This window comes from Cytobacillus sp. IB215316, from assembly GCF_033963865.1.
Lineage (GTDB): Bacteria > Bacillota > Bacilli > Bacillales > SM2101 > Nanhaiella > Nanhaiella sioensis.
The window spans coordinates 230687-692059 of the sequence record NZ_JAXBMC010000001.1; the positions used below are offsets into that span (position 1 = coordinate 230687).

At 35.2% G+C, this 461373-nt stretch carries 435 protein-coding genes, 2 tRNA genes, 1 other RNA gene, 3 pseudogenes, 4 riboswitches and 6 other annotated features (2 of these 451 only partly in view); of the genes and pseudogenes, 370 read left to right on the forward strand and 71 right to left on the reverse strand.

Going from position 1 to position 461373, the window contains the following annotated elements; all coding sequences use genetic code 11:
- Positions 1-1525, forward strand: partial view of an excinuclease ABC subunit UvrC gene (gene uvrC, locus SLH48_RS01045; protein WP_320256727.1) — the 3' portion only. The gene continues 254 nt to the left of window position 1, outside the view; 1525 of the gene's 1779 nt are visible here — the last part of the coding sequence; the start codon falls outside the window, past its left edge; the stop codon is at positions 1523-1525.
- A 339-nt stretch (positions 1526-1864) separates the two neighbouring features.
- On the opposite strand, the gene SLH48_RS01050 is transcribed toward uvrC, so the two are convergent.
- The gene (locus SLH48_RS01050; RefSeq protein WP_214481547.1) at positions 1865-2317 is read right to left on the reverse strand and encodes a YslB family protein; all 453 of its coding nucleotides are present in this window, start codon (positions 2315-2317) and stop codon (positions 1865-1867) included.
- Positions 2318-2699: 382 nt separating this feature from the next.
- Between SLH48_RS01050 and SLH48_RS01055 the strand changes: the two genes are divergently transcribed.
- From SLH48_RS01055 to sdhB, 3 genes are read left to right on the forward strand one after another with little or no spacing between them, the layout of a single operon-like run.
- A complete protein-coding gene (locus SLH48_RS01055) occupies positions 2700-3308 on the forward strand; it encodes a succinate dehydrogenase cytochrome b558 subunit (RefSeq protein ID WP_320207713.1) in 609 nt (202 codons plus the stop codon).
- A gap of 32 nt (positions 3309-3340) precedes the next feature.
- Complete coding sequence (sdhA, locus tag SLH48_RS01060) at positions 3341-5104, forward strand: succinate dehydrogenase flavoprotein subunit (RefSeq protein ID WP_214481543.1); 1764 nt, start codon at positions 3341-3343, stop codon at positions 5102-5104.
- Between the two features lies 1 nt (position 5105).
- A complete protein-coding gene (gene sdhB / locus SLH48_RS01065) occupies positions 5106-5867 on the forward strand; it encodes a succinate dehydrogenase iron-sulfur subunit (RefSeq protein ID WP_214481541.1) in 762 nt (253 codons plus the stop codon).
- Positions 5868-6120: 253 nt separating this feature from the next.
- On the opposite strand, the gene SLH48_RS01070 is transcribed toward sdhB, so the two are convergent.
- The gene (locus SLH48_RS01070) at positions 6121-7182 is read right to left on the reverse strand and encodes an endonuclease/exonuclease/phosphatase family protein (protein ID WP_320256728.1); all 1062 of its coding nucleotides are present in this window, start codon (positions 7180-7182) and stop codon (positions 6121-6123) included.
- Positions 7183-7391: 209 nt separating this feature from the next.
- Between SLH48_RS01070 and SLH48_RS01075 the strand changes: the two genes are divergently transcribed.
- The 4 genes from SLH48_RS01075 to SLH48_RS01090 all read left to right on the forward strand — a co-directional run bounded on the left by SLH48_RS01075 (position 7392) and on the right by SLH48_RS01090 (position 12042).
- On the forward strand, positions 7392-8753 hold the full coding sequence (locus SLH48_RS01075; RefSeq protein ID WP_320256729.1) for a D-arabinono-1,4-lactone oxidase: 1362 nt from the start codon (positions 7392-7394) through the stop codon (positions 8751-8753).
- A 424-nt stretch (positions 8754-9177) separates the two neighbouring features.
- The gene (gene gerE, locus SLH48_RS01080) at positions 9178-9402 is read left to right on the forward strand and encodes a spore germination transcription factor GerE (RefSeq protein WP_214481537.1); all 225 of its coding nucleotides are present in this window, start codon (positions 9178-9180) and stop codon (positions 9400-9402) included.
- A 620-nt stretch (positions 9403-10022) separates the two neighbouring features.
- Positions 10023-10817 (forward strand): glutamate racemase, encoded by a 795-nt coding sequence (gene racE / locus SLH48_RS01085; RefSeq protein WP_320256730.1) that lies wholly within the window; start codon positions 10023-10025, stop codon positions 10815-10817.
- A gap of 127 nt (positions 10818-10944) precedes the next feature.
- Complete coding sequence (locus tag SLH48_RS01090) at positions 10945-12042, forward strand: GerMN domain-containing protein (protein WP_320256731.1); 1098 nt, start codon at positions 10945-10947, stop codon at positions 12040-12042.
- Positions 12043-12147: 105 nt separating this feature from the next.
- Here the strand turns inward: SLH48_RS01090 and SLH48_RS01095 are convergent, their stop codons facing one another.
- A complete protein-coding gene (locus SLH48_RS01095; RefSeq protein WP_320256732.1) occupies positions 12148-12291 on the reverse strand; it encodes a hypothetical protein in 144 nt (47 codons plus the stop codon).
- 281 nt (positions 12292-12572) lie between these two features.
- On the opposite strand from SLH48_RS01095, the gene rph reads away from it, so the two are divergent.
- The 4 genes from rph to SLH48_RS01115 all read left to right on the forward strand — a co-directional run bounded on the left by rph (position 12573) and on the right by SLH48_RS01115 (position 14749).
- Positions 12573-13334, forward strand: coding sequence for a ribonuclease PH (rph, locus tag SLH48_RS01100; protein WP_320256733.1), 762 nt, complete (start codon positions 12573-12575; stop codon positions 13332-13334).
- Position 13335: 1 nt separating this feature from the next.
- Entirely contained in the window at positions 13336-13944 is a 609-nt protein-coding gene (locus tag SLH48_RS01105) for an XTP/dITP diphosphatase (RefSeq protein ID WP_214481688.1), read from the forward strand.
- A gap of 1 nt (position 13945) precedes the next feature.
- Positions 13946-14458 carry a metallophosphoesterase gene (locus SLH48_RS01110; RefSeq protein WP_320256734.1) on the forward strand — a complete coding sequence of 171 codons (513 nt, stop codon included), beginning with the start codon at positions 13946-13948 and terminating at the stop codon, positions 14456-14458.
- 214 nt (positions 14459-14672) lie between these two features.
- Positions 14673-14749, forward strand: a tRNA-Arg gene (locus SLH48_RS01115).
- A gap of 270 nt (positions 14750-15019) precedes the next feature.
- Here the strand turns inward: SLH48_RS01115 and SLH48_RS01120 are convergent.
- Positions 15020-15469 (reverse strand): Hsp20/alpha crystallin family protein, encoded by a 450-nt coding sequence (locus tag SLH48_RS01120; protein WP_214481524.1) that lies wholly within the window; start codon positions 15467-15469, stop codon positions 15020-15022.
- Positions 15470-16055: 586 nt separating this feature from the next.
- On the opposite strand from SLH48_RS01120, the gene ilvE reads away from it, so the two are divergent.
- The 14 genes from ilvE to yihA all read left to right on the forward strand — a co-directional run bounded on the left by ilvE (position 16056) and on the right by yihA (position 35583).
- Complete coding sequence (gene ilvE / locus SLH48_RS01125; protein WP_214481522.1) at positions 16056-16961, forward strand: branched-chain-amino-acid transaminase; 906 nt, start codon at positions 16056-16058, stop codon at positions 16959-16961.
- Positions 16962-17019: 58 nt separating this feature from the next.
- Positions 17020-17272 (forward strand) — a binding site (T-box leader).
- Positions 17273-17533: 261 nt separating this feature from the next.
- Positions 17534-19204, forward strand: a complete 1671-nt coding sequence (gene ilvB, locus SLH48_RS01130) for an acetolactate synthase large subunit (RefSeq protein ID WP_250886566.1) — start codon at positions 17534-17536, stop codon at positions 19202-19204.
- A complete protein-coding gene (gene ilvN, locus SLH48_RS01135; protein WP_214481520.1) occupies positions 19201-19719 on the forward strand; it encodes an acetolactate synthase small subunit in 519 nt (172 codons plus the stop codon). Before ilvB ends, ilvN begins: the two co-directional genes overlap by 4 nt.
- An 18-nt stretch (positions 19720-19737) precedes the next feature.
- Positions 19738-20760 carry a ketol-acid reductoisomerase gene (ilvC, locus tag SLH48_RS01140; RefSeq protein ID WP_214481516.1) on the forward strand — a complete coding sequence of 341 codons (1023 nt, stop codon included), beginning with the start codon at positions 19738-19740 and terminating at the stop codon, positions 20758-20760.
- Positions 20747-22294 carry a 2-isopropylmalate synthase gene (locus tag SLH48_RS01145; RefSeq protein ID WP_320257140.1) on the forward strand — a complete coding sequence of 516 codons (1548 nt, stop codon included), beginning with the start codon at positions 20747-20749 and terminating at the stop codon, positions 22292-22294. Before ilvC ends, SLH48_RS01145 begins: the two co-directional genes overlap by 14 nt.
- A gap of 84 nt (positions 22295-22378) precedes the next feature.
- Positions 22379-23491 (forward strand): 3-isopropylmalate dehydrogenase, encoded by a 1113-nt coding sequence (gene leuB / locus SLH48_RS01150; protein ID WP_320256735.1) that lies wholly within the window; start codon positions 22379-22381, stop codon positions 23489-23491.
- Between the two features lie 139 nt (positions 23492-23630).
- Positions 23631-25043 (forward strand): 3-isopropylmalate dehydratase large subunit, encoded by a 1413-nt coding sequence (gene leuC, locus SLH48_RS01155; RefSeq protein ID WP_320256736.1) that lies wholly within the window; start codon positions 23631-23633, stop codon positions 25041-25043.
- Positions 25044-25138: 95 nt separating this feature from the next.
- Positions 25139-25723, forward strand: coding sequence for a 3-isopropylmalate dehydratase small subunit (gene leuD, locus SLH48_RS01160; RefSeq protein WP_320256737.1), 585 nt, complete (start codon positions 25139-25141; stop codon positions 25721-25723).
- A 105-nt stretch (positions 25724-25828) separates the two neighbouring features.
- Positions 25829-26839, forward strand: a complete 1011-nt coding sequence (locus SLH48_RS01165; RefSeq protein WP_320256738.1) for a tetratricopeptide repeat protein — start codon at positions 25829-25831, stop codon at positions 26837-26839.
- A 243-nt stretch (positions 26840-27082) separates the two neighbouring features.
- Positions 27083-28369 (forward strand): trigger factor, encoded by a 1287-nt coding sequence (gene tig / locus SLH48_RS01170; protein ID WP_320256739.1) that lies wholly within the window; start codon positions 27083-27085, stop codon positions 28367-28369.
- A gap of 631 nt (positions 28370-29000) precedes the next feature.
- Positions 29001-30266 (forward strand): ATP-dependent protease ATP-binding subunit ClpX, encoded by a 1266-nt coding sequence (gene clpX, locus SLH48_RS01175; protein ID WP_214481502.1) that lies wholly within the window; start codon positions 29001-29003, stop codon positions 30264-30266.
- A gap of 245 nt (positions 30267-30511) precedes the next feature.
- On the forward strand, positions 30512-32185 hold the full coding sequence (lonB, locus tag SLH48_RS01180; protein WP_320256740.1) for an ATP-dependent protease LonB: 1674 nt from the start codon (positions 30512-30514) through the stop codon (positions 32183-32185).
- Positions 32186-32677: 492 nt separating this feature from the next.
- Positions 32678-35002, forward strand: a complete 2325-nt coding sequence (lon, locus tag SLH48_RS01185; RefSeq protein WP_214481500.1) for an endopeptidase La — start codon at positions 32678-32680, stop codon at positions 35000-35002.
- Positions 34999-35583 (forward strand): ribosome biogenesis GTP-binding protein YihA/YsxC, encoded by a 585-nt coding sequence (yihA, locus tag SLH48_RS01190; RefSeq protein ID WP_214481498.1) that lies wholly within the window; start codon positions 34999-35001, stop codon positions 35581-35583. Before lon ends, yihA begins: the two co-directional genes overlap by 4 nt.
- A gap of 420 nt (positions 35584-36003) precedes the next feature.
- Here yihA and SLH48_RS01195 read toward each other — a convergent pair whose 3' ends face one another.
- On the reverse strand, positions 36004-36489 hold the full coding sequence (locus SLH48_RS01195; protein WP_214481497.1) for a LiaI-LiaF-like domain-containing protein: 486 nt from the start codon (positions 36487-36489) through the stop codon (positions 36004-36006).
- A 205-nt stretch (positions 36490-36694) separates the two neighbouring features.
- Here SLH48_RS01195 and hemA point away from each other — a divergent pair, with 205 nt between their 5' ends.
- The 8 genes from hemA (at position 36695) to ysxE (ending at position 45563) form a co-directional block, all read left to right on the forward strand.
- Positions 36695-38035: a glutamyl-tRNA reductase gene (gene hemA / locus SLH48_RS01200; protein ID WP_320256741.1), complete on the forward strand. Its 1341-nt coding sequence runs from the start codon at positions 36695-36697 to the stop codon at positions 38033-38035.
- A 14-nt stretch (positions 38036-38049) separates the two neighbouring features.
- A complete protein-coding gene (locus SLH48_RS01205; protein WP_320256742.1) occupies positions 38050-38871 on the forward strand; it encodes a cytochrome c biogenesis protein in 822 nt (273 codons plus the stop codon).
- A gap of 85 nt (positions 38872-38956) precedes the next feature.
- Positions 38957-39889, forward strand: a complete 933-nt coding sequence (gene hemC / locus SLH48_RS01210; protein WP_320256743.1) for a hydroxymethylbilane synthase — start codon at positions 38957-38959, stop codon at positions 39887-39889.
- Positions 39889-40677, forward strand: a complete 789-nt coding sequence (locus tag SLH48_RS01215; protein ID WP_320256744.1) for a uroporphyrinogen-III synthase — start codon at positions 39889-39891, stop codon at positions 40675-40677. Before hemC ends, SLH48_RS01215 begins: the two co-directional genes overlap by 1 nt.
- A gap of 253 nt (positions 40678-40930) precedes the next feature.
- Entirely contained in the window at positions 40931-41911 is a 981-nt protein-coding gene (hemB, locus tag SLH48_RS01220; protein ID WP_214481487.1) for a porphobilinogen synthase, read from the forward strand.
- 91 nt (positions 41912-42002) lie between these two features.
- Positions 42003-43292 (forward strand): glutamate-1-semialdehyde 2,1-aminomutase, encoded by a 1290-nt coding sequence (gene hemL, locus SLH48_RS01225; protein WP_214481486.1) that lies wholly within the window; start codon positions 42003-42005, stop codon positions 43290-43292.
- A 160-nt stretch (positions 43293-43452) separates the two neighbouring features.
- Complete coding sequence (gene spoVID / locus SLH48_RS01230; RefSeq protein ID WP_320256745.1) at positions 43453-44517, forward strand: stage VI sporulation protein D; 1065 nt, start codon at positions 43453-43455, stop codon at positions 44515-44517.
- A gap of 8 nt (positions 44518-44525) precedes the next feature.
- Positions 44526-45563, forward strand: a complete 1038-nt coding sequence (gene ysxE, locus SLH48_RS01235; RefSeq protein ID WP_320256746.1) for a spore coat protein YsxE — start codon at positions 44526-44528, stop codon at positions 45561-45563.
- A 45-nt stretch (positions 45564-45608) separates the two neighbouring features.
- Here the strand turns inward: ysxE and SLH48_RS01240 are convergent, their stop codons facing one another.
- Entirely contained in the window at positions 45609-45800 is a 192-nt protein-coding gene (locus SLH48_RS01240; RefSeq protein WP_214481483.1) for a hypothetical protein, read from the reverse strand.
- A gap of 511 nt (positions 45801-46311) precedes the next feature.
- Positions 46312-46560, forward strand: a binding site (T-box leader).
- Between the two features lie 134 nt (positions 46561-46694).
- On the opposite strand from SLH48_RS01240, the gene SLH48_RS01245 reads away from it, so the two are divergent.
- From SLH48_RS01245 to pheA, 22 genes are all read left to right on the forward strand, one after another.
- Entirely contained in the window at positions 46695-49319 is a 2625-nt protein-coding gene (locus SLH48_RS01245) for a valine--tRNA ligase (protein ID WP_320257141.1), read from the forward strand.
- 334 nt (positions 49320-49653) lie between these two features.
- Positions 49654-50958, forward strand: coding sequence for a folylpolyglutamate synthase/dihydrofolate synthase family protein (locus SLH48_RS01250; RefSeq protein WP_320256747.1), 1305 nt, complete (start codon positions 49654-49656; stop codon positions 50956-50958).
- Positions 50959-51053: 95 nt separating this feature from the next.
- Positions 51054-52766, forward strand: a complete 1713-nt coding sequence (locus tag SLH48_RS01255) for a sensor domain-containing diguanylate cyclase (RefSeq protein WP_320256748.1) — start codon at positions 51054-51056, stop codon at positions 52764-52766.
- A 255-nt stretch (positions 52767-53021) separates the two neighbouring features.
- Positions 53022-53780 carry a prepilin peptidase gene (locus SLH48_RS01260; RefSeq protein WP_320256749.1) on the forward strand — a complete coding sequence of 253 codons (759 nt, stop codon included), beginning with the start codon at positions 53022-53024 and terminating at the stop codon, positions 53778-53780.
- Between the two features lie 293 nt (positions 53781-54073).
- A complete protein-coding gene (locus SLH48_RS01265) occupies positions 54074-55123 on the forward strand; it encodes a hypothetical protein (protein ID WP_320256750.1) in 1050 nt (349 codons plus the stop codon).
- 868 nt (positions 55124-55991) lie between these two features.
- On the forward strand, positions 55992-56570 hold the full coding sequence (locus SLH48_RS01270; protein ID WP_320256751.1) for a Maf family protein: 579 nt from the start codon (positions 55992-55994) through the stop codon (positions 56568-56570).
- 31 nt (positions 56571-56601) lie between these two features.
- Positions 56602-57291: a RadC family protein gene (gene radC, locus SLH48_RS01275; RefSeq protein WP_320256752.1), complete on the forward strand. Its 690-nt coding sequence runs from the start codon at positions 56602-56604 to the stop codon at positions 57289-57291.
- Positions 57292-57583: 292 nt separating this feature from the next.
- Positions 57584-58600: a rod shape-determining protein gene (locus tag SLH48_RS01280; RefSeq protein ID WP_214481470.1), complete on the forward strand. Its 1017-nt coding sequence runs from the start codon at positions 57584-57586 to the stop codon at positions 58598-58600.
- Positions 58601-58627: 27 nt separating this feature from the next.
- Entirely contained in the window at positions 58628-59506 is an 879-nt protein-coding gene (mreC, locus tag SLH48_RS01285) for a rod shape-determining protein MreC (protein WP_320256753.1), read from the forward strand.
- Positions 59506-60024: a rod shape-determining protein MreD gene (gene mreD, locus SLH48_RS01290; RefSeq protein WP_320256754.1), complete on the forward strand. Its 519-nt coding sequence runs from the start codon at positions 59506-59508 to the stop codon at positions 60022-60024. Before mreC ends, mreD begins: the two co-directional genes overlap by 1 nt.
- Before the next feature lie 93 nt (positions 60025-60117).
- Complete coding sequence (minC, locus tag SLH48_RS01295) at positions 60118-60810, forward strand: septum site-determining protein MinC (RefSeq protein ID WP_320257142.1); 693 nt, start codon at positions 60118-60120, stop codon at positions 60808-60810.
- Positions 60811-60812: 2 nt separating this feature from the next.
- Positions 60813-61622 carry a septum site-determining protein MinD gene (minD, locus tag SLH48_RS01300; RefSeq protein ID WP_214481463.1) on the forward strand — a complete coding sequence of 270 codons (810 nt, stop codon included), beginning with the start codon at positions 60813-60815 and terminating at the stop codon, positions 61620-61622.
- Positions 61623-62484: 862 nt separating this feature from the next.
- Entirely contained in the window at positions 62485-63261 is a 777-nt protein-coding gene (locus tag SLH48_RS01305; protein ID WP_320256755.1) for a M23 family metallopeptidase, read from the forward strand.
- A complete protein-coding gene (locus tag SLH48_RS01310; RefSeq protein WP_320256756.1) occupies positions 63254-64120 on the forward strand; it encodes a M50 family metallopeptidase in 867 nt (288 codons plus the stop codon). Before SLH48_RS01305 ends, SLH48_RS01310 begins: the two co-directional genes overlap by 8 nt.
- A gap of 461 nt (positions 64121-64581) precedes the next feature.
- Positions 64582-66099, forward strand: coding sequence for an Rne/Rng family ribonuclease (locus tag SLH48_RS01315; RefSeq protein WP_320256757.1), 1518 nt, complete (start codon positions 64582-64584; stop codon positions 66097-66099).
- A gap of 48 nt (positions 66100-66147) precedes the next feature.
- Positions 66148-66234: a sequence feature (ribosomal protein L21 leader region), on the forward strand.
- Between the two features lie 13 nt (positions 66235-66247).
- Positions 66248-66556: a 50S ribosomal protein L21 gene (rplU, locus tag SLH48_RS01320; protein ID WP_214481459.1), complete on the forward strand. Its 309-nt coding sequence runs from the start codon at positions 66248-66250 to the stop codon at positions 66554-66556.
- A gap of 12 nt (positions 66557-66568) precedes the next feature.
- A complete protein-coding gene (locus SLH48_RS01325) occupies positions 66569-66895 on the forward strand; it encodes a ribosomal-processing cysteine protease Prp (protein WP_214481458.1) in 327 nt (108 codons plus the stop codon).
- Positions 66896-66924: 29 nt separating this feature from the next.
- Positions 66925-67215: a 50S ribosomal protein L27 gene (gene rpmA / locus SLH48_RS01330; RefSeq protein WP_214481457.1), complete on the forward strand. Its 291-nt coding sequence runs from the start codon at positions 66925-66927 to the stop codon at positions 67213-67215.
- 86 nt (positions 67216-67301) lie between these two features.
- A complete protein-coding gene (locus SLH48_RS01335) occupies positions 67302-67838 on the forward strand; it encodes a Spo0B C-terminal domain-containing protein (RefSeq protein WP_320256758.1) in 537 nt (178 codons plus the stop codon).
- A 278-nt stretch (positions 67839-68116) separates the two neighbouring features.
- Positions 68117-69412: a GTPase ObgE gene (obgE, locus tag SLH48_RS01340; RefSeq protein ID WP_214481686.1), complete on the forward strand. Its 1296-nt coding sequence runs from the start codon at positions 68117-68119 to the stop codon at positions 69410-69412.
- 95 nt (positions 69413-69507) lie between these two features.
- A complete protein-coding gene (locus tag SLH48_RS01345; RefSeq protein WP_320207762.1) occupies positions 69508-69948 on the forward strand; it encodes an ACT domain-containing protein in 441 nt (146 codons plus the stop codon).
- A 100-nt stretch (positions 69949-70048) separates the two neighbouring features.
- On the forward strand, positions 70049-70897 hold the full coding sequence (pheA, locus tag SLH48_RS01350; protein WP_214481685.1) for a prephenate dehydratase: 849 nt from the start codon (positions 70049-70051) through the stop codon (positions 70895-70897).
- Between the two features lie 554 nt (positions 70898-71451).
- Here the strand turns inward: pheA and SLH48_RS01355 are convergent.
- Both SLH48_RS01355 and SLH48_RS01360 read right to left on the reverse strand, forming a co-directional pair.
- On the reverse strand, positions 71452-71982 hold the full coding sequence (locus SLH48_RS01355) for a transcription repressor NadR (RefSeq protein WP_320256759.1): 531 nt from the start codon (positions 71980-71982) through the stop codon (positions 71452-71454).
- Between the two features lie 14 nt (positions 71983-71996).
- A complete protein-coding gene (locus SLH48_RS01360; RefSeq protein ID WP_320256760.1) occupies positions 71997-73136 on the reverse strand; it encodes an IscS subfamily cysteine desulfurase in 1140 nt (379 codons plus the stop codon).
- A 101-nt stretch (positions 73137-73237) separates the two neighbouring features.
- Here SLH48_RS01360 and nadB point away from each other — a divergent pair, with 101 nt between their 5' ends.
- From nadB to yajC, 12 genes are all read left to right on the forward strand, one after another.
- Positions 73238-74803 carry an L-aspartate oxidase gene (nadB, locus tag SLH48_RS01365; RefSeq protein ID WP_320256761.1) on the forward strand — a complete coding sequence of 522 codons (1566 nt, stop codon included), beginning with the start codon at positions 73238-73240 and terminating at the stop codon, positions 74801-74803.
- Positions 74804-74807: 4 nt separating this feature from the next.
- The gene (gene nadC / locus SLH48_RS01370) at positions 74808-75638 is read left to right on the forward strand and encodes a carboxylating nicotinate-nucleotide diphosphorylase (protein ID WP_320256762.1); all 831 of its coding nucleotides are present in this window, start codon (positions 74808-74810) and stop codon (positions 75636-75638) included.
- A gap of 20 nt (positions 75639-75658) precedes the next feature.
- A complete protein-coding gene (gene nadA, locus SLH48_RS01375) occupies positions 75659-76768 on the forward strand; it encodes a quinolinate synthase NadA (RefSeq protein ID WP_214481447.1) in 1110 nt (369 codons plus the stop codon).
- Positions 76769-77104: 336 nt separating this feature from the next.
- On the forward strand, positions 77105-78334 hold the full coding sequence (safA, locus tag SLH48_RS01380; protein ID WP_320256763.1) for a SafA/ExsA family spore coat assembly protein: 1230 nt from the start codon (positions 77105-77107) through the stop codon (positions 78332-78334).
- 736 nt (positions 78335-79070) lie between these two features.
- A complete protein-coding gene (locus SLH48_RS01385; RefSeq protein ID WP_320256764.1) occupies positions 79071-79793 on the forward strand; it encodes a YhcN/YlaJ family sporulation lipoprotein in 723 nt (240 codons plus the stop codon).
- A 164-nt stretch (positions 79794-79957) separates the two neighbouring features.
- Positions 79958-80518 carry an intercompartmental signaling factor BofC gene (locus tag SLH48_RS01390; RefSeq protein ID WP_320256765.1) on the forward strand — a complete coding sequence of 187 codons (561 nt, stop codon included), beginning with the start codon at positions 79958-79960 and terminating at the stop codon, positions 80516-80518.
- Between the two features lie 176 nt (positions 80519-80694).
- Complete coding sequence (ruvA, locus tag SLH48_RS01395) at positions 80695-81294, forward strand: Holliday junction branch migration protein RuvA (RefSeq protein ID WP_214481439.1); 600 nt, start codon at positions 80695-80697, stop codon at positions 81292-81294.
- Between the two features lie 13 nt (positions 81295-81307).
- Complete coding sequence (ruvB, locus tag SLH48_RS01400) at positions 81308-82309, forward strand: Holliday junction branch migration DNA helicase RuvB (protein WP_214481438.1); 1002 nt, start codon at positions 81308-81310, stop codon at positions 82307-82309.
- Positions 82306-82512 carry a DUF2905 domain-containing protein gene (locus SLH48_RS01405; RefSeq protein WP_320256766.1) on the forward strand — a complete coding sequence of 69 codons (207 nt, stop codon included), beginning with the start codon at positions 82306-82308 and terminating at the stop codon, positions 82510-82512. Before ruvB ends, SLH48_RS01405 begins: the two co-directional genes overlap by 4 nt.
- Positions 82513-82604: 92 nt before the next feature.
- On the forward strand, positions 82605-83633 hold the full coding sequence (gene queA, locus SLH48_RS01410) for a tRNA preQ1(34) S-adenosylmethionine ribosyltransferase-isomerase QueA (RefSeq protein WP_320256767.1): 1029 nt from the start codon (positions 82605-82607) through the stop codon (positions 83631-83633).
- A gap of 68 nt (positions 83634-83701) precedes the next feature.
- Positions 83702-84841 (forward strand): tRNA guanosine(34) transglycosylase Tgt, encoded by a 1140-nt coding sequence (gene tgt / locus SLH48_RS01415; RefSeq protein WP_214481434.1) that lies wholly within the window; start codon positions 83702-83704, stop codon positions 84839-84841.
- Between the two features lie 62 nt (positions 84842-84903).
- On the forward strand, positions 84904-85164 hold the full coding sequence (gene yajC, locus SLH48_RS01420) for a preprotein translocase subunit YajC (RefSeq protein WP_320207775.1): 261 nt from the start codon (positions 84904-84906) through the stop codon (positions 85162-85164).
- A 119-nt stretch (positions 85165-85283) separates the two neighbouring features.
- On the opposite strand, the gene SLH48_RS01425 is transcribed toward yajC, so the two are convergent.
- The gene (locus tag SLH48_RS01425) at positions 85284-85673 is read right to left on the reverse strand and encodes a TIGR04086 family membrane protein (RefSeq protein WP_214480421.1); all 390 of its coding nucleotides are present in this window, start codon (positions 85671-85673) and stop codon (positions 85284-85286) included.
- A 401-nt stretch (positions 85674-86074) separates the two neighbouring features.
- On the opposite strand from SLH48_RS01425, the gene SLH48_RS01430 reads away from it, so the two are divergent.
- A complete protein-coding gene (locus tag SLH48_RS01430; RefSeq protein WP_214480420.1) occupies positions 86075-87364 on the forward strand; it encodes an ArsB/NhaD family transporter in 1290 nt (429 codons plus the stop codon).
- A 291-nt stretch (positions 87365-87655) separates the two neighbouring features.
- Positions 87656-88159 carry a GNAT family N-acetyltransferase gene (locus SLH48_RS01435; RefSeq protein ID WP_320256768.1) on the forward strand — a complete coding sequence of 168 codons (504 nt, stop codon included), beginning with the start codon at positions 87656-87658 and terminating at the stop codon, positions 88157-88159.
- A gap of 229 nt (positions 88160-88388) precedes the next feature.
- On the opposite strand, the gene spoVB is transcribed toward SLH48_RS01435, so the two are convergent.
- Positions 88389-89954 carry a stage V sporulation protein B gene (gene spoVB / locus SLH48_RS01440; RefSeq protein WP_320256769.1) on the reverse strand — a complete coding sequence of 522 codons (1566 nt, stop codon included), beginning with the start codon at positions 89952-89954 and terminating at the stop codon, positions 88389-88391.
- 151 nt (positions 89955-90105) lie between these two features.
- On the opposite strand from spoVB, the gene SLH48_RS01445 reads away from it, so the two are divergent.
- The 6 genes from SLH48_RS01445 (at position 90106) to dtd (ending at position 99260) form a co-directional block, all read left to right on the forward strand.
- A complete protein-coding gene (locus SLH48_RS01445; RefSeq protein ID WP_320256770.1) occupies positions 90106-90405 on the forward strand; it encodes a post-transcriptional regulator in 300 nt (99 codons plus the stop codon).
- A 178-nt stretch (positions 90406-90583) separates the two neighbouring features.
- The gene (secDF, locus tag SLH48_RS01450) at positions 90584-92815 is read left to right on the forward strand and encodes a protein translocase subunit SecDF (protein WP_320256771.1); all 2232 of its coding nucleotides are present in this window, start codon (positions 90584-90586) and stop codon (positions 92813-92815) included.
- Between the two features lie 366 nt (positions 92816-93181).
- The gene (gene recJ, locus SLH48_RS01455) at positions 93182-95539 is read left to right on the forward strand and encodes a single-stranded-DNA-specific exonuclease RecJ (protein ID WP_320256772.1); all 2358 of its coding nucleotides are present in this window, start codon (positions 93182-93184) and stop codon (positions 95537-95539) included.
- Positions 95530-96042: an adenine phosphoribosyltransferase gene (locus tag SLH48_RS01460; RefSeq protein ID WP_214480414.1), complete on the forward strand. Its 513-nt coding sequence runs from the start codon at positions 95530-95532 to the stop codon at positions 96040-96042. Before recJ ends, SLH48_RS01460 begins: the two co-directional genes overlap by 10 nt.
- Before the next feature lie 555 nt (positions 96043-96597).
- Positions 96598-98799, forward strand: a complete 2202-nt coding sequence (locus SLH48_RS01465) for a RelA/SpoT family protein (RefSeq protein WP_214480413.1) — start codon at positions 96598-96600, stop codon at positions 98797-98799.
- Between the two features lie 14 nt (positions 98800-98813).
- Entirely contained in the window at positions 98814-99260 is a 447-nt protein-coding gene (gene dtd / locus SLH48_RS01470) for a D-aminoacyl-tRNA deacylase (protein WP_214480412.1), read from the forward strand.
- 47 nt (positions 99261-99307) lie between these two features.
- Here dtd and SLH48_RS01475 read toward each other — a convergent pair whose 3' ends face one another.
- Positions 99308-101092 (reverse strand): SH3 domain-containing protein, encoded by a 1785-nt coding sequence (locus SLH48_RS01475; protein ID WP_320256773.1) that lies wholly within the window; start codon positions 101090-101092, stop codon positions 99308-99310.
- A 166-nt stretch (positions 101093-101258) separates the two neighbouring features.
- Between SLH48_RS01475 and SLH48_RS01480 the strand changes: the two genes are divergently transcribed.
- The 5 genes from SLH48_RS01480 to SLH48_RS01500 all read left to right on the forward strand — a co-directional run bounded on the left by SLH48_RS01480 (position 101259) and on the right by SLH48_RS01500 (position 106263).
- Complete coding sequence (locus SLH48_RS01480) at positions 101259-101435, forward strand: hypothetical protein (protein ID WP_214480410.1); 177 nt, start codon at positions 101259-101261, stop codon at positions 101433-101435.
- A gap of 75 nt (positions 101436-101510) precedes the next feature.
- Positions 101511-101803, forward strand: a binding site (T-box leader).
- A 50-nt stretch (positions 101804-101853) separates the two neighbouring features.
- Entirely contained in the window at positions 101854-103125 is a 1272-nt protein-coding gene (hisS, locus tag SLH48_RS01485; protein WP_214480409.1) for a histidine--tRNA ligase, read from the forward strand.
- A gap of 10 nt (positions 103126-103135) precedes the next feature.
- Positions 103136-104908 carry an aspartate--tRNA ligase gene (aspS, locus tag SLH48_RS01490; protein ID WP_320256774.1) on the forward strand — a complete coding sequence of 591 codons (1773 nt, stop codon included), beginning with the start codon at positions 103136-103138 and terminating at the stop codon, positions 104906-104908.
- Positions 104909-104972: 64 nt separating this feature from the next.
- Positions 104973-105158: non-coding RNA, 6S RNA (gene ssrS / locus SLH48_RS01495), on the forward strand.
- Positions 105159-105495: 337 nt separating this feature from the next.
- Positions 105496-106263 (forward strand): ThiF family adenylyltransferase, encoded by a 768-nt coding sequence (locus SLH48_RS01500; RefSeq protein ID WP_214480407.1) that lies wholly within the window; start codon positions 105496-105498, stop codon positions 106261-106263.
- A gap of 85 nt (positions 106264-106348) precedes the next feature.
- Here SLH48_RS01500 and SLH48_RS01505 read toward each other — a convergent pair whose 3' ends face one another.
- Positions 106349-107071 (reverse strand): RsfA family transcriptional regulator, encoded by a 723-nt coding sequence (locus SLH48_RS01505; protein WP_214480406.1) that lies wholly within the window; start codon positions 107069-107071, stop codon positions 106349-106351.
- Positions 107072-107411: 340 nt separating this feature from the next.
- Between SLH48_RS01505 and adhE the strand changes: the two genes are divergently transcribed.
- Positions 107412-110015 carry a bifunctional acetaldehyde-CoA/alcohol dehydrogenase gene (gene adhE, locus SLH48_RS01510; protein WP_320256775.1) on the forward strand — a complete coding sequence of 868 codons (2604 nt, stop codon included), beginning with the start codon at positions 107412-107414 and terminating at the stop codon, positions 110013-110015.
- Positions 110016-110030: 15 nt separating this feature from the next.
- A complete protein-coding gene (pflB, locus tag SLH48_RS01515; protein WP_320256776.1) occupies positions 110031-112286 on the forward strand; it encodes a formate C-acetyltransferase in 2256 nt (751 codons plus the stop codon).
- 112 nt (positions 112287-112398) lie between these two features.
- On the opposite strand, the gene SLH48_RS01520 is transcribed toward pflB, so the two are convergent.
- Positions 112399-113694: a replication-associated recombination protein A gene (locus tag SLH48_RS01520; protein ID WP_410628002.1), complete on the reverse strand. Its 1296-nt coding sequence runs from the start codon at positions 113692-113694 to the stop codon at positions 112399-112401.
- Positions 113695-114204: 510 nt separating this feature from the next.
- Here SLH48_RS01520 and cymR point away from each other — a divergent pair.
- The 21 genes from cymR (at position 114205) to SLH48_RS01625 (ending at position 136416) form a co-directional block, all read left to right on the forward strand.
- Entirely contained in the window at positions 114205-114621 is a 417-nt protein-coding gene (gene cymR, locus SLH48_RS01525) for a cysteine metabolism transcriptional regulator CymR (protein ID WP_214480402.1), read from the forward strand.
- Between the two features lie 291 nt (positions 114622-114912).
- Positions 114913-116058: a cysteine desulfurase family protein gene (locus SLH48_RS01530; RefSeq protein ID WP_320256778.1), complete on the forward strand. Its 1146-nt coding sequence runs from the start codon at positions 114913-114915 to the stop codon at positions 116056-116058.
- Between the two features lie 30 nt (positions 116059-116088).
- Complete coding sequence (gene mnmA, locus SLH48_RS01535) at positions 116089-117201, forward strand: tRNA 2-thiouridine(34) synthase MnmA (RefSeq protein ID WP_214480400.1); 1113 nt, start codon at positions 116089-116091, stop codon at positions 117199-117201.
- A 211-nt stretch (positions 117202-117412) separates the two neighbouring features.
- Positions 117413-118066 carry a tetratricopeptide repeat protein gene (locus tag SLH48_RS01540; protein WP_320256779.1) on the forward strand — a complete coding sequence of 218 codons (654 nt, stop codon included), beginning with the start codon at positions 117413-117415 and terminating at the stop codon, positions 118064-118066.
- 267 nt (positions 118067-118333) lie between these two features.
- On the forward strand, positions 118334-120703 hold the full coding sequence (locus SLH48_RS01545; protein ID WP_320256780.1) for an ATP-dependent RecD-like DNA helicase: 2370 nt from the start codon (positions 118334-118336) through the stop codon (positions 120701-120703).
- Between the two features lie 34 nt (positions 120704-120737).
- A complete protein-coding gene (locus tag SLH48_RS01550) occupies positions 120738-121211 on the forward strand; it encodes a PRC-barrel domain-containing protein (protein ID WP_214480397.1) in 474 nt (157 codons plus the stop codon).
- A gap of 14 nt (positions 121212-121225) precedes the next feature.
- Positions 121226-121417: a hypothetical protein gene (locus tag SLH48_RS01555; RefSeq protein ID WP_214480395.1), complete on the forward strand. Its 192-nt coding sequence runs from the start codon at positions 121226-121228 to the stop codon at positions 121415-121417.
- A gap of 26 nt (positions 121418-121443) precedes the next feature.
- Entirely contained in the window at positions 121444-121581 is a 138-nt protein-coding gene (locus tag SLH48_RS01560) for a YrzQ family protein (RefSeq protein ID WP_214480393.1), read from the forward strand.
- Between the two features lie 89 nt (positions 121582-121670).
- Positions 121671-122732, forward strand: a complete 1062-nt coding sequence (locus SLH48_RS01565) for an AI-2E family transporter (protein WP_320256781.1) — start codon at positions 121671-121673, stop codon at positions 122730-122732.
- Positions 122733-122770: 38 nt separating this feature from the next.
- Positions 122771-123058: a binding site (T-box leader), on the forward strand.
- Positions 123059-123321: 263 nt separating this feature from the next.
- The gene (gene alaS, locus SLH48_RS01570; RefSeq protein ID WP_320256782.1) at positions 123322-125958 is read left to right on the forward strand and encodes an alanine--tRNA ligase; all 2637 of its coding nucleotides are present in this window, start codon (positions 123322-123324) and stop codon (positions 125956-125958) included.
- A gap of 79 nt (positions 125959-126037) precedes the next feature.
- Positions 126038-126304, forward strand: a complete 267-nt coding sequence (locus SLH48_RS01575) for an IreB family regulatory phosphoprotein (protein WP_214480390.1) — start codon at positions 126038-126040, stop codon at positions 126302-126304.
- Positions 126305-126308: 4 nt separating this feature from the next.
- A complete protein-coding gene (gene ruvX / locus SLH48_RS01580; RefSeq protein ID WP_214480389.1) occupies positions 126309-126725 on the forward strand; it encodes a Holliday junction resolvase RuvX in 417 nt (138 codons plus the stop codon).
- Between the two features lie 12 nt (positions 126726-126737).
- Positions 126738-127025 carry a DUF1292 domain-containing protein gene (locus SLH48_RS01585; protein ID WP_214480388.1) on the forward strand — a complete coding sequence of 96 codons (288 nt, stop codon included), beginning with the start codon at positions 126738-126740 and terminating at the stop codon, positions 127023-127025.
- Positions 127026-127554: 529 nt separating this feature from the next.
- Positions 127555-128679 (forward strand): endolytic transglycosylase MltG, encoded by a 1125-nt coding sequence (mltG, locus tag SLH48_RS01590; RefSeq protein ID WP_320256783.1) that lies wholly within the window; start codon positions 127555-127557, stop codon positions 128677-128679.
- A gap of 349 nt (positions 128680-129028) precedes the next feature.
- The gene (locus tag SLH48_RS01595; RefSeq protein WP_320256784.1) at positions 129029-129661 is read left to right on the forward strand and encodes an O-methyltransferase; all 633 of its coding nucleotides are present in this window, start codon (positions 129029-129031) and stop codon (positions 129659-129661) included.
- Between the two features lie 3 nt (positions 129662-129664).
- Positions 129665-130594, forward strand: a complete 930-nt coding sequence (locus SLH48_RS01600; protein ID WP_320256785.1) for a peptidase U32 family protein — start codon at positions 129665-129667, stop codon at positions 130592-130594.
- A 541-nt stretch (positions 130595-131135) separates the two neighbouring features.
- Positions 131136-132407 (forward strand): U32 family peptidase, encoded by a 1272-nt coding sequence (locus SLH48_RS01605; protein WP_320256786.1) that lies wholly within the window; start codon positions 131136-131138, stop codon positions 132405-132407.
- A gap of 1 nt (position 132408) precedes the next feature.
- Entirely contained in the window at positions 132409-133044 is a 636-nt protein-coding gene (gene udk / locus SLH48_RS01610) for a uridine kinase (protein ID WP_320256787.1), read from the forward strand.
- 185 nt (positions 133045-133229) lie between these two features.
- Positions 133230-133706 carry a transcription elongation factor GreA gene (gene greA / locus SLH48_RS01615; RefSeq protein WP_214480383.1) on the forward strand — a complete coding sequence of 159 codons (477 nt, stop codon included), beginning with the start codon at positions 133230-133232 and terminating at the stop codon, positions 133704-133706.
- A gap of 49 nt (positions 133707-133755) precedes the next feature.
- Positions 133756-135522, forward strand: coding sequence for a penicillin-binding transpeptidase domain-containing protein (locus SLH48_RS01620; protein WP_320256788.1), 1767 nt, complete (start codon positions 133756-133758; stop codon positions 135520-135522).
- Positions 135523-135600: 78 nt separating this feature from the next.
- Positions 135601-136416: a YrrS family protein gene (locus SLH48_RS01625; protein WP_214480381.1), complete on the forward strand. Its 816-nt coding sequence runs from the start codon at positions 135601-135603 to the stop codon at positions 136414-136416.
- Between the two features lie 284 nt (positions 136417-136700).
- Here the strand turns inward: SLH48_RS01625 and SLH48_RS01630 are convergent, their stop codons facing one another.
- Positions 136701-136907: a YrzA family protein gene (locus SLH48_RS01630; protein WP_214480380.1), complete on the reverse strand. Its 207-nt coding sequence runs from the start codon at positions 136905-136907 to the stop codon at positions 136701-136703.
- Positions 136908-137356: 449 nt separating this feature from the next.
- On the opposite strand from SLH48_RS01630, the gene mtnN reads away from it, so the two are divergent.
- The 19 genes from mtnN (at position 137357) to argS (ending at position 155440) form a co-directional block, all read left to right on the forward strand.
- Positions 137357-138052, forward strand: coding sequence for a 5'-methylthioadenosine/S-adenosylhomocysteine nucleosidase (gene mtnN, locus SLH48_RS01635; RefSeq protein WP_320256789.1), 696 nt, complete (start codon positions 137357-137359; stop codon positions 138050-138052).
- Between the two features lie 329 nt (positions 138053-138381).
- Positions 138382-139305: a PLP-dependent cysteine synthase family protein gene (locus tag SLH48_RS01640; protein WP_214480378.1), complete on the forward strand. Its 924-nt coding sequence runs from the start codon at positions 138382-138384 to the stop codon at positions 139303-139305.
- A 1-nt stretch (position 139306) separates the two neighbouring features.
- Positions 139307-140443: a bifunctional cystathionine gamma-lyase/homocysteine desulfhydrase gene (locus tag SLH48_RS01645; protein ID WP_214480377.1), complete on the forward strand. Its 1137-nt coding sequence runs from the start codon at positions 139307-139309 to the stop codon at positions 140441-140443.
- A 217-nt stretch (positions 140444-140660) separates the two neighbouring features.
- Complete coding sequence (locus tag SLH48_RS01650; protein ID WP_320256790.1) at positions 140661-140897, forward strand: YrhC family protein; 237 nt, start codon at positions 140661-140663, stop codon at positions 140895-140897.
- Positions 140898-141275: 378 nt separating this feature from the next.
- Positions 141276-141416 carry a YrzI family small protein gene (locus SLH48_RS01655; protein WP_214480375.1) on the forward strand — a complete coding sequence of 47 codons (141 nt, stop codon included), beginning with the start codon at positions 141276-141278 and terminating at the stop codon, positions 141414-141416.
- 793 nt (positions 141417-142209) lie between these two features.
- A complete protein-coding gene (locus SLH48_RS01660; protein WP_214480374.1) occupies positions 142210-142731 on the forward strand; it encodes a cytochrome c3 family protein in 522 nt (173 codons plus the stop codon).
- 5 nt (positions 142732-142736) lie between these two features.
- On the forward strand, positions 142737-144188 hold the full coding sequence (locus tag SLH48_RS01665) for an ammonia-forming cytochrome c nitrite reductase subunit c552 (RefSeq protein WP_320256791.1): 1452 nt from the start codon (positions 142737-142739) through the stop codon (positions 144186-144188).
- Between the two features lie 734 nt (positions 144189-144922).
- Positions 144923-145897 carry a hypothetical protein gene (locus SLH48_RS01670; RefSeq protein ID WP_320256792.1) on the forward strand — a complete coding sequence of 325 codons (975 nt, stop codon included), beginning with the start codon at positions 144923-144925 and terminating at the stop codon, positions 145895-145897.
- A 12-nt stretch (positions 145898-145909) separates the two neighbouring features.
- Positions 145910-146350: a cytochrome c maturation protein CcmE gene (locus SLH48_RS01675; RefSeq protein ID WP_214480371.1), complete on the forward strand. Its 441-nt coding sequence runs from the start codon at positions 145910-145912 to the stop codon at positions 146348-146350.
- Positions 146351-146366: 16 nt separating this feature from the next.
- Positions 146367-148349 (forward strand): heme lyase CcmF/NrfE family subunit, encoded by a 1983-nt coding sequence (locus SLH48_RS01680; protein WP_320256793.1) that lies wholly within the window; start codon positions 146367-146369, stop codon positions 148347-148349.
- Complete coding sequence (locus SLH48_RS01685) at positions 148339-148857, forward strand: cytochrome c-type biogenesis protein CcmH (protein WP_320256794.1); 519 nt, start codon at positions 148339-148341, stop codon at positions 148855-148857. The genes SLH48_RS01680 and SLH48_RS01685 overlap by 11 nt, the downstream gene beginning before the upstream one ends.
- Before the next feature lie 12 nt (positions 148858-148869).
- On the forward strand, positions 148870-149256 hold the full coding sequence (locus tag SLH48_RS01690; protein ID WP_320256795.1) for a hypothetical protein: 387 nt from the start codon (positions 148870-148872) through the stop codon (positions 149254-149256).
- Between the two features lies 1 nt (position 149257).
- A complete protein-coding gene (locus SLH48_RS01695) occupies positions 149258-149656 on the forward strand; it encodes a hypothetical protein (protein ID WP_320256796.1) in 399 nt (132 codons plus the stop codon).
- Positions 149657-149671: 15 nt separating this feature from the next.
- The gene (locus SLH48_RS01700; RefSeq protein WP_320256797.1) at positions 149672-150370 is read left to right on the forward strand and encodes an ABC transporter ATP-binding protein; all 699 of its coding nucleotides are present in this window, start codon (positions 149672-149674) and stop codon (positions 150368-150370) included.
- Between the two features lies 1 nt (position 150371).
- A complete protein-coding gene (locus SLH48_RS01705) occupies positions 150372-151055 on the forward strand; it encodes a heme exporter protein CcmB (protein WP_320256798.1) in 684 nt (227 codons plus the stop codon).
- A 3-nt stretch (positions 151056-151058) separates the two neighbouring features.
- On the forward strand, positions 151059-151796 hold the full coding sequence (locus tag SLH48_RS01710) for a cytochrome c biogenesis protein (protein WP_320256799.1): 738 nt from the start codon (positions 151059-151061) through the stop codon (positions 151794-151796).
- Positions 151797-151990: 194 nt separating this feature from the next.
- Positions 151991-152119 carry a CcmD family protein gene (locus SLH48_RS01715; RefSeq protein ID WP_214480365.1) on the forward strand — a complete coding sequence of 43 codons (129 nt, stop codon included), beginning with the start codon at positions 151991-151993 and terminating at the stop codon, positions 152117-152119.
- A 135-nt stretch (positions 152120-152254) separates the two neighbouring features.
- Positions 152255-152773 (forward strand): TlpA family protein disulfide reductase, encoded by a 519-nt coding sequence (locus tag SLH48_RS01720; protein WP_320256800.1) that lies wholly within the window; start codon positions 152255-152257, stop codon positions 152771-152773.
- Between the two features lie 476 nt (positions 152774-153249).
- Positions 153250-153496: a binding site (T-box leader), on the forward strand.
- Positions 153497-153751: 255 nt separating this feature from the next.
- Positions 153752-155440, forward strand: coding sequence for an arginine--tRNA ligase (argS, locus tag SLH48_RS01725; protein WP_320256801.1), 1689 nt, complete (start codon positions 153752-153754; stop codon positions 155438-155440).
- 710 nt (positions 155441-156150) lie between these two features.
- On the opposite strand, the gene SLH48_RS01730 is transcribed toward argS, so the two are convergent.
- The gene (locus SLH48_RS01730; protein ID WP_320256802.1) at positions 156151-156573 is read right to left on the reverse strand and encodes a DUF4064 domain-containing protein; all 423 of its coding nucleotides are present in this window, start codon (positions 156571-156573) and stop codon (positions 156151-156153) included.
- Between the two features lie 209 nt (positions 156574-156782).
- Here SLH48_RS01730 and SLH48_RS01735 point away from each other — a divergent pair, with 209 nt between their 5' ends.
- Both SLH48_RS01735 and SLH48_RS01740 read left to right on the forward strand, forming a co-directional pair.
- Positions 156783-157244 carry a DUF523 domain-containing protein gene (locus tag SLH48_RS01735; protein WP_320256803.1) on the forward strand — a complete coding sequence of 154 codons (462 nt, stop codon included), beginning with the start codon at positions 156783-156785 and terminating at the stop codon, positions 157242-157244.
- Between the two features lie 586 nt (positions 157245-157830).
- Positions 157831-158721, forward strand: coding sequence for a DUF4349 domain-containing protein (locus SLH48_RS01740; RefSeq protein ID WP_320256804.1), 891 nt, complete (start codon positions 157831-157833; stop codon positions 158719-158721).
- Between the two features lie 74 nt (positions 158722-158795).
- Here SLH48_RS01740 and sigK read toward each other — a convergent pair whose 3' ends face one another.
- Positions 158796-159509: an RNA polymerase sporulation sigma factor SigK gene (gene sigK / locus SLH48_RS01745; RefSeq protein WP_214480356.1), complete on the reverse strand. Its 714-nt coding sequence runs from the start codon at positions 159507-159509 to the stop codon at positions 158796-158798.
- Positions 159510-159712: 203 nt separating this feature from the next.
- On the opposite strand from sigK, the gene SLH48_RS01750 reads away from it, so the two are divergent.
- Positions 159713-161503 carry a M3 family oligoendopeptidase gene (locus SLH48_RS01750; RefSeq protein ID WP_320256805.1) on the forward strand — a complete coding sequence of 597 codons (1791 nt, stop codon included), beginning with the start codon at positions 159713-159715 and terminating at the stop codon, positions 161501-161503.
- A gap of 180 nt (positions 161504-161683) precedes the next feature.
- On the opposite strand, the gene SLH48_RS01755 is transcribed toward SLH48_RS01750, so the two are convergent.
- Positions 161684-162046 (reverse strand): VOC family protein, encoded by a 363-nt coding sequence (locus SLH48_RS01755; protein WP_320256806.1) that lies wholly within the window; start codon positions 162044-162046, stop codon positions 161684-161686.
- Between the two features lie 658 nt (positions 162047-162704).
- Positions 162705-162845: a sporulation histidine kinase inhibitor Sda gene (locus SLH48_RS01760; protein ID WP_214480351.1), complete on the reverse strand. Its 141-nt coding sequence runs from the start codon at positions 162843-162845 to the stop codon at positions 162705-162707.
- Between the two features lie 592 nt (positions 162846-163437).
- On the opposite strand from SLH48_RS01760, the gene SLH48_RS01765 reads away from it, so the two are divergent.
- The 8 genes from SLH48_RS01765 (at position 163438) to SLH48_RS01800 (ending at position 168772) form a co-directional block, all read left to right on the forward strand.
- Entirely contained in the window at positions 163438-163953 is a 516-nt protein-coding gene (locus SLH48_RS01765) for a YqeG family HAD IIIA-type phosphatase (RefSeq protein ID WP_214480350.1), read from the forward strand.
- 4 nt (positions 163954-163957) lie between these two features.
- Positions 163958-165064 carry a ribosome biogenesis GTPase YqeH gene (gene yqeH / locus SLH48_RS01770; RefSeq protein ID WP_320256807.1) on the forward strand — a complete coding sequence of 369 codons (1107 nt, stop codon included), beginning with the start codon at positions 163958-163960 and terminating at the stop codon, positions 165062-165064.
- Between the two features lie 339 nt (positions 165065-165403).
- A complete protein-coding gene (gene aroE / locus SLH48_RS01775) occupies positions 165404-166246 on the forward strand; it encodes a shikimate dehydrogenase (protein ID WP_214480348.1) in 843 nt (280 codons plus the stop codon).
- Positions 166240-166533: a ribosome assembly RNA-binding protein YhbY gene (gene yhbY / locus SLH48_RS01780; RefSeq protein WP_214480347.1), complete on the forward strand. Its 294-nt coding sequence runs from the start codon at positions 166240-166242 to the stop codon at positions 166531-166533. The genes aroE and yhbY overlap by 7 nt, the downstream gene beginning before the upstream one ends.
- A gap of 12 nt (positions 166534-166545) precedes the next feature.
- Positions 166546-167115, forward strand: coding sequence for a nicotinate-nucleotide adenylyltransferase (locus SLH48_RS01785; protein WP_320256808.1), 570 nt, complete (start codon positions 166546-166548; stop codon positions 167113-167115).
- Positions 167105-167692, forward strand: coding sequence for a bis(5'-nucleosyl)-tetraphosphatase (symmetrical) YqeK (gene yqeK, locus SLH48_RS01790; RefSeq protein ID WP_320256809.1), 588 nt, complete (start codon positions 167105-167107; stop codon positions 167690-167692). Before SLH48_RS01785 ends, yqeK begins: the two co-directional genes overlap by 11 nt.
- Complete coding sequence (gene rsfS, locus SLH48_RS01795; protein WP_214480343.1) at positions 167679-168035, forward strand: ribosome silencing factor; 357 nt, start codon at positions 167679-167681, stop codon at positions 168033-168035. Before yqeK ends, rsfS begins: the two co-directional genes overlap by 14 nt.
- A complete protein-coding gene (locus tag SLH48_RS01800; RefSeq protein WP_320256810.1) occupies positions 168032-168772 on the forward strand; it encodes a class I SAM-dependent methyltransferase in 741 nt (246 codons plus the stop codon). Before rsfS ends, SLH48_RS01800 begins: the two co-directional genes overlap by 4 nt.
- Positions 168773-168872: 100 nt before the next feature.
- Here SLH48_RS01800 and comER read toward each other — a convergent pair whose 3' ends face one another.
- Complete coding sequence (gene comER, locus SLH48_RS01805) at positions 168873-169691, reverse strand: late competence protein ComER (protein WP_320256811.1); 819 nt, start codon at positions 169689-169691, stop codon at positions 168873-168875.
- An 89-nt stretch (positions 169692-169780) separates the two neighbouring features.
- Here comER and SLH48_RS01810 point away from each other — a divergent pair, with 89 nt between their 5' ends.
- The 3 genes from SLH48_RS01810 to SLH48_RS01820 all read left to right on the forward strand — a co-directional run bounded on the left by SLH48_RS01810 (position 169781) and on the right by SLH48_RS01820 (position 173695).
- Positions 169781-170389: a helix-hairpin-helix domain-containing protein gene (locus tag SLH48_RS01810; protein ID WP_320256812.1), complete on the forward strand. Its 609-nt coding sequence runs from the start codon at positions 169781-169783 to the stop codon at positions 170387-170389.
- 295 nt (positions 170390-170684) lie between these two features.
- Positions 170685-171254, forward strand: coding sequence for a ComE operon protein 2 (locus SLH48_RS01815; protein WP_214480335.1), 570 nt, complete (start codon positions 170685-170687; stop codon positions 171252-171254).
- Positions 171255-171385: 131 nt separating this feature from the next.
- Positions 171386-173695 (forward strand): DNA internalization-related competence protein ComEC/Rec2, encoded by a 2310-nt coding sequence (locus SLH48_RS01820; protein ID WP_320256813.1) that lies wholly within the window; start codon positions 171386-171388, stop codon positions 173693-173695.
- Positions 173696-173859: 164 nt separating this feature from the next.
- Here the strand turns inward: SLH48_RS01820 and SLH48_RS01825 are convergent, their stop codons facing one another.
- Positions 173860-173994, reverse strand: a complete 135-nt coding sequence (locus tag SLH48_RS01825) for a YqzM family protein (RefSeq protein ID WP_214480333.1) — start codon at positions 173992-173994, stop codon at positions 173860-173862.
- Between the two features lie 299 nt (positions 173995-174293).
- Between SLH48_RS01825 and holA the strand changes: the two genes are divergently transcribed.
- Positions 174294-175313 (forward strand): DNA polymerase III subunit delta, encoded by a 1020-nt coding sequence (holA, locus tag SLH48_RS01830; RefSeq protein ID WP_320256814.1) that lies wholly within the window; start codon positions 174294-174296, stop codon positions 175311-175313.
- 349 nt (positions 175314-175662) lie between these two features.
- Here holA and rpsT read toward each other — a convergent pair whose 3' ends face one another.
- Positions 175663-175929: a 30S ribosomal protein S20 gene (gene rpsT / locus SLH48_RS01835; RefSeq protein WP_214480331.1), complete on the reverse strand. Its 267-nt coding sequence runs from the start codon at positions 175927-175929 to the stop codon at positions 175663-175665.
- Between the two features lie 185 nt (positions 175930-176114).
- Between rpsT and gpr the strand changes: the two genes are divergently transcribed.
- From gpr to mtaB, 12 genes are all read left to right on the forward strand, one after another.
- Complete coding sequence (gene gpr, locus SLH48_RS01840; protein WP_250886446.1) at positions 176115-177233, forward strand: GPR endopeptidase; 1119 nt, start codon at positions 176115-176117, stop codon at positions 177231-177233.
- Between the two features lie 119 nt (positions 177234-177352).
- Positions 177353-178552 carry a stage II sporulation protein P gene (gene spoIIP, locus SLH48_RS01845; RefSeq protein ID WP_320256815.1) on the forward strand — a complete coding sequence of 400 codons (1200 nt, stop codon included), beginning with the start codon at positions 177353-177355 and terminating at the stop codon, positions 178550-178552.
- A 336-nt stretch (positions 178553-178888) separates the two neighbouring features.
- A complete protein-coding gene (locus SLH48_RS01850; protein WP_320257143.1) occupies positions 178889-179236 on the forward strand; it encodes a YqxA family protein in 348 nt (115 codons plus the stop codon).
- 652 nt (positions 179237-179888) lie between these two features.
- Positions 179889-181715, forward strand: a complete 1827-nt coding sequence (lepA, locus tag SLH48_RS01855) for a translation elongation factor 4 (protein WP_214480326.1) — start codon at positions 179889-179891, stop codon at positions 181713-181715.
- A gap of 183 nt (positions 181716-181898) precedes the next feature.
- Positions 181899-183035, forward strand: coding sequence for a radical SAM family heme chaperone HemW (hemW, locus tag SLH48_RS01860; RefSeq protein WP_320256816.1), 1137 nt, complete (start codon positions 181899-181901; stop codon positions 183033-183035).
- Between the two features lie 116 nt (positions 183036-183151).
- The gene (gene hrcA / locus SLH48_RS01865) at positions 183152-184183 is read left to right on the forward strand and encodes a heat-inducible transcriptional repressor HrcA (RefSeq protein ID WP_214480323.1); all 1032 of its coding nucleotides are present in this window, start codon (positions 183152-183154) and stop codon (positions 184181-184183) included.
- 172 nt (positions 184184-184355) lie between these two features.
- Positions 184356-184916 carry a nucleotide exchange factor GrpE gene (gene grpE / locus SLH48_RS01870; protein ID WP_320257144.1) on the forward strand — a complete coding sequence of 187 codons (561 nt, stop codon included), beginning with the start codon at positions 184356-184358 and terminating at the stop codon, positions 184914-184916.
- A 50-nt stretch (positions 184917-184966) separates the two neighbouring features.
- A complete protein-coding gene (dnaK, locus tag SLH48_RS01875; protein WP_214480320.1) occupies positions 184967-186802 on the forward strand; it encodes a molecular chaperone DnaK in 1836 nt (611 codons plus the stop codon).
- Between the two features lie 321 nt (positions 186803-187123).
- Positions 187124-188248, forward strand: a complete 1125-nt coding sequence (gene dnaJ / locus SLH48_RS01880; protein ID WP_320256817.1) for a molecular chaperone DnaJ — start codon at positions 187124-187126, stop codon at positions 188246-188248.
- 324 nt (positions 188249-188572) lie between these two features.
- Positions 188573-189514, forward strand: a complete 942-nt coding sequence (prmA, locus tag SLH48_RS01885; protein ID WP_214480318.1) for a 50S ribosomal protein L11 methyltransferase — start codon at positions 188573-188575, stop codon at positions 189512-189514.
- A gap of 40 nt (positions 189515-189554) precedes the next feature.
- Entirely contained in the window at positions 189555-190307 is a 753-nt protein-coding gene (locus SLH48_RS01890; protein ID WP_320256818.1) for a 16S rRNA (uracil(1498)-N(3))-methyltransferase, read from the forward strand.
- 5 nt (positions 190308-190312) lie between these two features.
- Positions 190313-191671, forward strand: a complete 1359-nt coding sequence (mtaB, locus tag SLH48_RS01895; RefSeq protein ID WP_214480316.1) for a tRNA (N(6)-L-threonylcarbamoyladenosine(37)-C(2))-methylthiotransferase MtaB — start codon at positions 190313-190315, stop codon at positions 191669-191671.
- Between the two features lie 318 nt (positions 191672-191989).
- Here the strand turns inward: mtaB and SLH48_RS01900 are convergent, their stop codons facing one another.
- On the reverse strand, positions 191990-192931 hold the full coding sequence (locus SLH48_RS01900; protein WP_320256819.1) for a Na/Pi symporter: 942 nt from the start codon (positions 192929-192931) through the stop codon (positions 191990-191992).
- 160 nt (positions 192932-193091) lie between these two features.
- Between SLH48_RS01900 and rpsU the strand changes: the two genes are divergently transcribed.
- The 23 genes from rpsU to SLH48_RS02015 all read left to right on the forward strand — a co-directional run bounded on the left by rpsU (position 193092) and on the right by SLH48_RS02015 (position 214596).
- On the forward strand, positions 193092-193265 hold the full coding sequence (gene rpsU, locus SLH48_RS01905) for a 30S ribosomal protein S21 (protein ID WP_003152957.1): 174 nt from the start codon (positions 193092-193094) through the stop codon (positions 193263-193265).
- 14 nt (positions 193266-193279) lie between these two features.
- Entirely contained in the window at positions 193280-193726 is a 447-nt protein-coding gene (locus SLH48_RS01910; RefSeq protein WP_214480315.1) for a GatB/YqeY domain-containing protein, read from the forward strand.
- Between the two features lie 123 nt (positions 193727-193849).
- On the forward strand, positions 193850-195166 hold the full coding sequence (locus SLH48_RS01915; RefSeq protein WP_320256820.1) for a nodulation protein NfeD: 1317 nt from the start codon (positions 193850-193852) through the stop codon (positions 195164-195166).
- 64 nt (positions 195167-195230) lie between these two features.
- Positions 195231-196229, forward strand: a complete 999-nt coding sequence (gene floA, locus SLH48_RS01920; protein ID WP_214480313.1) for a flotillin-like protein FloA — start codon at positions 195231-195233, stop codon at positions 196227-196229.
- A 24-nt stretch (positions 196230-196253) separates the two neighbouring features.
- On the forward strand, positions 196254-196718 hold the full coding sequence (locus tag SLH48_RS01925) for a hypothetical protein (RefSeq protein WP_320256821.1): 465 nt from the start codon (positions 196254-196256) through the stop codon (positions 196716-196718).
- Between the two features lie 61 nt (positions 196719-196779).
- Positions 196780-197064: a sporulation protein YqfC gene (gene yqfC, locus SLH48_RS01930; protein WP_214480450.1), complete on the forward strand. Its 285-nt coding sequence runs from the start codon at positions 196780-196782 to the stop codon at positions 197062-197064.
- 14 nt (positions 197065-197078) lie between these two features.
- Positions 197079-198266, forward strand: coding sequence for a sporulation protein YqfD (yqfD, locus tag SLH48_RS01935; RefSeq protein WP_320256822.1), 1188 nt, complete (start codon positions 197079-197081; stop codon positions 198264-198266).
- 3 nt (positions 198267-198269) lie between these two features.
- Positions 198270-199232, forward strand: a complete 963-nt coding sequence (locus SLH48_RS01940) for a PhoH family protein (protein WP_214480308.1) — start codon at positions 198270-198272, stop codon at positions 199230-199232.
- Between the two features lie 426 nt (positions 199233-199658).
- Entirely contained in the window at positions 199659-201866 is a 2208-nt protein-coding gene (locus SLH48_RS01945; protein WP_320256823.1) for an HD family phosphohydrolase, read from the forward strand.
- Positions 201863-202333, forward strand: coding sequence for an rRNA maturation RNase YbeY (gene ybeY, locus SLH48_RS01950; RefSeq protein WP_214480306.1), 471 nt, complete (start codon positions 201863-201865; stop codon positions 202331-202333). Before SLH48_RS01945 ends, ybeY begins: the two co-directional genes overlap by 4 nt.
- Positions 202317-202694 carry a diacylglycerol kinase family protein gene (locus tag SLH48_RS01955; protein WP_320257145.1) on the forward strand — a complete coding sequence of 126 codons (378 nt, stop codon included), beginning with the start codon at positions 202317-202319 and terminating at the stop codon, positions 202692-202694. The genes ybeY and SLH48_RS01955 overlap by 17 nt, the downstream gene beginning before the upstream one ends.
- Positions 202695-203042: 348 nt before the next feature.
- A complete protein-coding gene (era, locus tag SLH48_RS01960; protein WP_320256824.1) occupies positions 203043-203951 on the forward strand; it encodes a GTPase Era in 909 nt (302 codons plus the stop codon).
- Between the two features lie 178 nt (positions 203952-204129).
- Entirely contained in the window at positions 204130-204273 is a 144-nt protein-coding gene (locus tag SLH48_RS01965; RefSeq protein WP_214480303.1) for a YqzL family protein, read from the forward strand.
- Positions 204274-204303: 30 nt separating this feature from the next.
- Entirely contained in the window at positions 204304-205056 is a 753-nt protein-coding gene (gene recO, locus SLH48_RS01970; RefSeq protein ID WP_320256825.1) for a DNA repair protein RecO, read from the forward strand.
- Between the two features lie 126 nt (positions 205057-205182).
- Positions 205183-205824 carry a helix-turn-helix transcriptional regulator gene (locus SLH48_RS01975; RefSeq protein ID WP_320208054.1) on the forward strand — a complete coding sequence of 214 codons (642 nt, stop codon included), beginning with the start codon at positions 205183-205185 and terminating at the stop codon, positions 205822-205824.
- Between the two features lie 42 nt (positions 205825-205866).
- Positions 205867-206676, forward strand: coding sequence for a pyruvate, water dikinase regulatory protein (locus tag SLH48_RS01980; RefSeq protein WP_214480298.1), 810 nt, complete (start codon positions 205867-205869; stop codon positions 206674-206676).
- Between the two features lie 633 nt (positions 206677-207309).
- Positions 207310-207756: a YaiI/YqxD family protein gene (locus SLH48_RS01985; RefSeq protein ID WP_320257146.1), complete on the forward strand. Its 447-nt coding sequence runs from the start codon at positions 207310-207312 to the stop codon at positions 207754-207756.
- 35 nt (positions 207757-207791) lie between these two features.
- Positions 207792-209597, forward strand: coding sequence for a DNA primase (gene dnaG, locus SLH48_RS01990; RefSeq protein ID WP_320256826.1), 1806 nt, complete (start codon positions 207792-207794; stop codon positions 209595-209597).
- 52 nt (positions 209598-209649) lie between these two features.
- Positions 209650-210774, forward strand: a complete 1125-nt coding sequence (rpoD, locus tag SLH48_RS01995; RefSeq protein WP_214480295.1) for an RNA polymerase sigma factor RpoD — start codon at positions 209650-209652, stop codon at positions 210772-210774.
- Between the two features lie 227 nt (positions 210775-211001).
- Positions 211002-212141, forward strand: coding sequence for an acyl-CoA dehydrogenase family protein (locus SLH48_RS02000; protein WP_320256827.1), 1140 nt, complete (start codon positions 211002-211004; stop codon positions 212139-212141).
- Between the two features lie 179 nt (positions 212142-212320).
- Positions 212321-212674, forward strand: a complete 354-nt coding sequence (gene cccA, locus SLH48_RS02005; protein ID WP_320256828.1) for a cytochrome c550 — start codon at positions 212321-212323, stop codon at positions 212672-212674.
- Positions 212675-212773: 99 nt separating this feature from the next.
- Complete coding sequence (locus SLH48_RS02010; RefSeq protein ID WP_320256829.1) at positions 212774-213481, forward strand: tRNA (adenine(22)-N(1))-methyltransferase TrmK; 708 nt, start codon at positions 212774-212776, stop codon at positions 213479-213481.
- Positions 213478-214596 carry a Nif3-like dinuclear metal center hexameric protein gene (locus SLH48_RS02015; RefSeq protein WP_320256830.1) on the forward strand — a complete coding sequence of 373 codons (1119 nt, stop codon included), beginning with the start codon at positions 213478-213480 and terminating at the stop codon, positions 214594-214596. The genes SLH48_RS02010 and SLH48_RS02015 overlap by 4 nt, the downstream gene beginning before the upstream one ends.
- A 145-nt stretch (positions 214597-214741) precedes the next feature.
- Here SLH48_RS02015 and SLH48_RS02020 read toward each other — a convergent pair whose 3' ends face one another.
- Together SLH48_RS02020 and SLH48_RS02025 are read right to left on the reverse strand one after the other, a co-directional pair.
- The gene (locus SLH48_RS02020; RefSeq protein WP_320256831.1) at positions 214742-215689 is read right to left on the reverse strand and encodes a 4-hydroxy-3-methylbut-2-enyl diphosphate reductase; all 948 of its coding nucleotides are present in this window, start codon (positions 215687-215689) and stop codon (positions 214742-214744) included.
- 378 nt (positions 215690-216067) lie between these two features.
- On the reverse strand, positions 216068-216457 hold the full coding sequence (locus SLH48_RS02025) for a hypothetical protein (protein ID WP_320256832.1): 390 nt from the start codon (positions 216455-216457) through the stop codon (positions 216068-216070).
- A 997-nt stretch (positions 216458-217454) separates the two neighbouring features.
- Here SLH48_RS02025 and SLH48_RS02030 point away from each other — a divergent pair.
- Positions 217455-218768 (forward strand): DEAD/DEAH box helicase, encoded by a 1314-nt coding sequence (locus tag SLH48_RS02030; RefSeq protein ID WP_320256833.1) that lies wholly within the window; start codon positions 217455-217457, stop codon positions 218766-218768.
- 40 nt (positions 218769-218808) lie between these two features.
- Entirely contained in the window at positions 218809-219702 is an 894-nt protein-coding gene (locus tag SLH48_RS02035; RefSeq protein ID WP_320256834.1) for a deoxyribonuclease IV, read from the forward strand.
- A 98-nt stretch (positions 219703-219800) separates the two neighbouring features.
- Here the strand turns inward: SLH48_RS02035 and SLH48_RS02040 are convergent, their stop codons facing one another.
- Complete coding sequence (locus SLH48_RS02040; RefSeq protein WP_214480283.1) at positions 219801-220055, reverse strand: DUF2624 domain-containing protein; 255 nt, start codon at positions 220053-220055, stop codon at positions 219801-219803.
- Positions 220056-220201: 146 nt separating this feature from the next.
- Between SLH48_RS02040 and SLH48_RS02045 the strand changes: the two genes are divergently transcribed.
- From SLH48_RS02045 to SLH48_RS02065, 5 genes are all read left to right on the forward strand, one after another.
- The gene (locus SLH48_RS02045; protein WP_214480282.1) at positions 220202-221074 is read left to right on the forward strand and encodes a YitT family protein; all 873 of its coding nucleotides are present in this window, start codon (positions 220202-220204) and stop codon (positions 221072-221074) included.
- A 239-nt stretch (positions 221075-221313) separates the two neighbouring features.
- On the forward strand, positions 221314-222084 hold the full coding sequence (locus SLH48_RS02050; protein WP_320256835.1) for a metal ABC transporter ATP-binding protein: 771 nt from the start codon (positions 221314-221316) through the stop codon (positions 222082-222084).
- 3 nt (positions 222085-222087) lie between these two features.
- Positions 222088-222927, forward strand: a complete 840-nt coding sequence (locus SLH48_RS02055; protein WP_320256836.1) for a metal ABC transporter permease — start codon at positions 222088-222090, stop codon at positions 222925-222927.
- Entirely contained in the window at positions 222924-223340 is a 417-nt protein-coding gene (locus tag SLH48_RS02060) for a Fur family transcriptional regulator (RefSeq protein ID WP_320256837.1), read from the forward strand. Before SLH48_RS02055 ends, SLH48_RS02060 begins: the two co-directional genes overlap by 4 nt.
- Positions 223341-223676: 336 nt before the next feature.
- Positions 223677-224003, forward strand: coding sequence for a DUF4190 domain-containing protein (locus SLH48_RS02065; RefSeq protein WP_214480278.1), 327 nt, complete (start codon positions 223677-223679; stop codon positions 224001-224003).
- 30 nt (positions 224004-224033) lie between these two features.
- Here the strand turns inward: SLH48_RS02065 and ispG are convergent, their stop codons facing one another.
- The 3 genes from ispG to SLH48_RS02080 form a co-directional block, all read right to left on the reverse strand.
- A complete protein-coding gene (gene ispG / locus SLH48_RS02070) occupies positions 224034-225140 on the reverse strand; it encodes a flavodoxin-dependent (E)-4-hydroxy-3-methylbut-2-enyl-diphosphate synthase (RefSeq protein WP_320257147.1) in 1107 nt (368 codons plus the stop codon).
- Between the two features lie 124 nt (positions 225141-225264).
- Positions 225265-225615: a LysM peptidoglycan-binding domain-containing protein gene (locus SLH48_RS02075; RefSeq protein WP_214480277.1), complete on the reverse strand. Its 351-nt coding sequence runs from the start codon at positions 225613-225615 to the stop codon at positions 225265-225267.
- Positions 225616-225839: 224 nt separating this feature from the next.
- Positions 225840-226613, reverse strand: a complete 774-nt coding sequence (locus SLH48_RS02080) for a DUF1189 domain-containing protein (protein WP_320256838.1) — start codon at positions 226611-226613, stop codon at positions 225840-225842.
- 288 nt (positions 226614-226901) lie between these two features.
- Here SLH48_RS02080 and SLH48_RS02085 point away from each other — a divergent pair, with 288 nt between their 5' ends.
- The 11 genes from SLH48_RS02085 (at position 226902) to phoU (ending at position 239452) form a co-directional block, all read left to right on the forward strand.
- A complete protein-coding gene (locus SLH48_RS02085) occupies positions 226902-228527 on the forward strand; it encodes a Na/Pi cotransporter family protein (protein ID WP_320256839.1) in 1626 nt (541 codons plus the stop codon).
- A 289-nt stretch (positions 228528-228816) separates the two neighbouring features.
- The gene (locus tag SLH48_RS02090; protein ID WP_320256840.1) at positions 228817-229299 is read left to right on the forward strand and encodes a DUF456 domain-containing protein; all 483 of its coding nucleotides are present in this window, start codon (positions 228817-228819) and stop codon (positions 229297-229299) included.
- Positions 229300-229342: 43 nt separating this feature from the next.
- Positions 229343-229416: transfer RNA gene (locus SLH48_RS02095), tRNA-Ile, on the forward strand.
- Between the two features lie 262 nt (positions 229417-229678).
- Positions 229679-230287 carry a superoxide dismutase SodA gene (sodA, locus tag SLH48_RS02100; protein WP_320256841.1) on the forward strand — a complete coding sequence of 203 codons (609 nt, stop codon included), beginning with the start codon at positions 229679-229681 and terminating at the stop codon, positions 230285-230287.
- Between the two features lie 399 nt (positions 230288-230686).
- Positions 230687-231979, forward strand: coding sequence for an MFS transporter (locus SLH48_RS02105; RefSeq protein WP_320256842.1), 1293 nt, complete (start codon positions 230687-230689; stop codon positions 231977-231979).
- A gap of 94 nt (positions 231980-232073) precedes the next feature.
- On the forward strand, positions 232074-234245 hold the full coding sequence (locus tag SLH48_RS02110; RefSeq protein WP_320256843.1) for a penicillin-binding protein 2: 2172 nt from the start codon (positions 232074-232076) through the stop codon (positions 234243-234245).
- A gap of 485 nt (positions 234246-234730) precedes the next feature.
- On the forward strand, positions 234731-235687 hold the full coding sequence (locus SLH48_RS02115; RefSeq protein ID WP_320256844.1) for a PstS family phosphate ABC transporter substrate-binding protein: 957 nt from the start codon (positions 234731-234733) through the stop codon (positions 235685-235687).
- A gap of 117 nt (positions 235688-235804) precedes the next feature.
- Positions 235805-236713 (forward strand): phosphate ABC transporter permease subunit PstC, encoded by a 909-nt coding sequence (pstC, locus tag SLH48_RS02120; RefSeq protein WP_410629451.1) that lies wholly within the window; start codon positions 235805-235807, stop codon positions 236711-236713.
- A 37-nt stretch (positions 236714-236750) separates the two neighbouring features.
- Entirely contained in the window at positions 236751-237593 is an 843-nt protein-coding gene (gene pstA / locus SLH48_RS02125; RefSeq protein ID WP_413785382.1) for a phosphate ABC transporter permease PstA, read from the forward strand.
- A 160-nt stretch (positions 237594-237753) separates the two neighbouring features.
- Positions 237754-238581 carry a phosphate ABC transporter ATP-binding protein PstB gene (pstB, locus tag SLH48_RS02130; RefSeq protein ID WP_320256846.1) on the forward strand — a complete coding sequence of 276 codons (828 nt, stop codon included), beginning with the start codon at positions 237754-237756 and terminating at the stop codon, positions 238579-238581.
- Positions 238582-238792: 211 nt separating this feature from the next.
- On the forward strand, positions 238793-239452 hold the full coding sequence (gene phoU, locus SLH48_RS02135; protein ID WP_214480267.1) for a phosphate signaling complex protein PhoU: 660 nt from the start codon (positions 238793-238795) through the stop codon (positions 239450-239452).
- A 106-nt stretch (positions 239453-239558) separates the two neighbouring features.
- Here the strand turns inward: phoU and SLH48_RS02140 are convergent, their stop codons facing one another.
- The 3 genes from SLH48_RS02140 to rpmG all read right to left on the reverse strand — a co-directional run bounded on the left by SLH48_RS02140 (position 239559) and on the right by rpmG (position 240974).
- Positions 239559-240065 carry an endolytic transglycosylase MltG gene (locus tag SLH48_RS02140; RefSeq protein ID WP_214480266.1) on the reverse strand — a complete coding sequence of 169 codons (507 nt, stop codon included), beginning with the start codon at positions 240063-240065 and terminating at the stop codon, positions 239559-239561.
- Complete coding sequence (locus tag SLH48_RS02145; protein WP_214480265.1) at positions 240058-240453, reverse strand: hypothetical protein; 396 nt, start codon at positions 240451-240453, stop codon at positions 240058-240060. The genes SLH48_RS02140 and SLH48_RS02145 overlap by 8 nt, the downstream gene beginning before the upstream one ends.
- Before the next feature lie 371 nt (positions 240454-240824).
- On the reverse strand, positions 240825-240974 hold the full coding sequence (rpmG, locus tag SLH48_RS02150) for a 50S ribosomal protein L33 (protein WP_214480264.1): 150 nt from the start codon (positions 240972-240974) through the stop codon (positions 240825-240827).
- 479 nt (positions 240975-241453) lie between these two features.
- Here rpmG and SLH48_RS02155 point away from each other — a divergent pair, with 479 nt between their 5' ends.
- The 6 genes from SLH48_RS02155 to SLH48_RS02180 all read left to right on the forward strand — a co-directional run bounded on the left by SLH48_RS02155 (position 241454) and on the right by SLH48_RS02180 (position 247516).
- Positions 241454-242023, forward strand: coding sequence for a 5-formyltetrahydrofolate cyclo-ligase (locus SLH48_RS02155; protein ID WP_320256847.1), 570 nt, complete (start codon positions 241454-241456; stop codon positions 242021-242023).
- On the forward strand, positions 242016-242801 hold the full coding sequence (locus SLH48_RS02160; RefSeq protein ID WP_320256848.1) for a DUF92 domain-containing protein: 786 nt from the start codon (positions 242016-242018) through the stop codon (positions 242799-242801). Before SLH48_RS02155 ends, SLH48_RS02160 begins: the two co-directional genes overlap by 8 nt.
- 300 nt (positions 242802-243101) lie before the next feature.
- Positions 243102-244052 (forward strand): L-lactate dehydrogenase, encoded by a 951-nt coding sequence (locus tag SLH48_RS02165; protein ID WP_214480261.1) that lies wholly within the window; start codon positions 243102-243104, stop codon positions 244050-244052.
- A 389-nt stretch (positions 244053-244441) separates the two neighbouring features.
- Positions 244442-244624, forward strand: a complete 183-nt coding sequence (locus SLH48_RS02170; protein ID WP_214480260.1) for a hypothetical protein — start codon at positions 244442-244444, stop codon at positions 244622-244624.
- Between the two features lie 418 nt (positions 244625-245042).
- The gene (locus SLH48_RS02175; protein ID WP_320256849.1) at positions 245043-245765 is read left to right on the forward strand and encodes an HAD-IA family hydrolase; all 723 of its coding nucleotides are present in this window, start codon (positions 245043-245045) and stop codon (positions 245763-245765) included.
- Between the two features lie 203 nt (positions 245766-245968).
- Positions 245969-247516: a rhomboid family intramembrane serine protease gene (locus SLH48_RS02180; RefSeq protein WP_320256850.1), complete on the forward strand. Its 1548-nt coding sequence runs from the start codon at positions 245969-245971 to the stop codon at positions 247514-247516.
- Here the strand turns inward: SLH48_RS02180 and SLH48_RS02185 are convergent.
- The gene (locus SLH48_RS02185; RefSeq protein ID WP_214480257.1) at positions 247488-248369 is read right to left on the reverse strand and encodes a hypothetical protein; all 882 of its coding nucleotides are present in this window, start codon (positions 248367-248369) and stop codon (positions 247488-247490) included. The two genes, SLH48_RS02180 and SLH48_RS02185, sit on opposite strands and share 29 nt — an antisense overlap.
- Before the next feature lie 418 nt (positions 248370-248787).
- Between SLH48_RS02185 and SLH48_RS02190 the strand changes: the two genes are divergently transcribed.
- The 6 genes from SLH48_RS02190 (at position 248788) to SLH48_RS02215 (ending at position 257318) form a co-directional block, all read left to right on the forward strand.
- A complete protein-coding gene (locus tag SLH48_RS02190) occupies positions 248788-250245 on the forward strand; it encodes a spore germination protein (RefSeq protein ID WP_413785383.1) in 1458 nt (485 codons plus the stop codon).
- Between the two features lie 218 nt (positions 250246-250463).
- Positions 250464-250664, forward strand: a complete 201-nt coding sequence (locus SLH48_RS02195) for a YqgQ family protein (protein ID WP_214480255.1) — start codon at positions 250464-250466, stop codon at positions 250662-250664.
- Positions 250665-250755: 91 nt separating this feature from the next.
- Entirely contained in the window at positions 250756-251721 is a 966-nt protein-coding gene (locus SLH48_RS02200) for an ROK family glucokinase (protein WP_320256852.1), read from the forward strand.
- Positions 251722-252607: 886 nt separating this feature from the next.
- A complete protein-coding gene (locus SLH48_RS02205; RefSeq protein ID WP_320256853.1) occupies positions 252608-254500 on the forward strand; it encodes an LTA synthase family protein in 1893 nt (630 codons plus the stop codon).
- Between the two features lie 413 nt (positions 254501-254913).
- Positions 254914-256107 (forward strand): M14 family metallopeptidase, encoded by a 1194-nt coding sequence (locus tag SLH48_RS02210; protein WP_320256854.1) that lies wholly within the window; start codon positions 254914-254916, stop codon positions 256105-256107.
- A gap of 77 nt (positions 256108-256184) precedes the next feature.
- Entirely contained in the window at positions 256185-257318 is a 1134-nt protein-coding gene (locus SLH48_RS02215) for a hypothetical protein (protein ID WP_214480252.1), read from the forward strand.
- 228 nt (positions 257319-257546) lie between these two features.
- Here the strand turns inward: SLH48_RS02215 and SLH48_RS02220 are convergent, their stop codons facing one another.
- Positions 257547-257723: a DUF2759 domain-containing protein gene (locus SLH48_RS02220; protein ID WP_214480445.1), complete on the reverse strand. Its 177-nt coding sequence runs from the start codon at positions 257721-257723 to the stop codon at positions 257547-257549.
- Positions 257724-257810: 87 nt separating this feature from the next.
- Positions 257811-258293, reverse strand: a complete 483-nt coding sequence (locus SLH48_RS02225; RefSeq protein ID WP_320256855.1) for a hypothetical protein — start codon at positions 258291-258293, stop codon at positions 257811-257813.
- Positions 258294-258394: 101 nt separating this feature from the next.
- Between SLH48_RS02225 and SLH48_RS02230 the strand changes: the two genes are divergently transcribed.
- Complete coding sequence (locus tag SLH48_RS02230; protein ID WP_214480444.1) at positions 258395-259030, forward strand: MBL fold metallo-hydrolase; 636 nt, start codon at positions 258395-258397, stop codon at positions 259028-259030.
- A gap of 4 nt (positions 259031-259034) precedes the next feature.
- Entirely contained in the window at positions 259035-260162 is a 1128-nt protein-coding gene (locus SLH48_RS02235; RefSeq protein WP_320256856.1) for a class I SAM-dependent methyltransferase, read from the forward strand.
- Positions 260163-260299: 137 nt separating this feature from the next.
- Here the strand turns inward: SLH48_RS02235 and SLH48_RS02240 are convergent, their stop codons facing one another.
- The gene (locus SLH48_RS02240) at positions 260300-260542 is read right to left on the reverse strand and encodes a DUF2626 domain-containing protein (protein WP_214480250.1); all 243 of its coding nucleotides are present in this window, start codon (positions 260540-260542) and stop codon (positions 260300-260302) included.
- An 85-nt stretch (positions 260543-260627) separates the two neighbouring features.
- Positions 260628-261329, reverse strand: coding sequence for a helix-turn-helix transcriptional regulator (locus SLH48_RS02245; RefSeq protein WP_320256857.1), 702 nt, complete (start codon positions 261327-261329; stop codon positions 260628-260630).
- A 359-nt stretch (positions 261330-261688) separates the two neighbouring features.
- Here SLH48_RS02245 and comGA point away from each other — a divergent pair, with 359 nt between their 5' ends.
- From comGA to SLH48_RS02290, 10 genes are all read left to right on the forward strand, one after another.
- Positions 261689-262762, forward strand: coding sequence for a competence type IV pilus ATPase ComGA (comGA, locus tag SLH48_RS02250; RefSeq protein WP_320256858.1), 1074 nt, complete (start codon positions 261689-261691; stop codon positions 262760-262762).
- The gene (gene comGB / locus SLH48_RS02255; RefSeq protein ID WP_320256859.1) at positions 262746-263780 is read left to right on the forward strand and encodes a competence type IV pilus assembly protein ComGB; all 1035 of its coding nucleotides are present in this window, start codon (positions 262746-262748) and stop codon (positions 263778-263780) included. The genes comGA and comGB overlap by 17 nt, the downstream gene beginning before the upstream one ends.
- A gap of 25 nt (positions 263781-263805) precedes the next feature.
- Positions 263806-264111 carry a competence type IV pilus major pilin ComGC gene (gene comGC / locus SLH48_RS02260; RefSeq protein ID WP_320256860.1) on the forward strand — a complete coding sequence of 102 codons (306 nt, stop codon included), beginning with the start codon at positions 263806-263808 and terminating at the stop codon, positions 264109-264111.
- On the forward strand, positions 264101-264544 hold the full coding sequence (gene comGD, locus SLH48_RS22425) for a competence type IV pilus minor pilin ComGD (protein WP_413785384.1): 444 nt from the start codon (positions 264101-264103) through the stop codon (positions 264542-264544). Before comGC ends, comGD begins: the two co-directional genes overlap by 11 nt.
- Entirely contained in the window at positions 264528-264860 is a 333-nt protein-coding gene (gene comGE / locus SLH48_RS02265; RefSeq protein WP_320256861.1) for a competence type IV pilus minor pilin ComGE, read from the forward strand. The genes comGD and comGE overlap by 17 nt, the downstream gene beginning before the upstream one ends.
- On the forward strand, positions 264839-265294 hold the full coding sequence (gene comGF / locus SLH48_RS02270) for a competence type IV pilus minor pilin ComGF (RefSeq protein WP_320256862.1): 456 nt from the start codon (positions 264839-264841) through the stop codon (positions 265292-265294). The genes comGE and comGF overlap by 22 nt, the downstream gene beginning before the upstream one ends.
- Position 265295: 1 nt before the next feature.
- The gene (comGG, locus tag SLH48_RS02275) at positions 265296-265682 is read left to right on the forward strand and encodes a competence type IV pilus minor pilin ComGG (RefSeq protein WP_320256863.1); all 387 of its coding nucleotides are present in this window, start codon (positions 265296-265298) and stop codon (positions 265680-265682) included.
- Positions 265683-265790: 108 nt separating this feature from the next.
- Positions 265791-266306 (forward strand): shikimate kinase, encoded by a 516-nt coding sequence (locus SLH48_RS02280; RefSeq protein ID WP_320256864.1) that lies wholly within the window; start codon positions 265791-265793, stop codon positions 266304-266306.
- 22 nt (positions 266307-266328) lie between these two features.
- Positions 266329-266517 carry a YqzE family protein gene (locus SLH48_RS02285; protein WP_214480241.1) on the forward strand — a complete coding sequence of 63 codons (189 nt, stop codon included), beginning with the start codon at positions 266329-266331 and terminating at the stop codon, positions 266515-266517.
- A 384-nt stretch (positions 266518-266901) separates the two neighbouring features.
- The gene (locus SLH48_RS02290) at positions 266902-267456 is read left to right on the forward strand and encodes a hypothetical protein (protein WP_320256865.1); all 555 of its coding nucleotides are present in this window, start codon (positions 266902-266904) and stop codon (positions 267454-267456) included.
- Between the two features lie 249 nt (positions 267457-267705).
- Here the strand turns inward: SLH48_RS02290 and SLH48_RS02295 are convergent, their stop codons facing one another.
- Positions 267706-268518, reverse strand: coding sequence for a YqhG family protein (locus SLH48_RS02295; RefSeq protein WP_320256866.1), 813 nt, complete (start codon positions 268516-268518; stop codon positions 267706-267708).
- The gene (locus tag SLH48_RS02300; protein ID WP_214480238.1) at positions 268496-270196 is read right to left on the reverse strand and encodes a DEAD/DEAH box helicase; all 1701 of its coding nucleotides are present in this window, start codon (positions 270194-270196) and stop codon (positions 268496-268498) included. The genes SLH48_RS02295 and SLH48_RS02300 overlap by 23 nt, the downstream gene beginning before the upstream one ends.
- Before the next feature lie 237 nt (positions 270197-270433).
- Positions 270434-270525: riboswitch (glycine riboswitch) on the forward strand.
- Positions 270526-270869: 344 nt separating this feature from the next.
- On the opposite strand from SLH48_RS02300, the gene gcvT reads away from it, so the two are divergent.
- The 3 genes from gcvT to gcvPB are packed head-to-tail and all read left to right on the forward strand — an operon-like array spanning position 270870 to position 274801.
- On the forward strand, positions 270870-271976 hold the full coding sequence (gcvT, locus tag SLH48_RS02305; RefSeq protein WP_320256867.1) for a glycine cleavage system aminomethyltransferase GcvT: 1107 nt from the start codon (positions 270870-270872) through the stop codon (positions 271974-271976).
- Positions 271977-272004: 28 nt separating this feature from the next.
- Positions 272005-273351 carry an aminomethyl-transferring glycine dehydrogenase subunit GcvPA gene (gene gcvPA / locus SLH48_RS02310; RefSeq protein WP_320256868.1) on the forward strand — a complete coding sequence of 449 codons (1347 nt, stop codon included), beginning with the start codon at positions 272005-272007 and terminating at the stop codon, positions 273349-273351.
- Positions 273344-274801 (forward strand): aminomethyl-transferring glycine dehydrogenase subunit GcvPB, encoded by a 1458-nt coding sequence (gcvPB, locus tag SLH48_RS02315; RefSeq protein WP_320256869.1) that lies wholly within the window; start codon positions 273344-273346, stop codon positions 274799-274801. The genes gcvPA and gcvPB overlap by 8 nt, the downstream gene beginning before the upstream one ends.
- 172 nt (positions 274802-274973) lie before the next feature.
- Here the strand turns inward: gcvPB and SLH48_RS02320 are convergent, their stop codons facing one another.
- A complete protein-coding gene (locus SLH48_RS02320; RefSeq protein ID WP_320257149.1) occupies positions 274974-275297 on the reverse strand; it encodes a rhodanese-like domain-containing protein in 324 nt (107 codons plus the stop codon).
- A gap of 208 nt (positions 275298-275505) precedes the next feature.
- Here SLH48_RS02320 and SLH48_RS02325 point away from each other — a divergent pair, with 208 nt between their 5' ends.
- From SLH48_RS02325 to SLH48_RS02340, 4 genes are all read left to right on the forward strand, one after another.
- Positions 275506-276339, forward strand: coding sequence for a biotin/lipoate A/B protein ligase family protein (locus tag SLH48_RS02325; protein WP_214480234.1), 834 nt, complete (start codon positions 275506-275508; stop codon positions 276337-276339).
- Positions 276340-277159: 820 nt separating this feature from the next.
- Positions 277160-279727, forward strand: a complete 2568-nt coding sequence (locus tag SLH48_RS02330) for a vitamin B12-dependent ribonucleotide reductase (protein WP_320256870.1) — start codon at positions 277160-277162, stop codon at positions 279725-279727.
- A gap of 312 nt (positions 279728-280039) precedes the next feature.
- Positions 280040-280468 (forward strand): transcriptional regulator MntR, encoded by a 429-nt coding sequence (gene mntR, locus SLH48_RS02335; RefSeq protein ID WP_214480232.1) that lies wholly within the window; start codon positions 280040-280042, stop codon positions 280466-280468.
- Positions 280469-280808: 340 nt separating this feature from the next.
- Positions 280809-281690, forward strand: coding sequence for a patatin-like phospholipase family protein (locus tag SLH48_RS02340; protein WP_214480231.1), 882 nt, complete (start codon positions 280809-280811; stop codon positions 281688-281690).
- Between the two features lie 71 nt (positions 281691-281761).
- On the opposite strand, the gene SLH48_RS02345 is transcribed toward SLH48_RS02340, so the two are convergent.
- Both SLH48_RS02345 and SLH48_RS02350 read right to left on the reverse strand, forming a co-directional pair.
- Complete coding sequence (locus SLH48_RS02345; protein WP_320256871.1) at positions 281762-282148, reverse strand: SA1362 family protein; 387 nt, start codon at positions 282146-282148, stop codon at positions 281762-281764.
- A gap of 67 nt (positions 282149-282215) precedes the next feature.
- On the reverse strand, positions 282216-283169 hold the full coding sequence (locus SLH48_RS02350) for a DUF1385 domain-containing protein (RefSeq protein WP_214480229.1): 954 nt from the start codon (positions 283167-283169) through the stop codon (positions 282216-282218).
- A gap of 379 nt (positions 283170-283548) precedes the next feature.
- On the opposite strand from SLH48_RS02350, the gene SLH48_RS02355 reads away from it, so the two are divergent.
- The 27 genes from SLH48_RS02355 (at position 283549) to SLH48_RS02485 (ending at position 310026) form a co-directional block, all read left to right on the forward strand.
- Entirely contained in the window at positions 283549-284070 is a 522-nt protein-coding gene (locus tag SLH48_RS02355; protein ID WP_320256872.1) for a YqhR family membrane protein, read from the forward strand.
- A 309-nt stretch (positions 284071-284379) separates the two neighbouring features.
- On the forward strand, positions 284380-284832 hold the full coding sequence (aroQ, locus tag SLH48_RS02360; RefSeq protein WP_320256873.1) for a type II 3-dehydroquinate dehydratase: 453 nt from the start codon (positions 284380-284382) through the stop codon (positions 284830-284832).
- Positions 284825-285886, forward strand: coding sequence for a Xaa-Pro peptidase family protein (locus tag SLH48_RS02365; RefSeq protein WP_320256874.1), 1062 nt, complete (start codon positions 284825-284827; stop codon positions 285884-285886). Before aroQ ends, SLH48_RS02365 begins: the two co-directional genes overlap by 8 nt.
- Positions 285887-285943: 57 nt before the next feature.
- Complete coding sequence (efp, locus tag SLH48_RS02370) at positions 285944-286501, forward strand: elongation factor P (RefSeq protein WP_320207949.1); 558 nt, start codon at positions 285944-285946, stop codon at positions 286499-286501.
- Between the two features lie 921 nt (positions 286502-287422).
- Complete coding sequence (spoIIIAA, locus tag SLH48_RS02375; RefSeq protein WP_320256875.1) at positions 287423-288346, forward strand: stage III sporulation protein AA; 924 nt, start codon at positions 287423-287425, stop codon at positions 288344-288346.
- A complete protein-coding gene (gene spoIIIAB / locus SLH48_RS02380) occupies positions 288347-288859 on the forward strand; it encodes a stage III sporulation protein SpoIIIAB (RefSeq protein WP_214480223.1) in 513 nt (170 codons plus the stop codon).
- A 22-nt stretch (positions 288860-288881) separates the two neighbouring features.
- Complete coding sequence (spoIIIAC, locus tag SLH48_RS02385; RefSeq protein WP_214480222.1) at positions 288882-289088, forward strand: stage III sporulation protein AC; 207 nt, start codon at positions 288882-288884, stop codon at positions 289086-289088.
- 15 nt (positions 289089-289103) lie between these two features.
- Positions 289104-289496 carry a stage III sporulation protein AD gene (gene spoIIIAD, locus SLH48_RS02390; RefSeq protein ID WP_320208060.1) on the forward strand — a complete coding sequence of 131 codons (393 nt, stop codon included), beginning with the start codon at positions 289104-289106 and terminating at the stop codon, positions 289494-289496.
- A gap of 80 nt (positions 289497-289576) precedes the next feature.
- Positions 289577-290749 carry a stage III sporulation protein AE gene (gene spoIIIAE / locus SLH48_RS02395; RefSeq protein WP_320256876.1) on the forward strand — a complete coding sequence of 391 codons (1173 nt, stop codon included), beginning with the start codon at positions 289577-289579 and terminating at the stop codon, positions 290747-290749.
- A gap of 27 nt (positions 290750-290776) precedes the next feature.
- A complete protein-coding gene (gene spoIIIAF, locus SLH48_RS02400; RefSeq protein WP_214480220.1) occupies positions 290777-291373 on the forward strand; it encodes a stage III sporulation protein AF in 597 nt (198 codons plus the stop codon).
- Positions 291374-291376: 3 nt separating this feature from the next.
- Entirely contained in the window at positions 291377-292030 is a 654-nt protein-coding gene (gene spoIIIAG / locus SLH48_RS02405; RefSeq protein ID WP_214480219.1) for a stage III sporulation protein AG, read from the forward strand.
- A 4-nt stretch (positions 292031-292034) separates the two neighbouring features.
- Positions 292035-292607: a SpoIIIAH-like family protein gene (locus tag SLH48_RS02410; protein ID WP_214480218.1), complete on the forward strand. Its 573-nt coding sequence runs from the start codon at positions 292035-292037 to the stop codon at positions 292605-292607.
- A gap of 238 nt (positions 292608-292845) precedes the next feature.
- Positions 292846-293364 carry an acetyl-CoA carboxylase biotin carboxyl carrier protein gene (accB, locus tag SLH48_RS02415; RefSeq protein ID WP_320256877.1) on the forward strand — a complete coding sequence of 173 codons (519 nt, stop codon included), beginning with the start codon at positions 292846-292848 and terminating at the stop codon, positions 293362-293364.
- Positions 293365-293419: 55 nt separating this feature from the next.
- Positions 293420-294775: an acetyl-CoA carboxylase biotin carboxylase subunit gene (gene accC / locus SLH48_RS02420; protein ID WP_214480216.1), complete on the forward strand. Its 1356-nt coding sequence runs from the start codon at positions 293420-293422 to the stop codon at positions 294773-294775.
- A gap of 21 nt (positions 294776-294796) precedes the next feature.
- Positions 294797-295198, forward strand: a complete 402-nt coding sequence (locus SLH48_RS02425; RefSeq protein ID WP_320256878.1) for an Asp23/Gls24 family envelope stress response protein — start codon at positions 294797-294799, stop codon at positions 295196-295198.
- Positions 295199-295822: 624 nt separating this feature from the next.
- The gene (nusB, locus tag SLH48_RS02430) at positions 295823-296218 is read left to right on the forward strand and encodes a transcription antitermination factor NusB (protein ID WP_214480214.1); all 396 of its coding nucleotides are present in this window, start codon (positions 295823-295825) and stop codon (positions 296216-296218) included.
- A 25-nt stretch (positions 296219-296243) separates the two neighbouring features.
- Complete coding sequence (gene xseA / locus SLH48_RS02435) at positions 296244-297599, forward strand: exodeoxyribonuclease VII large subunit (protein WP_320256879.1); 1356 nt, start codon at positions 296244-296246, stop codon at positions 297597-297599.
- Positions 297592-297819 (forward strand): exodeoxyribonuclease VII small subunit, encoded by a 228-nt coding sequence (locus SLH48_RS02440; protein WP_214480212.1) that lies wholly within the window; start codon positions 297592-297594, stop codon positions 297817-297819. The genes xseA and SLH48_RS02440 overlap by 8 nt, the downstream gene beginning before the upstream one ends.
- Before the next feature lie 5 nt (positions 297820-297824).
- Positions 297825-298715 carry a polyprenyl synthetase family protein gene (locus SLH48_RS02445; RefSeq protein WP_214480211.1) on the forward strand — a complete coding sequence of 297 codons (891 nt, stop codon included), beginning with the start codon at positions 297825-297827 and terminating at the stop codon, positions 298713-298715.
- 717 nt (positions 298716-299432) lie between these two features.
- The gene (locus tag SLH48_RS02450; protein ID WP_214480210.1) at positions 299433-300038 is read left to right on the forward strand and encodes a hypothetical protein; all 606 of its coding nucleotides are present in this window, start codon (positions 299433-299435) and stop codon (positions 300036-300038) included.
- A gap of 14 nt (positions 300039-300052) precedes the next feature.
- Positions 300053-301945: a 1-deoxy-D-xylulose-5-phosphate synthase gene (dxs, locus tag SLH48_RS02455; RefSeq protein ID WP_214480209.1), complete on the forward strand. Its 1893-nt coding sequence runs from the start codon at positions 300053-300055 to the stop codon at positions 301943-301945.
- Positions 301946-301949: 4 nt separating this feature from the next.
- Entirely contained in the window at positions 301950-302777 is an 828-nt protein-coding gene (locus SLH48_RS02460; RefSeq protein WP_320256880.1) for a TlyA family RNA methyltransferase, read from the forward strand.
- 305 nt (positions 302778-303082) lie between these two features.
- Entirely contained in the window at positions 303083-303532 is a 450-nt protein-coding gene (gene ahrC, locus SLH48_RS02465) for a transcriptional regulator AhrC/ArgR (protein ID WP_214480207.1), read from the forward strand.
- A 12-nt stretch (positions 303533-303544) separates the two neighbouring features.
- Positions 303545-305269: a DNA repair protein RecN gene (gene recN / locus SLH48_RS02470; protein WP_320256881.1), complete on the forward strand. Its 1725-nt coding sequence runs from the start codon at positions 303545-303547 to the stop codon at positions 305267-305269.
- Between the two features lie 127 nt (positions 305270-305396).
- Positions 305397-306689: a SpoIVB peptidase gene (spoIVB, locus tag SLH48_RS02475; RefSeq protein WP_320256882.1), complete on the forward strand. Its 1293-nt coding sequence runs from the start codon at positions 305397-305399 to the stop codon at positions 306687-306689.
- A gap of 211 nt (positions 306690-306900) precedes the next feature.
- Positions 306901-307722 carry a sporulation transcription factor Spo0A gene (gene spo0A / locus SLH48_RS02480; protein ID WP_320257150.1) on the forward strand — a complete coding sequence of 274 codons (822 nt, stop codon included), beginning with the start codon at positions 306901-306903 and terminating at the stop codon, positions 307720-307722.
- Between the two features lie 729 nt (positions 307723-308451).
- On the forward strand, positions 308452-310026 hold the full coding sequence (locus SLH48_RS02485) for a FapA family protein (protein ID WP_320256883.1): 1575 nt from the start codon (positions 308452-308454) through the stop codon (positions 310024-310026).
- A gap of 59 nt (positions 310027-310085) precedes the next feature.
- Here SLH48_RS02485 and SLH48_RS02490 read toward each other — a convergent pair whose 3' ends face one another.
- Together SLH48_RS02490 and SLH48_RS02495 are read right to left on the reverse strand one after the other, a co-directional pair.
- On the reverse strand, positions 310086-310232 hold the full coding sequence (locus tag SLH48_RS02490; RefSeq protein ID WP_214480202.1) for a YycC family protein: 147 nt from the start codon (positions 310230-310232) through the stop codon (positions 310086-310088).
- 70 nt (positions 310233-310302) lie between these two features.
- The gene (locus SLH48_RS02495; RefSeq protein WP_214480201.1) at positions 310303-310551 is read right to left on the reverse strand and encodes a DUF2627 domain-containing protein; all 249 of its coding nucleotides are present in this window, start codon (positions 310549-310551) and stop codon (positions 310303-310305) included.
- 283 nt (positions 310552-310834) lie between these two features.
- On the opposite strand from SLH48_RS02495, the gene SLH48_RS02500 reads away from it, so the two are divergent.
- The 16 genes and pseudogenes from SLH48_RS02500 to SLH48_RS02570 all read left to right on the forward strand — a co-directional run bounded on the left by SLH48_RS02500 (position 310835) and on the right by SLH48_RS02570 (position 330508).
- The gene (locus tag SLH48_RS02500) at positions 310835-312907 is read left to right on the forward strand and encodes a sigma 54-interacting transcriptional regulator (RefSeq protein WP_320256884.1); all 2073 of its coding nucleotides are present in this window, start codon (positions 310835-310837) and stop codon (positions 312905-312907) included.
- A 175-nt stretch (positions 312908-313082) separates the two neighbouring features.
- Positions 313083-313985, forward strand: coding sequence for a phosphate butyryltransferase (gene yqiS / locus SLH48_RS02505; RefSeq protein WP_320256885.1), 903 nt, complete (start codon positions 313083-313085; stop codon positions 313983-313985).
- A 29-nt stretch (positions 313986-314014) separates the two neighbouring features.
- Positions 314015-315115: a branched-chain amino acid dehydrogenase gene (gene bcd / locus SLH48_RS02510; RefSeq protein WP_320207971.1), complete on the forward strand. Its 1101-nt coding sequence runs from the start codon at positions 314015-314017 to the stop codon at positions 315113-315115.
- A 179-nt stretch (positions 315116-315294) separates the two neighbouring features.
- Complete coding sequence (buk, locus tag SLH48_RS02515) at positions 315295-316380, forward strand: butyrate kinase (RefSeq protein ID WP_214480197.1); 1086 nt, start codon at positions 315295-315297, stop codon at positions 316378-316380.
- A 37-nt stretch (positions 316381-316417) separates the two neighbouring features.
- Positions 316418-317839: a dihydrolipoyl dehydrogenase gene (gene lpdA, locus SLH48_RS02520; protein WP_214480196.1), complete on the forward strand. Its 1422-nt coding sequence runs from the start codon at positions 316418-316420 to the stop codon at positions 317837-317839.
- Between the two features lie 196 nt (positions 317840-318035).
- On the forward strand, positions 318036-319028 hold the full coding sequence (locus SLH48_RS02525) for a thiamine pyrophosphate-dependent dehydrogenase E1 component subunit alpha (protein ID WP_214480195.1): 993 nt from the start codon (positions 318036-318038) through the stop codon (positions 319026-319028).
- 17 nt (positions 319029-319045) lie between these two features.
- Positions 319046-320029, forward strand: coding sequence for an alpha-ketoacid dehydrogenase subunit beta (locus tag SLH48_RS02530; protein WP_320256886.1), 984 nt, complete (start codon positions 319046-319048; stop codon positions 320027-320029).
- Between the two features lie 45 nt (positions 320030-320074).
- Positions 320075-320224, forward strand: a pseudogene (locus SLH48_RS22430) (biotin/lipoyl-containing protein); the annotation flags it as partial.
- Between the two features lie 156 nt (positions 320225-320380).
- Positions 320381-321349: pseudogene (locus SLH48_RS02535) on the forward strand (dihydrolipoamide acetyltransferase family protein); the annotation flags it as partial.
- 460 nt (positions 321350-321809) lie between these two features.
- Complete coding sequence (locus tag SLH48_RS02540) at positions 321810-323891, forward strand: methylmalonyl-CoA mutase family protein (RefSeq protein WP_320256888.1); 2082 nt, start codon at positions 321810-321812, stop codon at positions 323889-323891.
- Between the two features lie 3 nt (positions 323892-323894).
- On the forward strand, positions 323895-326102 hold the full coding sequence (gene scpA / locus SLH48_RS02545; protein WP_320256889.1) for a methylmalonyl-CoA mutase: 2208 nt from the start codon (positions 323895-323897) through the stop codon (positions 326100-326102).
- Positions 326086-327210, forward strand: a complete 1125-nt coding sequence (gene meaB, locus SLH48_RS02550; protein WP_413785378.1) for a methylmalonyl Co-A mutase-associated GTPase MeaB — start codon at positions 326086-326088, stop codon at positions 327208-327210. Before scpA ends, meaB begins: the two co-directional genes overlap by 17 nt.
- A gap of 97 nt (positions 327211-327307) precedes the next feature.
- Positions 327308-327745 (forward strand): BrxA/BrxB family bacilliredoxin, encoded by a 438-nt coding sequence (locus SLH48_RS02555; RefSeq protein ID WP_320256890.1) that lies wholly within the window; start codon positions 327308-327310, stop codon positions 327743-327745.
- Between the two features lie 509 nt (positions 327746-328254).
- Positions 328255-329064 (forward strand): transporter substrate-binding domain-containing protein, encoded by an 810-nt coding sequence (locus tag SLH48_RS02560; RefSeq protein WP_320256891.1) that lies wholly within the window; start codon positions 328255-328257, stop codon positions 329062-329064.
- 69 nt (positions 329065-329133) lie between these two features.
- Positions 329134-329793, forward strand: coding sequence for an amino acid ABC transporter permease (locus SLH48_RS02565; RefSeq protein ID WP_320257152.1), 660 nt, complete (start codon positions 329134-329136; stop codon positions 329791-329793).
- Positions 329786-330508 (forward strand): amino acid ABC transporter ATP-binding protein, encoded by a 723-nt coding sequence (locus SLH48_RS02570; RefSeq protein WP_320256892.1) that lies wholly within the window; start codon positions 329786-329788, stop codon positions 330506-330508. The genes SLH48_RS02565 and SLH48_RS02570 overlap by 8 nt, the downstream gene beginning before the upstream one ends.
- A gap of 336 nt (positions 330509-330844) precedes the next feature.
- Here the strand turns inward: SLH48_RS02570 and SLH48_RS02575 are convergent, their stop codons facing one another.
- Positions 330845-331303, reverse strand: a complete 459-nt coding sequence (locus SLH48_RS02575; RefSeq protein WP_320256893.1) for a GNAT family N-acetyltransferase — start codon at positions 331301-331303, stop codon at positions 330845-330847.
- 14 nt (positions 331304-331317) lie between these two features.
- On the reverse strand, positions 331318-332229 hold the full coding sequence (locus tag SLH48_RS02580; RefSeq protein WP_320256894.1) for a LysR family transcriptional regulator: 912 nt from the start codon (positions 332227-332229) through the stop codon (positions 331318-331320).
- Positions 332230-332376: 147 nt separating this feature from the next.
- Here SLH48_RS02580 and SLH48_RS02585 point away from each other — a divergent pair, with 147 nt between their 5' ends.
- The 3 genes from SLH48_RS02585 (at position 332377) to SLH48_RS02595 (ending at position 335205) form a co-directional block, all read left to right on the forward strand.
- The gene (locus tag SLH48_RS02585; protein WP_320256895.1) at positions 332377-333657 is read left to right on the forward strand and encodes an APC family permease; all 1281 of its coding nucleotides are present in this window, start codon (positions 332377-332379) and stop codon (positions 333655-333657) included.
- 71 nt (positions 333658-333728) lie between these two features.
- Positions 333729-334361, forward strand: coding sequence for a PAQR family membrane homeostasis protein TrhA (gene trhA, locus SLH48_RS02590; protein ID WP_214480183.1), 633 nt, complete (start codon positions 333729-333731; stop codon positions 334359-334361).
- 322 nt (positions 334362-334683) lie between these two features.
- Positions 334684-335205: a DinB family protein gene (locus SLH48_RS02595; protein ID WP_214480182.1), complete on the forward strand. Its 522-nt coding sequence runs from the start codon at positions 334684-334686 to the stop codon at positions 335203-335205.
- Between the two features lie 275 nt (positions 335206-335480).
- Here SLH48_RS02595 and SLH48_RS02600 read toward each other — a convergent pair whose 3' ends face one another.
- Entirely contained in the window at positions 335481-335960 is a 480-nt protein-coding gene (locus SLH48_RS02600; RefSeq protein ID WP_320256896.1) for a hypothetical protein, read from the reverse strand.
- A 470-nt stretch (positions 335961-336430) separates the two neighbouring features.
- On the opposite strand from SLH48_RS02600, the gene SLH48_RS02605 reads away from it, so the two are divergent.
- Positions 336431-338524 (forward strand): neutral/alkaline ceramidase, encoded by a 2094-nt coding sequence (locus SLH48_RS02605; protein ID WP_320256897.1) that lies wholly within the window; start codon positions 336431-336433, stop codon positions 338522-338524.
- A gap of 57 nt (positions 338525-338581) precedes the next feature.
- Here the strand turns inward: SLH48_RS02605 and SLH48_RS02610 are convergent, their stop codons facing one another.
- The gene (locus tag SLH48_RS02610) at positions 338582-339205 is read right to left on the reverse strand and encodes a nitroreductase family protein (protein WP_410628270.1); all 624 of its coding nucleotides are present in this window, start codon (positions 339203-339205) and stop codon (positions 338582-338584) included.
- Between the two features lie 233 nt (positions 339206-339438).
- Here SLH48_RS02610 and SLH48_RS02615 point away from each other — a divergent pair, with 233 nt between their 5' ends.
- On the forward strand, positions 339439-340389 hold the full coding sequence (locus tag SLH48_RS02615) for an aromatic acid exporter family protein (RefSeq protein WP_320256899.1): 951 nt from the start codon (positions 339439-339441) through the stop codon (positions 340387-340389).
- A 71-nt stretch (positions 340390-340460) separates the two neighbouring features.
- Positions 340461-340973, forward strand: a complete 513-nt coding sequence (locus tag SLH48_RS02620; protein ID WP_320256900.1) for a L,D-transpeptidase — start codon at positions 340461-340463, stop codon at positions 340971-340973.
- 89 nt (positions 340974-341062) lie between these two features.
- Here the strand turns inward: SLH48_RS02620 and prli42 are convergent, their stop codons facing one another.
- Positions 341063-341158: a stressosome-associated protein Prli42 gene (gene prli42, locus SLH48_RS02625; RefSeq protein WP_214480176.1), complete on the reverse strand. Its 96-nt coding sequence runs from the start codon at positions 341156-341158 to the stop codon at positions 341063-341065.
- Between the two features lie 474 nt (positions 341159-341632).
- Here prli42 and mce point away from each other — a divergent pair, with 474 nt between their 5' ends.
- From mce to rpiA, 9 genes are all read left to right on the forward strand, one after another.
- Positions 341633-342046 carry a methylmalonyl-CoA epimerase gene (gene mce, locus SLH48_RS02630; protein WP_320256901.1) on the forward strand — a complete coding sequence of 138 codons (414 nt, stop codon included), beginning with the start codon at positions 341633-341635 and terminating at the stop codon, positions 342044-342046.
- Position 342047: 1 nt separating this feature from the next.
- Entirely contained in the window at positions 342048-343598 is a 1551-nt protein-coding gene (locus tag SLH48_RS02635) for an acyl-CoA carboxylase subunit beta (RefSeq protein ID WP_214480174.1), read from the forward strand.
- Positions 343599-344255: 657 nt separating this feature from the next.
- A complete protein-coding gene (locus SLH48_RS02640) occupies positions 344256-345374 on the forward strand; it encodes a tripeptidase T (protein WP_320256902.1) in 1119 nt (372 codons plus the stop codon).
- Positions 345375-345637: 263 nt separating this feature from the next.
- Complete coding sequence (locus SLH48_RS02645) at positions 345638-346102, forward strand: chemotaxis protein CheW (RefSeq protein WP_320256903.1); 465 nt, start codon at positions 345638-345640, stop codon at positions 346100-346102.
- Positions 346103-346142: 40 nt separating this feature from the next.
- The gene (locus SLH48_RS02650) at positions 346143-347393 is read left to right on the forward strand and encodes a DNA polymerase IV (protein WP_320256904.1); all 1251 of its coding nucleotides are present in this window, start codon (positions 346143-346145) and stop codon (positions 347391-347393) included.
- A 92-nt stretch (positions 347394-347485) separates the two neighbouring features.
- Entirely contained in the window at positions 347486-348898 is a 1413-nt protein-coding gene (gene gndA, locus SLH48_RS02655; RefSeq protein ID WP_320256905.1) for an NADP-dependent phosphogluconate dehydrogenase, read from the forward strand.
- An 87-nt stretch (positions 348899-348985) separates the two neighbouring features.
- Complete coding sequence (locus SLH48_RS02660) at positions 348986-349771, forward strand: alpha/beta hydrolase (protein WP_320256906.1); 786 nt, start codon at positions 348986-348988, stop codon at positions 349769-349771.
- 70 nt (positions 349772-349841) lie between these two features.
- The gene (locus SLH48_RS02665) at positions 349842-351173 is read left to right on the forward strand and encodes a CoA-disulfide reductase (protein ID WP_320256907.1); all 1332 of its coding nucleotides are present in this window, start codon (positions 349842-349844) and stop codon (positions 351171-351173) included.
- Positions 351174-351341: 168 nt separating this feature from the next.
- Positions 351342-352013 carry a ribose-5-phosphate isomerase RpiA gene (gene rpiA, locus SLH48_RS02670; RefSeq protein WP_320256908.1) on the forward strand — a complete coding sequence of 224 codons (672 nt, stop codon included), beginning with the start codon at positions 351342-351344 and terminating at the stop codon, positions 352011-352013.
- Positions 352014-352215: 202 nt separating this feature from the next.
- On the opposite strand, the gene SLH48_RS02675 is transcribed toward rpiA, so the two are convergent.
- Positions 352216-352830: a cyclase family protein gene (locus SLH48_RS02675; RefSeq protein WP_320208002.1), complete on the reverse strand. Its 615-nt coding sequence runs from the start codon at positions 352828-352830 to the stop codon at positions 352216-352218.
- A 64-nt stretch (positions 352831-352894) separates the two neighbouring features.
- Positions 352895-354373 carry a glucose-6-phosphate dehydrogenase gene (gene zwf, locus SLH48_RS02680; protein WP_320256909.1) on the reverse strand — a complete coding sequence of 493 codons (1479 nt, stop codon included), beginning with the start codon at positions 354371-354373 and terminating at the stop codon, positions 352895-352897.
- 417 nt (positions 354374-354790) lie between these two features.
- Between zwf and rnz the strand changes: the two genes are divergently transcribed.
- Positions 354791-355732 carry a ribonuclease Z gene (gene rnz, locus SLH48_RS02685; protein WP_320256910.1) on the forward strand — a complete coding sequence of 314 codons (942 nt, stop codon included), beginning with the start codon at positions 354791-354793 and terminating at the stop codon, positions 355730-355732.
- A 122-nt stretch (positions 355733-355854) separates the two neighbouring features.
- On the opposite strand, the gene proI is transcribed toward rnz, so the two are convergent.
- The gene (gene proI, locus SLH48_RS02690; RefSeq protein ID WP_320256911.1) at positions 355855-356691 is read right to left on the reverse strand and encodes a pyrroline-5-carboxylate reductase ProI; all 837 of its coding nucleotides are present in this window, start codon (positions 356689-356691) and stop codon (positions 355855-355857) included.
- Positions 356692-357404: 713 nt separating this feature from the next.
- Here proI and SLH48_RS02695 point away from each other — a divergent pair.
- Entirely contained in the window at positions 357405-358370 is a 966-nt protein-coding gene (locus SLH48_RS02695) for an MBL fold metallo-hydrolase (protein ID WP_320256912.1), read from the forward strand.
- 70 nt (positions 358371-358440) lie between these two features.
- Here the strand turns inward: SLH48_RS02695 and SLH48_RS02700 are convergent, their stop codons facing one another.
- Positions 358441-358998, reverse strand: a complete 558-nt coding sequence (locus SLH48_RS02700) for a hypothetical protein (RefSeq protein ID WP_320256913.1) — start codon at positions 358996-358998, stop codon at positions 358441-358443.
- 720 nt (positions 358999-359718) lie between these two features.
- Here SLH48_RS02700 and SLH48_RS02705 point away from each other — a divergent pair.
- Positions 359719-360507 (forward strand): SDR family oxidoreductase, encoded by a 789-nt coding sequence (locus tag SLH48_RS02705; RefSeq protein ID WP_320256914.1) that lies wholly within the window; start codon positions 359719-359721, stop codon positions 360505-360507.
- A 152-nt stretch (positions 360508-360659) separates the two neighbouring features.
- Here SLH48_RS02705 and SLH48_RS02710 read toward each other — a convergent pair whose 3' ends face one another.
- Positions 360660-361106: a hypothetical protein gene (locus SLH48_RS02710; RefSeq protein WP_214480160.1), complete on the reverse strand. Its 447-nt coding sequence runs from the start codon at positions 361104-361106 to the stop codon at positions 360660-360662.
- A gap of 297 nt (positions 361107-361403) precedes the next feature.
- On the opposite strand from SLH48_RS02710, the gene SLH48_RS02715 reads away from it, so the two are divergent.
- From SLH48_RS02715 to SLH48_RS02765, 11 genes are all read left to right on the forward strand, one after another.
- The gene (locus tag SLH48_RS02715; RefSeq protein ID WP_320256915.1) at positions 361404-362342 is read left to right on the forward strand and encodes a dTDP-glucose 4,6-dehydratase; all 939 of its coding nucleotides are present in this window, start codon (positions 361404-361406) and stop codon (positions 362340-362342) included.
- A 240-nt stretch (positions 362343-362582) separates the two neighbouring features.
- Positions 362583-363710 (forward strand): glycosyltransferase family 4 protein, encoded by a 1128-nt coding sequence (locus SLH48_RS02720; protein WP_320256916.1) that lies wholly within the window; start codon positions 362583-362585, stop codon positions 363708-363710.
- A 329-nt stretch (positions 363711-364039) separates the two neighbouring features.
- Positions 364040-365401, forward strand: a complete 1362-nt coding sequence (locus tag SLH48_RS02725) for a sugar phosphate nucleotidyltransferase (protein ID WP_320256917.1) — start codon at positions 364040-364042, stop codon at positions 365399-365401.
- A 22-nt stretch (positions 365402-365423) separates the two neighbouring features.
- Entirely contained in the window at positions 365424-366365 is a 942-nt protein-coding gene (locus SLH48_RS02730) for an ATP-grasp domain-containing protein (protein ID WP_413785385.1), read from the forward strand.
- Positions 366366-366381: 16 nt separating this feature from the next.
- Positions 366382-367107, forward strand: coding sequence for a glycosyltransferase family protein (locus tag SLH48_RS02735; protein WP_320256919.1), 726 nt, complete (start codon positions 366382-366384; stop codon positions 367105-367107).
- Positions 367108-367139: 32 nt separating this feature from the next.
- Positions 367140-368201, forward strand: a complete 1062-nt coding sequence (gene pseG / locus SLH48_RS02740; protein ID WP_320256920.1) for a UDP-2,4-diacetamido-2,4,6-trideoxy-beta-L-altropyranose hydrolase — start codon at positions 367140-367142, stop codon at positions 368199-368201.
- Positions 368202-369251 carry a pseudaminic acid synthase gene (gene pseI, locus SLH48_RS02745; RefSeq protein WP_320256921.1) on the forward strand — a complete coding sequence of 350 codons (1050 nt, stop codon included), beginning with the start codon at positions 368202-368204 and terminating at the stop codon, positions 369249-369251.
- Between the two features lie 125 nt (positions 369252-369376).
- Positions 369377-370405 carry a polysaccharide biosynthesis protein gene (locus SLH48_RS02750; RefSeq protein ID WP_320257153.1) on the forward strand — a complete coding sequence of 343 codons (1029 nt, stop codon included), beginning with the start codon at positions 369377-369379 and terminating at the stop codon, positions 370403-370405.
- Positions 370406-370419: 14 nt separating this feature from the next.
- Positions 370420-371613, forward strand: a complete 1194-nt coding sequence (pseC, locus tag SLH48_RS02755; RefSeq protein ID WP_320256922.1) for a UDP-4-amino-4,6-dideoxy-N-acetyl-beta-L-altrosamine transaminase — start codon at positions 370420-370422, stop codon at positions 371611-371613.
- 42 nt (positions 371614-371655) lie between these two features.
- Positions 371656-371958 (forward strand): hypothetical protein, encoded by a 303-nt coding sequence (locus SLH48_RS02760; protein ID WP_320256923.1) that lies wholly within the window; start codon positions 371656-371658, stop codon positions 371956-371958.
- The gene (locus SLH48_RS02765; RefSeq protein WP_320256924.1) at positions 371948-374146 is read left to right on the forward strand and encodes a motility associated factor glycosyltransferase family protein; all 2199 of its coding nucleotides are present in this window, start codon (positions 371948-371950) and stop codon (positions 374144-374146) included. The genes SLH48_RS02760 and SLH48_RS02765 overlap by 11 nt, the downstream gene beginning before the upstream one ends.
- A 431-nt stretch (positions 374147-374577) precedes the next feature.
- On the opposite strand, the gene SLH48_RS02770 is transcribed toward SLH48_RS02765, so the two are convergent.
- From SLH48_RS02770 to SLH48_RS02780, 3 genes are all read right to left on the reverse strand, one after another.
- Positions 374578-375729 (reverse strand): C45 family peptidase, encoded by a 1152-nt coding sequence (locus tag SLH48_RS02770; RefSeq protein WP_320256925.1) that lies wholly within the window; start codon positions 375727-375729, stop codon positions 374578-374580.
- Positions 375730-375832: 103 nt separating this feature from the next.
- Positions 375833-376018, reverse strand: a complete 186-nt coding sequence (locus SLH48_RS02775) for a hypothetical protein (protein ID WP_320256926.1) — start codon at positions 376016-376018, stop codon at positions 375833-375835.
- Complete coding sequence (locus SLH48_RS02780) at positions 376011-376646, reverse strand: TetR/AcrR family transcriptional regulator (RefSeq protein ID WP_320256927.1); 636 nt, start codon at positions 376644-376646, stop codon at positions 376011-376013. The genes SLH48_RS02775 and SLH48_RS02780 overlap by 8 nt, the downstream gene beginning before the upstream one ends.
- Positions 376647-377114: 468 nt before the next feature.
- Here SLH48_RS02780 and SLH48_RS02785 point away from each other — a divergent pair, with 468 nt between their 5' ends.
- Positions 377115-378374 carry a DNA polymerase thumb domain-containing protein gene (locus SLH48_RS02785; RefSeq protein WP_214480147.1) on the forward strand — a complete coding sequence of 420 codons (1260 nt, stop codon included), beginning with the start codon at positions 377115-377117 and terminating at the stop codon, positions 378372-378374.
- A gap of 482 nt (positions 378375-378856) precedes the next feature.
- On the forward strand, positions 378857-379186 hold the full coding sequence (locus SLH48_RS02790) for a YolD-like family protein (RefSeq protein ID WP_214480146.1): 330 nt from the start codon (positions 378857-378859) through the stop codon (positions 379184-379186).
- A gap of 77 nt (positions 379187-379263) precedes the next feature.
- Here the strand turns inward: SLH48_RS02790 and SLH48_RS02795 are convergent, their stop codons facing one another.
- Both SLH48_RS02795 and SLH48_RS02800 read right to left on the reverse strand, forming a co-directional pair.
- Positions 379264-380322, reverse strand: coding sequence for an oxidoreductase (locus SLH48_RS02795; protein WP_320256928.1), 1059 nt, complete (start codon positions 380320-380322; stop codon positions 379264-379266).
- A 495-nt stretch (positions 380323-380817) separates the two neighbouring features.
- Positions 380818-381015, reverse strand: a complete 198-nt coding sequence (locus SLH48_RS02800) for a CDGSH iron-sulfur domain-containing protein (RefSeq protein WP_320256929.1) — start codon at positions 381013-381015, stop codon at positions 380818-380820.
- A gap of 160 nt (positions 381016-381175) precedes the next feature.
- On the opposite strand from SLH48_RS02800, the gene SLH48_RS02805 reads away from it, so the two are divergent.
- Positions 381176-381499, forward strand: coding sequence for an iron-sulfur cluster biosynthesis family protein (locus SLH48_RS02805; RefSeq protein ID WP_320256930.1), 324 nt, complete (start codon positions 381176-381178; stop codon positions 381497-381499).
- A gap of 27 nt (positions 381500-381526) precedes the next feature.
- Here SLH48_RS02805 and SLH48_RS02810 read toward each other — a convergent pair whose 3' ends face one another.
- From SLH48_RS02810 to SLH48_RS02820, 3 genes are all read right to left on the reverse strand, one after another.
- Positions 381527-382438 carry an alpha/beta hydrolase gene (locus SLH48_RS02810; RefSeq protein WP_320256931.1) on the reverse strand — a complete coding sequence of 304 codons (912 nt, stop codon included), beginning with the start codon at positions 382436-382438 and terminating at the stop codon, positions 381527-381529.
- Between the two features lie 231 nt (positions 382439-382669).
- The gene (locus SLH48_RS02815; protein ID WP_284730418.1) at positions 382670-382798 is read right to left on the reverse strand and encodes a hypothetical protein; all 129 of its coding nucleotides are present in this window, start codon (positions 382796-382798) and stop codon (positions 382670-382672) included.
- A gap of 90 nt (positions 382799-382888) precedes the next feature.
- Entirely contained in the window at positions 382889-383791 is a 903-nt protein-coding gene (locus SLH48_RS02820) for a hydroxymethylglutaryl-CoA lyase (protein ID WP_214480141.1), read from the reverse strand.
- Positions 383792-383939: 148 nt separating this feature from the next.
- Between SLH48_RS02820 and SLH48_RS02825 the strand changes: the two genes are divergently transcribed.
- Genes SLH48_RS02825 through SLH48_RS02830 form a run of 3 tightly spaced genes read left to right on the forward strand, consistent with a single transcriptional unit; the run spans position 383940 to position 384784 of the window.
- Positions 383940-384197, forward strand: coding sequence for a YqkE family protein (locus SLH48_RS02825; protein WP_214480436.1), 258 nt, complete (start codon positions 383940-383942; stop codon positions 384195-384197).
- Between the two features lie 55 nt (positions 384198-384252).
- Positions 384253-384399: a GrpB family protein gene (locus tag SLH48_RS22435; protein ID WP_413785379.1), complete on the forward strand. Its 147-nt coding sequence runs from the start codon at positions 384253-384255 to the stop codon at positions 384397-384399.
- Positions 384389-384784, forward strand: a complete 396-nt coding sequence (locus tag SLH48_RS02830) for a GrpB family protein (protein ID WP_320256932.1) — start codon at positions 384389-384391, stop codon at positions 384782-384784. The genes SLH48_RS22435 and SLH48_RS02830 overlap by 11 nt, the downstream gene beginning before the upstream one ends.
- 94 nt (positions 384785-384878) lie before the next feature.
- Here SLH48_RS02830 and SLH48_RS02835 read toward each other — a convergent pair whose 3' ends face one another.
- On the reverse strand, positions 384879-385796 hold the full coding sequence (locus SLH48_RS02835) for an aldo/keto reductase (RefSeq protein WP_320256933.1): 918 nt from the start codon (positions 385794-385796) through the stop codon (positions 384879-384881).
- 229 nt (positions 385797-386025) lie between these two features.
- Between SLH48_RS02835 and SLH48_RS02840 the strand changes: the two genes are divergently transcribed.
- The 20 genes from SLH48_RS02840 (at position 386026) to sigF (ending at position 407145) form a co-directional block, all read left to right on the forward strand.
- Entirely contained in the window at positions 386026-386565 is a 540-nt protein-coding gene (locus SLH48_RS02840; protein WP_320256934.1) for an isochorismatase family cysteine hydrolase, read from the forward strand.
- 11 nt (positions 386566-386576) lie between these two features.
- The gene (locus SLH48_RS02845; RefSeq protein WP_214480137.1) at positions 386577-387137 is read left to right on the forward strand and encodes an NUDIX hydrolase; all 561 of its coding nucleotides are present in this window, start codon (positions 386577-386579) and stop codon (positions 387135-387137) included.
- 24 nt (positions 387138-387161) lie between these two features.
- The gene (locus tag SLH48_RS02850) at positions 387162-388322 is read left to right on the forward strand and encodes an endonuclease Q family protein (RefSeq protein ID WP_320256935.1); all 1161 of its coding nucleotides are present in this window, start codon (positions 387162-387164) and stop codon (positions 388320-388322) included.
- Between the two features lie 99 nt (positions 388323-388421).
- Positions 388422-388985, forward strand: a complete 564-nt coding sequence (locus SLH48_RS02855; RefSeq protein ID WP_320256936.1) for a hypothetical protein — start codon at positions 388422-388424, stop codon at positions 388983-388985.
- Between the two features lie 290 nt (positions 388986-389275).
- Positions 389276-390724, forward strand: a complete 1449-nt coding sequence (locus SLH48_RS02860) for a NarK family nitrate/nitrite MFS transporter (RefSeq protein WP_214480134.1) — start codon at positions 389276-389278, stop codon at positions 390722-390724.
- A gap of 321 nt (positions 390725-391045) precedes the next feature.
- A complete protein-coding gene (gene nirB, locus SLH48_RS02865; RefSeq protein WP_320257154.1) occupies positions 391046-393469 on the forward strand; it encodes a nitrite reductase large subunit NirB in 2424 nt (807 codons plus the stop codon).
- Between the two features lie 11 nt (positions 393470-393480).
- Positions 393481-393786: a nitrite reductase small subunit NirD gene (gene nirD / locus SLH48_RS02870; RefSeq protein ID WP_214480133.1), complete on the forward strand. Its 306-nt coding sequence runs from the start codon at positions 393481-393483 to the stop codon at positions 393784-393786.
- Positions 393787-393796: 10 nt separating this feature from the next.
- Complete coding sequence (gene nasC, locus SLH48_RS02875) at positions 393797-395920, forward strand: assimilatory nitrate reductase catalytic subunit NasC (RefSeq protein ID WP_320256937.1); 2124 nt, start codon at positions 393797-393799, stop codon at positions 395918-395920.
- 314 nt (positions 395921-396234) lie between these two features.
- Entirely contained in the window at positions 396235-397272 is a 1038-nt protein-coding gene (locus SLH48_RS02880; protein WP_320256938.1) for an anthranilate phosphoribosyltransferase, read from the forward strand.
- Positions 397273-397504: 232 nt separating this feature from the next.
- Positions 397505-398149 carry a stage II sporulation protein M gene (gene spoIIM / locus SLH48_RS02885; protein ID WP_214480130.1) on the forward strand — a complete coding sequence of 215 codons (645 nt, stop codon included), beginning with the start codon at positions 397505-397507 and terminating at the stop codon, positions 398147-398149.
- A gap of 109 nt (positions 398150-398258) precedes the next feature.
- Positions 398259-398708 carry a Fur family transcriptional regulator gene (locus SLH48_RS02890; protein WP_214480129.1) on the forward strand — a complete coding sequence of 150 codons (450 nt, stop codon included), beginning with the start codon at positions 398259-398261 and terminating at the stop codon, positions 398706-398708.
- A 364-nt stretch (positions 398709-399072) separates the two neighbouring features.
- Complete coding sequence (locus tag SLH48_RS02895) at positions 399073-399297, forward strand: YqzK family protein (protein WP_320256939.1); 225 nt, start codon at positions 399073-399075, stop codon at positions 399295-399297.
- A gap of 6 nt (positions 399298-399303) precedes the next feature.
- Positions 399304-400197, forward strand: coding sequence for a site-specific tyrosine recombinase XerD (gene xerD, locus SLH48_RS02900; protein WP_320256940.1), 894 nt, complete (start codon positions 399304-399306; stop codon positions 400195-400197).
- Between the two features lie 406 nt (positions 400198-400603).
- Positions 400604-401788 (forward strand): phosphopentomutase, encoded by a 1185-nt coding sequence (gene deoB, locus SLH48_RS02905; RefSeq protein ID WP_214480126.1) that lies wholly within the window; start codon positions 400604-400606, stop codon positions 401786-401788.
- A 14-nt stretch (positions 401789-401802) separates the two neighbouring features.
- Positions 401803-402624 (forward strand): purine-nucleoside phosphorylase, encoded by an 822-nt coding sequence (locus SLH48_RS02910; RefSeq protein WP_320256942.1) that lies wholly within the window; start codon positions 401803-401805, stop codon positions 402622-402624.
- Between the two features lie 182 nt (positions 402625-402806).
- Positions 402807-404111: a pyrimidine-nucleoside phosphorylase gene (locus SLH48_RS02915; RefSeq protein WP_320256943.1), complete on the forward strand. Its 1305-nt coding sequence runs from the start codon at positions 402807-402809 to the stop codon at positions 404109-404111.
- A gap of 224 nt (positions 404112-404335) precedes the next feature.
- On the forward strand, positions 404336-405478 hold the full coding sequence (locus SLH48_RS02920; RefSeq protein ID WP_320257155.1) for a D-alanyl-D-alanine carboxypeptidase family protein: 1143 nt from the start codon (positions 404336-404338) through the stop codon (positions 405476-405478).
- A gap of 104 nt (positions 405479-405582) precedes the next feature.
- On the forward strand, positions 405583-405933 hold the full coding sequence (gene spoIIAA / locus SLH48_RS02925; protein WP_214480123.1) for an anti-sigma F factor antagonist: 351 nt from the start codon (positions 405583-405585) through the stop codon (positions 405931-405933).
- Complete coding sequence (gene spoIIAB / locus SLH48_RS02930) at positions 405933-406373, forward strand: anti-sigma F factor (RefSeq protein ID WP_320256944.1); 441 nt, start codon at positions 405933-405935, stop codon at positions 406371-406373. The genes spoIIAA and spoIIAB overlap by 1 nt, the downstream gene beginning before the upstream one ends.
- Before the next feature lie 13 nt (positions 406374-406386).
- Entirely contained in the window at positions 406387-407145 is a 759-nt protein-coding gene (gene sigF, locus SLH48_RS02935) for an RNA polymerase sporulation sigma factor SigF (protein WP_320256945.1), read from the forward strand.
- Positions 407146-407443: 298 nt separating this feature from the next.
- On the opposite strand, the gene SLH48_RS02940 is transcribed toward sigF, so the two are convergent.
- On the reverse strand, positions 407444-409384 hold the full coding sequence (locus SLH48_RS02940) for an AMP-binding protein (RefSeq protein ID WP_320256946.1): 1941 nt from the start codon (positions 409382-409384) through the stop codon (positions 407444-407446).
- Position 409385: 1 nt separating this feature from the next.
- The gene (locus SLH48_RS22440; RefSeq protein ID WP_413785380.1) at positions 409386-409541 is read right to left on the reverse strand and encodes a hypothetical protein; all 156 of its coding nucleotides are present in this window, start codon (positions 409539-409541) and stop codon (positions 409386-409388) included.
- Positions 409542-409598: 57 nt separating this feature from the next.
- Here SLH48_RS22440 and SLH48_RS02945 point away from each other — a divergent pair, with 57 nt between their 5' ends.
- From SLH48_RS02945 to SLH48_RS03000, 12 genes are all read left to right on the forward strand, one after another.
- The gene (locus SLH48_RS02945; protein WP_214480118.1) at positions 409599-410219 is read left to right on the forward strand and encodes a stage V sporulation protein AA; all 621 of its coding nucleotides are present in this window, start codon (positions 409599-409601) and stop codon (positions 410217-410219) included.
- The gene (locus tag SLH48_RS02950) at positions 410209-410634 is read left to right on the forward strand and encodes a stage V sporulation protein AB (RefSeq protein ID WP_214480117.1); all 426 of its coding nucleotides are present in this window, start codon (positions 410209-410211) and stop codon (positions 410632-410634) included. The genes SLH48_RS02945 and SLH48_RS02950 overlap by 11 nt, the downstream gene beginning before the upstream one ends.
- 195 nt (positions 410635-410829) lie before the next feature.
- Positions 410830-411414, forward strand: a complete 585-nt coding sequence (locus SLH48_RS02955) for a stage V sporulation protein AE (protein ID WP_214480432.1) — start codon at positions 410830-410832, stop codon at positions 411412-411414.
- Positions 411392-412867, forward strand: coding sequence for a spore germination protein (locus SLH48_RS02960; RefSeq protein WP_214480116.1), 1476 nt, complete (start codon positions 411392-411394; stop codon positions 412865-412867). Before SLH48_RS02955 ends, SLH48_RS02960 begins: the two co-directional genes overlap by 23 nt.
- A 185-nt stretch (positions 412868-413052) precedes the next feature.
- The gene (gene lysA, locus SLH48_RS02965) at positions 413053-414372 is read left to right on the forward strand and encodes a diaminopimelate decarboxylase (RefSeq protein WP_320256947.1); all 1320 of its coding nucleotides are present in this window, start codon (positions 413053-413055) and stop codon (positions 414370-414372) included.
- Between the two features lie 97 nt (positions 414373-414469).
- The gene (locus SLH48_RS22445; protein WP_413785386.1) at positions 414470-415111 is read left to right on the forward strand and encodes a histone H1-like repetitive region-containing protein; all 642 of its coding nucleotides are present in this window, start codon (positions 414470-414472) and stop codon (positions 415109-415111) included.
- Positions 415112-415727: 616 nt separating this feature from the next.
- Entirely contained in the window at positions 415728-416168 is a 441-nt protein-coding gene (locus SLH48_RS02975; protein ID WP_320256949.1) for a peptidylprolyl isomerase, read from the forward strand.
- Between the two features lie 156 nt (positions 416169-416324).
- Positions 416325-416476: riboswitch (FMN riboswitch) on the forward strand.
- 280 nt (positions 416477-416756) lie between these two features.
- Positions 416757-417848: a bifunctional diaminohydroxyphosphoribosylaminopyrimidine deaminase/5-amino-6-(5-phosphoribosylamino)uracil reductase RibD gene (gene ribD / locus SLH48_RS02980; RefSeq protein WP_320256950.1), complete on the forward strand. Its 1092-nt coding sequence runs from the start codon at positions 416757-416759 to the stop codon at positions 417846-417848.
- 15 nt (positions 417849-417863) lie between these two features.
- Complete coding sequence (gene ribE / locus SLH48_RS02985) at positions 417864-418523, forward strand: riboflavin synthase (protein ID WP_214480430.1); 660 nt, start codon at positions 417864-417866, stop codon at positions 418521-418523.
- Positions 418524-418788: 265 nt separating this feature from the next.
- On the forward strand, positions 418789-419982 hold the full coding sequence (locus SLH48_RS02990) for a bifunctional 3,4-dihydroxy-2-butanone-4-phosphate synthase/GTP cyclohydrolase II (protein WP_320256951.1): 1194 nt from the start codon (positions 418789-418791) through the stop codon (positions 419980-419982).
- A gap of 137 nt (positions 419983-420119) precedes the next feature.
- The gene (gene ribE, locus SLH48_RS02995; protein WP_214480111.1) at positions 420120-420596 is read left to right on the forward strand and encodes a 6,7-dimethyl-8-ribityllumazine synthase; all 477 of its coding nucleotides are present in this window, start codon (positions 420120-420122) and stop codon (positions 420594-420596) included.
- A 292-nt stretch (positions 420597-420888) separates the two neighbouring features.
- Positions 420889-421239, forward strand: coding sequence for a GNAT family N-acetyltransferase (locus tag SLH48_RS03000; RefSeq protein ID WP_214480110.1), 351 nt, complete (start codon positions 420889-420891; stop codon positions 421237-421239).
- 321 nt (positions 421240-421560) lie between these two features.
- Here SLH48_RS03000 and SLH48_RS03005 read toward each other — a convergent pair whose 3' ends face one another.
- Positions 421561-422085, reverse strand: coding sequence for a DUF309 domain-containing protein (locus SLH48_RS03005; RefSeq protein WP_320256952.1), 525 nt, complete (start codon positions 422083-422085; stop codon positions 421561-421563).
- Positions 422086-422260: 175 nt separating this feature from the next.
- On the opposite strand from SLH48_RS03005, the gene SLH48_RS03010 reads away from it, so the two are divergent.
- The 27 genes from SLH48_RS03010 to SLH48_RS03140 all read left to right on the forward strand — a co-directional run bounded on the left by SLH48_RS03010 (position 422261) and on the right by SLH48_RS03140 (position 447740).
- A complete protein-coding gene (locus SLH48_RS03010; protein WP_214480108.1) occupies positions 422261-423013 on the forward strand; it encodes a segregation/condensation protein A in 753 nt (250 codons plus the stop codon).
- A gap of 7 nt (positions 423014-423020) precedes the next feature.
- Positions 423021-423599 (forward strand): SMC-Scp complex subunit ScpB, encoded by a 579-nt coding sequence (gene scpB, locus SLH48_RS03015; RefSeq protein ID WP_214480107.1) that lies wholly within the window; start codon positions 423021-423023, stop codon positions 423597-423599.
- A gap of 122 nt (positions 423600-423721) precedes the next feature.
- Entirely contained in the window at positions 423722-424129 is a 408-nt protein-coding gene (locus tag SLH48_RS03020) for a hypothetical protein (RefSeq protein ID WP_320256953.1), read from the forward strand.
- A 32-nt stretch (positions 424130-424161) separates the two neighbouring features.
- A complete protein-coding gene (locus SLH48_RS03025; RefSeq protein ID WP_214480105.1) occupies positions 424162-424650 on the forward strand; it encodes a YpuI family protein in 489 nt (162 codons plus the stop codon).
- A gap of 96 nt (positions 424651-424746) precedes the next feature.
- Positions 424747-425643, forward strand: coding sequence for a superoxide dismutase (locus SLH48_RS03030; protein WP_320256954.1), 897 nt, complete (start codon positions 424747-424749; stop codon positions 425641-425643).
- Positions 425644-425858: 215 nt separating this feature from the next.
- On the forward strand, positions 425859-427001 hold the full coding sequence (locus SLH48_RS03035; RefSeq protein ID WP_320256955.1) for a D-alanyl-D-alanine carboxypeptidase family protein: 1143 nt from the start codon (positions 425859-425861) through the stop codon (positions 426999-427001).
- On the forward strand, positions 426994-427587 hold the full coding sequence (locus SLH48_RS03040; RefSeq protein ID WP_214480103.1) for a nucleoside recognition domain-containing protein: 594 nt from the start codon (positions 426994-426996) through the stop codon (positions 427585-427587). The genes SLH48_RS03035 and SLH48_RS03040 overlap by 8 nt, the downstream gene beginning before the upstream one ends.
- 1 nt (position 427588) lies before the next feature.
- Positions 427589-428122 (forward strand): spore maturation protein, encoded by a 534-nt coding sequence (locus SLH48_RS03045; protein ID WP_320256956.1) that lies wholly within the window; start codon positions 427589-427591, stop codon positions 428120-428122.
- A gap of 96 nt (positions 428123-428218) precedes the next feature.
- Positions 428219-428959, forward strand: a complete 741-nt coding sequence (locus SLH48_RS03050) for a pseudouridine synthase (protein WP_214480101.1) — start codon at positions 428219-428221, stop codon at positions 428957-428959.
- A 146-nt stretch (positions 428960-429105) separates the two neighbouring features.
- The gene (gene resA / locus SLH48_RS03055) at positions 429106-429630 is read left to right on the forward strand and encodes a thiol-disulfide oxidoreductase ResA (RefSeq protein ID WP_214480100.1); all 525 of its coding nucleotides are present in this window, start codon (positions 429106-429108) and stop codon (positions 429628-429630) included.
- 12 nt (positions 429631-429642) lie between these two features.
- Entirely contained in the window at positions 429643-431298 is a 1656-nt protein-coding gene (locus SLH48_RS03060; RefSeq protein WP_320256957.1) for a cytochrome c biogenesis protein ResB, read from the forward strand.
- 1 nt (position 431299) lies between these two features.
- Positions 431300-432472: a c-type cytochrome biogenesis protein CcsB gene (gene ccsB / locus SLH48_RS03065; protein ID WP_214480098.1), complete on the forward strand. Its 1173-nt coding sequence runs from the start codon at positions 431300-431302 to the stop codon at positions 432470-432472.
- A gap of 75 nt (positions 432473-432547) precedes the next feature.
- A complete protein-coding gene (locus SLH48_RS03070; RefSeq protein ID WP_214480097.1) occupies positions 432548-433264 on the forward strand; it encodes a response regulator in 717 nt (238 codons plus the stop codon).
- Positions 433261-435036, forward strand: coding sequence for an ATP-binding protein (locus tag SLH48_RS03075; RefSeq protein ID WP_320256958.1), 1776 nt, complete (start codon positions 433261-433263; stop codon positions 435034-435036). The genes SLH48_RS03070 and SLH48_RS03075 overlap by 4 nt, the downstream gene beginning before the upstream one ends.
- 258 nt (positions 435037-435294) lie before the next feature.
- Positions 435295-435510, forward strand: a riboswitch (cobalamin riboswitch).
- Between the two features lie 281 nt (positions 435511-435791).
- Positions 435792-436775, forward strand: coding sequence for an ABC transporter substrate-binding protein (locus SLH48_RS03080; RefSeq protein ID WP_320257156.1), 984 nt, complete (start codon positions 435792-435794; stop codon positions 436773-436775).
- Positions 436741-437793 (forward strand): iron ABC transporter permease, encoded by a 1053-nt coding sequence (locus SLH48_RS03085; protein ID WP_320256959.1) that lies wholly within the window; start codon positions 436741-436743, stop codon positions 437791-437793. The genes SLH48_RS03080 and SLH48_RS03085 overlap by 35 nt, the downstream gene beginning before the upstream one ends.
- A gap of 7 nt (positions 437794-437800) precedes the next feature.
- Positions 437801-439279: an adenosylcobinamide amidohydrolase gene (locus SLH48_RS03090; protein WP_413785387.1), complete on the forward strand. Its 1479-nt coding sequence runs from the start codon at positions 437801-437803 to the stop codon at positions 439277-439279.
- The gene (gene cbiB / locus SLH48_RS03095; protein WP_320257157.1) at positions 439279-440241 is read left to right on the forward strand and encodes an adenosylcobinamide-phosphate synthase CbiB; all 963 of its coding nucleotides are present in this window, start codon (positions 439279-439281) and stop codon (positions 440239-440241) included. Before SLH48_RS03090 ends, cbiB begins: the two co-directional genes overlap by 1 nt.
- A complete protein-coding gene (gene cobD / locus SLH48_RS03100; RefSeq protein ID WP_320256961.1) occupies positions 440216-441292 on the forward strand; it encodes a threonine-phosphate decarboxylase CobD in 1077 nt (358 codons plus the stop codon). Before cbiB ends, cobD begins: the two co-directional genes overlap by 26 nt.
- Positions 441289-441864 (forward strand): bifunctional adenosylcobinamide kinase/adenosylcobinamide-phosphate guanylyltransferase, encoded by a 576-nt coding sequence (locus SLH48_RS03105; protein WP_320256962.1) that lies wholly within the window; start codon positions 441289-441291, stop codon positions 441862-441864. Before cobD ends, SLH48_RS03105 begins: the two co-directional genes overlap by 4 nt.
- Positions 441861-442649, forward strand: a complete 789-nt coding sequence (gene cobS, locus SLH48_RS03110) for an adenosylcobinamide-GDP ribazoletransferase (RefSeq protein ID WP_320256963.1) — start codon at positions 441861-441863, stop codon at positions 442647-442649. The genes SLH48_RS03105 and cobS overlap by 4 nt, the downstream gene beginning before the upstream one ends.
- Before the next feature lie 20 nt (positions 442650-442669).
- Positions 442670-443101, forward strand: coding sequence for a bifunctional adenosylcobinamide kinase/adenosylcobinamide-phosphate guanylyltransferase (locus tag SLH48_RS03115; protein ID WP_320256964.1), 432 nt, complete (start codon positions 442670-442672; stop codon positions 443099-443101).
- A 16-nt stretch (positions 443102-443117) separates the two neighbouring features.
- Entirely contained in the window at positions 443118-443711 is a 594-nt protein-coding gene (locus SLH48_RS03120; protein WP_320256965.1) for a cob(I)yrinic acid a,c-diamide adenosyltransferase, read from the forward strand.
- A 161-nt stretch (positions 443712-443872) separates the two neighbouring features.
- Positions 443873-444421: an RNA polymerase sigma factor SigX gene (sigX, locus tag SLH48_RS03125; RefSeq protein WP_214480088.1), complete on the forward strand. Its 549-nt coding sequence runs from the start codon at positions 443873-443875 to the stop codon at positions 444419-444421.
- Positions 444399-445637: a GerMN domain-containing protein gene (locus SLH48_RS03130; RefSeq protein WP_320256966.1), complete on the forward strand. Its 1239-nt coding sequence runs from the start codon at positions 444399-444401 to the stop codon at positions 445635-445637. Before sigX ends, SLH48_RS03130 begins: the two co-directional genes overlap by 23 nt.
- 89 nt (positions 445638-445726) lie before the next feature.
- Complete coding sequence (locus tag SLH48_RS03135; RefSeq protein WP_320256967.1) at positions 445727-446710, forward strand: M23 family metallopeptidase; 984 nt, start codon at positions 445727-445729, stop codon at positions 446708-446710.
- Positions 446711-446924: 214 nt separating this feature from the next.
- Positions 446925-447740, forward strand: coding sequence for a histidinol-phosphatase (locus SLH48_RS03140; protein WP_214480085.1), 816 nt, complete (start codon positions 446925-446927; stop codon positions 447738-447740).
- An 84-nt stretch (positions 447741-447824) separates the two neighbouring features.
- Here SLH48_RS03140 and serA read toward each other — a convergent pair whose 3' ends face one another.
- Positions 447825-449399, reverse strand: a complete 1575-nt coding sequence (gene serA / locus SLH48_RS03145; RefSeq protein ID WP_214480084.1) for a phosphoglycerate dehydrogenase — start codon at positions 449397-449399, stop codon at positions 447825-447827.
- Positions 449400-449676: 277 nt separating this feature from the next.
- Positions 449677-449827: riboswitch (FMN riboswitch) on the forward strand.
- 224 nt (positions 449828-450051) lie between these two features.
- On the opposite strand from serA, the gene SLH48_RS03150 reads away from it, so the two are divergent.
- A complete protein-coding gene (locus SLH48_RS03150) occupies positions 450052-450639 on the forward strand; it encodes an ECF transporter S component (RefSeq protein ID WP_214480083.1) in 588 nt (195 codons plus the stop codon).
- Positions 450640-450679: 40 nt separating this feature from the next.
- Here SLH48_RS03150 and SLH48_RS03155 read toward each other — a convergent pair whose 3' ends face one another.
- Positions 450680-450928 carry a ferredoxin gene (locus tag SLH48_RS03155; protein ID WP_214480082.1) on the reverse strand — a complete coding sequence of 83 codons (249 nt, stop codon included), beginning with the start codon at positions 450926-450928 and terminating at the stop codon, positions 450680-450682.
- Between the two features lie 280 nt (positions 450929-451208).
- Between SLH48_RS03155 and SLH48_RS03160 the strand changes: the two genes are divergently transcribed.
- The 5 genes from SLH48_RS03160 to SLH48_RS03180 all read left to right on the forward strand — a co-directional run bounded on the left by SLH48_RS03160 (position 451209) and on the right by SLH48_RS03180 (position 455815).
- Positions 451209-452294: a helix-turn-helix domain-containing protein gene (locus SLH48_RS03160; protein WP_320256968.1), complete on the forward strand. Its 1086-nt coding sequence runs from the start codon at positions 451209-451211 to the stop codon at positions 452292-452294.
- The gene (locus tag SLH48_RS03165) at positions 452269-453786 is read left to right on the forward strand and encodes an ATP-dependent DNA helicase RecQ (RefSeq protein ID WP_320256969.1); all 1518 of its coding nucleotides are present in this window, start codon (positions 452269-452271) and stop codon (positions 453784-453786) included. Before SLH48_RS03160 ends, SLH48_RS03165 begins: the two co-directional genes overlap by 26 nt.
- Positions 453783-454385 (forward strand): CPBP family intramembrane glutamic endopeptidase, encoded by a 603-nt coding sequence (locus SLH48_RS03170; protein ID WP_320256970.1) that lies wholly within the window; start codon positions 453783-453785, stop codon positions 454383-454385. Before SLH48_RS03165 ends, SLH48_RS03170 begins: the two co-directional genes overlap by 4 nt.
- 5 nt (positions 454386-454390) lie before the next feature.
- Positions 454391-455005, forward strand: a complete 615-nt coding sequence (locus SLH48_RS03175) for a LysM peptidoglycan-binding domain-containing protein (RefSeq protein ID WP_320256971.1) — start codon at positions 454391-454393, stop codon at positions 455003-455005.
- Positions 455006-455353: 348 nt separating this feature from the next.
- Positions 455354-455815: a YpbF family protein gene (locus SLH48_RS03180; protein WP_214480077.1), complete on the forward strand. Its 462-nt coding sequence runs from the start codon at positions 455354-455356 to the stop codon at positions 455813-455815.
- Positions 455816-455836: 21 nt separating this feature from the next.
- Here the strand turns inward: SLH48_RS03180 and SLH48_RS03185 are convergent.
- The 3 genes and pseudogenes from SLH48_RS03185 to SLH48_RS03195 form a co-directional block, all read right to left on the reverse strand.
- Positions 455837-456229, reverse strand: a pseudogene (locus SLH48_RS03185) (manganese catalase family protein); the annotation flags it as partial.
- Between the two features lie 11 nt (positions 456230-456240).
- Positions 456241-457770, reverse strand: a complete 1530-nt coding sequence (locus SLH48_RS03190) for a recombinase family protein (RefSeq protein WP_320256972.1) — start codon at positions 457768-457770, stop codon at positions 456241-456243.
- A 305-nt stretch (positions 457771-458075) separates the two neighbouring features.
- Complete coding sequence (locus SLH48_RS03195) at positions 458076-458327, reverse strand: helix-turn-helix transcriptional regulator (protein WP_320256973.1); 252 nt, start codon at positions 458325-458327, stop codon at positions 458076-458078.
- Positions 458328-458482: 155 nt separating this feature from the next.
- Here SLH48_RS03195 and SLH48_RS03200 point away from each other — a divergent pair, with 155 nt between their 5' ends.
- Positions 458483-459658 (forward strand): AimR family lysis-lysogeny pheromone receptor, encoded by a 1176-nt coding sequence (locus SLH48_RS03200; protein ID WP_320256974.1) that lies wholly within the window; start codon positions 458483-458485, stop codon positions 459656-459658.
- Positions 459658-459810 (forward strand): hypothetical protein, encoded by a 153-nt coding sequence (locus SLH48_RS03205; protein ID WP_320256976.1) that lies wholly within the window; start codon positions 459658-459660, stop codon positions 459808-459810. Before SLH48_RS03200 ends, SLH48_RS03205 begins: the two co-directional genes overlap by 1 nt.
- 305 nt (positions 459811-460115) lie before the next feature.
- Here SLH48_RS03205 and SLH48_RS03210 read toward each other — a convergent pair whose 3' ends face one another.
- Entirely contained in the window at positions 460116-460478 is a 363-nt protein-coding gene (locus tag SLH48_RS03210; protein ID WP_320256977.1) for a helix-turn-helix transcriptional regulator, read from the reverse strand.
- Positions 460479-460657: 179 nt separating this feature from the next.
- Here SLH48_RS03210 and SLH48_RS03215 point away from each other — a divergent pair, with 179 nt between their 5' ends.
- The 3 genes from SLH48_RS03215 to SLH48_RS03225 form a co-directional block, all read left to right on the forward strand.
- Positions 460658-460846: a helix-turn-helix transcriptional regulator gene (locus SLH48_RS03215; RefSeq protein WP_320256978.1), complete on the forward strand. Its 189-nt coding sequence runs from the start codon at positions 460658-460660 to the stop codon at positions 460844-460846.
- Positions 460847-460987: 141 nt separating this feature from the next.
- Positions 460988-461236 carry a hypothetical protein gene (locus tag SLH48_RS03220; RefSeq protein ID WP_320256980.1) on the forward strand — a complete coding sequence of 83 codons (249 nt, stop codon included), beginning with the start codon at positions 460988-460990 and terminating at the stop codon, positions 461234-461236.
- Between the two features lie 30 nt (positions 461237-461266).
- Positions 461267-461373, forward strand: the 5' portion of a protein-coding gene (locus SLH48_RS03225) for an ORF6N domain-containing protein (protein ID WP_320256981.1). The gene runs 580 nt beyond the window's last position; only the first 107 of its 687 coding nucleotides appear in the window; its start codon is at positions 461267-461269; the stop codon falls past the right edge of the window.

The window sequence follows — 461373 nt, forward strand, 5'->3', positions numbered from 1 at the left end:
TGATCCAAAATATAATATTATGTTAAAGGATGATAAAACGTATCCTTACATTAAAGTCACTGCAGATACTCACCCACGTCTACTTATTACGAGGAAGGTCAAAAAAGATAAAGGCAAATATTTTGGGCCATACCCAAATGTTCAAGCTGCGAACGAAACGAAAAAACTATTGGATCGTATGTACCCTCTGCGCAAATGCTCAACGCTCCCAGACCGAGTTTGCCTATATTATCATATGGGACAATGCCTAGCTCCTTGTGTGAATGAAGTGACTGAAGAGCAAAACAAAGAAATGGTCGAACAAATCGTTCGATTTTTAAATGGTGGGTATAAACAAACAAAAAAAGAGCTAACTTCAAAAATGCTAAAGGCATCGGAAGAGCTAGATTTTGAGCGGGCTAAAGAATACCGTGATCAAATTACACATATTGAAACAACGATGGAAAAACAAAAAATAACAATGAAGGATTTAGTTGACCGTGATGTCTTTGGCTACTCTTTTGATAAAGGATGGATGTGTGTACAAGTATTTTTTATTCGTCAAGGAAAGATGATTGAGCGAGACGTGTCGATATTTCCTTTTTACAATGAGCCGACTGAAGACTTTTTAACATATTTAGGGCAGTTTTATTCGAAAACAGAGCATTTTATCCCAAAGCAAATATTGCTTCCAAATGATATTGATAAACAGTTAGTTGAACAGTTATTACAAGTACAGGTTTTACAACCAAAACGTGGACAAAAGAAAGAACTGCTTGATTTAGCAAAGAAAAATGCGAAGCTTGCTTTACAAGAGAAGTTTTCACTTATCGAACGTGATGAAGAAAGAACAATAAAGGCAGTAGAAAACTTAGGTACACAATTGAGGATTGAAACTCCTCACCGTATAGAGGCCTTTGATAATTCAAATATTCAAGGGACGGATCCTGTATCTGCAATGGTTGTTTTTATTGATGGGAAGCCAGAAAAGAAAGAGTATCGAAAGTACAAAATAAAATCAGTCATTGGGCCAGATGATTATGATTCTATGCGCGAGGTAGTAAGAAGGAGATACACTCGTGTATTAAAGGAAAATATGCCATTTCCAGATTTAATTTTAGTTGACGGTGGCAAAGGGCATTTAGCCGCAGTTCAAGATGTTTTAGAAAATGAGCTTGGAATCGAAGTTCCGGTTGCAGGAATGGTTAAGGATGATAAACACCGCACATCTGAACTAATTGTTGGTGATCCTGTCCAAACAGTACCGCTTGAAAGAAATAGCCAAGAGTTTTATTTGATTCAACGTATACAAGATGAAGTGCATCGCTTTGCAATAACTTTCCATCGTCAAATAAGAAGTAAATCTGTTTTTAAATCTATACTTGATGATATCCCAGGTGTTGGTGAAAAACGGAAAAAAGCACTTCTTAAGCATTTTGGCTCAATTAAAAAGTTAAAAGAAGCAACCGTTGAAGATCTTCAAAAAGCACAGATTCCAATTAATGTAGCTAAAGAAATTTATAACAAGATGAACGACAAAGAGTAATAAAAGGTTATCATTTAGGAATTAACTACTGTTACGCTCAATGATTCATATCATTTAGCCAAAACTGAGAAGAGACCCTGATGTATATTCGTCAGGGTCTCTATCGTTAAAATAGCAAATTTATCGTACTAAGAAATAACAAACAGATTTGTCTTTTTTAATGACGGCTTTCGCATAGATTGTTGTTTTTCGTACCTATTTCTTAGTATCTTTTCTTCTATAAAACGATGATTGTTGCGTACAACAACATCTTTATCTTCTAGTTTAGGAAAAAAGTATCATAGTTTACGAAAAGAGCCACCTTATATTAAATATAATGATTAATGAAGAGCTAGCTGTTTATGAAGAAATGATATCAAGCCTATCCCATTTTACAGTGAAAATCACCTTTTTCGATCGAGGCTTTTGCTGCTCATAAGCTTCTGTAATCATTTGTTTTTGTCCTTGAATTTGTTCCGCTAAAAAACCAGCTTCCAGTTGAAAGGTTATATTGTCAGATGATAAGCGCTTTTCAACAAGATGTCCATTTAATTCGAGGTGTAGCTCGTTTTTCGTTTCTTTTACAGTGGATAAGTTCCCCCATCCAGCCTCATGAAAAAAAGAAATGATTTCATCAATATTATTACATGGAAATTTTCTTGCTAGATCTTTTCCTGATAAATACATAATAAATGATAATTCTTTTCGAAAAATATTCGGAAGCACATGTTCTCTATAGATTTCTAACCCAAAAGCAGGTACGGATGTATTGTTTTCTTCTGTATGTTCTTCGGTATAGATTAAGTCTTTCATTTTGACCCCCTCTTCACCAAATTATTATATAACAATAGCAGCATTAAGGCATAAGTTTTTTGTTTACTTTTAATGAAAACTTTTAAGGATACTGATTGTTCGTCTTTTATGAAGAGTGGTTCACCGTATTATGGAAAATTACGGTGAAATTTGATTGATTATGACGAAAAAAAAGAAAATTCATGAATATTTTATGAACACGTTTTCTTGACGCTTGATAATGTTGAGAGTACAATAAATTTGTTACATTATATTGATAAAAAATGCAATCTATTCATTTTTTATTTTTTCCTCATCATAAGTAATGGGGATGGGATTTTATTTTATTTTACTTTTGTTTTAAGTTTTCAAAAAAATGATTCAACTCAAGGGGGGTATAACTGTGGAAAATAATCGTGAATTCTTTTATCGCAGATTACATTCACTATTAGGAGTCATTCCAGTAGGGATATTTTTAATTCAGCATTTAACTGTGAATTACTTTGCGACAAGAGGTCCGGAGGCGTTTAATAAAGCGGCTCACTTTATGGAAGGTCTGCCATATCGCTATGTTTTAGAGGCTTTTGTCATTTTTCTTCCTATTTTATTTCATGCGATATACGGGCTGTATATTGCTTTCACAGCTAAAAATAATGTAAGCAATTATAGTTTTTTCAGAAACTGGATGTTCCTATTACAACGTATATCAGGGGTTATTACGTTAATATTCATTACTTGGCATGTTTATCAAACCCGAGTTCAAGCAGCTTTCGGTGCAGAAGTTAATTATGATATGATGGCGAATATTTTAGAAAGCCCTATCATGCTTGGTTTTTATATCGTTGGTGTTATTTCAACTATTTTTCATTTTGCAAATGGATTATGGTCATTCCTAGTTAGTTGGGGAATTACCGTAACTCCCCGTTCACAACAAATCTCTACTTATGTAACGATCGGTGTGTTTGTAGCACTTTCATATGTAGGTATTCGTACGATTTTAGCATTCACTTGAATCTAAGTAAGCAATTAAAGGGGTGAGTCACTTTGAGTAACGGAAAAATCATTGTAGTCGGCGGTGGGCTAGCTGGCTTAATGGCAACAATTAAAGCTGCAGAAGCAGGAGTAGCGGTTGATCTATTTTCATTAGTACCAGTTAAACGTTCTCACTCTGTATGTGCACAAGGTGGTATTAACGGTGCCGTAAATACAAAAGGTGAAGGAGATTCACCATGGGAGCATTTCGATGATACAGTTTATGGTGGGGACTTTCTAGCAAATCAGCCACCGGTAAAAGCAATGTGTGATGCTGCACCTGGTATTATACATTTATTAGATCGTATGGGCGTTATGTTTAACCGTACACCAGAAGGATTATTAGACTTCCGTAGATTTGGTGGAACGCAGCATCATAGAACGGCATTTGCTGGTGCAACGACTGGACAGCAGCTGCTATATGCATTAGATGAGCAAGTTCGTCGCCACGAAGTGAGTGGACTTGTAACGAAATATGAAGGATGGGAATTTTTAGGGTCTGTCATTGATGACGATGGGACTTGCCGTGGTATCGTCGGTCAAGATTTAAAAACAATGGACATTAAATCATTTAAAGCCGATGCAGTTATTTTAGCGACTGGTGGACCTGGAATCATTTTTGGGAAGTCAACTAACTCAGTCATTAATACTGGATCAGCAGCATCGATTGTTTATCAACAAGGTGTGAGCTACGCGAATGGTGAGTTTATTCAAATTCATCCAACAGCTATCCCTGGTGACGATAAGCTGAGACTGATGAGTGAATCAGCACGTGGCGAAGGTGGACGTGTATGGACGTATAAGGATGGAAAGCCGTGGTATTTCCTTGAGGAAAAATATCCTGCATACGGAAATCTTGTTCCACGAGATATTGCAACACGTGAAATATTCCATGTGTGTGTTGATTTAAAACTAGGAATAAATGGAGAAAACATGGTCTATTTAGACCTATCACATAAAGATCCTAAAGAGCTTGATGTTAAGCTTGGTGGTATCATTGAAATTTACGAAAAATTTATGGGTGATGATCCACGTAAATTACCGATGAAGATCTTCCCTGCTGTTCATTACTCAATGGGTGGTTTATGGGTAGATTATAATCAAATGACAAATGTACCTGGCCTATTTGCTGCAGGAGAATGTGATTATTCTCAACATGGGGCTAACCGCCTTGGTGCAAATTCATTACTGTCAGCAATTTATGGTGGTATGGTCGCTGGGCCAAAAGCTGTTGAATATATTAATGGTCTTGAGAAGAGTGCTGAAGATATATCCTCTACTTTATTTGAAAGCTTTGAGAAGCAAGAAACTGAAAAATGGAATAATATTTTAAATCTTGATGGTAATGAAAATGCTTATATTCTTCATAAAGAACTTGGGGAATGGATGACCGATAATGTAACGGTTGTTAGGCACAATGATAAGCTACTAAAAACAGATGAAAAAATACAAGAACTTATCGAACGTTTTGATAATATTAATATTAATGATACAGCCAAATGGAGTAACCAAGGTGCATCATTTACTCGTCAACTTCAAAACATGCTACAATTATCACGTGTAGTAACGATTGGTGCATATAACAGAAACGAAAGTCGCGGTGCTCATTATAAGCCTGACTTCCCTGATCGTAATGATGAAGAATGGTTAAAAACAACGATGGCAAAGTTTGTTGATCATAAGTCAGCACCAGAATTTAGTTACGAAGATGTTGATGTATCATTGATTGAACCACGTAAGCGTGATTATACGAAGAAAAAGAAGGGGGAGAAGTAAGATGAGTGAGCAGAAGGTCGTTCAATTTATTATTACACGACAAGATGAGCCTGATTCTTCCCCTTATGAACAAGAGTTTGAAATTCCATATCGACCGAACATGAATGTCATTTCAGCACTTATGGAAATTCGCAGAAATCCGGTTGATAAAAATGGTAATAAAACAGCACCAATTAATTGGGATATGAACTGTTTAGAAGAAGTATGCGGTGCATGCTCAATGGTCATAAATGGTAAGCCACAGCAATCATGTACAGCTTTGGTTGATAAATTAGAGCAGCCGATTAGATTACAGCCGATGAGAACATTCCCAGTTGTGCGTGATTTACAAGTTGATAGAAGTAGAATGTTTGATTCATTGAAAAAAGTAAAGGCTTGGGTTCCGATTGATGGAACGTACGATTTAGGACCTGGTCCACGTATGCCTGAAACGAAACGTCAATGGGCTTATGAACTATCAAAATGTATGACATGTGGTGTGTGCTTAGAGTCTTGTCCGAACGTTAACAGTAAATCAAACTTTATTGGACCTGCTCCGCTTTCACAAGTTCGCTTGTTCAATGCACATCCAACAGGAGCCCTGAACAAAGGTGAGCGTCTAGATGCACTTATGGGTGAAGGTGGTCTGGCGAATTGTGGGAATTCCCAAAACTGTGTACAATCATGTCCAAAAGGAATTCCATTAACTACATCAATTGCATCCTTAAATAGGGATACAGCTATTCAATCATTTAAGAACTTCTTCGGTAGTGATCGAGTTTAATTAGTAATGAAAACCTCTTCAACGTTTGAAGAGGTTTTTTGTTTTCTTATTGATTATGCTCTTATACTTAGTCCAGCTGAAAATAAGTCCAAAGCCTTGAGGCTAGCTACTAGCTATCTAGCATTAATATAATATGAAATGAACTTGCATAACAGCAAGCTTTAATACCTTTTCTTCTCTAAAAAGATGCAAATGACATCTAACCTCATTCTATTGCTTATATAACAATAGCAACAAAGTGAAGCGAGCATTTCTATTTTAAAATAAATTCTCCTGTCACTGGGTTATGATCACTGTTTTCATATCCTAAGTAATCTCCTGATACATTTATAACTTCAATATTTGGAGATACTAAGAAGCCATCAATTACAGCTAAGAAATTCACTCCTTCTCTAAATGGATATTGGGTTGTGCGACTAGTTGGAACCTGTCGATCTGCTACCCATTGGAAGCCCTCTGGTTTAAATGTTTCAGGGAATTCTTGCAGCCATTCAGGCCACTCTTCTGTTGTTTCGAATAAATAAGGATCTGTTCCAGGAATAACATGATTCCAGTCTCCACCTAATATTAAATAGTTTTCTTTTTGTATCTCATTTGCTAAATATTGAGATAAGTATTGTAATTGCTGTTTTCTCACCTTCCCACCTTCATCGTATGCTGATAAATGTAGGTGAATAAGAATCAGCTCTTTTCCATTGTCGATAGGAATTCTATTTTCAGTAAATGCACGGTCCAAATCAAATAATTGTCTTGGCCAGTCTTCTTTTCCAGCTAGTGCAAATCTAGTACTTTGTTCAATTGTGTATTTAGATAAAGTCAATATACCACTATTTGCCGATCCCATTGGATCTAGGATTGGTACTGGTACCCAAGGGACTTTGTAATTTACACCATACGTATAACTATAATCAGGTAATTTCTTTGAAATATGATCGATTTGATTAATGTGATTGCTACGTGAAGAATCAGTATCAACTTCTTGTAATAAATAAATATCAGATTTTTTATCCTCTATGAATGACGTTATTGCTTCTAAATTTATCAACGTTTGTTCTTTGCTACTTGATTTTGACATTTTTCCACCGTCTAGAAAAAAATCTTGTTCCTTATCTAACCCTGCATAACCAATATTAAAAGTAGTCATCGTAAAAGGTTCATTTGCCCTAAGCATATTTCCACTTTGGTTATTAACTGTAAGTGAAATTTCTTCTGCAGGTTTGTAATCTGTAACTGTCACATAGATCAAAAAAGTGATAAAAATGAGTGCGATTAATAGAATGATATAACTTATCCATTTAGCGACTTTTATTGCCATGTACATTCTCCTTTATCAATACGTTTGTTATTAATAATACTGCAACTATCATTATGATAAGAATTTTACCTATAATTATATTGTAATAAAAACTAAGTGAATAATATATGTTTTCTTTCGATTATTCTGAAGATTTAGTATAATATTAATGAGATTTAAATATGATAGATAAGACTTTGAGAATAAATTGTATAGTGAGGGGGACAACTGTGAACTCCGTAAAAGCTGTAGAAGTACAGAGGTGGGAGAACTGGTCTGGGAGTGTTGTAAGTAAACCTGCAAAGGTCATGTACCCAAAAAGCATTGAAGAAATCATTTTAATCGTTAAACAATGTAACAAAACTAATCAGGCTATACGTGTGGTTGGTTCTGGTCACTCATTTACTTCATTAGTAGCAACTAATGATCTATTACTTTCATTGGATCTCCTTGAAGGGATAGAACATACAGACCGAGAGAATGATATTGTTTCTGTTTGGGCAGGAACAAAGCTGCATGTTTTGGGAGAGGCTCTTCACCAACTTGGATATGCACAAGAAAATTTGGGTGATATTAATGCTCAATCAATAGCTGGAGCTATAAGTACGGGTACTCATGGGACGGGAATCGAGTTTAGTAGTTTGGCTACACAAGTTGTAGAAATGACTGTAGTAACTGGGAAGGGAGAGTTACTAGAATGTAGTATGGATAAAAACACTCAAATGTTTAAAGCTTTACAGCTATCATTGGGTGCTTTAGGTATTATTGTTAAACTTAAGCTGAAGGTTGTACCGGCATATAAATTACTTTTAGAGAGCAAACGAATGTTCTTAGATGATTGCCTACAGAATCTAGACAAATATAAAACGGAAAATCGACATTTTGAATTTTTTTGGTTTCCATATAGCAAATATGTTCAAGCTAAATTTGTTAATAAAACAAACGACGAAAAAACAAAAAAAAATATTACAGATGCATTTAATAAAAAATTTATTGAAAATGGCTTGTACAGGGTGTTATCAGAAGGGTGTCGTTTAATACCTTCGTTAAGTAAATCGGTAAGCAGATTGTCAGGAAGAGTAGTTCCGAATGAGCGAGCTATCGACGATAGCTATAAAGTTTTTGCATCAATAAGAGATGTTAAATTCAATGAAATGGAATATAATATTCCAGCTAATCAGCTTGCCAATGTGCTTACAGAAATAAGGGATATGATTAATGAAAAAAAGTTCCCCGTGCATTTCCCAATAGAATGTCGCTATGTTAAACGAGACGATATATGGCTAAGCCCAGCTTTTGAGAGAGACTCCGCATATATTGCTGTTCATATGTACAAAGGGATGGAGTATAAAGATTATTTTCGTAGTGTTGAACAAATATGCAGAAAATATAACGGCAGACCTCATTGGGGGAAGATGCATACACTAACAGCACATACACTAAAAGAAGTATATCCATATTGGAATGAGTTCTTGCTGTTAAGAAATGACTTAGATCCAAATAGTTTATTTATGAACACATATTTACGTCAATTATTCGATATAGCTCCTACCTCCACGACGTCAACAAATTCACAATTAGCTGGTTTTTAATATTTTATAAGGCTCTTTTCGTAAACTTTGTCGCTTTTTTCACATATATTTAAGCAGCTCATGTGTATTTTATAATTTTTATAGTCTTTAGTGAGAAAAAAATGAATTATATTTATGTATAGCTCTCAAACGTATACAGCCTTTTATAATCATCTCTATAGGAGCTGGCACCTGATCAACTAATATTTAGGGTTGATTGAAACAACCCGTTACATCTAACCCAATCAAGCAATTCATTACGGTTTAATTATAAACCGAGAAAATAAATTCTGATATAAGGTGTCATGTAAAAGAAAAGCAAGATGTTCGTACATTTTGGACGAAAATAATCACAGCCATACTCCTTCAAACATAAGATAACATGACTAAATATATACCCATCCGCTAGTTCAGCTCGTACCTTTAGCAAGGAGGGTTACAATATTTGAAGGAGAAGGAGTTTCAACCAAAGCCGTTACTCACTAAGAGAGAAAGAGAAGTATTTGAATTGTTAGTTCAAGATAAAACAACAAAAGAAATTGCTAGTGAATTATTTATTAGCGAGAAAACTGTTCGAAATCATATTTCAAATGCCATGCAAAAGCTAGGAGTTAAGGGGCGTTCGCAGGCAGTAGTCGAGCTATTGCGAATGGGTGAACTTAAGCTTTAATGTATACCGGCTTACCTTACATAGGGAGGCCGGTTATTTATATGTCTTAATTTTAAGTAAGTTCTGTCAGCAAACGTGATCGACATATAATATTTATGTGAAAAAATTTAAGTGGTGGATTGCACAATCTAAGATGTAACTTTAAGGTTTGATACTGGAGGTTATTAAATGGAAAATTTTAGGGAGTTGAAGAACTTAAGCAGAGTACAATTTGTTCTATTGTACTCTGTGGTTATATCTATTCCACTCGTTGTAGATTATTATATAATTAAGTATTTTATGAACTCTTTTACGTTTCAGATTGATTTTACTGAATTGTTAATTGTTTGGGTTATTTGCTTTGTATTAAGTTTCTTGATGTCTATATACGTTTGGAAATGGTTTAAGAAACATACTTTGTAATACGTGCATATAACTAGTTTCATAAAAAGTTATGACTGTGCTCGATTTTATCGGCAAAGAATATTTAAGTAATATGATTGTCTAAGGTAAATTACTTTTATACAATTTAGTAGCTATGCTTCACCTTGTGAAATACTTGCATTTCAATTCAAAAAGATAGAAAATAAGGTGACACTTTAAATATACATCGAGAAACGAGATAAGAATGAGGCGATTTTTTGTTAAGACCGATTGGAGTTATCGATTCAGGAGTAGGAGGACTAACGGTTGCGAAAGAAATCAATCGTCAGTTACCTAAAGAAAGAATCATTTATTTAGGAGATACCGCTAGATGTCCTTATGGGCCGAGGCCGAGTGAAGAAGTCCGGGAATATACATGGGAAATGACAAATTACTTGCTAACATATGATATTAAAATGCTAGTTATTGCTTGTAATACTGCTACAGCTGCAGTATTAGAAGAAATAAAGAATGAGCTCAATATACCTGTTGTTGGTGTAATTCATCCAGGAGCTAGGACTGCACTAAAAATAACAAGCAATAATCATATAGGTGTAATCGGTACTGTAGGTACCATCGCTAGTGGCGCTTATAAACAAGCATTAGAGTCTATTAACCACAATGTTTATGTAGAATCACTTGCGTGTCCTAGATTTGTTCCACTCGTTGAGAGTGGTGACTATGAAGGGGAACAAGCGAAAAGAGTGGTTGCTGAAACTTTAGTAGAATTAAAAAATAAAAGAATTGATACACTTATTTTAGGTTGTACTCACTACCCACTTCTAAGTCATTTAATTAGTGAATTTATGGGAGAAAGGGTGAATATTATTTGTTCGGGAGATGAGACTGCTCGGGAAGTCAGCACGATTCTATATCATAGCGGATTATTAAATGATGAAGATGGTAATAATAATCATCTATTCCTTACAACAGGTGCACAGGAGATTTTCCAACAAATTGCTTCGAATTTATTTGGGCACCCTATTGAAAATATAGAAACTATTAGTTTATAAAAAATTAAATGAGAAGCTTTATTTTACATCCTCTAGCCAAGCTAGAGGGTTTTTTCTTTTTTATCGGTCTAAAAATAAAAACAGCTCGTATACATAGTAGTACAAACTGATGTAAGGGGGAAGATAAATGAAAACATGGAAAATACTCAAAATGACCACTGCTATATTAACATTATCAGTGTTATTAGCTGGATGTGGTCTTTTTGGTGGAGAAGATAAAGGCCTTGAGATTGATCCACCTCAAGAAACAACTTATTTGGAGGAAGGGGAATTTACTGACGGAGAAAGTGTAATGGATTCAGAACAAGAAGAAGGTGTAAGTGTTGATTTACAGGAAGATGTAGTGGTAGACACTGTTCAACGTGAATTATTTCTGCTCGATCAATATGGAATGGTCGTTCCACAAACAGTAGAGTTACCGATAGTAGAAGGTCCAGCAAAGCAAGTTTTAGAATACTTGGTACAAGATGGGCCAGTAGAGGATATGCTTCCTAATGGATTTAGAGCTGTATTACCTGCAGGTACATCAGTTGAGGTGAACATAGTAGAAGATGGAATAGTAATTGCTGATTTTTCAAAGGAATTTCAAGAGTACAATAAAGAAGATGAACTAAAAATATTACAAGCAATCACATGGACATTAACTCAGTTTGACACAATTAATAAAGTACAAATAAGGATAAATGGTTACGATCAACCTGTAATGCCTGTGAACGGAACACCGATTGGGGAAGGGGTTAGCAGAGAGCACGGTATTAATTTTGATGAAAATGAAGTTGCGGATATTACAAATTCATACCCTGTTACAGTCTATTTCTTAGCGGAAAATGCTGATTCAACCTACTATGTTCCTGTTACTAGAAGAGTAGAGAACACTGAAGAAAATAGCATCGTTGCTGTCATTAATGAATTAGTTGAAGGACCTAGTTACACATCAAAATTATTAGGGGCAATCAATAATGAAGTTGAATTATTGAGCGAACCGATCATCCAAGACGGGCAAGTTATTTTAAATTTTAATGAATATATTCTAGGAAGCTTTTCAGAAGATCCGATTATTAATACAAATGTATTAGATACATTAGTCCTAACACTAACAGAACAGGAAGGTATAGAACAGGTTGCTATTCAAGTAAATGGGAAAGCAGAACTTGTGAATGAACAAGGTGAATTATTAGCTGAACCAGTATCAAGGCCAAAAAATGTGAACATGGATAGTTTTTAAAAATCTTTTTTTGATATACTATATAAAGATGAGTACAAGAGGTAGGCGTATTTGAGCTACCTCTTCTTATTGTCTAATTCCCTCGAGGACGCTTCGTCATCGCATCTAAAGGCAAAGAACACCTTCGTATGCGATGACTCCAGCGCTTGTCGGGAATAACCAAGGTGCTTGCGCATTTCGCAATTGTCTAGCTCCAGGCGCCATCGGCTCGAGGTCATAAGCTAAATTGTCAAGAAGGTTAAAAAGCAACCTTCCAGCCAGCTTAACTTATGCTTGTCGCCGATAAGCAGTCGCCTTGCGCATTTCGCAATTGTCTAGCTTCAGCACCCATTCCCTCGAGGACGCTTCGTCATCGCATCTGAAGGCAAAGAACACCTTCGTATGCGATAACTCCAGCGCTTGTCGGGAATAACCAAGGTGCTTGCGCATTTCGCAATTAAAAACACTTCGCCATTCCCCAAAGTGAGTGGGATTGTTATATGTGGAATGGGGTGTTTATGTTTTTTATGTTTGATGAGGAGGAATTATAAATGAGAGTTGATGGACGGAACGAAGATCAATTAAGAAGAATACATATTGAGACAAATTATTTAAAGCATCCTGAAGGTTCAGTACTAATCTCTGTTGGTGATACGAAAGTTATTTGTACTGCGAGTATTGAAGATCGAGTTCCACCGTTTATGAGAGGTGAAGGTAAAGGGTGGATTACAGCAGAATACTCAATGTTACCTCGAGCGACTGATTCAAGAAACATCCGGGAATCTAGTAAAGGGAAAGTATCGGGAAGAACGATGGAGATACAACGCTTGATTGGAAGAGCATTGCGCTCAGTTGTTGATTTAGAAAAAATTGGTGAAAGAACAATCTGGATTGATTGTGATGTCATTCAAGCAGACGGTGGTACGAGAACTGCGTCCATTACAGGTGCTTTTGTTGCTGTTGTGTTAGCAGTTGGGAAACTAATGTCTGAGAAAAAATTAACAAAATCACCAATACAAGACTTTTTAGCAGCTACCTCTGTTGGGATAGATGCGAAGCTAGGGCCTATTTTAGATTTGAACTATATCGAGGATTCATCAGCACAAGTAGATATGAATGTTGTTATGACAGGGTCAGGCCAATTTGTTGAGTTACAAGGAACTGGAGAAGAAGCAACTTTTTCAAGAGATGAGCTAAACAATTTATTATCTTTAGCTGAAGAAGGGATTCATGAGATCATTCAAAAGCAGCGCGAAGCATTAGGTGAATTCGTCCAACATATTAAATCAGCTACTCATGAAAGTGGGAACTAGAGTGAACCAAGTATTAATTGCAACAAAAAATATGGGCAAAGTAAATGAATTTAAGTCCATGCTAGAGCCTAAAGGAATTGAAGTACAGTCTTTGTTCGATATTAACGAGCCGATAGATATTGAGGAAACAGGACAGACTTTTGCTGAAAATGCAATCATAAAAGCTGAAGCTGTAGCAAATCGGTTTCATACTATTGTCATTGCAGATGATTCAGGATTAGCAGTAGATGCCCTTGACGGTCGCCCTGGAGTTTATTCTGCCCGCTATGCTGGAGAACATAAAGATGATCAAGCCAATCTGGAAAAAGTATTGCAGGAGCTAGAAGGTGTACCAACTCATAAAAGGACTGGACGTTTTCATTGTGCCTTAGCTATTGCTTTTCCTAAAGGAGAAACCCATGTAGTTGAAGGCACATGTGAAGGTAGAATTACGGACACCCCTGTTGGACAAAACGGTTTTGGCTATGATCCTATTTTTTATGTAGAAGAGAAAGAAAAGACAATGGCTCAATTATCGAAACAAGAAAAAAATGAAATGAGTCATCGAGCCATTGCATTAAAAAAGCTTTCACATTTATGGTCTGAGATATTTGCTGATGAGGACAAGTAACATGAAAATTTTAGTCGTAAGTGATAGCCATGGCTTATCAGAAGAGCTTACACAAGTTGCTCGTAGACACGAAGATGATGTTCAAATGATGATTCATTGTGGAGATTCAGAGCTCCCAGCTCATGCTGAGGCAATGCAAGGATTTAACTCTGTTAGAGGAAATTGTGATATAGACTCAGCATACCCTGATCATTTAGTCGAAAAATGTGGACAGCAACATTTATTTGTTACACATGGTCATCTATATAATGTAAAAATGACTTTAATGAATCTTTTATATCGTGCTAAGGAAGTTGATGCGAAGGTTGTTTGCTTTGGGCATTCACACATAGCAGGAACAGAAATGGCTGATGGAATTTTATTTATTAACCCGGGGAGCCTCCGACTCCCGAGAATGCGCAAAGATAAAACATATGTTATACTACATATACAAAATAGACATATCCATGTCAATTACTATAGTATTGAGGGGAAGATTATACCGTCTTTATCAAGCGAATTTATCCTTGAATAATAAAATGCATAGTTCTATATATGCTTAGTCTTGAGAGCCACCTTACTATAATATAAAAATGGTAAGGTACTCTCTAAGTAGAATAATGGGGATTATACATAATAGCAAATTTGAGTGAGGTAATTTTTTTTTATTTACTCCTTAAAAATGATTGACAAACTATACTAATATTTATATAATAAATTTTGTCGTTAACAATTAATCAACTTATTTTGTCCCAGTAGCTCAGCTGGATAGAGCAACGGCCTTCTAAGCCGTCGGTCGGGAGTTCGAATCTCTCCTGGGACGCCATTACATAGCAATGTAACCCATGATGGGTTTTAACAGATAATGGATAATCATACAGTGTGAATACTGTATGATTATCCATTTTTTATACTGCTATTGATATAAGGAAATAGATATTTTTTGAAGTAGTTATGTGGATATTTTGAAAAAGTTGATATTTTATATAGCTAGAAAAATATTGTTCTTTTTTTAATGTATACGAAAGTAAATAAAAGTATATCAACTAAATGATGTTACTCCAGTAAAACCAAATATGAAAAGCTCCTCTGTTGATTAATGAAAATCAACATTAATTTTCTTCTTGGTGCCTTGGTTTTTTTTTGGCATAGTAACCTCTAGAACACCATTTTTGTATGTTGCTATCACTCCCTCAACATTTACAGTTGTTGGTAGAGTTACTGCTCTATGAAAGCTACCTGTATGTCTTTCTCTTCTGTATAAATTCTCATCTTTTACATCGTTAGTCCCATTTATAGAGCCACTAATATTTAAAACATTGTTGTCAATTTCAATATTTACATCCTCTTTTTTTTCTAATCCAGGAATGTCACACGTAGCCACAACCTCATTATTTGTCTCATAAACATCAACTCTAATCATTCCTAAGTAGTTTTGCTCATTGGTATAGTCGAAAGGGAAGTTTGAGAAGTTAGTAAATAGCCTGTCCATGTCCCTTCTCATGTTTGATAAATGTCTGAACGGGTCGTGAGGTATTAATGTCATTAGTTCTCCTCCAAATGTGTAAAATTTAAATTATATAGAAATATTCTCTGCAGTAGTTATAGAAATATGTAATATGGATAAGAAATAATTAATACTGCTTATATATGTAAACTGATTTGAGGGAAGATCATGAATAAAAGTTATGTATTGGAAATTACTTTAATTGCATAAATTTTATATTGAATAAATGAGGTTGGATTGAAGGCTTCACATTTTCAGTTTCTCTTTCTAACTTTTTGAACCTATTTTTTAAAAAGTTTCACAAATTTAAAAACCTCATAATAACAGTGATGTAAGCGTATTCAAATTGAGTGATAAATACAAATTTTCAAATAATTCTTCAAAAGACTATTGACTCTTTAAACAAATGAGCGTAAGATAGTCCTCAAATAAAAAATTGTCACAATATTTATTAGTTTTTAAAATCTATATTTTTACATGATTTTACGTTAAAATTCCTTAGTTTTTTGTCGGTATAAATACCTAGTGTTGGTTCATTCAAAAAGGTACATTTTAGGATATTTTTTTATATCTATGTATTTATCGATTTAAAGCGTCTATATAATAAAGGGAAGGAGGATATAAGATGGGTGATCAGTGGATTTTTTTAGGTGATACTTTTGTAAAAAAAGAAGATGCAAAAATTTCAGTTTATGATCATGGCTTTTTATACGGAGATGGTGTATTCGAAGGTATTCGAGTGTATAGCGGAAACGTTTATCGGATGAAAGAACATATGGATCGTTTATATCGCTCAGCTAAATCAATTATGCTAACTATTCCTTATACAGAAGAGGAATTGACAGATCTAGTTGTTCAAGCAATCCAAAAAAATAAGTTTGAAGATGCTTATATTCGTCTTGTGGTTTCTAGGGGTGCTGGTGATTTGGGTCTAGATCCGTTTAAATGCAGTAAACCTCAAGTTGTTATTATCGTGGAGCCTCTTGCACTTTTTCCGAAAAAGCTGTATGAAACTGGCATAGAGATTATTACTGTTGCAACCAGACGAAATAGACCTGATGTTTTAAGCCCTAAAGTTAAATCGTTAAATTATTTAAACAATATTCTAGTGAAAATTGAAGCGCATTTGGCAAATGTAAGTGAAGCTTTAATGTTAAATGATCAAGGATATGTTTCAGAAGGGTCAGCGGACAATATTTTTATTGTCAAAGATAGCACCCTCTATACTCCTCCAGGTTATGTTGGAGCCCTTGAAGGGATTACGAGAAATGCAATTTTAGAAATTGCTTCTGAATTAGGTTACGAGCTCAAGGAAGAGCCATTTACTCGTCATGATGTATACACATGTGATGAAGTATTTCTCACAGGAACAGCAGCAGAGGTCATTGCTGTAGTCAAAGTTGATGGCAGGGAAATAGGTGATGGAAAACCAGGAAAACATACTAAAAAACTGCTTGAGGAGTTTAGGAAAAAAGTCGTTTCTGATGGAGTAAAGGTTTATCAATCAAACCAAGAAGTAACGGCGGGCTAGTATATATACATCGACTTAGAATTGTAACATCTTTTGTATTTTGAAAATTTAGAAAAAAGATAAAATGTTGAAGAGGATAAGTAATCTTCGAGTTAGGAAGCTACAGAGAGCCGGAGTTGGTGGAAACCGGTGCTACTATCGAAAGGTGAACTCGCCTCTGAGTGTCAACTTGAACGTCATAGTAGGGTTGGCCGGGTGAAATTAAAAATTTACCCGTTATCAAAAGGAATAGCATTAGACTATTCATGAGATGATCTTATGATCATGAAAAAGGGTGGTACCGTGGAAAGTAAAGTCTTTTCACCCCTTACACTTACTGTTATGGTGAGTGTTTGTTGGGGGTGAAGGGGCTTTTTTTATTACAAAGGTTCAGTATACATTGTTGCTATTGTCATTAATTTTAAAATCTAGAACAGTTACTATGCAATTATTATCACGAGAAGATGCCACAATACTTGTCTTATATATGTTGCTTAATGCGAAAACAGCAATTACAAAAGAGTGTTCAAAAAGGAGGAAATTACGTGGGCGCAAAGGTAAAGGTAGGTGTAAGAAATAACGTTAAATCAAAGATGAGCGGATCTTATATGCTAATAGAAGCGTTAAAGAAGGAAAACGTTGAAGTGATCTTTGGTTATCCTGGTGGTGCTGTTCTCCCAATTTACGATTCACTTTATGATTCTGGAATAGACCATGTGCTTACAAGACATGAACAAGGAGGCATACATGCAGCTGAAGGTTATGCAAGAATTTCTGGAAAGCCAGGAGTGGTTATTGCGACTTCTGGTCCAGGAGCAACGAATATCGTAACTGGCTTAACTGATGCAATGATAGATTCATTACCACTTGTTGTATTTACTGGTCAGGTAGCATCTTCAGTGATTGGAACAGATGCATTCCAAGAAGCAGATATTCTAGGAATCACTACACCAATTACGAAGCACAATTATCAAATTAGAGATGTTAAAGACGTACCAAAGGTGATAAAAGAGGCATTTCATATTGCAACGACAGGTCGTCCTGGACCGGTATTAATTGATATTCCGAAAGATATGGCAATACTTGAAGGTCATTTTGATTACGATCAAAAAATATCTCTTCCAGGGTATCAGCCTACTAGGGAGCCAAATCATCTTCAAATTCGTAAGTTAGTTGAAGCAGTCAGTCAAGCGCAAAAACCGGTTATTCTTGCCGGAGCTGGAGTTCTTCATGCAAATGCTTCAAACGAATTGAAGGCATACGCAGATCAACAAAGCATTCCAGTTATTCACACGCTATTAGGTTTAGGTGGCTTTCCAGCAGAGCATGAGTTATCCCTAGGCATGGCGGGGATGCATGGCACATATACAGCAAATATGGCTCTATATGAATGTGATTTACTCATAAGCATAGGTGCTAGGTTCGATGATCGAGTAACTGGTAATTTGAAGCATTTTGCACCAGATGCAGTTGTAGCCCACATCGATATTGACCCAGCTGAAATCGGTAAAAACGTACCGACGCAAATTCCAGTAGTTGGAGATGCAAAAGAAGCATTAAAAGAACTCATTGCTCAAAATGGTAAATGTGGACCTTCAAGTGAATGGCGCAAGAAGCTAGCAAACCGAAAACTAGAATATCCGCTAGTTTATCAAAAGAATACGAACGAACTTAAACCACAAAAAGTAATTGAATTAATCTATGAAAATACAAATGGTGAAGCAATTATTACGACTGACGTTGGGCAACACCAAATGTGGACTGCACAATACTACAAATTTAAATATCCAAATAGGTGGGTCACATCTGGAGGACTAGGTACAATGGGTTTTGGTTTACCAGCAGCTATAGGTGCCCAGCTTGCTGATAGAGAAGCAACTGTCATTTCAATTGTCGGTGACGGAGGGTTTCAAATGACCTGTCAGGAACTATCAGTTATGCAGGAGCTTAATTTACCTGTCAAAGCTGTAATTATTAACAATCAATCATTAGGAATGGTTAGACAATGGCAACAAATATTTTATGATCAACGTTATTCCCATTCACTTATTCCAAATCAACCAGATTTTGCGAAGCTTGCAGAAGCATACGGAATTAGAGGGTTAAAAGCAACAACGGAAGCAGAAGCAAAAAAAGTGTTGCAAGAAGCTTTAGAAATTGATGGACCAGTTCTCATCGATTTTCATGTTACTTCTGACGAGAATGTTTATCCAATGGTAGCCCCAGGCAAAGGATTACATGAGATGGTGGGGGTGAAATTGTGAAACGTATTATCACATTAACTGTTAATAATCGATCTGGTGTTTTAAATCGCATTACAGGCTTATTTACAAAACGTCATTATAACATTGAGAGTATAACAGTTGGAGCAACAGAAGTAGCTGGAGTTTCTCGGATAACATGTGTTGTTCACGTTGAGGATCAGCGAGTAGCTGAGCAAATTACAAAGCAACTAAATAAGCAAATTGATGTCTTGAAGGTAATGGACATAACTGATCAAGCTATCGTAGCGAGAGAATTAGCGTTAATTAAAGTAGTTGCACCTCCAGCAACTAGGAATGAAATATATGGTTTAATCGAACCATTTCGAGCATCAATCCTTGATGTTAGTAAGGATAGCCTAGTTATACAAGTAACTGGAGAATCATCAAAGATTGAAGCACTCATTGAATTAATAAAACCTTATGGAATTAAAGAAATAGCTAGAACAGGAACAACAGCATTTGCACGTGGCATGCAAAAAGCTGTAACAAATATAAAATCACATTCAATCGTCTAAAAAGGGAGAGATTAAATCATGGTAAAAGTATATTATAACGGGGATGCAAACGATAGTTATTTAACAGGAAAAAAGGTAGCAATCATCGGGTATGGTTCTCAAGGTCATGCACATGCCCTAAATTTAAGTGAAAGTGGAGTAGATGTTGTAGTAGGTTTAAGAAAAGGTGGTTCATGGGACAAAGCAGTAGCAGATGGATTTACGGTACAATCGGTTAAAGAAGCAGCCGAACAAGCTGATATTGTCATGGTTTTATTACCTGATGAACTTCAAACGAAAGTATATAAAGAAGAAATTGAACAAGGTCTTAAACCAGGGAATGCTTTAGTATTTGCACATGGATTTAACATTCATTTCAATCAAATTGTACCACCAAGCTTCGTGGATGTATTTTTAGTAGCACCAAAAGGTCCGGGACATCTTGTTAGACGAACGTACAAAGAAGGTGCTGGAGTGCCAGCGTTATTCGCTCTATATCAGGATGTATCAGGTGAAGCAAAAGAGGTCGCTTTAGCATATGCCAAAGCAATTGGCTCAGCTCGAGCTGGGGTACTTGAAACAACGTTCCAAGAAGAAACAGAAACAGACTTATTTGGTGAACAAGCGGTTTTATGTGGAGGTTTAACATCACTTGTCAAGGCTGGATTTGAAACATTAGTAGAAGCGGGATATCAACCAGAACTTGCGTATTTTGAATGTCTACATGAGCTCAAATTAATTATCGATTTAATGTATGAAGATGGCTTAGAAGGGATGCGTTACTCAATTTCTGATACAGCACAATGGGGAGATTTTGTATCAGGACCTAGAGTAATCACTGATTCCGTTAAGCAAGAAATGAAAAAAGTATTAGAAGATATCCAAACAGGTAAATTTGCAAAAGGCTGGATCTTAGAAAATCAGGCGAATCGCCCTGAATTTACAGCGATTAATAAACGGGAAAATGAGCATCAAATTGAAGTAGTGGGACGCGAATTAAGAAAAATGATGCCATTTATTAAACAAAAGAAGGAGGCAGTTGGAACAAGTGCAGACAATTAAAATTTTTGATACAACGCTTCGAGATGGTGAACAATCTCCTGGAGTCAATTTGAACTTATCGGAAAAGATAGAAATTGCTAAACAGCTTGAACGTCTTGGTGTTGATATTATTGAAGCGGGTTTTCCGGCTGCTTCAAGCGGTGACTTACAATCAGTGAGAGAAGTTGCAGCTGTTATTAAAAATAGTTCAGTTACAGGACTTTCACGATCAGTTCAATCAGATATAGATGCAGCATGGGATGCGTTAAAAGGTGGAGCTCAGCCTCGACTTCACCTTTTTATCGCAACATCTCCAATTCATATGAAATATAAGTTAAAGCAAAGCCCAGAGCAAGTACTTGAATCAGCAGTGGAGGCTGTTAAATACGCCAAACAGCGGTTTCCTATCATTCAATGGTCAGCTGAAGATGCATGTCGTTCAGAACTCCCATTTTTAGCAAAGATTGTAACAGCTGTGATTGAAGCAGGAGCAAGTGTCATTAATATTCCAGATACAGTAGGATATATAACCCCGAAGGAATACGGTGAAATATTCAGCTATCTTAAGAAAAATGTTCCGAATATTCAAAATGTTTCATTGTCCGCTCATTGCCACGATGATTTAGGGATGGCAGTCGTTAATTCCCTTAGCGCCATTGAACACGGTGCAACACAGGTAGAAGCAACATTAAACGGGATTGGCGAGCGTGCTGGGAATGCTTCTTTAGAAGAAATCGCTGTAGCTCTTCATATTCGAAAAGATTTCTATAATGCTAAAACAAATATCCAATTAAATGAAATAAAAAGAACAAGTGACTTAGTAAGTAAACTAACAGGCATGGTAATACCACCAAATAAAGCTGTAGTTGGTAAAAATGCTTTTGCACATGAGGCAGGAATTCATCAGGATGGTGTGTTAAAAGAAAAAACAACGTATGAAATTATTTCGCCTGAATTAGTCGGTGTAAATACAAATGCAATGGTGCTTGGTAAGCATTCAGGACGACATGCGTTCCGAACGCGTATCCAAGAGCTAGGGATCTCAGTGAAAGATGAAGAAATTAATTCATTGTTTAAGTTATTTAAAGATTTAGCGGATAAGAAGAAAGACATTACTGATGATGATTTAATTGCATTAGTACTAGAAGAGAGATTCGGGAAGGGAGATACACAATATGAATTAATCTCTCTACAAGTACAATACGGTACCAACCAAGTGCCAACTGCCACTATTACCCTTAAAGGGTTGGAAGGTGAAATCATTCAAGAGGCGGCAACTGGAGCAGGTAGCGTAGAGGCTGTATACAATACATTGGAAAGAATGGTCCATGCTTCTGTAAAGCTATTAGATTATAAAATACAATCAGTTAGTGGAGGTAGAGATGCGTTAGCACAAGTATATGTGAATGTTCGTGTAAATGGTGAAGAGACGAGTGGAAGAGGCTTGGATCAAGACGTGTTAGAAGCTTCTGCGAAAGCATATATTAATGCGATAAATAGAGTATTTTACCTACAAAAATATAAGAATACTGTTGAAGAAGTGACGATGAAATAACAGCTTAACAAGAGAAAACGATCGTATGCCCTCTAAATAAACCAATAAGTTAACAATGATAATTTGAGATTGGAGGAATAAAAAGTGAAAAAGAAAATTACCGTTTTACCCGGAGATGGAATTGGTCCAGAAGTTTCTAGAGGGGCAGTAGAAATATTAAAAGCTGTAGGAGAGCGATTTAATCATCAATTTGACTTTATATATAGCTTAATTGGTGGAGCAGCGATTGAACAAACAGGTAGCCCGTTACCAGATAAGACGTTAAATGATTGCAAACAAAGTGATGCTGTATTGTTAGGTGCTGTTGGAGGACCGCAATGGGATCAAAATCCACCTGAACTTCGTCCTGAAAAGGGCTTATTACAAATTCGTAAAGAATTGGAGTTATATGCAAATTTACGGCCTGTTTCATTTAACCCTAGTTTAATTGAGTCGTCACCAATAAAAGAGAATATAATTACAGGTGTTGATTTACTCATCGTACGAGAGCTTACAGGAGGATTGTATTTTGGAAAACCAAGTGCTCGAACGATAGACAGAGGAGAAGAATCTGTCGTAGATACACTTTATTATAAACGAAAAGAAATGAAGAGAATATTAGTCACAGCATTTGAATTGGCTAAGAACCGTCGGAGCAAAGTTACTTCTGTTGATAAAGCAAATGTACTTGAGTCAAGTCGCATGTGGAGAGAAGTGGCTGAGGAGGTAGCTCGAGATTTTCCAAATGTTCAATTAGAGCATATGTTGGTCGATAACGCAGCGATGCAATTAATAAAAAATCCAACACAGTTTGATGTCATTGTAACTGAAAATATGTTTGGTGATATATTAAGTGATGAAGCATCAATGTTGACTGGGTCTTTAGGAATGCTTCCATCGGCAAGTTTGTCAACTACAGGTCCATGCCTGTATGAACCAATACATGGGTCAGCACCAGATATAGCAGGGCAAAATAAAGCGAATCCGGTAGCAATGATATTGTCTGCTGCTATGATGCTGAGAAATTCCTTTCAAATGGATGAAGAAGCAAAAGCAATTGAAAATGCTGTGAATCAAGTGCTTGCTGCTGGACATCGTACTCCTGATGTTGTACAAGAAGGAAAAAGAGCGGTTAAAACAGAGGAAATGGTTGAACGTATTAAAGCAGCTGTACTAGACCATGCTGCAATATCAAACATTATGTCAATATACGCGTAAATCATAGGCAGACATAAATAGGAAACCCTTGCACACCCACTAGATAGGTCTAAAGACCTATCTAGTGGAAACCTATATAGTGTCTTTACACGAATAATGTTTGATTAACATTTGACAATATTGAGAGGTGAATTTATTCGTGGAACCAAAAAATATTATAGAAAAAATATGGGAAAAAAATATCGTATATCAAGAAAAAGGCAAGCCTGATTTATTGTATATAGACCTTCATCTCGTTCATGAAGTTACTTCTCCACAAGCATTTGAAGGGTTACGTTTAAATAAGCGGAAAGTAAGACGCCCAGATTTAACATTTGCAACGATGGATCATAATGTACCTACATTCAATCGCTACATCATCCAAGATGAAGTAGCACAAAACCAAATGACTGCTCTTGAAAAAAATTGTGAAGAATTTGGCATTTATTTGGCGGATTTAAACAGTCCTGATCAAGGTATTGTTCACGTTATAGGTCCTCAATTAGGTCTCACACAGCCTGGGAAAACAATCGTATGTGGTGATAGCCATACATCGACTCATGGAGCATTTGGAGCGTTAGCATTCGGTATTGGTACTAGTGAAGTTGAGCACGTATTGGCAACTCAAACATTATGGCAACACCGACCTAAAACATTAAAAATTAATATAAATGGTAAGTTAGCTGCTGGTGTTTCCGCTAAAGATGTCATCTTATCTATTATCGGAGAATATGGTGTAAATGTTGGTACAGGTCATATTATTGAATTTACAGGTGATACAATCCGTAATATGTCGATGGAGGAACGGATGACCATATGTAATATGTCAATAGAAGCAGGTGCAAAAGCTGGCTTAATTAGTCCAGATAGAACAACATTTTCGTATTTAAAAGGAAAGAAGCATATTCCCAACGGTGAAGAGTATAATAGACTTGTGAAAAAATGGGAAAAATTAGCAAGTGATTCAAATGCAACCTTTGATAGAGTCATTGAAATTGACGCAAGTGAAATAGCTCCAACTGTTACATGGGGAACAACACCGGGGATGAGTGTAACGATCGAGCAAGTAATACCTTCACCTCTAGACTTCGATGATGAAGCAGATCAAAGGGCTGTAGATAGTGCACTACAATATATGGGCTTACAAGCTGGTACACAAATTTCTGATGTAGAAATTCAACATGTATTTATAGGTTCATGTACAAATTCAAGGATAAGCGATCTTCGCGAAGCTGCTAAAATTGCGCAAGGTAACAAGGTGTCAAATCAGGTAAGAGCGCTAGTTGTACCAGGTTCACAAGAGGTGAAGCGTCAGGCGGAAGAGGAAGGTTTAGCAGATATTTTCATTTCAGCAGGTTTTGAATGGCGTGAATCAGGATGTAGCATGTGCTTAAGTATGAATCCAGATGTTGTACCAGAGGGAGAACGCTGTGCTTCAACATCAAATCGAAATTTTGAAGGAAGACAAGGAAAAGGTGCTAGAACTCATTTAGTTAGTCCTGCGATGGCAGCAGCAGCAGCTATATATGGTAGGTTTGTAGATATTAGAAAACTACAAAAAACTATTGTGTAACGTAGTAAGTGACATAGTAGGTAGTTGGCATTACTCACATATATTAGTTGAAGTGAGCATTCCTGAAAACTTAAAGTTAAAGGAGAGATAGGGGTATGGAACCATTTCATATTCACACTGGTAAGGTAGCAGGGTTAGATCGTGTAAATGTTGATACCGACCAAATCATACCTAAGCAGTTTTTAAAAAGAATAGAGCGAACAGGATTTGGTCAATATTTATTTTATGACTGGCGGTATCTTGATAATCATACATTAAATCCAGATTTTGAATTAAATAAACAGGAGAACGCTGGTGCAACAATACTTGTAGCAAATGAAAACTTTGGATGTGGTTCTTCTCGCGAACACGCCCCGTGGGCATTACAAGACTATGGATTTAAAGTAATTATCGCTCCATCATTTGCAGATATATTTTATGGGAATTGCTTAAAAAATGGTTTGCTCCCAATTAAATTAGATAGAGAAGATGTAAAGTATATATTATATGAAGGAAATAGTTCTAACTATACTTTACAAATAGATTTAGAGAATCAAACTATATCGGATGAGAAAGGCTTTAGTAAAGGATTTCTCATTGATCAATATAGAAAAGAGTTGTTAATTAAAGGTTGGGATGAAATAGACTTGACTTTTGTTTATGAAAAACACATATCACAATATGAGATATTAAATAAGTAGAAGAGGCGCCTAGGTTCGTTCCGAGGCGCTTCTTGTTTTCTGTTCACTTACTTGATAAACTTAATAACACAAAAGTACGAAAATGGCTATAGGACGGTAAAATTGATGGCAGATATCAGAAAACAAAGTGAAAATATTCTTCCCTTCCCTAATCTAAAAGAACGACTTATTGAAAAGGGGTTCGATCAACTACAGCATAAGCAATTTCAAGAAGCACTTTTGTTGTTTGATCAAGCAGGTGAATTAGAAAGTGACCACCCTGAAATTGAATTAGGTACTGTGTTATGCCTGTTCGAATTAAATAGATTTGAGGAAGCAAAAGAAATATGTAATAGCATGCTGCAAAAAGGAATTGGCGATTATTATCAAGTATTACAAATATATACGTCTATTCTGCTCCAGCAAGGGCATTACAATGAAATCATTACAACGATTGAGGCTATACTTCAAGAGGGAAATATCCCTTCAGAATATGCTGAAAATCTATTTAAACTTCTAGACTTCAGTAGAAAAATGAATGTCAATAATGTGGAGAATAGTAATAACGATAATATTGCTGAAGGTAGCACTCTGGATCAAATGCTCAACCAATGCGATGATATTGAAGAACACTGGACAGCAATTCAACTTCTTCGTAATCAAAATGTTCGTCGTGAGAGACAGACAATAGAGACTTATTTAGCTAACCCTAAAAAGTCACCGCTAATTAAATCTGCTTTATTACAAGTTTTAATGGAGCAAGAAGTAGATTTTGATATAAGTATCAATAAATTTAATCGAGATATAACAATAAAGCCAACCGAGCTTTTAGATAGTAGAGAGGATCCTTTTACAAAAGAAGTTTTAACAATACTGGAAAAGAATGTTCTAAATGAAAATCCGACTTTATATGAAGTAATTAAAGAGATTTGGTTTAGACATTTGTTCATTTTATTTCCTTTATACCCAGAACCAAAGGAAGCAAATCTCTGGGCTGCAGCATTACATATAATAGCTTTGGAGATGCAGGGGTTTGATCATGACCGACATAGTATAGTATCCAAGTATAATGTAAATAATGAACAATTAATGCAAGCTTGTGAAGCCATCTATAAGATAGAGGACATTTCTTCATAATAAATGAGTTGAACAGTAAATAGTCACACTACGTACATAGCTGGGAATCTTTAACTATTAATTAATTTATATAAAAAAATTAGTTTGTGTTGAAAGCAAATTATTCTGTGTTATAATGTAGTGGTTGTATTGTAGTAAATTTGAAGCTACATATAAGTGCGCAAAAAGATAATGATATAATCAATTCGTTATCTATCATATTTGATTAATGAAGCATATAAATAGATGTTGGAGGGAATTTTTATGTCTGCAAAATGGGAAAAATCAGAAGGGAACCAAGGTGTCCTAACTGTTGAAGTAGATGCAGAAAAAGTTAATGAAGGACTAGATGCTGCGTTTAATAAAGTTGTGAAACAGGTGAACGTTCCTGGTTTCCGTAAAGGTAAAATGCCAAGAAGTCTATTCGAAAAAAGGTTCGGTGTAGAGTCTTTGTATCAAGATGCTTTAGATATTTTATTACCTGAGGCATACTCAGCAGCTGTAGAGGAAACTGGAATTGAACCAGTTGATCGCCCAGATGTTGATATTGAACAAATGGAAAAAGGTAAAACACTTATTTTCACAGCCAAGGTAACAGTGAAACCGGAAGTTAAATTAGGTGAATATAAAGGCTTAGAAGTTGAAGAAATTGATGCTACTGTAACTGATGAAGATGTTGATAATGAGCTTAAGCAACTTCAAGAACGCCAAGCAGAATTAACTTTAAAAGAAGAAGGTTCTGTTGAAAACGGTGATACAGTAATCATGGATTTCGAAGGTTTTGTTAATGGTGAAGCATTCGAAGGTGGAACAGCTGAAAATTATTCATTAGAAATCGGTTCAGGTACATTTATTCCTGGTTTTGAAGATCAGTTAGTTGGTTTAGAAGCAGGTGCTGAAAAAGAAGTTGAAGTAACTTTCCCTGAAGAATACCACTCTGAAGAATTAGCTGGCAAGCCAGCAACGTTTAAGGTGAAAGTTCATGAAATAAAAGCAAAAGAACTTCCTGTCTTAGATGATGAGTTTGCAAAAGATGTTGATGATGAAGTTGAATCTTTAGAAGAATTAACAACAAAAACGAGAGAAAAATTACAAGAAACTAAAAAGCGTGAAGCAGAGGATAGCCTTAGAAATTCATTAATAGAAAAAGCTGCTGAAAATGCTGAAGTAGAAATTCCTGAAGCGATGTTTAAAACTGAGACAGATAGAATGGTTCAAGAGTTTGAACAGCGTCTACAAATGCAAGGCATGAACCTTGAGCTATACACACAATTCTCTGGTCAGGATGAAGCGGCACTCAGAGATCAGATGAAGGAAGAAGCTGAAAAACGCGTTAAAATTAACTTAACTTTAGAAGCAATTGCTGCAGCTGAGAATTTTGATGTTACGGACGAAGAAATTGAAAAAGAACTTGACAATATGGCAGGTATGTACAACATGCCTATAGAAGAAATTAAGAAGATGTTAGGGAATTTAGATAGCATCAAAGGAGATTTAAAAATTCGTAAATCAATTGATTTTCTTGTAGAGAATCGTAAAGATGTTGCATAATAATAAGTAAGAAGTAAAACAAGGCACGAAGTACATCGTGCCTTGTTTTATCTAATCAGAGGAATATTGCATGCGTCTTGTTTTTCCATGTATTGCTAACAATAATGTTATTTTTTTTAAATGAGTATGGGTAAAGTAATTATTAATGGCTCCTTTCTAACCATGTTGCTAATGTTCATAAGTTGGAAGAGCTCATTTTAAAAAAGGCTCTTTCGTAGATTTGTTGCTATTATCACCAAATTAGACCCATAAGAAGTGGCTCTAGATGTTAGTCATCACGTTTCAGAATAAAAGGTGCCAAGAACACTAGTTGTGTACGTGTTTATTTCTCATTAGGAAAAAAACAATGAGAAAACTGCTTATTCATAAACGATAAGTAGGTCAATGCATTCTACTGTTATTATTTATCCGTATGAGTTATAATGTTGTATTAATAAAGATGATCAGTTGTTATACATAGTGTTGAGCGCATTATTTTTGTTAGCAAGTACATTTGTGATAAAATGCAATACATAACTTTTTTTAAATCGGTAATTTTGATTGTACTATGAGGATAACAAGAACATAGAAGGATAAGGCGCTGTTGCTTTGAACATCCTCCATAAGAAAAAATGAAATAAGGGGTGAAAATATGGGATTTAAATTTAACGAAGAAAAAGGACAATTAAAATGTTCGTTTTGCGGAAAAACCCAAGATCAGGTTCGTAAATTAGTTGCCGGTCCAGGTGTATATATATGTGATGAATGTATAGAATTATGCACTGAAATAGTTGAAGAGGAATTAGGGACTGAAGAAGAAGTAGAATTCAAAGAAGTTCCGAAACCAATTGCAATTCGCGAAATCCTTGACGAGTACGTTATTGGTCAAGATGCTGCAAAGAAATCCCTTGCGGTAGCAGTGTACAATCATTACAAGCGAATTAACTCAAATAGTAAAATTGATGATGTTGAACTTTCAAAAAGTAACATCGCAATGATAGGCCCAACTGGATCAGGTAAAACTTTGCTAGCTGAAACATTAGCAAGAATTTTAAATGTACCATTTGCTATTGCTGATGCAACATCACTTACTGAGGCTGGATATGTAGGTGAAGACGTTGAAAATATTTTGCTAAAGTTAATACAAGCAGCTGATTATGATGTTGAAAAGGCTGAAAAGGGTATCATTTATATTGACGAGATAGATAAAGTTGCTCGTAAATCGGAAAACCCTTCTATTACTCGTGATGTTTCTGGAGAAGGCGTGCAACAGGCATTGCTGAAAATTTTAGAAGGCACGATTGCTAGCGTTCCTCCTCAAGGTGGAAGGAAGCACCCACATCAAGAGTTTATCCAAATTGATACAACAAATATTTTGTTTATATGTGGTGGTGCCTTTGATGGCATTGAGCCAATTATAAAACGCCGTTTAGGAAAAAAAGTGATCGGTTTTGGATCAGACATGAAGCAAAAAGAGCATGATCAGAAGGAGCTGTTATCAAAAGTTCTACCTGAAGACTTGCTGAAGTTTGGACTAATTCCAGAGTTTATAGGTCGATTACCTGTAATTGCAAGCTTAGAACCACTTGATGAAGATGCATTAGTAAAAATTCTTACATTACCTAAAAATGCACTCGTGAAACAGTATCAGAAAATGCTTGAGCTAGATAATGTAGAGTTAGATTTTGAAGAAGATGCTCTGATTGAAATTGCCAAAAAAGCAATTGAACGTAAAACAGGGGCTCGTGGTCTACGTTCAATTATTGAAGGTATTATGCTGGATGTTATGTTCGAGCTTCCTTCTAGAGAGGACATATCAAAGTGTATTATAACAGCAGATACTGTTATGCATAATACTCCACCAAAATTAATACTTGATGATGGTTCAGAATTAAAAGATCGAAAAACATCAGCTTAAAAATTGTCTGGAAACATAACAACCTCTAAAGGGTTTTACTTACCTTTAGAGGTTTTTGGGGTTTTAATCCCAATAATAATTTTAGGATAGTGGGCAGCTAATTTACCGATGAATGAACGAGATGTTCAGTTGTCAGTGACTTATTTCCATTAATTTTAATGTATGAAAAAAATGTGTTTATACAAACTTCTGCACGGAGATACTATCAATTAATGATGGATTCATACGTTCAGGAGGGAATTGATATGAGTTGGACTAGCATCGCCTTACTCGTCCAGTTATTTTTTGGTGTAATTATTGGGCTATATTTTTGGAATTTATTAAGAAATCAACGCACTCAAAAAATATCAATTGATAAAGAATCACGTAAAGAAATGGAACATTTGAGAAAACTTCGTTCTATTTCATTGACTGAGCCATTAGCCGAAAAAGTTCGGCCGTCAAGTTTTCAAGAAATTGTCGGACAAATCGATGGAATTCGTTCTTTAAAGGCTGCTTTATGTGGGCCAAACCCTCAACATGTCCTTATATATGGCCCACCTGGTGTTGGAAAGACGGCTGCGGCTAGATTAGTATTAGAAGAAGCAAAAAAAAGCACAAAATCACCATTTCACCAATCTTCGGTTTTTGTTGAACTTGACGCCACTACTGCTCGTTTTGATGAAAGGGGAATTGCTGACCCATTAATTGGCTCAGTACATGATCCAATTTATCAAGGTGCGGGGGCCATGGGGCAAGCAGGTATACCGCAACCAAAGCAGGGTGCTGTGACGAATGCCCATGGTGGTGTACTCTTTATTGACGAGATTGGAGAGCTTCACCCTATTCAAATGAATAAGCTACTAAAGGTTCTTGAGGATCGAAAAGTATTTTTGGAAAGTGCTTATTATAGTGAAGAAAATTCACAAATTCCTAATCATATTCATGATATTTTTCAAAATGGTTTACCAGCAGACTTTCGGTTAATTGGAGCAACTACTAGAACACCAAGTGAAATACCACCTGCGATTCGTTCTCGATGTTTAGAAGTGTTTTTCCGAGAGTTAGATAAAGATGAAATTAAGGTTGTAGCTAGCAATGCCGCTCAGAAAGTACAAATGGAGATAGAAGATAAAGGGTTAGGGATTTTATCAAATTATGCTAGGAATGGTCGTGAAGCGGTCAATATGGTTCAAGTTGCTGCAGGGATTGCAATTTCTGAAGAAAGAGAGAGCATATATGATGAGGATATAGAGTGGGTGATTGAGTCCTCTCAGCTTGTACCACGTTATGAAAAGAAAATCTGTGCTAATTCAAAGGTAGGTCTAGTTAATGGCTTAGCTGTATTTGGGCCAAATACAGGAGCGTTACTAGAAATTGAAGTAACGATTATTCCTGCAGAAGATCAAGGTACAATTAATATTACAGGCATTGCAGAAGAGGAAAGTATTGGAGATAGGGCTAAATCAATTAGACGAAAAAGTATGGCTAAAGGGTCTATTGAAAATGTAATTACTGTTCTTCGTTCTATGGGCGTCCCTGCATCAGATTTTGATATACACGTCAATTTTCCTGGTGGATTTCCAGTTGATGGACCTTCTGCAGGGATTGCAATGGCGACTGGTATTTATTCTGCAATTAATAAAGTGAAAGTTGATAGAACTGTAGCGATGACAGGAGAAATTAGTATTCACGGTAATGTAAAACCAATTGGTGGTGTCGTTGCGAAAGTGAAAGCTGCAAGACAAGCAGGAGCAAAAAAGGTGATCATACCATCGGAAAATATGCAAAAGCTTTTAAAAGGCATAGAAGGAATTGAGATTATTCCTGTCAATCATCTAAATGAAGTATTCGATATTGCTTTAATAAAGCCAAAGATTCATCATACTGAATCAATCATATCATCTTCAGCAAAACTACAGGAAAAAGAATCAGTTTAATGATCGATAATTGAAAAGGTTGTGTCCGTTTTGTTAATTGTTGATTTCAGTATTTAGTAAATACCACCCAAACGATGTTCGTGGTAATTTTTCTTCTCTAACAAACCTTATCTTACTTTCCATATGGCTGTTTTCGGATTGATTGTTGCTTTTCGTACTAAGAAATAAATACGTATAAACCAAGTCTTTAATATAAAGTCACTTGCATAAATTTGTATGGTGCTGTCCTAAATTTAGTATCAAGAGGAATAAATAATAAGAAAAGAGAGCCTTTCAAATTTAGTAACAATAACAGCAGGATTTTTGAAATGAGCCATAGTATAAAGTGCCTTGTAAATTAGACTCTTTGAACTGTGGCGCTTTTCAAAAAGCAAAAAACTCACCTTCAATAAATGCAGTGATAGTTGTTTCTATTTTACAAAGGAAAAAATGTACTATACAATAGTTCAATACAAGTATTTAGTGTTTTATATAATTGGAGGTATTTTTCCGATGGGTAAGAATAAACAAATGATCGTTCCCCTCCTGCCTCTCCGAGGAGTATTAATCTATCCGACAATGGTATTGCATCTAGATGTCGGTCGTGATAAATCTGTGAAAGCGCTCGAAAAAGCAATGATGGAAGACCGACATATTTTCTTATCATCGCAAGTAGATGTTTCGATAGAAGAACCAACGATCGATGATCTGTACGAAATGGGGACATTAACCCATGTTAAGCAAATGCTTAAGTTGCCAAATGGTACAATTCGGGTTTTAGTAGAAGGGATTAGTAGAGCTGAAATCGAAAAATATTATGATGAAGGTACTTATCACTCTGCAAAAATTAATACATATGAAGATCCGCAGGTGAAAGGCAATGAAGAAGAAGCGTTGATGAGGACAATGCTACAATTATTTGAGCAATACATAAAACTATCAAAAAAAATATCGGCAGAAACGTTTATGACCGTGTCAGATATTGAAGAGCCAGGGAGAATGGCAGATATCATTGCTTCCCATTTACCGTTAAAGATTAAAGAGAAGCAAGAGATATTGGAAACAACAGATCTTAAAGAACGTCTTCATCAAGTTATTACTATCATTAATAATGAACGTGAAGTTTTAAACTTAGAGAAAAAAATAGGACAAACTGTAAAACGGTCAATGGAACGAACGCAAAAAGAGTACTATCTCCGTGAGCAAATGAAAGCAATACAAAAAGAGCTAGGAGATAAAGAAGGAAAAACTGGTGAAATTGAAAAACTAAAAAGTAAAATACACGAAGCTGGGATGCCTGACCAAGTAAAAGAAACTGCTTTAAAAGAGTTAGATAGATATGAGAAAATACCTGTTAGCTCTGCTGAGAGTGGTGTAATTAGAAATTATATCGATTGGTTAATTATGTTACCTTGGTCTGTTTCTACAGAGGATAGTTTAAATGTCAAAAAAGCTGAAAAGATCTTAAACGATGAGCATTTCGGTCTTGAAAAAGTGAAAGAACGTGTTCTTGAATACTTAGCAGTGCAACAGTTAACGGAATCGTTAAAAGGCCCAATTTTATGCCTGTCCGGTCCTCCTGGGGTAGGTAAAACATCACTGGCTAAGTCTATAGCTAAATCGTTAAATAGAAATTTTGTCCGTATTTCTCTTGGTGGTGTCCGTGATGAATCAGAGATTAGGGGTCACCGAAGAACATATGTAGGGGCGATGCCAGGTAGAATTATTCAAGGTATGAAAAAAGCATCTACTATCAATCCAGTATTTCTATTGGATGAAATTGATAAAATGTCAAGTGATTTTCGTGGGGATCCATCTTCTGCGATGTTAGAAGTACTTGATCCAGAACAAAATCATTCATTTAGTGACCACTATATTGAAGAACCATATGATCTATCTAATGTAGTATTTATTGCTACTGCTAATGATTTATCTACAATTCCAGGACCGCTTCGAGATCGAATGGAAATAATAACGATTGCTGGTTATACTGAAATTGAAAAACTGCATATTGCAAAGGACCATTTATTTCCTAAGCAGTTGAAAGAACATGGTATGAAAAAAGCAGTATTACAAATTAGAGATGATGGCTTACAGAGTGTTATTAGGTATTACACACGTGAAGCAGGCGTCCGTGGATTAGAACGTCAGCTCGCAACAATATGTAGAAAAGCAGCTAAGTTAATTGTTGCAGAAGAACGTAAAAGAGTAATCATTACTGATAAGAATATTGAAGAATTTTTAGGGAAAAAAATATTTCGTTACGGTCAAGCTGAAATAGATGACCAAGTTGGTGTGGCAACTGGGCTTGCATATACTCCTGTTGGAGGAGATACGTTATCAATAGAAGTTTCACTTTCTCCAGGTAAGGGGAAGCTTGTTTTAACAGGGAAACTTGGTGATGTAATGAAAGAATCAGCACAAGCTGCATTCAGTTACATACGATCTAGAGCAGAAGAGCTTCATATTGATCCAAATTTCCATGAAGAGAATGATATCCACATCCATGTCCCTGAAGGTGCAGTACCTAAAGATGGTCCATCAGCAGGAATTACAATGGCAACAGCACTTATTTCTGCTTTAACGGATTATCCTGTTAGTAAAGAAGTAGGTATGACTGGAGAAATTACCCTTCGTGGGAGAGTGCTTCCTATAGGAGGACTAAAAGAAAAAACGTTAAGTGCTCATCGAGCTGGCTTAAGGAAAATTATTGTTCCTAAAGATAATGAAAAAGATATTGATGATATTCCAGAAAGTGTGAGAAATGATTTAACCTTCATACTCGTTTCTCATTTGGATGAAGTCTTGGAACATGCGATTTTAGGAGATACTATATGAAAGTTACAGATGCAGAAATAGTTATTAGTGCGGTGAAGCCAGAACAGTATCCAAATGCAGAAAGGTTTCCAGAATTCGCCTTAGCAGGAAGGTCAAATGTTGGTAAATCTTCCTTTATAAATAAAATGATCCATCGTAAAAATTTAGCTAGAACATCATCAAAACCAGGTAAGACACAAACCTTAAACTTTTATTTACTTAATGAGTCACTATATTTTGTTGACGTACCCGGTTATGGCTATGCAAAAGTGTCTAAGAAGGAACGGGAAGCCTGGGGTAAAATGATCGAGAAGTATCTTACTACACGTGAGCCTTTACGTGCGGTAATTTTATTGATAGATCTTCGTCATCCACCTTCAAACGATGATGTGATTATGTATGACTTTTTAAAACATTATGAAATTCCTACTATTGTAATTGCAACAAAGGCAGATAAAATACCAAAGGGTAAATGGGAAAAACACGCTAAAGTTATTCGTCAGGACCTACAACTCGACCCTAACGATCAGTTAATACTATTTTCATCTGAAACAGGCAAAGGAAAAGTAGAGGCATGGTCAGCTTTAAATAAGTTTATGTAATGATAGATAGTTGCAGTAAGCAGGGGAATATTATACTCTGCTTACTTTTTTGTGTTTAATAATGGTGTGCAATATATTGAGAAGTAAGAACGAAACAACTAGAATTTCATGGCGTCTTTACTGGTAGGAAGTGTTGAGAATAATAAAACCATTGTTAGCACAACAATGGTTACGAAGAGCGTCTGAATATTATTAGCGTGTTAAATTCGAATTGCATATGCTTGAGGGAAAAAGAGACTCCTGTACTTTTCTAGTTGTCAGCACAAGGCTTCAAGGTCGTTTCGCCCTTTCACCCTAAAAGCAACAAGTGCCAAAGTGAAAGAAACTTCGCGTTTGTTCGAAGAGTCAGCATGAAGACAGACATTTGGAATTTGTGTAACATGATTGGGCATACGCCAGCATTTTTCTAATTGTCTAGCCTTAGCCCTTTTGGAAAAATAGAATATATAAACCGATAGCAATAAGAATGAATGGCCAAAAACTTGATATACTTGATGTAGTATTTTCGAGATTGCCAATCCAATTCATAATTTCATTATTAAATAGAAACAATAGAGCTATAAACAATAATAGTAACCCTTGAATCAAGCCTGTTTTTAATTTTGTATACTGTAATAATAATCCTATGGATATAATAAATAATAACATGACAGGATTATCTGGCCAAAAGGGTAAACTAAAGAAATTTTGAAAATGTATACCAAAGCCAAATAAAATAATTCCAGGTAATATATTGTTATATTGCTTAGTTATGTATGCGTGAGCTAGCAAGGCGGTTCCGATGATTAACAGCCAAGTAGGCCATGTGTAAAAACCTGGAGTTATTTTGATGTTTAGTTGTTGAATGAGCAAATAAATCCCAAATCCGATCAGGATTATACTAGAAAAAATGCTCTGTTTCTTCATGAAAACCTCCTTGAATTTAATAGAGCTTACTTGATAAACAAAGCTGTTTTTGATATTCTACACAATGTAGTACGTATTTAATTAATCTTAACATATGTTCATATTGTGTTCACATTTAAAAAAATGACAATATTTCATACATGTTATAATAGATATAGTTTTATGTATATGGGAGAATAGGCATATTAGGGGGTGCAAAGTTACAGTGCATATCATCGTTGTTGGGGTAAATTATAAAACAGCACCTGTCGAAATTCGTGAAAAATTGACTTTTGATGCAAATAGATTACATGAGGCAATGAAAGCTTTGCAAAAGCAAAAGAGTATTTTAGAGAATGTTATTATTTCAACATGTAATCGAACTGAAGTCTATGCTGTTGTTGATCAATTGCATACAGGTCGATACTATATAAAAGCTTTTTTAGCAGATTGGTTTAATTTAGATAAAGATGAGGTATCGCCGTATTTAACGATATTTGAAAGTGATGGTGCGATTGACCACCTATTTAATGTCGCATGTGGCCTAAAGTCGATGGTTTTAGGTGAGACACAAATATTAGGTCAGGTTCGATCAAGTTTTTTATTAGCTCAGGAGGCGCAAACGACTGGTACAATCTTCAACCAGTTATTTAAACAAGTAATCACATTAGCAAAACGTGCGCATTCGGAAACTGAAATTTCTTCAAATGCAATGTCGATCAGCTATGCTGCAGTTGAGCTTGCAAAGAAGATTTTTGGTCAGTTAACAAATAAACATGTGTTAATTTTAGGTGCAGGTAAGATGGGAGAACTAGCTGTCGAAAATCTTCATGGCAATGGTGTAAAACAAGTTACGGTTGTTAATAGAACGATGGAAAAAGCTGAATCCCTAGCCAAGCGCTTTTCAGGACAAGCTAAGTCAATGGAAGATATTCAACAAGCTTTAGTAGAAGCTGATATAATGATAAGTTCGACCGGAGCGAAGGACTATGTTATAAACAAAGCTATGATGGAACAAGTAAAAAAAATGAGAAAAGGTAGACCTATATTTATGGTCGATATTGCTGTTCCGCGCGATTTAGATCCACAGCTTGCAGCGCTTGATAATGTATTTCTATATGATATTGATGATTTAGAGGATATAGTACAAGCTAATTTAGCGGAGCGACAAAAGGCTTCAATACAAATTGAGTTAATGATTGAGTCAGAAATAGTGATGTTTAAACAATGGCTTAATACATTAGGGGTTGTACCTGTTATCTCTGCACTTAGACAACGTGCACTTGAAGTCCAAGCTGAAACGATGAGAAGCATCGATCGTAAACTACCGAACCTTTCAGAACGAGAAAGAAAAGTTATTAATAAACATACAAAGAGCATTGTTAATCAATTGCTAAAAGATCCAATCTTGGGAGCAAAAGAAATAGCTGCGGAAGATAATGCTGAAGAGTCATTACAGCTCTTTATGAAAATATTTAATATTGAAGAAGCGGTAAAGGTTGAGCTAGACAAGCAGCAGGTTCAACAACTTGCGACTGCAAAACAGCTATCTCTTCATAGTTCATAAGTGAGGAGACGAATATGATAGATATATATATGACAAGGCTATACGAGTTTACCGTATGTATATATGCAGTAAGTGTACTGCTATATTTTGTTGACTTTCTTCATAATAACCGGAAGGCTAATAGAGTTGCCTTCTGGTTACTTTCTATTGTTTGGTGTTTACAAACAATTTTTTTGTTTCTGAGAATGATGGAAACAGGGCGCTTTCCTATTTTGACGCTTTTTGAAGGACTCTATTTTTATGCATGGGTATTGATTACGTTATCACTTGTAATTAATCGTCTGTTACGAGTGGACTTTATTGTTTTTTTTACGAACGTTCTAGGCTTTTTTGTAATGGCCTTACATACATTCGCACCTAATCATGAACAATCTGTCGCAGGCGCCGAGCAACTCATGTCAGAATTATTAGTGATTCATATTACAATGACCATATTGTCATATGGAGCATTTACATTATCTTTTATCTTTACAACACTGTATTTGATTCAATATAATTTGCTAAAACAAAAGAGATGGGGAAAACGCTTGCTTCGTATAGAAGACCTCACTAAATTGGATCATATGTCTTATGTGTTAAATGTAATTGGAGTACCAATGCTACTACTAGGGTTAATTTTAGGCTTGATATGGGCTTATATCCAAATTCCTAATTTTCATTGGTATGATGTGAAAGTCCTTGGCTCTTTTACGGTTTTAATTGTATACGGGGTTTATCTATATATGCGTGTGGGTAGGAATTTACAAGGGAAAACACTTGCGACATGGAATGTGGCTTCATTTTTAGTACTTCTTATTAATTTTTTTCTATTTGGAAGTCTATCTAGATTTCATTAATAGTACTGCATTTTAAATAAAACGATAGTGGTTGCTGGAAATATAAATAACCACCTCCACTTTGCTAATGATTTAGGAGGAAATCATGCGAAAAATAATTGTAGGTTCTCGTAAAAGTAAATTAGCGTTAACTCAAACTAATTGGGTAATAGATACGTTAAAGCAATTAGGCGTTCCATTTGAGTTTGAAGTGAAAGAAATTGTTACTAAAGGTGATAAAATTCTTGATGTGACCTTATCAAAGGTTGGCGGAAAAGGGTTGTTTGTTAAAGAAATCGAACAAGCTATGCTTAATAAAGAAATTGATATGGCCGTTCATAGTATGAAGGATATGCCAGCTGTTTTACCAGAACATTTAACGATTGGCTGTATTCCAAAACGTGAGGACCCTAGAGATGTCATAATTTCAAAAGGTCACATTCCTTTTGAAGAGCTTCCGAGTGGAGCAATAATTGGAACAAGTAGTTTACGAAGGGCAGCACAGCTGCTAGCACTTCGCTCCGATATAGAGATTAAATGGATTCGAGGTAATATTGATACTCGCTTAAGGAAATTAGAAAATAACGAATATGATGCAATTGTCTTAGCAGCAGCTGGGTTAGCACGTATGGGGTGGAAAGATGATGTAGTAACTGAATATCTTGAGCCAATAAGTTGTTTACCTGCTGTCGGTCAGGGCTCACTTGGAATTGAGTGTCGCATTGATGATACGGACCTTTTGAATGAACTGGCAAAATTAAATGATAAAGAAACTTCCCGAACTACTGAAGCAGAACGTACATTTCTTGATAAGATGGAAGGTGGCTGTCAAGTTCCAATTGCGGGGTATGCTCAAATTAACCAACATGATGAAATTGTATTACATGCACTCGTAGCATCACCTGATGGCGAAACAATTTTTAAAGAAACGATTACCGGAACAAACCCAGAGGAAGTAGGTATATTAGCTGCTATGAAGCTTACAAAAATGGGTGCCAAAAACCTCATTGATCAAGTGAAAGAGGAGCTTAATCAATAATGGATAATATGTTACCTCTACATAACAAAAGAATAGTTGTGACAAGAGGTAAACAGCAGGCAAAAGGCTTTGCTGAGAAAATTGTAGAACTTGGAGGTATCCCGGTAGAAATTCCGCTAATTTCTATCATCCCTGCAAATTATACACATGAAAACAAGATGGTTGTGAATAAGCTACATGAATATCAATGGCTTATTTTCTCAAGCGCAAATGGCGTACATTTCTTTTTTCAACAATTTCAGGAGCAGCTGGATTGTAACGTATTATTTCCGAAGATTGCTGTAGTAGGAAAAAGAACTTTAGAAGCATTACAACAGTATGGACACGAAGCGTCAGTTGTACCAAAACAGTTTGTACAAGAAAGTTTATTAGAGGCATTATATCCATATTTGAATTCGAGAAATCGAATTTTAAACGTTAGAGGGAATCTTTCACGTGATACGATAAAGTCTCAGTTAATTAATAGCGGATATGATGTAACGGATTTGGTCGTTTATCAAACAATTGAGAACAGCGAGAGTAAACATAAATTATATAGAATGCTCACAAATGGTGACATAGATGTCATCACATTTGCGAGTTCCTCAGCTGTTAAAAACTTTGTATCATTATTAAGTGGGCATTCAATAGCCCACTACATCCGAGGCTGTATAGTCGCTTGTATCGGCCCTATAACGAAAGAAACAGCAACTAATCTTGGTATAACCGTGCATATATGTCCAAAAGAGTATACGCTTGATAGTATGCTGCAAGAGCTTGTTCTGTATTATAACCGAGTGTCAAATTAATAGGCTGTTTTCGCATTAATTGTTGCTTTTCGTACTAAGAGCCAAACACGTACACAACTAGAGTTAGTGGCATCTTTTCTTCTGTACAACAATGACTAACCATGTTAAACCACTTTTTGGTATTAATTGGATGACAATAGCAACATAGTTTACGAAAAGAGCCTTTGAATAACATCTATAAGTGATAAGCAAATTTATTTAACTCGGACTTTTGTGAAAATCATGTGAGTATATGAAAGGAAGGATTTGTTACATGAAAGATATTAATTTTTCCCGTTATCGTAGGCTACGTCAAACAGCTAATGTCCGAAGAATGGTACGTGAAACACATTTACACGTTGAAGATTTCATTTATCCTCTATTTGTGGTAGAAGGGGAAAACCAAAAAAACCCTGTTTCATCGATGCCTGGAGTTTATCAATATTCACTTGATCGTCTTAATGAAGAAGTGGCAGAAGTTGTTGAACTTGGGATACCATCTGTCATTGTCTTCGGGGTACCTAATGAGAAAGATGATGTTGGCTCTCAAGCATATCATGACCATGGAATTGTTCAAGATGCTATACGACAACTTAAAGCATCTTTTCCTGAGCTTGTCGTTATTGCTGATACATGTCTCTGTCAATATACAGATCATGGGCATTGTGGAATTATTCAAGGTGGACAAGTTTTGAATGACCCGTCATTAAATTTACTCGTGAAAACAGCGATAAGCCAGGCAAAAGCTGGGGCTGATATTATTGCTCCTTCAAATATGATGGATGGTTTTGTAGCAGCAATTCGTCAAGGCTTAGATGAAGCGGGCTATGAGTATATTCCAATGATGTCTTATGGTGTAAAGTATGCATCTGCTTTCTATGGCCCTTTTAGAGATGCAGCTCATGGTGCGCCACAGTTTGGGGATCGTAAAACATATCAAATGGACCCAGCAAACCGTTTGGAAGCACTTCGTGAAGCTCAATCTGACGTAGAAGAAGGAGCAGACTTTCTCATAGTCAAACCAGCTCTTTCATATTTAGACATTATCAGAGATATGCAAAACAATATTAACATCCCAATTGTAGCTTATAACGTTAGCGGCGAGTATTCGATGATTAAAGCAGCAGCACAAAATGGTTGGTTGAATGAACAAGAAGTCGTTTTAGAAAAACTGACTAGTATGAAGCGAGCTGGAGTTGATCTAATCATAACCTACTTTGCTAAAGATGCAGCCCGTTGGTTAACTGAGAAGTAAACATGTTGAGAAACACTTATACGTCAGGGAATGTAGATACTTTATTACCCCTGAGTAACACCCTTGATTATTTATAGGAAGGTGTCTAATTATGCGAAGCTATCAAAAGTCAATTGAAGCGTTTGAAAAAGCACAACAACTTATGCCAGGTGGAGTGAATAGTCCTGTTCGTGCATTTAAATCTGTTGATATGAACCCGATCTTTATGAAAAAGGGGAAAGGGTCAAAAATATACGATATCGACGGAAATGAATATATAGATTATGTTTTGTCATGGGGACCACTTATTCATGGACATGCAAATGAAAGAGTCGTAGAAGCAATTAAAAAAGTAACTGAAGATGGCACAAGCTTTGGAGCACCTTCATTAATTGAAAATGATCTTGCCCAGCTTGTTATTGATCGCGTACCATCCATTGAAGTAATTAGAATGGTTAGCTCAGGTACAGAGGCAACAATGAGTGCTCTTCGTTTAGCCCGAGGTTATACTTCTCGCAATAAAATAATGAAGTTTGAAGGTTGTTATCATGGACACGGAGATTCATTATTAATTAAGGCTGGATCAGGAGTTGCAACACTCGGCTTACCTGACAGTCCTGGTGTGCCAGAGGGTATTGCAAAAAATACTATTACAGTTCCTTATAACGATCTTAATAGTGTCAAATATGCTTTTGAGCAATTTGGTGATGATATTGCTGGCGTTATCGTTGAACCTGTTGCTGGTAATATGGGGGTTGTACCACCTCAGGAGGGCTTTCTAGAAGGGTTAAGGGAAATTACTGAAGAGTATGGTTCATTATTAATCTTTGATGAAGTTATGTCAGGATTTAGAGTTGCGTATCATTGTGCACAAGGGTATTTTGGTGTTATCCCAGATATTACATGCCTAGGAAAAGTTATTGGGGGTGGCCTTCCAGTAGGTGCATACGGTGGAAAAGCGGAAATAATGAACCAGATCGCTCCGAGTGGACCGATTTATCAAGCTGGTACACTGTCCGGTAACCCACTTGCAATGACAGCTGGTTATGAAACATTGATCCAATTAACACCAGAATCATATGCACAATTTGAACAAAAAGCAGATCTTTTAGAGGAAGGTCTTTCAGCAGCAGCACGTAAATATGAAATTCCACATACAATCAATCGTGCTGGTTCAATGATCGGCTTCTTCTTTACAGATGAAGAAGTAACAAATTATGAAATGGCAAAAAAATCTAATTTAGCTTATTTTGCAACATTTTATCAAGCTATGTCTGAACAAGGTGTCTTTTTGCCACCATCTCAGTTTGAAGGACTATTTTTATCAACAGCTCATTCACATGAAGATATTCAACATACAATTCACAGTGCGGAAAAAGCTTTTTCAAAGCTTAAATCTTAAGTAAATGAACATAGAAAAAGAAGGTGTAGATAAAGTGTACCATCAACTTTATCTACACCTTTTTCATGTTTTATCAACGTTTTATACATAAATGATCAATTTCATTCATAAATCTGTAATGTCATAGTAAAAATGGTACTTGTTTGAAAGGAGGAGTAAGGTGACACAAGAAGAGCAATCGTCGCTGCGATTTTCAATTGAAGAGTCGGTATGGTTTCAAAAGGGACAGGAAGTCTCAGAACTTTTATCAATTTCTTTAGATCCTGATATTATGATTGAAGAGCATGATCAATATATTACAATTCGTGGTTCGCTTCAGCTATCAGGTGAATACAGAATAGATGAAAATGCTGTACATGAAGACGTCAGAGAGTTTCCTGGAAGGGTTGTTAATACTATTATTACACGAGAAGATGGTGTAAGTGAGCTAAAGCATGTTTTTCCTGTTGATATAACAATTCCGAAGACTCGAATTGATCGTATGGATGACGTGTATATTTCAATCAATTCATTTGACTATGAAATTCCTCAAACAAGGTGTTTAGAAGTGTTTGCAGATCTTTCTATAAGTGGAATATATGATCATCACCAATCTGAGGTTATAAGAGAAGGTGAGTATTATGAGGAAATCATTGAGCATGAAGAGGGACAGGAAGGGACCGAACGAGTAGAAGTAAATGATGTCGATTCAATGGGAAATGTAAAAGATGGAGAAGATGTGGTGCATGTTGGAATTGAAGAAGACTTGTATGATCCATTCGAAGTTGAAGTCAGAAAACAAGTAGAAGAAGATGTTTTAGATTCAGCAGAAAGTGCTGAAAGTAATGTACCAAATGTAGATGTATATAGCCCTCAGGTTGAATTAAAAGGTAGAGAAGAAACTGATTTAGTATTAAACTTTGAAAGGCACAGTGAAGAACGTAATGAGGTTCAAACAAAGGAAATAAAGGTCAGAGAAGAAGCGATGATAGGGGACGAATCTGAAGCAAAACGTGATGAGAATGCACTATATTTAACCAAGATATTTGGCAAAGAGGAGCATGAAAGCGATTTTTCACAAGTGAAAATGTGTTTTGTTCAACAAGGTGATTCCGTGCAAACCATATCAGAAAGATATGATGTATCTGTTCAACAGCTTTTACGAGTAAATCATCTCGAACAAGAACATGACATTTATGAAGGTCAAATATTATATATACCTATCTACATCGATAGCAAAGTTTAGTAATTAACATGACTACGAAAAATGAGGGTCATGATAAAACAGCAACAGTATTAAATTATCATAGTCCTATCCTAGCTAAATATGGAATAATACCCGATCAGGTTGAGCAGATTGGAAAGAAGCTTGTCAAAGTACATTCCAAGTCAGGAACGTTCGCATTGAAGAGATTGGATGGTAAATATCAAGACGGTTCATTTATTAAGACAATGCAATCTTTATTCGAACGTGGATTTACGAATATTATTCCTATTTATCGAACTAACAATGGAAACTTTCTTGTACACTTCGACAATAATTGTTTTTATTTAATGCCATGGTTTCAACATGAAAATCGTCAAGGTTTCTTTCAGCAAATGATGCGAGAATTAGCGAGACTTCATTATATGACATCGAAGGACATAGTGTATACGAATAATCAAATAGCAAAATCATATAATGATATAAAAGCATCATGGAGAACTCAAAGGGTCTTTTTGGAAAGGTATATGGAAGTGTGTGAAAGTAAATGGTATATGTCACCATTTGAATTGCAGTTTGTTACGTATTTTCACGAAATCATGCAAGCTATTCATTTTGCTGAACGAAATCTAGATCAATGGTTTGAAATGACCGAACAAAAAAAGCATTCTCGAGTTTCAATCGTACACGGGAATGTTTCACCTGAACACGTCGTAAGCAACGATAAAGGGAAAGGTTATTTTATTAACTTTGAAAGGTCATCTATCGCTTCTCCTGTATATGATCTAGTTACATTAATACACCGGACATTAAAAACGTACCCAGTGAATAACCATGAATGTGTAGAGTGGATTCAGCATTATCAACAATTTAACTCATTAAAGGAAGAAGAACGTTTTTTGCTATACAGTTACGGTTCATATCCTGAACAATTATATAATATTGTTCGAAAACATTTAGCAAGTTCAACAAATAACAATGAGCTTCAGAGTACTGAACAATTACTACGGGCATATTGGCAAATGAAAAACATTGAGTTTGTTATAATGCAGTTAATTGACGGAGAAAAAATGACTAGTAACGAATAAAAAGAATCCCATATATAACATATCATATGTTGTATATGGGATTTTTTATATCCAATTGAATTCAAATGCTACTGCAATAACGACTAACAAAGCAAGTATAAACACATCAAACGTAGTTGGAAAAAAGATGGTACGAAGTAATTGAAAGACCGCAATAGGAATGATCATTTGTCCACAAATATCGCGAAGCTGACGCGCCCATGGTGGAAGTGAAAAAGGTGTGTATTTCCGTCTCATCGTTAGCCTCCTTACATTTAAGCTAGTGATTTTCACAGCTACACTTTTCTTATGGCTGTTTTCGAATTTTTAGTTGTTTTTCGTGCTAACATATAACTATGCAAACAACTAGGATTTAATGGACATATTAGTATTGTAAATCACAAGAGTATTTCGGAAATTTCAACAAAGTTTATGAAAAGAGCCTTTCATATAGATGAGGTTTTAGGGAATTGTAGCGGTTTAAAGAGGAGAAAACACTTGGAGCAATCAGTAGTATATTTTAAGTCCATGATCACCTCAACTGAAAACAGCCTTTACAATAAATACTCGTAAATAAACATATATTAAAGTATGCCATCATCAATGAAATAGTGCATTCACCCATCTAATTTGCTAACTAATGAATAACTTTTAAAAAAATTGGTTAAGATGATTGACGACAAAAACAATTTTTCGGTAGTATATAGAATATAAATATGATACTATTGACAAACATATAAGAGATGCGTTCATGTTCATTGAACAATATCTAAATGCGTAGACAGGGAAGAGTACAATAGGTAGCTCCTTCAGAGAGAGAAATTTATAGCTGAGAAATTTCTTAGGATCGCTATTATTCGAAAGTCACCCTTAAGCTGCTTCTTTGAAAGATCGATGTGTCAATTAGAAGAAGCCGGATGCAACCGTTATTTGTTTAAGCGCTTAAACTTCATTGTGTAATAATGTAGTTTAAGAATTAAGGTGGAACCGCGGAAAATAAACTCCTTTCGTCCTTTTTTGGATGGAGGAGTTTTTATTTTTTAGTTAGGTTTTGCTTTTCGCAATTGATTGGCGTTTTTCGAACGTTGCGTTGCTATTTTAATTTTCTTAAGTTATTAGTCAGGAGGAACTAACATGGAAACAAATGAACAAATGCTATCGACAAAATACGATCCAAATAAAGTTGAAAAAAATCGATATAAGTTTTGGCTTGAAGGAAAATATTTTGAGGCAACTGGAGATAGTGAAAAAGAACCTTATACAATTGTAATACCCCCACCAAATGTAACAGGCAAGCTACATTTAGGTCATGCTTGGGATACAACATTACAAGATATATTGACGCGTATGAAACGCATGCAAGGGTTGGATGTTCTTTGGTTACCTGGAATGGATCACGCTGGTATTGCTACTCAAGCAAAGGTCGAAGCAAAGCTACGTGAACAAGGAACATCTAGATATGATTTAGGAAGAGAAAAATTTGTTGAGGAAACGTGGAAGTGGAAAGAGGAGTACGCTAGTCATATTCGTCAGCAGTGGTCAAAGCTTGGCTTGGGTCTAGATTATTCACGCGAGCGTTTTACACTTGATGAAGGGCTTTCTAAAGCTGTTCGTGAAGTTTTCGTAACATTGTACAAAAAAGGTCTTATTTACCGTGGAGAGTATATCATTAACTGGGACCCACAAACGAAGACAGCCCTGTCAGACATTGAAGTGATTCATAAAGATGTGCAAGGTGCATTTTATCATATGCGTTATCCACTAACGGACGGTTCAGGGCATATCGAAATTGCTACAACACGACCTGAGACGATGCTTGGAGATACTGCTATTGCAGTTCATCCAAAGGATGAGCGCTATAAGCATTTGATTGGAAAAACAGCTAAACTACCAATAATAGGAAGAGAGCTAAAGATCGTAGGTGACGACTATGTTGATATGGAGTTCGGATCTGGAGCAGTAAAAATTACTCCAGCCCATGATCCAAATGACTTCGAAATTGGTAACCGTCATAATCTTGAAAGAGTTCTTGTTATGAATGAAGACGGAACGATGAATAACAATGCTGGTAAATACCAAGGGATGGATCGCTTTGAATGTCGTAAGCAAATTGTGAAAGATTTAGAAGAGCAAGGAGTACTCTTTAAGATTGAGGAGCATATGCATTCAGTAGGTCATAGTGAACGAAGTGGAGCTGTAGTTGAGCCATATTTGTCAACACAATGGTTTGTAAAAATGCAGCCATTAGCTGATGAAGCGATCAAGTTACAGCAAACAGGTGATAAGGTGAATTTTGTTCCTGATCGCTTTGAAAAAACGTATTTACGTTGGATGGAAAATATTCGTGATTGGTGTATTTCTCGTCAATTGTGGTGGGGACACCGTATTCCTGCTTGGTACCATAAGGAGACAGGTGAAGTGTATGTAGATCATGAACCACCAGCTGACGTTGAAAATTGGGAACAAGATACTGATGTATTAGATACTTGGTTCAGTTCAGCGCTTTGGCCATTTTCAACGATGGGATGGCCTGATGAATCTTCATTGGATTACAATCGTTATTACCCATCGAATGTTCTCGTTACTGGTTATGATATTATTTTCTTCTGGGTGTCAAGAATGATATTCCAAGCTCTCGAGTTTACTGAGAAACGTCCTTTTGATGATGTATTAATACATGGACTTGTACGTGCTTCGGATGGAAGAAAAATGAGTAAATCTTTAGGAAATGGTGTAGATCCAATGGATGTCATCGACCAATATGGTGCTGATTCCTTACGTTACTTCCTGGCAACAGGTAGCTCTCCAGGTCAAGATTTACGTTATAGCACGGAGAAGGTTGAAGCTACTTGGAACTTTGCTAATAAAATATGGAATGCATCGCGATTCGTAATAATGAATTTAGATGGCCTTAAGTATGAAGAAATAGACTTAACAGGAGAGAAGTCAGTAGCAGATCAATGGATATTAACAAGACTTAATGAGACAATTGAAAAGGTTACTACTTTAGCAGATAAATATGAATTTGGTGAAGTTGGTCGTGTGTTATACAACTTCATTTGGGATGATTTCTGTGATTGGTATATAGAAATGGCTAAGCTCCCATTATATGGGGATGATGTCAAGGCAAAGAAATCGACACGAAGTGTATTGGCATATGTGTTAGATAATACTCTACGCTTATTACATCCGTTTATGCCTTTTATTACCGAGGAAATTTGGCAAAATCTACCTCATGAAGGTGACTCCATAACAGTTGCTAAGTGGCCGCAGGTTCGTTCAGAACTTTCAAACGAACAAGCTGCAAATGATATGCACTTACTCGTTGATATTATTCGATCAGTCCGCAATGTTCGAGCTGAAGTGAATACACCAATGAGTAAGAAGATTAAGCTCCACATTAATGCAAAAGATGAGAATGTAGCTACTCGTCTAGAAGACAATCGTTCATATATCGATAGATTCTGTAATCCAAGTGAATTAATGATCGGTGTAGGATTACAACCACCTGCTAAGTCTATGACAGCGGTAGTAACGGGTGCAGAATTAATTCTACCACTTGAAGGCTTAATTAATATTGAAGAAGAAGTACAACGTCTGCAAAAAGAATTGGAAAAGCTGAATAAAGAAGTAGACCGTGTACAAAAGAAATTAAGTAATGAAGGTTTCGTCAACAAAGCTCCAGAAAAAGTAATTGCTGAAGAACGTGCAAAGGAACAGGATTATGTTGAAAAACGTGAAACAGTTCGTGCTCGTATCGCGGAACTGAAAGGATAATACATTAATAAAGAGCGGATTCATGTGAAAGGCATGATGAATGAGGAGCATTTTCTAAAGATTATTCAAAATTCATTTGTAGACAAATGAATGATGGATAGACTAAAATATAACACGAACCCGAGAGGGTTCGTGTTTTTTGAATATAACAAAGCTGCAGTGTTTGCGACGGATAGTCAAAGAGCTGCACTTTTCTATAATCTAGATCCTTTAAGTCCTAGATATGATTTAGGCATTAAAATAAGCTTTTAATAGATCACACAGAGCTTTAGATTGGCAGGGAATATTAGAGGGGCAAGAGCTTCACGTTAATTGTTACTAAGGAGGAGTTTTTATGGTAGTTACATATAAGGAAGCTATAGATTGGATTCATTCACGACTTCGTTTAGGTATGAAGCCAGGACTAAAAAGAATGGAGTGGATGATGGAGCGTTTGGCTCATCCTGAACAACATATTAAAACAATTCATGTTGCTGGGACAAATGGTAAAGGTTCGACGGTATGTTATTTGCGAACAATTTTACAAGAGGCAGGCTACAACATAGGTACTTTTACATCACCTTACATTGAACAATTTAATGAACGTATTAGCATCAATGGTGTTCCAATTCATGATGAGGAAATCGTAAGTTTAGTTAATGAGATTAAACCCTTAGCAGAACAGTTAGAACATACTGAGTTAGGTTCGCCTACCGAATTTGAAGTAATCACTGCGATGGCATTAGTTTATTTTGCAAAAACAAAGCAAGTTGACCTCGTAATCTTTGAAACAGGTCTAGGAGGTAGGTTAGATTCTACGAATGTTATTGACCCATTGTTTTCCATTATTACGAATATCGGGTTTGATCATACTGCTATTCTTGGCGAGACAGTTGAAGAAATTGCATATGAAAAAAGTGGAATTATAAAGCCAGACTCACCAGTGATTACTTCGGTTGAACAGGAAGAAGCCTTACAAGTCATTTTAGCAAAAGCACAGTCTACAAATTCTCAAGTATATCAATATAACCTCGATTTTACTATTGCTAATTATCAATCAACAAAAAGCGGTGAATCATTCTCAATTAAGACTCCTTTTTTAACAATAAATGATCTCAACTCTAAGATGAAAGGTGCTCATCAAGTGAAAAATGCGGCTCTAGCAATTATGGCAGCCGTATATTTGAAAACACATTTTTCAATGACCATAGAAGAAGTCCATATTCGCGATGGAATAAAGAACGCATTTTGGGCTGGTCGTTTTGAATCGCTAATGGCAGAACCGATGGTTATCATTGATGGTGCACATAACCCAGAGGGAGTTCAAGCCTTATGTAAAACGCTTAACGATCACTTTAACGATAAGAAGATACATATCATATTTTCTGCATTAGCAGATAAACACATTGGAGATATGCTTAACCCTTTAGCTGATATTGCTGAACGACTTACATGTACTTCGTTCGATTTTCCTAGGTCTTTATCAGCAAGAGAATTGTATGATCAATGTAGTAGAAGTAATAAGGATTACGAGGAAGATTGGAAAGTAGTTATAAATGAAAAGCTTAACTCCATCCCTAAAGATGACGTTCTTATTATCACAGGTTCACTATATTTTATATCAGAAGTACGATTACATATATTAGGATGTTTGTCGTAGTATTTTCATATTACATATGACTTTTGTCTGAAAATTTGGTAAAATATAGACGATAAATGATTAAATATGAAATATGTAGTAGAGGAGGACGATATTTGAAATCTAAAAACATATTATGGGTATATTGGGCTATATATACACCTTTAGTTTTATACTTAGTATTTTCAAATACGAGTCCTTTATTATATGAGAATGCTCAGGATATTCTTTTATTTTTAATATTAATGATTATTGTTTGCTTTTTTCCTATTATTGTTAATGAAACGCCGATATTTTTTGGCCAAGCTGTGTTATTAGCTGTGTTTTTATCGTTTGGGTTATTTGTAGAGATGGTATTAATGCAGCTTTCTATCGTCGTACTTCTATTAAGGTTACGTATTAGCAAGAGCGAATTATATCGTTACCCATTAAATTCAATCATGTTCGTATCAATTTCTATCATAGGAGGCCTAGTATATTATAGCCTAGGAGGCGCTCATGGTGCTGAAATAGTCAATTTAACTCAGTCAGCCATACCAATAATAGGTTATTTGGTAACTATTTTTATTTCAAACCAACTGTTTTTAGCAATAATTGATTATGTAAAATTCAAAAGAAAAATGAAAAAGTCACTGTTAAGTCGAGACATGCTATGGGAAGTTATAACCACTTGTATTCTTATCCCTTTTGGACTTATTTTATTTTTATTATATGAACAACTAGGTATCCATGCATTAATTTATACAGGCTTACCATTTATATGTATCGTAACTATGATTCAACTCTATAATTCAAGTCGAAAAGTCAATGATTATTTACAACGTGCTAGTGAAATAGGTCATCAACTGGCAGAACAGCTAAAAGTAAAACAAGTAATAGATTTATTTTTAGAGAAGCTCACCATGATGTTTCCTGTAGATTTAGCATATATTTTAGATGTGGTAAATGATGATACTCTCAATTTAATTAGGTATTTTGAATGTTCTGAGGAAAAAAAGCTCACAATCCCTCCATTACAAAAATATGAAGGGATTGCTGGAGAGGTTTGGGCTTCTAAGAAACCAGTTATCTATCATTCTCGTAACAGCTGGAAATCGGTTATGAATGGCTGTTTACCACCAACGGTAGAAAGTGTTATGGCTGTCCCTGTTGTGCGAAACCAAACTGTTGTTTCTGTCATTGTTTTAGCCTCCCATAAGAAGCGGGCATATAAAAAATATCAGTTAATGCTAGTAGATTTATTAGGATCTTATTTGGCTGTAGCGATTGAAAATGCGCGTCATTACGAAGAAGCTAAGCATAAAAGTGAACATGATGGTTTAACAAAAATATATAACTATCAATATTTTGAAGTCTTATTAAGTCAAGAAATGGATGTATTATCAAAAAAAGATTGGTACAAGTCGCTATCCATCATCTTAATTGATATAGACCATTTTAAAGCGGTGAACGATACTTATGGTCATCAAAGCGGAAATGACATTCTTCGTGATACTGCTATGCTGTTAACAGAGATTGTAGGGAATGAAGGAACTGTTGCACGCTATGGAGGAGAAGAATTCATTATTCTATTACCTCTCTACGACCGTCAATCAGCGTTTTCTTTGGCGGAGGACATTCGGAAAAAGATCGCATCAAGACCATTTTATATTACTGGGAATTTATCTGATAAGAAAGTCCAACAAGTTAAAATTACTGCCAGTATAGGAATTGCTACCTCTCCTTACGATGGAGAAAATCCAATAGAGCTCATTCGTACAGCTGATAGAGCGATGTATACAGGAGCGAAGCAAGCAGGAAGAAATAAAGTAGCCGTGCTTGCACAATAATTTTCATTATCAAGGAAAATTCCATAATCGATTACTTTGTTGATTGGTGTTTATTTTAAAAATAGTAATCCTGATATCATTTCATCTATCAAATGAAGATAGTAATAAAAAAACTAGTTGTTGTACTCAGGTTTATCGGAAAATAACAACAAAGTAAACATAGAGAACCCTCCAGCCACTGTAATTAATGAGTTGTAGCTTAGCATATGAGTTCAGAAGAAACTGGTCAAAATATATGTAGATGGAGCTAATCATATGGTATATGTGTATCTATATATTTTTTTATTTTCACTAATTCTCGGCTCTTTTTTCAATGTTATTGGCCTACGTGTTCCAAAGGGGGAGTCGATTGTTGCTCCTCGCTCTGCTTGTCTTAACTGCAAGAGACAGCTTACATCACTTGAGCTTATCCCTGTCTTCTCATTTATCATTCAAGGAGGGAAATGTCGTAAATGTAAATCACCTATTTCCCCTCTTTACCCTTTTGTTGAATTAATGACTGCAATTCTTATAACAATTTCCCCATTGATATTAGGTTGGTCGATGGAATTATTAGTTTGTTGGACAATGATTTCGATGTTGATGATCCTCTTTGTTTCAGATATTACTTTCATGCTAATACCAAACAAAGTTTTGTTATTTTTCACAGTTGTGTTTGTGATTGAACGCATTTTCCTTCCGTTAACACCGTGGTGGGATGCCATCATAGGCGCGCTTATTTCGTTTTGTTTACTAAGCCTTATTTCAATAATAAGCAGAGGAGGAATAGGTGGTGGAGATATTAAACTGTTTAGTCTTCTAGGGGTCGTCCTTGGCTCTAAAGGGGTGTTGTTAGCATTTTTTTGTTCAACATTATTTGGTGCTTTGTATGGGTTATTGGGGATGTTGTTAAGCAGGCTAAATCGGAAAATTCCCATTCCATTTGTCCCGTTTATTTTGCTTGGAACAATCATTAGTTATTATTTTAGTGAAATAATAATATCGTGGTATGTTAACAAGATGATTGTTATTTAATATTTATGCTCCTTTCGTGATCTTTGTTGCTATGGTTATCATGGTTTTAGAATGTAAGTCATCATTATAAATAAGAAAGGATGCCCCGAATTCTAGTTGTGTACGTGTTAATTCCTTAATACGAAAAACAACAATCAATGTGAAAACGGGCAATATTAAATTAGAGCCAAAAAAGCAACTAAGAAATTTGACGAAAACCTTTAATATTAAGACGACAAAAGTCTTGTGTTTTTTTTGAAGCCCTATGCTACCATTGGAGCAAGCTAAGAAATGTGACACTAGGTGGTGAAAGTGTGGACGAGCAAAAAGAACAGATATCAATTAAAATTAACGGAAAAGAGCAAAATGGGGTTCAAAGAAAAAAAAAGAACCTGTCTGTCGGGAAGAAACAAGTAGCTACAACAAAAGATCAAGGTGAAGAGGAATTTTTGTGGGTATTACCTGATAAACAACAAAACAATATTGAGCATAAAGATATAGTGTCAATCGAAGACTTGCGTCATAAAGGAAATAGCGATACATCGAGGCGTAAATTAAGATTCCCTAAAATAAACCATAAATTTCCGTATTCATCAAAAAACTTTTTGATGTCCATACTATTGGCAATTGTCATTGGAATTGGGTTAGGCTTATTAATGTTACAATTAATTTCTGACGAGCAGCCAAAACAGGCACTAGAAGAAAATATGCCATTGGAAGACTCAGTTGATTTATCAGATGCTACCAATTCGAACCAGGCTTCTAGTACTACTCAAATAGATATTTTTGAACCTCTCGTTGTACAAGTTGTTCAAGGAGGAGCTTTTTCTCAAGAATCTTCTGGACAGGAATATCAACAGCAATTATCAAGTAATGGAATCCCATCGATCCTAATAAAAAGCGCGGACAATTATTCTTTGTTTATTGGGCTTAGCAATACACAGGCATCTATTGACTCTCTTAGTCAACTTTTTACTGATAGAGGATTAGAGACGTATAACAAGCAATTTGTCATTGAGGGTGGAACAATTACTACTAGTAATGATGAAGAAAAGAATTATATTGGACTAAGCAGACAGTTTTATGAAAGTCTTATTGAGTCATCAGCTATATTACTTTCTGGAAAGTCATTAAATGAAGAAGTGTGGAATAGTTTAGAGCAAAACTATTTGATGATTTCTCAGCTAGATTTGAATACATTGTCAACCTTAATACAGCAGCATGCTAAGGAACTAACCACAGCAGTTCAACAACTGAAAACCTATAGGCAAAACGGTGACCGTACATCCATAATGAATAGTCAGCAAGCTTTACTGAATATTCTCGTATTATACGATGAGATGATTGTGAAAAGCAGCAATTAATGCGAAAGCAGTCATCATAAAAAATAAAGTTCATATGGCAGTTAGCTAAAAGGGAATTGAGCAAAGGTCAATTACCCTTTTCAGATTTCCATCCTATGTGCTTTGTTTTCTCACTTTTGAATTTTAGGTTTTATGCTTCAGTTTATTACTTACAATTGTTTTATTATTTTTCACTCTAGCTGATAAGAGGCATATTTTTATTTTTACAAGGTCCGTTTATATGTATAAAGTAAGTGTACTTTGACTTCATGGTCCGGTATGAGCCTTCATTGCATTTCTCCTTAAGTGTTAAATCTTTATATTTATATGGAACGTTGATCGTTCACTTCCAATGATTCATAGGCAATGAGTCTACTGATTGTTGAATATATACCCTTTTTTGGACAACATTGCTCTCTGAAAGGACAAACCACACAATCCTTTGTATAGCTGCATATACTTTATATAGTTGTATATGACCATCTTGCGACCCTTTCTATTATCTATTTCCTACCTAAAAAACTGTGGAGATTAATTTCTATACTAATTAAGGAAATCCTAATTTAATTGTCAACAGCTTTTGAAGCCACGGGCATTATTTATTCTACTTAAGATTAACTTTGTATTTCAGTGTTTAAAGTATGCTCATTTACATAATCTAAACTTGAATAAAGCACGTAGTAATTAAGAGCAGCTGCAGTCGTTTTTCCTTTAATAATGATTCTAATTAAGTGATTTTTTACTGTTTTAGAGCAATTTAGTGTAATAAATAAGGGTAAAAAATAAATATGATCTAAAATATACTAATATGAATTGTTTATGAGCCAATAATTTGTTACGATACTGTTGTATCTTCCAAACTGTACGAAATAAAATAAAGGGTGATAGTATGAATAACCTCATTTTAGCCTCTGGATCTCCTCGTAGAAAAGAACTTTTAGAAAACCTTCGCATACCATTTACTGTCTCTGTAAGTAATATTGAAGAAATTATTGATGCTCATTTACCTCCTGAAGATGTCGTCATGTCACTTGCATACCAAAAAGCAAAGAATATCTCAAACTACAATCCAAATTCATATGTAATTGGGGCTGACACAATTGTTATAAGTAACGGTGAATTACTAGGTAAACCACAAAATAGAGATGATGCGTTTAATACACTAACAAAACTATCTGGTTCCAAGCATCAAGTCCTAACAGGAGTAGCACTCATTTCTCCTCAATTGGAAAAGACGTTTTTTGAATCCACAGAGGTAACCTTTTGGGAATTAACTGAACAAGAAATTACTGAGTATATTGATAGTGGTGAACCATTTGATAAAGCGGGATCCTACGGTATACAGGGATTAGGTGCACTATTAGTAAAAGAGCTTAAAGGTGATTATTTTTCAGTTGTAGGTTTACCGGTAGCTAGAACTGTTCGCGAGCTGAAAAAAATCGGCTATTACCCAAAGATAACTAAATAATAATGCGTATTCTATACTAAGGGGGGGAAATATGAATGTAAGCGAAGTGATGATACGTGACTTCCCAAAAGACGAGCGCCCTAGAGAACGACTTATCACTGAAGGACCAAATTGTCTCTCTAATCATGAACTTCTAGCAATCATTTTAAGAACTGGAACGAAAAATGAATCTGTTCTTCAATTATCGAACCGGCTATTAACACACTTTGAAGGACTTCGTTTATTAAAGGACGCTTCTATAGAAGAAATTACAGAAATTAAAGGAATCGGTGTCGCAAAGGCTGTGCAAATTATGGCTTCTGTGGAATTAGGCATGCGTATTGGAAGACTGCAATTTGAAGAAAGATATGTCATTAAATCACCTAGAGACGCTGCAAGTTACGTCATGGATGACATGCGTTTTCTTACACAAGAACATTTTGTCGTTTTGTATTTAAACACTAAAAATCAAGTGATGCATAGGCAAACAGTTTTCATTGGTAGCTTAAATGCATCAATTGTCCATCCTAGAGAAGTGTTTAAAGAAGCTTTTCGCCGTTCAGCAGCTTCAATCATATGTTCACATAATCATCCGTCCGGAGACCCGGCACCTAGCCGTGAGGATATTGAAGTAACTAAGCGACTATCAGAGTGTAGTAAGATTATAGGAATCGACTTATTAGACCATATTATAATAGGTGATAATAAATTCGTAAGCTTAAAGGAAAAAGGATATTTGTAGCACTGTTATTTTAATCGGTGGTACGATATAATATTATTTATGAGTTTTTTACTAACTCTTTTTCGTAAACTTTGTAAATAATGTTATCAAATTAGATCAACTAGTGACTATTCTACTTGATAGTCATCTCATGAAATAAGAGAAGATGGCACATACTCTAGTTGTATATTTATTAATATGAAAACAGCAAGTTTTTTGCTGAAAGTGGCTATACAAATCACTTTTAAATGGACAAGCAAAAGTTTACTACAATAATTATATGTATTTCGTAGCAGAAAGGAAGATACAATTAATGTTTGGCATTGGTACTAGAGACCTTGGAATAGATTTAGGAACAGCAAATACAGTTGTGTATGTAAAAGGAAAAGGTATACTCGTGAGGGAACCTTCAGTAGTGGCTTTTCAAAAAGACTCTAAGCAAATAGTGGCTGTTGGTAATGAAGCTAAAAATATGATTGGACGTACACCTGGAAATGTTGTGGCAAGACGCCCGATGAAGGATGGGGTTATTGCAGATTATGAAACAACAGCAACGATGATGAAATATTATATTAAGCAAGCATTGAAAAATAAAAGTGTTTTTGCGCGTAAACCGAATGTTATGGTATGTATACCTTCTGGTGTAACTGCAGTTGAAAAGCGGGCTGTTAAGGATGCTACAAAGCAGGCTGGTGCCCGTGAAGCATACACGATTGAAGAGCCATTTGCAGCAGCTATCGGTGCAAATTTACCGGTGTGGGAGCCTACTGGTAGCATGGTTGTCGATATTGGTGGAGGTACGACGGAGGTTGCGATAATTTCTTTAGGAGGGATTGTTACTAAGCAATCCATACGTGTTGCTGGTGATGAGATGGATGAAGCGATCATTCAATATATTCGTAAATCGTTTAACTTATTAATTGGTGAGCGTACCGCAGAATTAATAAAAGTAGAGATTGGATCAGCAAGTATATCAGATGATGTCGAAGGCATGGAAATAAGAGGTCGTGACTTAGTTACAGGGTTGCCAAAAACGATAGAAATTTCTGCAGACGAAATCACTCAAGCAATGCGTGATACAGTATTTTCTATTGTAGAATCAGTAAAGAATACGTTAGAAAATACGCCTCCTGAATTAGCCGCAGATATTATGGATAGAGGAATTGTTTTGACTGGTGGAGGCGCGTTGTTAAGAAATCTAGATAAGGTTATTAGTGAAGAAACGAAAATGCCAGTTCTTATTGCAGAAAATCCACTTGATTGTGTTGCGATAGGTACTGGAAAAGCATTAGATCACATTCATTTATTCAAAAACCAAGTTAATGATTAATATGATTAACTTAAGAGGGTGCAAATCATGCCACAATTCTTCTTAAATAAACGATTAATAATATTATTAATATGTGTAATTATTTTAGTGGCATTGATTGGGTTTTCATTAAGAGACCGTGAGCAGGTAACATGGCCAGAACAGTTTATCAAAGACACCGTTGGTTGGGTACAATCCATCGTTCATCAGCCCGCACAATATGTTGCGGGCTTCTTTGAAAATGTGAATGACTTAAAGAATACATACGAAGAGAACAAAATGTTAAAGGCCAGGTTGGAAGAATACGTTGCGTTAAAAGACAAGTATCAAATTCTTGAACAAGATTATGAAGAGCTTAGTGCTATATTAGAAAAAACAACAAGTCTTACAGATTATACTCCGATTCAAGCGACGGTTATTGGTAGAAATCCTGATCAATGGTATCAGAATATATATATAAATAAAGGTGAAAAACACGGTGTGAAAGTCGATATGGCAGTCATTACCTCAAAAGGCTTAATAGGAAAAGTGAAGCAGACTTCACAATTTAAATCAACCATTCAACTGTTAAGTGATACGAATCAAAATCGAATAAATCGGGTTGCTGCAGTTGTTCTAGGTGAGGATGAAGAAAGCAATGTAGATGGTGTTATTGAAGGCTATGATGATGAACGTGAGGCACTATTATTAAAACTTAAGAAAGCATCGAATGTCGAAGTGAAGGTGGACCAAGACGTCATTACATCTGGGTTAGGTGGCGTTTTTCCTAGTGGGTTGCCAATCGGTAAAGTAATAGATGTAGTGCCAGATGAATCTGGGTTATTACAATTAGCGTATGTTAAACCAGAAGCGAATTTTTCAGCAATCGATCACGTCATCGTACTAGAACGGACTATGACACCAGTAGATATCGAGGGGGAAGAATAGTGCGACGTTTTTACCTTCCTCTTTTCGCTACTTTCTTATTTATTGCTGAAAGTACGATCATAGACATATTTCCACCTGAACGGTTTTTTAAAGATTTCATTTATGTTCCAAGGTTTTCGTTAATTATGTTTATCTTTATTACAGTTTATCGTGATAAATTAATCGGTATTATATATGCAGCAATATTTGGATTATTATATGATGTAGTATATACAGAAGTTATTGGAATATATATGTTTTCGTATCCTGTTGCTGCATACTTAGTTTTTAAGCTTATGAAGTTTCTCCAATCTAATTTAGTTATTGTATCAGTTATATGTCTTTTTATGATTTCTTTCATAGAATATTATGTATATGGACTATATGCCCTAATTACAAGTACACAAATGTCAATAAATGATTTTAGTATGAATCGATTATATCCGACTATCGTGTTAAATAGTATATTTCTAGTTATTTTCTCTTATCCTTTAAAAAGATACTTAACAAAAGTGTCAGAAGATGATAGAAAAGGCTAGCATAGCTAAATACATAACAAGTTAATTAACTGATTTTTTGACAATCATCTTAGAGGAAATATTCAACCTTTGTCGAAATATATATTCATTGAGGTGAACGACGTGAATAAGCATAAACAACAATTGGTTACGATAAAAGGAACGAAAGAAGGATTGACGTTACATCTCGATGATACATGCTCATTCCAAAGCTTGTTACAAGAGCTAGAAGAAAAGCTATCGCTAACATTTCAAGGGGATGAGGAAGGTCCTTTCATAGCTGTTCATTTGCAGATTGGTAATCGTTTTCTAACAAATGAACAAGAAGAACAAATTCGTGTGCTCATTCGTTCAAAGAAGCAACTTGTTGTAGATTCAATAGAGGGGAATGTAATTTCCAAAGAGGAAGCATTAACGTGGAAACGAGAAACAGAGGTTGTTCCTGTATGTAAAATAATACGTTCAGGACAAGTATTGCATGTACAAGGTGATTTACTACTTATTGGTGACGTGAATCCTGGTGGGAAGGTTGTAGCTGGCGGTAATATTTTTGTTTTAGGTGCTCTGCGTGGAGTTGCCCATGCGGGTGCGAATAACGATAAACAATCCGTAATTGCTGCATCAGTAATGAAACCTTCACAATTGAAAATCTGTAATATTATTAGCCGAGCACCGGAATATGATGATGATAGTTCACATGGTATGGAATGTGCTTATATAAATGATGATAACAAAATAATAGTAGATCGTTTACAACTGCTAACTCATATTAGACCTATATTAACGCGGTTGGAAAGGGGAATGTGACAGTGGGAGATGCTATAGTCATAACATCAGGAAAAGGTGGAGTAGGCAAAACAACAACATCTGCTAATCTAGGAACCGCTTTAGCGCTAGCAGGAAAACGTGTGTGTTTAGTAGATACAGATATTGGCCTTCGAAATTTAGATGTCGTAATGGGTCTAGAAAATCGAATTATATTTGATTTAGTAGATGTAGTAGAAGGTCGTTGTACAAAGATTAATCAAGCCTTAGTAAAAGATAAGCGGTTTGATGATAATTTATACTTACTTCCTGCAGCACAAACAAGTGATAAAACAGCTGTAACCCCTGATCAAATGAAAAAACTAGTTTCCGAAATTAGACAGGATTTTGATTATGTTCTTATCGATTGCCCCGCAGGGATCGAACAAGGATACAGAAATGCTGTCGCGGGAGCGAATAAGGCAATTGTCGTAACAACACCAGAGAAATCAGCTGTTCGAGATGCGGATCGTATTATAGGTTTACTTGAAAAAGAAGAGGACATAGAACCACCAAAACTAATAATTAATAGAATACGTAATAAAATGGTAAAAGACGGGGATATGCTAGACGTGGATGATGTTGTAGCTCATCTTTCAATTGATTTGATCGGTATTGTAGCAGACGATGATGAGGTAATTAAAGCATCCAACGAAGGTGAGCCGATAGCTATGAATCCAAAGAATATAGCTGGTGTTGCTTATAGAAATATTGCACGAAGGGTGTTAGGCGAATCTGTTCCTCTCCAATCTTTAGACATTGGGGAGAAGGGTATGTTTTCAAAAATTAAAAAATTCTTTGGCGTGAAAGTATAAATAGGATAGAGCAGGTTTATATCATTCCTCTATCAAGTATATATAATGGCTTCTGATTAGTTTCCTTTTAATCAGAGGTCTTTTTCTTATGGGTCTTTTCATAAATTTATTTGCTACTAACTTTGAATAAACAATCGATCCAAAAACACCAGTCTTATTATGGAAGTTTAGCAATCTCTCGATTATATGATTTGTTGTATAGTGATTATATATATTTAGGCTCTTTTCAAAAAATTGTAACTGTATTTCAAAATTTGAAGTGATTAGGCTGTTTTATATGAACTTGATAATCATTAGAAAAGAGAACATGCAGTAACGGTTGTGTCATTCGTGTTTAGCTCCTAGTTTGAAAAATAACAATTAATAAAAAAATCCTTTAGTTTCTAACATTGTAGCCGACCACTTCTATCTGTGTAGTAATTTTAAATGAGGTTGAATAGAAGACACACGATCCAAATAAATAAATATAGTTACAACGACTTTTTTCACCATCTCCTAATGGATTTTTTGTTCTAATCAATCCGGACAAGTCATAAAATGGTACAAACAATTGATTAAAGAGATCGTTCAAAAAGTTTGGGAAGAAGGACTGTAGAATTAACTTGAACAGGGTGTTCTTAATCCGTATGCGCCATAGAAAATTACGGGTTTATGTGGGGATCCAATACATTTGCTGTAGTGTAAATGGCATTACGGATGCCTCGATTCTTCCGAGATTTGTTTCAGAGAAGTTAATTCCTTGATACGAAGCAGCAGAATTTTTTCTCAGTGCAGTAGTTTCATTCCGGTGCTCGTAGCTAAGCCGTCTTGTTATTCTTCGCTCTTTTTGAACATGCTCTTAAAGGGGAATGGTGTGAGATAAATGGGACATCATCGTGCTGATGAAATTAGAAAACGTATTGCAAAAAGAAAAAAAGATAGAGGGATACGCCCACCTCGCGATCAACCCTCAACGGAAATGTTTCGTGATGAACATCATAAAGTACCAATGCCCAACTCTTCATTTCAAAATGAATCTAATGATATTCATCCACTATTTCAAAAAGAAAAATTTATGTTTAAAGTATTATTTTCTATATGTCTAGTGTTAATTGTAGCAATTATGTTTAAAAACGAATCAGATACATTTAAATCGGGTAGGGATTTTGTTACCGGAACATTTCAGCAAGAATTTCAATTTGCTTCTGTCTCAGCATGGTATGAAGATATATTCGGAAAACCGATTGCTCTCCTTCCTGAACGCAATATTGCAGGAGAGGATAAAACTGAATTTTCCGATTTTGAGTATGCAGTCCCTGCATCAGGAAAAGTATTACAAGGTTTTGAGACGGATGGACAGGGTATTGTTATTGAGACAGTAAGCAAAACAGAAGTTGAGTCGATGGACGATGGGTGGGTATCCTTCGCTGGAAAGAAGGAAGGTCTTGGTAAAACAGTGATCGTACAACATGCTAATAAAACAGAAACGTGGTATGGAAATTTGCAGTCAATCTCAACTGAAATGTTTAAATTTATTGAAAAAGGTGAAGTGATTGGTGATGTGATGGAAGATAGTGATCAAACAAAGGGAACATATTATTTTGCAATTAAAAAAGGTACCGAATTTATTGATCCGATACAGGTGATCTCATTTGAATAACATCATTGTATTGATATCAAAAGTATACATTCACCCATTGCTTTGGTTTTTGATAGGGATCGGCATTATAACCGGACATGTAAGGGAACTTATCATGCTCTTTCTTATCGTTTTTGTTCACGAAATGGGTCATGTGCTTGCGGCTCATTTTTTTTCATGGCGTATTAAACGCATTGCTTTGTTGCCTTTTGGTGGAGTAGCTGAGGTAGATGAACATGGGAACCGACCAATAAAGCAAGAGTTAATTGTGATTTTAGCAGGACCACTTCAACATATATGGCTATTGGGAGTTGGCTATCTCCTATACACTACGTCGTTGTTGTCAGAAGACAGCTTTCAATTATTTGTAAATCAAAATTTAGTGATCTTGTCTTTAAATTTACTTCCTATTTGGCCGCTAGATGGGGGGAAATTATTATTTGTAATATTATCTTTAAAACAACCTTTTAGCAATGCACATAAGAGGACACTCTCCTGCTCGTTCATACTAATTCTTGTAATGGTCGTATTATTTCTAATTATCTATCCGTTTCAATTAAATCTTTGGATGATCATTGGCTTCTTAGCTTACTCTCTCATTATTGAATGGCGCCAACGTCATTATGTGTTTATGAGATTTTTGCTAGAGAGATATTATGGCAAACAAGATTCTGTTCAGCAGTTAAAGTCTATAATTGTTGATGATGTAGAACAAATTCATCATGTTTTACTAAAGTTTCAAAGAGGTTATAAACATTCCATTATTGTTCAACGTGGAGAGAAGGAAAATGCTTCTCTAGATGAGAACGAATTATTACATGCGTATTTTTCTGAAAAGCTAGTGACACAACCAATTGGTGATTTGCTATATGAGTACTAATTATAATCTATGGGAATTTTTTTGCACGCAAGGCCTTTTAGCATCTAAAATCTTCTAACGATGTTCTCGTAACATTCTTTTTTTTTTGCCCTAATCATGTTTTAAATGTTTGTCATGGAATAAAGAAGAAAAGATCATCGTTTGAACCTATAGTACTATAGCCTATTTTTAATAGCAAAAAAAGCAAAGATGATCATTGAAACTTTGTTGCTAATGAGATTAATTTAGAACAGCAATAAATAAATTTTATGCAATTGACCTCATTTTAAATGAGAAAAGATGCCACGAGTCCTTAAGTTTATGCTTATTTATTTCTTAGTATGAAAAGCAATAATCAATGGTAGAGCAGCCAAGATAAAAAGTCTTCATTCACCCTCTGGATTGGTCGGAGCTTGCACTTATCTTGTGTGTGGCGGTAAAATATAAAAATATCGATCGTTCACGAAATGAGGCATTGAATATTGGAAAAAAAACTGATTATTAACGCAACGAGCTTACAAAAAAGAATGGCGATAGTTGAAGATAATAAGCTCGTTGAATATCATATTGAGCAACCTAATAATCATGAGGTTGTAGGGAATATCTACCTAGGTCGAGTTACTGATGTTCATCCTGGTATACAAGCAGCTTTTGTAGATTATGGAGCTGAGAAGAAAGGGTTTATACACCGAGATCAACTTTTAAGCTATCATTTGTCGCCTTTATCAGTAAAGGAAAAACAACAAAAATCGATATCAAGTTTTATCCATCAAGGTGAAACAATACTCGTCCAAGGAATTAAAGAAGAAATCGGTAATAAAGGTGCGAAGTTAAGCGGTATCATTGAGGTACCTGGTCGTTACGTTATATATTTACCATTTGGTAATTATGTTGCAGTTTCGAAAAAAATTGATGATAATATAAAGCGAACTTATTTACAAAGCTTAGGTGAAGATTGGTGCGAAGAAAATGAAGGAGTTATTTTTAGAACAGCTTCTATAGAGATTGATGAAGAGGTTATCATTCAAGAGTTAATGTTTTTAAAGGAACGTTTTCAGCAACTTCAACGTAGACAGCAAATGGCTAAGGCACCTTATCTTTTACATCATGGTAATCATTTTGTTGATAAGATATTTAGAGAAATTCCTCAATCAACAATTAAAGAAGTCATCGTAGATGAACAGAACTATTATAAGGAAATAAAAACAAGATTTAACGGTAGTAAAAAAGAAGCTACACCAAGCGTTTCATTGTATACGAATAAAATAAATATTTTTTCTGCTTTCCATATAGACCATGAAATAGACAAATTGCTAAAAAAAATTGTTTGGTTAGATAATGGAGGGTATATCATTATTGAGCAAACAGAAGCATTAACAGTAATTGATGTGAATTCTGGTAAATATTTAGGGAAATCTGCGATTCGTGATACTATTGTACGTATAAATAAGTTAGCTGCAATAGAAATAGCAAGACAACTTCGATTACGTGATATCGGAGGAATTATTTTAATTGATTTTATTGATATGAAAACCGAAGAAGATAAAAGACAAGTTAGTCATGTACTTACAAAAGAAATGGCTAAAGATAGGACAAGAACTAACATCTTTGGATATACACGTTTAGGTATTCTAGAAATGTCACGTAAAAAAGTACGAGATAGTATACCAATACAATTAACAGCATCTTGTGAGAAATGTGATGGTATAGGTAGGGTGCTTTCAAATGAAGAAATTGCATATAAACTTGATCGTGAAATGATGGAATATCGTCAAACAGATGTTGAAGCAATATGGATAGAGACAACAGAAAGCATTAAAAAGATATTTTGCGGTCATAATGATGAGCATCTTACTAGGTTAGAAACGATGTTACGGCTATCTATCTTTTTAACAACAACATCTAAGAAAACAGACGCATTTTATGAAATAAAGCAAATGGGTACATATGCAGATATTCTTGAAAAAGTAAATAAGTCGAAAGTAGAAAACACTTATTGACAGTAAACATTTTTCTATGCTATCATTTTATTTGTGTTTGTTTGTAGCACCGTGCTACAACCGCTCAGATCAGGTACATAAATAAGTGTTCGATGCTTTCGAAACGCCTGAATACTGGCGAGTCTTAGTTTATTAAGGAGGTGCAAGTATGTACGCAATTATTGAAACTGGTGGAAAACAACTTAAAGTTGAAGAAGGTCAAGAGCTTTATATTGAAAAGCTAAACGTGGCTGATGGTGAAACTGTTACTTTTGATAAGGTTTTATTCGTAGGTGGAGACAATGTTAAAGTTGGAAGTCCTACTGTAGCTGGTGCAACTGTAACAGCAAAAGTTGAAAAACATGGCCGTCAAAAGAAAATTGTCATTTTCAAATATAAACCTAAGAAAAACGTGCGTAAAAAGCAAGGTCATCGTCAACCTTATACAAAAATTGTTATTGAAAAAATCAACGCATAATCTAGGTGTACTATGATAAATGTTAAGATTGACCGCGCAAATGATGGGACGATACAATCATTTACGATGAGTGGTCATGCGTATCAAGCTGCGCATGGTAAAGATATTGTTTGTGCTGGTGCCTCAGCTGTTTCAATTGGTACTATTAATGCTATTTATGCATTAACAAATACCGAGCCAATCATTCAACAACAAGATGGCTACCTTTACTGTGAAGTACCATCTAACATTGACAAAGTTGTAGCTGATAAAATTCAGTTGTTGCTTGAAGGAATGCTCGTGTCTTTGAAATCCATTGAACAAGAGTATGGGGATTACATCAAAATTACTAAACAATAATAATTAAAATCAAATAGGAGGTGAATATCATGTTAAGATTAGACCTTCAATTTTTTGCATCTAAAAAAGGTGTAGGTAGTACAAAAAACGGACGTGATTCAATCTCGAAACGTTTAGGTGCTAAACGTGCTGATGGTCAAACAGTTACAGGTGGATCAATTTTATATCGTCAACGCGGTACAAAAATTTATCCAGGTGTCAACGTTGGCCGTGGCGGGGATGATACATTATACGCAAAAGTTGACGGCGTGGTACGTTTTGAACGGTTAGGTCGTGACCGCAAACAAGTTAGTGTGTACCCTGTTGCTCAAGAAGCGTAACATTTAAACAAACTCTAACCATTATGGTTAGAGTTTTCTTCATTTTTATATATTAACCACTATTTTGTGTCATTAGGAGTGGAAATATGAAAAAACAGTTGGATATCGTTGAGTTATTGCGACACTCGCGTCATGATTGGCTGAATAAGCTACAATTAATAAAAGGAAATATAGAACTAGATAACCTTGATAGAGTAAAAGAAATTATTGAAGAAATGGTGTTTGAAGCTGAGTATGAAGCCAAGCTTTCTAACTTAAAATTACCTTCCTTAGCAGCATATTTAATGACTTATAATTGGGAAAGCCATAAAGTATTCATTGAATATGAGGTGCTTGGGGAAGTCCAAGATTTATCAAAATACGATCGAAGTATGATAAATTGGACAAAAAGTTTGATAGAGCTTTTAGAAAATTCAGTTCACCCAAATGGAAATCACCATTTAAATATTTCAATCGATATACGTAACAACGATGTCCGTTTCTTTTTTGACTTTCGTGGCATAATATCAGAAACAGATAAAATAACTTTGTGGGTAAAAAATAACAATAGTGAAGAACAAATATCTATTACTGATTACGATTTACATACCACTGAAATGTCGCTAGAAGTATCTTTACTTTGATGTGACCTAAGATTTTTTGAATATATAGCTTTAGCGTCAATCTCCTCGCTTCTATTCGTCATACGATCTTGAAGGCAAAAAACGTCTTCATTGACTTTAGTGGATGTTGAGGATGATAAGGCGCATCCGCTTTTCTAAATGCTAGCTCCAGGTGCTTCTGCCCGAGATCGGGGTGTGCCCAGAAGGTAAATGACAACCTTTCGACTGAACGGTTATACATGTTGCCGATAGGCCAGCGCCTTGCGCTTTTCTTAATTACTAAGATCGGAGGAAGAGATATGTTTGTCGATCAAGTCAAAATATATGTTAAAGGTGGCGATGGTGGAAATGGAATGGTCGCCTTTCGACGTGAAAAATATGTACCAAAAGGCGGTCCTGCAGGTGGTGATGGAGGCAAAGGTGCTGACGTAATATTTCAGGTAGATGAGGGTCTAAGAACTTTGATGGATTTCCGCTACAAAAGACATTTTAAAGCATCCCGTGGAGAACACGGAATGTCAAAGAGTATGCACGGTAAAAACGCTGATTCACTAGTTGTTAAAGTGCCTCCAGGAACTGTTGTACTCGACGATGATACCAAAGAGGTATTAGCTGATTTAACAATCCATGAGCAAAGCGCTGTCATTGCGAAAGGTGGACGTGGCGGAAGAGGGAATATACGTTTTGCAACACCTGCCAATCCTGCACCAGAAATTGCTGAAAATGGTGAACCAGGTCAAGAACGCTATGTTACGATGGAGTTGAAAGTACTAGCTGATGTAGGATTAGTAGGTTTTCCAAGCGTTGGTAAGTCAACATTGCTTTCAACAGTTTCTGCAGCGAAGCCAAAAATAGCTGAATACCATTTCACAACGATTGTTCCAAATTTAGGTGTGGTAGAGACTGAAGATAGTCGTAGCTTTGTGATGGCAGATTTACCAGGGCTTATTGAAGGTGCACATCAAGGTGTTGGACTAGGTCATCAATTTTTACGTCACATTGAAAGAACAAAAGTAATTGTTCATGTTATAGATATGTCTGGTATGGAAGGCCGAGATCCATTTGATGATTATCAGGTCATTAATGAAGAATTACGTGAATATAACTTACGTTTAACAGAACGACCACAAATCATCGTTGCAAATAAAATGGATATGCCTGATGCAGAAGAAAACTTACAGCAGTTTAAAGACAAGCTTATGAGTGACGATGTGAAAATTTTTCCTGTATCTGCAGTAACAAGACAAGGCTTGCGTGACCTATTGTTTGAAATTGCTGATTTGGTTGAAAAAACACCAGAGTTTCTTTTATATGATGAAAGTGATGATCAAGAAGAAAGTCAAAGCGTTCTGTATAAACATATTAAAGAAACACCTAACTTCCAAATATCGCGTGAAAGTGATGGTTCGTTTGTAGTATATGGTAATAATGTAGAAAAATTATTTAAAATGACTGATTTCTCTAGAGATGAATCTGTACGACGTTTTTCTCGTCAGCTACGAGGTATGGGGATTGACGATGCACTACGCCAACAGGGAGCAAAGGATGGAGACCTTGTTAAGATACTTGAATTCGAGTTTGAATTTATAGATTAAATCTAAATAAATGATATGATCAATTTATAAATCTAACCGCTTTGAAACCTTTGAGGACTTTAGAAAAATATAAATTGAGGGGGGCTTGGGGCAAAGTGGGAGATAAGTTTTATTTAGTTCGAGAAGATGCACTGCCAGAGTCAATGAAAAAAGTACTCGAGGCGAAAGAACTAATTGAACGAAAAAAGGCAAAATCTGTTGCAGATGCTGTTCAAAAGGTTGATGTTAGCCGAAGTGTGTTTTATAAATATCGTGATGCTGTTTTCCCCTTTAATACAATTGTAAAGGAGAAAATTATAACTCTGTTCTTTCATCTAGAGGATAGATCTGGTACTTTATCTCAATTGCTGAAGCTTGTTTCGGCAGCAAAATGTAACATATTAACGATCCACCAAACAATACCTGTTCATGGAAAAGCAAATGTTACTTTATCCCTCGATACAGCTGGAATGACTGAAGAAATTAATACATTACTTTCGAAGCTAAACCGTTTAGAGTTTGTTTTGAATGTTGAAGTATTGAGTTCAGGTGCATAAAACCAGTTGGGCTTATAGACACGTATTTCATATGTACAACACATTAAAGACTACTTAATATAAATTTATATATATAATAGGAGAGGGGATACTTGTGGTACTGTCAATTGGCTATTTAGGACCAAAAGCGTCATTTACAGACCTAGCAGTTTCTAAGCTTTTTTCACCTGTAGAAAGAATACCGTTCCACACGATACCAGAGTGTATCGACGCAGTAAGTCATGGTGACGTAGAATTAAGTGTAGTACCTCTAGAAAATGCATTAGAGGGATCTGTCAATTTAACCGTTGATTATCTAATTCATGAACAAACTGTTCCAATAGTAGGTGAAATAGTAGCTCCCATAAAGCAGCATTTAATGGTACATCCAGATCATCAAAAAGAATGGCAAGCTGTTGAACGAGTATTTTCACACTCTCACGCTATTGCACAGTGCCATAAATTCTTGCATAAGCATTTAAAAGGTGTTACACATGACTACACTACTTCTACTAGTGCAGCTGCAAAGTATGTTAGGGAGCACAAAGGTGAAAAGGTAGCTGCGATTGCTAATGAATTAGCTGCATTGGAATATGGATTATCGATCGTCCGTGAAAACATTCATGATTACCAAAATAATCACACAAGGTTTGTCGTGTTGCATAAAGGTAATAAACAACTTCATACTAGTAAAAAAGTTTCAGGTTATAAAACCACCTTAATGATCTCTCTGCCATTAGATGATCAATCTGGTGCACTACACCAAGTCCTCTCAGCTTTTGCATGGAGGAAATTGAACTTATCAAAAATAGAATCTAGACCAATGAAGACCGGTCTAGGCAATTATTTTTTTCTTATTGATATAGAAAAAGAAATGGATGATGTGCTAATACCAGGTGCAATTGCTGAACTGGAAGCTCTAGGTTGCTCTGTAAACATATTAGGAAGCTATCCATACTTTCATATTTAAGCAGTTAAGATGCATTATTTTTTAGACATAGTTTTTCAAAAAGTTACAAGATGTGAAAAATATGCTATAAAAATGTAAGTATGTGTGAGTATAAAAACACCAATCGAAGTGAAAAAATGGCGCCATAATCTACCATGTCCCAGCTTATCATAGACTTAAGCACTTTCCACATTTGAAGCTGTCTAGCTTCAGACGTTTTCGGCTCGGTCACTTCACTAAAAAATGTAAAGGCAGAGAACGCCTTTACATTTTTTTGCTTCTAGCTGTCGCCGATGAGCAAGCACCTTCCGCTTTTCAAACTGTCTAGCTATAGCGCCTATCCCCTCGAGGTCACTTCAGCAAAAAAGTAAAGGCAAAAGACACCTTTACATTTTTTTGCTTCCAGTGCTTGTCGGTGATGACCGAGGCACTTCCGCTTTTCAAGCTGTCTAGCTATAGGTGCTAACGGCTCGAGGTCATAAGTCAATCGAACAAGAAGGTTAAAAAACAACCTTCTAGTTCGATCGTCTTATGCTTGTCGCCGATGAGCAAGCACCTTCCGCTTTTCTTTGTTACTAGGCTAAGAATTCAGCTTTTTTTAACGCTTCACAGGCTGCGTCAAGTTTAGTTATTTCATTGGCCTCTAATGTATGCATATGAATACCATCAGTTAGTTCAGAGAGCAATGGAGCATTCGTCGTAGTTAATTTTTTGAGAAATTGTTTGACCTCATTACGATTACTAACCATGACAGATGCAGTTAAATCACCATATACCGGGTGTTCAATTGTCACATCTTTTACTGTAACACCAAGATCAACAAGTAACGTTAGTTCTCTTTCTGTTTGTTCAGGGGTGTGACGACAAACAACAATTCGGGAATATAGTTGTTTTTGTTGTTGCTGTACATATAAATATCCTTGACTAGTTGCCAAAATTGGTTCATGTCGTGCTTTTAATAAAGAAATATCTTGTACAATGACTTGCCTACTTACTTTTGTCCGCCTTGAGAGTTCTCCTCCAGTAACTGGACCATGACTTTCTTTTAGCCACTTTAATATAAGATTCCTTCTCGTTTCACCAAATATTTTCTGTTCGTTACCCATTCTATACCTCCTTATTAACTGTTTTTTTGAAACTGTTGATCAAGTTTGTCTAAAACTGAGATGAATTTATTAATATCAGAAATTGTTGTGTATTTACCGAAAGATAACCGTACGTATTGTTTGGCTTCCTCTTTGGATTTTCCTATGGCAAGCATAGTTTTTGAAGGCTCTTGCATACCAACTTTACATGCACTTCCAGTAGATATAGCGATGCCGAAACGGTTACATTCAAGCATAGTATATTGACCTTCAATACCTTCAATAATGATAGCAACGATATGCTGTAGCTGATCTTGAGGATGACCAATAACTTCGACAGTTCTGTTAAGTCCATGTAATTCAGAAATCAGGCTTTGTCTTAATGTAGCAAAATGATCGATATCATTATCTATATTACGACAGGATATTTGTGCAGCAGCAACAAATGAAGCAATTCCTGGTACGTTTATAGTGCCAGGCCTAAAGCCATTCTCGTGAGTTGAATGAGGATATTGTGCTCTCCATTCTACTCCAGGGTGAATATATACTGCCCCAACACCTTTTGGTCCATATATTTTGTGACTTGAGATAGAAATACTATCAAGGCTAAATTTCTGTACATCAATTGGAATCTTTCCAAATGTTTGAATGCAGTCACTATGAAAAAGAACATGATGTTCTTTTAGTAGTGCCCCTATTTTTGCTAAGGGTTGAACCGTTCCAATTTCTGAATTAGCATGTTGAATAGAGGCTAAAATTGTATTTGATGTTATTTCACTTTTCAATTGTTCTAAATCTATTTGACCGTGTTGATTAACTGTTAAGTATGTTACGTTAAACCCTTCTAACTCCAATTGTCGGAATACGTTTAATACAGATGAATGCTCAACTTCAGTAGTAATAAGATGATTGCCTTTATGGCGATGAGCTTCTATAAGTGATTTGATGGCAAGAAAGTTACTCTCTGTACCTCCACTAGTAAAAAAAATACCATTCTTCTTACCATTAAACAATTTTCCTAATTCAGCTCTACAAGCCTCTAAGACTTCATTTGACCTACTACCATAATCATGTAAACTATTAGCATTTCCAAAAATGTTTGTAGATGTATGCTCATAAACCTGCATTGCTTCACTACATATAGGTGTTGTAGCAGCATAGTCTAGATAAATCATCATTTGCACCTCTTTATGAAAAAAAGTAAATATCTCTTGTCTTTAGTTTAAATATATGTCAATATAGGTGTCAAGACAGTTGTAATCTAGGGGGCGGAAATATGCCTAAAGTAGATGTAATTATTATTGGTAGTGGCATATCGGCATTAGTTGCTGCAGAACGTTTATGTAAGCATAAAAATGTGATAGTTATCACAAAGTCCACGAAACATGATAATAATTCATCTTTAGCACAAGGCGGGGTTGCTTGTGTAGTTGATGAAAATGATCATTGGATGGCACATTATTATGATACAGTTATAGCCGGACGTAATCATAATAATGAGCATTCTGTTAAGCTTCTTGTTCAACAAGGACCTTTTTATATACAACAATTGATTGAAAATGGTATGCAGTTTGATAGAAGCGCTAGTAATCATCTGCAACTTGGTAAAGAAGGGGCTCATCGAGCATCGCGAATCCTTCACGCTGGGGGAGATGCTACAGGAAGACGACTGATGACCTATTTACACAATCGGATTAAAGATAAAGTTACTATCATTGAGGATGAGATGGCTATAGATTTACTCGTGACCAATGATGTGTGCACTGGAGTTATCACTAGAGATAGCAAAGGCCAAACAACGAAATATTATGCTGTACACACGGTGCTAGCAACAGGTGGCTGCGGTGGGATGTACAGTAGAACTTCGAATAATGATTCTGTTACTGGCGACGGCTTAGCGATGGCATTTCGTGCAGGTGCACAGCTCGTTGATTTAGAATTTATTCAGTTTCATCCAACGATGTTATATGCGGATGGGATTGTAGGTGGTCTAGTATCTGAAGCTGTACGTGGTGAAGGGGCTAAATTGGTCACAAAAGAAGGCAGAAAAATAATGGAAGGTGTACATGAGTTAGGCGATCTTGCACCTCGCGATGTTGTTTCACGAGTCATCTACTCGGAAATGAATAAAGGTGAAGAAATATTTTTAGATATATCCACAATTGATAATTTTAATAAGAGATTTCCAACAATAACCAAACTCTGTCAAGAACAGCAAATAGATCTTAACGATAAATTTATTCCAGTCGTACCAGGAGCTCATTTCCTTATGGGGGGCATAAGGACAGACCATCAAGGTAAAACGTCTATTAAAGGCTTATATGCTGTAGGTGAAACAGCTTGTACAGGAGTACATGGTGCTAATCGATTAGCAAGTAATTCATTGTTAGAAGGAATTGTATTTTCACAGCTCTTATCGGACTATATTTTAAAATCAAACTTAAATTTTAAAAATATTAACCATCTAAAAAAACGAGACCAAATTGGACAGTATTCAACGGATCTTCCTACTAAGCAACAAATACAAGCTGTGATGATGCAAAATGTAGGTATTGTTCGAGATGAAAACAGCTTGTTTGATGCAAAAACATGGTTTGAACAATATCTAATGAATGATAAAAAATATGTTGATTTATCTCAATTGACTAATGAACAAGTTACCATCATTAATATGGTGACGGTAGGTTGGTTAATTTCATCATCAGCACTGTTAAGAACAGAAAGTCGAGGAGGACATTATCGTACTGATTATCCGAGTGAAGATGATCTAGGATGGTTAGGAGAAGAAATAATTAGACATAAATATGAAGCATCTACTTATGCAGTAAGTAACAGGAGATGACAGTATGAACAAAATTAAGTTACGGAAAGACATTGAGCAATTTTTTTTAGAAGACATTGGTGAGAGAGATGTAACATCTGAAACAATCTTTCCTACTCATCAACAAGGCATAGCAAAAATGATAGCTAAAGGTGATGGGCTTTTTTGCGGAGAAGACATTATTAAAGAGGGCTATCAAATACTTGATTCCAATATTACTGTAGAGACACATAAGACCGATGGTGATATAGTAGCTGCTGGTGATGTTATTGCAACCATTGAAGGCTCGATACAAAATATTCTCATTGGTGAGCGTGTGATATTAAACTTAATACAACGGATGAGCGGCATTGCAACACTCACTAATGAAGTAGTTAAGCAATTAAACAGTGATCATACGAGGATATGCGATACAAGAAAAACGACACCAGGATTACGTATGTTTGAAAAATATGCTGTTTCTTGTGGAGGTGGATATAATCATCGCATAGGTCTTTATGATGGTGTAATGATTAAAGATAATCATATAGCCTTTTGTGGATCAATTACAAAGGCTGTAACAGCCGTTAGACAGCAAGTAGGTCATATGGTAAAAATTGAGGTAGAAACGGAGACTGAAGAACAAGTAATAGAAGCAGTGCAAGCAAAGGCTGATGTTATTATGTTTGATAATTGTACGCCGGAAGCAATTAAAAAATATGTTTCTTTAGTGCCCACAAGTATAATTACAGAAGCATCAGGAGGAATCAATCTTGAAAGCTTACCGTTATACAGAGATACTGGTGTAGATTATATATCCTTAGGAATGCTTACACATTCTGTCAAGGCTTTAGATATTAGCATGAGAGTTAAATAACAGGAAGGGGAGAACTGAAATTGAACGTACTAGATTTAATTCAAAGTGAAAAACATCAAGGATTGCCTGAGCGATATCGAGAATTATCAACAGAAGAAATGGTCAGACGTGTGTCGGAAATAAAGGAGAATTTCGGTAATAAGTTGTATATTCCAGGCCACCATTATCAGAAAGATGAAGTTATTCAATTCGCAGACACGACAGGTGATTCACTCCAACTAGCACAAGTTTCAGCTGCAAATAAAGAAGCTGAATATATTGTGTTTTGTGGAGTGCATTTTATGGCTGAAACAGCAGATATATTGACCGACCACAATCAAAAAGTAATCTTGCCAGATATGCGCGCAGGATGCTCGATGGCAGATATGGCAAACCTTGAACAAACTGAGCGCGGTTTTAGCAAGATGAAAGCCGAATTTGGGGATACAATTTTACCTTTAACATATGTCAATTCAACAGCTGAAATTAAGGCATTTGTTGGAAGAAACGGTGGTGCTACGGTCACATCTTCAAATGCGAAAAAAATGCTTGAATGGGCATTTACACAAAAAGAAAGAATTTTATTTTTGCCTGACCAGCACTTAGGAAGAAATACTGCCTACGATTTAGGAATTCCTTTAGAACAAATGGCTGTTTGGAATCCAATCTCTGATAGCTTCGAATACGAAGGTGACTTAGAAGATGTAAAGGTGATTTTATGGAAAGGGCATTGTTCTGTCCATGAAAATTTCACTGTTGAGAATATTAAAGAAATACGCGCCACTAAACCTGATATGAATATTATTGTTCACCCTGAATGTAGTCGTGAAGTCGTTGAATTATCAGATGATGCAGGCTCAACTAAATATATTATAGAAACAATTTCTAAAGCGGAAGCTGGAAGTAAGTGGGCAATCGGCACAGAGATGAACTTAGTTAATCGCATAATTAACGATCATCCTGATAAAGAAATTATATCGTTAAATCCGGCAATGTGTCCTTGTTTAACTATGAATCGTATCGATTTACCGCATCTACTTTGGGCATTAGAAGAGCTTGAAAAGGGCAATGTTCATAATCAAATTATTGTCCCAGAACAAGTTGCAGAAGATTCATTGAAGGCGTTAGAAAGAATGCTTGCAAGGGCATGATATAAGTTAAATCACGCTATATAAACTATGTCGCAACTCAAGAAATAGTTAATATAGATATTGTTATTAATTTCCTTTGTTAATTAGGAAAACATGTCAATGACTTTAGCATTGTATGTAGAATTATTTCTTTGAATGGAGGCTTATATTCAATGCGCAAAAAGCCTTTATTAAATATGAATTAATAAGAAGACTCCTGGTATGTTCTCAGGAGTTTTTTTGTAGCTGTTATACATAATTTAAGTTCATACAGCATATGTTTTGGTGAAGAATAGTGGCAAAATGCCTAAGTTCACATACACTGTAAAGACTGATTTGTGAGGAGGGAGCCTAATAGTGAAAATCCACATTGTCCAAAAAGGTGATACATTATGGAAAATTGCTCAAAAATATGGAGTTGATTTTACAGAATTAAAAAATATGAATACACAATTAAGTAACCCGGATATGATTTTGCCTGGGATGAAAATTAAAGTACCTACTGGGAATGTTCATGTAAAAAAAGAAGCGGCTATTAACAATAATGTAAAAAAAGAAGCAAAAGTAAACGTAGTATCGAATGTCGAAGCTGAAGTGGAAGAGCCAATTATTAATCAGCCACAAAAACCTTTGCCTGTCATGGCAGAAGAGAAAAAGGAAGAAGTTAAACCGGTAGAAAAAACTCAGAACAAAGCATTAATGGCGGAAGAAAACAAAGTACCATATGTTCCTCCAATGAAGCAAAAGCATACACCCTACTATCCTGAAATAGATGTGAATAACTATTATACAATGAATATGCCGATTGTAAACCAACAACCTGCAGTTGCACCTGCACCTGAATATCCAGAAAAGCCTAGTAATGTTTTACCTGGTATGATGAAACCGGAAGAGGTAGAAGCTGAAGATGTGATGGAGGAGAAAATAGAAATGCCAAAGATGCCACCAATGCCACAATATTACCCACCTACACCACAATATGTCGCTCCAGCATACGGATATCAGCCAACACCACCTCCTAACTTTTATCCACAAGCAGTAAGCCCGATGATGATGCCAGAAATGGAAGAAGAAACAATGAAAGCTAATGTTATGCCTATGGAAGAAGAAATGGTAATGAAGCACAACCAAAATATCGCACCTATATCAAATGTAATGCCTAGTGTTGAGAAACCTCCAATGGGGGTCTCACCAGCAAACGCACCACAAGCACCATATATGATGCAACCTGCACCATATTGTGTACCGATTACACCTATTCAGCCAGGGTACGGATTTGGCTATGAACCTTATTCAATGCAACCTGCACCGGAGGGAGTATCTCCTGAAGCGCTAAGCCCAGATGAAGAAATAGATAATAAGGAAAGTGTGATGTCTTATGAAAATGCGCCTACCATTCCAGAGCAAGCAGGGGTAATGCCATACGCTAATCAACAACCTTATGGTGTTAACCCAATGATGCAACCACAGGCATATAATAATCATCAATCACACCATAGGGTGGCACCATATCAGTATTATCATCCATCAGCTCCACCGTATCAACCTGTTTATCCAAGGCCACATTACGATAATGAAGACAATTAAAGCAAATGTCATACTTACTTTCTTTGGTGTCAATTATAAGACAACAGCAAGATGAGTAATATATAAACTTGTTGTTGGCTTGGCTTATGATGTAATTCAAAAGTCTTGAACATTTGAGAAAAGCATCGGAACCTATGCTTTTTGTTTTGTATGAGGGAGCATAATTATGCGGATAAATGATGAAAACAACAAATTGTACATTTATCAATGAGGGGGCATAAAGCCTTCTTTTTTTAGTTAGCATACGATTGACTGTTACTTACCGTAAACCATATATTTGTTATACATTTATTGATCGTAGCAACTTGCTGTTAAAGACTATGACACTGTATATGCAAAGTTGTTACTTTTTAGAATAGAGCAGTTACAACTAATGAGCACAATACCCGTGCTCGTCTTCGAATGACTACGTGATATGCAGTAGTAAATAATTACAACTTTTTAGTGTGAAATGAGCGAGTTGCTATGCACCAAATGCAGGCTTATTGGTAAACTGATGAAAATGAGATAACCGATAAATATATATAATGCGAAGCAATTTCTGAAAAAAGATCGTCAAATTCATCGCTCTTATTAAAAATGAGAGCTTGCGGCTGCCTCTCCAAAACTGTAAGCAGTTACCGTCGGAGTTTTAGTATAACCTTCATGCTTAAATGCCAACATAATGATGAACATCAATCTTTTTTAGATGATGTTCACACATGATGACGCACAGAATGGTATGGGGGGATAAACGTTGCGGAAATCTGTATTTTCGATATCAGGATCGCTATTACTTGTTGGAGTGCTAGCAGCTTGTAATACAACTGCTAAAGAAGAAGCACTTGAATATAACGAACGGACAAGGCCAATTGGATATTATTCAAATGAAAATATAAACCATAATCGGTATAACCAAAATACTGGTAATGCTTATATGATGAATGATAATGATGGTGCGATAACAGAATTTATGGATAGAAACGTTACAAATAACAAAAGGAATATTGCTTATAAAAAAAGTACAAATTATAACAATGCTCCAATGCGTTTTCCAGCAACAGTTAACCGCGAGCCACTTGCAGATCAATCAGGGTATAATTACCATGGACACTTAAATAACTTAACAACACCGGCAAGGTCATCATATTACACCAACTATGAAGGAAGACTTGCTGAAGATATTTCACGAAAAGCAGAAACTGTCCCAAATGTAAGGGCAGCACGTACGTTAGTTCGTGGAAATGATGTTATTGTTGCCTGTGATACTACAGGAAATCAAAGAGAAGTTATTAATGATGTCCAGCGATCAATCGGTACACTTGCTAATGGAAAAAATGTGAAGGTTGTAACAGATACGGGAACACTTTCATTAATTCGTCAAATAGATAACGATATCCGAAACGGTGGACCTCGAGAAACAATTAATAAATCAATTAACGATTTGTTTGAAGGTTCAATAAACACACGTATGAGATAAAAAAGTACAAGAGGGTCTGAACTCACAATACATATACTATGTATATGTATTGGGTTTCTGACCCTTTTGTTTTGGATGCTATGCGGCATATTTTCAATGTAGATTAAAAATGTTATTAAATGGTCAGAATAATATTGTAGCACTTGATTTTAGAGGTGATGATAATGAGACTGTTTAGTAAAATTTTGATATCAAGTATGATTTTTTCCATTTTTAGTTTGCTAGCTTCAGTTATAGCTACAGGAAATGATATGAGATTACATTCTACGAATGACAAAAGAAATGCTGATTCGGACGTTTACGAAGTTTCTGGTCCGTTATATAAAAAGGTCATTCTTGAAAGAATCTATTTAGATGGTGAAGTAAGTGAAGAAATTGTAAATGAAACGATTTGGTCAATGGAAGACTTTTGGGCGCTATACGCTGACTGGCAACTAGTTGAACAAAATGACGAGCAAATTGTTTTTATGCGCCATATTGAAGATATTTCGCCTTTATTGAAGGCAAATGGTTACTTCGGTATTAATGATAATGGTGTATTGATGATTTTTGAAGGAAAACCAGCAGGTGGGAGTCGAGTCATTCAATCTTTTTATCAAATTGATATAGGTAAACTTGAAAGTCACCAACATGAGTTATTAAAACGAGGTATTCCTGTTGAATCAAAGGATAAATATAATCAAGTCATTGAAGCGTTTAAGCACTTTCAAGCTAGTATACCATAATTGCCTGTAACAAATGGATATATTTGTAAGTCGATTAGAGAACCTTGTCACTTCTTCCCTAAAAAATGTTTTTTAACAGTGACTTCAATTAACATATTCTTTCTTGTACAAGATTTTGCTTCATTGTGAATAAAGTATGGTAAAATGATGTACAGCAAAGATGAGGAGAGAGAAAGTTGATTGAATTTGTCAAAGGGAGTATTCAATATATAAACCCAGAATATATTGTTATTGAAAATAATGGGATTGGTTATGAGATTCAAACACCAAACCCTTATGTTTTTCACGTACAAAGTGAGGAAACTATCTATACATATCAGTACGTTCGTGAAGATGTTCTAGCTTTATACGGATTTCAAACTAGAGAAGAAAAAGCACTATTTCGCAAACTTTTACAAGTCTCTGGAATTGGTCCAAAAGGAGCACTTGCAATCTTAGCTGCTGGACAGCCAGTACAGGTTGTCCAAGCAATTGAACAAGAAGATGAAAAGTTTTTAGTGAAATTTCCAGGAGTAGGGAAAAAAACTGCTAGACAAATGATTCTTGATTTAAAAGGTAAACTTGAGGACTTAGTAGCAGTGCCAAATTTATTTTCTTCAGATGATAGTATAGAAGAACAAGAGAATGGACCACAGGCGCTACTTGAAGCGATAGAAGCGCTAAAAGTTCTCGGTTATGCAGAAAGAGAAATTAATAAGGTGAAAAAACATTTACTTGAAGAACAGCTTACGACTGATCAGTATATTAAAAAAGCATTACAAAGGCTATTAACGTAGGAGGCTTGAAGCGATGGAGGAGCGCCTTGTTTGTAGTGAAGCAGATATTGATGATGTATCATTAGAGCAGAGTTTACGTCCACAAACTTTAAAGCAGTATATAGGTCAAGAAAAGGTTAAGGAGAACTTAGAAATATTTATTGAAGCAGCAAAGCAGCGTCAAGAAACATTAGATCATGTATTACTATATGGTCCACCAGGACTTGGGAAAACAACGTTAGCAACGATTATTGCTAATGAAATGAATGTGAACATTAGAACAACTTCAGGTCCTGCAATTGAACGTCCCGGTGATTTAGCAGCGATATTAACATCTTTAGAGCCTGGTGATGTTCTTTTTATTGATGAAATTCATCGTCTACCAAGAACAATAGAGGAAGTTTTATACCCAGCTATGGAAGATTTTTGCATTGATATAGTAATAGGAAAAGGAGAAAGTTCACGATCTGTTAGATTAGATCTCCCCCCATTTACTTTGGTTGGTGCAACGACGAGAGCAGGTTCATTATCAGCTCCTCTTCGTGATCGGTTCGGTGTTTTGAGTAGATTGGAATATTATAATGAAAAGCAGCTCACGACAATTGTTGAAAGGACTGCTGATATTGTCTCCGTAAATATTGACCTTCAGGCTGCAGTAGAAATAGCAAGGAGATCACGGGGAACACCAAGAATAGCAAACCGCTTACTTAGACGTGTGAGAGATTTTGCTCAAGTACGTGGTGATGGAGATATTACAAATGACAATGCTATTAAGTCGCTAGAATTATTACAAGTTGATCGATTAGGATTAGATCATATTGATCACAAACTATTAAAAGGAATAATAGAAAAATTTCGTGGAGGACCTGTGGGCCTTGAAACCATTGCGGCTACGATAGGGGAAGAAGCACAAACTATTGAAGATGTATATGAACCATATTTATTGCAAATGGGTTTTATACAACGTACTCCTAGGGGAAGAATGGTAACGAACCTCGTTTACGATCATTTCGGTATGGAGGTGCCAAACATTTGACAGGAATACCGAAAGTTGTGATGATAGTGGGTGCGGTAATTTTTATCATTGGATTTTTGATGCAATTTATTTCTTTTGGTAAATTGCCTGGTGATGTGGTTATTAAAAAAGGTAACTCGACGATTTATTTTCCGATTGTAACATCAATTATTCTTAGCGTATTATTAACTCTCATACTATTTGTCATAAACCGTCTGAAATAATTCGATTCTTATCAAGTTTATAAAATTGATTGAAGATGTATTAATAATGTATCAAACCTGAAAAAGAGAACAACACTTATGAGGTGACAGCATTGAAAGTAGACTTATTTGATTTTGATTTACCTGAACAATTAATTGCTCAAACACCGCTTGAGAATCGTGAAGCATCAAGATTAATGGTGTTAGATAAACAAACTGGTGAGATCAACAATCAACAATTTGAAAATATTATATCCTTCCTCAATGAAGGTGATTGTCTCGTCTTAAATGACACGAAAGTACTACCCGCCCGTTTATTTGGTGAAAAAGAAGATACTGGTGCGAAAATAGAAGTGTTGCTATTGAAGCAACAAAATAACGATGAATGGGAAACATTAGTTAAACCTGCAAAAAGAGTAAAAGAAGGAACCATCATTTTATTCGGCGATGGGCGATTAAAAGCGGAATGCACGCATACTAGTGAACAAGGAGGGAGAACTTTAAAGTTTACGTATGACGGTATATTTGTAGAGGTGCTAGACTCTCTAGGGGAAATGCCATTACCTCCATATATAAAAGAACAGCTTGAAGATCGTGAGCGCTATCAAACAGTATTTGCACGTGAAATAGGATCAGCTGCTGCTCCAACTGCAGGGCTCCATTTTACTGAGCAAATATTAACAAAACTTCGTAATAAAGGTGTGCACATTGCTTTTATTACACTTCATGTTGGATTAGGTACTTTTCGACCTGTAAGTGTTGAAACAATTGAAGAGCATGATATGCATGCTGAATATTATCAAATGACAGAGGGTACAGCAAAATTGTTAAATGATGTGCGAAACAGTGGAGGAAAGATCGTAGCAGTTGGGACAACTACAACTCGGACGTTAGAAACAATTGCAAGAGACAATCATGGAAAATTTACCTCTTGTAGTGGTTGGACTGATATATTTATATTCCCTGGGTACAAATTCAAGGCAATAGATGCAATGTTAACAAATTTTCATTTACCAAAATCTACACTCATTATGCTTGTTAGTGCTTTAGCAGGAAGAGAAAATATATTAAGAGCCTACAACTTGGCAGTGAAAAATAGTTATCGCTTTTTTAGTTTTGGCGATGCAATGCTAATTAAGTAACACTGTAAATACAACTACGCTTGTGTATATAAGAAATACAGAAATACCTTATAGGAAAGGATTAATTTATGACAGCAATTACTTACGAACATATTAAAACTTGCAAACAAACAGGTGCTCGTTTAGGTAGAGTACATACTCCTCATGGCTCATTTGAAACACCTGTATTTATGCCAGTCGGAACGTTAGCAACAGTAAAAACGATGTCCCCTGAGGATTTGAAGGAAATGGGTGCTGGTATCATTCTTAGTAATACTTATCATCTTTGGTTACGTCCAGGACATGATATTGTTAAGGAAGCAGGTGGCTTACACCAATTTATGAATTGGGATAGAGCGATACTAACAGATTCAGGAGGCTTTCAAGTATTTAGCTTAAGTGACTTCAGGCGCATTGAAGAAGAAGGTGTCCATTTTCGTCATCATTTGAATGGCGATAAGCTGTTCTTGTCACCAGAAAAAGCAATGGAAATTCAAAATGCACTCGGTTCAGATATCATGATGGCTTTTGATGAATGTCCTCCATACCCTGCTGAATTTGATTATATGAAAAAATCAGTAGAGCGTACGAGCCGTTGGGCAGAGCGTTGTTTAACAGCTCACAATAGACCTCATGATCAAGGGCTGTTTGGTATTGTTCAAGGTGGAGAGTATGAGGAACTTCGTAAACAAAGTGCGGCAGACCTTGTCTCATTAGACTTTCCTGGTTATGCTGTCGGTGGTTTATCGGTTGGTGAACCAAAAGATGTTATGAATCGAGTGTTGGAATTTACAACACCATTATTGCCTTCTAATAAACCGCGATATTTAATGGGGGTAGGGTCTCCAGACGCTTTAATAGATGGTGCTATTAGGGGTATTGATATGTTTGATTGTGTGTTACCTACACGCATAGCTCGGAATGGGACCTTGATGACTAGTAAAGGGCGTCTCGTTGTGAAAAATGCAAAATATGCTCGAGACTTTAATCCTTTAGATGAGAATTGTGATTGCTATACGTGTAAAAATTATTCGCGAGCTTATATTCGACATTTGTTAAAATGTAATGAAACGTTCGGAATTAGATTAACGTCTTATCATAACCTTTATTTTCTGTTAAAATTGATGGAGCAGGTCAGACAAGCGATACGTGAGGATCGTCTTGGAGACTTCCGAGAGGAGTTTTTTGATCGCTACGGTTTCAATAAACCAAATGCCAAACAATTTTAGCTTAAGAGGTTTTGTTCATAAGGCATTGACTTTTGAGCATTTACATAAAAGGGGGTGAAAAAATGGAAGGGATTTTAAGTTTCTTGCCCTTGCTGTTAATGTTTGTAATCTTTTACTTCATTCTTATTCGACCACAACAAAAGAGGCAAAAAGCTGTTCAGCAAATGCAAAATGAACTAAAAAAAGGTGATAAAATCATCACAATAGGTGGTTTACACGCAATCGTTGATTCAATTGATGAGAACAAGATAATCCTCAAAGCAGGAGATGGGGCTCGTCTTACATACGATCGTCAAGCTGTCAGAGAATTAGTATCTGAATAACGTATGTAGAGGTTGACTATATTATTTAGTCAACCTCTTTTCATTTGCACAGCCTTACTAAAAGACCTTTCATTTAGCATAGTTGATCATATCCGATTTAATGATCTTCTTTTACACATTTAAGTTTCTCTTGTTGGTGAGGAGGAAATATTCACTCCTATGATCCCTCCAAAAATAGAAGTAACTAAAAAGCCAGTGTGGAACAACAACTGCTGTAATGTAAAGGGAGAATCGTATCCTAAATATTGTACGAGGAAAACAATGAAAGTATACACAATACTAGTCATGGCACCGACTAGCCATCCTTTTTCTTTTCCTTTACCTCCTGAAACAAATCCTCCAATAAAGACAGCGATGAACCCAACGATTGTAATAACCCAAGAAAGAGACAATTCATTTAAGTTAGTAAACCTAAGAAGTAAGGAAAATAACATGCTCATTCCCAAGACAATAATTAAAATTGTTAATACTCCATAGAGTACTGCTCCACTCATTTTTTTTGTTTCCATTTTCACCATTCCCCTTCCGTATATATTGAACATTCGACTACGCTTTTCTTAATGTCCAGCTCCAACGCCTAACCCCTCGAGCTCACTTCACTATTTGATTCCAAGGCGAGAAATGCCTTCAAAAAAAATTCTTCCAGTGTTTGTCGGGGATAGTCAAAGGCGTCTCCGCTTTTCTTATAGTACGAGCATATTCAGTAAATAAAAAAATAGAATATAAATATTTTTTTGGATAAGCATCATATGATTATAAAGAAGGTGTTCAAAAAGTAGGAGAAAGATAAATAACATAACTGTACTGGAGCTTTATGTACCCATCTATATTCGCTATGAAACATTACAGCTCTTCGTAAGAATTTCTTTTTGAACAAGATATTTAAAGGGGACAAGGAAGGAGAAATGGAATGAGTTCTATGCTTGCTCTCATTATTTTTATTATTTCCTATATCGTCATTATGACTGAAAAGCTAGATCGGACCCTTGTTGCAGGACTTGGGGGAGTAACAATGCTAATAGTGGGGATTTTTGATATTGACGCTGCATTTTTAGAGTATATAGATTGGAATACAATTGCGTTATTGTTTTCCATGATGATTCTCATCTCAATTACGGGTCAAACAGGGGTATTTGAGTATGTTGCGATTGTCGTTGCAAAATTAGTAGGTGGGAAGGCGATTCCATTATTAATCGTTATCTCTTTGATAACTGCGGTTGGGTCTGCATTATTAGCTAATGTTACGACGGTATTACTACTAGTTCCAGTCGTCTTAACGTTAACTAAATTACTACATATCCCTGCTGTGCCTTATTTGATTGTAATTATCATATCATCGAATATAGGTGGGACAGCTACATTAATTGGAGATCCACCGAATATTATGATTGGTCAAGCAGTCAAACATTTAACGTTTAATTCTTTTATTATCCATCTCTCTCCAATCGTCTTAGTCATTTTTACATTAATTATCGGTGGTTTAGCTTTAATTTATGGAAAACAATTACATGTTAAAGAAGAATATAGGCAGCGATTAATGGAAATTGATCCTGTTGAATATTTACAAAAAAATGCTACGTTAGTAAAGGCGTTAACTGTTTTATGTATGACGTTTACTGGATTCATTTTGCATCCGTTTTTACATATTGACTTAACTAGCGTGGCATTGGCAGGTGCCCTGTTATTATTATTATTGACCCATAAAGAACACAAACCAGAAGATGTTTTTAAACAGGTAGAATGGGGAACTTTATTTTTTTTCATTGGGTTATTTCTATTAGTAGGAGGGTTAGAAGAGGTAGGTATAATTAATGAAATGGCTAGAGGAATTATGTATTATACAGAAGGAGATTTACCTAAAACAGCCATGTTAATTTTATGGCTAACAGGAATTTTTTCAGGATTTGTAGATAATATCCCATTTGTAGCAGCAATGATTCCAGTTATTGTGGAGTTTCAGGATTATGGAATGACTAATGTTGATCCATTATGGTGGTCGTTAGCGTTAGGAGCTTGTTTAGGAGGAAATGGTACGCTATTGGGGGCATCCTCAAATTTAGTCGTTGCTGGTTTAGCTGCAAAAGCGAAGCAACAAGTGAATTTTCTAGAATTTTTAAAAATAGGGTTTCCAGTTGTTGTAGTGTCACTATTTATTTCATCTATTTATGTTTATTATCGCTATCTAATAGAATTTTTATAAAGCTGGAATACGAACGAAGTTTAGTAGGGCTCTTTTCGTAAATATTGTTCCTCATGTTATCAAATTAGTACGTCGTAGTACAGAAGAAAATTTGCACGAACTTTAGTTGTGTACGTGTTTGGTTCTAAGTACGAAAAACAACAATTAATGCGAAAACAGCCATTGCAAATAAGTTTATGGAAATCATCCTCTGCAAAAGGATGATTTTTTAAAGATTTAATGGGATTTTATGTTAAAATAAAAATATTTTATATGATGGAAATGAATATAGTAGGAAATGAGGGAGAGATAATGAATATTCGTATTTTGGCTGAGTCTGATGCTCCTATCTATCAAGAATTTAGATTAAAAGCCTTACAAACTAATCCTGAAGCGTTTGGTTCAACATATGAAAGAGAAGTCCAATTTTCAACCGATACCGTTGTAGAGCGAATAAAACCATCTAAAGACAAGTTTGTTTTAGGCTCTTTTGATAATGATGGTTCATTATTTGGAACTGTTACTTTTATTCGTGAAATTAATGTTAAAACTGCTCATAAAGGAAATGTTTTTGGCATGTGTGTAGCTCCCGAGGTTAGAGGGCAAGGTATCGGAAAAGCACTTATTTTGGAACTTATAAAAAAGGCAAAAGGGTGTGAAGGATTAGAACAAATCAATTTAACCGTAGAACATAATAACAACAATGCTAAAAAGTTATATGAATCTGTTGGATTTAAAATTTATGGAACAGAGCTTAAATCATTAAAGTTTAATGGTCAATACTTTGATGAAGATTTAATGGTATTTGTTTTATAAGCTCTTCAACTACAAATTTGGGTAATCGAATATTTTATTATTTAGGATAGAAAAGACCGACTTAACAGAAGTCGGTCTTTTTGTGTGAATTGCAATGTGAATCAATAAGTGTTTCTTTTGCGAATTCATATATACTTTGCTTTAAGGATACCTTTTTTCCTCTATAAGTAGACTCGCTTTAAATACCCTGGATAACGATTGCTAGATGTACATTTTTTTACCTTTTAAATTATTTGCCGCTAGTTGTAAATAATTTTCTTAAAATAGGTACCCGAGCGAGCTCATCAGGTTTGATTAAGTTAAAGATAATTAATAATAGAAAATATGTGAGAGATGTACTAATAATCGCAAATAACGTTCTAAATATTAATGAATCTATAGCTAATAAATAAGAAAATACATAGTGCCCAACAATACCTGAAATGACAATTGTTAATCCCGTTTTTATATAATCCTTTACGTAAAAAGTATAGGAAATGACTTTTAATACTGTAGAAAAATGAAGTAGAGTAACTAGCATCATTGATACGACAATAGCGAGTGCAGCCCCCATTATTCCTATTTCTGGCTGAGTTGCTAAGGCAAATATTGCAGCTAATTTAACGATTGCCCCTATTAAACTATTAATCATAGCGGCTTTTGCCAAATCAAGAGCTTGAAGTGTTGCTTGTAATGGACCTTGAAAATAATGTAAAATAAAAAAAGGAGCCATTAATTTTACATATATTGCTGCATTACTAGTCCCGTACATAATCTCCATAAGAGGTGTGGCAAAAATATAAAGAACTACTACAGCTAAACCTCCAGTAACAAAAGATAGACGTAATGCTTGCTGTAGCCTATATTCCACGATCTGCATTTTGTTATTTGCAGCAGCCTCACTAATGGCAGGTACTAGTGCAACTTGTAATGAATGAGTAATAAAAGAGGGTAAGAACATTAATGGAAGGGCATATCCTGTTAATTCCCCGTATTGTCTTGTAGCAAGAGATATTGAGAGTCCTGCTATAGCGAGGCTTTGGGCAACGACAATGGGTTCAAAAAACCATGAAATTGAACCAATTAATCTGCTTCCAGTAGTAGGCAATGCTATTCTCATCAGCCCATTAAACGTTTCTTTTCCATCTTTCATTGATTTAAAAAAATGTCGTCTAACTTTTATTCTCTTATTCAGCTTAAACATCGTTATCATATAAATAAGCGAAGCAAATTCGCCTATCACTACAGAAATCATTGCACCTGCAGCAGCAAATTCAATCCCATAAGGTAAAAAAGCTTTTGTAAAGACTGCTACGAGCGTAATTCTGACGATTTGTTCTATCACCTGTGAAATAGCTGGTGGTTTCATATTCTGCTTCCCTTGGAAATATCCTCTCATAACCGATGACAATGCAACAATAGGAACAATTGGGGAAATCGCTAACAAAGGATAAAGTGTTCTTGAATCGGTTAATAGCGTATTGGAGAGTAATGGGGCAAATCCAATCATTCCACTTGTAAAAATAACGCTCGTAATAAGAGTAATTGATAACGAGATAACTAATATTTTTTTGATTTTTCTTCTGTCACCAACTGCTTCTGCTTCTGCTACGAGCTTTGATATTGCAACAGGAAGTCCAAGCTGGGTTAAATTAATTGTTAGAATTAATGTTGGCACGGCCATCATATATAAGCCAACGCCTTCTTCACCAATCATTCTAGCAATTACTACTCTGTTAATAAATCCTAGAATTCTTGTTATTAAACCAGCTATAACGAGTATAAGCGTACCTTTCAAAAATGTTTGTTTTGTCATCTTGGTCCCTACCTTCTCAAAAAGGGTGATATCATATACAATTAACTATATGCATGTGGGTTGGCCAAGCATGACAAGTATGGGAAAAGAAATACGAGGTTGTTTCATAACATTTAAACGTTTTCTATTTCTAACGTAGGAGTGGATAATATTGAATAATAAATTGGATGTTCTTGAACAATTTAAAGCAATTTGTCAACCTGCTCTAACGAGTAAATTAGAAGAGTTCTGCATGTTTGGTTATGAAGATGTAACTGAGGAGCAGCTATGGGAGTGCTTAAAGAAAAAAAAGTGGAAGCGTGTAAAAGAAGGAAAGAAACTTTACGAAATGGTAAATGATATTTTGAGCCTTACGATAAGCGAATATATGAGCTATATAACAATTGAAGCATATAAAGCACCAAGTTTATTTAGTGAAGAAGGAAAAGACGTCTTGAATCAACTATTGTAGGCGGGTATATCTTTTATTGAACAATGCATATTTAGTGTGAAATTGACAGGTAGTTAAATATGTTTCATAATTGTTTTGTTAGACAAGGTTACAGACATATAAGATATACATTATTAACGCAAAGAATATTTCTAAGGTGCTTGTGCTTTTTTGTTAATTTTAAGGAGGATTTTTAGTTATGGTAAAAAGAGGTCGCATCGTAGCGTTTTTTTTGCTCGTGCTAGTGATTGGCAGCACGATGGGCTATACGCTAAAAGGAATAACCAACGACATTAAGTTAGGTCTTGACCTACAGGGGGGCTTTGAAGTTTTATATGAGGCTATACCCGTACATGAGGATGAAGAAATAACCAACTCTATTTTAGAAAGTACAGCTGCAGCTCTGGACCGACGTGTGAATGTTTTAGGTGTGAGTGAACCGAGTATTCAGATTGAAGGTACAGATCGAATTCGTGTGCAATTAGCAGGTGTTGAGGATCAAAATAAAGCAAGAGAAATCCTATCAACAGGTGCAAAGTTAACGATTAGAGATGTTAATGACAATATTATGTTAGATGGTACAGACTTGGAAGAGGGGGGCGCGAGTCCATCTTTCGATGAAAATGGAGCGCCGATTGTATCCCTTACAATAAAAGATGCAGATAAATTTGGTCAAGTTACAGAACAAATTTTAAATATGGCTCCAAATAATCAATTAGTTATGTGGCTTGATTTCGAAGAAGGTGTAGACTCATTTGAAGAGTTAAAGAACACCAATAGTAATAAAATTTTATCAGTTGCAAATGTAAATGAAGTATTGAATATTAAAACACCAATGATATCAGGTAACTTTACTGTAGCTGAAACGAAAGAGCTTTCTGATTTGTTGAATGCCGGAGCGCTACCAGTAGATCTAAAAGAGATTTATTCTACATCGGTAGGTGCAAAATTCGGTGAACAAGCAATGGAAAAAACGGTATTTGCGGGGATTGTCGGAATTGCAATCATCTTTATATTTATGATCGGTTATTATCGTTTTCCGGGATTAATCGCAACAATTACTTTAAGCATTTATATTTTCCTCATTTTACTCGTTTTTGATTTAATGAATGGTGTTTTAACTTTACCAGGTATCGCTGCGTTAATCCTAGGTGTAGGTATGGCTGTTGATGCAAATATCATTACATATGAGCGAATTAAGGAAGAAATTAAGCTAGGTAAATCGACGATGTCTGCTTTCCGGGCTGGAAACCGCAGGTCGCTATCAACCATTCTAGACGCTAACATTACTACACTGTTAGCAGCAACAGTATTGTTTGTTTATGGGACAAGCTCAGTTAAAGGGTTTGCAACGATGTTAATCGTAAGTATTATCGTCAGCTTTATTACTGCTGTATATGGCTCAAGAATTTTGCTTGGCTTGTGGGTGAATAGCCGCTTCCTAAATAAAAAGCCTAGTTATTTTGGAGTTAAGCAAGCGGATATATTAGATATTGCAGACGTAACAGATGAAACAGAGTTATCGACAAAATTTGATAAGGTTGATTTTGTAAAGCATCGTAAGAAATTTTTCCTATTCTCAGGGGCTATGATTGTAGTTGGAGTGATTCTCCTATTAACAATGAAGCTTAATCTCGGCATAGACTTTGAAAGTGGAACGAGGGTAGAAATCGGTGCTAGTCAATCGCTCACAGCAAAAGAAGTAACTGAAGAGCTTGGTCAGATAGGTTTAGTACCAGATGATGAGATCGTACTTTCAGGAACAAATAATGAAATTGCAGTTGCACGCTTTTTAGGAGTACTTGAGCAAGCTAAAATTAATGAACTAAAGTCTCATTTTATTGACAAATATGGTCAAGAGCCTAATGTAAGTACGGTTTCTCCAACTATCGGTAAGGAACTAGCTCGTAATGCATTCATATCTGTATTGATTGCATCTATAGGTATCATCATTTATGTTACCATTCGGTTTGAAATGACGATGGCGTTAGCAGCCATTGTGGCATTGTTACACGACTCATTTTTCATTATTGCATTCTTTAGTTTAACTAGACTCGAAGTCGATTTAACATTTATCGCTGCGGTCTTAACGATCGTAGGTTATTCGATTAATGATACGATTGTTACATTTGATCGTATACGTGAAAACTATAAGAAGAAAAAGAAAATTAAAACATTTGAAGATCTAGCAGCTGTTGTAAATAAAAGTCTACAGCAAACGTTAGCAAGGTCTATTAATACGGTGCTTACTGTAGTTATTGCTGTAGGTGCATTGTTAATATTCGGAAGTGAATCAATTACAAACTTCTCATTTGCTCTACTGATCGGTTTAGTTGCAGGAACATATTCATCCATGTTTATCGCATCTCAGCTTTGGTTAGTTTGGAAAAGCAAGAAGCTAGGTCTTAGAAATCCTTCAAAACAACAGTAAGAGAACAATTTGAGCTAAAAAAAACGTTTTTTGCAAAGACTCTTTTCGAATACTTTGTTGCTGTTGTTACCAAATTAAACAGCTGCGAAATAACCCTTTGCAATAGCCGTAGTACATGTACTGCGGCTTTTTTTATGTAGGCACTTTTCGTAAACTTTTTTCTTCATAAAATAGAAGAAAAGATGCGACTAAAAATTTATTTTTTATATTAAAAACAACATTCTATATGAAAACAGTCTTATGTATTAAAAAAGGGGTAAGGTTAGAGACAATAAATTAATAAAGTCTGAGCTGGCAATAGATTGAATTTGAAACACAACTAGCTCTCTAGTATAATAGGGCTTGTTTTAATAAAGGGGAGATAGTATGCTACAGTCTAAAACTCGATGGAAAATAAATGAATGTAATGAAGAACAAGTACAGCAGCTTGCCGATGCACTAAGTATTACCCCTCTTGTTGCAAAATTACTCATCAATCGTGGCATAGATACTGTTGAAGATGCTCATGCCTTTCTAAATATAGAAAATCAAGATTTTCATGACCCGTTTTTACTAGAAGATATGGATGTTGCAATTGCAAGAATAAAGAAAGCAATTGAACTTGAAGAACAGATTCTCATTTTTGGTGACTATGATGCAGATGGTGTTAGTAGTACAGCAGTCCTATTATCAACTCTTAATGAAATGGGAGCTAAGGTAGACTTCTATATACCAAATCGGTTCACAGAAGGATATGGTCCGAACGAAGAAGCTTTTAAATGGGCAAAAGAAGAAGGGTTTTCGCTAATCATAACTGTAGATACTGGAATTGCTGCTTTAAATGAAGCGACGGTTGCTGGGGAATTAGGGTTAGATTTAATTATAACTGATCACCATGAGCCAGGTCCTGAGCTTCCTGATGCGTTAGCAATTATCCACCCTAAAAAACCAAATAGTGTATATCCGTGCAAAGACTTGGCAGGGGTTGGTGTTGCATTTAAAGTAGCCCATGCATTACTTGGCGAGGTACCGACATCACTCTTAGATATTGTCGCCATTGGAACAATTGCTGATTTAGTACCTCTATCAGGAGAAAACCGTCTAATTGCATATAAAGGAATAAAAAAGCTTCAAGTGACATCTAGAAAAGGTATAAAAGAATTATTGAAAGTTTGTCGTGTTGATGCAAATGAAATTAATGAAGATACAATTGGCTTTGCTATTGCACCGAGACTTAACGCAGTTGGTAGGTTAGATTCGGCTGATCCAGCAGTACATTTACTTATGACTGATAATGTAGAGGAAGCCTCCCACCTTGCTAATGAAATAGATTTGTTAAATAAGCAACGTCAGCAGCTAGTAAATAAAACAACAGAAGAAGCGATAAAACAAGTTGAAGAACAATACCCTCTAGACGACAATGCTGTTCTAATTGTTGCAGACGAAGATTGGAATTCAGGGATTATCGGTATTGTTGCCTCTCGTCTTGTGGATAAATTTTACCGTCCAACAATTGTTTTAAGTGTTGATCAGGAAAGTGGACTGGCTAAAGGATCTGCTCGAAGTATTGAAGGCTTTGATTTATTCGCAAATTTATCAAAATGTCGTGATATTTTACCTCATTTTGGAGGCCATCCTATGGCTGCAGGAATGACACTACAACTTGAAGATATTGAAGATTTACGATACCGATTAAATGCTATAGCTCAAGATGTTTTAATCGAAGAGGAATATGTACCAATTACCAATATAGATACCACATGTTCAATAGACGAAGTGACAATTTCAACAATTGAACAAATAGGAAAATTGGCACCATATGGAATGAACAATCCAAAGCCTAAGTTTTTGATAGATAATGTCAATATTAGTGATATGCGCAAGATTGGGACTGATCAAGCACACTTGAAAGTAGTGCTTGAAGAAGCTGGAAGTCAATTAGATACAATTGCTTTTAGATTTGGTTATTTGTATGATGATATATCTCCACTTTCTCGAGTATCTGTCGTAGGAGATTTAGCTATTAATGAGTGGAACAATAATCGAAAGGCTCAGTTAATGCTGCAAGATATTAGCGTGAATGAGTGGCAGCTTTTTGATTATAGGGGTACAAAAGATGTAGAAAAATTGATTGAACTTATTCCATCACATAAACTACAGCTAATCATCTTTAACGAGCAAACGATAAGTAAATTACAACTTAGCGAATACGAGAATGTTATTTATAAAGTTGAAGCGCACGATGATGTTATCGACATAAGTTCAAAACACGTTATAATGGTAGACCTACCATCATCGATTGAGCAGATAAGTTTGCTACAACATGCTGGTTTACCTGAACGAATATACGCATTGTTCCACCATGAACAAGATCATTTTTTTACTACAATACCAACTCGAAAACACTTTTCTTGGTATTATCGCTTTTTAGTACAAAAAGGTTCTTTCGATTTGAACCGCTACGCTGAAAAGTTAGCTATTCATAAAGGATGGACAAAAGAAACGATAGAATTTATGTCAAAGGTGTTTTTTGAATTAGAATTTGTTAAAATAGACAATGGATTCATTTCTATATCAAATCATACAGAAAAAAGGGATTTGACTGAGTCAATAACGTATCGCTCAAAACAAGCACAGCTTGAGCTTGAACGTACATTTTCGTATTCATCATATCAACAATTGAAGCATTGGTTTGATAACAATAATAATAAAGGTTCGCAGGAGGCAGTGAACGAATGGATTTAAAAAAGTATGTTACCGTAGTACCAGATTTTCCTAAAGAAGGAATACAATTTAAAGATATCACCACGATTATGGATAAAGGTGAAGTCTATAAATATGCAACAGATCAAATTGTGAAATATGCAAGTGAAAGAAAAATTGATTTAGTAGTTGGACCAGAAGCAAGAGGATTTATTATTGGATGTCCAGTAGCATATGCTTTAGAAGTAGGGTTTGCACCTGTAAGAAAAGAAGGTAAATTACCTCGTGATGTGATAAAGGTAGATTATGGATTAGAGTATGGAAAAGATGTGCTTACGATTCATAAAGACGCGATAAAGCCAGGACAAAGAGTATTAATAACTGACGACTTATTAGCAACTGGTGGTACAATTGAAGCAACAATCAAGCTTGTAGAAGAGTTAGGTGGAGTCGTGGCAGGAATTGCCTTTTTAATCGAACTTTCGTATTTAGATGGGCGAAACAAGATTGATAATTACGATGTTCTTTCATTAATGGAATTTTAAGTTTTTCCACACGCTTAACATAGAATTTAAGAGAGCGCTCATTTTGAAGAGGGCTCTTTTTTCAAGCTTTATCAATTAAATAGGTTCTTTTCGTAAACTTTGTTGCTATTATAAGCTAATTATTACAAAAAATATTGGTTTTACATGGTCATTGTTGCATAGAAGGAAAGATGCCTCGAACTCTAGTTGTGTACGTGTTTGGCTCTTAGTACGAAAAGCAATAATTAATGCGAAAAAAACCATTATATAAGATCAACCTATGTCTATATCTTTCACAAATCCCCCCAAATCGTAAAAAGGTAAAACACCTTCATGGCGATATAATGCTAATGCTTGTCTTTGGGGGTAATGGAGATGCTTGAAATTGTTTTTCAGATGTCTAGCGATCGGACCTAGCCCCGGCTAAAAAGTGGAGTGCATGCTTTTCGGGGAGAGTCATGGATGACGACATTCCGCCATTATCATGTGTCGGCTAGATTTTCCGTTTAATCAATACTTTACATCTACTCGAAATTTCATGATAATAAATACAATACTTATTGTAAAGGTGATATCATGGCTAATGAACATGTGTTAACAGCTGAACAGGTAATTGACAAGGCGAGAGCTTACTTGTCACAAGACGATATTGAATTTATCGCAAATGCATATCAGTTTGCGGAGCAAGCTCATCATGATCAATTTAGAAAATCTGGTGAGCCATATATTATTCATCCTATTCAAGTAGCAGGAATACTCGTAGATTTAGAGTTAGATCCTGCAACGATTGCAGCAGGTTTTCTTCACGATGTTATAGAGGACACTGATACTTCAATTGAAAAAATGACAACTGAGTTTGGCAAAGAAGTTGCTATGCTTGTAGATGGTGTAACAAAGCTCGGTAAAATTAAATATAAATCTCATGAACAACAACAGGCTGAGAATCACCGAAAAATGTTTGTTGCTATGGCAAAGGATATTCGCGTAATTTTAATAAAACTAGCAGATCGCTTGCATAACATGCGTACATTAAAGCATTTACCACATGAGAAGCAAATGCGTATATCAAATGAAACTCTTGAAATTTTCGCCCCATTGGCTCATCGCCTTGGAATATCAAAAATAAAATGGGAGCTAGAAGATACTGCTTTACGATATTTAAACCCTCAGCAATACTATCGCATTGTGAACTTGATGAAGAAAAAACGGGCTGAAAGAGAGCAATACTTAGCTGAAACGATACAGGACTTAAAAACAAAGATAAATGATGTATCGATTAAGTCAGAAATATATGGACGCCCTAAACATATTTACAGTATTTATCGAAAAATGATTCTACAAAATAAACAATTTAATGAAATCTATGATTTGTTGGCTTTGAGGATTATTGTAAATAGCATCAAGGATTGCTATGCGGTCTTAGGCATTATTCATACGTGTTGGAAGCCTATGCCTGGCAGGTTTAAGGATTATATAGCAATGCCAAAGCCTAATATGTACCAGTCTCTTCATACGACTGTTATAGGCCCTAAAGGTGAGCCTATGGAAGTACAAATACGAACGACTGAAATGCATCAAATCGCAGAATTCGGGATAGCGGCCCATTGGTCATATAAAGAAGGTAAAGCTGTTAGTGATAAATCCTCATTTGAAACGAAAATGACTTGGTTCCGGGAAATTTTAGAGTGGCAAAATGATGCAACAAATGCTGAAGAATTTATGGAATCTTTAAAGATTGATTTGTTCTCGGATATGGTATATATCTTTACACCAAAGGGCGATGTAATCGAATTACCATCTGGTTCGGTTCCTATTGATTTTGCTTATCGTATTCATTCAGAAATTGGTAATAAGACAATTGGTGCAAAAGTTAACGGAAAAATGGTAACACTTGATTATAAATTAAGAACAGGTGACATCATTGAAATATTAACATCGAAGCATTCTTATGGTCCAAGTCAAGACTGGTTAAAGCTTGCTCAAACTTCTCAAGCGAAAAATAAGATTCGACAATTTTTCAAGAAGCAGCGACGTGAAGAGCATATTGAAAAAGGGCAGGAACTTATTGAGAAAGAAATTAAGAATCTTGAGTTTGACGTGAAAGAAGTATTATCACCAGAAAATTTAAAGGTTGTTGCTGAAAAGTTCAACTTCAATAATGAAGAAGATATGTATGCAGCTGTTGGATTTAATGGAATTACAGCTGCTCAAGTTGTTACGCGTCTTACCGATAAATGGCGCAAAAAGAAAGACGATGAACTAGAGAAGAATATTACAGAAGCTGCATCGGAAGTAAGACAAATTCCTATTCCTCAAGCAAAAAAACGTGATGCAGGAGTTCGTGTGCAAGGAATTGACAACTTGCTCATTAGATTATCAAAATGTTGTAATCCTGTTCCAGGTGATGAAATTGTTGGCTTTATAACAAAAGGACGAGGCGTTTCCATACACCGTGCTGATTGTCCCAACATTAATACTGAAGATGCTGAGAAAAGACTTATTCCTGTCGAGTGGGAAGGTCATGCTAAAGAAAGTCGCGAATACAATGTTGAGATTGAGATAACAGGATTTGATCGTAGAGGTCTGCTTAATGAAGTTCTGCAGGCGGTTAATGAATCAAAAACGAACATTTCATCTGTCACAGGGAAAACAGACCGTAATAAAATGGCAATGATAAATATGGCCATTTTTATAAAAAACATTAGTCATTTACAAAAAGTAGTAGAGAGAATTAAGCAGATTCCTGATGTTTATTCTGTTAGAAGGATCATGAATTAGAGAGGATTAACGATATGAGAGTAGTCGTCCAACGCGCTAAAAACGGAAAGGTCATCGTAAATGAACAAACAGTTGGCCAAGTTTCTCATGGGCTTTTATTGCTAGTAGGTGTAACGCATACAGATACAGAAGAAGATGCCAAATATTTAGCTGAAAAAATTGTTAATCTTCGAATATTTGAAGATGACAATGGAAAAATGAATCTTTCATTATTAGATGTCGGTGGGCAAGTACTATCTGTATCACAATTCACATTATATGGTGATTGCCGTAAAGGACGGAGACCTAATTTCATGGAAGCAGCTAAACCTGAGCAGGCGAAAGCCATTTATGATTTTTTTAATAAACAATTAATGAACAATGGTGCTATTGTTGAGACAGGTCAATTCGGAAAAATGATGGATGTTGACTTTATCAATGATGGTCCAGTGACATTAATCATTGATAGTGAGAGAGCGTAAATGAAGAGGTTGTCCAGAAAGTCATTGAATGACTTTCTGGACAACCTCTAATTGTTATTAAAATATTGTGCGAGCCCATAATAGAGTGCATTGCCTATCGCTTCTTGAAAGTGTGTTGAATTGATCATTAATTCTTCTTCATTATTGCTTAAAAACCCTAATTCGAGAAGGGCTGATGGCTGCTTGTTTTCTCTTAATACATGATAATTGCCAAATCGGGCACTTCGGTCATTTAAATTAGTATAATTAATAAGTTGTTCATGTAAAGATACTGCTAATTGTTTATCCTTTGTTTCGTCATAGTAAAATGAAGTAATGCCACTTACCCCTCTATCAGTAGTACTGTCGTAATGTAAACTAATAAAGACATCAGCATTATAGTAATGTGAAATACTTACTCTGTTTCTTAACGATACGTAAATATCTTCTTCTCTAGTTAAAAAGACTGTAGCTCCTGCAGCAGTTAGCTTGTCTTCTAAGATGTTTGCAGTCCTAACAGTAATGTTCTTTTCGAGCGAACCTTTCAAACCAGTTGTTCCGCCGTCACGTCCACCATGTCCAGGGTCGATGACGATAATTTTATCCTTTAAATATTGTTCAATGCCACTTTTTTCTATAATGGGTACGTTAGTAGATGCTTTGACAATCCAGCCTGCAACATAGGCAGTACTTTCATTAGGTAGTTGAATTTTATACCAATCTCCATCAATATCAAGGATTGGATAAGTATCACCTTCATTTGCACGTACGACTGTTTTTGCAGTCGTTGATGGCTTATCTCGTAAATTTGTACCATTATGTAAAATACGAACAGTATTTTCTTTCTCTTTAGGTTCGTTTACCGTGTTAGGGTTATTTTGTTCTTCTAAAAGCTTGACGTACCAGCTAGCAACCCAGCCTTCACCTCCGAGCCAATTGATTTTATACCACTTGTTATTTTCTTCTAATATGAGTACCTCTTCTCCTTGAGGTATATTACCTACAATGTCTCCATCTAATGAATAATTGCTCCTTACGTTAAGTGTCGTTGCTGTTACTACACCTTTTATATCTGTGTGTTGCTGCTCCTCATGTTCTGAATCAGAACCATCGGTGTGCTCGTTGCGGTTTAATGTGTCAATTTCCTGTTGTTGTTTATTAATAATATTGACAAATGATCGATGAATCCAGCCAGAAGTATTCATGTATGAAATTTCAAGCCAATTCTCTTGCTCACTTAATATTGCATTTTCTTCTCCGTTATGAAGCTGGCCGATAATTTCTGACTCTAGAGAAGGTTCACTTCTAACATTTAAGCTATCCACAGATATTTGAGCAATGATTTGTGCTTGTTCCATAGGAGTGGATAAATCAGAATCAGATAGTGACAAGTATTGTGAAGAGACCCATCCAACTTGACTGGCAAATGAAACTTTTGTCCAATCCACTTGTTGCTCAATTACATTAGCATGATCACCCTGATTCATCGAACCAATAATTTCAAAATTACTTCCTGGACCTTGTCGTATACGTAGCTCATCTACAATTGCAGTAACTGTTGATGTCGAGCTATATTTTTCTGTAGTGAGATTTTGGGTGACCAGCCATGAGGCCACCCAACCAGTTTGTTGATTTGGTAATTGTATTTGAATCCAATCGTCTTTTGTAGCTATTAATGTAAAGTGTTCATCCTGTTTAACATTTGTAATGACCTCATATGATAAACCAGGTCCTGTACGCACATTTAATGATGGAACATTCACTGCTATTGTTTCTGTTTCAGCATAAGTAATTTTATTATTAGGTATAAGAATAACAAGAATTAGGACAAATAAACATATCTTCTTGAACAAACAATGTACCTCCTCTATTAGCTTTTTGCCATCTTTACTCTTTCGCTAATTTTTTTATATTTCCTTGTATATTTAATGAAATATTTTCAGCCAGAAGGGAAAACTACAATTATTACGTAGAGAAATATAAATGCAGTAGAAAATGGTGTGGAAAGGAAGTTTTATTGTGAGATATAGTGAGAAAAGTGCGATTAGTGGAAAAGAAGGCAATCAATTATTCGGTGTGGACTTCCATGACTTTATTCAAAGAGAGAATGATTCTACATTAATAGAATTGGCGTCGGAGTATGGATTAGCAGTGAAAGATATAAAAAAACTAAAAAAACACTTGCATAGATCATAATAATTATCGAATTCTCTTGACAAGTTTTCTGTTCATACGTATGATAATATAAAATTCTTTCTGAAAATAATATTGAAGCAACCAGTGAAAGAGAATAGTAGTTAAGGGTTCACATGAAAAGAGAAGAAGTGCCATTAGGCTGAAAGCATTTCGTCATGCTGACTTAACGAATGAACACTCTGGAGGTTTCTCTCTGAAAAATTATTAATTGTTAACTGAAAATGGTCAAGAGTTTTTTGAACGTTTACAAGTAACAAGGTTTGACTAGGAGAAGGACGTAATCAGGCGTTAACTGACTAAGTGGAAGCAGATGAATAATGCTTCAACTAGGGTGGCACCACGGGTAAATGATAACTCTCGTCCCTACGAATAGTAGGGATGGGAGTTTTTTATTTTGGTTAATTTAGGAGGAAAATGTATGTCTTATCAAATACCAAGGGGAACACAAGATATTCTCCCGGATGAAGTTGAGCGCTGGCAATATGTTGAAGAAAAAGCTAGAGAGTTGTGTGGGAAATATAATTACAAGGAACTCCGGACGCCAGTTTTTGAACATACAGAGCTATTTGCTAGAGGGGTAGGAGAAACAACAGATATCGTCCAAAAAGAGATGTATACATTTGAGGACAGAGGACAAAGGAGTTTAACATTAAGGCCTGAGGGCACAGCATCGGTTGTTCGAGCTTTTGTAGAAAAAAAGATGTACGGGAGTCCTAATCAGCCTACAAAACTATTTTATATTGGCCCAATGTTTCGTTACGAAAGACCGCAATCAGGAAGGTTTCGTCAATTTGTTCAATTTGGCATAGAAGCGCTCGGAAGTAATGACCCAGCAATTGATGCTGAAGTAATTGCAATAGCAATGGACTTATACAAAAGCTTAGGGCTTACAAATTTAAAACTTGTTATCAACAGCTTAGGTGATCAAGAAAGTAGAGTGGCTCATCGTGATGCCCTTATTAAGCACTTTGAACCTAAAATTGATGAGTTTTGCACCGATTGTCAAACCAGATTAGAGAAAAATCCGTTAAGAATTTTAGATTGTAAAAAGGATCAAGGTCATGAATTGATGAATTCAGCACCTTCCATATTGGAATATTTAAATGATGAATCAAAAATATATTTTGATAAGGTTCAGACGTATTTAACAAGCCTACACATTCCCTTTGAAGTAGACGCTCGCCTAGTACGAGGACTTGATTATTATAATCATACCGCATTTGAAATAATGAGTAATGCAGAAGGCTTTGGCTCCATTACAACTTTATGTGGTGGGGGTAGATATAACGGTTTAGTACAGAGTATTGGTGGGCCAGAAACTCCTGGTGTAGGGTTTGCGCTAAGTATAGAACGACTGTTAGCAGCAATCGATGCCGAGAAGATACAGCTTCCAATAACGAGTCACATCGATTGTTACGTTGTTACGCTAGGAGAAAAAGCGAAGGATATGTCCGTCTCCCTAGTACATCAATTACGGAATGCTGGATTAATTGCGGAGAAAGATTATCAAGATAAGAAATTAAAAGCTCAATTCAAAGCGGCTGACAGGTTACAAGCAAAATTTGTCGCTGTATTAGGTGACGAAGAGATAGAGAGAAACGTAATTAATGTAAAAAATATGAGTACTGGTGAACAAAGTGAAATAAATCTGAATGATTTTACGTCATATGTAATGGAAAACATACAATAGGGGGATTCTTATGTTTGGAAGATCATATTTTTGTGGGCAAGTAACAGAGCAGGCAATTGGAGAAAAAGTAAAATTAAAAGGGTGGGTACAAAAAAGACGTGACCTAGGTGGCTTAATATTTGTTGATTTACGTGACCGTACGGGGATCGTTCAAGTAGTATTTAATCCAGAAATGTCTCCTGAAGCTTTAAGTATAGCAGAGAAAGTAAGAAATGAATTTGTTCTTCATATAGAGGGTAATGTAGTTGCTCGTGAAGAGGGCACGATTAACGAAAACCTTAGTACTGGAAAAATTGAAGTACACGCAGAACAAATTACAATCATTAATTCAGCAAAAACACCTCCTTTTGTAATTGCTGATCAATCAGAGGTTTCTGAAGATACCCGCTTAAAGTATCGCTACCTAGATTTTCGAAGACCAGTCATATTTGATACGTTAAAAATGCGCCATAATATTACGAAATCAATTAGATCATATTTAGATGATGAAGGGTTTTTAGATATTGAGACGCCAATTCTAACAAAGAGTACACCAGAAGGAGCGCGTGATTATTTAGTACCTAGTCGTGTTCATGAGGGTGAGTTTTATGCTTTACCACAATCACCTCAATTATTCAAACAATTGTTAATGGTAGGTGGCATCGAAAAATATTATCAAATTGCACGTTGTTTCAGAGATGAAGATTTACGAGCAGATCGCCAACCTGAATTTACCCAAATTGATATCGAAACTTCCTTTATGGATCAAGAGGATATTATTTCGATGACAGAGCAAATGATGTCAAAAGTCATGAGTGATGTTAAAGGTCTTGAAGTATCGCTTCCGTTTCCACGCATGACCTATGACGAAGCTATGGATAGATTCGGTTCTGATAAACCTGATACGCGCTTTGAGATGGAGTTAATAGACTTATCGGAACAAGTTCAGGACTGTGGATTTAAAGTGTTTTCAGGGGCTGTTAATTCAGGTGGCCAAGTCAAGGCACTTAATGTGAAAGGTGCTGCGACCTCCTTTTCTCGAAAAGATATTGATGCTTTAGCTGATTTTGTTAGTGTTTATGGCGCAAAAGGGTTAGCTTGGCTAAAAGTTGAGGAAGAAGGGCTTAAAGGTCCAATTGCAAAGTTTTTCAGTGAAGAAGAACAAAATGGCTTTATATCTTCTTTAGAAGCTGTTGCAGGAGACTTATTATTATTCGTCGCTGATAAAAAAGCAGTTGTGGCAGATGCTCTTGGTGCATTGCGCATAAAGCTAGGAAAAGAACTAAACTTAATTGATGAAAATAAATTTAATTTCCTGTGGGTAACAGACTGGCCTTTATTAGAGCATGATGATGAAGAAGGGCGTTATTACGCAGCACACCATCCTTTTACAATGCCTGCTCGAGAAGATATTGAATTGTTAGATACAGACCCTTCTCGCGTAAAAGCTGTTGCATATGATTTAGTGTTAAACGGCTATGAATTAGGTGGAGGGTCACTGCGTATATATGAAAGAGAGTTACAAGAAAAAATGTTTAAAGCTTTAGGCTTTACAGAGGAAGAAGCTAACGAACAATTTGGCTTTTTGATGGAAGCATTTGAATATGGGACACCACCTCACGGAGGTATAGCTTTAGGCTTAGATCGAATTGTCATGATCTTAGCAGGTCGTTCTAATCTACGTGATACGATTGCTTTTCCGAAAACTGCTAGTGCTAGCGATTTACTAACAGACGCACCTGGAGAAGTAAGCATCGAACAATTAGCTGAACTTAACTTAGCGTTAACTGTGAAAAAAAGCTAATATGTCCAATATTTCCTCAACTTGATAACTGTAAATTGGTGTGATATTATAATAACAGAACTTGAAAGTCCTGATGTGTTCGTCTTATAACCTATTGTTTTGACCGAACAATAAGTTATACGGGAGCTTGAGTTTTCAAACGGCGTACATGCCTTCTGGATTATAAGGACGTACTAACATTTGGAACAGGGCACCCACCTGCGGAGTGCGGGATCAAAACGAAGGCATCGACGGCACAATTGGGACTTCCGTTCCGTTATAATAAAATAAAAAAGGTATACCCTATACATGATGTATAGGGTTTTTGTAGCTATTTAGAGTACATAAATGCCATACATTTGTAACAGACGTAGCTTGAGGATCTTACAATGGGCTGTTTTGCTAAGAAATAAACGTGCCCCCAGTTAAAGTTCGTGGTAGCTTTTGTTCTAGATAACGACGGCAACGTTACAAAAAAACTTTTCCAAGACTGTTACATTTTGTATTTTGTCGAAAAAATGATCTTCAAATCTTGTATTTCTTATAATTTATGATATTATTTTTATCGGAAAACATTGAATAAGTTTGTGACAAACGGAGTTGAGAATATGTTACATCAATTTTCTAGAAATGAATTAGCGATTGGGATAGAAGGATTAAACATTTTAAAAAATAGCACAGTGGCAGTACTTGGAATTGGTGGTGTAGGTTCATTTGCAGCTGAAGCACTAGCTCGATCTGGTGTAGGAAGGCTTGTATTAGTTGATAAGGATGATGTCGATATTACAAATGTAAATCGACAAATTCACGCTTTACTCTCAACAGTCGGTAAGCCAAAAGCTGACCTCATGAAGGACCGTATAAAAGATATTAATCCAGAATGTCAAGTGATTGCGTTGAAAATGTTTTATACAGAGGAGACGTATGAGGAATTTTTTAGTTATGGAATAGATTTTGTTATAGATGCGTCTGATACGATTTGTTATAAAATCCATTTAATGAAGGAATGCTTGCAGAGGAAGATTCCAATTATTTCAAGTATGGGTGCAGCAAATAAAATGGACCCTACACGTTTTAAAATAGCTGATATTTCCAAAACTCACACTGATCCCATTGCAAAAGTTATTCGAACGAAGTTAAGAAAAGAGGGTATCCGTAAGGGAATTAAAGTAGTATTTTCTGACGAGAGTCCTATTGTGATTCGGGAAGATATTCGCAAGAAAATTGTACCTGATGAAAATACACCTATTAGAAAAGCTAAAATGCCACCATCATCCAATGCTTTTGTTCCATCAGTAGCAGGGCTAATAATGGCAAGTCATGTGGTTACTGAATTGTTAACAGATATACCAATTAAACGAGTAAATCAGGGCTAAAAATACTCTACATTTATCTGAGGTCGACTTGGTTCTTCTCGTTCCGACAATGACAAAAACGTGGTCTAAAGATAGACCACGTTTTTTACTTAGCTAATTGTTCTAAGTTTCCGTTTTTATCCATTCTAAAAGCTGGAGAAGGTCTTTCTTCATTATCATCAAATAAAACCATTTTCCGTGCTCGATCCATAATTTGTACTAATGCTTGATAGTCTTCTTGTATCATAGATTGCTTTTCGGACATTTTTTCAAGCTTTATAACTAGTTCTTTATTTTGCTTTGAAAGAGTTTGGTTTTCTTGTTGTAATTGTACATTTTCCTGCTGCAATCTCATTGAATGTTGATCTTGTACTTTAAGTTCTTTTAAATAAGAAATGCAATCTTCTAGAGATATTGAATTTGATCCAGCTGATGGCTCTATAGGTGGAACTGATGTCGTCACTGGCGTAGTCAACAACTCTGTCGTGAACTCATTATTTAGATTATAGCTCTCTACTGGATGGTTATCATCAACTGTAGTAATCTGTGGTAGTGAAATTGTACTAGGAAGCTCATCTTGCTTCTTTAATCTGTCTAACGCTCTCTTTCTTTCTTTTCTTTGCTTTTTCGCAATGGCGATAGCTTGATCATACTTTCCTCTTACTTCCGCGTTCCACCGAAATCCACAAGCAGCAGAAGTTCGGTTAAGCTTATCACCAACTTCTTCGAAAGCTGATAACTGAGTTCCACCTTCACGAATATAGCGAAGTACTGTTTCTGCGAGTAATAGGTCTTCTTCATGAGACCATGCATCTTGACGAACTTTCACATAAACACTCCTATCTTCTGAAAAATTTAATTTACTATATAGTAGATTTTCTATTAATAGAATGGACGGCTATTATAATTTTTATACATTTACTAGTTTTTTTAAGGATTAAAAGGAGTAAAAGTCGAGGATATCAGTTTAATAATATATGTGAAATTATTCACAATGTCGTCAAATTTAATGTAACTATTCGCAACATATCGATAGTATAATAAACGTGTAAGATAGTTAGTTAATAAATTTAGTAAAAAACGTAAAGTATCAAGTAAGTTGCTTTTTTTTAACATTCACATGTGAAAACATTCACAAACTTTAAGCGAGAAATTAGGAGGAGTTTCAAATGGCTGTTGAAGAAAAAGTATTAAAACAACAACAAGATGTTTCAAAAATGATTAATTCTTTAGTTGATCGTGGTTCTAAAGCTTTAAAGGAATTTCGCAATTATGATCAAGAAATGATCAATGACATAGTAAAAGAAATGGCTTTAGCAGGATTAGATCAACATATGCACTTAGCTAAGCTAGCAGTTGATGAAACAAAACGTGGTGTTTATGAGGATAAAATTATTAAAAATATTTTTGCTACTGAATATATTTATCATAACGTTAAATATGATAAAACTGTCGGCATTATTAATGATAATGAACACGAAGGTGTAATCGAAGTTGCAGAGCCAGTAGGTGTTGTTGCTGGTGTAACACCAGTGACAAATCCAACATCAACAACGATGTTTAAAGCAATTATTGCAATTAAAACTAGAAACCCAATTATTTTTGCTTTCCATCCATCTGCACAAAAATGTAGTAGTGAAGCAGCAAGAATTCTTCGTGACGCAGCAGTAAAAGCAGGAGCGCCTGAAGGTTGTATTCAATGGATAGAAACGCCATCTATCGAAGCAACAAAACAATTAATGAATCATGATGGGGTTGCGATCGTCTTAGCGACAGGTGGCCCAGGAATGGTTAAATCAGCTTATAGTACTGGTAAACCTGCGTTAGGTGTAGGTGCTGGTAACGTACCTTGTTATATTGAAAAATCTGCTGAGGTGAAACGTTCTGTAAATGATTTAATTTTATCAAAAACATTTGATAATGGTATGATTTGTGCTTCTGAACAAGCTGTTATTATCGATAAAGAAATTTATGATGAAGTGAAAAAAGAAATGATATATCATTCTTGTCACTTCTTATCAGAAAACGAAAAGAAAAAAGTAGAAAAACTTGTTATTGATGAAAACAAATGTGCTGTTAATCCAAACATCGTTGGTAAACCAGCTTATGAAATCGCAAAAATGGCTGGTGTAGACGTACCCAAAGATACTAAAATACTAATCGCTGAATTAAAAGGTGTAGGTGAAGCTCACCCACTTTCAAGAGAAAAGCTTAGTCCAGTACTAGCTTGTTATAAAGTTAATAATACAGAGGAAGGGATTACTCGTGCAGAAGAAATGCTAGAGTTTGGAGGTCTAGGTCACTCTGCTGTCATCCATTCTGAAGACCAAAAAACCATAGAAGCTTATGGAAAACGTATGAAAGCATGTCGTGTCATTGTGAATGCTCCATCTTCACAAGGGGCAATCGGAGATATTTATAATGCATATATTCCTTCATTAACATTAGGTTGTGGATCTTACGGTAAGAACTCTGTATCTTCAAATGTTGGAACAGCGAACTTATTAAATATCAAAAAAATTGCGAAAAGGAATGTCAATATGCAATGGTTTAAGCTTCCACCAAAAGTTTACTTTGAAAAGCATTCTACTCAATATTTAGCAAAAATGCCTGAAATCTCAAAAGCTTTGATTGTAACGGACCCAGGTATGGTGAAGCTTGGCTATGTTGATAAAGTTCTTTATTATTTACGTAAACGTCAAGATTACGTCCATTGTGAAATTTTCTCAAATGTTGAGCCAGATCCATCTATTGAAACTGTGATGAAGGGTGCAGAAATGATGAAAGAATTCCAACCTGATGTCATCATTGCACTTGGCGGTGGATCAGCGATGGATGCTGCAAAAGGAATGTGGTTATTTTACGAACACCCAGAAACAACGTTCCATGGCTTAAAACAGAAGTTTTTAGACATTCGTAAACGTACGTTCAAATATCCTAAACTAGGAAACAAAGCTAAATTTGTTGCAATACCAACAACTTCAGGAACTGGATCTGAGGTAACACCATTCTCTGTTATTACAGACAAGAAAAACAATGTCAAGTATCCATTAGCAGATTATGAATTAACACCAGATGTTGCAATCGTAGATCCACAGTTTGTTATGACAGTTCCGAAGCACGTAACTGCAGATACTGGTATGGATGTTCTAACACATGCGATTGAAGCTTACGTTTCTAATATGGCAAATGATTATACGGATGGTTTAGCGATTAAAGCTATTCAACTAGTATTTGAATATTTACCAAAAGCTTATCATAACGGTGCAGATGAACTTGCAAGAGAGAAAATGCACAATGCATCTACAATTGCAGGTATGGCATTTGCAAATGCATTTTTAGGTATTAATCATAGCTTGGCACATAAAATGGGTGCAGAGTTCCATATTGCACACGGTAGAGCAAATACATTATTAATGCCACATGTTATTCGTTTCAATGCAACAAAACCGAAAAAGTTTACAGCATTCCCTAAATATAAACATTTCATTGCTGATCAACGTTATGCTGAAATTGCTAAAGCATTAGGTTTACCAGCACGTACAACTGAAGAAGGTGTAGAGAGCTTAATCCAAGCGGTAATTAAATTAGCGAAAGAACTAAATATTCCTATGAGTTTACCTGAGAATGGTGTAGATAAAAAAGAATTTGAAGAAAAAGTGGCAATTTTGGCAGACAGAGCATTTGAAGATCAATGTACACCAGCAAATCCAAAGTTACCATTAGTTACCGAGTTAGAAGAAATTTATCGTCAAACATTCAAAGGAGTATAATTTGGGGGGATTAGGATGAACAGATTGAGTACGATTCCAACGGAAGTTGCTTGGAAGAACTTCAAAGAAGGAAAATGGCTAGATTCTATAGATGTACGAGATTTTATTCAAACAAATGTTACACCCTATACGGGCAAGGAAGATTTCCTTGCCCCCCCAACTCTAAAAACCACTCAACTTTGGGATAAAGTATTAGAGTTGATGAAACAGGAACGGGACAATGGTGGTGTACTTGATATTGATACACAAACAGTATCAACCATTACTTCACATGAGCCAGGATATATTGATAAAAATCTTGAAAGCGTTGTAGGGCTACAAACGGATGAGCCATTAAAACGTTCCATCCAACCTTTTGGTGGTATCCGTATGGTAAAAGATGCTTGCGAGGCTTATGGATATGATCTCGATACAGAAGTCGAGAAAACGTTTACTGAGTATCGAAAAACACATAATCAAGGGGTCTTCGATGCTTATACTCCAGAAATGAGGAAGGCACGTAAAGCTGGTATCATTACTGGGTTACCAGATGCATACGGACGAGGAAGAATTATCGGTGATTATCGCAGAGTAGCATTATATGGTGTAGACCGTTTGATGGAAGAAAAAAGAAAGGCTCATGCTCGATTAGAGAATGATTTAATGAGTGACACAGTTATCCGTGATCGTGAAGAGATTTCTGAACAATTTAGAGCATTACAAGAGTTAAAAGATATGGCTGCATCATACGGGTATGATATATCAAAACCCGCTGTAAACGCTAGAGAAGCAATTCAATGGCTATATTTTGCATACCTTGCAGCGATAAAAGAACAAAATGGCGCTGCGATGAGTCTCGGTCGTGTATCCACATTTTTAGATATATATTTTGAAAGAGATATACACAATGGGGTTCTAACTGAATCAGAAGTCCAAGAATTAGTTGATCATTTTGTAATGAAGCTACGTCTTGTGAAATTTTTGCGTACTCCTGATTATAACGAGTTGTTTAGTGGTGACCCGACGTGGGTAACTGAATCAATTGGTGGTATGAGTCTTGACGGACGTCCACTTGTTTCCAAAACATCATTCCGCTTCCTACACACGCTTGACAATCTTGGACCAGCTCCTGAACCTAACTTAACAGTACTTTGGTCGACTGAGCTTCCAGATCATTTCACAAGATATTGTTCAAAAATGTCAATAAAAACAAGTTCCATTCAATATGAAAATGATGATTTAATGCGTAAAGAATACGGTGATGATTACGGTATTGCATGTTGTGTTTCTGCCATGAAGATAGGTAAACAAATGCAGTTTTTTGGAGCGCGTGCTAACTTGGCGAAGGCATTACTATATGCAATTAACGGTGGGATAGATGAAAAGTCAGGTGTGCAAGTTGGACCAAGCCTTGATCCAATTACTTCAAATATCTTGAATTATGAAGAAGTAATGAAAAACTATGATGAAATGCTAAATTGGCTAGCGAAGCTATATATGAATACATTAAATATTATACATTACATGCATGATAAGTATTCTTATGAGCGTATTGAAATGGCACTACATGATGAGGAAATATTACGTACTATGGCTTGCGGTATCGCTGGCTTATCGGTTGTAGCAGATTCTTTAAGTGCAATAAAATACGCAAAAGTAAGACCTATTCGAAATGAGTATGGAATCGCGGTTGATTTTCAAATTGACGGAGATTATCCACAGTTCGGTAACGATGATGATCGTGTTGACATGATTGCAACAGAGTTAGTTGAGACATTTATGAATAAGCTTCGTCTGTATCCGACGTATCGTTCTTCTGTACCGACACAATCTATATTAACTATAACTTCAAACGTTGTGTACGGGAAAAAAACAGGTACAACACCTGATGGAAGAAAAGCAGGTGAGGCGTTTGCACCGGGTGCCAACCCGTTACATGGACGTGATAAAAATGGAGCGTTAGCATCACTAAATTCTGTAGCAAAGCTTCCTTATGAAGATTGTCTAGATGGAATCTCTTGTACTTTTTCAATGGTTCCTAATTCTCTAGGTAAAGAAGAGCAAACGAGAATCAATAATCTTGTCTCTATCTTAGATGGATATATGGCACAACATGGTCATCATATAAATGTTAACGTGTTTGAACGTGAACAGTTACTTGATGCAATGGAGCATCCGGAAAAATATCCACAATTAACAATACGTGTTTCAGGTTATGCCGTGAATTTTATTAAATTGACACGCGACCAACAAATTGAGGTTATAAATAGAACATTCCATGAAAGTATGTAAGTGAAAAAAGGGAGAATTAAAATGATATAATTTAATTCTCCCCTTACGTACTTATTTTTTTGTTTTAGACAGTTCGATGACATTTTGCTAGTATTCATTCAGGTGTTAAAGTTTACTTTCCATCAAATAAGTCTTTTAGCCGCTCATATACTTTAGCATATTGTTTTTCTTGTCCACTTTGCTTAGGTTGAAAGTACTCCTTACCCTTTAGCTCATCAGGAAGATATTGCTGATGTACCCAGCCATTAGGATAATCGTGAGGATACTTATAACCAATTCCATGCCCCATCGTTTTAGCTCCTTTATAATGAGCATCCCGTAAATGTAAGGGGATTTCACCTGTATAACCTTTTCTAACATCTTCTAGTGCCATATCAAGAGCTTTATATGCACTGTTTGTTTTAGGAGACAAACATTGATCTACAACGACGTTTGCTAATGGAATTCTTGCCTCTGGCAAGCCAAGTCTTTCAACTGCTTCGCATGCAGTAACCGTTCTTACTGCTACTTCTGGAGCAGCGAGAGATATGTCTTCATAGGCAATGACAATTAGTCTTCTAATAATTGATGTTAAATCTCCACCCTCTATTAACCGAGCTAAATAATGAAGTGCTGCATTTACATCGCTACCCCTAATACTCTTTTGCAAGCAAGATAATAGAGAATAGTATATATCGCCCTTTTTGTCGTGAGAAAAACCTTTATTTTCAACACATTCTTCTACTGTTTTAATAGGAACGATGATTTTTTCCACATCAACCTCTTTTGATGCTATTACTACATCCTCTAGAATATTTAATGCTGATCGCGCATCACCGTTAGTCGACTGAGTAATTATTTCAAGAGCTTCATCAGCAATTTCAATGTCTAAGCTACCTAAGCCTCTTGTCGAATCAGTCAATGCTCTCAATAGTAATGTCATCATATCTTCTCTAGAAATACGTTGTAATTCTTTTATTTGACCGCACCTGCTTCTAATCGCTGGATTTACATCATGAAAGGGGTTCTCAGTAGTTGCACCTATTAATGTGATTAAACCTTTTTCAACATGAGGTAAAAGATAGTCTTGTTGTGCTTTATTGAACCGATGCACTTCATCGACAAATAAGATTAAACTTCCTTCAACTTCCGCTTGTCTAACAGCATTTTCTATATCCTTTTTGCCTGCTGTAGTTGCATTAATAGAAACAAAGGGCATATTTACCGTCCCGGCAATAGCTTTGGCAATCGAAGTTTTTCCAATACCAGGTTCTCCATATAACAATATTGATGGCACATGGCCATTAACTATCATTTTATATAACGCCGTTTTTGGTCCAATTATATGTTGTTGGCCAACAATTTCGTCTAATTTCCTAGGTCTCATTCGAAATGATAACGGGGATTCAACCAATGACTCGAATAACAAAGTAATCATCTCTCCTACTTTTTGGAATCTTTGTTCTTGTTCTAGGATGTTAATATGTATTACAATACACTATTATGGTATAATGGCAAATGCTTAATGTTATATATGTAGACTCTTTAAGTAAGCATTGTTGTTTTTAGTATTGAAGTGATTTATTCTATTGGCATATTTTAATGAAGAAAAGAAGCCAGGAATGGTGATTAAACAAATTGTTCGTACAACAACAATGCATGCGAGAACAGCCGTCTGTAACTATACAATGGTTAGCTATCAGCCATTTTATAATATAAATTTTGATTGTGAACGGGACTTAATGACTTCGATAATGTCTAGCCCCAGGCACCATCGGCTTCCGGTATAAGCCAATGCGACAAGAAGATGATCTTAAAAGCACTCTCGTAGGTTCGTCTTATGCTTATCACCAGGATCAAGATGACAATTTCACCATTGCCCACAGTCGTGGGGAAATCTAGTGTCTAAGCATTTCTTATTTGTGGAGGGATATAAAGGATGAAGATTTCGACTAAAGGTAGGTATGGACTTACAATAATGATTGAATTGGCCAAGAAATATGGTGATGGGCCGATTTCGTTAAAATCTATCGCTAAAACTCATGATCTATCTGAACATTATTTAGAGCAATTGATTGCTCCTTTACGCAATGCTAGGTTAGTAAAGAGCATTCGAGGAGCGTACGGTGGATATGTGTTAGCAGATGATCCATCAAAGATAACTGCTGGAGATATTATTAGAGTTTTAGAGGGACCAATTAGTCCAGTTGAGGTTTTAGATGATGAAGAGCCTGCCAAAAGGCAGTTATGGATACGAATTCGTGATGCTGTGAAAGATGTCCTAGATAATACTACACTAGAGGATTTAGCAAGTTACAGTGGTGGAGATCAAGAATCTTACATGTTTTATATATAAGTTGTTTGCGCATTTCATGGTAGTCTAGCTTCAGCGACTATCCCCTCGAGGTCACTTCGCCATTTCACCTGAAGCAAAAAGCGTCTTCATGTGAAATGACTCCAGTGCTTGTCGGGGATGAGCAAGCCGCTTACGCATTTCATGGTAGTCTAGCTTCAGCGACTATCCCCCTCGAGGGTCGGGGATGAGCAAGCCGCTTACGCATTTCATGGTAGTCTAGCTTCAGCGCCTATCCCCTCGAGGTTCGGGGATGAGCATGTCGCTTGCGCATTTCATTTAAGGAGGAATACAATGGAAAGAATATATCTTGACCATGCGTCAACTTCTCCAACTCATCCAGACGTTGTTAAAGAGATGAGCCCATATATGAGTGGAATTTTCGGTAACCCTTCTAGTATTCACTCCTTTGGCAGGGAAAGTCGCCAAGCCATAGATGATGCTAGACAAACAATCTCTGCTAATATTGGTGCCAAGTCAACAGAAATTATTTTTACGAGTGGTGGTACGGAAGCAGATAATTTAGCTCTGATTGGAGTTGCATTAGCAAATAAACACCGAGGTAACCATATAATTACAACTAAGGTTGAGCATCACGCTATTTTGCATACTTGTGAATATTTAGAAACCCAAGGCTTTAAGGTTACGTATTTACCAGTGAAGGAGAATGGAATTGTTTCTATTGAAGATGTAAAGGCATCATTGACAGATCAAACGATTCTTGTGTCAATTATGTTAGCTAATAACGAAGTTGGTGCAATACAACCTATTAAAGAGTTAAGTGAAATTGTAAGAGCAAATGGTGCGTATGTTCATTCAGATATTGTACAGGGGTATAATTTATTCCCTATTAATGTTGATGACCTTGGTATTGATTTATTATCGGTTTCAGGGCATAAAATTAACGGCCCAAAAGGTGTTGGGTATTTATACGTTCGTTCTGGAGTGAAAATCACTCCAAGTTTACATGGTGGTGAACAAGAAAGAAAGAGACGTGCAGGCACAGAAAACGTGGCGAGTATTGTCGGTCTTAAGCATGCTGTTCAATTAAGCAACAAAGGCAGGAATGAACGCTTTGAGCTATATAGCAACTATAAAAAACAAATGATAGATATATTCAAACAAGAAGAAATTGATTTCAGCATCAATGGAGATCTTGAATTGACTGTACCAAATATATTAAATGTTAGTTTTGCAGGAGTAAGTGTCGAGGCTTTACTTGTTAACTTAGATCTTATAGGTATTGCGGCTTCTAGTGGCTCGGCTTGTACTGCCGGTTCTGTTGATCCATCACATGTTTTAGTAGCGATGTTTGGGAACGGCTCTGAGAGAATACAATCTTCGATCAGGTTTAGTTTTGGTTATGGAAATAATGAGGAAGAAATCCGAAAAGCAGCATATGAAATAACCAAAATTGTGAAACGGTTAACAAAACATTAAATAATATTATATATAAATGAGGTGAAAGTAATGAGCAAAGCTCCTAACGATACACGTGTTGTTGTAGGTATGTCGGGTGGGGTTGATTCTTCGGTTGCTGCATTGCTGTTAAAAGAACAAGGTTATGATGTAATTGGTATTTTTATGAAAAATTGGGATGATACTGATGAAAATGGCGTTTGTACAGCAACTGAAGATTATAACGATGTCATTCAAGTATGTAATCAGATTGGTATTCCCTACTATGCAGTTAATTTTGAAAAACAATATTGGGATAAGGTATTTACTTACTTTTTAGATGAATACAAAGCTGGTAGAACACCTAACCCAGATGTAATGTGTAATAAAGAAATTAAATTTAAAGCCTTTTTAGATCATGCACTAGCTTTAGGAGCCGATTATGTGGCGACGGGTCATTATGCTAGAGTTGCATATCGTAACGGAGAATACAAAATGCTCCGTGGGATAGATGAAAATAAAGACCAAACTTATTTTTTAAATCAACTAGGTCAAGAGCAACTTTCTAAAGTACTCTTTCCTCTTGGTGAAATTAATAAAAGTAAGGTTCGTGAAATAGCCCAACAAGCTGGGTTAGCAACAGCAACGAAAAAAGATAGTACGGGAATTTGCTTTATCGGTGAACGAAACTTTAAAGAATTTTTAAGTAATTATTTACCTGCTCAGCCTGGAGAAATGCAAACATTATCAGGTGAAATAAAAGGAAAGCATGACGGTTTAATGTATTATACGATTGGCCAACGTCATGGTTTAGGTATTGGAGGAAGTGGTGAGCCTTGGTTTGTAGTAGGAAAGGATCTAGAAAAAAATATTTTATACGTTGACCAAGGTTTTCATAATGATTTGTTGTATTCGGACGCAATTTTAGCTACAAATGTAAGTTGGGTATCCGATCGTGAAATAACAGATACACTAAAATGTACTGCGAAATTTCGTTATCGTCAACAGGACAATGCTATTACCGTCCATAGAATAGATGATAATAATGTCAAAATTATTTTTGATGAACCAATTAGAGCAATAACACCTGGACAGGCAGTTGTTTTTTATGATGGAGACGAATGCCTAGGTGGTGGGACAATTGATATTGTGTACAAAAATGGAGAAGAACTAGATTACGTGTAGTAAAATATTTTAGAAAAAGCTTCACCTCGCTTATGCGAAGGTGAAGCTTTTTAGGTGCAATACAACCTCTTGTAATTATACGTTTTAGTAACAATAAAATTCTGTTATGGTTGGATTTACAACTTTGATGAACGTAACAGTGCCATCAAAGTGTATTGAGGCACTAGTATCATTCCTATGCTATACTAATAGCTAATTGGAGGTTTTAAAAATGGTTGATAATAATAAGCTAGGAATTCAATATATGCAAGAAGGAAAATATGAAGAAGCTGCAAAGGTGTTTAATCAAGCTATTGAAGATTCACCAAAGGATCCAATCGCATATATCAATTTTGGGAACTTGCTTTCTGCCTTAGGTGAAAACGAAAAGGCGATAGCTTTTTTTAATAAAGCAATTGAGCTTGATGAAGATAATGGTGCGGCTTATTACAGCACTGGTAACTTACACTACAATAATGAAAAATATGTAGATGCAAAGAATATGTTCGAAATAGCTATGAAAAAAGGTTTAACAAACTCTGATACGTATTTTATGCTAGGTATGTCGTTGTTACAATTAGATCAACCCAAACTTGCTTTACCTTATTTTCAAAGAGCAGTTGAACTAAATGTCGATGATGCCGAAGCAAGGTTTCAATACGGCTTATGTCTTGCGAATGAAAATCTAATTGATCAAGCCATGGAACAGTTTCAACAGGTCATTCATTTAGACCCTAAACATGCGGATGCATTTTATAATTTAGGTGTTGCGTATGCATTCAAAGAAAATGGTGAGCAAGCTTTAGCGATGTTTAATAAGGCATGTGAGATTCAACCAGATCATGTATTAGCTGCTCATGGAAAAAAAATAATAGAGCAAACTTAATGTTTTCATAATAGATATTATTCTTCGGTAATGTTTCTATAGTGATACAACGAGAAGTATTTTGGTACTTTTATCATCACTATATAAAGGAAAGATGCCACGAATTGTAACTTGGTATCTGTCAATTAGATGCAGTACTGTAACAACGCCTTGATTAGTCGCTGTTACATTGTACTAGGACGTGCTTTTATATAGTGTTTTTAGATCAAACGGCAACTCGTAACATACATATTTACGATTCGTAATGAAAGGAGGGAAATGATGCTGATGGAGCAACAGGGAGTGCTGGATTTGTATAATGAAGAGCAGAAGTATATGAAGGGTACACATCTAGTCACCATCTTTCACAATGAAGCCAATCTATATTCAGTCGTTCGCATCCGATTGCAGGAAACGAACGAACAATATACAGAAAAAGAAGCAGTTGTCACAGGTTATTTCCCTCGTATCCATGAAGATGAAACATATATCTTTTTTGGTAAACTGAAGGAACACCCTAAGTTTGGCATGCAATTTCACGTCGATAGTTTCAGGAAAGATCTTCCTCAAACGAAGCAAGGGATTATACAGTACTTATCAAGTGATCTATTTCAAGGAGTGGGTAAAAAAACAGCAAGCAACATTGTCGATGCATTAGGTGAAGCTGCAATCTCAACAATTTTACAAAATCCTTCAGCTCTTGAAAAGGTACCTAAACTTTCAAAAGATAAAGCTCAGCAAATAGTTGATACGTTAAAAGAACATCAAGGTCTTGAACAAATAATGATTGCGTTATCTCAATATGGATTCGGTCCGCAATTATCAATGAAGATTTATCAAGTATACAAAGATGAAACATTACAAATTATCCAAAACAACCCTTACCAGCTAGTAGAAGATGTTGAAGGAGTTGGCTTTAGTAGAGCGGATGAGCTTGGGTATATGTTAGGCATCTCGGGCAATAATCCGCATCGTATAAAGGCAGGTTGTCTTTATATGCTTGATCAGCAATCAATTCAAGAAGGGCATACATATCAATATTTACATCAATTAATTAGGGATGTAAAAGAGTTACTAGAAGAAAATAAGCGTGATTCCATGGATGAAGAAGATATCTCTAGGATTATTACTCATCTGTCGGAAGAAGATAAAATTATTGTTGAAGAGGATAAAGTTTACAGTCCTTCATTATTCTTTTCAGAAAAAGGACTTGTAACAAATATTGGTCGAATATTGAGTCAAACTGAATATGAGGATCAATTTCCAGATTCAGAATTCTTATTGTCGCTAGGTAATATAGAAGAATATCTCAATGTTCAGTATGCACCTTCACAAAAAGAGGCAATTCAAAAAGCCTTATTATCACCAATGCTTTTACTAACCGGAGGACCTGGGACTGGGAAGACGACAGTTATTAATGGAATTGTAAATGTATATGCAGATTTACATGGCTGTTCATTAAACCCTAGTGATTATAATAAAGAAAACCCGTTTCCAATACTACTCGTTGCCCCTACAGGTAGAGCTGCAAAGCGCATGAGTGAAGCCACAGGTTTAAAGGCTGTGACAATACATCGCTTATTAGGTTGGAATGGAGTCGATGGATTTGAACATGATGAAGATAACCCAATTGAAGGAAAATTGTTAATTGTAGATGAAATGTCAATGGTTGATGTTTGGTTGGCAAATCAACTATTTAAATCACTACCTGAATCTATCCAAATGATTATTGTTGGAGATGAGGATCAATTGCCATCTGTTGGGCCAGGACAAGTATTGAAGGACTTATTAGATGCTAATATTATTCCAACAGTTCGTCTAACTGAAATTTATCGACAATCAGAAGGATCCTCAATCATAGCGCTTGCTCATGACATTAAAAAAGGTCAATTGCCACGAGATATTGTTTCGCAAAAAACTGACCGATCTTTTTTACCATGTAGACCTAATCAAGTACTTGATGTTGTATCAAAGGTTGCACAAAGTGCAAAAGAAAAAGGATATAGTGCAAGAGACATCCAAGTTCTAGCACCCATGTATCGTGGGCCTGCAGGTATCGATCAATTAAATAAAATGCTACAAAGTATGTTTAACCCTCCGTCAGATCAAAAACGTGAAATGTCATTTGGCGATGTAGTATATAGAATTGGCGACAAGGTGTTGCAACTCGTCAATCAACCAGAAAGTAATGTTTTTAATGGAGATATGGGAGAAGTTGTCTCAATATTCTACTCCAAGGAAAATACTGAAAAACAAGACATGGTTATTGTAACTTTTGAGGGAAATGAAGTTACTTATACAAAACAAGATTTGAACCAAATCACCCACGCGTATTGTTGTTCCATACATAAGTCTCAGGGTAGTGAATTTCCAATCGTTATTATGCCAGTTGTAAAAAGCTATTACCGCATGCTAAGAAGAAATTTACTATATACAGGTATTACAAGAAGTAAAAAGTTTTTAATATTATGTGGTGAAGAGCAAGCTTTTCGACATGGAGTTAGCCGTAATGATGATGGTATAAGACAAACAACATTATGTGAAAAATTAAGACTGGCTCATGAAGGTGAAATTGACAACGAAGATGACATTCCTTTTATTGTACAAGAAGAAAAATTAATGGAAAACGTTACACCTTATGATTTCATGGATGATTGAGTAACCTAATAATGTTCGGGAAGGTGGGATATCTTTGCGGACATTTTCCTTATTAAAGGGGTTACCAGTTTATTCACATGATGGCAAACAGCTTGGCAACGTCGTTGATCTTTTAGTTCAAGAAGATGGAAAGGTCGCATCAATCGTTGTTGAAGGTAAAAGGCTTTTTCAGAGAGATACTTTTATCCCAATAGAATCAGTTTTATCTTTTGATAATGATGGAATTACGATTAGCAGTTCTACAACAAAATATTCTACACGCCAAGAGAAAAATACACATTACTTAAACACCCACCATAGCTTAGCAAAAAAATTCGTGAAATCTGAAAATGGGGAAGTTCTTGGAATATTAGAAGACGTATTTTTCCAAGAAGAATTGGGCACAATAGAAGGGTATAAAATAACAGATGGTTTCTTTTCTGATATAAGTGATGGAAAAAAAGTAATTAAAAGCAATGACTTTACCGTTAACAAAGATACCATCATTTTTAAAGCTAAGCGGAAATAAAGAGGTGTCGTTTGATGTTAATGTGTCCAAATTGTAAAAATAAAGATCTTGGTAAAATTGGTGTTAACCAATATTATTGTTGGAACTGTTTTATAGAAATGTCAGTAAACCAAGGTATCATTAATACCCATCAAGTTGAAGAAGATGGAACGCTTAGTTCATTGGATGATCTCTTTGGAGAAGAAGATCGTACGATAAATTTGTAATTGACTCTTTCATTAAGGAGGACAAAATGAACAGAACAATTACTGCGTCATTGGTTGCTTTAGGTATGGGGGTTGCTGCATACCAAATGAACCAAAGAAGTGACATCATGTCTCCAAAAAATATAAAGAGAATGAGAAAGAAAGTTGCTAAGATGCTTTACTGACTAAAAGGGGCTGACCCAATTACGGGTTCTGCCCTTTTTAAAAGTTGATATTTTGTAACGATCAGAATTTAATTAGAGGTGGGGTATAGGTGAAGGACATTCGTTTAGTATGGATTTATCGCTTACTTCTCTTTTTATTAATGTTTGTATTGTTATACGTTTTTATGAAGCTTGCGCCGATTTGGAAACCAACGCTAAAGATGATTGCAATTGTAATTACCCCTTTTGTTATTGCCGCATTTATTACTTACTTACTTCATCCCATTATCGAGAAAATCCATCATCACGGAGTTCCGAGGTCTATTGCTATTTTACTTATATATACTTTGTTCTTTGGAGGAGTTGGTTTCGGCTTATATAAAGGAGTACCAATTATTATTGAACAGCTAAAGGATTTAAGTGAAAATGTACCAATATTTATCGAGACGTACCGAGATTGGATTGAGGAAATTCGTGATCAAACATCCCATTGGCCAAATGGATTTCACGATAGAATTGAGGAAGGGCTACAATCAATTGAGAAAGAGAGTGCATTACTAGTTACAAAGTTATTAAACAGTATGAAACGATTGCTGAACTATATTATTTTAATTGCTATCATTCCGTTTTTAGTTTTCTATATGCTTAAAGATTACCCAGATATAAATAAGGCAATATGGTACATAACACCAAAAAAATTTCGTACCCCCGGGAAAGAATTTTTAAAAGGGGTTGATGAATCACTTGGTAATTACATTAGAGGGCAACTATTTGTGTGCTTTGCGATCGGAATTATTGCAACAATTGGTTTTTGGTTAATCAAAATGAAATACCCTTTGCTACTAGGAAGCATCATAGGGGTTACGAATATTATTCCTTATTTTGGACCAATTATTGGTTTAATTCCAACCGTTATTATCGCAGCGACTATCTCAATGAAGATGGTTCTATTCGTATCCGGTTTAGTCCTTGTTTTACAATTTATTGAAGGTAATGTATTATCACCACTAATTGTAGGAAAAAGCCTGCATATGCACCCTATTGTTATAATGTTTGCACTGTTAGTTGGGGGAGAGATTGCTGGTGTATTAGGTTTAATAGTTGCTGTTCCTTTTTTAGCGATACTAAAAGTTACGATACTTCATGCCAAAACATATTTAATGAATCATTGACAAATAAGTTTTGCTTGTCTATAATTCGCATTATAATACGGAAAACGATGACGGATCGAGTATGTTATAGTCCACCTTATGTAATGATAAAATCAGAGAGGAATTTCCCTTTAGGCTGAAAGAAATTCTAGGTGAAGGATAACAGAAAGCTAATCTTGAGTGCAGATAAACCCTGCCGTTTTGCCACGTTACGGCTTATCATGAGTGATGAACAAACATATTTTTCTGTAAGGCGCTTGTCATTTACCAGAAATGGTGTGGAATTTACGCTTTTCGAAATTGTTCATAATCAGGGTGGTACCGCGAGTATAACTCTCGTCCCTGCTTTTGGGATGGGGGTTTTTTATATTTTTAAGGCTGTTTTCGCAATGTTTGTTGTTTTTCGAATTAGTAATAAACACGTACACCACTTTCGTTGGTGGCATCTTTTCTTCTTAAAAAGATGTGAAACGTATTAAACTCTTTTTATTTTCTAATTCGGTGACATTAACAACATAGCTTTCGGAAAGAGCCATTATTAAAGTGTGTTCAATTAGTGAAATATTTTTTTCAGTGCTTTATTGAACAATTTCTAAAAGGAGATATTAACATGAAGAAACTAAACTCTGCAGAAGTACGCCAAATGTTTTTAGATTTTTTTCAGGAAAAAGACCATGCAATAGAACCAAGTGCTTCATTAGTGCCACATGAAGACCCAACGCTGTTATGGATAAATAGTGGTGTTGCTACATTAAAGAAATATTTTGATGGCAGAGTTATTCCAGATAACCCTAGAATTTGTAATGCCCAAAAATCGATTCGAACAAATGATATCGAAAACGTTGGGCAAACAGCTCGTCATCATACTTTCTTTGAAATGTTGGGGAATTTTTCTATAGGAGATTATTTTAAAAATGAAGCAATTCATTGGGCATGGGAATTCTTAACAAGTGATAAGTGGATAGGGTTTGATCCAGAAAAGCTCTCTGTCACGATCCACCCAGAAGATGATGAAGCGTTTGAAATATGGAATAAGGAAGTTGGTGTTCCGAAAGAACGTATAATTCGATTAGAGGAGAATTTTTGGGATATTGGTGAAGGGCCAAGTGGACCAAATACAGAAATTTTTTATGATCGTGGTGAGCAATTTGGGAATGATCCCAATGACCCTGAATTATTTCCAGGTGGAGAAAATGAGCGCTATTTAGAAGTATGGAATTTAGTATTTTCACAGTTTAATCATAATCCTGATGGATCTTATACTCCTCTACCAAAGAAAAATATTGATACAGGTATGGGACTTGAACGCATGTGCTCAATTATCCAAGATGTCCCAACCAACTTTGATACGGATCTTTTTATGCCAATTATAGAAGCGACAGAGCATATCTCAAATGAAAAATACCGTCAAGACAGTTCAAAAGATGTTGCATTTAAAGTAATTGCTGACCATATTCGCACAGTTACTTTTGCTGTAAGTGATGGTGCACTTCCATCAAATGAAGGAAGAGGTTATGTATTGCGTCGTTTATTACGTCGAGCTGTGCGTTACGCAAAGAAAATTAATATCCAACGACCGTTTATGTTTGAGCTTGTACCAACCGTAGCAGAAATCATGGTTGATTTTTATCCAGAAGTAAAGGCGAAAACTGAATTTATTCAAAAAGTTGTGAAAAATGAAGAAGAACGTTTCCATGAAACGCTTAATGAAGGCTTAACGATTTTAGCTAGTGTAATTAAAAAAGAGAAAGAAAATGGCAGTGATACAATCTCTGGAACAGATGTGTTTCGTTTATATGATACATACGGTTTTCCAGTTGAGCTTACTGAGGAATATGCAGAAGATGAACATATGAAGGTTGATCATGCAGGATTTGAAAAAGAGATGGAGCTCCAAAGAGAACGAGCTCGTGCTGCTCGTCAAGATGTTGATTCAATGCAAGTGCAAGGCGGAGTGTTAGGTGACGTTAAGGTTGAAAGTAACTTTGTTGGTTATGAACAAACAAAGGCTGGAAGTAAAATTGAAATAATCGTTAAAGATGGTGACTTTGTTGAACGTATAGAACAAGGGCAAGAGGCACAAATTATCGTTGATAAAACACCTTTTTATGCTGAAAGCGGTGGGCAGATTGCTGACCAGGGATTATTTGAAAATAAAGATACTGTATTAAAAGTAAAAGATGTGCAAAAAGCTCCAAATGGACAAAATATTCATCATGTTATCGTTGAAAAAGGTACACTACAAAAAGGTCAAGCATTTGAAGCGAAAATAAATGAAGAAAAACGGTTAAATATTATTAAGAATCATACGGCTACTCACCTTCTCCACCAAGCGTTGAAAGATGTATTAGGAAAACATGTTAATCAAGCTGGTTCATTGGTAAATGCTGATCGTCTGCGATTTGACTTTTCACATTTTGGTCAAGTGACACAGGAAGAATTGGATCAAATAGAGTCTATCGTTAATGAACAAATTTGGAAAAGCATTGCAGTTCAAATTGACTATAAATCACTTGACGAAGCAAAAGAAATGGGTGCAATGGCACTTTTCGGTGAAAAATATGGAGAGGTTGTACGTGTTGTTCAAGTAGGTGACTACAGTTTAGAGCTATGTGGTGGTTGCCATGTACCGAATACCTCAGTCATCGGTTTATTCAAGGTTATTTCAGAATCAGGTATTGGTGCTGGAACAAGGCGTATAGAAGCCGTTACTGGTCAAGGGGCATATCAAGTAATTAATGAGCAAGTTCAGTTATTACATGAAGCTGCAAACAAATTAAAAGTAAATCCGAAGGATGTTACGAGCAGAATTGAATCTTTGACATCCGAATTACGTATGGTTCAGCGTGAAAATGAATCCTTATCGGCAAAGTTAGGAAATATCGAAGCAAGTAATTTAGTCAATGCAGTTAAAGATGTGAATGGAGTTTCGATTCTAACGAGTATAGTAGATGCAGCAGATATGAATAATTTACGCTCAATGGTTGATGAATTAAAACAAAATCTAGGCTCAGCCGTTGTTGTCTTAGGTGCTATTAATGATGATAAAGTGAATATAGTAGCGGGTGTTACTAAGGATTTAATTCAAAAGGGCTACCATGCCGGCAAATTAGTCAAAGAAGTAGCTACACGCTGTGGCGGTGGCGGTGGTGGTCGACCTGATATGGCACAAGCAGGTGGAAAAGACCCTAATAAACTTGAAAGTGCATTAAACTATGTTGAAGAATGGGTTAAATCCGTTTTATAATTTATATATTTAGTGTACAATGTAAGTATGAAAAACTTGACAGATTCAACAGTCGGATCTTGAGGGTGAGGTGCATATAATGAGCTCGTTCGATAAAACAATGCAATTTAATTTTTCAGAAGAACCTGTCGAAACAAATGTAAAAGATGTACTTTTTACAGTTTATGATGCTTTGCAAGACAAAGGTTACAATCCAATTAACCAAGTTGTAGGATATTTATTATCTGGCGATCCTGCCTATATTCCTCGTCATAAAGACGCTAGGAACATTATAAGACAAATTGAACGTGATGAATTGATTGAGGAGTTAGTTAAATCTTATTTAGAGCATCACCGTAAGGAGTAAGTATATGCGAATCCTTGGATTAGACGTCGGTACTAAAACGATAGGGGTAGCTGTAAGTGACGAAATGGGTTGGACTGCCCAAGGTATCGAAACAATAAAAATCGACGAAGAGAGAAATGAATTTAGGTTGGACCGTCTAAAAGAACTCATTCAACAATATGAAGTTCAGAAAATTGTTGTCGGCTTTCCTAAAAATATGAATGGTACAGTTGGTCCAAGGGGAGAAGCTTGTATAGCATTTGCTAAATTGATGGAAGAAACATTTCAGCTTGAAACCCAATTATGGGACGAGCGTTTATCTACGATGGCAGCTGAACGTGTATTATTAAGTGCAGATGTTAGTCGTAAGAAAAGAAAGAAAGTCATTGACAAAATGGCAGCAGTGATGATTTTACAAGGATATTTGGACAGTAAAAACTAATGAGGTGAAAGTATGACACATAACGAAGATCAAATAACGGTAGTAGATGAAAACGGGAATGAACAGCTATGTAAAGTGCTTTTTACATTTGAAAATGCTGAATTCGGTAAATCATATGTACTTTATTATCCAGTTGGAGCAGACCATGATGAAGATGAAGATATAGAAATTCATGCATCAAGCTTTGTTCCGAGTGATGACAATAAAGATGGTGAATTACAGCCTATTGAAACTGATGAAGAGTGGGATATGGTTGAAGAAATGCTTAATACTTTCCTTGATGAAAACGAAGAAGTGTAAATGTAGTTATTATTACAGATAAGGACCAGGCTGACTCTAATGGTAGCTTTTTAGCTACAAAATAGAGTCGGCCTTATCTATTTTAACAGATAAAAAAGTGAGATTTCTCTGAACTATATTTACTGCATGATGTTTATCATTATTTATGTTTCTTTTCGTAAAATCTGTAGCTATTGTTTTTAAATTAGTGCGTCGTTGAAGATGCCAAGAAAGCTAGATGTATACGTGCGTATAAATCTTAGTATGAAAAGCAACAATCTATGTGAAAACAGTCTTTTTTATTCGCATTGCCTTACCCATCAAAGCCACTTTATCATTTTCCCTGAAGGTAAAACGCCTTCAAATGAATGACCTCAAGGCTTGTCGAGGATGAGTGAAACACTTATGCTTTATGAAAATTGCGATTACATGATTATTCTACGGTACCACTTAACTCATTTTACCTATTAAGATTAGAATAATTTTGTAAGCAAATGGCGAATGATAAAAAAAATGTAGTATAATAGTTCGAGTGAAAGGAGGACTCGATATGTCTGAGAAAGAAGCACAGAATGAAAAGCAGGAAAAAATTATAGAACAACATAAAGAAGCTAGAGTTATTAGAAGAATTGTACTTGTTATCACCTTAGTTTTATTAATTGTAATAGCTGGAGTTATTGGAGGCGGCTATGTATATATAAAATCAGCTCTACAACCAGTAGAACCGGAAAATGAGGAAACTGTTAATATTACGATACCGATTGGTTCTTCATCAACTGCTATTGCAAATATTTTAGAGGAAAACGGTCTTATAAAAGATGCTAAAATATTTCGCTATTATATTAAGTTTAAAAATGAATCAGGTTTTCAAGCTGGAGACTATGAATTGAGTCCGTCGATGACTTTTCAAGAGTTGATCGATAGTATTAAAACCGGTGTGATTATACAAGATGTTGTTTTTAAAATAACGATTCCTGAAGGTAAACAACTAACACAAATCGGTAAAATAATTGCAGAGAAAACGAATTATTCTGAAGATGAAGTGATGGCAAAACTTACAGACAAAGAGTATATAGCTACACTTCAATCTCACTATCCTGATCTCTTGACGGAAGAAATTCTAGGTGAAAATATTAAATATCCCCTTGAAGGATATCTCTTTCCGGCAACTTACGATTTTTACAAAGAAGATCCTTCAATTGAGGATATTGTAGAAAAAATGTTAGCTAAAACGCAAGAAGTATTATTAAATTATGATGCAGAAATTGCTGGGTTAGGAATGTCTGCACACACAGTCTTAACGATGGCTTCATTAATTGAAGAAGAAGCTACAGCAAAAACCGACAGAGAACAGATATCTAGTGTATTTTACAATCGAATGGATATTGGTATGCCGCTACAAACCGATCCTACAGTGTTATACGCATTAGGAAAGCATAAGGATCGCGTACTATACGAAGATTTAGAAGTGAATTCTCCATATAACACTTATATGCATGCTGGTTTACCTCCAGGTCCGATTGCTAATGCAGGAGAAATGTCCATCATTGCTGCATTAAATCCAGCAAGTACAGACTACCTATATTTCTTAGCAGCTCCATCGGGAGATGTCTTTTATGCAAAAACACTTGAAGAACATAATGCGCTAAAAGCACAATATATTACGAATGACTAAGAGATCGAACAAATTATATGTATAAAAAGTGGTAATTAAAGGGGGGGCGGAGAATAATTCGCAATCCCCTTGTTGTTATGGTAAAATATATCGAGTTGTTGGGAGTTCTTTTGTCGAACTCTTCTTTTTTTAAGGCTCTTTTCGATCAATTTGTTGTTTTTGTTACTCAATTAGAATCGTAAGAAGTGGTTTTATAAGTTTGTATCGTTTTATACATGCAAAGATCACCAGAACGTTAGATGTAACGGGTTTATATTCTTAGTACGTAAACAACCATCAATGCGAAAACAGTCTAATAGAACAATGATAATCTACAGGAATGAGGTAGCATAGCGTGGATGTCGAGCTAGTGAATACCTATTTAGAGAGTCTCGTAAGAGAGAGACAGCCTCTAATACACGAAATGGAGCAGTATGCAATCGAGCATCATGTACCGATAATGGAGCTCGTTGGAATAGAAGCAATACTACAAATATTACGTATTGCGCAACCTAAAAAAATTTTGGAAATTGGAACGGCGATTGGCTATTCTGCTATAAGGATGGCATTAACTTTGCCACATGCAGAAATTGTAACAGTTGAACGTCACAAACAACGATATGATACTGCACGTGATTTCGTAAAAAAGAGTGGATGTTCAAAGCAAATAGATATTTTATTTGGCAATGCCCTTGAACTTGAAGAACAAGTGAAGCATAGAGGTCCATTTGATTTTTTATTTATAGATGCAGCAAAAGGGCAATATAAACGATTTTTTGAATTGTATAGCCCTATGCTCTCACAAAATGCAATAATCATTACTGATAATGTTTTATATAAAGGTTTTGTAGCTTCCAAAATAGATACAGAAAATAAGCGTACTAATCAACTTATTAGCAAAATAAGAAATTATAACGAGTGGTTAATGAAGAACCCTTTATATGATACAACTATTTTACCAGTAGGAGATGGCATGGCAATTAGTAAGCGAAGAGGTGACTAAAAAATGAGGATACCAGAATTATTAGTTACCCCTACTTGTGTGGAAGATATTGAGCCACTTATTCAAGCAGGGGCTGATGCTTTTATTATAGGTGAACAAAGGTATGGTTTAAGATTAGCTGGGGAATTTAGTAGAAATGATATAAAAGAAGTAGTACAAATCGCCCATGCGAAAAATAGAAAAGTATATGTAGCTATGAATGGCATATTTCATAACGACAAAATTGGTGAACTACCAGACTACATTTCTTATTTAAATGAAGTTGGGATAGATGCAATTGTCTTCGGTGATCCTTCTGTGTTAATGACTGTGAAAGAGATCGCACCAAATATGAGGTTGCATTGGAATACGGAAACAACAGCTACTAACTGGTATACATGCAACTATTGGGGAAGAAAAGGTGCTGAACGTGCTGTTCTAGCTAGAGAGTTAAATATGGATGCGATCCTTGAAATGAAGGAACATGCTAAAGTGAAGCTAGAAGTACAAGTCCATGGTATGACATGTATGTTCCATTCAAAACGTTCATTGATTGGTAACTACTTTGAATTCCAAGGTAAGTCAATGGAAGTAAAGAACGATAGCAATAACAAAAATTTATTTCTACACGATAATGAAAGAAACAACAAATATCCAATCTTCGAAGACGCAAATGGAACACATATTATGAGTCCAAATGATATTTGTATAATAGATGAGTTAGAAGAAATGATGGATGCTGAAATAGATAGCTTTAAAATAGATGGGGTATTAAAATCACCTCAATATTTACTTGAGGTTACAAAAAAATATCGATATGCGATGGATTTATGTGCTAAAGATCGAGAGCAATACGAAGAACAAAAAGACCAGCTTATTGAAGAAATTGAAAAGATACAACCCCAAAATCGTCCGTTAGATAGTGGATTTTTCTTCAAAGAAACAGTTTATTAAAGAAAAGCGCAAGCGCCTCGTACATTCCCGACAAGCACTGGAGTCAAATCACAAGAAGGCGTAGTTTGCCTTCGGGTGATTAGCCGAAGTGACCTCGAGGGAATAGGCGCTGGAGCTAGACAATAAGAAAAGCGCAAGCGCCTCGTACATTCCCGACAAGCACTGGAGTCAAATCACAAGAAGGCGTAGTTTGCCTTCGGGTGATTAGCCGAAGTGACCTCGAGGGAATAGGCGCTGGAGCTAGACAATAAGAAAAGCGCAAGCGCCTCGTACATTCCCGACAAGCACTGGAGTCAAATCACAAGAAGGCGTAGTTTGCCTTCGGGTGATTAGCCGAAGTGACCTCGAGGGAATAGGCGCTGAAGCTAGACAATAAGAAAAGCGCAAGCGCCTCGTTCACCTCGTACATTTCCGACAAGCATAAGAAAAGTCGCAGGAAGGTTGTTTTTTAACCTTCTTGGCGGCTTAGCTTATGACTTCCAGGAGATAGGTGTTAGAGGGAGAACAAAAGAAAAGCTAGACATAAAAGGAGGTAGTAATTATGGTTGCATTAAAAGATGGAATTTCTGCTATGATTAATGGCCAAAGAGTTATTACTAAAAAGCCTGAATTACTAGCCCCAGCAGGTAATTTAGAAAAGTTAAAAATAGCTGTCCAGTACGGAGCAGATGCAGTGTATATTGGAGGTCAAGAATATGGCTTACGTTCCAATGCTGATAATTTCTCCCATGAAGAAATGGCAGAAGGGGTTAAGTTCGCCAATAATTATGGTGCTAAAATATATGTAACTACAAATATTTATGCTCACAATGAAAATATTGATGGTTTAGAAGATTATTTACAAGGGCTTCAAAGTGCTGGTGTAACAGGAATTATTGTTGCAGATCCGTTGATTATCGAAACATGTCGACTAGTTGCTCCTAAGTTAGAGGTCCATTTAAGTACACAGCAATCACTTTCAAACTGGAAGGCAGTTCAATTTTGGAAAGAAGAAGGACTGGAGCGTGTTGTATTAGGTCGTGAAACGAGTGCGGAAGAGATAAGAGAAATTAAGGAAAAGACTGATATTGAAATTGAGACATTTATCCATGGGGCAATGTGTATTTCCTATTCAGGGCGCTGTACGTTAAGTAATCATATGACTGCACGTGATTCTAACCGTGGAGGTTGTTGCCAATCTTGTAGATGGGATTATGACTTGTATAGCCTTAACTCAAACGATGATGAAGTGGCATTGTTTGAGGAAACTGATGCACCATTTGCAATGAGTCCGAAAGATTTAAAGTTAGTTGAATCGATTCCAAAAATGATTGACTTAGGTATTGACAGTTTAAAGATTGAAGGTCGTATGAAGTCCATTCATTATGTAGCTACTGTAGTAAGCGTGTATCGAAAAATTATTGACGCTTATTGTGCTGATCCAGATCATTTTACTATTAAACAAGAATGGCTAGAGGAACTTGATAAATGTGCAAATCGTGAAACGGCTCCAGCATTTTTTGAGGGTGTTCCGGGGTATAAAGAACAAATGTATGGAAATCATAGCAAGAAAACAGCATTTGATTTTGCTGGATTAGTATTGGACTACAATACAGAATCCAAAATAGTTACTTTACAGCAACGTAATCATTTTAAGCCAGGAGAAGAAGTCGAATTTTTTGGACCAGAAATTGAAAATTTCACTCAAAAAATCGAAGAAATTTGGGATGAGGATGGGAACGTTCTGGATGCAGCAAGACATCCATTACAAATCATTAAATTTAAAGTGGACAAGGATGTCTTCCCGAACAACATGATGCGAAAGGAGAACTAAGATGGGGAAGAAACCGGTAGTAATAGGTGTAGCAGGAGGTTCTGGCTCTGGTAAAACAAGTGTTACTAAAGCAATTTACGAGCATTTGAAAGAGCATTCGATTTTAATCCTTGAGCAAGACTACTATTACAAAGACCAAAGTCATTTATCTATAGAAGAACGACGTAAAACAAATTATGATCATCCGTTAGCATTTGACAATGATTTATTAATTGATCATATAGAATCCCTGCTTGCATTTGAAAGCATTAAGAAGCCAGTATATGATTTTACGATTGATACAAGATCAGAAGAGGTTATCCCTGTTGAACCAAAAGATGTCATTATTCTTGAAGGCATGTTAGTTTTAGAAGATGAACGCTTAAGGAATTATATGGATATTAAGCTATATGTAGATACTGATGCAGATATAAGGATTACCCGTCGAATATTGAGGGATATTAAGGAGAGAGGACGAACTGTAGATTCAGTCATTGATCAATATGTGTCTGTAGTACGCCCTATGCACAATCAATTTATTGAACCATCGAAACGTTATGCTGACATTATCATCCCTGAAGGGGGACGCAATCATGTTGCGATTGACCTAATGGTAACAAAAATTCAAACAATTCTTGAACAAAAGTCTATTTTGTAATACGATAGCATAGATAAATGTAAATGCAATCATTGTATAATATTCATATCTTTGGCATGACAATTTTAATGATACGTGATTAATTATCATTAAAATTGTCGTCTTTAAGATATTCGTAAATGGTAATTGTACATATGTAAGAATAATTCAAACTTTGATCGTTAATAACAAGAGGAGTGAAGGGAATGGCAGCTGAAAAAATATTTCCAATGACAGCAGCAGGTAAGGAAAAATTAGAGCAGGAATTAGAATATTTAAAATCAGTACGTCGTAAAGAGGTAGTTGAACGTATAAAAATTGCTCGTAGTTTTGGTGACCTTTCTGAGAATTCAGAGTATGATTCTGCAAAGGAAGAACAAGCATTTGTTGAAGGTAGAATTACAACAATTGAAAATATGATTAGAAATGCCAAAATTATTGAAGAAGACTCCAGTAATTCAAATATGGTTTCTATAGGAAAATCTGTTACATTTGTTGAACTACCTGATGGTGAAGAAGAAACATATACGATCGTAGGTAGTGCTGAAGCTGATCCATTTGAAGGGAAAATCTCAAATGACTCACCTATTGCAAAAAGTCTAATTGGTAAGCAAATAGGTGAAGAAGTACAAGTTCAAACGCCTGGTGGAGAAATGTTAGTGAAGATAGTATCCGTCCAATAGGTTTTAATCCGAAACACCTTGTCAAAACTGCTGATGAGGTGTTTTTTTTATGGATGTTAGAAAAAGAACAATAAATTTATCCGTTGGTGTAATTATTTTTATCATAGTCCTGATCATTAGACTTATACAAATCCAGCTTATTCAAACAGAAGAGTTTTCAAAGCACAATATCAATTTATTAGAAGCAAGTGTTTCACAACGCACTCAGCAGGTTGTAATTGACCAAGGACGTGGGAAGTTTGTTGATAAAAATAATGAACCACTAACATATGTTAATCAACCTAGTTTAATTTTATTTCCATTTCTTAAGAATATGGACTGGCCAATCGAACAAGTTGCCCGTTTAATAAATGTGTCTCCAGAAAAGCTAAATGTGGCAGTAAAAACTGCAAACGAACCTATTGTATTTGAAGAGGGGAAGGCTTTTACCTTAACAGATATTCAAATGACAGAGATAAATGATTTGAAGATTCCAGGTGTTTTTGCTGTGAACCGGCAGAATGAAATGCCAGACAAAATTGCAGAACATTTAATTGGCTTAGTACGTGAATATGAGCAAGCACCAGTAAATAGTGAAGAAGTCAACGGAGCAAAATCGATTAATCTAAAAGGAGGTATTTCTGGTCTACAACAACAGTTTAATGAATTTGTCTTGCCTGAAGCAGAATCTAAGCTTCTGTATCATGTAGATGGAAAAAATGGACCGTTGTTTGGCTTAGAAGTAAAATATACTGAGCCAGCAAATCCTTTTTACCCTGTAACTATCAAAACGACGATTGACAAAGAAATTCAAATTGCAGCCGAAAAAATTGTGAACAAACACCAACTTAATGATGGTGGCCTCGTGTTAATTGACATAGCTACAAATGATGTGGTTGCAATGGTAAGCGTACCATCAATTAACCATTCAGACCCGTACGTGGATGATGCACTAGAAAATAGAATGTTAACAGTGCAAACCCCAGGTTCTGTGTTTAAACCAGTTATTGCTGCTGCAGCGATTGAACACAATTTATTGCAATCGAATCGCATATTTGATTGTGACTTGGATATGTATGGAGAGGGGAAATCACAGTATCTTTCTGGTATGTTAAACTTTGAAGAAAGCTTTGCTAATAGTTGTAATTATACATTTTCAGTATTAGCACAAGAGCTTATGGAATTAAACTCGCAAAGTATTGAAGAATATGCTACTAAACTGGGCTTAATAAATCCTGTAATTTGGAATGGCGATGTATTTCATTTTGAAGAATTTAACCAACTGCCATACGTAGGGACTGGAACGATTTGGGTTGAAGAATCTGATAAGACATCTCCGAAAGCTATTGCACAAACTGCAAATGGACAAAAAAATGTTAAAGTTACACCATTGGCTATTGCCAATATGATGGCTACAATCGCAAGAGGTGGTAAAGAGCTGCAAGTAAGAGTAGTCAGTGATATACTATATAAAAATGAAACAACACTATATTCATTTCCTATACAAACAAGTAAAGACAATCAACCCCTTTCACCCTATACAATTTTAAAATTACAGCAACTTCTTCGTACAGTTGTCTTGGAGGGAACAGGAAGAGCATTTCAAGGGAATTCATATGAGGTTGCTGGTAAATCAGGAACAGCTCAACTAGGTATTAAGAATGATGATGGTGAGGAATTACATAATAAATGGTTTGCGGGATATTTTCCTGTGCAAAATCCTAAATATGCACTTGTTGTAGTTGATTTAAAACAACAAGAAAACAATGCTGTGACAAATGATGTCTTCTATGAAATAATTGAAACAATATATGAAATTGAACAAGGTAGCTCATAAAATGGCAAAACTTATATAATAGCTACCTATCTAATGATACAATGAGACATATACATATAAGAGTGAGGAGGACTTTTTGTGAGGGGAAATATTGAAGATTTATATGAGGGACCTCGCTACGAAAGGAATAAAAAGCGTAAGAGAGGGAATTTATTATTAAATATTTTAATTGGAATAGTCATTTTGTTAATTGTTTTCTTTGGAGGAAAGCTACTATTTTCCAAAGGTAGTGATCCAGTTGCATCAGATAGTATTGAGCAACAAGATAATGGTAATGCAACTGTTGGAATAACGGAAGATGACGAATCTCAAGAAACTAACTCAACAATTGATGAAACTGATGATAATAATAACATAGAGAATAACGAGAATAATCTAGAAGAGAGCAATGAAGGTAGTATAGAAGAAAGCAACGAAGCCGTTTCTAACGAAGATGACAACAATACTTCTAACACTAACGAACAAATAGCCGAGGATAGTTCACCTGAACCAGTTACAGATTTAGATGAAACAACTGCTAGCGAAGATTCTAACATTATTAAAACAATAACTAGTGATTCGTGGCAACCAGTCGGTACAGAGCAAGCAGATCATGTGGTGACCGTTTTTGACGAAGGCACAACAGACCGAGTTGAGATGGAAAAAACGATAAGTTATGCAACAGGAATTGCTAAAGAAGATTATACTTTGTGGTTTTTAGGGAATGACGGTCCCAATAAATCTCTTGCTACAATTGCTTCAAATGTAGACGCTAGCTTAATTTACAAAGTATATATGGAATGGGTAGACAATGAAGGCTGGAAGCCTACTAAAGTAGAGCAATTAAAAGAGAATGATAGTCCATATTACAAAAACACAGAGGAAGAATCGAGCGAGGAATCCTCAGAAGATTAAGTATAAACCGCCATTTGCTACTTGCAAAGGCGGTTTATTTTAAATCAAGGCTGATTTTCCCATTTTCGTTCTAATGTATAAAAGCACGTATACATCTAGTGTTGGTAGCACCTTTTCTACTTCAATTACTGAGCTCTCATAAAGCTCATCAGGTTGTCCATTTTAGTAAACAAACAATAAAGTTTATGAAAAGAGCTTAAATCTAAATAGTATATACTTAATTCATCAATGTATAAGTTTACTAAGCTTTCAGAGGTGAAGGTGGGTAAGAACAAAAAATGTATCTAATTGCTGCGTTTAAAGTGAACAACAGCACTAAAATATCTTCTACCGTCTTGATCAAACTGCATTTGATGAGAAATATGATGAACCTCTAATAATATAGCTTTATTAACTTCGATTTGTTCATTAACTTTTTTTTCTAATGTTGTTAAATCTTGCGCTTCAAAAAATTCAACCTTATCTTTGAGTATATCTAAAGAAAAATCCATTTGACTGACACCCTTCCACAATTGTATGTATCGTCCATTTTATCAAATGTGAGAGTGAACGAAAATATTATATTTTGCTCTTTTACGATAATATTAACGATGATATACTTGCAAATTGCTAAGAAATAATTTCTATGATAAATTAGAAGCACTTAAATGAATTCGGGGTATAGAAATGTGTATAATAGGCTTTTTGACCTGAATTGATCTAAGTTTATATTAAGGAATTTAACCCCACTTCTATAGATGGGATATTTCAATCAGGTCGAGTAGAGTTTCCACCTGATTTCACTGATACTCAAGTCTTTCACTAGCAGTGGAGATAGATTATTGCAGTAAATGGTTTAGCTGTTGAATATGTTACAATATTGAGTGGAGTTTTAGTATATCCTCGTGACACGGAGAAATGGTATAAGGAATAAAGGAATATAGAAATGAGGGAAACCAAGATGAGAATAGGAATTATAGGTGCCATGGAAGAAGAGGTCATCATCTTAAGAGATAACATTAACAACGAACAAGTAAGTGTTATTGCTGGATGTGAATTCACTGAAGGTTCTTTACATGGAGTTGAAGTTGTATTACTGAAGTCAGGTATTGGCAAAGTAAATGCAGCAATGAGTACGTCAATTCTACTTGATCGCTTTGACGTTGACTATGTCATAAATACTGGCTCAGCTGGAGGACTATTGGAGTCATTAAACGTTGGGGATGTGGTGATCTCAACAGAAGTACGCCATCACGATGTAGATGTAACAGCTTTTGGTTATGAATATGGACAAGTTCCACAATTACCACCAGCTTTTCTAGCAGATAATAATCTTCTGAACGTAGCGGAAAAAGCAGCAGAGAACATTGAAAATATTCAAACAGTGAAAGGACTTATTGCTACTGGTGATTCTTTTATGAGTGACCCTAGCCGAGTAGCAATGGTACGAGATAAATTTTCCGATTTGTATGCAGTTGAGATGGAAGCGGCAGCGATTGCTCAAGTTTGTTACCAATTTGAGGTTCCTTTTGTAGTAATACGTTCTCTCTCAGACATAGCTGGTAAAGAATCAGATATCTCTTTCGAACAATTTTTACCAACAGCTGCTTTACATTCAGCCAATTTAGTTATGAATATGGTAGAAGGGCTTAAATAAACTCACAGAACTTCGCACTTATTACAAAAGACTCTTTTCGCAAACTTTGTTGCTTTTTGTTACGTAAATTTGAGTAACTGATGCGTATAGTATGATTTTTTATAGTCTTTAGAGAAGAAAAGGTGTCGTAGTGTATAGCTTTTATTACAAGGCTCTTTTCGTGAATTTTTTTATAGTGCCTAAAATAGATACTACGCAAACTAATCATATCCGTGTTTATTCTTTTAGCACGAAAAACAACATTCTATACAAAAACAGCCTATTATTCTAAAGCAACTATTAATGCGAAAATATCATTCAGAAAAAATTTTTGAGGTGACAAAATAATTATGCGTGTTGTTCACAGCGTACATGACTTAATTGGTAATACCCCAATGATTGAGCTAACGCAATTTCCTTTACCAAAACAAGTAAAGCTTTATGCAAAACTTGAATATTACAATCCTGGTGGCAGTATTAAAGATCGGTTAGGTAAAGAGCTCATTGAAGAAGCTCTCCAGTCTGGTGCAATTAAACCTGGCGGTACGATCATTGAACCTACTGCAGGAAATACAGGCATCGGATTAGCATTAGCAGCACTAAGACATAAGCTGAAAGTAATTGTATGTATGCCTGAAAAATTTAGTATAGAAAAACAATTGCTAATGAAAGCGCTAGGTGCTGAAATTATACACACACCAACGAGTGAAGGTATGAGGGGAGCAATTTCAAAAGCTCAACAACTACTTAATGAGATTCCAAACTCGTACTGTCCTCAGCAATTTAACAACCCGGCAAATCCAATGACCTATTATAAAACCTTAGGACCTGAAATGTGGAGCCAACTAGATGGTGATATTGATATGTTTATTGCAGGAGCAGGAACGGGTGGAACATTTATGGGAACTGCGAAATATTTAAAAGAACAAAATAATTTGTTACAAACAGTCATCGTTGAACCCGAAGGATCTATTTTAAATGGTGGTGATATAGGACCCCACAAGACAGAAGGAATCGGTATGGAATTTCTTCCAGATTATATGGATACAAAATATTTTGATCAAATTCATACAATATCTGATAATAATGCCTTTATGAGAGTAGAAGAACTAGCAAGAAAAGAAGGGCTTTTAGTTGGTAGTTCTTCAGGGGCAGCACTCCATGCAGCTCTTATTGAAGCAAGTCGGGCTAAGAAAAAAATGAACATCGTAACTATTTTTCCAGACAGTAGCGAACGTTATTTAAGTAAACAGATTTATGGAGGTTCGATATAAAATGAAACCAAAGACAAAATTAATCCATGGTGGCATTCCGAATGATCAACAAACAGGTGCTGTCTCTATTCCCATTTATCAAGTAAGCACATATAAGCAAGATGGGATAGGTGAGCATAAAGGATTTGAATACTCACGAACAGGTAATCCAACAAGACATGCTTTAGAGGAGCTCATTAAAGACCTTGAAGAAGGAACAGCAGGGTTTGCATTTAGCTCTGGAATGGCAGCAATTACAGCAGTGATGATGTTATTTAACAGCGGCGATCATGTCATTTTAACTGATGATGTATATGGTGGAACTTACCGTGTAATGACGAAAGTTTTAAACAAGCTAGGAATAGAATCGACTTTTATTGATACGAGTAATTTGTCAAATATCGAAACAGCAATCCGTTCAAATACGAAAGCAATATATATTGAAACACCTACAAATCCGTTGCTAAAAATTACTGATATTAGAGGAGCTTCTAAAGTCGCAAAGGAACATAACTTGTTAACAATCGTAGATAACACGTTCAGTACACCATATTGGCAAACACCTTTAAATCTTGGAGCAGATATCGTATTGCACAGTGCAACAAAATATATTGGCGGTCACAGCGATGTCGTTGCTGGTCTCGTTGTAGTCAATTCCAATCAATTAGCGGAAGACCTACATTTTGTTCAAAATTCTACAGGTGGCATATTAGGCCCTCAGGATTCATGGTTATTAATAAGAGGAATCAAAACGTTAGGAATACGAATGGAAGAGCACGAAGGAAATACTAAACAAATTATTGAATTTTTACAAAATCATCCAGGTGTAGAAAAGATATATTACCCTGGATTAAGTAGTCATCCGAATCATAATATAGCAAAAAAACAAGTTAGAGGCTATGGTGGTATGATTTCATTTGATGTTGGTAGTGAAGAAAAAGCAGAACAACTACTTAAGCAAGTTAAGTATTTTACATTGGCGGAAAGCCTTGGCGCAGTTGAAAGTTTAATTTCAGTTCCTGCAAAAATGACACATGCTTCGATACCAAAAGAACGTCGTGAAGAGCTAGGTATAACAGATGGTCTTGTCCGCATTTCAGTAGGACTTGAAGATGTGGAAGATTTAATCGCAGACTTAGCTAATGCACTTAAAGGATAAATAAAAAAAGGCGAAAGTATTTTCGCCTTTTTTTTGTTCCAGTTAGACACCTATTCTCTATAGATTATGAGCCCATTCACAACAGCCATAGTGAAGTTAATTTATTTTTGTGATTGGTTCCTACCTTATAATTGGTTAAAGTTACATTCATTTTGACCTACTAAGATATGTTAAAGTAGATTTATAGATACTTAGAAAAGTAGGTGACAAACTTAAAATGGATGAGAAGCAATTACGTGATTTGAAATTTAAAATTGTCGACTTTACAAGAATTGCATTTGTTTTAATTGCAATTAGTGTCTTTTTATATTTAGGTGTTGTTATTAATCAACATGTTCAGGAAGCGACTAATGTCAACTTATTAATGGCAATGACATATATTTTTTTATTTGTAGCGTATCTCTTATTTAACATGGTAATTAAGTATAAAAAAATAGTAAGTGATCTAGAATAAGAAAATTATTTTATTTTTTACAAAAAAGCCCTTTACAAAACATCATAAATTGGTTATACTTTCCTATGAAATAAACAAATTCTGATAAGGAGGTCGAATTTAATGTTAGGCAAATTATTTAAACTTATTAAATTAAATAGTATTTCTTACTACTCGACCGATGTCGGAATGCGGGTGTTTCAATAACTAACTAAGCATACACGCCACAGGTTGAATAGTATACCTGTGGCTTTTTATATAAATAGCATCTTTCCTTTTAATGCTTATTTATAAAATAATTTTGATTATTTTAACCACAGGTATAGAAAATTTACCTGTGGTTTTTTATCGTCAAATTGAACATAGTGTATGCAATGAACTTAAAGGAGGTGAAGCCATATGAAATTCAATATTTTGTCTATCACAATTACAATTAATAAACGAACGTATTCAATTGAAAAAGCTTATCGAGAAGAGCAAGTAAAAAAAATGATTGATGAAGAAAGAGAAAAGTCGTTTAGAGCTTACCCAATCATATAATAATCATTTCAAATAATTACAGGAGGGTGATAAAAATGATAATGAAAAATTTGTTGATCGTTAAGTTAATTGATAAGGAAAATTTTACGTAGTTACTAAACAAAGAACGATCATTACAAATTATAAGTGTATTATCTTTTCATCATTACAGCTAAGTAGGATGACTCTTTACATTAGGCTGTTTTCGCATTGGTTGTTGCTTTTCGTTCTAATAGATAAGCACGTATAAACCGAGCTTTCGTAGCATCTTACATTGAAAACAGCCATTAGGTAAAAACGAACATATATATTCATTCAGGTAGGTTTTACTTTTTATTAGTAAAGCCTACTTTTTTTATTTGCTAGCTTTCTCACCTAGCCTGTCAAGACGTTATAACTGACTGAGAGAAAACAAAATATTTTTTCTTCAAAAACGTTCCAATGCTTGTTGAGAGGAAACAGTTTGTTCCGTTTTTGTTAAATATACTTGAATCAATTATTTTTCCAAATGTACACAATTTGGCCCTTTTATAGACAATAGTTTGTCAATTATGGCTTATCAAACATTCAATAAAATATGGTAATGTTTAGTTGGAAAGGTACAATAAACCTATAGGTAGGCTTTTTTTCACAATTGTTATTATTCGTGAATGAAATATGGTTATACTTTTCTATCATCACCAAGCGGTAAATCAATATTTATCAAATTGCTCATTTTTTCACATGTGTCAATTTATTAAGTGGCTGACATACTAATTAGCCTTTTAATTTGTATGAAGAAGATATAAAAATGACAGAAGAGGAGGGGGAAGGTATGGTGAAAAAGCTTAAAGCGCTGGATAAAAAAGTCGTTATTTTAATTGGGCTATTTTTAGGAGTTGTTGTGGCAGTAGCAAGTGCTGAGACAATGCATTATACAGATAGTGCAGAATTTTGTTCGACTTGTCACCCTATGGATTCAGCCTATAGTAGCTTTGCAGACTCTACACATGCAAATATCGCCTGTAATAAGTGTCATGCTCCAACTGATAGCCTTGGAAGGAAAATACTATTTAAAGCGAAAGCTGGAACGCATGATATTTACATGAATACATTTGGGGCAGATAAGATTCCTGATGTTATTCATGCGAAAACAGCCACCATTGACGTTATTCAAGAAAACTGTAAAAGCTGTCACGAAGGAACACTAAATAATTTATCACATGATGCAAAAGAAAATTGCACGGATTGTCATAGGCAAATCCCTCATGGTAATGGCAACTTTAAGACAGATGAATGGTTTAAACCTGCGGATTATGACATTAATAATCGAAACGAATCTTTTGAGAAAGGGTGAGGAAAATGCATAGAAACATCAAAAGAATTATAGTTCCCACTGCTTTAGTAATTTTTTTAATCTCTATTATTGCTGCCTGTGGTTCAGATGAAGCGAAAGAAAGTACAACTGCTAAAAAGTTATACAATACGGGACTATCAGCTGACGAAATAAATAATGAAGCATTTGCTGATATTTTTCCGTTACAGTATGAAAGCTATAAGCGTAATGAAGAAATGTCTGATACGAAATACGGTGGATCAGTACCAACGTCAAAATTTGATCATACTAAAGAGCCTTATTTACCAATAATTTTTAATGGTTACGGATTTGCAAAGGAATATAATGAAGATCGTGGACACATTTACGCCATTGAAGATAATGTAAATATTGCTAGAATTACGGATAAGTCAATTGGTTCTTGTTTAACTTGTAAAAGTACTGCAGTCCCTATTTTGTTAGAGGAAGACGAGTTTGGAGACGGATACTGGTCGGCAAACTTTCGAAACGAGATTGTACCTCGTGCTGAAGAATTAGGACATTCTCCTATTGGTTGTTCAGATTGTCATGATCCCGAAACGATGGAATTACGTGTCACTCGTCCAATGTTTGCAACAGCTATGGAAGCAAGGGGAGTAGACATTTCAAACCCTACAAAAAATGAAATGCGTACGTATGTATGTGCACAATGTCACGTAGAGTACTATTTTGAACCAGAAAAGAAGGCAGTAACATTCCCATGGACAAATGGATTAAAGCCAGAAGAAATGTATGAATACTACGATACGATAGCAAAAGATTCTGGGTTTGCACAAGACTGGATTCATACTGTTTCAGGTGCACCAATGCTAAAAGCTCAGCATCCAGAATTCGAAATTTGGTCTGAAGGCCCTCATGGAATTGCTGAAGTTTCCTGTTCGGATTGCCATATGCCATACGAACGTTCAGACGGTAAGAAAAAGATTACTAGTCACCAATGGACTTCACCTTTAAAAACGGTTGAGCAATCATGTCGTACATGTCATGCAGACAAGACTGAGCAAGAGCTTATAGATCGGGTTGAAGGCATTCAAGATGCTCATATGGAAAACTTACACAAAGCCGAAGAAATATCCATTGATGCACATTACTATATTAATAAGATGATAACTACTGGTGCTCCTGAGTCTAAAATTGAAGAAGCACAACAACTTGTTCGTAAAGGACAGTGGTTATTTGATATTGTAGCTGCAGAAAATTCTGCTGGATTCCATGACCCTCAAGGTGCAATGGATAGTATGAAAAAATCTACTGAAGCATTAAATGAAGCTATTATTATTGCAACTGAAGAGTTAGTGAAACTTGATGTAAATATTGACGAACTAAAAGAAGAAATAGCAAAAGTGAAAAAAGCTGTTTATGATGAACCAGATGTCTTTAAAAAGAAAGACCATGTCATAAATGATTACTTTCCAAATCAACAACCACCTAAAAATTAAGCACTTACAGAACGATGATTAACAAACTAATTTTCACCGTACAATACGGCTATATTGTACGGTGCATTTTTGTTCATTTAAAAACTATATTTCCATTGTTTATAAGGTGGTACGTGCAAGGATATGTTTGACATTGTACAAATATCACACTAATTTGATCTAGATGTTTTATCAATAGTAGAAAAATGTTTTGATAAGAGCCTTCATAAGACAATGGTCTTAATATATATGTGAAATAAATCACAAGAATCGTGTTTATTATTAATATACTGTAAATTTTAAATTGAATCAAGCTGAATGGTTTATTTTTTAAATGGATTTCAGATAGCTGGTTCCATCTTTCAATACAGCTTTTCAGTAAAACCAAGTGGCTCGAATACACTAGCTAAGGAGCCAAAATGGTATGAAAGTAACCTTCACAAGACACGACTTTTGGGCCTAGTGGGATTACGGTATTGTCAAGGATTAGCGCCTATCCCGCAAGTCACCACTCCAATCATTGAAGGGTGAAGGTCATCTCTATATTATAGGAATCTGTCATTCGTCGGGTGATGATCCTTAGTGCGATTCTATCTTTCGGTAATGTCTGTAACATAAGTCACAATTTGGTATGAAGTTTTTGTGAACTAAAATATGGATGATTTTTGACAATAGGTTTACCAATATGTTGTAACCAAGCAATTTTTAATACAATCATATTAGAAATGAAAGAAATGGGAAATAAGGTGAAAAAAATGAAGACTCCTTATGTTAAAGAAAAATGTTTTCCAATATTCATTTTGGTACTAATGAGTATTCTCTTTCCTCCATCTATACTAGCATCTTACGACAACATATCTATAGAAGACATTACAATAATCGTTATGCCGGAATACACGAATCATCCTCATGCTAATAATGATGAACCAACTGTTCTTGTTGGTTATCATGGCACTATTGTAAATCAATCTTCTGAGTCAATTAGCCAAGGTATCGAACTAACATTACCTGTGAATAAGAAAAATTTTTTTATAGGGCTAGCAGCACATACCCTCGATGGAACAAAAGAATCACTTCAAGAAATTGGAGTACAAATGAAGAAGAATTCTAACAAAGTAACGATTATGCCAGACGAACCTATTGATCCAGGGCAAGGTTATAAATTTGTTATTGAATATTACTATCATGATATAAACCATACCGGGAATAAGAAAAATTTTACATATGAATACGTAGCTGACAATAATATGGACGCTATAAACATTATTTTCTTTGAACCATTAGGGGCAAGTGATTTTGCCATACAACCAACAACTGATCAGCATTCACAAGATACAATGGGGATTAACATGTATTTGTATGAGGTTATTCAATTAACAGCTGGGGAGAAGAAAGTATTTGATGTGTCTTATGAGAAGAAAGACAACGAAACGACAACTAGTAAAATTGCTGAAATAGCACCAAATAACAACAATAGTGTCCTAATACAAACTAACTCATCAAATAATGGAGGGTTATCAACAAATACAATTATTGCAATCGTTGTCATTTCATTAATATTTTTATTCACAATCATGCTGTTAATTTTTCAGAAAAAGAAACACAAAGAACGTGAAAGCGAAATTAAAGCTACAAACCGACAACAAGATAAAAAGAAGTTAAGAAACATGTTGGCTAATGGTGAAATTGATGAACAAACGTATCGCAAAAAAATGAGTGAACTAAGTTGAGGGGTGAATGGAATGAACAAAAATAAAAAAGTATTGTTTGGTGGAAGTTTGATCATCATAGCTATTCTCACATTGCTCATAGCTGCTACACCAGGTTCAAGCGGTACAGAGTTGACACTTACACAACTTTTAGCAAATGAAGAGAAGTACAGCGATAAATTCGTCATGACCCAAGGATTATTAATTGAAGATTCAATTGATTGGAATGCAGATAATATAGAACTTCGCTTTACAGTACGAGACGAAGATGGTAATGAGCTTCCTATATTTTATCAAGGGGTGCGACCAGACAATTTTAGTGAAGATGTAACTGCAATTGTAGAGGGGTATATACAAGAGGATGGTGTGTTTTTTGCTGAGAAACTTCAAACTAAGTGTCCATCCAAATATGAAGACCAAGATAAAAGTGACTATGACCCAGAGCTTCATAAAAAGATAGAAAATGAGGAGTAAAGAAAGGTGATTAGCCATGTATTTAATTGGTAGTACAGCTGTTTATTTAGCATTAGTCATTTCAATCTATTCATTTATTATTCTCATATTAGGAATAAGAAAGCAAAACCAAAAGTTAATAAATAGTGGGAAGAATGGTGTGTTATCGATCTTTTTATTAACAAGTGTTTCAATGTTTGTCTTATTCTACGCTTTAGGTACAAGTCAATTTCAATTTAAGTATGTTTCTACGTATACAAGTAGCGATTTACCACTTATATATAAGCTTTCAGCATTATGGGCAGGTAATGCAGGTTCTTTATTATTATGGACATTTTTCTTAACAATGTACGCAACGATGGTTGTGTTTTCAAGAAAAATGAAAGGCAATCCAATGGTTCCTTATATTGGAACAATCATGCTTGGAAATATTATTTTCTTTTACTTCTTGTTAGCAACGACTACGAAACCTTTTGAACTGAATGATATTATTCCAGAGGTTGGGAAAGGTTTAAATCCAATGTTACAAGACCCAGGGATGATTTTACATCCAGTAACATTGTACTTAGGTTATGTAGGACTTTCTGTACCTTTTGCATTTGCTATCGCTGCTTTAATACTAAAGAATGTAGACGCTTTTTGGATTCGTATGACGAGACGTTGGACAATAGTAGCGTGGTTATTTTTAACTCTTGGCAATATAATCGGAGGTTATTGGGCTTATCTTGAGCTCGGATGGGGTGGCTATTGGGCATGGGACCCTGTTGAAAATGCATCCTTCATGCCTTGGTTAACTGTTACTGCTTTTTTACACTCGGTAATGATTCAAGAACGCAAGCAGATGTTGAAGATTTGGAATATTAGTTTGATTATTCTTTCATACGCATTAACATTATTTGGAACTTTTCTTGTAAGAAGTGGCGTCTTAACTTCAGTTCATGCTTTTGGAGATAGTAATTTAGGTACTTACTTTTTAATTTTTATGGCACTTGCAGTCTTATTTGCACTATATGTAATGATGAGTCGTTTTCATTTATTAAGACAAAACAGCGGACAGTTTGAGTCATTTTTATCAAAAGAAAGTAGTTTTTTAATCAATAATTTAATACTTGTTGGTGCGACATTTGCAGTATTTTGGGGAACAATTTTCCCACTCATTTCTGAGGCGGTTAAAGGAACGAAGGTTACGGTTGGTGTCCCTTTCTTTAATACAGTTATGTCACCTATCATGCTTGCATTAATGTTTGTTATGGCTATTTGTCCTTTAATCGCTTGGCAACGCTCAACTGTAAGAAATCTACGAAAAAACTTTTTAATTCCAGCAATTTTGAGCTTACTAGTTGCTATGTTACTAATACTTCTAGGTATTAAAAAAGCTTATCCGATTATCGGCTTTGCTGTTGTTGCATTCATGATTTTTACTCATATTCTTGAAATTAGTCGCGGGGTAAAGGCTAGAAAGTCAGTTACTGGAGAAAATGTCATTGTTGCACTTGGCCGTTTAATGTCACGTAATCGCAGACGGTACGGTGGCTATATCGTTCATATTGGGATAGCTCTAATGGCAGTAGGTATAATTGGTTCAAATAACTTCAATGTTGAAACAATGAAGACGCTAGCGATGGGAGAAAGTATTGAACTTGCAGAGTACACAATTACCTATGAGAACTTACAACAAAAGCGTGAAGGTATCAATGATGTAGTGTTTGCCACTCTAAAAATTAACAAAAACGGTCAACATTTAGGATATGCTGAAGCTGAGAAAATCTTTTATGGTTCATTCGAACAACCGTCTACTGAGGTAGCTCTTATTAGTAATTGGGACGAAGATCTTTATATTGTGTTAAGTGGTTGGGAGCAAGATTTAAGAGCTACATTTGTTATTCGGATTAATCCACTTGTAAAATGGATTTGGACGGGTGGCATGGTTGTTTTAATAGGCGCAATATTTGCTGTTTGGAGCGGAAAATATGGCAATATTACACCGAGATATAAAGGGGTACAGAGACATGTATCTTAAGGGTTTGCGTAGAAAGGATGGGGAAATGATGAAGCGCTTATTCATTTTAACTGGGCTTCTTATACTTTTATTTTCTTCGGGTACCTATGCAGTAGAAGATGTTGATTATAGTTCGGCACAATTTCAGAGCATTGTTGCAATGCTTGCCATGGAAGGACATGCGGGGGATGATCTGGCTACTTGCCCTGTTAAGCAAGAATATTACGAAGAAGTTGCTCAAATGATGCAAGAGGGGATGAACAAGGAAGAGATCTTAAATTTCTACGTTGAGGAAATTGGCGAAGAGGCATTGTCAGCCCCACTTAAGCAAGGATTTAGCCTTTCTGCATGGATCACACCATTTATCGTATTGATTGTAGCTGGAGTGATTGTATTTACAGTTATTCGTAGTTGGATCAAAAAAAATAACAGTGCTCATTCAATAACAACTGATGAAGCTTTACGTGACGAGAACACCGATTCTGTTTTAAGAGAAATGATTGATAAAGAAAGAAAAAAGCTTTTCTAGGATGTGATTGATATGGATCTAGTCTCAATTATAACAGCCACATTATTAGTAGTAGTTTGTAGTTATTTAGTAATATCTCCACTGCTGTCAAAAAAGAATGTAACTTTTCATGAAAGCATGATAGATGAAGTAGATATCATAAAAAAAGAAGAAATATTTGCGACACTAAATGAACTCGAAATGGATTATAACATGAAAAAATTATCGACAGAAGATTATGAGAAATTAAAAAATAACTACGAAAAAATGCTTCTTCCTATTATGGAGGAGGAAACGTTAGTAGACGATGTTCATGTTGCTAATACAATAAAAAATATGCCTGAACAAGTTAAAAAGGATATAGAAAATGAAATAGCTAATGAACTTGATCAAACGAGAAAACAGCGGGGAGGGAAGTAAGGTGAAAAGCATTTTTATGATGAGTGCTGCAGTCACACAAACTTCTCCAAGCTTTCATAATCCAGGACATTTACGAATGTGGTTTGATTCACCATTAAGACAATTTAACCCACATATATTATTAATTATTCTTGGTGTAATCATAATTGGAGGAGGGCTGTTTTTCATTTACTTTCGTCAAAAAGACCAGAATAGGCAAATTTCTTTGACTGAGGATAAAGAGGAGAAGATTTTTCAACAATTGCTTGGAAAGCGCGATGCAATTATGACGAAAATGATCGATTTAGAAGATGAACTGAAAGCAGGAAAAATATCTGAAGATAAGTTCAATGAACAGTTTAATGCTTATAAAGATATGTTAATTAAAGTGAAATTTAATATAAAACAAATGACTGAATAGATTGGAGGGATCTGCGTGATAAAAACATCTTTGCTAACGAAAAAGATAGGGGAGAAAGAGATTCTACGTGGAGTCAATCTAACAGTAAAAGAAGGGGAAACGACCGCTTTACTAGGTCCCAACGGAGCAGGGAAAAGTACAGTATTAAAAATAATTAGTGGATTGCTGGAGGCGACATCTGGTGATGTTTTGATAAATAATATGAAGCTAAAAGCGAACGAAGAGGTTATTAAGAAAACAATTGGATTCTTATCACATAGCAGTTACTTATATGATCACTTTTCACCGATTGAGAATCTAGTTTATTACGGAAAACTCTATGATGTAGAAGATATTGAGGTAAGAGCAAAAGAACTCATTTCTATGGTAGGTTTAAGCTTATTTATGCATGAGCCTGTTCGCTCATTTTCAAGAGGAATGCTACAAAGAATTGCGATTGCTAGAGCGATTATTCATTCACCTAGTATTCTACTTCTAGATGAACCACATACTGGGTTAGATCAACGGGCAGTTTCAATTTTAAATAATGTTATTTTGCAATTGAAGCAGGAAGGTACAACTATAATTATGGTTACACATGATTTCCATCAACTCATTGAAACATGTGATAAAGCAATCGTTATGAAACAAGGATTGTTAATTGATGATTTTGCTATTTCAGGTGCAAAAAACGTGAAAGATATCAAAGAAATGTATGCAGGACTGGTGAGTTAACATGATTAAACTACTTAAATCTGCATGGATTATCGCTTGGAAAGATCTATATTCTGAGTGGAAAACAAAACAACTATTAAGTACTATGTTAATCTTTTCAGGGCTTGTTATTGTGACTTTTAGCTTTGCATTTGACCCTACGAGTAATGCTGTCAAAGCAGTGGTACCTGGAATGGTATGGGTCATTACTATCTTTGCTGGAATATTAGGGTTGAACCGCTCATTTTTAGCTGAAAAAAATCAAGATAGCTTACATGGAATGATTGTCGCACCTATTGATCCTTCAAGTATTTATTTTGGCAAAATGCTCGCTAATTTCATTTTTGTACTATTAGTTCAATTGATTTCTATACCATTATTATTTATCTTATTTGATTTTCGCTTACTAGGAAACGTTCCCTTATTTTTAGCAGTTATCTTTTTAGGAACTTTTGGTTTTATAAGCATTGGTACATTTTTAGCTGCATTAACTGCTAATTCAAGGAGTAGTGAAATGCTATTACCAATTGTCTTATTTCCTATAGTTAGTCCGATTATTATTGCAGCTGTGCAGGCAACAAAAATATTGCTAGTTAATCTTGAGAATTTATCAAGTGCTATATCGTGGATGCAATTGATGATTGGGTATGATCTTGTGTTTTTTGTTATTTGTTTCTTATTATTTGAATATGTGATGGAGGTGTGAAAAATGACAAAGAATAATGTGGTTTGGCAATCAGAATCAAAACTTCATAAGATACTTCTTTGGTTAACAATTCCAATAGGTGTAGTAACAATGTTTTTAATATTTATATGGTCTCCAGTCGAAGTTACGATGGGCGTAGTACAAAAAATATTTTATTTTCACGTAGGTTCAGCTTGGGTTGCGTTTTTGGCTTTTGGAGTCGTGTTTGTTTATAGTATTTTATACCTTATAAAAAGGAAGAGAATTTATGATATCATTGCAGGAATTTCGGCTGAAATTGGTGTTGTTTTTACAACTATCGTCTTAACAACTGGACCTATTTGGGGACGAAGTGCATGGAATACATGGTGGACTTGGGAGCCTAGATTAACAACGACATTGATTTTATGGTTTATTTATGTATCTTATATTATGGTTCGTCGTATGGACGGAGCATGGGAAAAGAAAGCAAGATTAGCCTCAGTATTTGGAATTATTGGTTTTATTGATGTTCCAATCGTATTTATGGCAATACGTTGGTGGAACTCAAAGCTTCATCCAATCGTGTTTGGTGATGGTCCGACACAACAAGGAGGCGGAATTGAGCCTGAAATGTTATTCACATTGTTATTTACGCTAGGTTTTATTACTTTGTTGTATATTGTTTTACTCCAAAAAGGTATTTATATAGAAAAAGCAAAAATTGCGATCGCTCAAAATAAGAAAGCTATTCAAGAGAAGTTAATGAATAAAATTTCGTAAAAGGTAGTAACGAAAAATACCGTAGCATATGTAGGTTTACAGAATCCAAATTCACTAGACCTTAATTAACTATTTGCAGGGGAGATTATTTTCTGTCTGGTATAGGATAGGCGACTAAGGAAAGTACTTTCATAGCTAAAGGTGCTATGCGTACGATGGAATAGTAAATAAACAATAAAGAGGAGGAACTGAAAATGGGGTATTTATTTAGTGCATACACAATTGCATGGGTCTTAATTGCTGGATATGTAGTTATGCTTGGGAAACGGCAAAGAAAACTAGAAAAAGAATTAGATTATATACAAGAGTTAGAGAAGCAATAAGCTCGTTCTAGTAAACTTCAATATTAGTATTGAATTAACAGTACACGTCCTTTTTGATTGTGCTGTTAACTGTATTCATCAACTGGTAGAACGTAACTCTTAATGATGATAAATCCAGTTTAGAGGATGATTTGTATGAACAAAAGAAGAATGATTCAAATCATAGTACTATGCTTGGTGGCAGCCGTATTTTTCTTTTTAGCTTCAGGAATACAAGGAGTCAAAGGAGTTAAGGTTGGTGACTCAGCTTATGATTTCACACTAGAGGATTTAGATGGAGATACTCATACTTTATCTGACTATCAGGGGCAATTCGTTGTATTAAATTTTTTCGCTACATGGTGTAAGCCGTGTGTAGATGAAGAACCTGAACTCGAAGCCTTTCATCAACAATATGGAGATAAGTATAAGCTTCTTATTATCGACCGTGGAGAACCTAAAAGTCGTGTTGAAAAATTTATAAAAAAACATAATTCAACAACACTGTATTTATTTGATACAGATGATAATGTCTCAAAAAATTATTTAGTAGTTGGCCAGCCTGAAACTTTTATCATTGACCCAAGCGGCATTATCCGAGAAAAAATAGTTGGTCCAACGACAGCAGAAACTTTAGCAGGGAAAATTAGTTTGTTAAAATTAAATGGAAACTAAGCCACAGCCAAATTGCTGTGGCTCATCTATTGTAGGGCATCAACACGTATTCAACTGGTTGTTCCTTACAACTTTTCTATTAACAAATAGGAATCAATTTTTAATTTTGTAAAATTTAGCAATAAAGTTTACGAAAAGATCTTGCTATTCATTCGTTAAACTATTTTGCAGCCTTTGTTAACTGTGGGACTTACACATTTTATTGCCAAATCAAAATGACTAGCTATCCAATAGTGTAAAACGTACAGCTTTAAGAGAAGGAGAAGAACATAAGGAGAAAGCAATGGGTGAACTATCTCCGATTACTAAAGCCACATTTGAAAGTATTTATTCTCAGAACGAATTACAACTAGCATTTTTAGATAAAATACAAAACAATTTACAACATGATGTAGAAAAATAAATGAGAATAAAAAAAATTATGGAATAAATAACCTTGAAATATTTCTAAACTTTATTTATAATTTGTAAAAATAATTCATTCGTTGAAGAAGACAGTAATTTTGAATATACGTGTAGCGAGTTAGGGATGGTGAAAGCCTAATCGATTATTCATAATGAAACGTACTTCGGAGAAGCAGTCCGAAAAAGTATTAGCGTTATTTTTATTTAAATAACCTTGTACAAGTAGGGTATGCCGGTTAATCAACCGTTATCAATGACATTAAGATGGTTCAATTTGAACAATTAGAGTGGTACCGCGGGGAAAATCTCGTCTCTTTTAAGAGGCGGGATTTTTTAGTTTTATCAGAAGGGGTGTACTAAATAAAAAAGGTAATTCATATTTTTCCTGCTATTAAAAATCAAGCTACAAGAGTTCCGGAAAGAATATGATCTGCTCTAGTTACATAGTTAACCACACATTACTGTAGGTATACCCTTTTGAAACAAGATTTCACATTCCCGAGTATGGACAGTAGACGTAGAGACTTGGACAGTAAACGTACTGATGAAAATAACAGGTAGGAGATGAAGCAAATGAATTATTCAGAAATATATGCTAAGGAAATTTCACAAGTTTTAAAGGATGTTATAACTTATGAAGAGACGTTACAGATAATTGAAAGACCAAAGTTTCATACTCAGGGTGATATTGCTTTTCCGTGCTTTTCCTTAGCCAAAAAGTTTCGAAAATCTCCAAATCATATTGCTAAAGAAATAGCTGAACAGGTTAGCCACACATTATTTGATAAAGTTGTAGCTGATGGTCCATATGTAAATGTTTTTTTGAATAAAAAGGAAGTTAGTAAAGAAGTAATGGCTATAATCCTAAAACAAGGTAATCATTTTGGAACTTTAAATATTGGAAATGGTGAAAATGTAGTTATTGATTTTTCATCCCCAAATATCGCTAAGCCATTTTCTATGGGACATTTAAGATCAACAGTTATAGGAAATTCACTGGCACTTATAGCAGAAAAATGTGGATTTCAATCCATTAAAGTTAATCATTTAGGGGATTGGGGTACACAATTTGGTAAATTAATAGTTGCTTATAAACACTGGGGAAATGAAGAGAAAGTAAAAGAGAATCCAATTAAACAGTTATTGGAATTGTACGTCAAATTTCATGATGAGGCTGAAAAAGATAAACACTTGGAAGATGAAGCAAGATTGTGGTTCAAGAAACTTGAAGATGGAGATGAACATGCAATCGAACTATGGAATTGGTTTCGTGATGAATCACTTAAAGAATTTTCGAGTATTTATAATTTACTAGGTATCAAGTTTGATTCTTATCATGGCGAAGCTTTTTACAATGATAAAATGGAAGAAACGCTGAACTTACTTGTGAAGTCTGGGTTACTTTCCGAATCAGAAGGTGCAGATGTTGTTGATCTAAGTGAGTATAATTATCCACCGTGTTTAATCAAAAAATCTGACGGTGCAACTCTATATGCAACGAGAGATTTAACAGCTGCTATATATAGAAAAGAAACGTATCAGTTTAGCAAGGCATTGTATGTTGTTGGCCATGAACAAAGTCTTCATTTTAATCAAGTCTTTGCTGTTTTAAAAAAGCTAGGTTTTACATGGTCGAACAATCTCGTTCACATTCCATTTGGCTTTATTTTAAAAGACGGTAAGAAGATGTCGACGAGAAAAGGAAAAGTTGTTCTACTTGAGGAGGTTATAAACGAAACAATCAGTCTAGCTAAACACAGTATAGAAATGAAAAACCCAAAACTAATAAATAAAGACAAAGTAGCTAAAATGGTTGCTATCGGTTCACTTATTTTTCACGATTTAAAAAATGAAAGATTAAATAATGTAGAATTCTCAATGGAAGAGATGTTAAAGTTTGAAGGGGAGACAGGACCTTACGTCCAATACACTCATGCAAGAGCTAACTCTTTGATAAGAAAATCGGGACAAGAACAGTTACACAATATAGAAGGTTTAGCTGATGAACTTAGTTGGTCAGTCATTAAATTGTTAATAGACTTTCCAAATGTAATTAAGAGAAGCTATGAAAAATTTGAACCATCCCAAATTGCAAAATACCTAATTGACCTAGCACAAGAATTTAATAAATATTACGGTAATGTGAAGGTGTTAGTCAAAGATAGCGAGCTGATATCTCGACTTGGACTAGTAACTTCAGTAATGATCGTTTTACAAGAAGGCTTAAGATTGTTGGGAATTGAAGCTCCAGAGGAAATGTAATGATTGTAGAACTATTACTCCGTAATTAAAATATTAAGTTAAAAAATTGACTGTTTTGCATTTTATGGTTATGCAGTTTACAACTTGAGTTCGCGGCTCGACAGTCGATAATAACATATAGATTGATTGTTTTCACATCGATTGTTGTTTTTCGTACTAGGAAATGCACTCCGTATACAACTATCATTTGTGGCATCTTTTTTTCTATACAAAGATGAGAATAGCTTTAATTCCCTTTTGTTAGAATTTCATAAGTCTACGAGAAAAGCCTATGAATTATATAGCAGAAGAGTGTTCGACATGAGCCTTTCGAAACTAACAGATTATTGGCGGGTATATACGCGATCAGGAAGAGTGAGCACAAAGCTATAGGTTTCATGCTCCCCCTTTCTACTAGCTGTATTAGTATTATTGTATTCAACAAGAATGCTGAAAAAAATTAGTAACAGAACTTTCACAGTTACTAAATTTATTAAAGTTAAATATGTGGTAAATTGAATATAGAGAGATATTGGGTCATTCTTTTACAAAGGGGAGTGAGCGTATGTTTGCAATCGTGATGGGCATAACGATTACCGTTGTTATCGGCATAGTAATTGGTACTGAAATTAGTGAAGAAATTTAATTATAAAAAAGAATTAGGTGTTCACACCTAATTCTTTTTTATAATGGAAATCGGTCATAAGGCTAAAAATCGATTTCATCATTTCTTAATCGTATATGTTTTGCTTCGGCTTACGTACTAAACTCATAATCCCTGCAATTAAGAACAGTAGAGCGATTGGCCATGCAAATAACACAGTCATTAAGGCGACTAATAATGCAGCAATAATTAACAAAGTCCCAGCAAGCTTTGGCTTATTATTTCCTTTTAAACAAAAGGCTGCAATGATACTTAATACTAAACCAATCATACCGGCAGCTACAACAATCCACCCGGTATTACCTATAATTTCCATCAAGTCTGCGATATTGAATGTAGCAAGCTGAGGGTCAGTAGCAAATTGTGCCTCTAACTCCTGTAAAAATGCTTCATTGGTCATTAAATAAGTAAATGCCCCTCCTATAATTGCTAAAAAGCCACTAAGTACGGCTCCGATTATACTTAAAACTATTTCTCCTGTTCGCTTCACTAGTAGGTTCCCCCTTATTGTTATCACTTTATAAATACGAGCATATTTACGTAAAGTTTCAGTTAACTATAACACTTTTTCATATATTTATAAATTACAACCTCTACAGTATAAATATTGATATGTGTTATCACTTTTAAAATCATGACAAGTTCATGTGATAAAATAAATAGTAAGGATGAACATTTTCATAGGGAGGCCGCATATAAATGATATTAGTAAGCGCTTGTTTAGCAGGAAATGAGTGTCGTTATGATGGAAATCATAGTTTACATCATTTAATAAAAGATTTAGTTGATAAGAAAAAGGCTGTAGCGGTATGTCCAGAAGTGTTAGGAGGCTTAGCTACTCCTAGGGAACCAGCTGAAATTGTCGGTGGCTGTGGCAAAGATGTTCTTAGTGGAGATGCAAAAGTACTATCAATTTCAGGACAGGATGTTACTGAACAATTCATAAAGGGTGCTTACGATACGTTAAAAATCGCTAAACAATATAAAGCATCTACTGTAGTCTTGAAGGAAAATAGCCCTTCTTGTGGTTCCACACACATTTACAATGGGGATTTTAATGGGATGAAAATAGCTGGTAACGGAGTTACAGCTGCATTGTTGGAGAGCCATGGGTTCAAAGTCGTCTCAGAAAATAACTTCGGTGAACTACTCAATCAGTAATTAAAGCTTGCTTTAGAAATGTAGCTTAGTATATCAAACCATGATTGTAGGTGCTTTTTTCGAAATTTTTTTGCTAATTGTGCTAATTTAGAACGGCTCGAGGGATGATACAGCTATTATCGTTATTAAAGATGAAATATATTCTGAATGCTTGCTTATATCATAGTGTTCAACGCCACAACAACCTTTTTAGATATAAATGTAACAAAATGGTTCCAAAATTCGTCTATGCTTTTAATAGACTGTTTTCTAATAGCTCGTTGTTTTTTAGGCTGTTTTCGCATTGACTGTTGTTTTTGGTTCTTAGATATAGACACGTATACTTATTGCGTGCGTGGTCTCCTTACTTCTCAAAAATCTATAAATCATATCAAATACACCATTTACTCAAATAAATGTGAAAAAAGCTACAAAGTATATGAAAATAGCCCTTTCTTAAATAGTAAAAAAACACCAACAACTAGATTTTGGTTTACTTTCTTTAAAACGATGTAAACCTAACACCACTACTTCATCATAGAATTTTTTATTAGCTAACAACAGAGTTTACAAGATAGTCTATCAATAAAAGGTGAGGGTGGTAGTCTTGAAGCATATATTTAAAAAGCTTTGTATGGTTGTTTTTATCAATTTACTATTATTTGGTTGTAGCTCGTACAATGAAGGTAAAGCAAGTTTATCAAATGAAAATACAGCTGAAATAGCAATGGACTTAACCACATCAGAAGAATCTGCACCAAACGAAACAGAGATAACAAATAATCCAAACCAAGACAGAATGGTTATTTATCAAGCTAATATAAGGATGGAAGTGGAGGATTATGAACGAACGTTTAAGCAAATTCAAATTGATGCTGAAGCTATCGGGGGTTATATCGTTCAATCAAATGTGTATAACGAACATAAAGAACAGCTTGAAGGTGCAGTAGTATTACGGATTCCTCAAAATAACTTTTACTCATTTCTAGATAAACTTGAACAATTAAGCGTGAAAGTTTATTCAAAAAATATCTCTGGCGAAGATGTGACAGAAGAATATGTCGATTTACAATCAAGATTAAAGTCAAAAAGGATTGTAGAGGATAGATTATTACAATTTTTAAAAGATGCCAAGGAGACAAAAGATGTACTTGCCATCTCACAAGACTTAGAGAGAGTTCAAGAGGAAATCGAGCATCTTGTTGGTAGGATTAAATATTTAGATAACCAAACTAGTCTATCGACAGTGACTGTGTCAATGATTGAAAACAAAGTCGTTATAGCTAATATTGATAACGACGAGTTAAACACTTGGGATAAAGTAAAAAAAGAATTTGTAGAAAGTATTAATGGACTGATCAGTTTTGCCTCTACAATGCTTGTGCTTATTATTGGCTACTCTCCAATATGGCTCTTGATCATTACTATATTAATTGGTGTTTTTTATATAGGGAAGATATTCAAAAATAGAAAACTGCAAAAAGATAAACAAAAATAATCACAGTTGCAAGGACAACGAAAATATTACTCTATAGTTGTAGGCTTATCGTAGGTGTAATAAATTTCGTTGTTTTATTTTCTCCCTCTTTCTTTTTCAGCTCGATAAAATTCATGGAACATTTTCATTAATGCTCTTTTTTCAATGCGAGAAACGTAGCTTCGAGATATACCTAATTCTTTTGCAATTTCCCGTTGAGTTTTTTCTTTTTTTAGATCTAGACCAAACCGTCCAATAATGACTTCCCTTTCTCGTTCATCAAGTATATCAATATATTCTTTAATCTTTTCTAACTCCATATTTAATTGAATCGTTTCAATCACGTCTTCAGCTTCTGATTTTAATACATCAATCAAGCTAATCTCATTTCCTTCTTTATCTTGCCCAATTGGATCATGAAGTGAGACATCTTTTTTAGTTTTTTTCAAAGCTCTTAAATGCATAAGTATCTCGTTTTCAATACATCTAGCTGCATATGTCGCAAGTTTTGTTCCTTTTCCTGAAGAGTAACTCTCGATTGCTTTAATTAAACCTATCGTACCGATGGAAATTAAATCTTCTGCATCTTCACCAGTGTTTTCAAATTTTTTCACAATATGTGCAACTAAACGTAAGTTATGTTCAATTAATATGTTTCTTGCATGTTCGTCACCATTCGCCATGAGCTGTAAATATTTTTTTTCTTCAGAGGGAGACAACGGTTGTGGAAAGGCATTGTTTTTTACATGTGATACTAAAAAAACTAACTCCTTTATGAAATAACCTAATGCGGATAAAATTTCTGTCACCCAATCACCTCCACATTCATTCTCTAGGCAAAAGCCTATTAATAATTCTTATGAGCGTGATGTGGATTTTGTGTCTGTCCCAGCAAAAAAGGCAATTTAAACAATTATAAATGCTATTAGTAGCGAATTAAGTTATTTGAATTTTTTTATAGAATAAAATAATATGAAGATATAATAATTTTATAGAGGAGAGGTATGTCAGAATGAATAATGCTTATTTAGATACATGGGACTTAGAGTCTATTTTTAAAGGTGGAAGTGATTCTGAGGACTTACAAAATTATATTGAACAAATTGAAATGAATATGAAGGAGTTTCAAAATGCTGTACAGACATTTGAATCACCTAGCAGTGGGAATGATGTAGAAGGTTTACATAATCTTATTGATCTCTTTCAATCAGTTGCAAAGAAAATTAGACAGACGGGTGCATTTGTAAGCTGTCTTCAGGCACAAGATACTTCTGATGTGAAAGCTAACATATTACGTGGTGAAATTACCCAATTGAATGCAGCTTTTGCAACGATTACTACACACTTTGATGAACATCTTGTGTCAATAAGTGATGAAGTGTGGGATCAATTACTATTAGATCCATTATTAGCAGAACTGTCATATGTATTAACTGAACGCAGGAAACGTGCAAGTGAAAAGCTACCCATTGAACAAGAAGAGCTTATAAATTCTTTATCTGTTGATGGTTATCACTCTTGGGGACAAATGTATAATTTAGCTGTTGGTAAGATGAAAATCCCATTTGAAGTAGATGGAAAACTCCAAAATTTATCAATAGGTCAAGCTGCCAATCAATTTTCAAGTAAGGATAAAGATACAAGGGAGAGCATGTTTGAAAAATGGGAGCAAGCTTGGGGAGAGCAAGCTGATTTTTATAGCGAAATATTAAACCATTTAGGAGGTTTTCGCTTACAAGTATACAACAAAAGAGGTTGGGATGATGTCTTAAAAGAACCGCTTGACATTAATCGTATGAGCAAACAAACATTGGATACGATGTGGTCAGTTATTACAGATCTTAAGCAACCATTTGTCGACTATTTAAATAGAAAAGCAAAACTGTTAAATGTAGAAAAACTAAGCTGGAGTGATTTGGACGCACCTGTTGGTAAAACTGACTCAACAGTTACTTATCAAGAAGGTGCAGAGTTCATCTTAAAACAATTTGGCTTATTTGGGGAACAAATTACTGATTTTACACAAAAAGCATTTAATAATAGATGGATTGAAGCAGAAGATCGATCAGGAAAACGACCAGGTGGCTTTTGCACAAGTTTTCCTGATAGTGATGAATCTCGTATTTTTATGACTTTCTCTGGTACACCATCAAATGTATCAACTTTGGCACACGAGCTAGGACATGCTTTCCATCAACATGCGATGGGTGATGTACATCCACTAAATCAAAGTTATGCAATGAATGTTGCTGAGACAGCATCAACATTTGCTGAAATGATTGTGGCAGATGCAGCAGTGCAGCAGGCAAATTCAAAGGAAGAAAAGATTGCTTTACTTGAGGATAAAATTCAGCGAAGTGTAGCCTTTTATATGAATATACATGCTAGATTTATGTTTGAAACTGCGTTTTACGAAGAGCGTAAAAAAGGTATGGTTAGTACAAAACGACTAAATGAACTAATGCTTCAAGCACAAAAAGAAGCTTATTGTGACTCATTAGAGCAATATCATCCGCATTTTTGGGCTTCTAAGCTACATTTTTATATTACAGGAGTGCCATTTTATAACTTTCCATATACATTTGGTTATTTATTCTCACTTGGAATTTATAAAAAGTCTCAAGAAGAAGGTAAACAATTTGAAGAAAAGTATATCGCTCTTTTACAAGATACAGCAAGGATGACTGTTGAAGAGTTGGCACATAAACACTTAGGAATTGATTTGACACAAAGAGATTTTTGGGAGCAAGCAGTAAAACTCTCTATTGAAGATGTCAAGCAATTTATGGAATTAACTGAATAACATAGGGGTTTTGTTGAAGTTCAGCGTGTTGAAATTGAGGTGCAGAACGAGAAAACACAATCATTTCTCATCGTAATCGCAATTAATCACCAAGCGAATTCTTATCAACAAAGAGCTTAGGGGAAACCCCTAAGCTCTTTGTTTTCTTCATCTAAATACTAATATGAATTAAAAAGGAACCTAAATTTCTTGAATCATCTCTACTCTGTTTCCGAACGGATCTCTAAATTCAAAACGCTCAAAATTTGGAATAGGTACTCCTTCAATGATCTGAATGTTATATTGTTCTAACACGTTTCGCCAATAAGATATATTCTCTACCTGATAAGCTAAATGAGCCTTTGTTGATAAGCGGTCAAAACCATCTTCTGTACCTATATGTACATCTCTATCTCCTACTGTTACCCAAAACCCTCCACGTCCTTTTAACGATTCAGGCTTTTCTTTCTCAGGTAAACAAAGAATCCCGCAATAAAAGTTTTTTCCCTCTTCTTCAGCCCCTTTTGGAATCGTTATCTGAGCGTGATGTAAACCAAGGATCATAAAACCCACTCCCATTATTAATAAAAATTTATATATTTTCTACAACTTTATAATCTTAGAAGTTGCTAAATTCTCTTTTATTTTATAAATCTATATACGATAAGTAAAATATTTGTTATTTATGATGTTTGATAAGTATTACTTATTGTTGTCATGATTTTCTTCAAACCATTCTAATGTTTTTACTTCTATGTCTTTAACATTATCGATGGTTACTGTGTAAGATTAAATTCATTTAGGTGGGCGATATTACTTAAGGTTCTTTTCGTATTACATTGTTGCTTTTTTACACTTACATTTGAGTAAGTAACTGACGTGTTGTAAGTTACACTCAAAGTCTATAGAGAAGAAAAGATATCTCTAGTTGTGTACGTGTTTTTTCCTTAATACGAAAAACAACAATCAATTTGAAAACAGCCTATTGCGAAAAGAAAAATCCAAAGTTAGCATCAAAAGCAAAGAGAGAGGAGATTAGCAAGAAGTGCTATTCTAGCTAGATTTTATAGGGATGTCAACGTCCGAGATTATATATAAGCCATTAATCAAATATTCCTATATTAAGAAATCTTACTGTTTACACAGCTTCAAAATTTCCTACTTTCCAAGAAAGTGAATGGCATCTTTGTGGTTCAACTAAGACCTAGGAGTTTGCTTGCTCTTATGAGGGAATTTTTATTTTGTTGTTCAATGACCTACGATTTATTTCGAGTTTAATTAAATGGATAAATTCATTGCTAAGTTTAAGGTCCATCGCTTTAAAATAAGATTGAATTAAAAGTTCATCTGATAAACGTTTCATATCAGCTGCCAAATTGGCATGTCACCTCCTAAACAAGTCATCTTTTTTTAGGCTCTTTTGTAAACTTTTAGCTTAGTAAAACAGCAAGGTGATGCGAATGCGACTTTCATCTCTAAAAGATGTTGGTGTGTGATTTTCTAAAGTCGAACAACGGTCATCAATGTGAAAACAGCCTTTATTAAATGTAAGTAGGTATAGTAGTCATCGTTTTTACAAACGCTTAAAGGAAAATAGTTTTTGGAGTTCTAAATGATGTGGAGTAAACATATTATGGTAAGTTGATTAGATTATCTTCACTTTAACATGAATAAATGTAGAGAACAACCGTTCTGTTATCCACAGTTTGAGGTGGACAACCTGTGGGTAAGTTGTTTATAAGTTTCTTTAGGGGCGTTAAATCAGTATGTATAATGTGTATAAAATTATCCACATTTTTTATAGGGAATATTTTGTCGAAAAGTTTTTTGCTAATTATTGAATAAAACAACGTTTGACAAAATGTCAATAAAAGATTGTTTTGAAACTAAACACAAAATTAGGTATGATAATAAGGTTATATAGAGACAATCAAAAGATTAAGGTGGTATCTGAATTGCTTAGACATTTTCTACCTAATGAACACGTGAAAAGTGTATTAGATATTAAAGCGCAACACCTTCAGGAAAAAGGAATTAAAGGTGTGATAACGGATCTAGATAACACATTAGTGGAATGGGACCGTCCGAATGCAACACCGAGGTTAATTGAATGGTTTAAAGATATGGAGGAAAGCGGCATTAAAGTTACAATCGTTTCAAATAATAATGAAAAAAGGGTAAAATCTTTTTCAGATCCTTTGCATATTCCATTCATATTTGAAGCAAGGAAACCTTTAAAACGTGCATTTGGAAAAGCGCAAAAAAGTATGGAGATTTTAAAAGAAGAAACTGTTGTTATTGGAGATCAACTATTAACAGATATATTAGGTGGGAATAGAGGAGGCTATCACACGATTCTTGTCGTACCTGTTGCACAAACAGATGGTTTTTTCACTAGAATTAATCGTAAAATTGAAAGACAACTTTTAGCTTGGATGAAGCGAAAAGGCATGCTTTATTGGGAGGAATAAATAAGTGGAAAATGAACGGATTAGCTGTATCGGCTGTGGCGTAACCATTCAAACAATTGACCCTGATGGAATCGGTTATGCACCAAAGGGTGCACTAAATAAAGGAAATATTATTTGTAAAAGATGTTTTCGGTTAAAACACTATAATGAAATTCAAGATGTATCCTTAACAGATGATGATTTTCTAAATATTCTAAATGGAATTAGTAAAACAGATGGATTAGTTGTGAAAATTGTTGACATCTTTGATTTTAACGGCAGCTGGTTACCTGGGTTACACAGGTTTGTGGGCAATAAAAATATTCTACTAGTCGGTAATAAAGTTGATTTATTACCAAAGTCTGTGAAACATACTAAGGTGATCAATTGGATGAAGCAATCAGCTAAAGAATTAGGCTTGCAGCCGATTGACACGTTTTTAATTAGCGCTACAAAAGGTCACGGTGTGCGTGAAGTTGCAGAAATGATTGAACAATATAGAAATGGTAAAGATGTATATATTGTCGGTTGCACAAATGTAGGTAAATCTACATTCATTAATCAAGTAATTAAAGAGTTTAGTGGAGATGAGGATGTCATAACAACTTCTCAATTTCCTGGAACTACATTAGATATGATAGAAGTACCATTAGATGATGGCTCTTCTCTATACGATACACCTGGAATTATAAATCATCATCAAATGGCTCATTTTGTTGATAAGCGAGATTTAAAGATTATTTCGCCTAAAAAAGAAATCAAACCAAAGGTTTATCAGCTTAATGAGGGCCAATCTTTATATTTTGGAGGTCTAGCACGCTTTGACTTTATAAAAGGAAATAGAACATCATTTGTTTGTTATGTTTCCAATGATTTAGCAATACACAGAACAAAGCTTGAAAATGCAGATGATTTATATAAAAAACATGCTGGGGACCTTTTACAACCCCCGCGAAAGGAACATGTTGATGAATTTCCACCCCTAATCGCTCATGAATTTACGATTAAAGAAAGAAAAATGGATATAGTATTTTCTGGTTTAGGTTGGATAACTATAGATGAGCCAGGCTTAACAATTTGTGCGCATGTACCGAAAGGTGTGGGTGTATCAATTAGAAAGTCACTAATATAATCATTGACAATTGCTTTAATTTATGTGAAGTTGCACATGAAACAGTTAATACGAAATGAATATAAATCTTTAAACATTAAGTATATTTCACAAACTTTGTTGTATTCGTTACTGAAATAGAACAGTTTTTGAACCAAGATAAAATGATGCTAATAGACTATGTTGTGTTTAAACTTTAATTTAGGGTCTTTTTTCGTAAACTTTGTTGCTGATGTCATTGTTTTACATAAAAGCATGCTACGAACGCTTGTTATGTATGTGGCAATTTCTTACGACGACAAACAACAAATGCAAATACAGCCTGCTTTAAAAATAGATTTTAATAGGGGATGAGGAAAAGTGACAAAATTATTTGGACTAATTGGTTGTCCAGTTGCTCATTCATTGTCACCACAAATGCATAATGATGCTTTTGCTAATTTAGAGATAGATGCAAAGTATCAAGCGTTTCATGTTGAACCAGAAAATTTAGAGAATGCAATATTAGGGTGTAAAGCTCTACAAATTGCAGGTTTTAATGTTACAATACCACATAAAGTAAGTATCATGAAGTACTTAGATGATATTGATCAACTAGCTGAGCAAATAGGCGCTGTTAATACAGTTGTAAATAATAATGGAAGATTAATTGGATATAATACCGATGGACCAGGCTATGTTCGTGCTTTAGCTAATATGGTTACATCACAATTAAATAGCAAAAAGATATTAATCATTGGTTCAGGTGGAGCTGCTAGAGGGATCTATTTTTCACTCGCAAAACATGGAGTGCAGACCATAGACATTTGCAATCGAACGATGACTACCGCAGTAGAGTTAGTAAAACAATGTCAGTTTGATGTACAATCATCGGCGTTGACTTTACATGAAGCCGAAACACGCATACATCATTATGACATTATTATTAATACTACATCTGTAGGTATGAGCCCCCAAACCAATGCTGTACCTATAAGTACAAAAAACATTAATAAGAACCATTTCGTATCTGACATTATCTATAATCCACTTGAAACAAAATTGTTAACAGAAGCACAAAACAATGGAGCAGTGGTCCAAAACGGCGTAGATATGTTTGTTTACCAAGGCGCCCTAGCGTTTGAAACGTGGACCAGTATGTTTCCAAATACAGATCGCATGAAAAATATTGTGTTAAATAAACTAGGAGGAACAACATGCTAACAGGAAAACAAAAAAGATTTTTACGTTCAAAAGCTCATCATTTAACTCCAATTTTTCAAGTAGGTAAAGGTGGGGTTAATGAAAACATGAATAAACAAATTGGTGAAGCACTAGAAGCAAGAGAACTATTAAAAATAAGTGTACTACAAAATTGTGAAGATGATCGTAACGTAGTTGCTGAAGATATAGTGAATGGTACAAAGGCTGAATTAGTTCAAATAATAGGTAACACGATCGTATTATATAAAGAATCAATAGATAACAAGCAAATTAAACTGCCTTCATAAGGTTAGTTACGTATGAAAAAAGTAGGAATTATTGGTGGGACATTTGATCCTCCTCATAATGGACATTTATTAATAGCAAATGAAGTTCTAGATAAGCTACATTTATCAGAGGTCTGGTTTTTGCCAACGTATACACCTCCACATAAACAACATAAATATATATCAAGTAGTGAAGATAGACTTAAGATGCTGCGACTCGCAATTGAAGATAACCCGTTATTTAAGCTAAATACGATTGAAATTGACCGACAAGGAGTATCATATACGTATGATACAATGAAGGCATTGATTGAAAAGTATAGTGATTACAAGTTTTATTTCATTATTGGTGCTGATATGGTTGAATATTTGCCTAAATGGTATAAAATCAATGATCTACTGGAGTTAGTAACATTTGTAGGTGTCAAAAGGGAGCAATATGATTTGAATACGAATTACCCTATACTACAAGTAGTAATTCCACAGTTTGATGTTTCTTCTTCATTGCTGCAACAGAGATTGAAAGAAGGCAAGACGACTCACTATCTTATGCCGAGTAAGGTTAGACAATATATTGCGGAGAATAGGTTATATGAAACGTGAAGAAGCTTTACAAATTGTAAAAGAACAATTAACTGAGCATCGTTATCTACATACGATTGGCGTTATGGAAACTGCACTTAAATTAGCAAAGCGGTACGATTGTGATCAAAAGCAGTGTGAATTAGCTGCTATCTTTCATGACTATGCAAAATTTAGATCGAAAGAAGAAATGAAAAAAATCATCATTGAGCAAAAAATGAATCAAAATTTATTGCACTTTCATAATGAACTATGGCATGCACCAGTAGGGGCTTATCTAGTACAAACAGAAGTAGGTATTGAAGATTTAGCTATCATTGATGCGATAAAATATCATACTTCTGGTAGAGAAAATATGACTTTACTTGAAAAAATTATCTTTTTGGCTGACTATATTGAACCTGGCAGGCATTTTCCTGGTGTAGAAGAAGTAAGAGCTATAGCTTCTCAGAATTTAGATGATGCTGTCATTCAGGCTTTGCATAACACGATGATGTTTTTAATGAACAAAAAACAGTTAATTTATCCGGATACATTATTAACGTATAACGATTTACTTATGAAAAAAACGGAGGACCAAAAATATGACAAATCATGACTTGTTATTACTTGCTGCCAAAGGTGCAGATGATAAAAGAGCAGAGCAAATTGTAGCTTTAAATATGCAAGGTATTTCACTTATTGCTGATTATTTTTTAATTTGCCAAGGGAATTCTGAAAAACAAATACAAGCAATTGCAAAGGAAATTAAAGATCTTGTTGAAGAACAAGACTATACGGTTAAACGACTCGAGGGCTATGATGAAGCTCGATGGGTTTTAATAGATATTGGAGATGTTGTAGTGCACATTTTTCACAAGGATGAAAGAAGCTATTATAATCTTGAAAAGCTTTGGGGAGATGCACAGAGGGTAGACCTACAACAAGAGCTAAGTCAATGACATACAATCATTTTGCATATTACTATGACCGCTTAATGAAAGATGCCCCCTATGATTTATGGCTGAAGTTCGCGAGAGAAAATATAACAAAGTATAGAATTGGTCCCAAAATACTTGATTTGGCTTGTGGTACGGGGGAATTATCCATCCGATTAGCAGATGAAGGATTCGATGTTACGGGTGTAGATATGTCAGAGGATATGCTAGCTGTAGCTTTGGAGAAATCATTGTCCAATAAACATTCGATCTCATTTATACAAAAAGATATGAAGGAATTATCAGGGTTCCCGTTATTTGATTGCGTTCTTATATTCTGTGATTCTTTAAATTATTTAATAGAACAACAAGACGTTGAACAAACCTTTCACCATGTATATAATCAACTAGAAGATGGTGGTTTGTTAATGTTTGATGTTCACTCTGTAAGTAAAATCAGTAACTATATAGCAACACACACTTTTGCACACCATGAACAAGACATTAGTTATATTTGGCAGTGTTTTGATGGTGAACTTGCGAATAGTGTAGAGCACGACCTAGCCTTTTTTGTGAGGGAAGAAGATACAGAGTTATATGCACGCTATGATGAAACTCATACGCAACGTACGTTTTTAATAGATCAATATGAACAGTGGCTTGTTCAAGCAGGGTTTACTGTACTGTCTATCAGTGGTGATTTTACCGTTGAACCAGTGAATGAACAGACAGAAAGAATATTTTTTGTGGCAAAAAAATAAAACTTGTTACATACAATCAAAGGGTCAGACTGAATACAGTCTGACCCTTTGAAACCAAATGAAAAAATTTTGAAGGGATTTTGCTTAAAATGTAGAATAATTAAATGAATTGGTTATGAACATCCTCTATATCTTCACAAAACTTGTCATGGGTGCTTTGAAATAAATGTTCAAACATGTCGCCTAGTTCTTTTTCTAATACTGCGATACCTACCCCAGTAACACCGCCTTTTACACATACCTTCTCCTGAAGCGTTTGTAAAGTGAAAATATCTTTTTGTAAAAGCTCACCCATCCCAATTATCATTCCTGTCGCCAAAGTAGTTGCTTGCTCTCTTGTAATCTCCGTCTCATTTGCAGCCGCATCGATAAATCTCTGTATTAAATAACTGAAAAATGCTGGGCCACAGCTTACTATATCAGATGCTACTCTGGTCACTTGTTCTTCAATGAGAACGGGTTCAGATATATTTGAAAATAAGTAATTAATATAGGATATATAATGCTGGCTACAACTTTCGCCAAAGGATATTAATGAAATTCCAGAAAACGCTCGATTTGTAATACTTGGAATAACCCTTGCAACTTGACAGTTTACCATAGATTCAATTTGATGTACTGATATTGGACTAGTTATTGAAACGAGACATTTATTATGTGTTAAGCAAGGTGAAATTTGTTGTAAAAGGGGGTGAATTTGTAGTGGCTTAACACAAATAAAAATGATATCTGACTGGTTTATGACATCTTCAGCATCAGAAGTAACTGTTATTTCAGGGAAGTTTATCTTAATTTTTTCTGCTTTTTCAATCGTTCGATTGAATATACACAGTTTTGATGGTAATAGAGCTTTTGATTCAATAAATGCCTCAATTAACACCTTGCCCATATTTCCGGTACCGATAATCCCTACATTCATTGTAATATCCCCTCCTGACGTAACAATATCTCTCATATACAATATGATTTTTATTTTTACTTTATGACTGAATTGAAAGGAGCTTAATAATGGAATTTCTACGAAAATATCAGCAGTATTGGTTTGTTGCTTTAATAATTTTAATTATTTTGACTGGTATTGTTGTTAATATGATAACGAGACCTGATGAAACAGCTATCGTTGACAGTAGTTTACCATCTTTTTTGGAGCAACAAGACAAACCGATTGCAGAAAGTAGCACGGAAGTATCTCATGTGATATATGTCGATATAAAAGGAGCCGTCACATCGGAGGGCGTCTATGAAATGGCAGAAGGCTCTCGGGTAATGGATGTTATTGAACAGGCAGGAGGAGCATTAGAGTTAGCAGACATGTCTAAAGTAAACTTAGCACAATTGGTTTATGATGAAATGGTTCTTTATGTACCTAAGCAAGGGGAGGAGGGGTATGATTTACAATATTCATTAATGGAAAAAGAAAAAGATAAAGTAGATCTAAATCGTGCCACGATGGCTGAATTAGAATCCTTGCCAGGAATTGGAGGTAAAAAGGCTGAGGCGATTATATCGTATCGTGAGGAGTACGGCTCATTTCATACGGTTGAAGATTTGTTAAAAATATCTGGAATTGGTGAAAAATCATTAGAAAAGTTGCTTGAATACGTAGTAGTAAGGTAAATGGATGAAATTTACATGACCTTATCATAAATTAGTTTATGATTGCTGTATTAAATAATTATACGAGGTTGTTATGCAATGATCAGCATTTTAAAGTAGAATTACTGGCTCGAATTTCTTAGTAGAAAAACAACCACAAAAAACAACAGAAAAAGCTGTTGAGAAGCTTACTGTTTATAAAAATATTTTCTACGATTGATTGTTATTAGTATTCAAAAGCATGATATCGAAAATTGACGAATCTACACATCTTTCATTACACTATTGATATATTGAACATATTGGGGGAGTCTTTATGGAACGCATTTCATGGGATCAATATTTTATGGCACAAAGTCATTTACTAGCATTGCGAAGTACTTGTACAAGGCTTGCTGTAGGTGCCACAATTGTAAGGGATAAGAGGATAATTGCTGGTGGATATAATGGATCTATAGCAGGTGGCACACATTGTATTGATGAGGGTTGTTATGTAATTGATAACCACTGTGTGAGGACGATTCATGCAGAAATGAATGCTATTTTACAATGTGCTAAATTTGGGGTTCCTACAGAAGGTGCTGAAATTTATGTTACACATTTTCCATGTCTACAGTGCTGTAAAGCGCTTATACAAAGTGGAATAAAGGCAGTATATTATGCGAACGATTATAAAAACCATCCGTATGCACTAGAAATGTTTAAAGAGTCTAATATATTGGTCGATCAAGTTGAAGTAGATGAAATGATTATTGATTTAAAAAATCAAGAAAAACTGTTATTCGTCACCTCGTTAATTAAGAGGTTGGCTGATGAAGGTTTAGATAATAAAGAAATTAGTAAGCTACATGATGAGACAAATAAGCTGTTTACCTCATATGTGTAAATAGACAAGCCTTGAAAATCAGTCAGACACAAATGGAGAACGTAGGTGGAGACCGCTCTCCACCTGTATTTGTATCTAAGAGCTAGAATGTTATGAGCTATTAATAACACCTTCGTATTAAGGAGGTATTTATGAACAAAAGTTACATATATGCTTTAATAGCAGCTGTATTAGGGATATTAACCTCATATCACACATTACATCCTACCGTATTGTTTTGTTTACTCCTCTATGTTGTTTACGTATTTATTAGAGAGAAATTTACTACAGCCGTTATTTTCTTCGCACTGTACATTTTTTTCTTCCTTTATTCAACTTATATAGATGAACAAAATAAAAGTAACATCTCTTCAACAGCTACCGGATTTATTATTAAATTTACTTCAGATATTCAAATTAATGGTAACCAGTTAACGACAACAGTCAAACTTCCTAATAAGGAAAAACTGTTATTACGATATAAAATAAGCTCTAACATGGAGAAGGAAGCTTTATCTTCTATACAAATAGGTATGAAGTGCTATTTAGAAGGGACACTTGAAGAACCAGCTAATGGTAGAAATCCTTATGAATTTAATTATAAATCATATTTGCGAAGCCACAGAGTGCATTGGATTCTTAAACCAAAAAGCATTCAATTAACTCAATGCTCCACAGATGGTATGACGGTGTATGATCACATGTTATCAATGAGACAAAAAGGTATCAAGTTTACGATGGACAATCTTTCTACCGCATCGTCAGGGTTCGTTACAGCATTAATATATGGATATCGACATGCTATAGATGAACAAGTGTTATCCTCTTATCAGAAATTAGGTATCGTTCATTTGTTAGCCATTTCAGGACTACACGTTGGGTTTGTGACAGGTTTCATATATTTAATAGGCTTGAGGATTGGCATAACACGTGAAACAATGACTAATATACTACTAATTATCATCCCTGTATACATTATTGTAGCAGGAGGATCACCTTCGGTAATGAGGGCTGGTTTAATGGCATGGTGTGTATTCTTAGCCTTTAAATTGTCATTAAACGTCCACATCATCAATATTCTAAGTATCATTTGTTTATGTATGTTACTCATCGATCCGTATCAGTTACTTGAAGTTGGGTTTCAGTTGTCATTTATCGTTACTTATTCATTGATTTTTTCAGCCAGCAAAATTATAGGGCGCAGAAAGAATAGGATATCCCAATTATTATGTGTGTCAGTAATTGCTCAATTATCAGCATTACCAATTATTGTATATAATTTTTATGAATTATCTCCCCTTAGTATCCTTCTAAACCTTATATTCGTACCATTTTTTTCTTTGTTTATTCTCCCTTTGTCATTTATAACATTAACCAGTTTTTTCATTTATCCATCAATAGGTAAGTTGCTTGATTTATGCCTTTCTTTTGCTCTAAATAATGCAAATGAGTTTGTTTCTTTGTTATCCAGTATTTCAATATCATCTCTTACATTTGGAAGACCAACTACAATCGTTATGTTTGGGTATGCATTTAGTATTATTCTGTTCTTTACATATTTAGAGAAAGAAGGGACTTGGAGAAGGTTAACCGTTCCGGTTTGTATATTTTTCATTGTAGTATTGTTTAACTGGAACTGGTATTTTTTTAGCAGCCAAGGGGAAGTCATAATGCTTGATATTGGTCAAGGCGACAGTATATTAATTACACTTCCAAATCGAAAGTCGGTTTATTTAATTGATACAGGAGGTTCTATTCCATTTACTCAAGAATTATGGCAACAGAAGAGTAACACATTTCAAGTAGGTGAAGATGTAATATTACCTTTATTAAAAGCAAAGGGTATTAGAAAAATTGATAAATTAATTTTAACTCACAGTGACATGGATCATGCAGGAGAAGCGTTTACGTTGTTTGAAAACATCGACATAGACGAAGTAGTATTGTCTAATACAAAGCTTGTCACTAATTTTGAAAAGGAATTAGTTGCAAAAGCAATATCTTCAAATGCACATATAAATTTAGTGAAAAAAGGTGATCAATGGCTAGATCATGGGTATACATTTTATGTATTATCACCAAGTGGAACAGAAATAGATGAGAACAATCAATCAATTGTGATTTTCACCTCTATCGGTGGTTTAAATTGGCTTTTTACTGGAGATTTAGAGGCGCAAGGAGAGTTGTCACTTATTAGATCCTTTCCGAATTTATCAAGTAACGTATTGAAAGTTGGTCATCATGGTAGCGATACTTCAACTACAGAACAATTCCTTTCAGTCATCAACCCATCAATTGCATTAATATCCGCTGGCAAAAATAATAAATTTAATCATCCGCATGAAAAGGTAATAGATCGTTTAGCTATAAGAAATATTCGTATATTTAGAACAGATAAACACGGAGCAATCATATACACATATACTAATGAAACTGGAACCTTTTACACAACATTACCATAACATAAATTAAGAAAACGTAGGCCTCTCCAATATTATCTCTTCTAAGCAGTCTTAACAGTTATTTTAAAGTAAGCTATTTATTTCTATGTACGAAAAAAATCAATGCGAACACAGCCTCAAAAAAAGACTGTCATACGACAGTCTCAAGTGTGATGAGGTGGTTATTAAGAACCTACAAGTTTAATTACAGTAGCAATGATAAACATAGTTGCAAAAAATCCGAAAGATACGATAAACCCAACTCCTGAATCTACAGCATCGTTTCGCTTACTTTGGACATTTTCTTCAAATTGATTCACAAAATACCCCCCCTAATTCAATAATAGTATAAGCGAAAGTTCATAAAAAATCTACATTCATTAGTTTGTTTTCCTACAATGACAAGAGTTGTCACAAATAGTTCTTAATTTATACGGGAATGATATTCATACAAATTAATATCGTTACAATATAAGTGACTCGGGGCTTATGCTGTAACGTTCATATAAACTGGGAATTGGTCGTTTTGGGAGATCGGTTCCCATTGCCACTTGTAAAAGTGGGAAAATACTTTTACCATATGAAGAGAACCATTTCGAAAGTAGATCGGAGAGAAAAAATGGCACTTGACATATGGAGGAAAATTAAACAAGAGAATATTAACAACTTATACTTATTATATGGAAAAGAGACATATTTACTCAATGAGACAAAAAAATTACTTATATCTCACGGGTTAAAGAATGAAGAAATAGAATTTAACTTGTCTACATATAATTTAGAGGAAACTCCTATAGAAGCTGGGATAGAAGATGCAGAAACATATCCGTTTTTTGGTGACAAAAAAATCGTCATATTTAACAATCCTACATTCTTGACTAGTGAGAAGAGTAAAATCGAACATGATTTAAAAAAACTGGAAACTTTTATAAATCAGCCAGCAGATTTTTCAATTATAGTATTTTATGCTCCATATGAAAAATTAGATGAGAGAAAAAAGCTTACTAAATTACTAAAGAAAAAAGCGGAATTACTTGTAGCTAACACGTTGACAGAACAAGAGCTTCAAAAATGGATAGTGGAAAGGGCAGAATCATTTCAAGTGCTCATTCAAAATGAGGCCGTGGAAGAAATGCTACGTTTAGTAGGTACGAATCTTATGCTACTAACAACTGAAATTGATAAATTAGCATTATACGTAGGACCTGGTGGAAATATATCACATGAAACAGTAACATTACTTGTAGCTAGAACACTTGAACAAAATATATTTACACTAATAGATTTTATTGTTCAGAGAAAACCAGCTGAAGCAATGCAAATTTTATTTGATTTAATCGAGCAAAAGGAAGAACCGATAAAAATATTGTCTTTAGTATCAAACCAGTTTCGCTTAATATATCAAGTGAAAGAATTAGCTAGGCAGGGCTATAACCAACAAAAAATTTCATCTATTATAAAAGTTCATCCGTATCGCGTAAAGCTAGCCGCTGGGCAGGCTAAGCTCTTTGGGGACCAAGAATTAAAAGGAATTATCGGTCAACTAGCAGAAGCAGACTACGATATGAAAGTTGGTAATGTAGATAAACAATTGATTTTAGAACTATTTATTATGTCATTACAAGAGCAAATACACTAAACGCATTTACAGCTGATTCAACATAACATACATTCATAGAGTATTTTTAACGATGGCTGTTTTTCTAGGAAATAAACACAAATACAGCTTATTGCTGGTGGCATCTTTTCTGTTCTAAAGGCTAAAAAATCTTATAAAACATACTTCCCTATCATATTTAGTGCAGCTAGCAACAAAGTTTACGAAAAACAAGCTTGAACATCGTGTATAAGATGGTCAAGCTTGTTTTTTATGGGGACTGCACCCCTATGCTTAAACTAGCATTCAAAGTATTATAAATGGCTATTTATTAACCTTACGCAAAGAGCCTTTGTAAAAGAAAACGACCCTTTAAAAGGATCGCATGTTATTAAGCAGTAATGCTGTTTAATTTTTTTGCTAAGCGAGACTTTTGACGGGATGCAACATTTTTATGGATAATCCCATTGCTTGCAGCTTTATCTAGCTTTTTAGAAGCTAATACAAATGCAGCTTGCGCATTTTCAACGTCTTTGTTGTCAACAAGTACTTCAAAGTTTTTAACAGCAGAGCGCATTGCAGATTTAAGTGTAGCATTATGAGCACGACGCTTATCGCCTGTTTTTACACGTTTAATAGCTGATTTAATATTTGGCATGTATTTCACCTCCCAAAAATAACAATCGAGATGATGTAAACTCGACATATCACTTACATTAGAACACATGATATTCTATCAAACGAGGACTAATAATGCAATACTTATTCAACAATGAATGTTTCTATTGACTGGTGGTAAAACTAGATTATAAATCGATTTGAAAAAAAAGGGGTGCATTCTTTTTGTCTCAATTAGACGTAAGTAAGTATTCTGTGCGAACCGATTTAGCAATAGAAGCTCATGAAATGGCATTAGAAAGCAATGCGAGGGAAGAAGCGACAAAGGAACAATCATCAATCAATGGAGTGGTAGTAAAAGAGAATGATATCGGCGGTGTAAAGGTTACGAAAGTTGATATAAATAATGACGGTGCTAAGGCGGTAGGAAAAAAAGCTGGATGTTATGTCACTCTTCAAGCAGAAGGGATTAGACAACAGGATACTGAGTTACAACAGCATGTTGAAGAAGTTTTCGCTAATGAATTCAGTAATTTTTTACAGCAGTTAAACATTCAAAAAGACGCTAGTTGCTTAGTCGTTGGCTTAGGAAACTGGAATGTTACTCCTGATGCGTTAGGACCTATAGCAGTAGAAAACTTGTTAATAACTAGACATCTATTTAAGCTGCAACCTGAAAGTATCCAGGGTGGCTTTAGATCAGTAAGTGCCATCGCGCCAGGTGTAATGGGTTTAACTGGGATAGAAACGAGTAATATTATTCATGGGGTTATCGAAAAGTCACAACCAGATTTTGTTATTGCAATTGATGCATTAGCTGCAAGGTCAATTGAACGTGTAAATGCTACAATTCAAATCTCTGATACAGGCATTCACCCTGGGTCTGGTGTGGGTAATAAGCGTAAAGAACTGAGTATTGAAACGTTGGGCATTCCTGTTATAGCAATTGGTATCCCAACAGTTGTTGATGCAGTTTCAATTACTAGTGACACCGTTGACTTTATATTGAAACACTTTGGTAGAGAAATGAAAGAGGGAAGCCGTCCATCTCGTTCACTTGCACCTGCGGGAATGACGTTTGGGGAAAGACGAAAGCTGACAGAAGAAGATTTACCGGAAGATACGCATCGACAAACGTTTATGGGGATGGTTGGTACTCTAGAAGAAGATGAGAAGCGAAAATTAATTCATGAGGTGCTATCACCACTAGGGCATAACTTAATGGTCACTCCGAAAGAAGTAGATGTATTTATTGAAGATATGGCAAATGTTATTGCATCAGGCTTAAATGCTGCTTTACATGATCAGGTTGATCAGGATAATGCAGGAGCGTATACACATTGAGGAAGTTCTATGGAACGAAAGAAACTGAGCTTTTAACATGTACTTCAAGGTGGGGAAGGTTCTATTTCTCAAGGTTTGTTCATACTGATTAAGTAGACAAGCTTTGGAGGGAAATGCCCATGAGATTTGAGCGAGGTCAAGGAATGGTTATGACAATAAAGGGATCTAATATAAAAAAAACAATAATCATCATGATGTTAGGCTGCATGATGATATTTTCGGTTACTGCAATACTGACATCGCTAAAGCCAAAATATCGTATTTCGTCATCTTCCATCAACGATTTAACAACTAGCCTTACTAGTGAATCATTACTTTACTTATTATCACTTGAAAATCATTATTTTTCTCAAATTTTATCTACTAAACCAGAAACAAATTTCCCTTCTCTACTTTTTGAAATGGCAACGAGCATTAACCTTGATGACCCACGGAGCTTGCTTGGCAGTGAATTACCTGGTTATGCATTGTATGACAGTAAAATAATTGTCGCTGGTGATGGAACTAATTATACAAATTTACCTTATGAATCAGCGCCTCCAATAGAGGTATTATTAGCAGAAAGAGATGCTTCTGTTCAAAATATGGAAGAAATGGAAGGTGAAACTGAAGGAACTGAAAAAGTAACTCCCCCAGTATTAACAACAAACGGCAAAGACGTTGTCTATATTTATCATACACATAGTCGTGAATCGTATTTGCCTCATCTTGAAGGGGTAACTGACCCGGATAAAGCTTATCATTCCGAAGTTAATGTTACCTTAGTTGGTGAGCGTCTTGCATCTGAGTTGGAAAAAAGAGGGATAGGCGTTCAGCTAGATCAGACAGACATAATGGGGCAATTAATCGCTAACCAGTTGAAGTTCTTTCAGGCATATGACCAATCCAAACCTTTAGTGCAAAGTGCAATGACAAATAACCGTGATTTGCAGTATTTTATAGATATACATCGTGATGCTAATAGGAAAGAACAAACAACACATGTGATTAATGGTAAATCTTATGCTAAGACCGCTTTTGTTATTGGAGGAAATAATGCTCGTTATGAACGTAACCTTAAGCTCGCTGATGACCTACATCAATTGTTACAGCAAAAATATCCTGGTCTAAGTAGAGGGGTATTTGAATGGAGTGGAGAAGGACAAAATGGCATGTATAATCAGGACCTATCGGACAATGTTATGCTAATAGAATTTGGTGGCGTGGACAACACCTTTGAGGAATTGAACCGTACTGCAGCAGCTATTGCTGATGTTTTCAGTGAGTATTATTGGCAAGCTGAGAAAGTATCTACCGAATCAGATACAACTGCACAGTAATTTATGCAATCTAATTGTTCATTAAATCATCGTTCTCATGAAAGAAATTTCTTTGTTTTAGGCTCTTTTCGTAAACTTTATTGCTATTGTCATCAAATTAGTAATAAAAAAAGTGGTTTTACATTGTTAGTTAGCGTTGTAAAGAAAAAAAGATGCCGCGTACTCTAGTTATGTACGTATTTATGTCATGATAAATCGATGAGGAAACAGCCTTATTAGTGTTTTACGTTCTTAAGTGTGAGACCTTCAATCCTGGTGAAGTTAGTTTATTATATATGAGCTTAGCGGTGCTTCCGTAATAAGTCTGTGAGGGTGAGTATCATGTGGAAATTCATGATGAAGTGCTTTCTTTTATGTACGGTCCTTCTTTTTGGTGTTTTGATAGGAATGCAGAAGGCCAATAGTGGGATTATTGAGATGAAAGGGTATGATGATCCTTCATTTCGAGGTGCATTAGAAATTGTAGAAACCTCTAATGGGGAATTTGAGGCAAGTGTTCTAGGTTTGGAAGCAACGAGTCATGATTTGAAACAAAAACAACAGCAATTAGCTGAAATTAAAGCCTTTAATCTATTTTCATCAATGGGGAAAACAATTGCGGAAGCGGTAAGTAATACATTTCAGAAAATATTACAAATGATTGATACTCTCTTTGCGAAAATTATGGAAGGTAAATCAGGGTAACCGTGCTTTTCATGTCAAGTACAATTACTAAACCATCTCACATTAAGAATGGTTTTTTCTTTGTTGCGGATTAACAAGTACCTTCCGCTCTTTCCTTATCCCCTCGAGGTCACTTCGCTAAATCACATGAAGGCAAACAACGCCTTCATGTAATTTTACTCCAGTTCTTGTCGGGAATGAACGATGCGCTTCTGCTTTTCCTGATGTCTAGCTCCAGCGCATTTTCCCTCGAGATCACTTCGCCAAATCACCCGAAGGCAAACACCGCCTTCATGTGATTTTACTCCAGTGCTTGTCGGGAATGAACGATGCGCTTCCGCTTTTCCTGATGTCTAGCTTCAGCACCTATCCCCTCGAGGTCACTTCACTATTTCATCTGAAGGCAAAGTACGCCTTCATATGCAATAGTTCCAGTGCTTGTCGGGGATAAACAAGGTGCTTGTGCTTTTCCTGTAGTCTAGCTCCAGCGCATATTCCCTCGAGGTCACTTCGCCAAATCACCCGAAGGCAAACAACGCCTTCATGTGATTTTACTCCAGTGCTTGTCGGGAATGAACGATGCGCTTCCGCTTTTCCTATTGAATGTATGTTTGGCAATTGATATAATCAATGCTAGTGTATGTTGTGCCGATAATGGTAGGAGTGAATTAAAATGAACAAGAAAGAAAGAGTAAATAGGCAATCAAAAATACGGAACTTTTCTATAATAGCGCATATTGATCATGGAAAATCAACATTAGCAGATCGTATATTGGAGAAGACGGGTGCTTTAGCCCAACGTGAGATGAAAGATCAATTGTTAGATTCAATGGATCTTGAACGAGAGCGTGGAATTACAATTAAATTAAACGCCGTTCAATTGAAATATAATGCCCAAGACGGGGAAGAATATATTTTTCATTTGATTGATACACCAGGGCATGTTGATTTTACTTATGAAGTCTCTAGAAGCTTAGCTGCATGTGAAGGTGCAGTATTAGTAGTTGATGCAGCTCAAGGTATTGAAGCTCAAACATTGGCAAATGTATATTTAGCACTGGATAATGACTTAGAGATACTACCTGTAATAAATAAAATAGATCTACCGAGTGCCGACCCTGAAAAAGTAAGACAAGAAATAGAAGATGTTATCGGCTTGGATGCTTCTGATGCAGTTTTAGCTTCTGCTAAAGCTGGTATTGGTATTGAAGATATACTTGAACAAGTTGTTCAAACTGTCCCAGCACCAACTGGAGATCCAGAAGCACCGCTTAAGGCTCTCATTTTTGATTCTTTATACGATTCCTATCGAGGAGTTATTGCATATATTCGAGTCGTTGAAGGAACAGTAAAGCCTGGTCAAAAAATAAGAATGATGGCAACTGGAAAAGAGTTTGAAGTTAACGAAGTAGGAGTATTCTCACCTAAAGCCGTTTTACAGGACGAACTGAGTGTTGGTGACGTAGGCTTTTTAACAGCATCTATTAAAAATGTTGGTGACACCCGTGTAGGTGATACAATTACTGATGCCAAAAACAGTGCAGTAGAACCGCTTCCAGGTTATCGACGCTTGAATCCAATGGTGTTTTGTGGATTATACCCAATAGATACCGCCAGATATAATGATCTTCGTGAGGCATTAGAGAAATTGGAGCTTAATGATTCGGCATTGCAATTTGAACCAGAAACTTCTCAAGCACTTGGATTTGGATTCCGTTGTGGATTTCTCGGTCTATTGCATATGGAAATCATCCAAGAGAGAATTGAACGAGAATTTGGGATTGATTTAATTACAACAGCACCGAGTGTAATTTATCAAGTTTATTTAACAGATGGTATCGAGGTGCGAGTTGATAATCCATCCAATATGCCAGATCCACAAAGTATTGAACGAGTAGAAGAACCATATGTTAAGGCAACGATCATGGTTCCTAATGATTTTGTAGGTGCTGTCATGGATCTATGCCAAAATAAGCGCGGTATCTTCATCGATATGCAGTATTTAGATGAAAATCGAGTTAGTATAATTTATGAAATTCCATTGTCAGAAATTGTGTACGATTTCTTCGATCAGTTAAAATCAAACACGAAGGGCTATGCTTCGTTTGATTATGAGCTCATAGGTTACAAAGCTTCAAAGCTTGTAAAAATGGACATTTTATTAAACGGAGAGCAAGTAGACGCATTATCATTTATTGTTCACCGTGATTCTGCATATGAACGTGGGAAGATTATCGTTGAAAAACTGAAGGAATTAATACCAAGACAACAGTTTGAAGTACCTGTTCAAGCTACAATTGGTACTAAAGTAGTTGCTCGTTCCACTATTAAAGCTATGCGGAAAAACGTATTGGCAAAATGTTACGGTGGGGATATATCCCGTAAGCGGAAGCTTCTTGAAAAGCAAAAAGAAGGAAAAAAACGGATGAAGTCAGTTGGATCTGTCGAAGTTCCGCAAGAAGCATTTATGGCAGTGTTAAAGATGGATGAAGAAAAATAACAAATCTACAACCCATTTGAACACATAGGTAAATGTACTTTATAATGTTACTTGCCGCAGAAAATTCTGCGGCTTTTCTATATACTCAAGTTGAAGTTAGGAATAGATAAATTTAACAGACAGAGTGGTATGACAGCTTACGAATTATTTAGCTGAACTTAAAAAGGAAAAGGTAGTGATGAAGTGGCATCTGGAGTTTATATTCATATACCCTTTTGTGAGCATATATGTCATTATTGCGATTTTAATAAAGTTTTTTTAAAGGGGCAGCCAGTAAATGAGTATTTAAATTCTTTAGAAAAAGAGATACAACAAACTCTAGAGCGCTACCCTTCAAATGATATTCGTTCGATATTTGTTGGCGGAGGGACACCGACAGCCATAAATATTAAACAACTTGAAAGGTTACTTGAAAGTATTAAGCGATATATTAATCCAGTGAATGATAAGTTAGAATATACGTTTGAAGCGAACCCTGGTGAAACATTAACAAAGGAAAAGATAAAATTGTTATACGATGCTGGCGTAAATAGAATCAGCTTTGGAGTGCAGTCATTTGATAATAAGATTTTACAACAGATCGGGCGAGCCCATCGCAAAGAAGATATCTTTAAGTCAGTAGATTGGGCTAAAGAGATAGGATTTAACAACGTTAATCTTGATTTAATGTATAGTTTACCAGGACAAACAATTTCTCAAGTGGAAGAGACTTTACAAGAGGCATTCTCTCTAAATGTAGACCACTTTTCGGCATATTCCTTAATTGTTGAACCAAAAACTGTTTTCTTTAACTTGCAAAAAAAAGGGAAATTACACCTTCCATCTCAAGAAGAGGAAGTTACAATGTTTGAGCATGTCATACAACAAATGAAAAAACATGGATATAACCAATATGAAATTAGTAATTTTGCTAAGCCTGGTATGGAGAGTGTGCATAATCTAACATATTGGAATAATGAGGAATATTATGGATTTGGTGCTGGTGCTCATAGTTATATTGATGGGAAAAGAATAACCAATGCAGGCCCACTAAATAAATATATTACAGAAGTGGCTAGACATGGACAAGGAGCGACAGAGAGTCATGAAGTAACGCAACAGGAAAAAATGGAAGAAGAAATGTTTCTCGGGTTGCGTAAAATAAAAGGGGTGTCAAAAGGAGCCTTTTTCAATAAATTTAATGAAGATATTCATGATAGGTTCCATAGTCAAATTATTGAGCAACAACGAAAAGGCTTGTTAGAAGAAGATGAACATTATATTAGATTAACTCATAGAGGCATGCTATTAGGTAATGAAGTGTTTCAAGCATTTATATAAGTATTCTAAATGATTGACATCTCGCATTTGTTTTGGTAATTTATTATTAGATTTAGCACTCGGATAGACAGAGTGCTAACAGAGGTGATGACAGTTGCTAACAGAGGTGAGTACAGATGCTAACAGACCGTCAGTTATTAATTTTGCAAGTTATCGTTGATGATTTTATTCAATCTGCCCAACCAGTTGGCTCTAGAACGTTGTCGAAAAAAGATGAAATCATGTATAGTTCAGCGACAATTAGAAATGAAATGGCTGATCTTGAAGAGTTAGGTTTTATTGAAAAAACACACAGTTCATCAGGACGAGTTCCATCTGAAAAGGGCTACCGTTATTATGTAGATAATTTACTGTCACCTCAATTGTTAACCAAGGAAGACGTAGGGAATGTGAAATCGATTTTTACAGACCATATTTATGAATTGGAAAAAATTATTAAAAAATCATCTCAAATTTTGTCAGAAATGACAAATTATACAGCGATTGCTTTAGGGCCAAAGGTCTTTGAACATAAATTAAAACGTATTCAAATCGTTCCGATCAATAGTGAGACTGCTGTCGCTATTATCATTACAGACACAGGTCATGTAGAAAATCGCACGATATCATTTACAAGTTCTATCGACCCTAGTGATATTGAAAAAATGGTTAATTTGTTAAACGAGAGATTAGTTGGTGTACCATTAATTGAGTTACATGATAGAATCGTCATGGAAGTATCGAACTTATTACGTACTGAAGTGGATAGCTATGACAGATTATTAAATGAAATCTTGAATTCACTATCTTTAAAGAAAGAAAATGAGGTTTACTTTAGCGGTAAGACAAATATGCTAAGTCAACCAGAGTTTCACGATATTCATAAAGTTCGTACGCTACTTACGATGATTGATCAAGAAAAAGAATTTTATGACTTGATTAGGCCTAACAATGTTGGATTAAGCATAAAAATTGGCAAAGAGAATAAGCTCTCTGCGATGGAAAATTGTAGCTTGATAACAGCAACGTATTCCATTGGTAGCGAACAGCTTGGATCTATAGCTATTTTAGGCCCAACAAGGATGGAATATTCACGTGTGATTAGCTTGTTATCATTACTTTCTACTGACTTATCAAAGGTATTGACTAAGCTGTATCAAAATAATTAACAGTGGAAATATTGAATAAGGATGGGAGTATGATCCCATCCATTTCGTATGACCACTTCATAGAAAATAAAACCTGTATTCCAACTTTTAATTAGTTTTAGGTGAGGTTTGTTTTATTTTAAGGGAGGTGAAATCATTGGTTAATGATAGTAATGTAACTGAAGATAAGGGTATAAATGAAAGTGAAAATGTTGACCAAGTTGAAGAAAATAAAGTTGATCTTCAAAATAATGACAATCAATCAGATGAGAATCCTGAAGAAACGAGCGAGGAATCAAGTGTAAACCCAAGAATTAATGATTTAGAGAAAAAACTTGATGAAGCAGAAAATCGCACGTTTAGGATACAAGCTGATTTTGATAATTTCCGTCGCCGCACACGTCTTGATCGTGAAGCAGCTGAAAAATATAGAGCCTTTAATTTAGTGTCTGATATTTTACCAGTATTAGATAATTTTGAAAGAGCACTCCAAGTAGAAGCAGATGATGATAAAACAAAATCTATACTACAAGGTATGGAAATGGTTTACCGTCAGCTATTCGATGCACTACAAAAAGAAGGTGTAGAAGTAATTGAAGCTGCTGGGGAGTCGTTTGATCCGCATCTACATCAAGCTGTCATGCAAGTAGAAGATGCTGAGCATGACCCAAATACTGTTGTAGAAGAGCTGCAAAAGGGTTATAAACTTAAAGACCGAGTTGTTCGACCATCGATGGTAAAAGTGAATGGGTAGCAAATAAAGATTTATTACATATTTATAATTTTTAGGAGGTAACGAAGAAAATGAGTAAAATTATTGGAATTGATTTAGGGACGACTAACTCATGTGTTGCTGTGATGGAAGGTGGAGAAGCAAAGGTAATTCCTAATCCAGAAGGTAATCGCACGACTCCGTCAGTTGTTTCATTTAAAAATGGTGAAAGACAAGTTGGTGAAGTTGCTAAGCGTCAGGCAATTACAAACCCAAATACAATCATTTCGATTAAACGTCATATGGGAACAGATTACACGGTAGAAGTAGAGGGTAAAAAGTATACACCACAAGAAGTATCGTCTATAATTTTACAGCATTTAAAATCTTATGCAGAAGAGTATTTAGGAGAGCCTGTTACTAAAGCTGTTATTACTGTTCCTGCATATTTCAACGATGCCGAACGTCAGGCAACAAAAGATGCTGGTAAAATTGCTGGTTTAGAAGTAGAACGTATTATTAACGAGCCTACAGCAGCAGCTCTTGCTTATGGATTAGATAAAATGGAGGAAGACCAAACTATCCTCGTCTATGACCTTGGTGGGGGTACATTTGACGTATCTATTTTAGAGCTAGGTGATGGTGTATTTGAAGTTAGATCTACAGCAGGTGATAACCGTCTAGGTGGAGATGACTTCGACCAAGTAGTTATTGACCATTTAGTTGCTGAATTTAAAAAAGAAAATGGTATCGACCTTTCAAAAGACAACATGGCTTTACAGCGTTTAAAAGACGCAGCTGAAAAAGCTAAGAAAGATTTATCAGGTGTTACACAAACTCAAATTTCATTACCGTTTATTACTGCTGGTGAAGCAGGACCGTTACATTTAGAGGTAAGCTTAACGCGTGCGAAATTTGATGAGTTATCCGCAGATCTCGTTGAACGTACAATGGGACCTACTCGTCAAGCGATGTCTGATGCAGGTCTATCTGCAAGTGAAATAGATAAAGTTATCTTAGTTGGGGGATCTACTCGTATTCCTGCTGTTCAAGAAGCTCTTAAAAAAGCTGTAGGACAAGAGCCTCATAAAGGTGTTAACCCTGATGAAGTAGTTGCTTCTGGTGCGGCTATTCAAGGCGGTGTTTTAACAGGAGATGTTAAAGACGTAGTGTTATTGGATGTTACACCGTTATCTTTAGGGATTGAAACGATGGGTGGAGTATTTACAAAATTAATCGATCGTAATACTACAATTCCAACTAGTAAGTCACAAGTTTTCTCAACTGCAGCAGATAATCAACCAGCAGTTGATATTCACGTGCTACAAGGAGAAAGACCTATGGCAGCAGATAACAAAACATTAGGTCGCTTCCAATTAACAGATATTCCACCAGCACCACGTGGTGTACCACAAATTGAAGTATCATTTGATATCGATAAAAATGGAATCGTTAATGTGCGTGCAAAAGATTTAGGAACTAATAAAGAACAAACGATTACGATTAAATCTTCAACAGGGCTATCTGATGATGAAATTGAACGCATGGTTAAAGAAGCGGAGGACAATGCTGAATCAGATAAACAACGAAAAGAAGAAGTTGAACTTCGTAATGAAGCGGATCAGCTAGTATTTACTGCTGAAAAGACTTTGAAAGACCTAGAAGGAAAAGTTGATGAAGCTGAAGTGAACAACGTAAACGAAGCGAAGGATGCTCTGAAAGCAGCTATAGAAAGTAATGAGCTAGAAGAAATCCGTGCTAAGAAAGATGCTCTTCAAGAAATTGTTCAACAGCTATCAATGAAACTTTACGAGGAAGCAGCTCAACAAGCTCAAGCTCAACAAGGTGCTGAAGCTGGTAACAATGAAGGTCCTAAAGGTGACGATGTAGTAGATGCGGAATTTGAAGAAGTAAAAGACGATAAATAAGCTTCACAAAGTCAAAGTCAGTCATAATATGACTTTGACTTTTTTATAAGGAAGCAGAAACTATATTTAATTCCCATTATGATCAGTTGAATGGAAAATGGCGCTTGTGCTTATCGGGGGTGAGCAAGGCGCTTATGCATTTCTAATTGTCTAGCTCCAGCGCCTATCCCCTTGAGGTCACTTCGCCATTTCACTAGAAGGTAAAAAGCGCCTTCAACTGAAATGACATTAGTCTTGTCGGTGATAAACAAGCGCTTGCGCTTTTCTTATGATAGATGATAGAATTATCTTTATGTGAATGAACCGGGAGTGGATTTTTAAATGAGTAAAAGAGATTACTATGAGGTGCTAGGGATTAGTAAAAGTGCTTCACAAGATGAAATTAAGAAAGCCTACCGCAAACTTTCCAAAAAATATCACCCTGACATTAATAAAGAACCAGACGCTGCAGATAAATTTAAAGAAGTAAAAGAAGCATATGAAACTTTGAGTGATGATCAAAAGCGTGCCCATTATGATCAGTTTGGTCATACAGATCCAAATCAAGGATTTGGTGGTGGTGGTGGTGACTTTGGTGGTTTCGGTGGTTTTGAAGATATTTTTAGTACATTCTTTGGTGGCGGAGGACGCCGTCGTGATCCAAATGCTCCCCAACAAGGGGCAGACCTTCAATATACAATGACATTAAAATTCGAAGAAGCAGTTTTTGGTAAAGAAACTGACATTGAAATTCCAAGAGAAGAAGAATGTAAAACATGCCATGGTTCGGGAGCAAAACCAGGAACGAAACCTGAAACGTGTAAACATTGTAATGGTAGTGGTCAGCTAAGTGTTGAACAAAATACACCGTTTGGCCGTATAGTTAATAGACGTGTTTGTCATCATTGTGAAGGTACAGGGAAAAAAGTGACCCAAAAATGCTCAACTTGTAATGGAGCTGGAAAAGTAAAGAAAAGAAAAAAAATACACGTGAAAATTCCATCTGGAATTGATGATGGTCAGCAACTACGTGTAACAGGTCAAGGGGAAGCCGGTATAAACGGTGGACCAGCGGGTGATCTCTATATTGTCTTTCATGTGAAACCACATGAATTTTTTGAGCGTGAAGGTGACGATATTTATTGTGAAATGCCGCTTACATTTGCTCAGAGTACTCTGGGTGACGAAATTGAAGTTCCTACTCTTCACGGAAAAGTTAAGCTAAAAATACCAGCAGGTACTCAAACAGGAACAAAGTTCCGTCTTCGTGGTAAAGGTGTACCAAATGTTCGTGGGTATGGTCAAGGTGACCAGCATATTCAAGTTAGAGTTATTACACCAACAAAGCTTACTGAAAAACAAAAACAATTGTTAAGAGAGTTTAATGAGCTGGGGAATCAGGAAGCTCCTGACGAACATGATGACAGCTTTTTTGCAAAAGTTAAGAGAGCTTTTAAGGGGGATTAACCCACGATTCAAATTAAACATATTAATCAGGTGGGTTTTTACCTCACCTGATTAATATGTTTACAAGCTGTAAATATGACCTAGACTTTTATTATAACTGTTATATTATCTATCAAGGGTATGATTTAAGAGAACTAAATATCATCAAAAGGTATTCAACAATGGAATTATTGATTCATTTCATGATTGTAAATGAATCTTTTGTTATGATAATATAACTTACTTAATTAACGTTCCTATAAAGAGTAAGTACTCAACTAAAAAGTAACAATTAACATCGAAGATTACGAAGAGTCTAAATAATTATTAATGGAGTTGGTAGATATGAAATGGTCTGAAATTTCTATTCATACGACACAGGAAGCTGTCGAACCTATTTCTAACATTTTACATGAAGCAGGTGCAGGTGGTGTAGTTATAGAAGATCTACACGATTTAACAAAGGAAAGAGAAACTGCATACGGTGAAATCTACCAACTCAACCCTAATGATTATCCTGAAGAGGGCGTAGTCATTAAAGCATATTTACCTGTTAACAGCTTTTTGGGGGAAACAGTAGAGGAAATTAAAGAAGCTATTAATACGTTATTAATATATGATATTGATATAGGAAGTAACAGAATTACAATTAGTGAAGTAAATGAAGAAGAGTGGGCAACTGCTTGGAAAAAGTATTATAATCCTGTTAAAATTTCTGAGAAGTTCACGATTGTACCAACTTGGGAAACGTATACGCCAGTGAGCAGTGATGAGCTAATTATTGAGCTTGATCCTGGCATGGCATTTGGGACCGGGACACATCCAACAACTGTCATGTGTATTCAAGCACTTGAGCGAACAGTAAAGCAAGATGACAAAATACTTGATGTTGGTACAGGTTCTGGAGTACTAAGTATAGCAGCAGCTTTACTAGGTGCTGACAAAGTATTCGCTTATGATTTAGATGAAGTAGCAGTTGCAAGTGCAAGAATCAACACGAAATTGAATAAAGTAAGTGATAATGTCATAGTTGAGCAAAACAACTTATTAGATGGAATTGAAACCAAAGTAGACATCATTGTTGCAAATATATTAGCTGAAATTATACTTAGGTTTGTTAAAGATGCCTATCGCCTTTTAAAACCAGGTGGCATGTTCATTACGTCAGGTATTATTAATACAAAAAAAGCCTTGGTGAAAGAGACATTGCAAAATACTGGATTTGTTATTGAAGAAACAATCACGATGGAAGACTGGGTTGCTATGATTGTCAAAAAGCCCCTGTAATAGTAATTTACTACCCTTTTGTGGATAGAAGGTGTTCAATATGCAGCGCTATTTCATAGATGACAAAAAATACGAGCAAAATGACCAAATAATAATTACTAATGATGATCATCATCATATTACCCGTGTGATGAGGATGAACGTAGGAGATAGTATATACGTAATAGTTGGACAAAGGACTGCGCGTTGTGAAATAGTGGAAATTACCAATGAAGAAGTATTAACAAATATTGTAGAATGGGTAGAGAGCTCAAATGAACTACCTATTAAAGTAACAATAGCGAGTGGGTTGCCTAAAGGGGATAAGCTTGAATTAGTGATTCAAAAGGGAACTGAATTAGGTGCCAATTCGTTTATCCCTTTTAATGCTGCTCGTTCAATCGTGAAATGGGATGAACAAAAAGGCTTAAAAAAAATTAAACGCTGGCAGAAAATTGCTAAAGAAGCGGCGGAGCAGTCTCATCGAAATAAAATTCCAGATATATACGACCCAATGACCTTTAAGAAGTTACTTGAAAATAGTGCTAATTATGATTACAAGCTGATTGCATATGAGGAAGAAGCAAAAATAGGAGAACAATCGGTACTTGCTGCTACCTTAAGCAAAATGGTCGCTAATCAATCTCTGTTAGTAGTATTTGGTCCAGAAGGTGGACTTTCAGAAAAAGAAGTAGAAGAATTACGTTCCCACGGTTTTAAATCTTGTGGCCTAGGTCCAAGAATCTTACGGACAGAAACAGCTCCGATATATTTATTATCTGCTGTTTCTTATCATTTTGAACTATCGAGGTGATGAAGATGCCTTCAGTTGCGTTTCACACTCTTGGTTGTAAAGTTAACCATTATGAAACAGAAGCTATTTGGCAATTATTTAAAGAAGCAGGCTATGAACGTATTGAATACGATCAAACTGCTGATGTTTATGTAATAAATACTTGTACTGTAACAAATACAGGTGATAAAAAAAGCAGACAGGTGATTCGTCGTGCTGTTAGAAGAAATCCAGATGCGGTCATTTGTGTAACGGGTTGTTATGCGCAAACCTCTCCAGCAGAAGTAATGGCTATTCCTGGAGTCGATATTGTTGTCGGGACACAGGATCGTATAAAAATGCTGGATTATATTGAGCAATATCAAGCGGAACGTCAACCGATTAATGGTGTTGGAAACATTATGAAAGCCCGTACTTATGAAGAGCTCGAAGTTCCAACATTTACAGATCGGACTAGAGCATCTTTAAAAATACAAGAAGGTTGCAATAATTTTTGTACATTTTGTATCATTCCTTGGGCACGTGGACTCATGCGTTCACGAGATCCACAGGAAGTAATTAAACAGGCACAGCAGCTCGTTGATGCTGGATATAAAGAGATTGTATTAACAGGTATTCATACGGGTGGATATGGCGAAGATATGAAAGATTATAATTTGGCAATGCTTTTACGTGAGCTTGATGAACAAGTAATAGGCTTAAAGCGTATTCGTATATCGTCGATTGAAGCAAGCCAAATTACGGATGAAGTGATAGATGTTCTAAATAAATCAGATAAAATAGTTCGTCACCTGCACGTTCCATTACAATCAGGTTCTGATACTGTCTTAAAACGTATGCGTAGAAAATATACGATGGAGCATTTTGGGGAAAGGTTGACAAAACTTAAAGAAGCCCTTCCAGGTCTTGCCATTACATCAGATGTGATTGTAGGATTCCCAGGAGAAACATCTGAAGAATTTATGGAGACATATAATTTTGTTAAAGAACATCGTTTCTCAGAACTTCATGTGTTTCCATATTCTAAGCGAACTGGAACACCAGCAGCTCGTATGGAAGACCAAGTAAACGAACAAATAAAAAATGACAGAGTCCATCAATTAATAGCGTTATCAGATCAATTGGCAAAAGAGTATGCTTCTGATTTTGAAGGAGAAGTACTTGAGGTTATTCCTGAAGAGCGGTTAAAGGATGATCCTAGTGGTGAATTATATGTGGGCTATACAGATAATTATTTAAAAGTCATTTTGCCTGCAAATGATGAAATGATTGGCAAAATAGTCAAAGTAAAAATTACAAAAGCCGGTTATCCTTATAATGAAGGCCAATTCGTTAAAGTAATTGAAGATGACAATGTTATTAACAATATTAAGCTTTCGTCTTAAAAGTCCAGATTACGCTGGACTTTTTTTGTTTAGGCCCATTCTCTCATTAATGTTGTGAATTAATTAATCAGCATTTTAAAAACAGCATAGATGTCAAGAAACTATCGTTGCAGCCTACGAAAAACAACAAACAATGTGAATGGAGCTTTTTTAATGGGCTAACACAGCGTCATCATAATATGACTTTATGGTCATTAACTTAACCTTTGATGACGCTGTTCAAGCGTGCACGATTTTGCTCATTATGTAGCTTGATTGCGTATTCAGTTATATCTATGCCATATGATGGTAACAAACTACAATAAAAGTAAACTTTAGTTAAGCTATTTTTTTTGTGCTATGGATTCGAATAATAAATGAAGCAATTAGGCCAGTAAGTGGCAGGGCGATAAGAGAGCAAATTACATTAAAAATAACGCTAACATGAGCTAACTGAACATCAGGAATAGTGGTGAGGAGTTCAGCTATTGTACCTAGGCTTTTTATAAAAGGGTAGAAAATGGCTACACCTAATACATTTAACCAAATATGTGCATACGCAGTTAATTTTGCCTCATGACTAGCACCGATACTAGCTAAGAATGCAGTTATACATGTTCCGATATTTGACCCTAAAATAATGGCGATTCCGGCCTGTAAACTTAAGACATTTTCATTCATAAAGCCCATAACAATTCCTGTTGTCGCAGTACTAGATTGTATAATTGCTGTCAAAAACGTTCCTAAACCTACGCCAAAAATACCACTCTTATTTGTAATCTCTAAAAAAGAGTGCACAGAAGGTATGAGCGATAGGGGTTCTGCTAATTGCTCAAAGCCATTCATTGCGACGAATAAGCAGCCTAATCCAAATGCGATGGCTCCTGTACTAAAAAGCTTAATATTGTTTGTAAATAAAAACAAAAATCCTATGATAATGAGTGGCAAAATTGCTGCTTCTAAATCAATGGTTATGAATTCTGTAGTAAATGTTGTTCCGATATTTGTTCCTAGGATTATTCCAATAGACTGTTTAAAATTTATGTAGCCTGTTGCTACTAAGCCGATTGTTATAATCATAACTGCAGAACTACTTTGCAATAATGCAGTAACAACAATCCCGACTAGAAAACCGCTAAACGGATTTATTGTAAGTCTTTTGATAACATGTTTCATCTTTTCGTGTGAAATATTAAATAAACCTATCCGCATCACGGTCATTCCAAATAGAAATATTGATAAATAAACAGCAAATAATGAAATGATTTTTGCCATTGCCATGTAAATCACCTCTCCTATCACATTGTATGGACAAGGGTAACATTACATGACACCAATTTTGGTTGACCTTTAATACCGATTATACTATAATTGCAAAGTACATGTTTAATTACATGTTGTTTAGATTGTGAGTGGTTGTTTTCGGAGGGAGGGAAATAGAATGTCAAAAACTGTCGTTCGTAAAAACGAATCGCTTGAAGATGCTCTTCGTCGTTTCAAACGTTCGGTTTCTAAAACAGGTACGTTACAGGAAGCTAGAAAGCGTGAATTCTATGAAAAGCCAAGCGTAAAACGTAAGAAGAAGTCTGAAGCCGCTAGAAAGCGTAAATTCTAAAAGAGGGTGTAGTTATGGGTCTTCTTGAACGTTTAAATACTGATATGAAGCAAGCGATGAAAAATAAAGAAAAAGAAAAACTTTCCGTCATTAGGATGGTTAAGTCTTCACTTCAAAATGAAGCCATTAAAATAGGTAGTAGCCAACTATCTGAAGACGAGGAGTTAACTGTACTTTCTCGCGAATTAAAACAACGTAAAGACTCCCTCCAAGAATTTGAAAAAGCTGGTCGTTCAGACCTGGTAGATAAACTGAAAGATGAAATTTCATTATTAGAAATTTATATGCCAAAGCAACTTTCAGAAGATGAAATTAAAGAAATAGTGAAAGAAACCATTGCTGCAGTGAATGCTTCTTCCAAAGCTGACATGGGTAAAGTAATGGGAGCGTTGATGCCAAAGGTCAAAGGTAAGGCCGATGGTTCTCTCGTGAATAAAGTTGTACAACAATTTCTTTCTTAATAAAACAGCACCCAATGATAGGTGCTGTTTTTTAAATTCTTTTCTGTTACTGAAACTTTTTTAAATTGTAAACGTATAAGGATACATAGGCAATTTCTAAAATTAGAAAGGAGGGTCTATAAAATGAGAAGAATACGTTTACAATTCTTTGTTATGATGTTATTTACAGCAGTTATACTATCTTTTATCCCTATGAAAGGCTCCACTAGTGGGGAATTGGTCTATGTCATTCCTTTGCAAGACACTGTAGAGAAAGGTTTATATGCGTTCATTGATCGTTCAATTTCTGAAGCAGAGGAAGCTGGGGCAGATTTAATCATACTAGAAATAAATACCCCTGGTGGAGCGGTGGCTGCTGCTGGAGAAATTGGAAAGCGAATTAGCTCTACAGATGTTCCGATTGTGGCATATATTAATATTCATGCTCTATCAGCAGGTGCATATATTGCATTAAATGCAGATGAAATTTATATGAGACCAACTGCCTCTATGGGGGCTGCAGCGGTCATAACAAGTGATGGTAATGCAGCAGACGAAAAGGCTCAATCATCATGGAATACATCGATGGAAGGAGCTGCGGCTTTGAACGGTCGTGACCCTATATACGCGATCGCTATGGCTGATAAAGAGGTCGATCTTCCAGAGTATAATGCAGAGAAAGGAAAGCTGTTAACTTTAACAGCTGATCAAGCCTATGAAGTGAAGTATGCTGAAGGTATCGTAAATAATCGCTCAGAGCTAACGCAATTACTCGGTTTTGACAATCCAGAGATTGTGGAAACGAAAGTCAGTTTGGCAGAAAATATCGCGAGATTTATTACAAACCCGGTTGTTGTACCCATTTTATTATCAATCGGCAGCATAGGCTTATTGGTTGAGTTATACTCACCAGGATTTGGTGTGCCAGGCTTAATGGGGGCGTCGAGTCTATTATTGTTCTTCTACGGCCATTTTGTAGCAGGCCTTGCAGGAATGGAAGCTATTATCTTCTTTTTTGCTGGCGTTGTGCTCATTATTTTAGAATTTTTTGTCCCGGGGGGAATATTAGGGATGATTGGCTTTGGGTCAATTCTTACTAGCTTATTTTTAGCGACAGACGATGTCGGTCACATGGCGGTATCGTTACTAATTGCTATTTTTGTTACAATATTAGCCTCAATTCTATTATTTAAAGTGTTTGGCAAAAAAATACGTATTTTTAACAGAATAATTCTAAGGGATTCTACAAATAGTGAAGAAGGCTATATAACGAATAGGAATAGAAATGATTTGATTGGAAAAGAAGGTTATACAACTACTGCACTTCGTCCATCTGGAACTGTTGTGATCGATAATGAACGCCTAGATGTTGTCACTGAAGGTGGTTATATCGATAATAATAAAAAAATTAAAGTGATTAAAACAGAAGGAGCTCGTATTGTAGTTAGAGAAATAGTATAGAATGCAATTATAAAATGTTGTAGAAAGTAATAAGAACTATAATATATCAAGGAGGAATATGTTTATGCAATTTGACACTGGAACTATTTTAGTATTGTTAGCTGTAGCACTTGTCATAATTGTTTTAGCTGTATTATTTACGTTTGTTCCAATTATGCTCTGGATATCTGCTCTAGCTGCAGGTGTAAGAGTAAGTATTTTCACTTTAATCGGAATGAGGTTACGTCGAGTTATTCCGTCAAGGGTCATCAATCCGTTAATTAAAGCAGTAAAAGCTGGCTTAAATGTTAGTACAAATCAATTGGAGAGCCACTATTTAGCAGGAGGTAACGTAGATAGAGTTGTGAACGCTCTTATTGCCGCACAGCGTGCGAATATAGAGCTGTCATTTGAACGTTGTGCTGCGATAGATTTAGCTGGTCGTGACGTATTAGAAGCAGTTCAAATGAGTGTTAACCCTAAAGTAATTGAAACACCATTTATTGCGGGTGTTGCAATGGATGGAATAGAGGTAAAAGCGAAAGCACGTATTACAGTGCGTGCCAACATTGATCGCTTAGTCGGTGGTGCTGGAGAAGATACAGTTATAGCCCGTGTAGGTGAAGGGATTGTAAGTACAATTGGTTCTTCAGGTAATCATAAAAAAGTTTTAGAGAACCCAGATTTAATTTCTCAAACAGTGTTAGCGAAAGGTCTAGATTCAGGAACGGCATTTGAAATCTTGTCGATTGATATTGCCGATATTGATATCGGTAAAAATATTGGGGCAGAGTTGCAAATAGATCAAGCTGAAGCAGATAAAAATATTGCCCAAGCTAAGGCGGAAGAACGAAGAGCTATGGCTGTTGCCAAGGAGCAAGAGATGACGGCTCGTGTTCAAGAGATGCAAGCTAAAGTTGTTGAAGCCGAAGCCGAGGTTCCTCTCGCTATGGCAGATGCATTACGGACAGGTAAGCTAGGAGTCATGGATTACATGAGTCTGAAAAATATAGATGCTGATACAAATATGAGAGACTCTATAGGAAAGCTTACTGACGATCAAGATGAAGATGAACAATCGTAGCATTCATGATGGGGGTGACTCCTAATGGAGCAAATTATAGATTTCTTCATATCAAATATAGTTTTATTAGTGATTTTGTTTGGTGTGTTTTCTAGAATATTTAAAGGTTTTTCATCAGGGGCTTCTAATTCAAGAAGAACTTCAACAACAAATGAAGAAAAGCCTGTTATTTTTAATGAAGTGGAAGACATGCATATTCCTCAAACAAGTACTGTGGAACACGAAAATGAAGTTGTTGAGTCAAAAGTAGATTTATATCATCAATTAAAAGAAGTAGTTAGGGAACGGAACAATCAATCTATAGAAAAAACTGAACCAATGCAGAAGAAAAGCTCTAAACAGATGCAGAAGGAAAATAAGCTGTCGATAACGAAAAAGAGTGTTGTCCAAGGAGTTATTTTTAGCGAAATTCTTGGAGCTCCACGAGGAAAAAAACCATATCAGCCAATCTCACACCGTTCACAGTCGAAAATGGGTCAATCCAGATAAGAAATTATAGTGATAGAACCCCCTTTTAACTCATAAACATGAGTTGAAAGGGGGTTCTTTTATTATGAAGAAATTGCGGCACCAAATGAGAAATTGGCTTACAAATAAATTAGAACTACCCGCAGATGTGACGATGGACCTTCCCCGCATAACAATGATAGGGCAATTACACATATATATTGAAAACCACCGGGGATTGCTTTCATTTTCTGATGATGAACTGCGATTATTGTTAAAGCAAGGTCAACTGCTCATAAAAGGGGAGTCCTTTGTGATCAAAATGATTCAACCAGAGGAGCTCTTATTGGAAGGGAAAATCGAACAAGTTACATATATTAATGACTAATTAAGGGGGAAGAAATGAAAAATCAGTGGTTGAACTTTATGACTGGTGTTATTCAGGTAAATGCTAAAGGTAAAGGTATTGAACGATTTATAAATCAATGTATTCAAAATGATATAAATATATGGAATGTTAAGAGACAGGGAACAGAATCAGTTACTTTTTTTATGTTACTGAAAGATGTTAGTAAGGTAAGAAGAGTTGTAAGAACATTTGACTGTAAGCTTTTTTTTATCCAAAAAGTTGGACTACCTTTCCTAATGAAAAAAATACTTACGAATAGTGGTTTTTTACTTGGGGTATTACTTTTTTTTGTCATTATGATTCTGTTATCGAATATAGTCTGGCAGATTGAAATTGATGGAGCACAACCTCAAACTGAGCATCAAATATATCAACATTTAGATGAAATGGGTGTTAAAAAAGGGAAATTACAATTTCTCCTTGAAGATGTCGATGTTATTCAACAGCAGTTAACGAACAATATTGATTCAATTACTTGGATTGGTGTAGAACTAAGGGGAACTACATATCATTTTCAAGTAGTTGAGAAGGAAGAACCAGAAGAACCAGAACAAATTGGACCTCAACACTTAGTAGCAAAAAAAGAATCAGTAATTACTGAGATGTTTGTAGAAGAAGGTCAGGCTATTGTTGAAATCAATCAACATGTCAATAAAGGAGAATTACTAGTAAGTGGAATGATCGGAAAAGAAGATAATACTCAAATAGTCGCTGCACGTGGAAAGGTATATGGTGAAACATGGTATCGGGCAACAGTGAAAACACCACTATCCCAAACAATACATGTACTTACTGGTAATTCAAAGTCAAAGCATCTATTATCATTTGGGGGTGTAACTCTTCCATTTTGGGGATTTGCAAAAAATGACTATAGGAATTATGAAGCATACGAAACAACAAAAGATCTTCATTTATTAAATTGGAAGCTGCCAGTATCATATATGAAAAATGTGATAAGGGAAACAGAGACAGTTGAAAGAGTCTATTCAGTGAAGCAAGCAAAAGAACTGGCAATTGAATCTGCACGAACAGAATTGCAAACTAAACTTGACGAAGATGCAACTATAAAAGAAGAAAAAGTTTTGCACGAAACGAATGAGAATGGTAAATTAAAGGTAGAAATTATTTACACAGTAATAGAGAATATCGCAATTGAGAAGCCAATCATTCAAGGAGATTAAATAATGTCAGAAGCGTTAGTAACGATAAAACAACAGGTAAAAAACGCAAATGAAGCCATTTCATTATTTGGTATTCATGATACTAACTTAAAGCGTATTGAAGAAGAACTACAAGTAACGATTGTAACCCGTGGTGAAACAGTAAGTGTATCTGGTGACAATGAGAATGTACAGCAAGCTGATGAGATACTAACACAGTTATTGAAGCTAATTAGAAAGGGTATTCAAATTGGTGAACGAGATGTTTTATATGCCATTCAACTAAGTAAAAAAGGCACGCTAGAATATTTTGATGAACTTTTTAAAGAGGAAATTGCTGTAACAGTAAAAGGCAAATCAATTCGCGTGAAAACTCTCGGACAGCGTCACTATATCTCATCAATTAAGAATAATGATATGGTGTTTGGTATTGGACCAGCAGGGACAGGGAAAACGTATTTAGCAGTAATAATGGCAGTGAACGCATTAAAAAATGGACATGTCAAAAGAATCATTCTTACTCGACCTGCTGTTGAAGCAGGGGAGAATCTTGGATTTTTACCAGGAGATTTACAAGAGAAGGTAGATCCATATTTACGTCCATTGTATGATGCCCTCCATGATGTTTTAGGAGTTGAACATACGGTTAGATTAATTGAGCGAGGGATTATTGAAATCGCCCCATTAGCGTATATGAGAGGTAGAACATTAGACGATGCATTTATTATATTGGATGAAGCTCAAAATACAACACCTGCTCAAATGAAAATGTTCTTAACTAGATTAGGCTTCGATTCAAAAATGGTGATTACTGGAGATATTTCTCAAGTAGATTTACCTAAAGGAGTAACTTCAGGGTTGGCTATTGCAAAGGAAATTTTGGAGAACATTAAAGGCGTTTCTTTTGTTTTTCTAGAACAATCAGATGTAGTACGACACCCTTTAGTGAGTAGAATTATTACAGCATATGACAAAGCTAATTTATAAAGCTTATGACCCTTGCAAATGATTGTATGGGTCAATTTCCTATATATATTCTATGCTAATGTTTGTTACGGTTATTGTTCGGTAACATTGTTGCTCTTTTAAAGACATACAACAGCACGAGGTTCTAAGAGGTTTTCATCGTTTAGTGAAGGATAAGAAGCTAAGGTAAGCTAGTTGTATCGTGTTTTAGCCTAAGTATAAGGCTGTTTTCGCATAGATTATTTGTTTTTCGTACAGAAACATAATCACGGATACAACTGGATATCGTGTCATCATCTCGTCTATAAAATGATGACTGTATAATAAAACGTCTTCTTTATATTCTAGTTCAGGAACGATAGCAACAAAGTTTACGAAAAGAGCCTAGTATGAAAAATAACATTGCGGCAAAAGCAGCTTTTCTAACAAAGGAGGGGAGCAAAATTCATGAAACTAATCGAATATATGAAAAAACTTTTAACATTGCTAAAAGAATATAAGTTTGTTCATATCGGTTTTTATGTTGTTATAGCAGCGGTTATATTTTTTGCTTTATATAGTAACGTAGAGCCAAAGAAGTACAATATCCAATTACACAATGATGCAGAACAAACGATATACTCCCCAAAAACGATAGAAGATAAAGAAATGACTGAGCGAAAAAGAAAGGAAGCTGCTGGAGAGGTACAGGATGTATTCTTACAAAAGAAAGAATATGAAGAAAATAGCGTAGATGTAATTTCTGACTTTTTTTCTTGGATTGATGAAGTCAATGGAGAATTGAACGAAAAATATGCAAATATAAGAGCGGTTATTGAAAACGAAGAAGGCATAGAAAATGAAGAAGCTGAATTAGAGGCACAACGCTTAGAACCGACTGATGAAGAAAAAATAGAGTTACTCAAAACAAAGATGCCAGAAGATATAGTTAATCTATTCACAGATCAGGAGATCGAAGTTCTATTTCAAGCTACACCTGAGCAATTAACAAGTGCTCAAGAGAAAGCTATTACAGTAGTCCAAAATATTATGAGTGAAGAACTCCGTACTAATGAAATAGAAAGTGCAAAAAGACAAGCAGAGAATGAATTACAGTACCTCAATGTTAAATCTTCGTTAAGGAATACTATATCTAAGTTAGTGAAATTCGTCATTATTCCTAACATGATTTATGATGTAGAAGCTACCGAGGAAAAACGGGAACAGGCAAGGAACGCTGTGGAGCCCGTGATGATTATTCAAGGTCAAATTATTGTAGAGGAAGGAGAGCTGATAACTCAAGATATCATTAGAAAGCTTGAAGTAATTGATTTAGTACAAAATAAACGTTCTTTTCAGCCTTTTATAGGACTTGGCTTAATGATAGGTTTGATGTTAGCAGCAGTTGCATACCATTTCTCTAGAGATGAAAGTAAAAGGTCAAATAAGAATGTGGACTTATTGTTATATACAATCATATTCACTATAACGATTTTGCTGATGAAAGGAACTAGTTTACTGCATCAGTTTGGATGGTCAGATATTGGTTATTTAACTCCAATTGCTGTAGGCCCTTTGTTAATCAAGGTGTTCATAAATGATCGCTTAGCGGTATTAACTAGTACGATATTTGCTGTGTGCGGTAGTATTATGTTTAACGAAGGAGTTATTGGTTCTTTTAACTTTTCGATTGGTGTTTACTTTTTATGTAGTGGCTTAGTAGGTGTGTTTTTCTTAGATCGAATTAACCGTCGTGCAAAAATTCTTCAATCTGGTCTATTTATTTCGGTAATTAATATTATTGTAATTACATCAATCATGTTACTGAAAAACGGACAATATTCTTTATTGGAAATAGGAATTTACGTAGCAATGGCGATATTTTCAGGTCTCTCAGCAGCTGTTCTCACAATCGGGATTATGCCATTTTTAGAAGCAGGTTTTGGCATACTTTCGACGATAAAACTTATAGAACTGTCAAATCCAAACCATCCTTTGTTAAGGAAAATACTAGTGGAGACTCCAGGGACATATCATCATAGCGTTATGGTTGCAAATCTATCTGAGGCTGCATGTGAAGCCATTGGTGCAAATGGTTTATTAGCAAGAGTCGGTTCATATTACCATGACATAGGAAAGACGAAGAGGCCTCAATTTTTTATTGAAAATCAAATGAATATCGAAAATCCTCATAACAATATTGCCCCGCAGCTAAGTAAAAATATAATCATTGCACATGCAACAGAAGGGGCAGAAATGTTAAGGAAACACAAGTTGCCAACTGAAATTGTGGATATAGCAGCACAGCATCATGGAACATCATTAATAAAGTATTTTTATCATAAAGCTCAACAGCAATCTGAAATTCCTATATCAGAAGAAGAGTTTCGCTATCCAGGGCCAAAACCACAAACGAAGGAAGCTGCCATAATAGGAATTGCAGATAGTGTAGAAGCAGCAGTACGCTCGCTAACAAATCCTAGTTCAGCAGAAATTCAAAAGCTCATTAAGAATATCATTGCAGATCGATTACAAGATGGGCAGCTGAACAATTGCGATTTAACTTTGAAAGAGCTTGATGTTGTTTCATCATCCCTATGTGAAACTTTAAAAGGGATATTCCACTCAAGAATTGAATATCCAGAAGCAACGAGACAGAAGGTGAAAGAGGCATGAGTTTAATTATCGATTTTATTGACGAAACAAAAAATGTGAGAGATGGACATCAAAACTTGGTGGAAGACATCTTACAATTTGTAGCAAAAAGAGAAAATATTGATGACGGAGCAGAAATATCAATTACATTTGTTAGCAATGAGCGCATACAAGAAATTAATCGAGAGTATAGAAATAAAGATCAACCGACTGACGTTATTTCATTTGCTATGGAAGAAATGGGGGAGGATGAAATCGAAATTACAGGTATAGAGCTTCCTGTAGTGCTAGGAGATATTATCATTTCTACAACCAAAGCAGAAGAACAGGCAGAAGAATATGGACATTCATTTGAGAGGGAGCTCGCTTTTTTATCAGTTCACGGATTATTGCATTTGCTTGGCTATGATCACGAGACCGAAGAAGAAGAAGTAATTATGTTTACTAAACAAAAGGAATTACTTGAACAATATGGGCTATCGAGATAGAAATAACAATAAATTTAGAAACAGTTTGTTGTTTGCGATAAATGGAATTAAACATGTAGCTAGTAGGGAAAGAAATTTTAAAATTCATATTAATATCGCCATTGTTGTGTTATTTTTAGGACTATTTGTTGGACTTTCTCCAATAGAATGGGTGGCAATCATCATTACAATAGGCATAATGTTGAGTCTGGAAATGATAAATACAGCTATTGAAAGAACAGTTGACTTAATTACAACTGATTACCATCCATTAGCTAAACTTGCCAAGGATATTTCAGCTGGAGCAGTTTTGCTTTTTGCGATTATTTCCGTTATGATTGGAATACTTATTTTTCTGCCAAAACTTATATTGTTTTTATAATCGAGGCGCTTCTGCATTTCGAATTGTCTAGCACCAGCGCCTATCCCCTCGAGTCACTTCGTCATTCCACTAGAAGGCAAAAAACGCCTTCAAATGAAATGACTCCAGTGCTTATCAGGGATGAACAAGGCGCTTCTGCATTTCGGATTGTCTAGCACCAGCGCCTATCCCCTCGAGTCACTTCGTCATTACACTAGAAGGCCAAAAGCGCCTTCAAATGAAATGACTCCAGTGCTTATCAGGGATAAACAAGGCGCTTTGTGCATTCCCCTTCAGTCACATTTGATGCACTCAAGGGCTATCGTTTTGTATGTTTCTTACTAATTTACGACATCTTGGAGGATTTTGATGAATACTACAAAATATCATTCAGGCTTTGTATCAATCATTGGTAGGCCGAATGTTGGAAAATCAACTTTTTTAAATCATGTAATTGGTCAAAAGATAGCAATTATGAGTGATAAACCTCAGACGACACGAAATAAAATCCAAGGGGTTTATACGGAAGACCACAGTCAAATTATTTTTATTGATACACCAGGAATACATAAACCGAAACACAAGCTTGGCGATTTCATGATGAAGGTAGCGCAGGATACTTTAAGAGAAGTTGATATCGTCCTATTTATGGTAAATGCTGTTGAAGGAATTGGCCGTGGTGATGAATATATTATTGAAAGATTACAAGCGGTGAATACGCCAGTCTTCCTTGTTGTAAACAAAATAGATGAAATCCATCCTGATGACTTGTTGCCGTTAATTAAGCAATATGAAACGAAATATGCGTTTAAAGAAATTGTTCCGATTTCTGCGTTACAAGGCAGTAATGTCGAAACGCTGTTAGACCAAATAAAAAAATATTTACCTGAAGGGCCTCAGTATTATCCGGAAGATCAGGTAACTGATCATCCTGAAAGATTTATTATTGCTGAGTTAATTAGAGAAAAGGCACTACATCTAACAAGAGAAGAGATTCCACATTCTATTGCAGTGGTAATAGACGGTATTCAACGAAGAGAGAATAATAATGCCATTTATATTAGTGCAACGATAATAGTGGAAAGAAGCTCTCAAAAAGGGATAGTTATTGGAAAGCAAGGAAAGATGCTAAAAGAAATTGGAAAAAGGGCACGACATGACATTGAAACATTATTAGGAACGAAAGTGTTTTTAGAACTCTGGGTTAAAGTTCAAAAAGATTGGCGCAACAAATTGACACATATTCGAGACTTTGGTTTTAATGAAGAAGATTATTAATGATATCGATTTGGACAAGTTGTCATCCTGGACTTTTTCCCATAAAATATAGGGGTAGACGTTTAAGAAACACCTTTTAACAAAATTTGTGTAACATGATATTGGCAGGAGTGCTCACCCTAAACATAGGGATTGGAAGTTATATGCTAGCGTGTATCATCAGAAAGGTGGGATTCTTATGTTAGATTTTACCTGGAATATATTTAGTCGAACAGGTAACATTGATACGTACCTTCTTTTTAAGGAATTAGAGAAGGAAAACGATGGAGGACCCGAAGACAAAGAGAATGACCTAGCAAAACTAGATTTTCCAATGTCGTGATCTGCCTGATTTTTTGGTGGTGGACAAAACTTGTTACAAAAGTATGAAGGAATTGTTATCCGAACAAATGAATATGGTGAAACAAACAAAATTGTTACTCTATTTACTAGGGAAGCAGGTAAAATTGGAGTAATGGCTAGAGGAGCAAAGAAGCCTAATAGTCGTCTAGCCTCAATTACTCAACTATTTACTTATGGCCATTTCTTAATACAAAAAGGGAGTGGACTAGGCAACCTTCAACAAGGAGAAGCAAGCTCATCATTACGAGCTATTCGTGAAGACATATTTCGTACTGCATACGCGTCATATATTGTAGAGCTGACCGATAAAAGTACGGAAGACCTAAAAGTAAACCCTTTTTTATTCGAATTACTTTATCAAACACTCAACTATATGAATGAGGGAGAAGATTTAGAAATATTAACCTTCATTTATGAAATGAAAATTTTACAAGTATTAGGGTTACATCCGGTGTTAGATCATTGTGCCATTTGCCATAATAGTGAAGGACAGTTTGCTTTTTCTATAAAAGAAGGTGGTTTAATCTGTCATAGGTGTTATGGAAAAGATGCTCATCATTTGAAGATATCGCAGGCTACAGTAAGATTATTACGACTTTTTTACTATTATGATCTAAGTAGATTAGGCAGGATTTCTGTTAAAACTGAAACAAAGCAACAATTAAAGACAATCATAGCTGCATATTATGATGAATACTCAGGGTTAGCGTTAAAATCAAAAAGATTTTTAAATCAATTAGACAACTTGAAAAATAAACTATAATGTATTTAACATCAGCCTATTGTATTAAAACATACAGTAGGTTTTTTCAAAGCTACCAACTTAGTATATAATATCTTGTAGTAACAAACTACATAGGAGTATATATCACAATGGCTAAAATTAAAGGTGGTGATTACAATCGAATTAAGTAAACGACAGGAGCAAATACTACGAATTGTTAAGGACAATGGACCTATCACCGGTGAACATATTGCAGACCAATTAAATTTAACAAGAGCGACTTTACGGCCTGACTTAGCTATATTAACAATGGCAGGCTACTTAGAAGCAAGACCCCGTGTTGGCTATTTTTATACAGGAAAGACTGGTTCACAACTGTTGAGCGATAAAATAAAGAAAATCTTAGTTAAAGATTACCAATCAATTCCTGTTGTAGTTAATGAAGGTGTGTCGGTATATGATGCTATTTGTACAATGTTTTTAGAAGATGTTGGTACACTGTTCGTAGTAGATGATAACACTTCACTCGTTGGGGTTTTATCAAGGAAAGATTTACTTAGAGCTAGTATCGGTAAACAAGAGTTGACAACAATTCCTGTTAATATTATTATGACAAGAATGCCGAATATAACGATGTGTAAAAGAGATGACTTAATGATTGATGTTGCTAGAATATTAATTGAAAAACAAATTGATGCATTACCAGTCATAAAAGAAACAGACAAAGGATATGAAGTAATCGGTAGAATTACGAAAACAAATATGACAAAGGTACTTGTAGCAATAGAGGAAGATGAATTAATATAAACAATTTGTAAGTCTATTAATATACTGAAATGGGGGAATAGGATGAATAACCCACAAATATACGTAGTATCTGATTCTGTAGGAGAAACAGCAGAACTTGTTGTAAAAGCGGCAATATGTCAGTTTAGCAACACGAACATTGAAATTAAGCGAGTGCCATATGTAGAGGATACTTCTACACTTACCGAAGTAGTTTCACTAGCAAAAATGAATAATGCAATTATTGCTTATACGTTAGTCATTCCAGAAATGCGTACGTTTTTGATTGAAGAAGCAGCGCGTGAAGGTGTTGTAATTTATGATATTATTGGTCCACTTATAGATAAAATGCAAATTGCTTATGATACGAAACCTCGCCAAGAGCCAGGTATGGTTAGAAAGTTAGATGACGAGTACTTTAAGAAAGTTGAGGCTATTGAGTTTGCTGTAAAGTATGATGATGGAAGGGACCCTCGAGGGATTTTAAGAGCTGACATTGTCTTAGTTGGTGTGTCACGCACTTCCAAAACACCATTATCACAATATTTAGCTCATAAACGTCTAAAGGTGGCAAATGTACCAATCGTACCAGAAGTTGACCCTCCTGACGAACTATTTCAAGTACCTGCTAATAAATGCTTTGGGTTAAAAATAAGCTCTGAAAAATTAAACTATATAAGAAAAGAGCGTTTGAAGTCTCTAGGGCTGAATGATAAAGCGATATACGCAAATATAGATAGAATAAATGAAGAGTTAAGTTATTTCGATAATATTATTACCAAGATTGGTTGTGATGTTATTGATGTAACGAATAAAGCGGTAGAGGAAACAGCAAATACAATTTTAAACATCTATAATAATCGTACAATTTAGCGCATACACTTTTCAGTGATATGTGCTTTAGTATATTCAGCATTCAGCCCAATGGGTTGGTAAATTTATATAAATCATCTTTTCGCAAACTTTTATGGAATCGCAACATGTGTTTTTATATGTTTGTCATCGTTATAGAACAGAAGCCACTACCTCTAGTTGTATAATCGTGTAAACCTTAAGGACGAAAAACAATAATAAATACGAAAACAGCGATGATATAGACTAACTACACGTAGTTTTAGGTTCTAACTGTTTGTTTTACAAATGATATCACTATATGTTATTGAATATGAGCTTACTTTTTAATATAAAAACAACAATCAAGACTAAAGTAGCAATAAAGTTTGTTGTTATTTTTTTCATGCTTAAACTTGATTTATATTTATTTTATTTGTATAGCCAATCATTGAACTTTATATTATAATAAAAAATTGTGATAAAAAAGGTTTAGAGTTTGGTTATTACGAATAAACTATTTATTGTAAGTTGTCAAGGGGTAAACTTAAAAATAATTCGACAAAGAAAAGTAACAAATTTGTTACTTTTGTATTTATGATAAGGAGTATCTATGAAAAGAAGGAATCCTCGGAGTGATGTAGAATAGAGAGATATAGTAAAAAAGTTGTAAGGATCTTTGTAGATGCTGATTCTTGTCCAGTAAAATCAGAAATTGTTGAAGTTGCAAAAGATTATGTCGCAGATGTAACCTTTATCGCATCGTATGCACATGTCTCAGAAACTGACCTTGGAGCTAAGTGGATCTTTGTTGATTCAGCTAAAGAGGCAGTGGATTTACATATCATGAACAAAGTATGTGCAAATGATGTTGTCGTTACACAAGATCATGGATTGGCGAGTATTCTCCTACCGAAAGGTGTCGTTGTCATATCTCCACGTGGAAAAATATATCATGAAAACAACATGGATTTAATGCTACAGCTTCGGTATATTTCAGCAAAAGAACGGAGAGCTGGACACCATTCAAAAGGTCCAAAAGCGTTTTCATCAAATGATCGTAACTATTTTATCAAATCTTTTAAAAAAATTTTGTCGAAACTTGCAGGAATTAAATCATAAATAGAGAATAACTTTATCACACGGAGATGTTAGTTATGGGAAATCGAATTCCCGAAGAAGTTATCCAACAATTACATCACTCAACAGACATCGTTGATTTAATAAGTGAATATGTACAATTGAAGAAGCAAGGGAGAAACTATTTCGGACTTTGCCCATTCCATGGAGAAAAATCGCCTTCTTTTTCGGTCTCTCCAGAAAAGCAAATTTACCATTGTTTTGGATGTGGAGCTGGAGGAAATGCTTTTTCTTTTTTAATGGAACTTGAAGGCCTTTCTTTTGTAGAGGCAGCAGAACGCCTTGCAGCAAAGGTAGATGTTGATGTAAGCAAATACACAACTGCTCCTATTGAAGTGGCAAAGTCTAATGAGAGCTCTAAGATGCTTGAAGCGCATGACTTATTGAAAAAATTCTATCATCATTTACTTGTCAATACAAAAGAAGGCCAAGACGCCTTGGATTATTTGCTTAATAGAGGCATTACGAAAGAGATGATAGAAAAATTTGAGATTGGGTATGCCCTGGATTCTTGGGATTTCATTTCAAAGTTTCTGATGAAAAGAGGATTTTCCGCCATACTATTAGAAAAAGCAGGATTAATTGTTAAAAAGGACGCGGATGGTTCATTTTATGACAGGTTCCGTAACCGTATTATGTTTCCGATATATGATCATCAGGGACGTGTAGTAGCATTCTCTGGAAGGGTGCTTGGAAATGAAAAACCAAAGTATTTAAATAGTCCAGAAAGCTCTATCTTTAACAAAAGAAAACTATTGTATAACTTTCATCAATCAAGGTTGCACATAAGAAAGCAACAGCATGTTATTCTTTTTGAAGGGTTTGGAGATGTAATAGCTGCAAATAAGTGTGGCATTGAACATTCAATTGCAACGATGGGAACATCTTTAACTGATGAGCAAGCAAAGATAATAAGAAGAAATGTTGAATCAATTACCATTTGCTATGATTCTGATAATGCAGGAATCGAAGCATCCTTTCGTGCTTCAAAGCTATTATCTGATGAAGGATGCTTTGTGAAAATTGCGCAAATGCCTGAAGGCTTTGACCCTGATGACTACATTCAACAATATGGTGCAGAAAAATTTAATACCGATGTAATAGGGGCAAGTGTTTCGTTAATGTCATTTAAAATGCAATATTTAAGAAGAGGCAAAAACCTTCAAGATGAAGGGGAGCGCATGCGTTATATAGATGAAGCACTTAAGGAAATAAGCATTGTAGATAAGGCGGTTGAACGTGACCACTATATAAGGCAGCTATCTAGTGAGTTTTCTATATCATTAGACGCATTGCAGCAACAATTAAGCCAACTTCAAAAACAGGGACATCGTAAAAAGGATAATCATACATGGAATAGTAATAAAATATCATTTAGACCCCATACTCAGACAAAACTATTACCTGCATATCAAAATGCAGAACGTTTCCTAATTGCACATATGCTTCGTAATAAGGACATTGCATTTAAAGTTCAACAAACAATACAAGGCGACTTTAACATTGAGGAACATAGGGCAATAATTACTTATCTGTATGCATTTTATGAGGAAGGAAATGACGCTGACGTTAGCTCGTTCATCCAACATGTCCAAGATGGAAACCTTCAAAAAACAGTATCAGAAATTGCAATGTTGGCTATTAATGATGATGTATCAGAGCAAGAGCTTACTGATTATATAAACCATGTATTAACATATCCAAAACTTTTGAAACTAAAGGAAAAAGAGCTAGAAAAACAAAATGCCGAACAGCAAAAAGATTTTGTGAAGGCTGCAACCATTGCGAACGAAATTATACAAATATCAAGATCTCTTAAATAGGGACTTATTGTATAACTAGTTCCTCGTGAAAAGCTTGGAAGGAGGGGGACAGATGGCTGAAAAGTCAGCTCGTTCTAAAGATATTGATACTGAATTAACACTTGACCAAATAAAAGAACAATTAACAGAGGTAGGGAAAAAACGCGGGGTACTTACTTATGAAGAGATCGCCGAACGTATGTCAGGGTTTGAAATTGAATCAGACCAAATGGATGAATATTATGAATTTTTAGGTGAACAAGGTGTAGAATTAATTGGTGACGGTGATGAAGATAAAGACCCCAACGTCCAAGATCTAGCGAAAGAAGAAGAATTTGACCTTAATGACCTAAGTGTACCTCCAGGAGTAAAAATTAATGATCCAGTTCGGATGTATTTAAAAGAAATTGGCCGTGTTGATTTGTTATCTGCTAAAGATGAAATATCACTAGCAAAACGCATTGAACAAGGTGATGAAGAAGCAAAACGTCGTCTAGCTGAGGCAAACCTACGATTAGTAGTAAGTATTGCAAAGCGTTATGTTGGTCGTGGTATGTTGTTTCTTGACTTGATTCAAGAAGGCAACATGGGTTTAATCAAAGCGGTTGAAAAATTTGACTATGAAAAAGGATATAAATTTAGTACGTATGCAACCTGGTGGATTCGTCAAGCAATTACTCGTGCTATTGCAGATCAAGCGAGAACAATACGTATTCCTGTTCATATGGTCGAAACGATAAATAAATTAATTCGTGTTCAAAGACAATTATTACAAGATTTAGGTCGAGAACCTACTCCAGAAGAAATTGCTGAAGATATGGACTTAACACCAGATAAAGTTAGGGAAATTCAAAAAATTGCACAAGAGCCCGTATCACTTGAAACACCGATTGGGGAAGAAGATGATTCGCACCTAGGAGATTTTATTGAAGACCAAGATGCTACATCACCTTCTGAACATGCAGCGTATGAATTATTGAAAGAACAATTAGAAGATGTCTTAGATACGTTAACTGACCGTGAAGAAAATGTACTTCGCCTTCGATTTGGTTTAGATGACGGTAGAACGCGAACTCTAGAAGAGGTTGGCAAAGTTTTTGGAGTAACACGTGAACGTATACGACAAATTGAAGCAAAAGCACTGCGTAAATTAAGACATCCTAGTCGTAGTAAGCGACTAAAAGATTTTCTAGAATAATCTTGTCTTCGATTATTTTTCCATCACAATAGTTTACTTCAACTAAAAAGTTGGAGTGAACTATTTTTTTTTATAACATTTCTTGTAATTTATTGTACTGAATTGTTAGGTGTTTTGCAAATGGTTATAGAAATAAGTTTTTAAATATTTTAAAATGTTGAGAAAATTCATTAATTAACCTTATAATGGAATGTAAGCGTATACATTTTGTTGAGAGGAGAAAATATATGAATTTTGACTTAACAATGGAACAACAAGTTTTGCAAAAAACCATAAAGGAATTCGCTCTGGGGGAAGTTGCTCCAGGAGCAATTCAACGTGATAAAAATAAAATGTTTCCTCGAGAGATATTTAACAAATTGGCAAAGCTAGGATTAATGGGTCTTCCATTTCCAGAAGAATATGGGGGTGCAGGTGCAGATACAATTAGTTTTGCAATCGTAGTTGAGGAATTAAGTAAAGCATGTGCCTCTACAGGAATAACCTATTCAGCACATATTTCTTTAGGTGGGGCACCTATTAATTTATTTGGTTCTGATGAACAGAAGGAACTGTACTTGGCTCCTATATGTAATGGTGAATCGTTAGGGGCATTTGGGCTAACTGAGCCAAATGCTGGATCTGATGCTGGTGGAACGATGACTGAGGCGGTAGAAGATGGTGAAGATTTTGTGATTAACGGTAATAAGTGTTTTATAACTAATGCTAGCTTTGCTAAATTCTTAGCATTAACTGCAATTACAAGTAGAAATGGGGATGAAAAAGAAATAAGCTCCATAATAGTTCCAACAAATGTGGAAGGCTTTTCAATCATTGATAATTATGAAAAAATGGGGTTAAATGCGTCAAATACTACAGAACTTGTATTAAGTAATGTAAGGGTTCCAAAAGAAAACATTTTAGGAACAAGAGGGAATGGCTTAAAACAGTTTTTAATCACGCTAGATGGAGGAAGAATTGGTATTGGTGCTATGGCAGTAGGAATTGCGCAAGCAGCATTTGAAAAGGCACATGCATATGCAAATGAAAGAGTTCAGTTCGGTAAACCCCTCTCAAAAATGTCGGCCATTCAATTTAAGCTTGCTGATATGGCCTTAAAGATTGAGCTTGCTAGAAATATGGTATACAAAGCCGCGTGGCTGAAAGACCATAAAAAATCATTTACGAAAGAGGCTGCTATGTGTAAGCTATATGCTTCTGAAATATGTATGGAAGTTACAAGTCAAGCTGTACAAATTCATGGTGGCTACGGGTACATGAAAGAGTATCAAGTTGAACGTTTGATGAGAGATGCTAAGCTGTTAGAAATTGGTGAAGGTACTTCAGAAATTCAAAGATTAGTCATTGCAAGACAAATTGGTTGTTAACTCGTATAACCCCTTATGTTTTAATCAATAATATGTGTATATTTTCGTAATAAAATTTCAAAATGTATAAGAACTTTGAATTAGGACTTTTCCTTCTATTTATTTTAAAGTAAAATAGAAGTTGTTTGTAAAATATAATTACTACTTGACTTCATTTTTTACATAAGGGGGTAAATGAAATGAACAGAAATCCACTAGTGCCTTATGCACTAATCGCGGTTTTAGGTATTGGTCTTATGTTATTCCTTTCTTTCAAAGGTTTAGGAGACGCTGAAAAGATTGCACTAGGTGAAGAGGAACCACAAGAAGAAGTCGTACAATCTCCAGAAGAAATTTATAATGGGAGCTGTATTGGCTGTCATGGAGGAAATTATGAAGGCGTAGCTGGTCCAGCGCTTCTAGGTGTTGGTGACAAGTTAGATTTGGATCAAATTAAAGATATTTTAGCAAACGGGAAAGGCTCTATGCCAGGAGGATTAGTTCCAGCTGATCAATTGGATGCAATGGCTGAATGGCTAACAACATTAAAATAGGCTAAACCTTATACATGATGCAAAGTCCATACTTCGGTAATGGACTTTTTCATTTAGATCATTCATAATCGAATATAAAATAAAGATAGTGGTGAAAAAATGAACGAATTAAAGCTGTCGAAAAGATTAGAAGCTGTAGCAGAGTACATTCCAATGGGATCAAAGCTAGCTGATATTGGATCAGATCACGCATATTTACCTTGCTATGCTTTTTTACAAAAAAAGATAACTTTTGCAATTGCAGGAGAGATAACTGAAGGACCGTTTCAATCTGCAAATGACCAAGTGACCTCTTGTCATTTAAATAATGTGATAGATGTAAGAAAAGGTGATGGCTTGTCCGTAATCGAACGAGGAGAAGTCGATTGTATAACCATTGCAGGAATGGGTGGACTGCTTATCCGTGACATTCTAGAAACAGGCAAAGAAAAGCTCTCTGGGGTCAAGCGGTTAATTCTACAACCTAATGTGGGATCAAAGCATGTAAGACAATGGTTTATTTTAAATGGGTGGGAGTTAATTGCTGAAACCATTTTAGAGGAAGATGAGAAAATATATGAAATTTTAATAGCTGAAAGAGGAGCACCGTATGAGCCTTATGAAGAGGACATTGAAAAGGGTCTACTCGTAGGTCCATTTTTAGTAAAGGAGAATAATGATTCATTCAAGCGAAAATGGACAAATGAATTAAAGCATTGGCGAATGATTTTAGCAAAATTAGATCATGCTTCTCACTCCTACGATAATCTAAGTAAGAAAAAGGAACTTGAACAAAAAATTACATTAGTAACGGAGGCTTTAACATGAAAATACCAAATGGATTTGAAGTTATTCAATTATTTGAGCAGTTTTCTCCTAAGCATCTTGCAATGGAGGGTGACAAAATTGGGCTTCAAATAGGGACATTGAATAAGCCTATTCGTCATGTAATGGTTGCATTAGATGTTTTAGAAACAGTTATCGATGAAGCGATAGAAAATAGTGTTGATTTAATTATTGCTCACCACCCACTCATTTTTAGACCATTAAAAAATATCGTTACCGATCGACCTGATGGAAGGATTATCGAAAAATGTATAAAAAATAATATTACCATCTATGCTGCGCACACAAATTTAGATGTTGCACAAGGTGGGGTAAATGATTTATTAGCTAAAGCACTTGAGCTTACAAAAGTAGAAGTGTTAGTTCCTACTTTTGAGTTGAATTTAAAAAAATTAGTTGTAACCGTCCCAGAGGCCCATGCTGATCAAATTAAAGAGGCAATCGGCAATGCCGGCGCTGGATTTATCGGTAATTATAGTCACTGTACCTTCAGTTCAGAAGGTGTAGGCACATTTCTACCTAAGGAAAATGCTAACCCTTATATAGGAATAGCTGGAAAACTGGAAACAGTAAAAGAACAGCGGATAGAAACGGTTTTCCCAGAAAACCTAGAAAAAAAAGTACTATCTGCAATGTTTAAGGCACACCCTTATGAAGAAGTAGCCTTTGACATTTATCCCCTTGATAATAAGGGAGAAATGAAAGGGTTAGGTAGGATAGGTTACTTACAAAGTGAGCTCACACTTGGAGATTTTGCAGCTTTTGTAAAGAGCAAATTAGATGTGGAAGGTTTAAGAGTAGTGGGTAATTTACAAGACAAGGTTAAGAAAGTTGCTGTCTTGGGAGGAGACGGTAATAAATATATTAGCCAAGCAAAGATGAGAGGTGCAGATGTATATGTATCTGGTGATATATATTATCATGTTGCCCATGATGCAATGCAGGCTGGGTTAAATATTGTGGATCCAGGTCATAACGTCGAAAAAGTGATGAAAAAGGGTGTTGTAGAAATGATGCGTAAGCAAGTTGCCTCTAAAAACTTTAAAGTGAATATTATTGCTTCTGAAATAAATACAGACCCTTTTACATTTATGTAAAAAAGTATAGTATCCAATAATAATGATACATAGGGATGAAGAATTGTACAGAGTTTACATAAAAAGGCTAACTATAAAATGGGGCTAAATAGTAATTTATTTAGTCCCATTAATGTATTTTGTCGGTTATATAAAATGAACGTTCTTAATTTTTGGAAGTTTTTACTTTAGGTAATATTTTGTGCAATGGCACTTTTCTTTCTCTCGTCCATGTTGATTCATCTGAGCTATTAAAGTTTTCTAAAAATGCAATAACTTCTTTCGTTATAGGTGTTGGTGTCGATGCACCTGCAGTAACTGCTACTTTGTTCGCATCTTTAATCCAATCGATATTTATGTCAGTCACATCCGCGACACGGTAAGCCTTTGTTCCTGCTATTTCCATGGAAACCTGTGCTAACCTATTAGAATTGTTACTCTTTGGATCACCTACAACGATAGTAACATCTGCCTGTCCTGCTTGATCTGCAACTGCTTCTTGTCGAACCTGTGTAGCTAAACAAATCTCTTTATGAAATTCTACCTGTGGGTATTTTTCCTTTACTTGTTCCATAATATGGCCAACATCCCATTGACTCATCGTCGTTTGATTTGTGACAATAATTTTTTCGTTATTTAAAGAAAGGTTTTGCACATCTTCTTCGTTCGCTACGAGGTGAACAGCTTGAGGAGCAACACCAATAGCTCCTTCGGGTTCAGGATGTCCTTTCTTCCCTATATAGATGATGTCATAGCCTTCACTTTCTTTAGCTCTTATTAAGTCGTGAGTTATTGTTACGTCTGGGCATGTTGCATCAATTGTCACAAGCCCCTTTTCTTTTGCAAGTTTTACTACTTCAGGTGAAACGCCATGAGCGGTAAAGATAACCGTACCATTATCTACTTTGCTTAAAATATCAAGTCTGTTTTCTCCATCTAAAGTGATGATCCCGTCTTCTTCAAATGCATCAGTTACATGTTTATTATGAACAATCATTCCTAAAATGTATATTGGTCTTGGTAAGGTTTTATCTAGAGCTGCATTTCTAGCAATTACCATGGCATCTACAACACCATAACAATAACCTCTAGGATTAATTTTGACTACTTCCATTCGAATCTCCTCCATTTATCCCTAAATGAGAATTTTTTATCTATATTAGTAAATGCCTAACAATCATTTGTTCATCGGATGAAATAAGCTTTTTTCGCATTGATTAATATTATTCGTATGATGAAACAAACACATAAAAAACTAGGGTTTCGTATTCCCTTATATAAAACATGGAACAAAACCCTCATATGATGTAGTAATTTGTAAAAAGCAATAAAATTTACGAAAAGAGCTTACAAAAAATAAGAAAAGTTTTCTTCATGGACTTGTCAAGCATCTATGAAATGTCTCACATTAGCTGTGGGTGGTAAAAAGTTGTTATGCTTTTCTTATTTCTCTTTATTATAGCGAAGTGGAGATAAGAATTAAAGTTATGAGCTAAATATAGAGCTTTGGTTTTGATTCTCGACTCCGATCAACAGGTGGAGATTTCGCTATTCTTGGTAGGTCTCTCGGACGGATTGAATTTTTTGTCTGGTTTGATGGTTCGTTAAACATATTAAACATAGAAGGAATTTTATTTGCGATAGGGGACAATTCCTTTAACGTTGGGGCTACCGATTCGGCAGTTTTAAACCATTGTTGAACACTGCTTAATGATTTTTGGAAATCTTTTGGATTCATTAAGCCTTTAAACGAATTTGGTGAGTGGAGCATCGTTGACAAATAATTATCTAACCCTTTGTTTGAATGCATGATTGAAGTAAATGGATTTTGGAACCATTGACTGTTAGAAAGCATTTGATTAAGAGAGTTTTGGTGATTCAATTTCATTCTCCTTTCATTTGTCCATTGTGCTAGTAATTATAGATTATTTTATGTGGGATCAAGTTGTTATGTTGTGGGGTTGTAGCCTGTTTTCTGAAAAACTTAAGTTTAGATCGACATTTTCTTCCTATTAACGGTTATTTTTTGTACAAGTGGATAATTCCATCTTAAACGGTGATGACTGATGAATATAACCCCATCCTAGCAGCTTTAGTGTTAGTAAAGGTACTTTTCGAATAAATTTCTTACTATAGTATCTAATAACGTTTACCTCAAAAATAATTGTTTTACTGAAGTAAAGATACCCTGATCTAGTTGTATTTATGTTTATTTATTTATTAAACAATAAACTGCGAAAACAGCTATAGTAAAAAGCAAACATAGCATAGAAATTTGATGATATAAGATTGTAGTGCTTAAACCAAACAAAACTTTTATCAAAAAAGGGAATAATGTTAAACTAATTAGGAAGATGTTTATATGGTTTTCAAAGGATTGCATGAATAACACTTTGTTGTTATTTCAAGTGTCTTTGAGGTGTAGCTAATCGTTCTATACTTCAACAAAATAAGTACTTGATTGAGTCTTAGGTTGATTTTTGTATTTCTATTACTGTTAACATAGTTTACATTTAGCATCTGGAATTATATTTTAATGTAGGCTCTATTCGTAAACTTTGAAAATAACTACGCTGTTTTATTCAATAGTCGTCGTAGAAGAGAAAATGCCCTTTATTTTTTAGTATGAAAACAGCCTATACTTAATAAATATGGTGCTCTACATTCTAATGTGACGCGGTTTAACTTTGCCTTTCTAAAAGCATTAGCAGTATTCAATAAAGCCCGATCGCTTAAGTGAATTGCTGACAAGCTTGCACTTTTCTTATAAAATCCATTATAATCTAATGATGATATGTTTTGGATAGTAGAAATTATATTGAGTATTCCAGAGGGATTTACAATTCATTTGGGATAGTTTCATAAGGAGTATAGATACGATGAACTCACAATTTGAACGATTTGGATTAGAGCCTTTTATAATCAAAGCGATTAATAGCTTGCAATTTTATAAACCTACTGACATACAAGAGCGTTTGATTCCCTCGATTTTAAAAGGTGAAAGTGTAATAGGTCAATCACAAACAGGAACAGGTAAAACACATGCTTACTTGTTGCCGGTTATTAACAATATAGACCCTGCAAAACAAGAAGTACAAGCGGTTATTACAGCACCGACGCGTGAATTAGCTAATCAAATTTATCAGGAAGTATTAAAGGTCACACAATTTTATGATGGAAGCGAACAAATAACTGCACGATGTTATGTGGGTGGGACAGATAAACAACGTACGCTTGAAAAGCTAAAGGTACAACCACACATCGTTGTAGGAACACCAGGAAGAATACTGGATTTAATAAAGGAACAGGCGCTGCATGTATATACTTCTAATTCATTAGTCGTCGATGAAGCAGATTTAATGCTTGATATGGGGTTCATTAATGAAGTAGATCAAATTGCAGCTAGGATGGCAGAAAAATTACAGATATTAGTTTTTTCTGCTACAATACCAGAAAAATTAAAGCAGTTTTTACGTAAATATATGGACAACCCAAAATATTCGCATGTAGCTCCTAATCAAGTAACTGTTACGAGTGTTGAGCAAATTTTGATCCCATCACGTCATCGGGACAAAGTTCAAATTTTACATGATATCTTGTTGAAGTATAATCCATATTTAGCAATTGTCTTTACCAATACTAAAGTGAAGGCAGATGAAGTTGCAGACTCATTAATTAAAAAGGGTTTAAAAGTCGGTAGACTTCACGGGGACTTATCACCACGTGATCGGAAAAAAATGATGAAGCAAATTAAGGACTTAGACTTTCAATATGTTGTAGCAACAGACTTAGCAGCTAGAGGTATTGATATTGAAGGGGTTAGTCACGTCATTAATTTTGAAATACCTTCTGATCTAGATTTTTATGTTCACCGAGTAGGGAGGACTGCGCGAGCTGGTTATTCTGGGATTGCAGCTACATTGTATGACCCATCAGATGAGGATGCAATAGTAAAATTAGAAAAGATGGGAATTACATTTAAACAACAGGATCTACGTAATAACGAATGGGTTGAACTAGGAGCTAGAGATAAACGTAATAAGCGTAAAAAACAATTGAATGGGCTTGATATTGAAGCTAAAAAAATTGTCCGTAAACCTTCAAAAGTAAAGCCTGGTTACAAAAAGAAAATGAAAAACGATATGGAACAATACAAGAAGCGTCAACGACGTATAAACAAGAGAACTAAGTGATCAAACCTATGACGATATTATTTTAAGGGAGATGAATGGTATGTTAAAAATAGGTTCCCATGTCTCTATGAGTGGAAAGAAAATGTTGCTTGGAGCTAGTGAAGAAGCCGTGGGATACGGTGCAAATACTTTTATGATTTATACTGGTGCTCCACAAAATACGCGAAGAAAAAAAATTGAAGAATTAAATATTGAAGCTGGCCATGCTCATATGAGAGAACATGGTATTGAAGATATAGTTGTTCATGCCCCGTATATTATTAATATCGGTAATACTACAAAACCTGAAACGTTTGAATTAGGCGTCAATTTTTTACGATCAGAAATTGAAAGAACTGAAGCTTTAGGTGCAAGACAAATTGTTCTTCATCCAGGTGCACATGTGGGAGCAGGAGTAGAGGCAGGAATTAACAAAATTATTGAAGGTTTAAACGAAGTTTTAACGCCTGAGCAAAATGTCCAAATTGCTTTGGAAACGATGGCAGGTAAAGGTTCAGAGTGTGGTAGAACTTTTGAAGAGCTTGCTCAAATTATCGAAGGTGTCACGCTTAACGAGAAGTTAACTGTATGCTTTGACACATGTCACACTCATGATGCTGGCTATGATATTGTGAATGATTTTGATGGTGTGCTTCAACATTTCGATCAAGTGATCGGACTTGACCGTTTAAAAGTATTACATATTAATGACAGTAAAAATCCAACTAATTCTCATAAAGACAGACATGAAAACATTGGGTTTGGACATATTGGATATGATGCTCTTAGCTATATTGTTCATCATCCGCAGCTTTCAGATATACCTAAAATCTTAGAAACTCCATATGTTGGGGAAGACAAGAAAAATAAAAAGCCGCCTTATAAATTTGAAATAGAAATGTTAAATCAAAAAGAATATAATCCAAATTTACTAACAAAAATTTTGGCTGGTTAGCTTAATCACTACGTCATCATAATGACAAGGATTTATGTACCCTACAAATCTGTGTCAAAACATTTAAAGGGCTGTCTTAACTTATATTAGACAGCCTTTTATTGAATAAATTTAGTGAAAAAAGAATTGATTTTCTTAGCTACAGTTGGGTTTGTAATTTTAGCAACTTCCTTAATGAGTTTTTTTCGCTCTTTATCTTCAAAAATATCTACATCTCTCTTTTGTATAAGCTCTGTAATTTGCCTTGCCTGTTCCTTCGATATTTTAATGTCATATTGTTTACTATAATTAAGTAAATCTTTAACGGTCATATGTTTTATTTTTTGATTAATCACGTGTTGAAAAAGCTTCATTGTATTCTCCTCCCCTTACACATAGTATGATATAGAATAAAATTGTGTTCCATAAACCAAGGGTGCTTCATATTTACAAGGAGAAACAAGTATAATGATACAAAGAAAATTTAACGCACATCTAACAACACTGGGGAGGGAGACTCATGGCAACAAGACAACATAAAAAAGAAAGCAAACTACATTTTTTTTATCGCTTCATAATGATTTTATTTGGAGCAGGATTAGTAGCTGTTTCTATTGAGTTATTTTTAGTTCCAAATAATATAATTGATGGTGGAATTATTGGTGTCTCTTTAATTATTGATTATTTAACGCCTTCATATATAAGTTTTGCAATGTTAGTCGTTCTACTAAATATCCCATTTATGTATTCTGGGTATAAACAAATTGGTAAGACGTTTATGATATCTTCTATGTTCGGAATTATTTGTCTGGCTATTATTGAACAACTTCTGCACAATGTTGAACCATTTACACCAGAACCTATATTGGCAACTGTATTTGGAGGCTTAATATTAGGCGTTGGGGTAGGGTTAGTTATCCGACATGGCGGATCTTTAGATGGCACTGAAATTCTTGGTATTTTATTAACAAAAAAGCTGCCTTTTTCCGTAGGCGAGTTTGTTATGTTTATTAATATTTTTATTTTTGTTTGGGCAGCATTTGTTTTTGGAACTGAAGAAGCAATGTATTCTGTTATGACATATTATATTGCTTTCAAAACAATTGACACTGTCATTCAAGGACTAGATGAAACGAAGGCCGTCATTATCGTTTCCGATTATTATGAAGAAGTATCGGATGCTATATTACATAGGCTTGGACGCGGTACAACTAAGTTGAAGGGAAAAGGTGGATTTACAGATGCAGAAAAAGAAGTAATTTACGTTGTTGTAACAAGGATTGAAGTAACTAAACTTAAATCGATCGTACATGAAATCGATGCTAATGCATTTTTGACAATTATGAGTACACAAGAAACGAGGGGAGCTAAGTTTAAGTCAGCTATACATTAATGACGTATAACTTTAGGATGTTTTCGCATGATCGTTGCTGATCATATATAACGAGTTTCCATAGCATCTTTTATTCTATGAAAAAGTGGAAGATGCATGGAGCTTTATTAAGTTGTTCTATGTTGGAAATGATCAACAAGGTTGACGAAAGTAGCCTTTTCTTTACAATAGAGCTTGCTTCATGTATAATTTTGTTGTTTAAATCGGAATGATTCCTAATAAGACAGAATGGTGATAACATGACAAATAATAATGTACCCATATTAGAAATTGGTGATCTAACCTTTGGTTATGAGCAGGAGAATGTCTTAGAGGACATTAATTTAGTAATGCCTCAAGGCGCATTTTTAGGGTTAGTAGGGCCAAATGGGTCTGGTAAATCAACTTTATTAAAATGTATTTTAGGACTTATTAAACCGCAATTTGGTTCGATACGGTTATTTGGAACTGAAATTCACAAATTTAAAAATTGGCATAAAATTGGGTTTGTTTCCCAAAAGGCAAACAGTTTTAATAGTGGTTTTCCTGCAACAGTGCTTGAAGTTGTTCTAAGTGGCTTGACTTCGAAGGTAGGTTTACTTCGATTTTTTTCAAGGGAACATAAATTAGCAGCAGCAAAAGCGATAGCTTCAGTAGGAATGAGCCAGTATACTAATCGAAATATTGGAGAGTTATCAGGGGGTCAGCAACAAAGAGTTTTTATTGCACGAGCAATAGTTAGTGACCCATCCTTATTAATTTTAGATGAACCAACTGTAGGTGTAGATGCTACAAATGTTCAAAGCTTTTACAATATGTTAGAAGACTTAAATCAGAACTTGGGGATTAGCTTATTATTAGTCACTCATGATATTGGTACAATTACTGATAAAGTGTCACATGTTGCCTGTTTAAATAAGACCTTGCATTTTCACGGTAAAACAGAGCAATTTGAAAGCCTTGATGAGGGTGCATTATCTACGTTTTATGGTCATCATCTCCACGTTTTAACTCATAACCATGGAGGATAAATGATGTTAATTGAGATTTTTCAATATGAATTTTTACGTAACGCTTTCATTACCGGAATGATGATTGGTTTTTTAGCACCTTTACTTGGTGTTTTTATAGTTGTTAGACGACAGTCTTTGATTGCAGATGCGTTAAGCCATGTTACACTTGCTGGTATAGCTGCTAGTCTGTTTGTTGAAAAAAAACTCGGAGTTTTTCAAGGAATGAACCCTTTATATATGGGCATGGGCTTTTCTGTAGTAGGCTCCATTTTTATAGAAAAACTTAGAACGGTATACAAACATTATCAAGAGTTGGCTATACCAATCATTCACTCAACTGGAATCGGACTTAGTGTAGTTTTTATTTCACTAGCTGATGGATTTAATACAGATCTATTCATGTATTTATTCGGTAGTGTGAGCGCTGTAAGTATGAGTGACGTTTGGACCATTTTAGTTATTTTAATGTTCGTTTGTGTAATCATTTTCATATTCTATAAAGAATTATTTTTACTTTCATTTGATGAAGAGCATGCAACTGCAAGCGGTCTAAATACAAAATGGTTGCATTTGTTATTTATCGTTATGGTAGCATTGGCGATTGCTGCATCGATGCGAATTGTAGGAATCTTATTAGTTTCTTCATTAATGACATTACCTGTAGCAGCAAGTATACGTATTAGTAAAGGGTTTAAACAAACGATTTTTTTGTCAATTGTATTTGCCCAACTAGCCGTATTCTTTGGTTTGTTTAGTGCTTATTATTTAGATGTGGCACCTGGTGGTACGATTGTTCTTTTTGCTGTTATAGAATTAATCCTAGTTCTAATCACGAAGAGAGTGGGGAGAAAGAAAAAATGAATGTTGCTGGTGCAATCAATTTATTAAAGAAGGAAGGGTATAAATATACGGGTAAGCGAGAGGAAATGCTACAACTTTTCTCAAATACAGATAAATATTTAACTGCCCGTGAAGTACTGTTAAGAATGAAAGATAATTATCCTAGTTTAAGCTTTGATACAATATATAGGAATTTATCATTGTTTGTTAAGTTAAATATATTAGAAATGACTGAGCTATCTGGTGAAAAGCACTTCCGTTTTACTTGTGCTACGAAAGAACATCACCACCATTTTATTTGTTTACAATGTGGGAAAACGAAAGAAATTCACTCTTGTCCAATGAATCAATTGTCAGAGCATTTTCAAGGATATGATGTTTCAGGGCATAAATTTGAAGTATATGGGACGTGTCCAATTTGTGCTAATGCATAAATGAATTCTATAATAAGTTGAATTTTAAAAGTTTTAAAGTTTTTTTTAAAGCCTCATGGAAATACGTTGAAGACTTCTGAGTTATGCTGAATGTCTATTTGTTGTTTTTCGTACTAAGATATAAACACGTATACATCTCGTGTACCTGGCATCTTTACTACTTTATGGTCATGGATGATCGAAAAAAACTTGTTTTACTGTACATTTTCAATAATAGCAAAATAATTTATAAAAAGATGCTTCCAATAAAAGCAAAGATTAACACAAATATTTCTTTCCTAGAGAACAATACTAAATAATGCCCCTCTTTAACATAAGAAAGTGAGGTATATAAACATGGCTCAGGAAAGAAATGATGATGGTTATCGAGATAACTATAGAAATGATCCAGAAGCGGATTTTATGGAAGAAACATCAACGGAGTTTGCAGAACCTATTCAAGCTTTAGGTAGTACGAGGGAAGTGGAAAGTAACTGGGTAGGTTGGCTTTCCTTGGCTCTATCGATCATTTCACTTTTTGTCGCTCCAATTCTTTTTGGAGCTGCAGGTATCATATTAGGCTTTGTTGCCCGCAGAAGAGGAGCAGAAGGAATGGGGGCATGGGCGATCGGAATTGGTATCGTATCCATTGTTCTGGGCATCTTTATACTCCCATTTTTTTAACATGATGAAAAAAAGCTTGACAATTATATGTCAAGCTTTTTCTGTTTGCTGCTTTGCGTAATGCTCTGCTGCTATTTTATCAATTTCTTTCTTAAGTTCTTCGACCATGGTTTCTTCAGGGACTTTACGAACAATTTCACCGTGGCGGAAAAGGAGTCCTTCACCTCTAGCCCCTGCAATCCCTATATCAGCTTCTCGAGCCTCTCCGGGACCATTCACAGCACAGCCTAAAACGGCTACTTTTATCGGCGCTTTAATTGTTGAAATATAGTCTTCTACTTCATTAGCAATACTAATAAGGTCTATTTCAATCCTTCCGCAAGTTGGACATGAAATTAAAGTTGCTGCATTTGAGGCAAGCCCAAAAGATTTAAGTAATTCTCGAGCTACTTTTACTTCTTCTACTGGGTCTGCACTAAGAGAAATACGAAGTGTATTTCCAATCCCTTTACTTAAAATGACACCTAAGCCAGCTGCACTTTTTACTGTTCCGGCAAATAAAGTACCTGATTCAGTAATGCCTAAATGTAAAGGATAATCAAATGCCTTTGCTGCTTTTTCGTAAGCCTCGATTGCTAAATTTACATCCGAAGCTTTCATGGATACAATGATATCATGGAAATCAAGATCTTCTAATATTTTGATATGGTGTAACGCACTCTCAACCATACCGTCGGCAGTAGGGTATCCGTATTTCTCGAGTATCTTTTTCTCAAGAGATCCAGCGTTAACACCAATTCGAATAGGTATATTTTTTTCTTTTGCAGCATTTACGACAGCTTCAACTTTTTCACGTCTTCCAATATTCCCTGGGTTAATGCGAATTTTGTCTGCGCCACCTTCGATTGCTTTGAGGGCTAACTTATAGTCAAAATGAATGTCAACTACAAGTGGTATATCTATGCGACTTTTTATTTCTGCAATGGCATTGGCAGCTCGTTCATCTGGACAAGCAACACGAACTATTTGACATCCAGCTTCTTCTAACCGTTTAATTTCTGCTACGGTAGCTTCGACATCATGCGTTTTTGTTGTGGTCATACTTTGTATAACTAGCTCGTTATTTCCACCAATTGTTAAATTACCAACTTTAACTGGGCGAGTTTTGGTACGATGTATAATTTGACTCACGTATATATCTCTCCTTCAAGGATTATCTTCTAAATAAATTTGATCTTATGTCCTTTAATTACAGTATCTTTTTGCTCATAGAATATTGTAACAGTGAAAATACAAAATTGACAAGAATTTAACAGAATTCTTAAAAGTCATACAAAGGGAATTTATATGTTTGGCCTGCTTGCAATTGTTCTGGTTTTAAATTGTTATTTAAAGCTTCAAAATCATTTAAGAGCTGCTCCATTGAAACAGGAATGGGACCATTATATAACTCTTCGACAATAGATATCACTGTATCGCCTCTTTTAACCTTAACAAGCTGATGTTCCATTTGCTGTGTATTTAATGGTGATTCATCCCGATCAACGAATGGCGTATTTTCTTCTGTATTATTTTGTGAATTAATTACAGGTAACGAGCCAATGCTTATATCATAATAAAAGATATAAATAACAAATAAAAATAAGATAATGCCTATCATCTTTTTCTTCATTATTTCCACCCCGTTTGCATCGCTTTTATACCTATGTATGCATGTCCAAGAAAAATATTCCTAAAAATTTGTAAAGAATGCATATTAGTAATAATTAATAACAGTCTGAGCTAGTTATAATGTTAGGTTTACAATAGTTCTACCTACGTTATTTATTTAGGAGGAATTGTTAAATGAGGTAAAATAAAAACAGAGTAAGCCCTATTAGGTCTACTCTGTTTTGTTTATTTCTTCGGATTAGGTATTTGTTGAATGGCTAATGACAAAATGATAACACTTATCATAACATTTACCACAAATTGTGCAGGAAGTACGATGTGAAAAGCATCCATTAAGGTGAAAAATAAAGTCGGTATTGTTACACTATATGCAGATAAAATCCACGAATGTCGATATGTAATCTTTTTTGTTAAGACACTATTTATGATCAACCCGATGAACGCGAGTAACGTAATGCCTAGAAATTTCATACCGCTAGAAAAAATATACATGATAAGAATGAAAACAGGGATGATAATTATTAATAATGAGTCGAATGTGTTTATGAAATTTAGCATATCATCACTAGAAAATGATATATCCCCAAAGCTTGAATAATAAAATGATTGCTCATTGTCATTAGAAACATATACAGCTCTGTTTTTTAGCAACGCCAAGCCATCACCATCAATAATATTAACAGTGTCAATAATTGATATATTTTCACGACTATCGATGATTAACGAAAAATCATTTTTTGAAATGAGAATTGGTTCTTCGTCAAGGGTAGATAACTGACCATCCTCAATGTAAAAAGAAGGGAGGTCTGACTCAAAAACCTCATTCACAGTATTAACACCTTTAGAAATATCACTGGCAATAAAATATGCTGTAGGTATAATAGAGATTAATGTTAATAAAAACACATACAAAATTGTTTTTCCTATACCTTGAAAACGAAATTTAGCTATATCATTAGTTGAGTATAAGCTTTTAACTAATTGTCTGAAAATAGACATCTCAATAATCCCCTTTATTTTCTTTTTCTCTATCATAATTATTTTAGCGTGGTGAAAACTATAAAACAACGTCTAATATGAATGGTCATTTTATAAGTTGAAACATTGCTTTTTCCAGTTATTTGCGATAAGCACTAGCAGAAATTGTCCACCTTTCATTCGATTGTTAAGCTATTGTAAATTCTTTATTAAAAACCTTTACAATTCTAATGTATTTCGTTAATAATTGTATAGGGTTTTGTAAGCTTGTGTCGAAACTAGTCAGATAATTTTTCGGAGGTAGAAAAAGTGGAACTTGATGTTCAAAAGATGATTTTTGAATTTATTGGTGGTTTAGGTATCTTCTTATTTGGGATTAAGTACATGGGAGATGGACTGCAAAAATCCGCAGGTGACAAATTAAGAGATATTTTAGACCGCTTTACGACCAACCCATTTATGGGTGTCTTAGCTGGTATTATTGTAACAGTGTTAATTCAAAGTAGCTCAGGTACAACTGTTATTACAGTTGGTTTAGTCAGTGCTGGCTTTATGACTTTAAGGCAAGCAATTGGTGTAATCATGGGGGCAAACATTGGGACGACTGTTACTGCATTTATTATCGGTATCAAATTGTCAAATTACGCTCTACCAATTATAGCAGTAGGGGCTCTCTTACTCTTTTTCTTCAAAAATAAGAAAATTCACAATTTAGGTCAAGTAGTATTTGGCTTTGGTGCACTTTTTTATGGTTTGAAACTAATGAGTTCAGGGATGAAGCCACTACGTTCACTCGAATCGTTTGCTGAGTTAACAGTGAACATGAGTGAAATTCCAATTCTTGGAGTAGCTATTGGAACAATCTTTACTGTTATCGTGCAAAGTTCGAGTGCAACCATTGGGATATTACAGGAATTGTATGGTCAAGGTCTGTTGAGTTTAAATGCTGCATTGCCTGTTTTATTTGGTGATAATATTGGTACAACGATCACTGCGATATTAGCTTCAATTGGAGCATCAGTTGCAGCTAGGCGAGCTGCTCTGACACACGTATTATTTAATTTGGTTGGAGCAACTATATTTCTTGTTGGATTGAAGCTCTATACACAATTGGTTATTATGCTGCAAGAGGCATTTAATTTAAACCCAGAAATGACCATAGCATTCGCGCATGGAGCGTTTAATATAACGAATACGTTGATTCAATTACCGTTTATAGGTGTGTTGGCATATATTGTAACAAAACTTATACCTGGTAAAGATTCGGTAGTGGAATATAAAGCTAAGCATTTGGATCCTAACTTTATTGAGCAATCACCATCTATTGCATTAGGTCAAGCGAAAGAAGAAGTTGTTAGAATGGGTGAGTTTGCTACTCTAGGTTTAGAAGAGTCACATAAATATTTAAATAGCAATTTGCAGAAACATGCTGATCTATCTATGCAACTAGAGAGTGCCATCAATAATTTAGACCGGAAAATTACTGATTATTTAGTGTTACTCTCTTCAGCTTCATTGTCACAAAATGAATCAGAAGAGCACTCAGTGTTAATGGATACCGTACGAGATATTGAACGTATAGGTGATCATTTTGAGAATATTGTGGAGTTAGTTGATTATCAGCTATCAAATAAAGTGAAGATGACTGATTTAGCAAAAGCTGATTTAAAAGAAATGTTTGAATTAACAATTTCTACTGTGAAAGAATCAATTCAATCTCTTGAAGAAAACGATAAAGAATTAGCACGAGAAGTTGTGAAGAAAGAAGACAAGATTGATAAGATGGAAAGAACATTGCGTAAAAAGCATATTTTACGATTAAATGAAGGCAAATGCTCTGGACAAGCTGGAATTGTATTTGTGGACATCGTAAGTAATTTAGAACGTATAGGTGATCACGCTGTTAATATCGCTGAAGCGGTATTAGGAGAGTAAAAATAAGCATATAATCACAAGAGAGGTATGTTGGAAATCGAAATTGGATTTTTAATATACCTCTTTGTTATACGCTATTTTTCAATTCATTTTTCCGTTCCAGAGGCTTAAGCAAGTATACACCTAGTGTTCGTGGCATTTTGCTGCTTTAACATTTGCTCTTACAATACTCGATATACCGTCCATATTTAGTAAAAATAGCAACAACAGAGCCTTGTAAGTTAATTGACTTACATAAACAATCGGTGCTAGTATGAAATTGCTATTAACAAGTACAGGAGGCTTGGTGATGGAGTTATTGATTTGGATAATAGTGATTTGCTGTTTTATCATTTCTTTTGTTGGTTTAATATATCCGATTATTCCAAGTGTACTGTTTATCGTAGCAGGGTTCTTAATTTATGGGTTTCTAATTAGCTTTGAGCAATTTTCAACGTTATTTTGGATGATTCAAGGAACTTTTGTTTTGTTATTATTTGGTGCTGATTATGCAGCAAATCTAATCGGTGTCAAAAAGCTAGGTGGGAGCCAAGCCGCTGTATGGGGTAGTACAGTTGGCTTATTAGTAGGACCTTTTGTAATACCAGTAGCTGGGATCATTCTCGGGCCATTTCTAGGTGCTGTTGTAGCAGAGTTAGTTGTGCACAAGAAAAATGTTAAAGAGGCGACAAAAATTGGCTTAGGGTCATTATTTGGATTTTTAAGTGGTGTAGTGGCAAAAGGGTTCATCCAATTTATTATGATTATATATTTTTTATTTACTGCTTTGTAAAAAGTTTTACAATGTTAGTATGATTATATGGAGCTTTTGACATGGACCCTTAGCTCAGTTGGTTAGAGCTGACGGCTCATAACCGTCCGGTCGCAGGTTCGAGTCCTGCAGGGTCCATCTAAGCAAGCCTTTCAGGAATATATTGAAGGCTTTTTTTAGTTTGATTGAATGAGAAGAGTCAAAAATACATATAGTAAATTAGGGTTTGTTACAAGCAAATTAATTGAAATATTGTGGAAAATTTGCTAATCTATAAGCAACGAACTTAAGAAACATTCATGTTTAGTAATTATGAAAATGAATGTTGCACAGTTCACATTTTGTGTTCAAAAGTCTATGATTGAACACAGTTCATTACATAATTTGAGGAGGAATTATTATGGCATTTGAATTACCAAAATTACCTTATGAATATGATGCATTAGCACCTCACATTGACAAAGAAACGATGACAATTCATCACACAAAACATCACAATGCATATGTAACAAATCTTAATGCTGCATTAGAAGGAAATGAAGAACTTCTAAGCAAAAGCATTGAAGATGTAATGAGTAACTTGGACGCTGTTCCTGAAGCTGCTCGTACTGCAGTACGTAACAATGGTGGTGGTCATGCGAACCATAGCTTATTCTGGACGATTTTATCTCCAAATGGTGGGGGCGCACCTACTGGTGAGCTTGCAGATGAGATAAACAATAAGTTCGGAAGCTTTGACAGCTTCAAAGAAGCGTTTGCAAAAGCTGGAGCTACTCGATTTGGTTCAGGCTGGGCATGGTTAGTTGTTAACAACGGTGAGCTAGAAGTGACGAGCACACCAAACCAAGATACTCCACTTATGGATGGAAAAACGCCAATTCTTGGATTAGATGTATGGGAGCATGCATATTACTTAAACTATCAAAACCGTCGCCCTGATTACATTTCAGCTTTTTGGAATGTTGTAAATTGGGATGAAGTAGCTAAGCTTTATTCAGCATCGAAGTAAATAGTAAACAAAAAAACAACAGAGTGTATAACCTCTGTTGTTTTTTTGTTATAAACTTTTACTTAGGTTGTTTTTCGGCACAAATTATTGTCTTTCAATAAAAGTTAAACACGAATATAACTAACGTTTTGGGCATGTTTTCTTCTCATAGACATTTAATAATTAATATAAAAAGCAACAGTTTACGGATAAAGCCATTGCTAATTTATTTTAATAAATCCAATTGATGTTACGTTTATTTGTCAACATAATAATAGTTGTGTTCGTGTTTACCATTAATACGGCAACAATTTTTTCCTGCTTCATACATGTCATACATTTAAAAAGCCTATTTCTATATACATAACTAAATCGCCTAATTGGAAAACTACTTTGTAGATAAAGAAGGGGAGTTTTTCAATGTCGGCTTTACGCAAGTTAATTGGTGATGTGGATGTTAATAAGGATTTACTATTATTATTAATAATTGGAGGGCTGTATGCATTAAGTATTGCTTTATCAAATACATTCGTAAATGTGTATTTATGGAAGCAGTCAGGTCAATTTAAAGATTTAGGGATTTACAACTTATCAATTGTTATTATGCAACCATTAACATTTATAGTAGCGGGAAGATGGGCAAAGAAGATCGATCGCGTTCTCGTGCTAAGGCTAGGTGTAACATTTCTTGCAATATTTTTTATAGCCGTTCTTTTTTTTGGTGATCAAGCGTCTCGGTATTTAATCGTTCTTGGGGGACTGCTTGGAATTGGTTATGGGTTTTATTGGTTGGCTTATAATGTTCTTACCTTCGAAATAACTGAACCAGAAACACGTGATTTTTTTAATGGCTTTTTAGGAATTGTTACTTCATTTGGAGGGATGATCGGTCCCATAGCTGCAGGTTTTATTATATCTAGGATGGAAAAATTCACAGGATACACTGTTATTTTTTCAATATCTCTTGCATTATTTATCGGAGCTGTAATATTTAGCTTGTTTTTACAACCAAGAGCAGCAGAAGGTGACTTTGTATTAAAGAGGATCATCCAAGAACGAAGGCATAACAAGAATTGGGCAAATATTACAAATGCGCACTTTTTTCAAGGTGTACGAGAAGGAACCTTTGTCTTTGTTGTTTCTGTCTTAGTATTTATTACAACGAATAGTGAATTAGCTCTAGGGACATTTGGATTAGTAAATTCAGCAATTTCATTTGTTGCATATTATTTAGCAACGCGATTAATAAAACAAAAATATCGAAAAAAGGCAATCTTAATAGGTGGCTTGTTGCTATATATGTCCATTTTTTTAATATTATTTCATGTCACTTATACAAAGCTCATCATGTATGCTATCGCCATCGCAATTGCTTATCCGATGCTTTTAGTTCCATACATTTCATTAACTTATGATGTTATTGGCAAGGGGTGGAATGCAGCACAAATGAGAATTGAATATATAGTTGTACGTGAGTTGTTTTTAAATGGTGGAAGGATTGTCTCCATTTTATTATTTTTAATTGCAGTATCTTTTTTTGATGAACAAGTAAGTATTCCTATCTTGTTAGCCATCATAGGTACTGGCCATGCGTTCATTTATCTTTTTATAAGAAATATCGAGTTTGTAGATGAAAAAAATGTAGAATCAAATAAACAAGCTGACGAATGTACTCAACAAGTTGGAAATCGAGAAGGTGGTTCATCTGTATAGTTGAATTGCCTTTTTCATATTTTAACAATGGAAAATTCAGCTGCTATTATATAAAATAAATATTAATGAAATAATTAATGTAGTAGGTGAATGAATGAAAAAGAAACAGAAAAAAAATAAAAAGAAAAGGAATCATCTCCCATTTCGGTTGAATGTGTTATTTTTTATCGTTTTTTTACTATTTTCTACCCTGATTTTAAAGCTTGGTCTTACTCAGATCGTTTACGGGGAAGATTACAAACGTGAAATTGAAAAAAAAGAAGAGGTGACTGTTAGCGCATCCGTTCCAAGAGGAAAAATATATGATAGGAACGGTAATGTCATTGTGGATAATATACCGTTAAACGCGATTACATATACAGGTTTTCAAGGTACAACAGCGGATGAGCGTCTCGAGGTTGCGAGAGATCTTGCAATATTTATTGATAAGGATACTGAAAGTGTAACTGAACGTGATAAAAAAGACTTTTGGCTGTTAACACACCCTGAAGAAGCTTTAGAAAAAATAACAAAAGAAGAATTAAACAAAGAAGATGACGGTGAACTTGAAGCAAAAGATATATATAAGCTTCAGCTTGATAGAATCACTGAAGAGGAACTTGCCACAATAACTGGACAAGAGTTAGAAGTCTTAGCAATATATAGAGAATTTAGTGGATATGCACTCACACCACAAATCGTCAAAAGTAGAAGTGAAAATGAGAATGATGAAGTTACTGAAGAAGAGTATGCAGTTGTAAGTGAACATTTAGCTCAATTGCCTGGTGTGGATACGACCACAGATTGGTTACGTGAATACCCATACGGTGATACCTTTCGAACAGTATTGGGAAATATTACATCTTCAAAGGAAGGATTACCTTCTGAAGTAGAAGACTATTATGTCGCCAAAGAATATAGTCGTAATGACCGTGTAGGTAAAAGCTATATTGAGAAGCAATACGAAGAAGTGTTACATGGACAAAAAGAGAAGGTGAAAAATATTACAGACAAGGCAGGCAATCCACTTGATCAGGAAGTAATTACTGAAGGTGAAAACGGTAAAGATCTTGTTCTTTCTATTGATATGGAATTGCAAATTGCTGTTGAAAAAATTATTGAAGAAGAATTATTAAATGCAAAAAGCAAACCAGGATCTGCATTTTTAGACCGTGCTTTTGTTGTTATGATGAATCCATCAACTGGAGAAGTGCTTTCGTTAGCAGGAAAGCAATATACGACAAATGAACAAGGTGAAGTAGAGCTTTGGGATTATGCTATCGGGACCTTTCAAGAAGCTTTTGAAATGGGATCAACAGTGAAAGGCGCAACTTTGTTAACTGGGTATGAAACAGGTGTTGTTAATCCTGGTGAGAGGAAATTAGACGAGGTATTATATATTAAAGGTTCTCCCCAAAAAAAATCATGGGAGGTAATGGGCCGGATTAATGATCTTTATGCTCTTAAAAGGTCATCGAACGTATATATGTTTAAAATTGCAATTTCATTATTAGGTGGAGAATATCAAAGAAACCAACCTATACCATCAAATCCAGAAGCGTTTGATTTATTTCGCTACTATTTTAACCAATTCGGACTGGGAATAAAAACAGGAATTGATTTGCCAGGAGAAGGAACTGGTTATGTGGGACAAGACACAACCTCAGGTTTACTGCTAGACATGGCCATTGGACAATATGATACATATACGCCTCTACAGCTAACACAATATGTGTCAACGATTGCCAATGGTGGTTATAGAATTAAGCCTCAAGTTGTGAAGGATATTCATGAGCCATCTCCCGACCAAGAAGGGTTGGGACCTGTATTAAAAGAATTTGAACCTTTGGTGTTAAATAAGATTGACATGAAGACAGAATATATTGAACAAGTGCAAGAAGGGTTTCGTCAAGTTATGCAGGAAACTGGAGGAACAGCCTTCGGTCATTTCGGAGCGAGTACTTACAAACCTGCTGGAAAAACAGGAACAGCAGAGGTATATCCAGACGGAGAAACACTTGCATATAACTTAACATTAATTGGATATGCTCCATACGATAATCCTGAGGTCTCATTTGCTGTTGTTGTTCCAAACGCTGATACAACAGGTAAAAGTCAAATAAACAAAGATATTGGTAAAAGGATCTTGGACACATATTTTGATCTCAAACAACAAAGGGCAAGTGGTACAACACAGCAATCTACGGAAGAAGCTACTAATACAGAGTCGGAAGTAATTGATACAACAACTGAAGCTGAAAATGAAATTGAAAATGAAAATGAATAAAGGTTTACATTTTATAAAAAAAAGCACTTCAACCTTGAGTGCTTTTTTTGTGGTTTCACAATGAGTATTGTTTTCATAATAAGAAATAAATAGGTATCTATCATCATTTATGACTGCTTTTCTTCTTTATATAGTTAAATTAATACCACATCGTTTACAAAAAAGGTTAGTTGCTATGTTAATACAAATTAAACTGATCCTTAAAATCCACTCGACTTGCTGCTCTCCGAAGGATAAACACCTATATTCATACAGCTATTCTTCTATAAAACTACGACAATCCGAGAAAAATACATCTAGCTTGTCTAACTTACTATCATTAGCAATAATTTTTACGAAAAGAAGCTTATTATTCAACAAAGCTCAGCATAATATTCGATCTTTACAATAGTTTAACAAATGGTTAAAACCACATTAATAGTCAAGCGTTATTCTAATAACGGTAAGACAAAACAAACGAATTTTTCCTAGGGGGAATAATGAAGATGAAGAACTTTAAAGTTTTAGCATTATCAACAATGTTAGGAGCAACGATGGCTTTTTCAGCAGCTTGTGGCTCCGATGAAGCATCAGATGATAACACTCAATCTGAAGCTGGGGATAAACTTCAAGGATCGGTCATCATAGACGGCTCTTCTACTGTATTTCCTATTATGGAGGCAGTAGCATACGAATATTATAGTGTGCAACCAGAAGTAGAGGTTCCAGTTGGATTATCTGGTTCAGGAGGGGGCTTTAAAAAATTCGTCGTAGGGGAAACGGATTTAAGCAATGCTTCACGTCCGATTAAGCAAGAAGAAGCGGATATAGCTAAAGAAAATAATATTAAATATATTGAATTAGAGCTTGCATTTGATGGCTTAACAATTGTAGTAAACAAAACTAATGACTTTGCAAAAGATTTAACTGTTGAAGATTTACGAAAGATTTGGTTAGAAAACGATTCTCTTGAAACAAAAAAATGGTCTGACATAAATCCTGATTGGCCAGCAGAAGAAATAGAATTTTATGCTCCAGGCACAGATTCAGGAACATATGATTACTTTGATGAAGTCATTTTAGAGGAAAAACAAATTGAAGAAGATAACATTACGTTATCAGAAGATGATAACACGCTTGTCACAGGTGTTTCTGGTGATGATTATGCTATTGGGTTCTTCGGATATGCTTATTACCTAGAAAATCAAGATAAATTAACTGCTGTAAAAATTAACGGGGTTGAACCTAATGGGGACACAATTGAAACAGGTGAATATACACCATTATCACGTCCATTATTCACATATGTAAATGTTGAATCTTTAGGTGAAGCACAAGTATATGATTTTGTTCATTACACATTAGAAAATGCAGCTATAGCAGCTGAAGAAGTTGGTTACGTACGTTTACCTCAAGAACAATATGATGAGCAATTGGCAAAAATTGAAGAACACAAAAAATAAAGAAAGAACATGTAGTGAGAAGCGGTGGGTGATGCTTCTCACTCTGTTATGGGTGGAAAGGGGTTTTCATTAGTGGCTATCGAAAGACCAAATATAGATAGATATTCAGTCAAAGAGATGATCCAAGAAAACAAACAGAAAAAGGGCATTTCAAACATGGCTGAAAAGTTAGTACCAAAAATATTATTTATTACTGCACTTATCTCTGTATTAACTACGGTAGGGATTATCTTTACCCTTATATTTGAGACGATAACTTTCTTTAATAGAGTATCAATTGTAGATTTTTTTACGTCAACAGCTTGGAAACCATTCTCATCTAGTAATCCATCATATGGTATAGGTGCATTGATTTCAGGTACATTGCTAATTACAGTCATTGCAATGATTGTGGCAATACCGATCGGTGTTGCTTCAGCTATATTTTTGAGTGAATATGCTTCAGAAAAGACTAGAAAGATTATAAAACCGATTCTTGAAGTGCTAGCTGGGATCCCGACGATTGTTTATGGTTTTTTTGCATTAACGTTTGTAACACCTATACTTCAAAAGATTATTCCTGGTTTATCAATTTTTAACGCCTTGAGTCCAGGTATCGTTGTTGGAATAATGATTATTCCAATGGTTGCCTCATTATCTGAAGATGCGATGAGCTCGGTTCCTAATAAAATTCGTGAGGGAGCATTAGCTTTAGGTGCAACGAAGTTTGAAGTGGCAATCAAAGTTGTTCTTCCAGCAGCTTTATCTGGTATCATTGCCTCATTTGTCTTAGCTATTTCTAGGGCGATTGGTGAAACGATGATTGTAACTGTTGCAGGTGGTGCAACACCTACATTTTCATTAGACGTTACGCAATCGATACAAACGATGACTGCTTACATCGTACAAGTGAGTTTAGGTGATGCGGGCTATGGAACAACAATATATTACAGTGTTTATGCAGTAGGGATGACCCTATTCGTATTTACTTTAATAATGAATTTGATTGCTCGTTATATTTCACGCCGCTTCAGGGAGGAATATTAACATGAAGTTAATTGATAAAGATCGTGTTCAGCGCTTAATGCCAAGAAGACTATTGAAAAATAATTTGTATAAAATTCTTTTTTATGCTGCAACAATGTTTGGATTAGTTGTGTTAGCAATGTTATTGTATCGGGTATTGACTCAAGGATTAAGCTGGTTAGATGTAGACTTTTTACAAAATAATGCTGCTCCAAGAGCAGAACGGGCAGGAATTAAAGCAGCGTTAATTGGCTCGATTTGGCTAATGGCTGTCGTTGCTCCTGTTTCAATGATTATTGGTATAGGAACCGCTATTTATCTAGAGGAATACGCGAAGAAAAATCGTTTTAATGATTTTATTCAAACAAATATTTCAAATTTAGCGGGAGTACCATCAATCGTTTTTGGTTTATTAGGATTAACAGTATTTGTTAGAGCTTTACATTTAGGCACAAGTGTATTGGCTGCGGGGTTGACGATGAGCTTATTAATATTGCCAGTTATCGTTGTTGCATCACAAGAAGCGATAAAAGCTGTGCCGAATGAATTAAGAGAAGCATCTTATGGTATGGGGGCAACGAAATGGCAAACAATTCGTAGAGTAGTTTTACCTGCTGCCATCCCAGGTATGTTAACAGGTAGTATTTTAGCGCTTTCTCGTGCAATTGGTGAAACTGCTCCATTAGTAGTTGTTGGAATTCCAACCTTTGTTATGTTCTTACCAGATAATTTATTAGACTCATTTACTGCCATGCCATTACAAATATATAACTGGACTGGAAGGCCACAAGAAGATTTTCAACATGTAGCTGCAGCCGGAATTATTGTGTTGTTGATTGTCTTAATTGTTATGAATTCAATAGCTGTATTTATTAGAAATAGATTTGAAAAACGTTATTAAAAAGGGCAATTTTTTGAAAAAGTCCTCTTAACTAAATTACAACAGTAAAAACGAGGATTTATCCACGTAGGTATAATTTTAAACGTTATTAGTTCTAGCTATGAAAAGTCAAAGCAGCCTAAAAAATAGAGAACAATAAAATGATGATGGAGGGTTTTCAATGAACATTACAACGGTAAAACAACAAGATAGTAAAAGTGTAATAGATGCGGGTTCGAAGGCATCTGCTAACAAGGAAATTGTCTACCAAACGTCGAATCTTAATTTATGGTATGGAGAAGATCATGCATTAAAAAATATTGACCTAGATATAGCAGAAAATGAAGTAACAGCAATCATTGGGCCATCTGGGTGTGGAAAGTCGACATTTATTAAAACACTGAACAGAATGGTTGAGCTTATTCCTATTGTGAAGACATCAGGACAAATTTCATACAGAGGTAAGAATATTTTTGACAAGTCTTATCGGGTCGAGGAGCTTCGTACACAAGTAGGGATGGTTTTCCAAAAACCAAATCCGTTTCCAAAATCAATTTACGAAAATATCGTATATGGTCCAAAGATACATGGGATTAAAAATAAAAAGGTGCTGGATGAAATTGTAGAGAAAAGTCTAAAAGGAGCGGCAATTTGGGATGAGGTAAAAGACCGCCTTCATGAAAATGCATATGGTTTATCAGGCGGGCAGCAGCAACGTCTTTGTATTGCAAGGTGCTTAGCAATTGAACCAGATGTAATTTTAATGGACGAACCGACTTCAGCATTAGATCCAATCTCTACTTTAAAAGTAGAAGAGCTTATACAGGAGTTAAAGCAACAGTACAGTATTATCATTGTTACACATAATATGCAGCAGGCAGCTCGTATTTCAGAGAAAACCGCATTTTTCTTAAGCGGTGAGGTAATTGAGTTTTCAAATACTGATAAACTATTTTCAACTCCTAATGATAAACGAACTGAAGATTATATAACTGGTCGCTTCGGGTAAAGAGCGTTGGAAAAATAGGTCAAAAAATGACAGAGAAGAACCACTAGTGGAGAATTTACTTTTTTGAAGCTATTAGTATACGCTGAAATCGTATTTCATGATGAAGGAAGCCGATTGCAACTTTGAATTAGTCAGTTTTGTATAAATAAAGATTTTCCCAGGACTTTTAACCGTAATATAAGGTAATCCATATATGATTGGAGAGAAAAGCATGGTTGTAAGAGGAGCATTTGAACTTGATTTACAAGTACTAAAGGATAAATTAGTAGAGCTAGGTCAACTTACAGATCAAGCATTAAACGAGTCAATAGAAGCACTCACTACTCAAAATATTGATCAGGCATTAACGGTCATTGATGACGATACACCAATAGATCTATTAGACGAAGAAATAAATGATTTTGCTATTTTGTTAATTACAAAGCAACAACCTGTAGCTATTGATTTACGAAGAATTATAGTAGCAATAAAAGTATCTACAGATGTAGAACGAATTGCTGATTTTGCAGTGAATATAGCAAAAGCTACGATTAGAATTGGTGAAAAGAGGCACATAAAATCATTGGATAAGATCGTAAAGATGCAGGAGCATGCTATACAAATGTTAAATCTTGCAATACAAGCTTACGAAACAGAAGATGTACTATTAGCGAAAAAAGTTGTAGAGATGGATGATTTTGTTGATCAGTTATATGGTGAGAATATTAGAGAGCTTCTCGAGTTAACGAAGACTAACAGTGAACAAATGTCACAAATAACTCAGCTATCGTTTGTTTGTCGTTATATAGAACGTATAGCAGATCATGCTACGAATATTGCGGAAAATATCTTTTATATTGTTAAAGGAAAACGTTACGAGTTAAATGATTAAATAGAGCAAGAATAAGAAAAGATTTGAAGAACTTTTCGAAAACGACTGAAAAAAATAAACCAACCTGATATATGATTCAGGTTGGTTTATTAACATTAAGTTCATATTATTCAGGAATCGTCTTTTCTGTTAATAAACTTACAATATTTTCAATTGTCATATTACTGCTAACCTCAAACTTTCCAACCTGAATTTGGCGGGTAAGCTTTTGATCCATAAAGTATTGTTGTAGTTCCTTACCGTTTGATATAATTTTAGCTTCCTCTAGTATTGAAGAAATTTCTGAGCTTGTCATACCAGTGTTAACTTGTAAATGGTATATACGGATAGGTTCTGATTGAGGTTCATGTTGATTTGTTGAATTATTATCTTCACTAATAACATTTTCGCTAGATTCATATTCTTGTATGATCAAGCTTTGTTCTTTTACTTGATCCTTTAATAACTTTATTTCAGCTTTAAGCTCTTCAGATTCTGGGACAACATGATCAGCTGTTCTTGTCGTTTCAAGGATGGTTTGTTCTGAGCCTGATGTTATAAAGTAAATGGAGCCTAACACAGTAGTAGCTGTAATTAAACCAGATGAAAATGCTCGTAAACTATGTTTATTCAACATGATTTCCTCTCATTCTACTAAGGTGATTAACAATGATTCCAACCTCTTCTATTGTTAATGAAGTCTCTTTAGCTATTTCGTCAACAGTTTGTCCAAGGTTCAATAATGATTGAATTTGTTCATGTTTAGCGTCATGCGTTGCTTTTGTTCGTAGCGTATTGTTTTCTTGTTGTTGAAAAGTGTTATTGGGTAACACACTTTCGTTGACAAGAAGCTCTTCTTCCAAGATCTTTAGTTTCTTTTTCACTTGATAATTGTCTTGCATAACTGATAAGGATAATTGTTCTATTTGTTTTTCTAAGTCACCTACTTTATCTTTACTAACAAATGAAACAATAAGTAAAATAATTGCAATAGAGAATAAAATAACAATTGCATAATCCATCAAATCACCCCAAAATATTCTATTTCTATATACTGTTATATCATAATTTTGTAATAGTTAGCTGTAAAATGTTAAAAAAGATAAGACTCTTTTTGATAAGTTTGTTGATATTCGTATTAATGATAGTGGACACCTGATTTTCACAAGTAGAAAAGATGCTAAGAAGCTTAAATACATATGTGTTTATATGATAGTATGAAATGCATTAACCTTTTCAAAAGCAGTCAAAAAAAGAATTATACATCATAAAGTAATATGAAACATTTTGCTGGTAGAAGAAAGTTAACAGGAGACTTACTATATTTCCCGATGAGGTGAATCAATTTAAGTAGGTAAGAATAAAAAAAGCAGTAGGAATGTATTCCTACTACTTACTTAGTTTCACGATGAAGAGTTGATTTTTTATCTCTTGAGCAATATTTTTTAAGCTCAAGGCGATCTGGGTTGTTTCGTTTATTTTTTTTAGAAATATAGTTACGCTCTCCACATTCTGTGCAAGCTAATGTAATATTTACACGCATGTTCATATCCCTCCAAACATTAAGCTTTAAATCAGACTATACAATAATACCATTATTCTATATGAAATTCTAGTGTCTTTTTATGATTTTCCTAATAACACTTTTATCTACTTTATGGAAATTACGAATGATCTATAGCGCTTAAATTAATTTCATAATCGCAAACTAATACTTTTTTTGCACTTTTCGTAAGCTTTGTTGCTATGTTATAAAATTAGAAGCGCGAGAAGAATTTTATATGTTTGTCATCGCCTTAGAATAGGCCACGCATTCTTAGTCTAGTAGTGAACGTGTTTATTTCTATCTGAAAACAACCTTTTGCAAAATCATTTAGAAGTATTTGATTTTTTGCTACACTTAAAGAATAGGCCCCATCCGTTTTATTCTTTATCAATACAGCAATTGCAATGTAATTACATTCATTTGTCGTTTATGATGGAAATGCAAGTACTAAGAAATTTATACTGAAGGTGATTATAATGGAAGAAAAGCATCATCTGCGTAATATAGTGAAAAAGTCTTTACATAAAATAGATGACTACACCTACCATGATTGGTCTCATTTAATCTCTCAACGCCTGTTTTCACATCGTCTGTGGAAAGATACAAATACAATTGGAATTACTATATCTAAAAGGCCGGAAGTTGATACAATTCCAATTATAGAAAAAGCATGGAAGCATAATAAAAAAGTAGTAGTACCAAAATGTCATCCGAAAAAGAAGAAGATGACATTTAGGGAAATTAGCTCTTTTGATCAACTGGAAATGGTTTATTATGGCTTACAGGAACCTATAGAGGAACTAACAAAAGAGACAGCATCTCATGATATAGATTTATTAATTGTACCAGGGTTGTGTTTTACAAAAACTGGAGATCGTCTGGGATTTGGTGGGGGATATTATGATCGATATTTAGTCAATTATATAGGTAATACAGTTTCGTTAGCCTTCGCTATTCAAATAGTGCAGGCTTTACCAACTGAATCATTTGACAAGCGTGTACAAAGAATTCTAACGAATGAAGAGGAAATTATTTGTAATGAATGATAATTATTTATTTTATTTTGCAATCATATTTGTAGCGGCTCTTAGCGGTAAAAGACTTAAATCGCTATCTTTATCTGGTGCAATTGCAACAATCATCATTGGGGTAATTGTTATTTTGGGGTTTGGGTGGAAAGGACTATTTATACTAGGTAGTTTTTTTGTAAGTTCAAGTCTGTGGAGTAAGTTCAAGCTGGAAAAAAAAGCATTCGTAGTAGAAAAAGTGGCAAAAGGTGATGAGCGTGATTGGGTACAGGTTTTGGCGAATGGGGGTGTGCCCGCCTTTGCTAGTTTGTTATATTATTTTGACCCAGTAAATATTTGGCTATACCTTTTCCTAATATCTATTGCAGCGGCAAACGCAGATACGTGGGCTTCAGAGTTAGGTACTTTGAGTAAGAAGAAGCCTTTCTTAATTACCACGATGAGGAGAGTGGACCCAGGAACGTCTGGAGCGATGACAATATTAGGTACTGTTAGTTCGTTAGGTGGTGCTTATTTTATTGCAATACTTGCATCCTTGATTTGGAATGAATTGACGATATTATTGATACTATTCATTGGTTTATTTGGATTTATTGGGAGCTTAATTGATACACTACTCGGGGCAACTGTCCAAGTTGTATATCAATGCCCAAAGTGCTCGTTAGTTACTGAAAAAACAGAACATTGTGGTAAAACTTGCGATCATTTGAAAGGCTTCCACTTTTTAAATAATGACATGATAAATTTATTAGCTATCACAATTTCGGCTCTATTGGGTGGGCTCATTTTACTCTAGGTTATAATGAATATTTTCATTCTCTGATCAGTGAATAAAATTGTAACAATATCGCAATATATATAACGCTTACATAGTATTTCAAACGTTAGAAATTAGTGTATATTTATTAATGTAGGAACAAAGAAAACAACATAATCAATATCATTATAGTTTAAAATCTGCGGATATATTTATATTTCGTTCGCGTAGGAAACATCAACTTTGTTTGGAGAAATTTTGTTGATTGAGAACTGTTGAAGTTATTTGCAGAATGCTTTCAAAGAAATTTTTTGATATATAAGAAAGGTGGTATATATTATGGCTAATAATGTTAATCGTGTTGTACTAGTAGGAACTGGGGCAGTAGGTTCTAGCTATGCGTTTGCTCTTCTTAATCAGGGGGTAACGGAAGAATTAGTGTTAATTGATTTAAATAAAGAAAAATCAGAAGGGGATGCAATGGATTTAAACCATGGGGTTGCTTTTGCGCCATCTCCTACGAAAATATGGTTTGGTGACTATAGTGATTGTCAAAAGGCTGACATCGTTGTTTTATGTGCTGGTGCAAATCAAAGACCAGGTGAAACTCGATTGGATCTTGTAGGAAAGAACGTTAAAATTTATAAAACAATTATTGATCAAGTAATGGCTAGTGGTTTTGATGGAATTTTCATCGTCGCTGCAAACCCAGTTGATATATTAACGTATGCAACATGGAAACTTTCTGGTTTACCAAAAGAACGTATTATTGGTTCAGGGACTATTTTAGATACAGCACGTTTTAGATATTTAATTGGTGATTATTTTAATGTAGATGCAAGAAATGTTCATGGTTATATAATCGGTGAGCATGGAGATACAGAGTTACCAGTGTGGAGCCATGCAGATATCGGTGGAAGATCGATTGTAGATATAGTAAATGATGAAAATGAATTTAGTAAGGAAGATTTGGATGAAATATTCGTTAATGTCCGGGATGCCGCATACCAAATTATTGAACGCAAAGGTGCGACTTATTATGGTATAGCAATGGGCTTAGTTCGACTTACTAAAGCGATATTACAAAATGAAAATTCTGTTTTAACTGTATCTACTTACTTAAATGGGGAATACGGTGAGCAGGATGTTTATATTGGAGTTCCGGCAATCGTTAATCGACAAGGTATACGTGAAATCGTAGAATTAAAACTTGATAAAACTGAACAAGAACAGTTTTCACATTCAGTCAAAGTCTTGAAGGACACTATGGGACCAGTGCTAGGAAATTAAATATGTACAATAAAAAGGGGGAGACCCCTTTTTTTATTTTCAGTTTTGTGAAGATTAGCTATTATTGAGCAGATAGTCGGTCCTAGATAATTGTTATAATAAGACTCTTTACGTAAACCTTGTTGCTCATGTTCCTGCCCTAGAGGATTAAGATGTCCACTTTAAACAACAGTCATCATTTTATAGTAGAAAGGCTGCCAAGAAATTTAGTATTTTAAAGTGTGTAAACCTTATTAGTAAAGAAGAAATAAGGTATGTGAAAACTGCCCTTTATAAAGGCTTGTTCTGTAATTAAATGTCCATGATTAAATTAAGCATTTAACCTTTTGGATATCCTATGGATAAAATGACTTAAAAAGATAAAAGGTATATCTAAGGAGGTTGCACATATGGAACTAAGGTTTTTTCGATTTATTATACTCATCGTACTTGGGTTTTGTATGTATCGCTACCGTTATAGGGTAGCAGATGCTTTGTTACAGATTCCTTTTGTTAGCAAAATGTTTGTCAGATTAACAATGAAGATTCCTTTTATAAGAGAACAATTTATTAACACAGCCTTTCGAGTCTAGTTAGACTCGAAAGGCTTATATTTGTTAATATATGTACTACTAGATATAATGGTAAAAAGACAGAGCTTTCTATTTGATGTAGCTAATAACTAAAAGGGGTTTTTAGGGTATTAATACCGTTAGAAAAGTAAGCTACCACAGCCTTTACTTAATTAGAACAGCTAGATGAATATTTAATATTATTCGTCTTAATAAGAAAGGTTCTTTTCGTAAACCTTGTTGCTATCGTTCTTAAAATACGTTCAACACAACAGCAAATCTAGTTGTACACGTGTTTATTTTTTTATATGTAAAACAACAAACTATACGAAAACAGGTTTTAAAAAATGACACCCGCCCTGTGTATTTGGAATTTCTTATTGTATACGAAAAACGACACTCAAAGAGGGAACATCCTAAGAAAAAAAAGAGGGTACATATGTATTGGGATTTAATTGGATTTGATTTGGATAATACAATTGTTCATTATGAAAGAACGTTTCAAAGAGCAATGATACATTGTTATAAAGTATATATGTACACAAACCATCTTCACAACAAAATTGAAGCAGATATATGGTTTCCTGTTTTCAAAAAATATTGTGACATGTATTGGCATCTATACGAAAATAATTGCATGTCTAGAAAGGAATACAGGCGTAAGCGCTTCGTTCATTCAGCTAATGAGCTTGGACTACCTGTAACAAAAAACATGGCAGACGAATTTCAAGAAGAATTTGACCGGGTAGTTAGTAAATATACAGTACCAATAGATGGGATTACGAGAATTTTATCAAATTTAGTGCAAAAGCAACTTCGACTCGTTGTCATCACAAACGGTAAAATGGATATACAATATAGAAAGATTATACAAATGGGTTTGCAAACAATATTTCCAAAGGAATTTGTGATTGTTTCAGAAGATGTAGGTGTTGAAAAACCACAACAGCAAATTTTTGATCACGCGAAAAACGTTGTGAATATGGAAGTGAAAAAAGCACTATACATAGGTGATTCATGGGAATTGGACGTGTTAGGTGCTAAACAAGCAGGATGGGATGCAATTTATTTTAATACAAGAAATCAACAGCCTTCTACAGCTGATTGCATCTACGGAACTTGTAGACAAATTGATGAACTTTCCGAATTGCTTCATATATAGAAATTACTATAGAAGGACTTTTAAGTAAACTTTGTTTGCTATCATTCCTTGGATGTCGTTTTAGAGAAGATAAGATAGCACCATAACAAGTTGTATTCCAGTTTTGTTGTTAGTGGGATTAACAACAATCTATGCGAATACAGCCTATAAGAAAGATTACTTTAGTGACTAATATTCAAACAATTCAGAGGGGAGATTACCAATTGAATTCTAAGCAAGACGTTTTGTACTGGGGGATCATCAATCAATTAGTAGTTCAAGAAAATTATAGGATCCTAACTGTCTCAAATGACCACCAAGAAATTTGGCTGGAGCCGACGACAAGAAAGAAAAAGAGAGTAATCAGAATATTGCGGCATGACCTTGATTGGAGTAATTGGCTCGAGCGTGACATGCAAGTAGTTCTACAAAAAGTCGATAGCTTACGTAGAAAAACGATTAGAAGAGGTTTAGAAGTTGTAAATTTGTACATATCAACTTTCCCCCCTGTTGATGACTGGGAATTTCGAACTAAAGAGCCCCTAGTTGCTGGCAAGAATAGTGAAACGAAAGTACATTCATTTGTTATTCATTCAGAGAATATTCAACAGGGATTAAGTGATATATCACATTTACTGCAATTTCATCCACATGTTGACACGGATAAGATTTTAACAGAGCCATTGTTGTTAGAAAATCTAAAAAAAGAAGTATTTACAGTTGCACAACAAAAGGTCAAAACAGAGCAACAATTGTTTCAGTATGGGAAACCAAGATGGACATATATTTTTATTATGATTCAATTAGGAATGTTTTTTTTATTGGAATTTAGTGGTGGGAGTCAAAGTTCTCAAGTATTAATGAAGTTTGGGGCAAAATACAATCCATCAATTCTGGCAGGTGAGTGGTGGAGATTTTTTACTCCAATGTTCTTACATATTGGCTTCTTACATTTGCTTATGAATACCGTAGCATTATTTTATTTAGGATCCGCGGTTGAAAAAATATTTGGTAGCACGAGATTTTTTATCATTTATATGTTTGCTGGTTTTTCAGGAACTTTGCTAAGCTTTGCCTTAAGTTCCTCACTATCAGCAGGAGCATCCGGGGCGATCTTTGGATGCTTTGGTGCTTTGTTATTTTTTGGAGTTATACATCCTAACTTATTTTTTAGAACAATGGGTATGAATATACTTATAGTGATCGGCATCAATTTATTATTTGGGTTTAGCGTACCATCAATTGATAATGCAGGACACATAGGAGGGCTTATAGGTGGTTTCTTGGCGGCAAGTATTGTCCATTTACCTAAACATAAGCACTTAGTGAAGCAGACGATATTCTTATTAACTACTGTGATTTTCGTCTCTGTGTTTGCCTATTTAGGTTTTTCTTACCCTAAATTTGATCCTGCTGTATCCCTGTCAGTTGCCCAAGAGTATATAGACAAGGAGGATTACCAAGCGGCTTATGATTTATTGCGAAATACATCACAAGACCATCAATATGAGGCAGACCAACTATTTTTATTATCTTATATAGAAATAAAACAAGGTAACTTTGATTTAGCTAAACAAAACCTACTAACAGTAATTGATATAGATCCGTTATATGATGAGGCTTATTTTAATTTAGCATTGATTTATACACATGAAGGTAACTATGAACAAGCTTTAGAGTTGTCGGAAGATGCATTAGATATAAAACCAAATAATAAAGATTATAAAGAATTATATACACAACTTATGAATTCGAAGGAATCTGTTGAATAAGTTTTACAGCTTCACCATCTCTTGTTTCAATTAAAATAATCAGATGAGTATAATCTTTACTAAGTAAAATAAGAGGTATGGTACTACCAACTGGCTCTATAATGGTACCATCCTTTTTTTTAATGCCCAGGAAATAATTTTTGTATAACCCCTCCCATAAATTACCCAGGATTTGTTGTGACTTTTCAGCATTATTATTAATGAATGGTTTGTCATTAAATAGTACAATGTCTGAAAGAGGAATTTGTATATAATTTTTCAATGGTAATTGAAAATGATCTACTAAACGCTTCCAACTATACTGTAATTGCTGTTTTACAGCATGATCTAAAACATACTTCCACTCCTTTTGTTCCTTATTTTCCGCTATTCGAAATGATTGCAGGGGGGCAAATAAAGAATTAATTACGTACAGCTCGTCAAAACTCATTTGTTGGCTACTTTTAATGTTCAAATCATCATTATGTAATTCAGCATGATGGTAGGAGATTGTCACAAAGTATCTGCTTTCATCCGCTTGGATTTTTTTGTATTGGGCAATTTTCTCACTGTAATCCTCCCACTCTGAGAGAGTATCTAATAATCTCCCATTCGCATACAGCAAAGAAATATCTTGTCTTAAATACGCTTCTCTATCTAAAACTGAGGTGACATCCCATTCAATGATATATTTATTATTTTTTGGTTTATCCAATAGCGTAAGTGTGCTGTCTGTATGAGTAAACGTTACATCAGGATCTATAGGGAAGTAAATGATGCTTTCTTGTGTAGTGTCATGTTGTACAAAAACGAACAGTATTGCTGTGAAAATTGAAAAAAGAGCTAAAATGATAAAAAACGATCGTCTCTTCATACTAACCCTCCGTAGCATAGTAAAGATGTTAACTAACTAGCTAACTCATATTTTAGGACTTACTCTATGCGAAAACATCGTTGCAATTGTTACCAACTTAGAACATCCAGAAATAGATTTTATTAGATGGTCATTGATGAAAGATGCAAGGATACTACAAACGATAACTGGATTTATTTTTGGTACTTAGTAAGAAAAACAACAAATAATACGAAAATTGCTACTATCTTAGTAAATCTTTATACACTATAAAACTACCTATTTGATAAATAGTTGTAGATAACCATTAACAGGTATTTTATAAATATGTATGAATCAACTTGTACAAATATCCACTAATAGATCATTCAAAGGTATTTTTTTTTGAAATAGAGTCAATGATGGTGGAAGAAGTTTGTTTGGTGGTGATGAGATGGATATGAGAACTAAAGTAACACCTGTTTCAGAAAACATAGCTGAAAATATACAATTTTTACGCAAGGAATTGGGTGTTGAGAAGAGCTTTGATGTAATTCATTTAGACGTTGAATATGCTAAAAGAGATATGGCCTTATTTTTAATTGATGGATTTGCTAAAGATGATATACTCCATTATTTGATGAAAATCTTATCCGAGTTAACAGAAGAACAACTTGAAAAAGATGTATTGCAAAAGCTTCTAAAAACTTATATTCCTTATGTGGAGGTTGAAAAGACAGATAATTTAGAGACTGTAGTAGATGCTGTGTTGGCAGGGCCTACAGCATTAGTCGTTGATGGTATTGAACATGTCATTATCATTGATGCGAGAACATATCCTGTCAGGGGTCCAGAGGAACCAGATATTGAACGTGTTGTTCGAGGTGCAAGGGATGGTTACGTTGAAACAATAGTCTTTAATACTGCATTGACAAGGAGACGAATACGTGACCGAACATTACGTATGGAGTATATGCAAGTTGGTAGACGGTCAAAAACAGATATATGTATTTGTTATTTAGAGGATATCGCGGACACAGGACTAGTAGAAGATATAAAGCAGTCATTAAATAAAATAGATACAGATGGTATACCTATGGCAGAAAAAACAATTGAGGAATTTATTTCAGGTAGACATTGGAACCCTTATCCGTTAGTTAGATACACGGAAAGACCTGACACCGCAGCAGCTCATATTTATGAAGGACATGTCATTATTATTGTCGATGGTTCTCCTAGCGTAATAATTACGCCTACAACATTTTGGCATCACTTACAGCATGCAGAGGAATATCGAAATAAACCAATTGTAGGAGCGTATTTGCGTCTTGTGCGTTTTGTAGCAATTTGGGCATCGCTCTTTCTTTTACCATTGTGGTATTTATTTGCAAGCCATCCTGATTTATTACCAGAAGGACTGGAATATTTAGCTCCAAAGGATGTAGGAGAAATTCCGTTATTATTACAGATTGTGCTAATAGAAATAGGTATGGATATGTTAAGGATGGCATCTATACATACTCCATCTTCATTAGCAACTGCGCTAGGCTTAGTTGCAGCTATTTTAATTGGTCAGGTTGCAATTGAAGTGGGTATATTTATTAATGAAGTTGTTCTTTATTTTGCTGTTGTAGCTGTTGGAACTTTCGCCACACCTAGCTATGAAATGAGTATGGCAAATAGGTTAATAAGAATTGCAATCTTATTATTTACTGCCACTTTTGGTCTAGCAGGCTTTGTTATTAGTATTACGATATGGCTAGTGATGCTAGCACGTATGAAATCATTCCACACACCTTATTTGTGGCCATTTTTACCTTTCTCTTATCGAGCTTTCAGAGATGTATTAGTTCGTGCGCCGATTCCATTGAAAAACAGGAGACCTACAATTTTACATCCAAAAGATCCCGATCGCTAGTAAAATGGTTAAATAATGTGGGTATGGAGCAAATCATGGGGAATTATTCCACATATTTGAAAATCCCACTCGAACTAAAGAATTAATTTGTCGTGAGTGTCATCTTTGGCACTCATTTTTTGTTATTTGTTATTCAGCTTGACGAACTAAGCTATTTCTTTATAAAGTAAGTGATGTACAAGTGATTTGAAATAGTCTGACGTTAGGAGATAATTATTATGAGGACATTGTATGACGTTCAACAATTATTAAAAAAATATGGTACAATAATATACATTGGTGATAGAATTGCCGATCTTGAATTAATGGAATCTGAATTAAAAGAGCTATATCAATCACAGCTTGTAGATGTAAAGGACTACCAGATGGCACTACTGTTACTTCGTCAAGAAGTTCAACGTTTGAAAGACGGGGCATAAAACGTATAAAGCAATTATTTTTTATACATTTAAAGAAAGTTCTTGTAGTATCGATTGATAAACTTATTTAATAAAAGGAATGAAAGATAGAATGGATAATAAATGGTATGTTGGCGTAGATATTGGAGGAACAACAGTAAAGTTAGCCTTTGTTGATAATGAAGGGAATATTATTGAAAAATGGGAAATTGCTACAGATATTTCTGACAATGGAGAACATATAGTAAACCATATAGCGCAGGCTATAGATAATAAACTAGCACAGCTACAAAAATCTCGAAAAGAATTAATTGGAATTGGTGTAGGTGCTCCTGGTCCAGTAAATACAGCAACAGGTGTTGTATACGTAGCTGGAAATTTAGGCTGGGAAAATTATTCTCTAAAAAGTCACTTGGAAGCGATAACAGACCTTCCCGTTATTGTCGATAATGATGCAAATAATGCTGCTGCTGGTGAAATGTGGAAGGGAGCAGGAGGAGGAGCTGAAGACTTAATTTGTGTTACGTTAGGAACTGGAGTTGGAGGAGGTATTATTGCTAATGGTGAACTCGTCCACGGTATAAATGGTGCAGGTGGAGAAATTGGTCATATTACTTCTGTACTAGAAAATGGTGCTTTATGTAGCTGTGGAAAAAAAGGGTGTATTGAAACAATTGCTTCTGCAACTGGAATCGTTCGCGTAGCTAAGGAAAAACTTCAACAAACAACCGTTCCTAGTAAATTAAGAGAGCTTTCAGAACAGCAAGGACAAATTTCAGCAAAACTAGTTTTTGATACGGCAAAAGAAGGAGATCAATTGGCACTTGAAGTAATTGATTATATGGCCTTTCATCTAGGATTTGTTTTAGCTAGTTTAGCAAATGGTTTAAACCCTAAAAAAATAATTATTGGCGGCGGTGTATCACACGCAGGCGCAATTTTAGTGGATAAAGTAACTGAACAATTCAATCAATTTCTTTTTCCAAGGGTAGCACAAGGTGTATCTATTTCTTTAGCTACTTTAGGAAATGATGCCGGGGTAATTGGAGCTGCATGGTTAGTAAAAAAGAATGTATAAACAATAGGGGAAAACGCAAAGGTTGACACATGGTCAACCTTTTTTTGTTTCTCCTTTATTACATTGATTAATGCTTTACAAACTGAAAATTGAACCTAGTATCTTAGTGCTCATAGCATCTTTTTTACAAAACGGTTGAGTAAAACGACTTTTTTTCACCTAGAAAGGAGTCCATTGTTTTCATTTATGTGACAACATTGTAAGGAAAATGACATCTATAACGATAGAAGATGTAATACAAGTATATTACACTCATTATAGATAGTTGAATGTCGATGTGTTAGATATACCCATTGACAAGAAGAGTAAGACAAAGTATTGTATATTCTGTACTATAACTATTAGTACACATTTAACTTTCTTTAAAGGATTAGAGTTACAGTTCATTTATATTCAGTTGAATTTGCATTTCTTACTAACATTGATTCTCGTTAACTTGTCATGTTTATTATACTTAGGCTATTTTTTATAACCTTTGTTAACTGTTAAGTAGAAGGATGTTATGTTTTTAGATTTGACCGTTGATAAGAACAGCTACCACGAACGCTTTTATGTCATTGTATGGCTACACACAAGTTAGCGCAGCAACAGCGGAAATAGCGCAACATAAAAGCTGTAGAAAGATGGTTCATCTAGGTTGTGTTATTATTGGAACAATTCTGAATATAAAAGTACATGAAACTTTTTGTTAGTTCATTCGTCTAATTATAGTAACCGGTGAATAAGATAAAAAGATTATTTTAACAGTAGATAGTTAATTTTAATTTGCATTTTAGTAAAAAAAGTATTAAGATAACCATTAGTTGTTTTTGTTAATAGCCTATAAATGTAAAAAAATACAAAAAATTTTCCATTAGATATGCAATGATCTAGGGAGGAATTCAGTATGAAAAAATCATCATTGTCAAAAATGTCTATAATTCTTATAGCAACAGTTTTATTATGGATTAAGACATATATTGTCTATAAAACTAGTTTTGATATTAAAATTGAATCTTGGAAGCAAGAATTTATTCTTTTTATAAACCCATTAAGCTTTTTACTCATTGTATTTGGTATAGCACTGTTTATTAAAGAAAAAAGACGTAATCGATATATTCTTATTACGAGTTTTATTGTTTCATTTATCCTATTCGCAAATGTAATGTATTATCGAGAGTTTACAGATTTTATTACGATACCTTTACTCTTTCAAGCTAATAATCTAGCAGATTTAGGTAATAGTATCTTTGAGTTATTACATGTGACTGACATTTTTATGTTTGTAGATGTGCTCATCTTATATTTCATTATGCGTAAAAACAATATACGTACATCACTAACAACTTTTACAAACAGAGAACGTAGGGCATATTTTTTAATGGTCGCAGCAGTTGTATTTTTTAACTTAGGTCTTGCAGAAACAGAACGTCCTCAGTTGTTAACCCGTACATTTGATCGTGAAATGCTTGTGAAAAATATCGGGTCGTACAATTATCACATATATGATCTTGTGTTAACGTCAAAAACAAAAGCACAAAGAGCATTTGCAGACAGCAGTGAATTTGTTGAAATTGAGAACTATTTAAATGCAAATTACACAGAGCCAGATGAAGACCTTTTTGGCATAGCAAAGGATCGCAATGTCATTATGGTTTCAATGGAATCTTTGCAAAGCTTTGTGATTAACGAAACAATTAATGGCGAGGAAATTACACCATTTTTAAATGATTTAATTGAAGAAAGCTATTACTTTGATAATTTTTACCATCAGACAGGTCAAGGGAAAACATCTGATGGAGAATTTTTAGTTGAAAACTCGTTATATCCTTTAGGTAGAGGAGCTGTTTTCTTCACGAATGCTGAAAACGAGTTCCGTGCAACACCAGAGATTTTAAAAGAAGAAGAAGATTATTATTCCGCAGTTTTTCATGCAAATAATAAAAGCTTTTGGAATCGTGATGTTATTTATCCTAACCTTGGATATGACCGTTACTTTTCATTAGTAGATTACGATGTGAACGAAGAAAATTCAATTGGTTGGGGATTGAAAGATATTGAGTTTTTTGATCAATCTGTTGAGAAGCTTAAAACATTACCTCAACCGTTTTATACAAAATTTATTACGTTAACAAATCATTTCCCATTTGAGCTAGATGAAGAAGATAAAATGGTAGATGAATTTACGTCAAACAGTCGTACACTTAATCGTTATTTCCCAACGGTAAGATATATGGATGAATCATTGAAAAGCTTTGTTGAACAATTAAAGCAAGAAGGTTTATATGAAAATTCTATTCTCGTGTTTTATGGTGATCATTATGGTATTTCAGAAAACCATAATAAAGCGATGGGTGAGTTTTTAGAGAAGGACATCACACCGTTAGATGTCGTACAATTACAAAAGGTTCCATTCATTATTCATATACCGGGTGTGACTGATAAAAATCCAGAAATGATTTCTAAAGTAACAGGTCAACTTGACGTGAAGCCAACACTTCTGCATTTATTAGGTGTCGATACGAAGGATGATGTGCACTTCGGATCTGATATTTTCTCAGAAGATAAACTAGATTTTATTGTGCTTAGAGATGGAAGCTTTATTACTGAAGATTATGTATATACAAAATCTACATGCTATGATAAAGAGACAGGCGAAGAGACGGATGGTTCTAAGTGTGAGCCTTATGAAGAAAAAGCGAAGCAGGAGCTAGAGTACTCTGATAACATTGTCTACGGGGATTTATTAAGGTTTTACGATGGAACATCTTATAATGAAAATTTAACAGAAGAAAAATAGTAATGAGCTTATTAAACACCGAATGAAATACTAAACGCTATGGCCATATGAAGTTGGTCATAGCGTTTTTATTCATGTTTTACTATTGATACTCATATTGTTGTATTAGGCTGTTTTCACATTCGTTATAGCTTCCCTTACTACAATTATCACGTATAACTAGTTCTTATGGCATTTTTTCTTCTATAAACAATGACATTCCCATAAAAGCTTTTCTCAATAAACGAATGTAGTTCAACACGATAACAAGTTTAAAAAAGGCTATTTCCACACTAATAAATAAACACGGACACGTCTATAATATATCTTTTCATGATAGTCACATAAAACTTCTTTTCACTGTGGTAATTTCGTATAAACACAAAATGTACGAAAAGAGCCTTGTGGTAACAAGATATAAGGAGGAATTACTATTGAAAGTTCTGGTAAGAAAAGGTGATACATTATGGTATTTCAGCCAATTATTTCAGATTCCTCTGCAACTTATCATTGATTCCAATCCACATAAGAAGCCTAATATTTTGTCTATTGGAGATGAGGTGAAAATACCAGGCTTTACTTTAAGACCATATACAATTAAACCAGGGGACATGTATTGGAATATTGCGCATAGGTTTAATTTAGCAACCGATGCCTTATTACTCGTAAATCAACACGTAAATCCGAATAAGTTAAATATTGGCCAACAAATTTATATTCCTATTTTCATTTCAAATGGTGTCATCCATACTAATACCTTATACGATTATCAAGCATTGGTTAGAGATATTAATAAACTATGTAAGGCATACCCATTTATTAAATTAAATGAAGCTGGGAAATCAGTATTAAATTCAAACATACCCGAACTTATCATTGGCAGAGGTCCAAAAAAAGTTCATTGGAACGGTTCTTTTCATGCGAATGAATGGATAACAACAGCTATAATTATGCAATTTTTAAATGAGTATCTGTTATCACTCACAAATAGTGGGTACATTCGTGGAATTTTAACACAGAAGTTATATGATTCAGTTATGCTGTCAGTTGTCCCAATGGTAAATCCTGATGGTGTCAATCTTGTCATTAACGGCCCACCAAACCAAATGCCTTATAAAACTGAAGTAGTTCAAATAAATAACGGAAGTATGAATTTTTCTGATTGGAAAGCAAATATTAGAGGTGTTGACCTTAATAATCAATATCCAGCAAATTGGGAAATTGAAAAAGAACGTAAAAAGCCAAAGGCACCAGCTCCTCGAGATTATCCTGGTGATGCCCCATTAACAGAACCTGAAGCAATAGCAATGGAAAAACTAACAGAAATCCGCAATTTTGACAGAGTGCTAGCATTCCATACACAAGGAGAAGAGATTTATTGGGGATATGAAGGTTATGAGCCTCCATACTCAGAAGCAATTGTAAAAGAATTCGTTAGGGCGAGTGGATATAAAGCGGTACGGTACGTTGATAGCCACGCAGGCTACAAAGATTGGTTTATCCAAGAGTGGAGAAGATCAGGTTTTACTATAGAACTTGGAAGAGGAATAAATCCATTGCCGTTATCTCAGTTTGATGAAATTTATAATAAAACGGTTGGAATCTTTCTAGCTTCTATGTATATGTGATTTTTAAGTTTTCTTCTTGAAATGAAACCATTCACGCATCATAATCGTATATACAAGTAGGTGAGGTGAACGATAATATGCGTTGGTTTTGGTTTGTTTTTTCTTTAATCATAGTTGTAACAGTGGTTACTGGTTGTTTTATAAATAATGGTACAAAAACGATAGATAAACAACCTTCATTAAGATTTGTAAATGATCTAACTAAAGGGAAAATAGACCAGTTGTATACACCCAATTCAGCAATTCAACCAATTGATGTTGATGAACGCAGTATTCAAACGGTTGGGGATTGGTACGATGATACGACGATATTGTATATTACTAACGAGAATGAAGGTTCTACTGTGTATAAGCACAATATCTACTCAGGGAAAAAGGAACAACTATATAAGAGTAGCTCAGAAATTTCAACAATAAAAGGGAACCATAATCAAAGTTATTTCTTGCTACATACTTTACCGACTACGTATGAGGCAGAGCTTGTTATTGTTGATAAGGAAGGGAAAGAGGTATTCAAGTGGGCTACAGGTTCTTACGAATTAAACTATGAATGGAACCCTTATAACCCTGAGCTATTATATGTAACGACTTTTTTTGCTGATTGGTCCTTTGAAACTTATTTGTTAAATGTTTCTAAACAGAGTGTTCAAGAAAATACAATAGATATACCATTTATTCAATGGGCTGGAATTGAAGAAGTTACATATTTAAAGTGGAACCAAGATGAACCATCTTACTCGGCACCTTTATATGAACAAAACCTACAAACGAAACAAGGACGGCATTTGATAGAGGATGTTTCGATGTATGCCACTACAAATAATCTCTTAATGACAATTACAACAGATGGTGACAGCATTGCTTATTATTCCTTTTATCAAGTTAGTCCTATTAACAAAATGACCCAAATGGAAATTCCGCTGTTAGCTCTTTATTCACAATGGTTTTTCCCTTATTTTGACTTTATTGAAAGTAAGGATGAATTTATCACGTTTGCTCCATACGGTAGTGGTAATTATGATAGCTATCACGATGATTTTGAGTTAATTACCTATTCCGTACTAACTGGTGAAAAAAAATCAATCTTGTCAAATATAGCAAATCTACCGATTAATATGTCGCCAAATGGTGAGCTTTGTTTGTATGGATACTATAATGAAAAAATTATTAATCTTAATGACAAAAATATCTATGAACTTGTTCAGCTATAATAAGTTTTCTGCGAGTAATTTCTTTTATATAAAGGCTGTTTTCGCATAAATTATTGTTTTTCGTAATAATAAAATACACATGTATTCAACTAGATTTCGTGTCATATTTTCTTCTATAGCCCGATATTTTTATCTTCTAATTAGGGAGTATAACAACAAAGTTTACGCGAAAAAATAAAAAACCATCGATTTACTTGATCGATGGTTTAATTATTTTGTTAGCTCTTTTTAGTGGGCAACTGCAGGGTAGCCATGATTAATAACCGTCATCACAGTAAAGAAACCAAATACAGCGACTGTTCCAAAAGCAAAAAAGAATCCTAGGAAATTTTTGTTTTTAAGTGAGCTAACAACTCCAATTGCTGCCAAAATTGTAACTAACCCAAATATGAAGACAAGTCCCATCTGTACCATCTTTGTGCCTCCTTTAGATCTTATTAGCTTATATGTAAAGGCTCAAAACATTCCTATTATATTTTAATCGTTTTCATCTTATTTGTCGAGATGAAAAAATGACACTTCTATGTCATAAGCTTTAGCGATACCACATATTAACTCGATGTGTTGTTTATCAACAAAATATATGATCTTCTGGCCATCCTCGATTGCAACCACAAACTCATTTATTTCTATTAATGCCATTTCAATTTGTTGTGGTTTACCACTTTTCACGGTAAAGGGAGAAACCATATCTTTGTATATATAGTATTTACCTTTTTCAGATATAAATCCATAATCAGTAAAAATAGTAGTTGGTATTATTTTTTCTGCATGATATAAAACGTACTCTTCTATATCATAATCATATGTTAATAAATATTTTTTCGCTAATATAGCATCTTCTGAATCAGAAAAAAGTAACAGCTGTTGATCAAAATCAAAAGTGGTAATGTTACTTATTATTGCTGTTATTTCTAATAAATGAGTAGAGTCATCTACTTCTTCCGGCATTTCTACTCCATAATATGTGATCAATTTCTACACTCCTTAAAAGTCAACCTTATTTCGATCTTTCTGAGCATCTTTAATTAGTGTAAAATAAGATTAGAATGACTGCAATGGAGGAATACAAAATGATGAATTGGGAGCAAATTCCGCTAGGTCCCTTACAAACAAATGCTTACATCCTTAGAAATGAACAAAATGAGTGTATTATCTTTGATCCAGGAAGTGAAGGAGATTCATTTAATGAATTATTAACAAGAAAATCTCTGCAGCCTTTAGCAATTGTTCTTACCCATGCACATTTTGATCATATAGGTGCTGTTGAAGATGTAAGAAAAAAGTGGGGTGTCCCTGTTTATATCCATAAAGCTGAACAAGATTGGCTTACAAATGCTTCATTGAATGGTTCAGCATTTTTTTCATTAGGCGCTGTTGTTTGTGATAGACCTGCTGACGTAATCATTGACAAGGAACAACAACTAACGATCGGATCATTTCATTTTACTGTTTTTGAAACACCAGGGCATTCTCCTGGAAGTTTATCATTTTATTGTGAAAGTATTAAGACGGTTTTTTCTGGTGATACACTCTTTGCTGGTAGTATAGGGCGTACTGATTTACCTGGTGGAGACCATCAGCAATTACTGGATAGCATTCATGCAAAATTATTATCTCTTCCTGAAGATACGATTGTGCTACCTGGTCATGGACCAGAAACGACAATAGAAATTGAAATGAGTAGCAATCCTTTTTTAAACGGGTTTTAATACTATGGTGAATATGAACACTATTATTAAAGATGCGATTAGTTCAAGTCCAAACAAGATGATTTCTTTTGCACAATTTATGGAATTAGCATTGTATCATCCTAATTATGGTTATTATATGCGAGAACAAACTAAGATCGGTAAGAAAGGTGATTTTATAACGAGTAGTAATATTTCGAATGTTTTTGCTGTCTTGTTTACTAATATATTTATTGATTTAGTTGAACAGCAAAAAGTGTCCCCAACAATTGTTGAAATTGGTGGAGGCAGTGGTCGATTTGCAAAATCGGTACTAGAAGAATGGAAAGAAAGATCTCCCCAGACGTATGAGCAACTTACATATATATTGATTGAAACTAGTCCATATCATCGTGAGCTGCAAAGGCAGCTGCTCATAAATGAACAAGATAAAGTGATTCAGTTTGAACATCTTCAACAGTTCTGTGAAAATCACCCTTTTTATCAGGGGATTGTTTTTACGAATGAATTATTCGATGCTTTTCCAGTTGAAGTAATTGAAAAACGTAATGAGGAATTACATGAGGTTATGGTGACACTAAATGATGACAACGAAATCGAAGAATACTACGTACCGCTTTCAAATAAAGAAATTATCAAATATTTAGAAGAACAGAACATTGAATTAACTAATGGTCAACGCTTTGAAATTCCGTTGCAGATGAAAAGTTTTATCCACCAGCTTAGTAGCAATCTAGAACAAGCGGTTGTATATACTGTGGATTATGGCTATACACATAAAGAATGGCAACATCCTGCTCATATGAGAGGAAGTCTTAGAGGATACCACCGTCATCAGCTCATTAATAATCCTCTATTAAACCCAGGAAATATGGACATCACGTCACACGTTCATCTTGATGCCGTTAAATATTACTACCGTAAGGCTGGATTTACCGACGTCGCTATGTTGAGGCAGGATCAATTTCTGCTTGAGGCTGGTATATTACAATATTTACAAGACAATAATGATACGAATCCTTTTTCTGAAGTTAGCAAAAGAAATCGTGCGATAAGAAGTTTAATTTTAGATGGCGGGATAAGTTCATATTTTCACGTCATCATGATGCAAAAAAACATGGATATAGCTTGGGAAAAAAACTATATGTGTTAAAAATTATAGGTATACTTCTACATTGGGTTGTATCTTTAGTATGTGGAAGTATTCTAAAACCTTAAATGAAAAAGTTCGTTATAATCAGAACAAAAAGCGATGGAAAACCATCGCTTTTTGTTCTTGATTATAATCTCTTAATGTCCTGCGCCAGGTACCATAAAGAATGTAGTATAGTATGTGAAGCCCGCGAAAAAAATTGTTAAGTAAGCACCAAATATATAAAGATACATGCGCTCAGTTAGTTTTAAATAACCTAAAATAATAAAGAAGGCCGTTTGAGCGAAGAAAAGCAATGCTACTTCATCCATGTGACCAATATAAAACATAACAGCAAATATACCTGTCCAAAAACCTAATACACGAAACATACGATCCATATGTATAAGTCCCTCCTTTATCCCCTTATATTCCACTTACATATTATAATGTACAATTCAGGCGATTGTAAACATAAGATTGATACTAGTTTGTGACTTTGACTTGATATGAACAAGAGTCACAGCCGTGAATAATATTATCTTTTTCGATTAGTTTTACATTATTGAATAATACTTCGAACATTCCATGTAAAAAAGCATAATGCATGCCACAAATAGCGTCAGTATGTTTATCAGCTAGTTCTTTAAATGGACAATTGAAGATTTGGAAAAAGATGATCGTTCTATCTTCATTATGCTCAAATTCAGGGTGAAAACCTAAAGTAGTAGCAGAATCTTTTAGTATTTTCAACTTATGTTCGAATGACAGTGCTGTAGTTTGTGTGTCATTTGGGTGAAGCTGTGAATCGATTATTTCTTGACCGAATGCTTTCCCTGTATCAAATAATGCTTCTTTTCCAGCCTCACCTAGTTTCATCATTGATTGTATGGCTACTTTTGCTAATAATTGATAATCGCGAAATGGGAAAAAAAGTTGTACCACATCATCAGATAAACGATATAAACGACTTGGTCTACCACCTTTTCCCGTCTTCTTTGCCTCTGAAACAAGCATGTTAACATCTTCTAACTTAGACAAGTGGAGACGTGCGACATTTGGATGAATTTTAAACTCATCAGCAATTTCTTGAACTGTAACCTCGCTATGTCTTTTAGTTATATATTGATAGATGTAATAACGAGTAGGATCAGATAATACATTCGTAATTTTTAAAGTTTGTTCCATACAATTCACTCCTAACAATGGAATCTTAATTCCATTATAATACAGGCGTATATACATTTAAATGTTATTTACGTGGTAAACATTAGTTGTTCTAAATTGTTCACAATTTGTTGATTATTTTGTTATTATTGACAGATCAAGCTTATTTATTTACGTTGATTGTGGAGTGAACAAGATAGCTATTTATCGTTCAACTTCTAAAGGTGAAGCTCTTCTCTTGTTGGTGCTTACATAATAAGCTAAGCTGGAGCATCCGATAGTTAAATTTACATCTTAATTTTATAAGGAAAAAAAGAAGGGAAATGGAGATTTATGTAGAAATATGTTTATGAACCAATATAAAAAGGAGGTCGATACATTTGCCAGCGATTGAACGAATTGGTGATCGCTTATTAACTGAAGCCCAACACTTGGGAGTATCTGATATTCACTTTATGCCTCGAAAGAAAGATGCTCTAATTCAATTTCGGCTAGACAACGAACTAACAGCAAAGGAAATGATAAGTAAATCAACTTGTGAACGATTAATAGCACATTATAAATTTCTTGCAGGAATGGACATTGGTGAAAGACGAAGGCCGCAAAATGGTGCATTATCAATGATTATTAATAGCAAAAGCCTTCAACTTCGGCTATCAACCTTACCTACGATTAATAATGAAAGCCTCGTTATTCGATTATTACCTTCAGATTCATTTTATCCACTCAACTTTTTAACCCTTTTCCCTAATACGACAAAAAAACTAATTTCTTTACTAAAGCATGCTCATGGGTTAATCATTTTTACAGGTCCAACTGGATCGGGGAAAACAACCACATTATATTCTTTACTTCATTCATCCCAACACCTAATAAATCGGAACATTATTACGCTTGAAGATCCAATTGAAAAAAGGAGTGATAAAGTCATCCAAGTACAGGTGAATGAAAAGGCAGGTATCACATACTCAAATGGTCTAAAGGCGATACTACGACATGATCCTGATGTAATTATGGTTGGAGAGATTCGAGACGCAGAAACTGCCAAAATTGCTGTCCGAGCATCACTTACAGGACATCTAGTGTTAACCACTATGCATACAAGAGAAGCGAAAGGCGCCATTTATAGGCTGTTAGAATTCGGTGTTCCATTACAAGACATATCTCAAACTCTAATTGCAATTACCGCTCAAAGGTTGGTGAACATTAAATGTCCATTTTGTGCTGGGGAGTGTTCGAGATATTGTAAAACGTTACGCACATATAGGAGAACGAGTATTAGTGAGTTTGTGTACGGGAAAGTATTAACAAAAATGATTGATGAAGCTAAGGGTGATTCAGTAGACTATAGTTATAAAAAAATGAAAGATATCATTAGTAAAGCAATAGCTCTTGGATTTATCTCTACTAAAGAATTCGATAAATGGGTATACAAAGATGAAATCGAAAAATAAATGGAATTTGAAACAACAAGCCCAATTTTGTCGAAGGTTAGGTGAGTTGCTAGAGAAAGGGTATACGTTATCTCAAGGTATTGAGTTCCTCACTTTACAATTGTCAAAATCACAACAAGAAGATTTACAATATTGCATAGGAAAGATGAAAGAAGGTTACTTACTTCACGAGGTATTAGAGCATTTATCCTTTCATAGGGACTTACTAAGCTATTTATACTTTTCTGAGCAACAAGGTGAATTAGCAAAAGCATTGCTCGAAGGCAGTTCAATTATAGCCAAAAAAGACGCATATTATAAAAAGTTTATTAAGGTTATTCGTTACCCTGTGTTTCTAATCGTCGTAGTGTCGTTATTATTTGTGGCAGTGCAACAAGTATTATTGAATCAATTTGACCAATTAAATCAATCAATGAAATTAACAAAAACTACTTTCTCAACTATACTGCATAATGTGTACGCAATTACACCTTATATTTTTTTAACTGGATTGTGTGGCCTTATCTTATCGTTAGCGTTTTACTTTACCTTCTTCAAGAAACAATCTCCTATTTTACAAATGAATATCATTTGTAAGATACCGTTCCTTCATTCATCAGTAGCACAAATAAACTCCCAATATTTTTCTTTTCAATTAAGTACTTTACTTAGTGGTGGCCTATCCATTAATGAAGCACTGTTAATTTTTGAGCAGCAGTATCATTTAGCATTTTTTCAGATAGAAGCAGCTCGTATTCGTCAGCAGCTAACTTCAGGTGAATGCTTAGAGGCAATTATTAAATCCAGACCCTATTTCGAGAAAGAATTAGCCTTAGTTATTTCTCACGGACAATCCAATGGAAACCTTGCAAATGAATTGTATCATTATAGTCAATATACATTACTAAGAATCGAAGAAAAAGTGATGTCGTTTTTAAATATTTTACAACCAGCACTTTTTATAAGTGTAGGTATGATCGTTGTGTTCATTTATTTAGCTATCATGATTCCAATGTTTCAGTTAGTTAAAGCTTTATAGTATGTGTGAAAGAGAGGAGATAATGATGGATGAAAGAGGTTTTACGTTAATCGAGATGTTAATTGTCCTTATGGTAATTTCAGTGCTATTAATTATAACAATACCTAATATTACTAAACATAGTAAAGTGATAAACGAAAAAGGGTGTAATGCATTAATAAATATGGTACAAGCTCAGGTGAAAGCTTATGAGATTGAACATGAAACGATTCCGACAATAACTGAACTTTTAGAAGAAGGATATATTACGACAAATACGTGCCCAGGTGGAAATGTTATAGAAGTGGGTATCGATGGTAGTGTGAAGGAAGGTGATGTGACTGAAGAATGACAATGAGCGGGGTTATACATTAATAGAAGTAATAATTGTATTAGCTATTGTCTCTATTATGGCTTCCGTTTCAGTTCTACAAATTAATCCTGTTATTGAAAAAAGAAAGATGGCACATTTTTTTGCCCAATTAGAAAATGATATTTTTTACGCTCAAATTTATGCATTGAGCAATCACAAAAGCATAACACTTCTTTTCTCAAATCAGCATTCAACATATTATGTTCTTTCTAATGGTATGAGCTCTCCTATCATACAACGCTCATTTGACAAAAGTTTAAACATTGAAAAAGGAACATTAGGGTTAAGTATATCTTTTCGTAATAATGGTGCTATAAGTAAAGCAGGCACATTAATTGTAAATCATCGTAATAAGAAATATAAAGTTGTTTTTTTGCTAGGAAAGGGAAGGTTTTATGTTCAAGAATTGTAATGGTTTTTCTATGATTGAACTATTAATATCCTTAAGTATATGGCTCCTTCTGCTCCTCATATTATTACCTCCGCTAACTCATATTGTTCAGGAACGAAAAAATATTCAGTTGATCAATACTGCTAATCACATTGTATCGAATAGACTTCAAATTTATCATACAGAATCGTATTTTATAGACGAGCAAATTGAGGTTAGCAATTATAAGTTCACAGTTGCTTGGGAAGACGCAAATGAATTTTTAGCTAAAGTATGTGTATCGTATATAGATTTTCGAAAGGAAGAAAAGAAAAGGTGTGGTTATACAAACAAATAATTCGAACTGCTAAAGGTTTTACGCTCATTGAGGTTTTGTTATCACTAGCTATTTTTTTATTAATTGTTGCATTTTTACCTACTATGATATCTATTATTTATCCAAATTATGACAATGATGATCAAATCAATAAGCAAGAATGGGAATTATTTTTACAACAAGCGCGTATTGAATTGAGAGAAGCAATTGCTATAAATGTAAATTCCAATACATTATATTTAACGACTAGTCACCAAAAAACGATTTCCTATGAACAGTACAAGACTATACTTAGGCGTAGGGTAGATGAGACAGGCCATGAAGTGTTAATACAAAACATTTCCTCTGTCATCTTTCGTCCTGTTACAGAAGGTATTATTATCCAAGTTATCGATCTTAGTGGTGAATTATACGAAGAGCGAATTTCTTCCATGGTAACTCTGGAGGTGCCTTAACGTGAAAAAGAATAATGAACATGGTTTTATTTTTCCAGTTACGTTAGTTATGAGCCTGTTATTTTTTTTAGTGCTACTTCATCAAATAGAAATGTATGTAGTAGAAAAAAACTTTTACCATGAAATAGAACAACTTTATATACTAGAAAACATTATGCAAATGGCTACTACAGATATTTTAAAGGACATTCATGACAATGCTCACCCTATTCGAAATAAAATATACACATATCCAAATGGACAAGCAATGTACTCAAAAGAACAAATTGAGGAAGGTATGCTTAAAATATCGATTGAATGTAAAACAATACAAAAACGTCTTTACAATGCCTTCTTTATTTATGAATTAGAAGAGGGTAGAATAATAAAATGGGTAGAAAACCGTTAGTGAACTCGTACAAAAAACTCAAATATTTTCGGCAATTAAGGAGGAAGTATTACAGCATTACATTAACTACATTATAATTTAAATACTTTATTACTGTGGGGGGAGAAAATGAAAGCAGTTATCTTAACAGGCTTCATGGGTGCTGGAAAAACTACTGTAGGAAAACGTTTAGGGGAAGAGTGGAAGTTACCAGTCATTGATACTGATGATTACATTGAAAAAAAAATGGGTAAAAAAATTAGTGAAATTTTTGAAGAGGATGGAGAGGATACGTTTCGTCAATATGAAAGAGAATTGCTACCTACACTACCAATAGAAAATGTTGTGATTACTACAGGTGGCGGAATCGTTATTCAAGAAGAAAATCGTAAATGGATGAATGAAAATGGTTTTGTTGTTTATTTACATTGTGATCTAGATCAGATTATTTCAAGAATAGAAGGGGACTCATCTAGACCGTTAATGAAAAATAACAAAGAACAGATTGAACAGATATTGACAACAAGACTTCCATTTTACAAAGATTGTAATGTGACAATTGATACAACAAACAAAAGTATAGCGCAAATTATAGATGAAATTAATTTAGAGGTTAAAAAAAGCATAGGAGGAGATAATAAGTAGTAGATGGTAGGAGGTGTAGCTGTTGTCTACTAATGATTATGTAAAATACGTTACCCAACAAATTGTTAGTTATATTGATCAACCGAAGGAAGAAAGAAAAAAATACCGTCAGAAACGAAAAAATGAGCGTACTTCTTTTGGAAATCGATGGTTTGGTGTTTTGCCTTTCGCATTTTCGATGTTTGTTCACAGGAAGATAAAGACGAAGTAAACCCTCGACATTAAATGCTGTTTATTCTATTAGGGAATATAACTAGCGTTCGTGGCATCTTTTCTTTTGTAACATGATGACTAACATATAAAGCAATTTTTTATAGTATAAACTTGGCGGTAATAGCAACAAAGTTTTTGAAAAAGCCTATACAGATAGCATAAGTGTTACACGCATATATGTGTATGTGATAGTTCTGAAAAATTGAATATGTTTGGATTAGAACATCTTCACTTATGAAGGTGTTCTTTTTAGAGTTGAAAATGATAGTGAATTGAATGAAAAAAGTATAGCTAATTAGTCATCTATCCCTTACATTGTATATTCGTCCTGCATTTACTACTTATATATGACAGTATTTTTTATTTAAGGAGGGTATATGGGGTGATTCAAAAGGGTGACAAAGTGGTAATGCATAGTTGTGACGAGGCATTTAAACATAACGGTAAAATTTGGACTTGTAGAACTGATGAATATGAACGACATGGAGAAAGACTTGTTTTTCTAAAAAATTATAGTGGCTGCTTCCCTATTGAGTATCTACAGAAGGTATATCTTAAATCAGAAAAACGAGAGCTGCTAAATAAATTAAACGAACAACAAGAAAAACTTGAAAGGCTAAAAGAGCAGTTAGACTGCTCTGTTGATGCTGCTACTGATTTTTTTGACGATAAAAGTTTTTATAAACATGAGTTGGAAAAAGCAAAAAGGGAAATTAAACATTTAACTGAAGAAAACATTAAACTTAAAAGGGAAATTAAATATTTAACTGAAGAAAACATTAAACTTAAAAGAGAAAGCAAGCATTACAATAAAAAGCAGAATGTGGAAGAGGAAAAAAATGACGTTCAGCCGGAGAAATATTTTACAGATAAAGATAATAAGAAACAAAAAAAAGAATCAAGAAAACAAGCGCTGGAAGAATATTTTGATAAGTAACCTTTAACGTGAGGCTGTTACTATATAGTTTAGGTAGGATGAACGTTGTTGCTATTGAAATTGATTTATAACAACAAATAAGTTTATGCAATTTACTTCATTGTAAATGCGAAAAGAACATACGTGAGCTTGATTTATACGTTTTTATTTCTTAATTTCTAAATAAAACAATCAATGAAAAAAATACCATTTATTATAAGTACATTCTAAACACATATAGCCATTTGTTTTTGATGCTATAACATGACGTTATGCATCTTTTTTAATGTTGGACGTTTGTCTAAGGTAAAATAAGCCTCCGTTTATTACTTTTACATTTATTGTAGGTTCGTATTGTTCCTGTAGTGCTCTTTTTTCTGTTTCATAACAATCAGGCTTTTCTTCTACGTCTTCATAAAAGTGATTTAATAGTGATAAATCCTCATTCCATCTTTCATGTGCTTCATCAGCCCAAGAATGATCTTCTTGTTCAATCGTGTAATTAATATGTTGCTTCAATCGTACTAGTCCACTTTGTGGCATAATAAGTGGTGACATGGTAAAGCATAGGTCAGGTATTTTAGGTGTTAACCGAAGTTTATTTAATTGCTCTTGGAAATTTGTTACTATCATGCCATTAATCATATGAAGACCTAAAGAATAGATATAGTCACGTTTGCGATCACATTCGTACGATATTAGCACATTGATACCTATCCAAGGATAGAGAGGGATACTTGAATGGTTTGGTGATGTCACGTCATCTTCATATAAACGAATGTACCCCGCTAATTTTTGTAGCGAGGCAAAGATCTGATGTAAACGAGGCGAACCAAAATGGACAACCTCACCTTTTTTTGTCGTTGAAGCTTTGCTCTGATCCGTAATGAGTGTAAGCTTCATTGGATTTGGTATCCCTCCTGTTTTCTCTAAATAATGCCAATAAAATGGTCTGTTCATCAATTCTTTATCAAGATCAACTGATAATTGTACAGTTAAATAGCCATTTTCATTTTCAATAACATGACAATCGTTTGATGTGAAAAAATGGTATAAAAAATTATGAATTTCCTGTTGATGCATGATTTTCCCTCACTTCATTATTAATGTGTTCAGCAAATTGTATGGCTGATGTTAAGTTATCCATTTTAATTTTCATTTCTCCTTCGCTTCTTGAGTTGAATAAAATATCTTGTAGCTGGTCCTCTAAATTTTTTATGTCTAATCTTGTCAGAATTTCATCTAGCTCGCCAACCACTCTTTCGAATAAATGTATTTTTTCATATAGTAGCTTTAACATATGTTCTTCTACAGTATGTTTAATAGCAAAATTATAAATAAATACATCATTTTCTTGACCGAGCCGATGTACTCGTCCAATTCTCTGCTCAAGGCGCATTGGATTCCAAGGTAAATCAAAATTTATAATATGGTTGCAAAATTGTAAATTTATCCCTTCTCCACCTGCTTCAGTTGCAATTAATACTTGGGCATGGTTTTTGAATAATTGTTGCATCCAATCTTTTTTACCTCTTTTAAAACCTCCTCTGAATGGAACTGATGATATACCGTGTTGCTGCAAAAACCATTGTAAATATAGTTGGGTGGCACGATATTCTGTGAAAATAATTACTTTATTATTTATGGACTTGATTAATTCCAAAGCTTTTATAGCTTTTGAATTTTGAGTAACTCCTTCTACCTTTTTAAGTAACTCTTCAATAAATAATGGTGGCTGAATAGGCTTGCCTTCTTCATCTTTTTTATTAAGCATATTTTTTAATGTATAAAATACAGCTTCGCGGCTACTGCATGCTTCTCGTTGTAACGTGATGATTGAAAATTGACTATTTATGTATAGATGACTATTTGTTCGTATATTATTTATAGAGTCATATAGTTCTTGTTCTTCATTCGTGAAATCAATCGGCACAGTTTGAACGTGCCTTTTCGGCCATTCAATACCAGTATCGCCTCGACGATTTCTGAGCATAACTTTATTTACAAGCTCTTTTAAATATTTATCATTTTCAACTGTGCGATTTTTAGCAGAAAAAGCTTGTTCAAAATATTCTTGATTACCTAAATGTCCTGGTTTAAGAAGCGAAACAAGGTTAAATATTTCTTCAATTTTATTTTGTATAGGTGTAGCCGTTAATAATAAACAAAACTTTTTCTTTAAATGCTGAACAAACTCATAGTTTTTTGTTTTATTGTTTTTTAATTTATGGGCCTCATCAATAATAATTAAATCATAGCTTTGCTCAAAGATAATCTCTCGATGTGGATTGCGTTTGGCTGTATCAATTGATGAAACAACAACATCACACTGCTCCCAAACATAACTTTTCTTTTGTTGAATTGCTGGAATGAAAAACTTCTCATTTAATTCTTTACACCATTGTGTAACGAGAGAGGCAGGTACTAAAATTAATACTTTCTTAACCAATCCACGGATCATGTACTCTTTTAAAATGAGTCCAGCTTCAATCGTTTTTCCTAAACCAACCTCATCAGCCAAGATCGCCTTGCCGTTCATTTTTTCTACAACCTGTTTTGCCACATCTAATTGATGAGGAAGAGGTGTGAGATTTGGTAAATGTTTAGGAGCTAGCAATCCATCAAATGTTGGAATTACAGAGTGTTCAGCTGCTTCAATTGCCAACTTATACAGGTTGTTATTTACCCATGGCCCATCATCGTTAATGAGTTTTAAAAAGTTTTCTTGCCAGGTTTCATCAAATTGAATATTAACTTTCATATGCTATGTCCCCCTTGTTATAAAAAGTTTCTTATTTCGGGGAAAATCATTGTTTTATATCGATTTGACTAAAAATCAGTATTGTAAGCGATTTACTTTAGCAAAACACGAACATTTAATCTTTTCCCGTCCTATAACGTTAGAAATATTATATTGCCGAATCAGGCCAACTAATGGTAGGATGATAGTATATTTTATTGTAGTATGTGCAAGTTTTAAAATTAATATTAAAAGCGAATGATGGTAGAGGGAGAGACTACGTATTTGTAGCGCCGAAGGAGCAAGCATTAATTTGTGAATCTCTCAGGCAAAAAGACTTCTACTTGACGCAACTCTGGAGAATGTTCTTCATTTTTTGCGACAGCAACGTATTACATAGCGAAAATGCTGAACTACCAAAGGGGCAAGCTTTATTGAACGAACAAAAATCGTATCAATAAGGTAAACTTTCAGGTACCAGGACAGAGATCTTCACAACTATGTTGTGGAGTTACTCTGTCTTTTTTTGCATGTGCATTTGGGTAACGTTTGGATGTCCAAGCGTTTAGCTATTCGAGGTTACTTCACCATATCACCTGAAGGTAAATGGCACCTTCAAGTATATGTCTCCAGTGCTTGTGGGGGATAAACAAGACGCTTACGCATTTAATTATTACAAAGGGGAGGAAATAATATGTCTCAATTAAAACGTACACCTCTATTTGAAGTATACGAACAATCTGGTGCTAAAACGATTGATTTCGGTGGCTGGGATTTACCAGTACAATTTTCTAGTATTTTAGAGGAACATGAAGCAGTACGAACACGTGCAGGACTTTTTGATGTATCGCATATGGGGGAAATCACTGTTAAAGGTGAAGGTAGTTTAGCATATTTGCAAAAAATGATGACAAATGATGTATCAAAGTTAAAGAATGGAAGTGCTCAATACACAGCAATGTGTTATGAAGATGGAGGAACGGTAGACGATTTATTAATATATAAAAAGTCTGATAACAATTTTTTGCTCGTTGTAAATGCAGCCAATATAACTAAAGATTATGAGTGGTTACAATCACACCTTTTCGGAGATGTTGTTCTAGAAAATATTTCAGAGAAAGTTGCACAGCTTGCTATACAGGGACCATTAGCAGAGAATGTTCTTCAAAAACTAACATCAACGAACCTACAAGACATTAAGTTTTTTAAATTTCTCGATAATGTAGATTTGAAAGGATACAAAGCCCTTGTTTCTCGAACAGGCTATACTGGGGAAGATGGGTTTGAAATATATTGCGATAACGAAGATTCTATCCATATTTGGAGAGAAATTCTTGAAGAAGGTAAGCTTGAGGGGATTCAGCCATGTGGGCTTGGAGCGCGTGATACACTTCGTTTTGAAGCTAATCTACCATTATATGGCCAAGAACTTTCAAAAGCTATTTCACCGTTGGAAGCTGGCATAGGCTTTGCTGTTAAAGTGAACAAAGATGTTGATCATTTTTTCGGGAAGCAGCGGTTAGTTGAGCAAAAAAATGAGGGTACAGTACGGAAGTTAGTCGGTATTGAAATGATTGACAAAGGCATTCCGAGACATGGTTATGATGTGTATGTAGGAGATGAAAGAATCGGTGAGGTTACTACTGGAACTCAATCACCAACTCTTAAAAAAAATGTTGGTCTCGCCTTGCTAAAAACTGAATTTACTGAACTAGGAACAGAGGTTGATGTTCAAGTTCGAAAACGAAAATTGAGAGCAAAAGTAGTTTCAACGCCTTTATATAAGCGTCCAAAAAAATAAGTACTTTATAGAATAGAGGGGTAAAGTTATGAAACATCGCTATTTACCAATGACTGAACATGATAAAAAAGAGATGCTTGAAGCTATTGGGGTCACCTCAATTGATGAACTTTTTAATGATATTCCAGAAGCTGTGCGATTTAATGGGGAATACAATATTAAACAAGCCTCTTCTGAACCTGAATTAACACGAGAAATGGCTGCACTTGCTGAAAAAAATGCCAATACACAAACGCATGCTTCGTTTCTAGGTGCAGGAGTTTATAGCCATTATATGCCAATTATAGTCGACCATGTTATTTCTCGATCAGAATTTTACACAGCTTATACACCATACCAACCAGAAATTTCTCAGGGAGAACTGCAAGCCATTTTTGAATTCCAAACGATGATTTGTGAATTAACAGGGATGGATGTAGCCAATTCTTCAATGTATGATGGCGGAACTGCACTTGCTGAAGCAGCTATGTTAAGTGCAGGACATACACGTAAGAAGAAAGTACTCGTTTCAAAGACGGTGCACCCTGAATCAATCGAAGTTTTGAAAACTTATGCTAAGGGGCAGCATATCGAAGTTGTTGAAATACCAACAAATAATGGTGTAACTGATGTCAGTGAACTAGCAAAAGAAATGGATGATACGGTTGCTTCAGTAATTGTACAATACCCTAATTTCTTTGGACAAATTGAGCCATTAAAAGAAATAGAAGAAATAACACATTCAGAAAAAAGTATGTTTGTGGTATCAAGTAATCCATTATCATTAGGGGCTTTAACACCACCAGGTGCCTTCGGGGCAGATATTGTCGTTGGTGATGCACAAGTGTTTGGCATACCTACCCAATATGGTGGTCCGCATTGTGGATATTTTGCGGTCACTTCGAAGCTTATGAGGAAAGTCCCTGGACGCCTTGTTGGTCAAACAGTGGATGAAGATGGACGTCGTGGCTTTGTTTTAACACTTCAAGCACGTGAACAACATATTCGTAGAGATAAAGCAACATCGAATATTTGTTCAAACCAAGCATTAAATGCATTAGCAGCCTCTGTTGCAATGACTGCGCTTGGGAAAAAAGGTGTTAAACATATGGCAACTCAAAACATACAAAAATCCCAATATGCAAAAAATCAACTTAAAGCACATGGCTTTGAAATAGCATTTGAAGGTCCTTTCTTTAATGAATTTGTCATTAAATTACCAAAATCAGTAAAAGAAATCAATCGTAGGCTATTAGATAAAGGGATTATCGGTGGATACGATTTAAGTAAAGATTTTGCTGAGCTAGAGAATCATATGTTAGTAGCGGTTACCGAACTACGTACTAAGGTAGAGATTGATACATTTGTGAAGGAATTGGGGGATGGCAATGAATAATCAAGAGCAACCATTAATTTTTGAGTTATCAAAGCAAGGGAGAATTGGTTACAGCTTACCAGATTTAGATGTTCCTAATATAAATGTTAATGATGTTTTACCTAGTGATTATATAAGGGTAGATGAGCCAGAGTTACCAGAGGTGTCCGAGTTAGACATTATGCGCCATTACACAGCTTTATCAAATCGGAATCATGGAGTTGATTCAGGGTTTTATCCACTAGGTTCTTGTACGATGAAGTATAATCCGAAAATTAATGAAAATGTGGCGAGATATAGTGGGTTTGCAAACATTCATCCTTTACAAGATGAGGGTACAGTACAAGGGGCACTTGAGCTCATGTATGATTTACAAGAGCATTTAGTAGAAATTACTGGGATGGATACTGTAACGTTACAGCCTGCAGCTGGTGCACATGGTGAGTGGACAGGGTTAATGATGATCCGTGCTTACCATGAAGCAAACAATGATTTTAATCGAACAAAGGTTATTGTACCAGATTCAGCTCACGGTACTAATCCTGCATCAGCAACAGTAGCAGGCTTGGAAACTGTAACAGTAAAATCTGATGACAATGGACTGGTTGACCTTGAAGATTTAAAGCGTGTTGTTGGACAAGATACTGCAGCATTAATGCTAACAAACCCAAATACTTTAGGACTATTTGAAGAGAATATTGTTGAAATGGCGGAGATTGTCCATGGAGCTGGAGGGAAGCTTTATTACGATGGTGCTAATTTAAATGCGGTATTAAGTAAAGCACGACCTGGCGATATGGGATTTGATGTTGTTCATTTAAATCTTCATAAGACATTTACAGGTCCGCATGGTGGAGGTGGACCAGGTTCAGGGCCAGTAGGAGTTAAAGAGGATTTGCTTCCTTTTCTACCAAAACCAGTATTAGTCAAAAGTGAAGCAGGTTTTACATTCGATTATGATCGCCCACAAGCTATTGGCAGAGTTAAACCTTTCTACGGAAATTTCGGAATTAATGTTCGTGCTTATACGTACATCAGATCTATGGGTCCTGACGGATTGAATGCAGTCACCGAATATGCTGTGTTAAATGCCAACTATATGATGCGACGTCTTGCACCACATTTTGATCTGCCTTTCGATAAGCATTGTAAGCATGAGTTTGTACTGTCTGGAAAACGTCAAAAAAAATTAGGCGTGCGTACACTTGATATCGCTAAGCGGTTGTTGGATTTTGGCTACCATCCACCTACAATTTATTTTCCATTAAATGTAGAAGAATGTATAATGATCGAGCCTACAGAAACGGAATCGAAGGAGACACTTGATGCTTTTATTGATGCGATGATTCAAATAGGAAAAGAAGCAGAGGAGAATCCCGAAATTGTTCAAGAAGCACCACATACAACAGTAGTAAAACGATTAGATGAAACAATTGCAGCCCGTAAGCCGATTTTAAGATATAAAAAATAACGAAAACAAAGGATTCACCAATCTCTGGTGAATCCTTTGTTTTTTCTTAAGCTCTTTTTGTAAACTAATGTTGCTATTGTTTCAAAGAGCAAAGGTGTAATGAACTAACTAATACTATACAAGAGATTTTGAAACAGCATGATTGAAAATTGTAGGTGTGTCTTACTTGTAGTTACTTTTTAACTTTAATTTTTCCAGACCATTTCTTAAATCCGCCTTTTAAATGGTAGAGGTCTTTAAATCCTTTTCTTCTCAATGTTTGTGCAGCTCTCCCACTTCTAATACTACTTTGGCAATATAAATATACAGGTTTGTCAGGTCTAAGTTCATTAATTCTCATTTTCAATTGTGACAATGGAATATTTCTAGCACCTAATATATGCCCACCCTCAAATTCATTTTGCTCACGTACATCTATTAATTGAGCTTTTCGATATCCCTCACGAAATTGCTCCTCAGTTAATGAAGTTAATATTCTTCTGCGGTATAGCGTCATAATTACAAAGTAAACGAGCACAGCACCAACGATAATTAATAATAGTTCCACGAGTAATCTACCCCTTTTCTTCTCTTTCTATCGACATACATTATTATATAAGGCTAGGCTTTGATTAGTAAAGGAAATCCTTATTGCTTTTCAAATATATCTTACATTTGGTAGACTATAGACACGCAAAAGAAAGCTAAATAAAAGAGGTAGAGATATGAAAGAAAAATGGCGGTTTATCGATTCTGGAAATTGTTCACCAGCATTTAATATGGCATTAGATGAAGCATTATTAGAATGGCATAGCCAAGGTAAGATTCCTCCTACCATTCGTTTTTATGGCTGGTCGCCACCAACATTATCAATTGGTTATTTCCAAAAAATAGAGAGAGAAATTGACTTAGATGCTGTAAAAAAACACGGGTTAGGATTTGTAAGAAGGCCTACTGGTGGTAGAGGGGTACTTCATGACAATGAATTAACGTATAGTGTAATTGTTTCAGAGAAATATCCTAATATGCCTCATTCAGTAACTGAAGCATACCGAGTCATATCTGAAGGGCTATTAGAAGGTTTTAAAAAGCTTGGCTTAGATGCATATTTTGCTATTCCAAAATCAGAGGAAGAGCGAAGCAGCTTGAAAAATCCACGATCTTCCGTTTGTTTTGATGCACCTTCTTGGTATGAGTTAGTCGTTGAAGGAAGAAAAGTAGCTGGAAGTGCACAAACGAGACAAAAAGGAGTCATCCTCCAACATGGTTCCATATTGCTTGATTTGGATGAAGATGTACTTTTTAGTCTTTTTAAATATCCTAACGAACGTGTTAAAGAAAGGTTACAAAGACAGTTTAAAAATAAAGCTGTTGCGATCAATGAATTAAGGGAAGAGGAAGTTACAATTGGAGAGGCGAAATCTGCGTTTAAAGCAGGGTTTGCAAAAGGGTTAAATATTGATTTAGAACCGTATCAATTAACGCAAGATGAATTAGCGTATGTAAACGACATAGCAACAAAACGATATGAGAATGATGAATGGAATTTTCGCAAATAACTGAAGGCTCTTTTCCTTATAGGTGTATAGATAACACAACTATTAGTTCTTTATGTGCTAGAAGCAGTTCGAAAATAGTCTCTTTAAATCGCTGTTTTCGCATTAATTATTTCTTTTCGTAATTTAAGCTAAATACGATAATGATGTCTTTTCTTCAGTAAAATGAAGACTAACATATAATTTGATAGCAATAGCAACAAAGTTTTTGAAAAGAGTATATTAAGTTATAGAGGGTAACTCAGGATGACTTGTCTCATACCCTATATGCTGTATATGAAGGAGGTATACACCTTACTCTTATACAAGATATAGGTTATGAGATATGTCTTTCGTTTATGAGTTATCCTCTTTTCATTGGCTTCTTTTGGTTCTTATTCCTAAAATCTAATAAAAACAGTCTATCTATTTTTTTAAAAAAACTACGAACTCTACTTATTTTTGTAGATTGTGCAATAGTGACTTGATAATTCATTGATAGTACAGCCTTTTTACACCACTACTATATATTATTTGGGACATACTTCCTACAGATAAAATAATGCAACTTCTAAATTAGTTAGAAATTCGTATATTAAACTACATATGCGACTGTTTCCTTCATTTTTCTATGAAATGTGTTCTTTTTTTTGTTTGACAAATCATAGAACACTTGACCTAAAATCAACATGTAGTATTAAATGATATAAATGTAACACTATATATTGATCGGTAGACTGAAATATGGTAAATTATCAATGACATCATTTTTAAACATATGAACAATAATACTTCGTGAGAATGTACATACAAAATAGTGATATTAATAAAGGGAGTTGTAGCAATGACTGTTGTGCTAAAAGAGAAAATGAAAGTGAACGTAGAGAGATTAAATAAGGATATTCAACTTTATCCCCAAGTTCATCAAATTTCACCAGACATGAAGTTAACCCACAAAGGGGTTTCAAGGCTCGTAATGCTTGATCGGTACTCGTTTAAAGATACTGAAAAAGTTACTTTATCAGCAGGTGATTTTGTTGTGTTAACGATTAAGGAAGACCCGAAATTTCCTGCCCGTGGCCTTGGGTTTATTGAAGAGATTGATTGGAAGAACAAATTTGCACAAGTAAGGATAGAGGAAGAATATCGTGGTGCACTTGAACGTGCAGAAGAAATTGAAACAGGCATTGTAAAACGCTCACTAGACGTAATTGAAAAGCCGTTGGAGATTTATTATGAGCAAATTGCAAAGCGTAATGCAACTGGGCTTGCATCCGTTGAGTCAACTGAAGAAAAGCGTAAAGAGTGGTTTGAGAAGTATTATGATGAATTAGTTAACCTGAACTTTGTCCCAGCAGGAAGAGTGTTGTATGGTGCAGGTGCTAACACTGATGTGACATATTTTAATTGTTATGTTATGCCATTTGTTCAAGATTCACGTGAAGGTATATCTGAACATCGTAAGCAAGTGATGGAGATTATGAGTCGTGGTGGTGGTGTTGGTACAAACGGTTCCACATTAAGACCCCGCAATACTTTAGCAAAGGGTGTAAACGGTAAGTCATCAGGGTCAGTGTCTTGGTTAGATGATATTGCAAAGCTAACTCACCTTGTTGAGCAAGGGGGATCACGTCGAGGAGCTCAGATGATTATGTTAGCTGATTGGCACCCAGATATTATTGAATTCATTATCTCGAAAATGCAAAATCCACGTATTTTGAGATTTTTATTAGAAAATACAAGTGATGAAACAATTATAAAATGTGCTCAAGATAAACTAAAGTTTAATCGTTTGACAGAGCAGGACAAAGCAATGTATCAAGGGATTGTTAACTATAAAAACATGCCTGGTCTTGGTGGCTTTACAACAGAGATTATTCATGACGCTGAAGAGAAATTACAAGAAAATGGGACTTACAGTGTGCATAACTCAGAGTTTTTAACTGGAGCAAACATTTCAGTATGTTTAACGAAAGAGTTTATGGAAGCAGTTGAAGCAGACGGTGATTATGACCTCAGGTTCCCAGATGTAGAAAGCTATAATGAAAAAGAAATGCAAGAATACAATGAGAATTGGCATAAAATAGGAGATGTGAGAAAGTGGGAAGAATTAGGGTATAAAGTTCGTGTATATCGTAAAATTAAAGCAAAAGAACTTTGGAATTTAATTAATATTTGTGCTACCTACTCTGCCGAACCAGGCATTTTCTTCATAGATAATGCGAATGATATGACTAATGCAAAGGCTTATGGACAACAGGTTGTAGCAACAAACCCTTGTGGAGAACAGCCTCTTGCCCCTTATTCAGTTTGTAACCTTGCAGCTGTTAACTTAGCAGAAATGGCTGATAAAAATACGAAGACTGTGAATTTTGAAAAACTGAAACAAACGGTTGAAGTAGGCGTTAGAATGCAGGACAATGTTATTGATGCTACGCCGTATTTCTTGCAGGAAAATAAGAAACAAGCATTGGGAGAACGTCGTGTCGGTTTAGGAGTTATGGGACTTCATGACCTGCTTATTTATTGTGAAACAGAGTACGGATCAAAGGCTGGTGACGAGCTAATAGATCAGGTATTTGAAGTAATTGCAACAACTGCATATCGCGCTTCAGTGGAACTAGCGCAGGAGAAAGGAAGTTTTCCATTTCTTGTTGGTGAAACTGAAGAAGATACGATTAGATTGCGTACAGCCTTCACAGAAACTGGTTATATGAAACGTATGCCTGAAGATATAAAAGAGAATATTAAAAAATATGGAATTAGGAACTCTCACTTATTAACGGTAGCACCAACAGGAAGTACAGGGACGATGGTTGGTGTATCAACAGGACTTGAACCTTATTTTTCATTCTCTTACTTTAGAAGTGGAAGATTAGGAAAATTTATTGAAGTAAAAGCAGATATCGTTCAAGAGTATTTAGATGAAAATCCACATGTAGATGCTAATGATTTGCCAAACTGGTTTATTTCAGCGATGGAACTTTCTCCACAAGCACATGCGGATGTGCAATGTACTATTCAGCACTGGATTGATAGCTCGATTAGTAAAACAGTAAATGCACCACGTGGATATACTGTTGAGCAAGTTGAGAGGGTATATGAACGCTTATATAAAGGTGGCGCAAAAGGTGGGACTGTTTATGTCGACGGAAGTCGAGATGCACAAGTACTTACTTTAAAAGCAGAAGAAAATACTGTTGATAAGAAAGATGCAGAAATTCCTTCACGAGATTCTGTAAAAAGCCACGTAGTCTTAGTAGATACAATTAATGATTTGCGGTCAACTGATGTAACAATTGGATCTGAAATTGGTAATACATGTCCAGTTTGTCGTAAAGGAACAGTCGAAGACCTTGGGGGCTGTAATACATGTACTAATTGTGGTGCACAATTAAAATGTGGACTATAACGAGATAACACTACTTTATTCAACAAGTTAGCAAGGGTGGATGTTTACATACTCCATCCTTTTTCTTTTAGCAAAGCTCTTTACGTAAATTCTGTTGCTATTGTTATCAAATTAGTACCATAAAAAGTATACAGAAGAAAAGGTGTCACGAACGTAAGTTAACGACTTGTTTATTTGTTAATACGAAAAACAACAATCAATGCGGAAACAGCATATGAAAAAAACAAGTGAAATTCCCTTGTAACACTTCTCCATATATTGTACACTTTTAATGATTATTGTTATAAAAATGGAGTAATTGGAGGGTATATCATGCCTACACCAAGTATGGAAGATTATATAGAACAAATCTATATTTTAATAAAAGATAAGGGTTATGCGAGAGTTTCAGATATTGCCGAAGCTTTGTCTGTACATCCCTCCTCAGTTACAAAAATGGTACAAAAACTAGACAAAGATGAATATCTCATATATGAAAAATATCGAGGATTAATGTTAACCACAAAAGGAAAGAAAATTGGTAAACGCTTAGTTGATCGCCATGAATTGTTAGAACAATTTTTACGAATTATCGGTGTAAATGAAAGTGAAATTTACAATGATGTTGAAGGCATTGAGCATCATTTAAGCTGGAATGCAATAGACCGGATCGGTGACGTCGTACAATATTTTGAAGAAGATGCAAATAGAGTTGAATCTTTAAAGCGTATTCAACAAAAAACAGGTGAGAATCCTTCATAAATTAGAGTAAGAATATACGTATCATCCCCATGTCAACTTAACTAAAAAATGACTTATGTTAGAGAGGCCTTATCTCGATATTCAATCGAGAAGAGGCCTTTAAATTTCTCTTTAAGCATGCTAAAATACACCATTCTAAACTCATAAACTGTTAGGAATGCTTTAATCCCTGCTTTTGAGTGTTCTACATACAATTCCCTTTTTTAAACAACTTTTGATACAAGCGTTATCACGACAATTTTTCTACTTATTAAGAAGATGTATCCGTGCTGTTTTGTTCTAATTGATTCTACTTCTGATTAGACATGTAGAAGATGCATTTCTTTTAGGGGGAGTAGAGATGTATATTGATGGAGTGTTTTCGGGTGGTGGCATAAAAGGGTTTTCATTAATTGGCGCCTATCAAGCAATAGAAGAAAAAGGCTTACACTTCACAAGAGTTGCTGGAACGAGCGCTGGAGCAATTATTGCTGCATTTATTGCTTCCGGATATAGCAGTAAGGAAATACTTTCAATTATGGAGGAAGTAGATGTAAAGACATTTTTAGATGCTCGTAAATCAATTTTGCCTGCTGCAATTGGCAAGTGGATTCAACTCTATTGGAGAATGGGATTGTATAAAGGCGATGAGTTAGAAAAGTGGGTTGGCAGAGAATTAAGGAAAAAAGGTGTACGTACTTTTAGGGATTTACCAAATGGTTCTTTGCGTTTTGTTGCATCAGATTTAACAAATGGAAAAATGCTTGTCTTGCCAAATGATCTTCCTAAATATGGAATGAATCCAGATAGTTTCTCTGTTGCAAAAGCAGTGAGAATGAGTGCTAGCCTACCATATTTTTTTGAACCAGTAAAATTATTAGTAAAAGGAAAACCTGTGATTGTTGATGGAGGAGTTTTAAGTAATTTTCCGATTTTTTTGTTTGATGAAGAAAAGAAACTAAAAAAACGACCTGTACTAGGTATTAAATTAAGTGCGAAAGAGAGTGAACAACAGAATAATAAGATAAATAATGCAATTGAGTTATTTCCAGCATTATTTGAGACAATGAAGGTAGCACATGATGAACGGCACATCTCGCGAAGACACGAAAGAAATATAATCTTTATTCCAATGAATCATACAGTTACAACTGAATTTTCAATATCTGATGAAAAAAAGCAGGAGTTAGTGAAACTTGGGTATGAGCAAACAAGTAGTTTTTTAAAAAAATGGTCCTATTAGTAGTGGTATATAGAAAAGAGAGAAGCTCAAATGCTTAGCTAATAGTTACTAAAAAAAGAAGAACCAAGCTGTTAAAATGATGCTCGGTTCTTCTTTTTTCCTTTTTTTCCTTCTATAACAGTTAAATGTGGATGATTTTTACGCTTTTGAATGTTAGGGTGAGCAGCTTTGTTGGATTGAACAGATTTTGACATTGGTCTAGCTACTTGGTTGTTTCGACTACGTTCATTATATCGCTTGTTTGATTGCTTCACTGCTTTCTTGTATGCAGAATGTTCAGTATTTCTTTTGTTATTACCAGATAGTAACTGCAAAATCATATAAAAAATACCAAAAACAATCAGTCCCGTTATAAGAGTTAAAATAAGTGTTTCAGGTCTATTAAAAAGCACGTACAACAATCCCAGGCCACTTAAACTAATTATTATAATCATTGGTAAAGACGAGCGACGTTGCAACGAATCCACCTCCCTAAACATTCTATATAACTATTGTATTAACCAAAATAGGTCAAGTTGACAAATGTTATACAATTTCTTCAGTTTTATTTATAGCATTAGGGTCATTTTCTAAACGTAATAATTCATTAAATGAAGCAATGGCTACTTCAACTTGACTATCAGTTGGCTCTTTCGTCGTTAGTAATTGCAGCCATAATCCAGGATACCCTAAATAACGAAGCAATGGGATATCGCGTAATTTATTGGTAATTTGCAACACTTCAAACGAAATTCCTAATACTACTGGAATTAATGCGAGTCGATTCACAACTCTAAGCCATAACGGTTCTGTTGCAACAAATGGTAGCATGTAGACAAAAACGCCAACTATCACAGTAAATATAATAAAGCTACTGCCACAACGATAGTGTAGTCTTGATTGATTTTGAACATTTTGGACTGTTAGTGGTAAGTCACTTTCAAATGCATTAATTACTTTATGTTCTGCTCCGTGATATTGAAAAACACGCCTAATGAGAGGAGTTAATGAAATAAAGTAAATATAAGCTAACAGCAATAATAATTTAAAAAATCCTTCAACTAAAATTTGTGATAAATCAGATGAAAAAATTGGACGAGTAAGTTCCGCCAAAAAAACTGGAATCAAAGTAAAAATAAATTTACCAAATAAAAATGATAGAATACCTACTGCGGCAACACCAAGTATCATTGCTAACTTAGACTCAGATTGTGAATGATCAATATTTTCATCTTCACTAGGATCGACATCGTACCTTTCTGTTGAGAAATTAAGATGTTTTGATCCATTTGCACTTGCTTCAAGAATTGCAATAATTCCTCTTAGAAAAGGAATCTTTTTCATTGTCGTTAAAGCTTGTTTTGATTTCCTAGGTAGCCGAAAATATTCAATTGATTGATCTTTTCTTCGTATTGCTGTTACATAGTGACGTTTTCCACCAAACATGACACCTTCTACAACAGCTTGGCCACCGTAAACCGGTTTGTTTTCTTGAGACATTCAATTCACCAACCTAAAAAATTCATTAAGAAACTTCATCCTATATATATTTTACAAGAAAATAATAAAAACCTCTAGGTTGATGTGTCAATTGTTAAGGCTCTTTTCGTAAACTTTGTTGATATTTTTTATTATAGTAGAGCAATTTGAGAGATTTTACACGATTATTAATGTATTAAGAAGAACTCCTTTGCTAAATACATACCTATTTCATATCTGACTAGTATAAAAATCATACGAAAACAAGCGATGTAAATATATTATAACCGTTACAATACATATTTACACATCTCTGCTAAAATTTCCTATTTGTACCACAGTTATAATTTACAAATAGAAAGAAAATGAGGGGATATACTAGTATAAGAGGTGACTATATATGGAATCAGAGCAACAAACATTAGAGCAAAATCAAAAGGAAACCCCGCTGCCACTTGTTACAAAGGTTATAGTAATAGGCTTATGTGGTGGGTTATTATGGAGTTCAATCTCGTACTTGGCGTACATCCTAAATTTTACTGAATTGAGTCCTAACCTTGTGTTATTACCTTGGGCAATAGGAGATTGGAAAAATCAGGTTTTAGGAAATGTGATTGGCATCATTGTTATTGGTCTTTTGTCAATCTTAACAGCATTGCTATATTATGGATTATTTAAGAAATACGACAATCTTTGGGTTGGGATATTATATGGAGTTGGTTTATGGTTACTTGTATTTTATTTATTTAATCCAATATTTCCTGGGTTAAAAGACATGAACGAACTTTCAAGGAACACTGTTATCACTACAATCTGTGTTTACATATTATATGGCGTATTTATCGGATACTCCATTTCTTTTGAAGTGAATGAACTTAATGATCAAAGTCATCCGCAACAACCTTCAACAGAGAACGAATAGTTGTCAAAATATCTCTTTCCATATAATTTTATTCCTATTGAAATAAAATTAAAACAGCAAGTTGAGGCTAAATATGAGTATCCTCTTTTAAAGAGAAGAAAGGACGTCAAGCTTGTAAACGTTTTTTATTTCTTCGAACGAAAAAACCATCAATTGAAAACAGCATTTGTAATCTTTGTGGCTATATTTTAATCAAATAACATTGGTATTAAAGAAAACTCCGTAAAGGAAAAAGCGACTGAAAGAAGCTTCAGTTTATGGTAGAATGTTCTATGATTGAACATTTCTTGTGCAAGGAGATAAAAAGCTATGAATCGAGTCTTACTGATTAACGGACCTAACCTTAATCGGCTTGGTAAAAGGGAACCAACAGTATATGGAGTTGAGACATTAGAATCATTAGAAAAAAAATTAGATATATTTGCAAAGGACCAGCAGGTAGAACTTCATTGCTACCAATCAAATCATGAAGGTGAAATCATAGATAAAATTCATCTTGCAGCAGATAACTATGATGGGGTGATCATTAATCCAGGTGCCTTCACTCATTATAGCTATGCAATTTTAGATGCGATTTCAAGTATCTCTACACCTGTCATAGAGGTCCATATTTCAAATGTTCATGCTCGTGAGTCATTTCGACATGTGTCAGTAACAGCTCCTGCTACAATAGGACAGATTGTTGGCCTTGGTACCTATGGTTATAAACTTGCTTTATTAGCATTAATAGAAAAAATAAGGGGAAGTGAAAATAATGAGTAAATTAACAAAACTCCGCGAACAATTTTCCTCACACGATATTGATGGATTGTTAATTACCAATGACTATAACCGTCGATATATTACAGGTTTTACTGGAACTGCAGGTGTAGCACTAGTTAGCTTACATAAAGCGGTTTTTATTACTGATTTCCGCTATGTTGAACAGGCAAATAAACAGATTCAAGGCTTTGATATTGTTCAGCATACAGCTCCCATTATGGAAGAGGTTGCAAAACAAGCAGGGTTGATGGGGATTAAAAAATTAGGATTCGAACAAGATAACATGACCTTCTCTACATATAAATCATATGAAAAGGAGTGCAGTGCAGAGTTAATTCCTGTTTCAGGTGCGATTGAAAAGTTACGGTTGATAAAGTCGGAGTCTGAGATTAAGATATTAAAGGAAGCTACGCAAATAGCTGATGCTGCCTATAAACATATTTTAGAATATATTAGACCGGGAATTACCGAGTTAGATGTGTCAAATGAGCTTGAATTTTTCATGAGAAAGCAAGGAGCCGTTTCCTCTTCATTTGATATTATTGTGGCTTCTGGTTATCGTTCAGCTTTACCACATGGTGTTGCTAGCGATAAAGTGATTGAAAAAGGGGAGTTTGTTACATTAGATTTTGGAGCTTATTACAAAGGTTATTGTTCGGACATTACAAGAACAGTAGCAGTAGGTGAGGTAAGCGAAGAGCTTAAAAATATTTATCATATCGTTTTAGAAGCACAAATGCGTGGAATGAAAGGAATCAAGCCTGGTATGGCAGGTAAAGAAGCTGATGCATTAACACGTGATTATATTCAGGAAAAAGGTTATGGTGAATATTTTGGACATTCAACAGGTCACGGATTAGGTATGGAAGTACATGAAAGTCCATCTCTTTCTTTTAAATCTGATACAGCACTAGTACCTGGAATGGTCGTCACAGTGGAACCAGGTATATATGTTGCTGGTCTTGGTGGGGTACGAATAGAGGATGATACAGTTATTACTGAGGATGGAAATGAATCACTTTCTCATTCAACAAAAGAGCTAATTATATTGTAACCTTCATTTAATAGGGTTTAACATAGTATATTTACAAAATGGGAGGATATAACAGAGATGATTTCAGTTAATGATTTTAGAACAGGATTAACGGTAGAAGTAGACGGAGGTATATGGAGAGTAATAGATTTCCAACACGTGAAACCAGGAAAAGGAGCAGCGTTTGTTAGATCTAAGCTTCGTAACCTTCGTACAGGTGCTATTCAAGAAAAAACTTTCCGTGCAGGTGAAAAAGTAGGGAAAGCACAAATCGATAATCGCAAAATGCAATATTTATATGCAAATGGTGATCAACATGTATTTATGGATAATCATACTTATGAACAAATTGAGTTACCTGAGACTCAAATCGAATATGAATTGAAATTCTTAAAAGAAAACATGCCAGTTGCTATCATGATGTATCAAGGTGAAACAATCGGAGTAGAACTACCGAACTCTGTAGAATTAGTCGTAACAGAAACAGAACCTGGTATTAAAGGCGATACTGCTTCTGGAGGATCAAAGCCAGCAACTACTGAAACTGGGCTAATTGTTCAAGTTCCATTCTTCGTTAACGAAGGGGATAAGTTAGTCATTAATACTACAGATGGTACTTACGTTTCACGCGCATAATTGTTGAGAGTAATCCAAGCTGATAACCAACCTGAGTTTAAATAATAAAAAATGTAATATTCAACATAAAACACCCATGTACTTGAATCAAGTGTACATGGGTGTTTTTTTGTACGCTTTTTCCGAGATGACTAATCTAACTTAGTGAAAACAGTCGGCTCTGCATTTCAGAATTGTCTAGCTTCGCCTCCGCCTCCTTGCCTCTCAAGGCCACTTCAGCCAAACACCCGAAGTCAAAAAACGCCTTCTATTGTATGGCTTCCAGTGCTTCCGCTTTTCTTCATTGTCCATCTCGAGACCCCATCGGATAGTGTCGCTTCACTCCAACAACCGAAGGTAAAAACCACCTTCATGTGTTGAAGTTCCCGTGCTTGTCGGGGATAAGCGAGTGCCTTCCGCATTTCTATTTGTCTAGCTCCAGCGCATATCCCCTCGAGGTCGCTTCGTCATATCAATCGAAGGCAAAAAGCGCCTTCAAGTGATATAACTCCAGCGCTTGTCGGGGATGAGCAATGCGCTTCCGCTTTTCTTCATTGTCCATCTCCAGACCCCATCGGCTAGAGTCGCTTCACTCCAACAACCGAAGGTAAAAAGCACCTTCATGTGTTGAAGTTCCACTGCTTGTCGCCAATAAGCAAGTGCCTTCCTCTTTTCTATTTGTCTAGCTCCAGCGCATATCCCCTCGAGGTCGCTTCGTCATATCAATCGAAGGCAAAAAGCACCTTCAAGTGATATAACTCCAGCGCTTGTCGGGGATGAGCAATGCGCTTCCGCTTTTCTTCAATAGTTGCAGTCATAAAGTGGTCAAGCTGACCATACATTGTGTTATAAGGACATTCAAGGAGAAGTAGGGTTTTAGCAAATACTCATTTATGAAGAGTATGAAATTATTGGGATGTTCGTTTAATAGGGGGTGGAAAAATGGATGAGGTTTATAATGTGTTGCCACAGTCAATCTCTCTTCTTCTTACAAAATATTCTCCATCGACCCTCAAAAAAATAGAAGAAATACGAGTAAGAGTTACAAAACCACTGGAAGTTATTATTGATGGTAAACCACAGTTTCATCCATATTTGGTTACACATGAGGATGGACGCCAACTTCTAAATAAAATAAGCCAATATTCAATTTATACGTTAGAAGAGGAGCTTAGGAGAGGGTACATTACAATTGAAGGTGGACATCGGGTTGGCTTGGCAGGAAAGGTTATAACAGAAAATGGGAATGTAAAAGCGATTCGAAATGTGTCTTCTTTTAATATTCGAATTGCAAAGCAAAAGATAGGTGTGGCAAATCATTTAACAAATTATTTATATAACAACCGATGGCTAAATACGATTATAATCGGTCCACCGCAGACTGGAAAAACAACTCTACTAAGAGATATTACGCGGTTAATAAGTTTAGGGATAGCTGATGAGAATATCCAGCCATGTAAGGTAGGTATAGTTGATGAACGTTCTGAAATAGCTGGTAGTGTCAATGGTATCCCACAGCATGATCTTGGAGAAAGGGTAGATATCCTTGATGCTTGTCCAAAAGCAGAGGGTATGATGATGATGATTCGTTCTATGAGCCCTGATGTACTAGTAGTGGATGAAATTGGTAGAGTAGAAGATAGTGAGGCGATATTAGAAGCAGTAAACGCAGGGGTGAGATTATTTGTGACTGTGCATGGATACGAATGGCAGGATTTAAAAAAGCGTCCATCTCTTAAGCCCATTCTTGAAATGGAAGTGTTTGATCGGTTTATAGAATTGACGAGAAGGAATGGTCCAGGGACTGTTTCTCGAGTATTGAATGCTAGAGGTGAAAACATCATGAGTAAAGTGAGAGTGACTTAAATGAAGTTTCTTGGTGCAGTGATAATACTAATTGCTTCTACGTGGACAGGTTTTGAAGCTGCTAAGCAATTAACGGAGAGACCACGTCAACTTAGGCAGTTAAAGGTGGCATTACAATCACTCGAGGCAGAAATCATGTATGGTCATCTTCCGCTGCATGATGCAGCTATGAATTTGGCAACTCAACTTCAAAAACCACTCTCCTGGTTGTTTGAGGGTTTTGCGAAAAATCTAGAGGCAAGTGATACAAGTGTAAAAGATGCTTGGAATAAGAGCTTACAGGAAGTATGGAAGTTTACATCTTTAAAAGCAGGAGAAATGGAGATACTTAGGCAATTTGGCGAGACTCTTGGTCAGCACGATCGTACTTCACAACAAAAGCATATACTGTTAGCTTTAAATCATTTAGAAAGAGAAGAGAATGAGGCGAAGGAACAACAGTTACGATATGAAAAAATGGTGAAAAGTTTAGGATTTTTAGGTGGTTTATTACTAATAATTTTATTGCTGTAGTGATTAGGAGGAGAAGTACATCGTGGGCATAGATGTGGATGTCATATTTAAGATAGCTGGCGTAGGTATAGTAGTTGCATTTCTCCATACAATTTTAAAACAAATGGGAAAAGAAGATTACGCACATTGGGTAACCTTATTAGGTTTTGTTTATATTTTGTTTATGGTAGCTTCAATTGTCGATGACTTATTTAAAAAAATTAAGTCAGTCTTTTTGTTTCAAGGGTAAGCGAGGTGTTTAGTCATTGAAATTGTTCAAATTGTTGGTATTGGTTTGATTGCTACGTTCTTAGCGATGATTGTCAATGAACAAAAACCATCATTTGCATTTTTACTCGTTGTGTTTGTTAGCTGTATTATTTTTCTATTTCTAATAGATCAAATCTATGAAGTTATTCGAATGATAGAAAAAATAGCTGTGAATGCTAATGTGAATATGGTATACATCGAAACGATCATGAAGATTATTGGAATTGCATATATAGCAGAATTTGGTGCGCAGATTACTAAAGATGCAGGTCAAGGAGCAATTGCTACTAAGATAGAATTAGCCGGCAAAATATTAATTTTAACGATGGCTATCCCTATTTTAACTGTCATCATTGAAACGATCATAAGATTAATCCCATCAATATGAAACATATGGATAGAGGGGAAATTAAATACCTTGCATGCTAATGTTCTAAAAGAGTTCACTTTGTGTAGGAGGTAAACAAATTGAAGCAACTATGTTTAATATTTTGCGCTTCAGCTTTGTTTTTGTTTTTTTTCTTTCCGAATAATGTACAAGCATCTTCCCCTCAACAAGATTTTGTTGATCAACAGTTGGAGGCACTTGGGATTGAAGAAATTAAACAGTTTTGGGATGAAATAGTGACGAAGTATGGTGGCTTTTTACCTGAAAGCCAAAAAGGTAGTTTTTTTGATTTTGTCCGTGGTGAGAAAGAATTCTCAATTCAACAGTGGTTAATGGGGTTAGTAAAATTTTTATTTTACGAACTTGCCGCAAATGGAAAGCTATTAGGAACTTTACTAATGCTAACAATTTTAAGTATGTTTTTGCAAACAGTTCAAAATGCTTTTGAACAGCAAACGGTTAGTAAAGTGGCTTATGCTCTCGTATATATGGTGCTAATCATCATTGCTTTAAACAGCTTTCATATTGTTATCCAATTTACGAAAGAGGCAATAGAAGTCATGACGAATTTCATGATTGCGTTAATTCCGCTTTTACTAGCACTAATTGCTACTTCTGGAGGCATTATCTCAGCTGCTTTTTTTCATCCGATCATTCTTTTTTTGATGAACACAAGTGGTTTATTAATAAATTATATTGTGCTACCCCTATTATTCTTATCTGCATTATTAAGTATTGTAAGTACACTAACTGACCATTATAAAGTAACGCAGTTGGCTCAATTGTTAAAAAGCATAAGCATTGGTTTACTCGGTACTTTTTTAACTGTATTTCTAGGCGTTATTTCAGTTCAAGGATCATCCTCTGCGGTGACAGATGGAATCACTATTCGTACTGCTAAATTTGTAACAAACAATTTTGTCCCTGTCATTGGTCGGATCTTCACTGAAACGACTGATACAGTCATAAGTGCATCTTTACTATTAAAAAACACTGTCGGTATAGTTGGAGTAGCAATATTGTTATTAATTGCGGTATTCCCAGCGCTGAAAATATTATCAATAGCAGTTATTTATAAATTGACTGCAGCTTTGATACAACCTATTGGCGGTGGTCCTGTTATAGATTGCTTAGATATTATTAGCAAAAGTATTATCTATATTTTTGCTGCTTTAGCAATCGTATCACTTATGTTTTTTCTAAGTATTACAGTAATTATTGCAGTTGGAAATATGACTATGATGGTGAGGTAGTTTTTTATAGCTGATGAGGTGAATGATGTGGAGTTTTTGCTTGAATGGATTACAAATGTCATCTTGTTTCTTCTTCTTGCAACAGTCATAGATTTATTAATTCCGGATACTAGCATACAAAAATATGTCAAAATGGTCACTGGTTTATTATTAATTACAATTATAATTACCCCACTTCTTCAACTACTGTCAACAGACATCGACCAAATCTTTTCATCAATGAATACAAAATCAGAGTTTCAAGAAGAAATGTTAGAAAATGAAATTGAAATGAAGAAAAAAGAAATACAAGCATCACATCGTGCATATATTTTAGAACAAACGGCTGTCCAAATGAAAGAAGATGTGGAAGAGGAGTTGATAGAAACGTATGGATACATGATTCAAGATATAGAAATCTTTCTTACTGATGACACAGTAACCGGAGTCGAAGTGATGGTGACAAAATATCATGCAGATGGAGTTACAGTTCCAGTTGTGAAATCAATTAGTATAAATACCTCCCAACCAATGAAGAAAAATAACAAGTCAGTAGCAGAACAAGATATTTCTAAGCATTTATCGGACGCATGGGAAATTGATTCAGAACTCATACATGTACAAATGGAAGGGGGGAGTAGTTAACAAGTGGAGAAAAATAGAGGGTTTATACAATGGATACAAAACTTCCTTTCAAAAAATAATGGTAGCAATGATAAAACAAAATCTAAGTATATATATGTACTTATATTGTTAGTATTGGGTGTCGTTTTAATACTATTAAATAATGTGATGTTTCCTAGTGAAGAAGCTTCATATACGAATCCATCTTTGTTAACTGAAGAGCAAAAGGATACACCTGTTTTTGGCGCGAAAAATACGCAAGATGAATCAATGAGTGATTATGAGACGAACTATGAAAATCAATTAAAGGATCTATTAGAACAGGTAGAGGGTGTAGGAGATGTAGCAGTTAGTGTTAACTTAGACTCAACTGAAATAAATGTGCTAGAGAAAAGCACTACAACATCGACCCAAACGACAAAAGAGACTGATAGAGAAGGTGGAAAAAGAGAAGTAGAAGATTGGTCTGTTGATGAACAAGCCATAATTATACGAGACGGTGAGAAGGAGACACCTATTGTTTTAACAACGAAAAAGCCTAAAGTTCGTGGGGTTCTAGTAGTTGCGAAGTTAGAAGATATGCAAGCTAAAAAAAGGGTGAAGGATGCAGTTATAAAATTGTTAGATGTACCTAGTCATAGAGTAGAAGTATTGCCGAAAAAATCTGAGGGGGAATGAGTAGATGCTTTTAAAAAAACAAACTGTATGGTTGTTAACGATGGTGGCTTTGGTTCTAATATTATCTGTATATTATATTACTAGTGATGGCGGAACGAGAAATGATTTAGCTTTTATTAATCAAGAGATGGTAGAAGAAGAACAATCTGGAACTGTAGTAGAAATTAGTGAACAAGGAAGTATGAGCGATATGGTAGAAGGATTGGAAGAAGATTCTCTTACTTTGTCTGCTGACGATTGGATTATAGCAAAACGCATGCAGCTACAAGATATAAGAAGTAAAGAGATGGAGAAATTACAAGACATTGCAGCTTCAAAAACTGCCACGATTGCTCAAATTAACGAGGCAGCAAGTAAACTTGAGGAACTTGAAACATTAAGTGCAAAAGAAGATACATTAGAAGTGTTAATTGAGTCCATGGGCTATGTTGCTGCACTTGTTGAGACAAATGGAAATAATGTGGAAGTAACTGTGCAGGCAGAAGCTTTATCTGCGAGCGAGGCTAATGCGATCATCAAGAAGGTGAATGAGGAATTTCAAGAAAGGAAAGATGTGCTAGTTAAGCACAATCCATAAAAAACAACATCGGTAACTGATTGATAGTATTTGTAAAGGTAATATAAATGTAAGTGGAAAAATATTTTTTAACCCAGCCGGCATAAGCGCCAGCTGGGTTTTTACGTACTTTAAAGAAAATAGTGTAGAATAATTTTTATACGAATGTTGTTAAACTGTTGAATTGAAATAGGTGTCTATCGTATGATGATGGTATGAGATACTAGAAACAAGTATAAGTTAAATAAGGAGTGCTCATATGTTGAAAATTCAAGAGATTCGAGAATTAATTAAACTAGTTGACCAATCAAATATTGACGAATTTGTTTATGAGAATGAAGGTTCAAAAATTAAAATGAAAAAACAAGGGACCGTTACTAAACAAATCATTAGTAACATTGCAGTTGAGGAAGCGCAAAAGCATCAACCTGTTGCACCAACAACTGAACTAAGTTCAAGTCCGGTGTCAGAAGTTACCGCTGAAAGCAGTAACGTTCGCGTGGAAAAAGAAAGAAAAGATATTGAAGAACATACAGATTTACATAAGATTACTTCTCCAATGGTTGGAACTTTTTATGCTGCTCCATCACCTGATAGTGACAAATACGTTTCAGTAGGTGATAGTGTGCAAAACAACACAGTAGTTTGTATTGTAGAGGCAATGAAGTTATTTAATGAAATTGAAGCAGAAGTAAAAGGAGAAATCGTAGACATTCTTGCAGAAGATGGCCAACTTGTAGAATATGGTCAGCCCTTGTTCCTTGTGAAGCCTGTGTAAGTGAGTTTTCAATAAGAGAACAAAGAGGATGGAGTAGAACAGGAGAGAATGACGAATGATAAAAAAATTATTAATTGCAAACAGGGGTGAAATTGCTGTACGCATCATTCGAGCATGTACAGAGTTGGGAATAGAAACTGTTGCAGTATTTTCTGAGGCTGACCGTGACGCATTACATGTACAAATGGCAGACGAGGCTTATTGTATTGGACCTACCGCGTCAAAAGATAGCTATTTAAATTTTACAAATATTATTAGTGTAGCAACACTTACAGGTAGTGATGCTATTCATCCTGGCTACGGTTTTTTAGCTGAAAATGCAGATTTCGCAGATCTATGCAGGGAATGTAATATTACATTTGTTGGTCCAAGCCCAGAAGCGATCAACAAAATGGGTACTAAGGATGTAGCTAGAGAGACTATGAAGGAAGCTGATGTTCCAATTGTACCTGGGTCCCAAGGTATAATTAATAGTACGGATGAAGCAGTACGATTAGCTAACGACATTGGATATCCTGTTATTATCAAAGCGACAGCGGGTGGTGGAGGAAAAGGCATTCGTGTCGCAGAAGATGAACAAGAATTAATAAATGGTATCAACATTACTCAACAAGAGGCAGCTACTGCGTTTGGGAATCCTGGAGTTTATATTGAAAAATATGTTCAAGATTTTCGTCATGTAGAGATTCAAGTATTAGCCGATAACTATGGAAATGTCATTCATTTAGGTGAACGTGATTGTTCGATTCAACGTCGTCTCCAAAAGCTTGTAGAGGAAACACCGTCACCTGCACTAAATGAAGAAATACGTGAACGAATGGGAAGTGCAGCAGTTAAAGCGGCTGCAGCTGTAAACTATTCAGGAGCAGGAACGGTAGAGTTTATTTTTGACTATAACGAAAACGCGTTCTACTTCATGGAAATGAATACGAGGATTCAAGTTGAGCATCCAGTTACAGAGATGGTAACAGGAGTTGATTTAATAAAAGAACAAATCCGTGTAGCTTCTGGAGAAAAGCTTGCATACACTCAAGAAGACATTACATATACTGGATGGTCAATTGAATGTAGGATAAATGCAGAAAATCCTGAGAAGAACTTTATGCCTTCACCTGGAAGAATTAACATGTACTTACCGCCAGGAGGCTACGGGGTTCGTGTAGATTCGGCAGCATATCCTGGGTATATGATTCCACCATATTATGACTCAATGATAGCAAAATTAATTACCTATGGAAAAACTAGAGATGAAGCAATTGATAGAATGAAAAGGGCATTAAAGGAATTTGTAATCGAAGGAGTTCATACAACTATACCTTTTCATATGAATTTGTTAGAACATGAAAAATTTGTAGAAGGAAATTTTAATACTAAATTTCTTGAATTATATGATGTAATGGGCAATAAATAAAAATATAGGAGGTGTATTAAAATGGAAAGCAACTTATTAGAAATGAACCAAGGGAATAATAGTTTAGGGAAAATCGAAATTGCTCCTGAAGTAATTGAGGTTATAGCAGGCATAGCTGCATCTGAGATTGAGGGTATTGCACAAATGCGAGGAAACTTTGCTTCTGGAGTAGTTGAGAGGCTAGGTATAAAAAATCATGGTAAAGGTGTTAAGGTTGAACTCACTGAAGAGGGTGTTTCAATAGACGTGTACTGTATGGTGAAGTTTGGAGTTTCGATCCCGAGTATAGCTCATCAAGTACAAGACAACGTGCGTCAGACACTATTGAATATGACTGCTTTGGATGTTGATGAAGTTAACATTCACGTAGTAGGAGTTCAATTTGAGAACCCTACACAAGAGACTGAAATAGAAGAACTTTAATACAGCTACAAACTATTGTTATTATCGTTTGAAAAATTAACTAATGACTAAAAAGGGTCAAACCCGCTACCTACCTTTGTATAATGAGTGATTCTGAAGATATTATACAAGGTTTTAGGAGTAATGTGGTTTGATCCTTATTTTTGCGTTTTTTAGTATATGTTAGAGTGTGTTATTGACCTTAGTTTCAATGAGATGGAATACAAACTTCGACTGCTTACTTGATGTTCAAATATAGTGTAGTGAATCAACTTCAGAGCTCATCCAGGGGGTTAGGGTAAACACATTTTATCGTATCCAAGAATTGCAGATGTTTTTCGTATTAGTGATCTAGTACGATGTGCAACCTGCTCGGGGTCATAAAGGCTCAAGAAGGTTAAAGAAACAATCTTCCACTAGTCTTTTTTTTGCTCGTCACCACTCTTTTCTTGGTGTCTAGCTCCAGTATATGTCTTCAGCGCTTGTCAGGGATGATCAATGCTCTTCTACTTTAGGTGATTGTACTAAGGTATTTGAATTGTGTTATGATCATGTTATGATAAATCGACAATATAGTTACTATTTGACAACATTCATAAAATAATGGTACGTGTTGTAGTAAAGTTTATAAAGGAGAAGGAAGTTATGAAACGTCGTACTGCTAGAAAAAAGGCACTACAAGCATTATTTCAAATTGACATAAGTGATATTGAATCAAAGGAAGCTATTGACAATGTAATTGGTGAACAACATAGCGATCCTTTCCTAGAAGAAATAGTCATAGGTGTAGCAAAGCACCAGGCTGAGATAGATGAACATATTCGTAAGCATTTAGAGAATTGGACGATAGAACGGGTAGCAAATGTTGATCGGTCCATATTACGCATTGCGGTGTTTGAAATGATGTATATAGATGAAATACCAACAAACGTAAGTATTGATGAGGCAATTGAATTAGGCAAGCTTTTTGGCGATGAACAGTCTGGGAAATTTATAAATGGTGTGTTATCAAAAATAAGTAATTCGATAAATAGGACATAACAATATTCCAAGGGGTTTTTGTTATATGGGTGAAAAAAAATTTGTAACAGTAACTGCGTTAACAAAATATGTGAAACGTAAGTTTGATGTTGACCCTCATTTACAAGATATATGGGTAAAAGGTGAAATTTCAAACTTCACCTTGCATAGCCGTGGACATATGTATTTCACCTTAAAAGATGAGGGAGCAAAGATTCAAGCAGTCATGTTTGCTAAACAAAATCGTACGTTAAAATATAAACCTGAAAATGGTATGAAGGTGTTACTCAGGGGAGAAATATCGGTATATCAATCCAGTGGATCATATCAGATCTACGTTAAAGAAATGGAACCTGATGGCATAGGTAGCTTGTATACTGCATTTGAAGAACTAAAAAAAAGGCTTGATGAGGAAGGGCTATTTTTATCTAAGCACAAAAAAAATATTCCTAAGTTTCCACGATACATTGGTGTTATAACATCCCCGACTGGAGCTGCAGTTAGAGATATATTAACTACTATTAAAAGGCGTTATCCTATAGCGAATGTAATAATATTACCAGCTCTTGTACAAGGTGAATATGCACCACAATCACTAGTTGAAAAAATAAAATATGCGAATCAACTAGCATATTTAGATGTATTAATCCTTGGTAGAGGTGGGGGCTCAATTGAAGAATTATGGGCGTTTAACGAGGAAAGCGTTGCAAGAGAAATCTTTGCTTCATCGATACCAGTCATCTCTGCTGTAGGTCATGAGACAGATTTTACGATTTCAGATTTTGTTGCAGATTTAAGAGCACCTACTCCCACAGGAGCAGCTGAAATGGCAGTGCCTAAATTATCCGACGTTGCTGAACGGTTATCACAAAATAAAGTCCGTCTTATAAAGTTGATGAAACAAAGGCTAGTTAATGAAGCAGATCAATTAAATCATATGAAAAAATCATATGCATTTCGGTACCCACAACAACTCTATGCCCAAAAAAACCAAGAGCTTGATCGCATGCTAGAACAGCTTAAACGTACAGCTAGCCGATTAGTTAGTGTGAAACAAGACAGTGCCGAGCATTTAATGAAACGTTTAATCCAAAAGCATCCTAAAGAATTAATTCATAAAGCATTGGAGCAACATTCTTTAACAACAAAAGCTCTCCAAAAAGAAATACAAAATGTTGTAAAGCAAAAGCAACTCTTATTTACCTCTAATGTTTCTAAATTAGATGCTTTAAGTCCACTGAAAGTAATGGATAGAGGATTTAGCCTAGTTTATGATAAAAATGATCTTATAGTAAAAAGTGTTGAAAGAGTAAAAGTGAATGATAGCCTAACAATACAAATGAAAGATGGTAAAGTAGCTTGTGAAGTTTGCAGTGTAGAGGAGCGAATGATAGATGAATAAGGAGATAACATTTGAACAAGCAATGGAGCAGCTTGAAAAGATTGTTGAGAAACTTGAAGAAGGAGATGTTCCTCTGGAGGAGGCAATTGATTTCTTTAAAGAAGGTATGAAACTTTCATCATTTTGTCATGAAAAACTACAAAATGTAGAAAAACAAATGGATCAAATACTTCGTGAAGACGGTGAGCTTGAACCTTTCACTATTCGAGAGGATGAGTGACATACATGCAAGTAGAAGTAGCAGAATATTTGTCGGAACAAAAAAAAGTTATTGAAAAAAATTTATTAACTGGCATACAAGCATTGTCCTCACCTGACATTTTAAAGGAATCTATGAATTATTCTCTTCAAGCTGGTGGAAAAAGGCTAAGACCAATGTTGTTACTTGCTACATTACGTGCTTTTAACAAAAATGAAGATCTTGGAATTGATGTGGCTGTTGCAATAGAATTAATACATACATACTCACTAGTTCATGATGATCTCCCAAGCATGGATGATGATGATTTGCGTAGAGGAAACCCTACGAATCATAAAGTGTTTGGTGAAGCTATGGCTATTTTAGCAGGAGATGCATTGTTGACATATAGTTTCCAATTAATTGCTGACATAAACCATCCATCGGTATCACCTGAAGTCAAGTTGTTACTTATATCAAAGCTCGCTCAAGCTGCAGGGCCCGAAGGTATGGTTGGTGGTCAAGTTGCTGACATACAAAGTGAAGGAAAAACACCTTCAATCGAGACGTTGGAATATATTCATAAGCACAAAACAGGTAAGCTCCTTGCTTACAGTGTGATTGCTGGAGCTATACTTGCAGGAGCATCAGATGCGCAATTAAGTGTTCTGAAAGAATTCGCAATGCATATTGGATTGGCATTTCAAATAAGGGATGACATATTAGATATTGAAGGTTCTGAGGACAAAATAGGGAAGCCTATAGGTAGTGATGAAGAACTGGATAAGATGACATACCCAGCTTTATTAACCTTGAGTGGTGCAAAAGAAAAACTGTCTTTCCACATCACTCATGCAAAGTTTAAATTACAGCAAGCGAATATCAATCATGATATTCTAGAATATATATGTGATCTTATTGCAACTAGGGAAAATTAAGCTTAAAATTACGATCAATTGAGAAATACTTAATTTTATGGTATATTTAATTTTAGCTAGGGGTGGTGCAGTATTCTAGTCAAACCACCGTTCCTGAAGGCGGGCCTAAAAATCCGCCAAAGGGCATATCGATGAAGTTCCTTGTGTCGGCTTGAGGCGCCCAGCCTTGGGTTGGTGCTGGGAGTTAAGGTTGCTGGGCGATCCACAATGGCATGTGGGCGTTGACCCAGCTTCCGCGGAGGCCCATACTTGTAGATTTATTAAATCTATGGGATGGGGAATGAACCTGTCACTGTAAGTCAAATTACAAGCAGCGTAGCCTGCCTTGAGTGGAGTTTGAGGGGATTATGGTTTAAGGTATACATCAGTTGGCCATTGATATATGCCTCATCAGTCCATATGAAATCATCTCTGCAAAAGAGGATAAGGATTTGGTTAAGGTTTGTTGAGGAAAACTCCTAGACTGTTCCATTGACATGAAAAGAGGATTATAGTACGGACTAAGTGGTAATCCAGTCTAGCATATGGTGACATAGCTAAAACAAGTTTGAAGGGAAACCGCCAAAGTGGCAACGCTTGGTACTTGCTTGGGAAAACCTACTGGACCTAAGCCGTAATTTTTACTCTTTTCATGACCACCCTACTATACATAATAAATTGACATTTATGTTTGAATATAAGATAGGAAATACGATTGAATAGGGTGTAGTATACCACATGAAACAAGTTTTTCGACAATCAATAAATTGGAGCATGGGGATTGCCGTTATCACTTTTGTGTTAGCGGCTCTTTTTTCAGTTGTATCTACAAGTATGTTAAGCGGCGTAACTTGGGGATTAGGCATGCTCATCGTTTTAGCAATTGTATTAACTGGAATATTTTTTGATATGATAGGAATAGCTGCTACTGCTGCTAACGAAGTGCCATTTCATTCAATGGCTTCAAAAAAAATAAATGGAGCAAAACCAGCGATCCGAATCGTTCGCAATGCAGATAAATTTGCGAGCTTCTGTAATGATGTAATTGGTGATATATCTGGAATTATTAGTGGAACTGCTTCGGCGGTAGTGATTGTCCAGTTCACTGTATCTTTTCATTATAATGAAGGCTCGTTTTTCCAAATTATTGTATCAGTGATTTTTACTAGTGTAGTGGCTGCATTGACAGTTGGTGGAAAAGCAATGGGGAAATCACTAGCACTTGCATATTCTACAGAGATTATTTTTCAAGTTGGTAAGTTGTTTTATTTTCTTGAAGAAAAGTTTAATATTGAACTATTAAAGGATAAAAAGAAGAAAAACAAGCAAAGAAAAACCAGATGAAGGTGAGTGGTCCTATGGATCTATCGACAATAAAAGATCCTCGTTTTTTAAAAAACTTATCAAGTCACGAACTAGAACAACTAACTGAAGAAATTCGTAAGTTTTTAATTGGAAAGCTCTCGAAGACCGGTGGTCATATTGGACCCAATTTAGGCGTTGTTGAACTGACGATCGCCTTACACAAAGTATTCGACAGCCCTAAGGATAAATTTCTTTGGGATGTCGGTCATCAGTCCTATGTTCACAAAATATTGACGGGTCGTGCCAATGAATTTGATACGCTTAGAAAATATCAAGGCTTATGTGGCTTTCCGAAAATGAATGAAAGTGAACATGATGTTTGGGAAACAGGTCACAGTTCAACATCATTATCTGCAGCGATGGGAATGGTATTAGCTAGAGACCTAAAGAAAACTAATGACATCATTATACCAATCATTGGTGATGGTGCAATTACAGGTGGTATGGCTCTAGAAGCACTAAACCATATCGGTCATGAAAAAAAGAATATTCTTGTAGTTTTAAACGATAATGAGATGTCTATTGCACCGAATGTAGGTGCACTTCATACTGTTTTAGGTCGGCTTAGGACAGCAGGTAAATACCATTGGGTAAAAGATGAATTAGAGATGCTATTGAAGAAAATCCCATCAGTAGGGGGGAAACTTGCAACAACAGCAGAACGTGTCAAAGATAGTCTTAAGTACCTGCTAGTATCTGGAGTGTTTTTTGAGGAGTTAGGATTCACCTACTTAGGACCAGTAGATGGTCATAATTATGAAGATTTATTCGAAAATCTTCATTATGCTAAAAAAACTGAAGGTCCAGTTCTTCTACATGTCATTACCAAAAAGGGAAAAGGCTATTACCCAGCAGAATCTGATAAAGTTGGTACATGGCACGGAACAGGGCCATACAAGATAGAAACTGGTGATTTAATAAAACCAGTGAATACGCCTCCATCTTGGAGTGGTTTAGTTAGTGAAACGGTTCGTAAATTAGCACGCAACGATGATAGAATTGTCGCTGTTACACCCGCAATGCCTGTAGGATCTAAGTTAGAAGGCTTCGCTAGTGAATTTCCTGACCGTATGTATGATGTAGGAATCGCTGAACAGCATGCTGCCACGATGGCAGCTGGCTTAGCAACACAAGGGATGAAGCCTTTTTTAGCGATTTACTCTACATTCTTACAGAGAGCATATGACCAAGTCGTCCACGATATTTGCCGACAAAACTTAAATGTATTTTTAGGAATTGACCGTGCTGGTTTAGTAGGTGCTGATGGGGAAACACATCAAGGTGTATTTGACATTGCTTTTCTCCGTCATATTCCTAATATCGTGCTGATGATGCCGAAAGATGAGAATGAAGGCCAACATATGGTTCATACTGCAATACAGTATGATGATGGCCCAATTGCACTTCGTTTTCCACGAGGTAATGGTCTAGGTGTTGCTTTAGACGAAGAATTGAAAGCAATACCGATTGGTAGTTGGGAAATTCTTAAGGATGGATCCGATGCTGTTATATTAACATTTGGTACGACGATCGGAATGGCTTTGGAAGCAGCCGATATGTTAGCGAAAGAGAATGTTTCAGTACAAGTCGTTAACGCACGTTTTATCAAGCCTCTCGATGAAAAGATGCTAACAACAATATTGAAAAGAAAAATACCGATTGTAACAGTTGAAGAAGCTGTGTTGCAAGGTGGTTTTGGCAGTGCTATTCTAGAGTTTGCGCACGACCAAAGCTTTTATGACGCGCATATTGAGAGAATGGGAATTCCGGATCGATTTATAGAGCATGGCAGTGTAAAAGACTTATTGGCAGAAATTGGGCTGACCAGTGAAGCAGTCGCAGATAGAATAAGAAAAAGTATACCTAAAATTCAAAAAAGGGCATAAAAGAATGAAAGTTAAGAAAGAACGAGTAGACGTGTTATTAGTGGAACGTGGGTTAGCTGAGTCCAGAGAAAAAGCAAAACGCTTGATTATGGCAGGGTTAATTTATTCAAACGAAATTAGACTCGATAAACCTGGTGAGAAAGTTGATGTTACGATTCATTTATCTGTGAAGGGGAACGATCATCCATATGTTAGTCGAGGCGGGTTAAAGCTTGAAAAAGCACTAAAATACTTTGATATAACTGTGGAACATAAAACGATGATTGATATTGGTTCATCTACAGGAGGGTTTACTGATTGTGCTTTGCAAAATGGTGCAAAGCTATCCTATGCCATTGATGTTGGTTATAATCAATTGGCATGGAAACTGAGGCAGGATAAAAGAGTTATCGTGATGGAGAGAATGAATTTTCGTTATATTAAATCAACAGATTTAACAAATGGAATGCCAAATTTTGCATCAATAGATGTATCCTTTATCTCTTTACGCTTAATACTCCCTGTACTTAAAACATTGCTTAAGGAAAATAGTGATGTAGTAGCCCTTGTGAAACCTCAATTTGAAGCAGGTAAAGAATTTGTAGGCAAGAAGGGAATCGTTCGGGATAAAAATGTTCATCTATCAGTATTAAATGCAATTGTTCAATTTGCAGATGAGCAAGGGTATGATGTTATGGATGTTACATTTTCTCCAATAACAGGTGGTGATGGGAATATAGAATTCCTTCTTCATCTTAAATGGTCTGCAACAGACCAGAAAATTGAACAATTTCATACTGAAGTTATTGAAAAAGTTGTAGAGAATGCACATGAAGAGTTAAGGAAAAAATAATTGTTACTACAATGGAATCTTTTTATCTAAGGATTCTGTTGTAACCGTTGTTGTATTGTTAACAAATTAGAACATCAAGATGAGGATATAAATGAGATGTTGTTCTATTGAACAGTTGAAAAGATGCCTCTAGCATGTGTAGGTGTTTAACAACCAGCCATGTGGAAACAGCATGGTCTAATTTTAACTATTTTGTAAACAATGCATAATTCAAATATGCACATGCCGACCATTCAGGTAATATAAGATTATGAGTATCACACCTTTATAATGGACGAAATAATTATACATGAGAGGTGCTTAGCATGAACAAGGGGCAAAGACATATAAGGATAAGGGATATCATTACTAATAATGAGATAGAGACACAGGATGAACTAGTTGACATACTGAAGGAAGCTGGCTTTAATGTAACACAGGCTACAGTATCCCGAGATATAAAAGAACTCCATCTAGTAAAGGTTCCAACCATGGATGGAAGATATAAATACAGCTTGCCAGCTGATCAACGTTTTAATCCGTTACAGAAATTAAAAAGATCATTAATTGATGCATTTGTTGGGATAGATGGCGCTAGTCATTTACTAGTAATGAAAACGTTACCTGGCAATGCCCATGCTATTGGTGCTCTAATTGATAACCTTGATTGGGAAGAAATATTAGGAACAATTTGTGGAGACGATACTTGCTTGATCATTTGTAGAACGCCTGATGATAGAGAGATCATATCTCAACGGTTTTTAGATATGCTGTAAGTGAGGTGTGGTATGCTAGCAGAATTAACAATAAAAAACTTTGCAATTATTGACTCCCTTTCGATTTCATTCGATAAGGGACTAACTGTGTTAACGGGAGAAACTGGTGCAGGTAAATCAATTATTATTGATGCCATCCATTTGCTCGCTGGAGGAAGGGGCTCTTCAGATTTAGTGCGTTATGGAGAAAAGAGAGCGGAAATTGAAGGGCTTTTTTTACTCGATGATGATGCTTATTCGTGCTACAATAAAGCAGCAGAATTAGGTATTGAAATAAGTGATGGAATGGTCGTCCTACATCGTGATATGTATACAACAGGTAAAAGCGTTTGTCGAGTGAATGGAAAGCTAGTAACAATTGCTACTTTAAGAGAAATTGGTGCTACGTTGGTAGATATACATGGTCAGCATGAACATCAGGAGCTGATGATTGCTGACAATCATTTATATTTGCTCGACCAATATGGCGGCAAGAACATAAAGTCAGCTCTTAGTGAATATGATGTTCTTTATAAAAAATATGTTAAATTAACGAATAAACTCCAAAAACTAAATGACAATGAACAGGAAATGGCACATCGGTTAGATTTAATTCAGTTTCAATCGAAGGAGATTCAAGAAGCGAATCTGATTCCAAATGAAGATGATGAATTGTTTGATGAAAAAACGAAAATTGCTAACTTTGAAAAAATATATGAAGCATTACATAATACTTATCAGTCTCTTTTAGGAGAGCAAAGAGGGTTAGATTGGCTTGGGCTTGCGATGAATCATCTAGATGGTGTCTCCACCTATGATGCAAATTTAAAAGAAGCCTTTGAGACAGTTTCCAATAGTTATTATTTGGTGGAGGAAATTTCATATAAAATACGTAATCAATTAGATGAGCTCGAGTATGACCCAGATCGGCTGAATTTTATAGAAGGACGTTTGAATGAATTAAATCATTTGAAAAGAAAATATGGACGAACAGTTCAGGATATACTTGAATACGCAGCAACAATCGAGGAAGAAATTGATACGATTCAAAATCGTGATAGTCATGTTCTTCAACTGAAAAAAGAACTAGAAGGTATATCAGCTGATTTGTTATTAGAGGCTAAAAATCTTTCCGTTCTTAGGAAGCACTATGCTGAGCTGTTGATTAAAGATATTAAAAGAGAACTTAAACATTTGTATATGGATAAAACGACCTTTGACGTTGCATTGTCAAAAAAAGAGGGGATTCATGAAACATCTTTCTCGAATGAAACTCCTGTGAAATATAAAAAAAATGGCATTGATGAAGTTGAGTTTTTTATTTCAACTAATCCTGGTGAACCATTAAAGCCACTTTCAAAAGTTGCTTCAGGTGGAGAGTTATCTCGAATTATGCTTGCGATAAAAAGTATTTTCTCAAAGCATCAGGGCGTTACATCTATTATTTTTGATGAAGTTGATACCGGAGTAAGTGGAAGAGTAGCTCAAGCAATTGCTGAAAAAATATATCATGTCTCTGTTGGATCGCAAGTGCTCTGTATTTCGCATTTACCTCAAGTAGCAGCAATGGCAGATACACATTTGTTTATTTCAAAAAATACTTCACAAGATCGAACGACAACAAAAGTTACTCATCTTAATAAAAATGAGAAAATAAAAGAAATTGGTCGGATGATTTCAGGTGTCGAAATCACTGATTTAACTAAGAAACATGCAAAGGAATTGCTTGATTTAGCAAAAAATTTAAAAAATGCATGAAAAGCTATCCAAAAACGGCTAGCTTTTTCTCTGTTATATAGTTATAAATGTTCGCTTAGTAGGCTAAATTAATGATGTAGCCATGTAATTAATTTGGTGTGGGTTAGGGCGAGGAGAGTGAAAGTGATTGATAACAGAGAAGATAAGAAAAATAGTTGGTGCTGTTCTCCTTGTTACATTGGTAAGTATACTTTTTTTTGGTCCATTTAAAGAATATGTTGGTTTGCCAAAAAATATTATTGTTTTTGAAGGTCAGCAGCTTAAACTACCTTCTACATTACCTGTAACAGTTAGTCAACAAAACGATGATAATGATGTATTTTCAGTTTCAAATGCTGAAACTGGTTTAGCCGTTATGGGTGAAGCTTCTGGAAATGGTGAAATGCTTTTAGAGATGGCAGGTATCCCAATTAAAAAAATCAATGTAAATGTTCTTAATGATTTAAAGGTGATACCGGGTGGACAGTCTATCGGAGTCAAGCTTAATTCAATCGGTGTTTTAGTAGTTGGGTTTCATCAAGTTGAAACAGAGGAAGGTAGCGTGTCTCCTGGAGAAAGTTCTGGTGTGAAAATTGGAGACTTAATTACTAAAATTAATGGTAAGGAAATAGAAAAAATGAGTGATGTTGGTCCTTTTGTTAAACAAGCTGGGAAAGAAGAAAAAGCGCTTGAACTAACAATTTCCCGTGATAATGATGAAGTAACTACTACTTTGCAACCAATCAAAGATATAAATGATCACGCCTATCGTATAGGTCTGTATATACGTGATTCAGCTGCAGGAATCGGCACAATGACATTTTATCATCCTGATTCTAAAAAATACGGAGCTTTGGGTCATGTGATTTCAGACATAGATACAAAAAAACCAATTAGAGTTCAAGATGGACACATTGTTCGGTCGACTGTTACATCCATTCAAAAAGGGAGTACAGGGACTCCAGGTGAGAAATTAGCAAGGTTTTCAAAGGATAAAGAAGAGATTGGTACAATTAGTAAAAATAGCCCATTTGGAATTTTTGGTGAATTAACTAAAAAAATTAAAAATGGGATTAATGATCAAGCATTACCAATAGCATTATCACATGAAGTTAAGGAAGGTCCAGCAAAAATACTAACTGTGGTTGATGATGATAAAGTTGAGGAATTTGATGTTGAAATCATTAGCTCGGTTCCACAAAAATTTCCAGCAATAAAAGGTATGGTTATCAAAATTACAGATCCTAAGCTGTTGCGCAAAACAGGTGGTATAGTTCAAGGTATGAGCGGCAGTCCTATTATTCAAAATGGAAAGGTTATTGGTGCTGTAACTCACGTATTTGTTAATGATCCTACAAGCGGGTATGGCGTTCATATTGAATGGATGCTAAATGAAGCAGGGATTGACATTTACGAAAAAAATCAACAAAAAGCGAGCTAAAACAGCTCGTTTTTTACATAATGCTTTAACTGAAATACGTTATTCGACAAAAAGTTTTTTGTTATTTGTCGAATAACGAAAAACATAGGATAATAAAGGTTTTGGGAGAAAAGTATAGATTTTAGAGATTTTATATTATTTTTAAAAAATTAAAGGGATTTCATGTTATGTCGTCGAAATGTTCCATTACACTGAAGTCAGAAAATAATGAATCCTGATTTTATTTGGAGTTCGAGGAGGAAAGTGTGTGAAAAAAATTAAAGTTTGTATTATTGATGACAACAGAGAGTTAGTAAGCCTAATTGAACAATATATTGCTAATCAAGATGATATGGAAGTTGTAGGGGTAGCTTATAACGGGCATGACTGCTTGGATATTTTAAAAAATAATACCCCTGATGTATTGGTTTTGGACATTATTATGCCTCATTTAGATGGTTTAGCTGTCCTTGAAAAAATCCGTGAACAAAGAGAGAATCAACCAAATGTCATTATGCTAACAGCTTTTGGTCAAGAGGACGTTACTAAAAAAGCTGTGGAATTAGGGGCCTCATATTTTATTTTAAAACCTTTTGATATGGAAAATTTAATTAGTCATATTCGCCAAGTTAGTGGTAAAGGTCTTACACATGTTAAACAAACAACAACATTGTATCGCACACAAAATGAGTCTAAGCATAAAAATCTTGATGCAAGTATTACAAGCATTATCCATGAAATTGGTGTTCCTGCACATATTAAAGGATATTTATACCTTCGTGAAGCGATATCAATGGTGTATAACGATATTGAACTATTAGGGTCAATTACTAAAGTACTTTACCCTGATATTGCAAAAAAATATAACACTACAGCAAGTAGAGTAGAACGAGCAATTCGTCATGCAATAGAAGTTGCATGGAGTCGAGGCAATATTGAATCAATCTCGTCATTGTTCGGTTATACAGTCAGTATGTCAAAAGCTAAGCCTACCAATTCGGAATTCATTGCTATGGTTGCTGATAAGCTGCGTTTAGAGCATAAAGCTTCTTGAAAGGGTAAGGGTAATTAAACAAATTATAAGTGAAAAAATCCTATAAATAACTTGTAATTAACAAGAAAAGTACTAATGCCAATATAAATGTATTTAAGTTCTCTTTTTTAAGAGGGCTTTTTTGTTGTATAAATACCATGAATATTTACAATTAAAAAGATTAAGCGTATTCTTTAGTTCTAGTACAGTGCAACATTCTGTTGTTTCGTTTAGTTGATAGAAATTTGAAGGTTAACGAAATCTGCATGAAGTATCTTTTTCAATAAATCAGCCTATTGGAGTAATTTTTGCATGGTTTCTGATGTCATTCAATGTTGATAAATCGAAATAGACATTTTTTTGTTTTATTTTCTCCTTTTAAACTTCGAATTATATATACTTAAGTAGTAGTTCCAACTATATAAATTTGTATCATATCTGAAAAAATAGCCTCGTTCTAATCTACCATAGTTTTAATATTTATAATTATTTAACAGTAAATAATACCTGAAAATTTTATCTGTTCATTAACCTTTGTCTAAATAACAAATATTGCTTGGAAATAAAAAAATTTCTATTTCTAAATAATAGTATAAATGGATTATTGATAAGTAACTATTCAAGTATTAAGATTCAATTATAAGGGTTTATTGGTAAAGTTTTATTTTTCCATATACATAAAATTAAGAACGGGTGTTACTAATAACTTGATTTATTACTAAATTATCTAATGAAAGGTGTATCCTAGAAATGGAACTCTTAAAAAATAACTTTTTTATAATAACAGTTGATGATGATTCAAAAGTTTTTATTAATGTGTTTAAGGCTGGTTATACAATGACTGAGTTTAATAGTCTATTAACTAAGTATCCACGAATCAACATTTCGAAATTTTTACTGCTGAAACAAGCGATTAAAGAAGCTACATGTGAAACTGTGCAGATTGGTGAGTTAAAACCACTGGTTACTTGCAAGATTTCACAGGACAAAATGGTTGCAAAAATTCACTTTCATTGTTCAAATGAAGAATTAAATGAGAATAAATTATTATATATTCCTAAAGCAATAGAACTTCTACATTCTAAAGGGGTAACAGATGGTATTTCCCTAGATGTTCTACACCAACAATTAGAAGCAAAAAAAGATATTGTTGTTGCAAGAGGTGTTGAACCAGTTAATGGGGAAGATTCTATTGTTTCATATTATAAGATGTCTGAAAGAAAGCCAACAATTAGAGAAGATGGGAAAGCTGATTATTTTGATATGAATTTTATCGATGTAGTAGAAGCAGGAGAGTGGCTTGGAGAAAAAATTCCACCAACAACGGGGAAAGCTGGACGAACAGTTTTAGGAAGTCTGTTATTCCCGAAAAAAGGAAAAGATAAAGTTTTATATTATGATAAAAAAACGGTTAAAAAGGAAGAGTTAGAAAACGGGAAAGTTGTATTAAGAGCTGTTATTGATGGTGTGGTACAAATAGAAAACGGGAAGTTATCTATAGGCGACCATTTAGTCATTAATGGTGATGTTGGTGTCGAGACCGGAAATATAAATTTTGATGGAAGTGTTACGATAAAAGGTATTGTACAAGATGGATATTCGGTAATTGCAACGAAGGATATTTCTATTATGAGTGAAATCGGCATAAGTAGGGTTAAATTAATTCAATCTAAAACAGGTGATGTATTTATTAAAGGTGGTGTGTTTGGAAAAGGTGTTACGAACATTGTTTCAGGACAAGATATTTTTGTTAAATATGCAAATGAGTGTACGCTAACTTCAAAACGAAATATTAATGTCGGTTATTATGCAATTGGGTGTACTATAAAGGCAACTAATTTATATGCCCATGAATATAAGGGGAAAATTATTGGAGGGGAAGTAGAAGCGAGAGCAAGTGTTACAGCGGGTTTTATAGGAAATGAAATGGAAAAACCAACAGTTGTTATTGTAGAAGGTTTTGATCGTGATGAGATTAAAAAAGAGTTGGAAGAACTTCTTAAAAATTATAAAAAAGCAGTTCAAAAAACAGAATCAACAAAAATGCTTCTTGACAACTATAATCATAGTGATTTAGTAGAGAATGACCAAGAATATGAGCGCTTGAGACATAAATTTGATGAACAAGTTACAGAAGTTTCAAACTTTGAACAATCTCGAAAAGGGTTAACCGAATTGTTAAATTTAAAAGGTGATGGGCAAGTATCGATCTTTCAAAAGGTTTATCCGGAAACGTTTATCCAAATTAAGAAACAAACAAAGAAATTGAAAAGTCCAAGTAAAGGAGTTTTCTATGTAGTGGATAAACAACTACATATTGATTGATACGACATAAAAAATAATAAACTAAGCAATTGTGAGAAAAAGACGACAAGGAGTATAGCTTACTCCTTGTCGTCTTTTTTTTTCTCTGCTTCAGCCATTTTTTGAACAAGAATATGCTTTGGCATATGCATAATTTGTTCTATTGGAATATTTAGCGTGCTTGCAAGCTTTTGAGCAGTTTCAAGAGATATTTGATGTGGATTCATTTAACATGCACCTCCAGATATTCATTGTTAATGAGAATTTGACCAAATCAACATGTCTAGCTGTCCTCAGTTATTTTATCTTACTATTTTGCTGTAAGCGTGGCTGTACTTTATTTCGTTTACGGTCTCGGTGCAGTATAAAGCCGGCAACAAATACTAAACCAGCTATAAACATGATGAACCCTACGAGAAATTGAAGCCATAAAAAAGGAAAAGGTTTTTGTAATATATTGAAGAGCATATCCCTCATTAATTTAATTCCAAGGGCCGATAAAATTCCTGGTATTAATAATACTAATAATGCAATGATTCGTTTCATCGTATTAATCCTTTCAATGGAGTTTCTCTATTACAAGTTTTGTTGCTATTTACTAAATTTGTACGACTAGAAATGGTCTCGTGAACGCTAATCAAATATGAATTTAGTTCTTAGTATGGCAACTACAAGTAATGCAAAATAGTGCTCTAAAAAAAGAATAACTCTTCTAATTTATTTGTCAAGCAGTTAAAAAAACGGTATGATATGTTAGTGAAAGATATTGCATATATTTTTTTGAGAAGTATGTAATTTATTTCAAAGAGGCCGTAGAGGTGTGTTGTTCATGAAAAAAGCGTTGATTGTTGGGGCTGGAAAGGGTGGCTCGGCAATTCTAAAAATATTACAAGAAACAGAGATAATGGAAGTTGTAGCGGTTGTCGATATTAAGCCTACCGCGATTGGATTGAAGATGGCAAGAGATTTGAGTATTCGTACTGGGAGTAATTGGCGAGAGTTTTTAACAAGTGAGATTGATGTTGTTATAGAAGCAACAGGTAGTGAAAAGGTTTTTGAAGAAATTCGTGAAGTAAGAACTAAAAAAACAGTGTTAATCCCTGGAGCTGTTGCTTATATAACTGCCCAGTTAATGGAGCAAAAAGAAGGGTTAATTACTAAATTAAAAAACGAATCAGATAAGCATGATTTAATTTTAAATTCCACTCATGACGGTATGATAGTGATCAATTTCGACACAAATATTGTTTTGTTTAACAGAAGTGCTGAACGAATTGTTGGCTTGAGTAAAGAAGATGTGATAGGGAAGCCGATTGAGGAAATCATACCTGCAAGTCAACTGACTAGAGTGATGAAAACGAGGCAAACTGAAATTAATCAGGAGCTTATATTAAGTAATGGTAAGAAAATTATTACGACAAGAATACCTATTATTAATGAAGCAGGTGTCCTATATGGGGCGGTTGCTGTATTTAAGGATATAACTGATGCAGTAAAACTAGCCGAAGAAATAACTAACCTGAAAGAGATTCAAACAATGCTAGGAGCAATTATTCAATCATCTGAAGAAGCAATCTCAGTAGTGAATGAGAACGGTATTGGCTTACTAATTAACCGTGCTTATACAAAGATTACGGGGTTAACAGAAGATGAGGTGATCGGAAAACCTGCTACTGCAGATATTTCAGAAGGTGAAAGTGTTCACATGAAAGTGCTGAATACGAGAAGACCTGTTAGAGGGGTTAGGATGAAGGTTGGCCCTAATAAGAGAGATGTCTTAGTAAATGTTGCACCTATTATTGTGGATGGGAAATTAAAAGGGAGCGTTGGTGTCATCCATGATGTTTCTGAAATTCAGCAATTAACTACTGAATTAAATAGAGCAAGGCAAATTATTCGTACGTTAGAAGCAAAGTATTCATTTGATGATATCATTGGTCAATCAGAAGAGATGGAATTTGCTATCCAACAAGCGAAACTTGGAGCAATCACACCTGCTACAGTACTATTACGGGGTGAGTCAGGAACTGGTAAAGAACTATTTGCACATGCGATTCATAACGCAAGTAATCGAAAGTTTAATAAATTTATACGTGTCAATTGTGCGGCTTTATCTGAAACACTCCTAGAGAGTGAATTGTTTGGTTATGTAGAAGGAGCTTTTTCAGGAGCGAAACGTGGTGGGAAAAGAGGTCTGTTTGAAGAAGCGAATAATGGTAGTATTTTCTTAGATGAGATAGGTGAGCTATCGCCTAATACACAAGCAAAGTTATTAAGGGTGCTACAGGAAAATGAAATTATTAAAGTTGGAGGAACGCAGCCCATTCCAATTAACGTAAGAATAATAGCTGCAACAAATGTGAATCTTGAAATGGCTATAGCTGATGGGTCTTTTCGGGAAGATTTATTTTATCGCTTGAATAAGTTACCTATACAAATTCCTCCTTTACGAAATAGGAAACAAGACTTACCAGCATTATGCGAACACCTTCTTCGTAAAATAAACCAAGAATATGGAAGAAATGTAGAAGGTTTAGACTTGGAAGTGCTTGATTACTTTCATACATACAATTGGCCGGGAAATGTTAGAGAATTAGAGAATATTATTGGACGAGCAATGATCTTTATGAAATTTAATGAAGTTCATATAGGACTTAAACATGTTCCTACTCTTGAAGCTGAAATAGCCAACAAAGCTGACGCATCTCTTATCACTATACCTACGCAAAATGATCAAACGTTATCAGAAATGTTAGAGAATTATGAAGGGGCTATTATTGAACAAGTTTTAACGAACAACAACGGGAATAAAACTGCCACAGCAAAATCTCTGGGTGTTTCATTACGGAATTTATATTATAAAATTGAAAAATATAATATTGCAATAAAAAGCATGCAATAAATTTCAAGTTTTGAATTTTTTTGCGCAGTGCATGTTGTGAAACATAACTTAATTACACAATTACTTATCATTCTTTTTATGGCATGCTTCTTGCAAATATAAACATCTGAGAACAATATACTCAGAAAGTAGGATTAGCTCAAGTATTTCTTATGAAAGGGTTGAAGTAGATTACATGAAATTGGACCTATTAATTGAGCAAGCAACAACGTCTCCCAAAAAAACTGTAGCAGTTGCAGTTGCTGAGGACAAAGAAATCATTGAAGCAGTAGTGGGAGCACTTCGAAAAAACTTAGCTAATTTTCGACTATTTGGTGATGAAGTGAAGATGAAACAATTGCTTCAGGAGTTAGCTCCTGACGATGTCAACAGTGAAGCAATTTTGCTTATTGCTGCAGATTCACATGAGCACGCAGCTGAGCTAGCCGTTAAATCCGTTTCTTCAGGTGAAGCGGATGTATTAATGAAAGGAAATCTTTCAACTTCGTTAATTTTATCTGCTGTGCTTCACAAAGAGTGGGGGCTTAGAACAGGTAAGGTATTATCTCATAATGCAGTGTTTGAGGTTGAGGGTTTTGATCGACTTATATTCATAACTGATGCAGCTATGAATATTGCACCAAACCTTGACCAAAAGGCACAAATAATAGGAAATGCAGTTCAGCTTGCCCGATCGATTGGCATTAATCAGCCCAAGGTAGCTCCAATATGTGCTGTAGAGGTAGTTAATCCAGTGATGCAAGCTACACTTGACGCAGCAGCCTTAACACAGATGAATAAAAGAGGTCAAATTAAAGATTGTATTGTTGATGGTCCATTGGCACTTGATAATGCTATTTCAGTTCATGCTACTAAACAAAAAGGTATTGTAAGTGAAGTAGCTGGAATGTCAGATATATTACTTGTTCCTAATATTGAAACGGGAAATGCCCTTTATAAAGCTCTTATTTACTTTGCTAAAGCAAAAGTGGGGGCTGTTATATCTGGTGCCAAAGCTCCAATTGTTTTAACTTCAAGAGCAGATTCATCAGAGAGCAAGCTTTACTCACTAGCTTTGGCTATTCGTTCTGTTCATTAAATAATTTAGAATTTTAGGAGGATTTTAATATGCAGATTTTTTCTTATATGGAAGAGTATGATTATGAGCAATTAGTGTTTTGTCAAGATAAACAATCAGGATTAAAGGCTATAATTGCAATTCATGATACAACTTTAGGGCCTGCTCTTGGTGGGACTCGAATGTGGACATATGCCTCTGAGGAATTAGCAATTGAAGACGCATTACGTTTAGCCAAAGGAATGACATATAAAAACGCTGCAGCAGGCTTAAACTTAGGTGGTGGTAAGACAGTTATTATTGGTGATCCACGCACTGACAAAAATGAAGAAATGTTTAGAGCATTTGGCCGCTATATTCAAGGACTAAATGGTCGCTATATTACTGCAGAGGATGTCGGTACTACAGTAGCTGACATGGATTTGATACATGAAGAAACAGATTTTGTAACAGGTATTTCACCAGCATTTGGTTCATCAGGTAATCCTTCACCTGTGACTGCTTACGGCGTGTATCGCGGAATGAAAGCAGCTGCAAAGGAAGCATTTGGAACAGATTCGTTAGAAGGAAAAGTCATCGCTGTTCAAGGTGTCGGTAATGTAGCTTTTAACTTGTGTAAACACCTTCATGAAGAAGGAGCACAATTAATCGTTACTGACATTAACAAAGAGGCAGTACAAGCAGCAGTTGAACAATTTGGTGCACAGGCTGTAGACCCTGATGATATCTACAGTGTAGACTGCGATATTTATGCACCGTGTGCTCTTGGTGCAACTATTAACGATGATACTATTCCTAAGCTGAAAGCAAAAGTAATTGCAGGAGCAGCGAATAATCAATTAAGAGAGCCACGTCATGGAGATACTATTCATGACTTAGGAATTGTATATGCACCTGATTACGTGATTAATGCTGGCGGAGTAATGAACGTGGCAGATGAATTAAATGGTTATAACCGTGACCGCGCTATGAAAAAAGTAGAAACGATTTATAATAATATAGAAAAAGTCATTGAAATAGCAAATCGTGATCGTATTCCAACTTATGTAGCTGCTGATCGTTTAGCTGAAGAGCGCATTGAACGTATGAGAAATTCACGTAGCCAGTTCTTACGAAATGAACATCACATTCTAAGTAGACGAAATCGCTAAAATAGGAAGCTTGTGATGAGGGTAAACGTGGATAAATTTTAGCAATTGTCAATAGAGTAATCATTGCTAAAGATTAATTGGAAAATTAGGTGGCAAAATGACGCCACCTGAGTACTCCATACATATGCTGTGGAGTTATCACGAAGCCCCAATGACATCACAAAATGGAGGTATTGATTTTGCAAGAGAGAGAATATCGTATTCTTGTTATCAACCCAGGGTCAACATCGACGAAAATAGGAGTCTTTGATAATGAACTCTCGATATTTGAGAAAACGATTCGGCATGATAGTAAGATCATTAACTCGTATGAAGCAATTATTGACCAATACGAATTTCGAAAAAACACAATCCTAGAAACATTGCATCATGAGGGCATTAATATTTCTAAATTAGATGCTGTTTGTGGACGTGGTGGGTTATTACGTCCTATTGAAGGTGGTACCTATCGCGTAAATGAAGCAATGCTTGCTGACTTACGTATTGGTTACGCTGGCCAACATGCTTCAAACCTTGGTGGCATCATAGCACATGAAATTGCTGGAGGATTAAATATACCTGCCTTTATCGTTGACCCAGTTGTAGTTGATGAAATGGATTCAATTGCAAAGATTTCTGGATTCCCACTTATAGAACGAAAAAGTATCTTTCATGCGCTGAACCAAAAGGCCGTTGCAAGAAGAGTTGCAAAAGATTTAGGTAAGAGATATGAGGAATGTAATTTAATTGTCACCCATATGGGTGGTGGTATAACGGTTGGTGCCCACAAACAAGGTCGTGTTGTAGATGTAAACAATGGGTTACATGGAGACGGACCATTTAGCCCAGAACGCGCTGGGACTGTACCTGCTGGTGACTTAGTTACGCTTTGCTATTCTGGTGATTATTACCGTGATGAAGTGATGAAAAAGCTAGTAGGTAACGGAGGTCTAGTAGGTTATCTAGGAACAAATGATGCAGTAGCGGTTGAAAAAATGATAACCAAGGGAGATGAAAATGCCCAACTTGTGTATGAAGCGATGGCTTATCAAATTGCGAAGGAAATTGGTGCTGCAAGTGCAGTCCTGTCAGGTAAAATCGATGCAATTATTTTAACTGGGGGATTAGCTTACGGCAAAGAGTTTGTTAAGCACATATCTACACGAGTTAACTGGATTGCTGATGTAATCGTTCTTCCTGGGGAAAATGAATTACAAGCGTTAACTGAAGGTGCGTTACGTGTTTTGCGTAATGATGAAGATGAAAAAATATATCCTGCTAACTAACATATAAGATCGTGTAATGAGGAAGGGGATAGTAACAATGTCAAAAGAATATGATCTCGTGATACTCGGCGGTGGTACAGGTGGTTATGTAACAGCGATCCGTGCATCACAATTAGGTTTGAAAACAGCTGTGGTTGAAAAGGGTAAATTAGGTGGTACATGCTTGCACTCAGGGTGTATCCCTAGTAAAGCACTGCTTAGAAGCGCTGAAGTCTATTCAACAACGAAAAAAAGTGAAGAATTTGGAGTTCTAACAACAGATGTTTCCTTAGATTTTTCAAAGGTTCAAGGTAGAAAAGATCAGATCATTTCCCAATTGTATAAGAGTGTTCAATATTTAATGAAAAAAGGTAAGATTGATGTTTATGAGGGAGTTGGAAGGATTTTAGGTCCATCAATTTTTTCTCCGATGCCTGGAACAATTTCAGTTGAAATGAATAACGGTGACGAAAATGAAATGCTCATTCCGAAAAATGTCATTATCGCAACAGGGTCACGTCCAAGGTCATTACCTGGGTTAGAAATTGACGGCGAATTTGTGATGACTTCTGATGAAGCTCTTGAAATGAAGGAACTACCATCATCAATGATCATTGTCGGTGGAGGAGTTATTGGAATAGAGTGGGCTTCTATGTTAGCAGATTTCGGTGTCGAAATTACTGTTCTTGAATATGCAGATCACATTCTACCAACTGAGGATATTGAAATCTCCAAAGAGATGCGACGCCTCATGAAGAAAAAAGGAATTAACATTGTTACTGGCGCAAAAGTACTTCCCGAAACGTTATCAAAAAGTCAAGAAGTGACGATTAAGGCAGAACATAAAGGGGAAGAAAAAACTTTCCAAGCAGAAAAAATACTCGTGTCTGTAGGTCGTCAAGCAAACGTTGAAGGAATTGGTATTGAAAATACTGATATTGTAATTGATAAAGGGTTCGTACAAACAAATGAATTTTATCAGACAAAAGAATCTCATATATATGCGATTGGAGATTGCATAGGAGGCCTTCAACTTGCACATGTTGCGTCACACGAAGGAATTGTTGCTGTAGAGCATATTAAGGGAGAAAATCCTTCTCCAATTGATTATTCACTAATATCAAAATGTGTATACAGTAATCCAGAGGTTGCAAGTGTTGGTTATACTGAACATGAGGCAAAAGAGCAAGGGTTTACTGTAAAAACAGGTAAATTCTCATTCAAGGCGATAGGAAAAGCGCTTGTTTTTGGTGAATCAGATGGTTTCGTTAAAATTGTTGCTGACACAGAAACAGATGATATATTAGGCGTACATATGATTGGCCCACACGTGACTGATATGATATCAGAAGCTGGGTTAGCACGTGTATTAGATGCTACTCCATGGGAGGTAGCACATACTATTCACCCGCATCCTACTTTGTCAGAAGCTATTGGTGAAGCTGCGCTAGCTGTAGATGGTAAACCAATTCATGGCTAATAGATAATATAAATAATGGCTCTTACCGTAAACATTGTTGCTATTGGTACTAAAGTATGGACAGTACGATGAATTTTATGAGAACTCAATAATTTTATAAGTAGAAAAGATGCCAAGAATAAATTGCTTGCATTTAAGAACGAAAAGCAACAATCAATGCGAAAACAGCCTAAATAATAAAAGGAGGTATATATGTATGACTGAAAATCGTCATCAAGAGCTCGGTTTAAATGATGAAAGAGTACTTGAAATGTATGAAACGATGTTACTTGCACGAAAAATTGATGAACGTATGTGGTTATTAAATAGAGCTGGTAAAATACCGTTCGTAATATCTTGTCAAGGGCAAGAAGCAGCACAGGTAGGTGCCGCCTTTGCGTTAGATCGTAATAAAGATTATGTCCTACCGTATTATCGAGATATGGGAGTCGTATTAACGTTTGGTATGACTGCAAAAGATTTAATGTTATCAGGATTTGCAAAAGCAGAAGACCCAAATTCAGGTGGACGTCAAATGCCAGGACATTTCGGTCAGAAGAGCAACAATATCGTAACAGGGTCATCACCAGTTACAACTCAAGTTCCACATGCTGTTGGAGTAGCTCTAGCTGGCAAAATGGAAGGAAAAGACCTTGTGACATTTGTTACTTTTGGTGAAGGATCTTCAAATCAAGGAGATTTCCATGAAGGTGCGAATTTTGCGGGTGTTCACAAGCTCCCTGTTATTTTTATGTGTGAAAACAATAAATATGCTATTTCAGTTCCAATTGAGAAACAATTAGCATGTGAGAAAGTTTCTGACAGAGCCATTGGATATGGAATGCCTGGTTATACAGTAAATGGTAATGATCCGTTAGAAGTGTACAAGGCTGTAAAAGAGGCTGCTGAGCGAGCACGTAACGGTGAAGGTCCTACATTAGTTGAAACAATTTCTTATCGCTTAACACCACATTCTAGTGACGATGATGACCGCAGTTATCGAGAAAGTAATGAGGTAACTGAAGCGAAGAAAAATGATCCTATCATCACTTTTGCTTCATATTTAAGAAATATTGGCTTATTAAGTGAAGAATTAGAAAAAGAAATTGATAATCGAGTGATGAGTCAGGTTAATGAAGCAACAGAATATGCGGAAAATGCTACTTATGCTGAAGCAGAAGAAGCAATGAAGTATGTTTATGCAGAGTGAAAGAGGGGGGAAATTAAATGCCTGTAATTTCATATATTGACGCTGTTACAATGGCAATACGTGAAGAGATGGAAAACGATTCAAAAGTATTTGTACTTGGAGAAGATGTAGGAAAAAAAGGTGGCGTATTTAAAGCTACGGTTGGCTTACATGAACAATTTGGGGAAGAGCGAGTCATAGATACACCTCTTGCTGAATCAGCGATTGCTGGGGTAGGTATTGGTGCTGCCATGTATGGTATGAGACCGATCGCAGAAATGCAGTTTGCTGATTTTATCATGCCAGCTGTAAACCAAATTATATCAGAAGCAGCTAGGATTAGATATCGTTCCAACAATGACTGGTCGTGTCCACTAACGATTCGTGCTCCATACGGAGGAGGAGTACACGGTGCGTTATATCATTCCCAGTCTGTTGAAGCTGTTTTTGCAAATCAGCCTGGTTTAAAAATTGTCATGCCTTCAACACCATATGATGTGAAGGGGTTATTAAAGGCAGCTATTCGTGATAATGATCCGGTCTTGTTTTTCGAGCATAAGCGCGCGTATCGTTTAATTAAAGGTGAAGTACCAGAAGATGACTATGTGTTGCCAATTGGCAAAGCTGACGTTAAGCGTGAAGGTGAAGATATTACTGTTATTACATACGGTTTATGTGTTCATTTTGCACTCCAAGCGGCTGAAAAACTTGCTCAAGATGGAATCTCTGCACATGTTCTTGATCTTCGTACAGTGTATCCATTAGATAAAGAGGCAATTATAGAAGCAGCTACAAAAACTGGAAAAGTACTACTTGTAACAGAAGATAATAAAGAAGGAAGTATTATAAGTGAAGTTTCAGCTATTATATCTGAACATTGCTTATTTGATTTAGACGCTCCAATAAAACGTCTAGCTGGCCCCGATATACCTGCTATGCCATATGCACCAACTATGGAAAAATTCTTTATGGTGAATCCTGACAAAGTGGAGAAGGCCATGAGAGAGCTTGCAGAATTTTAGTATTGATGAAGGAGGGTTTATCCATTGGCACTTGAAAAAATTACAATGCCGCAGCTTGGTGAAAGTGTAACAGAGGGTACGATCAGTACCTGGCTCGTTTCTGTTGGTGATAAAGTAAATAAATATGATCCACTTGCTGAGGTAAATACAGATAAAGTAAACGCTGAAGTACCATCATCATTTACTGGTGTGATAAAAGAATTAGTTGCTGAAGAAGGTGAAACGATTCCTGTTGATGGTCTCATATGTACAATAGAGGTAGAAGGTGAACAACCTACTCAAGAGGCAAAGGAACAGGATACACCTACGACTAATGAACAACCTAAAGTGGAAGAGGTACGTGAAAATAAAGTACGCTATTCACCGGCTGTTTTAAGATTAGCTCAAGAACATAATATAGACCTTGAACTTGTTTCAGGTACAGGCAAAGATGGCCGTATAACGAGAAAAGACTTGAAGAAGTTAATAAGCTCTGGTGATATTCCAGTGGCAGGTGCAAATAAAAAGAAGGAAACGGTTATTGTTGAAACAGTTGAAGAATCAAAGGTGCAAAATACTGTTACAGAAGTAGTGCAACACAATGTAACAAGCCCAGCTCCTAACATTCCTGTCCAAACTGGAGATATTGAAATCCCTGTATCAGGCGTTCGAAAAGCGATTGCAACAAATATGTTACGTAGTAAGCATGAAGCCCCACATGCGTGGATGATGGTTGAAGTTGATGTAACAAATTTAGTTGAGTATCGAAATGAAATTAAGAACGATTTTAAACAAAAAGAAGGATTTAGTCTAACTTTCTTTGCATTCTTTGTCAAAGCTGTTGCTCAAGCTTTGAAAGAGTTCCCACAAATTAATTCAATGTGGGCAGGTGACAAAATTATTCAAAAGAAAGATATAAATATATCAATCGCCGTAGCTACAGATGATGCATTGTTTGTACCTGTAATTAAGCACGCTGATGAGAAAACGATCAAAGGAATTGCACGTGAAATAACGGAACTGGCTACAAAGGTTCGCTCAGGTAAGCTATCGGCTGATGAGATGCAAGGTGGAACTTTTACTGTAAATAATACAGGGTCATTCGGGTCAGTACAATCAATGGGAATTATTAATTATCCACAAGCAGGAATCGTCCAGGTCGAATCAATTGTGAAACGACCAGTTGTTATGAATAATGGGATGATAGCTGTTCGGGATATGGTGAATCTATGTATGTCTTTAGACCATCGTGTTCTTGATGGACTTGTATGTGGACGCTTCCTTGCACGTGTGAAGGATATTCTAGAAAAGACATCAAAAGATAATACATCTATATATTAGTAACGAAAAACACTGCTGCAAATTTGTAGCAGTGTTTTTTGAAGTATTGCTTTTTCAATTCTCTTTTATAAAGTCAAAATGTACTAAACGTATATGGAATTAAAGTCATTTTTTTAATATACTAATGTTAGCAGTACTTTTGAAAATATTTAGACAATTATGTTGAAAGCGGTTTCTTTGTTAACTCATGTTGAATATGAGAACAAGAATAAATGAATAGTTATTACGCACCATATGACTTGGTATTGGGTGATGTGGGAAGAGTAATGCCAATGCTACCGTGACTAGATGACATCACTTATTTGTAGATTGGCAATGACTGGCAATGACTGGCAACATGAACAGCATAGTGAGGGAAAACGGGACGTAGAACTTACAATCTATATTTCTTGTAAGGGAATCTTCAAGGATTAAAAAAATTTTATAATAATAAACTACCTTAAGGAGAGAAGGAACGGTTATGAAGAACATAAATGAAGTTAAGAATTCACAATTCGCTGTTCCGTCATTCGATGACTGGAAAGGCAAAGCGACACAATCTCTAAAGGGTAAATCAATTGAACAGCTTTACACTAATACATATGAGGGCATTGAACTAAAACCATTGTATACAGAGGAGGATGTAGAGGGTTTACCTTTTTTGAATGATTTACCTGGGCAAGGATCACATCTTCGTGGGACAAAGCTTTTAAGAACGAGCGGGCAGGCTTGGGACGTTAGTCAAGAAATAGATGAGCCATGTCCCCATCAGTGTAATCAAGTGTTGAAAGATGATATAGATCGTGGTTTAACAATGATTCATCTATTATTAAATGATAAAACTAAACGAGGATTTAGTTTGCCTAACTCTAATGGTAAGGGTCTTTTAGTAGAGACGATTCATGATATTGAGAAAGCTTTAAATAATATTTCTCTACAACATAAATCGCTTATGATTGACACCCATTATTGTTCATTGCCAATGCTATCAATGTTGACAGCTTATTTTGAAAAGAACAATATTCCTTTGGAAACGATTAAGGGAACGATTGGCATGGATCCGTTGGCTGCTCTAGTGGAAGATGGAGAATTACCTATGAATACATCTCAGCTCTATGATGTAATGGCACAATTAACATTGTGGGGAAAGAAACACAGCCCAAATATAAATACCATCCTAGTGAAAGGACATCCATACCATAATGGAGGGGCAAGCGCTGTTCAAGAATTAGCCTTTTCGTTAGCAACTGCTGTCGAGTATGTAGCGGAAGCGCTGAAAAGAGGCTTGGCCATTGATGATGTTGCTCAAAAAATAACATTTTCGTTCTCAATCGGAGCAAATATGTTTATGGAAATTGCGAAATTACGAGCTGCTAGAACTCTTTGGACATCGATTGTTAAATCTTTTGGTGGAAATAAAACATCACAAAAAATGAACATTCATGGTCGTACATCTGCATTTACGAAAACATCCTATGATCCGTACGTAAACATGTTAAGAGTGACAACAGAAGCGTTTGCAGCAGGAGTGGGCGGAATTGATAGCTTAGATGTTTCGTCTTTTAATGAAGTAATAGATCGCTCAACTAACTTTTCAAGGAGAATTGCAAGAAATACTCAAATTATTCTTCAAGAAGAAGCTTTTATATCAAAGATTATTGATCCAGCTGGTGGTTCTTGGTATATTGAAAAGCTCACGAATGATGTTGCAAAGGAGTCATGGGAATTATTCCAAAAGGTTGAACAATTAGGAGGTATGGAGCAAGCATTGAAATTGAACTTTGTTCAACAAGAAATAAATGATGTTGCAACAGAACGGCAAGAGCATGTTCATAATAGAAAACACAAAATTGTTGGAACTAATTTTTATGCAGATTTACATGAAGAACCTATGACGATGAGTAGTTTGAACAAAGATGAACATGTTGACACTAAAAATCAACTATCAATTGAGAAGTTAGCGCGATTACAAGAAGTACTTGAAAAGGATATTAATAATGTCATGGATGTAGCTGTTCATTATATGCGTGAAGGGCTCACTATATCACAATTTATTAATTTGATGAAAGATAAAGAAGCTACTGTAAAAGTAAACAGCATAGAAAAAATAAGACTTACGCAATCTTTTGAAGAATTAAGACAAACATCTGACCAATATGTAGAAAAGTATGGTTTTCGTCCTAAAGTTGGCTTAATTAATTTAGGTTCGATACCTGAGCATAAGCCTCGTGCAGATTTCATTACGGGATTTTTTGAAGCAGGTGGCTTTGAAATTGTACCATCTCATGGTTATTTATCAGTAGAAGACGCTATTGAAGGTACAAAAGCTATGAACCTAGCAACATATGTAATTTGTGGTAGTAATGAAACATATAACAAAATGGCTGTTGCTATTTGTAGAAAACTTCTTGATGGAACAAAGGATATTAAGCTATATCTAGCTGGAAAGCAAGAAGATAGCCTTACAAAAGAGCTAGCTGAAGCTGGAGTAAGCCACATCATAGATGCTACAACAAATTGCTATGAGTTTTTAACTTCATTACATCAGGAACAGGAGATGTAAAAAATGAAACGACCGGATTTTACAAAAATAAATTATACTAGCCCACATAATCATACCTCACAGCCTGATAATGGAGAAGCCATTCGTCAGCACATCGATGCGACGATGGAGGACTTATTATTTGAAACGAATGAACACATTGCTTTAAAACAAGTGTATACAAAAGATGATTTGAAAGACATAGATCATCAACATTATATGCCAGGTGTAGAACCTTATTTACGAGGGCCATATCCGACAATGTATGTCAATCGACCTTGGACTGTTAGACAGTATGCTGGTTTTTCTACAGCTGAAGAAAGTAATGCTTTTTACCGTCGAAATTTAGCAATGGGGCAAAAGGGCCTATCTGTTGCATTTGATTTAGCCACACATCGCGGCTATGATTCAGATCATCCCCGTGTTATTGGTGATGTTGGAAAAGCAGGTGTAGCAATAGATTCTATTGTAGATATGAAAGTATTATTTGATGGGATCCCACTTGATAAAATGTCCGTGTCAATGACGATGAATGGAGCTGTACTACCAATAATGGCATTTTACATCGTCACAGCAGAAGAACAAGGGGTAAGCCGAGAAAAGCTAGCTGGGACTATTCAAAATGATATTCTAAAAGAGTATATGGTTCGTAATACGTATATTTACCCTCCTGATACTTCAATGCGTATCATTGCAGATATTTTTGAGTATACATCAACATCTATGCCGAAATTTAATAGCATTAGTATATCCGGATACCATATGCAAGAAGCCGGAGCACCAGCAGATTTAGAGTTAGCATATACACTTGCAGATGGTCTAGAATACGTCCGAACAGGGATAAAAGCTGGAATTGATATTGATTCATTCGCTCCGAGGTTGTCGTTTTTTTGGGCGATAGGTATGAATTATTTTATGGAAGTTGCCAAAATGCGGGCAGCTAGATTGATGTGGGCACAATTAATGAAACAATTTAATCCTAAAAATCCTAAATCTTTAGCTCTGCGAACACATTCACAAACATCTGGATGGAGTTTAACTGAACAAGATCCATTTAACAATGTCACAAGGACATGTATTGAAGCATTGGCAGCCTCGCTCGGCCATACTCAATCACTGCATACGAATGCACTTGATGAAGCAATCGCCCTACCAACAGATTTTTCGGCGAGAATTGCAAGAAATACTCAGTTATATTTACAAGATGAAACAGGTATTTGTGATGTGATTGATCCATGGGCTGGGTCATACTATGTTGAATATTTAACGCACGAATTGATGAAACGTGCATGGGAACATATAGAGGAAATTGATAGCTTAGGGGGCATGGCTAAGGCGATAGAAACTGGATTGCCCAAAATGCGTATTGAGGAAGCTGCTGCTCGCAGACAGGCCAAAATAGATTCTGGTAAAGAAGCGATCATTGGTGTAAATAAATATAAATTAACTGAAGAAGAACCGATCGATATTTTGGATATTGATAATACTGCTGTGCGTAAAAAGCAAATTGAACGTTTAGAAAAGCTTAGAGCGACTAGAGATGAATCTACAGTACAGCAAACTTTACTTGACATAACAAAAGCGACAGAAAGTGGCGAAGGGAATTTACTTGACCTTGCAGTAAAAGCTGCAAGGGCTCGTGCAACATTAGGAGAAATCTCTGATGCGATTGAAAAGGTAGCTAAACGTCACAAAGCGATTATCCGTTCAATTAGCGGCGTGTACAGCTCAGAGTTTTCAAGTGAGGAGGAAATTGAGCTGATCAAACGTACTACAGATGAATTTCTTGAACTAGAAGGAAGAAGACCACGTATTTTGGTTGCAAAAATGGGGCAGGATGGACATGATAGAGGAGCTAAGGTGATTGCAACTGCATTTGCCGATTTAGGTTTTGACGTAGACGTTGGTCCTCTCTTTCAAACACCTGAAGAAACGGCGATACAAGCAGTTGAAAATGATGTTCATGTAGTTGGCATAAGTTCTCTCGCTGCTGGTCACAAAACGTTGCTTCCTCAATTAGTCTCAGAATTAAAGAAGCTAGGTCGTGAAGACATTGTTGTCGTAATTGGTGGAGTCATTCCAGCTCAAGACTATGATTATCTTAAAGAAAATGGAGCTTCCGCTATTTTTGGCCCTGGTACGATCATCCCGGTAGCTGCCCTGAAGGTCATTGAAGAAATTTATCATAGACTCGGCTATGAGGAAGTGGATGTTAGTGACGAATATAAATGAAAGACCTGATTGGGTACCTTCAAAAGAAAATGACAGCTTTACATCATATATTAAAAAAGGTGTAGCTGGTAGTCACGATGGGATGAAAAGTCAACATTCTGAAAACAAGAAGTTTATGAGAAAAACGGAGAAGCAAGTAAATGACTATGTTGATGGAGTATTAAACAAAGATCGAACAATGTTGGCTCAAGCGATAACGTTAATCGAGAGCAACGCACAGAGACATGTCGAAAAAGCTCAGGCTGTTTTAAATGAATTACTTCCACATGTAGGTTCCTCTATTCGAATAGGCATTACTGGGGTCCCTGGTGCAGGCAAAAGTACATTCATTGAATCTTTTGGTACATATCTTTGTGACCAAGGGTATCATGTTGCGGTATTAGCTGTTGATCCTAGTAGTTCAATTACTGGAGGAAGTATTCTTGGAGATAAGACTAGGATGGAGAACCTATCTCGACACCCCCGGGCATTTGTACGGCCATCACCTTCAGGTGGGACGCTTGGGGGAGTACATCGGAAAACGAGGGAAACGATGTTGCTCTGTGAAGCGGCAGGCTTTGATGTTATCCTTGTTGAAACAGTTGGTGTAGGGCAAAGTGAAATCGTAGTTAGAACGATGGTTGATTTCTTTTTATTACTCGTTCTTACAGGGGCAGGCGATGAGTTACAAGGGATGAAAAAGGGTGTACTTGAACTGGCTGATGCGTTAATTATCAATAAAGCAGATGGCGAAAATAAGCGTCATGCGGAGATGGCACAACGAGATTATAATCGATTTCTACATTATTTACGACCCGCTACTGAAGGGTGGGAAACGAAAGCGTATACGTGTTCAGCGCTCTTTGGAAAAGGAATTGATAATGTATGGAAAATTATTAATGAATTTGTAGATCAGACAAAGGCAGCTGGTACTTTTGAAAGCCGTAGAAAAGCACAAATGAAAGAATGGATATATGCGACAATTAAAGATCAGTTAGAAACAAGGTTTTTTACTCATCCACAAATAAAAGGAAGATTACCTCAAGTAGAGAGTAATGTAATATCAGGGAATGTACCAGTAACGTTAGCTGTTCAACAGTTACTTGCATTGTATTTTAATGAAAACTAGTTATGTTTTATACGTTTATATAGTGAAATCATTGCAAATAAGATTGATTACTTGCTATCATAGTAATAGGTTGATAATTAAGGGAGTGATATTGTAAATGAATATTGATTTTAACTTGTTTATGAATGATGTTGTTCGTCAAGCTCGTCAAGAAATGGATGCAGCGGGTTACGAGCAATTGACTACGATAGATGATGTAGAAGCAGCTTTCCAGCGTTCTGGAACAACATTAGTTATGGTTAATTCTGTTTGTGGCTGTGCAGGGGGGATTGCTAGACCAGCTGCTACCCATGCAGTCCACTACGATAAACGCCCTGATCATTTAGTGACAGTTTTTGCTGGACAGGATAAAGAAGCGACTGCTCAAGCTAGAGAATATTTTGAAGGCTACCCACCATCTTCGCCTAGCTTTGCTTTATTAAAGGACGGCAAAATTTGCACGATGGTAGAACGTCATGAAATAGAAGGGCATGAACCAACGGCAGTTATTAATAAGCTCCAAGCATCATTTGAAAAGTTTTGTGAGGAAATATAAACCCGTTTATCCTCTAGAGAATAAAGCCTTAATGAATTGTGTTTAAACATTTCTATAAGGCTTTTCTTTAGAAAGGCTTTTTATAGACTTATAAATGAAAACGCTTACTAAAAATTATTTTCTCATATAAGAATGAGGTAATTTAATAAAATTATTATTGCTGTTCTATATTAATCTCAAAAGCGACAAAGTATACGATATCAATGGCAATGAATCCCTCTCAATGTGCCATATACATATAACTAAATCTTGAATACATAATAGATTTCATATTTAGAATAAAAGATGGATTAGATGAGTGGTCGTGGAGTATCTACTCTTCTGTATAGATGAAAGTCGCATAAAGCCTTATTTGTGTTCTAATTTAGTAAATAGGTTTAGGAAAAGAGCCATCCAAAAAGAGGTGATACATTCTAGTAAACATAATAATTATTTTTGTTGCATAATTATAGATTTATGTTAAAATACAATTACTTGCATAAAAATACAATGTTTTAAGGGGGATAAATGTGAAAAAGAATATTTTGTTAGGCTTAATTAGTATATTAGTAATTGGTTTGTTGGCAGCATGTGGAACGAAGGATAATGAACCAGAAAGTGGTCAAGGAGCAGAGGGTGAAAATTCTGAGAAAAAAACATTAACAGTTGGTACCTCAGCAGATTATGCTCCTTTCGAATATATTGATACAGCGAAAAGTGATGAAATTATAGGTTTTGATATTGATATTATCAATTCAATTGCAGATAAATTAGGATATAACTTAAAAATTACTGATACTAGCTTTGATGGACTTATTATTGCTCTAGAAGCTAATAAGTTTGATTTTGTTATATCTGGGATGACTCCTACTCCAAAACGTAAAGAAAATGTAGATTTTACAGACGTATATTATGTTGCAAATCACATGATCGTGTCTAAAAAGGATAGTGGAATTAATACGATTGAAGATTTAAAAGGAAAAACTGTTGGTGTACAACTTGGATCAATTCAAGAGGAAGAAGCTAACAGCATAGCTGAAACAGTTGATATTACTATAGAAAGTAGAAGTAGAATTCCAGAACTTCTGCAAGAAATACAAATAGGACGTTTTGATGCTGCAATTATTGAAGATACAGTAGCACAAGGATATTTGAATAAGATGGAGGACTTGTCTGGTTTTACAATTGAAGGTGATGAAGAAGAAGTAGGATACGCGATTGCTTTTCCAAAAGGAAGTGGTTTAACCGAGGAATTTAATAATGCGTTAAACGAGATGAAAGAAAATGGAGAGCTAGATAAACTGATTATTAAATGGTTCGGTGAAGAAGAAGAAAAATAAAAATGATGATTGAAGGTGAGGAATTTATCTCACCTTTTTAAATGTTTTTCGGAAGGGATGAAAAGGATTTTGAATTTAGATTTTGGACAAATTGTTCCGTCAATGCCATTTATATTAAAAGGAATAATCGTTACTATACAAATAGTAATTAGCTCAGCAATAATTGGCTTTTTATTAGGTATAATTATATCACTCTTTAAAATTGGTCGAATTAAGGTTCTAGTTTTACTAGCAGATGTATATACGTCTATTTTTCGTGGTACGCCATTAATTTTACAAATAGTCATTATTTATTATGGACTTCCAGAGATCATTGGAGTAGAAATAGGGCAAATGCCAGCTGCTATTATAGCATTTAGCTTAAACTCCGCTGCGTACATTTCTGAAATTATAAGAGCAGGAATTTTAGCAGTAGATAAGGGGCAAAAAGAAGCGGCACAAGCACTCGGAGTTCCATATAGCAAAATGATGCTTGACATCGTATTACCGCAAGCCTTGAAGAATATTTTACCAGCTCTAATGAATGAGTTTATTACATTAACAAAAGAATCCGCTTTAGTTATGACGATTGGTATCATGGATATTATGAGATCTGCATTCGTAGTTGGAGGAGATCTGTATAGCTTTTTAGAACCGTTATTATTTGCTGCAGGTATATATTATGTAATGGTTATGATATTAACACTCCTTGGCAAAGCGATTGAAAGGAGAATGAGAAAAAGTGATTAAAGTAGAAAACCTGTTTAAATCATTTGGTAAACTCGAAGTATTGAAGGATGTCTCGACAACGATTGATTCAGGTGAGGTAGTGGCTGTCATTGGACCTTCAGGGTCTGGTAAGTCAACTTTTCTACGCTGCCTTAACCTATTAGAAGAGCCTACGAAAGGTAAGGTGTGGATAGGGCAAGATGAAGTAACGAACCCTAAAACTGATATTATGAAAGTCCGTCATCATGTAGGGATGGTTTTTCAGCATTTTCATTTATTTCCGCATAAATCCGTCCTAGAAAATATTATGTATGCTCCTATTAAAGTAAAGGGTGTTAGTAAAACTGAAGCAGAAACGAAGGCTAGAGATTTATTGGGGAAGGTCGGGCTTTCAGATAAAGCAAATGAGTATCCTAAACGACTGTCTGGAGGGCAAAAACAACGTGTTGCCATTGCTCGTGCTCTAGCCATGGCACCTGATGTTATGCTGTTTGACGAGCCTACGTCTGCCTTAGATCCAGAGATGGTGAAGGAAGTGTTAGAGGTTATGAAATCACTAGCCCATACAGGTATGACGATGGTTATTGTAACGCATGAAATGGGCTTTGCAAAAGAGGTAGCTGATAGAATTTTGTTCTTAGATGACGGTCAATTGATTGAGGATGCAGCACCAGAACGATTTTTCTCCTCACCAAAAAGTCAACGTGCACAAGATTTCTTAGCAAAGGTGTTATAATTTTAAACTTAATTAATTAACAACCCTAAGTGAAGCTGTAATTTACACTTAGGGTTTTTCAGATGGACGTTTACGCAAGGATTGTTGTAATTCGTACCATGATTATAACTACAGTTCATGGCACATTAATAGTTGACAACCGTAGTAACAATTTTGTTAAATTTGCAACTAAGTGTACGATAAATTCTTTTCAAATGGCTCTTTTCGTAAACTTAGTTGCTATTGTTTACATAGACAATATGGTGTGTTATAAGAGAGCTCAATAATTGTACAAGTAGAAAATGCCACTAACGCTAGATTGTATACGTGCTTATATCTTAGAAAGAAAAGCAACAATCAATGGGAAAACAGCTTTTCAAATACAGTAATGAGCAAGTTAGGTGCAACTTGTTCGTCTTTTATTTCTACAAATCCTAATTTACTGTATAAATTTTTTGCTGGAGTATTCATTTTGCCAGTCCTAACAATATACTTGTCCACATTTTGGTAGTTGTTTAACGTATATTGAACTAATGCTCTACCTACACCTGCTCTGAAAAAGTCAGGATGGACGAATAATCGATGGATATCTAACATATTGTCGTAAAGTTTGAATGAAATTGCACCTGCTAGCCTTTCATTAACATAATACCCGTACAATTCCTCCCCGCATGACATTATCGCCTCAGTTGTATCTTTTAACGGAGGTAAATTCTTATAGTCAATAATTTTTGCCTCTACCTCATACGATACGAGCTGGATATTCAATAGCTCGGTTGCAATTAAAGAATTACGAATATCCAGTTTTTTAATCACCCTTACCAGCACCTTTATACATTGTCAATTTCATTTTGCCATGTAACTGAATATTGTGTACACATTTCTATAAATGCGTCTAAAGCAGGCGAGAGCCATTTGTTTTTATGAATGGCTAATAATGTTGAGACATTTTCACCATCAATTTTCCAATCAAGTGATGCGATCTTTCCCTCCTCCAGCTCAGTTTGAACTGCTATCGAAGGAAGGTATGAGATTCCTAACCCACACATCACACATTGTTTAATTGCTTCGATACTCCAAAATTCAAGTGTTGTATCAGGGACATAACCGTGCTTAAGTAAGTGATTTTCAAAAGTTGCTCGATAATCACAGCCTTTCTCTGTATAAATAAACGTTTCATCGAATGGGATCGAAATTGGTTCATCGTGTTTTTTAGCTAAAGGATGTTCGATTGGTGCAATAACATTCATTGGTTCATCTATTAGTTTTGTAAGTTGTAAATCCGAATCTTCATGTTCTGGTTGTAGCAGCAAGGCAATGTCTATTTCGCCACTACGTAATAACTCTTTTAATCTCCAACACTCAAATGTTTTAATGATAATTTGTACATTAGGATATAGCTTTTTATATGCTGAGATAATTGGTGGTAGTCGATAAACTGTTAAGGATTCAGGTGCACCAATTTTAATTGTTCCAGCTGGATTTTCTTCCTCTTTAGCAATATGTCTTGCTCGATCATATAAATCTAGCATTTGAATAGCATATGGTAATAGTTTTTTACCAGCATCTGTAATAACAACCTTTTTTCCGATCCTATCAAATATAGGAGAGCCTATTTCATCTTCAAGTGTTTGAATATGTGCAGTAACCGAAGATTGAGCATAACCAAGCATATCTGCGGCTTTAGTAAATCCTCCCACATCTGTAATAACCTTAAATGTTTTTAAATGTTTAAGTTCCAATTACATATCTCCCTTCATGAAGAATCGATCGTTTTATTCGATTGTTTTGTTCGGAACTATCTATTTTACTGAAGTGAGAAACGAAGATATAATCAAACCAACAAACATTAAACGATTTATCATTATTTTACATTGGAGTGAAGAAAAATGAAATCAAAACTTATTGGTCCACTGCTTTTAAGTGGTTTAATTATCGGTCCAATACTTGGGTCAGGTATCATACTATTGCCTCCAATCATTAAGGAACAGGCTGGAAATTCCGCTATTATTGCTTGGCTGATCATTACGATCTTAAGCTTTCCCTTTGCTTATGTGTTCGGCAAGCTTAGTATTTTATTTCCTGGTGATTCAGGTGTGACGAATGCAGTAAAGCACACTTTTGGTGACGCTATTAAGCAATTAACAGCTGTTTTTATGATACTGGCAGTTTGTGTAGGCCCAGTAGCGGTGTTAATGACTGCGAGTGAGTATATTTCATTGTTATTTCAAGTGTCTACAATAAAAGTTGAAATATATGGAATTGTGCTGTTAATCATATGTCAGATGATATTGTTGAGAAACATTTCCTCTTTAGGAAAAATCTCATTAGTATTAACATCTATTTCAGCACTCGTATTATTTATTGGAGGCCTTTCAACTCTACTATTTTATAGATCAGAAGTATCAATAGTAGGGTCACTTAATATTCAATCGTTAGGAAATAGTGTGTTACTTCTTTTTTGGGCAATGATGGGATGGGAGATTATTGGAAACTATTCAATGGAAGTGAGAGATCGTGAAAAAACGATTAAAAAGAGTGTTTTCTTTAGTGCAATTATCATTGCGATCATTTATATAACTGTTGCTGCAGCTTATCAGTGGATTGACACAGCTGCCTTAAACAGTGGGCAAGCCTCTTCTCAGCTCAAATTGGCGTTAATCATAGCACCTCTCTTTGGATCGTATGCAATACCTGTACTGACATTAATTACTTCAGCTCTATGTGTTACTACATATATTATGATCGTAGGTGGGATCGCAAGATTAATTTCTGCTCAAGCTGAAGATAGCAAGTTACCTAAGGTGTTGGGATATAAGTCAAAATCAAATATCCCGATTGTAAGTTTAATATTACTAGCAAGTATCCATTTAATCGTTTTAGTTATTCTGTATACTGATTTAGTTAACCTTGAATTACTCGTTGAAATAGCAAATGCATTTTTTATTAGTAATGCAATTATTGGGTTGCTAGCAGCCATGCGCATCATTAAGAACTGGGCAATTACCTTTAGTTGTATGGTTTTAATTGTAGCCTTATTTTGGATGCTGACATATTCACCAATCTGGGTATTGTTGTTAATAGGCATACTAACCCTTTACGCGATTTTAGCTGAAATGAAAAAAAGATCTACTCGAGTAAAGCTAGTGCAAATGAAAGAAGAAGTGTAACATAACTTTTCATGTCACACTTCTTTTTTAGTAGTATAATATAATGAAACGGAAAGAAAGGAAAAGATATAATGGCCACAACGCATACATTTACGAAAAAAGAAGAGATTGCCAACGCCATAACACATGGAATTGGAGCTTTACTAAGTGTAGCCGCACTCGTTATACTCATTGTTACCGCTGCAACAGAGGGAACAGCATGGCATGTCGTTAGCTTTACGATATATGGTGTGACGATGCTTTTACTATTCTTATCTTCAACTTTAGTTCATAGTTTCCCTGATGGAAGGGTCAAGGATTTATTTCAGATTTTTGATCATTCAGCGATTTACTTGTTTATTGCAGGAACGTATACACCCATTTTATTTACTGTTATTAAAGGTGCGTTAGGCTGGACGTTATTTGGAATAGTTTGGGGTCTTGCCATCGCGGGAGTTATTTTTAAAGTATTTTTTGTTAAGAAATTTCTTTATACTTCTACTTTCATGTATGTATTAATGGGTTGGATCATTGTGTTTGCTTGGAAGCCACTTACTGTAAGTATACCTGTGGTAGGAATGTACCTACTCGTTCTTGGAGGAGTGCTTTATACAGTAGGAACGATTTTTTATATGTGGCGCAGCTTTCCATACCACCATGCAGTTTGGCATTTATTCGTTCTTGCTGGTTCTGCTGCACACTTTTTTGCAGTGTTAAATTTTTAGGATCTTTTCGTGCATTTCGTTATTATACTAGGAAAAAAGTACACATCATTTAACTGATTATTATTGTTATTGAGAAAACAAGATGGTACAAAATAATTAATTCAAGTACAACAACAATACGAATACGGATTTATAATTAAGCTGTAGTAGATATAACAATCTTTTACAGCTTTTTTATTTTATTCTTTGTTCTTTTCGTTTGAATCCAATATAAAAAGAACTAATTTGTTTATTTACAATTTACCTTGGCTGTTCTGGTATACTATCACGCTAAAACGAATAGAATAAGGGTGGCAAATCTATTTCTAGGGGTGGAGAGCAAATGTTAGATTATGAGTTAATGAGTATTGACATGATTAGGAACAAAATACTAGCTAGTGTTGAAGAGTTAACAGATTCTCAAATAAATAAACGAAGTTCAGATGATAAATGGAGTATTGCACAGCTTTTGCGCCATTTGTACGATAGTGAAACTGGACTTACACAGATGATAAAATTTGCAATAGAACAATCTAATACTGGAAATCTAGAAAGAAAACCACTATTCATGATTCTCGATAGAACTCAAAAAGGTAAAGTTCCAGAAGGAAGGGCACCTTCACAAGAATTTACAACGAAGGATGAGTTACTATTACTGTTGGCTCAATCAAGACAAACATTGTTACGGCTAATTGATGAGATTAAAGATCAAGATGAAGTAGAAAGGTTAGCGATCAGTTTTCCCAAGTTTGGTGTATTAAGTGTAGCACAGTGTTTAGAGTTTATCGGCCTTCATGAGTTAAGACACTTTGAACAACTGAATGAGATTAAACTAGAAACTCTTTATGTACCTGTTTCACCATAAATGTTGTAAGCTATTATTGTCACAGTGCTTTTGCTTAGATAGTTGTATTACTTACGACGGATTACAAGGTCATCAATGTGGTTGAGCTTTTATATATTTGGCTGAAAATAGAAAAATTAAATTCACAAGGTGGATCTTATTTTTTGATAAAACGCAGAGTTTGCTTTTTGCAACTCTGCGTTGTTGGTTTTGGTTTATTCAAATACCATGTATAATGAAGAGCTTTACTTCACCTGATTCACCGATGGACAAGTACTTGTTTTTCAAGTTCACTTCTATTCTTTGACTTCTACAACAATACTTCCATAAAGTTTATCCCCTATAAAAGCATTTAATCGCCATAAACCAGCCGTTGGAAGTGAAAACACAGTATGTTGAGACGATTGAGCCCCTAGTACACCTTTTATTCCCGTTTCCTTATCATTTTGATTTACGACTTCCCACCCCTTTGAATCAATCAAAGTTATTTCTTTTCCTGTTTTTTTATGAATACCAATCAATTTAAAATTCTCCTCATTAACTTCTTTTAATTCTTCACCCCAGAAAAACCACCTTGTTTTACCACCTTGACCAATTGTAAAATCCATTGTATCCAAAAAAGCGACTTCACCTTTATATCCTCTTAACTCTCTTTCATGCTCTTCGCTTTTAACAGTAAATGTAGGGGAAACTTCCCAACTCTCCTCAGTAACGGTTCTTTCTGAACAACCTACTAATATTCCAATAACAAACAAACATAGTATATTTCTTTTCATAACAACCTCCTCATATATAATTGACGAATAATTCAAAAAAATGTTTCAGAGAAAGGTAAGCTGATTACCCGTTTTTATAACAAAGCTAACATAAAATCCTATAAATCAATCATAAGAAGCTAAACGAATTATTTTCACTTTATATAACCCAATGAATCCATTAAATATCTTAATTCGAGATGCTAGTTTTTGATCACGTATCTTAAAAGAGGTTTCTTCATTTTTCTTTATGATATGAGCCAAAAATAAGCTATTAAATTGTCATTTGAGTGTGAATGAAATCAAAACCTATTTTTTAAAAAGTTCAAGTAATGTGTGATTAGTGGTACTTTCTACCTGTATACGTATAAATATAAAGTGGTTCTATCGATATATTTTCTGAATTTTCTGCATATAACTAGTTTTGTAGCTTATGAATATATTAAAAACAATATAAACATATTGTTAAACTAGTAAGGAGGAATTTGAAATTGTATAAGAAAATGTTATTACTTGTTATTATTTTTGTTGTTGTACTTTCATACTCGCCTGTAGTAAAAACTGAAAGCGCTACCAATTCAAATGGATTTGATTATTATGTAGGTGCTGGTATGTACGATATAACGGGCCCAGCTGCAGAAGTAGTGATGATGGGGTATGCTGATTCTGCTCAGAAAACAGAGGGTTTGCATTTTCGTTTACGCTCTAGAGCTTTTATAATGAAAGAAAAAGATACAAATAATAATGTTGTATTTGTAAGTGCTGATGTAGGACAAATTTTTCATTCTGTAACACAAGGGGTAATCAATAAATTAGAGCAAAACGGCTACGGTCATCTTTATAATTACAGCAACGTAATACTAAGTGCAACACACAGTCATAGTGGGCCAGGTGGATACTCGCATGAAGGGCTATATAATGTTTCTACATTTGGGTTTCATGAAGAAAACTATCAAGCAATCGTAGATGGGATTTATGAATCTATTATTAGAGCACATTATAATCTTGAGCCAGGATACGTTGAAATAACAGAAGGGTATTTAGACGGAACAAGTGCAAATCGGTCTATTGAAGCATATAACAATAACCCTGAAAGTGAACGAAGTAAATTTCAAGACAGTGTTGATAAAACGGTGACACATCTTAATTTTCGCAATCAACAAGGTGAGTTGCTAGGAATTATAAATTGGTTTGCTGTTCACCCTGTCTCAATGAGTCAAGAAAATCATTTGATTTCGGGAGATAATAAAGGGTACGCATCTTATTTATATGAACAAGAGATGGAGACAGATTATAACGCTAATAAAACATTTGTTGCTGCTTTTGCACAATCAAATGAAGGAGACGTAACCCCTAACATATTTGGAGATGGTAAAGGTTATGGTGATGATGACTTTGATAGTACTAAAAGATCTGGAGAAATTCAATTTGAGAAAGCAAAAGCATTAAGCAACTTAGCTGAAACGCGGTTAACAGGGCAGATACGCTCACGGCATGAATTCGTAGATTTTTCAAATTTAGTAGTTGATCCACAATATACCGATGGTGAAGAAAGAAGAACGTATCCATCGACGATGGGATATTCTTTTGCAGCTGGTACAGAGGATGGTCGAACCAATTTACCGGTTTTTGTTGAAGGAATGACACAACCTGAATATTCAGTTGACGGTTATGATAACCTTGTAACTTATGCACAAGGACTATTGACTCTCGTTCCGCAAATAGGTGAAATGAGTGGGGTGTTATATCCGGAGCTATGGGAGCAGCACTATCCGAAGCCAATATTATTTGCACCGTCAGAAGTATCACCTGATCCATGGACTCCACAAATTATCCCATTACAAATGGTTCAAATTGGTCAGCTTTCGATTCTAGCCGTGCCTGCAGAATTTACATCAATGGCCGGTAGAAGGTTGAAAGAGAGTGTAAATGAGCATATGGCTCCACAATTTAACGGTGAAAATTACGTAGTCATTGCAGGGTTATCAAACTCGTACAGCAGTTATGTTACAACGCCTGAAGAATATGATATCCAGCATTATGAAGGAGCATCAACTCAATTCGGGAAATGGACGTTAAGCGGATACTTGCAAGAATTTGATAAATTATCAAACGCGATTATTAATAATGAAGCAATAGCTCCTGGTCCACTTCCAAAAGATTTAAGTAATGAACAAGTGTATTTTGATATTGGTATCATTTTTGATGCTCCACCAATTTTTAAGGACTTTGGTGATGTAAAAGAAGATGTGCAACCGTCTTATCAAAAAGGGAATATCGTTAGTGTTAGTTTTTGGTCTGGACATCCAAATAATAATCTTAGGACACAGTCCACATACTTAGAAGTTCAAAAGCTTGAGAATGGTGAGTGGATAACTGTTGCTAATGATGGAGATTGGGAAACGAAGTTTAGGTGGATAAGAGAATCAACAATATTAGGGACTTCCTCCTCTTTGATTGAATGGGAAATTCCTTATGACGCAGATGCTGGGGATTACCGAATTGTTCATTATGGTGCTTATCAGACTATTACAGGAAAGGTATATGAGTACGAAGGGACCTCTTCAGAGTTTAATGTAGAGTAAGCGATAAATAGAAGCACTCCTTTATGAGGAGCGCTTCTATTTTTTTAGAGCAAGTTCTTATGTAAACGTAACAAACTCTCTTACTGGTTTTCTATATCCTCTTGGAGAACGACTAGATAATTTTTCTTTGCCAATTGTAATTAATAATACAGGTTCATAGCGATCCTCTAACTGTAAAATCTTTTTTACTTGAGTAGGATCAAAACCAATCATTGGGCAAGTATCCCAGCGGTGTTCTTTAGCTGCAATCATAAATAACATTGCTGATAAGCTAGCATTTCTAATTGCTTCTTCTGTTAAGAATTGAGAACCACGAGATTCATATAGTTGATTAATACTTTGAATCGTATGATCAAATTCTTGCTTACTGAGTATATTTAAGTTTACAAGTCCTTCATATATATCGGCAGCTTGTTGATAAGCTAGGCGATCACCTAAAACAACGATTGTTGCAGAAGCTGTGCCTACTTTGTGTTGACCAAAAGCTGCTTCTTTGAGTGCAAGCTTCGTTTCAGCATTTTGTACGACAACATAGTGTGTATGCTGCAAGTTAAATGCTGATGGAGCATATTTTACTAGTTCAAATATTTGTTCGAAATCATGTTCGGTCATTTTGATATCTTCTTCGAAATTACTTGCGGACCGTCTTTCTTTGATTAATTGCTTTGCGCTCAATTTCAATACCTCACTTTCATCATCTATTGTGATTTGAAAAACATGACTAATTATCTCATATTAAAATATTTTTAATTCGAGATAATTAAAACATCTTTTGCTTTGCTTGTCAATTTTAAAAGCTACACATATCTCCTTTTAACTAACGGAACTTTCAATTCTTTAGCATGCAGTTTATAATTATGTTTGCAAAGAAAGTGTAACTACATATATAGGACTTCACAACCTAGGAGAAAATTATGTTTAAAATTGGTTATCGAACGTTGAAAACTGCACTTGGAATAACGATTTCAATGGCTCTTGCGAATTTTTTGCAATTGGAGAATTACATTTCTGCGGGAATTATTACTGTTTTATGTATTCAATCGACAAAGAAGGAATCGGTTTTGAGCTCAATTGACAGATTTCTAGCTTGTGTTGTTGGAATTATTTTTGCATTTTTATTTTTTGAGGGTTTTGGATATACACCAGTTTCAGTCGGTCTATTAGTTTTATTTTTTATTCCTACAACTGTTATGTTGCGGATTCAGGAAGGAATAATAACGAGTATTGTAATTATTCTTCATTTTTACGCTGCGCAGCAATTTACTGTTCAATTTGTAATTAATGAATTAATTATTATTTTAATTGGTATATTAATTGCGTTACTCGTAAATATATACATGCCAAGTGTTGAAAAAAGATTACGAAGTTATCAACAAGAAGTCGAAGGTAATTTTAAAAAAATATTCGAACATATTGTTGTGTACCTACGAACCAATGATATGAGCTGGAAAGGTGAGGAGATAACAGCAACAGATACGCTAATACACGAGGCTAAAGATGTGGCACTTAAGGACATAGAAAATCGCTTTCTTCGGAAAAAAGATGGTTACTACCATTATTTTACTATGCGAGAAAAGCAGTTTGAAATTATAGAAAGAGTGTTACCTACAGTAACATCTATTACGATCACTGTGGAACAGGGAGAAATAATAGCTGATTTCGTAGAGGAGTTAATTACAGGCATTCATCCTGGTAATACAGCAAAAACATACTTAGTTAAGTTAGCAAATATGAAGAAGAAATTTGAGGACATGCCTTTACCTGTTAGTCGTGAAGAATTTGAGGCAAGAGCTTCTTTACTCCATTTTATAAAAGAAATGGAGCTCTACTTAATTATTAAAGACTCGTTTATACCAATGAACTAGTTAAATCTTGAATAAAACCTCTCGTTCTAATAACACTAAAGATAAAGTGTTTTAAATGGGGGTGGTTAAGTTTGAATTGGTCCATGTTGCTATTGTTTACTATTTCTCTATCTCCAATATGGCCATTAGGGCAAAATCCAATAATTGGTGACCCTTTTGTAATTATTAATAAACAGGACAATAAATTAGCATATATTAATGACGGGGATATACAGAAGGTTTACCCTATCGCTACTGGTGCTACTAACAAAGATACACCACAGGGAGAATTCACGATTATCGTTAAAGCAATTAATCCATATTATCGAAAAAAAGATATTCAAGGTGGCTCCCCAAAAAATCCATTAGGGAGCAGGTGGCTAGGGCTAGATGTCAAAGGTACACAAGGTAGAATTTACGGTATCCATGGTACGAATACCCCTTCATCTATTGGTACATATGTAACACAAGGCTGTGTTAGGATGCAAAATAAAGATGTTGAACAGCTTTTTGAACGATTGCCAATCGGTACAAAAGTTTTAATTGTTCGCAGTGAGGATAGCTTCGAAGAGTTAGCAATACAATATGGCGCAATGAAACGTTGAATGATAAACAGCAAGCTCAGTTCAAATAAAAAGATGAAGTATGAAAAAGCATCGGAATTTGTTTATTCCGATGCTTTAATAATTATATTTTATAGCCACGTACTAGCACCAGCTAATAACGTAGTAAGTAACATTGTACCGAGCATGACATAAATGATAACCTTTTGTGTCTTTTTACGGGACATTCTTTTTCCCCTCCTAAACAAAACTTTCTTTATATCATTTTAACCCCAAATGATAACTTGGACAAGAAGTTATTCTATGAAGTTGTAGTTGATTTTGGAAATTAGAATAATTGAAGGAAAATGTCGCTTTTTGGAGAATAAGATAATTAGGAAAACAAAGCCGACTAAATTCTACATAAAATTAGCCCACCCCCTGTGGGCAATAGTAGGGTTACCCTTGACTCCCACAAGTGTTGAAGACTATACACTATAAGTCGTTTTTGCCTTTAGTTGTATAGATGAAACAACTTGAGAAGCAAGGAGGCGCAGCTGGATAATTGGAAAGCGCATCAGATGTAATTTCACCTAGAATAGAAACCTCTAGACTAGGATGAGGTAAAATATTATGGAAACTACAGCTTTATTACTGATAAGAGTAGCTATATAATCACTATTGTGTGAAGATATGCCTACTAGAAGGGGTGTTATTGCTATATGGTAAAGAAAATTGATCATATTGGTATTGCAGTACGTTCAATAAAGGAAGCGCTACCATTCTATCAAGATGTACTTCAGCTACATTTAGAAGGAATCGAAGAGGTTGAGTCTGAAAAAGTTCGCGTAGCCTTTTTAAAAATAGGTGAATCTAAGCTAGAACTATTAGAACCAATAAACACAGATAGCCCCATAGCAGTTTTTATTGAAAAACGTGGAGAAGGTATCCATCATATAGCATTAGCTGTAGACTCTATAGAACAACGACTAGAAGATATGAAGGTGAACGGGATTCGGATGATTAACGAGAAAGCAAAAACGGGTGCAGGAGGTTCGAAAATAGCTTTTATTCATCCTAAATCGTCAAAAGGTGTTTTATTTGAGCTATGTGAAAAAAGAAAGCAGGAGGATTAGCATGGAAGACATCTATGAAAAAATTAATGACCTATACGATCGACGTAGAAAAGTTGAGATGGGTGGTGGGGATAATAAAATAGCTAAACAGCATGAAAAAGGTAAATTAACAGCTCGAGAGCGTATTGAACTGTTAGTAGATGAAGGAACATTTGTTGAATTAAACCCATTTATTGAACATCGTTGCAACGACTTTGGCTTAGGTAATAAGGAAGGTCCTGGAGATGGAGTTGTAACAGGGTATGGGAAAGTCAACGGGAAACCGATATATTTATTTTCACAAGATTTCACTGTTTTTGGTGGCGCACTAGGGGAAATGCATGCTAAAAAAATAGCAAATGTAATGGATTTAGCCGTTCAAAATGGTGCCCCATTTGTCGGACTAAATGACTCTGGTGGTGCGAGAATCCAAGAAGGGGTTTTGTCTTTAGATGGCTATGGCCATGTCTTTTATAGAAACTCAATCTATTCAGGTGTGATTCCACAAATTTCTGTAATTATGGGACCTTGTGCAGGAGGAGCTGTGTACTCCCCTGCAATTACTGATTTTGTTTTCATGGTAGAAAAGACGAGTCAAATGTTCATCACTGGTCCAAAAGTAATTGAGACTGTAACTGGTGAACAAATTAGCTCAGAGGATTTAGGTGGAGCAAATGTACATAATTCTATAAGTGGGAATGCCCATTTTTCTGGTCAGACTGAAGAGGAAGTACTCGCTCAAGTTCGAAGGTTACTAAGTTATTTACCCCAAAATAATGAGGAGAAGGCTCCGATATATGACGCTTCATCAGATGATGATTATCGAGCAGATTTAACAGATGTGATCCCATTTGATCCTGTACGTCCATATGATGTCCGTAAAGTCATTGAACAAGTGGTAGATGAAGGCTCTTTTTTAGAAATTCATGAGCATTTTGCTCGCAATATAGTTGTAGGCTTTGCGCGAATAAGAGGCGAAGTAGTAGGGCTTGTATGTAACCAACCAAAGTTTATGGCGGGGGGATTAGATATCGATTCTTCAGATAAGGCTGCACGATTTATTCGTTTTTGCGATTCGTTTAACATTCCACTTATCACGTTTGAAGATGTGACGGGCTTTTTCCCTGGTGTTAAACAAGAACATGGTGGAATTATTCGTCACGGTGCAAAAATTTTGTATGCCTATTCTGAAGCGACTGTTCCAAAATTAACAGTAATACTACGTAAGGCATATGGTGGAGCATATGTTGCGCTAAACAGTAAGTCAATCGGAGCAGATATTGTATTTGCATGGCCAAATGCTGAAATAGCTGTAATGGGCCCTCAAGGTGCGGCAAATATTATTTTTGCAAACGAAATTAACGCAAGTGAAAATCCTGAAGAGATACGAGCACAAAAAATAGAAGAATACCGGGAAAAGTTTGCAAATCCATATGTAGCAGCTAGTCAAGGTATGGTTGATGATGTCATCGACCCACGAGAAACGAGAATTAAAATAGTTCAAGCGCTTGAAATGCTGAGGAATAAGAAAGAACAGCGTCCAAAAAAGAAACACGGTAACATCCCGTTGTAGGAACAAAATAGGAGCTTACTGTTCTTCTCGATAAGGGCAGGAACCTTTAACAGAGGAAGACGCACAATGTCTCTTGGCGAAGTGACCTCGAGGGGACAGGCGCTGAAGTTAGCGAGTAACAAAAACGCAAGCGCCTTGTTAATCCCCGACAAGCGCTGGAGCCAACTCGCATGAAGGTGCTTTTTACCTTCAAGTGAATTGGCGAAGTGACCTCGAGGGGACAGGCGCTGAAGTTAGCCAGTAACAAAAATCACTATAGCAGTTAAATACCTCTATAATTAACCCAAGTCCTGTTTGCAATGGTGGATTGCCATCCTTACTCTTCTGACAAGTGTTAGAGTAAACTTGACATGATGGGCACATTAACCAGTTCGCGTTTGTATTGGATTCCTTCTTATAACTAAACATTGAAGTTTAACCGAGCTCTTATTCATATAAACAATAATAGTATTCATTGAGAGAAGCGTTATGTGTTTGAAGTAATGCTTCTTTCTTTTTAGCAGTATAGTTTAAGATGAAGAGGTAATGAATTTAGGATAAAGATAATTTAGGTGGCCTGCATTAGAAGGATGAACAACCGACAAAAGGTGAAAAATAAACTGTTTTATATTACACTAGAAATGTGCAAAAGCTGATAAAAATGATGGAGGAATGACAATGATTCAACAAGATCGTCTAGTTAACGAATTTATTGAACTAGTGAAGGTAGATTCTGAAACTAAATATGAAACAGAAATAGCAAAAGTATTAAAGGAAAAATTTTCATCCTTAGGTGTAAAAGTAGTTGAAGATGATACAACTTCACAGACAGGGCATGGTGCTGGCAATTTAATTTGCACATTAGATGGTACAAAAAATGGTGTTGACCCAATCTATTTTACGTCACATATGGATACAGTAGTACCAGGAAATGGCATCAAACCTTCGATCAAAGATGGCTACATTGTAACTGATGGCACAACGATTTTAGGTGCAGATGATAAAGCTGGATTAGCTGCAATGCTAGAAGCCATTCGCGTGTTAAAAGAAAATAATATAGCGCATGGAACGATTCAATTTATTATTACTGTTGGTGAAGAGTCTGGTCTAGTTGGCGCAAAAGTATTAGACCCATCGCAAATCATTGCAAAGTATGGTTATGCTATTGATAGCGATGGTAAAGTAGGTAATATTGTGGTAGCTGCACCTACGCAAGCGAAAATAATAGCAACCATCCATGGGAAAACAGCTCATGCTGGGGTTGCTCCGGAAAAAGGAGTTTCTGCAATAACAATTGCGTCAAAAGCAATTGCACAAATGCCGTTAGGCCGTATTGATGAAGAAACTACTGCAAATATTGGACGCTTCGAGGGTGGCACCCAAACAAATATTGTTTGTGATCGTGTTGATATTTTAGCTGAGGCACGCTCATTAGTTCAGGAAAAAATGGAAGCACAAGTTGCAAAAATGAAGGATGCCTTTGAATCTGTTGCAGAACAAATGGGTGGAAAAGCTGATGTTGAAGTCAACATTATGTATCCAGGATTTAAGTTTGGAGATGGCGATCATGTTGTTGAGATCGCAAAAAAAGCTGCAAAAAAAATCAATCGTCCATGCGAACTACAAAGAAGTGGTGGGGGCAGTGACGCTAATGTAATTGCTGGGTTTGGAATCCCAACAGTCAACTTAGCAGTTGGTTATGAGGAAATACATACAACAAATGAAAAAATACCAATAGAAGAATTAGTAAAATGTGCTGAAATGGTCGTTGCAATTATTGAAGAAGTAGCGAATTAAGGTAAGGATGAGGCTCCATTTCCTTATCATGGGAAGTGGGGTCGATTTTTTAGCTAAGCACTTTTCTTATCATTTGTTGCTATTGTTGCCAACATTAAATTACCTTAAAAGAAAAGGTGCCATGGATGCTAATTATATATAATTTATAAAACAACAACGAATACAAAAAAAGCCTTTGGAGTCTCTAGAAATGATTTGCATTTCAATTGAATGCACTTAGCAAATAGTTTTTGTAGGCGTTGCCATTTGAAGGGGGAATTTAAATGGAAAGTAATAAAGTGGTCGTTTTTAATATAAATAAGGAAGAATACGGATTTCCAATTAACCAAGTCGTTTCGATAGAAAAAATGGCGTCTGTTACGATCATTCCTCAAATGCCTCCATATGTGATAGGTGTCTTAAAAATTCGCGATGAGCTTGTGCCGATTATTGATACGAGTACTATTTTATTTAACAACTCTTTTGAAACTATGGCTAACATAAAAATAATAGTTACAAAAGCCAAAGATATTACTGTCGGCTTTGTAGTTGATGAAGCAAAGGAAATTATTGATATTGCTAGTGAGTATATAAAAGAGGTTCAACTTGTACAGTTTAAAAAGACATCTTATTTCACAGGTGTAGCAAATCTACAAAGTCGTTTAGTAACTTTAATTGACCCGGCTATGCTATTTGATAGTTTGGAAGGGAAAGAAGATATTAAAGGACATATGCTCAGTCACCAATAATTGGTGACTGTGTTATCACATTAATTTTGGAAGTGTTTTTATGAAACATTTATATCCGAAAAATGGTCAAGTAATTTTACATGTAGACATGAATAGTTTTTATGCATCTGTTGAAGTATCGTATGAACCATCGCTTAAGGGAAAGCCAATAGCGATCGCTGGAAATGTAGAAGAACGAAGAGGAATTATTATAACATGTAGCTACGAAGCACGTGCTCTAGGAGTTAAGACTACAATGCCCGTATGGGAAGCGAAAAAGCTATGTCCAACACTAGCGATAATTAAACCAAATTTCGAAAGATATAGGAAAGCTTCATTGCAAATGTTTGACGTGCTTAGAACTATTACTCCACTTGTCGAGCCGGTGTCCATTGATGAAGGATACGTAGATATTACTAATTGCTATGAGCTCGGTTCACCTCTTCATATCGCCACAGAAATACAAAAAAAGCTTCTTCACAATCTGCAATTACCTAGTAGCATTGGTATAGCACCTAATAAATTTCTAGCTAAAATGGCATCAAATATGAAAAAACCGCTTGGTATCACAATTTTGAGAAAAAGAGATGTAGTAACAAAGCTTTGGCCGTTACAGGTTGATGCCATGCACGGGGTTGGTAAAAGAACAGCAGAAAAGTTAAATACAATCAATATTCAAACGATCGAGGATTTAGCGAAAGGAAACGATGTTCAGTTAAGAAACCTTCTTGGGATTAACGGTATAAAATTGAAGGAAAGAGCAAATGGGCAAGATGGGAGGAAGGTTGACCCAGAGGCGATTTATGATCGTAAAAGTATAGGTAATTCAACAACTTTACCACACGATACAATTGATGACCGTAAAATAGAAAAAGTATTGCAGAAATTAGCCCAATCGGTGGGACAACGTTTGAGGCGTAAACATTTAGTTTGTCAAACAGTACAACTAACGATCCGCTACGCTAATCGCAAAACAATTACTCGCAGTCAAAAGCTTTCAAACCCAATGTCTGACGATGAGATGCTTTTTTCAACAGGGCTACAACTATTAAAAAGCCATTGGGATGAGCAACCGATTCGTCTGCTCGGTATTACAGCTCAAAACTTACTTGAAAAAGAAACTGCATCAAAACAGCTTGATATTTTTTCATTCGAAGATGACGCTAGAGAAGAACCATTAGCTAATACGATAACACAAATAAATGAAAAGTTCGGTAAAGATACGATAAAAAGAGGTGTGAAAGTTAACAAATCAAATGACTATGGAGATAATGAATCAGGCACAAGCTTTGAAAAAGACTTTTTCCTGTAGTACATTAGGGTGTGGAACTTGATTATAGTAGTATATTTGTGGTATTTTCAAGGTTGAAGATTGAATTTGTTGATAGAAAGGAAGTACTTATCATGACAAAACAGCAAATTGGTGTGATCGGCTTAGCGGTCATGGGGAAAAATTTAGCATTTAATATTGAAAGTAGAGGGTACTCTATATCTGTATATAATCGTTCACGTGAAAAAACGGATGAAATGCTTAGTGAAGCACAAGGAAAAAATGTTAAACCTACTTATAGTATTGAAGAATTTGTGGAATCACTTGAAGTACCAAGAAAAATCATGTTGATGGTTAAGGCAGGGAAGCCGACGGATGCAACGATTGAGCAATTACTTCCTCATTTATCAAAAGGGGATATATTAATAGATGGTGGAAATACTTATTTTGGCGATACACAAAGAAGAAACCAACTGTTAGCTGAGAAAGGCATTCACTTTATTGGTACAGGGGTTTCAGGTGGAGAAGAAGGTGCTTTAAAAGGCCCAGCTATTATGCCAGGAGGTCAAAAGGAAGCATACGAGCTTGTACGACCAATTTTTGAAGCTATTTCCGCAAAAGTTAATGGTGAGCCTTGTTGTACATATATTGGCCCAGATGGAGCTGGACATTATGTGAAAATGGTACATAATGGAATTGAATATGGCGATATGCAGCTTATTAGTGAAGCTTATTTTCTATTGAAAAACGTCCTAGGACTCGACGCTTTAGAACTTCATGAAATATTTAAAGAGTGGAATACTGGTGAACTTGATAGTTATCTCATTGAAATCACAGCTGATATATTCAAAAAAATTGATGAGGAAACAGGGAAACCTCTAGTTGATGTTATTTTAGATACAGCTGGTCAAAAAGGTACAGGAAAGTGGACAAGCCAAAGTGCTCTTGACCTCGGTGTGCCATTACCTATTATTACAGAATCTGTTTTTGCTCGCTTCATATCTGCTATGAAGGAAGAACGGGTTAAAGCAAGCTCCATGTTAAGTGGTCCGAAATCACCTGCTTTTGATGGAGATAGACAAGAGTTTATTGAAGCGGTAAGAAAAGCACTGTATATGAGTAAAATATGTTCCTACGCTCAAGGCTGGGCTCAATATAAAGCAGCTTCTGAAGAATATGATTGGAATCTACAATACGGAGATATTGCGATGATTTTTAGAGGCGGGTGTATTATTCGAGCAAGATTCCTACAAAAAATTAAGGATGCATATGATAGAGATGCTCATTTACCAAACCTTTTGCTTGATCCATATTTTAAAGAGATCGTTGAAAGCTATCAATCATCACTACGTGAGATTATTGCTAGTGCGGTGAAGTTAGGTATTCCTGTACCTGCATTTTCTAGTGCTCTCGCATATTACGATAGTTATCGTACTGAAACTTTACCTGCAAACCTACTTCAAGCACAGCGTGACTATTTTGGAGCGCATACGTATCAAAGAATTGATAAAGAAGGCATTTTCCATACAGAATGGTTAGAAAAATAAAAGTAATGAAGAAAGCTCCTTAAGGTGGGGCTTTCTTTTGTATATTTGCAGATTAAATTATTTATTAGTCAATAGGAGGGGAAGATTTTGCTGAAGAAGCGGTTCATATCGGAAAATTTAACACTATCATATGAAGATGTTGGACAAGGTGAAGCAATTGTCTTACTGCATGGATTTTGTGGGAGTCATGCTTATTGGGAAAGGATTATGCCAGAATTAGCGAAACAATATCGAGTAATTGCTCCCGATTTACGCGGGCACGGAGGTTCAACTTATCAAACCGACGAATATGCGATTGAAGATATGGCTGAAGATATTAAACTTCTGTTAGAAGCCCTAAATATTAATAAAGTTTCAATGTTTGGACATTCACTAGGTGGGTACATTACACTCGCTTTTGTAGAACATTATAGTAGCATGCTAAATAGTTTTTCACTCATTCATTCGACTGCTTTTGCTGATTCAGATGAGGCGATAGCCGGTAGGGAAGCGAATATAAAAAAAGTTGAAAAAGACGGGGTAGACCCCCTAATTAATGGTTTAGTCCCGAAGCTCTTTTCAGAAAATAACGTAATGAAAATGAAGGAAGAGGTGGCTTACATAAAGGAAATTGGGTATAAAACATCGAAAGAGGGAACTATTGGTGCGTTAAATGCAATGAAAAACCGCCCAAATCGCAACGAAATACTAGAGCATACTTCTTTACCTGTGTTATTAGTCGCTGGAGAACAGGATCGAATCATATCAACAGCAAACGTGTTTTCCACTTCAAAAGATAATGTAACTCAATCTCTAATTAAAAACGTTGGTCATATGAGTATGTTTGAGGATAGTGAACAGTTATTATCAGATATAAAAAGTTTTTTATCGTGAGAACCGATAAAAAATAATTTCGCTGTTACTGAAAATTATTGATAAATATAAGAGTGAGGAGGGTGGTTTTTTGAATTACGTAATTATAGGCGGTGATGCAGCTGGTATGAGTGCTGCTATGCAAATTATAAGAAATGACAGCGATGCCAAGGTCACAACATTAGAAAAAGGTGGAATTTATTCTTATGGACAATGCGGTCTACCATATACGATAAGTGGAGTAATTCCATCCACTGAGAAACTTATAGCTAGGTCTGTGGAGACTTTTCGAGACAAATACGGAATTAATGCACAAATATACCACGAAGTTCAAAATGTGATTTCTGAAGAAAAAGTAGTTCAAGGTATTAACAGCCATACCGGAGAAACGTTTGCTTATGAGTATGATAAATTATTAATTGCTAGCGGTGCATCGCCTGTCGTTCCAAAATGGAAGGGTGTTAACCTTAAGCGAGTGTTTACACTGAAAACAATCCCAGATGCTAATAGCATACTCGAAGAACTGGATGATGATATAAACAATGTGACTGTAATTGGCGGTGGTTACATTGGCTTAGAGATGGCAGAAAACTTCAAGATGCTTGGAAAAAATGTTCGCATGATTCAACGTGGAAGTCAATTGGGAAGTATTTTTGATGAAGATATGGCCGAACTCATTCATGAAGAAGCAATAAAGCATGGAATAGAGTTAAATACAAATGAGAATGTCATTTCCTTAAATGGGGATAAAATTGTTGAATCAGTTCAAACAGATTGTGGTGAATATGACACAGATCTCGTTTTAATAGCTATCGGTGCAAGACCTAATACGACATTTGTGAAAGACACGGGGCTTGTTTTTGGCGTAAAGGGTGCTATTCAAATAAATCGTTATATGCAAACAAATATAGAGGATGTGTATGCGGCAGGGGACTGTGCAGTACAATATCATATGGTAAAAGGACAAGATGACTATATTCCTCTTGGAACGACAGCAAACAAGCAGGGAAGACTTGCTGGTTTAAATATGATAGGAAAGTCAAGAGCTTTTGCAGGAGTTACAGGGTCATCCATTATAAAATTTATGGATCTATCATTAGGCAGAACAGGACTTTCGGAGAAAGAAGCTCACGCTTTAAATATTCCCTATGAAACAGTAAAAATAACTACGAAGCATATTGCAGGGTATTATCCAGGGGCTGATCCAATACATATAAAACTAGTTTATAGAAGTGATAACCACCTTTTACTTGGTGGACAATTGATCGGTAAAGCAGGGGTTGATAAGCGTGTGGACGTCTTAGCAACAGGACTGTATAATCGCATGTCAATAAACGAACTAGAAGATCTTGATCTATGTTATGCTCCACCATTTAACGGCGCGTGGGATCCAATTCAACAGGCTGCTAGAAGAGTACGGTAAAAATAGAATCATAGTTGTAGCTTTGATTGATATTTTTGTTCTGACAGATCAATATATATAACTCAAGTTCGCAACATCTTTTTCTGCGTTAACGACTATGATATTGTATAAAAGTTGCTTAGCAGATCAAATATATTAAAAACCTTGTTATAAAATAAGGAGGCTTATGTGGATACAAAAAGAATTGCAGGAGAGAAAGCAGTAGAATATATTACAGATGGAATGACAGTAGGACTTGGAACGGGTTCAACAGTATATTGGACCATTAAAAAGCTGGGTGAGTTAGTAAAAGCAGGGCTTTCGATAAAGGCTATACCTACCTCAAATCATACAGAGATATTAGCAAGAAAGTTAAATATACCATTGAGTAATTTTGATGAAATAAAAGAACTTGATATAACAATAGATGGTGCTGATGAAATTGATGCTAAGTATAATCTTATTAAAGGTGGAGGCGGTGCATTGTTGAGGGAGAAGTTAGTTGCTATTTCTTCAAAACAGCTAGTCATAGTTGCTGATGAAACCAAAGTCGTAGAAACCTTGGGAAAGTTTCCACTACCCATTGAAGTTGTACCATTTGCTTGGCAAAGAACTGCTAAGGAAATTACTCAGCAGTTGAAGGTATTGCCTAAACTACGCTCTGTTCAGAATGAGCCATATATAACTGACAATGGAAATTTCATACTTGATTGTAATGTAAGTGATATTCATGCTCCAGCAGTGTTACATCAAAGCTTGAAACAAGTTACTGGAGTCATTGACACAGGTTTGTTTCCGAATATGGCCAATGTAGTTATCATTGGGTTAAGTGACGGTGTGCAAGTTATTGAAAAGGTATAGGTTGTTTCTTTGTACATTTGTCTAAACTAAATTGCTCGCTAAGGTTTAATACGGTAAAATGCTACAAACAATGGCGGTATAAGCTTTTGATCTCATGGTCAATGTGTCAGCTGTTGGAATAAAAAAATAAAATGTGTACACTTTTTTACATATGGATGTACACATTTTTATATTGAAAAACTATTTATGAGAGCTCTTTATTTTACATACCTTCAAACAATAAAACACGCGCTGGAGCAGCATCACAGCCCTGCAGCTTTATTGGGGCAGCAACCATAAAGTATTCACCAGCAGCTACTTCTTTTAAACGAAGACCTTCGATAATAATAACATCATTCGTAAATAATGTTTTATGTGTTGGATGTCCTGGCTGGCTTCTTTCGATGCCCAATGCATCAACACCAACACCCTTTATTCCTTTTTCAGCAAGATAAGTTGCAGCTTCTTCATTTACAAAAATAAATTCAAAATTAAACTCTTCATCATACGAATTTTTCGTTTTGAATATAACAAAATCATTTTCCTGAATGTCGAATTTTTCAATGTCTTTTTTTGTAATCTGGTCTTCAACCTCTGTTAGGTCAAATACTTTACATTGGCCTACTAAGTCTTCAATTGATATCGTTTCAATCGTTTCACCATCATTAATCATGTGTAGAGGCGCATCAACATGCGTGCCACTGTGCACATCCATATCAATTCGAGATTCGGTTATATAATCATTAGTTACAGTTGTTAAACTCGGTTGTTTTGCAGGTGTATTTTTGTACACAGGCATTCCTGTATAAACTTGTGCAGTCACATCATACATCTTCATTATTATTCAATTCCTTTCATGGGGTATGTCCCCCGCTAAATTAATATGTATATCTGGTGGAGGGTTAAATCCCCCACCAAGCGAAGCCATCTTTTGCAAGGAGTTGATCTGCTAATTTTGGTCCTGTAGTACCAGCTTCATAATTAGGAAAATCCTGTGCTTTCTCTTTTTCCCAAACAGATGATATTGTATCAACAAATTCCCAAGAAAGAGCAACTTCATCCCAATGTGTAAAGTTCGTAGCATCACCCCTCATACAATCAAAGATGAGTTTTTCATATGCTTCAGGCGTATTTATGCCGTCCACACAATTATTGCAATAATCTAGCTGTATAGGTGTTGTTTTCATCGTCTGTCCACTTCTTTTTGCATTCAAATGCAATGTAATTCCTTCATCAGGTTGAATGTGTATGACGAGTAAGTTAGGGTGCATCGTTTCCCCTTTTTTATAATAGAGGTTCATCGGTACATCATTAAATTGAACTACAACTTTCGTTGATTTTGTAGGCATTCTTTTACCTGTTCTTATGTAAAAAGGTACCCCTGCCCAGCGGAAATTATCGATAAGTAGCTTTCCAGCTACATACGTTTCAGTATTAGATTCTGCATCAACTAAATTTTCTTCACGATATGCACTCACGTTCTTATCGTTAACGATACCCTTGCCGTATTGACCACGAACAAAATAATCATTAACTTCTTGTTCTTCTATTGGACGAAGTGCACCTAATACTTTTACTTTCTCATTTCGAATTTCTTTTGTTGCAAGCTTACTTGGTGGCTCCATTGCTAGGAGAGATACGATTTGTAGCATATGGTTTTGCAGCATATCCCGCAATGCTCCGGATTTTTCATAGTATCGTCCACGATCTTCCACACCAAGTGATTCACTAGACGTGATTTGGATATTTGATATATATCTATTATTCCAGAGCGGTTCAAATAAAGCATTCGCAAAGCGAATAACTTCGATATTTTGAACCATTTCTTTACCCAAGTAATGATCGATACGATATATTTGATCTTCAGAGAAGGATTCTCTAATTTGTTCATTTAATTTTTGTGCTGATGGTAGGTCATGCCCGAATGGTTTTTCAATGACTAACCTTGACCACCCTTGAGTGTTTGTTAATCCTTCTGATTTTAAGAAAGAGGCAATTGTACCGAAAAACTCCGGAGCCATTGCTAAATAAAACATTCGGTTGCCCACGGTGTTATATTTTGTATCAAGTGTGTCTACTAACTCCTTTAATTGCTCGTATGAAGAACTATTCGTTACGTCAAAAGGGTGATAATAAAAATGCGACGTAAAATCATCATTATCAAGCTCTTGGATATTGGAATCTTCAATCGAAGTTTTTACATCGTTACGGAACTCTTCGTTTGATAAAGGTCGCCTTGCAACCCCCACAACTGCAAAGTCATTAGACATCTTTTTTTCCTTAAATAGGTTATAAATGGAGGGATATAATTTTCGCTTTGCTAAGTCACCTGTTGCTCCAAAAATAATAATAATTGCTTTTGGTTTTTCTACATTGCTCACGCTCAAAACCTCTCTCTTCTCGTAGCGTTAAAAGTATTTATGCAATACTTAATTGTGGTTTGTAAGTAAAAGGAAAATATATGATATTAGCTGATCCTTTATATTTAGTTTTATCATAAATGACTACAAAAATAAAATTTATAGCAACCAATTTTATGTTTTAAAAGAAAAAATACGATAAAACAGGCTAATATTCTACATATTTTTCGAAAAAAACGGACACCTACATAGTAAACTTATGTATTAAATATATACTTAGTAACAAAGCTCTATTAATACAACAGCTACTGGTATGATGAAGTTCTGGAGTCATTATTTGAAGAAATCATACATGAGTTTAACTATCATTTTTCTTTTTGCCTAATCCAACTGTAGTTGTTATGCTTAGTATAGCGCAACGGTGGGGGAGGTATTATTATGGAAGTTATTTTTTTAGGAACAGGGGCTGGTGTACCTGCAAAGGAGCGGAACGTAACATCAATTGCTTTACAATTGTTAGAAGAGCGTGCATCTGTATGGCTTTTTGATTGTGGTGAAGCAACTCAACACCAAATTTTACATACGTCTATTCGCCCGAGGAGAATAGACAAAATTTTTATCACCCATCTTCATGGCGATCATATTTTTGGACTTCCAGGGTTATTAGGAAGCCGATCGTTTCAAGGTGGAGAAACACCAGTGACAGTTTATGGACCGAGCGGTATTAAAGATTATTTAACCATCTCCTTAAAAACTAGTAGCACCCGTTTAAAATACGATTTACATATTCATGAAATTGATGAAGGATTGATCTATGAGGATGAGCAATTTCATGTTACTGCAGGTAAACTTGAACATGGTATCACTTCCTATGGATATCGAATTGTTGAAAAAGATTTACCAGGAGCGTTACTTGTAGACGAGTTAAAAGCACGTGGTATCCCCCCTGGTCCAATATACCAACAATTAAAAAAGGGTTTAACTATTGAATTAGAAAACGGTGACATCATTGATGGAAAACAATTTATTGGTCCAAGCCAAAAAGGAAGAATTATTACGGTTTTAGGAGATACGAGAAGCAACGAAAAAAGTGTTGAACTCGGTAAAAATGCAGACTTATTGATTCACGAAGCAACTTTTGGAGGAGCAGAAGAAGAGTTAGCTTATAATTATTTTCATTCAACTAGTTATGAAGCTGCAGAGATTGCAAAAAAGGCTAATGTTAAAGCTTTGTTGCTAACACATATTAGCTCGCGCTATCAGGGGAGTAGCTCTGAAGTGCTAGTAAATGAGGCTCGTGAGATATTCGATAATACATATATGGCTCATGACTTTTTGTCATACCCTATTCCAAAATTATCAAGAGGTACGAAAGGTTAATGTCAATTTTTTTGATATGAAGTTAGTTTCTACTTCATCTAAAGGGGTTGTCATCAGGTGGGGAAAAGCTCCACCTGATGAAATAGATTGCTCTACGGTAGAATTGGGTTTGCTAAGCTTTGTTATTTAACAAGTTGTGTTAAAGCTGCCCCCAATTCAGTTGATCGATCAGTTGCCCGTTTTATACATGCAATGACAGCTTGTTGATATTGGTGCTGTTCTAGGACCTGTATGCCAGCCTCTGTTGTACCACCTGGACTTGTCACCTCACGTCTAAGTGTGGCTGGTTGTTTTTCTGATGTCTTTAACATTTCTGCTGCCCCGATAATTGTTTGTAAAATAAGCTCTTTGGCAACAGCTTTATCTAGGCCAATTTCAACTGATGCATTTTCCATTGCTTCCACTAAATAATATACATATGCTGGCCCACTTCCAGAAAGGCCTGTTACAGCATGTAACTTGTCTTCAGCAACGATAGTAACGATCCCAACAGTTTCAAACAATGTCCTAGCAATTTCTAAATGGCTTTTTGAACTATATGTTCCTTGTGCCAAAGCAGTTGCGGATTTGCCAATGGTTGCAGACGTATTTGGCATGGCTCGTATAACAGGGTTCTTTTCCTGTAAAAGTTCATTTATAGATGTCGTAGAAACGCCTGCCAACAATGAAATAATGAGCTGATCTGCTCGAATATATTTCGATATGGAGGACAACCCTTCAGCCACATCTTTCGGTTTCATTGCTAGGACGATAACATCCGCATTGTTTATAAGGCTTTCTTTAGAGGTAGTCGTTGTCACCCCATATTTATTCGATAATTCTACTAAACGAGAATGGTTGGAGCGATTTGTTACTGAAATTTGCTTTGGTAGATACAGTGATTCCTTCACCATACCAGCTATTAGCGCTTCAGCCATCGAACCTGCTCCGATGAAAGCAATGTTTAACTCAGTGCTCATTGTAATCCCTCCAAAATCAAATTGATATTCCAAAAAGTATGTGAAATATAAAAAGACCTATTCCATCCATAAAAAGGACGGAATAGGTCTATTTCCGCGGTACCACCTTCATTGACAATAACACTCGATACTCACAATTCACGAATGAAAATCGTCCAGCTCTCTCCCGTAACGAGGGTATACGGTTAGTTTTGCTAACTGCTCCTGGGTAGGTTCATTGATTAAGCGGGTTATGAAATCTTTCAGCCGATGGATTTCATTCTCTTATTACCATTAATCATTTACTAGTCCCATTCAGTGCATTTGCTTATTTGGTTAGAAGGCATAAATTGCCTAGGTTATTTGTGTCTAGATATCGAGCTCGATCGGGTTCAAGTCGTTTCAGACAAACATTTGAAGACAAAAGGTGCATTCATGTGTTTGTCTTTCAGCTCATGTACCCAATAAGTTTTAATTCCACTTTTCTTATTTGTTTGTCATTATGAATTGTCCACATCTATTTGTCAATAGCTATCAGTTGATTTTTTTTACCACATTAACGCGTTATCATATCTAATTATTTGAATATAATGACAAGTGAGTGGAAAACATGTAAACTATGATACATAGTATATGATTATTAAACTCCTCATGTTAGGGGAGCTATAAAATTGTAAGTTAACAGCTGAAAAATGATTATATAAATATAATTGAACATGAAAGGGTGAAAAGTAATGGAGCAAATTTTAAAATTAACTGTACCAACACCATTTCCAGTTGGTGATGTTAATATGTATCTCATAAAAGGTGACAGCTTAACGTTAATAGACGCTGGAATTAAAACAGAGGAAGCATGGAATGTTTTTAGAACTCAATTAAATGAATACGGCTATCGCCCAGAGGATATTGAGCAAGTTGTTATTACACATCATCATCCAGATCATGTTGGTTTACTAGATTATTTACCTGCTGATCTACCGGTCATTGGTCATCCGAAAAATGAACCATGGATTAGTCAAGATAAGGAATACTTAACGCAAAGGGAATCTTTTTTTACATCACTTTTTTTTCAAGCGGGTATCGATCCAGCTTATATGCCTCTCATCGCAAAAATGAAACTGTCTCTCCGCTTTTCTTGCACTCGGTCATTAACACGTGAAATTATTCAAGGCGATACGATTGACGGTTTGCATGAATGGAAGGTTATAGAAACACCAGGGCATGCCCAAAGTCATATCGTGCTTTATCGCGAATCAGATGGACTGCTAATTGCAGGTGATCATTTATTAGCAGCTATTTCACCTAACCCGCTGCTTGAAGCACCTATGTTTGGTGAGATAAATCGTCCAAAACCTCAATTACAATATAATGAGTCAATTAAAAAGCTACTTGATATTGATATCTCTTATGCTTTTACTGGCCACGGAGAAGATATAGAAGATGCACATTCGTTAATTCTTAAACGCCTTGATAAACAAAAAGAAAAGGCATATTATGTGCTAGACATGTTAAAGAAAAAACCTATGACTGCTTTTGAGGTGTGTAAGCAGCTGTATCCTTCTGTTTATCAAAAAGAGTTAGCTCTCACAATGTCTGAAGCGTTTGGGCAATTGGACTATTTAGTTGATATCAACGAAATTGTAGTCGATACATCGAGCGAGCAATGGCTATATTCCGCTCAAGTTTCTAAAGTGTTGTAAAGTGAACAAATAGAAAGTGTTTAAAGGCTAACGGTTTAGGACCAGTTAGCCTTATTTAAGTAGATGGCTTTTATTCTAAACCACTATATATTGTTTTAAATTTTTTATCTTCAAATTGTACTGCTAATTCGTGTGTTGTTTCTTTTTCATAATTATAAACATAATAAATAATTTCGTAACCACTGACATCTTTACCATCCAATTCTTTATAAAATGGGTTTGCTGATATAAGAATTATGGGGTAGTTATTTTCGATAATATCAAGTGGTATTTTCTGATATTGATCCTCCTCATCAAATATAATTTGTTCTTCTTCTACTATAAATTGTGTGTTATAAGTATCTTTCATTTTCTCATATTGCTTTGTTTTTAAATAGTAGAAAATATGTCTAGACTTATAGTCGTAATCTTTAAATTCATTAAATCTGTTTTCTTCATTGACAAGACTTTTCTCTAACTTAATAATTTGATCTTTATATGTGACCATATCCTGTTGTTGTTGTTCATTTTGAGTTTGTAATTCACTTATCTGTTTTTCTAAGCTTGCTATTCTTCCACTTTGCTCAGAAGAACAGCCATAAATAAAGGTCGTAATAAAAATAGATGTAATCATTAATTTACGTTTCATTCTATCTCTCCTTGTAGTTTAGCACTTGTAAAAAATGCTTGTTCCTCAAGACTTGAAGTGGCAATGCATTAAGAAATAAATGTGGATGATCTTTATTGCATCCAACAGCTATTACTTTGGAGCTAGACAGGATATATATTGTAAAGGATTTTTTTGTTGGATGAACGCTATTAAAAAGAATTTTTCTAGCATTTAGAATCATCAGATTCAATTAATGTAGCGCTAGTGAACAATGGTAAATACTCTTTTTGTAAACTCTGTTGCTATTGTTATCAGATTAGTACCATAAAAAGTGGTTTATATGTTAGTAGCGTTGTACAGAAGAAAATATGCCACGAACGCTAGGAGTATACGTGTTAATAGGTGAAAATTAACATGCTGAGGATGAAAAAAGGTGTGTTGTAGTTTAAGTCATTCAAATACAGCTTTTAATATGTTTCGTTGTACTATTTTTAACACGCTTATTATTTGTAGAGAAAATGGGGTTGATAAGGCAGCGGTTTTCCTTCAATATTGGAAAAGAGCCATGAATTGACAATGGATAAATTATAATTCTAATGAAAACTTGTCGATCATATCAGATGTATTAAGTGAAAATTCAAAAATGATACGTAAAAAACGATTAAGGACTACAATTGATAAGCATCTAGAAAACTGTCATATAAAAATAAAATGAGCTAATATGTCTCTTATGAAACTTAATTTTTGCGGGGGAGAAGGATGAATACACTATTAAATAAAAACATCGTTATTACAGGAGCTTCCTCAGGGATTGGTGAAAAAATTGCATTGAAGGTGGCTAAGCTGGGTGCACGACCTATACTGCTTGCTAGATCTGAAGATAAGTTAAAAGAGATTTCATTATATATAAACGAACAAGCTTCAGTCGATAGTCTGTATTTTTCACTTGATATAAGTAACTTACATCAAGTGAAAGTAGTTATTCAACAAATTTATCAAGAGGTAGGACATATAGATATTCTCGTAAATAATGCTGGATTCGGTATTTTCGATGCATTTATTGATGCAAATATGGATGATATTGAACGAATGTTTGCAGTGAATGTACTTGGTTTAATGGCTTGTACGAAAGAAGTGTTACCTTCAATGATTAGCAATAACTCAGGTCATATTATAAATATTGCATCTCAAGCCGGCAAATTGGCGACGCCTAAATCGAGCGGTTATTCAGCAACTAAACATGCGGTACTTGGATTTACTAATAGTTTAAGAATGGAGCTTGCTAAAACCAACATTCATGTTTCGGCAGTTAATCCTGGGCCAATTGAAACAAATTTCTTCAACACTGCTGACAAATCAGGGAAATATGTAAAAAATGTAAAAAAAATAATCTTGAAATCCGATTATGTGTCTGAGCAAATCACCAAATTAATGATTCATCCTAAGCGAGAGTTAAATTTACCTAGATGGATGAATACTGGAAGTGTTTTTTATCATTTGTTTCCTAGAGCTTTTGAAAAATTTGCAGGAGTATTTGATAAGAAATAACATTAGTTAATGAGGAGTAATTTAACATTACACAAAACAAACCACCGCTATGAACGGTGGTAACTTGTGTAAGAGCGCTTAGTTAAGATTTGTGAATTTATGGAATTGTGATATAAAACGGGAATCACTGCTACAGCAATAGAATATTGATTCTATGGTCCATTTGAGTTTGAAGAAAATGTTGTTGGGGGAGGACTATTTGTTATGCATCTTTCTGAAGATGCCAACTCCCATTTTATTTCACACATATCTCCATCGTTACCTCCACTACACGAAGCGGTAACTCTTGTTACATTATTAAAAGAAAAGCTAAAGTTTTGTGTCACAATTAAATCCTGTTGATGTAATAATAGGTTATTTGATAAGATACGTATAGTTGCATTAGAGCAAGGTCCTGTACCGGCTCCATTGGTAGAGATTGTTCCACTTAAAGAGCCTTGGGTATTTCCAGTGAAAATTGTGTATTCAGATGCCCCACAAGATAAGTTAACACTACTGTTCATCTGGTTAACAAAGGTAGGGCAATCGCAACAAGCTGTCTTCTCTGCGGTAGTTATCTTAGTGCTACCACAACATGACGATGTAGTATATTTACCCATTTTTTAACTCCTTTTCATAGTTTGTCTAGTGTATTTTATTCTTGCTAATCAGCATTGATTGGGCACGAGGGTAAATAATATCTTCTTTGGTGATAGTAGTTGTTTAATTATCTTATACAATTCAGTAAACCTTGCTCATGTATTACAGAGTAAGGTTTTTTTGAGTGGAAAGTCCATAAGTAAAGAAATTACTAAACTTATTTTGTTATACATAGTACAACTTTAACAGGAATACATTGAGCATAAATGGATTTGCAAGAATAAATTGAGGCACTACTTTATAGGAGGAATTTGCCGTTGAAAATGCTTGTTACAGGGGGGGCTGGATTCATTGGTAGATGGGTTGTTAAACAGCTATTATCAGATCAGCACAAAGTGTGGATAGTGGACGACCTATCTAACGGCAGAAAAGAAAATATTGAAGAGTTTATTGGAAATGAAAATTTTATGGAGTTTGTTCATGGGGATATTAAAGACACCGCTTTATTAAACGAGCTCTTTCAACAAAAATTTGATCTTTGTTATCATCTGGCGGCGAGCATTAATGTTCATGATAGTATTGAGCATCCCGATACAACTTTTAATAATGATACAATTGGAACATTCTACATTCTTGAACAATGCAGGAGATATGATGTAAAGCTTGTTTTTATGAGTACATGTATGGTTTATGATCGATCTTCAAACGATGTTGGTATTAATGAGACACATTCAATTAAACCAGCATCTCCATATGCAGGAGCGAAAATAGCAGCTGAAAATATGGTGCTCTCTTATTATCATTCATACGGTCTTCCTGTAGTAGTTCTTCGCCCGTTTAATACGTATGGTCCTTATCAAAAATCAAATGGCGAAGGTGGGGTTATTACTAAATTTCTGCAAAATAAATTGAATGGTCAAAGCTTAAATATATATGGTAATGGGGCTCAGACGAGAGATTTTCTTTTCGTAGATGACTGTGCTCAATTTGTCGTTACAGCAGGCTACTCTAATCAAGTAAATGGCAAAATAGTAAATGCGGGGTTAGGATCTGATATTACAATAAAAGAGTTAGCAAAGATAATTGTTAATGGTGATCAATCTAGGATTCGACTCGTTCCTCATATTCATCCTCAAAGTGAAATAGAGAAACTATTATGTAATTTTGATAAGGCAACACAATTATTAGGATGGGTGCCGAAAGTGAGCTTAGAAGAAGGCATAAGAAGAACAGAGGAGTGGTTAAAAGATAGGTGAAAAAAATATAATGATTTATGCTAACAGGACATAGTGGCAGGCAAATACGCTTAATGAATATACATTAGACCTGAACTACCTATTCTGATACAGACATACCCCAAACTACAATTTAGTATACGAGTTGGTCATGAAAAAATAAGCAACTGAATCAAAAAAAAGGCATCTCAATATTCTTAGAAATGATCGGTAAACAGCCTAGGAATGGTTTATACAATTGTAAATAAGAGGTGATGGAAAATGAAGAGGGTATTGGAAATCACCCCATTTTTAATAAGTGGTTCTGGAAAAGTTGTAACTACATTATCTTTAGAATTAAGAAAATATTTTGAAGTAACTGTGGCAACTTCAAATCCAGTTGAACAAATAAAGAATTGGGAGGAATATGAAGAAATATTAAAGAAAAATGATGTTCCTATTATAAAAGTTGATTCCTTTAAACGTGATTACAAAAATATGTGGACGGAAATTATATCGTTGACAACTATTCTAGATCAATTTGACCTTGTTCATGTGCATGCCGGATATCCAGCTTTCTTAGTAAATATGGCAAAGAAACTTTGCGGTAAAAACATTCCAATTGTAGCAACGTTTCACAGTTGGAATGTTAATAGGCCAACATGGATGAACATAGCAGATGGTTATGCATTTAATATGTGTGATGAAATATATACAATGTCATACTATTGGAAAGAATTTCTAGAAGTGAACGTGAATATCGATAAGAACAAATTAGAGGTTGTCCCTTGGGGAATTGATGTGGAATATTGTGAGAATATTAAGATAAATAAAAAGTTAAAAACATTATATTGTCAGAGCGATGAATTTTGTTTTGTTACTTTAGGGCGTGTAGAAGAAAGGAAGGGGCTATTATATTTAGTTAAATCTTTTAAAAAAGTGCTAACTCAAATTAAAAGAGCGAAATTAATCATTATAGGTGAAATTGCTGAACAGGACTATTATGAGAAAGTACTAAATGAAATACATCTGAGTGGTATACAAGAACATGTTGTGTTTACTGGTATGCTGAAAAACCCTCTCGAATTGGTTAAGTGTTGCAATGTTTTTGTGTTTCCTACACTAAGTGAAGGCCTAGGTATTGTTGGGCTAGAGGCGATGGCTCTTCAAGTCCCTGTAATAGCCTCTTATACAGAAGGTATTCAAGATTACTTACGGCCGAATATTAATGGCATAGGGGTGAAGCCAGGGAATATAGATGAACTTGCTGATGCATTAATTTATTCATATGAGAATTACTATAAATTATTAGAATTAACAAAAAACGCAAAAATGACTGTAAAGAAGAAGTATGATATTAACGATTGTGTCAGTAAATATGTAAACACGATTAGAAGACATAACCAATAACTATTCTTAACACTCTTTAATATGAATAACGACTATTGCTACAATTCAATTCTATGAAAACTGTTAGCTGCTTTCACTATTAGTTCAAGGTTCCAATCGGATTTACCGAAAATCATACAAAGTAAGTAACGGAATAATGTTTAATCATGACAGTTTGTTAAGAAGGAAAACATTCGTAACAAAAACATGCTAACATCTGTGACTTAAATTGCCGTTAATTTACGAGATAAATTGTACTTAGTATTCTAAATTCAAAGAATGTTGACCTGAATGATTTTATTAGTATTCTCTCTTCAATATTGAAAATCATAATGAGAGTAGGGGAATAAATGCACCACGTGTTACTATCAGGTGGTTCGGGGAAACGGTTGTGGCCAATTTCTAATGATTCAAGATCAAAGCAGTTTTTGAAGATATTAAAAGATGACAATGGCAATGTAGAGTCAATGGTTCAGAGAGTTTTACGTCAGCTGCAATTGGCTGGTGTAAGGGATTCAATATACATTACTGCACCTAGATCTCAAGTAGAAATAGTACAAAATCAAATTTCTTCACCTATTTCACTCATTGTTGAGCCTAACAGGAGAGATACGTTTCCAGCTATATCGTTAGCTGCAACTTACTTACTATCATTAGGAAATGACCCTGATGAGGTGATTTGTGTTATTCCTGTAGATTCTTATGTTGAAAATGATTTTTTTACTAAGGTACTAGAATTAGAGAAGGTTGTAAATGAAACAGAATGTGATATTGCCTTAATTGGAGTACGTCCTGTATATCCGTCTGAAAAATATGGATATATTGTGCCGAAGGAATCTTTTGTTCAAGGTTCTTACTATCATGGGAGTTACTTTATTGAAAAACCGAATGAAAAAGAGGCGCAACAATTAATAAAAGAAGGTGCACTTTGGAATTGTGGGATTTTTGCATTTAAACTAAGATATTTAATAAATTTATTAATACAAAAAGGTATATCGGTTACATATGACAAGTTGTTAAGACAGTACGAACAATTAAAGAGAATTAGTTTTGATTTCGAAGTTGTCGAATTTGCAAACAATATAGTCGTTTTGCCATATGAGGGTGAATGGAAGGATCTTGGTTCTTGGAACACTTTAACAGAGGAAATGTCTAATAATATTGTAGGAAATGGGAAGATAAGTGAAGATTCAACGAATATACATCTAATAAATGAACTAGAGATTCCTACATATGTATTAGGAGTGTCGGATGCAGTTGTTGCAGCAAGTCCAGACGGGATTTTAGTAAGCAGCAAAAGAGCTAGTCCTCGATTAAAAGACTTATTAGATGGATTTGAACAACGACCCATGTATGAAGAGCGTCGTTGGGGGTGGTATCGCGTTCTTGATTATACCAAGTTAGCAACTGGTATTGAAGTACTAACAAAAAGAATCTGTATTTACAAAGGGAGAAACTTAAGTTATCAATTTCACAAAAAACGAAATGAAACGTGGAAGATTATTTCAGGTAATGGAATATGCATATTAAATAATAAGGAGTTTCATGTAAAGGCTGGAGATGTTGTTAATATTCAAATTGGTGATAAACATACGATAAAAGGGTTAACTGATATTGAAATTATCGAAATACAAATGGGTAAGGAGCTTGTTGAAGAAGATATTATTCGATTGTTTATAGATTGGAACACAATTCAACAGAGTATTTTTTAGGGGGGGAAAAATAAAAATTAATATTCTTGTAACAAGCATTTCAAAAAAAGTACCGATGCTAAAAGCAGTGAAAGTAGCAGCTAAAAAAATCAATAGTAACATAAAAGTGTACGGAGCCGATAGTGATGAAGCTTGTATCGGTCGTTATTTTGTTGATCAATTTTGGAAAATTCCTAAGTTAGATAAGCTTACAATTGATTACTTACTTCAATATTGCTTAGAAAACAATGTTACCTCCATTATTCCTTCCCGTGATGGAGAATTATTATTTTTTGCTAAGCATAAAAATGTATTAAATAAAAATGGTATCTTCGTAATGATTGCCACAAAAAAAGCTGTAGGCAGATGTTTAGATAAATACCTATTTAGTAAATTCGGAACGAAGCATGGCTACCATGTAGTTCAAACGGAAACAAGTTTTATAGATTTGGTAGGCGATAACCAATTTTATGTAGTAAAAGAAAGGTATGGGGCTGGATCAAAAAATATTGGCTTGAAATTAACAAAAGATCAGTCAATCAAGTATGCCGAAAAGCTAATTACGCCCATTTTTCAACCATATATTGAAGGGGAAGAGATAACCGCAGATGTATATGTAACGAGAAATGGAGAAGTGAAAGGTATTGTTACTAGAAAACGTGTATTAGTAGTTAATGGTGAATCACAAATATCTACTACATTTCGTGATCAACGATTAGCAAGGCTTTGTTCAAAAGTGGTTACTGATTTAGAGCTATATGGTCATATTGTTTTACAAGTAATAGTTGATAAGAATGGCCACTTTCATATTATTGAATGTAATAGTCGTTTTGGTGGTGCTTCTACATTAAGTATAGCGGCTGGCTTAGATAGCTTTTACTGGTTTATATTAGAAGTAAGTGGGAATGATTTACACAAATACCCTTTTGTTCGCTCTAATAAGGAAATGATGCTTGTTCGGTACCCTGAAGATTTAATATTGTGAGCTAGGCGGTGAGCATTTGGAGATTCTAATAATTATCCAAGCTCGAATGGGCTCGACACGATTACCTGGTAAAGTATTAAAACCGTTAGGCGCGAGTACGGTTATAAACTATGTCGTTTCTAGGTGTAAGCAAATTCAAAAGACTTTGGGTATCATAGTGGCAACTTCTACCCTCAAACAAGATGATCAAATTGAAGAATGGTGTAAAAAACATGATATTACTTGTTATCGTGGAAGTGAAAGTGATGTACTAAGTCGTTACTATCATTGTGCAAAACAGTATAACCCAGATTATGTTATTCGTGTTACTGCAGATTGTCCATTTATAGATTATAACTTTGCAAACCAAATCATAAATCGTATGGAGAAGAATCCGGCAGATATTGTAATTGTTCATGGGCATTTACCTCGTGGATTAGTTGTTGAAATGATTGCATTTACTGCCCTTGAATTTATTTATAAATATGGTTATGAAACCCGTCACCGTGAACATGTTACTTACTACGCTTATGAACATCCATCGAAGTTCAAGCATACAAAAGTAATCGCACCTAGTTTTCTGAATCATCCTGAGCTGAGGATTACCTTAGATACAATAGAGGATTATCAGATGTGTTGTGTGGTAGCTGATTATTTTAAGGGAGAGATTCTAATTCCTTCTCGAGATGTGGTGGAATATTTAGTTACACATGCTAATGTAGCAAATATGAATGCTCATATCACTCAAAAACCTGTAGAATAAATAGTCAGGTTGAGCTCAATTGGAGGATAACTATGAACACTGTCTTTAGAGTAGACGCATCTACGCTAATAGGTACTGGTCATGTTATGCGTTGTCTAGTGCTTGCTGAACAATTAAGAGAAGAAGGATATGTTGTTTTTTTTATATCAAGGGAGCTTGAAGGAAATCTTAACTCATATATTGAATTACAGGGATTTCGTGTGATTCGTCTTTATAAGCAAATTCATTCAGAGCAAGAAGATGCGGATGAAACTTTGCAAGGACTACAAGTGATTTCTAACCAAATAGAATGGCTTATCGTTGATCACTATCGTATTAGCGAAAAATGGGAGAGTATAGTGAGGAATCGCGTTTCTAAATTGATGGTAATTGATGATTTAGCTAACAGATATCATCATTGTGATATATTGCTTGATCACAATTTTATTAGTAACTACCAAACTCGCTATGACCTACTCGTTCCACCTCATTGTAAAAAAATCCTCGGACTAAAACACCTACTCATTAGAAAAGAATTTATCCATGAAAGAATACAACTAAAACAAAGAGACGGGAATGTCCGTCGACTACTGATTTTCTTCGGAGGTAGTGATCCAACAGACGAAACTGAAAAAGCTCTAAAAGCCTTGAAAAAAATTGATTATGATTTACATCATGTAGATGTCGTCGTTGGAACTTCAAATCGGAAACAAGATGTGATTTATATGATGTGTGAACAACAAGGTTATCAATATCATAGTCAAATCACCGATTTTGCAAGATTGCTATCAAAGGTGGATCTCGTAATTGGAGCAGGCGGTATATCGATGTGGGAAAGATGTTATTTAGGTGTCCCATCTATCACTGCGATTGTTGCAAAAAATCAACAACCATCAGTTTGTGCTGCTCATCAATATGGGGCTGTATGGAAAATCGGTTGGCATGAGGATGTCAAAGTACATGATTACGCTGCAAAAATTAACGATGCTTTAAGCTCACCTCAAAAGTTAATTAACATGAGTCAACGAGCGTTAGCTATTACAAATAGGTGTACAAATAATCAACAACATAGCGTTGTCAAAACAATTTTACAAATGAAGGGAGGAGAAAAATAGGTGTTTAAATGCAAAATAGCTAACCGCTACGTTGGTAAGGGTCATCAACCGTTTATTATTGCGGAAATGTCCGGGAATCATAATCAATCATTAGATCATGCGTTAACAATTGTAGAGGCTGCAGCTAGAGCTGGTGTCGACGCTATAAAACTACAAACATATACAGCAGATACGATGACAATAAATATGAATAAAGAGGAATTTTTTATTAACGATTCTAATAGCTTATGGCAAGGTCAGACATTGTATGATCTGTATAAGAAGGCGTATACGCCATGGGAATGGCATGAGACGATATTTAGCAAGTGTGAGCAGCTTGGCATGGTCGGGTTTAGTTCCCCCTTTGATGTGACTGCTGTAGATTTTTTAGAAGCATTAAATGTTCCTGCTTATAAAATTGCTTCATTTGAAAATGTAGATATTCCGTTAATTAGAAAAGTAGCTGCGACAGGGAAGCCTGTATTTATATCTACCGGCATGGCAACAGTTGCTGTGCTTGATGAAGCAGTTCAAGCAGCGAGAAGTGCGGGGTGCAATAATCTAATTTTATTAAAATGTACGAGTTCCTATCCTTCATCCGAAATCTATTCAAATATTGCGACAATCCCCCATTTGGCCGATTTGTTCAATTGTGAGGTAGGGTTATCAGATCATACTATGGGGTTAGGTGTTCCAATAGCTAGTGTTGCTTTAGGTGCAACAGTTATTGAAAAACATTTCACGATGTCTAGAACTGATGATGGGATAGATTCACCATTTTCTATGGAACCAGATGAGATGAAAATGCTTGTTACCGAAGTAAGGAAGGCTTGGAGATCGATAGGAAAGGTGAGCTATGGTCCAACAGAAGGAGAGGTTTCGTCGTTGCAACATCGTCGATCTATATATATTACAGAAGACTTAAATGAAGGAGAAATGATTACAGAAAAAAATATTAGAATCATTCGACCAGGTAATGGTCTTGAGCCGAAATATTATGACATTTTATTAGGCAAGCGTGTAAAGGAAAGTGTTAAGAAAGGTACCCCTGTGACATGGAAGATGTTTTAACTAATTTTGACTTATTCACCTTTTCAATGTCATGTTCAAACAGTTTAAACATTAACATAAACACCTAATTTTATTCCAAGTGTAGTGTGAAGTAATAGTGAAATCTATGAGGGGAAGTAGGTGTTATTTTGTTTGAAGGAAAAAAAATTTTGGTGACAGGGGGAACAGGAAGTATCGGTAAGGCACTAGTAGATATTTTGTTAACATTTGACCCTGCCGTTGTACGTATACTTAGTCGGGATGAAAATAAGCAATTTGAAATGCAAGAAGAGCGAAAAGTTCAAAAAGAACTGCGCTTTTTATTAGGTGACGTTAGAGATAAAGAACGTCTTAGTTATGCAATGAAAGATATTGATTACGTGTTTCATTTAGCAGCGTTAAAACATGTCCCTGCTTGTGAATATAATCCATTTGAAGCAGTCAGAACAAACGTAATTGGTTCACAAAATGTCATTGAAGCAGCTCTTGAAAACAAAGTGAAGAAAGTGCTATTTTCAAGCAGTGATAAAGCAATTAGTCCTACTAATACAATGGGAGCTTCAAAGTTAATTGCAGAAAAACTTTTTGTTTCTGCCAATTCATATAAAGGAAATCATAAAACTGTTTTTTCTTCAGTCAGGTTTGGCAATGTAATTGGATCAAGAGGGTCAGTTATTCCTTTATTTTTTAAGAAAATAATGAAAGAAAAAAAAATAACAGTTACCGATTTAAAAATGAAGAGATTTATGATGTCACAAACTGAAGCATGCTCGTTAATGTTAGATGCACTTCGGATTGCCAAGGGTGGAGAAATATTCGTATTAAAAATGCCTGTAGTTCAACTAAACGATTTAGTTGAAGCAATCATATCAATTGTTGAGGAAAAATTTAATATATTAAAGGATGAAATTTATATTGAAGAAATCGGCTTACGACCTGGGGAAAAGGTTGTTGAAGAACTTTTAATGAATGAAGAAATCCCGTTAGTTTATGAGAAAGATAACATGTTTATTATTCCTAGCGATTATACAAAAGTTGAAGACGCGAGTAAGACGGTTAAAAGTGTTCATTACCGGGCTGACTGTTTAGCTTGTAACCAGTTAGCTGTGAAAGACATCAAAAACATTATATTGAAAGAGGTAAATTTATTAGATTTTTTATGGTCTGATCGATGAAGAGGGGGAATGTTATGTTAAATAAATTGGCTATACACGGTGGCAAACCCGTTCGAAATGAATTCCTCCCTTACGGCCAACAATGGATTGATGACCAAGATATTAACATAGTTATCGATGTTTTGAAAAGTAAATATTTAACTACTGGACCTCTTCTTAAAAAATTTGAGAAAGAGATTTCAACATATGTAAATAGTAAATACGCTGTTGCATTTTCAAGTGGAACGGCTGCACTTCATGCTGCTGTTTTTGCTGCCGGTATTTCTGAGGGGGATGAAGTAATAACAACACCAATAACGTTTGTAGCAACTCCGAATTGCGTTTTATATCAGAGAGGCTCTCCAATTTTTGCTGATATTAATCTTGATACGAATAATATTGCAGCTGAGAATATAGAGGCGTTAATAACATCACGAACAAAGGCGATAATTCCTGTAGATTTTGGAGGTCAGCCTGTTGACTTGGATGACATTATGAGTATTGCTAGGAAACACGATTTAATCATTATTGAAGATGCAGCTCATGCTCTAGGTGCTAAGTATAAGGGAAGACAGATAGGATCAATAAGTGATATGACAATGTTTAGCTTCCATCCAGTAAAGCACATTACTACTGGTGAAGGAGGGGTTATTACAACAAACAATCCAGACTATTATGATAAGCTCATCCAATTCCGTAATCATGGAATAACTAGAAACTGTGAAAAGATGGGGGAGAACGAAGGGGCGTGGTATTATGAAATGCAATTTCTAGGCTTTAATTATCGTATGACTGATATCCAGGCTGCACTAGGAATAAGTCAACTCAAAAAAGTTGATTCATTTATAAGTCGTAGGAAGGCTATAGTAAGAAAATATAATAGTGCTTTTGATAAGCTAAATCAACTTACTCTACCTTATGATAAGAATGATAGGCTTTCAAGTTATCATTTATATGTCATTAAATTGGACCTGCATAAATTAAACGGGGCTCGTAAGGAAATATATGAGGCTTTAATAAATGAAAATATTGGAGTTAATGTTCATTATATACCTGTATATTTACAACCTTATTACCAGCAGCTTGGTTACCCACGAAGTCTTTGTCCTGTAGCAGAAAAGTTTTACGGCGATGCTATTACCTTACCATTATTTCCGAAAATGACTGATGAAGATGTTGAAAGTGTAATAAAAGCAGTCCAAAAAGTCATTTTTTACTTTGCCAAATAAGAAATATTTCATTGAAAATGAAAAAAAAGCGAGGTGTTTTTAATGGTCATTTACAATGAAAAAATGCATGTTAATGAAGATAATAAGAGCCTTGAAGCTAGTAAGGAAAGTGACTATAACAAAGCTGTTACCGAATTAACAACATTATTAGTTGAATTAAAAGAAATGTCCAATCAATCATTGTCTAACTATTGGACAGAAGAGGATATTAAAGAGGTTCAGGCTACAATGGATAAGCTTGATTATGAGTCGCTTCAATATAAGAAAGGAATTCTAAAAAACCTTGAAGATTTTCAACAGGTAAAATGGAAAAACCTACTAGAAAGGGAAGATGATGATAAATGATGATTTGTACAATCATATAGTAGAGTCGGAAAAAATACTTCTTTTGACGGTACAGAGCATAAAAGAAGGGAATGACAAATATGCTCTCGAGCACTTTATCTTTTTTCTAGAAAAATTAGAGTTTATTATAGAAAATTATTCTTCTAACATGATGGTAAGCTATGATGAAGTGAGAGCTATCATTTTACTACTTCACCCGTTACGTAAGATATTAAGTGAAAAAGATATCATCGGTCTTAGAAGTGTACTTGAATGTGAGGGGTTGCAGTTACTAAAAAAAATGAAAGGAAGGTTAATTTTAAAAACTACACTATTAGAAATAGGTTTTCAGAAAAACTTTAACCTTCTCCCAGAGCGTATTAAAAAACAAGTGAGAAAGGTGAATAAAGATGATCTATGGAGAAAAATTCAGGTGTCGGTTAATGATAAAGGAATGCCGACTTGTAAGTATATTGGAACAGAAGGGTCTTTTTATTTAAATGGTACGACGCCATTAGATGAAGGTGAAGTATTATTTAAAGAAAATTCTATCATTGATGCTACATCTTTATTTATTTATGGCTGTGACGTTGGCTATCCACTGTTTACTCTTGATGCAAAAAGACACCAGAATACATTTGTTGTCATATTTGAACAAAATATATATATTTTTTTGGCGATGTTATATTTGTTTGACCTTGAAAAAATGTTGAAAGATCCAAAAGTTATTTTTTTTGTGGGAGATTTTCATGATATTTCACAAGAATTCCAGCAATTTTTACTTACTGGTGGGTTGCTAAGATGCACGATGCCTACGTGTGTCTTTACGAATAGTGCAAAAAGATATTTTAAAAAGAAATACTTGCACCTTCATCAATCAATTATAGAGCTTATTACTTTTTGTACGATAAATATAGGTAATGATCCTTACGATAATTTAATAGGTTTTCATAATTTAATTAACAATGTAAATGAAATTATTCAAAATCCGTATGTTAGTAGTTTGAAAAATACATTTTATAATAAACCAGCGTTTATTGTTGCAAATGGACCATCATTGGACAAAAATATCGAAATATTAAAAAAGGTTAAGGATAAAGGTCTTATCATAGCAGCTGGCTCTTCGATAATACCTTTATTAAAGGAAGAAATTAAACCTGATGCAATGTGTATATTAGAACGAACCGAGCAAGCTTTTTTACATCATTTTAGAGGCATAGAATATCCAGAGGAATTAGTCTTACTTGGTTTAGCAATAATTGATAAGCGAAGTTATCAAACTTTTCAAGGACCAAGGATTCCAATATTTCGCTCAAGGGAAGCAATGAATAGATGGGTTAACCGCTTCATTGGAGATGAATCTTGTCTAAGCGGTGGTTCTAACGTATCACATCTAGCGTACGAGGCTGCTATATACATGGGTGCTAATCCTATAATATTTGTAGGTCAAGATTTTGCCTTTGCTCCAGATGGAGCTCACCATAGTAAAAAGTCACGTTATTACGAAGGAAGTTCCCAGAGCGATTATGACAAAAATAAGGTAGTGGATGTTGACAGTAATGATGGTAAATCAATTGCTTCAACGCCTTTGTGGACGTTCTTTAGAAAGGGCCTTGAAGAAATGATAATGAATACCCCCCACATAACAGTCATTAATGCAACAGAAGGTGGTGCGAAGATTAACGGTACGACTTGTATGCCATTAATGGAGGCTATTGAATTATATTGTAAAAAGCCGTTGAAAAAGAAACTCTATACAATTGTTTCTGAAAGTAAAGAAACAATCAATTTAAAAGACAGAATGATTAGATTACATGATCTAGCTGATGAACTAGATAAATATACACATGGAATAAAGAGTTTATTACATTCGACTCAACAAGGAATGAAAAGATGCCACGAAATTTTAAACCTATGTAAAAAAGAGACTGGAGCGACTTTAAATGAGCTTGAAGAAGTATTGAATAACAACCATATAGATCTTCAGCAGTTTTTTTCAAATGATTTGTTCGTTTATTTTTTTCAACAGATAATGTATACCGGCTACGATGATTTAAATCGGTTAGGCAATATTCAAACTGTAGAAGGTGCAGTGAAAGCTTTGACAGTACAATCTAACTGGTTCAAAAGATTAGAGATCATAGCAGAAAGCCTTGTTGAGAGCTTTATAGAAGCACAAAAGAAGTTACTAAATATGAGTATATTTTAGCTTACTTTAAAAGGGTAGCTCAAAAAGCGGTTATGGAGAATTTATCTATCGTATAAAGGCGATGCTGTCTTATATACAAGATAAGAGTGTGAGATTTGCTCTGAAATTTTGCTTATAACAAGGATGAAGGGGACCAATTTAAACTATGAAGCACTGCGGTATAATTTGCTTTCGTCTATTACTGATTTGCTCATATGCCCTGCCCAACAAAAAAAACGAAGGGAAATATTTACATCGTTAAACTTACCTATTCAGCATTGTCCATCGTGCTAATATTATTGTTAGTCCAAGGCAATCACAATTCACTACTGTACCTTCACCCTCAATAATAATTGAGGGTGAAGAATTATACTATAAGTGGTGAAATGGAAACCATCAAAGGAAATAGGGATAACTCAATCATGAGTCACCTTTTGAAAATTATGACTTTTTCATAGGGAAAGGTGGATATATCCAGATCTTTTTATCGTTTCATTTTCTTCACCTAAGTAAAAATCTATTAATATAGTGCGATCTTCAATGTCATATATGCTATGCCATAACGTTCGTGTAGGACATTGTGATTCTCTTAAGTGAGAATGGTCATGAAAAGAGACTTGTTGATTTACATTTTTTATAAAATTTATGGAGTAAGGAGCTTTATTTCTCTTGATATTTTCTTTTATATTACAGAACCGATTATACATAGATAATCGATCATCAGTATCGGGAAATTGTGACTCGGATTGATATTTGTACAATGGGAAATTAGTTACTACTTGGGGATGGTTCTTATCACCATCAAAAGTAAATTCTTTATTACGTCCGTGAGATTGTTCCCAAACAAATGAGTTGCCATATTTATCAGCGATGAGGAAGTGCAAGGGATAGAGAGTATAATAGTGTTTATTCATATGCAATGCTTTCTTTGCTTCTTCAATATTGGCACATGTATCTAATAACAGTCTTAGTATTTGTAATTCATTCAAACCAACTTGAGGCTGATAGGTTGGTTCAATAGGGTAATGAGTAATCGCATCGTCATCAGCTAATAACGTAACAACAAGACCTTCTGAGTTTATTCCATCAAGTACTCCACTAAGCATTTCATATCCCGACACACATAAAGAAGAATAGCCTTCGTCTGGATGCAGCTCAAGAATGTATGGATTTGCAAAAGCAGGTTTCTCGTTATCAGCGGGTATTTCCCCAGTTATAGTTCCAGTTGTGAAGTCGAAGTTACGACTTACGACTGGACTTCCATGTTCAGTCGTTGTTGGAGGATAAAATACAACGGAACAGCCGGGTAATCCAGATGAATAAATGAGAGAAGAAAAATCATAGCTATTGTCTTCAATGTTTATATTACTGAAATAATCTGTCGCTCCTTGTATACGGTCAAGTAAGATAGGATAATTATTTTTAAAATATTCTAGCTGATATTTGTATTTGGTCGTCGCGGGGTAAGGCATGGCATGATGATTGTTATACGCAATCTCAGCTAGCTTCTTTCCAATATCAAAATTTGAACCTCGTATTTTTAAATGGCGAACTTCCATAAACTCATTTGGACTTCCTGTAATTACTTTTTCCTCGAAAAACATGACTATCCCTCCAGTTAAATATGATGTAATTTTTTTCATAAAGGTGATTGTTACTAAAACAATTTACATGCAGATAACTAAAATTCATGTTATCTTTTATTCTTTATAACGCTGACAATCTTATAAAACCACTTCTTATACCGCCCACTCCGTTTAGTGTAATTAACACACCTAGCAACACAGTAGAGGAACACACCAGTACTTTCTCATTAATTCTGTTACCTAAACGACTAATGATGACTGAACCAATGATACTTCCAAGTCCGATAACACTGCTAATTTTATTCATTGAGGGTACTATCGTAAATATCCTTGGAATTTACTGGTGCAAAAAGGAGCAACGCCTGTGGAATAAGCGCCTTCCATATAACCCCATCGGGCGGATCGATAATTGTTACACGAATCCCATTTAAAAATTGGAAATAAGATGTTGCTACGATTTCAGGATTCAACGTATGTAGCTCACCTTGTTTTTGTCCTTCTATAATGATTGGCTTCAGTGCGTCGATGACGTCATGGAAAAAAGAATCTAATTGCTCGAATAATTTTGGAAACCTTTCATGTTGCCCTAATACATACTGAACTAAGCGTAAATGGGTTTCCTTTTGAGAAAAGGTAATAACATGCTCTTTAACCATTTGTTTAAGATGTTCTAAGGGGGAGTGATCTTTGTTAGTTTGATATAAAAACAGCGCCTTCATTTCATCTAACGGTTCTAATACCGCGGCCTCAAAAAGTTGCTCCTTATTTGAAAAATAAGTAAATACAGTTCCGAAACTCACTTCCGAAGCTTTGGCGACAGCTGCAATTGTTGTTTCTGAATAGCCATTTTTCGAGAAGAGGGTGATAGCTGCATGTAAAATTCTTTGTCTTTTTTCTTCCCGTAGTTGTTCCTTTTTAGATATTTGTTTAGACATAATTAGACCTCGCATTCAATGATTGATTAATCAATCAAAATTATAACATGTATACTTTAGTAATAAAAGAAGAAATTGTAAAAAAATATGTAGAATAAATCCCTTTATGAAAGGGTATTTTCACATTAATTGTTTCATTAGGCTGTTTTCGTATAGAATGTGGTTTTTCGTACTAACGGATAAAACTAGTTTTCGTGGCATGTTTTCTCCTCTAAAAACTATACACATCAGTTACTCAAATTAAGTGAAAAAAGTAACAAAGTTTAAACAAAGTGTCTTCTGAAATATCTAACAATAGTGCTTTTCGAACAATAAAACACCTTCATGAGTGGCTACAGTGTTTGTCACCAAACATTGGGGATCTTAGCATTTCTTATTGGAAACAATTTGTAATTGATAACGAACGTATATTCGGTTAAGATGTTGAATATAATAATACGAACGTATATTCTTTTAGGGGTGTTATATTTGATTGATTATAGCAAAATGCCTCACCATAACATCTTATGTATTGATATGAAAAGCTTTTTTGCAAGTTGTGCAGCAGTACTGCTGAATTTAGATCCACTGACATGCTACTTAGCGGTTGTTGGTGATACAGAAAGACAGGGGAGTGTTGTTTTAGCAGCTTCACCACGCTTGAAGAAGGAATTTGGTATTAGAACAGGGTCACGTTTATTTGAAATCCCTAAGGACCCGCGAATTGTAATCGTCAATCCAAAGATGCGCACATACTTACGTATATCAATGGAACTTACTAAGTTATTTCAGCGCTATGTGCCGGGAGAAGCAGTTCATACGTATAGCGTTGATGAGAGTTTTTTACAAGTGGATGGTACTGAGAAGCTATGGGGTGATGCAGAAACGACAGCTCAAAAATTAAAAGAAGATATAGAGAGAGAATATGAAGTTCCGTGTGCAATTGGTATAGGACCAAATATGCTTATGGCAAAACTATGCTTGGATTTAGAGGCAAAAAAAACAGGGATTGCTCGATGGACGTATGATGATGTGGAAACAAAGCTTTGGCCGCTTTCACCACTTAGTCAAATGTGGGGAATTGGTGGGAAAATGGAAAAAAGATTAAACAGGATAGGAATATTCTCAGTAGGGCAGCTTGCTAATTATTCCCTCAAACTACTTGAACAAAAGTTTGGCATTATGGGAAATCAGCTATATTATCACGCGTGGGGTGTTGATTTTTCAGAGCTTGGTGCACCCTTTTTGCAAGGACAAATTAGCTTTGGAAAAAGTCAAATTTTATTACGAGATTATCCAAATCCGACAGATGTAAAGCGAGTAATATTAGAAATGTGTGAGGAGGTGGCAAGAAGAACTCGCACAGCTAAAAAGGTCGGAAGAACGGTTAGTCTTGGTATTGGATATAGTAAAGATGAATTTGGCGGCGGATTTTATCGTTCAAAAACAATGGAAGAACCAACAAATATTACAATGGATATTTACAATGTTTGTATTGAGCTATTTCAAAAGCATTATACAAATAAAACAGTACGAAAAATCTCTATTGCACTGTCTAATATTGAGGATGATCTAAATATGCAACTATCGCTGTTTGAAATGAATAAACCGAAGCAGCAAGCACTCGGCTACTGTATGGATGAAATCAGGAGGAAATACGGCTCAAATGCAATTTTGCGAGCAGTTTCATATACGGATGCGGGGACGGCACGTCACCGCAGCACACTAGTAGGAGGCCATAAGCAATAGGAAAAGCGGAAGTGCCTTGGTCATCTCCGACAAGCCCTGGAAGCATTACAAATGAAGGCGCTTTTTGCCTTCGGATGTAATGGTGAAGTGACTCGAGGAGATAGGCACTGTAGCTAGCCAAAAAGAAAAGCGGAAGTGCCTTGGTCATCTCCGACAAGCCCTAGAAGCATTGCAAATGAAGGCGTTCTTTGCCTTTAGGTGTAATGGTGAAGTGACTCGAGGGACTAGGAGGCGCAGCTGGACAATAGGAAAAGCGGAAGTGTCTTGGTCATCTCCGACAAGCCCTGGAAGCATTACAAATGAAGGCGTTCTTTGCCTTTGGGTGTAATGGTGAAGTGACTCGAGGAGATAGGCACTGTAGCTAGCCAAAAAGAAAAGCGGAAGTGCCTGCAATTCGCCATGTGGAAAACGGTGGAATAATGCCTTCAATAACGGATTAGCTCATAAAGAATTTAGGAATGAAAAAAAGGAGAGTGATAAAAGTGATTCGAGACCGTGGAACAATTAAATGGGTATCAATGATGCTCCCTGAACATACAAAGCTGTTAAGGGAGTTAGAAAAAAAACAGCAGAGAGCTTCAAAGCCGTTGTTAGATGAGCAACGACTAGAAGAGTTGAATGAAATGATTCATATCGGTATAGCTGGAAATCAAACATTATCTTTTTCCTATTATCAAAATCATGCGATAAATACTGTTGAAGGTAATATTCATTTTATAGACCACATTAATAAAACCGTACGCATCATGGATAGGGTTGAAAAAATCCATGATGTACAGTTTGTTAATATTGTAGACATTCAGCCTTTGTAAATGAAAAATACTAAAAAAGAACGTATAGAAAAAATCTTCGAGGATAAACGAAAAATAGTTCTATAAGGGATATGGAACTAAACTAATTGAGGTGTAAAAGGTATACTTCTACCCTCTTCGGAGCTTTGCATCGCTAACTCAATAATGCGGATAGTATTACATGCTTGCTCACCGGTTACGATTAGTGGCAAGTCATTTACAATTGCATCATAAATATTGTTGTAGAAATTCATGTAATTTCCCTTTATTGTTTCAATTTTTCCTTTGTAATGCAGGTCATTAAGATCAGTGTTTAGGGTGCCCCAATGATCTTCCTTTTCTATTCCATACATCATATTTGTAGGCATCATGCCATTTTTTAATTGTTCCTCTTGTGGGTCCATCTCATATTTAACAAAAGAACCGTTTGTGCCGTGAATGATAAAACGAGGTCCTGGTTCTCTTACTAACATGCCAGCTTTTAGTAAAATCTTGAGGTTATCGTAATCTAATTTGAGATCAAAAGAATCAATTGTTTGAGAAATAGGTCGTTGAATTCGCACATCAGCGGTCACAGTATGAGGATACCCGAATAATGTGATTGCTTGGTCGATTAAGTGAGAGCCTAAATCATACAAAATACCTGACCCTGGTCTATTGTCTTCTCGCCAGGAGCCTTTTAAAAAATTTCGGTAACGATCGTAGTGTGACTCAAATTCGACAACATGACCAAGTAGATTTTGTTGAATGATTTGGTTTATAGTTAAAAAATCACCATCAAAGCGGCGATTGTGATATACACTTAACACTCGATTTTGTTTGTTTGCTAGTTTAGCTAATTGTGTTGCTTCTTCAGAGGAAATCGTAAAAGGTTTTTCGACAACCACGTGTTTATTTTTCAGTAATGCTTTCTTTACCATAGGATAGTGGAGCTCATTAGCCGTAGTAATGATAACAAGATCAATTGCTTCGTCTTCAAGCAGTTCATCGAAGTCACGAACAACTTCTGTGTATGGGTATAGTTCCTTTGAATGACTTTTCGTTCGTTCAACGACTTTTGTTAATTGCAGGTTTGGATGAGAATGAACAAATGGGGCATGAAATACTTGTCCAGAAAACCCAAAACCAACGAGACCAACATGTATGGTTTTGTTCATTATTTTTCCTTCTTTCTTTTGGAATGGTTGTAGTATACACATTTTATGTGTGGTCGTAAAGGAGTAATGGCAAGCTAACATGACTAGGAATTAACTTTCCATCTCTTTTGAGGTTCAACTATGTTATTTAAGTTCCTTTTCGTAAGGTTGTTTTCGCATTGATTGTTGCTATACGTTCTAAGGTGTAAGCACGTATACATCTAGTATTCGTGGCAGCTTTACTATTTTTACATTATTAAGCTCTAAAAAAACTCATCATATTATCCATTTTTTTAATAAAAATAGCAACAAAGTTTACGAAAAGAGCCTTTCGTAATTTGTTGGTTATCATGTCGTTTTACTCATAAGTCATCGTTAAATAGAAGAAATGATGCCACGAAATCTAGTGTTCGTGGCACTTTTCTACTTTTACAAGTATTATGCTTTCATAAAACTCATCATTCTGCCCATTTGTAGTAAACAATGTTTATGAAAATAGCCTTTACTGTTGTGAGTTTACTCAGCTCGAACAGAAGATTCGAACTTATCTTTATGAGATCCGTCACAATATGGTGCTTTAATCGATAAGCCACACCGGCATAAAGAATAAGCTTGCTTCGTTTCAAAACTGTTACCATCTCCATCAACTAATTCAATGTTACCAGTTACTCGTAATGGTCCATTATCTAACACTTTAATTCGAACATCAGACATGTCTTTCTCTCCTTTAATTGGGTATTTTTTATAATGATCAACAAAACTAAACTTCATTACTATGAGAATATGCAAATAAATGAGCTTGTATACAAAATATGAGTATATCGTATGGTAATATGCTAAAATGAGAGGAAAACTTATAGGGAGAAGGATCAATTTGAAAATTACATTTACAAAAAAAGCTATAGATCATATAGAAACTAATATGGAACAAAGTAAATTGTTAAAGCTTGCTTACGACACAGAAGGGTGTGGCTGTGTAGTTAGTGGTGTTTCGGCATTGTGGATTGTTGATAAAGCAAATGATGATGAGATAAAAGTCGATACGAATTTTATACCATTGCTAATTGATCAATCAAAAACAGTGTTTTTTGATGAAGAGATGACGATTGATTTTACAGAGAGTGCAAACTGTTTCATGCTCAAAAGTCCAAGCCAAATCTTAAATCCACGGATGAGCTTAGTAGAGATGGGTGAATAGCAAAGCTATAATGATTCATGGCGCTTTTTAATTATCGAGTTTATACTGCGCTAAAAATTCATCAAGAACTTGTTCGTAAGCTGTTTTATTCTCTGCTAAAGACAATGCATGTGATCCATTTTGAGCTAGAAATAGCTTTTTGGGTCCTTTTTTTTGTTTGTATAGATTTTTAGTCATTTCAGGTAAAATATAGTCATCCTTTTGACTATGAATAAACAGAATTGGTTGTGTAATATTTTCTACGATAGAAATGGGGGATATGTTCTTTAAGGAGTACCCCTCTCGCCATTGTAAAAATAGGTTTGTCAAAGGTATAAACAACTGTTTAGGAAGGTTAACCGACTTTTTTACGCGGTAGACTAACTGTTCCTCGAAATCAGAGAAAGGACAATCTGCTATATAGAAATCAGCTCCATCCTTAACCATGTCAGCATATAATAGTACCGTTACTGCGCCCATTGATTCTCCATGTATACCAATCATACTATTTTGGTCGACACGCTGTTTTAACCAGTTAACAACTTCAGCGAGGTCATGCTTTTCGTAATACCCGTAGCTTGTTGTTTTTCCACCGGATTCACCGTGACGGCGATGATCATATGCAAGAACATTCCAACCTCTCTCTAAAAATACATCCATATATTTAATAGAATTCACTTTATTCACGGTTACTCCGTGACAAAATATCATATATTTATTTGCCTGGTGTGGTGCAATAAGCCAACCGTGGATTTTGTAGTTGTATTTTGATTGTATCTCAATCTTTTGACAAGGCAGTTGTGTAAAAGCTTCAGGTTTAAAGCGACCTTCATTTACTTCTCGGTTATATAGCTCATCATCATCTTTCTTTTTAATATATATAATTTGATTTGTTAGTATAAATCCAGTAATTACGATAATGGTAAATAACGCTACAATAAAAATGAATAGTGTTATCATAAAGTGCTTTCCCCTTAAAGAGTTATTTATTTTCATTATACCATTAGGTCATAAACATCTGGATGGAAAGATGGTCGGGGAGTATGTGTTAATTGAATTTAGGTCACTCACCATTTCAGCGGGTCTCTTTAGTATAGGGTGATTCAAGGACTTATTGGCATATTGATGAAGAAACCTCACCGTAGCTTAGCTTATGGGGCGTTGACTACGGTGGATTTTAAGTTGTCAGTCTTATGATTTAGAATTTTGGCGGTTCGTAGGGTGTGTTGCTTTTTCCATCTCTTCGACAGACATCACAGCATTCGTTGTGTCAGAACTTTGCTTACCTTTTTGGCCACGTGTTTTTTGTTGTTTTGGCATAGATAGAAAAGTCTCCTTTACTAAATTTATTATTCAAATAGTATGGTGAGAAAAATATCAAGATCTTATACCAATATAGTAGTAAAAAAATTATAGCAGTGTTTTTTGTACAATATCGTCATAGTTGCTGTTTAAGGATTTCGTTAAAAATGGGCGAATAACATTGAGGGATTCAGTTAGTTTAGTTAGCTCAATGTTCGTATTAATGCCCATTTGATGCATCATAAATACGACATCTTCTGTAGCTACATTGCCAGTTGCCCCCTTAGCAAACGGACATCCTCCTAACCCACCTACAGATGTATCGAAACGTATAGTACCAGCTTGAAGTGCTGCATAAATATTTGCTATCGCCATTCCGCGTGTGTCATGAAAATGACCGGTGAGTAGTACGTGAGGAAATCTTGCTTTCAATTTGGTAAACAATGAAAAAACTTGTTGTGGATTAGCCATTCCAATCGTATCGGCAACACTTAATTCATCTACTCCAGCATTGACAAAATGACCACATAATGACATGACATCCGCCTCAGAAATTTTCCCTTCATAAGGGCAATAAAATGAAGTGGAGATACATGCACGTACAAAATAGCCTTTTTCTTTTAACTCATGAATAAGTGGGATTAATTCTGTGATGCTTTCAGCTGTCGTTTTATTAATATTTTTTTTGTTAAACGTGTTACTGACCCCGACAAAAACGGCAACATGTTTACAAGAAGTTTTGTAAAGCCGGTCAACCCCTTTTTTATTTGGGGCTAAGACAAAGTGCCGTTTCGTTGTATCTAAGCAAGATGAAATTATGTCCTCGGCATCTTTCATTTGTGGTACCCATTTTGGTGAGACGAAAGAAGTTAGTTCCATTTCATGAATACCAGCCTCCATTAAGCTATGAATAAACTGAATTTTTTTTTCAGTAGGAATGAGGGCATTTTCATTTTGTAGCCCATCACGTGGACCGACCTCAATAATTGTGACTTGATCAGGTAATTGCATAATCATATCCTCCTTACTTTAATAGAAGAAAACGCTTACCTATATTCTATTAAATATTTGAATATTTCGGCAACAATTAAACTAATTTCTAGTAAGATTGCGAATGTCCATATGCTATAATATTGACACACAATGAAGAACGGGAGTGATCAAAATGAAGAAAAATAAACATAAAAAACAGCATAAACAAAAGAGTCATGATGATGCATTAAGTGTAAAAGACCGACTTAATTCTTCACTTTTTCAACAATTACAAGAAAAAAAGAATGAATTAGCGATGGAAGAGAAAAAAAGACAAGAAGATGAAGAAAACAGAAAACGAGAAGAACGTCGTCAACGTGAAAAGAACAAATCCTTTGAAGAACTATTAAATGAAAGTAATTTAAATTGGGATGACTATAAATAGATGAATTGGTAGACGTTTCTATACTCATAATCTACCGAATTTATAGGAGGCTAAGATGAGAAAGGTTGAAGTACATCGCTATAATTCAGACTGGAGTCGGCAATTTGACTTGGAGAAACAAGCATTAATGCATATTTATCAAACCCTAGCTGCTAGTTATCATCATATCGGCAGTACATCAAATTCCAAATATGTCGGCTAAGCCAATTATCGATATAATGATTGAAGTCGACGACCTAGGATTAGTAGATAGTTTAAATGGTTTAATGGAAAACATTGGCTATGAAGCAAGAGGAGAAAATGGCGTTGAGGACCGTCGTTACTTCCAAAAAGGCGGTAACCATCGAACACACCACGTACATGTATTTCCAACTGGCCACCCACAAGTTTTACGTCATATTATCTTTCGAGATTATCTTATTAACCACTCTGATGAGGCAATGGAATACGCAACTTTAAAGGAGCGACTAGCAACACAATACGCAAACGATATTGCTAGTTATATTGCTGGGAAGGATGCCTTTATTAAAGAAATTGATCGTAAAGCAGCAAAATGGTACAGCAATAATCGACAAGGGATTATCTAATATAGATGTTTACAGTAAAGCAGGCAAAGATGGTTTATACGTATTTCTTTGCCTGCTTTTCGCATGTTAATTTGTGTAAGAAAATTGTACCAGCTTATCGATGCAGCTCATATTTGTTAGTTTTAGTAACCTCTTGTATTTTTGAATACTGTGAATTTGTTAAACCTATTGTTGCTGCACCTTCAACATTTTCAATAAGTTGTTCATTTCTACTCGCGCCTGGTATAACAGTTGCTACTTCAGAGCTATGTAAACAATATTGAAGCGCAATTTCAGTTAAGCTACGGTTGTTACAAATAGCCGTTACTTCACTTCGAACATGACTTAGTTCTTCATACGTATAATGAAGGTATCCTTTCTCTAAAACTTTTTTCCCTGCGTTCATAAGTGGTTTTTCAGTTAAGATTCCTTTTGCAAGTGGACCGCGTGCAATGACATGAATATTGTTTTTCTGCAACATTGGGAATAATTCTTCAGGACGGCGGTCTAGTACGCTGTATTGCATCATTACACTAACGATTGATGACTTATTGACGAATTCTCGAATAACATTTGGTCGGATCGAGGATATCCCATATTGACGAATGACTCCTTCTCGCTTCAACTGTTCGAAGGCGTCGATTGTATCATCAATATGATCTTCTATCGTCCCACCATGTAACTGATATAAATCAATATAATCTGTTTGAAGTCTACGTAAGCTGTCTTTCACAGTCTCTATAATATATTGTTTAGAAGCATCCCAGTACCAGCCATCTTTGTTATCAGACCAACGGTTTCCAACTTTCGTTGCGAGAATAATATCATGCCGCCTATTTTTTAATGCTTTACCGACTATTTCTTCATTAACTCCAAAATCATATAAATCAGCTGTGTCAAAAAAATTGATACCAAGATCGAGTGCATGATCAACAATTGATTTTGCGTGCTTTTCATCTGTGCCCAATGACATACAACCTAGTCCAATTTCACTAACGAATAAATCTGAAGAACCTACTTGTCTTTTGTTCAATTGCTTTTCCCCCTTGAACTATATGCTTAATCGACTGAATGTTACGTGACGTACTACTTCTTATTGAACTTTTCATACCACGTCCAAGAATTTAGCCCTTTTAAACAGTCTAACAATATTGTAACTTGACAGAATGGGTAAGCTCAAATATGTTGAAACTATATATATTTAATGAGTTTGTTCAATATAATTCAGAACTTTTGAACAACATCTTGAAGGGGGAATAAAAATGAATCGAGAAGCACTACTCATTATTGATATGAGTAATGATTTTGTATCAGATAAAGGAAATTTAACAGTTGGGAAGCCTGCACAACAAATCGTTGCAAATATTATTAAGGCGGCTGAGGATTTTATTGCGAATGATCAAGTAGTTGCAATTTGTATGGATGCACATGAAGAAAATGATCCGCATTTTGAATTGTGGCCAGCGCATAACGTGAAGGGTACGTGGGGGCAGGAACTATTTGGTGATTTAGCCGAATGGTTTGAGGAGAATAAAAACCATCCAAATGTTGTATACATCCCGAAGCCTGAATATGATGCATTTTATGACACAGCACTGCATGAAGAGTTGCAAAACAGAAATGTAAAAAAAGTGCACGTCACAGGTGTCTGTACAGATATTTGTAATTTTTTAACTGCTTACGGTGCATATGCACGAGGATACCAAACGGTTGCACATCGTGATAAAATGGCAACTTTTACAGAGAATGAAGATACGTTTGTAACACATATGGAAACAGTGTTTAAGACTGAAATAAGGTAAAGGGAGAAATCATGAATCATTTAAAGGAAAAAACAATTAAAAAAAATAAACTGTTTACTGGGAAAATTATTGATTTATATGTAGAGGATGTAGAATTACCGAACGGTAAAACGAGTAAGAGAGAAATAGTAAAACACCCTGGAGCTGTTGCTGTAATTGCTGTAACGAGTGAAAATAAGATTGTCATGGTACAGCAATATCGGAAACCATTAGAACGTGTTCTTGTAGAAATACCGGCAGGCAAATTGGAACAAGGGGAAGAACCAATTGAAACAGCAAAAAGAGAATTAGAAGAAGAGACAGGTTATACTGCTCACAAGTTAACTCATTTAACATCATTTTACACTTCACCGGGTTTTGCAGATGAACTTGTTCACCTTTATGTTGCAGAAGGTTTAATAAAATTAGAGATAAAAGCACAATTAGATGAAGATGAATTCGTTGATGTAATTGAGTTAACGTTAGATGAAGCATTAGCTTATATGTCGGAAAAACGAATATATGATGCGAAAACAGCCTATGCTGTTCAACATCTACAAATGAAGCAATTAGCTGAAAATAGTAACAACTGATGGAAGGAATGTGACTCCTATACGATGCAACAATATTATGTCGATTTACATATTCATCTCGGAAGGACAAACTCAGGTAAGCCTGTAAAGATCACTGCATCAAAAACAATGACGTTACCAACTATATTACATGAAGCCTTAAACCGTAAAGGACTTGAAATGGTTGGTATCATTGATTGCCACGTTCCAGAAGTACAAAATGAGCTTGAGGACCTTTTAAGTGAAGGAGAAATGACTGAACATGTAGAAGGGGGGCTTTGCTATAGAAATCTTACAGTAATACTTGGGTGTGAAATCGAAGTGTTTGATGAACATTGTAAAGGACCAGTTCATGTTTTAGTGTATTTTCCAACATTAGCAAAGATGAAAGAATTTACACATTGGTTAGAAAGTAGATTGAAAAATATAACGCTAAGTACACAAAGAATGTATGGAACGGCTGTTGAATTACAACAAAAAGTAAAATCAATGTCGGGATTATTTATTCCAGCACATATTTTTACTCCCTATAAAAGCTTGTACGGAAAAGGTGTAGCTTCTTCTCTAACGGAAATTTTTGATCCCCAATTAATAGATGCTGTAGAGCTTGGTTTGAGTGCAGATTCGTACATGGCAGATCAAATAATGGAGTTACATAACTATACGTATTTATCAAATTCAGACGCCCATTCAGTAGGGAAAATTGCTCGAGAATACCAAGTGATTCAAATGAAAACACCTTCTTTTCAAGAGTTGAAAAAAGCCTTGCACAATGAAAGTAATCGTGAGGTTGTTGCTAATTATGGGCTTGACCCTAAGCTAGGAAAATATTATCACGCAGTATGTGAAAGGTGCTTCGCAACTATGAGACTTGGAGAGGGATGTTGTGTAAAATGCGGACATAAGAAGATAATAAAGGGTGTTTATTATCGTTTAAAGGAACTAAAAAATACAAATTCAAAGCGAGAAAATAGACCTAGCTATATCCACCAAGTTCCACTTGAGTTTATACCTGGCATTGGCAAGAAGACATTGCAAAATTTACTTGATCATTTTCAAACTGAAATGGCGATTATACATCAAGTTCCAGAGAAGTCATTGCTTCGTGTTGTCAATCGATCAATTGTTAATTCGATTATGAATGCACGGAACGGTACTCTTTGTGTAGAAACAGGCGGTGGAGGAAAATACGGCAGAGTAAAATAAGGAGAGATTGACGTTAGCTAAAATGTCAGAAATGTGAATCATAGTAGATAGTGCCACGTATGTTTATATTATGCTAGATTTTCAAGGAGGCACATATCTATGAATCACATAAGCACAAAAACATCTAATACTCTACTCGTTTTTTCATTAATAATAATATTCTCGAGCTTTATAATCCCTATATTAATTGTTGGGATGATCCAACCGTTAATGATTAATTACGATCAAGGGTATTGGTATTACTCAGCAAATATAACCGCTTATTTATGGATATTTATAGCAACAATCTTCTTAGGTCTCGGTCTTATCTTATATATCACTTTAGAGAGAAAATTTGGGGATACAATTAAAATAAAAATAGTATCATCACTTATTGTACTTATTTCAATTGCTTGTTTTTTATTTGGTATGAATGATTATACATATATGACACACGATACTATAAAATTTAATGCACCACTGTCAATGAAAGAAAAAGAATACAAGTGGGATGAAGTAACGAAAGCACAATTAATATACAATAATGATGGCGTAAGGGTATTACACTTAGCATATGAAAATGAATTAGAATTTGAGATCGATGCAAGAAGGTACTATAAAAATGGTATTCTTATTAGAAAGATACTTGATCGTAACGGGATCAAGGTAGAGTATCCAAGTTAGTATGAATGTTAATGATCAAATAAAAAAACAATCCTTTTTGTGAGTAAGGATTGTTTTTTTATTTGTAAATGATGTTATAAAACATAACATACGATGTAATTTTATTGCTTGATAAAATGTGGAACTTTAATATATGTTATAAAATATAACATAAAAATAGTGACAACGATCATAAATTATGGCATAATTACAATTATTAAAAAAACACTGAAAATTACATGTTATAAATGTTATGAAATATAACATGTATTTACAGTGTGCAAATAGATATTAAATCAAGGAGTGATAAAATGAACGAAAATATTTACGAAGGAAACAAAAAGATTTTATTTATGACTACCTTTGCCTTTTTCTTATCATTTGTTGTTTGGTTTAATATGGCCCCTTTTAATACGACCTTGATGAAGGTGCTACAGTTAACAAAAGAACAGATTACGGTTTTGATGACAATTAATGTAGCATTAACTATTCCAGCAAGAATCATTATTGGCATGTTAGTCGATCGTTTCGGACCCAGGAAAGTATACTCTTCTCTACTAATTGTTATGAGTATACCGTGTTTTGTGTTTGCCTTTGGTACTTCTTTTTGGCAGTTATTTATAGCTCGAGCCTTTTTAGGAATTATCGGAGCAGGCTTTGTTATAGGAATAAGAATGGTTTCTGAATGGTTCCCCCAAAAACAACTTGGTTTAGTTGAAGGGATATACGGAGGATGGGGAAATTTTGGTTCAGCAGCTGCAGCATTTAGTTTACCGATCATTGCTTTATGGATTGGTGGAGATGACGGCTGGAGATATGCGATTGGGTTAACTGGGTTACTTAGTTTAATATACGGATTTATCTATTATCGATCGGTGCAAGATACACCTGCAAAAAAGGTATACCAGATTCCAAAGAGGTCTGGTGCGATGGAAATAACTAGCTATAAGAGTATGGTTGGACTCATAGTGATGACTTTACCATTGTATGGAGTACTTGGTTTGTTAACGTGGAAACTCAAAAATGTGAATTTTATAGGTGCAAATATTGCCTTAGTAATATATATCGTTTTAGCTGTTTTATATTTATTTAACGTCTATAAAATATGGAGTGTAAACAAACACCATTTAAAAAATGGGGTACCTAAAGAAGAACAGTATTCTTTTAAACAGGTAGCCATATTGGATTTTGCTTACTTAATTACATTTGGTTCTGAATTAGCTGTCGTTTCGATGCTCCCGATGTTCTTTGAAGAAACATTTAATTTAACAGTTGCACAGGCTGGGATGATTGGTGGGAGCTTTGCTTTCATGAATTTAGTTGCACGTCCGGGTGGAGGGTGGCTTAGCGATAAATTTGGCCGAAAAAAAACATTAATGGTCTTGCTTCTATGTCTTGGAGTAGCTTATATTGCTATGTCGCAAATTTCTTCAAGTTGGTCACTTGTAGCAGCTGTTCTCTTAACGATGGTATGCTCATTCTTCGTTCAAGCTGGAGAAGGATCTGTATTCTCAATGGTGCCATTAGTAAAAAAGCGAATCACAGGTCAAGTAGCTGGGATGGTTGGCGCATATGGAAATGTCGGTTCGGTTATCTTCTTGACAGTTTTAAGCTTTCTCAACCCATCATTATTTTTTATGATTATCGGCATAGGTGCCTTCGCTTGTTTTATCGCAGCTTTCTTTCTTGTTGAACCTAAATTGGAAAATGAAGCTATTGTTGGAGCGATGGAACCGAAACAAGAGGAGCTCGTTGGATAAGTTAATATTTCTATTGCTGTACAATTTGCTTAGCTCCAGGTGCCTACGAATCGTGGTCGCTTAGACATTACACATGAAGGAAAAAAACTTCATGTACAATGTCTCCAGCGCTTGTCGGAAAGGTGCATACGCTTTTCTTAATGTTTTCGCTTTGATTGTAATTAACACATACACAACTAGAGTTTGTGACATTTTTTCTTATATAAAATGATGACTAAAATATAAAGTCACTTCTATAAGGTGTCTATTTGTTGGTAACAACAACAAAGTTTACAAAAAGAGCCTTTCTTAAAAAATAAAAACATCGGAGGGATACTTGTGCTGAAAAAAAAGAAATTAGTTCTTATAGGTAATGGTATGGCAGGTGTTCGTTGTATTGAAGAGGTTATTAAGCTGAACCCTAATCAATTTGAAATTACGGTTATCGGTGAAGAACCACACCCTAATTATAATAGAATTTTACTTTCAACTGTGCTAGCAGGAGATACATCACTTGAAGACATTACGATTAATGACTGGCAATGGTATAAAGAAAACAATATAGAATTGTTTACCGGTCAAAAAGTACAAGAAATTAACACGGCAACAAAATCGGTTATAACTGATAAGTTTATAGAAATTAATTATGATGAATTAATCATTGCTACAGGGTCTGTACCATTTATTCTTCCTCTTCCAGGCGCTGATAAAGAAGGAGTAACTGCATTCCGTGATATTAAAGATTGTGAAAGAATGATTAATGCTTCAAAAAATTATAAAAAAGCAGCCGTAATAGGTGGAGGCTTATTAGGCTTAGAGGCTGCAAGAGGTTTGTTGAATTTAGGTATGGAAGTTGATGTCATTCATATAGAAAAGTATTTGATGGAAAGGCAGCTTGATCCAAAAGCATCCAAACTACTTGAAGAAGAGCTTACGAAGCAAGGGATGAATTTTTTATTAGAGAAGCAAACGAAAGAGATCATTGGTGGAGATCGGGTAGAAGGGCTGCGCTTTGCTGACGGGACAGAAATTACTGCTGATTTAGTTGTGATGGCGGTGGGGATACGTCCGAATGTTGAACTAGCAAAAATAAGCGGTATAGAAACAAATAGAGGCATTGTCGTAAATGATTACATGCAAACGTCAATACCACATGTCTATGCTGTTGGAGAATGTGCTGAGCATCGAGAAGTTGCATATGGATTAGTTGCTCCACTATATGAACAAGGCCAAGTATTAGCTAATAAATTGCATGAGCTTGATGATAAAAAATATGAAGGTTCTGTCGTCTCAACAAAACTAAAAGTATCAGGTGTAGATGTTTTTTCTGCCGGAGAGTTCCAAGAAGATGTAAATGACAAGAGTATGCAAATTTACGATGAGTATAACAATATTTATAAAAAGGTCGTTATACGTGATAGCAAAGTAGTTGGCGCGGTATTATATGGTGATATTAATGATGGAACTAAGCTCCTTCAGATGATGCAAAAACAAACATTGATAAGTGAAATGGCTCCTTTATCATTTGTACAAGGACAAAGTAATGGAAGTGGAGAACAGTCAATCGTTGCATCTATGGAGATGGATGATCAAGTTTGTGGGTGTAATGGTATAACAAAAGGAATGATTGTTGAAGCAATAAAGTCAAATGGTTTAAGTTCTGTTTCAGAAGTTAAATCATGTACGAAAGCTGGAACTTCGTGTGGAGGTTGTTCACCTCTTGTTAGTGAGTTAGTGAAGGAAACGTTAGGAGAAAGCTTTGAGGAAACTGAACAAATACAGTCAATTTGTGAATGTACATCATTAAGTAGAGATGAGATTGTTGAAAATATACGGATGATGGGCTTAACTCATATCCGTGAAGTAATGAACGTGTTAGGCTGGCAATCCGATGAAGGGTGTTCGAAGTGTCGACCAGCTATAAACTATTATTTAGGGATGGTGCATCCAACGGAGTATGTAGACGAACTAGAATCTAGATTTGTAAACGAAAGAATGCATGCAAACATTCAAAAAGATGGAACATATTCTGTCGTTCCGCGAATGTATGGTGGTGTAACTAATGCAGAAGAGTTAAGGCGTATTGCAGACGTTGCAGAGAAATATGAAGTTCCGATGGTGAAGTTAACAGGTGGTCAACGAATTGATTTACTTGGGATTAAGAAAGAAGACTTGCCAAAGGTATGGGAAGAGTTGGATATGCCTTCTGGTTATGCATATGGGAAAGCGATCCGTACTGTTAAAACTTGTGTAGGTTCAGAGTTTTGTAGATTTGGAACACAGAACTCAACGCAGATGGGTATAGATCTTGAGAAAAAATTTGAAAGATTAAATACACCTGCCAAAGTGAAGATGAGCGTCTCAGCTTGTCCGAGGAATTGTGCAGAGAGTGCGATAAAAGATATTGGGATTGTTGGAGTAAGTGATGGTTGGGAGTTATATATCGGTGGTAATGGAGGTACTAACTTGCGTGCAGGTGACCTGTTATGTAAAGTGAAAACAGCCGATGAGGTTATACAATGGAGTGGAGCTATACTTCAATACTATCGTGAAACAGGGGAGTATGGGGAGAGAACTTCTGCTTGGGTTGAGAGAGTGGGTTTGACAGCGATTGGTGATGTATTGGCAAGTGAGGAAGTGCGTTCGTCATTAAATGAACGAATTGAGGTAGCTTTAGCTACACTAAAAGATCCATGGAAAGATGTCGTTAATGATGAAGATAAACAACATAAATTATATAACAGTTATTCGTTAACAACAGTTTAGGGGTGATATAAATGAATAAATTAGAGATCGCAAAATATAGTGAGTTGCCTCAAAGGGTAGGAAAATCAGTAAAGCTAAATAATACAGAAATTGCATTGTTTCGTTTATCTAATGGAGAAGTTTATGCTGTTGAAAATAAATGTCCCCATAACGGTGGCACATTAGCAGAAGGAATAGTGAGTGGTAATGTTGTCTACTGTCCTTTGCATGAGTGGAAAATATGTTTGGAAGATGGAAAAGTACAGCAACCAGATACAGGTTGCGTAAAAGTTTATGATGTTGAAGTGAAGAATGACAAAATTTTACTTACTGTGTAGGGTGGAATAAATGAACGATTTACTGAAACATTTTCGTGAAAAACAAAAACAACTAAATAATGAAAAAATAATGAATACCCAATGTCCGTATTGCAGTATGCAGTGTAGTATGCAATTGATTGAGGAACGTATCATTGAACGAATGAAATACAAGGTTGTTCCTAATAAAATGGATCCTACTTCACAAGGAAAGCTATGTATAAAAGGATTAAATGCACATCAACATGTGATTAATGATAAGCGAATTACGTCTCCAATGCTAAAGATAGATGGTGAATTTGTAAAAATCACATGGGACATGGCTTTAGAAATTATTAAGGAAAAATTCAAGAGTATTCAAGAAGAAGATGGGTTCGATGCTCTATCTGTGTATGGCGGAGGGTCATTAACGAATGAAGAAGCATATATGTTAGGAAAATTTGCTAGAGTGGCCTTGAAAACTAGACATATAGACTATAACGGAAGGTATTGCATGTCTTCGGCAGCAACTGCTGCTAACGATGCTTTTGGTATCGATCGTGGTATGACGAACCCCTTGTCAGATATTCCAATGACTAAATGCATCATTTTAGCGGGAACAAATATCGCTGAATGTCAACCTACGATCATGCCATATTTTCTAAAAGCCAAAAAGAATGGTGCGTTTATTATTGCTATTGACCCAAGGGAAACGGCTACAACCAAAATAGCAGATATACATTTACAATTAAAGCCAGGGACTGATTGGAGTTTAGTCAATGGGATGTTAAAGGTGTTGGTTGAAGAAGGATATGACAACGAGGATTTTATTGAAAATAGAACACATGGCTATAACGATCTACAACAATTTCTTCGTAATATACAATTAACAGATATAGTTGAGCAAACGGGTATTCCTGAACAACAAATACGCCTAGCAGCAAAAATGTATGGTAAAGCAAATTCAGCGATGATTTTCACTGCTAGAGGTGTCGAACAACATGTAAATGGTAATGAAACTGTTAGAAACTTTATTAATCTATGTTTAATTACTGGGAAAATTGGTAGAGAAGGTTGTGGCTATGGTGCAATCACTGGACAGGGGAATGGTCAGGGTGGTAGAGAGCATGGTCAAAAAGCGGATCAATTACCGGGCTACCGATCTATAGATAATATGGAACATCGAAAGCATATTGCTTCTGTCTGGGGTGTGAATGAATTCGATCTTCCTTCCAAAGGGGTTTCCGCTTATGAAATGATAGAGAAAATTGATAGAAAGGAGATTACAGGGTTATTAGTAGTAGGGTCAAATCCTGTTGTGTCTAATCCAAATGCGATTTTTGTAGAAAAATCATTAAAAAAATTAAAATTTCTTGTCGTTGTAGATATGTTCATTTCAGAAACTGCCCAACTAGCAGACTTACTCTTACCGTCTTCTTCTTATTTAGAAAATGCAGGAACGATGACGAATTTAGAAGGTAGAATAACGTTAAGAAATGGCGAAAGAAAAAAACCGGGTGAAGTTAAACATGATTGGGAAATTCTTCGTGAGATTGCGACGATACTTGGAGAAGGAGAATATTTTAAATACGATAGCTCTGAAGACATATTTAATGAGCTTAGAGTAGCAAGTCAAGGAGGAAGGGCTGATTATGCTGGTGTTACTTATGAAAGGTTAAATAAAGAAAAGTTGTTTTGGCCTTGTCCAAATAGTGACCATCCAGGAACAGAGAGGCTTTTTAGCGATCAATTTGCACATCCTGACGGGCGAGCAGTAATTAAAGTCATAGCAAATACACCTAACCGTGAAGCAATCTCAGAAGATTACCCTCTATACTTGACGACAGGTAGAGTATTAGCGCATTATTTATCAGGAACGCAAACTAGACGTAGTTCAACACTCAACTCGCGTTATCCTGAATCACGTATTGAAATTCACCCGCTAGCCGCAAAGAAGTTTGGAGTTAAAGATAAAAGCTTTGTGAAGCTGGAGTCCAAAAGAGGAAGTGTCGTCGTACGATGCAAAATAACGCCGAAAATTCGACGTGACACAGTCTTTGTACCATTTCACTGGGGAGACATACAAAATATTAATCGACTTACCGATCCCTCCTTTGACCCATCATGTAAAATGCCAAGCTTTAAGCTTTGCGCTGTAAAGATAAGTCCGTTTTAGCATGTTTTCAAAATATATCAAGCAGATGTAGTCAAGTGTTTTCTCGTTGGTTGTTTGTTTTTGTACTTAGATTTAAATATATACACAACTAGAGTTCATAGCATCCTCTCTTTTCTATAACGATGACCAACGTATAAAACCACATATTTCGGTTTGGTAATAATGACAGCAAAAAAGAGTTTTCTCAAAGATGATTGAACATCTACTATTAAGGAAATTGATTGTTAAATAATACATTCTCCTTTTCATAGATAAAAAAAAGCGATATAGTATTGACAATCACACTTAGCTAATTACTGAAAAGGGGGATTTATGTGCAACAGTGGATTAAAGAAGTTGGTAGAGGAAAGAAGGGTTCAAAAGATTTAACTTATGAGGAAATGCGTGAGGCTGCACGCTTAATTTCAAGTGGTAAGGCGACCGACTCACAGATTAGTGCTTTTTTAATAGCAGAGCGAATGAAGGGAGAAACATACAATGAAGTACTTGGCTTTATCGATGAACTTAAGAGGTGTTCAAAGAAGCTAAACCTTTCATCTACCATTTCAGATAACTTAATCGATTTTGCTGGTCCGTATGATGGTAGGAAAGGTTTTGTTACAACTGTTCCTACTTCATTATTATTAGCGGAAGCTGGTGTGCCAGTTTTATTACATAGTAGTGACACCTTACCTCCTAAACATGGTATGACAATCAAAGATATCCTCTCAGAATTATCGGTTAAGACAAATGCAACGACAAAACAAATTGAGGACTCAATTATGAGCAATCAAATCGGCTTTGTTTGGACAGAAAATCTATGTGAGCCATTGGGAAAAATAAGACATATTCGAGAAGATATTGGCGTTCGTTCAATTATTAATACAGTTGAGAAAATGCTTAATCTTGGAAATGCCAAAAAAATGATGGTAGGTGTATTTCATAAAACGGCAGTAGATAAGCTCATTCCTATTATCCAACAATCTAGTTATGATGTTGGCTATGTTGTCCAAGGTGAAGACGGATCAGAGGACTTACCTACCCATCGTAATAGTTTTGTTTACAAGGTAACGAATAGTCATGCAGAATCATTTTTATTAAACCCAGAGCAGTATGGGTTAAAGTATGAGAAAGATGAGGAGGTTCTTACAAAACAAGAGCAGGCAACGATCATGAAAAGAATATTAACCGGTGAACAAGCTCCAGAGTTATTACCGTTTCGAGCAAAAGTTATTTACAACACCGCGGTTAGGTATTTCTTATTTAATATAACAGCTACAATTGAAGAAGGGATTGAAAAAGCGACAGGGCAACTAAATGAGGGTAAAGGTATTTCTCAATTAAACCAGTGGCAGCAATCGCTCTATTCTTAATTTTGGTGTTGTAAACCCACCTATACAGGTGGGTTTTTGAGCCCTATGCTGGATCGAACATATCACTTAATTTTGCAAAAATGACCGTACTATTATTTTAAGCCTTGAACATAAATATTTGTAATATGATTAGCTAATCTTATACTATCATTCTTTTCTAGTTAATAGTTTGTCATAGTTTTAAATTAAAATCATACAATCTATTAATACTGTTCCGTTAAGGAGGAGAATGATGAAAAAACAATCGTATCAGAAAATATTACAATTACACATTCAAGAGCATTCTTCAATCTATTTATTTATTACTGTGCTCTTTTTTATGGGAGTAATTTTTGGATCCATCGTTGTCAACAGTCTGAGCTTTAGTCAAAAACAAGATCTTTTCTACTATTTAAGTAGATTCTTCGAACAAGTTTCCGAAGGTAAATTTGCATCCTCAAAAGATAAGTTTATTGAAAGTTATCTTCAAAACATAAAATATATAGGATTAATATGGTTACTAGGTGTGTCCATTATTGGGTTGCCGCTTATACTCGTTTTACTTTTTTTAAAAGGAGTTGTTGTGAGCTTTACTGTTGGGTTCCTAGTAAATCAAATGGAGGCTAAAGGGTTGTTGTTGTCCTTCATATCCATTTTTCCGCAAAACTTGTTAGTCATTCCGTCCTTTATTATTATAAGTACGCTTGCAGTCACATTTTCTTTGAAAATGATCCGACAGCAATTTATTAAAAAATTTAATCAGCAAATTTTTCCGCTATTTATGCGGTACTCACTTGTTATGGTAGTTATAATGATAGTATTATTAGTAGCTTCAGCATTTGAGGCATTTATTTCTCCAGTTTTAATGAAAAATGTATTAGAGGTTATTACAAAATAATAATTATTAAATAATATAGGGTTAAATTATTTATTTATAATCATTTTATTTTGACAGTTCCCATATCTTTGCTATAATTATGTAATGAACGGCGAGGGAGGGAATATTAATGGAAAATCGGATAGAACGGATAAAAAAACAATTGCACTCCTCAAGCTATAAACTAACCCCTCAGAGAGAGGCGACTGTCCGGGTGCTACTTGAGAATGAAGAGGATCATTTAAGTGCTGAAGATGTATACCTCCTCGTTAAGGAGAAGTCCCCCGAAATTGGTTTAGCTACTGTTTATCGTACATTAGAATTACTAACTGAACTTAAAATAGTTGATAAAATTAATTTTGGTGATGGTGTGTCACGCTACGATCTTCGTAAGGAAGGGGCGGCTCATTTTCATCATCATCTAGTTTGTATGGAATGTGGATCTGTAGAAGAAATAGAAGAAGATCTTTTAGAAGATGTTGAGAAAATAGTTGAAGCGGACTGGAATTTTAAAATTATGGATCATAGACTGACTTTTCATGGCATATGCAGAAAATGTCAAAATAAGGAAAGTGAGTAATTCATTCTTACTTGTTAGGGAAAATTCAATTTATATAATTTAACGATATCAAATGGTTATAGGGTCTATTGCACAATAGGGAACTGTTAACAATAATTTTTAATTTTGTAAAACAAGCTTTAAAAAGTCTAAATAATAAAATGACTAAAGGGTCTAACCAAACACTCTGTATATCTTAAGACAATTTATAGAGACTGTTTGATTTGACCCTTTGATTATAGAATAGAAAGCTATACATTGTTCTGCACCTTTATATTAAGTAGTTTAAAATGAACTTACTAATGAAATATTTAGTGCTTTTACGTATAAAGTTTGTCCTTTTTGTCATATCTTCTAATATGATGATTGTAATGGAGGATAAACGATGAAATGGTTTATAGTTTTTTATGATATTTTAAAAGTATTTATTCTTTTTACAGGCTGTACAATTTTGTTTTATTTTTGTATATTGTGGATAAATCAAGAATACCAAGAATATCACCGCTATGATCAACCAGAAGGGAATGCGGTCAAAGTAGTGAAAATGATAGAAAATAAAGATGAAAGCTGGTTAGAACGATTAAAGTTTTTTTATCTTAATGGGGAGTAGAAGAATGTGGAAGATCATTTAAAAGACTTTATACATTATTTAGTAGTTGAGCGGGGGTTAGCTGAAAATACAATCAAGTCTTATGAACGTGATCTTAAGGAATATCATAAATATTTAGCAAAAGTGGAACGAGTAACGAACTGTAATGATATTACTAGGGTTCACATCATTCACTTTTTAAGCCAATTGAAGAACCAAGGGAAGTCTCCGAAAACACTTGCTCGACATGTTGCATCTATCAGATCATATCATCAATTTTGCCTTCGTGAAAAAATTGCAAACCATGACCCCTCAGTTCATATTGAATCACCTCAAACTGAGAGAAAACTACCGAAAGTGCTCACTGCTGGTGAGATTGAAGCATTATTGGCTATTCCAAGTGTAACTACTTCATTTGGATTAAGGGATAAAGCAATGCTCGAATTACTATATGCTACGGGTATAAGAGTGAGTGAGCTTACTCATCTTAACATGTCTGATGTTCATTTAACGATGGGCTTTATTCGCTGTGTTGGAAAAGGAAATAAAGAAAGAATTATTCCTTTAGGAAAATTAGCTACAGATGCGATACATAACTATATTAATCAAGGTAGAGGAGAATTGGCAAGCAAGAAGAGAACAACAGAAGCACTTTTCTTAAATCATCATGGAAATCGCTTAACACGTCAGGGATTTTGGAAAATTCTTAAAAATTTAGCTAAGAAAGCTAATATAGAAAAAGAATTAACTCCTCATACATTGCGCCATTCGTTTGCAACACATTTACTTGAGAACGGTGCTGACTTACGTGCAGTGCAAGAAATGTTGGGTCATGCAGATATTTCAACTACTCAAATATATACACATGTAACGAAAGCAAGATTAAAAGATGTTTATAATATGTATCATCCAAGAGCATAAACAGAAGAGAAGAAGTGTCTCAACTAGCTATGTTAAATAAGAGCTCATTCAAAAGTAGAGTTTGAGGGATAGAACATGCCTTCAACACGTGAGGCTAGAAGATATAACTCAGACAATACAGCAAAGCCGCTATAAAGAGAAAAGACTTTATGGTGGCTTTTTCTTTTTCTCGTAATACGTTAGATCAAGTACCTCAGACCTTGTTGGATAAATGGTTGTTTTCGTATTATTATTTTATTCATCAAATGTTCATTTTTTATTGTTTGCAATATGAGTATGAAAAGGCTTATACTATGGTTGTCAGACCTCAGACAAGTGTAGCTTGTTAAAGGTTTTTATTGGTTAATATGAAGGTTAATGGGAATGATATCTTTTATTGAAAAAGATAGATTTAGGAGGTTATTTTATGTCAGCGCATTCATATAAGCGAATTTTTTTAGTTGTAATGGATTCAGTTGGAATTGGTGAAGCTCCAGATGCAGAGAAATTTGGAGATAAAGGTGCTAATACTTTAGGACATATTGCAGAGCATCGCGGAGGCTTAAATATGCCTCATATGGCAAAGCTAGGGTTAAGTAATATTGAGGTTATAAAAGGAATTGACAAAGCGAAGTCGCCTTTAGCTTACTATACAAAAATGCAAGAGTCATCAAATGGAAAAGATACAATGACTGGACATTGGGAAATAATGGGTTTGAATATTGAAACGCCATTCCAAGTATTTCCTGACGGGTTTCCGAAAGAGCTTATAGATGAGCTAGAGAGTAGAACGGGACGTAAAGTAATTGGTAATAAACCTGCAAGTGGTACAGGTATTTTAGATGAATTAGGGCAAGAGCATATGGAAACGGGTGCTTTAATAGTTTATACATCAGCAGACTCTGTGTTACAAATCGCTGCGCATGAAGAGATCATTCCAATCGAGGAACAATATAAGATATGTAAAATTGCTCGTGAGCTAACACTCGATGAAAAATATATGGTAGGTCGTGTTATTGCTCGTCCGTTTATTGGTGAACCAGGAAATTTCGAAAGAACTGCTAATCGTCATGATTATGCGTTAAAGCCATTCGGAAGAACGGTAATGAATGAATTAAAGGATAATAACTTTGATGTCATTGCAATTGGCAAAATTTCTGACATTTATGATGGAGAAGGGGTTACAAAATCACTAAGAACGAAATCAAATATGGATGGAATGGATAAGTTAGTTGATTCATTAAAGATGGATTTTACCGGAATCAGCTTCGTAAATTTAGTTGATTTTGATGCATTATTTGGTCATCGCCGAGATCCACAAGGTTATGGGGATGCGTTGGAAGAATTTGACGCTCGACTCCCTAAAGTATTAGAGAATCTTAAAGAAGATGATTTACTCATTATTACTGCCGACCATGGGAATGATCCGATACATTATGGTACTGACCATACGAGAGAATATGTACCTTTATTAGCCTATAGTCCTAGCATGAAAGAAGGAAATCAATTATCAATAAGAGAGACGTTTGCTGATATTGGTGCAACAATTGCTCATAATTTCGATATTAATATGCCAAAATACGGGAAAAGCTTTTTATCAGAAATGAAATAGAGGAGGAGAATTGAATGAATTTGGAAGCTATTAACAAAGCGGCTAACTATTTAAAGGAAAAATTTCCTGCAACCCCTGAAATAGGTCTTGTGTTAGGCTCAGGCCTAGGTGTATTAGCTGATGAAATTGAATCAGCTGTGAAAATTCCATATGAAGACATACCTGAATTTCCTGTTTCAACTGTAGAAGGTCATGCTGGGCAATTAGTTTTTGGACAATTGCAAGGGAAAACAGTTGTAGCAATGCAAGGGAGATTTCACTTTTACGAGGGCTATTCCTTTGATAAAGTGACATTTCCAATAAGAGTTTTAAACCAACTCGGTATAAAAAAGATGATAGTAACAAATGCCGCAGGTGGTGTAAACGAATCATTTAAGCCTGGAGATTTAATGCTCATTACTGATCATATTAATTTCATGGGGACAAATCCTTTAATTGGCCCAAATGATGCAGAGTTAGGAGTAAGGTTCCCAGATATGTCTGAACCTTATAATAAAGAATTACAGCAGCTAGCAAAAGGGATTGCAAATAAACTTTCTATTAATATTCAAGAAGGTGTTTATGTAGGTGCTACAGGACCTTCTTATGAAACACCTGCAGAGATACGGATGTTCAGAACTCTTGGAGGAGATGCAGTAGGAATGTCCACAGTTCCTGAAGTCATCGTTGCACGTCATTCAGGTATGGATGTAATCGGAATCTCATGTATATCCAATATGGCGTCAGGAATATTAGATCAGCCTTTAACACATGATGAAGTAATTGAAACAACTGAAATGGTAAAAGCGAACTTTCTAGCTTTTGTTAAAACGATCGTGAAAGAAATGTCTCGTTAAGTGGACAGAGAACTTATTACATCATTAGCCTTTTGAATAATCTTATATAACAACAACGTGTAAATGTGTGTAAAAACCCTATAGAAGTGAATTTAACAACTACTGTAGGGTTTATGGCACATTAAGAGCAGCTTGATAAATGAAAAATAACAACACCTATTGGAGAACGGAGATGTTTGATTATGAGAATGGTGGACTTGATTCAAAAGAAAAAACATGGTGAAGTATTAACAACAGAGGAAATTAAATTTATTGTTGAAGGTTATGGAAACGGTGACATTCCTGATTACCAAATCTCTTCTCTATGTATGGCAATATACTTTAAAGGTATGAACGAACAAGAAATTTCAGATTTAACAATGGCGATGGTTAATTCTGGTGATGTAGTCGATTTATCTGCAATTGAAGGAGTCAAGGTGGACAAGCATTCAACCGGTGGAGTTGGTGATAAAATTAGTTTAATAGTTGCTCCTCTAGTAGCGGCTGTAGGCGTTCCTGTAGCAAAAATGTCTGGAAGAGGACTTGGACATACAGGCGGAACTCTTGACAAATTAGAATCGATTGAAGGCTTCCAAATAGAGTTAACTAGTGAACAGTTTATCGAAAATGTAAATAATAATAAGATAGCTATTGTAGGTCAAAGTGCCAACCTTGCGCCAGTTGATAAAAAATTGTACGCGCTAAGAGATGTGACTGCAACTGTAGATAGTATTCCAATGATTGCAAGCTCAGTGATGAGTAAGAAAATTGCCTCTGGTGCTGAGAGTATCGTTCTTGATGTAAAGACAGGCTCTGGTGCGTTTATGAAATCAACTGAAGATGCTAAATCGTTAGCTCAAACAATGGTTGATATCGGTAAGAATACAGGTAGAAAAACAGTTGCTGTTATTAGTGATATGAACCAACCGCTCGGTTATGAAGTAGGAAATGCAAACGAGATTAGAGAGGCTATCGAAGTATTACAAGGTAGTAGAGTGGATGACTTAAGAGAAATTGCCTTAACGATATCTTCACATATGACTGTATTAGGTGGAATTTATCAAGATTTTGAGGAAGCGTTTAAAAGTTTGGAAGAAGTGATAAGCTCAGGCAAAGCAATTGAAACTCTTAAACGATTTATCGAATCTCAAGGTGGAAATTCGGCAGTTGTTGATGATACATCTAAATTGCCACAAGCGAAATATCATAAAGAAATTAAGGCTACTTCAAGTGGATACGTAAGTGAAATCAATGCTGAACTTGTTGGAGTTTCAGCAATGATGCTTGGAGCAGGTAGAAAGAAAAAAGACGATGTAATTGATCACTCCGCTGGTATTTCGTTAAAGAAAAAAGTAGGAGATCAGATTAACGAAGGTGACACATTGTGTGTATTCCACAGCAACATACAAGATGTAACAGAAGCAGAAAATACATTATTATCTGCATACACAATTATACAAGAACAAGTTCCTAAAAAGACAACATACATTCATCATGTTATTGCTTAAGATGAACATTAAATAACCACCCAAAGGGTGGTTATTTTTTTGTGAATTTATTGTTTAAAAACATTTTTAATGTATAAAAAAATAGCACATGGAAAAAATGATATGTATTGTATAATATTTCAACACAAAAATATTCTACCTTTAAAATTCTCTTAATATCGAAATAATGGCGTAAAAACTAGATAAGAATGGAGGACTTGAATTTGTCTAAAATTTTCTGCTCTATGACAACAATCATTTTTTTTATGCTGTCGATATCATCATATGCTTCAGCAGAAGAAACAACAGTACAGTTAGTTGAAGATGCTAAGTCAGGTATTTTAATTGAAAGAGACACAGGTAATATACTATATGAAAAGAATGCACATGAAAGACTACCACCTGCAAGTATGACTAAAATTATGACTATGTTACTCATTATGGAAGCGATAGACAAGGGAACAGTTACATTAGATGAAAAAATTCGAACTAGTGAATATGCGGCTTCAATGGGGGGGTCACAAATTTTTCTTTCTCCGGGAGAAGAGATGACTGTCCAAGAGATGCTAAAAGGGATTGCAATCGGTTCAGGGAATGATGCATCAGTTGCTATGGCTGAACGTATTGCAGGGTCTGAAGAGGCATTTGTAGCCATGATGAATAATAAAGCGAAGCAGTTAAAGTTAGAAAATACAGTATTCCAAAATTCAACGGGTTTACCTGCCAATGAACATTTTAGTACATCTTATGATATGGCAATTATTGCGAAAGAATTATTGAAATATGAAGAAATAACGAAATATACAGGGAAATATGACGATTATTTAAGGGAAAACACTGATAAAAAATTTTGGTTAGTTAACACAAATAGACTTGTTAAGTTTTATGAAGGCGTAGATGGTGTGAAGACAGGTTATACAAATGAAGCAAAGTATTGCTTAACAGCAACAGCGAAAAAAAATGATATGAGGGTGATAGCAGTAGTCTTTGGAGCGCCGACATCAAAGTCCAGAAATGCCCAAGTATCTAAGATGTTAGATTATGCATTTGCTCATTATCAAACGATGCCTAAATATAAACGTAATGAACTCGTATCGACAGCAAAGATAAATAAAGGGATGAAAGAAGAAGTTGATGTAGTGACAACAGAACCCATTTCACTTCTTATGAAAAAAGGAGAATCGCAAGATAACGTTACTGAAGAAGTCATATTAAAAGACAAAATTATTGCACCAGTAAAAAAAGGTGATCAGCTCGGAACTATAATTTTGAAAAAGGATAATGAAGTTCTTATAAAAAGTGATCTAATTGCTAATGAAGATGTTAAGGCTGCTAATTTGTGGCAACTGATGAAGCGATCTGTAGAAATGTTGACTAAAACAGAATAGTTTTGCCGAATCTTCACTAGTTTTGTCATGATGAAGGATTATCAGGTGAATATAGCGAAATGACTCACTAAGTAAAAGTAGAAAACATAAAGGAGGATAACATAGTGAGTCTATCTATTACTCTTGAAGTAATGAAGGACGTTTTACTTATTCGTCTACATGGGGAACTCGATCATCATACAGCTGAAGAGCTGAGAGAACAAGTGAATAAAGCGATTAGTAGTAAAAATATTCATCACATCGTCTTAAATTTAGAGCAACTTACCTTTATGGACAGCTCGGGATTAGGGGTCATCTTAGGTCGTTACAAACAAATTAAGAATTTAGGTGGGGAAATGGTAGTATGTAATATTTCTCAACCTGTAAAAAGATTGTTTGATATGTCTGGGTTATTCAAAATAGTACGTTTAGAAATGAATGAACAATATGCACTTCAAACGTTGGGGGTGGCATAATGAAAAATGTCATGCACCTCCAATTTTCTGCGCTCAGTCAAAATGAATCATTTGCCAGAGTCACAGTTGCATCATTTATTGCTCAGTTAGATCCAACGTTAGATGAGTTAACTGAAATAAAAACTGTTGTTTCTGAAGCTGTAACAAATTCGATCATTCATGGTTATGAAAATGATCCAAATGGCGTAGTGTACATTTCTGTAATACTTGAGGATGGCTTTGTTCATATAACCATTCGTGATGAAGGAAAAGGTATTATAAATATTGATGAAGCTAGACAACCCCTTTTTACAACTAAACCTGAGTTAGAACGATCAGGAATGGGATTTACCATTATGGAGAACTTCATGGATGAAGTAACGATTGATTCTACCGTCTCAAGTGGTACGGTTGTTAAATTATCGAAGCATTTATCAAAAAGTAAAGCTTTAAGCAATTAAGGGAGACTTGCCTATGGATGTGGAGGTCAAGAAAGAAAAAGGTCAAACATATTTAAAGGATCATGAAGTAAAAGACTTAATCAAACGCAGTCAAAATGGAGAGCAAGAAGCTCGTGATTTGATTATTGAGAAAAACATGAGACTAGTTTGGTCAGTTGTGCAACGTTTTTTAAATCGGGGTTATGAGCCTGATGATTTATTTCAAATCGGATGTATCGGTCTCTTGAAATCAGTTGATAAATTTGATTTAACTTATGATGTTAAGTTTTCTACCTATGCTGTTCCGATGATTATTGGAGAGATTCAGCGATTTATTCGTGACGATGGAACTGTAAAAGTAAGTAGATCCTTAAAAGAGATTGGGAATAAAATTCGAAAAGCTAAGGATGAACTTGCAAAGCAATTTGGTAGGGCTCCAACAGTGAATGAAATTGCAGAGTTCTTATCAATATCTCCAGAAGAAGTTGTTATGGCTCAAGAGGCTAGTCGTACACCTACATCAATACATGAAACTGTGTACGAAAATGATGGAGATCCAATCACTTTGATTGATCAAATTGCAGATCATGCTGAGGCAAAATGGTTTGAAAAAATTGCACTAAAAGAAGCAATACATGAGTTAGATGAACGTGAAAGGTTAATTGTTTATTTACGTTATTATAAAGATCAAACTCAAACTGAAGTAGCATCTAGATTAGGCATTTCTCAAGTACAAGTATCAAGGTTAGAAAAGAAGATATTAAAACAAATGAAAGAAAGGATGGGCAGTTAGCCCATCCTTTCTTGCTAAGGATTTCTTCGTTTTTATTGTTGTTTTTCGTAATAATATATCAACACCGATACAACTATAGTTTCGTGTCATTTTTTCTTCTATATTATAATTACAATAGGCTTCTTTTTTACAATGGTAATTTTGTATAAATAAACAATCAAGTTTACGACAAGAGCCTTTGTTAAATAAGTACTCATACTAGGAACGTTATTTGTCTTTTCAGCTACAGAGAGATTTTAGCCCTTTTAACCACTTCATCAATTTGAGTCAATATGACGACTTCCACCTTTTCTTCCTTCTAACTACTCATATTGCTTATTGATGAGATGGCAGATTGGTTTTCTAATGCTGATAGATCACCTGGATCTTGACCGAGATAAATGGACTTGATGACTCGCCGCATAACTTTGGCGTTTCTCGTCTTTGGCAGCTCAGAGACAGTATAGATGTCATGAGGCTTTAAAGATTTACCAAGATTCTGTTCAACTAATTGATATAGTTCAGAAATTAGTTTTTCCTTGTTTTTCACCTTATCTTTTATGACAATAAAGCAAACAGCGACCTCACCTTTTATATTATTAGGAACTCCAATAGTTGCTGCTTCTACCACTTGAGGATGTTCAACTAAAATAGACTCCAGCTCAGCAGGGCCAACTCTTTTTCCTGCAATATTTAATGTATCATCAGATCGACCGGTTATTGTCCAGAAATGATTTTCATCTATACTAACCCAATCACCATGTACCCAAATATTTTCCCAGCGATTCCAATATGATTCAATATATCTGTCAGATTCTTTCCAAAAACCATTGGCCATACCGACCCAAGGTTTTGTTAGCACTAATTCGCCTACCTCTGAATGAACCGTTTCTCCTTTGAGGTTATAGACGTCTGCTGCCATTCCTGGTAATGGTGCATTAAAACTAACTGGTGCGATCGGTTTAAGCAATATATTCCCTAGGATTCCTCCTGATATTTCTGTGCCACCTGAATAATTCATAATGGGTATTTTACTTTTGCCGACTTTATGAAACAACCAGAGCCAAGGTTCTACATTCCAAGGCTCTCCTGTTGAACCGAATACCTTTAGAGATGTTAACTTAATATTATTCAACCATTGTTCTCCTTGTTTCATCAATACACGAATAAGAGTTGGAGAAATACCTAAATGTGTTATTTGGTGTTTTTCAACCAATTTCCATAGCCTATTTACTTCTGGATAATCAGGTGAACCTTCATACAACACCATTGTACTGTTGTTTAACAGTGTGCCAAATACTAAGAAAGGTCCCATCATCCATCCCATGTCTGTAACCCACATCATTCTTTCATGAGCATTTAAATCCATTCCAAATCGTGCATCAAATGCGGCCTTTAATGGGAATCCGCTATGAGTATGTACGATTCCTTTTGGTTGACCAGTTGTACCAGAGGAATATATGAGCATGAATGGGTCAGAGCTATCCATTTCTTCGCTATCAATAAGTTGATCGTTATCTATTACATCTTCCCATCGTAAATCAACTTCTTTATTCCATGGAATTTCTCTTCCAATTCGATTCACGACGATCATTTTTTCAATTGATTCCGCTTGTTTAATGGCTTTATCTGCCTCTTCTTTTATTTGAATCACTTTCCCTCTGCGAAGGAATCCATCAGCTGTAATAATAATTTTTGCATCACAACCTACAATCCTTTTTGCCACAGCATTTGCTGCATACCCAGAAAATGCAGGGGTGAAAATTGCACCTATTTTACTTATCGCCAACATGGCAATAACTGTTTCAATAAGCATGGGTAAATATAGTGTAATGCAGTCACCTTTTTTTACTCCTAATTGCTTTAGTCCAGCAGCGAAAGAGTTGACTTGCTGTCCTAATTGTTCGTATGTTATTTTCTGAACTACACCGTCTTCTCCTTCCCATATGATAGCTTCTTTGTTTGCGCTATGCTCATCGTGTAACCATTTGTCGATTGCATTGCTAGTTACATTTAATTTTCCTTCAATATACCATGATGGCCATTGAACACCCCTTGTTACATCAAGGACTTTTGAATATGGCTCATACCATTCAACGTTCATTTCTTTTTCTGCTTCGTGCCAAAACCATTCAATGTTTGTAATCGAGTCTTTATAAAAAGAATCATAATCGCTGTAGCCAAGTTTATTCATCCATAAATATAAATTTGTTTTTTTTATGCTTTCTTCATTTGGAATCCATACTGGATGATTATCCATTTCATAACCTCCTCATCTTGTAAGCGCATTCATTAACATATTCTCTATGTGTGTGAATATACCTTCTATTTAGAATTATCAAAATTCCTATTACTAGTTTGTTGGTAATTGATGGTGAACATTGTTCAATAGAATTGCTCATTGTGTGGAAATACATACTATAACTATAAGCTATTGGCTGAAGTAGGAGATGTATATATAGGATGTGAGGTTTGTGACACAGGTAATTTATGTTCGTATGTACAATAAAGTTCAGGCAAAACTAAATGCAGTTATTACAGTTGGTGATATAGCAAAGGTGATTGCTGATGAACACCTTGCAGAAAAGGTCAGGGAAATTAATGTTCATAGAATCAGTTTGCACGACAAAAATTTCCTTGTTGTTGATGTCACACAATTAATCGAGATCATCTTATGTCATCATCCAAAAGTTGAAGTGCAAACTATTGGTCCATCCCAAACGATCATTGAGGTGAATTTAAACCAACGTAAATATCATCCTGTCTTCTTTCTATTTATATGGCTGTTGTTGTTTGTTGGAGCTGCAATAGCTATTATGAACTTTCATGAAGATGTAAGTATGCAAAAAGTTCATCAACGCCTTTACCTAATTATAACTGGGGAAGAAGTGCTTAAACCATTATTGTTACAAGTTCCTTATTCAATTGGATTGGGTCTAGGAATGATACTCTTTTTTAATCATTTATTTAAAAAACGTATAAATGAAGAACCAAGTCCACTAGAGGTTGAAATGTTTAAATATCAATTAGATTTAGATCATTATGTCATTATAAATGAAAACAAAGAGAGCTTGAAAAAAACTGATGTTGAATGAAATGTTTATCATGATATTTACTGGCTTTGCAGCTGGACTTGCAGTTGGATCAGGGTTCGTTGCATTTCTGACAGTATTAGGTGTAATTCCAAGATTAATGCAACTTTCAAAAACAGAGAAGTATGTTCGAGTGTATGAGTGGGGTGTGATATTAGGTGCTGTTATGGGAGGTTGGATTAGTCTTCATGATAATACGTTTCTCCTACCAATTTTTTTTATCATTCTAATTGGCTTATTAAATGGTGTTTTTGTGGGGCTCTTAGCGGCAGCACTTACTGAAGTACTAAACGTGTTACCGATATTAGCAAAACGTGTGGGAGTTGTTGATCAAATCGTTGTCTTATTAATGGCGATTGCACTTGGAAAGGTAGTTGGTTCCTTATTTCATTGGCTTTATTTTGTTGACTACTGGTAATAGAGCATTGTCTGAATGATGTTATGGATTAATTTTTAAGGTCTTTTCGAAAATAGTAATGTTTAGTATGTATCCTATTATTTCAAAGTTCATAGGTGCTACGATTTCTAGTGCGAAAACAACCACCAAGTGCAATAACACTACATTTATAAAATTGTTATAGCTTTACTATGAATGACGAAAGGAAAGAGTTGGATGAACGGGAGTCGTCATGTAATTATTATCACTGATGGAGACGAATACGCTTTGAGAACAATAGAATACATTGCAACGGAAATAGGTGGTAGGTGTATTTCGAGATCCTTCGGTAATCCAACCAAGTTATCTGGTCCTGAAATTGTTCAATATATTTTACATGCTAAACATGACCCTGTCTTTGTCATGTTTGATGACAGTGGATACATTGGTGAAGGTAGTGGGGAAACGGCGTTACAATATGTTGTTAATCATAAAAAAATTAATGTATTGGGAATTATCGCAGTTGCTGCTAAAACCAACTTTACTGAATGGACGAAAGTTGATGTGTGCATCGATAATACAGGAGAACTTACACAATTCGGAGTAGACAAATATGGAGTGAAAGAGTGGGAGGTTGGACGAATCAATGGTGACACAGTGTACTGTTTAGATCACTTGAAAGTCCCAATCGTTGTGGGAATAGGAGATATAGGGAAAATGGCGATGCAAGATCATATTAAATATGGATCACCTATTACACGTAAAGCAGTCGCCCTTATTTTAGAAAGGAGTGGATTTTATGACAACTTCAAAAAAGAATAAAATTCCTATATCAGCTTCACCATCAGAAAATGAGGAATTTTTCAAAACACATTTGGGACTAGAAACAACCTATGATATAGGTGTTAAAAAGATCAAAATATTAAACAAGGATGTCCATATTTATTTCGTAGCTGCAATATGTGAAACTGCTACGATTATGCAGCTCTTAACTGTGCTTATTGAAATTAATGATAGAGAAAGGCAATCCTCAAAAATAAAACAAATCATTGAGAATCGTCTAGTTCACCAACAGGTAAAAGAGGTGGACAATCTAGATGAAGCAGTAGATCAATTGTTAGCTGGCTTAATCTTTGTTGTCATTGAAGGCGAAACAAGTGGGTTTATCGTTGATGTTAGAGGTTATCCAGGCAGAACCCCAGAAGAGCCTGATACAGAAAAGGTTGTTCGTGGTGCACGAGATGGCTTTGTAGAGATGATGGTCGTAAATACGGCTTTAATAAGAAGACGTATACGTGATGAGAGGATTCGCTTTGAAGTTATACAAGTGGGCGAACGTTCCAAGACGGATATATGTATTGCGTATATTAAAGACATTGCGGAACCTGGCTTAATAGAAGTTATTAAAAAAGAGATTAATGAGATCGAAATAGATGGATTAACAATGGCAGATAAAACAATCGAAGAGTTTTTAGTCGCACAAGGATTTAATCCTTATCCACGTGTACGTTATACAGAAAGGCCAGATATAGCAGCTACTCACTTACTTGAAGGGCATGTCCTTGTATTGGTAGATACTTCACCTAGTGTGATCATTACACCTACGACATTTTTCCATCATGTTCAACACGTAGAAGAATATCGTCAATCACCAGCAATAGGTACGTTCATCAGGTGGGTGCGTTTTTTAGGGATCGCTGCATCTATTTTTCTATTACCATTATGGTTGCTTTTTGTACTTGAACCATCGTTAATTCCTGAAAAAATATCCTATATCGGCCCTGAGGAAAAATCGAACATACCAATTATTATTCAAATCATTATCGCTGATCTCGGAATCGAATTCTTAAGGCTAGCATCCATACATACGCCTACTGCTCTATCAACTGCTATGGCTCTAATTGCAGCGGTTTTAATTGGTCAAATTGCTATAGATGTAGGCTTGTTCGTTCCAGAGGTTATTTTTTATGTTGCAATAGCAACAATTGGATCTTTCGTAACCCCGAGCTATGAATTAAGTATTGCCAATAAATTATCTAGACTAGTTCTCATTGTCGTTGTAGCAATATTTCATTTGCCCGGTCTATTGATTGGTTCGACCGTCTATTTATTATTTCTTATCCAAATGCGTTCCTTAAATACACCTTATTTATGGCCGTTTATCCCGTTTAACCCAGGTGCTTTTCTTCAAATCTTAATTCGGAGATCTGTCCCTGGTTCACGTGTTAGACCAAGTATTGTGCATCCACAAAATAGAATAAAACAGCAGAAATAGTGGATAAAACAGTGATGAAGATAAGATGAATATAAACACCTTCTTGTGATAAGAACCCACCGCTTGGTTTAGATTATTCTGTGTCTATATGCTTTTCTTGTAATCATCTATTGCGTGCTAGTGGAACTTGTGATAATGTAGTTTTAATTATTTTTAGAATGAAGTAGAGAAAATGAGGGAGTGCAATGTTTTTTCACGGTACTAGTCGAGTTAATAATGAGGGGCATCTAGAAATTGGTGGAGTCGATTCAATTGAATTGGCTAAGCAGTATGGTACCCCCCTGTATATTTATGATGTTGATTTAATACGCAAAAGAGCATCAGCATTTAAAGATACATTCACAGCTTTAGAAGTCGAAGGTCAAGTTGCATACGCCAGTAAAGCATTTTCTTCGATAGCTATGATACAGTTAGCAGAAGAAGAAGGGTTATCATTAGATGTTGTTTCAGGTGGAGAATTATATACAGCTCTTCAAGCAGGATTTCCTGTTGATCGTATTCATTTTCATGGAAATAATAAAAGCGTACATGAGCTTGAAATGGCAGTACAACATAACATAGGGTGTATTGTCATCGATAATTTTCATGAATTAACGATGTTACAGGAAATTTGTCTAGCCAAATCAACGAAAATAAACGTTCTTTTGCGGGTAACACCAGGAATTGAAGCACATACACATGATTATATCTTAACTGGGCAAGAGGATTCAAAATTTGGCTTTGATTTACTAAGCGGCCAAGCAGATGAGGCACTAAAACAGGTAACACAATCAGATATGCTTACGATGTTAGGTGTGCATTGTCATATAGGTTCACAAATTTTTGAAACGACTGGCTTTTTACTAGCAGCTAAGAAGTTATTTCAAAAATTACATGATTGGTATAACGAGTATAATTATACTGCTCAAGTGTTAAATTTAGGCGGTGGCTTTGGAATTAGGTACACAGACGAAGATGATCCTATTCCGGCTGATCAATATGTAAAGGAAATTGTTAAAGAAGTTAAAAAATTGGCTTTGCAGTTTAATATGTCTGTACCAGAAATATGGATCGAACCAGGTAGATCTCTAGTTGGTGATGCTGGGACAACAATTTACTCTATTGGCTCTCAAAAGACTGTGCCAAATGTTCGTCATTATGTAGCGATTGATGGTGGGATGAGTGATAACCTTCGTCCGGCATTATATCAAGCAAAATATGAAGCAGCTATAGCTAATAGAATATTAGCTGAAAATGAAGAGGTCGTATCTATTTCTGGAAAATGTTGTGAAAGTGGAGATATGCTCATTTGGGATATTGATCTTCCAACTATTCAAAACGAAGATTATTTAGCAGTTTTTTGTACAGGTGCATACGGGTATTCGATGGCGAATAATTACAATCGTCTACCTCGCCCGGCGGTTGTTTTTGTAGAGAATGGTGAAGCACAATTAGTTATTAAAAGGGAAAGCTATGAAGATATGGTTAAATTAGATATTCCGATGAAAATGAGGGTTAATAAATAACAATAACAACAAAAGGAGGTATGGCAAATAACTTTTTGCCATACCTCCTTTATTATGGAGTTAATATGATTTATTTATCTGTAGGTAAGGTATTACTATGGGATTAGAGCGTCTACGCATATCTCCAACCACTACCCGGCATACCGCCACCCGGCATACCACCGCCCGGCATACCGCCACCCGGCATACCGCCGCCCGGCATACCACTACCAGGCATACCACTACCAGGCATACCGCCGCCCGGCATACCACTACCAGGCATACCACTACCAGGCATACCGCCGCCCGGCATACCACTACCAGGCATACCACCGCCCGGCATACCGCCACCAGGCATACCGCCGCCCGGCATACCACTACCAGGCATACCACCGCCCGGCATACCGCCACCAGGCATACCGCCGCCCGGCATACCACTACCAGGCATACCACCGCCCGGCATACCGCCACCAGGCATACCGCCGCCCGGCATACCACTACCAGGCATACCACCGCCCGGCATACCGCCACCAGGCATACCGCCGCCCGGCATACCACCGCCCGGCATACCACCGCCCGGCATACCACCGCCCGGCATACCACCGCCCGGCATACCACTACCCGGCATACCACCGCCCGGCATACCACCGCCCGGCATACCACTACCCGGCATACCGCCGCCCGGCATACCACCGCCCGGCATACCACCGCCCGGCATACCACTACCAGGCATACCACCACCAGTAATCCAATCATCTAATATTTGACCAATGCCAGGTGGCCATTGGTATCGAGTTGTATCCATAGGGGGATAGGACAATTGACCTCCACTAGGTTGGTACCTATAACGTGAGTGAAAAGTATTAAAGTACATATGTCTCGATCCTTTCTCTTAGTATAGATATTTGTCTCGGTTTAATATATGTATCTTAAATGGCAGTGTATAGGTATGAGTCTACAACAACTAACATTCTTTATAGATTTATTAATTTGTTTTCACGAAAACTATAGAACAATAAGAAAGTTGATCTTTTTTTCCTAGCTTGTTTTCTCAACGGGTGATTGTTGCTCATCATAAGAAATATTCCAAACGCTTAGTGAGATCGTGACACCTTATCTTCTATAATTCCATAACAATTATTTGAAACTATTTCTAGATGTCCTTTGTTGCTAATGCTATCAAATGAGCAACCTAAAAATGGCTTTATATAGTTAGTCATTATTGTACACAAGAAAAGATGCCACGAATTTTAGTTTTGTACGTGTTTATTGCTAAGTATGAAAAACAACAATCAATACGAAAACTGCCTTTGTTTTTCATTTGCTGAATGTGATAAGATAGATAATGATTTTACATTTGAAGGAGTGCTTTGATTATGAGTAAAAAAGGTTACATATTAATGAATAGCGGAGAAAAGATTGAATTTGAGCTTTATCCTAATGAAGCTCCTAATACAGTTGAAAATTTTGAAAAATTGGCTAATGAAGGCTTTTATAATGGTCTTACATTCCATCGTGTAATCCCTGGATTTGTTTCACAAGGTGGTTGTCCGCAAGGAACTGGAACAGGTGGTCCGGGTTATACGATTAAATGTGAAACTGAAGGTAATCCTCACAAACATGTGCCAGGTTCATTTTCAATGGCTCATGCTGGAAGAGATACAGGAGGAAGTCAATTCTTTATCGTTCACGAAGCTCAACCTCATTTAGATGGCGTTCATACAGTATTTGGTCAAGTTACAAGTGGCTTAGATACAGTTCTAAATATGAAAAATGGTGATGTAATGAAAACTGTAGAAGTTTTTGATGCGGAGTAATTGATGAAACGTAACAAATGGATTGTGTTTATTATCATACTAATAATGAGCATGATTTGGGGATTGATCTACTGGTTATTTATAGCTTAAGCACGTTTCAATATGCAATACTAGAAAATGTGTGTTATAATATTTAAAACTATAAAATTGAATAAGATAATCCTTCGGGGTCGGGTGAAATTCCCAACCGGCGGTGATGAAGCAATTGTTGTTTCTAAGCCCGTGAGCTGTATATATAATTGGTTATATATGGCTGATCTGGTGAAAAACCAGAGCCGACAGTATAGTCTGGATGGGAGAAGGATATGGCGTGAAGTATATGATTTGCTGTAATCATATGCTGATTTTGTCCTGTTTTAGAACAATGGATAAACTCACAAAATATATCGATAACTCTGACCCTAGGTAATTATACCTAGGGTCTATTTGTTAAACATATATTATGGGCTATGAAAACGTATGGCTTATTTGCTACGGAGTTACGTTCATAATATTTCGAATTATGACTATATTCGGTTTAATTCCCCATCTATTTTCCCTTACCCCTTAAGATTTTCTTGTAACCTACATTGTTGGAGGTATCCCATTTTGAATGACCATGATTATATGAGAGTTGCGCTAGACATGGCTAGAAGTACCATTGGCCAAACAAGCCCGAACCCAGTAGTGGGGGCTGTTGTAGTTAATAGAGGACAAATTGTTGGTCTTGGGGCACATTTGAAGGCTGGTGAAGCACATGCAGAAGTACATGCTATAAACATGGCAGGTAATAAAGCAAAAGACGGAACGATTTATGTGACCTTAGAACCATGCAGCCATTTTGGTCAAACACCACCGTGTGTAGATTTATTGATTAGTAGCGGTGTTAACCGTGTAGTAATTGCTTGTGAAGACCCAAATCCGAGTGTAGCAGGTAGAGGTATAAGAAAGTTAGAAGAAGCTGGTTTAAAAGTTGATGTTGGAGTCCTGCAGGATGAAGCTGAGAAATTAAATAAGGTATTCTTTCGTTATATTAAAAACAACACCCCTTTTGTGACGTTAAAAACTGCTATTAGCATGGATGGGAAAATTGCTACACAATCAGGCGAGAGCAAGTGGATTACTGGAGAGGTAGCACGTCAAGATGTACACAAATATCGTCATCGATATGATGCAATTCTAGTTGGGGTGAACACGGTAGTTGCTGATAATCCTTCATTAACGGCAAGGCTTCCGTATGAAACGAAGAATCCTATACGTATTATATTAGATACAAATTTACGAACACCTCTCGACTCAAAAGTGATTACTGATGGTTTAGCACCAACATGGATTGTTGTAGGAGAGGACTGCGCTGATGACGAGATAGCTTGTTATACTTCTCAAAAAAATGTTCGAATTATTAAAATGAGGGATAAACGTATTAATATAAAGGATTTATTACGAGTATTAGGAGGTGAAGGGATAACAAGCCTTTTCGTTGAAGGCGGAGGGAAAATAAACACGAGCTTTTTAAAAGCTGATGTTGTTCAGCAATATATTACATATATTGCTCCGAAGCTTATTGGGGGAGAGTGTGCACCTACCTCTTTTAATGGAGAAGGTTTTGATCGTTTGTACGATGTACCGAAACTACAAATCAAGTCAATTGAGCAGCTGGGAGAAGATATTAAACTGATTGCTATTCCAAAAAATAAATAGAAAGTGGTGATGACTTTGTTTACTGGTATTGTTGAGGAAGTTGGAAAAGTAAATCGATTAACCCATTCAATTGATGCAATTGAACTGCAGATTGGTGCTAGAAAAATATTATCTGATATCCAGTTAGGAGATAGTGTAGCGGTGAATGGGGTCTGTTTAACCGTTACTTCATTTAATGAATTTGGTTTTGCAGTAGACGTTATGCCAGAAACTATAAAAGCTACTTCATTAAAATTGTTGAAAAATGGATCTTCAGTTAATTTAGAACGAGCCATGTTAGCGAATGGAAGGTTTGGAGGACACTTTGTATCAGGGCATGTTGATGGAGTAGGCGAAATCATTAGTAAGACTCGAAAGGGCAATGCAATCTATTACGTAATTGCGATAGATGAGAAATTGGCTAAATATGTATTACACAAAGGGTCTGTAGCAGTGGATGGGACAAGCTTAACGATATTTGACGTTGCCGATAAGTCTTTTACTATATCAATTATTCCGCATACATTATCTGAAACGATTATAGGTTCAAAAGATGTCGGTGATATCGTCAATTTGGAATGCGACATCATTGGTAAATATATTGAACATTTCCTTTTACAAGGGTCGCAAATTAGCTTGAAAGATAGCCATAGTAAGATAACAAAATCTATGTTAGTTGAAAATGGATTTCTATAAAATGTTAGCTAAGTTTGTTTTAAGGGTTTTTGACCCTCATCTCTATAGGTGAGATCTTTCAATTAGGTGGTGAAGAGCCTCTAGATATTTCACCGATATTCAAGTTCACTTGAACGAGTTCACCAATACACTCTCTGTTACTACTGCTAACGTTTATATATACATTTAGATAAAGCCCTTGGGCTGCCACCATGAAAATTTAGAAATAATGGCAAAGATCACAGCCTAGACCAAGGAATAACAATTTCAAGAAGGGTGTGTAAACATGTTCCATACTATTGAAGATGCGATAAAAGATTTAGCTGATGGAAAAATAATCATAGTTTGTGATGACGAAGACCGTGAAAATGAAGGAGATTTTGTTGCTTTAGCTGAAAGAGTAACCCCTGATACAATCAATTTTATGATAAAACATGGACGTGGGCTAGTATGTTCACCAATATCAGAAGAAATAGCTAATAAGCTTCAATTAAATCCAATGGTATTAAATAATACAGATCCACATGGGACAGCTTTTACTATTAGTGTAGATTATAAGACATCAACAACAGGGATAAGTGCATATGAAAGAGCGGAAACAATTAAGCAGCTTTTAAATGAACATTCTAAAGCGAGTGATTTCAAAAGACCTGGGCATATCTTCCCGCTTATCGCTAAAAAGGGCGGTGTGCTTAGGAGGGCGGGGCATACTGAAGCAGCTGTAGATTTAGCTAACTTAGCTGGGGCTGCCCCGGCAGCGGTTATATGTGAAATAATGAAGGAAGATGGCTCAATGGCACGAGTACCTGACCTAGCTATTGTTGCTGATCAATTCAATTTAAAGATGATAACAATTAAAGATTTAATTAAATATCGTAATCAAAAAGAAAAGTTAGTTAATAGAGAGGTAGAGGTTCTACTACCAACTGAATTTGGTGAATTTAAAACAATTGGATACACCAATGAAATCGATAGCAAAGACCATATTGCATTAGTGAAAGGTAATATTTCTCCAGATCAACCGACTCTCGTTAGAGTGCATTCCGAATGTTTAACAGGTGATGTTTTTGGCTCATTCCGTTGCGATTGTGGTCCACAATTACATGCAGCACTAACACAAATAGAAAAAGAAGGTAATGGCGTTTTATTATACATGCGTCAAGAAGGAAGAGGCATCGGTTTACTTAATAAGCTTCGAGCCTACAAGCTTCAAGAGGCAGGGTATGATACTGTGGAGGCGAATGAAGAGTTAGGTTTTGCCCCGGATCTAAGAGAGTATGGAATTGGTGCACAAATTTTAAAGGATTTAGGAGTACGTAAAATGAAATTACTTACAAATAATCCACGGAAAATTGCGGGTTTGGAAGGGTATGATTTGGAAGTAATTGAACGTATCCCTATCCAAATGCCTACTAAAAAGCAAAACGAGGCTTATTTAAAGACTAAAAATAACAAGCTAGGACATCTACTAAATATGTAACGAAAGACCATTAACTAAATGTTGTTACCATAAAAAAATGAGAGTTTTGAAATTAAATAATATTTTTCCACCTGTATAAATAAGAAAAAATTATAAAAAAAACTACATTATTATAAAATCCACTGGAGGTATGTTCTATGATTTATGAAGGGAATTTGATAGGAACTAACTTAAAAATAGGTATTGTCGTTGCGAGGTTTAATGAATTTATTACAAGTAAACTTCTTGGTGGGGCACTTGATGGACTAAAGCGTCACGGCGTAAATGAAGAACAAATAGATGTTGCGTGGGTGCCAGGTGCCTTTGAAATTCCTTTATTCGCAAGAAAAATGGCTGAAACGAATAAATATGATGCAGTCATTACTTTAGGGGCTGTCATAAGGGGAGCGACCACTCATTATGATTATGTTTGTAATGAAGTAGCAAAAGGAATTTCGGCTGCAGGAATTTCGACAGGTTTACCGATAATATTTGGTGTGATTACGACAGAAAATATTGAACAAGCAATCGAAAGAGCCGGAACAAAAGCTGGTAATAAAGGGTGGGAAGCAGCATTGTCTGCTATTGAATCTGCAAATTTATCTCGAGAAATTGTTAAAAACTTTGACGAATAGGTTTAAAAACCTATACAAAATGTATATAATGGTTTGTTAGAATGTATATTTACTCTCTTATAAAAAGAAAAGATTCATAATTACAATCGAACTTTACTTTATTAAGAAGTGTTCAAATTAGGAAAAAGGACTGTGAAAAACTGGTATATATAGCCTAGAGTAATAGTGACTTGTATGTTTGTAATGTTCATGAGGCTGAAATAAGGGTCTACGAGGTTATTTGACAGCCTAATTTCCAAAAGTTTTGAACTCCTTCTTTAAGTGAGTGTTCAATAATAATGAGGGATATTATATGTTAATTCGATACAAAAAGAATTATGAAAAAATTGCAATGGGACTTCTTTCATTTATGCCAAATGAAAAAGACTTAAAAAAGTTGCAGCAAACCATTAAACAATATGAAGAAGATAAGGATAAACAATTATTCCTTTGGAAGGAAGAAGATATTATAGGATTGATCGGTGTGATTCAATCTCCAGAAAAAGGAATAGTTGTGCAGCATATTAGTGTTAATCCATCCCATCGCTATCAAGGGCTTGGGAAAAGAATGGTTGAAGATTTAGCAAAACTATTTCCAAATGATCAATTGCAGCCTACCTCTGAAACTGCTTCATTTATAGAAAAATGTAATATCGATCATTAAATACAGCCATACAACCTTTGTTGTCTCTTTGAAAGGCTCTATTCGTAAACTTGTCGTTTTACGCAAAAGTCATCGTTTGATAAAAGAAAAGATACCCCGAGTGTTAATGATTTTCGTGTTTAGCTCTTATTACAAAAAACAACAATCAGTGCTAAAACAACCTTTGTTAATACAAATTGTTATATTGGCTATGAAACTTAATTCAATGCATAAAGTGAGAAAACAGCCTAAATTAAAGAAACGCACTAATATAGTGCTTTCTTTTTTTATATAGGCTGTTTTTGAATTAAAAGCTTTAACACATATGCATTTATTAATTATTCAAAAAGAGCCTCTATTTTTTTTCTTTCTTTTGGCTAATTGATTAGCTCTTTCTTTAATAACTTCGGTACGATCACGTAAAGTATGTTTATTAATAAGGAAATTATTAGTTAAATCGCTGTTTTTTTTCCATGTCAAGTCTTTTTCATTACATGCATTTTTACATGTAGTTAACAATGATTCATCTTGAATTGGTAAATTAATACTTATATAAGGCTCATTAGCTATAATAGCATTCAGTTGCGCCTGTAAAGTTGTCAGTAGTGTTTTTTGGTTTATACCTAACTTTTCGACAGTATCTTTTTGAGCTTCTAAGATAGCAATAGCGTTTGCTATCATTTTTTGAGCACCTTTGAAATTACCTCTTCGATGATGATATAATCCGACAGCAATTTGAATGAACCCAACCCAAACTATATCATTGTCTGTTTGTTTCCAATACTCTTCGAGAACTTCATGGCATTCAAAATAATCACGATCCCCATGGAAATACACTAAATATTCTATATAAGCTTTTGGATACAAGAATTTATCACTCCCTATTTATAAAAGTATCTCACCATTTTTTTGTTAATAGTGTATCATAGAATGTAGCAAAAGCACTGTATAAAAGAGTATTGGATAAAATTTTAGTTTGTTCTATACTATACGTTAGTGTTAAGCTATATAAATACTGAATGAAGTATGATATGTTGGTGGGATGAAAGTGCAATATAATGTGAAAATTGATGCTTTTGAAGGACCGCTTGATCTTTTATTGCATTTGATTAATCGATTAGAAATAGATATTTATGATATACCAGTAGCAAAAATCACAGAACAATATATGTTCTATATTCATACAATGCAAGAGTTACAGCTAGATGTGGCTAGTGAGTATTTAGTTATGGCTGCTACTCTATTGGCAATCAAGAGTAAGATGCTGCTTCCTAAACATGAAGAGGAATTGTTCGATGAGGATGTTGATATCGATATTACCGAAGATCCTCGAGAGGAGTTAATCAATCGCTTAATTGAATATAGGAAATATAAGGAAGCTGCGACAGACTTAAAGGAATTAGAAGCTGAACGTAGCAAAGTCTTTACTAAAGCACCAAGTGATGTAAATGAATTTGTAAAAGATACTAAGGTAAAAAGCCAGCCACTTGATGTGAACTTATACGATATGCTCGCAGCATTTCAAAAGCTATTACGTAGGAAAAAGCTCCAAAAGCCACTCCATACGAAAATAACTCGTCAAGAAATTCCAATTGAAAAGAGAATGGAAGAAATTATAGAAGAGTTATCGTCAATTAAAGGGAGAAAAAGTTTTTTTGATTTATTTCCCTATGAAGATAAAGGGCACATCGTTGTTACTTTTTTAGCCATTTTAGAATTGATGAGAGAAAATGCGATTAATATTGAACAAGAAAAGAACTTTGATGAAATTTTTTTAGCTAGTAAGGTAAGGTGATTTGGCGATGAACATTGTCGAGTGGAAAGCTGTAGTAGAAGGGCTGTTATTTGTCGCCGGTGATGATGGACTGTCGTTAAAGCAAATAGCGCTAGTTCTTGAAATTGACGAAAATATTGCTCATGACATTATTATTGAATTACAGGAAGAATATAAAAATAACAAACGCGGATTGCTTGTTTCAGAAGTTGCAAATACATACCAACTGACGACAAAGAAAGAACATGCAGCCTTCATAAAAAGGTTAGTAGAGTCTCCTGCCTCAACATCTCTTTCACAAGCTGCATTAGAAACATTAGCCATTGTAGCTTACCGTCAGCCGATTACAAGAACAGAGGTAGAGGAAATTCGTGGTGTGAAAACAGAAAGACCACTACAAACATTAATGGCAAAAGCGTTAATTAAGGAAGTAGGTCGTGTTGAAGGCACTGGGAGAGCTATTCTTTATGGCACAACAAAAGAGTTTCTTGAGTATTTTGGTTTAAGAACTCTTGAAGAGCTCCCGCCATTACCAGAGCAAGTTCAAGAGGAATCCGTACAAGAAGAAGCCGATTTGTTTTTTGAAAAATTTCAAGAAATTGAGTAAATAAGTTAGTCATAAATTCAAGTGTCATAATATACACTCTTTTTTTTGTATGTTAAGATGGAAGTAAAATAACTATTTTTTTACAAGATGTTGACGATTGCACAAATGGGACGGTGGGCTGTATGCTAATAAAAAATTGTACTGGTTATGAGCTTGAAAAGGAGAAGCCAAACACCTCAGAAGACTTTTTTAATCGATCTGAGGTAACATTTGTTGAAGATGGCGAAGAAAGAACATTTCATTTGCTATATATCCGTTATTTTGATGAACGCTTGAGTGAATTTACACCCTACAACAGTGATCCTGTTTTTACAATAGGAGAAAAAGACATCCATTTCAAAGATATTGTAGGATTAATTTGTTTACTAAAAAAACCACAATATCTTTCACGTAAACGCGTATATATAAATAATATTAATGAATTTGTAGAATATTTTAAGGATGTACAATTTGAAAAACTTCCAGAAATATTTCAGTCGATTGAATATAATGAAGGATATAAGGTCGATTCAACGTTATTGTTTAGTTAAGAAATATACTAATAATAATTTGGAGGGCTATGATGGGGAACAGTATCGTACAAACACAAACAGTAGAAGTTGAAGAATTTTTAAGTAAAACAGTCAACACATTATCAACGTATTTGAATGGCATAACTATTCATACACTACTTAAAGAAACTCCGGAAAATCAAGTTTATTTTGAAGATATTTTATCAGAAATTAGAAGATTAGTTGTGTATTGTGAAGAAGGGCTTGAAGCTTGTAGAATTGTATTATCAAATGTTCCATTTCGAAAAGCTGCGGCTGAGAAAACACTTTATAAAATATATCATCAATGTATTGAAGAGTTCTTTTCACCTAAAAAAGATTTATGGTATGAAGATAGTCGTTCAGCTTACACAGGGAATAACTCAATTAGATTTCGAGAAGTTCCCCCATCTTCTATTAAAGAACTGTTAGCATCTTTGGAAAAAGGTTTTCAAACGATTCGAGAAGAGCTAGAATATTATGAAACTGATTATCATACAAAAATAATTCAATCAAAATAAGCTTGAGGTGGCAATTGCCACCTCTTTTTTATATTTAACTTTTCACATTAAGCCTATTTTTGAATACGATATGTTGGAGTAGGAAGGGGTGAATGTGTGAACGATACTAATAACTATAGAAGATATATGAGTGATGTTACACAATGGGGAAAGGATGTTTTAGCCCATTTAAATAAGAGTAATGTTCATAATGTTAGTCTACAAGAAAGGATTCAAAATGTAATCTCAGAGGTCCAAGAAAATCTAAATAGAGATAGAATGATTTTAAAAGAGGAAGCAACACAGATACATGATCAAGTGCTGGTCTTACATCGCGAAGTAGCAAACATACCGCAAAGTGAATATAGTAGGCAATCGTTTAATGATCGTGTTCCTATCGGAGAGCATAAGCTTCCACCGTTGCCATATGACTATAATTCCTTAGAGCCTTATATTTCCGAAGAAATTATGCGTTTACACCATGATAAGCATCACCAAAGCTATGTAGATGGACTTAATAAAGCAGAGAAAATGCTTCTTAAGGCAAGGGAGTCAAATGATTACTCTCTTATTTTACATTGGGAGAGGGAAGCGGCTTTTCATGGATCTGGACATTATTTACACACGATATTTTGGAATAATATGACACCGAATAGTAGCGGAAGTCCTCGAGGGTCGTTATTAAAACAGCTTATTTTAGATTTTGGTAGTCTTGAACAATTTGTTCAGAATTTCACAGCGGCAGCCAAAGCTGTGGAAGGTGTAGGGTGGGCTATCGTTGTATGGTCACCTCGTTCGAGAAGGCTAGCGATTCTACAAACTGAAAAACATCAGTTGTATACACAATGGGATACGATACCAATTATGGTCTTAGATGTTTGGGAACACGCTTATTATTTGCAATATCATAATGACCGTGGGACTTATGTGGATAATTGGTGGAAAGTAGTGAATTGGCATGATATTGATGAACGTTTTGAACATGCGAGAACCTTACGGTGGGATCCGTATTAATTGTAAATTGTAAGTAGCTAAAAAATACAAAGTAAAACATCTTCGAACCTATTATTAAACGTTTATTGATGGATTGAGTCATTAGCGTTTTTCCGAATTTTTAATCATATAGAAGCCTGTCTTGCATACACTTGTATTAGTCCGGGTTCAATACGAGGATAGGCTTTTTTTTATCCTCTCATAGAAAAATCTCGGGAAAAAGGGACGGGGATTTAATGGTATGCATGAGAAAATGTATGACGTTTCTATTAATCATTGTTTTATTATTATCAGTTAATCAACAAGCTGCAGTTGCGAATAATGACGTAAGTGCCAAAAGTGCTATTCTTATTGAACAAGAAACAGGTAGAACCTTATATGGGAAAAATGAGCATACAAAGATGAGAATAGCAAGTATAACAAAGATAATGACTGCTATAATTGCTATTGAGTCTGGAAAACTTGAGGACATAGTGGATATTAGTGAAAGAGCAATATACACTGAGGGGTCGTCCATACATCTCGAGCTAGGTGATCAGATAACATTAAAAGATTTAGTATACGGCTTAATGCTTCGTTCTGGAAACGATGCAGCCGTCGCAATAGCCGAACATGTTGGTGGTAGTGTGGAAGGCTTTAATTTCTTAATGAATGAAAAAGCTGCAATGATTGGTATGACAAACAGTGAGTTCTCGAACCCTCATGGCTTGGACGATCACGAAAATCACTATTCAACTGCGTATGATATGGCATTATTAACAAAATATGCAATGGAAAATAAAGCATTTCGTGAACTGTTCGAGACTAAGCTCTACCATCCAATATATAAAAGTAAAGCATGGAAGAACAAGCACAAGCTAGTGACCGGAATGTATTCTTATACAACTGGTGGTAAAACCGGATATACAAAAAGAGCCAATCGTACTTTAGTGACGACAGCTGAAAAGAATGGCTTAGAACTTATAGCAGTTACTTTAGATTCAAACTCGAATGACTGGAACGACCATATTAGTATGTTTGAAACGGGATTCGACCAATATAATCTTATTAATATATTTGGTCAGGATAATTTGGAAATGGTAAAGGATGAGTTTTATAAAAATAAAATATTTGTGGAAAGAGATGTTCTTTATCCTTTAAATAAAGAAGAAGAAAATGAAGTAAATGTTGCTGTTCAGCTTATAAAGCCTCAAAAATCTTGGAAAAAAAATAAAGACGTTCCAACGATTATAGGTAAAGTAGTCATTAGCCTTAGTGATGATACGATCGAAGAAATTCCTGTTTTTTATGATCATGGGAATAGAAAATCGAAAAAGTCATGGTGGCCAATATTTTCACAAGTGTTTGCTATGATTATTGGAGTAAACTCAGATGGTTAATATTATTTGGGTTCTAATGACAGTCGTTGGCATCGTTTTTTCATTGCTAAATGGAACGATTGAACAGGTCAATGAAGCAATATTTAAAGGTGCTAGAGAAGCGGTGACGATTTGTATTGGACTAATTAGCATTCTCGTGTTCTGGTTAGGGTTAATGAAAATTGCCCAAGAAGCAGGGATGTTAGACAAGCTGGGGAAAATTTTCAAACCACTTGTAAGTAGGCTTTTTCCTGAAGTACCTGCTGATCACCCCGCTATGGGTTACATATTATCAAATATGATGGCAAATATGTTTGGTCTAGGCAATGCTGCCACCCCGATGGGGATAAAAGCAATGGAACAGTTAAAAAAACTAAACGGTGATAAAGATGTAGCTAGCCGTTCAATGATAACTTTTTTAGCAATCAATACATCTAGCCTTACGCTAATTCCAACTACCATTATTGCTATACGAATCACTTATGAATCTTCAAAACCAACTGAAATTGTCGGGACAACCTTAATTGCCACCTTCTTTTCAACTATTTGTGCAATTTTAATTGACCGCTATTTTTATTATAGAAGGTTAAGAAGGGGTGGGAAATGATATGGCCACACTTACATTAGTATCTTTATGGTTCATCCCTTTTCTTATTTGTTTTATCTTAATAGTTGCTACGGTAAAAAAAGTCCCAACGTATGAAGTTTTTGTTGAAGGTGGTAAGGAAGGGATCAAAATTGCATTTTCAATCATTCCATTTTTAGTAGGGATGCTTGTATCAATATCGATTTTTCGGGCATCAGGAGCGTTGGATTATTTTATAGGGATGATTAGGCCATTATTAGAAGGGATAGGTGTACCAGCTGAAATTATTCCCCTCGCAATAATGAGGCCGATTTCTGGAACTGCAGCATTAGGAATGACCACAGACTTAATTGGAACGTATGGACCAGACTCTTTTATTGGAAGATTAGCTTCGACGTTACAAGGAAGTACCGATACAACTCTATACGTGCTCACAGTTTATTTTGGAGCAGTTGGAATTAAGAAAATGGGCGATGCATTAAAGGTTGGTCTGCTTGCTGATTTATGTGGCATCATCGCGGCAATCATCGTTGTAACAATCATTTTTGCTAATTAAGGCGCATCTCAATAGAGTAGCGCCTTATTTTTTTTATTCTGAAAACTTGTGAAAAGATGTTCAAACAAGTAAGATGTTATCGAGGTGAATTTTAATATGGAACGACTACAAAAAGTAATTGCACAAGCAGGAGTTGCTTCTAGGCGAAAAGCAGAGCAATTAATTTTAGATGGAAAAGTACGTGTAAATAATAGCACAGTTAAGGAGCTTGGAACGAAGGTTAGCTCACATGATAAAGTTGAAGTGAATGGGATTCCGATTGAGCGTGAAGAACCTGTTTATTATTTACTATATAAACCAAGAGGTGTTATTTCCAGTGTATCAGATGAAAAACAAAGAAAAGTTGTCACAGACTTTTTTCCTCATCTAAAACAACGTATATATCCTATTGGACGCTTGGATTATGATACATCAGGGTTATTGTTGCTAACAAATGATGGTGACTTTGCAAATATATTAATGCATCCTAAATACGAGATCGAGAAAGAGTATGTTGCAAAAATAAAGGGTATTCCTACTCGTGAAAATGTGAAAAAGCTTGAGAAGGGGATTCGTCTAGATGACGGAGTAACTTTACCGGCAAAAGTGAAAGTTAAGTCAATTGATAAGAAAAAAAATACTTCAATCGTGCAAATTATTATTAGGGAAGGTCGAAATAGACAAGTTCGGAGAATGCTAACGGCGATCGGTCATGATGTAATGAAGTTAAAACGTGAAAAATATGCCTTTTTAGACTTGAAAGGGTTAAATACGGGGGATGCACGTGAGCTTTCTCCTCATGAGGTGAAACAGCTACGCTCGGTAGCGAAGACTGGTAATAAAAAAAATATTTATTAAGTTTATGAATCTGTCACACAACATTCAAAATGTAAACACTGTGAAAAACTTATTTAGTGATATAATGTGGAGTGGATTATACTAGGTAAGTGAATGAGCAAGATACAGGGGGATTTTATATCGTCCCTAGGAGGGGGATTGGGATCATGAAAAAACAGCAACGGTTAATTATGCGAACCGTCATTTTAGTTGTATTGTTGGCGGCCCTTGGATATGCCCTATACTCAAATATATTTATGACAAAGGAAGCGGTTGCAAAGGGAGATCAAGCGCCAGACTTTGTGTTAACAGATTTGGAAGGCAATACACATCGATTGTCCGATTACAAAGGCCAAGGGGTATTTTTGAATTTTTGGGGGACATGGTGTAAACCGTGTGAACTTGAAATGCCCTACATGAATAATCAATATCAATATTTTAAAGATAAAGGCGTAGAAATCATTGCAGTTGATATTGATGAGTCTGAATTTAGCGTGAAGAAATTCGTCGACAAACACGGATTAACATTTCCAGTTGTTATTGATGAAGACAGCCAAGTGATGAATGCATATGACGTTGGGAATTTGCCAACAACTTTTTTAATAGACAAAGATGGAAAAGTTGTTGATATTGTAAACAAAACCATGAGTGAAAGTGATGTTAAACAATACATGGAAAGCATCATGCCATAGGGAGTTAGAGAAATGGAAAACGTTAAGTGTGAATGTGGACACGTAAATCCGCATGGAACGGTTTTATGTGAGTCCTGTGGAAGGCAGATTGATAATGTTAATAATGAAGAGCAAAAGCAAGTTGATATGCGCTATGATGGTAGCGCAAGGCGTTCACAAACATATAACAAAACGATAATTGATAAAATATGGAATTTCTTTTCTTCTGTAAAAGTTGGTGTTTGGTTAATAGTTATTACTTTAATAGCTTCAGCATTTGGAACGATTTATCCGCAATTAATGTATATACCGAATACAGCTAAGGCTAATCCAGCAGCATACTATGAATCTCAGTATGGGGTGACAGGAAAATTATATTACGATTTAGGCTTTCATGAGTTATACGGCTCATGGTGGTATTTAATCTTAATAGGGAGTATCGGTATTTCTCTCGTTATTTGTAGTTTAGATCGAGTGATTCCATTATATCGTGCATTAAAAAAACAAGGTATCTCAAGACATCATAGTTTTTTAAAAAGACAAAGGCTTTATAGTGAATCTCAACTAAAAGGTAGTGAAAATTCGTTAGCTACCGTGAGAGAGAAGCTATTAAAGAAAAGGTATAATGTCCGTGAAGAAAATGGTAATATTCTTGCTGAAAAGGGCAGGTTCTCACGGTGGGGGCCTTATGTAAATCATGTTGGACTCATCATTTTTTTAATAGGTGTACTCGTTCGATCGGTACCAGGGGTCTATATTGATAAGTCATTATGGATGCGTGATGGAGAGACTAATGAAATCCCAGGTACGAATGGAAAATATTATTTACAAAGTCATGGCTTTAAGTTAGATGTCTATGAAAAAGACTCTGAAAAAGATGTTTTTGAAGATGCGTTAGCGAAAATTGGCGATGGGGTGTTAGCAAAAAACTATCAAACTGATGTTACGTTATATGAGCGTGTCGGTGATTTTATTCCAGGTGCGGAACCGGAGCTTAAAAAAATTAAGGATTTTGCTATCCGTGTGAACGAACCTTTAAAATATGACCATTATGCGTTATACCAGGCAGACTTTAAATTAAATGAATTTCGTGAAATGTCCTTTAAATTAATTGAAAAAGAAAATGAGGATGTAAGCCTGGGTGAATTAACGATAGACCTTCATAACCCCCAGGAAGAGTATGATTTAGGTGAAGGTTATCAAGTAAAGTTATTGAAATACTTTCCTGATTACTATTTAAATAGTAATGGTGAACCTGATACAAAATTAAAAATACCTAATAATCCTGCTTTTGTATTTGAAATGTATACACCTGATACTCCAGAAGGTGAAAGAAGCTTTGTTGCGATAAGGCAAAATATTGAGCCTAATGGGGATAATCAATATAAGATGGCTTTTTCAGGAATTGAAACGGTGAATGTCTCAGGGCTAACTGTAAGGCGTGATTTTTCATTAGCTATTATAGCCATAGGTGGAGCAATATTTATGATCGGTGTTATCCAAGGGATGTACTGGAATCATCGTCGGATTTGGTTCAAGCGTGAAGGGGATTTGATTTATATTGCAGGACATACGAATAAAAATTGGTTTAGTTTGAAAAAGGACATTACATCAATTATCGAGGATACTCAGCTCGTGATGCCAGTTGATCAAGTTGAAGATCGTAAGAAGCAGGCAAAGGGGGATTAATATGGCAGAATTAAGTAGTAATTTACTATATATTGCTTTTTTACTATATTTAATTGCAACAGTTTTTTTTGGAGGGACGATAGGCAACAAACGCAGTGATAATAAAAAAAACCGTTGGGCACAAATTGGGATTATTATTACGATCTTAGGGTTTGTGTCACAGCTTGGCTATTTTATTTTGAGGTGGATTGTAGCTGGACATGCGCCAGTCAGTAACTTATTTGAATTTACTACGTTTTTTGGAATGATGTTAGTCGGTGCATTCATTTTTATATATATTATTTATAAAACTAGTGTACTCGGTTTGTTTACACTCCCAATAGCTATGCTAGTTATTGCATATGCTAGTATGTTTCCAACTGACATTTCTCCTTTAATACCTGCGTTACAAAGTGACTGGTTATACATACATGTTATTACTGTATCAGCAGGTCAAGCAATTCTTGCAGTAAGTTTTGCTGCTGGGTTAATTTATTTAGTTAGATCAGTAGATCAATCGAAGAAAAGTAAACGGACGTTTTGGCTTGAATTAATATTGTATAGCTTAGTAAGCACAATAGGTTTTATTACCATTACTAGTGGGTTTAAGGTTTTAGATTATGAAGCGACATTCTCATATGTTGACAAGAGTGAACAGCCACTTGAAGTTACTTATCAACTTCCAGCTTTAGTTGGACCATATCAAGGGGAGCTTCTTACAGCTGGACGCTTTGAGCCACTAATAAGTATGCCTGCCGTTATCGATGCACAAAAATTAAATACTTTACTATTATCATTAATTACAGGATTAATTATATACGGCATGCTGAGGTTAATACTCAGGAAAAGAATTGGAGCTGCATTGCAGCCTATTGTGAAAAATGTTAATTTAGATCTAGTGGATGAGATAGGTTACCGTGCAGTAACGATTGGGTTTCCAATATTCACATTAGGCGGGCTAATCTTTGCGATGATTTGGGCGCAAATAGCATGGAATCGTTTTTGGGGATGGGATCCAAAAGAGGTATGGGCGCTTATTACTTGGCTCTTTTATGCAGCCTTTTTACATTTAAGACTTTCTAAAGGATGGCACGGTGAAAAATCAGCATGGTTAGCGGTAATTGGTTTTGCCATTATTATGTTTAATCTAGTTGCTGTTAACCTAGTCATTGCAGGATTACATTCATACGCATAATCATAAAGACAGATACGCATAAACCTATACGTTAACAATTTCAACTATTAACATTGTCTGAGGAGGACGAGACATATGGAAAGAGAAATTAAGATATTAGTTGTTGATGATGAAGAACGAATTCGACGACTATTAAGGATGTATTTGGAGCGTGAAGATTACGTAATTGAAGAAGCAGACAACGGTAATGATGGTTTACTTAAAGCTCTTGAAAATGACTATGACCTCATTCTTTTAGATTTAATGATGCCTGGTAAAGATGGCATTGAAGTATGTAGAGAGCTTAGAGAAAAAAAGGCGACACCTACAATTATGCTAACTGCAAAAGGTGAAGAAGTGAATCGTGTCCAAGGGTTTGAAGTTGGGACAGATGATTATATCGTTAAACCATTTAGCCCGAGAGAGGTTGTACTTAGAGTCAAAGCATTGTTAAGAAGGTCTTCACCGACTTCTTATTTACAAACTGAAACAACTACAAAAGATGTAATTGTATTCCCTCATTTATCAATTGATAATGATGCACATCGTGTATCTGCGGATGGGAAAGAGGTCAGTCTTACACCTAAGGAGTATGAGCTTCTTTATTTTCTTGCCAAGGCTCCTGATAAAGTGTTTGATAGAGAGCAATTATTAAAAGAAGTTTGGCACTATGAGTTTTTTGGTGACTTACGTACTGTTGATACACACGTAAAACGTCTACGTGAAAAACTGAATCGTGTTTCTGAAGAAGCAGCAAAAATGATCGTAACTGTTTGGGGTGTGGGTTACAAGTTTGAGGTAACCAATGAATGAAACTTTGGCGAAGTGTAGTAGGGAAATTATGGTTTACCATTTTGCTATTAGTTTCATTCGTATTATCAATTCTAACCGTCCTTTTACTCCAGTTTTTTGAAAATTATCATGTCAATGAGGCAAAGAATGATTTAACAAAAACAGCGACCAAAATAGCCTCGATCATGGAAGAATATGATGATAAACAATTAGCACGGAATATTTCATGGGAATTAATTGATGAGATGACGAAAGTCATTATTGTATATGATAAAGATAATTATTGGTATTCACCTGATAGTAATGTACTAGAAAACCTACCAATATCATCGATCTTTAATGATAAACAACTAGCCAGGGTGTTTACGAACAGGGAAGTAATAAGCGAAAAGAAATACTTACATGAAATCACAGCTCCAGTTGATAAAAACAGCCAATTGTTTTTAGTTGCTGCACCTTTAAAAGTTTCTAACGAAGAAAATGGCGCAGTAATTATATATCAGTCATTAAGGGCTGTTGAAGAGACATCACATCAAACAACTAAACTAATACTTTTAGCTGCGGGAGTCGCAATTGTATTAACGACCATATTTGCTTTTTTCTTGTCAACTAGAATAACTTCTCCACTTCTTAAAATGAGAGAAGCAGCGTTCGAAGTGGCAAAGGGGAAATTTGATACGAAGGTACCGATTTTGACAAATGATGAAATTGGTGATTTAGCTACTGCTTTTAATCAAATGGAGCGACAATTAAAGTATAATATGAACGCGTTAAGTCAAGAAAAAGAGCAGTTATCTAGTATTTTAAGCAGTATGGTTGATGGTGTAATTACTTTTAATAAAGATGGCTCGATCTTAGTTTCAAACCCACCTTCTGAGCAATTTTTGCAAGCATGGTATTACGAACAAGGCAATTTAGAGAAGCCAACAGAAGAGCTACCATCAGAGGTTCGAGAATTGTTTAAACAAGTTGTTTCTTTTGAGAAAGAACAGACGATAGAAATCACATTACAAGGTAGGAATTGGGTTATCGTTATGAGCCCGTTATATGATAATAAATTTGTCAGAGGAGCTGTCGCAGTACTTCGAGATATGACTGAAGAACGAAGGTTAGACAAGCTACGAGAAGATTTTATTGCGAATGTGTCCCATGAATTAAGAACACCAATTTCTATGTTACAAGGATACAGTGAAGCGATCATTGATGATATTGCTAGTAGCGATCAAGAAAAGAAAGATATCGCAAAAGTAATATATGATGAATCTTTACGTATGGGTAGGCTAGTGAATGAGCTATTGGATTTAGCTAGAATGGAAGCTGGTCACTTAAATTTGCATTTAGAAGAGATAGATATTCAACCTTACATTCAAAGAATAATTCGCAAATTTCATGGGTTGGCACAGGATAAGTTAATTACCATGGACGTGCAAATTAACGTAGTACATAAAACAATTATGTTTGATCCTGATAGGATTGAACAAGTATTAACTAATCTGATTGATAATGCAATACGTTATACTGATGAGCAGGGAACTGTTGTTGTAAAAGTTGATTCTATAAAAGATGGTTTGAAAATTGACGTCAAAGACTCTGGTTCAGGAATTCCTGAGGAGGACTTACCATTTGTCTTTGAACGCTTCTATAAAGCAGATAAAGCTCGAACGCGTGGACGTTCAGGTACTGGACTGGGCTTAGCAATTGCTAAGAATTTGATAGAGGCGCACAATGGAAATATCTTCGTTCATAGTAAAATTGATGAAGGAACTACATTTTCATTCTTTATACCACAATAATAAAATGCACGATTGTGCCATGTTAAGTATTTGATAAGCAGTCAAATTATTCTTGTCAATATATTAATAATCGGGTATTATGAAAAAGAATTTTTAAAAGGGCTCATTTCGTATATGGTGTTACTATTGTTAGTAAATATGCTAGAAATGGATTTATGGCAATTAGTTTTATCCTAAACGTCTTTGCATGAATAACAATAATCAATGCGTAAACAGCCTAAAAATGAATAGTGCTAGGTGTCTTTTCTATTATACTACATAGGAAATAAAGGGAATGTTAAAACATTCCATAAAGACTTAAAAGGGAATTCTAGTGTGAATCTAGAACTGCCCCCGCAACTGTATTTGTGGACGAAATGATATTACCACTGTATGGAATAATAATATTATACATATTTATTGTTAGCCATATGGGAAGGATCAAAGTAGGATGAAGCATGAGTCAGTAGACCTGCCAAGCACTATATACGTTTTCAATTCTTCGGGGATTGAGTATTGAGACGGTCGAGTAGTGTATTTTTTAGTAACAATACATTTATGATGCCGTCTAACAGCTCATCCAATTCGGATGGGCTTATTTCTATTTAGGCTGATTTCGTTAACATTGTTGTTACCTAAACAACAGAGGTTTATAATCATTCTCATCGTTGTATAGAAGAAAAGACAACACATAACTCTAGTTGTCCTAATACGAAAAACAACAATGAATACGAAAACTGCCATATTAAAAAAGAAGGAGAAAAAAGATGTTAAACATTAAAAAGTACTTCCCTACTGTCTTTATCGTTATTTTATCATTCATTTTATTAGTAGGTTGTGGTCAAACAGAGGTTAAAAATAATGAAGCTTCTACAAATGTAGAACAGGAAACTAAAGTTGATGATAAAGCAGAGTCTAGCTTTCCAGTAACAATTACGGATGGATTAGGTAATGACGTGACAATAGAAGAAGAGCCACAAGCAATAGTGTCGTTAATACCAAGTAATACAGAAATAGCTTTTGCGTTAGGTTTAGGTGATAAAATGGTTGGTGTAGGTGATTGGGCTGATTATCCACCAGAAGTAGCCGATATAGCAAGGGTTGGAGGAACAGAATTTAATGTTGAAAAGGTGATTTCATTAAACCCAGACGTCGTTCTTGCCCATGCCTCAAGTGCGCATAGCTCTACTGAAGGTCTTCAACAACTACGAGATGCTGGTATAAACGTGGTCGTTGTTAACAATGCAACATCATTTAAAGCAGTTTATGACTCTATTAAAATGATTGGTGTTGTCACTGGAACAGAAGAAAATGCAGACAAGATCATAAGTGATATGACAGAAAAATTGAATCTGATTAAAGAGAAGTCAGCAGAAATTAAAGAAGCTGATCAAAAGGTAGTTTGGATAGAAATATCCCAAGCTCCAGATCTATTTACGACGGGAAAAGGTACCTTCATGCACGAAATGCTTGAAGCAATTGGAGCAATAAATGCAGCAGGCGATCAAGAAGGTTGGCCACAATTTACAGAGGAAGATGCGGTATTGCTTAAGCCAGATGTTATTGTTATTACATATGGGTATTATGTCGATAATGCAGTTGATCAAGTATTAGCGCGTGATGCATGGCAAGAAGTACCAGCTGTAAAAAACAAACTGGTTTTTGATATTAACTCTAATTTAGTAACACGTTCTGGTCCACGTTTAATTGAAGGAGTAGAAGAACTTGCAAAAGCTGTCTATCCTGACATTTATCAATAAAAACCGTTCTCTACCATATATTATTACTGTATGTTTTGTTATATTTTCAATTTTGTTAGGGGTTTCGATAGGGACGTTATCGATCCCCTTTTCTACTATTTTAAACGTGATCTTTTATAGTGTTTTTCATTTAGGATCAATAGAGACGATTGATACAACAGTAGTAAATATTATAATGGCGATTCGCTTACCCCGAGTGATTCTAGCTTTTATAGTCGGATCTTCTCTAGCGATTGCAGGGGCTGCATTTCAAGGGTTGTTAAAAAACCCATTAGCAGATCCTTATACACTTGGAGTATCTTCTGGAGCATCAGTTGGAGCAGTAATTGTGCTTTTTTTTGCTATACATATCCCTTTTATAGGGAAATTTACTTTACCTATATTTAGTATTTCTTTTGCGTTTCTATCCCTCATACTCGTATTAGTGTTTGCCCGAGCAGTTGAGAAATCCATGTCTGTGGAAACGATTATTTTAACTGGGATTATATTTAGCTCATTTTTAGGGTCTATTATTTCTTTAATGATTGCACTTACTGGTGAAGAATTAAGACAGATCATTAACTGGTTATTAGGTAGTGTAGCAATGAGGGGTTGGGATTATATTAAAATTATTCTACCTTTTTATATGGTAGGCATTTTATTACTACTCGGAAATGGAAGAGAGTTAAATGCATTTTCATTTGGTGAAGAGTCAGCTAAAGTTTTAGGGGTTAACGTGGCAAAACGAAAAATGACCATTTTGGCAGCTTCTTCATTATTAACAGGTGCAGCTGTTGCTGTGTCAGGAACAATCGGTTTTGTAGGTTTAGTTATTCCTCACATAACAAGGCTTCTATGGGGTGCGAACCATGTTCGTCTATTACCATTATCAATGCTTAATGGGGGGGCATTTTTAGTTATTGCTGATTTAATCGCTAGAACAATTATTACTCCACGTGAACTACCAATAGGAGTCATTACTGCCTTAATTGGTGCACCTGTGTTTGCTTATATTTTTATATCGAATCGAAGAGGATGATATTGTCATGATTAATGTAACGGAAGCTAGTTATCATTATAATCAAAAAAAGGTGCTGGATGATATTAACTTCACTGTTAAAAAAGGAGAAATTATAGGTATAGTTGGGCCTAATGGCAGTGGCAAAACAACATTATTAAAATTAATTAGTGGAATGTTACATGCTAATACAGGTGATATAAGGATAAAAGGCCAGTCGATAACAAAATATGAGCAAAAAAAACTAGCGAAAATCATTGCTGTTTTACCTCAAACAATTGAAGCTTCATTTAATTATTCCGTTCAAGAAACAGTTAAATTAGGTCGATATGCTCACCAAACAGGGTTATTTCCTCAGTGGACCGATGAAGATGAGAACGTTGTAAAAAAGTCAATTCAACTAACTGGTTTAACAGGGATGGAGGAAATGAGCTTAGCGACTCTAAGTGGTGGAGAGCGTCAAAGAGTGTTCTTGTCCCGTGCATTAGCACAAGAGCCTGAAATACTCATGTTGGATGAGCCGACTAATCATCTAGATATATCCTATCAAATACATTTGCTAGATTCTTTATCACAATGGTCTAAGACATCAGACTTAACTGTCATTGCTATTTTTCACGATCTGAATCTAGCAAGTTTTTATTGTGATAAAATTCTGCTGCTTAATAATGGAAAAATGATTGCAATGGACGCACCTAATAAAGTATTGAACGAAAGAGATTTAACGAACGTATACCGAACACAATTAACAGTAGGTGAGCACTCTACAGTACCGAAAACACTAATATCACTCGTCCCTAAATTACCTACTTTACCGCAAGAAAATGGGTTAATGTCACAAATATCAATGGACTTAACTAAAGAAATGATTGTTATTCAGACTAAACAACCATTTAAAACACTCTCTTCTTCAATAATTGGTGATGGAATCGGTTGGAAAAGCACCTTTGTAAACCGTCACGTCCACAAAAATTATAATTGTAATAGTCCAAGACAAGATATGACGTCATTTCTTCAAAGCCATAGTATGAATAGTCCTGATTGTATCGGCATGATGACTGCAGCAACATTAGAAGATGTAGCTACGGAAGCGCTTAATGTTAACAATCATAGCATATTTACAGTCATAACCGCAGGTACCTCAAATGCAGTTGATGTGAGTAGAGCAATGCATAGGGAAGAAGAAGTGGTTTATCCAGGGACGATTAATATGATGATTTTTGTTGATGGAAGACTTACGGAAGCCGCATTTGTACAAGCAATAATGATAGCTACTGAAGCAAAGACAAAAGCGCTCCATGATGAACATATAATAGACCCATTGTCAGCAACTATAGCAAGTGGAACCTCGACAGATAGTATTGTCATTGCAGCATCTCAGACGAAAGAGCTTATAGAATATGCAGGATCTATTACTCAAGTGGGTAAAGCGATAGGGCATACTGTGTATGAAGCGACAAGGAAAGCTATTCAAAATAATAAAACAAGAAGAAGTGGTCATGAATGATAGAGCATATCTGTGCAATTATTATTGCTCTCGGTTTAGATTTTGTAATAGGAGATCCAAAGTGGCTTCCCCATCCAGTTAGAGGTTTTGGCTGGATGATTAGGAAGTGTGATCATGCGTTTAATGAAGGTAAATTCAGAAAAAGCAAAGGGGTAATAACAGTCATAGTTGTTTGTGGTTTTGCAACAGTTATTTCTGCGGCAGTTATATTTTACCTATATTCATTACATTGGGTCATTGGCATGCTTGTTGAGGCACTTTTTATCTTCACAACAATTGCAACGAAAAGTTTAAAGGAAGCCGCCGTTGAAGTTAAGCTACCTTTAGTTGATAAAAATCTAGGTTTAGCTCGAGAGAAATTAAGCTGGATTGTTGGAAGAGATACGATTCATCTTGATGAATCAGAAATTGTTCGTGGGGTCGTAGAGACTGTAGCTGAAAATACGAGTGATGGAATTACAGCCCCTTTATTTTTCGCAATACTTGGAGGTGGCCCTTTAGCTGTAATGTATCGAGCAGCAAATACGTGTGACTCAATGCTTGGCTATAAAAATGAAACTTATCGAGAATTTGGTTGGGCGGCAGCGAAATTTGATGATTTATTAAATTTTGTGCCTAGTAGAATTTCTGGAATTTTAATGGTTGTTGCTAATGTAGCATTGGCAAAGCATTCATTAAAGGAATGTATGAAACTCTTATTTCGTGATGCTAGCAAACATCCCAGTCCTAACAGTGGTTGGCTAGAAGCGGCGATGGCTTCGATATTAAGTGTTCAGTTAGGAGGAATTAACTATTATAAGGGTGTTGCATCAAATAGAGCGACAATGGGTGAACCCATCGTTACACTGACTGTAAAGCATATAGATAAGGCAAATCAAGTGATGATCAGAACTGTTATTGCGTGTACTATTTTCTATGTTCTAGGAGGGATGTTCATTGAGAGTACCATCACATGGCGCTAACCCTAACAAACTGTACGAGGCATTTAATATCGTACCTCCAAAAAGCATAATAGATTTTAGTGTTAACACTAATCCTTTAGGAGCTCCTATCGCCTTAAAAAGTGAATTCAACAAGAGCTTCCACTTTGTCACTGAATACCCAGATATTGAGTCACGTGAACTATATTCGGCTATTTCCCACAGTGAGAATATTCCAGCTTCAAAACTATTTGTCGGGAACGGTGGATCCCAATGTATTTATTTATTATCCCAACTGTTTGCTGGGAAGAAGGTAGGATTACTAGAGCCAACTTTTTCAGAATATCGAACTGCTTGTACCGCTTATTCATGTCAAATTCAATCGATTCTATTAAATGAATTTAATAACTGGCAACCTCAAATTAAGCGTCTTAAAGCTCTCATAAGAGAAGTTGATGTGATGTTTCTTTGCAATCCGAATAATCCTACAGGTACTGTAATAGATGAGGCTATTCTACTCGACATTATTGATTATGCAAGGATACATCATACAACAGTCATTTTCGATGAGGCGTTTTACGATTTTTGTGAAACTTCAATTTCAATGATCAAGTATATCAACGAATACAGTCATATTATTATTTTACGCTCACTGACTAAAATGTACCATTTAGCAGGGATCCGATTAGGTTATGTGGTTGCATGTGAAAATATAATAGAACGTTTAAAGACGCTACAGCCACCATGGAGTGTAAACGGGGTCGCTCAACATTTAGGTGTGTTATGCATAAGTGATAAAGCTCATGTTACTAAGACAAAACAATTGGTTGATGAAGAGAGAAGGAGAGTATTCCAACACCTAGCACAGCTTCATTATTATGTTTCTCCTTCCACTGTAAATTATTATTTGCTGAAAGACCCCGTATATAATAATCAACAAGATCTGCTAATCTATTTATTGAGGCAAGGGATTGTACCTAGACACACGTACAACTTTTCAGGGCTTGATGGTATGTATATAAGATTAGCTATAAGGACAACAGAAGAGAACGACTTTCTGCTTGAAGTTTTAAAGAGGTGGAAGAACAAATGATGATATTTGTCTCTGGGGGTGTGAGAAGCGGTAAAAGCAGTTTTGCTGAACAAGTAGTTGAAGGATTAGCTGATGACTCAGAACAAGTTCATTATATTGCTACGTCAAAAGCTGTGGATGCAGAAATGATTGAACGAATTAGCAGACATAAACAAGATCGAATAGCTTTAAATCGCGATTGGATACTTTGGGAACAACCATACGATATAAAAAAGCTTATTTCTAACTTTTCAAGTAGCAATCTTATTTTAATTGACTGTTTGACAATTTTAGTAGCAAATGAATTGTTTAGAGAAGGGTATAATTGGACGAGTGAAGAATATGGTAAGAAATTAATACAACAGCTTTTAAGCACGTTCTATATGTTAAATGAAAAATGTAAACATATTGTCATTGTATCCAATGAATTATTTTCAAGTGGGGTAGCTTCAGATAAGGGGTCCTATATGTATATGTATGTGCTTGGTAATCTTCACCAAGCAATCGTTCAAGCGTGTGACGAAGCTTATTTTGTTCAATTTGGCATTCCTCAATTAATGAAGAGTAAAAATGAGATGAGGGAATTACGTTGAGAATCATCAATGGCTTTTTATTAGCAATTCAATTTTTTACGACTATTCCTTTTCAAAAAAACATACAATGGGATTCAAAAAGTGGAAGATGGTGTGTCCGATTTATTCCCCTTATTGGTCTTATTTTAGGTATTTTACTAGCAAGTATACATACGTTATTCCTTAATTACTTTCCGATATCAAACGCGATGATGGCATTATTTCTTATGTTTTTCTCAGTTTTATTTTCTGGTGGACTACATGTTGATGGATGGATGGATTGTAGTGATGCATTTTTTTCGTATAAAGATAAAGATCGTAGACTAGAGATCATGAGTGACGCTAGAGTTGGTGCTTTTGCTGTGATCTCATTGTTATTCTTATTCGGCTTTCGTTTTTTATTCATCTTTGAATCTATGGGTTCCTCTATCATAACTATCGCTTTACTAGTTATACCCATTTTATCTAGAACGTTTATGGTGTATTTGCTTGTTACAACACCACTTGCAAAACACGAAGGAATGGCGGCTGCATTTAAAAAGCATCTAACATCAGCTGATAAGTATTATGTTTATGCTACTGTTATCTTGGTTTTAGTACTACTATACTTCTTCACTCATTTAACCTCATTGCTATTTACAGTAATATTAATGCTCGCATCTTTCTTTCTTTTTTTTAGAGGAAGAGCTTTTATTGTGAAGCATTTTGGGGGCATGACAGGAGATACATTAGGTGCCTTTGTTGAAGGGACAGAAACGGTGTTATGGCTCATTTGTTGGCTTTATGCTTCTTACTACATATTATAATCGAATGAGGGGGAAGTACAATGCATTTTGTATGTGGAGGTGCCTTCCAAGGAAAACGGAAATGGGTAGTGGAAACATATCAGTTACTAAATAAAGAAAGCTGTTACTGGATATGTGGATATGATGACGAGACAAGTGAAATAAAAAAAGGTTTTTCGATCGTAGTTATCGAAGGAGTAGAAGCGCTAATAAAAAAATCCATCGATCATTGTGTAGATCATCAGCTGCGTAGTTTATGGCAGGAGAAAATTACTCAATGGTTAGATTGGGAGAATGAGTCTGAAGAAAATCTAGTTATCCTTATCGGTACAGATATTACTCAAGGTCTTGTGCCAATTGAAAAAACAGAACGTCTATGGCGAGATATTGTAGGTTGGTGTTATCAAGATATTGTGCAACAATCTATTAGAGTTGATAGAATTTGGTGTGGTATAAGTGAAAGAATAAAATAAAGAGGAGTAGATTACTTTGAAGCTATATACACGATCAGGTGATAAAGGACAAACAAGTATAATTGGTGGTAGAGTGGATAAAGATCATATTAGAGTAGAAGCATATGGAACAGTAGATGAGTTGAATTCCTTTGTCGGACAAGCTATGACTTTACTTAAGGAAGAAACATTTGCTGATATATATAGTGAGTTAGAGAAAATTCAGCACGAACTGTTTGATTGTGGTGGAGATTTAGCTGTAATTAACAATAAGCGGGCTTATAAGGTACAGTATGACATTGTTGAATTTTTGGAGACTCGAATTGATGAATATATTAAGGAGGCCCCTGCACTAGAAAGGTTCATATTACCAGGAGGGTCAGCACCATCTGCAGCCATTCATATTGCTAGAACAGTTGCCCGAAGAGCTGAACGAAAGATTGTGACGTTACAAAAGCAAGATGTAATCAATGATAATGTTTTAAAATATATTAATCGACTCTCTGATTATTTTTTTGCAATTGCACGTGTAATTAATGCTCGTGACGGAGTGAAAGATGTAGAGTATGAACGAAGCGCGATTGTTTTTAAAGAAAGAAAGATAAGGGATGTAAAGAAAGAAGATAAATAGCAAATACCATTAAAGGAAGAATTTACTTCAAAAATTCTTCCTTTTTGTTAAAATGATTAGTGTAGTTATCAAAGACAGGTATTTTTAATAATTGTAATATAATTTGGTTGTAACTTTTTAAGTGAAAGTTACGTCAAATACATTGAAACGGGGGGAAAGAGATGAACACCGTTTTCCAGAACTTCTATGAGAAATATCATCAAGATATTTTTCAATTTTTGTTTTATATGGTGCGCAACAAGGAACAAGCTGAAGACCTTGTTCAAGAGGTTTATATAAAAGTGTTGAAATCATCGGACCAATTTGAAGGAAACAGTAGTGAAAAAACTTGGTTGTTTTCAATTGCAAGACATGTTGCGATCGATTATTTTCGTAAACAAAAGGGCTGGAAGCAAAAGATTATAGACTCTTTTGATTGGCATAAACAACCAGTAAGAGATCAAACACCTCTTCCGGAAGAAATTGCAGTTCAAAATGAGGAGATTCAGCTGATGTACAAGTGCCTTGACAAATGTACTGTCGATCAGCGACTTGTGATTGTCATGAGGTACTTGCAGTCGTTATCTATCTCCGAAACCGCAGGGGCGTTAAATTGGACAGAGAGTAAAGTGAAAACAACTCAACATCGTGCGCTAAAAGTGTTAAAACGATATATGTTGGAGTATGCAGATAAGGAGGGTAACATACATGAAAAAATCACAGTTGAATGAAGAACGGATTGAAGAGATACTTAGGAAGATGCCTTCAATTAAGGACGATCGTGATCCGTTATCCATATATAACCAAGTATCCTCATCTGTAAATAACAAAAGGAAGGTAATGTGGATTTTACCTAGCTTTGCAACAGCTGCTGCTATGATTATTGTTTTTATACTGCTGCAACCAATAATGAATGACATTAATAATCAGGCTACCGAGGAGAGCACTGATAAATCTATAGCAAATGAACAAATACAAGAAGCTACTACTGGAGAACTTCGAGATAGCGTGTCTGAGGCGAAGAAATCAGGAGAAGTAAAAAGTGATGAAGAGGCAAGTGAAAAATCGATAGCGAATGAAACTAATATCATTTCACCAAAGATTGAAAATAGTCGTTTTGTAGTGACTGAAGAGCAATTAAATGATAAAACACTCGTTACCTTTGCCATTCCTGATAAGAATATGCAAAATGTTATTCCAATTAGTTATTTAAGTGATAATACGAATCGATCAAGTATTGAATTAATGGAAAGTATGAAATTACAATTACCAGTTGATGAGTGGGGGTTATCAGAGTTTGCTCTTAACGACTACTCTATAATTGAAGTGAATGATGATAATGAAGTAGGAAAAACAATTATTGTTGATATTCCACAACTAGATCAAGTACAAGATACGGGAACATCTGAAGAAACTATATTAAGCAAAAGTGTCTCTGAAACATTTAGATGGATGGGTATCGAATCTGCTAAATTCATGTCAGAGGGGCAAGATGTTGAATTTGGTCATACTGATATGGGAGCTGTCAGCGAGATTAAGAAGGTAAACAAGAAAGCATATCTTCTATACCAAGCAAATGAACAATACCCGACATTTTTAACTCCTACTGAAGAGTCGTTTAGTAGCTTGAAAGAAGCATTGATAAGTATGACTGTAGTGAATAAGCAGTATAATCTTAAACCTTCTATACCTGAAGGTGTAGAAATTGTAGCTGTTGAGTCTAGTGGTGATGGAACTCATGTTAATATTGAATTTTCAAAAACAACGGCACTAAGTGATTCCGAGCAGTACAGAATAATGATTGATGCAATCATGTTAACTGCACGTGAATTTGATATTCAAACTGTTTCATTTCCTGGAGCAAATATTTCTTCAATAGGTAATGTAGAATTGTTAGCAAAAAATCGAGTACCAGTGGCACCTAATTTAATGGATTTAGACGATTGAGGGATGTTTTTTCATCTCTCTTTTTGTTCTATTTTTGTCCAAGTCCTCATATATAAGATAACGATATATTAATGGGGAGGCTAACAAAAATGTTAGATTTTTTTAGACGCTTATTCGTTGTCTTAATGATAGCTTTCTGTATAGGGTTGCTATTTGTAGGAGGGAGAATTGCAAAAGCTGAAGGGTTGTCAATAGAAGAACTAACAAAAAATTGGGTTTGGCCTGCTGAAGGTGAGCTAACAGATAATTTTACTGCTCGGAATGGCAGACATAAAGGTTTAGATATATCTGGCCAAAGTGGGAGTCCTATTATGGCTGCTGCTAGTGGTACTGTTCTGAAATCATATTATTCTAATACATATGGAAATGTTGTGTTTATCAAACATAATAACGGTATTGAGACCGTTTATGCACATATGAAAAATCGTTATGTTGTTGAAGGAGAAGAAGTGAAAACTGGGCAACAAATAGGCGAACTTGGAAGTACAGGTCGTTCAACAGGCCCACATTTACATTTTGAAGTACACGTAGGAGAATGGAATTATGCTAAGACAAATGCAATTGACCCCTTATCTGTATTAAAATCGCCTCAACAGCAAAATAAAAGGCTGTCTAATGAAGCAATAGCTAGTAATTATAAGCGGTTAATAACCGAAATGGAATTTAATAATGAGATCATTGAATGGCAAACAATTGTTGTTGAAAATGGTGAGCTGTCTTCTGAAATAATTATTGGAAACCAGCTACTAAATTATGAAGATGTGCCTAAACCTGATAAGAAGATTACTGTGAAAGTTGAAGAAAATGATTCTCTTTGGAAAATTGCTTTAGAACATGAAGTTGCGATTAATTCTATTAAACAATGGAATAATTTACAATCGGATATCATTCATGTTGGCCAAGAGATCGTACTATATCCTAATAGTGAAGAAGTATATATTGTAAAAGAGGGCGATTCCTTACCAGCAATAGCAGCTAAGTTAAATGTGACAGTTGACGAAATTAAGAAGTCAAATCAACTTACGAAGGATGTCATTTACCCATCCCAAGTGTTAGTCGTTTCAGGAAGATAACGGTTTTATATCCTAAGACTGTTTTAGGATGGAAAAATAAGAAGGAATCTTTTTTCCTCGTTAAGTTAATGGTGCATTATATCTCTCAAAGTCGTTAAAATATATTGACAACAGCAACAAAGTTTTCGCAATGCGTTTATACTAATAATGTTATTGTTGTCCCGCGCTCATTGACAGGATATAATGAGAAAAAACATGCGGGAGGAACAGTCACATGCTTACAGATTATCATAATCATTTAGAAAAAGGTACATTAACGATCGATTATTTAAAGCAATTTACGGATGAAGCAGCTAAGAAAAAGATTGAACATTTTGGTATTTCAGAGCACGCTTATCACTTCTATCAAACAAAAGATATTTTGAGTAATCCTTGGGTTGATGAGCGCCGTTATTATGATATGGATGATTATGTTAAGCTATTTCATGATGCGTGGAATGATGGAATTGATGTGAAAATGTCTATTGAAATGGATTATACACCTAACAAGCATAAAGAAATGGAAGCTTTTATACAAAGCTATGATTTTGACTACGTAATTGGTTCGATTCATTGGGTAGGTGATTTCGGTATTGATTTGGCTGAATATCGCAAAGAATGGGACAGAAGAGATTTATATGATACATACCGAAAATACTTTGATCAAGTTGTGACGTTAGCACAGTCAAATTTATTTGATATCGTCGGTCATTTAGACTTAGTAAAAATTTTCAAATACGTTCCTACTGATGAAGAGTTTCTACTTGAACAATATGATCGTGCTACATCGGCTTTAGCCAATTCTAAAACATGTGTGGAAATTAGTACAGCGGGTCTTCGTAAGCCTGTTGGGGAATTATATCCTGACCCACGCTTATTAACTATGTGTTTTGATAAAAAAATTCCAATTGTACTTTCATCGGACGCTCATGTACCTGAAGATGTTGGGCGAGATTTTGATCAGGCTATCAAATTAGCAAGAGATGTTGGATATAAAACACTTACAACCTTTCAAAAAGGTCAGCGAAAAGAAGTACCACTAGGCGATTAATCGTTGTTGCGATAACGTGTTTCACGAGTGAGATCAGGTCCTCAAAAAAAGAAGGAGCGTATGCTCCTTCTATCATCTATAACATTACAGATCTATTTTTCTTATAGAAACGATATCATCAAGAGTAGCTAGTGTAGCTATCATTTCTTCATCAAGCGGTTTATCAAATGATAGCATCATTATCGCTTCTCCACCAACCTCTTTTCTACCAACTTGCATAGTTGCAATATTGATTTCAAGGTCACCTAATATTTTACCAACTCTACCAATGACACCTGGTTTGTCTGTGTGTTGTATATATACTAGATTTCCAACAGGATGAAAATCGATTACAAAACGATTTAAGCTAACGATCCTTGGACCGTAATCTTTTATATTCGTACCTTTAATTTCAAATGACTTATCTTCACCATGAACGGTTACAGTTATACTATTTGAGTAACCATTTGTATCAGAAATCAGCTTTTCACCAACAGTAATACTCCGTTCTTTAGCAATCATTGACGCATTAACTTCGTTAACAGTGGAATCAACTCTTGGTTTGAAAAATCCAGATAATAAACTTTTAGTAATAAAATCTGTTTCTAAGTCTGCAACACTACCTGAATAGGCAACTGAAATTTCTTTTACAGGCTCATGCATACATTGCGATAATATCGTTCCCATTTTTTTCGCCAATTCATAAAAAGGTTTAATTTTGTCAAATACGTCTTTTGAAAGTGTTGGTAGATTAATAGAAGATGATACAGGTTGTCCTTGTAAATATTGAACAACTTCTTTTGCAACTTGAGCTGCTACGTTCAATTGTGCCTCTTTCGTTGAAGCACCTAAGTGTGGAGTTGTTATTACTTGCTCTAGTTGTATTAGCTGAGGGTTGGTCGGTGGTTCGACCTCATAAACATCAAGTGCAGCACCTGCTACATGGCCATCTTTTATAAATTGTACAAGGTCGTTTTCATTAATGATTCCGCCTCTCGCACAATTAATAAGGTACACACCTTTCTTTGTTTTAGACAAATTTTCTGTATTAAGGAGATCCTTGGTTTCCTTTGTTAGAGGCGTATGCACTGTTATAATATCAGCTGTTCGTAATAATTCGTCGAGAGAAGATGATATAACACCCATTTTTTCGGCACGTGCCTTCGTTAAAAACGGATCAAATACTTGAACTGTCATTCCAAAAGCTTTCGCTCGTTTAGCGAGTTCACTCCCTATTCGACCTAAACCAACGATTCCTAGATTTTTACCGTACAATTCTGTTCCAACATAAGAGGATCGATTCCACTCCCCAGATTTGACTGTTGCATTTGCTTGAGGGATATGTCTCATTAATGATGCCATCATAGCAAATGTATGCTCAGCAGTAGAAATAGTATTACCATCTGGAGCATTAATAACAACGACACCATGTTTTGTTGCAGCATCTATATCAATATTGTCTACTCCAACACCTGCACGGGCAACGATTTTTAAGTTGTCCATTTTTGCCAATAGGTCGTTCGTAACCTGTGTACCACTTCGAACTAACAATCCATCAAATTCATGTAATTCATTTTCAACTTCACTAGCTTTCTTTTGAACAATCTCCACATCATTTGACTGCAATAATGGGGCTAATCCCTCTTCACTCATTTTGTCAGAAACAAGAATGCGATACATGTAAGAATCCTCCTAAAGTTCTGGAATGTGTATAAATTTCTGATAATTTACCATAATAAAGTACCCATGTCAATGGAATAAGAAATAGTCAAAAAATTGAAAGCGTTTTATTAAACAAAGCTCTATTTTCACATGCAAGGAACTAATATAGAGTACACATAGAGCTTTTTATAATACGTAGATTTATTACTAAACTGAAATGTTTGAATTAAAGATTTTATGATTCACAAATAAGGTCATATGAGGTATAATAATTGGTGTATAAAAAATTTAATAGGTCTATCTTCGGGGCTGGGTGAAATTCCCGACCGGCGGTGATGAGTGATTTTTTTAACATATTCAAGCTCTAAGCCCGCGAGCTATTCATAATAGCAGGATCTGGTGTGATTCCAGAGCCGACAGTATAGTCTGGATGGGAGAAGATGGAGGTTCTAGCTACGTCTTAAGGTTGTCCATACCTTTTTGTAAGCTTTATTTGTTATGTGATCAAAAAGGAACTGGCAAGTATCAAGAATACCCTTAAGTGCAGCTTATTAAGTATACCTTTCATTCAAAACCCTCATGCCTCTTGCATGGGGGTTTATTGTTGGTATCGAAAAGAACCTTTCCGCTTTTCGTGGGGTGGACTGAAAGACGAAAAGGAGAGAGGAACATGGGAAGACAGAACAACGTTAGAAAATTAGTTACAGTAGGGGTGTTAAGCAGTATATCATTTATTTTAATGATGCTTGATTTCCCACTGCCAGGAATACCACCGTATTTGAAAATCGATTTTAGTGAAGTGCCAGCTTTAATTGCAGCCATCGTTTTTGGGCCAGCAGCAGGAATTACTGTAGAGGCAATTAAAAATATTTTACATTATTTCTTTATGAGTAGCGCAGTAGGTGTACCTGTAGGGCAAGCAGCTAATTTTATTGCGGGATTATTGTTCATTTTACCCGTTTCATATATATACCGAAAATATAACTCAAAAACTGGTTTAACATTTGGATTAATTGTAGGAACGATTGTAATGACGTTAATGATGGCGGTTTTAAATATGTTTATTATTTTACCAGCATATACGATGTTTTTAGGTTACCCCGCCATGTCCAATTTAGAAACAATGAAATTAATTGCTGTTGCATTCATGCCGTTTAACTTGATTAAAGGAGGAGTTATAACGATCGTATTTTTACTCCTTTTCACAAGAATGCGTACTTGGTTAGAACAACAGCAAAGAGCATTGCATAATGCATAAGTAAAAAGCCCTCTGACTTGTCAGAGGGCTTTTTATTATGCTATTCAAATTTTAATGCATCGCCATCAAATGCTTCGTCTGCAACTTTGATTGAATCTGTAGGGCATCCTTCAAGTGCATCCATCATATCATCTAATAGAACATCAGGAATTTCAACAATTCCTTGATTATCGTCTAATGTTACGAATGCAATACCTTCATCATCATAATCATAAATATCAGGTGCAGCTGCTCCACATGCACCACATGCGATACATGTTTCTTTGTCAACAATTGTGTACTTTGCCATCAAAATACCTCCCAAAGTTATCTATTAATAAATTAGTTCCTCATAAAATGGAAATGAGTTGCTCATTCCTATTGTAAAACTGTTTTAAAAACTTTTCAATAGAAAAGTCATTGAGAATACTTATCATATAAGGCTTTCTAGCTTGTTAAATAAAAGTCATAATCAGTAATGAAGACGTTTTTTATAGAGGTTTGACGAGAATAGTTCACATTACTTCTTCAATATTTGCTAAAATAAATATATCTATTCATTTTGAGTTTATTTATCTTAAGGTGATCATATGAAAACTCTCAATTATTTTTCTGTAGTAGTTTTATACTGTCTTAAGAAATTGAAAGGTGAGCGATCTGTTGCTGCCGTGCACCATCTATTAAAAGGCAAAAAATCGTCACAAACAATTCATGATGGTAAGCTATACCAATTATCAAATTTGTTTTCGGTTTTACCGGATCATTCCATACACGAAGTTACAAAAGCTGTTCATTTATTAAAAGAACAAAATTACATTAGAGAAATTGAGAACGATCATTATGTCGTAACAATAGCTGGTGAAAAAATAGTTGCACAATATTTATTGGAAAGTCCATTTCCGGAAAAGCTTGACGGTTGGAAGTATAACAATGTGGCTAGTCATTTTTGGAAAAGACTAACCTTAATTGTTCAGGTGCTCTCAAATATTTCTTATAAAAATCAGCAATATACACCTATTCAGACGAACGAAAGTGTTCAAAAATGGGTCAAGGATTTTTTCAACCACTTTCAAGGAAACAAATTAGTGCTGATAAATAATATAGTTAATGAATTAGAGCTATTACTTTCCATGTTGTCAGAAAAAGAAGCGAACCTTTTTGTTCTTAGGCTATCAAGTTTTGACCGCATAGGCCTGACATATAAACAATTATCAACAATGTACCATGAAGATGAAACGTATATTGTTCTTACTTTTCAAGCTATATTACATGAAATGGTTAATTTAGTTGAACAAAACAAAACTCAAGTGCCTATTTTAGCTAAGATGATTGTTGATATTAACTTTCCATATCCACTAACAGTTTCTGCTCGGAAAACGCTAGCTTTAATTAACAACGGGAAATCAATAGATCAAATTTCTAAAATAAGGGATTTAAAAGAGAGCACAATTGAGGATCATATTGTTGAGATTGCCCATAACATTGAAAATTTTAGTATAGAACCGTTTATTAATACAAATAAGGTAGCACTCATTCAAGCCCAAATAAGGGAGTTGCAAACGAATCAATTAAAGCTTATTAAACAGGCATTAAATTCAACCTTTTCATATTTTGAAATTCGTCTTGTTTTAGCTAAAAGTGGTGGAGTAAATGAAGTTGGAAACACAATTAAATAACCGATTTGGATATCAAACATTTCGAACAGGTCAAAGGGAAATCATTGAGGATATATTAGCTGGAAATGATGTTGTAGGGATGCTGCCAACGGGTGGGGGGAAATCAATCTGTTACCAATTACCAGGTTATATGTTGAGTGGCAGTATTATAATCATCTCACCATTAGTATCTCTAATGGAAGACCAAGTTCAACAGCTTAGGATGAATGGTGAAAAAAAAGTAATCGCACTAAATAGTTTTTTACGAACGGGTGCTAAACGCATTGCTATTAGAGATATAGCTAGTTTTCGCTTTATTTATATTTCTCCGGAAATGCTGCAATTACCTCATATAATTTCAGCGCTAAAGAACATCAATATTTCACTATTTGTTGTAGATGAAGCCCATTGTATATCACAATGGGGACATGATTTTCGTCCAGATTATTCTAAGCTAGGTGAAATAAAAGAATTGTTAGGTAATCCAACTTGCCTGGCATTAACTGCAACAGCAACAAACGAGGTAATTACAGATATTAAAAGATCTTTAAACTTACATGATGCGAATATGCATATTTATTCTGTAGACCGCCCAAACATCGCTTTATTAGTTGAAAAAGTTAATACCATTGAAGAAAAAATCGACAAGCTCCTACATTTCATTCGTTCTCTGAAGGGACCAGGAATTATTTATTTTTCTAGTAGAAATTGGACTGAAATAATAGCAGAAAGATTATTAAACGAAGGAATAACTGATGTCGCTTATTATCATGGTGGTATGGACCAAGAACAGCGTATGTTAATACAACAACAGTTTCTCCACGATCAATTACATGTTATTTGTTGTACGAGCGCATTTGGTATGGGTGTTAACAAACCTAATATCAGGTTTGTGATTCACTTCCATTTTCCAAGCCAATTTGAATCTTATGTTCAAGAAATAGGTCGTGCGGGGCGTGATGGTAAAAATAGTATTGCAATTCTACTTCATACCGTTGGTGATGACAAATTACAAAGAAACATTATCGAACATGAGTTTCCGACAGTTAAGCAGGTTGGCAAAGTAGTTGATTACTTAGATCAGACAGGGAAGATAAGCAGCGTTGCCACTTTTAATAAACAACATGATATAAACATCATAGACAAATATCATTTGACAGAAGTACAGTGGCGATTATTAAAGCATCTAATCATGCAGCTTCCAAAGTTGGTGAATAGTCATGTCGATAAGGGTGAAATCGTCCGTGTAATTTATGAAGAAGTACAAAGAAGAATTGAAGAGAAATACTCGAAGTTACATAAAATGCTGGAATGGATTGAATGTAACGATTGCCGAAGAGAACATTTACTGGCATATTTTTGCGAGAAGCTAGAAAAGAAACCCCCTAGTTGCTGTGATAATTGCTCATTTCAAATAAACAATTTTTATCAAAAATCTGAGGTTACAAAGCCTAAACCATTTCATTGGAGGAATGAGCTAAATCGAATGTTTAAAGTGAGTGAAAATAAATGATAAATAATAGGCAACAACGTTTATTACAAAATATGGACGATCGTGAAATTTTATTTCATTTGTATGCAACACAAGCATTAATGATTGTGGCCGCAATTATTTTTGGTTTTTTTCTATTTCCAGATTTCAAATCATTCAAAGAACTATGGAACTTATTCGATTTCCGAATCATTTTATATGGTGGTGGAATAGCGTTATTTGTAATTATAACTGACTTGCTATTTATAAAATATTTACCAAATGAGCTAATTGATGATGGTGGATTAAATGAAAAAATTTTTCAGCATCGAAGTATACCGCATATATTCTTTTTAACTATCGTCATTGCCTTCTCAGAAGAGCTATTATTTAGAGGTGTTATACAAACTCATTTTGGCATTGTAGTTGCTAGTGTAATATTTGCGCTTTTACACTTTCGGTATCTTCAAAAGTGGGTTCTATTCACTTCAGTTATATTTTTAAGCTTTTTATTAGGATATATGTTTTTAAAGACAAATAACTTATTTGTTACAACCTTTGCACATTTTTTAATAGATTTTATATTAGCCGTTAAATTGCGACTAAATTATATAAGTAGCAAAAGACATAGTAAGAGGTGACAGGTATGTCTAATCAGAATGAAAAGTTGCATGATCAAGCTGAAGAATTAAGGGACAGGATTGCAAATGCTGAAGAGGAAAGTTTAGAAAAATCAGTGTTGCCTCCAAGAAGTCAGGTACATAAAGCAACAAAAAAGAAAACGAAATTTCGAATTAAATACCCGATTATTCGTTTATTAGCTCTGTTTTTTATATTATTGCCCATTGTAATCCTTAGTATTGCATACCGACACGCTAATAATACTATAGATACAAATAGTAAGGGTCCTGTGAAAGTGAATATCCAATCCCCTAACAGAGAGAATGTGGAAGACGAAGAAACCTTTCAGCAACCTAATCCAATAGAAAGTGAAAGTGTTGAAGAAGACACCAACACTAATCATGCATCTAGCGAAACGAATATAGAAAATGGGGTCGAACAAGAGACCGAAATAATAGATAGTAATTCTTACATCATACATTATGTAAAAAATGACGAAACGTTATTTAGCATTTCAATGAAATATTTTAATAGTCAATCTGGAATTGAGATCATTAAACTAGCAAATAAAATACAAGGAAATAGTATATTTACAGGGCAGAAACTTCTTATACCTACGAGACAGAACGAAAGCAAATAAGTGTGCTTTCGTTTTTCTTTGACGCGCTTTTCGCAATTGTTGCTTTTTTCACTTTTTAACTGAGTGAAACGGTAAATAATGTTTAGTTCCATTGAATATTTCTCTTTGGGCTCATGTAAGCATAGCTACTTACAGAAGAAAGTGCATATTAACACGCTTACTAGTCAGGAAGGTAAGGTTTATTGCCTCTTTGGTTTGTCTAGCTATTCTGAGCCTATTAAGTAGCTCGTTTCAAACCATAAAGGATAAAGCGCCTTTATGATTTGAAACTCCAGCATGTTAATATAGTAATGGCATAATACGTTGTCCAAGTTAATAGAATAGGAGTATAGTAAGCTGGGGGTGGTTATGATTGAGGAGAAAATAAAGCAATTACATACAAATACAGATCAAGTTACAAAACAATTGCTTCAGCATCTCGTTGATAGAAAACGTAAATTTGAACTTCTGAAACAAAGAGTGAAGCTACTACAGTATACTTTACTATTTCTGTGCATCATATTCTTTCTATATATTTTATTTTTCATTGTACAGCCATTTTATTATTCTACGAGTAGGATCATGTCTACCTTCTTAGGAGATGAAATTCATTTATTCGTATTGCTCACCATATTTTCCGTGTATGGTACAATTCTTTATTATAAAAAGAAGGTTGACAAAGCTGAGAAGGAATTTCATGATTTACGTTGTGAAGTGATAAGAAAGAGTATTGAACTATGGCCACAACCTATTAAATGGCATGAAAGGGAGCGAGTTTTTGATTTAATGCAGACAGAATATGATATAAATTTATACCATGAAAGTAAATAGCTAATGAGTTAAAGTCATTAGCTAAAAGAACCTCTTTTGATCTTTTTCCTCTTTTAATATTTCTACAGCCTCTCGAAAACGTTGCGCATGAATAATTTCTCTTTCTCTCAAAAAACGTAATCCATCATTCAAATCAGGATCGTCACTTAAATTGATAATCCATTGATAAGTTGCCCTAGCTTTTTCCTCAGCTGCAATATCTTCATATAGATCAGCAATCGGATCACCTTTTGCTGCAATATAGGATGTCGTAAATGCATCACCACTTGAGTTTTCGTAAAACAAGGCTTTTTCATGGTTTGCATAATGTGAACCTAAACCAGCTGCTTTCAATTGTTCAACAGTAGCGTCTTTTGTAAGTTTATAAACCATCGTTGCAATCATTTCTAGATGGGCAAATTCTTTTGCACCTATTTGTTATCAGTTTAAAATGTGGGAGTTATTTCTAACGAGAAGTCATCTAATCTTTGAGTTTTATCTTTAGTATAGACTGCCTGGTGTACAATAAGCTTTAAAAGTTTATTTTTTTCAGATGGATCTTTAGTTTTGAGGTATAACCTTAAATTAGTTTCAACTTTTGGAACAATATTTGTTTCAGTGATATATCTATTTTGTTCTGCGGTTATCTCTTCTTGGATTTTTTCTAATGCTCTATTTACTTTTTGTAACCTTAAGGAAATTTTTTGATTTCTTTCTAGAAAAGTTTCTTCAGAATAGACACCTCTTTCTAAGAAATCATGAAGCCGATCTTGTTGTTTTAATAGTTCAGATTTTTCTTGTTGAATACTTTTTAAAATATCTTCTTTATTTAAACTTTCATTTTCGTTGTTTATACGATTAACAGACCTTAGATCAGTCTTATATTGTAATAAACACTGTTCTATACCTTTTATAAGTTTAAGTTCAACATATTCGAACCTCGAACTTTTGTTAGAACACAATTGATTTGAACATATAATGTGAGCAGGTTGATTTTTATATGGTCTCCTTACCATAGCACTGTTACACATTCCACAACGGATAATGCCAGCTAATGGGTTAGTTATTTTACCATTTGAAGTCCTAACTTTTTTTCTAGATATAAAAATCTCCTTAGCTTTATAAAATATATCTTCCTCAACTAAGGGAGAGTGTTTACCGTCAACAATTTTCCACTGATCTTTATTAGCACGAGGTCTAGATGTTTTTAATTCCCCATCTACTTTTGTTTTTATTTCTGGTCTTGTATTCCATTTTACTTTTCCTATGTAAATTGGATTTTGGAGTATATCACGAATTGTTGCTACTATCCATTTACTATTTTTTCTTGTAGGAATACCTAAATTGTTTAGGTGCTTTGCTATAAGCCCAGTACCTTGATCTTGGTTAACATACATATCAAAAATTATCTTAACAATAGGCGCTTCATTTACATCAGGTTCAAGAGTTATCTCATTGTGTTGTGTTTTAATCTTTTTATAACCATATGGAGCAACACTTCCTATATAATTTCCTGCTTCAATACTTGCAACACGCCCACGTTGCATACGTCTTGTTATTAGCTTTAATTCTCTTCGTGCCATAAAGCTTTCAAATTCGCTGTATTCTTCGTCAAACTCATTTGTAAGGTCATATGTCTTCCGAGGTGTAATAATCTTTGTATTTGAGCTTCTGAACGTTTCTAGGATTAAACCTTGTTCCTGCATATTTCCCCTACCTAAACGGTCCATGTCCATTACAAGAACTGCATTAAAAGACTTTTTTTCTACTTCCTCAAGTAAACGTAGCATTTCGGGTCGTTTCATCAATGATTCTCCTGAAACTATCTCTTCTAGAATTATTGATATATTAAGCTTCTTTTCTCTTGCTACTTTTAATAAAGTTTTTTTATGTTTTGCTAAAGTTTCTCCTTCGCCACGAGCCTCTGCTTCAAGGTCAGCACGTGATTTACGTAGATAAATAGCAACAGTTTCCATTTAATCACCCCGAAATCAGATATGTTATTTTTCACATAATAAGTAAGTTATAATGATTACAGTTGAATCCTATTAATTAAAGTATAAATATATTAATATTATAAAAAGAAATATAAAGAAAAATGGAGAAATACATAGTTTTATTCAACAAAATGAGCTCTAGATAGGAAAACAAATAATTTATTTTTCTGATATTATTTTAATATTACCTTTTTGTGTAAAACATGCCGAATAATGAGTAATTTTTTTAAGATACATATAGGAACTTGTGTTCGTGTGTTGGTAAAGTATATAATCAATTACAGTTACATTTTTATATAAATGAATATATCTGATACATCGTATTCTTTTTCTAAACCCTTATCCTTAGCAATTGCATTTAGTGTGGAAATAATGGATAACAAAGTACTTATCTTAACACTTCTCATTCTATTATGTACTAAATCTTGAATTGTACTTGGGCGCAACTTAGCCTCTATTGAGAGTTTATACCCTGAAATATTCAACTCAGTTAATGCTTCAGACAACTTACATTGTATTCTTTCTATGATGACCATTCCTTTCATACGAATAATGAGAATTTGTTAAATATCTCATTATATATCGAAATAAAGTTTAACTATTTACGTCAGTCTTACCATATGATACACTAAATAAGTAAATAATTCCATATTTATAAATATATTGTTTTACCTTTTACAGGGGGGCTAATGTGAAATTAATTGATCTTAGAAACTACATTTTGAAGGATTCTAGGGGACAACGAGAAATAGCACGGTTAATTGATGTTAAATCTAAAAGCACTGTTTCAAATTTTATAAAATATTTTGAAGTAGGTAAACCTGAACCATCAGTGAAAACTGTTTTAAAATTATATATGCTTTACGGGAATAATAACAAACAAGATTTAAAGTTATTGGAAGATTATGGTTTATTTTATATTGTTAAATCTAGTAATCTAAAAGAATTAATGGATTATTGTTTAGAGAAAAACATGTTCCATCTTGTGGGGAAATTATCTGATAAAGGTAAAGGAATGAAGTATCCAACACCCCAGGTAGCTATGATATACGGACTAATTGCAAAAGCTAAACTAAAAGAAAACGGGGTTACTTGGGGTGATATTTATGTAGAGAGTGTAAATATTAATTGCTCAGACCCTCAAGTATTATTTTTAAAAAATTATGTAAAAGCACTTTATCTATTAAATGCTCAGAATTTTGATGGAATAAGTGAAAGGTATTTAAAACTGAAAAATGTCTGTTTGTCCATGTTGGAGAATATTGAAGATCAAAAGAAAATTCAAATGTATACTAAATTTAAGCCTAGAGTTAATGAATTGCTAATCAGAGCATTAGTCAAGCTTAAGGAATATACCAAAGTTCGAAAAATAGCTCAAGAAATCATAAATAGTGAAGTGGGAATTAGACATAAAGCATCTGCACATTATGCTTTAGGTTCTTCTTATTTATATGATAATAAAGACAAATGTATAAGTCATCTAGAAATGTCTTCAAAGCTATATTTCGAGTGTGGTATGTATACAGATTCAAATCATGCTCAATTCCAAGTAGAATTCTCTTCTATATACTGGGGGGAAACAGTTGGGTTAGTACCTATATCTCCTATCAATCAAGCATTTTTATTAGCCACTATTGGGGAGATGGATGAAGCTAAGATACAATTAGGGAAAGAAGCTGAATACAATGGATATAATGCAGTTTTTGTTCGGATAGTACGAGCCTTAATTGAACCATCAGAAATGATTGAACATGATTTATTGAATCAAGCGAGAGTACAGTTTGAAATGTGGGGAGACTCACATTTTGCGGATTTACCCTATGAGGTTTTTAATAGGTATAAAGCATCTAAGGAGGTATATGGATAATGAAAAATTGGATCAAGATGAGTTTACTTGCTTCTTTGTTAGTAATATCAATACCTACATTTGGATATGCGGATTCACCAAATGATAAAATTATTGAGAAGGAGAAACCAATAGTTCTGAAAAGTAGTAACAATGAACCAGAAGGTGGCTAATATTATTGAAGGGCAGTATCTCAATAGAGGTACTGTCCTTCAATCGTTTTAAAGAGTGGACATCAAAAGTCATAGGGTTAATTTTGTTGTCCACTATACTCTAAACATTGGTTATTGATAACTAACTGAAAAAGAAAACAGTAAAAATATTAAAGCAAAGGATAGAGAGGTAGTTATGTATGAAAACTGACTTGTTAATAACACTTCAAAAATTAGCTAAATACAAAGAATTAAATAATCAACACGCTGTTCAACTTATAGAAAAGATAAAAAATGAAAAAGCTGCCTCTATGAAATGAGGGAGCTTATAAATTTTCTTGTGCTGATTTAATTTTTACATAGGCTGTAACTTCTTTAATAATTTCCTCCCTTTTTTCAATTGGGAGACTTTCTATAATTTCATATAACTCTTTAGCTTCTGCTGAAATTTTAATTTCCTGTTCAGATGTTAGTGTTGGATCATCTGAATTCCCTAGCAGATAATCTAAAGTTACGTTATAAGTTGTAGCAAACTTTTCAAGGATTTCTATAGATGGCTTACGTTCACCACGTTCAAACTTTGACACTCCAGAAAATGTTAGTTGTAATATTTCACCCACTTCTTTAAGTGTAAAACCCTTGTTTTCTCGTGCTGTACGCAGTCTTTCACCAATAACTTCATATTTCATTAACTTGCCTACCCTTCTAAGTAAGAGTACCAATACCTCTTTTAATTGTAACAAAGAAATTTGCCAATTTGAACAATTTAACTCAAATTTTTTCATAACTAGTGTTGACATTGTACGTTTTGTACAAATATAATATAAATAACAATTGGACAAAACGTACAATTCTTGCGAGGTGGACAATGAAAAATAGAATTAGAGAGATAAGAAATGAAAAAGGATTAACCTTAAAAGAGCTTTCAGACCTTTTGTATATATCAGTTTCTGCCTTAAGTAAGATCGAAAGGGGTGAAAGAAAATTAACTATTGATATGGCACATGAAATTACTTTGGTTTTTGAGATTACATTAAATGAATTAGTAGAAAAGTAGATCTTGATTTAAGTTGTACAAAATGAACAATATTAAGATTATTAATAACTGCAAATGTTAGGGGGATTCATAGTGAATGGAATTTATAGTGTTGTCCAATCCAAAATAGATCATAGACATATTCCAAGGAGGGAAATGTCTATGGGTAATAAAAAAAACGAACAAAAAAAGGAGTATTTAGCTACATACAAATTTGGAAAAACAGTAGTTAAAATTGTTGCTCCTCCACCAATGACAAAAGAAGAAAGTCAGAGACGTTTACAAGACTTTTATAATGCTCTTTGGGATATATGGGATTCGCTTTCTGTTGAAGAACAATTAAAACTGAATGCGGAAATTGAAGAAGAGAAGAGATTAGAGAATATGAGAAAGAGCCATGATATCAAGTAATTTTATTTTAATAAATATCGAGGTGAGTATATGATCAAATCACTAATTATAGAAAAAAATGGACAAAGGTTGCTTACAAGTGAAATTCTTGCTGAACAGTATGGCGCGACAATAAAAATGTTAAATAACAACTTTGC

Bases quoted from the DNA above. Each gene is read 5' to 3' on its own strand.
- SLH48_RS01050 (WP_214481547.1), bottom strand. From the start codon at position 2,317: ATGAAAGACTTAATCTATACCGAAGAACATACAGAAGAAAACAATACA.
- sdhB (WP_214481541.1), top strand. From the start codon at position 5,106: ATGAGTGAGCAGAAGGTCGTTCAATTTATTATTACACGACAAGATGAG.
- SLH48_RS01070 (WP_320256728.1), bottom strand. From the start codon at position 7,182: ATGGCAATAAAAGTCGCTAAATGGATAAGTTATATCATTCTATTAATC.
- SLH48_RS01090 (WP_320256731.1), top strand. From the start codon at position 10,945: ATGAAAACATGGAAAATACTCAAAATGACCACTGCTATATTAACATTA.
- rph (WP_320256733.1), top strand. From the start codon at position 12,573: ATGAGAGTTGATGGACGGAACGAAGATCAATTAAGAAGAATACATATT.
- SLH48_RS01110 (WP_320256734.1), top strand. From the start codon at position 13,946: ATGAAAATTTTAGTCGTAAGTGATAGCCATGGCTTATCAGAAGAGCTT.
- SLH48_RS01120 (WP_214481524.1), bottom strand. From the start codon at position 15,469: ATGACATTAATACCTCACGACCCGTTCAGACATTTATCAAACATGAGA.
- ilvE (WP_214481522.1), top strand. From the start codon at position 16,056: ATGGGTGATCAGTGGATTTTTTTAGGTGATACTTTTGTAAAAAAAGAA.
- ilvB (WP_250886566.1), top strand. From the start codon at position 17,534: ATGAGCGGATCTTATATGCTAATAGAAGCGTTAAAGAAGGAAAACGTT.
- ilvC (WP_214481516.1), top strand. From the start codon at position 19,738: ATGGTAAAAGTATATTATAACGGGGATGCAAACGATAGTTATTTAACA.
- leuD (WP_320256737.1), top strand. From the start codon at position 25,139: ATGGAACCATTTCATATTCACACTGGTAAGGTAGCAGGGTTAGATCGT.
- SLH48_RS01165 (WP_320256738.1), top strand. From the start codon at position 25,829: ATGGCAGATATCAGAAAACAAAGTGAAAATATTCTTCCCTTCCCTAAT.
- tig (WP_320256739.1), top strand. From the start codon at position 27,083: ATGTCTGCAAAATGGGAAAAATCAGAAGGGAACCAAGGTGTCCTAACT.
- clpX (WP_214481502.1), top strand. From the start codon at position 29,001: ATGGGATTTAAATTTAACGAAGAAAAAGGACAATTAAAATGTTCGTTT.
- lonB (WP_320256740.1), top strand. From the start codon at position 30,512: ATGAGTTGGACTAGCATCGCCTTACTCGTCCAGTTATTTTTTGGTGTA.
- lon (WP_214481500.1), top strand. From the start codon at position 32,678: ATGGGTAAGAATAAACAAATGATCGTTCCCCTCCTGCCTCTCCGAGGA.
- yihA (WP_214481498.1), top strand. From the start codon at position 34,999: ATGAAAGTTACAGATGCAGAAATAGTTATTAGTGCGGTGAAGCCAGAA.
- SLH48_RS01195 (WP_214481497.1), bottom strand. From the start codon at position 36,489: ATGAAGAAACAGAGCATTTTTTCTAGTATAATCCTGATCGGATTTGGG.
- SLH48_RS01205 (WP_320256742.1), top strand. From the start codon at position 38,050: ATGATAGATATATATATGACAAGGCTATACGAGTTTACCGTATGTATA.
- hemC (WP_320256743.1), top strand. From the start codon at position 38,957: ATGCGAAAAATAATTGTAGGTTCTCGTAAAAGTAAATTAGCGTTAACT.
- SLH48_RS01215 (WP_320256744.1), top strand. From the start codon at position 39,889: ATGGATAATATGTTACCTCTACATAACAAAAGAATAGTTGTGACAAGA.
- hemB (WP_214481487.1), top strand. From the start codon at position 40,931: ATGAAAGATATTAATTTTTCCCGTTATCGTAGGCTACGTCAAACAGCT.
- hemL (WP_214481486.1), top strand. From the start codon at position 42,003: ATGCGAAGCTATCAAAAGTCAATTGAAGCGTTTGAAAAAGCACAACAA.
- ysxE (WP_320256746.1), top strand. From the start codon at position 44,526: ATGACTACGAAAAATGAGGGTCATGATAAAACAGCAACAGTATTAAAT.
- SLH48_RS01240 (WP_214481483.1), bottom strand. From the start codon at position 45,800: ATGAGACGGAAATACACACCTTTTTCACTTCCACCATGGGCGCGTCAG.
- SLH48_RS01245 (WP_320257141.1), top strand. From the start codon at position 46,695: ATGCTATCGACAAAATACGATCCAAATAAAGTTGAAAAAAATCGATAT.
- SLH48_RS01250 (WP_320256747.1), top strand. From the start codon at position 49,654: ATGGTAGTTACATATAAGGAAGCTATAGATTGGATTCATTCACGACTT.
- SLH48_RS01260 (WP_320256749.1), top strand. From the start codon at position 53,022: ATGGTATATGTGTATCTATATATTTTTTTATTTTCACTAATTCTCGGC.
- SLH48_RS01270 (WP_320256751.1), top strand. From the start codon at position 55,992: ATGAATAACCTCATTTTAGCCTCTGGATCTCCTCGTAGAAAAGAACTT.
- radC (WP_320256752.1), top strand. From the start codon at position 56,602: ATGAATGTAAGCGAAGTGATGATACGTGACTTCCCAAAAGACGAGCGC.
- SLH48_RS01280 (WP_214481470.1), top strand. From the start codon at position 57,584: ATGTTTGGCATTGGTACTAGAGACCTTGGAATAGATTTAGGAACAGCA.
- mreC (WP_320256753.1), top strand. From the start codon at position 58,628: ATGCCACAATTCTTCTTAAATAAACGATTAATAATATTATTAATATGT.
- SLH48_RS01305 (WP_320256755.1), top strand. From the start codon at position 62,485: ATGGGACATCATCGTGCTGATGAAATTAGAAAACGTATTGCAAAAAGA.
- rplU (WP_214481459.1), top strand. From the start codon at position 66,248: ATGTACGCAATTATTGAAACTGGTGGAAAACAACTTAAAGTTGAAGAA.
- SLH48_RS01325 (WP_214481458.1), top strand. From the start codon at position 66,569: ATGATAAATGTTAAGATTGACCGCGCAAATGATGGGACGATACAATCA.
- rpmA (WP_214481457.1), top strand. From the start codon at position 66,925: ATGTTAAGATTAGACCTTCAATTTTTTGCATCTAAAAAAGGTGTAGGT.
- SLH48_RS01335 (WP_320256758.1), top strand. From the start codon at position 67,302: ATGAAAAAACAGTTGGATATCGTTGAGTTATTGCGACACTCGCGTCAT.
- obgE (WP_214481686.1), top strand. From the start codon at position 68,117: ATGTTTGTCGATCAAGTCAAAATATATGTTAAAGGTGGCGATGGTGGA.
- SLH48_RS01355 (WP_320256759.1), bottom strand. From the start codon at position 71,982: ATGGGTAACGAACAGAAAATATTTGGTGAAACGAGAAGGAATCTTATA.
- SLH48_RS01360 (WP_320256760.1), bottom strand. From the start codon at position 73,136: ATGATTTATCTAGACTATGCTGCTACAACACCTATATGTAGTGAAGCA.
- nadB (WP_320256761.1), top strand. From the start codon at position 73,238: ATGCCTAAAGTAGATGTAATTATTATTGGTAGTGGCATATCGGCATTA.
- nadC (WP_320256762.1), top strand. From the start codon at position 74,808: ATGAACAAAATTAAGTTACGGAAAGACATTGAGCAATTTTTTTTAGAA.
- SLH48_RS01390 (WP_320256765.1), top strand. From the start codon at position 79,958: ATGAGACTGTTTAGTAAAATTTTGATATCAAGTATGATTTTTTCCATT.
- ruvB (WP_214481438.1), top strand. From the start codon at position 81,308: ATGGAGGAGCGCCTTGTTTGTAGTGAAGCAGATATTGATGATGTATCA.
- tgt (WP_214481434.1), top strand. From the start codon at position 83,702: ATGACAGCAATTACTTACGAACATATTAAAACTTGCAAACAAACAGGT.
- yajC (WP_320207775.1), top strand. From the start codon at position 84,904: ATGGAAGGGATTTTAAGTTTCTTGCCCTTGCTGTTAATGTTTGTAATC.
- SLH48_RS01425 (WP_214480421.1), bottom strand. From the start codon at position 85,673: ATGGAAACAAAAAAAATGAGTGGAGCAGTACTCTATGGAGTATTAACA.
- SLH48_RS01430 (WP_214480420.1), top strand. From the start codon at position 86,075: ATGAGTTCTATGCTTGCTCTCATTATTTTTATTATTTCCTATATCGTC.
- SLH48_RS01435 (WP_320256768.1), top strand. From the start codon at position 87,656: ATGAATATTCGTATTTTGGCTGAGTCTGATGCTCCTATCTATCAAGAA.
- spoVB (WP_320256769.1), bottom strand. From the start codon at position 89,954: ATGACAAAACAAACATTTTTGAAAGGTACGCTTATACTCGTTATAGCT.
- secDF (WP_320256771.1), top strand. From the start codon at position 90,584: ATGGTAAAAAGAGGTCGCATCGTAGCGTTTTTTTTGCTCGTGCTAGTG.
- recJ (WP_320256772.1), top strand. From the start codon at position 93,182: ATGCTACAGTCTAAAACTCGATGGAAAATAAATGAATGTAATGAAGAA.
- SLH48_RS01460 (WP_214480414.1), top strand. From the start codon at position 95,530: ATGGATTTAAAAAAGTATGTTACCGTAGTACCAGATTTTCCTAAAGAA.
- SLH48_RS01465 (WP_214480413.1), top strand. From the start codon at position 96,598: ATGGCTAATGAACATGTGTTAACAGCTGAACAGGTAATTGACAAGGCG.
- dtd (WP_214480412.1), top strand. From the start codon at position 98,814: ATGAGAGTAGTCGTCCAACGCGCTAAAAACGGAAAGGTCATCGTAAAT.
- hisS (WP_214480409.1), top strand. From the start codon at position 101,854: ATGTCTTATCAAATACCAAGGGGAACACAAGATATTCTCCCGGATGAA.
- aspS (WP_320256774.1), top strand. From the start codon at position 103,136: ATGTTTGGAAGATCATATTTTTGTGGGCAAGTAACAGAGCAGGCAATT.
- SLH48_RS01500 (WP_214480407.1), top strand. From the start codon at position 105,496: ATGTTACATCAATTTTCTAGAAATGAATTAGCGATTGGGATAGAAGGA.
- adhE (WP_320256775.1), top strand. From the start codon at position 107,412: ATGGCTGTTGAAGAAAAAGTATTAAAACAACAACAAGATGTTTCAAAA.
- pflB (WP_320256776.1), top strand. From the start codon at position 110,031: ATGAACAGATTGAGTACGATTCCAACGGAAGTTGCTTGGAAGAACTTC.
- cymR (WP_214480402.1), top strand. From the start codon at position 114,205: ATGAAGATTTCGACTAAAGGTAGGTATGGACTTACAATAATGATTGAA.
- SLH48_RS01530 (WP_320256778.1), top strand. From the start codon at position 114,913: ATGGAAAGAATATATCTTGACCATGCGTCAACTTCTCCAACTCATCCA.
- mnmA (WP_214480400.1), top strand. From the start codon at position 116,089: ATGAGCAAAGCTCCTAACGATACACGTGTTGTTGTAGGTATGTCGGGT.
- SLH48_RS01540 (WP_320256779.1), top strand. From the start codon at position 117,413: ATGGTTGATAATAATAAGCTAGGAATTCAATATATGCAAGAAGGAAAA.
- SLH48_RS01545 (WP_320256780.1), top strand. From the start codon at position 118,334: ATGGAGCAACAGGGAGTGCTGGATTTGTATAATGAAGAGCAGAAGTAT.
- SLH48_RS01555 (WP_214480395.1), top strand. From the start codon at position 121,226: ATGTTAATGTGTCCAAATTGTAAAAATAAAGATCTTGGTAAAATTGGT.
- SLH48_RS01560 (WP_214480393.1), top strand. From the start codon at position 121,444: ATGAACAGAACAATTACTGCGTCATTGGTTGCTTTAGGTATGGGGGTT.
- alaS (WP_320256782.1), top strand. From the start codon at position 123,322: ATGAAGAAACTAAACTCTGCAGAAGTACGCCAAATGTTTTTAGATTTT.
- SLH48_RS01575 (WP_214480390.1), top strand. From the start codon at position 126,038: ATGAGCTCGTTCGATAAAACAATGCAATTTAATTTTTCAGAAGAACCT.
- ruvX (WP_214480389.1), top strand. From the start codon at position 126,309: ATGCGAATCCTTGGATTAGACGTCGGTACTAAAACGATAGGGGTAGCT.
- SLH48_RS01585 (WP_214480388.1), top strand. From the start codon at position 126,738: ATGACACATAACGAAGATCAAATAACGGTAGTAGATGAAAACGGGAAT.
- mltG (WP_320256783.1), top strand. From the start codon at position 127,555: ATGTCTGAGAAAGAAGCACAGAATGAAAAGCAGGAAAAAATTATAGAA.
- SLH48_RS01600 (WP_320256785.1), top strand. From the start codon at position 129,665: ATGAGGATACCAGAATTATTAGTTACCCCTACTTGTGTGGAAGATATT.
- SLH48_RS01605 (WP_320256786.1), top strand. From the start codon at position 131,136: ATGGTTGCATTAAAAGATGGAATTTCTGCTATGATTAATGGCCAAAGA.
- udk (WP_320256787.1), top strand. From the start codon at position 132,409: ATGGGGAAGAAACCGGTAGTAATAGGTGTAGCAGGAGGTTCTGGCTCT.
- greA (WP_214480383.1), top strand. From the start codon at position 133,230: ATGGCAGCTGAAAAAATATTTCCAATGACAGCAGCAGGTAAGGAAAAA.
- SLH48_RS01620 (WP_320256788.1), top strand. From the start codon at position 133,756: ATGGATGTTAGAAAAAGAACAATAAATTTATCCGTTGGTGTAATTATT.
- SLH48_RS01630 (WP_214480380.1), bottom strand. From the start codon at position 136,907: ATGGATTTTTCTTTAGATATACTCAAAGATAAGGTTGAATTTTTTGAA.
- mtnN (WP_320256789.1), top strand. From the start codon at position 137,357: ATGAGAATAGGAATTATAGGTGCCATGGAAGAAGAGGTCATCATCTTA.
- SLH48_RS01640 (WP_214480378.1), top strand. From the start codon at position 138,382: ATGCGTGTTGTTCACAGCGTACATGACTTAATTGGTAATACCCCAATG.
- SLH48_RS01645 (WP_214480377.1), top strand. From the start codon at position 139,307: ATGAAACCAAAGACAAAATTAATCCATGGTGGCATTCCGAATGATCAA.
- SLH48_RS01650 (WP_320256790.1), top strand. From the start codon at position 140,661: ATGGATGAGAAGCAATTACGTGATTTGAAATTTAAAATTGTCGACTTT.
- SLH48_RS01655 (WP_214480375.1), top strand. From the start codon at position 141,276: ATGAAATTCAATATTTTGTCTATCACAATTACAATTAATAAACGAACG.
- SLH48_RS01660 (WP_214480374.1), top strand. From the start codon at position 142,210: ATGGTGAAAAAGCTTAAAGCGCTGGATAAAAAAGTCGTTATTTTAATT.
- SLH48_RS01665 (WP_320256791.1), top strand. From the start codon at position 142,737: ATGCATAGAAACATCAAAAGAATTATAGTTCCCACTGCTTTAGTAATT.
- SLH48_RS01670 (WP_320256792.1), top strand. From the start codon at position 144,923: ATGAAGACTCCTTATGTTAAAGAAAAATGTTTTCCAATATTCATTTTG.
- SLH48_RS01675 (WP_214480371.1), top strand. From the start codon at position 145,910: ATGAACAAAAATAAAAAAGTATTGTTTGGTGGAAGTTTGATCATCATA.
- SLH48_RS01680 (WP_320256793.1), top strand. From the start codon at position 146,367: ATGTATTTAATTGGTAGTACAGCTGTTTATTTAGCATTAGTCATTTCA.
- SLH48_RS01685 (WP_320256794.1), top strand. From the start codon at position 148,339: ATGTATCTTAAGGGTTTGCGTAGAAAGGATGGGGAAATGATGAAGCGC.
- SLH48_RS01690 (WP_320256795.1), top strand. From the start codon at position 148,870: ATGGATCTAGTCTCAATTATAACAGCCACATTATTAGTAGTAGTTTGT.
- SLH48_RS01705 (WP_320256798.1), top strand. From the start codon at position 150,372: ATGATTAAACTACTTAAATCTGCATGGATTATCGCTTGGAAAGATCTA.
- SLH48_RS01710 (WP_320256799.1), top strand. From the start codon at position 151,059: ATGACAAAGAATAATGTGGTTTGGCAATCAGAATCAAAACTTCATAAG.
- SLH48_RS01715 (WP_214480365.1), top strand. From the start codon at position 151,991: ATGGGGTATTTATTTAGTGCATACACAATTGCATGGGTCTTAATTGCT.
- SLH48_RS01720 (WP_320256800.1), top strand. From the start codon at position 152,255: ATGAACAAAAGAAGAATGATTCAAATCATAGTACTATGCTTGGTGGCA.
- argS (WP_320256801.1), top strand. From the start codon at position 153,752: ATGAATTATTCAGAAATATATGCTAAGGAAATTTCACAAGTTTTAAAG.
- SLH48_RS01735 (WP_320256803.1), top strand. From the start codon at position 156,783: ATGATATTAGTAAGCGCTTGTTTAGCAGGAAATGAGTGTCGTTATGAT.
- SLH48_RS01750 (WP_320256805.1), top strand. From the start codon at position 159,713: ATGAATAATGCTTATTTAGATACATGGGACTTAGAGTCTATTTTTAAA.
- SLH48_RS01755 (WP_320256806.1), bottom strand. From the start codon at position 162,046: ATGATCCTTGGTTTACATCACGCTCAGATAACGATTCCAAAAGGGGCT.
- SLH48_RS01760 (WP_214480351.1), bottom strand. From the start codon at position 162,845: ATGAAACGTTTATCAGATGAACTTTTAATTCAATCTTATTTTAAAGCG.
- yhbY (WP_214480347.1), top strand. From the start codon at position 166,240: ATGCTAACAGGAAAACAAAAAAGATTTTTACGTTCAAAAGCTCATCAT.
- SLH48_RS01785 (WP_320256808.1), top strand. From the start codon at position 166,546: ATGAAAAAAGTAGGAATTATTGGTGGGACATTTGATCCTCCTCATAAT.
- yqeK (WP_320256809.1), top strand. From the start codon at position 167,105: ATGAAACGTGAAGAAGCTTTACAAATTGTAAAAGAACAATTAACTGAG.
- rsfS (WP_214480343.1), top strand. From the start codon at position 167,679: ATGACAAATCATGACTTGTTATTACTTGCTGCCAAAGGTGCAGATGAT.
- SLH48_RS01800 (WP_320256810.1), top strand. From the start codon at position 168,032: ATGACATACAATCATTTTGCATATTACTATGACCGCTTAATGAAAGAT.
- comER (WP_320256811.1), bottom strand. From the start codon at position 169,691: ATGAATGTAGGGATTATCGGTACCGGAAATATGGGCAAGGTGTTAATT.
- SLH48_RS01810 (WP_320256812.1), top strand. From the start codon at position 169,781: ATGGAATTTCTACGAAAATATCAGCAGTATTGGTTTGTTGCTTTAATA.
- SLH48_RS01815 (WP_214480335.1), top strand. From the start codon at position 170,685: ATGGAACGCATTTCATGGGATCAATATTTTATGGCACAAAGTCATTTA.
- SLH48_RS01820 (WP_320256813.1), top strand. From the start codon at position 171,386: ATGAACAAAAGTTACATATATGCTTTAATAGCAGCTGTATTAGGGATA.
- holA (WP_320256814.1), top strand. From the start codon at position 174,294: ATGGCACTTGACATATGGAGGAAAATTAAACAAGAGAATATTAACAAC.
- rpsT (WP_214480331.1), bottom strand. From the start codon at position 175,929: ATGCCAAATATTAAATCAGCTATTAAACGTGTAAAAACAGGCGATAAG.
- spoIIP (WP_320256815.1), top strand. From the start codon at position 177,353: ATGAGATTTGAGCGAGGTCAAGGAATGGTTATGACAATAAAGGGATCT.
- SLH48_RS01850 (WP_320257143.1), top strand. From the start codon at position 178,889: ATGAAGTGCTTTCTTTTATGTACGGTCCTTCTTTTTGGTGTTTTGATA.
- lepA (WP_214480326.1), top strand. From the start codon at position 179,889: ATGAACAAGAAAGAAAGAGTAAATAGGCAATCAAAAATACGGAACTTT.
- hrcA (WP_214480323.1), top strand. From the start codon at position 183,152: ATGCTAACAGACCGTCAGTTATTAATTTTGCAAGTTATCGTTGATGAT.
- dnaK (WP_214480320.1), top strand. From the start codon at position 184,967: ATGAGTAAAATTATTGGAATTGATTTAGGGACGACTAACTCATGTGTT.
- dnaJ (WP_320256817.1), top strand. From the start codon at position 187,124: ATGAGTAAAAGAGATTACTATGAGGTGCTAGGGATTAGTAAAAGTGCT.
- prmA (WP_214480318.1), top strand. From the start codon at position 188,573: ATGAAATGGTCTGAAATTTCTATTCATACGACACAGGAAGCTGTCGAA.
- SLH48_RS01890 (WP_320256818.1), top strand. From the start codon at position 189,555: ATGCAGCGCTATTTCATAGATGACAAAAAATACGAGCAAAATGACCAA.
- mtaB (WP_214480316.1), top strand. From the start codon at position 190,313: ATGCCTTCAGTTGCGTTTCACACTCTTGGTTGTAAAGTTAACCATTAT.
- SLH48_RS01900 (WP_320256819.1), bottom strand. From the start codon at position 192,931: ATGGCAATGGCAAAAATCATTTCATTATTTGCTGTTTATTTATCAATA.
- rpsU (WP_003152957.1), top strand. From the start codon at position 193,092: ATGTCAAAAACTGTCGTTCGTAAAAACGAATCGCTTGAAGATGCTCTT.
- SLH48_RS01910 (WP_214480315.1), top strand. From the start codon at position 193,280: ATGGGTCTTCTTGAACGTTTAAATACTGATATGAAGCAAGCGATGAAA.
- SLH48_RS01915 (WP_320256820.1), top strand. From the start codon at position 193,850: ATGAGAAGAATACGTTTACAATTCTTTGTTATGATGTTATTTACAGCA.
- floA (WP_214480313.1), top strand. From the start codon at position 195,231: ATGCAATTTGACACTGGAACTATTTTAGTATTGTTAGCTGTAGCACTT.
- SLH48_RS01925 (WP_320256821.1), top strand. From the start codon at position 196,254: ATGGAGCAAATTATAGATTTCTTCATATCAAATATAGTTTTATTAGTG.
- yqfD (WP_320256822.1), top strand. From the start codon at position 197,079: ATGAAAAATCAGTGGTTGAACTTTATGACTGGTGTTATTCAGGTAAAT.
- SLH48_RS01940 (WP_214480308.1), top strand. From the start codon at position 198,270: ATGTCAGAAGCGTTAGTAACGATAAAACAACAGGTAAAAAACGCAAAT.
- SLH48_RS01945 (WP_320256823.1), top strand. From the start codon at position 199,659: ATGAAACTAATCGAATATATGAAAAAACTTTTAACATTGCTAAAAGAA.
- ybeY (WP_214480306.1), top strand. From the start codon at position 201,863: ATGAGTTTAATTATCGATTTTATTGACGAAACAAAAAATGTGAGAGAT.
- SLH48_RS01955 (WP_320257145.1), top strand. From the start codon at position 202,317: ATGGGCTATCGAGATAGAAATAACAATAAATTTAGAAACAGTTTGTTG.
- era (WP_320256824.1), top strand. From the start codon at position 203,043: ATGAATACTACAAAATATCATTCAGGCTTTGTATCAATCATTGGTAGG.
- SLH48_RS01965 (WP_214480303.1), top strand. From the start codon at position 204,130: ATGTTAGATTTTACCTGGAATATATTTAGTCGAACAGGTAACATTGAT.
- SLH48_RS01980 (WP_214480298.1), top strand. From the start codon at position 205,867: ATGAATAACCCACAAATATACGTAGTATCTGATTCTGTAGGAGAAACA.
- dnaG (WP_320256826.1), top strand. From the start codon at position 207,792: ATGGGAAATCGAATTCCCGAAGAAGTTATCCAACAATTACATCACTCA.
- rpoD (WP_214480295.1), top strand. From the start codon at position 209,650: ATGGCTGAAAAGTCAGCTCGTTCTAAAGATATTGATACTGAATTAACA.
- SLH48_RS02000 (WP_320256827.1), top strand. From the start codon at position 211,002: ATGAATTTTGACTTAACAATGGAACAACAAGTTTTGCAAAAAACCATA.
- cccA (WP_320256828.1), top strand. From the start codon at position 212,321: ATGAACAGAAATCCACTAGTGCCTTATGCACTAATCGCGGTTTTAGGT.
- SLH48_RS02010 (WP_320256829.1), top strand. From the start codon at position 212,774: ATGAACGAATTAAAGCTGTCGAAAAGATTAGAAGCTGTAGCAGAGTAC.
- SLH48_RS02015 (WP_320256830.1), top strand. From the start codon at position 213,478: ATGAAAATACCAAATGGATTTGAAGTTATTCAATTATTTGAGCAGTTT.
- SLH48_RS02020 (WP_320256831.1), bottom strand. From the start codon at position 215,689: ATGGAAGTAGTCAAAATTAATCCTAGAGGTTATTGTTATGGTGTTGTA.
- SLH48_RS02030 (WP_320256833.1), top strand. From the start codon at position 217,455: ATGAACTCACAATTTGAACGATTTGGATTAGAGCCTTTTATAATCAAA.
- SLH48_RS02035 (WP_320256834.1), top strand. From the start codon at position 218,809: ATGTTAAAAATAGGTTCCCATGTCTCTATGAGTGGAAAGAAAATGTTG.
- SLH48_RS02040 (WP_214480283.1), bottom strand. From the start codon at position 220,055: ATGAAGCTTTTTCAACACGTGATTAATCAAAAAATAAAACATATGACC.
- SLH48_RS02045 (WP_214480282.1), top strand. From the start codon at position 220,202: ATGGCAACAAGACAACATAAAAAAGAAAGCAAACTACATTTTTTTTAT.
- SLH48_RS02050 (WP_320256835.1), top strand. From the start codon at position 221,314: ATGACAAATAATAATGTACCCATATTAGAAATTGGTGATCTAACCTTT.
- SLH48_RS02055 (WP_320256836.1), top strand. From the start codon at position 222,088: ATGTTAATTGAGATTTTTCAATATGAATTTTTACGTAACGCTTTCATT.
- SLH48_RS02060 (WP_320256837.1), top strand. From the start codon at position 222,924: ATGAATGTTGCTGGTGCAATCAATTTATTAAAGAAGGAAGGGTATAAA.
- SLH48_RS02065 (WP_214480278.1), top strand. From the start codon at position 223,677: ATGGCTCAGGAAAGAAATGATGATGGTTATCGAGATAACTATAGAAAT.
- SLH48_RS02075 (WP_214480277.1), bottom strand. From the start codon at position 225,615: ATGAAGAAAAAGATGATAGGCATTATCTTATTTTTATTTGTTATTTAT.
- SLH48_RS02080 (WP_320256838.1), bottom strand. From the start codon at position 226,613: ATGTCTATTTTCAGACAATTAGTTAAAAGCTTATACTCAACTAATGAT.
- SLH48_RS02090 (WP_320256840.1), top strand. From the start codon at position 228,817: ATGGAGTTATTGATTTGGATAATAGTGATTTGCTGTTTTATCATTTCT.
- sodA (WP_320256841.1), top strand. From the start codon at position 229,679: ATGGCATTTGAATTACCAAAATTACCTTATGAATATGATGCATTAGCA.
- SLH48_RS02105 (WP_320256842.1), top strand. From the start codon at position 230,687: ATGTCGGCTTTACGCAAGTTAATTGGTGATGTGGATGTTAATAAGGAT.
- SLH48_RS02110 (WP_320256843.1), top strand. From the start codon at position 232,074: ATGAAAAAGAAACAGAAAAAAAATAAAAAGAAAAGGAATCATCTCCCA.
- SLH48_RS02115 (WP_320256844.1), top strand. From the start codon at position 234,731: ATGAAGAACTTTAAAGTTTTAGCATTATCAACAATGTTAGGAGCAACG.
- pstC (WP_410629451.1), top strand. From the start codon at position 235,805: ATGATCCAAGAAAACAAACAGAAAAAGGGCATTTCAAACATGGCTGAA.
- pstA (WP_413785382.1), top strand. From the start codon at position 236,751: ATGCCAAGAAGACTATTGAAAAATAATTTGTATAAAATTCTTTTTTAT.
- pstB (WP_320256846.1), top strand. From the start codon at position 237,754: ATGAACATTACAACGGTAAAACAACAAGATAGTAAAAGTGTAATAGAT.
- phoU (WP_214480267.1), top strand. From the start codon at position 238,793: ATGGTTGTAAGAGGAGCATTTGAACTTGATTTACAAGTACTAAAGGAT.
- SLH48_RS02145 (WP_214480265.1), bottom strand. From the start codon at position 240,453: ATGGATTATGCAATTGTTATTTTATTCTCTATTGCAATTATTTTACTT.
- rpmG (WP_214480264.1), bottom strand. From the start codon at position 240,974: ATGCGTGTAAATATTACATTAGCTTGCACAGAATGTGGAGAGCGTAAC.
- SLH48_RS02155 (WP_320256847.1), top strand. From the start codon at position 241,454: ATGGAAGAAAAGCATCATCTGCGTAATATAGTGAAAAAGTCTTTACAT.
- SLH48_RS02160 (WP_320256848.1), top strand. From the start codon at position 242,016: ATGAATGATAATTATTTATTTTATTTTGCAATCATATTTGTAGCGGCT.
- SLH48_RS02165 (WP_214480261.1), top strand. From the start codon at position 243,102: ATGGCTAATAATGTTAATCGTGTTGTACTAGTAGGAACTGGGGCAGTA.
- SLH48_RS02170 (WP_214480260.1), top strand. From the start codon at position 244,442: ATGGAACTAAGGTTTTTTCGATTTATTATACTCATCGTACTTGGGTTT.
- SLH48_RS02175 (WP_320256849.1), top strand. From the start codon at position 245,043: ATGTATTGGGATTTAATTGGATTTGATTTGGATAATACAATTGTTCAT.
- SLH48_RS02185 (WP_214480257.1), bottom strand. From the start codon at position 248,369: ATGAAGAGACGATCGTTTTTTATCATTTTAGCTCTTTTTTCAATTTTC.
- SLH48_RS02190 (WP_413785383.1), top strand. From the start codon at position 248,788: ATGAGAACTAAAGTAACACCTGTTTCAGAAAACATAGCTGAAAATATA.
- SLH48_RS02195 (WP_214480255.1), top strand. From the start codon at position 250,464: ATGAGGACATTGTATGACGTTCAACAATTATTAAAAAAATATGGTACA.
- SLH48_RS02200 (WP_320256852.1), top strand. From the start codon at position 250,756: ATGGATAATAAATGGTATGTTGGCGTAGATATTGGAGGAACAACAGTA.
- SLH48_RS02205 (WP_320256853.1), top strand. From the start codon at position 252,608: ATGAAAAAATCATCATTGTCAAAAATGTCTATAATTCTTATAGCAACA.
- SLH48_RS02215 (WP_214480252.1), top strand. From the start codon at position 256,185: ATGCGTTGGTTTTGGTTTGTTTTTTCTTTAATCATAGTTGTAACAGTG.
- SLH48_RS02220 (WP_214480445.1), bottom strand. From the start codon at position 257,723: ATGGGACTTGTCTTCATATTTGGGTTAGTTACAATTTTGGCAGCAATT.
- SLH48_RS02230 (WP_214480444.1), top strand. From the start codon at position 258,395: ATGAATTGGGAGCAAATTCCGCTAGGTCCCTTACAAACAAATGCTTAC.
- SLH48_RS02235 (WP_320256856.1), top strand. From the start codon at position 259,035: ATGGTGAATATGAACACTATTATTAAAGATGCGATTAGTTCAAGTCCA.
- SLH48_RS02240 (WP_214480250.1), bottom strand. From the start codon at position 260,542: ATGGATCGTATGTTTCGTGTATTAGGTTTTTGGACAGGTATATTTGCT.
- SLH48_RS02245 (WP_320256857.1), bottom strand. From the start codon at position 261,329: ATGGAACAAACTTTAAAAATTACGAATGTATTATCTGATCCTACTCGT.
- comGB (WP_320256859.1), top strand. From the start codon at position 262,746: ATGAAATCGAAAAATAAATGGAATTTGAAACAACAAGCCCAATTTTGT.
- comGC (WP_320256860.1), top strand. From the start codon at position 263,806: ATGGATGAAAGAGGTTTTACGTTAATCGAGATGTTAATTGTCCTTATG.
- comGE (WP_320256861.1), top strand. From the start codon at position 264,528: ATGTTCAAGAATTGTAATGGTTTTTCTATGATTGAACTATTAATATCC.
- SLH48_RS02280 (WP_320256864.1), top strand. From the start codon at position 265,791: ATGAAAGCAGTTATCTTAACAGGCTTCATGGGTGCTGGAAAAACTACT.
- SLH48_RS02295 (WP_320256866.1), bottom strand. From the start codon at position 268,518: ATGCATCAACAGGAAATTCATAATTTTTTATACCATTTTTTCACATCA.
- SLH48_RS02300 (WP_214480238.1), bottom strand. From the start codon at position 270,196: ATGAAAGTTAATATTCAATTTGATGAAACCTGGCAAGAAAACTTTTTA.
- gcvT (WP_320256867.1), top strand. From the start codon at position 270,870: ATGTCTCAATTAAAACGTACACCTCTATTTGAAGTATACGAACAATCT.
- gcvPA (WP_320256868.1), top strand. From the start codon at position 272,005: ATGAAACATCGCTATTTACCAATGACTGAACATGATAAAAAAGAGATG.
- gcvPB (WP_320256869.1), top strand. From the start codon at position 273,344: ATGAATAATCAAGAGCAACCATTAATTTTTGAGTTATCAAAGCAAGGG.
- SLH48_RS02320 (WP_320257149.1), bottom strand. From the start codon at position 275,297: ATGACGCTATACCGCAGAAGAATATTAACTTCATTAACTGAGGAGCAA.
- SLH48_RS02325 (WP_214480234.1), top strand. From the start codon at position 275,506: ATGAAAGAAAAATGGCGGTTTATCGATTCTGGAAATTGTTCACCAGCA.
- SLH48_RS02330 (WP_320256870.1), top strand. From the start codon at position 277,160: ATGACTGTTGTGCTAAAAGAGAAAATGAAAGTGAACGTAGAGAGATTA.
- mntR (WP_214480232.1), top strand. From the start codon at position 280,040: ATGCCTACACCAAGTATGGAAGATTATATAGAACAAATCTATATTTTA.
- SLH48_RS02340 (WP_214480231.1), top strand. From the start codon at position 280,809: ATGTATATTGATGGAGTGTTTTCGGGTGGTGGCATAAAAGGGTTTTCA.
- SLH48_RS02350 (WP_214480229.1), bottom strand. From the start codon at position 283,169: ATGTCTCAAGAAAACAAACCGGTTTACGGTGGCCAAGCTGTTGTAGAA.
- SLH48_RS02355 (WP_320256872.1), top strand. From the start codon at position 283,549: ATGGAATCAGAGCAACAAACATTAGAGCAAAATCAAAAGGAAACCCCG.
- aroQ (WP_320256873.1), top strand. From the start codon at position 284,380: ATGAATCGAGTCTTACTGATTAACGGACCTAACCTTAATCGGCTTGGT.
- SLH48_RS02365 (WP_320256874.1), top strand. From the start codon at position 284,825: ATGAGTAAATTAACAAAACTCCGCGAACAATTTTCCTCACACGATATT.
- efp (WP_320207949.1), top strand. From the start codon at position 285,944: ATGATTTCAGTTAATGATTTTAGAACAGGATTAACGGTAGAAGTAGAC.
- spoIIIAA (WP_320256875.1), top strand. From the start codon at position 287,423: ATGGATGAGGTTTATAATGTGTTGCCACAGTCAATCTCTCTTCTTCTT.
- spoIIIAB (WP_214480223.1), top strand. From the start codon at position 288,347: ATGAAGTTTCTTGGTGCAGTGATAATACTAATTGCTTCTACGTGGACA.
- SLH48_RS02410 (WP_214480218.1), top strand. From the start codon at position 292,035: ATGCTTTTAAAAAAACAAACTGTATGGTTGTTAACGATGGTGGCTTTG.
- accB (WP_320256877.1), top strand. From the start codon at position 292,846: ATGTTGAAAATTCAAGAGATTCGAGAATTAATTAAACTAGTTGACCAA.
- accC (WP_214480216.1), top strand. From the start codon at position 293,420: ATGATAAAAAAATTATTAATTGCAAACAGGGGTGAAATTGCTGTACGC.
- SLH48_RS02425 (WP_320256878.1), top strand. From the start codon at position 294,797: ATGGAAAGCAACTTATTAGAAATGAACCAAGGGAATAATAGTTTAGGG.
- nusB (WP_214480214.1), top strand. From the start codon at position 295,823: ATGAAACGTCGTACTGCTAGAAAAAAGGCACTACAAGCATTATTTCAA.
- xseA (WP_320256879.1), top strand. From the start codon at position 296,244: ATGGGTGAAAAAAAATTTGTAACAGTAACTGCGTTAACAAAATATGTG.
- SLH48_RS02440 (WP_214480212.1), top strand. From the start codon at position 297,592: ATGAATAAGGAGATAACATTTGAACAAGCAATGGAGCAGCTTGAAAAG.
- SLH48_RS02445 (WP_214480211.1), top strand. From the start codon at position 297,825: ATGCAAGTAGAAGTAGCAGAATATTTGTCGGAACAAAAAAAAGTTATT.
- SLH48_RS02450 (WP_214480210.1), top strand. From the start codon at position 299,433: ATGAAACAAGTTTTTCGACAATCAATAAATTGGAGCATGGGGATTGCC.
- dxs (WP_214480209.1), top strand. From the start codon at position 300,053: ATGGATCTATCGACAATAAAAGATCCTCGTTTTTTAAAAAACTTATCA.
- SLH48_RS02460 (WP_320256880.1), top strand. From the start codon at position 301,950: ATGAAAGTTAAGAAAGAACGAGTAGACGTGTTATTAGTGGAACGTGGG.
- ahrC (WP_214480207.1), top strand. From the start codon at position 303,083: ATGAACAAGGGGCAAAGACATATAAGGATAAGGGATATCATTACTAAT.
- recN (WP_320256881.1), top strand. From the start codon at position 303,545: ATGCTAGCAGAATTAACAATAAAAAACTTTGCAATTATTGACTCCCTT.
- SLH48_RS02485 (WP_320256883.1), top strand. From the start codon at position 308,452: ATGGAACTCTTAAAAAATAACTTTTTTATAATAACAGTTGATGATGAT.
- SLH48_RS02490 (WP_214480202.1), bottom strand. From the start codon at position 310,232: ATGAATCCACATCAAATATCTCTTGAAACTGCTCAAAAGCTTGCAAGC.
- SLH48_RS02495 (WP_214480201.1), bottom strand. From the start codon at position 310,551: ATGAAACGAATCATTGCATTATTAGTATTATTAATACCAGGAATTTTA.
- SLH48_RS02500 (WP_320256884.1), top strand. From the start codon at position 310,835: ATGAAAAAAGCGTTGATTGTTGGGGCTGGAAAGGGTGGCTCGGCAATT.
- yqiS (WP_320256885.1), top strand. From the start codon at position 313,083: ATGAAATTGGACCTATTAATTGAGCAAGCAACAACGTCTCCCAAAAAA.
- bcd (WP_320207971.1), top strand. From the start codon at position 314,015: ATGCAGATTTTTTCTTATATGGAAGAGTATGATTATGAGCAATTAGTG.
- lpdA (WP_214480196.1), top strand. From the start codon at position 316,418: ATGTCAAAAGAATATGATCTCGTGATACTCGGCGGTGGTACAGGTGGT.
- SLH48_RS02525 (WP_214480195.1), top strand. From the start codon at position 318,036: ATGACTGAAAATCGTCATCAAGAGCTCGGTTTAAATGATGAAAGAGTA.
- SLH48_RS02530 (WP_320256886.1), top strand. From the start codon at position 319,046: ATGCCTGTAATTTCATATATTGACGCTGTTACAATGGCAATACGTGAA.
- SLH48_RS02540 (WP_320256888.1), top strand. From the start codon at position 321,810: ATGAAGAACATAAATGAAGTTAAGAATTCACAATTCGCTGTTCCGTCA.
- scpA (WP_320256889.1), top strand. From the start codon at position 323,895: ATGAAACGACCGGATTTTACAAAAATAAATTATACTAGCCCACATAAT.
- SLH48_RS02555 (WP_320256890.1), top strand. From the start codon at position 327,308: ATGAATATTGATTTTAACTTGTTTATGAATGATGTTGTTCGTCAAGCT.
- SLH48_RS02585 (WP_320256895.1), top strand. From the start codon at position 332,377: ATGAAATCAAAACTTATTGGTCCACTGCTTTTAAGTGGTTTAATTATC.
- trhA (WP_214480183.1), top strand. From the start codon at position 333,729: ATGGCCACAACGCATACATTTACGAAAAAAGAAGAGATTGCCAACGCC.
- SLH48_RS02595 (WP_214480182.1), top strand. From the start codon at position 334,684: ATGTTAGATTATGAGTTAATGAGTATTGACATGATTAGGAACAAAATA.
- SLH48_RS02600 (WP_320256896.1), bottom strand. From the start codon at position 335,960: ATGAAAAGAAATATACTATGTTTGTTTGTTATTGGAATATTAGTAGGT.
- SLH48_RS02615 (WP_320256899.1), top strand. From the start codon at position 339,439: ATGTTTAAAATTGGTTATCGAACGTTGAAAACTGCACTTGGAATAACG.
- prli42 (WP_214480176.1), bottom strand. From the start codon at position 341,158: ATGTCCCGTAAAAAGACACAAAAGGTTATCATTTATGTCATGCTCGGT.
- mce (WP_320256901.1), top strand. From the start codon at position 341,633: ATGGTAAAGAAAATTGATCATATTGGTATTGCAGTACGTTCAATAAAG.
- SLH48_RS02635 (WP_214480174.1), top strand. From the start codon at position 342,048: ATGGAAGACATCTATGAAAAAATTAATGACCTATACGATCGACGTAGA.
- SLH48_RS02640 (WP_320256902.1), top strand. From the start codon at position 344,256: ATGATTCAACAAGATCGTCTAGTTAACGAATTTATTGAACTAGTGAAG.
- SLH48_RS02645 (WP_320256903.1), top strand. From the start codon at position 345,638: ATGGAAAGTAATAAAGTGGTCGTTTTTAATATAAATAAGGAAGAATAC.
- SLH48_RS02650 (WP_320256904.1), top strand. From the start codon at position 346,143: ATGAAACATTTATATCCGAAAAATGGTCAAGTAATTTTACATGTAGAC.
- gndA (WP_320256905.1), top strand. From the start codon at position 347,486: ATGACAAAACAGCAAATTGGTGTGATCGGCTTAGCGGTCATGGGGAAA.
- SLH48_RS02675 (WP_320208002.1), bottom strand. From the start codon at position 352,830: ATGAAGATGTATGATGTGACTGCACAAGTTTATACAGGAATGCCTGTG.
- rnz (WP_320256910.1), top strand. From the start codon at position 354,791: ATGGAAGTTATTTTTTTAGGAACAGGGGCTGGTGTACCTGCAAAGGAG.
- proI (WP_320256911.1), bottom strand. From the start codon at position 356,691: ATGAGCACTGAGTTAAACATTGCTTTCATCGGAGCAGGTTCGATGGCT.
- SLH48_RS02695 (WP_320256912.1), top strand. From the start codon at position 357,405: ATGGAGCAAATTTTAAAATTAACTGTACCAACACCATTTCCAGTTGGT.
- SLH48_RS02700 (WP_320256913.1), bottom strand. From the start codon at position 358,998: ATGAAACGTAAATTAATGATTACATCTATTTTTATTACGACCTTTATT.
- SLH48_RS02705 (WP_320256914.1), top strand. From the start codon at position 359,719: ATGAATACACTATTAAATAAAAACATCGTTATTACAGGAGCTTCCTCA.
- SLH48_RS02710 (WP_214480160.1), bottom strand. From the start codon at position 361,106: ATGGGTAAATATACTACATCGTCATGTTGTGGTAGCACTAAGATAACT.
- SLH48_RS02720 (WP_320256916.1), top strand. From the start codon at position 362,583: ATGAAGAGGGTATTGGAAATCACCCCATTTTTAATAAGTGGTTCTGGA.
- SLH48_RS02725 (WP_320256917.1), top strand. From the start codon at position 364,040: ATGCACCACGTGTTACTATCAGGTGGTTCGGGGAAACGGTTGTGGCCA.
- pseG (WP_320256920.1), top strand. From the start codon at position 367,140: ATGAACACTGTCTTTAGAGTAGACGCATCTACGCTAATAGGTACTGGT.
- pseC (WP_320256922.1), top strand. From the start codon at position 370,420: ATGTTAAATAAATTGGCTATACACGGTGGCAAACCCGTTCGAAATGAA.
- SLH48_RS02760 (WP_320256923.1), top strand. From the start codon at position 371,656: ATGGTCATTTACAATGAAAAAATGCATGTTAATGAAGATAATAAGAGC.
- SLH48_RS02765 (WP_320256924.1), top strand. From the start codon at position 371,948: ATGATAAATGATGATTTGTACAATCATATAGTAGAGTCGGAAAAAATA.
- SLH48_RS02770 (WP_320256925.1), bottom strand. From the start codon at position 375,729: ATGTTTTTCGAGGAAAAAGTAATTACAGGAAGTCCAAATGAGTTTATG.
- SLH48_RS02775 (WP_320256926.1), bottom strand. From the start codon at position 376,018: ATGAATAAAATTAGCAGTGTTATCGGACTTGGAAGTATCATTGGTTCA.
- SLH48_RS02780 (WP_320256927.1), bottom strand. From the start codon at position 376,646: ATGTCTAAACAAATATCTAAAAAGGAACAACTACGGGAAGAAAAAAGA.
- SLH48_RS02795 (WP_320256928.1), bottom strand. From the start codon at position 380,322: ATGAACAAAACCATACATGTTGGTCTCGTTGGTTTTGGGTTTTCTGGA.
- SLH48_RS02800 (WP_320256929.1), bottom strand. From the start codon at position 381,015: ATGTCTGATGTTCGAATTAAAGTGTTAGATAATGGACCATTACGAGTA.
- SLH48_RS02810 (WP_320256931.1), bottom strand. From the start codon at position 382,438: ATGATAACACTATTCATTTTTATTGTAGCGTTATTTACCATTATCGTA.
- SLH48_RS02815 (WP_284730418.1), bottom strand. From the start codon at position 382,798: ATGCCAAAACAACAAAAAACACGTGGCCAAAAAGGTAAGCAAAGTTCT.
- SLH48_RS02820 (WP_214480141.1), bottom strand. From the start codon at position 383,791: ATGCAATTACCTGATCAAGTCACAATTATTGAGGTCGGTCCACGTGAT.
- SLH48_RS22435 (WP_413785379.1), top strand. From the start codon at position 384,253: ATGAGAAAGGTTGAAGTACATCGCTATAATTCAGACTGGAGTCGGCAA.
- SLH48_RS02830 (WP_320256932.1), top strand. From the start codon at position 384,389: ATGTCGGCTAAGCCAATTATCGATATAATGATTGAAGTCGACGACCTA.
- SLH48_RS02840 (WP_320256934.1), top strand. From the start codon at position 386,026: ATGAATCGAGAAGCACTACTCATTATTGATATGAGTAATGATTTTGTA.
- SLH48_RS02845 (WP_214480137.1), top strand. From the start codon at position 386,577: ATGAATCATTTAAAGGAAAAAACAATTAAAAAAAATAAACTGTTTACT.
- SLH48_RS02850 (WP_320256935.1), top strand. From the start codon at position 387,162: ATGCAACAATATTATGTCGATTTACATATTCATCTCGGAAGGACAAAC.
- SLH48_RS02855 (WP_320256936.1), top strand. From the start codon at position 388,422: ATGAATCACATAAGCACAAAAACATCTAATACTCTACTCGTTTTTTCA.
- SLH48_RS02860 (WP_214480134.1), top strand. From the start codon at position 389,276: ATGAACGAAAATATTTACGAAGGAAACAAAAAGATTTTATTTATGACT.
- nirD (WP_214480133.1), top strand. From the start codon at position 393,481: ATGAATAAATTAGAGATCGCAAAATATAGTGAGTTGCCTCAAAGGGTA.
- nasC (WP_320256937.1), top strand. From the start codon at position 393,797: ATGAACGATTTACTGAAACATTTTCGTGAAAAACAAAAACAACTAAAT.
- spoIIM (WP_214480130.1), top strand. From the start codon at position 397,505: ATGAAAAAACAATCGTATCAGAAAATATTACAATTACACATTCAAGAG.
- SLH48_RS02890 (WP_214480129.1), top strand. From the start codon at position 398,259: ATGGAAAATCGGATAGAACGGATAAAAAAACAATTGCACTCCTCAAGC.
- SLH48_RS02895 (WP_320256939.1), top strand. From the start codon at position 399,073: ATGAAATGGTTTATAGTTTTTTATGATATTTTAAAAGTATTTATTCTT.
- deoB (WP_214480126.1), top strand. From the start codon at position 400,604: ATGTCAGCGCATTCATATAAGCGAATTTTTTTAGTTGTAATGGATTCA.
- SLH48_RS02910 (WP_320256942.1), top strand. From the start codon at position 401,803: ATGAATTTGGAAGCTATTAACAAAGCGGCTAACTATTTAAAGGAAAAA.
- SLH48_RS02915 (WP_320256943.1), top strand. From the start codon at position 402,807: ATGAGAATGGTGGACTTGATTCAAAAGAAAAAACATGGTGAAGTATTA.
- SLH48_RS02920 (WP_320257155.1), top strand. From the start codon at position 404,336: ATGACAACAATCATTTTTTTTATGCTGTCGATATCATCATATGCTTCA.
- spoIIAB (WP_320256944.1), top strand. From the start codon at position 405,933: ATGAAAAATGTCATGCACCTCCAATTTTCTGCGCTCAGTCAAAATGAA.
- sigF (WP_320256945.1), top strand. From the start codon at position 406,387: ATGGATGTGGAGGTCAAGAAAGAAAAAGGTCAAACATATTTAAAGGAT.
- SLH48_RS02940 (WP_320256946.1), bottom strand. From the start codon at position 409,384: ATGGATAATCATCCAGTATGGATTCCAAATGAAGAAAGCATAAAAAAA.
- SLH48_RS22440 (WP_413785380.1), bottom strand. From the start codon at position 409,541: ATGTATTTCCACACAATGAGCAATTCTATTGAACAATGTTCACCATCA.
- SLH48_RS02950 (WP_214480117.1), top strand. From the start codon at position 410,209: ATGTTGAATGAAATGTTTATCATGATATTTACTGGCTTTGCAGCTGGA.
- SLH48_RS02955 (WP_214480432.1), top strand. From the start codon at position 410,830: ATGAACGGGAGTCGTCATGTAATTATTATCACTGATGGAGACGAATAC.
- SLH48_RS02960 (WP_214480116.1), top strand. From the start codon at position 411,392: ATGACAACTTCAAAAAAGAATAAAATTCCTATATCAGCTTCACCATCA.
- lysA (WP_320256947.1), top strand. From the start codon at position 413,053: ATGTTTTTTCACGGTACTAGTCGAGTTAATAATGAGGGGCATCTAGAA.
- SLH48_RS22445 (WP_413785386.1), top strand. From the start codon at position 414,470: ATGGGATTAGAGCGTCTACGCATATCTCCAACCACTACCCGGCATACC.
- SLH48_RS02975 (WP_320256949.1), top strand. From the start codon at position 415,728: ATGAGTAAAAAAGGTTACATATTAATGAATAGCGGAGAAAAGATTGAA.
- SLH48_RS02990 (WP_320256951.1), top strand. From the start codon at position 418,789: ATGTTCCATACTATTGAAGATGCGATAAAAGATTTAGCTGATGGAAAA.
- ribE (WP_214480111.1), top strand. From the start codon at position 420,120: ATGATTTATGAAGGGAATTTGATAGGAACTAACTTAAAAATAGGTATT.
- SLH48_RS03000 (WP_214480110.1), top strand. From the start codon at position 420,889: ATGTTAATTCGATACAAAAAGAATTATGAAAAAATTGCAATGGGACTT.
- SLH48_RS03010 (WP_214480108.1), top strand. From the start codon at position 422,261: ATGAAAGTGCAATATAATGTGAAAATTGATGCTTTTGAAGGACCGCTT.
- scpB (WP_214480107.1), top strand. From the start codon at position 423,021: ATGAACATTGTCGAGTGGAAAGCTGTAGTAGAAGGGCTGTTATTTGTC.
- SLH48_RS03020 (WP_320256953.1), top strand. From the start codon at position 423,722: ATGCTAATAAAAAATTGTACTGGTTATGAGCTTGAAAAGGAGAAGCCA.
- SLH48_RS03025 (WP_214480105.1), top strand. From the start codon at position 424,162: ATGGGGAACAGTATCGTACAAACACAAACAGTAGAAGTTGAAGAATTT.
- SLH48_RS03035 (WP_320256955.1), top strand. From the start codon at position 425,859: ATGGTATGCATGAGAAAATGTATGACGTTTCTATTAATCATTGTTTTA.
- SLH48_RS03040 (WP_214480103.1), top strand. From the start codon at position 426,994: ATGGTTAATATTATTTGGGTTCTAATGACAGTCGTTGGCATCGTTTTT.
- SLH48_RS03045 (WP_320256956.1), top strand. From the start codon at position 427,589: ATGGCCACACTTACATTAGTATCTTTATGGTTCATCCCTTTTCTTATT.
- SLH48_RS03050 (WP_214480101.1), top strand. From the start codon at position 428,219: ATGGAACGACTACAAAAAGTAATTGCACAAGCAGGAGTTGCTTCTAGG.
- resA (WP_214480100.1), top strand. From the start codon at position 429,106: ATGAAAAAACAGCAACGGTTAATTATGCGAACCGTCATTTTAGTTGTA.
- SLH48_RS03060 (WP_320256957.1), top strand. From the start codon at position 429,643: ATGGAAAACGTTAAGTGTGAATGTGGACACGTAAATCCGCATGGAACG.
- ccsB (WP_214480098.1), top strand. From the start codon at position 431,300: ATGGCAGAATTAAGTAGTAATTTACTATATATTGCTTTTTTACTATAT.
- SLH48_RS03070 (WP_214480097.1), top strand. From the start codon at position 432,548: ATGGAAAGAGAAATTAAGATATTAGTTGTTGATGATGAAGAACGAATT.
- SLH48_RS03075 (WP_320256958.1), top strand. From the start codon at position 433,261: ATGAAACTTTGGCGAAGTGTAGTAGGGAAATTATGGTTTACCATTTTG.
- SLH48_RS03090 (WP_413785387.1), top strand. From the start codon at position 437,801: ATGATTAATGTAACGGAAGCTAGTTATCATTATAATCAAAAAAAGGTG.
- SLH48_RS03105 (WP_320256962.1), top strand. From the start codon at position 441,289: ATGATGATATTTGTCTCTGGGGGTGTGAGAAGCGGTAAAAGCAGTTTT.
- SLH48_RS03115 (WP_320256964.1), top strand. From the start codon at position 442,670: ATGCATTTTGTATGTGGAGGTGCCTTCCAAGGAAAACGGAAATGGGTA.
- sigX (WP_214480088.1), top strand. From the start codon at position 443,873: ATGAACACCGTTTTCCAGAACTTCTATGAGAAATATCATCAAGATATT.
- SLH48_RS03130 (WP_320256966.1), top strand. From the start codon at position 444,399: ATGAAAAAATCACAGTTGAATGAAGAACGGATTGAAGAGATACTTAGG.
- SLH48_RS03135 (WP_320256967.1), top strand. From the start codon at position 445,727: ATGTTAGATTTTTTTAGACGCTTATTCGTTGTCTTAATGATAGCTTTC.
- SLH48_RS03140 (WP_214480085.1), top strand. From the start codon at position 446,925: ATGCTTACAGATTATCATAATCATTTAGAAAAAGGTACATTAACGATC.
- serA (WP_214480084.1), bottom strand. From the start codon at position 449,399: ATGTATCGCATTCTTGTTTCTGACAAAATGAGTGAAGAGGGATTAGCC.
- SLH48_RS03150 (WP_214480083.1), top strand. From the start codon at position 450,052: ATGGGAAGACAGAACAACGTTAGAAAATTAGTTACAGTAGGGGTGTTA.
- SLH48_RS03155 (WP_214480082.1), bottom strand. From the start codon at position 450,928: ATGGCAAAGTACACAATTGTTGACAAAGAAACATGTATCGCATGTGGT.
- SLH48_RS03160 (WP_320256968.1), top strand. From the start codon at position 451,209: ATGAAAACTCTCAATTATTTTTCTGTAGTAGTTTTATACTGTCTTAAG.
- SLH48_RS03165 (WP_320256969.1), top strand. From the start codon at position 452,269: ATGAAGTTGGAAACACAATTAAATAACCGATTTGGATATCAAACATTT.
- SLH48_RS03170 (WP_320256970.1), top strand. From the start codon at position 453,783: ATGATAAATAATAGGCAACAACGTTTATTACAAAATATGGACGATCGT.
- SLH48_RS03175 (WP_320256971.1), top strand. From the start codon at position 454,391: ATGTCTAATCAGAATGAAAAGTTGCATGATCAAGCTGAAGAATTAAGG.
- SLH48_RS03180 (WP_214480077.1), top strand. From the start codon at position 455,354: ATGATTGAGGAGAAAATAAAGCAATTACATACAAATACAGATCAAGTT.
- SLH48_RS03190 (WP_320256972.1), bottom strand. From the start codon at position 457,770: ATGGAAACTGTTGCTATTTATCTACGTAAATCACGTGCTGACCTTGAA.
- SLH48_RS03195 (WP_320256973.1), bottom strand. From the start codon at position 458,327: ATGGTCATCATAGAAAGAATACAATGTAAGTTGTCTGAAGCATTAACT.
- SLH48_RS03205 (WP_320256976.1), top strand. From the start codon at position 459,658: ATGAAAAATTGGATCAAGATGAGTTTACTTGCTTCTTTGTTAGTAATA.
- SLH48_RS03210 (WP_320256977.1), bottom strand. From the start codon at position 460,478: ATGAAATATGAAGTTATTGGTGAAAGACTGCGTACAGCACGAGAAAAC.
- SLH48_RS03215 (WP_320256978.1), top strand. From the start codon at position 460,658: ATGAAAAATAGAATTAGAGAGATAAGAAATGAAAAAGGATTAACCTTA.
- SLH48_RS03220 (WP_320256980.1), top strand. From the start codon at position 460,988: ATGGGTAATAAAAAAAACGAACAAAAAAAGGAGTATTTAGCTACATAC.